Source organism: Vulcaniibacterium tengchongense (assembly GCF_003814555.1).
Lineage (GTDB): Bacteria > Pseudomonadota > Gammaproteobacteria > Xanthomonadales > Xanthomonadaceae > Vulcaniibacterium > Vulcaniibacterium tengchongense.
This window is the reverse complement of sequence record NZ_RKQN01000002.1, coordinates 557,162-909,848: the sequence shown is the minus strand read 5'-3', so window position 1 is coordinate 909,848 and position 352,687 is coordinate 557,162. Positions and strand designations below refer to the sequence as shown.

The following is a 352,687-nucleotide window of genomic DNA, read 5'->3' as shown; positions in this document are numbered from 1 at the left end:
CGGTAGCGCGCCAGGCTGCCGTCGCTGCCCAGGCAGGCGGCTTCGCGCACCAGGCCGCTGCGGCTCGCGACGCCGCCCCCGGCCAGCCGCGTCCACAGCCTCGCACGCTGCCCGAGGTACCCCTCCAGGTCCAGATGCGCGTCGGTGGAAAGCGCATCCACCCACCATTCGTAGCCCCCGTCCGCCGTCGACGGCGACAGCGATTCCCGGCCCTGCCACCGCTCCACGACCAGTTCGTCGCTGCGCTCGCCCAGCTCCAGGCGGTACAGACGGTCCGCGCCTGCGTAACGGGCCAGCGCGGCCAGCAATCCCTGCGTTGACTGCAACGAGCTCACGCCTGTCCTCCTTGAAAGCGAACGCAAGAGCGCCGCGGCGGCGCGGCCGCCCGGCGCCTTCGTCGGGGCCGACCCATGCGCCCGCAAAAGGTACCAGAACTTCCTTGCCGGTTGCCGCGATTGGGCGCGGAATGACCGCCCGCGTCAGCCCCGCTCTGGTTAGAATCCCCCTCACCCGACCTCAATGGACTGCCATGCTGGACCTGGATGCCCTGTTGGCGCCCGTCTCGGATGCCGCCCCCTGCGGCGAGGACCTGTCGTTCTCGGTCGAGTTCGACGCGATCCAGGAAGCGCGCCGCGCCGACGACCCCACCCTCGAACAGGGGGAGTGGATCACCGAGCTCAAGTCCTCCGATTGGCCCGCCGTGGCCGGCCAATCCGGCAAGCTGCTGCAGCAGCGCAGCAAGGACCTGCGCCTGGCGGCCTGGTGGGCCGAGGCGCAGACGCAACTCCAGGGCTTCGCCGGCCTGGCCCAGGGCTATCGCTTGGTCGCCGCACTGTGCGACCGCTACTGGGAGGACATCCATCCCCAGCCCGAGGACGGCGACTACGAGCAGCGCGTGGGCAGCCTGCGCTGGCTGCTCGACCAGTCCGCGCAATGGCTGCGCCAGTTGCCGCTGGTGCAGGCGCCGCAAGGGCGCTACGGCCTGGCCGAGATCGAGGCGATCCACGCGCGCCGCGACGCCGATGCGGTCGCCACGCTGGACGCCGCCCGCCGGGCGACGTCTCACGAGTTCTACCTGCGCCTGATCGAAGCGCTTCCCGAGTGCCGCGAGGCGCTGCAGGCGCTGGAGCAATCGGTGGATGCGCGGCTCGGCCACGAAGGCCCCAGCTTCGCCGGCGTGCGCGACCAGCTCGAACGCGTCGCCGACACCGCGCGCCGCTTCGCCCGCGAGGCCGGCGTGCTGGTCGACGGCTACGCCGAACCCACGCCCGCCGACCCGCCCGCCGTTGCCGCGGCCGCCGCGCCCGCCGGCGGCGGCTTCGGGGCGATCGAGACCCGCAGGGAGGCGATCGCGCAGCTGCGCCGGGTGGCGGAGTTCTTCCGCCGCACCGAACCGCACAGCCCGGTCGCCTATCTCGCCGAGAAAGCGGCGCGCTGGGGCGAGATGCCGTTGCACATCTGGCTGCGGCGGGTGATCAAGGACGACACCACGCTGAGCCAGATCGAGGAACTGCTCGACACCGGCGACAACGCGCCGAGCGAATACTGACGCCCCGCCGGCGCGGCCGATGCGCGCCTTCGGGCGCGCCGGCGATCGCCGCTACAGCACCCGGAATTCGATGCGCCGGTTGCGCGCCCGCCCCTCCGGCGTGGCGTTGTCCGCCACCGGCTGATCCGGCCCCAGGCCTTGCACGCTCAGGTTGCCGGGCGAAATGCCTTGCCGCTCGAGATAGGCCCGGACCGCCATCGCCCGCGCCATGCTCAGTTCGATGTTCGCCTCGCGTCGGCCGACCGCATCGGTGTGGCCGACGATCAAGACCCGCGCATTGCCGATCTGGCGCATCGCCGCCGCCATCTCGTCGAGGATCGCCTGGCCGCGCGGCGTCAGCGTGGCGCTGCCGCTCTCGAACTCGATGATGCGGTTGGCGAGCGCGGCGTCGAGCACCTTCTGCTTCGCGCCGCCGCTGCGCAGCGCATTGGTGAAGCCGTAGGTGGGATTGTTCAGCGCGGTGACCATGTCGCTGACCACCTGCTGGCGCTGCGCCTCGTTGGCCACTTCGCCGGCGATGCGCACGGAATTGCCGCTGATGTCGACGCGGCCGCCGGACACCTGCTGCAGCGACGGCGTCAGCATGGTGGTGACGTGCCGGCGCCAGTTCGGCGGCGCGACCACGTTCGCGTCGACCTCGATCCGGTCGACCACGCGCTCGGCGCCGTACAGCTCGCGCAGGCGCGCGACCACCGCGGCCTTGGTCGCCTCGTCGGGCACCGTGCCCGAGGCGATCACCGGTTTCGGCGCCGGCGGCGCGGCGGTCTGGGCCTGCGCCGACGCGGCCGCGAGCGCCAGCAGGACCGCAGGCAGCAGGCGCAGGCGCGATGTGTTGCGGAATGCGGAGCGAAGCATGTTCACGTTCCCAGGAAGGTTTCGCCGAACGCGGCACGAGCCGTGCGCAGCGACAGTTCGTCGCGCTCGAGGTAGCTGACCAGCTTGTTGAGCGCGTAGTCGCCGGCGACCTGCTCCTCGACCCAGTCGGCCTCGTCCACGCGGATGATGTGCTCGGCGGCGACCTGCGGATCGAGCGCCGCCTGCAAGGTGCGCCCGTCGGCGCCGTTGAAGCCGACGATCAGCTCCGGCGGCGCGTGCGATGCGCCTTCCTTGATCAGGATGGCGATCTCGAAATCGGCGCGCGCGGTGAACCCGGCCAGGAGGTCGAGCCAGAACGCCGCCACCAGCGGCCGGTACAGCGGATCGCGCGGCAGCGGCAGGGCCAGGCCTTTGTCGATCTGGCCGGCCGCGCCGGCGAGCAGCGGCTGCAGCAGCAACCCGAGCGCCGGCAGCGTCCAGCGCAGCTGCAGTTGCGCGTGCCCCGACTCGCGCAGCAGTGCCTGCAGCGAGGCGACGTCCTGCATGTCGAGGAAGTCGGCGAACGGCGCTTCGTACACCGCCGGGTCGGCATTGACCGCGATGCGGTTGTCGGCCAGCTCGCGCAGCGGTTCGCCGGCGTCCTCGGCCTGCACCGCCTGCCGGCTCAGCCGCGCCAGGCTGGTCCAGAGCCGCGCCAGCGCGAGCGGGCTGCGCGCGATGAACGCCAACGGCTGCGACACCTCCAGGCGGGTCGCAGCGAGGAACGGGAACCGGCGCTCGGTGGCGTCGCGGCTGGGCAGGAGGTGGCCGCCGATCGCCAGCCGGCTGCGCGAGCCGAGGAAGGCGAAATGCAGCGGCGGCGCGTTGTCGTACAGCTGCTTCCAGCCGGGGTCGCGCGCGAGCAGCTCCACGCCGCTGCCGGCCCACCGGTCCAGCAGCAGCATCAGCTGGTGGTTGTCGGCGGTGCGGACGAAATCGCCCCGCGACGGCAGCTTGCCGAAGTAGCTGACCGGCAGGGCTCCGTTGGCGAGCATCAGAGGTCTCCTCCCGCGGTCGCGGAGGCGCCGGCATCCGCGACCGCGGCCCCCACCTGCGCCGCCGGCGGCGTCGGCGCGGGGCCGGCCACGACCTCGGGCAGCTTCAGGCCGCGCAGCCCATTGCCCTGGCTGGCGTTGGATTGCGGCGCGCTGACGATGCGCAGCTCGAAGCCGACTTCCACATCGTCCTTGCGCAAGGTCAGCTGGAAGTGCCCTTCGCCCACCGAGCGCCGCTCGGCGGCGCTGTACAGCCGCGACATGCCGTTGCGGCCCGGCGCGCTGAACACCTCGACGGTACGGCCGTCGGCGGTGACCGCCTCGACGCGCACGCCGGGCGCGCCCTGCGGGCCCGGGTACTGGAACGTCGTCCATTGCGGCGGCGTGTTGCGATAGCGCAGCTGCTGGCCGTCGATGGTGATCGTGTACTCGCGCCCGGTCGCCGCGGCGGGCAGGATCTCGAAGATCATGCCGCTGCCGCCGGCGGCGCCGCTGCCGCCGCCGACCCAGGCGGCGTAGTTGTTCATCAGCTCCGGACGCAGGCTCACGCCCAGCTCGGCCCAGCGCTGCGGCGTGATGGTGTTGCCGCGGCGGATCACCAGGCTGCCCAGCGCCTCGTTGCCGAACTTCGCGATCGCCCCGCTCGGCCCGAAGATCTGGTCGATGTCGCTCTGCGCCGCCTCCACGGAAGCCCCGGTGTTGAACGGATACTTCTGCGCCAGCGTGCTCTGGAAAGGTTCGTACACCTGGGCCTGCCAGGTGCGGTTGATCTCGCCCTCGGCCGGGCGCACCAGCGCGGCATAGCTCTGGATCAGCGGCCGCACCAGCAGCGGACGCAGCGCCTGGCGCTGCGCGTCGTTGAGGCCGTTGAGCATCTGCTCGTCGATCAGCCGCTGCGCCTCGGCGAGCTCGGAGCCGCTGCCGTCCAGCGTCTCCTGCATCAGCTTGCGCGCGCCCGGACCCGGGTCGCCCTGGGTCTTGATCGCGTTGAGCCGGGTGCGCAGCTTGCCCAGCGCCTCGAAATAACCGTCCAGCAGCGGCGGGGCGCCGTCGCGCGGCGCCAGCAGCCGGGCCAGGCCCTCGAACTCCTTGCCGATCGGGCCCATCGGCACCGGCTCTTCCTTGCCCGTGGCCGGGTTGATCTGCATCGGGATCGAGGTCGGATTGCGCCGCATCACCACGCGCTTGAACCATTCGACCAGGCCGCTCTTGGCCTGCCCGAGCAGCCTGTTCGCCGCGGCCGGGTTGTCCCAGACCGTCTCGCGGTTGACCGCCTCGAGCAGCTTGCGCAGCGGCGAGCCGGCCGGGTCGCCGAGCACGTTCATCCGCTCCACCGCCTGGTCGAAGGTGCCGAACTCGGCGACGGTCACGCCCTGCAGGAACTTGCGCCACTCGCGCGCGTACTCGGCCTTGTACATCGCGCGCAGTTCCTGGCCGATGTGCTCGGGGCTGCCGACCAGGGTGAGGTCGCTCTGCACCGTCTGCTCGAGCACCCAGTCGGTGGTGCTCAGCTGGGTGTTGGCGGCCTCCTTGATCGCATCCTCCACGTAGCCCTTCCACGCCGCCTGCGAGAACGCGCCGCTGATGGCGTAGCTGCCCTGCACCAGCGTGCTGCCCTTGTCCTCGCCCAAGAGGCTGGCCACGGTGATCGGCGCGTAGCGGGTCGCCGCGCGCTGCTTGATCTGCGCGTAGACGCGGTCGCGCGCCGGCGTGCCCTTCATCACCTGCTTGAGCGCCTGGCGGCTGTCGTCGACCAGGCTGAACTTGGGATCGATCTGCGGCCATTCCGGCTGCGCCGTCTGGCCGACGTAGTAGGTCATCAGCCGTTCGGCGGCGCGCGCCATCTCCTCGCGCGGCATGTTGCCGCGGTTGTCCTCCAGCCAGCCGCGCCAGAAGCGGGTCAGCTGGTCGGTCAGGTGGCTGGCTTCGGCCTTGCCGCGGTCGGCCAGCATCAGATAGGTCTTCAGCGCGGCGTAGGCGTCGTTGGCGTCGGTCGGCGACGCCTCCTGGTACAGGGTGGCCGCGGATTGCGCCGGCGGCGCGTCGGCGGCGGGGTTCGCGCCGGCCTCGGCGCCGGCGATCGGCGGCTGCTTCAGCTCGCTCCGCCGCGCGACCACCTGGCTCAGGTAGTCCTCGAGCTTGGCGGTGACCGGTGCCAGCATCAGCTGGCGCATGCCGTGGAAGTACTCCTCGCGCAGCTTGCGCTCGATCCGCTCGCCCTGGTACAGGCCTAGCCCCATGCCGACCGGATGCTCCTCCCGGTAGCGGTCGAGCTGCTCCAGGCGATCCTGCAGGACCAGCAGCGCCTTGATCCGCGATTGCAGGTCGACCTGGTTCTTCTGCAGCTGGATGGCCTTGTCCAGGTCGGCCGAAACGTTGGCGACCAGCTGCCGGTTGCTGGTGTAGGACCAGGTCCAGCCGGCCAGGGCGATCGCCAGCGCCGCCACCGAGGCGAAGAACACCGCGTAGCGCAGGCGATTGCGGGTCGGGCTCGAGTACTGCCGGACCAGTTGCTTGTCGGCGAAGATCACCTTGCGGAACAGGCCGAGCAGGAAATGGCTGCTCTCCGACACCGGCGCGCGCTCCGCCGCCGCGCCGCGGGGCTGCAGCGCGAACTGGCGCGCGACGCGTTCGGACGCATGCTGCACCGAGATGCCTTCCTGCAGCGCGCTGGTGAAGTAGAAGCCGCGGAACACCGGCTTGAACTGGTACGGGTTCTCCTCGAACAGCGTGGCGATGAACGTGCGCAGCGCCGGCTTGATCGCGGCGAATTCCAGCGGCAGCGTCAGCAGGCCCGGCGAGGGTTCGCGGCCGCGCTGCATCGCCATCTGCGCCAGGCTCATCTCCTTCAGCCCTTCGCCGAGCTCGTCGAAGTGCTTGTCGAACGCGGCCAGCGCGTCGGTCTCGCCCTTCGGGTCGTACGGCAGGGTCGCGCCCCACGCGTTCTCGCGCTCGGACGGGTCGAGGCCGCGGAAGAACTCGGCGAAGCCGGCGATCAGGTCGGCCTTGGTGAACATCACGTAGACCGGGGCGAACACCTCCAGCCGCTCGGTCAGTTCCTGCACGCGCTGGCGCAGGTTCTTGGCCAGCTCGATCGCGAACTCCGGCTTGCTGCCCGACAGCTCGGCGATGCTGGCGGCGATGATGATGCCGTTGATCGGCGCGCGCGGGCGGTGCTTCTTGAGCAGATCGAGGAAGGTCAGCCACTCCAGCCGGTCTTCGGTGCTGACCGTGTAGCGGCCGGCGGTGTCCAGGACGATGCCTTCGGTGGTGAAGTACCAGTCGCAGTTGCGGGTGCCGCCGAGGCCGTGGATGACGTTGCTGCGGTTGTCCTCGAACGGGAAGCGCAGCCCGGAGTTGAGGATCGCCGTGCTCTTGCCCGCGGCGGGATTGCCGATGATCACGTACCAAGGCAGTTCGTAGAGCGCCGCGTTGCCCTTCATCAGGCCGAGCTTGGAGCTCTTGATCGCCTTGACCGCTTCCTGCATGCGGTCGCGCAGGACCTCGACGTCGGCGCGCGCCGCCGGCTTGGCGGCGGCCACCGCCTGCTCCGCCTGCTGCGCGACCATCGCGTCCAGGCGCCGGGCCGCGCGCGTGGCCAGGAGCCGCCGCACCAGCCAGACGCCCGCCCAGACCACCAGGCCCAGCAGCGCGACGGCCACGATCCAGGCGCCGATGCTGGTGAGCCTGTCGGCGCCGAAGTACACCAGGGCGGCCGCCGCGATCACGCCGATCGCGGTGACCACGCGGTAGTCCGTCAACCAATATCTGAGCCTGCTCATCGAAACGCTACGTCCTGATCGGTTGGGCGGCCGCGGCGGTCGCGTCCGCGACCGCCGGCGGGGCGATGGAAGGTGTCACGGCCAAGCTCGCGCGCACGGCGTCCTCGCCGACGGCCAGCGCCAGGACCGGGGCGCGGTCCCGCTGCGCCTGCGCGGCCGCGAGCGCCAGCAGCGCCAGGGGGGCGGCGATGCCGACGTCGCCGCAGACCATGCCGAAATGCAGGCCGTGCAGGTCCGGTTCGAGCTCGGGGAACTGCGCCGCGAGCGCGCCGGCGGCCTCCACCGAGCGGCTCGGCCGCGGGTCGGCATCGCTGACCAGCGCGCGGACCGCGTCGGCGCCCCAGCCCGAGACGCCCAGCGCGCGTTCGCATACCGCGGCTGCCTCGCGGATCGCGGCGCGGCTGCGGCCGTCGCGCGCGGCGCTCTCGACGATCGGCCGGTGCAGCAGCAGCGGCGCGGCATCGGCTGCGTCCGCGTCCGCGTCCGCGTCCGCGTCGGCGTCGGCGTCGGCGTCGGCGTCGGCGTCGGCGTCGGCGTCGGTCGCGGCCGCCAGCAGCACGCCCGCCGCCGCCTCGCCCGGGATCCGCCCTTCGGGCCGGGTCGCCGAGAACAGGCGGCCGGCGAGGTCGAGCTCCTCGATCGCGCGCGCGCCGACCGAGGAATCCGCCGCCAGCAGCAGGAAGCGGTCTCCGGCCGGCAGCCGCTTGTGCTCCTGGCCGATTTGCTCGATCAGGCGCCACGCCTCGCGCGGCTGCGCCAGCGGCAGCGAAACCCATTCGATCGCAGCATCGTCGTAGCCCAGCCCGTGGGCGAGACGGCGCAGCCAGTCGATCGCGATCTCGCGCACGCGCGCCGGCCAGCGCGCCGGCAGCAGCAGGTGCGCGTGCAGCACCGGCCGCGCGGCCTGCGGCGCGGCGCGCACCGAACGCGAATGCGCGTAGACGTACGCGGGCAGCGCGTCCGGGTCCTGCGCCGGCGCGGCAGCGGCGGGTTGCATGGCCAGGTCGGCCCGCAGCAGTTCTTCGGCGACCGGTTCCAGCAGCGCGAGCGCGCGCTTGGCTTCCTCGTCCCAGTGCTCGACCGGCTCTTCCGGCGCGAGCGCCTGCAGCGAAGCGACCACCGCCTCCGTCGCGACGTCGTCGACGGGCGCGGCGAACACCGGCAGGCCGTGCTGGTCCTTGAGGCTCGGGTGCAATCCGGGCCGCGGCGCGGCGCGCAGGTTCTGCAAGGCCTCCTCCGCGCTCGCGCCGGCCCGCGACCATACCGCCTGCGCGCGCAGCTGCAGCCGGTAACCGGGCGCGGGCGCGGCCTCGCCGCCGGCCGTTTCCGCGGCGAGGCCCGATCCGGCGGCGACGCGGGCGCCGCGGCGAAGCCCGCGGCGCAGGCCGGCCCGCAGCAGATAGAAGCCCGCGATCAGCGCCACCGGAAACGCAAGCAACCACAGCAGCAGGTCCCCGGCGTCGGGATTGGCCCCTGCCGTCTGCCAGACGAAGACCACGGCCACCCAGGCCAGCACGCAGACCAGGCACCACGACAGCAGCCGCTTCCACCAGGGCCACGGGCGGGCAGGTCGAGGGGCGCGGACTTCAGCGCTGCGCATGGTGTCCCAGGCGGTTCGTGCGGGCATTCCGGCGGCCGCCGCGGCCTGCGGGAGCGTGCGGCGCGCGCGCCCGGGCCGCCGGCCCGCCGGGCGCCCGCTTCGCGACCGGGTCGGCCCGCCCGCCGCGTCCGGCGGCGACATCGGGTACCGGCCCGCGCGCGCGGCACCGGCGCCGGTCCGCGGCCCTCGCCTGAGCCGCGCCGAAGGCCCGCGCAGCGAAGGCGAGCCGCCCCGTCGTCGGCCCGCGCGGGCGACTCGCCGCCGCCCTCGGGCGCGCGGCCGGCCGCGACGGCGGCAGGGCCGGTCGTGTCGCTGCGGACGATGGGGATTGGGACATCGACGCACTCCTTGTCACTCGTGCGGGGCGAGCGGAGCCTCCTTGTGCAGGCGAGGAAGATACCAAGACTCTCCGGGCTTTATCACCCCGCCCGCGCCGCGCGGATCGCGGCGCGGCAGGCGGATTTGGCCTCCAGGTGCACGTAGTCCTTGAGGCTGCGCCAGCTGCCGCCCCATTCCAGGCCGGCCTCCTGGGCGAGGCGTCCGTAGAGGAAGTAGGCGTTGCGGGTCCAGGGATCGGACATGTCCCATTGCAGCTTGCCGTCGCGCAGCGGCGCGCTGTCGACGGCCAAGCCGTACTGGTGGCAGCTCAGCCCCGCGCCCGCGCGCGTGGCCTTGCCGGCGCGGGCGAGTTCCGCCTGGCGTTCGGGGCTTCGATACCCCTCGACCAGCGCCATCTCGATGCCGTACTGCTCGCGCATGACCTGGTACACCGCCAGCACGCGCTGCTGGAAATCGGGCTGGATCCGCTCCCAGCGGCGGTCGGCGGTGACGATCTTCTCCGGCACGATCGCCGCCGGCCCCATCTTCAGCAGCGTGGCCTCGGCGGCGATAAAGATCTCCGGCGGCAGGTCGGGCGGCGGCACCAGCCGCTCGCCGCGCAGCAGCGCCAGCACCTGCGACTGCGCCGGGTCGACGACCGCGTCGTCGAACAACTCGAGTTGGGGCCGCTGCCGCAACTGCAGGATGAGCAGCGGCGGCACCGCCAGCACCGCCACCGCGGCGAGCAGCGGCCAGCGGTTGCGCTGCAGCCGCCGCAACAGCGAGTTCGTGCCGGCGCGAAGCCGCTGCCCGGAATCGGCGCCGCGCGAGGAAACGCGCTCGCCGAGCCGCGCCGCGCCCGCGGCCAGGCGGCGCGAGAAACGCCCCAGCAACGCCGCGCAGGCGTCGCGCGCCTCCGGAAACAGCGCCAGCCAGGCGGCGAGCCCGGCCAGGAGGAAGAAGATCGCTACGCCGATCGCGAGCACGCGGGACCTGTCCGTGGAGCGACGACGTCGGCCGCGCAACGCGTCGCGTTGACGGTCCGACCTCGTCGGCTAGAATGCAACGAGCCTGAATCCGGCCTTTTCCGGAGCTGGAAAGGAGTCCACGTGGATCGGCAAGAGGCCAAACCCAACCGCCCCAGCCTGCTTTCCAACACCCCTGCACCCGTATCGGGGCCCGCCCCGGCACGGATTCTAGCAGGCATGGAAGGCCGCAAAGAGGCGCCGCCGCCGGCCGCTCCGCGCACTCGCAAGTTCCCGCTGCTGGCCGGCGCGGCGGCGCTTGCCGCGCTGGGCCTGATCGTGGCCGGCTTCGTGCTGCTGGGCGAAGGCGACCCCATTCCGGTCGCGCCGGCGCCGGCCTCTCCGGTCGCCACGCCGGCCGCGCCCGATCACGGGGCGCCGGCGACCTCGATCATCGTCGACGCCGCGCCCGACGAGACGCCGTTCTCCACGAGCGAATCCAGCGCGATGGCCGCCGACGAGGACCGCGCCTTCGCCGAGGCGCTGGCCGCCGCGACCGCACCCAAGCCGCCATCGTCCGCGCCGGCGGCGCGCGCGCAAGCGCGTACGCGCGAGGCTTCCTCCTCGACGCCGCGACGCGCGGCGACGCCGGCGAACGCCGGCGCGGATCCGGACCTGCTCGCCACCTTGCTGAAGAACATCGAGCAGCCGGCGTACGCGCGCGGCGGCAGCGAACCCAGCGCGATGGACGACCTGGTGCAGCAGCTCCGCGCCCGCGACGGGCGCGCCGCCGACGCGCCGGCGCAGGACGTGCAGGCGTTGCTCCGCCGTTGCCCGCGCGCCAACACGCCCAAGGGGCTGGAATGCCGCCAGGCGGTCTGCGCCCGCTTCGCCGGGCTCGATCCGGCCTGCCCGGCGCCGCAGTAACCCGACGGGTCGCTACGCGGCGCGGCCGCTCACCACACCACCTCGGCCATCGAGCAGTTCAGGCCCGAGCCGATGCCGAGCAGGGCGATGCGGCTGCCCTTCTTCAGGCGGCCCATCTCGCGCAGCTTGCTGAGCACGATCGGCACCGAGGCCGGGCCGATGTTGCCGTGCTCGCCGAAGATGGTCATGACCTTCTTCGGGTCGATCCGGAACGCGCGCAGGAAGGCCCTGGTGTGGGCCTTGCTGACCTGGTGGATGACGAACTCGTCGAGCTCCTCGACCACCCAGCCGAGCGCGGCGCGCGCGGCGGCGAAGGTCTTCTGGCCGAGCTTGAGGCCTTCGATCATCAGCATGCGGCCGTCGGCGATCATGCGGTCGTGCACCAGGTCGCCGCGGCACAACTGGTTCCATTCGGTGGCCGAGCGGGTCACGCTGCCGCGGTAGCGGGGCGCGCCCGGGGCCAGCTCGCTGCGCGCCAGCACCATCGCCGCGGCGCCGCTGCCGAGGGTCAGCGTGGCCATCTCGTCGCGGAACTGCTCTTCGGTCACGTCGGGGCGGCTGAGCCGCTCGAGCGTCTTCTCGTAGGCCAGGTCGGCGGTCTCGCCGTTGACCACCAGGGCGTAGTCGATCTCGCCGCGCTCGATCATGCGGCTGGCGATGTCCATGCCGTTGAGGAAGGCCAGGCAGGCGTTGGCGACGTCGAAGTTCTGGCAGGTGTCGGGCAGGCGCAGGTTGCCGGCGACGATGCTCGCGGTCGACGGCTCCAGGTAGTCGCGGCTGACCGAGGTGTTGACCAGCAGGCCGACCCGGTCGGCGTCGATGCCGGCATCGGCCAGCGCCTTGACGCCCGCCAGCGTGGCGGCGTCGGAGGCCTTGACCTGGCCGTCCCACAGGCGGCGCTCGCGCACGCCGGCGACTTCCTCGAGCACGTTGTACTTGATGCCGAGGCGGTCGAGGGTGGGCTTGAGGCGGGCGTGGATCTCCTCCGAGGTCAGCCGGCGCGGGGCGTCGATATGGGCGAGGCCGGCGATGGCGACGTGCTGGAACAACATGGGGGCTGACCGGAGGCGTTAAGAGCTCGTGATCTTAGCGCTTTTGCGGCGCCCCCCGCCATACGGTAGCGTGTGGAACGCGGGCTACTCGACCCGCTCGAGTACGCGGCGCCAGGTCCGCCCGTCGCCGATCGTCAGGCGGTCGCCGGACACGGAGACGGGCCGGACCTGGTCGGTGCCGATGTAGTCCGGCAGCGAACCGCCCTCGACGTGGTGGGTCACCGTGCCCCGGGCTTCGTCGACGCGGTAGGTGCCGAAGTAGCCCGCGTACCCCTCGTGGATCGCGGCCAGTTCGGCCGGGCTCGGACGATCGGGATCGGCGAATCTCGCCGGCGCCGGCGTCCTCATGATGTGCACCGACACGTGGCCCGTGGGGTCGTAGACGATGTAGCCGCGCGGATTCGGGCCATAGGGCTGGATCCACGCGCTGCCGGGGTCGTCGCGATCCCGACGGTCCTCGATGGCGACCACCCGCCAGGTGCCCACCAGGCGGTCGCGCAACCCCGGCGCGGCCATCGGCCCGGCCGCGCGCGCCGGTTCGGCGGCGGCCGCCGGCAGCGCCGACGACAGCAATGCGGCGAGGACTGCCGTTCGGATCGGCGTTCGGAGCATCTGCGGACCTGCAAGCTGCGGCTCAACCGCCCAAAGGGTAGGTCTGCACGCCGGTCGTCGCGCCGGCGCCGGTGCTGGCCGCGCGCCCGCCGCCCGCGCCGCAGCGCCAGGCGGCGTAGCGCTGTTCGCCGGCGACCGGTTCGCCCAGCGGCTGCACGGTGTCGGCCTGCAGGCCGGGCGCTTCGTTGCGGGCCAGGGTTTCCAGTTCCTCGCGCACGCGCAGCGGGTTGCGGCGGTACAGGCCGACCCGGTCCTTGACCGAGACCACCACCTCGCCCCGCTTTTCGCAGCCGGCCGGGGCGCCGCCGGCGGCGATCACCCGCACCGCGGCCGCGCCCGGTTTCATCGGCACCCAGGTGCAGCCGGCAGCGAACAGCGCGATGCCGGCCAGCAGGCTCAACCTCGAAGTCGTCGTGCGCATGGTTCTCGTGGTCGAAGCGGAAGACGGCGGGATTGTCGCCGCATCGCCCGCGATTGGGAACGACGGCGGGTGAACGGCGGGCGATGCCGGCGCCATCCCAGGCGCAGCGCCAAGGAACCCACCGCCGACGCGCGCGGACGGGCGCGTCGGTCGCGCCGGACACGGCGCGACGATCCGTCGCCGCGACGGCGTCGCCGCTCCCGCCACGACGGCGGGAGCGGTGCGCCGCGCCGGCTCGAACCCTGCGCGCCCTAGCGCTTCGCCGCCGGCTTGCCGTCGGCGTCGAGCACCTGCACCTCGCCGAGGTCCAGCGCGCGGATCGGCTGCTCGATGCGCTCGAGGTCGCCCACGACCACCCAGGTCAGCGCGTTCGGATCCAGCGTCGCCGCGGCGCGCTTGACCTGCTCCGGCGTCAGCGCCTCGATCTCGGCCTTGCGCTTGAACACGTAGTCGTCGGGACGCCCGTAGCGGACGATGCCGCCGATCGTGCCCAGCACCGCCGACGCGGTCTCGTAGGCGCCGGGCAGGCCGCGGATCTCGGTGGCCTGGATCTTCGCCACCTCGGCGGCGGTCGGCGGCGCCTTGCCGCTGGCGTAGTCGGCGATCTCGCGCCGCATCTCCTTGAGCGATTCCACCGTCCTGTCGATCTGCACCGGCGCGAACGCCAGCCACGGCCGCTGGCCCAGCGCGTTGGAGGTGAAGCTGTAGGCGCCGTAGGCCCAGTGCTTGTCCTCGCGCAGGTTCATGTTCAGGCGCGAGGAGAACTCGCCGCCGAGCACCGCGTTGGCGATGTCGAACTTGACCGCATCGGCGTGCCGGGTCGACGGCACCAGCTCGCCGGCGAAGATGTTGGCCTGGATCGCGCCGGGCTGGTCGATCAGGAACACGCGCGGCTTCTGCGGGCGCGCGACCTCGGGCACGGTGGTCGCGGCCGCGCCGCCGCCCTCGCCCGTCCAGTCGCCGAAATGCTTCTCCAGCAACGGCACGATCTCCGCGAGCGTGGTGTCGCCGACCACGATCAGCGTCGCGCCCTGCGGGCGCAGCCAGCGGCGGTGGTAGCCGAGCAGGTCCTCGCGGGTCAGCGCGGCGATCGACGCCTCGGTGCCGCTGCCGCTGAACGGCATCGCGTACGGGTGGCCCTCGCCGTACAGCAGCGGCGGCAGCACGCGCAGCGCGGCGCCGTTCGGGCGCGCCTTCTCCTGCTTGATGCCGGCGATCCAGCTGGCCTTGACCCGGTCGATCTCCTTCTGCTCGAAGCGCGGCTCGCGCAGCATCTTGGCGAACAGCGCCAGCGACGGGTCCAGCGACTCCTTCAGCGCCGACAGCGAGGCGCGGCTGCCGTCGAGCGAAGCGCCCGCGCCCAGCGTGGCGCCGAGCGATTCGGCGCGGTCGCCGAACGCCAGCGCGTCGAGCTCGCCGGCGCCCTCGTCGAGCATGCCCATGGCGAAGCTCGAGGTGCCGAGCTTGCCGCCCTGGTCGGCGCGGAAGCCGCCGTCGAATTCGTAGCTGAACTGCACCACCGGGATGTCGTGGCGCTCGGCCAGGATCACCTGGGTGCCGTTGCTCAGCCGCGCGCGCTGCAGCGCCGGGAACTTCAGCTCGGGGAAGCGCGTGGTCTGCGGCACGCCCTGGCTGCGGTCGACCGTGCTCGGCAGGGTCTTGTACTTCGGATCCGCCGGCGGCAGGGTCAGCGGCGTCGGCGTCACCGACGGCTCCTCCGGCAACGGCGTGCGCGGGCCGGGCACCACCACCAGGGTGTGGCTGCCCTTTTCCAGCCACTTCGCGCCGACCGCGCGCAGGTCGGCGGCGCTGGCGGAGGCGATGTGGTCGAGGCTCGCGCGGAAGCAGCCCGGATCGCCGGTATACACCGCGCATTCGGCCAGCACGTCGGCCTTGCCGCCGAAGCCGCCGATGCGCTCGATGCCGCGCACGAACCCGGCCTTGAACATCGTCTGCGCCTGCTTCAGCTCGGTCTGGCTCGGGCCTTCGCGCAGCAGCCGGTCCACCTCCTCGTCGATGACCGCCTCGACCTTGGCCGGCTCCACGCCCTGCTTGACGTCGGCCATGATCAGGAAGTTCGAGCTCAGCTGCGAGGTGGAGACGAACGCGGAGACGTTGTCGACCAGCTTCTCCTCGTGCACCAGGCGCCGGTCCAGGCGCGAGGACTTGCTGCCGCCGAGCACCTGCGCCAGCAGCACCAGCCGGTCGGCGTCCTCGGTGCCGGCCTGGGCCACGTTCCAGGCGCGGTAGACGCGCGCCTGCGGCACCTGGTCGGTCATGGTCTGGCGGCTGTCCTTCGCCAGCGGGGCGACGTCGACCTTCGGCTGGGCCATGCTCGGCCCGGCCGGGATGTCGCCGAAGTACTGGGCGACCTTCTCCTTGGCGGTGGCCACGTCGATGTCGCCGGCCAGCACCAAGACCGCGTTGTTCGGGCCGTACCAGGCGCGGAACCAGGTCTTCACGTCCTCCAGCGAGGCCGCGTCGAGGTCGGCCATCGAGCCGATCGTGCTGTGGTGGTACGGGTGGTGCTTCGGGTACAGCGCGCGGTTGAGCGCGTCCCACACCTGGCCGTAGGGCTGGTTCTCGCCCTGGCGCTTCTCGTTCTGGACCACGCCGCGCTGTTCGTCGAGGGTCTTCTGGTCGATCGCGCCGAGCAGGTGGCCCATGCGGTCCGATTCCATCCACAGCGCCATGTCGAGCGCGGTGGTCGGCACGTTCTCGAAGTAGTTGGTGCGGTCGGAGTTGGTGGTGCCGTTCATGTCGGTGGCGCCGACCAGCTCGAACGGCTCGAAGAACTCGCCCTTGTGGTTCTCCGAGCCGTTGAACATCAGGTGTTCGAACAGGTGCGCGAAGCCGGTGCGCCCGGCCGGCTCGTCCTTGCTGCCGACGTGGTACCAGAGATTGACCGCGACGATCGGCGCCTTGCGGTCGGTGTGCACGATCACGCGCAGGCCGTTGGGAAGGGTGAACTGTTCGTACGGGATGTCGACGCCGGCGGACGCCTTCGTGTCGGCCCGCGCCGGGGACGGCGCGAACGCGGCGCCGCCGAACGCGGCGGCCAGGGCGAGGGCGAGGGCGGCGGCACGCGGCCGATGCGCTGGGCTCATGCGGAACTCCTGTCTTTGGAGAGGGGCGCCGGGCTTCCCCGCCCGGGCACCCCGCATCCTAGCCGCCGCCCGGCGGCCGCCGCACTAGGCCACAAGTCCCGCATCACCTGCGCGCCGCGGCCGCGGCGCTAGGCTTTCGCCGGATTCCTGTTGCCGGAGGTTCGCGATGAATGCCCGCCCTGCGCCGCGCCGTTGCCTGGTCACCGGCGCCAACCGCGGCATCGGCCTGGAGTTCGTGCGCCAGCTGCTCGCCCGCGGCGACCGCGTGGTCGCCGCCTGCCGCCGGCCGGCGCGCGCGCACGCGCTGAACCAGCTCGCGGGCGAGCATCCGGGCCGCCTGCACGTGCTGCCGCTGGACGTGGCCGAGCCGAAGAGCCACGCCGAGCTCGCGCGCGAGCTGCCGCTGGCGCTCGACGGCCTCGACCTGCTGATCAACAACGCCGGCGTGCTGCATTCGGGCGAACGCTTCGGCCAGGTGCCGATCGCCCATCTCGACGACAGCCTCCGCGTCAACGCCAGCGGCCCGTTCCTGCTCACGCAGACGCTGGCGCCGTTGCTCGCGTCCGGGGCGGTGGTGGCCAATCTCTCGTCCGAGCTGGGTTCGATCGCCTCCGCCGCGGGCTTCCACACGCCCAGCTACGCGATCTCCAAGGCGGCGCAGAACATGGCCACGGCGCTGCTGGCCCGGGCGCTCGCCGAACGCGGCGTCGCCGTGCTCGCGCTGCATCCCGGCTGGGTGCAGACCGACATGGGCGGTGCCGGCGCGCAGGTCGCGCCGGCCGACGCGGTGCGCGGCCTGCTGCGGGTGCTCGACGCGGCGACCGTCGCCGACAGCGGGCGCTTCCTCGACTGGCGCGGCCGCGCGGTGCCGTGGTGAGCGCGCCGCGCGCGTGGCGGATAATGCGCCGCCCGCGCCGCCGCCGACCGCGATGTTCGACGTCATCCTGTTCCAGCCCGAGATCCCGCCCAACACCGGCAACGTGATCCGCCTGTGCGCGAACACCGGCGCGCGCCTGCACCTGGTGCGGCCGCTCGGCTTCGCGCTGGAGGACCGGCAACTCAGGCGCGCGGGCCTCGATTACCACGAGTACGCCACCCTGCAGGTGCACGACGACCTCGACGCGGCGCTGGCGGCGATCGCGCGCGAACGCGGCGCCGCGCCGCGGGTGTTCGCGCTGAGCACGCGCGGCACGACGCGCTTCGACGCGCCGCGCTACCAGCCCGGCGACGTGTTCCTGTTCGGCCCGGAGACGCGCGGCCTGCCCGCCGACGTGCTGGAGCAGGTGCCGCCGGAGCAACGCCTGCGCCTGCCGATGCGCCCGGACAACCGCAGCCTCAACCTGTCCAATGCGGTCGCGGTGACCGTGTTCGAGGCCTGGCGCCAGCACGGCTTCGCCGGCGGCGGCTGACGCCCTCCGCGCGCGCGGCGGCCGCAACAGCAGGAGCGCGCGGCGGACTCACGCGGCGCGGTCGAGCGCGCGCGTTCCCGCGGCCGGCATCTCCGCGCCGATGGCCGCACCGATTTCGCCGGCCCGCATCAGCCCCAGCAACGACATGCCCAGCGGGGTCAGGCCGATCACCGCGCCGGTGTACTTCTTGCCGGCGACGTCGTGCACCACGGCCACGTCGATCAGGCCCTCGGTGCGCATGAACTCCAGGCCCGCCTGCACCTCGGCAGCGCTGTGACCGGCCAGCTTCAGCTGGCTGACGTTCACGCCCGGCAGCGCGATTTCGAAGGTTTCCAGCAAGCGCCGGATCAGATCGGTGGTCCACATGGTCGGCTCCTCGCGTTGTCCCGTTCCACGGTAGGAGCGCATCGCGGGCGCGGAAATCGGAAAACTACGAAACAGCCGGAGCGCCGCGGTTCCCGCGCCGCGCCCCGGGCGACCTCGCGCAAGCGCAATAGTTCCTGAACTTTTCGGTTCAGAATTCAGGTTAAATTGAAGTTATGCGCGGATACTGCGCCTGCCGTGGCGGCGCCGTGCGCCTGCCGCGGACCGAACTACAACGAAAAGAGGCCGAATTCATGAAGCGTTCCTTGCTTGCCCTGACCCTGCTCGCGGCGCTGCCGTTCGCCGCGTCCGCCGCCGACGGCGTGTCCTACACCTACGTCGAGGGCGGCTACATCGCCACCAATCCGGACGAAGGCGCCGACGCCGACGGCTGGACCATCGGCGGCTCCGGCGCGATCGCGCCGAACTTCCACCTGTTCGGCAGCTACAGCAACCAGGAGATCGAGCACACCAGCATCGATTTCGACCAGTGGCGCCTGGGCGTGGGCTACAACCACGAGCTGAACCCGAACGTCGACCTGCTCACCCGCGTCGCCTACGAGAAGTTCGACGCCGGCCGCAACGCCGACTTCGACGGCTGGAGCGTCGAGGCGGGCGTGCGCGGCGCGTTCTCGCCGAACTTCGAGGGCTACGCGCTGGCCGGCTACGAGGACTACGACCACGGCATCGACGGCGACTTCTACGGCCGCGTCGGCGCGCTGGTGAAGTTCAACCCGACCTGGGGCATCAGCGGCGAGGTCAAGTTCGCCGACGGCGACACCCAGTACTTCGTCGGTCCGCGCGCCAGCTTCTGACGGCGGAACTTCCACGACCGCCCGCGGTCGAAACTCGCGTCACCGTTTTCGCGACCTCTCTCTCTCCCCCGAACGTCGCGATCGAAGCCCGGCTCCGGCCGGGCTTCTTTTTTGGCCGGCGCGCGGCCGTTGCGGCCTTGTGAAAATTCCGTTATCTTGTGCCGCCGCTCGCGCAGCGGCTGGACATTCATCACTACTACAAGGATGGGGGGACCCATGAAGCGATCCATTCTGCTGGCCGCGGCGCTCGCGGCGGCGCCCTTCGCCGCGTCCGCGGCCGAAGGCGTGAGCTACACCTACGTCGAAGGCGGCTACGCCAAGATCCACTACGACGAACGCGATCTCGACAATCCGGAAGGCGACGGCGGCTACATCCGCGGTTCGGTCGCGATCTCGCCCTCGTTCAACCTGTTCGGCAGCTACGCCAAGGTCTCCGAGGACTACCGGCTGCTCGACGAGTACAAGCTCGACGTCGACCTGAGCCGCGCCGAGTTCGGCGTCGGCTATCGCCAGGAGATGGGCGAGCGCCTGGACTTCATCGCCGAGCTGGCCTACCAGCGCCTGGAACTCGAGGCCCGCCTGCCCGGCTTCGGCTCGGGCAGCGACGACGCCAAGGGCGGCCGCCTCGCGGTCGGCCTGCGTGGCGGCAACGCGCGCGCCGAGGGCTGGGTCAAGCTGGGTTACCTCGACGGCGGCGACTTCGAGGGCGACTTCGTCGGCACCCTCGGCGGGCAGTTCAAGTTCAACCGCACCTGGGGCCTGGTCGGCGAGGTGGAGGTGGTGGAAGACGTCACCCAGTACTTCGCCGGGGTGCGCGCCAGCTTCTGATCGCGGCCGCGCCGCGCGACGGGAAAGCCCGGCTTCGGCCGGGCTTTTTCCTTGCGCGGCGTGCGCGACACACGGCCGCGACCGGGCCCGGGCGCCGCGCCCGGGCCGCGCGTCAGCGGTCGAACAGCCCGGCCGGGTACTCGGGCTTCTGCTCGCGCGCGAGCAGCTGGCGCAGGCCGTCGGCGGGCGTGATCTCGCCGTGCAGCACCGCGCGCACCGCGCTGGAGATCGGCAGCTCGATGCCGTGGCGTTCGGCCTGCCGCATCACCTCGTCGGCGGTCTGCACCGATTCGACCACCTGGCCGATTTCGCGGACCGCGTCGGCGATCGACTGGCCGCGGCCGAGCGCGAGGCCGAGCCGACGGTTGCGCGAGAGGTCGCCGGTGCAGGTCAGCACCAGGTCGCCGAGCCCGGCCAGGCCCATCAGCGTCTCGGCCTTGCCGCCGATCGCGTGGTTCAGCCGCAGCATCTCGTTGAGGCCGCGGGTGATCAGGCCGGCGCGGGCGTTGAGGCCGAGCTGCATGCCGTCGGCGACGCCGGTGGCGACCGCCAGCACGTTCTTCATCGCCCCGCCGAGCTCGGCGCCGAGCAGGTCGTTGCCGGTGTAGGCGCGGAACGCCGGACCGTGCAGCGCGTCGGCGACGAGCTGGGCGAACGCCGGGTCGCGGCCATGCACGGTCAGCGCGGTCGGCAGCCCCTGCGCCACTTCCTTGGCGAACGACGGGCCGGTCACCACCGCCAGCGGCACGCCGTCGCCGAGCACCTCCTCGGCGACCTCGTGCAGGAAGCGGCCGCTGCCCGGCTCGAAGCCCTTGGTCGCCCAGGCCACGCCGGCGTGCGCCGGACGCAGCGGCGCGAGCGTGCGCAGGGTCTCGGCGAACGCGTGCGAGGGCACGACCACCAGCACCAGGTCCGCGCCGCGCAGGGCGCCGGCCAGGTCCTCGGTCGCGCGCACGCGCTCCGGCAGGGCGATGCCGGGCAGGTAGCGCGGGTTCTCGCCCCGCGCCCGGATCGCCGCGATGGTGTCGCGGTCGCGGCCCCACAGCACGGCGTCGTGGCCGTGCCGGGCGATCAGCGCGGCCAGGGCGGTGCCCCAGGACCCCGCGCCGAGCACGGCGACGGTCGAGGGCGCTTTCGCGTCCATGGTGCGGCGCCGTCAGGCGTTGCCGGCGGTCTCGGCGTCGGCCAGCCCGCCCTGGTTCTGCTGCTGCGCGGCGCGCTGGCGCAGGCCTTCGGCGTACAGGGCCTCGAAGTTGATCGGCTGCAGGAAGAACGGCGGGAAGCCGCCGGCCGAGATCAGGTCGCTGATCAGCTGGCGCGCGTACGGATACAGGATGTTCGGGCAATGCGTGCCGAGCATCGCGTCGAGCGTCTGCACGTCGAAGCCGGCCAGGCCGAACACGCCGGCCTGCTTCACCTCGGCCAGGTACACCGACTTGTCGCCGATGCTGCAGGTCAGGGTGATGCCGAGGACCACCTCGAACACGTTCTCGTTGAGCCGCTGCACGCTCTGGTTGAGGTTCATCTGCAGCTGCGGCTGGGCCTGCTCGTTGAACACGGCCGGCGCGCCCGGAACCTCGAACGAGACGTCCTTGACGTAGATCTTTTCGACGGTGAACGCCGGGCCGGCGGTTTCGGCGGGCGCGGCGGCGCCGTTGGCGGTTTCCTCGGACATCTCGTGCGACTCCAGTGACAAAGCGGTAAGTGGGCGATTATGGCACGCGGCTTCGGCGCGGCCGGCCATTCAGATTGCGCGAGGCGGCGCGGCCGCGGCAAGCCTCCCCTTCCGCGCGTCCCCGCCGATCAGCGTTGGGGCGTGCGCGGCGCGATCAAGGGCGCTCAGGCGCGGCCCTTGACCAGCGGCAGGTCGGCCTGCTGCCAGGCCAGGATGCCGCCGTCGAGCCAGTAGACCTTTTCGAAGCCGGCCTTCTTCAGGCGCTTGGCCGCGTCCGCGGACGCCTGGCCGTTGCGGCACACCACCACCACCGGCAGCTGCCTGGCCGGCGCCAGCAGCTTGTTCTCCGGATCGAACTGGCTGGGCTGCACGGACTTGCTGCCGGCGATGTGGCCCTTCTCGAAGTCGGCGCTCGCCGACAGATCGACCACCAGCGCGTTCTCGCGGTTGATCAGCACGGTGAGCTCGGCCGGGCGCAGCGCCTTATAGCCGCGGAACAGGCGCGCGATCTCGGTGTAGACGATGGCCAAGGTCAGGCCGGCCAGCGCCAGGGACAGATAGGGGTGGCGCTCGGCGAAGGCCAGCAGTTCTTGGAAGTTCACGGCATCACGGGGGCGAAGCGGGGCCGCGATTGTCGCCCAGCCCCCGCGGCGGCGCAAAACCGGTCAGCGGCCGTCCCACAGGTCGGGCAGGCCGCTGGTCAGCCACCAGGTCCTGGCTTCGGGGTCCCAGCGCCATTGCTCGCGGTAGCGCACGGTGCGCTCGGCCTGGGTGTGGCGGTTGACCACGCCGATCTCGATCTCGCGCACGGCCTCGCCGGCCTTCATGTCGGCGCTAGCGCCGCGGTCGCGGTAGGCGGTGATCTGCACCTGGCGGTAGCGCTCCAGTTCCAATTCGGTGACCGGGTGCGCCTGGCGGTACGCGGGGTCGATCAGGTTCAGCGCGCCCTCGAAGTCGCCCCAGCGGATCGCCCCGGACCACGCGTACTGGTTGCGCTCCAGCGCGTCGCTCTTGCGGCTGGCCGCGGCGGGGCCGGCGACGAGCAGCAGGCCGAGCAGGGCGGCGGCGATCAGCGGCAGGCGCATGCGGAAGGTCCGGCGGGAAGACCGCGGCATCGTACCGCTTCGCGCGCCGCGCAGGCACGGGTCGCTCAGCGCCTGGCGATGGCGACGTAGCGGCCGGTCATCTCGGTGGCGACGCCGCCGTCGGGCAGGCGCGCCCGCGCGACCAGGCCGACGCGGGCGCGGCCGCGCTCGCGCAGCGTGGCGGCGAAGTCCGGCCAGTTCCATTCCGGCGCCAGCGCCGCCTCGACCTCCAGGTCGGCGAACAGCGGCGCCAGGTAGCGGATCTGGCTGTCGGCCACGTAGACCTCCGCGTCCAGCGCCGCCGCTTCCACGTGCAGCGACACCAGGCCCCAGCCGGCCAGCGTCATCAGCGAGGCCAGGCTGCCGCCGAACGCGCAGCCCTTGTCGTTGACGTGCGCCGCCAGCGGCGCGCGCAGGCGCAGGCGGTCGCCGTCGTAGCCGGCGATCTGCAGCTGCATCGACGCGACCGGCGGCATCGACAGGTAGTGATCGTGCAGGCGCCGCAGCGCCGGTTCGGACGAAGGATCCATGCGGACGGGATGTCGGGAACGGGGCGCGGCGCGGCTATGCTGGCGGCATGTCCGCACGCACGCCGCCCGCATGGTACGTGATCTCGCTGCGTCCGCGCGGCGAACACGCGCCGCTGCGCCGCGCCGCCGCGCGCCGCGGCGCGGGGCTGATCGCCTTGTCGCCGTGGCGGCTGCGCGCGCGCGAGGACGACGCGACCCGCGCCGCCCTGCGCGATGCCCTGCGCGCGCACGCGGTGCTGTTCACCAGCCCCGCGGCGGTGCGCGCCGCGCGCGCGCTGCAGCCGTTGCGGGCGCGGCGCGGACAGCGCTGGCTCGCGGTGGGCGCCGGCACCGCCGCGGCGCTGCGCCGCGCCGGTGTCGACGGCGTGCTTTCGCCGGCGCGGATGGACAGCGAAGGGCTGCTCGCGCTGCCGGAGCTCGCCGACCTGCGCGGCGCGCGCGTCGGCTTCGTCACCGCGCCGGGCGGCCGCGGCATGCTCGCGCCGGCGCTGCACGCGCGCGGCGCGGAACTGCTGCGCGCCGACGTGTACGAGCGCGAGCCGGTCGCGCCGGCCGCGCGCGACGTGGCCCGGTTGCGCGCGCTCGCCGCGCCGGCGGTGCTGGCGCTGTCCAGCGGCGAAGCCCTGCAGCGCATCCTCGACGTCCTGCCGCCGCCGGCGCGCGCGCAGTTGCTGCGCGCGCGCGTGGCCGCCGCGAGCGAGCGCCTGGCCGCGCTGGCGCGCGCGCACGGCTTCGCCGAGGTGCGGGTCGCGCGCGGGCCGCGGCCACGCGACCTGGTCGACGCCGCCGCCGCGGCGCTCGCGGACGCGGCGTGACCGCCGTCGCATCCGGTAGCATGGCGCGGTTCCCCCAGCCTGCGCGCCCGTGTCGACACCGCTTCCTTCGTCCGCTCCCCGCCCCCGCCGTTGGCCCTGGCTCGCCGGATCGCTGTTGGCGCTGGCCGCGGCCGGGCTCGGCCTGTGGCAGTGGCGTGCGTGGGACGCGCGCACGCGCGCGGCCGCGGCCGATCTGGCGCTGCGGGTCGAGGCCGCCGAATCGCGCCTGGACGCGCTGCGCCGCGACCAGCGCGCGCAACAGCAGCGCCTGCAACAGGCCGACACGACTAACCGCGTGCTGCGCGACGAACTGCTCGGCATCGGCCAGCGCGCCAGCCTGCTCGAGGACACCGTGTCCAAGCTCGCCGACCCCGACCGCCGCGGCGACCAGGCGCTGCGCCTGGACGAAGCCGAGCTGTTGCTGAGCCTGGGCCAGCAGCGCCTGCTGATCGCCGGCGACCTGGACGGCGCGCGCCGCGCCTACGCGCTGGCCTCGGGCGTGCTCGAGGCGATCGCCGACCCGGCCTACCTGAGCCTGCGCCAGACCTTGCAGCAGGAGCGCGCGGCGCTGGACGCGCTCGGCGCCGACCCGCGCGCGCAGGCGCTGGCGCAGCTGGACGCGTTCGCGGCGACGCTCGGCGCGGCGCCGCCCGCGCCGGCCGCGGCCGATCCGCAGGCGCCGTGGTGGCGACGCGCGTTCGGCAGCCTGGTCGAGGTGCGGCCGAGCGACCGCGCGGTCGCCGTGCAGCCGGCGGACCGCATCGCCGCGCTCGCCGGCTTGCAGCTCGAGATCACCCTGGCGCGCGCCGCCGCCGAGCGCCGCGACGTCGCCGGCTACCGCGCGGCGCTCGCCCGCGCCGAGGCCTGGCTGGCGCGGCTGTCGCCGCCGTCGCCGGCCCTGCGCGGGCAGCAGGCGCGGCTGCGCGCGATCGCCGCGCGGCCGCTTTCACCGTCGATTCCGACACTGGGCAGCACACTGCAGCAACTGCGCCAGCTGCGCGCCGACTGAGCCGACACAGGGAGGTCGCGATGAACGTGTTCCGCCAACTGCTGTTCTGGATCGTGCTCGCGCTGGCCGGCGCGCTGGTCGCGCAACTGCTGGTGCAGGATCCGGGCTACGTGCTGGTGCGCTACGGCGGCAACGACTACAGCACCAACGTGCCGAAGGCGATCGCGCTGCTGATCGCCGCGTTCGCGCTGCTGTGGCTGCTGGCGAAATTGGCCGGCCTGCCGTTCGCCGCACTGCGCCGGCGCCGCGAGCAGCAGGCGCGGGCGCGCCTGATCGGCGGTTTCGAGGCCCTGCACGAAGGCCGCTGGACCCGTGCCGGGAAGCTGCTGGCGCAGGCCGCCGAGCGGCGCGACGCGGCCGCGGCCGCGCGCATCGGCGCGGCGCGGGCGGCCGCCGCGCGCGGCGACTTCGACGCGGCGCAGCGCCAGCTCGCCGGCGTCGACGCCGCGCCCGCGCGTGCGGTCGCCGCGGCCGACCTCGCGCTGCTGCGCGGCCGCGCGGCCGAGGCGCTGGCCGCGCTCGACGACCCGGCTGCGCAGCCGCTGCCGCCGCGCGGCCTGGCGCTGCGCGCGCAGGCGCTGGCGGCGCTCGGCCGCGCCGGCGAGGCCTACGGCCTGCTCGGTGCGCTGCGCCAACAGGAGGCGTTGCCGGCCGAGGCGCTGGCCCGGCTCGAGGCCGAATGGGCCGCGGCCGCGTTGCGCCAGGCGGAGGACGCCAACGTCCTCGCCGACCGCTGGGAAGCGCTGCCCAAGCCGCTGCGCAACGACCCGGACGCGGTCGCCGCCTACGCCGAACGCGCCGCCGCGCTGCGCTGGGACGAAGCCGCGGCGCGCAGCATCGAACAGGCGCTGGACGCGCGGTGGCACGAACCGCTGGCCGAGCTCTACGGCCGCCTGCCGATCGGCCGCCTCGACGCGCGCCGGCAGAACGCCGAGCGCTGGCTGCAGGCGCATCCGGCCAGCCCCGCGTTGCTGGTCGCGCTGGCGCGGCTGGCGCGCGCGCAGGGCCAATGGCCGCAGGCCGAAGCCTACCTGCATCGCGCCCTCGCCCAAGGCGCGAACGCCGACGCCTGGGAAGAGCTCGGCCACGGCTTCGCCCAGGCCGGCGACGAAGCGCGCGCGCGCCTGTGCTACGCCAACGCCCTGCGCGCCGCGCGCGGCGAAGCGGCCGCGGAACTGCCCGGCCGCGACCTGCGGCAGAAGATCTACGACGAGGCGGTAGTCGAGGAGCGCGACGAGCACGGCGTGCCGCGGCTGCGCGGCTGAGCGGAAGGCCGGCCGCCAGATTTCCAGCTTTTCCGGCAGGTCCCCGGCCGCGTCGAAGACGTAGGCCTTGCCTTGCTTGTGCTGCCGCAGCAAGCCCTTCTCCACCAGCCCGAGCAGGTCGGTGCGCGCCGTCTGGTAGGTGATGCCGTGCAACTGCCGGTGCGTCTCGATCCGGTAGAACTTGCCGGGATGGCGCACCGCATCGAGCAACAGCGCGCGCTGGCGATGATTCAGTTGCAGCCCCTTGGCCGAAGTCGGGCGCAGCAGGGCTTCCGCGCGGCGGCGCTCGTCCGCCTTGCGCGCCAGATAGGCATGCAGCCCGTCGATGGCCTTGACGATCACGTCGAGCTGGTGGTTGACGAAGTACCCCAGGTCGGCGTCGTCGGTCTCGGTGTACAGGCAGGCGCGCAGGTATTGCGCCTTGGCGTGCTTGAGGATGCTGGAGATCGACAGGAACTCGACCCTCCAGTAACCGGAGCGCAGCATCGACCCGTAGAACAACGCGCGCGCAGTGCGCCCGTTGCCGTCGTAGAACGGATGGTCGTAGCCGATCTGGAAGCGGATCGCGATCGCGCGGATCACCGGATCCAGGAAGCCGTCCTCGTGAGTCGCGTTGGCGAAATCGCACAGCGCCTGCATCCGCCCGGGCAGCTCGCGCGCGGGCGGCGGCACGTGCGGCACGCGGCCCTCCTCGCGCGCGGCGGGCCAGCTCGTCTTCCCGGAATCAACGCTCCAGGATGGCCACCACGCCCATCCCGCCGGCGGTGCAGATCGAGACCAGGCAGCGGCCGCCGCCGCGCTGCTTCAGTTCCTTCGCCGCGGTCGCGACGATGCGCGCGCCGGTGGCGGCGAACGGGTGGCCGGTGGCCAGCGAGGAGCCGTTGGGGTTGATCCTGGCCGGGTCGATCCGCCCCAGCGGCGCGTCCAGGCCGAGGCGGTTCCTGCAGTAGTCCTCGCTCTCCCAGGCGCGCAGCGTGCACAGCACCTGCGCGGCGAAGGCCTCGTGGATCTCGTAGAAGTCGAAGTCCTGCAGGGTCAGGCTGTTGCGGCGGAGCATCTCCGGCACCGCCACGGTCGGCGCCATCAGCAGGCCCTCGCCGTGGACGAAGTCGACTGCGGCGACGTGCGCGTCGCGCAGGTAGCACAGCACCTCGTGGCCGTGCCGGGCGGCCCAATCCTCCGACGCGAGCAGGCAGGCCGCGGCGCCGTCGGTGAGCGGCGTCGAGTTGCCGGCGGTGAGCGTGCCGCGGCCGCTGGTCCGGTCGAACGCGGGCTTGAGCGAGGCCAGCTTCTCCAGCGTGGTGTCCGGGCGCAGGATGTTGTCGCGCGAGACCCCGCGGAAGCTGACCACCAGGTCGTCGAAGAAGCCGCGTTCGTAGGCGGCGGCCAGCTTCTTGTGCGAGGACAGCGCCCATTCGTCCTGCGAGTCGCGCGAGATGTTCCACTGCTTGGCCATGTCTTCGCAGTGCTCGCCCATCGACTTGCCGGTGCGCGGCTCGGCCACGCCGGGGAACTCGGGCTTGAGCTCGCGCAGGTGGAAGCCGCGGAACGCCGCGAGCTTGTCGCGGGGGGTCTTGGCCGCGGCCGCGGCGAGCAGGCGCCGGCGCAGTTTCTGCCCGTACACGATCGGCACGTCCGACGTGGTGTCCGAGCCGCCGCCGATGCCGGCCTCGATCTGCCCGGCGGCGATCTTGTTGGCGACGGTGATGATCGAGTCCAGCGAGGTGCCGCAGGCGCGCTGCAGGGTGATGCCCGGGGTCAGCGGCGACAGCCCCGAGGACAGCGCCGCCTCGCGGCCGAGGTTCCAGTCCGAGGAATGCTTGATCACCGCGCCCATCGCGACTTCGCCGAGCTGCTGCCCGTGCAGGCCGAACTTCTCGACCAGCGCGCCGAGCGTCCGCACCGACATGCCGAGGTTGCCGACGTCCGCATAGGCCGTGTTCTGGCGGCAGAACGGAATGCGGACGCCGCCGAGCACGGCGACGGGACGGACGGAGCGCATCGCTACACCTCGCGGGACGGATCACCCGGGCCGGCATGGCGCGCGGGCATAATGGCCGCAGTGTAGCGCCGCCTCCGCGAGCGACCAAACGCCAGCGTATCCATGAATTCAGCCCGCCCTGATCCCGCGTCCGCCGCCGACCTGCGCGTGCTCGGCGCGCTCGCGCTGGAACTGCGCGGCGACGCGCCGGTGGCGCGGTACGCGCTCGCGCAGGCCGAGGCCGGCGCGCTGGCCGAGCTGATCGCGCGCGACCTCGCCGGCTTCGCGCCCGAGGCGGCGCGACTGGAGCTCGCCACCGTGGGCGCGCACTACGACCCGGTCGAGCTGCTGCGCCCGGCCTGGCCGCTGCACCGCGAACTCGACCAGCTCGCGGCGCGGGCGCCGCGCCCGAGCGTACCGGCGCAGGCGGACTGGAGCGGCGGCCGGGTGATCGCGTTCGGCGCCCACGAAGGCCGCCTGCCCGGCGCGCTGGCGCCGTCGCCGGACCACGTCGGCGGACCGCTGCGGCTGGTGCCGTTCGTGCTCGGCGGCGACGACGCGGTGGCGATGCGGGTCGGCGACGCGTTCGAGCGCGAGCTGCTCGAGCGCGGCATGGCCGGGGCCGCCACCGCGCTGCGCGCACAGGAGGCGTTCGGCCTGGCCGTCGAGCACGCCCGCTACCTGACCGTGCACGACCTGGCGGCGATGACCGCGCTGCAGTACGAACACGCCGGCCTGGCGCCGTTGTGGCCACTGCTGGAAACCGCGTTGCTGCGGCCCGAGAAGGAAGCCTGGCTGGACGCGCCGCCGGAGCCGCTGGTGCACTACGCCGGCGGCGAGGCGCGCATCGCCCTGTTCGACCCGCGCGCGTGGAAGGCGCGCTACGCCGCCGACGCGCCTTGCGACACGCCGGAATGCCGCGCGCGGCTCGAACGCCGGCACCAGCTCTTCCAGGCGCGGCAGCGGCAGATCGCCGCGGTGCTGCAGGCGCACGGCGTGCCGGTCAACTTCGTGCATCTGCCCAGCGCCGAAGCGGCGCGGGCGCAGCTGTGACGGCGCGGATCGCGGCGCGGGCGCCGCTCGCCGGCCTGCTCGCGGCCGCGGCGTGCGCGGCAGCCGCCGAACGCGCGCCGCCGGTGTGCGGCCTGGATCCCTCGCCGCAGCGGGCGCCGGTGCGGGCCGGCGGCGACGCGCCGATGCTGCCGACACGGGCCACGCTGGCGGTCGTGCTGGACGAGGCCGGCCGCTACCAGCACGGCGCGATCGGGCGCAGCAGCCGCAACCGCCTGGTCGACCGCTCGATCCTCGAGGCGGCACCGAGCTGGAGCTACCGCTGCGAACCGGCGTCGCTGGCGGGCCCGCACCGGGTGGAGCTGGCGATCGCGTTCGATCCGCGCGCCGGCGAGCTCGTCGCCGAGAACCGCCGCGAGGCCGACGACCCCGCGCCCCCGGCCCGCTGAGGTGGGCGGCCACGCGGCTCACGCCTGCCGCCACCACTGCACCGAGCGCTCGAAGTAGCCGATCAGGGTGCGCAACGGCCGCTCGCGTTCGTACGGCTCGCCCGCGGCGATCACCCGGTCGGCCGCCGCATGCAGGGCGTTGAAGAAGATCACCGCGGTCATGCGCGGGTCGGTGCTCACCCATGCCCGCGCCTCGACGCCGGCCTGCAGCAGCTCGGTGAGCTGGTCGACGACCGGGTTGTGCTGCAGCGCGATCCGGTCGTGGGCGCGGGCATCGTGGAAGACCACGTCGTGCAGCGCGGCATGGTCCAGGTAGCCGTGGAAGCCGGATGCGATCCAGGCGCGCAGGCGGCCGGTCCAGTCGCCGGGCCGGCAGCGCTCCATCGCCGCGCGCTGGCCGGCGCAGAAGTCGGCGACGAAGCGCTCGCGCAACCCGGCCAGCAGCGCATCCTTGCCCGCGAAGTGCCGGGCCGCGGCGCGCAGGGGCAGGCCGGCCGCGGCGGCGACGTCGCCCAGTTCGACCGGCGCCACGCCATGGGCGACGAACAGCCGCTCGGCCGCATCGAGCAGCGCCGCGCGCTCGCCAGACGCGGCGGGCGGCGCATCCGGCTTGCGCAGCGGGAGTGTCATGCAGGCCTCCGGTCCGGGCCGCAACGGCCCTCCGCCCATAATTGAGAACGATTCTCATCTTTTCAAGTGCCGGATTGCGGCGCCTGCGCCGATCCGGCCCGGCCGCCGGGCAGGCGCCGGCGCGCGCCGCCGCTCGGCCGCCCGCGCGGGCCCGGCGTCGCCGGCGTCCCCGGCGTCAGAACGCGGTTTCGAAGATCGCGTAGCCGGCGTCCTGCATGCCCAGCGCGGCGCAGGCGCGCTGCGCGGCGGCATCGTGGCGCTCGGCGTACAGGCGCAGGCCGACCACGCCGGGGCTGGCGCGCGCCTGCGCCTCCACATGGCGGTACAGCGCGGCGAACACGCCGCGGCGGCGGTGCCCGGGCGGCACGTACGCGCTGCGGATCCACCACCACTCGCCGTTGCGCCCGTCGCTCCACTCGCGGGTCAGCCTCAGCGTGCCGACCGGCACCGCCACGGTTTCGCGCCCGGCCAACGTCGCCTGCTCGCTCGCGACGAGGTAGCGCGCCTTCGCCGGGTCGGCGATCGCCGCGGCCACGCCGGCGCGCACGCACGCTGGGTCGAGCCGCTTGCGTTCGGTCTCCCAGGCCATCGCCCGGGCCCACGCGGCGAGCAGCTCGAGATCGTGCGCGTGCGCGTCGCGGATGCGGAGCGTGCCCATGCGGCCATGCTAGCGCTGCGGCACGCCCGGCGGCGCGCCCGGGGGCGCGCCCGGCGCGGCCCGTGGCGCGCGCGAGGCGCCGGCCCGGGGCGCGGCCTGCATCGCAGGCCCGGTCCCGGCCCGCGCCTCCGCGCGCGCGTACACTGCCGCGATGAGCTACCGCATCCGCGATGCCCGCCCCGAGGATCATCCGGCGATCCTGGCTCTCAACCTGGAATGGGAGGCGATGCTGAGCCCGCTGGACGCCGCCCGGCTGGCGCGGCTCGATGCCCAGGCCGCCTGCCACCGCGTGCTGTGCGCAGGCGCCGAGGGGCAGGAGCGGGTGGCGGCGTTCCTGCTCGCGTTCCGCGAAGGCGCCGACTACGACAGCCCGAACTACCGCTGGTTCGCGGCGCGCTACCGGCGCTTCCTCTACATCGACCGGGTCGTGGTCGCCACCGCGCAGCAGGGCCGCGGCCTCGGCCGGCGGCTGTACGAGGACCTGTTCGCGTTCGCGCGCGCGCAGCGGGTGCCCCGCGTGGCCTGCGAGTTCTACGTGGTGCCGCCGAACGAGGCCTCGCGCCGCTTCCATGCGGGCTTCGGTTTCCGCGAGGTCGGCACCCAGTGGCTGCCGGAATCGCGCAAGCAGGTGTCGCTGCAGATCGCCGAACCCGCCGCGCGCTGACCCGGCGCGCCGATCCGGACAAGCCGACGCCCGCGCCGCGCCATCCACCGGCCGTCGCGCTTCGCTACACTCGCCGCCTTTCGGCCCCGCCCGGATCGACATGCGCCTTCGCGTCCTGCCCCTGTCCGTTCTCGCCTGCGCGCTCGCGCTCGGCGCCTGCAAGCGCACCGACACCGCGGGGCCGGCGCCCGCGCCCGCCGCGGCGGCGCCCGCTTCGGCCCCGGCCGACGACAACCTCAACGCGGTGCTCTGGATGCAGGCCTCGGCGGAATACCGGGCGACGGCGATCGGCGTCTACCGCGCGGCCGCGGACAAGCTCGACCTGGCGCTGAAGCAGCCGCACTGGGACGCATTGGTGCCGGAAGAACGCGGCAACCCCGCCACGGGGCTGAAGCCGGCGGTGATCATGGACGTGGACGAGACCGTGCTCGACAACTCGCCCTACCAGGCGCGGCTGGTCCGCGACGGCCGCGAGTACGACGAGGTCGGCTGGGATGCCTGGGTCGCGGAGAAGAAGGCCAAGGCGGTGCCCGGCGTGGTCGAGTTCGCCAAGGCGGCCACGGCGAAGGGCGTCACCATCCTGTACCTGTCCAACCGCGCCACCCACCTGAAGGACGCCACCCTCGCCAACCTCGAGGCGGTGGGCATGCCGGTCGCCGACGACAGCGTGTTCCTCGGCCTGGGCACCTTCGTCGAGGGCTGCGAGCAGAACGGCAGCGAGAAGAACTGCCGCCGGCGCCTGGCCGGTCGGAGGTACCGCGTGCTGATGCAGTTCGGCGACCAGCTCGGCGACTTCGTGCAGGTGGTCGCGAACACGCCGCAGGCGCGCGCGCGGCTGCTCGAGGAGTACGACGACTGGTTCGGCGAGCGTTGGTGGATGCTGCCGAACCCGAGCTACGGCGCCTGGGAACCGGCGCTGTTCAACAACGACGGGGCGCAGCCGCGCGAGCGGCGGCGCGCGGCCAAGCGGGCGGCGCTGGATGCGGCGCCATGAGACCGTGCCCGCCGTCCGCCGCCGCCCCGGCGCGGCGGAACGGATCGCCGGCGCGGCCGATGCGGCGTCGCGGGGATCGCGCTAGTACTCGACGGTCGCGGTGACCACGTCGCGGTAGGTGCCGGACACCGGCGTGGCCTGCGCCGGCACCCGGCCGTAGACCGTCAGGACCTGCGGCGTGCCCAGGCCGGTGCCCGCGCCGACGCCTTCCACCACCGCGCCGACGCTGCCGTCCCCCCAGGGCTGGGTGCGCGCGGCATGGGTGTAGAGGTCGTAGGCGATCGCCTGCGGCCCGCTGCCGTTGAGGTACATGCGCCGCGCGGCGATGTTGCCGGCGCGGCCGCCGTCCAGCCTCACCGCATAGGCGGTGCCGCTGGTGCAGGTCACCGTCAACGTGGTGCTCGCGTCGACCGCGGACGCGAGGCTGGCGCGGGTGCCGAAGTTCAGGTCGTCGGCGACGATGCTGCAGCTGCCGGGCAGCACGGCGCGCGCGTTCATCGTCAGCGTGTCCTCGGGGTTGTGGGTGCCGCGGCAGGTGCCGTTGCCCGCGACGCTGTCGACCTGCACGGTCAGGTTCGACTGGTAGGTGCCCGCGGCCAGGCCGCTCTGGTCGGGAAAGACGCGGCCGTACAGCGGAATCTCGACCGTGCCGCTGCCGAACACCAGCAACGGGTTCTGGTTCAGCGTCACGCTCGCCTCGAGCGGCCCGGCGGAGCCGCTCCCCGCCATCGGGCCGACCACCTGGGTGCGCGCGGCGTCGCCGTAGATCTGGTAGCTCAGCCGCGCGCCGCCGTTGCCGAGGCGCCGCGGCGCCAGCGCGCCGTCGACGGAGCCGGCGTTGATGCCGACGCAGACCTTGATCGTCGCGTTGTACCAGCCGGTGCAGGTCACGCGCAGGGTCGGCGTGGCCGCGGTGTCGACGGTCGCGGTGGGATTGGCGCCGGGGCGGCCGAAGTCCAGGGCCGGCGTGGTGTCGGCCTGGCACGAGAACGCCTGCGCCCACGCCGCGCACGGGACGAGAGCGCCGAACGCGAGCAGCGCGGCGAGGACGGCGCGCAGGATCATGGCGTGGCCTCCGCTTCGCACCGGGCCGGGCCGGGCCCGGCGTCCGCCCGCGCCGGCGCCACCGCCGCGCAGCGCAGGCCCGCGCGCGTCCAGCTCAGGGTTTCGCCCTCGACGTAGCGCTCCAGCCACAGTTCGCCGTCGAAGCCGACGATGGCCTCGCTGCCGTCGCCGCGGCGCACGCGCACGCCGGGCTCGACCGGCCGGCCCTGCGCATCGCGCAGCACCAGGGTGGTCGAACGCAGCGGCGCCAGGGCGAACTCGACCCGCACGCCGCTGCGCTCGGCCGGCACCACCATCCGTTCGATCGCCGGCACGTCCAGGTCCGGCGGCAGCCCGTCGGGGTCGATCGCGACCCGGTTGCGCTGCCAGCCGCGCAGCTCCGGCAGCAGCAGGTAGCCGTTTTCGTCGGTGTGGCCGGCGACCCGGTTCTCGAACAGGATCGGCACGTCGGCGACGCCGTTGGTGGACACCACCGCGAACGCGTCGCTGACCGCGCGGCTGAGGAAGCCCTGCCCGTCCATCCACACCACGCTGCCGTAGCCTTGGGCGAACGCGCCGCCGTGGCCGCCGCTGCGGTCGACGCCGAACCAGGCCTCGCCGGCGCTGCCGCGGTAATGGGCGCCGAGCTGGCCGTCGCCGTCGTCGCGCGCCTGCGCGGTCCAGCCCCAGCCGCCGGCGTAGGGGGCGTTGCGTCGCAGCGCGGCGGCGGCGCGGGTGTCGCCGCCGTCGCGGTCGAGGCTGAGCGAGGCGTCGACGGCCTCGCCCAGCGGCAGGCTCAGCGACAGCGACACGCCGTGCCCGGCGCGGCTGTCGTCGAACACGCCCACGGAATACGACAGCCGCCGCCAGCTCTGGCCCAGGCCGAGGCTGACGGTGCGGCTGGCCGGCTCGGCGTGGTCGCGGTAGCGCAGCCAGCTCAGCGACAGCGAGCCGCGCGGCACGCCGAACCAGAGCGAGGCGCGGTCCTGCTCGCGCAACGGCAGGCTGCCGGCCTCGAGCGCGCCGAGGTCGCGGAAGCCGGCGCTAGCGCGCTGCCGGTACAGGTCGAAGCCGGCGCGCTGGCCGAACCACTGGTAGCCGATGGCGTACTGGTAGCCGGCGTCGCGCGCCAGCTCGCTGCGCGCGTACGCCGCGGTGACCACGCCGTAGCGGCCGAGCGGCGACCAGGCCAGCCCGCCGCCGGCCAGGCGCAGGCCGCCGCCGGCCTCGCCGTGCAGTTCGACGGTGAGCGCATCGCGCAGGCCGTAGCGCCAGCTCGCGCTGGCGACCGGGTCGTCGCCGTAGTCGTCGGAGCGGCTGCCGTAGTGGCGCCGCAGCAGCCCGGCCTCGAGCGAAAAGTCGCTGAGCCCGCGCGCCAGGCGCTGGTAGTCGACGTACAGCGGCACGCTGGTCTGGGTGGTGCGGCCGAGCGCGTCGGTCACCACCACCACCGCCTCGCCGGCGCCGGTCACGCGCGGGAAGTCGCTGAGCACGAACGGACCGGGGTCGACCTCGCCCTGGTACTGGCGCACGTTGTTCACGTACAGCTCCACCGACGAGGGGACGGTCGGGTCGGCGCTGAACTGCGGCACCGGGTACACGATCAGGTCCGGCCGGGTGGCGAAATTGCGCCGCCACTGCAGGCCGCCCAGGCGCAGCGGCCGGGTCCAGTTGAGGCCGCCGGAGATGAAGTCGCCCGCGGTCCAGGTCCACATCCGCTGCGGGTCGGACCAGGTCCAGCGCGTGTCCAGGCGCGCGTACGCGTCGTCGGCGCCGTCGCCGGCGCGGCTGACGCCGGACAGTTCCAGCGCGCCGTAGCGGCCGAACCAGCGCAGCGCGGTGCCGAGCGAGAACGTATCGCTGTCGCGATAGCGGCGGCCGTAGGCGTCCCAGTCGAGCAGCAGGCCGGCGTCGCGATCCACCGCGACCGCCTCGGGCCTGCGGTAGCCCAGCCGCACGGCGCGGCGCATGCCCGGCGGCGGCGCCAGCAGCACGCGCTGCAGCGAGCCCTGGAAGCGCACGCCCAGCCCCGGCACGCTGTCCAGGGCGATCCGGCCTTCGGCATCGGTGGGCAGGCCCGGCGGCAACTGCAGGCCGGCGGCGTCGAGCTCGCCCGGCGCCACCCACAGCCGGCCGTCGGCCCGGTGGAAACGCACCAGCGGCCGCACCAGCTGGCCGTCGATCATCACGTCGAGGTAGAGCGTCTGCGGCGCCTCCGACAGCACCGCCGGCGGGGGCGCCATGTCGTCGAGCCCGGCCGGCAGGCCGCCCGTCGCCGCGCCGCCGGCGCCCGCCGTGGCGCGGCCGCCGGCCAGCGCGGCGAGCGCCAGCGCCGAGGCGCCGGCGAGGACGGCGGGCTTACGGCTGGCCGGACAGCGCGATGCTCGCCGGCTGGCCATTGAGCTGCACCTCGAGCGTCGACCACGCCTTGCCGCCCAGCGCCTTCGCATCGAGGGCGAAGCGGCGGGTACTGCCGGCCAGCACGTAACCGAGCAGCCCGGGGGTGAGTTCCAGCCGGGCGCCGTCGCGCGCGACCAGGCCGCTGGCGCCGAGCTGGGCGGCGCGGCCGCCGCGGTTGCGGCAGACCAGCGCGGCCGGTTCCAGCGCGCAGTCCAGCGCGGCCGGCGCCGGGTCGGCCGTGCGCACGAACGCCGGCACCAGGTAGCGCATGCGCACCTGCACCGCCTGCCCCGCTTCCGCGCCGGGATCGCCCGGCAGCTCGTCGACGACCAGGCGATAGGCCTGTTCCTGCGCCGCCGGCGCGGTGGCGTTGCGCACCACCCTGACCAGTTGTTCGCCGCCGGGCGGGATCTCGGCGATCGCCGGGCTCACCGCCAGCGCCTGGCTCGGCTCCAGCCGGTCCTCGCCGCCGGCCTGGGTCCAGGCGTACAGCCGCACCTGCGCCGCCACCGGCGCGTCGCCGGCGTTGGCCAGCACCAGCCGGCCGCCGCGCACGCCGGGCGGCAGCTCGACCGAGGTCTGGCGGACCTGCAGCTGGCCGCGCGCCTGCGTCGCCCCGGCGAGCAGGGCGAGCGCGAGCGCGGCCGCCGCCAGGGCGGGCCGGCGCGGAGCCATCGCGGCGATCAGAATTCGACGGTGGCGACGACGGTGTCGGTGTAGGCGCCGACCGGTTTCGGCCCTTGCCCGCCGAAGACCCGGCCGTACACGTCGAAGGACTGCTCGGCGCCGGTGCTGGTGCCGGCGATGCGGGCGGTGCTGGCGCTGCCGTCGCCGAGCACCTGGGTGCGGCCGGCGTCGCGGTACAGCGCGTAGTTGATCAGTTCGGCGCCTCCGGTGCGGCTCATCTTGCGGCTGGCGAGGGTCGCGCCGGCGCCGCCGCCGGTGCCGAAGGCGATGCTGATCGGGCCTTGGCCGGTGCAGGTCACCTTCACCGTGGTGGCGGCGTCGATGTCGTTGGCCAGGGTGTTGCGGGTGCCGAAGTTCAGCGGGTTGGCCACGATCGTGCAGCTGTTCTCGATCGTGATCGACACGTTCATGTTGGCGGTCTGGGTCGCCGCCAGCGCGGCCGGAGCGGCGGCCAGCAGGGCGGTGGCGAGCAAGGTCGGCTTGAGCAGCTTCATCGCGGAATCGGCCTTCTGAATGTGGATGTGCCGGCGGAACGCCGGATCGACAGCCGTTTAGGCAAAACCCGTGCCACCGCGCCCGCCGCCGCCAAGTCCTTGCCGGCACAACGTGACGCGCGTCGCGAACCGAGTGTGCTCCAAGGCGCGATAACGTTATCGGGGCCGAGACGGACAGATTTCGTCACATTCCTGCCCTAAAGAATCACCTCTGCGCGCCGATAAGCGGCGCCGGGTCGCAGTCCGGCCGCCTCCGGCTTGCCGCCGCGTCGGCCGCCGGGCCACCATGCCGGCTGCGACTGGGGAGCCGCCAACCCGCATGATCCGACGCCGCCGCGCCATCGCCGCGCTGTTGCTGGCCGCCGCCGCGACCCTCGCGGGCTGCCAGCGCGCCCCGCAGCTGCAGCCCGAGCGCGGCGCCGACGCCCCGGCCCGGGCCCTGGAACTGCTGCTGCAGGACCTGCGCGACAACGACCTGGCCGGTTACGCCCGCCATGCGGTGCCGCCGGCTTTGCACGGCTCGCTGGAGCGGGCCTGGCGCGAAGGCCGCACCCTGTGGCCGCTGACCGAACTGCCGCTGCACGAGCGCCTGCCGGGAATGCTCGCCGCCCTGGCCGCGCCGGATTCGGAGCGGCGCCTGCTCGCCACCTACCGCCGCCAGTTCGCCGGCGCCGACGCGGAACTGCGCTCGGCCGCCGCGGCGCTGGGGCTGTTCGCCGCCCAGTACCTGCGCACCCAGGACCACGGCTACAGCGAGGACGAGCGCGCGCACTACCTGCAGCTGGTCGAGGCGATGCGCGGCTGGGGCCAGCGCGCGCCGCTGGGCGACCTGCGCCGCGCCCAGCGCCACGTGCCGCGCCTGGCGGCGGCGGCGCGCCTGACCGGGCTCGGCACCGGCGAGGCGCGCATGCGCGAGCTCGGCATGGCCGCCAGCCTGGAGCGGCTCGGCCCGTTCGCGGCGCGCTTCAAGCAGGTACTGGCCGACTACGGCCTGGACCTCGACGCCACCCTGGACGGCGCCGCGGTCACCCTGGAGCGCCAGGACGGCGACCGCGCCCGATTGCGCCTGCGCTACGTGCTCGCCGGCCGCGCGATCGAGGCGCGCCTGCAGGCCGAGCGCCGCGACGGCCGCTGGTATCTCAGCGACGTCCTGCGCCACGCCGAGGCGGAAGCGGCCCGCCGCTGACGCACTGAATACGCTTTCGGCCGCGCAGGCATAATGGCGCCGCAATGCCGAACCAGACGCCCCTGCCCTTCCCGGACGAGCCGAGCCCGGCCGCGCCCGCACATGCCGACGCCGCCCCGCCGGAGCCGCGCCCGGCGCCGGCGGAGCCGCGCGATGGCGACGCCGGGCGCGACCCGGCCCAGGCCGAGCTGCCGATGCCGCCCCCGCCCGGACGGGCGCCGCGCGCGGGCGCGCCGCGCCGGCCGTGGTGGGCGCGCCTGCTCGGCCGGGCGATGGCGCCGTGGGTGCAGCTGACCATCGAGCCGAAGGCGCCGGCCGCGCAGATCCCGCCGGAGTGGAGCGGGCGCCCGGTCTGCTACGTGCTCGAGGACTACGGCCTGTCCAACGCGCTGATCCTCGAGCGCGCCTGCCGCGAGGCCGGCCTGCCCTCGCCGCTGCAGCCGCTGCCGGGCGACCCGCTCGGGCGCAAGCGCGCCTATCTCGCGCTGTCGCGGCGCAACGCCAACACCCTGGCCCAGTTGCAGGCGCTGACCGGCGCCGCGCCGCCCGCGCCCAAGCGCCACTCCGAATCGCTGGCGCGCCTGCTCGACGCGCATCGCGCCGATCCCGCGCTGGACGTGCAGCTGGTGCCGGTGTCGATCTTCGTCGGCCGCGCCCCGGACAAGAACAGCGGCTGGTTCTCGGTGCTGTTCTCGGAGAACTGGACCCTGGTCGGCCGCTTCCGCCGGCTGCTGGCGATCGCGCTCAACGGCCGCGACACGCTGGTGCGGTTCTCGCCCCCGGTCGGCCTGCGCGCGATCGTCGCCGAGGGCCTGCCGCCCGAGCGCACCGTGGGCAAGCTCTCGCGCGTGCTGCGCACCCACTTCCGCCGCATCCGCGCGGCGGTGATCGGCCCGGACCTGTCGACCCGGCGCCTGCTGGTCGACCGGGTGCTGGCCGCGCCGGCGGTCAAGGAGGCGATCGCCGACCAGGCCAAGCGCGACGGCACCCGCCTGATCGAGGCCTGGAAGAAGGCCCACGCCTACGCCTACGAGATCGCCGCCGACTACTCGCACCCGGTGGTGCGCTCGGCCAGCTTCCTGCTGACCCCGGTGTGGAACCGGATCTACCGCGGCGTGCTGGTGCACCACCTCGACAGGTTCAAGCAGGACGCCCCGGGGCACGAGGTGGTCTACGTGCCCTGCCACCGCAGCCACATGGACTACCTGCTGCTGAGCTACCTGCTCTACACCCGCGGCATCGTGCCGCCGCACATCGCCGCCGGCGCCAACCTCAACCTGCCGGTGGTCGGCACCCTGCTGCGCCGCGGCGGCGCGTTCTTCCTGCGCCGCAGCATCCGCGGCAGCGCGCTGTACTCGGCGGTGTTCTCCGAGTACGTCGCCCAGCTGATCGCCGGCGGCTACTCGATCGAATACTTCATCGAAGGCGGGCGCTCGCGCACCGGCCGCCTGCTGCCGCCCAAGGGCGGCATGCTGGCGATGACGGTGCGCGGCTACCTGCGCCAGCCGACCCGCCCGGTGCTGTTCCAGCCGGTGTACATCGGCTACGAGAAGCTGATGGAGGGCAACAGCTACCTCGACGAGCTGTCCGGCAAGCCCAAGCAGAAGGAATCGATCTGGCAGCTGCTGACCGGCATCCCGCGGGTGCTGCGCAGCAACTACGGCCAGGTGGTGGTGAACTTCGGCGAGCCGATCCGCCTGAACGACATCCTGGCCGAGCACGCGCCCGACTGGGACGGCCGCCCGGTCGGCGAGGACGAGAAGCCCAAGTGGCTGTCCGACACCGTCGATGCGCTGGCGCAGCGGATCCAGATCAACGTCAACCGCGCCGCCGACGTCAACCCGATCAACCTGCTCGCGCTGGCGCTGCTGTCCACGCCCAAGCACGCGATGGGCGAGGCGGACCTGCTGGCGCAGATCGCCCTGTCCAAGTCGGTGCTGGCCGAGTTGCCCTACTCCGACCGGGTCACGGTGACTCCGCACACGCCGCAGGAGATCGTCGCCCACGGCGAGGAGATCGGCGTGCTCACCCGCACCTCGCATCCGCTCGGCGACGTGCTCTCGGTGAGCGGCGACACCGCGGTGCTGCTGAGCTATTTCCGCAACAACGTCCTGCACCTGTTCACCGCCGCGGCGTGGACCGCGTGCTGCTTCCAGAACAACCGGCGGATGAGCCAGCGCACCCTGCTGCGCCTGGGCCGCAGCGTGTATCCGTTCCTGCAGGCCGAGCTGTTCCTGCCCTGGAGCGAGGACGAGTTCGCGCAACGCCTGGAGCGCACGGTCGAGCTGTTCGTGCGCGAGGGCCTGCTGGAGAAGGTCGGCGACGAGGACGGCGGCATCCTCCAGCGCAACGCCGGCCAGACCGACGAGGTGTTCCGCCTGCGCGCGATCGGCCATTCGCTGCAGCAGGCGTTCGAGCGCTACTACATCGCCACCTCGGTGCTGGCCAAGAACGGCCCCGGCCGGCTGACCTCGGCCGAACTGGAGACGCTGTGCCAGCTCGCGGCGCAGCGCCTGTCGCTGCTGTACGCGCCGGCCGCGCCGGAGTTCTTCGACAAGACCCTGTTCCGCGGCTTCATCCAGAAGCTGCGCGAGCTGAAGCTGGTGTGGCCGGACGAGCACGGCAAGCTCGCCTTCGACGAACGCCTGGAGTCCTGGGCCCGCGACGCCAAGTTCATCCTCGGCCGCGAGCTGCGCCATTCGATCGAGAAGGTCAGCCCGGAAAGGGTGGGGACGGGCGAAGAGGCGCGGAGCGAGTGAGCGCGAAGGGAAGCGTGGAGGGCGCGGGGCGTCGTCGCCCTTCCCGCGCCGCGCCGCTCCCCCTCCGTTTCTCGCCTCAGGCCGGTTCGTCGGGGATCAGCGCGCTCTCCAGCCGGGCGATGCAGTCCTTCAGCCACAGCTTGCGCTTCTTCAGCCGCTTGACCGTCAGCTCGTCGGCGCCGCTGGCGTGCGCCAGGCGCTCGATCGCCGCATCCAGATCGCGGTGCTCCCGGCGCAATTCGGCCAGTTGGCGGGCGATGGCGGCGGGATCGTCGCTGGCGATCATGGCCGAAGCTTAGCGCGCGCCGGTTGCGCCCGCATGGCGCCCGATCCGGGGTGCGGACGCGCCGCTCCGGTAGAATCGGCGGTCCGATGAGCACCGTCCTGCCCCTCCTCGACCCGACGCCGGCCAGCGCCGCGCGCCGCCGCGCGCACGAAGCCAACAAGCTGGCCAAGCGCCTGCGCCACCAGGTCGGCCGCGCGATCGCCGATTTCGGCATGATCGAGGACGGCGACAAGGTGATGGTGTGCCTGTCCGGCGGCAAGGACAGCTACACCATGCTCGACGTGCTGCTGCAGCTGCAGCGCAGCGCGCCGGTGAGGTTCGAACTGGTCGCGGTCAACCTCGACCAGAAGCAGCCGGGCTTCCCCGGGCACGTGCTGCCGCAGTACCTCGAATCGATCGGCGTGGCGTACAGGATCCTCGAGCAGGACACCTACTCGGTGGTCACCCGGGTGGTGCCCGAAGGCAAGACGATGTGCTCGCTGTGCTCGCGGCTGCGCCGCGGCGCGCTGTACTCGTACGCGGAAGAGCAGGGCTTCACCAAGATCGCGCTGGGCCACCACCGCGACGACCTGGTGGCGACCTTCTTCCTCAACCTGTTCTTCCACGCCAAGCTGGCGGGCATGCCGCCGAAGCTGCTCAGCGACAACGGCAGGCACGTGGTGATCCGCCCGCTGGCCTACGTGCGCGAGGACGACATCGCCGCCTACGCGCAGGCCAGGGGCTTCCCGATCATTCCCTGCAACCTGTGCGGCTCGCAGGAGAACCTGCAGCGCAAGCAGGTCAAGCGGATGATGGAGGCCTGGGAGAAGGAATCGCCGGGCCGGATCGAAACCATCGCCCGCGCGCTCGGCGACATCCGCCCCTCGCAGCTGAGCGACCCGAAGCTGTTCGACTTCCTCGCGCTCGGCCGCCAGGGCGCGGCGCCGCTGCCGGACGCGCACGCGTGGCTCGCCGGCGAGCCGCAAGCCGCCGGCGGCGAGGGCGAGGCCTGATGGACCCATGAACCCGCATCGTCGTTCCCGCGAGGGCAGGGGCTTCGGGCCGCGTGACGGCAGCGCCTAGAGACTTTGCCCGGCCGGCTCCGGTGAAGGCGAAGCCGCTGGATGGCGCCGCTCCGCCGCGGCCCAATCTCCGCCTTCGCGCGAACGCCGGCGTCGATCGCCGCACCGCCCCTTTCCGATTTTCGACCTGGATCCTCGATGTTCTTCCGCAACCTGACCCTGTTCCGCTTCCCCACCTCGACCAGGTTCGACGACCTCGACGCCGGCCTCGACGAATGCCAGCTCAAGCCGGTCGGCCCGCTGGAACTGTCCAGCCGCGGCTTCATCAGCCCGTTCGGGCGCGACGCCGAGGCGCTGTCGCACCGCCAGGGCGACGCGCTGTGGCTGGCGGTCGGCGGCGAGGACAAGATCCTGCCCGGCTCGGTGGTCAACGACCTGCTGCAGAAGAAGCTGGCGGAGATCGAGCAGAAGGAAGGCCGCAAGCCCGGCGGCCGCACCCGCAAGCGGATCAAGGACGAGCTGATCACCGACCTGCTGCCGCGCGCGTTCGTGAAGCCCTCGCGCACCGACGCGCTGGTCGATCTCGGCCACGGCGTGGTCGCGGTCGACACCTCCAGCCGCAAGAGCGGCGAGAACGTGGTCAGCGAGATCCGCCGCGCGCTCGGCAGCTTCCCGGCGCTGCCGCTGAACGCCGAGGTCGCGCCGCGCGCGGTGCTGACCGGCTGGGTCGCCGGCGAGCCGCTGCCCGACGGGTTGTCGCTGGGCGACGAATGCGAGTTGCGCGACCCGATCGACCAGGGCGCGGTGGTCAAGGTGCAGCGCATGGAACTGCAGAGCGACGAGATCGCCAAGCACCTGGAGTCGGGCAAGCAGGTCACCCGCCTGGCGCTGAACCTCGACGACCACGTCTCGTTCGTGCTCGGCGAGGACCTGATCGTGCGCAAGTTCAAGCTGCTCGACGGCGCGGTCGACGAGCTCGAGGCGACCGAGCGCGACGACCTGCGCGCGGAGCTCGACGCGCGCTTCGTGCTCATGGCCGGCGAGTTCCGCCGCCTGTTCACGGTGCTGGAAGGCGCGCTGAAGCTGTCCAAGGCCGAGGCCTGAGGCGAGCAACCGGTGCGGAGCCGTCCGGGACGACAGACGCGCGCCGCCGTTCCCGGTGGCTCCCTGCGCCCCGGGGTGAGCCTCCACCCGCAAGAAGCGAAGATGGCGGGCCGCGGCGACGTCCTGCCGGCACCGCGTGCGCGAGGATCGGAGTGGCGGCGCGCCGGTGCGCGTGGACGCCGCGACCTGGATGCCGCGCCGCGCGGGTATGATCGAAGCGCGCCAAGGAGCGGTGCGTGGTCACCTTCCCGCACGTCCGGCGAGTCCCCCATGCCGTCCCCGCCCTCATCGCTCGCCCGCCTGCTCGCGCCCAAGCCGCGCGCGATCGAGCGCGAGTCGCTCGAATTGCACCTGCCCGATGGCCGGGTCGTCGCCCTGCAGCGCGTGCGCGATCCGCGTGCGCGCCGGCTCAAGCTGTCGGTGGACGAACGCGGCGCGCGCCTGACCCTGCCGCCGCGCAGCAGCCTGGCCGCGGGCGACCGGTTCCTCGCCGAGCACCGCGACTGGTTGCTCGCGCAACTCGACCGCTACGCGCTCGACCAGGTGCCGGCGCTGCAGCCCGGCGTCACCGCGCAGCTGCCGTTGCGCGGCGCGCAGTTGCCGCTGCGCTGGCGCGAGGGCCGCTACGCGGGCGTGCGGCGCGACCCGGACGATCCGCAGGCGCTGCTGTTCGTGCAGCCCGCGCGCGCCGGCGAGGCCGCGCTGCGGCGCGCGCTGCGCGAGTTCTACGAGGCCGAGGCCCGCGCCGACCTCGGCCGCTGGCTGCCGCGCTACCTGCCGGCGCTGCCGCGCCCGCCGCGGCGGGTCGCGTTCAAGCCGATGTCGTCGCAGTGGGGCTCGCTGGCGCCGGACGGCTCGATGGCGCTGGACCTGTCGCTGGTGCTGGCGCGGCCGAGCGCGTACGAGTACGTGCTGGTGCACGAGCTGTGCCATCTGATCCGCGCCGACCACTCGCGCGCGTTCTGGCGCGAGGTCGAGGCGCGCTTCCCGCACTGGCGCCAGGAGCGCGACTACTTCCACCGCGAAGGCCGCCGGCTGAAGGCGACGCTGCGCGCCCTGTGCGGCAAGCCGGGGCGGTAGCCGCGCCCGCTCCCGCCCGTCGCCGCCGAAACGAGGCGCGCGTGGCCGGCTAGGCCAGGAAGAAGTCGCCGATCGCCGCCGCCACCGCCTGCGGCCGTTCCATGTGCAGGTGGTGCCCGCCCGGCAGCACGATCAGCTCGCCGCGCGGCAGCAGCGCGGCGTGCTCGCGCCGCTGCGGCTCGGGCAGGTACGGCTGCGCCGGCTCGGCGTAGATCACCCGGGTGGGGCATTCGATGCCGGCGATCAGCGCGCGCACCTGCGGCTCGCTCATCCGCTGCATCGTCGGCAGGGTCAGGCGCGGATCGCTCGACCAGACGAAGCCGCCCTCCACCGGCGCCACCCCGCGCTCGACCAGCAGCCGCGCCGCCGCTTCGTCCAGGCGGCTGCCGAGCTGCTGCCCGGCGGCCATCCGCGCGCGCACCGCCAGCGCCAGGTCGGGGAACACCCGCAGCGACTTGCCGGGCAGCGCGCGGCGCGCGGCGATCGCCTCGCGCAGCCGCGGCACCGTGCGCTCCGGCGCCTCCGCCAGCGCGCCCAAGGCCTCGATCGCGACCAGCCGCTCGACCCGCTGCGGGCAGGCGGCGGCGATCAGGCTGGCGATGCCGGCGCCCATCGAATGGCCGAGCAGCGCGAAGCGCTCCCAGCCGAGCGCGTCGGCGATGTCGAGCACGCTGTCGACCGCGCCGGCGAAGGAATAGTCCGCCCCCGGCGGCAGGTGCGCGCTGGCGCCGTGGCCGGGCAGGTCCGGCGCGACCAGTTCGATGCCGTGCAGGTGCGCGGCCAGCGGCGCGAAGCTGGCGGCGTTGTCGAGCCAGCCGTGCAGCGCGAGCACCCGCGGCGCGCCGGCGCGGCCGCCGCGCAGGCCGGCGATGCGGCCGATGCGGATGTCGAGCGCGAATTCGCGCAGTCCCGCCGCCGGCATCAGCCCCAGTCCCGCAGCGCGCCGCGCGCGATCGCCGCGAGGGCCCGCGCGTGCGCCGGCGCATCGTTGAGGCAGGGCAGGTAGCGCAGCTGCCCGCCGCGCCCGGCGAAGCGCTCGGCCAGCATCATCGCCACTTCCTCCAAGGTCTCTATGCAGTCCACCGCGAAGCCCGGGGCGACCACGTCGACCCGGCGCAGGCCGCGTTCGGCGAGCGCGTCCAGGGTCGCATCGGTGGCCGGCTCCAGCCAGCGCGCGCGGCCGAAGCGCGACTGGTAGCTCAGCGACCACTCGCCCTCGGCCAGGCCCAGCCGCTGCGCGATCGCCCGCGCGCTGGCCTCGCACTGGCGCGGGTACGGATCGCCGCGGTCGGCCAGCCGCTGCGGCAGGCCGTGGAACGAGAACAGCAGGTGCTCGCCGGCGCCGCGCGCGGCGCGCCCGGCCTGGATCGACGCGGCGACCGCATCGACCCAACCGGCGTCGCGGTGGTAGTGCAGGACCAGCCGCGTGCGCCCGTCGCCGGACTGCAGATGCGGCGCGCCGGCGGCGTCGGCGGCCAGGTCGGCGCGGTCGACGTCGAGGCCCGCGACGTCCGCGACCGAGGCGGTGGTCGTGGTCGAGTATTGCGGGTACAGCGGCAGCACCAGCAGCCGGCGCGCGCCGGCGCGCAGCCCGGCGAGCGCGCGCGCCAGCGACGGCGCGCCGTAGCGCATCGCCCAGGCCACCCGCAGCTCCGGCAGCTCGGCCTGGGTCGCCGCGGCCAGGCGGCGCGTGTAGGCGGCCAGCGGCGAACCGCCGTCCGCGCCCGGCAGCCAGATGCTGGCGTACTTGTGCGCCACCTTCGGCGCGCGCAGCGGCAGCACCGCGCCGCGCAACAGCGGCCGCCACAGCCACGCGGGCAGGTCCACGACGCGTCGGTCGGAGAGGAATTCGGCGAGGTAGCGGCGCACCGCCGGCGCGGTCGGCGCCTCCGGCGTGCCGAGGTTGACCAGCAGCAGCGCGGTGTCGCGCGGGTCGCTGGCGGCGAGGCTGGCGTGGGCGGGCATGCGCATAGCATGACAGTTGCGCCGCGCCGGCGCCTACGCGGCGCGGCGTCGGCGCGGTTCCGCGCCGATTCATTGCCGCGTCACTAGCCTGAACCGAAAGTCCGCTTGCGGCCGCACCCCGCTACCCTTACGGTCCGTCGTGTTCCTCGGGCCTTGCTCCGGAGCCCCGCCATGTCCCGCCTGTCGCGTTTCGCCGCCCTGATCCTCTGCCTCGGCGCGTTCGGCGCCGCCGTCGCCGGCCCCGGCGAGGACGAGCGCGCCCGCAATGCGGTGCGCGTGCTCGCCGACATCCAGGCGATCCCGGAGTCGGCGATCCCGGACAAGCTGCTCGACGAGGCGCGCGCGGTCGTGGTCGTGCCCGACACGATCAAGCTCGGCCTGGTGCTCGGCGGGCGCCGCGGCCACGGCGTGATGTCGGTGAAGAATCCGGACGGCACCTGGTCGAACCCGAGCTTCGTGAAGCTCACCGGCGGCAGCATCGGCTTCCAGGCCGGCGTGCAGTCGGCCGACATCGTGCTGGTGTTCCGCAGCGAGCGCGGCCTGGACTCGATCGTGAACGGCAAGGTCACGCTCGGCGCCGACGCCGGCGTCGCCGCCGGCCCGGTCGGGCGCAACGCCGCCACCGCCACCGACGGCCAGCTCAAGGCCGAGATCTGGTCGTGGTCGCGCGCGCGCGGCCTGTTCGCCGGCATCGCCCTGGACGGCGCGGTGCTGAGCATCGACGACGACGCCAACCAGGCGGTGTACGGCCCCGGCACCACCCCGCGGATGATCTTCGAGGGCCGCGCCGCGCAGCAGCCGTCGAACGCGGTGGTCGACTTCCGCGACCGCCTCGAGGAGGCCAGCGCCACCGCCCGCGCGCGCCGCGGCGAGCCCGCCGTGCGCGCCGCCGCCGCGCCGGCTGCCGCTCCCGCTCCGGCGGCCGCGCAGACCGCGCCGCTGGCCACGCCGGCCACCGAGCCGCAGCCGCAACCGTTCGAGACCGTGGAAAGCCCGGTGAAGTCCGAGCCGCTGCCGTAAAGGCCGCGTCGTCGCGCGGGCGCCGCGCCGTAACGTCATCTGCAGCGACGCTGCGTTATCCTCGTCGTCCCGATTCGCGCGGATACCCTCATGGGCAGTTTTAGTCTCTGGCACTGGCTGGTCGTGCTGCTGATCGTGGTGCTGATCTTCGGCACCAAGCGGCTGAAGAACGTCGGCCACGACATCGGCGAAGCCGTCAAGGGCTTCCGGAAGGGCATGCGCGACGAGGACAAGCCGCAGGCGCGGCTGCCCGACGAGTCGCGCAAGGACGCCACCGGCGCCGGCAGCGAGAGCGCCGAACGCAAAGACGAGCAGCCGCGCTGACCCGCCGCCGCGCGCGCGGCCGTCGCCATGTTCGACATCGGCTTTTCCGAGCTGCTGCTGATCGCGCTCGTGGCCCTGGTGGTGCTGGGGCCGGAGCGCCTGCCCAAGGCCGCGCGCTTCGCCGGGCTGTGGGTGCGGCGCGCGCGCGCGCAATGGCATTCGGTCAAGGCCGAGCTCGAGCACGAACTGGCCGCCGACGAGCTCAAGCGCAGCCTGCAGCAGACCGAGGCGCAGCTGCGCGAGGCGCAGGAGGAGCTGCGCAGCGGCCTGAACGAGGCGCGCGAGCGGTTGCGCGAGGAGGAACGCGCCCTGCGCGAGGAATTCGAGCGCGGCGGCGAGGAACCGGCGCTGGAGTCGTCCTCGCGGCCGCTGGAACTGCCTGAAGGCGACGAGACCGCCCCGGCCCCGGACGCCGGCCGGGGCGACGCGCCTGCGGAGGCGCCGGCGCCGCGCAGCGACGCGTCCGGGGAGCGCCGGTGATGCTGCGCGACCGCGCCGGGGACGAGTCCGCCGCCGCCGGCGACGAGCCGAGGCTGATCGACCACCTGATCGAACTGCGCGCGCGCCTGCTGCGCGCCTCCGCTGGCCTGCTGCTGGCGTTCCTGGCGCTGGTGCCGTTCGCGGCCGAGCTGTACGGCTGGCTGGCGCGGCCGCTGCTGGGCAACCTGCCCGCCGGCGGCCAGCTGATCGCCAACGACCCGGCCGGCGGCTTCTTCGTGCCGATGAAGCTGGCCTTCTTCGCCGCGCTGATCGTGACCGTGCCGTGGCTGCTGTACCAGGCCTGGGCCTTCGTCGCCCCCGGCCTGTACCGGCGCGAGAAGCGCCTGGCGCTGCCGCTGCTGGTCTCGTCGGTGGCGCTGTTCTACATCGGCTGCGCCTTCGCCTATTTCATGGTGCTGCCGACGGTGTTCGGCTTCCTGGCCAAGTTCACCCCGGACGTGGTCGCGATGATGCCGGACATCGGCAAGTACCTCGACTTCGTGCTGGTGATCTTCCTCGCCTTCGGCGCCAGCTTCGAGCTGCCGGTGGCGCTGGTGATCCTGGTGCTGCTGGGCTGGGTCACGCCGCAGCAGCTGAAGGAGGCGCGCGGCTACGCGATCGTCGGCGTGTTCGTGCTGGCGGCGATCATCACGCCGCCGGACGTGATCTCGCAGCTGATGCTGGCGATCCCGATGTGCCTGCTGTACGAGCTCGGCATCCATGCGGCGCGCTGGCTGGTGCCGGGCGCCGGCGACCCGGGACGCGAATCCGCGGACGAGGCGCAGGACGGCTGAGCCCGGTTCGCGCGGGCCCGCGGCGCAGCCGCGCGACGATCCCGGCGCCCCGGCCGACCGCGCGGGCGGCGAGCCGGATCGCCTCCGTCCTGCAGCGCTCGGGGACTCCGCTTCCGGCTACCGCGCTGCGCGCCCGCCTGCGGGCGAATCCCGCGGCGGGCGCGCCGCGTCGAGGGCGGCCGTGCGCCGTATAGCCCGGGCCGGCAGCGATCCGGCCGTGCGCGAGGCGCGGCGCTACGCGCGCCGGCCGCGGCTTCAGACCTCGATGCCGGCGCCGTTCGCGCTCGGCAGCGGCGGCGGCTCGCCGCCCAGCAGCTGGCGCCAGGCGTAGTAGATCGTGCCGGCCATCACCGGCATCAGCACCGCCATCATCAGCAGCTGGCCGACGAACAGCGCCGCCACCTGGCCGATCGCCAGCGCCAGCAGCACGATCACGATGTTCGCGGCCAGGCTCAGCCCGAAGGTCGCGATCACGATCAGCACCAGCATCACGACCAGCGCGCCGAGGTTGCGCACGCAGGCGCGGAAGCTGATCGCCATCGCCTGGAACGGGCCGCGCTCGGTGAACATCACGTCCGGGATCGCGAGGAAGGTGAAGAAGCCGGCGAGCACGCCGATCACGATCGCCAGCAGCAGCCAGCCGAGCATGCGCCCGGCCGGCAGGGTCTTGGCCAGTTCCGGATCGGCGGTGCCGGCCTGCACCTGCTCCATCACCCGGGCGATGTGCTGCAACTGTTCGCCGCCGAGCATCGCCACCAGCAGGATCGCCAGCACCACCAGCGCCGCCAGCTGCGGCAGCAGCATCGCCAGCAGGCGCGCGGCCTTGCCCTCGCGCAGCCCGGCCAGCAGGTGCGCCGGCTGCGCGCTGCGGCCCTGGTCGACCTCGCGCGCGGCGTAGATCATCCCGGCGAACAAGATCGGCCCCAGCACCGCCAGCAGCAGGCTCAGCCAGGCCTGGCCGGTGACCGAGGCCAACGCCGACAGGCCGCCCCAGATCAGGCCGAGCAGGCTCAGCGCCAGCGGCGCCCGGCGCAGCAGGGCGAAACCGCCGAGCAGCCACTCGGCGCCGGCGCTGAACGGGACTTTGCGGATCTGCGTCATCGTGGTTTCCGTTTTCCTTCGTGTTCGCCCGTGGCCTCAGCGCGCGTGCAGCGCGCGCGCATGGCGCACGAACCGGCGCAGCACCCGGCGCGCGTGCGGCGCGGCGCTGACCTCGCGCGCCAGCGCCTTCGCGCAGCGGCCTTCGCGCTGCAGCGCCTCGCGCCGCGCGCGCACGTAGCCGCGCATGTGCGCGGCGCTGAATTCGGGGTGGAACTGCACGCCCCAGACGCGCTCGCCCCAGCGGAACGCGTGGCAGTCGTCCTGCGCCGAGCGCGCCAGCACGGTGGCGCCCTCCGGCGGGCGCAGCACCGTCTGCAGGTGGGTGGCCTGGGCGGGGAAGCGCGGCGGCAGGCCGGCGAACAGCGGGTCGGCCCCGGCGTGCGGATGCAGTTCGACGTGCACCGTGCCCATCTCGCGTCCGGCCGGGTTGTCGCCGACCTCGCCGCCGAGCGCGTGCGCGAGCAGCTGGTGGCCGTAGCAGATGCCGAACAGCGGCAGGCCGTCGTGCGCGGCCTCGCGCAACCAGTCGGCGGAACGCTCGCTCCAGTCGGCGCGGTCGGTGACCATCGCGCCGGAGCCGGTGATCAGCACGCCGGCAAAGCCGTCGCGGCGCGGCAGCGGGTCGCCGGCCTCGACGTTGACCGCCACCGCCTCGTCGCGGGCCAGGCCGGCGGCGACGCGGATCCAGTGCGGGAAGCCGCGGTGGCGGCGCATGGAGGCGACCGGCTGGCCGGTCTCGAGGATCAGGAACGGGAGATTCACGGCGAAGTTCGAGGCGGGTTGCGCCGTCTCCACGAGGCGGGCGCGCCGGCCGCCGACGCGTCGGCAACCGCTTCGCTCCTTTCCCCGGGCCAGGTTCCACCGCAGCGGAACGAAGGCGGACACAGCGGGGCCGCATGGGCCCGTGGCTATACTAGCGCGCTTTGCCGCAGCGCATGAGCGACGCCATGGCCGCCCCCACGATCCCGCAACCGCCGACGTTTCAGGAGCTGATCCAGCGGCTCAACGCCTACTGGGCGCAGCAGGGCTGCGTGCTGATCCAGCCGCTGGACCTGGAGGTCGGCGCCGGCACCTTCCACCCCGCCACCTTCCTGCGCGCGCTCGGCCCGGAGCCGTGGAACGCCGCCTACGTGCAGCCCTGCCGCCGCCCCACCGACGGCCGCTACGGCGAGAACCCCAACCGCCTGCAGCGCTACTACCAGTACCAGGTGGCGATGAAGCCCTCGCCGGACAACATCGTCGAGCTGTACTTCGATTCGCTCAAGGCGCTGGGCGTCGACCCGCTGGTGCACGACCTGCGCCTGGTCGAGGACAACTGGGAGTCGCCCACGCTCGGGGCCTGGGGCCTGGGCTGGGAAGTCTGGCTCAACGGCATGGAAGTGACCCAGTTCACCTATTTCCAGCAGGCCGGCGGCCTGGAGTGCAAGCCGGTGCTCGGCGAGATCACCTATGGCCTCGAGCGCCTGTGCATGTACCTGCAGAACGTCGACAACGTCTACGACCTGGTCTGGACCTACGGCCCGGACGGCGCGCCGGTGACGTACGGGGCGGTTTACCACCAGAACGAGGTCGAGCAGAGCGCCTACAACTTCGAGCACGCCGACGTCGCCGAACTGTTCCACCGTTTCGACGCCTGCGAGGCCGAGGCGTTGAAGCTGGTCGAGCTGGGCCTGCCGCTGCCGGCCTACGACCAGGTGTGCAAGGCCAGCCACAGCTTCAACCTGCTCGACGCGCGCCGGGCGATCAGCGTGACCGAGCGCCAGCGCTACATCCTGCGGGTGCGCCGCCTCGCCCAGGGCGTGGCCGAGGCCTACTACGCGCAGCGCGAGAAGCTCGGCTTCCCGGGGATGCGCCAGGCGAGGCCGGCCGCGTGATCTCCCGGCCGCGCGCCCCTTCGGCCGTGCCGCAGGGACGTGCGGCGAGGCGGCCGCGAATCCGGCGCGCCGCGCGATCGATGCGCCGGCTCCCGCGCCAGGCGACGGTTCGCAGGCCCCGTCGCCGTTCCGCCGCCCCCTCCTCCGGCGCTGCGCGCCGCCCTCTCCCGCGGGGAGAGGGGAACAGCAAAGGCAAGACATGACCACGACGCAACCGCTGCTCATCGAACTCGGCACCGAGGAACTCCCGGTCAAGGCCCTGCCCGGCCTGGCGCAGGCGCTGTTCGACGGGGTGATCGACGGGTTGGCCAGGCGCGGCATCGCCTTCGAGCGCGGCGACGCCAAGCCGCTCTACACCCCGCGCCGCCTCGCGGTGCTGCTGCCGGCGGTGGCGACGCAGCAGCCGGAGCAGACCTCCGAGGTGCTCGGGCCGTACCTGAACATCGCCCTCGACGCCGGCGGCCGCCCGACCCGCGCGCTGGAAGGCTTCGCCGCCAAGGCCGGGGTCGAGTGGACCGCGCTGGAGAAGCTGCGCGACGCCAAGGGCGAGCGCTTCGTCCACCGCGCGGTGAAGCCCGGCGCCGCGACCGCGGCGCTGCTGCCGGAGATCCTGCGCGAGGCGGTCGCGGCGATGCCGATTCCCAAGCCGATGCGCTGGGGCGACCACGACTACGGCTTCGCCCGCCCGGCGCACTGGCTGGTGCTGCTGTTCGGCGGCGAGGTGATCGAGGCCGAGCTGTTCGGCCTGCGCGGCGACCGCATGAGCCGCGGCCATCGCTTCATGCACGACAAGCCGGTGTGGCTGGGCGCGCCGGGCGACTACGTCGAGGCGCTGCGCGCGGCCAAGGTGCTGGTCGACCCGGACGAGCGCCGCGCCCGCATCGTCGCCGAGGTCGAGGCCGCGGCGCGGGCGACCGGCGGGCAGGCGCGCATCGACGCCGGCATCCTCGAGGAGGTCAACGGCCTGACCGAGTGGCCCAAGGCGGTGGCCTGCGGCTTCGAGCCGCAGTTCCTCGCGGTGCCGCAGGAGGCGCTGATCGCGACGATGGAAGCCAACCAGAAGTTCTTCCCGGTGCTGGACGCGGCCGGCAGGCTGTCCGAACGCTTCGTCGGCGTCGCCAACATCGACAGCCGCGACGAGGCCGCGGTGCGCAAGGGCTACGAGCGGGTGATCCGCCCGCGCTTCGCCGACGCGCAGTTCTTCTTCGTCGAGGACATGAAGCAGGGCCTGGCGTCGATGAACGAAGGCCTGAAGACGGTCACCTACCAGGCCAAGCTCGGCACCGTCGCCGACAAGGCCGCGCGCGTGGCCGCGCTGGCCGAGGCGGTGGCGCAGGCGGTCGGCGTCGACCCGGCGCTGGCGCGCCGCGCCGCCGAGCTGGGCAAGGCCGACCTGCAGTCGCGCCTGGTCGGCGAGTTCCCGGAACTGCAGGGCATCGCCGGCCGCTACTACGCGATGGCCGACCGGGCGCTCGAAGCCGAGCTGCCCTACGAGGCGCGCGCCGCGCTGGCCGCGGCGATCGACGAGGCCTACATGCCGCGCTTCGCCGGCGACGCGGTCGCGCCGAGCGGGCTCGGCCAGGTGCTGGCGATCGCCGAGCGGCTGGACACGCTGGCCGGCGGCTTCGCCGCGGGGCTGAAGCCGACCGGCAACAAGGACGCGTTCGCGCTGCGCCGCAATGCGCTCGGGCTCGCGCGCACGCTGATCGAGCGCGAGATCGAGCTCGACCTCGATGCCGCGCTCGCGCGCGCCTGCGACGTGGTCGGCGAAGTGGGCGACGCGAAGGGCCGCTCGCGCGCGGACGCGAACGAGCTGCGCGACTTCGTCCTCGACCGCCTGCGCGGCTACTACGCCGACCGCGCGGTGCCGCCGCAGCAGTTCGAAGCGGTCGCGGCGCTGCGCCCGGCCTCGCTGCTGGACTTCGACCGCCGCCTGCAGGCGATCGGCGAATTCGCCAAGCTGCCCGAGGCCGCGGCGCTGGCCGCGGCCAACAAGCGCATCCGCAACATCCTGAGGAAGTCCGAGGACGCGATCGCCGACGCGCCCGACCCGGCGCTGTTCGCCGAAGCCGCGGAACGCGAGCTGGCCGACGCGGTGGACGCGGCGGTCGCCGACACCGACCCGCTGCTGGCGCGGCGCGACTACGTCGCCGCGCTCGGCCGCCTGGCGCGGCTGCGGCCGCAGGTGGACGCGTTCTTCGACGCGGTGCTGGTCAACGTCGACGACGCGGCGCTGCGCCGCAACCGCCTGGCCCTGCTCAAGCGCCTCGCCGACCGCCTCGGCAGCGTCGCCGCGATCGAGTACCTTTCGCTCTGACCGGGTCCGGCGCGCGCGCCGGACTCATCCCCCATTAACCAGGTTCAGGATGACGCCCGGTTATTCTGCGTCGATGCGCCCCTTGCCCGCCCTGCTCGCCGCCGCGCTGCTGCTGCTCGCCTGCGGCGCGGCGCGGGCGGCGAAGGTCGCGACCGTCGACATCCGCGGCCTGGACGAGGCGCAGACCGAGAACGTGCGCGTCTCGCTGGGCCTGGTCGAGGCGATCGGCAAGCAGCTGTCCGGCCGCCGCCTGGCCTACCTGGTGCGCGAGGCCGAGGAGGAGACGCGCGAGGCGCTGGAGCCGTTCGGCTACTACTCGCCGCGGATCAGCGTCGAACGCGGCGGCACGCCGGACGCGGTGGCGGTGACGATCACGGTCGAGCGCGGCGAGCCGGTGCGGGTGCGCCGCGCCGACGTGGCGATCATCGGCGAGGGCGGCGAGGACCACTACCTGCAGCGCGACCTCGCCGCGTTCCGGCCGCAGGCCGGCGACGTGTTCGACCACGCCCTGTACGAGGCCAGCAAGACCAAGATCACCCGGCGCCTGGCCGAGCGCGGCTACTTCGACGCCGATTTCAGCTCGCGCCGGGTCGAGGTCACCCGCGCCGAGCACGCCGCCGACATCGACCTGGTCTGGAACAGCGGCGGCCGCTACGACATGGGCCCGATCGCGTTCGTGCAGTCGCCCAAGCGCATCGTCCGCGACAGCCTGCTCGAGCGGCTGGTGTACTGGGACCAGGGCAGCTACTACCACCAGGGCAAGCTCGACCGCCTGCGCGAATCGCTGGCGCGGCTGGACTACTTCTCCACCATCGACATCGAGCCGCACCCGGAGCGGGCGGCCGACAACCAGGTGCCGGTGACGGTGACGCTGACCCCGGCCAAGCGCAACATCTACACCGCCGGCATCAGCTACGGCACCGACAGCGGCGCCGGCATCCGCCTCGGCGCCGAGCGCCGCTACGTCAACGACCGCGGGCACAAGGCCCTGGCCCAGCTCGACTGGGCCACCCGGCGCAAGACCGCGACCGTGCAGTACCGGGTGCCGGCGTTCGCCTGGCTCGACGGCTGGTACACCGCGAGCCTGCAGTTCGCCGACGAGCAGACCGACTACATCGACACCCGCCGGGTCGAGTTCGTCGCCAGCCGCAGCGGCCAGGTCAACCGCCGCCTCAACGCGGTGGCCTCGCTGCATGCGTTGCGCGAGCGCTGGAGCTACGCCGCCGACGACGACGGCGACGACGCCACGCCGGTCAGCTACCGCTATGCGACCTTCCTGTATCCGTCGGTGCGCGCCGAGTACATCGACGCCGACGACCGCATCTTCCCGCGCCGCGGCATCGGCGTGACGGTGGAGCTCAAGGGCGGGCTCGAGGGCGTCGGCTCGGACGCCAACTTCCTCCAGGCCTACGCGCGCGCGAACTGGTACCGCGGCCTGGGCGAACGCAACCGCCTGATCGTGCGCGGCGAGCTCGGCCGCACCTTCACCGGCGCGCTGATCGACATGCCGCCGACCCTGCGCTTCTTCGCCGGCGGCGACCGCAGCATCCGCGGCTACGGCTACCGCGAGGTCGGCCCGACCACGGTCGGCAGCGACGGCAAGACCTACGCGCTCGGCGCCAAGAACGTGGTCACCGGCAGCGCCGAGTTCGAGCACTACTTCAACGACAGCTGGGGCGCGGCCGCGTTCGTCGACGCCGGCGACGCGTTCGACGGCTCGCCCGACATCCACACCGGCGTCGGCATCGGCGCGCGCTGGCGCTCGCCGGTGGGGCCGGTGCGGGTGGACATCGCGCGCGGGCTGAACGACCCGGATTCGAACTTCGAGATCTACCTCAACATCGGCGCGGAATGGTGAGCGCATGAGCGACCCCGCCCCCAGCGACCCGCACGAGCAGCGCATCGCCGAGCTGCGCCGGCGGCGGCGCGCGCGCCTGCGCTGGCTGGCGGTGCGCGGCAGCCTGGCCGCCGCCGCGCTGACCCTGCTGCTGGCCGCGTTCGTGTACTGGCTGTTGACGACGGTCGGCGGGCGCGACCTGCTGCTGGCGCAGATCGTCGCGCGGCTGCCGGCCGACGCCTCGCTGGCCTGGCGCGCCGCGGAGGGGCCGGTGTCCGGGCCGCTCACCCTGCACGACGTGCGCTTCCGCTACCGCGACACCGCCTTCGCCGCCCGCCGCGTGCACCTGGATCCGGCGCTGATGCCGCTGCTCGGCCGGCGCCTGCGCCTGGACGCGCTGCAGGTCGAGGGCGCGACCCTGACCCTGCCGCGCAGCGAAGACGAGCCGTTCGAACTGCCGCGCTGGCCGGAGGTGCTGCCGGAGATCGCGCCGCCGCTGGAGCTGCAGGCCGACGACGTGCGCGTGGACGGTTTCGTGCTGGTCCGCGAGGGCGAGCGGCTGCTGGAAGTGCGCCGCCTGCGCGCCGGGCTGGATGCGCAGAACGGCCGCCTGCGGATCGCCCGCCTGGACATGGACAGCGACCGCGGCCGCTTCGCCGCGCACGGCGTGTACGCGCCGCGCGAGGACTACCGCACCGACCTGACCGCGACCGCGGTGCTGCCGGCCGCGGCCGGGCGCACGCCGGCGCGGCTGGGGCTGGTCGCGCGCGGCGACCTGGCGCGCATGGACGTGGCCGTGGCCGGGCGCGCGCCCGAGCCGCTGCAGGCCACGCTGACCCTGCGCGGCAGGGACGACCCGCGCTGGCACCTGCGCGCGCGCGCCGACGCGCTCGACCCGACCCTGCTGACCGGCGCCGACGCCGACGGCGCGCCGCCGATCGCGCTGGACTTCCGAGCCGACGGTGTCGGCGGCGCGGCCGACCTGGGCGGCCGCTTCGCCCGCGGCGACCTGCGCGCAGAGGTGCGGCCGTCGAAGGTCCGGCTGGAGAACCAGGTGCTGGAGGTGCAGCCGCTGGCGCTGGCGCTGCTCGACGGCACCGCCACGCTGCGCGGCCGCGCCGACTTCACCGACCCGGCGAACGCCCGGTTCCGCTTCGCGGTCAACGCGCGCGGCCTGCAGTGGCGCGGCGCCGCGCCGGCGCCGGGCGGGCCGGCGCCGGCGCCGGTCGCGGCCGATGCCGACCTCGGCGTCGCGGGCACGCTGCAGGCCTGGGCGGCGATCGGGCGCGCCGAGTTGCGCCGCGAGCGCGACCGCGCCGAACTGCGCTTCGACGCGCGCGGCGACGACGCGCGCGCCACCCTGAAGTCGCTGCAGGCGCGCATGCCCAGCGGCCGCCTCGACGCCGAGGGCAGCCTAGCCTGGGCGCCGGCGCTGGGCTGGGACGCGCGCGCGACGCTGGCCGGCTTCGACCCGGGCTATTTCGCTCCCGACTGGAAGGGCGCGATCGACGGCCGCCTGAGCAGCACCGGCCGCACCCGCAGCGACGGCGGCCTGGAGATCGTCGCCGACGCCGCCGACCTCGGCGGGCGCCTGCGCGGCCGCCCGCTGCGCGGGCGTGCGCATTTCGCGATGCACGGCGCGGCGCGCCCGGCCGACCTCGACGCCTACGAAGGCGACGCGGCGCTGGGCCTGGGCGCCAGCCGCATCGAGGCCCGGGGCAAGCTCGCGCGCGAACTCGACGTCGACGCCCGCTTCGAGCCGCTGGTGCTCGCCGACCTGCTGCCGCAGGGTGCCGGCAGCCTGCGCGGGCGCGTGCAGTTGCGCGGCCCGCGCGACGCGCCGGACCTCGCCGCGGACCTGACCGGCACCGGGTTGAAGTACGCCGATTACCGCGTCGGCAGCCTGAGCCTGCGCGGCCGCCTGCCGTGGCGGCGCGGCGGCGGCGAACTGGCGTTGCGCGCCGGCGGGCTGGAGGTGGGCGTGCCGCTGGCGTCGCTGGAAGCGGACGCGCGCGGCGCGGTCGAGGCGCTGCAGCTGCAGGCGCGCGCGCAGGGCGGGATCGGCACGCTGAGCCTCGCCGGCAGCGCCCATCGGCGCGGCGCGAGCTGGCAGGGCACCCTGGCCGCGCTGCAGCTGCAGCCGGCCAAGGGCGCGGCCTGGCGCCTGCGCGAGCCGGCGCCGTACGCCTGGGACGGCCGCAACGGCCGCCTCGGCGAAAGCTGCCTGGCGGCGAGCGACGGCGGCGCGCTGTGCGCCAGCGCCGACTGGCCGCGGCGCGGCGTCGCGCTGCGCGGCCAGGGCCTGCCGCTGGCGCTGCTCGCCCCCTACCTGCCCGAGCGCGAGCACGGCCTGCCCTGGCTGCTGCGCGGCGAGATCGCGCTGACCGCGCAGCTGCGCCCGCTCGGCAACGGCTGGCGCGGCCAGCTCGACCTGGAATCGGCCGAGGGCGGCATGCGCAACAGCCAGCGCGCCCGCCGCGAGCTGCTCAGCTACCAGGGCCTGCGCCTGCACGCGAGCTTCGACCCGCGCCGGATCAACGCCGAATTCGGCACCGGCTTCAACGGCGGCGGCCGCATCGACGCGCGCCTGAGCGGCGGCTGGGACGCGTACGCGCCGATGGCCGGCGAACTGAGCTTCGCCACCGACGAGCTGACCTGGATCGAGCTGTTCTCGCCCGACATCGTCGAGCCCAAGGGCCGGCTCGAAGGCCGGCTGCGCCTGGCCGGCACCCCGGCGCGGCCGCAGCTCGGCGGCCAGGCGCGGCTGTCGCAGTTCGCCACCGAGCTGCCGTCGCTGGCGATCGCGCTGGAGGACGGCGACCTGCGCCTGGACGCGCGCGACGACGGCAGCGCGCGCATCGTCGGCAGCGTGCGCTCCGGCGAGGGCACGCTGGCGATCGACGGCGCGCTCGACTGGCGCAACCAGGACGCGCCGCTGCTGCTCGGCCTGCGCGGACGGAACGTGCTGGTGTCGGATACGCGCGACCTGCGCGCGGTCGCCAGCCCGGACCTGCAACTGCGCTACAAGGCCGGCGAACCGCTGCAGCTGACCGGCACGGTCGCGGTGCCGTCGGCGCGGATCGACCTGGAGCGTCTGGACCAGGGCGTGTCGGCCTCGGAGGACGTGGTGGTGCTGGACCCGGCCGACCCGGACGAGGGCGGCGCCACCGCGCTCGAGCTCGACCTCACCCTGCAGGTCGGCGACGACGTGCGGCTCAACGGCTTCGGCCTCGAGGGCAGCCTCGCCGGGCAGCTGCGCGTGCGCGCGCGCCCGGGCCGCGAGACCACCGGCAGCGGCAAGCTGGAGGTCGAGGGCCGCTACAAGGCCTACGGCCAGCAACTCGACATCACCCGCGGCGCGCTGGCCTGGTCCGGCGGCCCGGTGGACGATCCGATCCTCGACGTGCGCGCGCAGCGCGTGGTCGGCGACGTCACCGCCGGCGTCGACATCAGCGGCCGCGCCAGCGCGCCGAAGGCGGAGGTCTGGTCCGACCCGGCCAGCTCGCAGTCCGAGGCGCTGGCCTACCTGACCCTCGGCCGGCCGTTGTCGACCCTCAGCGGCGACGAGAGCCGCCAGCTCAACGCCGCCAGCGCGGCGCTGTCCGCCGGCGGCAGCCTGATCGCCTCGCAGCTCGGCGCCAGGCTCGGCCTGGAGGACGCCGGCGTGTCCGAGAGCCGCGCCCTCGGCGGCTCGGTGCTGGGCTTCGGCAAGCGCATCTCGCCGCGCCTGTACGTCGGCTACGGCGTGTCGCTGCTCGGCACCGGCCAGGTGCTGATGCTCAAGTACCTGCTGCGCAAGGGCTTCGACATCCAGATCGAATCCAGCACGGTGGAGAACCGGGCGTCGATCAACTGGCGCAAGGAGAAATGACGGCCGGCGGCCGCTGCGCGCCGGCGACCCCGTTCGGGCCGCGGGAGCGTTCCGGTCCATCGTCGCCGTCGCCGGAAAAACAGGAGGGGCATATGCGTTCAATCGGCTGGCTGTTGTGGCTCGTTCCCTTGTGCGGCCTGGCGGGCACCCCGCTGCCCGACGCGCCGCACGTCGTCGCCTCGGGCACCGGCGAGGTCAAGGCCACGCCGGACACGGCGCGGGTGTCGCTGGATTTCCGGCACCGCGCCGATGCGCCGCTGCCGGCCAAGCAACGGGTCGACGCCGGGGTGAATCGGCTGCTGGAAGCGCTGCCGACGTTCGCGATCGCCGAAAAGGACGTGCGCGCCTCGAACCTGCTCGCGAACGAGGAATTCGATTTCGTCGACGGCAGGCGCGTCCCCAACGGCTATGCCGCCTCGCGCAACGTCGACGTGCTGTTGCGCGACGTCGGTCGCCTGAACGCCTTGCTCGATACGGCGCTGGCCGCCGGCGCGACCGTGGGCGGCGTCTCCTACGAATCCAGCCGCGCCGAGCAATTGCGCGCGGAAGCCAAGCGCCGCGCGGTCGCGGACGCGCGCCAGGAGGCCGCCGAGTTGGCGCGTGTGTTCCAGGCCGGCCTCGGTCCCGTCTACAGCATCAACAGCCTGAACTCGCAGCTGGAGACGTATGTGGTCGCCGAGCCGTCGCCCTTGCACGCCGTCACGGTGTCCGGCAGCCGCGCGGCAGCCGCGCCCGGCCGCTACCTGCAGCCCACCGTGGAGTACCGGGAGTCGGTGCGCGCGGTATTCGAGTTGCAGCGCTGATCCGCCGCATGTCCCGCGACGTCCTCGCCACCGACCGCCTGCGCCTGCGCGAACTGGACGAACGGCGCGACTCGGCGTTCGTGCTGGAACTGCTGACCGATCCGTCGTTCCTGCGGCACATCGGCGACCGCGGCGTGCGCGACCTGGACAGCGCGCGCGACTACATCCGCAACGGCCCGCGCGCCAGCTACGCGCAGCACGGCTTCGGCCTGTGGATGGTGCAGGCGCGCGCGAGCGGCGAGGCGCTCGGGCTGTGCGGGTTGCTCCAGCGCGACAGCCTGCCCGCGCCCGACATCGGCTACGCCTTCCTGCCGCGGCACTGGTCGCGCGGGTACGCGCGCGAGGCCTGCGCCGCGGTGCGAGACCATGCGTTGGGCGCATTGAAGCTGCCGCGCCTGCTGGCGATCGTCGCGCCGGACAACGCCGCGTCGATCCGGGTGCTCGAACACCTCGGCCTGCGTTTCGAGCGCACCTTCGTCAACGAGGCGGGCGAAGCGCTGCACCTGTACGCGCTGGACGCGGCCGCGGCACCGCGGGGCTGAGCCGCGCGCCCTCGTCCCCGTGCCGCGGACCGGCACGGACGCGCCACGGCGGCGGCCGGCATCCGGCCCCGCCGCGGCAGCGGCGTCGCCCGCCGCCGTCCCAGGACGCCTGCCCGACCCGGGCCGAAGCGGGCACGCAGGCACCGCGGATCCCGCGCTGTCCGTCTCCGCGCCGATGCGCAAGGGATCGCCGGCCGCGACGGGCTACGCCGGCGCATCCGTTCCGCTGCACCTCGTCGTGCACCGGGCGACCGCCTGGCCGCGGATGCCGGTCTCCGGCGAACCGGTCAGCACCGTGCCGCCGTGCTCGGTCTTGTCGCCGACGACAATGAAAGGCTTCGCCATTTCAACCTCCCGCGGCGGATGCAGCCTCCGCCGGGTGCGAGGGACCGCGGCGCGATTCGGCGTCGATCTCCGGCGGCCATTTCACTTCCGGTGCGAAGCGCATCGCGATGTAGTGGCCGATGCCCGCCGGAATCATCAGCCAGAACCCCGCCAGGAAAATCGGAAGATTGATGACCCAGTCCCATACGGTCATGCGCGCACGCACCTCCCGCCCTTCCTCGGTGGGGTCCAGGAAGCGGATATGCTCGAACAAGCTACGTCGGAACGTGATCTCCTGCCGTCGCGGCGGATACGTCGGCAACCCTTCTGGTCCATGTTCCATGTACGTCCGGCAGTACGCCCACATGTTGTACAACTCGGCCGTAGTCGGGTGATTGCCCTTCAATTCGAACCGGTCCACCACCTCGTTCGTGCCCGGCTTGCAGCTCACCAGCCACAGCGAGAAGCGTTGGATGTACGCCTTGCCGTTGAAGCCCGCCTGCCGGTGCAATTCGGCCTGCAGGGTGTCCCAGTCGAACACCTTGATGGTGGTCGGCCATTTCTTGAACGGGTTCATGCCGTAGGCATGCTCGTAGACGTAGACCTTGCGTTGAGTGCGGTTGAGGCGGACGGGGCGATCACGAGGGACCGTAAAGTCTGTCTTGAAGGCCCAACCGCCAAGCCAAACCGAAGTGGTGATCGTTAATAGAAAACCGAGCAGAAGAACGACAAATTCATCGCCCGTAACATCTGGATCCGACAGGACGAGCCCCAAAAAGACCACACTCACACCAGCAGCAACGAGGGCTAAAAGCCCGGCAACAACACACAATCCCCGCATCAGCGTCGATGCCCGGGAAACTTCCAGGCAAACCGCATCCATCGCATTGACATCGCCATGCACCATCTTCGGCGCGCGATCCAGCGGCGCATCCCGCTCCGGAAGGTCCTCGTACCAGTGCGGATGCTCGGGCACCCGCTTCGACTCGCCTTTCGCCATGGTCAGTCTTCGTCTCTCAGTTCCACGCTCGCGCGCGCGCTGCGGTCGGCATAGTCCGGCCAGTAGTCCAGCCGCAGCCGCGCACGCTGGAACCTGCTCCGCTGCACTTCCACCGAATCCCGGATCACCCACGCACCGTCCTCGTAGGTCTCGGTACCCTTATCGAACCCGCGAAACCAGTCTTCTGATTCGTCCCGCGTGAGCCCACCGAAAATACCTCGGTTGGGCGCCGCCTGGACGTACATCGGCGGCGCCGGCATGCCGTGGCGCCCGGCCGTCGCCGCGATTTCGCCACGCTTCTCGTGCCGCGCGTACAGCCGCCACTCGTACGCGCTGCGCGCCCGGTCGAACCCGACGATGCGGATCTCCACGTCGATCCGTTCGTAACCGCTCATCCCCTCGGCGATGCCCAGCCAGGCGTCGCTGACGCCGATCTTCGCCCACAGCAAACGAGCGCGGCCAGCTAGCCAAGCCAGCGGCCGACAGGCCCTCATCGGTCGAAGTGCGTCGCGGCGACGGGAAGGATGCCGGGGGCGCGTTCGCAGGTTCCCGGGGGTCTCGAGCGGGCGGAGGCACCTTGCCGAGGGTGTCGAACTCCGCCAACTCGGCATCGTCGGACACTTGCTGGGTCGTGACCCACCCGGCGATGTCCTGGCCCAACAGAGGCGGCGGCTTTTGCACGCACGCAGCCGCATAGCATCCGGACTTCCACGGTTCCTTGGGTACCGCTCGTACCGCTTGCGTGCGTCTTCGGGCCTGGCGCGCAGGCGTCTCCATGCTCTGCTTGCCGTCCTCAGGGTACCTGCGAGGCCAACAGGTTCCCGGGCAGCCATATCGTTGCCACGAAAGATCAAGAGGGTGGGGCTGGCCGGACCGGGAGCTCGATCAACGCCTCTCGGCTCCTCCCGATCAAGCACGCATCCTGTACATGGTGGTTCCCTCGCGGAGTGGAGCGTCTGTTCGGCGACATCCGCTCCGGGCAGAGGGAACGACCTTTCGGAACCTCAAACTAGCGCGATGGGCCGCCCTCGCCTTCCGGCCGCGGCGCGCCGCGGTCGCGCTCCTGCGCCAGCCAGCGCAGCTCGGCGCGGTGCAGTTCGCGCGCGAGGCGGTCGTGTTCGGCCAGGTCCTGCGCCAGCACCCGGTATAGCGCCGGCATCACCGCCGCCAGCAGCAGCGCGAACGGCAACGCGGCCACGATCACCACCGCCTGCAACGCGTCCAGCCCGCCGGCGCCGAGCAGCGCGACCGCGATGCCGGCCTGCAGCACGCCCCAGACCAGCTTGCGGCGCAGCGGCGGATCCGCCGCGGTCGGGCTGGACATGCTGGCCAGGGTCAGCGTCGCCGAATCGGCCGAGGTCACGAAGAAGCTCAGCAGCAGCACGATCGCCAGCCACGCCAGCGCCGGCGCGAACGGCAGCGGCTCCAGCACCGCGAACAGCACGTACTCGTAGCCGCGCTCCAGCACCGGCAGCAGGTCGTGGTGGCCGATGATCTGCTGGAACAGCGCGCTGCCGCCGAAGCCGGAGAACCACAGGAAGCTGACCAGCGCCGGGCCGCACACCACGCCGAGCACGAACTCGCGCACCGTGCGCCCGTAGGAGATGCGCGCGAAGAACGCGCCGACGAACGGCGCCCAGGCGATCCACCAGGCCCAGTAGAAGATCGTCCACTCGCCGACCCAGGCGCTCTGCGAGAACGGCGACATGCGCAGGCTCATCGCCGGCAGCTCGTTGAGGTAGCCGCCCAGCGTGGTGGTCAGCGTCTCGAACACGAACGCGGTCGGCCCCAGCGCCACGACCAGCGCCAACAGCAGCAAGGCCACCCCGAGGTTGAAGTTCGACAGCCACTTGATGCCGCGGTCCAGCCCGGACAGCGTCGACAGCATGTACAGCACGAACGCCACCGCGATCACCGCCAGCTGCGTGGCCAGGCCGCTCGGCACGCCGGCGACATGGCCGAGCCCGGCGCCGATCTGCGCCGCGCCGAAGCCCAGCGTGGTGGCCACGCCGATCGCGGTGGCCACCACCGCCAGCACGTCCACCAGGTGGCCGAACGCGCCGTGCGCGTGGCGGCCGATCAGCGGCGAGAGCAGGTCGCTGATCAGGCCGCGCGAATGGCGGTTGTACTGGAACCACGCCATCGCCAGGCCGATCAGCCCGTACACCGCCCACGGGTGCAGGCCCCAGTGGAAGAACGTGTAGCGCATCGCCGCGCGCGCCGCGGAGAAGCTGTCCGGCGCCAGCCCTTCCGGTGGCGTGTGGTAGTGCGACAGCGGCTCGGCCGCGCCCCAGAACACCAGGCCGATGCCCATGCCCGCGGAGAACAGCATCGCGAACCACGAGCCGCGCGAGAACTGCGGCTCCGCATCGTCGCCGCCGATGCGCAGCGCGCCGGTGCGGCCGAAGGCCAGGGCGCCCAGGAACACCAGGGCCGCGAACACGATCACCAGGTACAGCCAGCCGGCTCCGGCCAGGGTCGAAGCCTGCAGACGCCCGCTCCAGTGGCCGAACGCATCCGGCGCCAGCACGCCCGCCAGCACTAGGGCGCCCAGCAGCGCCACCGATAGGCGAAAAACCATCCTTCTCCTCCATCAATGGAACGGCCCAGCATACCCCGCGCGTCCGCACCGGCCGCCGCGACGCGCGCGTGCAGGGCGGCGGCGCGGCCGTTTGCTAAGCTGCGCCGGGTGCACGCGCCGCACACGGCGGCCATCGCACCGCACCGACCCACGGAGACCGGCCATGCTCGCGATACGCTCGCTTTTCGCATCGACGCTTTCGCTCGTCCTGTTCGGCTGCGCGTCGGCGCCGCCGCCGACCGCCGACGCGCGCCCGCCGTCGGGCGTGTGCAACGCCGAAGGCGCGCGCTGGGCGATCGGCCAGGGGGTGAACGACGAGGTCGTCAACCGCATCCTGCGCGACACCGGCAGCCGCGACGCGCGCGTGCTGCGGCCCGGCCAGCCGGCGACCATGGATTACCGCGAGGACCGGATCAACGTCGACGTCAACGACCGCGGCGCGATCACCGGGCTGCGCTGCGGCTGAAGGCGGCGATGAGCGACCCCGCCGCGGCCGCGCCGATCGTGCTGCGCACGCAGCTGCGCCCGGGCGACATCGGCCGGGTGGTGCTGCTGCACGGCGAGCTGTACGCGCGCGAGCACGGTTACGACCACACGTTCGAGGCCTACGTCGCCGAACCGCTCGCGCGCTTCGCGCAGGCGGGCTCGCCGCGCGAGCGGCTCTGGCTGGTGGAGCGCGACGAGCGCGTCGTCGGCTGCATCGCCATCGTCGAGGCCGCGCCGGAAGTCGCCCAGCTGCGCTGGTTCCTGGTCGACCCGAACGCGCGCGGGATGGGCCTGGGCCGGCGCCTGATCGGGGAGGCGATCGCCTTCGCCCGCGAGCAGGGCTATCGCTCGATCATGCTGTGGACGGTGGAGGACCTGCAGGCGGCGGCGCACCTGTACCGCGCCGCCGGCTTCCGCCGCATCGCGCGCAAGCCCGGCCGCGCCTGGGGCGTGGACGTGGTGGAAGAGCAGTACGAACTGGCGCCGATCCCGCTCGCGGACGAAGCGCGGCCGGGCCCGGCGCCCGCGTGACCGCGGCGCGGCGTACCGCGCCTCCGCGCGGGTGAGACCGGAACGGAAGGCGACGCGCCCGGCCGCCGCGATGGGCCGCAGGCGCGCGCTGGCCTAGACTCTGCGTTCGCCCCTCCCGTTCCGGAACGAAGATGCGCCGCACCCTGCCCTGGCTGCTCGCCGCGATCGCGCTGCTCGGCCTGGGCCTGTGGTTGCAGCGGCCCGGCGGCGACGCGGGGTCCGAACCGGCGGCGCGGGCGCCGGCGCGATCCGACGCGGCGCCGCGGGAAAGCCTTCCCGGGTTCCTGCCGCCGGAAGCGGCGCCGGTGCTGGCGCGGATCGTCGCCGGCGGGCCGCATCCGTACCGCCAGGACGGCTCGGTCTTCCAGAACCGCGAGCGGCGCCTGCCGCCGCGGCCGCGCGGCTGGTATCGCGAGTACACCGTGCCGACGCCCGGCGAGCGCGACCGCGGCGCGCGCCGCATCGTCGCCGGGGGCGACCCGCCGAGCGAGTTCTGGTACACCGCCGACCACTACCGCAGCTTCCGCCGCTTCGACTTCCACGCCGCGGAGGCGCGATGAGCGCGGTCGACCTGCGCATGCTGCTGGCCGACGCGCGCCACAGCGGCGTGTACTTCGTCGACGCGCGCGACACCGAGGCGATGGCGCAGGCCGCCGGCGGGCTCGGCTACGCGGTGCTGCGGATCGACCTGGCCGGCTGCGCCGACAAGGCCGCGCTGTTGCGCCGCTTCGCCGCGGCCGGCGGATTCCCGGACTGGTTCGGGCACAACTGGGACGCGCTGGCCGACGCGCTCGCCGACCTGTCGTGGAAGCCGGCCGCGGGCTACCTGCTGCTGGTCGAGCACGCCGGCGACTGGCGCGCCGCGCACGGCGAGGATTTCGACACCCTGCTGGAGATCCTCGGCGAGGCCGCGGCCCGCTGGGCCGAGGCCGACACCGCGTTCTGGGCGCTGCTGCCGCTGCCGGCGGAGTTGTTGTCGGCGCTGGAGGGATGAGCGGAACGTCCGCGTTCGTCGTCGTTGCGTTTCCCTTCTCCCGCTCGCGGGAGGAGGTGCCGGAGGGCGGATGAGGGCGCGCGCCCGGATGCCCTTCCCCCCTGCCGCGCGGCGGGAGAGGGGCCGTAGGCGCGGCGAATCGCGGGCAGAGAAGGCGTTCGTCTCAATGGTGCGCGCGCCGCAGGAAGCGCAGCGCCGCCTGTTCCCATTGCCGCGCGCCGTGCGCCCGCGCCGCGAAGCGCGGCAGGCGGCCGTCGCGCCAGCCGGCGAACACCGCCGGGTCGACGTAGGCCTTGCGGCACACCGCGACCGTGTTGCCCAGCGCCCGCGCGACTTCGGCGAGCACCGCCTTCTCCGTCGCCGCCAGCGCGCGCTCGCCGGCGTCGGCCGGGCACGGGATCGCGGCCAGGCGCTGGAACGCCTCGAGCGTGCCGCTCCAGGTGCGGAAGTCCTTCGCGGTGAAGGCCTCGCCCATCGCCTCGCGCAGGTAGTCGTTGACCTGGCCCGAATCGACCGGCTGCACCGCGCCCTCGTCGTCGAGGTACTGGAACAGCGCCTGGCCGGGCAGCTGCTGGCAGCGCCGGATCAGCTTCACCAGGCGCGCGTCGTCGAGCACCACCTCGTGCTCCAGCCCGCTCTTGCCGCGGAAATGGAAACGCGCGCGCCCGCCGCGGACGAAGTCGACATGGCGGTTGCGCAGCGTGGTCAGGCCGTAGGAGCGGTTCTGCCGCAGGTATTCGTCGTTGCCGACCCGCAGCCGCGTTTCGGCGAGCACCGCGACCACCATCGCCAGCACCTTCTCGCGCGGGAAGCCGGGCCTGGCGAGGTCGCGGCGCAGGCGCCGGCGCAGCCGCGGCAGCGCCTGGCCGAACGCGACGATGCGTTCGAACTTGCCGTTGCCGCGCGCCTCCTGCCAGTCCGGGTGGTAGCGGTACTGCTTGCGCCCGCGCGCGTCGCGGCCGGTGGCCTGCAGATGGCCGCGCGCGTCGGCGCAGATCCACACGTCGGTGTAGGCCGGCGGGATCGCCAGCGCGCGGATGCGCGCCAGGGTGGCCGCGTCGCGCACCGGCCGGCCCTGCGCGTCGACATAGCGGAACCCCGTGCCGGAGCGGCGGCGGCGGATGCCGGGGTCGCGGTCGCTGACGTAGACCAGCCCCGCCGCCACGGCCGCCTGCGCCGCCTCGTCGGCGGGCGGGTCCGGCGCGAGCTCGTGGCGTTTCGGCATCGATGTCGAGCATCGGCGCCGCGCCGTCAAGGACGCGAGAACGGCGGAGGAACCGTGGAGAGCGACGAACGGGCCCGCCGGCCGCCGCCCGTTCCCCGCGCCTGTGCGCTCGCTCCCTGGCGCTACGGCCCCGCGGCCTCGCCCGCCGGTTGCGACCGCGGCGCGTAGCGCCAGGCGATCAGCGCCGCCAGCGCCAGCAGCAGGCCGGCGATGTACCACGGCGCGCCGGGCAGGTGCAGCGGCGCGCGCTCGCCGATGAAGTAGCCGAAGCTGCCGGCGAACAGGCCCGGGCCGACGATGCCGGCGACCGAGACCAGGCTCATCAGCGCGCCCTGGATGCGCCCCTGCGCCTCGGGCCCGACCTGGCGGGTGATCAGCGCCTGCGTCGCCGGCGCCGAGATCGCCCACAGCGCGCCGACCGGCAGGCCGAGCAGGAACATCCAGCCCACGTCGGCCGCGCCGTAGATCGCGAAGCCGAGCGCGCCGCAGGCCAGCGAGAACAGCAACGCGCGGCGCTCGCCCAGCCCGCGCACGACGCGCCCGACCAGGACCACGTTGACGATCACGTTGAGCACGCCGACCACCGCCAGCACGTAGCCCACTTCCTTCTGGCCCCAGCGGTAGGCGTAGTCGGCGAACAGCACGAACACGCTCGGGTAGACGTAATGCGCCAGGTTGGCGATGAACACCACCACCGCCAGGCCGAAGATCTGCGGATAGCGGCGCAGCAGCTTCAGCGAACCGAACGGCACCGTCTGCGACCAGTCGAACCTCGCCGCGCGGCGTTCGGCCGGCAGCGACTCGGGCAGCACGAGCAACCCGTAGACGAAGTTCAGCAGCGCCAGCACGGCCGCGAACCAGAACGGCAGGCGCAGGTCGAGCTCGCCCAGCCAGCCGCCGATCAGCGGGCCGACGATGAAGCCCAGCCCGAACGCGGCGCCGAGCAGGCCGTAGTGCTTCGCCCGCTGCTCCGGCGGGGTGATGTCGGCGACGTAGGCGTTGGCGGTGGTGAAGCTGGCCGAGGTGATCGCGGAGATGATCCGGCCGACGAACAGCCAGGCCAGCGACGGCGCCAGTGCCATGAACACGAAGTCCAGGCCCAGGCCCAGGCAGGACAGCAGGATCACCGGCCGGCGGCCGTAGCGGTCCGACAGCGCGCCCTGGACCGGCGAGGTGACGAACTGGATCAGCGCGAACGCGGTGCCGAACGCGCCGATCCAGTACGCGGCGGTGTCGGTCTTGCCGCCGACGAACTGTTCGACCAGGTGCGGCAGCACCGGGATGATCACCCCGAAGGCCAGCACGTCGATCAGCACGGTGACGAAGATGAAGGCGAGCGCGGCGCGGCGGCGCGTGCCGGAGACGGGAGCGGGATCGGTCACGGGAGGAGCCGGGGTGCTTGCGGCGAGGCGCGCAGTCTAGCAGCGGCGCGGACGGTCCCTCCGGCCCGGCGCGGCGCCGCGGCCGACCTCCGGGCGCGGTCGCCGCGAACGAAGAACCACCGGTGCGCGCCTGCGCGCCGCCGCCGCGCGACGCCTGCCCGGCCGAATCGAAAGCGGCGGATGCGCGCCGCGAGCCGCGCCGCAACCCAGGAAAGCGCCGCGCGAGGCGCTGCGCGGCCTAGCCGAGCAGCAGCCGCGCGATCCCCGCCGCCGCCTCGCGCCCCTCGAACGCCGCGGTCACCACCAGGTCCGCGCCGCGCACGCCGTCGCCGCCGGCGAACACGCGCGGGTTCGTGGTCTGGTACGGCAGCGCGTCGCCGGGCCCGCGGCGGCGCGTGGCGCAGCCCTCGTTCGTGCGCAGCACGCGGATGCGGCCGTCGCCTTCCAGCTCGATGCCGTGCGCGGCGAGCCAGTGCGGCGGATCGGGCTGGAAGCCGAAGGCGATGATCACCACGTCCGCGGCCAGCACCGAGTCGCTGCCGGGGATGGGCTCGGCGCGCCGGCGGCCGCGCGCGTCCGGCTCGCCCAGGCGCGTCTGCGCCACGCGCACGCCGGTCACCGCGCCGTGCTCGCCGAGCAGTTCCAGCGGCTGGCGGTTGAACAGGAACTGCACGCCCTCCTCGCGCGCGTTCGCGACCTCGCGCCGGGAGCCGGGCATGTTGGCCTCGTCGCGGCGGTAGGCGCAGGCCACCTGCGCCGCGCCCAGGCGCACCGCGCTGCGCACGCAATCCATGCCGGTGTCGCCGCCGCCGAGCACGACCACGCGCTTGCCGCGCAGGTCGGGCAGGTCGACGTGGTCCTCCCAGCCGGCGATCGGCTTGCCGTGCGCTTCGTCGTCGCCGTGCACCAGGCGGCCGTTGTGGACCAGGAACGGCAGCGCCGGCAGCACGCCCTTCAGGTCCTGCCCGGGCAGGCCGCCGTCGGTGTAGCGGTAGCTGCCCAGGCCGAGGAACACCGCGTCGTACCGCGCCAGCAGAGCGTCCAGGCCGAGGTCGCGGCCGACCTCGACCCCGAGGCGGAAGCGCACGCCCATGCCCTCCAGCACCTCGCGCCGCGTCGCCAGCACCGACTTGTCGAGCTTGAAGCTGGGAATGCCGAAGTGCAGCAGGCCGCCGATCTGCTCGTAGCGGTCGAACACCGTGGCCTCGATGCCGGCGCGGGCCAGGCGGTCGGCGCAGGACAGCCCGGCCGGGCCGGCGCCGATCACCGCCACGCGCTTGCCGGTCGGCGCGACCTTGGACAGGTCCGGGCGCCAGCCCTCGGCCAGCGCGCGGTCGGCGATGTACTTCTCGACCGCGCCGATGGTGACCGCGCCGAAGCCGTCGTTGAGCGTGCAGCTGCCCTCGCACAGCCGGTCCTGCGGGCACACGCGGCCGCAGACTTCCGGCAGCGGATTGGTCTCGTGGGCCAGCGCGGCGGCCTCGGACAGGCGGCCTTCGCGCGCCAGCTCCAGCCAGTTCGGGATGTAGTTGTGCAGCGGGCACTTCCAGCTGCAGTACGGATTGCCGCAGTCCAGGCAGCGGCCGGCCTGGTGCTGGGCCTCGGCCTCGCCGAAGTGGCCGTACAGCTCGCTCCAGTCGCCGCCGCGGCGCAACTCCAGCGGAATCCGCGCCGGCATCCGCCGCGGGGTGTCGCGGAAGGCGAAAACGGGCTTCTTGCCGCTCATCTTGCTCACGCCGCCCTCCGCAGGTTCTCGGCCAGCGATTCCAGGCTCGCCGCCTTCGGCTTGACCAGCCAGAACTTGCCGAGGAAGTCGCGCATCTCGTCGAGGATGCGCCGCGCCCACCGGCTGCCGGTCAGGGCGATGTGGGTCTCCAGCAGCTCGCGCAGGTGCGAGCGGTGGTGCTCGAAGCCGTCGCCGGCGATCCGCAGGATGTCGATCAGCTCGTGGTTGTAGCGGTCGACGAAGTCGCGCTCGACGTCGAGCACGTAGGCCATGCCGCCGGTGAAGCCGGCGCCGAAGTTCAGGCCGGTGCGGCCGAGCACCACCACCACGCCGCCGGTCATGTACTCGCAGCAGTGGTCGCCGGCGCCCTCGATCACCGCGGTGGCGCCGGAGTTGCGCACCGCGAAGCGCTCGCCGGCGCGGCCGGCGGCGTACAGCGCGCCGCCGGTGGCGCCGTACAGGCAGGTGTTGCCGAGGATCGGCGTCTCGTGCGCGAGCCAGCGCGCGCCGCGCGGCGGGCGGATCACGATGCGGCCGCCGGCCATGCCCTTGCCGACGTAGTCGTTGGCCTCGCCCTCCAGCTCGAAGTGCAGGCCGCCGGCCTGGAACGCGCCGAAGCTCTGCCCGGCGGTGCCGGCGAAGGACACCGTGATCGGCGCGTCCTCCATGCCGCGGTCGCCGTGCGCGCGCGCGATCGCGCCGGACAGGCGCGCGCCGATGCTGCGGTCGACGTTGCGGATCGGGTAGCGGAACTCGCCGCCGAGCTTGCCGGCGATCGCCTCGGCCAGGTCGGCGTCGAGGCGCAGCGCCAGGCTGCCGGCCGCGACCGCCGGCGCCGGCGCGCCGCAGTGCCCGCCGGCGCCGGCGGGCGCGCCGCCGGCCAGCAGCGGGCGCAGGTCGAGCCTGCGCTGGCGCGCGCCTTCGCCGTCGAGCTGGCGCAGCAGGTCGGTGCGGCCGACGATCTCGCCGAGCGAACGCGCGCCCAGCCGCGCGAGCCAGTGCCGCACCTCCTCGGCGAGCAGGCGGAAGAAGTTCTCGACGCGTTCGGGCAGGCCGAGGAAATGCTCGCGGCGCAGCGCGTCGTCCTGGGTGGCCACGCCGGTGGCGCAGTTGTTGAGGTGGCAGATGCGCAGGTACTTGCAGCCCAGCGCGATCATCGGCGCGGTGCCGAAGCCGAAGCTCTCCGCGCCCAGCAGCGCCGCCTTGACCACGTCGAGCCCGCTCTTCAGGCCGCCGTCGGCCTGCAGGATCACGCGCCCGCGCAGGTCGTTGGCCACCAGCGCCTGGCGCGCCTCCGACAGGCCCAGCTCCCACGGCGTGCCGGCGTAGCGGATCGACGACAGCGGGCTGGCGCCGGTGCCGCCGTCGTGGCCGGAAATGGTGATCAGGTCGGCGCCGGCCTTGGCCACGCCGGTGGCGATGGTGCCCACGCCGGCGTGGCTGACCAGCTTCACCGACACCAGCGCGGCCGGATTGACCTGCTTGAGGTCGAAGATCAGCTGCGCCAGGTCCTCGATCGAGTAGATGTCGTGGTGCGGCGGCGGCGAGATCAGGCCGATGCCCGGCATCGCGTAGCGCAGCCGCGCGATCAGCTCGTTGACCTTGTGCCCCGGCAGCTGGCCGCCCTCGCCCGGCTTGGCGCCCTGGGCGATCTTGATCTGCAGCACCTCGGCGTTGACCAGGTATTCGGGGGTGACGCCGAAGCGGCCGGAGGCGATCTGCTTGATCTTCGACACCCGGTCGGTGCCGTAGCGCGCCGGGTCCTCGCCGCCCTCGCCGGAATTGCTGCGCCCGCCCAAGCGGTTCATTGCGATCGCCAGCGCCTCGTGCGCCTCCGGCGACAGCGCGCCCAGGCTCATCGCCGCCGAGTCGAAGCGGCGGACGATCGCCGACACCGGCTCGACCTCGTCCGGCGGGACCGGCTGCGCCCGCGCCGTGTCGAGTTCGAGCAGGTCGCGCAGCGCCGCGAACGGGCGCTCGTTCACCGCCTCGGCATAGCGCTGCCAATCGGCCCACTCGCCGGTGCCGACCGCGCGCTGCAGGCGGGTGACCACGTCCGGGTTGAACAGGTGGTACTCGCCGCCCGGCGTGTACTTGAGCAGGCCGCCGATCGCCGGCAGCGCGTTCGCGTTCCAGGCGTGGGCGGCGAGCCGCTCGTCGTCGGCCTGCAGCTCGGCGAAGCCGGCGCCGCCGATCCGCGACGGCGTGCCGGCGAAGCACAGCGCCGTCACCTCCGGCGCCAGGCCGACGATCTCGAACAGGCGCGCGCCGCGGTAGCTGCCGATGGTGCTGATGCCCATCTTGGAGATGATCTTCAGCAGGCCCTTCTTGATCCCGCGCCGGTAGCTGCGGCCGATTTCCGCATGCTGGCCGTGCTTGGTCCTGAGCACGCCGCGCCGGCCCAGGTCGAGCAGGGTCTGGTAGGCCAGGTACGGATACACCGCGGTGGCCCCGAAGCCGATCAGGCAGGCGAAATGGTGCGGGTCGCGCGCGGTGCCGGTCTCGACGATCAGGTTGACCTCGCAGCGCAGCCCGGTGCGGACCAGGTGCTGGTGCACCGCGCCGGTGGCGAGCAGCGCGTGCACCATCAGCTTGTCGCGCTGCGGATAGCGGTCGCTGAGCACCAGCAGCACGCGGCCCTCGCGCGCGGCGGCCTCGGCCTGCGCGCAGAGGCGCCCGATCGCCGCCTGCAGCCCCTCCTCGCGCGCGTAGTTCAGCTCGATCAGCGCGTGCGCGGCGGCGTACGGCGGCATCGCCAGCAACTGGCGCAGCTTGCGCTGGCTCAGCACCGGCGAGTTCAGGTGCACGTGGGCGACGTTGCCGGGCCCGTCGACGAACACATTGCCCTCGCGGCCGAGCTGCGTGGCCAGCGACATCACGCAGTCCTCGCGCAGCGGGTCGATCGGCGGGTTGGTGACCTGGGCGAAGGCCTGGCGGAAGCAGTCGTACAGCGGCCGCACCTGCCGGCTCAGCACCGCCATCGGCACGTCGTCGCCCATCGAGCCGATGCCTTCCTGCTCGGTCTCGGCGAGCGGGCGCAGCACCTGCTCGCGCTCCTCGCGGGTCAGCTGGAACAGCTTCTGGAACGTGGCCAGGGTCTCCGCGTCGAACGGCTCGGCGGCCAGCGCCGGGTCGATCAGCTCGGTCTGCAGGTAGGTCATGCCCTGCTTGAGCCAGCGCTTGTACGGCGCGCGCGCGCGGTTGATGCGGTCGATCGCGTCGGAGTCCAGCACCTCGCCCAGGTACAGGTCGACCGCGATCATCTCGCCCGGGCCGAGCTTGCCCTTGCCCTCGATGTCCGCCGCGGGCAGCTCCCATACGCCGGCCTCGGAGGCGATCAGGAAGTGGCGGTCGCGGGTGCGCATCCAGCGCGCCGGGCGCAGGCCGTTGCGGTCCAGGGTGCAGGCGGCGTAGCGGCCGTCGAGCATGACGATCCCGGCCGGGCCGTCCCAGGGCTCGGTGTTGAGCGCGTAGTACTCGTAGAACGCGGCCAGGTCGGCGTCCTTGTACTCCAGCGACTGGGTCGCCGGCGGGATCAGGATCCGCATCGCCTTGAGCAGGTCCATGCCGCCGGCCTGCAGCAGCTCGAGCATGTTGTCCAGCGACTGCGAGTCCGAGCCGTCGAGCGAGATCACCGGGTCGAACTCGGTCGGGTCCAGGGTCGGCGTGCGCCACACGTGCGCGCGCGCCTGCGCCCAGGCGCGGTTGCCGGCGATGGTGTTGATCTCGCCGTTGTGGGCCAGCAGCCGGAACGGCTGCGCCAGCGGCCAGCGCGGCGTGGTGTTGGTGGAGAAGCGCTGGTGGAACACCACCGCGCTGCTGGCCAGGTCGGCGCGCTGCAGGTCCGGGTACAGCTGCGCCAGCCGTTCCGGCAGCACCATGCCCTTGTAGCCGATGCTGGCCATCGACAGGCTGACCACGTAGAAGTCGGGCAGCGCGCGCAGCCGCTGCTCGGCGCGGCGCCGGGCCAGGAACAGCGAGCGCTGGAAGCTGGCCGCGTCGAACGCGCCGGTCGGGACCACGAACACCTGCTCGATGCGCGGCATGGTGCGGCGGGCGAGTTCGCCGCAGGCCGCCGGGTCCACCGGCACGGCGCGCCAACCCGCCACGGCGACGCGTTCGCGCTGCAGCTGCGCGGCCAGTTCCTCGCGCGCCTGCGCCGCCTGCGCCGGATCGCGCGGCAGGAACACCAGGCCGGAGGCGTAGTGCGCGCCGAGCGCGATGCCGGCCTCGCCGGCGAGCGCGCGCAGGAACGCGTCCGGCTGGCGGACCAGCAGGCCGCAGCCGTCGCCCGACAGGCCGTCGGCGGCGACGCCGCCGCGATGGGTCATGCGCACCAGCGCCTCGATCGCGCGATCGACCAGCGCGCGGCTGGGCGCGTCGTCGAGCTGCGCGATCAGGCCGAAGCCGCAGGCGTCGCGCTCGTCGCGCGGATCGTACAAACCGGCGGGGCCTGCGGGGGCGGACGGCGGTGGCTGCATCGTGGCTCCGGGGCTGGGCGGTCGCGGGGCGATACCGGGCGAGCGGCGACGCGGCGGCGCGGTCCGCATGCGGTCCGGCCGGCCTCGTCCTCGTGGTCGGTCCGACTAGAACACACTTTGTGCGCTGCGGCAATTTCCGCAGCACGATCGCCCCGCCGCGTCAAGAGACGCCGCTCAAGTGCTTGAATGCACAGGAAAGTTGCGCGCGAAACCGAATGGATTCAGTAACCGCGGAAACCATCGCGCCGGGCGATGCGCGGGCCCGTCCGCGCCGTCGCGCGCATCGTCCGCGCGCGCCCGGGCGGCCGCCGGCGTCGCGGCCGCATCCACTGCCCATCGGCCGGCCGCGGCCGGCTTCCCTCCGCGCCGCGACGAGGCCGCGGGCCGGCGGCGCACCCGGCCGCCGATCATGCGGCGCGCGCCGGCCCTCAGCGCCCCTGCCCGACGTCGATGAAGCGCAGGAACTCGGCGCGGGTGCGGGCGTCGTCGCGGAAGCTGCCGAGCATCTTCGAGGTGATCATGCTGACGCCGCGCTTGTGCACGCCGCGGGTGGTCATGCACTCGTGCGCGGCCTCGACCACCACGCCGACGCCGCGCGGATGCAGCACGTCCTGGATCACCTGCGCGATCTGCGCGGTCATCTTCTCCTGCACCTGCAGGCGGCGCGCGTAGGTCTCGACCACGCGGGCGAGCTTGCTGATGCCCACCACCTTGCCGTCGGGCAGGTAGCCGACGTGGGCCTTGCCGATGATCGGCGCCATGTGGTGCTCGCAATGGCTTTCGAACGAGATGTCGCGCAGCACGATCATCTCGTCGTAGCCCTCGACTTCCTCGAAGGTGCGCTTGAGGTACTCGCCCGGATCCTCGGCGTAGCCGCTGAACCAGTCGGCATAGGCCTCGACCACGCGCTTGGGCGTGTCGAGCAGGCCTTCGCGTTGCGGGTCGTCGCCGGCCCAGCGCAACAGCGTGCGCACCGCGGCTTCGGCCTGCTCGCGGGTCGGCTTGTCGGTATCGGCCATCGCGGCGGCCTCCTCTTGGGGGACGGGCATCCTACCCCAGCGCCGCGGCGATGAAAAAAGGGCCGCAAGGTGCGGCCCCAGAGACGTTGCGTTGCGCCGTGCTGCGCTGCTTGCCGACGATCCGTATCGTGAACCCGCGCGCTCAGCGCCCGTCGCGGTCGGCGTCGCCCGGCATCGCGCGCTCGATGTGGTGCCAGGAATCGCGCACCGCCTCGCGCGCCTCGGGCCAGGCCAGGCGCGACTCGCCGCGGGCGCGGTCCCAGCCGTGCTCGAGGTCGCGCTCGACCTCGTCGAGGCGGCGGCCGCGGTAATGCGGATAGGTGTCGTAGCCGTAGCGGTAGGCCGGCTCGTAGTCTTCCCAACGGCTGCCGGAGACGTAGTACGGCGCGCGCTTGTACTCGCGCTCGAAGTGCGCGCGGTATTCGGTGGGGTTCACCCATTCGGCGATCGAATCGCCGGCCCTGGCGCCGACCACGCCGCCCACCACCGCGCCGGCGGCGGTGCCCAGCGGCCCGGCGGCCGAACCGATCGCCGCGCCGGCGACCGCACCCGCCACCGCGCCGGTGCCCGCACCGATGCTGTGGTCTTTCTTGATCTCGCTCATCGCTGTGCCTCGTGTCGTGGGCCGGCGCCGAGCGGCGTCGGCGAGCACAGACCTTAGGCGGCGGAGGTTGCAGCCGAGGTGAAGGCGCTCCGTTCAGTCGGCGACGGCTCAGCGAGGTCGAAGCCGCGTGCACGCGGACGCGCGGGGACGGACCGGCGGCGGCGCGAGCGAGGAAGGAGGAGGGGACTCGCGCGCGCCGCCGGCCCGCCGCGACTCAGCGCCGGGCCACGTCCTCGCGCAGCGGCACGCGCGTCGGCCAGCCGCCGGCCAGCGCCTTGTACAGCGCGACCGCATTGGCGACGCTGCGGGTGCGCGCCTCGGCCAGGGCGTCCTCCGCGGTCAGCCGCGTGCGCTCGGCGTCGAGCACCTCGAACAGGTCGGCGGCGCCGGCGTCGTAGCGCACCCGCGCCAGCTGCGCGGCGCGCGCGCTGTCGGCGGCGGCCTGCTGCAGGTGCTGGTCCTCGACCCGCGAGCGGGCGTAGCGCACCAGCGCGTTCTCGGTGTCCTCCAGCGCCAGCAACACGGCCTGCTGGTAGCGCGCCAGTTCGCCGCTGGCCTCCGCGTCGGCGGCGGCGATGCGCGCGCGCACCCGGCCGATGTCGAGGAACGACCAGTCGACGCCGAGCGCGACCAGGCGCGTTTCGCTGTCGCGCTCGAACAGCGCGTCGCTGTCGATCGCCTGGCTGCCGATCAGCCCGCCGAGGGTGAAGCGCGGGAACAGGTCGGCGGTGGCCACGCCGATGCGGGCGGTGGCCGCGTGCAGGCGGTGCTCGGCGGCGATCACGTCCGGGCGCCGCCGCAGCAGCTCGCCGGGCGTGCCGGGATCGAGCCGCGCCGGCAGCACCGGCAGCGGCTGCGGCGGGGTCAGCTCGGCGATCAGCGCCTCCGGCGTGCGCCCGGTCAGCACCGCCAAGCGATGCATCGTCACCGCGACCTGCGCCTCCAGCACCGGCACCCGCGCCAGCGTGGCCTGCAGCTGCGCGTTCGCGCGCGCGGTGTCGAACTCGGTGCCGCGGCCGGCGTCCAGGCGCGCCTGCACCAGGCGCAGGGTCTCGCGCTGGTTGTCGGCGTTCTCGCGCGCCACCCGCAGGCGCTCCTGCAGCCCGCGCAGTTCGGCGTAGCTGCGCGCGACCTCGCCGACGATCGCCACCTGCAGCGCGTCCAGGTCCGAAGCCGCCGCCCAGGCCTCGGCGCGCTGCGCCTCGACGTTGCGGCGCACGCGGCCGAACAGGTCGAGCTCCCAGCTCGCGTCGGCCTGCAGCTGGTAGTTCTCGACGTCGCGGTCCGCGCGCGGCACGCCGGGCATCTGGTCGGCGCTGGCGCGCGACTCGCCGGCGCTGCCGCTGGCGGTGACGGCCGGCCAGCGATCGAGCTTGGCGCCGCGCAGCAGCGCGTTGGCGCGGTCGTAGCGGGCCAGGGCGATGCGCAGGTCGTGGTTGGCGGCGAGCGCGTCCTCGACCAGCCGGGTCAGCAGCGGATCGCCGAAGCTGCGCCAGAACTCGGCCTCGGCTTCCGGCGTCGGGGCCGGCGCGGCCGCCGCGCCGTCCTGCGCCGCGGCGGGTTCGTCGCGGACGAACCGCTCCGCCGTGGCCACGCTCGGGCGCACGTAGTCCGGGCCGACCGCGCAGGCGGCGAGCAGCGCCGCGGCGACGCCCAGGGCAAGGGAACGGATCACCATGGCAGGGTTTCTCCCAAATGGACGAAGCCGCCGCTCGGGCCGTCGCCGCCGAGCAGGGCCATTTCGACGCTGGTCTTCGCGCCGGTGGCGACGTCGAGCTCGCCGGCGCCGGCGTTCATGTCGGTGCGGACGTAGCCCGGGTGCACCGCATTGACCTTGACCGGCGTGTCGCGCAACTCGTGGGCCAGGTGCACGGTCCAGGAATTCAGCGCGCTCTTGGACGCGCTGTAGGCGGGGACCGCCTTGAAGCCGTGGACCGGCGAGGCCGGGTCGCTGTGCGCGGCCAGCGAGCCGAGCAGGCTGGACACGTTGACGATGCGCGCGGCCGGCGCCCGGCGCAGCAGCGGCAGCAACGCCCGGGTGACGGCGACCACGCCGAACAGGTTGGTCTCGAAGGTCTCGCGCCAGGCCTGCAGCGGCTGCTGCGAGGGGGCCGCGGCGCGCGGGTCCTCGGCGATGATGCCGGCGTTGTTGACCAGGATGTCGAGGCGGCCGTGCCGGCGCGCGACCTCGTCGGCCGCCGCGGCGATGCTCTCGGCGCGGGTCACGTCGAGCGCGATCGCCTCGACCGGCAGGCCTTCGCCCTGCAGCCTGAGCGCGGCCTCGACCGCCTTGGCGCGGTCGCGCCCGGCCAGCAGCGTGTGCACGCCGGCCCGGGCCAGCTGGCGCACGGTTTCGAAGCCGATGCCGCGGGTCGCGCCGGTGACCAGGGCGACCCTGGAATCGGGAGTGGGAACGGTGGACATGGGGGATTCCGTGGATGGGGAGTGAGAAACGAAGCGGGCACGGCGCAGGGCGCCCGGCCGGGGGGAGAAGGAGGAGCGCCGGTTGCGCTCGCTCCCCGCGCCTCCCCCCGCGCGCCTATCCCTTGACGACGTGCGCCTCCAGCGTGGAGTGGCCATGGCTGACCAGCGGCCGCCCGGCCAGCTTGCGCAGGGCGACGTAGAACACCGGGGTCAGGAACAGCCCGAACAGGGTCACGCCAAGCATGCCGGCGAACACCGTGATGCCGGTCACCGAGCGCACTTCGGCGCCCGCGCCGTGCGACAGCACCAGCGGCACGGTGCCGGCGATGAACGCGATCGAGGTCATCACGATCGGGCGCAGGCGCAGGCGGCAGGCTTCCAGCGCCGCCTCGACGATGCCCTTGCCCTGCATCTCCAGCTCGCGGGCGAACTCGACGATCAGGATCGCGTTCTTGCACGCCAGGCCCATCAGCACCACCAGGCCGACCTGCACGAACACGTTGTTGTCGCCGCCGGTGAGCCACACGCCCAGCAGCGCCGAGAGCATGCACATCGGCACGATCAGGATCACCGCCAGCGGCAGCGTCCAGCTCTCGTACAGCGCGGCCAGCACCAGGAACACCAGCAGGATCGCCAGCGGGAACACGATCAGCGCGGCCTTGCCCTGGGTCGCCTGCTGGTAGCTCAGGTCGGTCCACTCGATGGTCATGCCGTTGGGCAGCACCTTCGCGGCGATGTCGGTCAGCGTTTGCATCGCCTGGGTCGAGGACAGCACGCGCGGGTCCGATTCGCCGGCCAGGTCCGCGGCCGGGTAACCGTTGTAGCGCAGCACGGGGTCGGGGCCGTAGGTCTCCTTGATCGTGACCATCGAGCCGATCGGCACCATCTCGCCGCGCTCGTTGCGGGTGCGCAGGTTGGCGATGTCCTCGACGCTGTCGCGGTACGGCGCGTCGGCCTGCGCGATCACCTGCCAGGTGCGGCCGAACTGGTTGAAGTCGTTGACGTAGGCCGAACCCAGGTAGGTCTGCAGGGTGTCGAACAGCTCGGTCAGCGGCACGCCCTGGGCCTTGGCCTTGACCCGGTCGACCTCGGCGTCCAGCTGCGGCACGTTGGCCTGGTAGCTGGTGATCGGGAAGGCCATGCCCGGGGTCTGCGCCACCGTGCCCTGCATCGCCTGCACCGCGCTCTGCAGCGCGCCGTAGCCGAGGTTGCCGCGGTCCTCGATGAAGGCCTGGTAGCCGTTGCCGTTGCCGAGGCCGAGGATCGGCGGCGGCATCATCGAGAACGCGAAGCCTTCCTGCAGGCCGGCGATCTTCTGGTTGATCTCGGCGTTGATCTCCGCGGCGCTGCGGCCGCCGCGCTCGGCGAACGGCTTGAGCGGCAGGAACACCACGCCGGTGTTGGGCGTGTTGGTGAACTGCAGCGCGTTCAGGCCGGGGAAGGCGATCGAGTGCTCGACGCCCTCGGTGGCCATGGCGATGTCGCTCACCTTGCTCAGCAGTGCGTCGGTGCGGGCCAGCGACGAGCCTTCCGGCAACTTCACGCCGGCGATCAGGTACAGCTTGTCCTGCACCGGGATGAAGCCCGGCGGCACCACCTTGAACATCAGGCCGGTGGCCAGCAGCAGACCGGCGTAGACCGCGAACACCGCGCCGCGGCGGCCGAGCGTGCGCGAGACCGCGCCCTGGTACTTGTCCGAGCTGCTCTTGAAGAAGCGGTTGAACGGGCGGAACAGCCAGCCGAACAGGCGGTCGATCAGGCGCGTGGCGCGGTCCTTGGGCGCATCGTGCGAGTGCAGCAGGCGCGCCGCCAAGGCCGGCGACAGGGTCAGCGAGTTGATCGCCGAGATCACCGTCGAGATGGCGATGGTCACCGCGAACTGCTTGTAGAACTGGCCGGTCACGCCGGACAGGAACGCCATCGGCACGAACACCGCGCACAGCACCAGCGCGATCGCGATGATCGGGCCGGACACCTCCTTCATCGCCTGGTGCGCCGCTTCCAGCGGGGTCAGGCCCTCCTCGATGTTGCGCTCGACGTTCTCCACCACCACGATCGCGTCGTCGACGACGATGCCGATCGCCAGCACCAGGCCGAACAGGGTCAGGGTGTTGATCGAGAAGCCGAGCAGGTACAGCGCGGCGAACGTGCCCACCACGGACACCGGCACCGCGATCAGCGGGATGATCGAGGCGCGCCAGGTCTGCAGGAACAGGATCACCACCAGCACCACCAGCGCGATCGCCTCGAACAGGGTCGAGACCACCGCCTTGATCGAGTCGCGCACGAAGATCGTGGTGTCGTACACGGCCGCGTACTCGATCCCCGGCGGGAAGCGCTTGGACATCTCGTCCATCTTCGCCACGACCTCGTCGCGGATCTGCAGCGCGTTCGCGCCCGGCGCCTGGAAGATGCCGATCGCCACCGCGTTCTTGCCGTCGAGCTTGGCGCGCAGGGTGTAGTCGCCGGCGCCGAGCTCCAGGCGGGCCACGTCGGACAGGCGCACCACTTCGCCGCCCTCGCCGCTCTTGATCACGATGTTGCCGAACTCCTGCTCGCTGCGCAGGCGGCCCTGGGCGTTGATCAGGGTGAGGAACTGGCTGTTCGGCATCGGCTCGGCGCCGAGCTGGCCGGCCGAGACCTGCACGTTCTGCTCGCGCATCGCCCGCACCACGTCGCCGGCGGTCAGGCCGCGCGAGGCGATCTTGTCCGGGTCGAGCCAGGCGCGCATCGCGTAGTCGCCGCCGCCGAAGATCTGGGCGTCGCCCACGCCCTGGACGCGCGCCAGCTCGTCCTTGACGTGCAGGCGGGCGTAGTTGCGCAGGTACAGGGTGTCGTAGCGGCCGTCCGGCGAGGTCAGGTGCACGACCATCAGGAAGGTCGGCGACTGCTTCTGCACGGTCACGCCCTGGCGGCGCACGTCCTCGGGCAGGCGCGCCTGCGCCTGGGCGACGCGGTTCTGCACCTTGACCGCGGCGTCGTCCGGGTCGGTGCCCGGGCGGAAGGTCACGGTCATCTGCAGCACGCCGTCGGAGCCGGCCACCGACTTGAGGTACATCATGTCCTCGACGCCGTTGATCGCCTCTTCCAGCGGCGTCGCCACGGTCTCGGCGATCACCTTCGGGTTGGCGCCCGGGTACACCGTGCGCACCACCACCGACGGCGGCACCACTTCCGGGTATTCGCTGATCGGCAGGATCGGTATCGCGATCAGGCCGGCGGCGAAGATCACGATCGACAGCACCGCGGCGAAGATCGGCCTGTCGATGAAGAACTTGGAGAAGTCCATAACGGGTTTCCTCTGCGGCGCGCGGCCGCAAGATCCTGGGCTGCGCCGTCGCCGGCGCAGGAATGCGGGGAGCGGCTCCCACCGCGTGCGGAGGGAGGTCGCGAGGCACGAGGCGCGCGCGCCGCAGCAGCCGGCGCGGCGGCCTCAGTCCTGTGCGGCCCTTCCCCGCGGTCGGGGAGGGGCCGCGCGGGTCACTTCATCGCCACGCGGCCGTCCGGCGGCGGCGCGCCCATCGCGATGGTCTTCGGCGCCACCGGCATGCCCGGCATGAACACCTTCTGCACGCCGTGCACGATCACCTTGTCGTTCGCCGCCAGGCCGGACTGGACCACGCGCAGGCCGTCGATCATCCGGCCCAGCACCACGTCCTTGCGCACCGCGGTGTTGTTCGGGCCGAGCACGTAGACGTACTTGCGGTCCTGGTCGGTGAGCACGGCCTTGTCGTCGATCAGCATCGCCTTGAACTCGCCGCTGCCTTCCAGCTGCACGCGCGCGAACAGGCCGGGGGTGAAGATCCGGTCCGGGTTGCGCAGCACCGCGCGGGCGCGGATCGTGCCGGTGGTCGGGTCGACCTGGTTGTCGACGAAGTCGACCGTGCCCTGGTGCGGGTAGCCCTGCTCGCTGGCCAGGCCGACCCGCACCGGGTTCTTCGACGCGGCGCGTTCGCCCTTGCGGGCCAGCTCCTGGTAGCGCAGGAAGCTCTGCTCGTCGCTTTCGAAGTAGACGTAGACCGGGTCCTGCGAGACCAGCGTGGTCAGCAGGGTCGCGTCGGCCTGGGCCAGGTTGCCTTCGGTGACCATCGCCCGGCCGGCGCGGCCGTCGATCGGCGCGCGCACCTCGGTGAACTGCAGGTCCAGGCGCGCGTTGGCGAGCGCGGCCTCGGCCGCGCGCACCGCGGCGTCCCCTTGGGTCAGCGCGGCGCGGCGGCTCTCGAACTCCTCGCGCGAGATCGCCTTGGCCTCGAGCAGGGTCCTGGCGCGCTCGTCCTGGGCGCGGGCGAGGCGGGCCTCGGCGCGGGCGCGCTCGAGGTCGGCCTCGGCCTGGGCCAGGCGGGCGCGGTACGGGCGCGGGTCGATCACGAACAGCAGGTCGCCTTTCTTGACCTCCTGGCCTTCCTGGTAGGCGACGCGCTGCACGTAGCCGGACACGCGCGGGCGCAGCTCGACGGTCTCGACCGCGGCGACGCGGCCGGTGAACTCGTCCCATTGCCGGACCGGCTTGGTCAGCACCTGGGCGACGCTGACCTCGGGCGGCGGCGGGTGGCCGGCGGCGGGCTCGGCCTGGCTGCTGCACGCCGCGAGCGCGACGCTCAGGGCCAGGCTCGCCGCCAGGGCGAGGGCGGGGATCCCGGTTCCGGACCGGGCTGGCGTTTTGCGGGGCATCATGGGGGCGAAGGTTCCTGAGGGTTGGAGTTGGAAGAGGGAGACGAGATCGCGTTGCGGTCCGTGACCAGCAGGTTGCGCAGCAGCGTGCGCGCGTCCTGCAGACAACGTGCTGGCAGCAGATCGGCCGTGGGCGCGTCGGCGCCGGATCCGGCCGCATGTCCCTGCGTCGATCCGGCGGGCGCGGAATCGACACCGGCGTCGCCGGCGGCGTCCGGGTAGCGCACCACCGCGTCCGGCCGCGGCGGCCCGTGGGCGCCGATCAGCGCCAACGCGCGCTGGCCGACCGCGAGCGCGCTCGGCCACTGCGGGCAGGCGTGCTCGCGGTTGCGCTCGGTGCACACCGGCCGCTCGATCGCCAGCAGCTGCACGCGCACGCCGAGCGGCCGGGCCTCGTCGTGCAGCACCCGGGCGAGCATGCGCAGCGCCGCCTCGGCGACCGAGCGATGGCCGTAGCCGGCCCACGGGTGCTCGCTGCCGGGGCCGCCGATCAGCACGTAGCCGCCGCCGCGCTCGCCCGCGGCCAGCAGCGGCATCAGGTGGCGGGCCGCGGCCAGGTGCGGCAGCAGTTCCTCGTCGAGCTTGCGGCGCAGGAACGCGGCCGGACGGTCGAGCAGGCGGCCGCGCTCGGGATCGCCGCAGATCGCCGCGACCACGCCGGCGAAAGGCCGCCCGAGCCGGCGCAGCGCGCGCGCCAGGCGGGCGCCGTCGGCATCGCCGGTGACCGCGCCGACCACGGTGTGCAGCTCGGCGCCGGGATGGCGGTCGCGCAGCGCCTGCAGTTCGGCGCGGTCCGCGGCCACCGCGACCACCGGGCGGCCCTGCTCCAGCGCGGCCTGGACCACGCCGCGGCCGATGCCGCCGGTCGCGCCCAGCACCACCAAGGGCGGCGAAATCGTCCCGCTCATGGGACATTTACTCCCGTGCACGGGACAGTGGCGACATCGCCGCGCAACCTGCGCAGCGCCGCGGCCACCCCCAGCAGCAACAACGCCGCCGGGAGCGCGAGCACGAACGCCAAGATCCAGGCCAGCAGCAGGAATTCCGCCGATCCGGCCGGCAAGCTCGCCCGAACCGCGCGGGACGCGACCGCGAACAACGCCCCCATGCCGAGCAGCATCAGCGGCAGGTAGGCGTAACGGAGGGGGCGGGAGGCGGGCATGGCGGGGGAGGGAGTCGGGGGAATCCGCGACACAGGCTAGGGCCGCGTGCGGCACTTGATTAGCCGGTAAATGAGGGAATAATTGTCCCGGCGACGGGTCAATGACCCCGCGCTTCCTTGCCGTATCGTCCTACCGGCGTTCGCGCGCGCCGCCTCCTCCCCCTCCCGCGCGCCCCCACCGGAGCCTCGTCATGGCCCGCGATCTCAACGACACCCTGATCTTCGTCAAGGTGGTCGAGCACGGCAGCTTCATCTCCGCGGCGCGCGCGTTGCAGCTGCCCAAGACCACCGTCAGCCGCAAGGTGCAGGAACTGGAAGCGCGCCTGGGCGCGCAACTGCTGCACCGCACGACCCGCAAGCTCGGCCTGACCGAGGCCGGCAACGTCTACTTCGAGCATTGCCAGCGCATCGCCCGCGAACTGGACGAGGCCGAGAGCGCGGTCAGCCAGCTGCAGGGCGGCCCGCGCGGGTGGCTGCGCTTCACCGCGCCGTACTCGATCGGCATCACCTGGATCGCGCCGCTGCTGGGCGAGTTCCACGCGCGCCACCCGGAGGTGCGGGTGGACATGGTGCTGAGCAACGACAACGTCGACCTGATCGACCAGGAGATCGACGTCGCCCTGCGCGGCGGGCCGCTGCCGGATTCGAACCTGATCGCGCGCCGGCTCGCCACCTTCCGCACCCAGGTCTACGCCAGCCCGCAGTACATCGCCCGCCACGGCGAACCGCTGCACCCCGACGACCTGCAGCACCACCGCACCCTGGCGATGCCGAAGTTCCGCCGCAACGGCCAGTACTTCTGGCCGCTCAGCGACGGCACCCGGCTCGACGACTACCGCATCGACCCGGTGCTGGTCGCCAACGACCCGGCGCCGCTCACCGGCGCGCTGCTCTGCGGCGAGGCGCTGATGCTGGCCAGCGACGTCACCGTCAAGGCCTACGCCGAGCAGGGCTACGTGCAGCGCGTGCTGGCCGGCTGGACCGGACCGGACTACGCGTTCAACGCGGTGTTCCCGCGCGGCCGGGTGCAGTCGCCGAAGGTGCGCGCCTTCGTCGACTTCCTGGTCGAGCGGCTGAACTTCGATGCCGACTACATGCAGGTGCTCTGCCCGGACGCGCGCGCGCGTTGCCAGGCGGCCAAGCAGGCCTCGAGCGAGGCGATCAAGGCGGAACTGGCGAAGGTGGTGCGCCAGGCCAGGACCAAGCGCGCGCCCGCGCCGGAGGCGCCGGCGGAAGCCGAGGCGGGCGAGGGGCGCGACCCGGCGCTGGCGTAGCCGCCGGCGCCATCGAACCGCGGCGCGCATCCCGCGCGACGCCCGCGGCGCGGCCGCAGGCGCCGCGAGGCCTCGCGGTCGGCGTTCAGCGGACGGCGCCGGCCGCCGCGTCCGCCGGCGGCTCGCGCAGGCGCCAGGCCAGGCCCGACACCCGCTCGGCGCGCCGCGCCAGCGCCGCGCGCAGCACCGCCTCGCCGGCGCACAGGTGCAGCGCCTCGCGGGCGCGGGTGAGGCCGGTGTACACCAGCTCGCGCGACAACGTGCGCGCGTCCTGGCGCGGCAGCAGCAACCACACGGCATCGAACTCCGAACCCTGCGCCTTGTGCACGGTCATCGCGAACGCGCCGGCATGCGCCGGCAGCGCCGCCGGATGGAAGCCGCGCACGCCCTCCGCGCCGGCGAACCACACCACCGGCGCGCCGCCGGGGTCGCGCAGGCACACGCCGACGTCGCCGTTGAACAGGCCGTGGCGGTAGCTGTTCTCGGTGACCAGCAGCAGGCGGCCGTGGAAGTAGGGCTCGCGCTGCGCGCCGGCCAACGCCTCCTCGATCCGCGCGTTGAGCTGCGCCGCGCCCCACGGGCCCTCGCGCAGCGCGGTCAGCAGCCGGGCGCGGCCGGCCAGCGCCAGCGCCTGCTCCGCATCCTCCGCGGCGAGCAGCGCGCGCCACGGCGCCAGCAGCGCCTCGCGGAGCGCCGGCGCGAGCGGGTCGTGGATCCCGGCGTGGTAGTGCACGCCGCGCAACGTGCCCGACTGCAGCAGCGCCAGCGCGCGTTCGCCGTCGCCGGTGCGCGCGGCGTCGGCCAGCGGCGCCAGCTCCAGCGCCGACGACTGCCGCCAGCCGCGGCGCAGGTGCACGCGGTGCCCGGCCAGCGGCGCGTCCTCCGCCGCGGCGAACAGGTCGCCGGTGGCGGGCGCGCCGAGCAGCGGCGCCAACGCGGCCTCCACCGCGGCCGGCAGCGTCGCGCCGTCGCCGCTGGCGGCGACGATCGCGGCCAGCACGTCGCCGGCCTCCACCGACGGCAGCTGGTCGGGGTCGCCGACCAGCACCAGCGCGGCGCCGTCGGGCACCGCCTCGGCCAGCTTGCACATCAGCGGCAGGTCGACCATCGAGGCCTCGTCCACCACGACCACGTCGTAGGGCAGCGGATGCGCGGCGTCGTGGCGGAAGCGCGGCCGGTCCGGGATCGGCCCGAGCAGCCGGTGCAGGGTGCGCGCCTGCAGCGGCAGCGCCTCGCACAGCGCCGGGTCGACGCCGGCCGCCCGCAGCTGCGCGGCGGCCTGCTGCAGGCTCTGGGCGATGCGCTCGGCGGCGCGGCCGGTGGGCGCGGCCAGGGCGATGCGCGGCGGCGCGCCGCCCAGCCGCCGGCGCTGCGCGATCAGCAGCACCAGCAACCGCGCCAGGGTGGTGGTCTTGCCGGTGCCGGGGCCGCCGGTGACCAGCAGCAGCGGCCGCAGCAACGCCAGCGCGGCCGCGCGCGCCTGGCCGCCGTCGTCGCCGCGCGCCTGCGGGAACAGCTGCGCGAACAGCGGCGCCAGCGCGGCGAGGTCGCCGGCCCGCGCGGGCTGCCGCGCGATCGCGCGCAGGCGCGCGGCCAGGCGCCGCTCGTACTCGCGGTAGCGGCGCAGGTAGAGCAGGTCGCGCTCCAGCACCAGCGGCGCCTGCGGATCGGCTTCGGCGTCGGGCGCCGGCGCGGCGATCCAGGGCGAGGCGCGCAACGCCTCGCGCCAGGCGGCGGGCGGCGGCCAGTCGCCGTCGAGCAGCGCCTGCGGGCGGCGCAGGTCGAGGCCGGCATGGCCGGCGCTCACCGCCAGCGAGGCCAGTTCGGCCGCGCGCAGCACCTGCGGGTCGGTCGCCGGGTCGAGCCGGCGCAGCGCCGCGGCGAAGGCGCGGTCGACCGCGCGCACGCCGCGCTCCGGTACCGGCGCGCTCATGCGCGGCCTCCGCCCGGCGCGAACAGCGCGTCGGCGGCCTCGACCAGCGCCGCCGGGAAGCGCAGCGCGACCACGCCGCGCTGCGGGTCCTCCGCGCTCAGTCCGCGACAGAACAGGTAGTGCACGCCGCCGAAGTCGCGCTCGTAATCGTAGGCCGCGCCGCGGCGCAGGCGCAGCCAGCGGTGCAGCGCGACCACGTACAGCAGCGCCTGCAGGTCGTACTCGCTGCCGCGCATCGCCTGCGCCAGCGCGGCCGGGCCGTAGTCGGGCAGCAGGTTGGACTTGTAGTCGAGCACGTACAGCCGGCCGTCGTGGCGGTAGACCAGGTCGATCTTGCCGTTCATCAGCCCGCTCAGGCGCGGCCAGGCGCCGAAGCCGCGGCGGTCGAGGGCGACGCCGTGCGCGTGCAGCAGCGCCAGCAGCGCCTCGCCGTCGGCGTCGGCGAGCGCGAAGTGGAACTCCATCTCCACCCGGCGCGCCGCGGCCGGCAGCTCGCACAGCCGCACCGGCGCGGTGCCGGGCGCGGCGGGCAGCGGCGCGTTGAGGGTGCGCGCGACCAGCGGCGCCAGCTCGCGCACGCCGGCATCCAGGTCCGCGTCCGGATAGTCCTGCGCGCGCAGGGCGCGGCGCAGCGGCGCGTCCTCGCCGGCGGGCGGCGTCTCGCCGGCGTGGCCGCGCCAGCGCGCGAAGTCCACCTGCTCCAGCGCCAGGTGCAGGGCGTTGCCGAAGCGGGTGCCGCCGAAGCGCACCGGGCCGGCCGGCGCCGCCGCCGCGAGCGGCCGCTCATCGTCCGCCGGCGCCTCTTCGACCAGCGCCTGGGCGCCGTGCGGGCGCTGCCGGTGCAGCTGGCTGAAGCTGTGGATCCACCAGTCGCGGCGCAGCGCCCGCTGCGGTCGCCGCGGCGGCGGCACCGCGGGCGCCGGCGCCGGCGGCAGGCGCAGCGGCGCCTCGGCGGCGGGCAGCGGCGCGTCGACCAGCTGCAGGCGCGGGCCCAGCGCGGCGCGCAATGCATCGCCCGGCAGCTCGCCGCCGAGCAGGCGGTGCAAGGCGGTATCCGCGTTCTTGGCCAGCGCGCCGCCGCACAGCCACAGCAGGTCGCGGGCGCGGGTCAGGCCGACGTAGAGCAGGCGCATGTCCTCGGCCGCCTCCTCGGCCCGGGCGCGCCTGCAGGCCTCGTCCCAGGCCGGCGCCCCGGCGTGCGCGAACGCGGTCCTCCACTGCCGCACGCGCTGGCCGCTCTCGTCGTGGTAGTCGACGAAGGCCTTGCCGTTGCCGTTGCGCCGGCCGATGCCGGCGAACGGCAGGAACACCAGCGGGAACTCCAGGCCCTTGCTCCGGTGCAGGGTGAGGATCTGCACGCGGCCGGCGTCGGATTCCAGGCGCGGCTGCTGGTGCTCGTCGTCGGCGTCGGCATGGGCGATCGCCGCCTGCAGCCAGTCGAGCTGGCCCTGCACGCCGAGCCGCTGCGCGCGCGCCTCCTGCATCAGCTCGGCCAGCTGCAGCAGGCTGGTCAGCGCGCGCTCGCCGTCGGCGCGCGCGAGCAGCTGCGGCGCCTGTCGCGCCAGCACCTCGGCCAGCAGCGCCTGCGGGCCGTGGCGCTCCCAGCGCAGCCGCCATTGCATGAATCCGTGCTGCCACTGCCGCAGCGCGGCGCCGTCGTCCTCCAGCGCCGCCAGCGCGGCGGCGTCGAAGCCGAACAGCGGCGTCGCCAGCGCCGCGCGCAGGCGGCGCTCGTCGCCCGGCGCGGCCAGCGCCAGCAGCAGCGTCTGCAGGGTCCGCGCGTGCTCGGTGGCGAACAGGCTGCCGCGGCCGGCGCTGACCGCCGACACCCCGCGCCGCGCCAGTTCCTCGCGCATCGCCGCGGCCTCGCGGTGCTCGCGCACCAGCACCGCGCAGTCGCGCGGCAGCAGCGGCCGCAGCGCGCCGTGCTCGCGCCGCTGCGCGCGGCCCTCGCGCGCCTGGCGCAGCAGTTCGGCGATCGCGTCGGCGCACAGCCGCGCGGCGTGGCGGGTGGACTCGGCCTTGTCCCACTCCTTCTGCTCGACGTGCCCGTCCTTCTCGGCCTGCCGCGGCGGCACGCGGCGGAACACCAGCGCCGGCGCCGGCGCGCCGTCGAGCCGCAGGTCGCCGTCGCAGTCGCCGTCGCGGCCCGGCAGCGAGGGCTCGAAGCGGATGCCGGCGCCGAGCGCGCCCTCCAGGTGCGGCTGCGCGAACAGCGCGTTCACCGCCGCCAGCACGCACGGCCGCGAGCGGAAGTTGTGCCGCAGCGGCGCCGCCAGCGCGGCGCCGTCGCGGGCCAGCAGGTAGGTCTCGACGTCGCCGCCGCGGAAGCGGTAGATCGCCTGCTTGGGATCGCCGACCAGCAGCAGGCCGCCGTCGCCGAACAGGCGTTCGAAGATCGTCCACTGGCGCGCGTCGGTGTCCTGGAACTCGTCGACCAGCACCAGCCGGAACTGCTCGCGCAGCGCCGCCGCCAGCCGCGGCGCGAGCGCCGGGTCGGTGGCCGCCGCGTGCAGCGCGCCGATCAGGTCGTCGTAGTCGCGGTAGCGGAACGCGCGCTTGTCGGCGGCGTCGCGGGCGCGGGCGGCCGCGCGCAGGGCGTGCAGGCGCTGCAGGTCGGCGGCCTCGCGCCAGGGCGCGAGCGCCTCGCGCGCGTCCAGCAGCGCGGCGAGGGCGCCCGACAGCGGCGTCTGCGGCGGATGGCGGCCCTTGTTGCTGCCCTCGGCGAGCGCCGCGGGGGTGTAGCGGGCCAGGCGCTCGGGCCAGTCGGCGGGCGGCGCCTCGCGCGCGGTCGCCGCCTGCAGCCAAGCCCACAGGGCGTCGAGCTGCTCGCGCTTGTAGCGGGTGCCGTTGAGCGCCTTGCCGGCGATCGCCGCGGCGAACGCGGCGTGGGCGTCCTCGCCGTGCGCGGTGAAGGCGGCGCGGAAGTCCTGCCAGGCCGCGCGCAGGCGCGGGCGCGGGTCCGGCGGCAGCGTCGCGGGCGGCGCCGGCAGCAGCGGCTCGGGCGCGAGCAGCGCGCCGAGCGCGGCGGCGAGCCCGTCCGGGCTGCGGAAGTGGCGCTGCAGGAACTCGGCGCCGTCGGCGTCGCGCGCGCGTTCGCGCCACAGCGTCACCGCCAGCGCGCTGCGGCCGGCCGCGTTCGCCGGCACCACCTCGGCGGCGAGCAGCGGCTCGCCGGCCTCCAGCGCGTGCTCGGCCAGCACCCGCTGGCAGAAGCCGTGGATGGTGGCGATGACCGCCAGGTCCATCTCGCGCTCGGCCCGGGCCAGGCGCAGGCGCAGCGCCGGCAGCGCCTCGCCGGCGGCGAGCGCGGCCTGGATCAGGCGGCGCAGCAGCGCGGTCTCGGCCTCGTCGCCGGCGCGCTCGCCGGCGTCGCCCTCGCGCCATTGCGCGGCCAGCTCGGCGGCGCGCTGCAGGCGCAGGCGCACGCGCTCGTGCAGTTCGGCGGTGGCGGCGACGGTGTAGGTGACCGCGAGCACCTGCGGCACGCGCAGCCGGCCGACGATCACCGCGCGCGCGAACAGCCCGGCCAGCGCGTAGGTCTTGCCGGTGCCGGCGCTGGCCTCGATCAGGCTGCGCGCGTCGAGCGGGGTGTCGAACACGGTGGCGCTCATGCGCCGGCCTCCGGGTCGGGCGCGGCGCCGTCCTCGAGCGCGGCGAACAGCGCGGTGGCGAGCGCGGCGAAGTCGCGGCGCGACTGCGCGTCGTCGTCGAGGAACGGGTCGCGGCCGCGCAACGCCAGGCGGGTGGCCGGCGTGGCCTCCGGCGCGCCGGCCCGTTCGCCACCGACCCAGCAGTCGCGCGCGGCCTTCAGCGCGGCCTCGGCGTCGCCCTTCCTGGCCCAGGCGCGCACGAACGCGTAGCCGGCCTTGGGCAGGAACGGCAGCGGCTCGCGCAGCGCCCGTTCGCGCAACGCCAGCAGCCAGGCCAGCGCCGCGCGCGCCCGCGCCGGCGCCAGCGCCGGCGGCGTGCGCCACTGCGGCGGCGCCTCGGCCTCGGGGCGGGCCAGTTCGTGCAACTGCAGCCCGGCGCAAGCCGCGCACAGCCGGTCCAGGCCGTGGCGCAGCGCGTGGCCGCCGTGCAGCCCCTTCGGCCGCAGCGCCACCCGCAGCACGCGCCGGCCGTGGACGCCGTCGAGGCTGGCGTGCAGCGCGCGCCCGCCGCCGCAGTCGATCGCGACCGGCACGCGCGCGCCTTCGGCGCCGAAGCCGGCCTCGAGCGTCATCGCCGCGAACGGTTCGACCTCGTCCAGCAGCGCCGCGACCGTGGCCAGGCCGTCGGCCCCCGGCGCGGCCAGCGCGCGCGCGACCAGCCGCGGGTGCAGCCGGCGCGGGTCCGGCCGCGCGCCGGCGCGCAGCCAGGCCGCGAACACCGCTTCGCGCAGCTGGTACTGCGCGAGCGCATCCGGCGCGCCGAGCGGCTCGTGCTCCGGCAGCGGCGGCTCGTCGTCCGGCAGGCGCAGGCCGAGGCCGTCCTGCAGGTAGACCGCGTGCGGGCGCAGCAGCGCGCGGCGCAGGCGCTCCAGCGCCAGCACCGGCTCGCCCTCGCCGCGCGGCGGCAGGCGCAGCGCCGGCGCCGCGAACGGCGGCGGCGCGGCGGCCCCGGGCGCCTCGCGCGCGGCCGGGTGCCAGCGCTCGTCGTAGCTGAAGCGGCGCGGCTCCAGGCCGCCGGGCAGGCGCTCGCCCTCGTGCGGCGCGCCGAACGCCGCCGGCGCGAACGGCTGCAGCGCGTGCCGCACCACCAGCGCCTCGCGCACCGCCTCGCGTTCGCCGGCGTGGTAGCGCGCCGCGGCGTCGAGCAGCTCGCTGACCAGCGCCGAGGGTTCGCGGCGCGCGTTGTCGCGCGGGTCCATGCCGCACCAGCTCAGATAGAACGCGCGCCCGGCGGAGGCGAACAGCTGCAGGAACAGGTAGCGGTCGGCGTCGCGCCGCGAGGGGTCGCCGACGCGGCGCTCGCGGGTGTCGAGCGCGCGGGCGATGCGGTTGAGCGGGTCGCGCGGGTCGCGCGCCGGGAACGCCTGCTCGTCCAGGCCGAGCAGGCAGATCACCCGGAACGGGATCAGCCGCATCGGCACCATCCGGCCGAAGCAGACGCCGCCGGACAGGAACGGCGCGCGCGCATCGGCCTGGCCGAGCGCGTCGCGCAGCTGCGCCAGCACCACCGCGTGCTCGACCGGCGCGTCGTACCCGGCCTCGCGCGCGCCGTCGGCGAACGCCGCGACCGCCTCGCGCAGGCGCCTGAGCGCCGCCGCGTCGGCGCCGTCGCGTTCGGCCGCGAACGCGTCCTCGAGCAGCGCCTCCAGCGCCTGCTGCCAGGCGGCCGGCGGCTGCGCGGCGGCGAGGCGGGCGCGCGCCTCGCGCAGCAGGGCGAGGAAGCGCAGCAGCGCGTCCAGCGCATCGGCCGCCTGGCCTTCCAGCTCCGGCCACGGCGCGACCGCGCCGATCTCGGCCTCGGCGCCGCTGGCGTAGCCCAGCAGCAGGCGGTCGAGCGCGAACTCGAAGGTGTAGGCGCCGTCGCCGCCGGCGTGGTGCGCGGCGCGGTCGGCGGCGTCCAGGCCCCAGCGCGCGCCGGCCGCCTGCAGCCAGTCCTGCAGCGCGCCGCGGTCGGCGTCGTCGACGCCGAAGCGCGCGGCGATCGCCGGCACCGCGAGCAGGTCGAGCACGTCGGCCAGGGTCGGCGCGCGCAGCGGCAGCTCGAGCAGGCGCAGGAACGCCTCCGCCACCGGCGCGCTGGCCAGCGGGCTGGTGTCGGCGATGGTGTAGGGCAGCTCGCGCGCGGTGCCGAGCGCGCCGCCGAACACCGCCTCGACGTGCGGCGCGTAGCGGTCGATGTCGGGCGCGAGCACGGCGATGTCGCGCGGCTGCAGCGGCGGCTCGCCCGGCGGCGGCGGCGCCTCCAGCAGCGCGCGCAGCTGGTCGTGCAGCACCTGCACCTCGCGCAGCGGGGTGTGGCAGGCGTGGAACTGCAGGCTGGCGTCGCCGCGCTCGACCGCCGCGCGCGGCCAGCCGGGGCCGGGCTCGCCGGCCAGCGGCGCGCGGTTGTCGAGCACGTCGGCCTGCAGGCGGCCGAGCAGGGTATCGCGCGGCGGCTCGGCGTGCGGCGCCAGTTCGAAGCGCGGCGCCACCGCCTCGCCGCCGAGCAGCGCGGCGACGAAGTCGCGGCCGGCCAGGCCCCAGGCCGCCAGCAGCGGGTTCGGTCCGCCGTCGCCGCCGCCGAGGAAGGCGTCGTCGTCGGCCGGGCGGTACGCGTCCCAGCGCGACAGGTCGCCCCAGAACGCGCGCGCCGGCGTGTGCAGGTAGAAGTGCTGCTCGCCGGCGCGGGCCTGGCTGGCGATCACCTGCAGCACGTCCGGCGAGACGTTCTGGCAGGCGAACACGAACAGCCGCGGCGGCATCGCCGCGGGCGGCGGCGCGTCGGCGGCGCCGAAGCGGCGCAGGTAGTCGTCGATGCGGCGCGCGCGGTGCGCCCGGCCGCGGCCGACCCGCCGCCACAGCGCGGCCTGCCAGTCGCCGCCGTCGGCGCCGCGCTCCCAGCGCAGCAGCCAGTCGCGGCGCCAGGCCTGGTAGCGCTCGTAGGTGTCGGCGAGCGCGCCGGCCAGCGACCAGGCGCGCAGCGGGTCCGGTTCGGCGAGGAAGCCCGCCAGCGCCGGCGGCGGCGCGGTGCGCAGCTCGCGCAGCAGGTGCCAGCGCAGCGTCGGTGGAGCCAGGCGATCGCCCTCGGGCGCGGGGCCCAGGTGGGCGTCCAGCACCTCGTCGACGAACTCGCCCGGGGTGAGGAAACGCAGGTTGGCGCAGACGCCCAGCCGCTCGGCCAGCGCCTGCTGCAGCCAGCGCCGCATCGAGAACTGCGGCACCAGCACCGTGTCCGGGCGCAGCCAGTCGTCGCCGGCGGGCACCGCGGCGACCTGCTCCGCCAGCAGCCCGGCCAGCACCTCCAGCGCATTGGAGTGGTAGAGGCGGAAATCGGCGGCGACGGGCATAGCGGCACATCTTGCCCGCTCGCGTCTCGCCTGCCGAGACCGGCGCGGGATCGCGCGCGCGGCGCGGCCGGCGGCGACGCCAAGACCGCCGCCGCGACGCCGCGCGGGGGCGCGGGCGCGCGCACCGCGGCGCGGCGCGATGTTTAAGGCCGCCCCAATAACCGCGTCGTAGGCTGCCATCGCCCGCAGGTCGAGCTTTCCCGCTCGACCTGCGACAATCGCCCCGTAATCGTTCAGCTTCTTCCGGCCAAGCTGTTGCGCTTGGTCGCCGCTCGACCGCCGAACCGCGAACCGCATGCGCCACGAAGGCCCCATCGTCCGCCTCCGCCAGCTCCGCCTCGACCGAGGCGGCCGCACCGTGCTGCGCGACGTCGACCTCGAGGTGCCGCGCGGCCGCGTGGTCGCGGTGCTCGGCCCTTCCGGCAGCGGCAAGTCGACCCTGCTGGCGGCGCTGACCGGCGAGCTGGCGCCGGCCGCCGGCTCGGTGGAAGTGCTGGGACAGCCGGTGCCGCAGGGCCGCCGCGCGCTGCTGGAGCTGCGCAAGGGTATCGGCGTGCTGCTGCAGGGCAACGGCCTGCTCACCGACCTCACCGCCGCCGAGAACGTCGCCTTGCCGCTGCGCGCGCACACCGCCCTGCCGGAGCCGGTGATCCGCCGCCTGGTGCTGATGAAGCTGCACGCGGTCGGCCTGCGCGCCGCCGCCGACGCCTATCCGCGCGAGCTGTCCGGCGGCATGGCGCGGCGCGTGGCGCTGGCGCGCGCGCTGGCCCTGGACCCGCCCCTGATGATCTACGACGAGCCGCTGACCGGGCTGGACCCGATCGCCTCGGGCGTGGTGATGGACCTGGTGCGCCGGCTCAACGACACGCTCGGCCTGACCAGCATCGTGGTCACCCACCACGTGCACGAGACCCTGCCGGTGGCCGACCACGCGATCGTGATCGCCAACGGCGCCATCGTCTTCTCCGGCACGCCGGCGCAGCTGCAGGCCAGCGCCGACCCGCTGGTGCGGCAGTTCCTCAACGGCGAACCGGACGGGCCGATCGCGTTCGACGCGGCGCCGCGGGCCTCGGAGGCGGCATGAGCACGCCCCCGGACCGGCTCGCCGCCCGCCCACCGTCCCGGCCCGCGCGCATGCCGCGGCGCGGGCGCCGCGCGCCGCATGCCGCCCTGCCGCCCCGCGCGCGCGGCGGATCAACGCCCTTGGAGACCGCCTGATGCCCTTCGTCGCCGCGACCCGTTCGCTCGGCCGCGCCGGCCTGTTCTCGCTGTCGGTGCTGCGCGCGTCCAAACCCACCGCCGACTTCTTCCGCGAGCTGGTGCGCGAAATCTACAAGATCGGCGCGCGCTCGCTGCCGATCGTCGCGGTCGGCGGCGCCTTCGTCGGCCTGTCGGTGACCCTGCTCGGCTACCGCGCGCTCGACACCTACGGCGCCTCCAACCAGGTCAGCGCGATGCTCGGGCTGGGCCTGTACCGCGAGCTCGGCCCGGTGCTGACCGCGCTGCTGTTCATCGGCCGCGCCGGCAGTTCGATCGCCGCCGAGCTCGGCCTGATGCGCGCCACCGACCAGATCACCGCGCTCGGGCTGATGGCGATCGACCCGGTCGGCAAGGCAGTGGCGCCGCGCTTCTGGGCCGCGGTGCTGTGCGTGCCGCTGCTGACCGGCTTCTTCTGCAGCCTGGCGATCAGCGCCAGCTACTTCGAGTCGGTGCACGTGATCGGGCTGGACGCCGGCATGTTCTGGCAGGTGATGAAGGACAGCGTCGACTCCGTCGACGATTTCCTGATGGCCTTCGTCAAGGCGGCGGTGTTCGGCGCCACCGCGGCGCTGGTCGCCGCCTACGTCGGCTACCACGCCGAGCCGACCATCGAGGGCACCTCGGTGGCGACCACCCGCGCGGTGGTCAACGCCTCGCTGCTGGTGCTGATGTTCAACTTCGTCATGTCCGCTTTTCTTTTCAAGTGAACCTGGGCCACGGATCGACGCGGATGCGCACGGATGAAGCGAAGGCGACGGCTGCCGCGTCCAACCGCGCGGTTCCGGGGCCGGGCCGGAGGCGCCCGCGGCCCCGGCTCCCGCTCGATCCGTGCCTATCCGCGCCCTTCGCGGCAGCAACCTCCAACGAGTGACCCATGAGCATCCGCGCACCCCGTATCGAATTCGCCGTCGGCGCCTTCCTGCTGCTGGCCCTGGCCTCGCTGCTGGTGCTGGCCCTGGCCTCGACCAACGGCCGCTGGGGCCTGGGCAGCGACACCTATCCGCTGACCGCGCGCTTCACCAGCATCGGCGCGCTGCGCCCGAACGCGCCGGTCAAGATCGGCGGCGTCGCCATCGGCCACGTCGCCGCGATCGACGTCGATCCGGTCAAGTTCGACACCGTGGTCACGCTGGCGATCAGCAAGCGCTACGACAAGCTGCCGGCCGACACCGCCGCGAGCATCCTCACCAGCGGCCTGCTCGGCGAGAGCTACGTCAACCTGGCCCCGGGCGGGGATCCGGACCCGCTCAAGCCCGGCGACGAGATCTACCTGACCCAGTCCGCCGTCGACCTGATCCAGCTGGTCGGCAAGTACATGTTCAGCGGCGGTGGCGGCGCCGGCGCCGACAATGCCGCGACTCCCGCCGCGCCCGGCCCGGCCGAGAAGCCCGCCGGCGACGACGTTCCCGCCTATCTGCAAGGCCAGTGACGCCCCCACTCAGGACGAACCCATCATGAAGCGCACGCCTGTTTCCCTGATCCTCTCCGCCGCGCTGCTCGCCGTCGCCCCGGCCGCGACGCTGGCCCAGTCCGCGCCGGCGCCGGCCGCCGCCGCGGCGCAGACCCCGAGCCAGCTGGTGCTGAGCAATAGCACCCGCATCCTCGCCACGCTGGAGAAGCGCCGCGCCGAGTTCACCCAGAACCGCGCCGCGCTGCGCCAGTTCATCGCCACCGAGTTCGACAACGTCTTCGACCGCGACTACGCCGCGCGCCTGGTGCTCGGCGCGCACGGGCGCGGCGCCTCGGACGCCGACGTCAAGCTGTTCGCCGACGCGCTCACCGACAGCCTGATGCAGCGCTACGGCTCGGCCCTGCTCGACCTGAACTCCAAGCTGCAGGTGCGGGTGAAGTCGGAGACGCCGATCCGCGGCGGCGCCATCGTCAAGGTCTCCAGCGAGTACCTGCGCCAGGGCGGCGAGCCGGTGCCGGTCGACTACCTGATGCGCAAGACCGGCAGCAGCTGGAAGGTGTTCGACGTGATGGTGGAAGGCGTCAGCTTCGTGCAGACCTTCCGCAACCAGTTCGACGCGCCGCTGCGGCAGAAGTCGATCGCCCAGGTCGCCGCCGACATCAAGGCCGGCCGCCTGCAGGCCCAGCCGCAGACCGGCAACGACTGACATGAGCGCGTCCGTGCGCCAGGAAGGCGACGCGCTGGTCTTCGCCGGGCCGCTCGACCGCGCCGCGGTGGCGGCGCTATGGCCGCGGCTGCGCGCGCTCGCGCCGCCGCCGCGCCGGTTCGACCTGCGTGCGGTCGAGGCGGTCGACAGCGCCGGCCTGGCCCTGTTGGCCGAGCTGGCGGAACGCGCCGGCGGCGCCGAGCTGGTCGGCACGCCGCCGGGCCTGGCCGAGCTGCGCGCCGCCTACCGCCTCGACGCCGGCCTGGCGTTCGCCGGCTGAGCGCGGACGCAGCGTTCCATCGGCCGCGCCGACCGCCGCGCGCGCCGCCCCGTTCCGAGACCTAGACTGCGACCATGCGCCTTACCGCCCCCGTCATCGCCCTCGCGCTCGCGAGCCTGCCGCTGGCCGGCCACGCCCAGGATCTCCCGCCCCCGGTCGCGCAAGCCGTGGCCGCGGCGCCGTGCCCGCAGGCCGCGGACCCCGGCGCCGCGCCGGACTGCACGCCGGCGGGCGCGGATGCGCCGGCGCCGGCCACCGAGCCGGTGCCGCCGGAGACCGGCGAGCCCGCGGCGGCGACGGGCGCGGACGCACCGGCCGCGGCTCCGGCCGGCACCGCGCCCGCGGTTCCGGCCAGCGCGGAGGCCGTGCCGGCGCCAGGCGCCGCCGCGGCGCAGGATCCGCGCACCGAGGCCGAGCGCGACTTCGACGCGCTCTACGGCCGCAACGGCTACAACCCGGTCGCCGACCCGAGCCTGCCGGCGCCGGCGGCGGTGCCCGCCGCCTACGATCCCTGGGAGGGCTACAACCGCCGGATGCACCGCTTCAACAACGCGGTCGACCGCGCCGTGGCGCGGCCGCTGGCGCGCGGCTACGTCAAGGTGGTGCCGCGGCCGGTGCGGCTGGGCGTGAGCAACTTCTTCGACAACCTGCGCCAGCCGGTGTCGGCGCTGAACGCGCTGCTGCAGGGCAAGCCGAAGCAGGCCGGGCAGTCGCTGGGCCGCTTCCTGCTCAATTCCACCCTCGGCATCGGCGGGCTGTTCGACCCGGCCACCGACGCCAAGCTGCCGAACAAGAGCGAGGACTTCGGCCAGACCCTGGGCGTGTGGGGCTGGAGGAAGTCGCGCTACGTCGAGCTGCCGCTGTTCGGCCCGCGCACCCTGCGCGACACCTTCGGCCTGGCCGCGGACGCGCCGCTGAGCCCGGTGCGGCAGATCGAGGAGGACCGCGTGCGCGTCGGCCTGCAGGGCCTGCAGCTGGTCGACGTGCGCGCGCAGCTGCTGGCCACCGACAGCTTCCGCGAAGGCGCCGAGGACGACTACACCCTGGTCCGCGACGCCTGGATGCAGCGCCGCGACTACCAGATCTTCGGCGACCGCATCAACGGCGACGAGGCGAGCCTCCCCGACTACCTGCGCGAGGAGAACAACCCGACCGTGCCGGTGGACGCGATGCCGATCACCCCGATCGACGGCACCTGAGGGCGGGCCGCGTCCGCGCGGCCGCGTGCGGACGCAAGCGCGGCGGCGCCTCGCGTCCGGCGCGGATCGCGGCTCGAAGGCGACATCGCAGCGCCTGCGGCGAGCGCCTGCCGTCGAGTCGGGCCCCGCCACGTCGTCGAACGCGGTGAGGGACCTGCGCGCGCGCAGGGTGGTCGCGCGGCGATCGGTCATCGCGCGACATCGCACCCGTTATTCGACCAGCGCGGCCCTCGCCCGGGGCCCCGCCCGGAACCGCGGCACGCCCGCGCCGACCGGGCCGCAACGCGGCGCGCCCAGGCCCCTTGTCCCCGTGCGTTCGAATCGCCCCGCGAGCGCTCAGTCCTCGTCGCCGCCGTCGAGCTCGACGCCGAGCAGGCGCTGGCTGTCCTCGGCCGGCAACGCCTCGACCTCGCGCAGCTTGCGCGTCAGCACGCGCGTGCGGCGCCCGGTCTCGTCGATCTTGTTGCTGGCCTCGTCGAGCTTCTTCTTCACCGCGTCGAGCACCGCGCCGAACTTGGCGAACTCGGTCTTGACCGCGCCCAGCGTGCGCCAGACCTCGCTGGAGCGCTCCTGGATCGCCAGCGTGCGGAAGCCCATCTGGAAGCTGGTCATCAGCGCCAGCAGGGTGGTCGGGCCGGCGACCGCGATGCGCTGCTCGCGCTGCAGCGCCTCGACCAGTCCCGGCCGGCGCAGCACCTCGGCGTACAGGCCCTCCGTGGGCAGGAACAGGATCGCGAACTCGGTGGTGTGCGGCACCGCGACGTACTTCTCGCGGATGCGCGCGGCTTCCTGGCGCACGCGCCGCTCCAGCGCCTCGCCGGCGGCGCGCGCCGCGTCGGGCTCGCCGCGCTCCTGCGCGTCGAGCAGGCGTTCGTAGTCCTCGCGCGGGAACTTGGCGTCGATCGGCAGCCACACCGGCGCCTCGCCGCTGGAGCCGGGGAAGCGCACCGCGTATTCGACCCGCTCGTTGCTGCCCGGCACGGTCGCGACGTTGGCGGCGTACTGCTCCGGCGCGAACACCTGCTCGAGCAGCCCGGCCAGCTGCACCTCGCCGAAGATGCCGCGCGACTTCACGTTGGTCAGCACCCGCTGCAGGCCGCCGACGTCGGCGGCGAGCTTGCTCATGTCGCCGAGGCCCTGGTGCACCTGCGCCAGCATCTGCGCGACGTGGCCGAAGCTTTCCGACAGGCGCGTCTCCAGCGTGGCGTGCAGCTTCTCGTCGACGGTGGCGCGCATCTGCTCGAGCTTGGCGGCGTTGTCGGCCTGCAGCTCGCGCAGCCTCTGCTCCAGCGTGGCGCGCATCTCGCCCAGGCGCAGTTCGTTGCCGCGGCCGAGTTCGGCGATGCGCAGGTCGAGCGCGGCGGCGAAGTCGCGCAGCGACTGCGCGTTCTCGGCGCGGGCCTTGCGCGCGTCCTCGGTCAGCGCCTCGCGCAGCACGTCCAGGCGCTGGTCGGTGCGCACGGTCAGGTCGGTCAGGCGCGCGCCGAAGCCTTCGATGCGCTGTTCCTGCTGCGCCGACAGGCTGTCCAGCAGCTGGCGCAGCTCGCCGCGGCCGGCGCGCTGCTCCTCGCGCAGGGCCTGCTCCAGCCGCGCGAGCAGTTCGACGTGGCCGTTGCCCGGGCGGCGCAACAGCAGGACGACGAGCAGGACCACCGCGACCACGACCGCGATCAGCAGCAGCAACAGGAGCAGGGAAACGTCGGGCATGGGCCTAGTGTAAGCGCCGCGTTCGCAGCGGCTGCGACCGGCGGCGGCATAATGCGCCGGCCGCCGATGCCGGCGGCGTCCGGACGGAGAGCGACGATGGCGTATTACCAAGGCAGCTGCCACTGCGGGGCGGTGAAGTTCGAAGTGGACGGCGAGATCGACGGCGCGCTGTCCTGCAATTGCTCGATTTGCCGGCGCAAGGGCGCGCTGCTGTGGTTCGTGCCGCGCGCACGCCTGCAGGTGCGCGGCGAGGACGCGCTGGCCAGCTACACCTTCAACCGGCACGTGGTCCGCCATCGCTTCTGCCGCACCTGCGGCATGCATCCGTACGGCGAAGGCGTCGGCCCCGACGGCCAGGCGATGGCGGCGGTCAACCTGCGCTGCCTGGAAGACATCGACCTGGCGGCGATCCCGGTGCGGCAGTTCGACGGCCGCGCGCTCTGAGGCCGGCGCCTTCCGCTGGCGTGCCGGCGCGCGCCGGGCCGGCCCTGCGCCACGGATTTGCGCGGGCGCGCGGACCGCGCACCGGAACGCGCCGTCCCGCGCGAGACGCGGCGGGCGGTGCGCCGCGCAGTCCAGGCCGGGCGGCCGCGTCCGCCGCGGCGACACCGCCGGGATCACGGCGTCACCGCGGATCGGCACCGTCCGCGGCGCGGCGCCAGCCCGGCTGCGCCGCCCAGCGCGCAGCGAGGAAATCGACGAACGCGCGCACCTTCGCGGGCACGTAGCGGCGCTCGGGCATCACCGCGTGCAGGCTCAGCGCCGGCAGTTGCCAGTCCGGCAACACGATTTCCAGCCGCCCGGCGGCGACGTCGTCGGCGACCACGAACTCCGGCACCCGCGCCAGGCCGCCGCCGGCCAGCATCGCCGCGCGCAGCGCCAGGCTGGAGTTGGCCTCCATCCGCGTCGCCAGCGCCACCCGCACGGTCTCCTCGCCGCGGCGGAACTGCCAGGCGCGGCCGGTCGGGTTGTAGGAGTAGTGCAGGCAATCGTAGCCGTTGAGCTGGTCCGGGTGGCCGGGGCGGCCGTGCCGTTCGAGATAGTCCGGCGCCGCGCACAGCAGCACGCGCACGTCGCACAGCCGCCGCGCGACCAGGCTGGAGTCGCGCAGCTGGCTGCCGAAGCGGATCGCCAGGTCGTAGCCCTCCAGCACCAGGTCGCGGGCGCGGTCGTCGAGCTGCAGGTCGAGGTCGATCGCCGGGTACTCGCGCAGGAACGCGCTCACCCACGGCGCCACGTGCAGCAGGCCGAAGCTCATCGGCACGGTCACGCGCAGCCGGCCCTGCGGCACGGTCTGGGTGTCGGCGACCGCGTTCTCGGCCGCGCGCGCCTCGGCCAGGGCCGCCTGCGCGTGCAGCAGGTAGGCCTGCCCGGCCTCGGTCAGGCTCAGGCGGCGGGTGGTCCGGTGCAGCAGGCGCGCGCCCAGGCGCCGTTCCAGCGCCGCCACCTGCTTGCTGACCGCGGCCTTGGACAGCCCCAGGTTCTCGGCGGCGCGGACGAAGCTGCCGAGCTCGGCGACCCGGACGAAGGCGAGCAGGCCGGCCAGGTCGAGCGGTGCGCCCGGCGCCCGCGCGGACGGGATTGTCGACATGGGGAAACAGTCTAGCGACGCCGGGGCCGATTATCCGCACGGCCGGAACCCCTAACCTCGCCGCATCCCTGCCGCGCCAAGCCGCCGCCATGAACGCCCTGGCCACCCGCCTCGCCCTGACCCTCGCCACCGGCAGCCTGGTCGGCGCCGGCTTCGTGCTGGCCAAATTGTTGCTCAACGCGGGCGCCAGCCAGGCCGCCATCGCCTTCGTCCAGCTGGCCGGCGCGGCCGCGCTGATGCTGCTGGCGCTGGGCCTGGGGCGGCGCCTGCCGCCGCGCGACGGGGTCCATCTGCGCTATTTCCTGGCCTCGGCGCTGATCGGCATCGCCGCGGGGCCGCTGCTCGGCAACTGGGTGCTGGCGCGGATCCCGGCCGGGGTGTTCACCGTGCTGGTGACGCTGTCGCCGATGTTCACCGCGCTGTTCAACGCCGCGCTCGACCGCCGCTGGCCGCCGGCGCAGACCCTGGCCGGCACCGGCCTGGGCCTGGCCGGGGTGCTGCTGGTGCTGGTGCCGCGGGCGCAGGCGGTCGACGCCGAACAGGGCCTGGCGCTGGCGGTCGCGGTCGGGGTGCCGATGCTGCTGGCCGCCGGCAACGTCTACCGCTCGCGGCGCTGGCCGGCCGGGCTGGCGGCGCCGGCGGCGTCGGCCGGCACCCTGGCGCTGCAGGCGGCGCTGCTGGCGCCGCTGTTCCTGGCGGGCCTGCGCGGCGCCGGCGGTGCGGCGCTGCTGCCGCTGTGGCCGCTGCTGGCCGGGCTGGTGGCGGTGACGATCGCCTCGCAGCTGGCCGGCGCCTACCTGCAGAAGCGGGCCGGCGCCGCCGCCTACAGCCAGATCGGCTACGTGATCGCGCTGACCGGCGTGGCCGCGTCCGCGCTGCTGTTCGGCGAAGCGCTGGGCGCGCTGTTCTGGCCCGCGCTGGCGCTGGTGTTCGCCGGCATCGTGCTGACCAATCGCGCCCCGGCCGCGGCCCCGGCGGCGACCATGCCGGCGGCGGCCGCGGCGCGCTGATCGCCGCTCCCGGAGGCGGGAACCGGTGACAGGACCGGGACACGGGCGGGGCCTCGGCCCGTCGCCCGTCCCCGCCACTCGCCGCTGTGGCGCCGCTGCGCTCAGTCGAGCACCCGGCAGAACACCGCCTTCAGATAGCGGCTCTCGGGCACCTGCGCCAGCCACGGATGGTCGGGGCCGGCGCCGCCGACCTTGAGGACCTGCACCGTGCGCCCGGCGTAGAACGCGGCCCGGCGCAGCATGTCGAGGAACTGCTCCTCGCTGACCAGGCCGGTGCAGGAGAAGGTCGCGAACAGCCCGCCCGGCGCCACCGTGGCGAGCGCCAGCTTGTTCATGTCGAGGTACTTCTTCAGGGCCGGGATCACCTGCTCGCGGTCGCGGGTCATCTTGGCCGGGTCGAGGATCACCACGTCGAAGCGCTCGCCGTTGGCCGCGGCGTCGCGCAGCCACGGGAAGATGTCGGCCTGGACGAAGCGCGGGCGCACGTGGTTGAGCCGCGCGTTGGCCTTGGCGATCTCGATCACGTCGGCGTCGATGTCGATGCCGACCACCTCGCTGGCGCCGCGCACCGCGGCATAGACGGCGAAACCGCCGGTGTTGCAGCACAAGTCGAGCACGCGCTTGCCCGCGCAGAACCGGCTCAGCCATTGCCGGTTCTCGCGCTGGTCGGCGAAGAAGCCGGTCTTGTGCGCGCCGGCCGGGTCGGCGCGGAACTTGATGCCGTGCTCGGTGATCACCGCCGGCGGCACCGGCTCGGGCGCGCGGAAGTCGAAGCTCTCCTGCTTCTGCACGTGCTCGTCGGCGAAGCTGTAGAAGCGGCAGCCGGGGAACTGCGCGCGCAGCGCGTCGTAGATCCATTCGCGGTGGCGGAACATGCCGGCGCTGAAGAACTCCACCACCAGCAGCTCGCCGTAGCGGTCCACGACCAGGCCGGAGAGGCCGTCGCCCTCGCTGTGCACCACGCGCCAGGCGTCGCTGACCTCGTCCAGGCCGAGGATCTCGCGGCGCAGGCGCACCGCCTCGGCGATCCTGCGCGCGAACCAGGCCGCGTCCACCGGCACCGCCGGGTCGGTCTCGAGGATGCGCACGGCGATGCGCGAATGGCCGTTGTAGAAACCGCGGCCGATCCAGTCGCCGTCGACCCCGTACACGTCGACCACGCTGCCGGGTTTCGGCCGCTGCGCGGGCTTGTCGACCAGGCGCTGGAAGATCCACGGGTGCGCGGACTTCCAGGCGTTCTTGAGGCGTACGGCGGGATACTCGGGCGTCATCCACGCATTGTACCGGCGCCCGCGCGGCGCCCGCCGCGGATCGGGTATGCTTCGCGGCGAAGGGGAGTAGCTCCCGTTCGCGGACGCCGTCATTACGAGCCCAGGCTCCGGTGCCGCGGCAGGCCCATCGGCCTGCGAGCGAGACCTTCACCGTTTCCGCGGTGAAGGTGCGCGCATTCTCCGGCGCCCGGCCGCGGTCCACGCCACGATTCCGGGAGCTTTCATGCAAACCATCGCCAATCCTTTGTTGTGGAGCGTGTTCGGCGTGCTGGTGGTCGCCGCGCTGCTCGTCGACCTGCTGCTGATGCGCCACGGCGGACCGCACAAGGTGCGGTTTCGCGAGGCGCTGTTCTGGAGCGTCGGCTGGGTCGCGCTGGCGCTGGCGTTCAACGCCTGGCTGTGGTGGTGGGTGACCGGGCACTCCGGCGCGGAGGAAGGCCAGCGCATCGCCCTGGAGTTCCTGACCGGCTACCTGGTCGAGAAGTCGCTCGCGGTCGACAACATCTTCGTGTTCCTGCTGCTGTTCAGCTACTTCGCGGTGCCGGAGATCGAACGCCAGAAGGTGCTGATCATCGGCGTGCTCGGCGCGATCGTGCTGCGCGCGGTGATGATCTTCGCCGGCGCCATGCTGCTGGCCAAGTTCCACTGGGTGCTGTACGTGTTCGGCGTGTTCCTGCTGCTGACCGGCGTGAAGATGCTGCTGGCGGCGGGCAAGACGCCCGACCTGGAGAAGAACCCGGTGCTGCGCTGGATGCGCAACCACCTGCCGCTGACGCCCGGCTACCACGGGCATGCGCTGGCGGTGCGGATCGACGGCAAGCGCTGGTACACCCCGCTGTTCGTGGTGATGGTGCTGATCGCGGTGACCGACCTGATCTTCGCGGTCGACTCGATCCCGGCGATCTTCGCGATCACCGAGGACCCGTTCATCGTGCTGACCTCGAACGTGTTCGCGGTGCTCGGCCTGCGCGCGATGTTCTTCCTGCTCGCCGGGGTCGCCGACCGCTTCCACCTGCTGCCCTACGGCCTGGCGCTGGTGCTGATGTTCATCGGCGCCAAGATGCTGCTGGTCGACGTGTACAAGATCCCGGTGGCCTGGTCGCTGGCGGTGGTCGCCGCCACCCTGGCCGCGACCATGGTGCTGAGCGTGATGCGGCCGCCGCGCGCCGGCGCGGCCTGACCCCCGCGGCCGAAGGCGCATCCGGGTTGCCGGGTGCGGCCTTCGGCCGTGCCGGCTGCTCGTGGGCGGTCCCGTGGCCCGGGCAAGCGCAGCGCACCCGGGGTCCGCGGGGCGGGAACCAATCGCCGGGCGAGCGGAGCCGCGGCCCTCCCGTTTCCGGTTCCTCTCCCTCGTTGCTCTCCTGGCCCTTGCAATCGCGCCGGCGCGCCGCCACTGCGGTGGCATGCACCTGCCCCTGCCCGAACCGGTCCCCGACACGCCCGAGCAGCGCCGCGCCGACCGCCGGCGCTGGCGGCGCGCGCTCAACCTCAGCCTCGGCTTCGTCCTGGCGCTGGTCGCGATCCATACCGCGCAGCCGCACTTCGACGTCGCCGCCTGGACGGTGCGGCCGCTCGCGCCGGAAGGCCTGCTCGGGGTGCTGACCGCGCCGCTGCTGCACGGCTCGTTCGAGCACGTGGCGGCGAACGCGATCGCGCTGCTGATGCTGGGCACGCTCGCCGGCGGCCTGTACCCGCGCGCGACCGGGCGCGCGCTGCCGCTGATCTGGCTCGGCGCCGGGTTGGGCGCCTGGCTGCTGGGGGCGCCCGGCTCGCACCATCTCGGCGCCAGCGGGCTGAGCCACGGCCTGATGTTCCTGGTGTTCGCGCTGGGCCTGCTGCGCCGCGACCGCGCCTCGGTGGCGGCGGCGATGCTCGCCTTCCTGTTCTACGGCGGCATGCTGCTGACGGTGCTGCCGCGCGAGCCGGGCGTGTCCTGGCAGGCGCACCTGGGCGGCGCGCTCGGCGGCGTCATCGCCGCGCTGCTGTGGCGCCGCGCCGACCCGCTGCCGCCGCGCAAGCGCTACGACTGGGAAGACGAGGACGACGCCGCGCGCGCGCCGCTGGACGGGGAACTCGAACCGCCCCGCCCGCGCGAGGTGCCGGTGTTGTGGAACCGCCCCGAACCGGACCGCGGCGTGGTGCTGCGCTTCCCGCCGCGCGGGGAGTAGGGCGGGCCACGACCGAAGCGCGCAGGGCGGCGGGCGCCTGCGCCCGCGGTTTTCCCTCGCGGTCGCGCGCACCGGACCGGCCGCCTGGCGACGGGCGGAGCGATCCACGCTCGCCACTGTCGCCGGGCGCACCGGTCGATGCTAGCTTCGGCGGTCTCGTTCCCCGGAGCCCGCCCATGCGCCTCGCGCGTCCGCTTGCGCTGTTCGCCGCCGCCGCCCTGCTCTGCGCCTGCCAGCGCGGCGCGCCGCCCGCGGCCGGGCCGGCGCCGGGCGGCGAGGCCGAAGGCGCCGACGCGCGCCGGATCGAGGCGGACGTGCGCTTCCTCGCCGACGACCTGCTCGAAGGCCGCGAGGCCGGCACCCGCGGCTACGACCTGGCCGCGGCGTACGTGGCGCAGCGCTACCGCGCGCTCGGCCTGGCCCCGGCCGGCGACGACGGCAGCTACTTCCAGCGGGTGCCGCTGCTGCGCGGCACCCGCGAGGCGCAGGGCAACCGCCTGGCGGTCGTCCGCGGCGGCCGCCGCACCGAGCTGCGCTGGCGCGAGCAGTTCCTGCCGGCGGTGAACTTCGACGCCGCACAGGCCCAGGTCGAGGCGCCGGCGGTGTTCGTCGGCCAGGGCGTGCACGCGCCGGAGCTGGGCCACGACGACTTCGCCGGCATCGACGTGCGCGGCAAGATCGCGGTGCTGTTCAACGGCGCGCCGAAGCGCTTCGACGACGACCGCCGTGCGTTCCATTCCTCCTACCGCGAGAAGCTGGCGGCGCTGAGCGAGCGCGGCGCGGTCGGCGCGGTGTTCGTCGCCGGGCCCGAGGACGAGAAGCGCTCGCCGTGGGCGCGCGGCGCGGCCAACTGGGACAAGCCGGCGATGCGTCTGCGCGCCGGGGACGGCCGCGGCATCGACACCTTCCCGCGATTGCGCGTGGTCGCCAGCGTCGCCCACGCCGCGGCGGAGGCGCTGTTCGCCGGCAGCGGCCGCCGCGCCGCGGAACTGTTCCGCGCGCTGGACCAAGGCCGCCTGCGCGGCTTCGACCTGCCGGGCACGCTGGCGCTGTCCGCGCGCACGAAGATCGAGCCGGCGGAGTCGCGCAACGTGGTCGCGCGCCTGCCCGGCGCCGACCCGGCGCTGGCCGGCGAGCACGTGGTGTTCACCGCCCACCTGGACCACGTCGGCATCGGCGCGCCGGTGAACGGCGATGCGATCTACAACGGCGCGCTCGACAACGCGCTCGGCGTGGCGGTGATGCTGGAGGCGGCGCACCGCCTGGCGCAGGCGCCGCGCGCGCCGAAGCGCTCGATCCTGTTCGTCGCCCTGACCGCGGAGGAGAAGGGCCTGCTCGGCGCGGAGTGGTTCGCGCGCCATCCGGCGGTGCCGCGCGGCGCGCTGGTCGCCAACGTCAACATGGACATGCCGGTGCTGCTGACCCCGACCCGCGACGCGGTGCCGATCGGCGTCGAGCACTCCAGCCTGCAGGCGGTGCTGCATCGCGCCGCGCGCGACGTCGGGGTGGAGCTCTCGCCCGATCCGTTCCCGGAGGAAGCGGTGTTCGTGCGCAGCGACCAGTATCCGTTCATCCGCGCCGGCGTCCCGGCGGTGTACCTGATCGGCGGCGTCCAGGGCCGCGACGGCGACGCCAAGGCCGCGCTGCACGGCTTCCTGCGCGAGCATTACCACCGCCCCAGCGACGACGCCGACCAGCCGATCCAGTACGCCGACGCCGCGCGCCTGGCGCGGCTCAACGCGCGCATCGGCGAGTTGGTCGCCGACGCGCCGCAGCGGCCCGCCTGGAACGCCGGCGACTTCTTCGGCGAGCGCTTCGGCAAGCCCGCGGCCGCGGTCCCGGGCGGGCGATGAAGACGCTCGGCCTGCTCGGCGGGATGAGCCGGGATCGACCCTGCCGTACTGCCGGCCGATCAACGAGACGGTGCGCGAGCGATGCGGCGGGCTGCGTTCGGCGCGCCCGCTGCTGTACAGCGTCGACCCGCCCCGATCGAGCGCCTGCGACGCGGGACGGCGCCGCGCGGGCGCTGCGCGCCGGCGGCGCGCAGTTGCGGGTGCTCTGCACCGACCATGCACCGGGTCGCCGCGCGGTCGAAGCCGCGGGCGGGTTGTCCTTGCTGCACATCGCCGACCCCACCGCCCAGGCGATCCGCGCCCGCGGCCGGGTCGGCCTGCCCGGCACCCGCTTCACCATGGAGGAGCCCTTCTGCCGCGAGCGCCAGGCCGAGCGGCATGGCCTGGAGGTGCCGGTGCCCGACGCCGGGCAGCGCACGCTCGTGCACCGGGCCGTCTACGACGAGCTGGGCCGCGGCGTGGTCCGCGAACCCTCGCGCGCGCGATACCGCCGGGTGGTCGCCGGCCCGGTCGCGCGCGGCGCGCAGGGCGTGATCCCGGGCTGCACCGGGGCCGGCCTGCTGGTAGGCGAGGGCGACGCCGAGGGGCCGCTGTTCGACACCGCCGCGCTGCACGCCCGCCACGCCGCGCGGGCGCGCTGGCCGAGAACTGAACGTGCCGCGGCCGCGCGCCGCGCCGGTGACCTTCGACCGGTGCCGCGCCATCGCGCGCGGCTACACTCGCGGCTTTCGACTCCCCGGAACAACGCCGCCATGAGCCATTGGTACTTCGTCTCCCCCGGCAGCCAGCAGCGCATCGGCCCGCTCGACGCCGACGCCGCCGCCGCGCACGCGCGCGCCCATCCCGACGACCTGTGCTGGCGCGAGGGCCTGTCCGGCTGGCAGAAGGTGCGCGCGATGCCGGAGTTCGCCGAGGCGCTGGAGGCCGCGCCGCCGCAGCTGCCGCCGCTGCCGTCGATGGCCAGCCGGCGCAGCGACGACATCGACTTCCGCATCGTCGGCAACGACATGCCGTTCGTCGAGATCGAACTCGACCCGGGCGAGAGCGCGATCGCCGAAGCCGGCGCGCTGATGTACAAGGACGCCTCGGTGCAGATGGACACCGTGTTCGGCGACGGCCGCCACAGCGGCCAGGGCGGCGGCTTCATGGACAAGCTGTTCTCGGCCGGCAAGCGCGTGCTGACCGGCGAAAGCCTGTTCACCACGATGTTCACCCACACCGGCCAGGGCAAGGCGCACGTCGCCTTCGCCGCGCCCTACCCGGGCACGGTGCTGGCGATGAAGCTGGACGAGCACGGCGGCCGGCTGATCTGCCAGAAGGACAGCTTCCTCGCCGGCGCGCGCGGGGTGTCGGTCGGCATCGCCCTGCAGCGCCGCATCCTCACCGGCCTGTTCGGCGGCGAGGGCTTCGTCATGCAGAAGCTGGAAGGCGACGGCTGGGTGTTCGTGCACGCCGGCGGCACCGTGGTCGAGCGCGAGCTGCGCGCCGGCGAACGCCTCGACGTCGACACCGGCTGCGTGGTCGCCTACCACGACACCGTCAGCATGGACGTGCGGATGGTCGGCGGGGTCAAGACCATGTTCTTCGGCGGCGAGGGCCTGTTCCTGGCCACCCTGACCGGGCCGGGCAAGGTCTGGCTGCAGTCGCTGCCGTTCTCGCGCATGGCCGCGCGCATGTTCGCCGCGGCGCCGCAGGGCGGCGGCCAGGCCCGCGGCGAAGGCTCGGTGCTGGGCGGGCTGGGCCGCATCCTCGACGGCGACAACGGCTTCTGAGCAAGGCCGCGTCGCGCCCGTCCGCACCCGGCCGGCGGCGTGTATGCTCCGCCGGCCGCGCTCCCCCATGGCCACTGCGATGAATCCGTTCCGCCGCTCGCGCTTCCTGCCATCGTGCCTGCTCGCCTTGCTGCTCGGCGCCTGCGGCGGGAACGTCAAGCCGGTCCCGCCGCCGGCGGCGGTCGCGCCGCCGCCCCCGCCGCCGAAGATCCGCATCGGCCTGGCGCTCGGCGGCGGCGCCGCCAAGGGCTTCGCCCACATCGGCGTGATCAAGATGCTCGAGGCCAACGGCCTGCAGCCGGAGATCGTCGCCGGCACCAGCGCCGGCAGCGTGGTCGGCGCGCTCTACGCCAGCGGCATGGACGCGTTCCGGATGCAGGAGCACGCCTTCGCCCTGGACGAGGCGAAGATCCGCGACGTCAGCCTGTTCTCCGGCGGCGTGGTGAAGGGCCAGAAGCTGCAGGACTACGTCAACGAGCTGGTCGGCAAGCGCCCGATCGAGAAGCTGCCCAAGCCGTTCGCGGCGGTCGCGACCGAACTGGAGACCGGCAAGCGCACCGTGTTCGTGCGCGGCAACACCGGCCAGGCGGTGCGCGCGTCCAGCAGCATCCCCGGCGTGTTCGAGCCGGTGCCGATCGGCAAGGCGCATTACGTCGATGGCGGCGTGGTCAGCCCGGTGCCGGTGGACGCCGCGCGCCAGCTCGGCGCCGACTTCGTGATCGCGGTGGACATCTCCAGCAAGGCCGACGGCCGCAAGCCCGACGGCCTGCTCGGCACCGTCAACCAGTCGATCACGATCATGGGCCAGCGCCTCGGCGCGCAGGAACTGGCGCGCGCCGACGTGGTGATCCGCCCGGCGGTGCTGGACATCGGCGCCGCCGCGTTCGAGCAGAAGAACCGCGCCATCCTCGAGGGCGAGCGCGCTGCGCTGGCGGCGATGCCGCAGATCAAGGCCAAGCTGGAGCAGCTGCGGCGCGCGCGCGTCGCCGCGCAGACGCCCAGGCCCGCGCCGGCCGCGGCGCCGCTCAAGGCCTGCGCGCCCGGCCGCTTCGGCCTGGGCCGGCTGCTCGGCCGCGGCAAGGATTGCGACGCCGGCGGCGCGCGCGCCGCGGCCAAGTGAGGCCGGCGCTCCGCGTTGACAGGCCCGCGGCGCGGGCACAGCATCGCACCGCGACCGCGCCGCCCCGGCGCGCGATGGGAGGCCGCATGCGCAGCGACGAAGATGCGATCCGCGAGCTCGTCTCCACCTGGATGGCGGCGACGAAGGCCGGCGATGCCGGGACGGTGCTGTCGCTGATCGCGGACGATGCGGTGTTCCTCGTGCCCGGGCAGCGGCCGATGCGCAAGGCGGACTTCGCCGCGGCGGCCGCGGCCCAGGCCGGGACGGACGCGCCGCGGTTCGACGGCGCCAGCGAGATCCAAGAGATCCGCGTGCTCGGCGACTGGGCCTTCCTGTGGGCCCGGCTCACCGTGGTCGCCACGCCGCCCGGCGGCGCGCCGATCACCCGCGCGGGGCACACCTTGTCGGTCCTGCGCAAGGAAAACGGCCGCTGGCTGCTGGCGCGCGACGCCAACCTGCTCGCGCCGGCGCCGGGCCAGGGATGAGCGGCCGCGCGCGCAGGCGCGCGCGGCCGCCGGTGCTCGGGGACAACATCGAGGGGAGGGGGAGGATGAAACGCTTGCTGCCGTCGCTGCGCCTGGCCGACGCGCTGGCCGGATGCGGCATGGCCGAGACGCTGGGCGAAGGATTCGAGCATTCGCAGCAGGTCGCGAAGGCCCGGGGGCGCGCGGTCGGCGCCAAGCCGAGCGTCGGCTTCAACTGGCGCAACGGCGCGCCGAGCGACGTGACCGTCGCCTTCGACGGCATTCCCCACGGCCGCGGCACCGAAGAGATCGGCGCCTTGTCGCGCGCGGCGATCGCCACGCGCTTCAAGCGGAAGCCGCGGCAGGCCGTGATCAGCTACGCCTTGCCCGGCACGCCGCGCCCGATCGCCGGGGACGGCGGCGTTGGGTCGTCCGGCGCATGATCGCGACTGCACCCGGCCCGATCGTCAGGAAAGCCGGACGCCACGACGCCGCGGCGCTGCTCGGGCTGATCCGCGCGCTGGCCGCGCACGAGGGCTTCTCGTCCTACGTCCGCACCGACGAGGACACGCTGCGACGCCACGGCTTCGGCGAGCGGCCGGCGTTCGCCGCGTTCATCGCCGAGCTCGACGGCGCGCCGGTCGGCTTCGTGTCCTACACGGTCCAGTACTCGATCTGGTACGGCCGGGAGTACCTGCACGTCGACGACGTCTTCGTCGCGGCGGCGGCGCGCGGCGCCGGGGTCGGCAAGCGCCTGATGGCGGCGGTCGCGCGCGAGTGCCTGGCGCGCGGCTACGCCTTCGCGCGCTGGACGGTGGAGACCGGCAACGCGCGCGCGATCGGCTTCTACCGCGGGCTCGGCGCCGGCGTGCGCGAAAAGGGCGTGTGCACCTGGACGCCGGAGGCGATGGCCGCGCTCGCTACCGGCGCCGCTTAGCGCTACCCTGCGGGCGGCCGCCTTCGGGCGAGGCCCGGCGGGGCGGGGAGCGATGGACGCGAGGATGCGAGGGATGCGGCGGCAAGGGTTCGCGGCGCGCGCGAAAAGGCTCCTGGCGTGGGGCTTCGGCCTGGGCCTGGCGCTCGCCGGCTACGCCGCGTTCCGGCTCAGCCCCTGGCCCGCCGCGCTGCTGGTCCGCCATGCCTTCGACCAGGAATCGGCGCGGATGTCGGCCGCGCTCGCCAAGCACGTGCCGCCCGGGGTGGCCGCGCAGCGCGATCTGCCGTACGCACCGGGCGACCGCGACGCACGCCTCGACGTCTACCGTCCCGCGCCGCTCGCCGCCGGGCGGGCGCTGCCCGCGGTGGTGTGGGTGCACGGCGGCGGTTGGGTGTCGGGCAACAAGAACGACGTGGCGAACTACGCGCGGATCCTGGCCGCGCGCGGCTACGCGGTGGTGGCGGTGAACTACTCGATCGCGCCGGGCGCGACCTACCCGACCCCGCTGCGGCAGCTCGCCGCGGCGCTGCGCTATCTCGACCGCGAAGCGCCGCGGCTGCGCATCGACCGCACCCGGCTGTTCCTTGCCGGCGACTCCGCCGGGGCGCAGATCGTCGCGCAGATGGCGAACATCGTCGCTTCCCCGGCATACGCCGCGCGGGTCGGCATCGGCGCGCCGCTCGCGCGCGCGCAGCTGCGCGGCGTGCTCCTCTACTGCGGCGCCTACGACGTCACGATGGCGAATTCCGACGGCCCCTACGCCGGCCTGCTCGAGACCTTGCTGTGGTCCTACAGCGGCCGGAAGGATTTCCTGCGCGACCCGGGCATCGCGGCGGCGGCGGTGATCCGCTACGTCACGCCGGATTTCCCGCCGGCGTTCGTCTCGGCCGGCAACGCCGACCCGCTCGCGCCGCAGTCGCGCGCCTTCGCCGCGGCGCTGCGCCGCCAAGGCGTGGCGGTCGACGCGCTGTTCTTTCCGGGCCACCATGTACCCGCTCTGCCGCACGAGTACCAGTTCGATCTGGACACGGCCGCCGGGCGGCTGGCGCTGGAGCGGTCGGCGGCGTTCCTGGCGCAGCGCCGGTAGGCCGCTCCCGGACCGCCGACGATCCGCTTTCGCACACCCGCCCATGCCCCGCCTGCGCCTTCGCCCGGAGACCCGATCGCCATGAGCCTGTTCTGGTGGTGCCTGTTGTTCGCGGCCAGCAGCCTGCTGTGCTGGTGGGTGCTGCGCCGCGGCGGCGCGGAGTGGCTGGAGGGCTGGCCGGCCGGCCTGCTGATCGACCTGCGCGCGTCGCTGTGGAACGCCGAGCAGATCAAGCTCTACGTCGGCCTGATCTGGCTGCTGCATGCCGGCTGGTTCGTGCTCGGCCTGTTCGCGCCCGGGCTGCGCGGCCTCGACTGAAGCTCACCGCCCCGGCAGCGGCATCCCGCCGAACGCCTTGACCGTGCGCAGCACGAAGCTGGAATTGACGTCGGCGACGCCGGCCTGGTTGAGCAGGCGGTCGAGCAGGAAGCGGGAGAAGTGCTCCAGGTCCTGCACCACGATCTGCAGCAGGTAGTCCATGTCGCCGGTCAGGGCGTGGCAGGCGACGACCTCGTCCCAGGCGTTGACGAATTCGGCGAAGGCGGCGATGGCCTCGGCGTCGTGCCGGCCCAGCTGCACGCGGACGAACGCCTGCAGGCCCAGGCCGAGGCGCTCGGGGTCGACCTCGGCGCGGTAGCCGGCGATCACGCCCTCGCGCTCCAGCCGCTGCACCCGGCGCAGGCAGGCCGAGGGCGACAGGTGCACGCGCTCGGCCAGTTCGGCATTGGTCTGGCGGCCGTGGCGCTGCAGCTCGGCAAGCAGCAGCAGGTCGGTGCGGTCGAGCTCGACGGCGGCCATGTTCGTGCTTTCCTCGTCCGTTCGACGCAAGGATATTGCGCCGCAACCGCTTGTCAGCGCAACAACGCAATCCCATTGCGCGGGGGCGGGGCTAGAGTCGGGGCGTAGCCGAGGAGCCCCCGCATGAACGCCGCCACGCCCCGCCGCGTCGAACACCAGCTCACCGACAAGGGCTACGTGCCGGTGTATACGACCGCCGTGGTCGAGCAGCCCTGGGCCCGCTACACGCCGACCGACCACGAGGTCTGGGCGACGCTGTTCGCGCGCCAGCGCGAGGTGCTGGTCGGCCGCGCCAGCGAGGAGTTCCTGCGCACCCAGGCGGCGATGGGCATGACGCCCGACCGCATTCCCCGCTTCGACGACCTGAACCGGCAGCTGCGCCGCGCCACCGGCTGGGAGCTGGTCGGCGTCGAGGGCCTGCTGCCGGAGCTGACCTTCTTCGACCACCTGGCGCACCGGCGCTTCCCGGTGACCTGGTGGATCCGCCGGCCGGAGCAGCTCGACTACCTGAGCGAGCCGGACCTGTTCCACGACCTGTTCGGCCACGTGCCGCTGCTGATGAACCCGGTGTTCGCCGACTACATGCAGCACTACGGCCTGGGTGGGGTGAAGGCGCACGGCATCGGCCCCGCCGCGCTGGTGAACCTCACCCGGCTGTACTGGTACACGGTCGAGTTCGGCCTGATCCGCGAGAACGGCGGCCTGCGCATCTACGGCAGCGGCATCGTCTCGTCGAAGAGCGAATCGATCCACTGCCTGGAATCGGCCGCGCCGAACCGGATCGGCTTCGATCTCGAGCGGATCATGCGCACGCGCTACCGCATCGACACCTATCAGAAGACCTACTTCGTGATCGACAGCTACGAGCAGCTGATCGAGGCGACCGCGCCGGACTTCGCGCCGATCTACGCCAGGCTGGCGCGGCAGGACTCGATCCCGGCCGGCGCGGTGCTCGACACCGACACGGTCTACCAGCGCGGCAGCGGCGAGGGCTGGCTGGAGGACGGCGACGTCTGAGGCCGAGGCCCCGCTCCACGCCTCGCCGTGAGGCTCGGCGCAGGCGCAAAGAAACCGCGCGGATCGACGCGGACGGGAACGGACAAGGCATCGCCTTCCACGGACTGCCGGCGCGGACAGCACCGTGCCATCGCGACTGCGGCATTGGGCATCGCCCAAGGTGCGCTGTGCCCCGGGCGACATGCCGGACAAGCCGCTCCATCCGTGCCTTGGATCCGCAGCCGAAGAACAGCGGCCCCGCGGCGCCCGGGGCGAGGGGCGACCGCGGCCCCGCGGGACCTCCCGCGGCTAGGGCAAGTTCGCGTGCCGCGGCGGCGCGGCCGCGGGCGCGCCCCGCAGGCGCGCCTCGCCCGCCAGCAGGCGCTGCGCCAGCCGCCGCGCGGCCACGCGCAGTTCCGGCACCGCGGTGATCTCCCACAGCTGCGCGCGCAGCAGCGGGCCCAGGCAGTACAGCCCGCGCACCGGCGCGCCGCGGCGGTCCAGCGCCTCGAATTCCGACGTCGCCTGCACGCCCAGGCCGAGCGGGTCGGCGCGCAGCAGGCCGGCGTCGCGCAGGTGCGCGATCAACGGATGGGTGGTGCGCTCGATGTCGGTGTCGAAGCCGGTGGCGCGGATCAGCACGTCGTAGCGCTCGCTGCGCAGATGGGCATCGCCGCGCCCGCGGATCAGCGCCTCGATGCCGTCCTCGCCTCGGCGCGCGCGCACCAGGCGACCGGCGCGCACCTGCAACCGGCCGCGCGCGCACCAGTCCTCCAGCTGCGCCGCCGCCGCCGGCGCCAGGCGGTGCCGCAGCACCTCCCAGTACGGCCGCAGGTGGCGCAGGAAGCGCGCGCGCGCGGCCGGCGGCAGGCCGCGCCAGAACGCCTGGGTGTGCGGGCGCAGCGCGTCGACCAGGCTGCGCCAGTCCGGCACCACCGGCGCCAGCGTGCGCAGCGCGCGCACCAGGCCGCGCAGGTCGTGCCGCTGCAGCGCCTGCAGCACGTGCGGCGGCAGCGCCACCGGCGCGCTCGGCAGTTCGCGGTGCGCCTGCGGCAGCAGGCCGTGGCGCGACAGCGCGACCACCCCGCCGCGGTGGCCGCGGCGCTGCAGGGTGGCGACCACGTCGACCATGGTCAGCCCGGTGCCGACGACCAGCACCCGTGCGTCGGGATGCACGCGGTCGATCGCGCCCTCGTGCCACGGCCAGCCCAGGTAGCTCGGATGCACCGCCAGGCGCGGGCCGATCCCGGCCAGCCGCTGCGGCGGCAGCGCGCCCACCGCGAGCACCGCCGCGTCGCAGGCGAAGCCGCGGCCGTCGGCCAGGTGCATGCGGAAGCCGGGGCCTTCGCGCTCCAGCGCCACCGCCTCCTGCTCGATCCGCTGCAGCGCCGCCAGGCTCAGCTGCGCCGCGGCCTGCAGGCGCGAGTACAGGTATTCGCCGTAGACCAGCCGCGGCAGGAAGCTGGCGCGCGCGCGCTCGGTCAGGTTGAGCCAGTCGGCGAACTCGCCCGGGTGGTCGGCGGTGGCGCCGAGGTCGCGCGCGCGCACGTTGAGCAGGTGCTCGGGCCGGGCCTGGCCGTAGGCGAGGCCGCGGCCGTAGCTGTCGGCCTCGCCGACCAGCAGGATGTCCACCCCCGGTCCCGCCGAGCGCGCCAGCTCGATGGCCAGCACGCTGCCGCTGAAACCGGCGCCGATGATCGCGATGCGCATGACGCCTCCTCCGCTCTGCCGTCGCGCGCACCTTGGCGCGGCGGCGGCGGCGGCGGGTAAAGGCCGGGTTATTTCGTAGTTCTCCTATTGGAACGATTCGGAAGTCCGCTATAACGGATCGCCATTTCGTCCCGCCCCGGGATGCCCCGCGAAAGGAGTCACCCATGCTCACCCCGGCCGTCGCCTGGCGCTGGCTGCAACAATGGCGGCGCAAGAACCTGGAACTGGACCGCGCCGCCGTGCTCGGGCACGTGCGGGAGTCCGGCGCGCTGGCGCCGCGCTACGCCTTCATGTGCGTGATGGCCTGCGGCATCGCCCTGCTGGGGCTGCTGCAGAACTCGGCGGCGGTGATCATCGGCGCGATGCTGATCTCGCCGCTGATGGGCCCGATCGTCGAGATGGGCATGGCCCTGGCGACCTTCGACTTCCGCGCGCTGCGCAGCGCGCTGACCACGATCGCGGTCGGCATCGGCCTGGCGCTGGCGACCTCGATCCTGATCGTCGCCGCCTCGCCGCTGCGCGAAGCCACGCCGGAGATCCTGGCCCGTACCCAGCCGAACCTGTTCGACCTGCTGGTGGCGCTGTTCTCCGGCTTGGCCGGCGCCTACGCCACCATCACCCGGAAGGGCGAGACCATCGTCGGCGTGGCCATCGCCACCGCGCTGATGCCGCCGCTGGCGGTGGTCGGCTACGGCATCGCCACCGGCAGCCCGGGCATCGCCGGCGGCGCCGCGTTCCTGTTCATGACCAACCTGCTGACGATCTCGCTGTCGGTGACGGTGATGGCGTTGTGGTACGGCTTCGGCCACCGGGACTCGCCGAAGCAGACCGCGTGGCAGGCCGCGCTGATCGTCGGCAGTTTCCTGGTGCTGTCGATCCCGCTGGGCCTGGCGCTGCGCGACATCACCGAGCGCAGCAAGGAGGAGCGCACCGTGCGCACGACCCTGGACGAAGCCGCCGGCCGCGACGGCGGGCGGGTCGGCTCGCTGCGCGTGGAGCGCGGCGGCGAGCGCCTGCACGTCGACGCCATGCTGCTCACGCCCAGGCATCGCCCGGGCCTGGCGCAGCAGCTGGAACGCAGGCTGGAGGACGCGCTCGGCCGGCCGGTGTCGATCGACCTGCGCGAAGTGGTGACCGCCGACGACGATGCGCTGGCGCGCGAGCAGGACACCCTGGCGCAGCTGCGCGACAGCGTGCTGCGGCTGCAGAACGAGGCGCGGCAGAACGCGCTGGCGCGCAGCGCGCGCGACGAGGCGCTGGCGGCGCTGCGCGAGCGCGCGGTCGCCGCGTTCGGCAGCTTCGACGTGCTCGACGACGGCCAGCAGGCGCTGTGGCGCTTGCGCGGCGATGCCGGCCTCGACGTGGCCGCGGCCCGGCGCCTGGAAGCCGCGCTGCGCCAGGACGGCGACGGCCCGCGCGTGGCGGTGGTGCCGGCGCTGCAGGGCTTGCCCGCGGTCGCGTTCGGCGACGGCAGCGCCGAGCTCGACGAGGCCGCGCAGGCGCGCCTGCAGGACATCGCCTGGGCGCTGGCGCGCTGGGACGCGGGCCCGGTCCGGGTCGAGGGCTATGCCGGCAGCGACGCCCGCCTCGCGCGCGAGCGCGCCGAGGCGGTCGCCGCCTGGCTGCGCGAGCGCGGCGTCGCCGTGGCGGAAGCGGCCGGCGCGGACGCGGCGAGCGCGCGGGCGCTGGGCGCGCGCGAAGGCGCGGCGGCGCAACGCAGCGCCCGGGTGACGTTGCTGCAGTGAGCGCGGGGCGGGCCCGGGCCGCGGCGCAAGCGGCCGGGCTTGCGCGCGCGCGGGCGACCGCGGCCGGCCGCGGTCAGGCCGCGGCGAAATGGCCGTGGAAGCCGAGCGGGAACGCGTACGGCAGCCAGGCTTCCAGCAGCGGGCCGGCGTCGACCCGCCGCGCATCGAGCACGGCCAGGCCGCTGCGGCCGCGCCTCGCATCGAGCAAGGTGCCGACCAGCCAGCCGTCGTCCGCGCGCGTGCTGCCCGGGCGCGGCACGAACACGTGCTCCTCGGCCAGCACGCCGGCGCCGTAGCGGTGCACCTGCCGCCGGCCGCGGGCGGGGTCGAGCATCGCCACCGCGTCGAAGTACGGCGCCCGCGCGTCCATGCGGACCGGCGCGTACAGGCGCGCGCCGCGGTCGCCGGGCGTGCGCGGGTCGAACAGCGGGAACTCCAGGTCGGGCGCGTCGTGCGGCCGCCAGCGCGCGCGGCCCCCGCGCAGGTCCAGGTGCAGGTCGGCCAGGCGCGAACCGGTGTTCGCGGCGGGCGCGTGGCCGCGCATCGCCTCGCGCATCGGCGAGCGCGCCTCCTCGGGATCGGGATGCTGGACCGCGCGCACCACGATCTCGCCGCCACGCTCGCAGGCGTCGCCGAAGTGGTAGACCGCGGCGAAGTCGGCCTCGAACCAGCGCGCGCGCTCCGGCTCGGCCTTGGCCACCACGGCCACGCGGCAGGGACGATCGGGCGCGAAGCGCAGCCGCTGGAAGAACGCGCCCGCGCCCTCGAAGCGGAACGGCATCAGCACGAACACCAGGTGCCGCTCGGTCATCGCGAAGCTGTGCAGGTAGCCGGGCTCGGGCACGTCCAGCACGTGCGCCCCGCGCAGCGCGCCGTCGGCGCCGATCCGCCACAGCAGCAGGCCGCCGCCGCCCATCAGCATGGTCGCGCCGAAGTTCCACAGCGTGCCGTCGCGCTCGCGCAGCGGATGCGCGGAGAACGGCAGCGCGGCCAGGTCCGGGCGCCAGGTCACCGGGCCGAGCGTATCCAGCGAGTCCGGATCGAGCTCGAACGCCGAGCCGCCTTCCCACAGCGCGAACAGGCGGCCGCCGATCGTCGTCACCGCCGTGTTCGCGGTGTTGCCGTCGTCGTTGTTGCGGCCCGGCCGCGCGCCCGGCACCGTGGTGCCGGCGGCCGGCAGCAGGAAGCGGCCGGCCGCCTGCTCGCGGCGGAACTTCGGCGTCGCCACCATGCGCGCGCGATGGCGCACCTGGCCCTGGCCGAGGCGCCAGGCGTGGACCATGCCGTCGCCGTCGAACCAGTGCTCGTAGCGGAAGCCGGCACGCTCGGTCCAGGCCGGGCCGTTGCGGTACAGCGTGCCGGCCAGGCCTTCGGGCAGGCGGCCGCGCCGCTCGGCGGCGGCGGGGCCCAACGCCTCGGCGGCGACGCTCTTCCAGCCGGCCAGCCACGGGCGCTCGGCCAGGCCGGCGGCGAACTCGGCCGGATCGCCGGCGAACGCCCGGCGCGCGGGCGCCAGCGCCGCGGCGGCCGCACCGGCCAGCAGGCCCTGCAGGAAGCGGCGGCGCGAACGGGAATTCGAGGCAGCGGTCATGGCGGCGGCCCTCAGCGCAGGGAGATGTCGATTCCGGCGCCGGCCTCGCCCAGCTCGAAGCGGGCCTGCTCGAACGCCGGCTTGCCCTGGCTCGGCGGGTCGTTGCTGAAGCCGTAGCCCTCGGTGGGCAGGCCGGCCAGGTTGGTGTCGAGCCGGCCGTCGTCGTCCTCGTCGTGCATCGCCATCAGCGCGTAGGCGCCCGGCTTCAGGCCGGTGAAGACGACCGTCACCGGTTCGCCGTCGGCGGGTACCGCGCGCGCGGCGACCGGCGCGGCGGCGTTGGCCCAGCCGGCCGGGCTGTCCACCAGCAGCAGGCGCACCGTGCCCGCGGGCCGGCGGACGCCGCGCAGGTGCACGGTGAGGTCGGCCGCGGCGGCGTCGGCGGCCGCGGCGGCGAGCAGGACGGAGGCGAGGGCGGCGAGGCGGTTCATGGCAGATCTCCCGGTCGGGTGCGCCTGCAGTCTCCGCCGGGGCGCCGCGCGCCGCAGGAGCCGGCGGTCATCGCCTGGCGGTGCCGGAAGTCACTTTCGGCATGGACGGCATTGCCCGGCTCCGGCCCCGCGGCGCAGCATGGCGCCATGGGCCGGCTGCGCGAACTGCTGAAACCGATGAACCTGGCCGCCGCGATCACCGTCGCCGCGGTCGGCCTGGGCCTGCGCTACGACCTGGCGGGGTCGATGGCGCCGGCGTGGACGCTGCTGGGCGTGTTCCTCGCCGCGCTGCTCGCGCTCGACCTGGTGCCGCACCGCCCGCTCGCCCGCGCCGCGCTGTACCTGCTGCAGGCGGGCTGCGCGTTCGTGCTGATCGCGATGGCCGCGCGCACCGGCATCGCGCCGATCCTGACGGTGGTGCTGATCGCCGAGCTGGCGATGGACTACCGGCCGCGCACCGTGCTGCTGCTGGCGGCGCTGATGGATGCCGGGGTCTACCTGGTGCTGGCGCTCAGCGGGCACGCGCGGCCGGAGCTGCAACTGATGCTGTACCTGGGCTTCCAGGCCTTCGCCGCGCTGACGACCTACTACGCGCGCAGCGCCGAGCAGGCGCGCGACCGCTTGGCCCGGGTCAACGCCGACCTGCTCGCCACCCGCGCGCTGCTGGCCGACAGCGCGCGCGACAGCGAGCGCCTGCGGATGGCGCGCGAGCTGCACGACGTCGCCGGGCACAAGCTGACCGCGCTGACCCTGAACCTGCGCGCGCTCGCCGCCGACCCGCGGCTGGCCGGGCACGCCGAGCTCGACGTCGCCGAGCGCCTGGCCGGCGAACTGCTCGGCGATCTCCGCGGCGTGGTGCAGGCGCTGCGCGACGAGCGCGGCCTCGACCTGGGCACCGCGCTGCGCGCCCTCGCCGCGCCGCTGCCGCGGCCGGCGCTGCGGCTGCGGATCGCCGAGGACGTCCGCGTGGCCGATCCGGACACCGCCGAGACCCTCCTGCGGCTGGTGCAGGAAGCGCTGACCAACAGCGCCCGCCATGCCGGCGCCGCGCAGCTGTGGGTGACGGTCGCGCGCGAAGGCGCGGCGCTGCGCATCCGCGTCGAGGACGACGGCCGCTGCCCGGCCGCGCTGCGCGAGGGTAACGGCCTGGCCGGGATGCGCGAGCGCATCGCCGCGCACGGCGGCGAACTGCGGCTGGAACGCTCGCCGGCCGGCGCGCTGCGGATCGAAGCGAGTCTGCCGGCATGAGCGCGCCGATCCGCATCGCCCTGGCCGACGACCAGGCCCTGGTCCGCGCCGGGCTGCGCGCGCTGCTGGAACGCGGCGGCATCGGGATCGCGTTCGAGGCCGAGGACGGCGCGCAGCTGCTCGCGCGGCTGGCGCAGACCCCGGTGCAGGTGATCCTCAGCGACGTGCGCATGCCCGGCATGGACGGCCTGGCCGCGCTGCGCGCGCTGCGCGAGCGCGGCGACGCGACGCCGGTGCTGCTGCTGACCACCTTCGACGAGAGCGAGCTGCCGCTGCAGGCGGCCGAGGCCGGCGCGCAGGGGTTCCTGCTCAAGGACGCCGCGCCGGAGGACCTGCGCGAAGCGATCGCGCGCCTCGCCGCCGGCGAGACCCTGCTGCAGCCGGTCAGCACCGAGCCGGTGCGCGCGCGCTACCGCTACCACGCCGCCGACGCCCCGCGCGAACGCTTCAGCGAGCGCGAGGTCGCGATCCTGCGCCTGCTCGCCGGCGGCTACTCCAACAAGGAGATCGCGCGGGCGATGTTCCTCGCCGAGGGCACGGTGAAGAACTACGTCTCCACCATCCTCGACAAGCTCGACACCCGCGACCGCACCCGCGCGGTGCTGAAGGCGATCACGCTGCGGGTGATCTGAGCGTGGCGCCGCTCCGCGGCCGGGGTTCGTTCCCGGCCGCGGAGCGCGCGAACGCGCGCGCTGCCTTGCACGCGCGCCGCTCGCCGTCGCCGCCGCAATCCGGGGAAGGATCCGAGCCGCCGCCCTTGCCGGCCCTTCGCGGCCCGGGTTCCCGCTTCCGCGGGGATGGCGGTCGTGCGCCGCGCGAGTCAGCGGCCAAAGCGCCGTCCCGCCGCCGGCGCGCCCTGCGCCGGGCCTGGCGCAGGCCGGCGCTACTCGGCGCAGGCGCGCAGGTAGGCCTCCAGGCCGCGCTCGCGGCTTTCGGCGAAGACCTCGCCGGTGGGCAGGTACTCGAGGATGCGGTCGGGGCGGAAGTTGCGGAAGTCCGCGCGCAGCCGGCACCAGGCGCCGAGCGTCCATACCCCGCCCCAGAACGCCAGGCACAGCGGCTCGATCTCGCGCTCGCTCGAACGCGCGTCGTTGTCGCGGTAGCGCAGGCGCAGCACCGTGCGGTGGTTGATCGCCGCGTGCAGGTCGTCGATCAGCCCGCTGTTCTCCAGCCGCCGCACCTCCGGCGCGAAGATCCGCGTGCGCTGGCTGCGCTCGCGCAGCTCCGGCGGCAGCACCGCCTCGATCTTGAGCAGCGCCGCGGCCGCCTCGCGCCCGAGCCGCACCCCGCCGAACGCGCGCACGAAGCGCGTGCCGACCACCAGGGCTTCGAGCTCGTCGGGCGTGAACATCAGCGGCGGGATGTCCGAGCCCTTGCGCAGCAGGTAGCCGACCCCGGCCTCGCCCTCGATCGGCACGCCCGAACGCTGCAGGTCGGCGACGTCGCGGTACACGGTGCGCAACGACACCCCCAGCGTCTGCGCCAGGCTGTGCGCGGTGATCGCGGAACGGCGGCCACGCAGGGCATGGATCAGCAGGAACAGGCGGTCGGCGCGGCGCATGCGCCATGATCGCCCGCGCGCCGGCACCGCTCAATCCGCCGCTTGCGCCGCGGCGACGGGCTCATCCGCGCGACTCGGAGCGCGCGGTCGGCGCCAGCCGCAGCCGTTGCGGCGGCTGCCGCAACCCGTGCCGCAGCGCGTCGGCCACCGTGTCGCGCCAGGCCGCGTCGGCGACCAGCGCGGCTTCGTAGCGATGGTGCGCGGCGACGTCGGCGAACCGCGTCAGCCACACCAGCGCCGGTTCGTTCTCGCGCACCGGCAGGCGCGGGAAGCCGTTCTCGCCCGTCTCGCTGACGTAGGTCGCCAGCAGCTCGGCGCCGGCGGCGCGCAGCCGCGGCGCCAGCTCGCGCTCGAAGCGTGCCAGGAAGCCCTGCTCGGCGGGCGCGTCGAGCAGGCAGATGCCGGCTTCGATCAGGCCCGCGGCCTATGCCCGCTCCCCCGGCCGCGCCCGCGGCGGTTGCGGCGCCAGGCCCGCGCCCGGCCGCGCCGGGCGCAGCAGCACGTTGTCGCTGTCGGCCACGGTCGCGTTGGCCGCGTCGCGGTGCGCGCGCCAGGCCGGTCCGGCGCAGGAGCCGCCCAGCGAGATCGCGCGCGGCCATGTCGGGAAAGCCGCGCAGCCAGACGAAGCGGTCGGGATCGTCGAGATCGCGGAACGGGCCGATCCCGTGCATGCCGACCGCCTCCTGCGGCTCGACCAACCCGCGCTGGAAGAGGTGGACCAGCGCCTCGCGCCGGCCCGGGCGCAGCGCGTCGCGGCGCAGTTCGATCACGCCGTCCTCGTGGCGCAGGCGCCCGGCGGCGTCGATGCGGCGCAGCCACATGCGCCAGTAGGTCTCCCGGGGGCGGCCTTCGTCGGCCGAGAACGCCTGCCGCCAGTGCGCCGCGTGCGCGCCGAGCCGCTGCCAGACGCAGCGCGCCGGCACCGGCCGGCCGGCGTGGGCGAGCCGGCCAGGGAAGGTGCCGACGCCGTCCTGGTCGAAGCCGCCCGCCCTCGGCGCGTCGAGCGCGCCGTCGTGGTTGCCGGCCCGGTAGAGGCCCCACCGCCGCAGTCGCGGCGGGTACCGGCGCAGCGCCAGGCCGAGGACGCGTTGGCGGCGGCGGGGGCGGACCCCTTCGCCGACGAAGTCGTCGATGTTGCCGAGGCCCCCGGGCAGCGGCCGGCACTCCTGGTCGGCGGCGAACACCTCCCAGCCGCCGCCGCCGGCGGGGCGTTCGCGCAGGCGCTCGTTGCGGACGCGCCAACGGCCGTGGAGGAAGTCGAAGTCGTGGCGGCCGTCGCGCGCGGGGGCGGGGCTCATGCGGCATCGGCTCCTGCGGGCGGAGGGACGGGCGTGCGGCGCCTGCGCGCCGGGCGACCGGCGCGGCGGCGGCGGTGCCTCGCAGACGCGGGCCGTCCGCACCGTGGCAGGATGCGCGGGGGCTGCTGCCAGGGTGCTGTCAGCACGCGGCCCGCGCAGCGAAGGGGCCGCGCCCCGCCGCGCGCGGGGCGCGTCACCCTTCGCCGGGCCGCTCCTGCAGGAGCGGCAGCGCGGCGCCCGCCTCCTCGGCGCGGGGCGCGCGCGGCGCCGCCTCCGCGTCGGCCAGGGCGAAGAACACCGCCACGGTGAGGCCGCGGCCGTGCAGGCCATCGCCGACCTCGATCCGCGCGCCGTGGGTGTCGGCGATCCGCGCCACCAGCGACAGGCCGATGCCGCAGCCGCGCTCGGCGCTGCCGGCGGCGCGGTAGAAGCGGTCGAAGATCCGCGCGCGGTCCTCGGCGGGCACGCCGGGGCCGTCGTCGGCGACGCTCAGGCACAGGCCTTCCACGCCGTCGCGCCGCGCGCGCCGGCATTCGACCGCGATCTGGCCGAGCGCGCCGGCGTAGCGCAGCGCGTTGTCGACCAGGTTGCGCAGCAGGATGCCGAGCTGGTCGACGTCGCCGCGGATCGCGCCGGGCTCGGTGCGCAGGCTGATCCGCTGGCCGCGCTCGCGCGCCAGCATCTCGAAGTCGCGCACCACGATCACCACCAGTTCGGCCAGTTCCACCGGCACCCGCGGCGCCGCCGCGGTGGCGGCGTCGAGGCGGGCGAGGTCGAGCAGCTGCTCGGACAGGCGCGCGCTGCGGCGCACCCCGGCGCTGAGCCGGCGCAACGCCGCCTCGCGCTCGGCCCCGTCGCCGGCGCGCAGGGCCAGGTCCGCATGCGCGCCGAGCACCGCCAGCGGCGTGCGCAGCTCGTGCGCGGCGTCGGCGATGAAGCGGCGCTCGTGCTGCAGGGCCTGGTCGACGCGCTGCAGCTGGGCGTTGAACGCCTGCACCAGCGGCCGCACCTCGCACGGCAGCGCCGCGTCCGGCAGCGGGGTCAGGTCCAGCGGCCGCCGCGCCAGCATCGCGTCGCGCAGCCCGGTCAGCGGCCGCAGCGAGCGGCCGATCACCCACCACACCGCCAGCGCGAACACCACGAACAGGCCGAGCGCGGCCAGCAGGCTCAGCCGCACCCAGCCGTGCACCTCGCGCGCCAGCATCGCCCGCGAGCGGCCGACCTGCACGGTCAAGCCGCGGCGCGCGTCGGTCAGGCTGTACACGCGCCAGTGCTCGCCGCCGATCCCGCGCAGGTCGAAGCCGTCGCGGAAGTCGGGCTTGAGCGGCGCGCGCGGCGCCGCCGGCGAATGCACCACCAGCCGGCCGCGCGCCCACACCTGGAAGCTCATCTTGCGGTCGGCCGGGCCGGCCGCGGCGGGCGCCGGCGGCACCTGCGGCAGCAGCGCCACGCTGTCGGGCATCGAACGCAGGATCTGCTCGCCGATCTCGCGCAGCGAAGCGTCCCACAGGCCGGTGCGCTCGCGCTTGATCTGCTCGAACTGGCACACGCTCCAGCCGGCCCAGGTCAGCACGATGCACCACAGCAGCGCGCAGGTGAGGCGGCCGCGCAGCGAGTGCGCGCTCACGCCGCGCTCCCGCCGACGCGGTAGCCGTAGCCGTGCACGGTCTGGATCAGGCCGTCGCCGAGCTTGCGCCGCAGCTGGTGGATGTAGACCGCGATGGTGTTGCTCTCGATCGTGCCGGAACTGCCGTACACCGCCTCCTCCAGCTGCTCGCGGGTGACGATGCGGCCCTGCCGCTCGAGCAGCAGTTGCAGGGTACGGAATTCGTGCGTGCTCAGCGCCACCGCGACCCCGTCGCGGGTCACCTCGCGCCGCGCCGGGTCCAGCGCCACGCCGTTGCAGCTGAGCACCGGCGCCACCCGGCCCTGGCTGCGCCGCACCACCGCGCGCAGCCGCGCGTACAGCTCGTCGAGCTGGAACGGCTTGACGATGTAGTCGTCGGCGCCGGCATCGAGCCCGGCGATGCGGTCGCTGAGCTTGTCGCGGGCGGTGACGATCAGCACCGGGGTGACGTCGTAGCGGGCGCGCATCGCCGCCAGCACGCTCAGCCCGGAGCGCCCGGGCAGGCCGAGGTCGAGCAGCACCGCGGCGTAGTCGTGCTCGACCAGCGCGGTCTTCGCGTGCGCGGCGTCGCCGGCCCAGTCGACGCGGAAGCCCTGCTGCTCCAGCCCCGCACGCACCGCCTCGGCCAGCATCGCATCGTCCTCGACCAGCAGCAGGTTCATCGGCGAGGGCTCGTTCCCGTCTTCGTCCACGCCGCCACGGTGCCCCGGCGCGATTAAAGCGTTCTTAAAACCGGGCGCGCAGGCTGCGCGCATCGGACCCGCCCCACGGAGACCGCCATGCGCCCCCGCGTCGCTTCCGCCGCGATCCTAGCCTGCTTTCCCGCCGCCTGCGCGGGCATCCCGCGCAGCCCGACGCCGCTGGCGCAGCTGGACGCGCTGGACTGCCCGCGCCTGGCCGACGAGCGCGCCGCGGCCCTGCGCCGCCGCGAGGCCGCGCCGCGGGCGCGGCGCGGCGCATGGAAGGCGGTGCTGCCGGCGGTGGTCGGCATTCGGCACGCCGCGGCGCGCTCGGCGCTCGGCGAGGCCGACGAGCGCCTGGCCACGGTCGAGCGCCGCCACCGGGAGTTGGGCTGCGCGCCGCCGCTGGTGGCGCCCGCCCCCGGCGGCGGCGCTTCCGTCGCCGGCGATCCGGGCGCCGCGGAGCCCGCACGATGAGCGCCGCGCCGCATCCGTTCGCTCGCGCTCCCGCGATCGCCGTCGCCGCCGTCGGCGCGGCGGAACTGGCGACGCTGCTGGCGCTGTGCCGCGAGCACGCGCTGCGCGGCGGCGCGCTGCCGCACGAGGACGCGGCGCTGGCGTTGCGCGAAGCACTGCTCGACCCGCCGCGGCGCGCCTGGGCCTGGCTGGCCCGGCTCGACGCGGCCGCGGTGGGCTATGCCTGCGCCACCCCCGGGCTGGCGCTGCCGCGCGGCGGCTACTGCTTCCGCGTCGACGCGCTGTACGCGCGCCCGGGCCCGCACGCGCCGGCGATCGAGGCGGCGCTGCGCGGGCAGGTGCGGGCGATGGCCGCGCGGCTCGGCTGCACGGCCCTGCGCTGGCACGACGCCGCGTACGAGGAGCCGCCGCGCCGCGAAGCCGGCTGACCGCGCCGGCGCGCATCGGCGACAATGGCGGCCCTTCTTCGCCGCGGTCCCCGCCATGACGCCACCGGTCTCGCTCACCCGCTACCTGATCGAAGAACAACGCGCCGGCCGCATCAACGCCGACCTGCGCCTGCTGATCGAAGTCGTCGCCCGCGCCTGCAAGAGCATCTCGATCGCGGTCGGCAAGGGCGCGCTGGGCGGCGTGCTCGGCGACGCCGGCAGCGGCGGCCGGGCCTCGATCAACATCCAGGGCGAGGCGCAGAAGAAGCTCGACGTGCTCAGCAACGAAATCCTGCTCGAGGCCAACGCCTGGGGCGGGCACCTCGCCGCGTTGGCCTCGGAGGAAATGGACGTCTCGCTGCCGATCTCCGACGACTACCCGCGCGGCAACTACCTGCTGCTATTCGATCCGCTCGACGGCAGCTCCAACATCGACGTCAACGTCTCGGTCGGCACGATCTTCTCGGTGCTGCGCTGCCCGGAGGGCGTGAGCGAGCCGCGCGACGAGCACTTCCTCCAACCCGGCACCGCCCAGGTGGCCGCCGGCTACTGCGTGTACGGGCCGAGCACGATGCTGGTGCTGACCGTCGGCAACGGCACCCACGCCTTCACCCTCGACCGCGAGATCGGCAGCTTCGTGCTGACCGCGCGTGGCATGCGCATTCCCGAGGAAACCCGCGAGTTCGCGGTCAACATGTCCAACCAGCGCTTCTGGGAGCCGCCGATGCAGGCCTACGTCGGCGACCTGCTGGCCGGCAAGGACGGCCCCCGCGGCAAGGACTTCAACATGCGCTGGGTCGCCTCGATGGTCGCCGACGTGCACCGCATCCTCACCCGCGGCGGCATCTTCAGCTATCCGCTGGACAGCAAGTGCGCGGCCAAGGGCGGCAAGCTGCGGCTGATGTACGAGGCCAACCCGATGGCGTTCCTGGTCGAACAGGCCGGCGGCGCCGCCAGCACCGGCCGCCAGCGCATGCTCGAGGTGCAGCCGACCGGCCTGCACCAGCGCGTGCCGGTGTTCCTCGGCTCCCGGCAGGAGGTCGAGGCCGCGGTGCGCTACCACCGCGAGCACGACGCGCGCGGCTGAGCCGGGCGGCGTGCGAGGATGGACGCCCCTCCCCGGGAACCCGCCATGCCCGCAGACGCCGCCCTCCAGCCCGCAGCCGGCCTCGACTTCATCGAGGTCTATCCCGACATGCTCGGGCGCGACGAGTGCGCGCGCCTGGTCGCGCGCCTCGAGGCGAGCGCCGACACCGTGCCCGGCCGGGTCGGCGGCGGCGTGCTGCCGGAGCTCAAGGACAGCCGCGACCTGACCATCAGCGGCCGCCCGGACTGGCGCGAGGACGAGGCCCTGCTCAACCGTGCGGTGTTCCGCGGCGTGCTGGCCTACCTGCGCCGCTATCCGCACGCGCTGATCGCGCCGCTGATGCTGGAAACCCCGGACGCCGAGGGCCGGCGCCGGCGCCTGACCGCCGAGCGCCTGGCGGACATGGACGACGAGACGCTGGCGCCGATCGTCGCCACCGTGCTGCGCCCCGGCTCGATCAACCTGCAGCGCTACGCCGCCGACCGCGGCGGCTACCCGTACTGGCACTGCGAGCTGTACCCGCGCGACGCGCGCGCGGAGACGTTGCACCGGCACCTGCTGTGGACGCTGTACCTCAACGACGGCTTCGCCGCCGGCGAGACCGAGTTCCTGTACCAGCGGCGCAAGATCGCGCCGCGCGCCGGCAGCCTGCTGATCGCGCCGGCGGCGTTCACCCACACCCACCGCGGCAACCGCCCGCAGGGCGGGGACAAGGTGATCGCGACCAGCTGGATCCTGTTCCAGCGCGCCGAGCAGCTGTTCGGTGGCGGCTGAGGCCGCGCCGCCGCGGGCGCGGGCCGGTCGCCCGCCGCGACTCCGCTGCGCCTCGGGGCCGTCATTCCGCGACGGCGGGAGCCCGGGCGCGGCGTGCACCGGCCCCTGCGGACGCCCAATGCCATGGCGTTCTGTTCTGGCGGAACGGTGCCGCGGGGCCCGGGAAATGCCGGCGGCGGGTCGCGGAAAGGGAACGGCGGGGTGGCGCGGCAACGGCCGGCCGGTCGCGGACGGCACCGGCGGCCCGGCCGAGGGCCGCACGCTCGTTCCGCCCCGCGGCCAGGCGCCGCGGGGCGCGCTCAGCGCGGGTGGTTCAGCACCAGCCAGTACAGCCCGACCTGCTTGACCGCCCAGACGAACTGCTCGAAGTCCACCGGCTTCTGGATGTAGCTGTTGACCCCGAGCGCATAGCTGGCCTCGACGTCGAACGGCTCGGCGCTGGTGGTCAGCACCACCACCGGCAGGGTGCGGGTGGCCTCGTTGGCGCGGATCGCCTGCAGCACCTCGCGGCCGTCGACCTTCGGCAAGTTGAGGTCGAGCAGCACGATCGAGGGCAGGTCCTCGGGGTCGCGGTCGCTGTAGCGGCCGCGCGCGAACAGGTAGTCGAGCGCCTCCGCGCCGTCGCCGACCACCGCCAGGCGGTTGGCGATCTTGGCTTCGTCGAACGCGATCCGGGTCAGTTCGACGTCGTCGGGATTGTCCTCGACCAGCAGGATCTCTTTGTGCATCAACTGCGTTCCTCCGTCGGCGCGACGGCGGGCAGTTCCACCGTGAACACGCTGCCGGCGTCCGGTTGCGAATGCGCATGCAGGCGGCCCCGATGGCGCTCGACGATGCGCTTGGCGATCGCCAGGCCGAGGCCGTGCCCCCCGCCCTGATCCGGCCCGTGCAGGCGCTGGAAGGGTTCGAACAGCTTATGAGCATAGCGCATGTCGAAACCGACGCCCTGGTCGCGGACCTCGAGCCGCAGCCGGCCGTCGACGTGTTCCCCGGTGACCTCGATCCGGATCGGGTCGCGGCCGCGGGAGAACTTCCAGGCGTTGCCCATCAGCTGGCTCAGCAGCAGCTTGAGCAGGCGCTCGTCGCCGTGGGCGTCGAGGCCGGGCTGGACCCGGATCTCGGCGCGGCGCTGCGGTTCGGCGTCCTGCAGTTCGGCGCCGACCCATTCGGCCAGCAGGCTCAGGTCCACCGGCCGCGGGTGCAGCTCGGCGCGGGTCACGTGCGACAGGTCGCCGAGCGCGCTGAGCAGGCCGCCCATGCGCGCGGCCGCGGCGCGGATCCGGTCCAGGTAGTCGCGCTCGCTCGCGTCCAGGCGCTCGCCGGCGCGCTCGGCCAGCAGCGCCGAGAAGCTCTCGATCGAGCGCAGCGGCGCGCGCAGGTCGTGGGCGACCGCATCGGCGAACAGCTGCAACTGGCGCATGGCCAGGTCGTAGGCGGCGTGTTCGGCTTCGGCCTGGGACTTCAGCTGCGCCTCGGCGCGGCGCTGCGCGCCGATGTCGCGCAGCTGCAGCAGCAGGTAGACCGGCTTGCCGTCGCCGTCGCGCATCACCGCGACGTTGGTGTGGGTCCACACCACCTCGCCGTTGCGGTGCAGGTAGCGGCGCTGCTCGTCGAGCATCGGCAACGTGCCGTCGATCAGGTCCTGCAGATAGCGCCGCGACAGCGCCACGTCCTCGGGATGCACGAACGACAGCGCCGACTGCCCGACCAGTTCGCCGGCGCCGTAGCCGAACATGCGCTCGAAGGCCGGGTTGACCTCGACCCAGCGCCCCTGCAGATCGAGGATCGCCATGCCGATTCCGGACACGGCCATGGCCGCGCGGAGACGGTCGTCTCCGCGATCCTGGACTGGCGTTTCGCTCGTGACGGAGGGCATCGTCGTGGGCGCGGGCGCGGGGACGGTGCAGTGTAGCGGCGGCGGCCGTGACGGACCGGTGCAGGACGCGGCGTCCGAACGCGGCCGGGATTTTGCCGCAAAATGCCGGGCATGGACGCGCAACCCCTGCTGTTCCTGCTGATCCTGGCCGGAAGCCTGTATCTGTTCGTCAGCGAGCGCCTGCGCGTCGACGTCACCGCGATGCTGACCCTGCTCGCCCTGGTCCTGACCGGCCTGCTCGAGCCGCGCCAGGCGCTGTCCGGCTTCGCCAGCGAGGCGGCGATCATCGTCGCCGCGGTGTTCGTGATCTCCGGCGCGCTCGCCGCCACCGGCCTGACCGAGCGCATCGGCCAGGCGATCGGCCGCGCCGCCGGGCGCAGCGAGACGCGCGCGATCGCGGTGACCATGCCGGCGGTGGCGATGCTTTCGTCGTTCACCCATCACGTGATGGTGACGGCGATGATGCTGCCGATCCTGTCGCGCTTCGCCCGCGCCCGCGGCCTGTCGGTGTCGCGGCTGCTGATGCCGATGTCGTTCGCGGCCTCGCTCGGCACCACCCTGACCCTGGTCAGCGCACCGGCCTTCCTGCTCGCCGACGACCTGATCGAGCGCGCCGGCGCGCCGGGCCTGGGTATCTTCTCGATCACGCCGATCGGCCTGCTGCTGGTCGCGCTCGGCGTGCTGTACATGCTGGCGGCGCGCTGGCTGCTGCCCAGGCGTTTCGGCGCGCTCGCCGACGAGGACTACCTGCGCCTGGACCGCTACCGCACCGAGCTGCTGGTGGTCGAGGGCTCGCGCTGGAGCACGCGGCCGCTGGCCGAACTGCGCAAGGAACTGGGCGACAAGTTCCGCCTGCTCGGCTGGGTCCGCGACCGCCGCCTGCGCGAGGACCTCACCGACGCCAGCCCGCTGATCGCCGGCGACCTGCTGCTGGTCGAAGCCTCGGCCGATGCCTTGGCCTCGCTGCACGACGACCCGGGGCTGGAACTGCACGCGATCGCCCGCTACGGCGACCGCGTCGACGGCGACGGCCCGGCGCAGCTGGTGCAGGCGGTGCTCGCGCCGGGCTCGGAGTTCATCGGCCGCAGCGTCCGCGAGCTGAATTTCGCCGGCCGTTTTCGCGCGGTGATCGCCGGGCTGTGGCGGCGCGACGGCAGCCTGCCGCTGCGGGCCTCCGACGCGCCGTTGCGCGAGGGCGACCTGCTGGTGCTGTGGGGCAAGCCCTCGCGCTTCGCCGAGCTCGCGGCGCACCACGGCTTCCTGATGCTGGTGCCGTTCGCCGGCGAGGCGCGGCGGCGGGTGCGCGCGCCGATCGCGTTGGCGATTCTGGCCGCGACGGTGCTCGCCGCGGCGACCGAATGGCTGCCGGCGCCGCTGGCGTTCCTGCTCGGCGCGGTGGCGATGGTGGTGACGCGCTGCGTCGACGTCGACCAGGCCTACCGCGAGATCGACGTGCGCATCTTCGTGATGATCGCCGGGGTGATCCCGCTCGGCATCGCCATGGAACGCACCGGCACCGCGCAGCTGCTCGCCGGCGGCCTGCTGCACCTGATCGCACACTGGCCGGCGCTGGCGGTGCTGGTGGTGATGTTCGGCGTCGCCGCGCTGCTGACCCAGATCCTGTCGGACGCGGCCACCACGGTGCTGCTCGGGCCGATCGCGGTCGAGGTGGCGCAATCGCTGCAGCTGCCGGCGACGCCGTTCGTGGTCTGCACCGCGCTCGGCGCGGTGGTCGCGTTCCTCACCCCGATCGGCCACCACGGCAACCTGCTGATCCTCGGCCCCGGCCAGTACCGCTTCGCCGACTTCCTGCGCATCGGCCTGCCGCTGACCGCGCTGCTCGGCCTGGCCAGCGCCTGGATGGCGCGCTGGCTGTGGCTGGGCGGGCCCTTGTGGCCTTGAAGCGGAGATGGAAGGGGTAGCGAGAGGGGGAAGTGGAGGAACGTGCGCGCCGGCGCCGGCCTGTCGCTTCCCGCCCCCGTGTTGTCACCCCGGCCTCAAAACAGTTCGCCCTGCGGCGAAGGCTTGCGCGGCGGCACGAACTGGCCGGTATCCAGCGGCGGCAGCCGGCCGAAGCCCAGGCGCTTGTGCGCCTTGGCGAAGCGCTGCGCGATCAGCTGCGCGAACGGGCCTTCGCCGCGCATGCGCGCGCCGAACGTGCTGTCGTAGTCCTTGCCGCCGCGCATCTGCCGGATCAGGCTCATCACGTGCGCGGCGCGGTCCGGGTAATGCAGCTCCAGCCACTCGCGCCAGATCTGCTTGAGTTCGTGCGGCAGGCGCAGCAGCACGTAACCCGCGGCGCCGGCGCCGTGCTCGCGCGCGGCTTCGAGGATGTGCTCGAGCTCGCGGTCGTTGATCATCGGGATGGTCGGCGCGACCATCACCCCGACCGGCACGCCGGCTTCGCTCAGCGCGCGGATCGCCTTGAGCCGCGCGTGCGGGGCCGAGGCGCGCGGCTCCATCCGCGCCGAGAGCTTGTTGTCGAGCGAGGTCACCGAGAAATACACGGTGACCAGGCCGCGCCTGGCCATCGGCGCGATCAGGTCCAGGTCGCGCACCACCGCGGCGTTCTTGGTGATCAGGCTGAACGGGTGCGAGCAGGCCGACAGCACCTCGATCAGCGAACGGGTGATGCGGTAGCGGCGCTCGATCGGCTGGTAGCTGTCGGTGTTGATGCCCAGCGCGATCGGCGAGCAGCGGTAGCCGGGCCTGGCCAGCTCGGCCTGCAGGCGCTCGGCGGCGTTGGTCTTGGCGTAGAGCCGGGTCTCGAAGTCCAGGCCCGGGGACAGGTCGAGATAAGCGTGCGAGGGCCGGGCGAAGCAGTACACGCAGCCGTGCTCGCAGCCGCGGTACGGGTTCACCGACTGGCTGAAGCCGACGTCGGGCGAGTCGTTGCGGCTGACGACGCTGCGCGCGCGCTCCTCGGTCACGCGCGTGTCCGGGTGCGGCGGCTCGAGCAGGTCCTCGTACACCGAGCCCCAGCCGTCGTCCTCGCCGCGGGCCACGGTCTTGGCATAGCGCCCGTCCACGTACGAGGCGGCGCCGCGGCCCTTGATCGGTGCCTGGGGTTTGCGCGCGTCCACAACCGGCCTCCAAACCAACTCACGGGACCCTCCGCCCCCGGTGCCACCCGGAGCGACCTCCCCGCCGGCCACCGCGCCGCTGTCCTTCTAACGGACAGGGCAAGGGCCAGAGTGGGCGTCGGCGATACTCTGGAGAGGGGCTCCGGATGCCCTGCCGCGGCGAAAGGCGGGAAAGGGGGCTTCCTGGCTATCCTAGGTCCCGGCCGTCGCAGCCCTTGCGACGACACGCCTCTGAACGGTTCAGCGAGACCCGCATGCTCGACGCCTTGCGCAGCGCCCGGGAGGCGTTCGCCTCGATCCCGGACCTGGGCTTCTACCTGACCCTGGGCTGGCTCGGCTATCTGGTCGGCCTGGGCCTGTGGATCGTGCTGCAGAAACGCGAGCCGGTGGCGACGCTGAGCTGGCTGATCAGCCTGGCCGCGCTGCCCTATCTGGGCTTCCTGATCTACTACTTCTTCGGCCCGCAGCGGATCACCCGCCAACGCCTGCGCCGGACCCGCGCCCGCGCCGCGCTGCCGCCGCCGCCGGAAGGCCTGGACCCGAGCCCCGACGCGATCGAACTGGCGCGCCTGGCCCAGGCCACCACCGGCCTGCCGCCGAGCACCGCCACCGACGTGCGCCTGCTGGTCGACGGCGCCGCCAAGTACCGGGCGCTGCTGGAGGCGATCGCGCAGGCGCGCGAGCACGTGCACCTGGAGTACTACATCTTCCTGCCCGACCGCACCGGCACCGCGCTGCGCGACGCCCTGATCGAGCGCGCCCGCGCCGGGGTGCAGGTGCGGCTGCTGCTCGACGCGGTCGGTTCCGGGCGCACCCGCGAGCGCTTCCTGCGCCCGCTGCGCGACGCCGGCGCCGAGGTCGCCTGGTTCCATCCGATGAAGCTGCGCTGGTTCTGGCGGCGGCCGTGGCTGAACCTGCGCACGCACCGGAAGATCGTGGTGATCGACGGCCGCATCGGCTTCACCGGCGGCATCAACGTCACCGACGACCAGGACGAGCGCCTGCGCGAGGACGCGTTCCGCGACCTGCACCTGCGCCTGGAGGGCGACGTGGTGCGCGAGCTGGAGCTGGTGTTCCTGGAGGACTGGGCCTACGCCACCGGCGAGCCGCCGCTGCGCCTGCACCGCCCGGCGCCGCAGCCCGGGCCGATCGCCGCGCAGGTGCTGGTGTCCGGCCCGGATTCGTCCTGGGAGGCGATCCACCGCCTGCAGGTCGGCGCGATCCACGCCGCGCGGCGCCGGGTGTGGCTGGTCACGCCGTACTTCGTGCCCGGCGAGGCCGCGCGCATGGCGCTGACCTCGGCCGCGCTCGGCGGGCTCGATGTGCGCCTGCTGGTGCCCAGGCGCTGCGACAGCCGCGTGGTCACCTACGCGGCGCGTTCCTACTTCGACGAACTGCTCCAGGCCGGGGTCAAGATCCACGAGTACGGCCCGCGCATGCTGCACAGCAAGGCGCTGCTGTGCGACGACGACCTCGCCATCCTCGGCAGCGCCAACTTCGACCACCGCAGCTTCCGCCTCAACTTCGAGGTGTCGGTGCTGTTCCGCGACGCCGGGGTGGCCGCGCAGCTGGCGCAGTTGATCCAGCACGAGTGCTCGATGGCGCCGCGGGTGCGGCCCGATCGCGCGCAGCCGCTGTGGCGCAGCCGCTTGCCCGAGGCGCTGGCGCGCCTGGTGTCGCCGCTTCTTTGACCCGCGGCGGACGGCGCGCGGGCGAGGGCGGGAACATGGACGCGAGCCGGGGTTCGCCGGCAGGCCTTCGCACCGCACGCCGTTCGCGCCCGCCCCGTCCGGCGGCGCGGCGCGCGTTCTTGCGGGCATCACCGGCGGCCGCTGCGGGTCCGGGGAGGGGCGGCAGGAGGGCCCGCTTCGCCGTGGCCCCGGCACGCGGCGGACGCCGGCGGTGCGTTGCCCCGCCTCCGCGCTTTGCCACGCACTTGCATGCGGCGCTTCGGTTCCGCGAGTCCGGCCTCGGGCGGTCGGCCCGACGGCGATACCGCCAAGGGCGACCGCGGCCGCGGCGGGCGCCGTCGCCGGGGCGACCGACGGTCGCCGCGGCCGGGCGGCCGGCCGCGGCCGGCGCGAAGCGGCGGGCTACACTGCCGGCACCCGTCGCCCCCATGGAGCATCGTCGCGATGCACTGGCTCTACCTGCTGCTGGCGCTGGTCGCGCTCGCGATCGCGTTCAAGACCTCCTCGGTCGCGATCCTGCTGGTCTGCCTGCTGGCCGCGCTGGCGTTGGGGCTGGCCTGGGTGATGGCGTTGCTGGCGCAACGCGTGGGCAGCCACAGTCGCGACGCGGCGCTGATCCTCGACCCGGCCGAACTGCGCCGCCTGCGCGAGCAGGCCGAAGCGCGCCGCGCAGGGCAACCGCCGAGCCCGCCCGCCGTCTGACCCGCGCTTGCACGCCGCCCGCGTGCGCGTGGGTGGGCCGGCGTCGCCGCGCCACGGGCCGCGCCGGCGCGAACTGCTATGCTCGCGCCGCGATGACCTTGCTCAGCGTCAACGTCAACAAGATCGCCGTGCTGCGCAATTCGCGCGGCGGCCGCGAGCCGGACGTGGTCCGCGCCGCGCAGGCCTGCCTCGAGGCCGGCGCCCACGGCATCACCGTGCACCCGCGCCCGGACGCGCGCCACGTCCGCGCCGACGACGTGCTCGCCCTGGCCGAGCTGACCCGCGCCTACCGCGCCGAGTTCAACATCGAGGGCAATCCGTTCGCGCCGCCGCGGCCCGGCTATCCGGGCCTGCTCGCCCTGTGCGAGCAGGCGCGGCCGGCGCAGGCGACGCTGGTGCCGGACGCCGACGGCCAGCTCACGTCCGACCACGGTTTCGACTTCCGCCACGATCTCGACCGGCTACGCCCGCACGTGGCCGCGCTGAAGGCGCTGGGCTGCCGGGTCAGCCTGTTCGCCGACGCGCATACCGCGGCCGCGCGCGACAGCATCGGCGCGGCCGCGGCGAGCGGCGCCGACCGGGTCGAGCTGTACACCGGCCCCTACGCCGAGGCGCACGCAGCCGGCACCGGCGCGGCGATGGCCGCGCACTTCGCCGAGGCCGCGCGCCGCGCCCAGGGCGCCGGCCTCGGCGTCAACGCCGGCCACGACCTCAGCCAGGCCAATCTCGGTCCGTTCCTCGCCGCGGTGCCGGGCGTGCTGGAAGTCTCGATCGGCCATGCGCTGATCGGCGAGGCGCTGTACGACGGCCTCGCCGTGACGGTACGCAATTACCTGCGGATCCTCGCCGGCATCCCCGGCTGACAGGGCCGCTTCGCGACCCGGCGCGGAACCGGCGCCTGGCCGCCGCATCGCAGCCCCGCAAGCCCCGGCACGCGGCACGGCGCCCGTTTCGACACAGCCGCGGCGATCCGTTCTCGCTCCGTTCCCACCGCGGTGCCGGAGTGCTGGAGTCTCGATCGGCCATGCGCTGATCGGCGAGGCGCTGTACGACGGCCTCGCCGTGACGGTACGCAACCGCCTGCGGATCCTCGCCGGCATCCCCGGCTGGCAGGGCCGCGTCGCGAGCCGGCGCGGAACCGGCGCCTGGCCGCCGCATCGCAGCCTCGCAAGCCCCGGCAAGCGGCACGGCGCCCGTTTCGACACAGCCGCGGCGATCCGTTCTCGCTCCGTTCCCACCGCGGTGCCGGGGTGCTGGAGTCTCGATCGGCCATGCGCTGATCGGCGAGGTGCTACGACGGCCTCGCCATGACGGTAAGCAACCGCCTGCGGATCCTCGCCGGCATCCCCGGCTGGCAGGGCCGCGTCGCGAGCCGGCGCCTAGGCAACCGCATCGCAGCCCCGCAAGCCCGGTACGCGGCACGGCGCCCATTTCGACACAGCCGCGGCGATCCGTCGCGCGTGGTTCGGTCGCGACCGGAGTCGGCCTGACCGCATCTGTTCTCACTTCGGCGGAAGCGCCGCCGATGCCGCGCGCCGTCGGCTTCGGCATTCGAGCGCTACCGTCGCAACGTCCGCGCACGGCCAGCCCACCCTCTGTTTCGACAAGGCGCTCGCAGTCCCTGCTTCCGCTTTCGTAAACGGGCCACCGCCGCGCAGTGCGCGCGTCGCACGCCTCGAACTCTTCGATCGCGGTTGATCGCGTGCACGGTCCGAGGCACGGCTCGGGCAGGGCGATACCGCCCCCGCCGTCGCGCCTGCGCCAGCGCGCCGGCGAATCCGGGTAGTCGGCTAGGCCGCGGCCTCGATCCGCGGCACCGTTCCGGGCGCGCCTCGCGCCAGGTCGGTCGGCACCGCCGCCAGCGCGTCGGCATCCCGCGCGACGCCGTCCAGGCGAAACCGCCGGCGGGTCGATCCCCGGCACCGACGGCGGCGGCGGCATCGTCCCGCTGAGCCCGGCCGCGGCCGGCGCAGGTCGCCGCACGGCCACCGCCGCGGCGACCATGAAGATCACCAGCGGCACCGGCACACGTCGACCCGCGGGGTGACGTTGATCGCGGCGGCTTCGCCGGCCGCGCGCGGTCGTTGCGGAGGCAGGCGGAGACGGCCCTGACCTTGGCTCCTTCGGACCCCATGCCGCCTCCACGCCACGCCCGCCGCCCCGCCCCGGCAAGCGCGCAAAAAAACGCCGCCCGGAGGCGGCGTTCACGACGGTAAGCGTCAAACCCGTTCGGTCTTCGTCACTGGTTCTGGACGAAGCCGATCTTTTCCATTTCTGCGTTCTTGGCCTTGGCCAGGACCTTGGCCAGGATGCCGTAGTCCGAATCCGGACTGGTTTCGATCTCGAGCATGGGCTGGTTGGTCGGGTCCTTCTGGACCTCGGCCTCCATCAGCCCCTGCAGCGCGTCCAGCGGCTGCGGCGCGTTGTTCCAGTACACCTGGCCCGAGGCGTCGATCCGCAGCGAGATCGGCGGCGGCGGCGTCTTGGTCTGCGGCGGCGGGTTGATCGACTTCTGCGGCAGGTTGACGTCGATCGGATACGACAGGGTCGGCGCCGTGACCATGAAGATGATCAGCAGCACCAGCATCACGTCCACCAGCGGGGTGACGTTGATGTCCGCCATCGGGGAACCGCGGCCGGAGCCGGAACTGAATGCCATAACGTGAGTCTCCGGTTGCGCTCAGCGTTCCTTGGTCGCCACGAAGCCGACCTTGCGCATGCCCTGGGCCTGCGCGATCTGCACCACTTCGCTGACGATGCGGTACTTGGTCGTCTTGTCGCCGCGGACGTTGATCTGCGGTTGCGGGGTCTTCTGCGCTTCCACCGACAGCCGGCTTTCGAGCAGGTCCTTGTTGATCGGCTCGTCGTTCCAGAACAGCGAGCCGTCCTCGCGTACCGCCAGGGTGATCGGCGGTACGGGGGGAGCGAGTTCCTCGCGCTTGTCGAGGTTCGCTTCGGGAAGGTCGACCTTGACCTTATGCGACATCAACGGTGCGGTGATCATGAAGATGATCAGCAGCACCAGCATCACGTCGACCAGCGGCGTGACGTTGATTTCGGCCATCGGGCCGCCGCTGTCGTTGCCTGCACTAAAGGCCATGTCCGAACTCCAACCTGCTTCGAAAGGGCGTCGGTGTTACGACCGCATCAGCGCTTGACGGCCGCTTCGCCGACGCGAGCGCCGGTGGCGAAGAAGTCGTGCAGATCGTGCGCGAAGGTATCGAACTTGTTGTTAGTGACGCGATTCATGCGGGTGAAGAAGTTGTACGCCAGCACCGCCGGAATCGCGACGAACAGACCGATCGCGGTCATGATCAGCGCCTCGCCCACCGGGCCGGCGACGGCGTCGATCGACGCCTGGCCGGTGGCGCCGATGCGGATCAGGGCGTGGTAGATGCCCCACACGGTGCCGAGCAGGCCGACGAACGGCGCGGTCGAACCGACGGTGGCGAGCACGGTCAGGCCGGCCTCGAGCTTGGAGCTCTCGCGGGTCACGCCCTGGCGCAGGGCGCGGTCGACGAACTCGGAGCGGTTCAGCGACTCGACCAGGCGCGAACCTTCGTGGCGCTGGTGGTGCGCCGCGGCCTGGGCGGCGTCGAGGGCGATCTTCGAGAACGGCTCGAAGCGCGGCTGCTCTTCCATGTAGCGGATGGCGTCCTGCGCGTTCGGGGTTTCCCAGAACGTGCTGATGACGCGGTCCGACGTGGCGCGCAGGCGCATGTTCTTGATGAAGTTGACGACGATCCAGTAGATCGACATCACCGACATCAGGGCGAGGGTAAGGAAGACGATCCAGCCGACCAGATCGAAGTTCTGCAGCAGATGGGCGAAGCTCATCTGCTGAAGCGCCTGGGCGTTGCCCCCGGCTCCGGTCGCAGCGGCGGTGGTGGTTTCCTGCAGCATGACGCTTACCTTTGAGTGTCGTGGAATGGGAAGAAGTTGTTACGTGTTGCGGGAAGAGGCCCCGGCCGACCGGTCAGGTCGGCGGGACGAAGTCGACGGGGACGCGGACGCGGCTGGGAACGCCGACGCCGTTGCGCATCTCCGGGTTGAACTTCCACTTCCGGGCTGCGTCCATGGCGGCACGGTCGAGGTTGCGGTTGCGGCTCGACTTCTCGACCGAGACATCAAGCACATTGCCTTGGCCGTCGATGCTGATGATCAGCACCACGGTGCCACCGATGCCCTGGCGGGCCTCGGTCGGCGGGTACTTCGGCGGGTTCAGGCGCCGCGAGGACGGATCCACGCTCGACTCGATCGTCGTGGCCGGCGCGGGCGGCGCCGGCGGCGCCGGCGGCGGTGCCTCGACGTCGACCGGGCTCGGATCCTCGACCACGATCGGCGGCTCTTCCGGCGGCGGCGGGAGCTGCGTCGGCTGCGGCGGCGCGATCTTCGGCGGCGGCTTCAGCTCTTTCGGCGGCTCCGGCGGCGGCGGCGGCGGGGGCGGGGGCGGCGGGGGCGGTTTGATGATGTTGACGAAGGTGACCTCTTCCTTGCGCTCCTGCTGGGCCGGCGGCGCCATCGGCGCGAGCAGCAACAGCAGCGCGGCGGCATGCACCGCGATCGCCATGGTGATACCGGCGATGCGCGCCCAGTTCAGACCTTCGCGTTCTTCATCGGTATGAGGGTGGATTTCGAAGTCTTGCGTCATGCGCCGTAGCTCGGAGGTGTTACCGGACGCCAGGGCGCCGCGGGCCGTCAACATGCTCCCAGAAACCGGTTACCGGTCACGGGAACTTCCTAGCATATACCAAATCGGACCAGCGCTACCAAGCCCGACCGGGAAGTTTCGCTTTGCCTTACTTGGCAGGCAAAGCGAGGATCTTCTTGGCGTCCTCGGGCTTTTTCACGCCCTTGGCGATCGCCTGCTGGGCCGCTTCCTTGGCCTCCGGAATGCGGTCTTCCTGCCACAGGAGACGGGCGAGATTGAGATAGGTCTCGCCGTCGGGCGCCAGCGGCGCCGCCTTGCGGTAGGCGTCGATGGCGGGGCCGAACTGGTCGGAGAAATAGTATGCCTGCGCGAGCGCGACGTAGACTTGGTAGTCGGGCTTGAGCACGCCCTTCTGCAGGCCGTCGTTGATCGCCGCGACCGCCTCCTTCTCCTTGCCGTCCATGTTGAGGTAGGTGGCGTAGAGCTGGCGGTATTCCTTGTCGTCGGTCAGCTGGCCGCTGGCGCGCAGCTTCTCGAGCACGCCGGCGGCCTTGTCCAGCATGTCGGCCTGCTGGTAGACCACGGCGAGGTTGAGCTGGGCGCGCTTGTCGTTCGGGTTCTTGGCCGCGAGGTTCTCGGCGATCTTGACCGCCTCGGCGCTCTGGCCGCCTTCGTTGTAGGCCGCCATCAGCAGCTGCTGCCAGTCGTTGCGCGGCTCCGGCGAGGCGTCGATGGCCTGCTTGAGCACGGCGGCGGCCTCGGGATAGCGCTCCAGGCGGTACAGGGCGTTGCCCTTGATCACCAAGTGCTCGGGCTTGGTGCTCTTGGACTCGGCGAAGAAGCGGTCGAGCGTCTGCAGCGACTGCTCGTACTGGTCTTCCTGCAGCTGCAGCTGGGCGAGCATGAACATCGCGCCGAAGTGGGCGTTGTTGTCCAGGCCGTTGAACTCGATCGCCTTCTTGAGGTAGTCCATCGCCGCGGCGGTGTCGTCGGCGTCGTAGGCGGCCTGGGCGCCGATCTGCGCGGCGAAGGAGCGGTCGTAGGCGTTGAACGAGGCGTTGCCGATGATCTCGTCGGCGAGCGCGCGCGCCTCGGCCGGCTTCTCGTCCTCGTAGAGCTTGACCAGCTTCTGCAGCTTCGACCCGGCCTTGGACGAGGCCTTGATGTCGGGCGACTTGCGCGTGGCCTGCGGGTATTCGTCGGCCGGCTTCTCCTGCTTGCCGGCGCGCTCCGCCTGGCGGGCGCGGCGCTGCTCGGCGCGCTCCTGCGCGGACTGCGCGCTGACCTGGCTGATCGCGCCGAACGCGAGTACGGCGCCGATGGCCGCCGCCAGCACGGTGCGGTTACGGACGGAGAGCTTGCTCATGGATATGCACCTCGAATTCGCTGCCGCGGGCCGGCGATGACGGCGCGGGGCCGGGGGGCCGACACGCTACCAGAAACGCGGGGCTGTGGGATACGGGGTCGATGCGTTTTTCTCCGCGCTCATCCGCACTTGGGCGTACGGCCGGCGGCGCGGGCCTGCTCGTAGGTCGGCATCAGCGAGCCGGCGCGCGCGCCGAGCTCCTGCAGGCGCGCCTGCGGATCGGGGTGCGTGGACAGCCACTGCGGCGGCCGGCTGCCGCCGGCGGCGATCATGTTCTGCCACAGGTTGACCGCCTGGCGCGGGTCGAAGCCGGCCTGCGCGGCGAGCTGCTGGCCGACCACGTCGGCCTCGCTTTCCTGCTGGCGCGAGTTGGGCAGCAGGAACAGGGTCTGCGCGGCGACGCCGCCGAGCTGGCCGGCGGCGTCGCCAGCGGTGGAGCCGTAGGCGCTGCCGAGCAGGGCGCTGCCGAGGCCGAGCAGGGTCGAGGCGCCCTGCTGGCGGGTGATGCGTTCGTCGTGGTGACGGGAGACGACGTGGCCGACCTCGTGCGCGATCACCGCCGCGAGCTGGTCCTGGGTCTTGGCGACGGTGAAGATGCCGGTGTTCACGCCGATCTTGCCGCCGGGCAGGGCGAAGGCGTTGGCCGAGGGGTCGGCGAACACCGCGACCTCCCAGGTGCGCTGCCACCCGGCCGGCAGTTGCCGGGTGATCGCGTCCGCGACGCAGCGCACGTAGGCGTTCTGGCGCGCGTCCGTGCTCAGCTTCTGCTTGGCCTTGGCCTCGGCGAAGGCCTGCGCGCCGAGCTGGTCGAGCTGCGCCTGCGAGACCGCGCCGACGTACTGGCGGCGGCCGGTCGGCGAGGTGGTGGTGGCGCAGGCGGCGACCACGGCCGCGACCGCCACTGCGGCCCAGGCCGGCGCGGAGCGCGGCAGCGTCCTCGAATCCAGTTTCATCGCGCGCGGATCCCCAACGTGAATCGGTGGCCGGGTTGTAGCGGGACTCGGATTAACGGTTCGTCAATGCGGTTCTTGAGGGCAACCGGGCGAGCGGCGAGGCGACCGTTCGGACGCGGCCGGGACGCGGCGGCCGGTCGGCCGCCGCGCGCCGGGCGCGATCGCCTGCGCGACGGCGTCGAGGCGAGCGCGGCGCAGGCCTGCGCATGCGCCAGCCACACGCCTCACACGTCCAGGTTGGCGACCTTCAGCGCATTGTCCTCGATGAACTCGCGGCGCGGCTCGACCACGTCGCCCATCAGGGTGGAGAAGATCTGGTCGGCCGCGACCGCGTCCTCGATCCGCACCTGCAGCAGGCGCCGGGTGTCGGGGTTGACCGTGGTTTCCCACAGCTGCTCCGGGTTCATCTCGCCCAGGCCCTTGAAGCGCTGGATCTGTCGGCCCTTCTTGGCTTCTTCCATCAGCCAGGCCTGCGCCTCGGCGAAGCTGGCCACCGGCTGGGTGCGGTTGCCGCGCTGGATCTGCGCGCCGTCGCGGATCAGCCCGTGCAGCAGAGCCGCGGCCTCGCGCACCGCGCGCAATTCGCCGTTCTCGAACGCGCTCAGCGGCAACACCTGGGTCAGCTCCTCGCCCATGTGCCGGCGCTTGACCAGCAGCGCGGCCGGGCGGCCGTCGCCGGCGTGCAGCTCCAGGGTATAGCGCGGCTTGCCCAGGCCGCTGCGGTTCAGGCGCGCCTCGATCGCGCCCAGCTGGCGCCGCAGCGCTTCGCCGTCGCCGAGCGCGGCGCTGTCCAGCGGCGCGGCGTCGATCAGCGCCTCGAGCACGCTGGCGTCGTAGCGGTGCGCGCTGCGCGCGATCACCTCGCGCGCGCCGGCGTAGGCCAGCAGCAGCTTCTCCAGCTGTTCGCCGACGATCGCCGGCTCGCCCGCGGCCGGCACCAGCGAGGCGCCTTCGACCGCGCTGTTGGCGAGGTAGGCGTCGAGCGCCGCGTCGTCCTTCAGGTACAGCTCGTTCTTGCCCTGCTTGATCTTGTACAGCGGCGGCAGGCCGATGTAGACGTGGCCGCGCTCGATCAGCTCCGGCATCTGCCGGTAGAAGAAGGTCAGCAGCAGGGTGCGGATGTGGCTGCCATCCACGTCCGCGTCGGTCATGATGATGATGCGGTGGTAGCGCAGCTTGTCGGGGTTGTACTCGTCCTTGCCGATGCCGGTGCCGAGCGCGGTGATCAGGGTGCCGACCTCGGCGGAGGAGAGCATGCGGTCGAAGCGCGCGCGCTCGACGTTGAGGATCTTGCCGCGCAGCGGCAGCACCGCCTGGTTCCTGCGGTTGCGGCCCTGCTTGGCCGAGCCGCCCGCCGAGTCGCCCTCGACGATGAACAGCTCGGACAGCGCCGGGTCCTTCTCCTGGCAGTCGGCGAGCTTGCCCGGCAGCCCGGCGATGTCGAGCGCGCCCTTGCGCCGGGTCAGCTCGCGCGCCTTGCGCGCGGCCTCGCGGGCGCGGGCGGCGTCCACCACCTTCTCCGCGATGGCGCGCGCCTCGAGCGGGTGCTCCTGGAGGAACTCCTCCAAACGAGCGCCGAACACGCTCTCAACGACCGGCTTCACCTCGGAACTGACCAGCTTCTCCTTGGTCTGGCTGGAGAAGCTCGGGTCCGGCACCTTGACCGACAGCACCGCGATCATGCCTTCACGCATGTCGTCGCCGGACAGGGCGATCTTGGCCTGCTTGGCCAGGCCGTTCTGCTCGATGTAGTTGCTGAGGGTGCGGGTGAGCGCGGCGCGGAAGCCGGCCAGGTGGGTGCCGCCGTCCTTCTGCGGGATGTTGTTGGTGAAGCAGAACATCGTTTCCTGGTAGGCGTCGGTCCATTGCAGGGCGACGTCCACGCCGATCCCGTTCTGCTCGCCCGACACCGCGATCACGTTCGGGTGCAGCGGCGTCTTCAGCTGCGCCAGGTGCTCGACGAAGGAGCGGATGCCGCCTTCGTACTGGAATACGTCCTGGCGGCCCTCGCCGCGTTCGTCGGCGAGGGTGATCTTGACGCCGGAGTTCAGGAACGACAGTTCGCGCAGGCGCTTGGCCAGGATGTCGTAATGGAACTCGACGTCGCTGAAGATCGCCGCCGACGGCCAGAAGCGCGTCAGCGTGCCGCGGCGAGTCGAGGGTTCGAGTTGCCGGAGCGGGTACAGCGGTTCGCCCAGCGCGTATTCCTGCTGGTGGTGGTAGCCGTCGCGCCAGATGTCGAGCGTCAGCTTCTCGCTCAGCGCGTTGACCACGCTCACGCCGACGCCGTGCAGGCCGCCGGAGACCTTGTAGCTGTTGTCGTCGAACTTACCGCCGGCGTGCAGCACGGTCATGATGACCTCGGCCGCCGAGCGCCCCTCTTCCTTGTGGATGTCGACCGGGATGCCGCGGCCGTTGTCCTGCACGGAGACCGAGCCGTCCTCGTGGATGGTCACGATGATGTCGTCGGCGAAGCCGGCCAAGGCCTCGTCGATCGAGTTGTCGACCACCTCGAACACCATGTGGTGCAGGCCGGTGCCGTCGTGCACGTCGCCGATGTACATGCCCGGCCGCTTGCGCACGGCTTCCAGGCCTCGCAGCACGGTGATCCGGCTGGAGTCGTAGACGGGCGCGGCGTCGGGCGTGGACGGGGTCTGAGCGGGATCTTGCTCGTGTTGGGTCATGCGGCGGCAGGCTCCGGCGACGCGGATCGCGGCGGTGGCCGGACGCGTCGAGACACATTAGCTATACGAACCGGGAGTATAACAGGCCCGTGCCGACGCCCCGGCGTGGCTCCGGGGGCCGCGCAGGCCCCGCGGCGAGGCGCTCAGCCGCGGGATAGGTTCCGCCTCCAGACTCGTGGACTGCGCCATCGAAGACGCGGCGCATCCCAGCCGAGGCGTTCGGCCCGGCCGCCGGATGGAAGAGGGAGTGCCCGGCGCAGGTCGCGCTTCTTCGATGCATCGAGGGCCTGCGGCGGCTTGCCGCGCCGACATAGCCGCTGCGCCGATCAGCCGATCACCGAGCCATGTTCCACGTGGAACCGCGCGACTTCCGCGTCGGCCAAGGCCGCCGGCGCCTCGGTGCCCGTGATGAACACCTGCGCTTGGCAGCCACGCAACCGCTGCAGCACCCGGCCTTGGTGATGACGGTCCAGTTCCGAGGCCAGATCATCCAACGCCACCACCGGCCATTCGCCCCGCACCGCAGCGTGGTGTTCGGCCTGGGTCAGCAATGCGGCCAGCGCGGTCAGCTTGGCCTGGCCGCGCGACAGGGCTTCGCGACCGGGCAACGCGGCGAAGCGGATCCTCCAATCGGCCCGGTGCGGACCGACGCTGGTGTAGCCGGCGGCCAGGTCGCGCTCGCGCGCCAGCAGCAGCGCGTCGCCCAGCGGCCATTCGTCGCGGCGCCAGCCGGGCAGGTACTCCAGCTCGGCTGCGCCCAAGGCGGGGGCCAGCTGCGCCAACACCGCGGCGAAGCGGGGTTGCAACTCGTCCAGATAGCGTTCGCGCCAGCGGCTGAGCGGCTCGCCCGCCTCGGCGAGCTCTCGATCCCAGGCGTCCAGCTGCGCGTCGCGGGCCCGGGCCTTGAGCAGGGCGTTGCGTTGCTTCAGCGCCCGGACATAGCGGCGCCACAGCGGCAGGAAACCGTGTTCCACGTGGAACAGGCCCCAATCCAGGTAGCGCCGGCGGGCCTCGCCCCCGCCGGTGATCAAGGCGTGGCTGCCGGGCTCGAAAGTGATCACCGCCAACGCGGCGCACAGCTCCCCCAGGCTGGCGACGTCGCTGCCGTCCAGCCGCCCGGTCCAGGCCTGCCCGGTATGGCGCAGGCCGGCGCGACGCGTCCGCAGAGGGGACCCATCGGCGTCGGCGATTTCCGGGACGGCCGCGGCCGCCGCCCGCTCCCGCCATTCGACGAACACCTCCAGCGCCGGATCGCCGCTGCGGATCAGCCCGTCGCGGACCCGGCCGCGGAAGCTCCGGCCGTAGGCCATCAGGTGCAGCGCTTCGAGCACGCTGGTCTTGCCGGCGCCGTTATCGCCAGTGATCAGGTTCAGGCCGGGAGCGGGGGCGAGGCGGAGCGCGGCGAAGCGACGCAGGCCGCGCAGTTCGAGGCGGGTGACGTGCATGGAGGCGCCAGTCTAGCCGAGGGGACGGCACAACCTGGAACCGGCCATTGCTCGTCGGGTTTCACGTGGAACACCGCAGGCGGAACAGCCGCGCGGCTGGCACCGGCGACGCGGCCGAGGATCTGCATTCCGCGGTTGCGATGTGAGAGCGTACCAAGGGCAAGCGGCCCGCGGCCCGCGGCGACGGCACGGCGGCGAAGCTGCTCGCTTTGGATGCCGGCGGCGGGCAACAAAAAGGCCGGGCCTTTGGGGCCCGGCCTGGCTTGGCTTGCCGCCTTCGCCGGCGATGGCGCTACAGCCGCAGCGGCATCACCACGTGGCGGCAGCGCTCGTTCGCCGCCTCGCGCACCAGCGCCGAGGAATTGGCGTCGCGCAGCGCCAGCACCACGTGCTCGTCGCGCAGCGCGGTCAGGGCGTCGAGCAGGTAGTTGACGTTGAAACCGATCGCGAGGTCGTCGACGCGGGTATCGGCCTCGACCTCTTCCTGCGCTTCCTCCTGCTCCGGATTGTGCGCGCTGATCTTGAGCAACCCGGGCGAGACTTCCAGGCGCACGCCGCGGTACTTCTCGTTCGACAGGATGGCCGCGCGCTGCAGCGCCGCGCGCAGTGCCTCGCGCTCGATCCGCACCTCGCGGTCCGCGCCGATCGGGATCACCGCCTCGTAGTCCGGGAAGCGACCGTCGATCAGCTTGCTGGTGAAGGTGACGTCGTCGCGCTTGACCCGCAGGTGGCTGCGCCCCATCTCCAGTTCGAGCTCGCGCTCGCCGCCTTCGAGCAGGCGCTGCAATTCCTGCACGCCCTTGCGCGGCACGATCAGCTGGCGCTTGGCGCCGTTGTGCTCCAGCGTCGCCTCGCACAGGGCCAGGCGGTGGCCGTCGGTGGCCACGCAGCGCAGGCTGGCCTCGCGCAGGTCGAACAGCAGGCCGTTGAGGTAATAGCGTACGTCCTGCTGGGCCATCGCGAACGCAGTGCGTTCGATCAGCTCCTTCAGCGCCGCTTCCGGCACCTTGACCCGCTCGGTGGCCTCGACCTCGTCGATCGACGGGAAGTCGTTCGCCGGCAGGCTCGACAGGCTGAAGCGGGAACGGCCGGCCTGCACCGCGATCTTGTCGCCGCTCTGCGAGACGGTGACCTTGCTGCCGTCGGGCAGGGCGCGAACGATCTCGAACAGCTTGCGCGCGGGAATCGTGGTCTCGCCGTCCTGCGCCTCGTCGACCTGGATGCGCGAGACCATCTCGACCTCGAGGTCGGTGCCGGTCAGCGAGAGCTGCCCGTCCTGCACCTGCACCAGCAGGTTGGCCAGCACCGGCAAGGTCTGACGGCGCTCGACCACGTTGACGACTTGAGCGAGCGGCTTGAGAAACACTTCGCGTTGGAGGCTGAAACGCATGCGGACCCCGTCCCCGTGCCAATACAAAAGGTGTGGAATAAATCAAAAGCGTGGTGGCGGTGGAGCCGGCCGAAACCGGGGAAACACCACTCAAGCCATTGATCTACAAGGATTTTATAGCGCGTGAAACTCCGGTAAAAGCGGCCGCGCAAACAGCGGACAAACTGTGGACAACTCTAGCGCATGCGGACGGCGCGCGAATTGTCCACAGCTTGTGCCCGCCGCATGCACGGCTTGCCCGACCGGAACTGCGGATAAGTATGTCCGCGCCGGGCCGAGATGCGAAATCCGCGGCCGGGCGGAAACGAAAAGTCCCGGCGCCGGGCCGGGACTCGCGGGCAGCCGCGCGCGGTCGCGACCGTCACTCGCTGAGCTTGCGGATCAGCTTGTCCCAGTCCTCGCGCAGCTTGCCGTCGGTTTCCATCAGCGTGCGGATCTGCCGGCAGGCGTGCAGCACGGTGGTGTGGTCGCGGCCGGCGAAGGCGTCGCCGATCTCCGGCAGCGAGTGCTCGGTCAGTTCCTTCGCCAGCGCCATCGCCATCTGCCGCGGCCGCGCCAGCGAGCGCGTGCGCCGCTTGCTCAGCAGGTCTTTGATCTGCAGGCCGTAGTAGTCGGCCACCACCTTCTGGATGTTGGGGATGCCGATCGCCTGCTGCTGCGCGCGCAGCAGGTCGCGCAGGGTCTCCTGGGCGAATTCGACGGTGATCGCGCGGCCGGTGAAGTTGGCGCGCGCGGCCAGGGTGTTGAGCGCGCCCTCGAGGTCGCGCACGTTGCTGCGCATCTTCTTGGCCAGCAGGAACGCGACTTCCTCGGGGATCGCCGCGCCGCGCTCGCGCGCCTTGCTCAGCACGATCTGCGCCCGGGTCTCGAAGTCCGGCGGCTCGATCGCCACGCTCAGCCCCCAGGCCAGGCGCGACTTCAGCCGCGGCTCCAGGCCTTCGACCTCGCGCGGGTAGCGGTCGCAGGTCAGGATGATCTGCTGCTTGCCGTCGAACAGCGCGTTGAAGGTGTGGAAGAACTCCTCCTGGGTGCGGTCCTTGCCGGCGAAGAACTGGATGTCGTCGATCAGCAGCGCGTCGACCTGCTGGAACTGGCGCTTGAACTGGTCCATGGTCTTGTCCTGCAGCGCCTTCATCATCGCGCTGAAGAACTGCTCGCTGCGCAGGTACAGCACCCGCATCTGCGGGTTGTTCGCGCGCATCGCGTTGCCGGCGGCGAACATCAGGTGGGTCTTGCCCAGGCCGGTGCCGCCATACAGCAGCAACGGGTTGTGGGCGCGGTCGCCCGGCTTCTGCGCGGCCTGCCAGGCCGCGGCGCGGCCGAGCTGGTTGCTGCGGCCCTCGACGAAGTTGTCGAAGGTGTAGTGGCTGTCCAGATGGCTGTGGAACGGCTCGGCCGAGGGCGCCGGGCGCGCCGGCGCGTCGATGCCGCGGCCCGTGGGCGGGGCGATCGCCGCCGGCGCCGGGGCGCTGGCGCGCGGCAGCGAGCCGATCTCCAGGCTCACCTCGGCGCTGCCGGCGAAATGGGCCAGCAGCTCGCGGATCCGGGCCAGGTAGCGCTCGCGCACGTGCTCGACCACGAACGCGTTGGGCGCGTACAGCACGGTGACGTCGTCGCGGCGCGCGGCCTGCAGCGGCTTGAGCCAGGTGTGGACATCTTCGGCCGGCAGTTCGGCTTCTAGGCGTTCGAGGCAGCGGGGCCAGGCATCCATCGGATCGGTACTTCTGAGGCTTGGGGCGGCGTCGCGCGCGGGCGAAAAGCCGCCGTCGGCGCGATCGGCGATCGCGGCGAACGGAGGGAGGGGGTCGGTCAGCCTATCACCGCGCCCGGTCGCGGAACAGGACTTGTCCACAGGCGCGTGTACAGGTTAGTCCACAGGATGTGAGGTCGGCCGCGCCCTGCGGGACGGGCCCGCCAGCAGCGCGAGCGCCGGCCACGGCGCGCAGAAACCGGCGGACCACCGGGTTGAAGGCGCCCGCTGCCGGGCGCGCGGCGACCGGCGTGCCGGCGGGTGCCGCCGGCGTGGCGCGGCGCATCCCGGCGATCGAATCGCCTTCCGGCCGGCGGCGGCCGGGGCCCCGCCCGCCGGGACGGGCGGGCCGGCCCGGCGCGCGGCATCCACATGCCGCCCGTTCCGGGGTGCCGCCATGCATCCGCAAGGGCGCCGGACGTGTGTCCCGGACCGTGATTCCGATCGGCGGGCACTGGATGGCCGCACCGAGCGATCTCGCCACGCCGGAGCGCCGGAGCCAAGGCCGGCCGGCGCGAGCCCGAGCCAAGGCAAAGGCCAGAGCAGAGCCCCCAGAGCCCCAGAGCCCCAGAGCCCCAGAGCCCCCGGCCGAGTTGACCCCGGTTCCGGTTCGCCCTAGAATCCCGAGTCTTTTCCGTCGTTTACGCCGAGCCGACCATGGCCACCAAGCGCACCTACCAGCCCAGCAACCTCAAGCGCAAGCGCGACCACGGCTTCCGTGCGCGCATGGCGACCGCCGACGGCCGCAAGGTCCTCGCCCGCCGCCGCGCCAAGGGCCGCAAGCGCCTGTCGGCCTAAGCGCCGCTGCGGCGCGCGGCCGCCCGGCCCCGCGCCGGCGCCGCCCCGCGACCGCCATGGCTGTTCCGGCCCGCTTCCCGCGCAGCGCGCGGGTACGCGCGCGCAGCGACTTCGACCGCATCTTCCAGCACGGCCGGCGCGTGGCGTTGCCCGTGCTGGCTTTGCATTGGCAAGCTGGCGCCCAGCCGCCGCGGCTGGGCCTGGCGGTCTCGCGCAAGGTCGACGCGCGTGCGGTCGGCCGCAACCGGATCAAGCGCGTCCTGCGCGAAAGCTTCCGCCGCCTGCGCGCCGAACTGGCGCCGGGCGACTACGTCCTGGTGGCGCGGCCCCCGGCCGCGGCCGCCGGCGCCGCCGAGCTCGACGCCGCGTTGCGCGCCTTGCTGCGGCGCGCCGGCGCGTTGCCCGCACCGGCCGCGCCCGGCACAATGCCGGCCGCTTCCCCACCCGCCCCCGCGCCGGCCGCCGCGCCGGCCGAGCCCCCCTGTCCGCCGAATAGCGCCCGCCGATGAACCAGACCCGCGTTTTCCTGATCCTCGCCTGGCTGATGGTGGCGACGCTGCTGTGGATGGAGTGGGGCAAGGAGCAGGCCGCGCCGCCGGCGCCGGCCGCTGCGGCCGCGGCCGTCGACGCCAGCGTGCCGGCGCCCGCGGCGGTGCCCGCCGTACCGGCTGCCCCGGCGGCGGGCGCGCCCGCCGCCACCGCCTCGGCGGCTCCCACGGCTCCGGCGGCGGCCGCGCCGGTCGTGGTCACCACCGACGTGTTGCGGGTGGTGCTCGACGGCGGCGAGCTGCGCCAGGCCGACCTGCTCAAGTACCCGCGCACGCACGACCCGGACAGCCCGCCGGTGCGGCTGTTCGCGCAGGATCCCGCCAACTACTTCGTCGCCCAGAGCGGCTGGGTCAGCGGCAGCGGCCCGGCGCCGACCCACCAGGGCAGCTTCCGTGCGGAAGCCGCGCAGCGCGAGTACGCGCTGGCCGACGGCGCGCGCGAGATCACGGTGCCGTTCGTCTGGACCGGTCCCAACGGCGTCACCATCCGCCGCACCTACACCTTCCGCCGCAACGACTACGTGGTGCAGGTGCGCGACGAGGTGGTCAACCGCGGCGCGGCGCCGTGGCAGGGCTACGTCTACCGCCAGCTCACCCGCGTGCCGCGCGAGCTGGTGCGCAAGGGCCCGACCAGCGCCGAGCAGTACAGCTTCCAGGGCGCCGCCTGGTACTCCAGCGGCGACAAGTACGAGAAGCGCAAGTACGAGGACTTCGCCGACGACGGCCCGCTCAACAAGCAGGTCACCGGCGGCTGGATCGCGATGCTGCAGCATCACTTCTTCGCCGCGTGGATCCCGGGCGCGAACGATCACAGCACCTTCTCGCTGGCGACGCCGCAGGGCGCGGGCGGCACCCAGTACCTGATCCGCGAACTCGGCCCCGGCGTCACCGTCGCGCCCGGCGCGACCGCGAGCACGCAGGCGCGGCTGTGGGTCGGCCCGAAGCTGGTCAAGGCGATCGAGGCGGAGAACGTGCCCGGCCTGGACCGCGCGGTGGACTTCAGCAGCTTCAGCATCATGGCCGCGATCGCCGGCTGGCTGTTCTCGGTGCTGGCCTGGATCCACCGGCTGACCGGCAACTGGGGCTGGGCCATCGTCGGCCTGGTGCTGCTGATCAAGCTGGTGATGTACCCGCTGTCGGCGGCGCAGTACAAATCGATGGCGAAGATGCGCAAGTTCCAGCCGCGCATCCAGCAGCTCAAGGAACGCTACGGCGACGACCGCCAGAAGTTCCAGATGGCGATGATGGAGCTGTACAAGAAGGAGAAGATCAACCCGGTCGGCGGCTGCCTGCCGATCCTGGTGCAGATGCCGGTGTTCCTGGCGCTGTACTGGATGCTGTCGGAGTCGGTCGAGTTGCGCCACGCGCCGTGGATCGGTTGGATCACCGACCTGACCGCGCGCGACCCCTACTTCGTGCTGCCGGTGATCAACGTCGCGATCATGTGGTTCACGCAGAAGCTCAACCCCACCACCGGCCTGGACCCGATGCAGGCCAAGATGATGCAGTGGATGCCGATCGTGTTCGGCGTGATGTTCGCGTTCTTCCCGGCCGGCCTGGTGCTGTACTGGGTGACCAACGGCGCGCTGGGCCTGCTGCAGCAGTGGTGGATGATCAAGCGCTACAGCGAGGCGCCGGCCAAGGGCTGAGCGGCGCGCCCGACGAAAAGACCCGCCGCCGGCGGGTCTTTTTTTGCCCGAGGAGCGGCGGACCGCGGCGCGGCCGGCTGGGAGGGAACGGCGGCGCGCATCGAAGCGCCGCGGCCGCGCACGCGGGCCGCGGCGCGACGACGACGTATCCTTGCGATCCCTGCCCATCGGCGGCTGCGCTACGGCCCGGCCTCGCAGCCCCATCGAACCGTCCACGCCCATGCCCGCCGACCCCGCCCGCGACACCATCGCCGCGATCGCCACCGCTCCCGGCGCCGGCGGCGTCGGCATCGTGCGCCTGTCCGGGCCGCAGGCGCGGCGCATCGCCGAGGCGATCTGCGCGCGGCCGCTGACGCCGCGCCGGGTCCACTACGCGCGCTTCCGCGACGCCGCCGGCGCGGTGCTCGACGATGGCATCGCCTTGTACTTCGCCGCCCCGGCCAGCTACACCGGCGAGGACGTGGCCGAACTGCAGGCGCACGGCAGCCCGGCGGTGCTGCAGGCGCTGGTCGCCCGCTGCGTCGAACTGGGCGCGCGCCGCGCCCGCCCGGGCGAGTTCAGCGAGCGCGCCTTCCTCGAAGGCCGGCTCGACCTCGCCCAGGCCGAGGCGGTGGCCGACCTGATCGCCGCCGCCGACCTGCACGCCGCCCGCGCCGCGCGCCGCGCGCTCGACGGCGAGTTCTCGCGCCGGGTGGAGGCGCTGGCCGAGGACCTGCTGGCGATCCGGGTGCACGTCGAGGCCGCGATCGACTTCGCCGACGAACCGCTCGACACCCTCGGCGGCGCCCCGCTGCGCGCGCGCCTGGACGCGACCGCCGACGCGCTGGCCGCGCTGCTGCGCGCCGCCGAGCGCGGCCGGCGCCTGCGCGACGGCCTGCACGCGGTGATCGTCGGCCCGCCGAACGCCGGCAAGAGCTCGCTGCTCAATGCCCTCGCCGGCAGCGAGCGCGCGATCGTCACCGAGCTCGCCGGCACCACCCGCGACCTGCTGCACGAAACCATCCGCAGCGACGGCGTCGAGCTGACCTTGGTCGACACCGCCGGCCTGCGCGAGGGCGGCGACGCGATCGAGCGCGAGGGCATGCGCCGCGCCCGCGCCGAGCTCGAGCGCGCCGACCTGGCCCTGGTCGTGCTCGACGCGCGCGCGCCGGACGCGGGCCGCGCCGCGGTCGCCGACGCCGTGGCCGCGGCGCCGCGCCGGCTGTGGCTGTACAACAAGGCCGACCTGCTGCCGGCGCCGCCGGCCCTGCCGGCCGACGCGCTGGCGGTCTCGGCGCGGACCGGCCAGGGCCTGGATGCGCTGCACGCGCGATTGCGCGAGCTGGCCGGCGCCGGCGCGGCCGGCGAGGGCGCGTTCACCGCCCGCGCCCGCCACGTCGAGGCCCTGCAGCGCGCCGCCGAGGCCCTGGCCGAGGCCCGCGCGCAATTGGCCCTCGAAGCGCTGGAACTGGCGTCCGAATCCCTGCGCCTGGCCCACGACCGGCTCGGCGAGATCACCGGCCGGGTCCGCGCCGACGACCTGCTCGGGCACATCTTCGCCAGCTTCTGCATCGGCAAGTAGCGTGCCGCGGACCGCGACCGCTGCCGGGACGCCGCCGGCGCGGAGGTGTTAGGCTCCAACATGAACGTACGCTTGACAAAGGCGCCGCGTCACGCGATGTAGTGTCGTGCGCCCGGGGCGCCACAGGGGAGATGTCCGCCAATGACCGAAGTCCAACCGCTGCAGCGGCGCGCGCGCCGTTTGTCCGTCCTGCCACCGGCCGCACTGGCCCTGGCCTTCGCGCTGGCCGCGTGCCAGAAGGAACAGCCCGCCCAGGACGACGCGGCGACCGCGAAGCCCGCCGCCGCGGCGCCGGCCGTGACCGCGGCGAACGCCGTCTCGAGCAAGGTCGCCGCGCTCAGCGCGGACCAGCTGCGCGAGGCCGCGCGCAAGGCCTACGGCGAGAACCGCCTGTACGCCCCGGCCGAGGACAACGCGGTCGAGTACTACCTGGCCCTGCGCGACAAGGCCCCCGGCGACGCCGCGGTGTCGAGCGCGCTGACCGACCTGTTGCCGATGGTGGTGATCGCGATCGAGCAGAGCGTCAACCGCGAGGACTTCGCCGAGGCGCAGCGCCTGTCCGCGCTGCTGGAGAAGGCCGACCCGCAACACCCCGCGCTAGCGCGGCTGAAGAACAGCATCGTCCAGCAGCAGGGGCTGGTGGCCCAGCGCGCCGAGCAGCAGAAGCTGAGCGCCGAGGAAGAGGCCAAGCGCCAGGCCGAACTCGAGAAGAAGCGCCAGGAGGACCAGCGCCGGCAGCAGGAGGAAGCGGCGCGCCAGCTCGCCCAGCAACAGCAGCAACAGCAGCAGACCGCGGAGCGCCAGGCCGCCGAGCAGCGCGCGGCGGAACAGCGCGCCGCCGAACAACGCGCGGCCGAGCAGCGCGCCGCCGAACAGCGTGCGGCCGAGCAACGCGCCGCCGCCGCCCGCACCGCCGCCGCGCCCGCGGCCGGCGGCGCCGAGGCGCTGCGCCCGGTCTCGACCCCGGCGCCGCGCTATCCGCCCGAGGCGCTGCGCGCCGGCACCTCGGGCGAGGTGCAGGTCGAATTCACCGTCGGCACCGACGGCTCGGTGACCGCCGCGCGCGTGGTCCGCTCCAACCCGGCGCGCGTGTTCGACCGCGAAGCGGTCAACGCGGTGCGCAAGTGGCGCTTCCAGCCGGTCAGCGCCCCGGTCACCACCCGCCGCACCATCGGCTTCAACCCGGAGGGGTGAGCTCCCGCGCTTGCGGGCCATTGGCCCGCGCGGGAGCGAACGCCCGGCCATGGAAGCCGGACCGGGCCATCCGAAGCCCGCACCGTTGCGCCAGGGAGGGCAGCGGCGCCCTATCCGAAGCGGCACATCGCGACGCGGCACTGCGCGCGAAGGCGGGGCCGGGCGATCCGAAGCCCGCACCGTTGCGCCATGGAGGGCGGCGACGCCGTATCCGAAGCGGCACATCGCGACGCGGCACTGCCGCCGCCCCCTCACCCCAACCCCTCTCCCGCATGCGGGAGAGGGGCTATTCGTCAGGGCGGAGCGGGGCCTGGCCGCGGCGAGTTCGCCGTTCGGCCTCTCTTCGCTGTTTCCCTTTTCCGCCCGCGGAAGAAGGTGCCCCGCAGGCCGGGTGGGGACGCGCTGCCGGAGTGCCCTCGCCGTCTCCCGCGTGGCGGGAGAGGGCTGTTCGTTGGGGGCAGGAAAAGGCGCCAAGGGCGGTGGCGGTGCGCCGCGCCGGGCGCGCCGCTAGCCCGAGATCGCCAGCCGCTCCTGCCGGTAGCGCCATACCGCCGCGCACCACAGCAGTGCCGCCAGGCCGCAGGACGCGCCGAGATAGATCGCCCAGGTCGCCGGCTCGATCGCCTCGCCGCGGATCACCTTCAGCAGCATCTGGTTCTGCGCGAGGAACGGCACCGCGTACTGCCACGGCGCGGTCTTGATCGGATTCGCCGCCAGCGCGATGGTCGGCAGCATCGGCAGCAGCATCAGCCAGGTCATGTGGCTCTGCGCTTCCTTGACGCTCTTGGCCGCGGCGGCGAGGAAGGTGAGCAGGGTGGTGCCGACGAACAGCATCGGCAGCAGGACCAGCAGCATCTTGCCCATCGCGCTCCAGCGCACATCGAGCAGGCGCGCCACGCCGGTGGCGAGCTGCGCGCCGAGCTTGAACGCCAGCAGGGTGAGCAGCAGCGACAGCAGGCCGAGCGCGCACGCGGCGGCGATCTTGCCGCTGACGATGGCGCCGCGCGGCGCCGGCGTGGCCAGCAGCGGTTCCAGGGACTGGCGCTCGCGTTCGCCCGCGGTGGCGTCGATGATCAGGTACGCGCCGCCGAGGAACGCCATCAGGATCAGCAGGTAGGGCAGGATGCCCGACAGCAGCAGGCCGCGCTTGGCGTCGGCGCTGGCCACGTCGCGGCTGCCGACCGCGAGCGCGCGGGTCAGGCCCGGGTCGAGCCCGCGCACCAGCAGGCGCAGCGCGCCGACCTGGTCGCGGTAGCCCTCCAGCGCCCTGCGCACGCGCAGCACCGGGATCTCGGCGTTGCGGCGGGTGCTGTCGTGGACCACCTCGACCAGCGCCGGCCGGCCGGCGCGCCAGGCCTCGGCGTAGCCCGGATCGATGCGCAGGCCGACGTCGGCGTCCTGGCGCGCGACCGCGGCGTCCAGGTCCGCCGGCGCGTCCACCGCGCGGATGCCCTGGGTGGCGAGGAACGCGACCAGGTTCGGCGCGTGCTCGCGCCCGGCCACCGGCAGTTCCAGGGTCTTGTCGAGCTGGGTCCTGGCGCGGCCCTCGGCGAGCGCGCCGATGCCGATCATCAGCACCGGATACAGCAGCGGGCCCAGCAGCAGGGCGAGCGCGAGCGTGCGCCGGTCGCGCCCGATGTCGCGCAGCTCCTTTCGCATCACCGTCCACACCGCGGAGAACACGTTCGGCGTGGTCATGCGTGCAGGCCCTCCTCCGAGCCGATCGCGTGGACGAAGGCGTCCTCGAGGTTGGACTGCCCGGTCTGCGCGCGCAGCTCGTCGGGTGTGCCGCTGGCGACGACGCGGCCGCGCGCGATCACCACGATGCGGTCGCACAGCGCGGCGACCTCCTGCATGATGTGGCTGGAGAAGATCACGCAGCGGCCCTCCGCGCGCAGGTGCTGCAGGAACGCGCGCATGCTGCGGGTGGTCATCACGTCCAGGCCGTTGGTCGGTTCGTCGAGGATCACGTTCTTCGGGTCGTGCACCAGCGCGCGCGCGATCGCGGTCTTGGTGCGCTGGCCCTGGGAGAAGCCCTCGGCCTGGCGGTCGAGGATGTCCTCCATCTGCAGCGCCGCGGCCAGCGCGGCGGTGCGCTCGGCGATGCGCGCGCGCGGCAGCCCGTGCAGCTCGCCGAAGTAGGCGATGTTCTCGCGCGCGGTCAGGCGCTTGTACACCCCGCGCGCGTCCGGCAGCACGCCGAGCGCGCGCCGCACGGCATCCGGCTCGCGCGCGGCGTCGAGGCCGTCGACGCGCACCTCGCCGGCGTCCGGCTTCATCAGCGTGTAGAGCATGCGCAGCGTGGTGGTCTTGCCGGCGCCGTTGGGGCCGAGCAGGCCGGTGATCTCGCCGTCGCGCGCCTCGAAGCGCACGCCGTCGACGGCCTTCACCGCGCCGGCCTTGGTCCTGAAGCTCTTGTGCAGGTCGTGGGCGGTGATCACTCAGGGCTCCCAACCGTTGAAGCCGGTGAACGGCGGCACGTAGCCGACGCTGTCGAGGCAGCTCGCGTCGAGCGCCTTGGCGTCGGCGGTCTCGAGGAAGCGGCCGAGCAGCTTGGGCACGCAGCCGACCGCGAAGCTGCCGTGGCCGCGGCCGCGCAGCACGAGATGGCGGCCGTTCGGCAGGCCCGCGAGCACCTGCTCGCCGTAGCGCGGCGGCGTGACCGGGTCGAATTCGCCCGACAGCAGCAGCGCCGGCGCGTCCGAGCGCAGCGGCCGGTGGAAGTCGGCGGGACGGCGGCCGCGCGGCCACACGGCGCATTGCGCGCGGAGCAGGTCGACCAGGGCGGTGCCGAGCACGGTGTCGGCTTCGGCCGGATCGGGCGTCAGCAGGTCCGCGTCCTCGGCGCATAGCACCGACAGCTGCATGCCGTGCGCGATCTGCTCGCCGAGCTGGTCCTGCACCAGCCGGCTCAGCGCCATCAGCGCCGCGTAGCGTCCCTGGTCGGCCTCGCTCAGCACCAGCGGCAGCAGCGAGGCGGCCTCGGGCGCGTAGGCGAACAGCCGGGTCAGGCCGGCGACCGTGTCCGCGCCGAGCGTGCCGCGGCGCTCCTCGCCGGTGCCCGGATCGCGGTAGGCCACCTCGACCGGCGCCTCGCGCAGGCGCCGCATCAGCGCGCGCAGGCGCGCGCGGGTGTCGCCGAAGCGGTCGCCGCAGGCGGGCAGCTCGCGGCACTTGGCGAACTGCAGCGCCAGCGAGGCGTCGAGATTGCGCGCGTGCTCGGCGCCGAGCGCCAGCTCGTTCGGCACCAGGCCGTCGAGCACCATCGCCCGCACCCGGCGCGGATGGCGCATCGCGTACTGCTGCGCCACGCGGGTGCCGTAGGACGCGCCGACCAGGTCGACGGTTTCGGCGCCGAGCGCGGCGCGCACCCGCTCGAGGTCGGCGACGGCGTCGGTGGTGGTGTAGTGCCGCGGGTCGGCGTCGAGCGCGCCGGCGCAGCGGCGGGCGAAGCCGGCGATCTCGTCGCTGCCGGCCGCGCCTTCGTCCGCCACCGCGCTGCGGCCTTGCGCGTCGCGACAGATCAGCGGGTGCGAGCCGCCGGTGCCGCGCTGGTCGACCAGGATCACGTGCCGGCGCTTGCGCACCTCGGCGAAGGCAGGGTCGACCGCGGGCCAGGACTCGGTCGCCGCCTGGCCGGGGCCGCCGGTGAGGAAGAACACCGGGTCCGGCGCGGCGCCGGCCGCGTCGGTGGCGGGCAGCCAGGCGATGCGCAGGGCGATCGCGCGGCCCTGCGGCGCGGCCGGGTTCTCCGGCACGGACAGGGTGGTGCATTGCGCGGCGATGCTGGCGCCGGCGCCGCCGCTGAGCGTGCACGGCGCGAACGCGAGCGCGCCGTAGCGGCGTACGCCGGCGGTGTCGTCCGCGTTCCTCGCACCGCCGCCGCAGCCGGCCAGCAGCAGGGCCGTGGCGACCGCGGCGAGCCGCCATCGGAAATCGGGCATGGTCCGTCTCCCCCGTGGGTCCCGTCGTCGGCATCATAGACGGCGGACGGCGGCGGATGTGACCGCGTCCGGGCGCGCAAGGCACCGTCCGCGCGGTGCGTGCCGGCGCCGCGCCCGCGATGCGCGACCGGCCGCGGGCTGCCGCGCGGAATCCTGCCGGCCTCCCGAGCGGCCCTCGCTGCGAGATGCGGTCTTGCCGGGGAACGGGATCGTCGAGAGCGTGCCCGGCATGGCCCGGCCGGCGAAGCCGAGCACAGGCAGCTGGACACTGTTGGCAGGCGGCCTCGTCGCCGGGGAAACGCCGCGCTGAACCCGTTGCCGCGGCGAACGCGCCACCGCCTCGCGGCGACGGTGCCGGAGGAACCGTCGCCCGCGACTCGACCCGGGCGCGCGGTCCGCGCGCCTACTTGCTGCTGACGTACTTCTCGCGCCGGATCTGCGCCACCGGCAGGCCGTGGCCCTTCAGCGCCTCGAAGCAGGCGTCGACCATGTTCGGGTTGCCGCACAGGTAGGCCACGTCCTCCTGCGGGTTCGGCGCGAACTCGTCGAGGAACTGCTGCACGTAGCCGTGGCGCACGTCGGGGTGCGGTTCGGCCGGCAGCTCGCGCGAGAAGCACGGCACGAAGCGGAAGTTGCGCGGATGGCGCGCGGCGAAGGCGTAGAACTCCTCGCCGTAGAGCAGCTCGGCGGGCGTGCGCGCGCCGAACAGCAGCACCACGCGCAGGTCGCGCTCGCGGATCAGCGCTTCCAGCTGCGGCAGCATCGACCGGTACGGCGTCACCCCGGTGCCGGTGGCGATCAGCAGATAGCGCGGGTTGCGGTCGTTCGGCATCAGGCAGAAGCGGCCGAACGGGCCGCTGGCGTCGACCCGGTCGCCGGGTTCCAGGCCCTCGAACAGCGCGGTCGCGGCGCCGCCCGGCACGTAGCTGACCGCGATCTCGACCGCCTCGCCGGGGCCGAGCGCGTGGTCGTGGACCGTGGCCAGCGAATAGCTGCGCTTGGTCGGCGTGCCGTCGGCGTACCGGAAATGCACCTGGATGAACTGGCCCGGCACGAAGTCGAGCGGCTCGCCGTCGTCGCGGACGAAGGTGTAGTGCCCGACCGAGGGGGCCAGCATGCGGCGCGAGACGAGCTTGAGCGGAAAGTGCTGGATGGCCACGGAGCGGACGGAACCTGCAACAGTGCGTGGCCGGAGCGTCGCCACGGGGGCGCCTATACTAGCGCCGATCGCCGCGCGGCTCGCGGCGCAGGCTTCACTTCCCATGAACCAGACCGTCGCGGCGCCCGCCGCCGTTCCCGCCCTGTCGGTGCGCGATCTGCGCAAGACCTACGACGGCGGCGCCCACAAGACCGGGGTCGAGGCGCTCAAGGGCGTGACCCTCGAAGTCGCGCCGGGCGACTTCTTCGCCCTGCTCGGGCCCAACGGCGCCGGCAAGTCCACGCTGATCGGCATCGTCAGCTCGCTGGTCAACCTCAGTTCCGGTTCGGTCTCGATCTTCGGCGTCGACCTGCAGCGCCGGCGCGACGAGGCGATGCGCCTGATCGGCCTGGTGCCGCAGGAGCTGAACTTCAACATGTTCGAGAAGCCGATCGACATCCTGGTCAACTACGCCGGCTTCTACGGCATTCCGCGCGCCGAGGCGCTGCAGCGCGCCGAGGAGGAGCTCAAGCGCGCGCAGCTGTGGGACAAGGCCGAGAAGATGTCGCGCACGCTGTCCGGCGGCATGAAGCGGCGGCTGATGATCGCGCGGGCGATGATGACCCGGCCCCGGCTGCTGATCCTCGACGAACCCACCGCCGGCGTCGACATCGAGATCCGCCGCGGCATGTGGAAGACGCTCAAGGACATCAACGCCGCCGGCACCACGATCATCCTGACCACGCACTACCTCGAGGAAGCCGAGAGCCTGTGTCGCAACCTCGCCATCATCGACCGCGGCCGCATCGTCGAGCAGGGGCCGATGAAGGCGCTGCTGGCCAAGCTGGACGTCGAGGGCTTCCTGCTCGACATCGACGGCGGGCTGCCGCAGGCGCTGCCGGCGATCCCGGGCGCGACGCTGGTCGCCGCGGACGACCACACCCTCGACCTGGAAATGCCGCGGGCGATGGACCTCAACCGGGTGTTCGCCGCGCTCGGCGAGGCCGGCATCCGGGTGCGGTCGATGCGCACCAAGTCCAACCGCCTGGAGGAGCTGTTCGTGCGCCTGACCGGCGAGAACGCCCAGGACGGCACCGCGCAGCCGGTGCCGGAGCAGGTGGCCTAGCGCCACGCTGAGCCCGCTCCCGCGGGAGCGGGCGGCTGAGGGCGCGCGGGCCGGCAGATCGCCTCGTCGCCTTCTGCAGAGTCGAAAGCCACTGGATTCCCGCCTTCGCGGGAACGACGAGATCAGGCGATACGAGCATCCAATGAACCAAGCCGCCCCCTCCGAACCCACCGTCGCCCATCGCAATCTCACCGCGCTGGGCACCGTCGTCCGCCGCGAGGTCAACCGCATCCTGCGCATCTGGGGCCAGACCCTGGTGCCGCCGGCGATCACCATGACCCTGTACTTCCTGATCTTCGGCGGCCTGATCGGCTCGCGCGTCGGCACCATGGACGGGATCAAGTACATGGACTTCATCGTCCCCGGCCTGGTGATGATGAGCGTGATCCAGAACAGCTACGGCAACATCTCCTCCAGCTTCTTCGGCGCCAAGTTCGGCCGCCACGTCGAGGAGCTGCTGGTCAGCCCGATGCCGAACTGGGTGATCCTGACCGGCTACGTCGCCGGCGCAGTGCTGCGCGGGCTGATGGTCGGCGCGATCGTGCTGGCGATCGCGATGCTGTTCACCAAGGTGCGCCTGCCGCACCCGCTGGTCACCCTGACCACGGTGCTGCTGGGCGCGACCATCTTCTCGCTGGCCGGCTTCGTCAACGCGGTGTACGCGAAGAAGTTCGACGACATCGCGATCGTGCCGACGTTCATCCTCACCCCGCTGACCTACCTCGGCGGCGTGTTCTACTCGGTCAAGCTGCTGCCGGACTGGGCCGAGACCGCGACCCATCTCAATCCGATCTTCTACATGGTCAACGCGTTCCGCTACGGCCTGCTCGGCGTGTCCGACGTGCCGCTGTGGATCGCCTACGCGCTGATGCTCGGCTTCGCCGCGGCCCTGGCCGCGCTCGGCCTGTGGCTGCTCAAGCGCGGCGTGGGCCTGCGCAGCTGAGGCGGCGATGCGGATCCTGGTCCTCGGCGCCGGCGGCACCGGCGGCTACTTCGGCGGGCGCCTGGCGCAGTCCGGCGCCGACGTCACCTTCCTGGTCAGGCCGGCGCGCGCGGCGCTGCTGCGCGAGCGCGGCCTGCGCATCCGCAGCCCGCTGGGCGACGCCGATCTGCCGGTCGCGGCGATCGCCGCCGCTCAGCTGCCCGCGCAGCCGCCGTTCGACCTGGTGCTGCTGAGCTGCAAGGCCTACGACCTCGACAGCGCGATCGAAGCGGTCGCGCCGGCGATGGCGCACGCCGGCGCGGCGCTGCTGCCGATCCTCAACGGGCTGCGCCACTACGCCGCGCTCGATGCGCGTTTCGGCGCCGGGCGCGTGCTCGGCGGGCTGTGCTTCATCAGCGCGGCGCTGGGCGCGGACGGCGAGGTGCTGCACCTGGGCCGCCCGGCGTCGATCACCTTCGGCGAGCGCTCCGGCGATCCGGACAGCGCGCGCACCCGCGCGTTCGCCGCCGCGTGCGCGCAGGCCGGGCTCGACCACGTGCATTCGCCGCGCATCGCCCGCGAGCAGTGGACCAAGTTCGCGTTCCTGGCCGCGCTTGCGGCCGGCACCTGCCTGATGCGCGCCGACGTCGGCACCATCGTCGCCGCCGAGGGCGGCCGCGAGCTGATGCAGGCGCTGTACGCCGAATGCCTGGCGGCGGCCGACGCGGCCGGCGAGCCGGTGCCGGAGCCGTCGCGGCGGCAGGCATTGGAGACGCTGACCCAACCGGGCTCTTCGCTGAAAGCCTCGATGCTGCGCGACCTGGAAGCCGGCGGCGCGGTCGAGGCCGAGCAGATCGTCGGCGACATGCTGCGGCGCGCCCGCGCCGCCGGGCATCCCGCGCCGCTGCTGGCGGCGGCGTGGTGCCACCTGCAGGCGTACCAGGCCGGGCGCGCGGCGCGCGGTTGAGCCCGCTCAGCCCGCCGGCGCCGGCAGGCGGAAGAACGCGCGCGCGGTGGCGGTGGTCCGCGCGGCGGTGACGGCGGCGTCCTCGCCGCGGTCGCGCGCCAGCTCGGCGACGATGTGCGGCAGGAACGCCGGCTCGTTGCGGCGATCCTTCGGCATCGGGTCGAGGGTGCGCGGCAGCAGGTAGGGTGCGTCGGTCTCGACCATCAGGCGCTCCGCCGGGATGCTCTTGGCCAGCTCGCGCAGGTGGCGGCCGCGGCGCTCGTCGCACAGCCAGCCGGTGATGCCGACGTGCCAGTCCCGGTCGAGGTAGTCGAACAGCTCCTCGCGCGTGCCGGTGAAGCAGTGCACCACCGCCGGGCCGAGGCGGCCGTCGAAGCCGCGCAGGATCGCCATGAAGTCGGCGTGCGCGTCGCGCTGGTGCAGGAACAGCGGCTTGCCGGTTTCGGCGGCGATCTCCAGCTGGCGCTCGAACGCCTTGCGCTGCGCCGGGCGCGGCGAGAAGTCGCGGAAGTAGTCCAGGCCGCATTCGCCCACCGCGACCACCTCGGGATGGCGGTGCAGCGCGCGCATCTCGGCGTCGCACTCGGCGGTGTATTCCACGGCGTGGTGCGGGTGCACGCCGGCGGTGGCGAACAGCACGCCCGGATGCGCGCGCGCCAGCTCCAGCGCCTTGGGCGAGTGCTCGCGGCTGGCGCCGGTCACCACCATCTGCGCCACGCCGGCCGCGCGCGCGCGCTGCAGCACCGCGTCGCGGTCGCGGTCGAACGAGTCGTGGGTGAGGTTGACGCCGATGTCGATCAAATCCATGCGCGCAGTTTAGCAACGGCCGAGCGGCGCCCCGCGCGTCCCGTATCCTTGCGCGGGTGAATCGCCCGACCTTTCCGATCGACGAACTGCTGCCGCGCATCCGCGCTTCGCTCGCCGCGCATCCGCGGCTGGTGCTGGAGGCGCCGCCCGGCGCCGGCAAGACCACGCAGGTGCCGCCGGCGCTGCTCGACGAGGCCTGGCTCGGCGGCGGCCGCATCGTGATGCTGGAGCCGCGCCGCGTCGCCGCGCGCGCGGCCGCCGGCTTCATGGCGCGGCAGCGCGGCGAGGCGGTGGGCGAGACCGTGGGCTACCGCATCCGCTTCGAGAACAAGACCTCCGCGCGCACCCGCATCGAGGTGGTCACCGAGGGCATCCTCACCCGGATGCTGCAGGACGACCCGATGCTGGAAGGCGTCGGCGCGCTGCTGTTCGACGAGTTCCACGAGCGCCACCTGTCGGCCGACCTCGGCCTGGCGCTGGCGCTGGACGTACAGGCGCAGGTGCGGCCCGACCTGCGCGTCGTGGTGATGTCGGCCACGCTCGACGGCGAGCGGCTGGCGCAGTTCCTCGACGCGCCGCGGCTGGGCAGCGCCGGGCGCGGCTTTCCGGTGACGGTGGCGCATTTCCCGGCGCGGCGCGAGGAGGCGCTGGAGCAGCAGGTGCGGCGCGCGGTCGAGCAGGCGCTGGCCGCGCACCCGGGCGACGTGCTGGTGTTCCTGCCCGGGCAACGCGAGATCGCGCGCTGCGAGGCGGCGTTGGCCGCGGGCGCCGCGGCGGGCGCCGCCGAGGTGCTGAGCCTGCACGGCGAGCTGCCGGTGGAGCAGCAGGCGCGGGTGCTGCAGCCCGATCCCGACGGCCGCCGCCGCGTGGTGCTGGCGACCAACGTCGCCGAGTCCAGCGTCACCCTGCCCGGGGTGCGCGTGGTGATCGATTCCGGCCTCGCCCGCGAGCCGCGCTACGACCCCAACAGCGGCTTCTCGCGGCTGGACGTGGTCGCCATCGCCCAGGCCTCGGCCGACCAGCGCGCCGGCCGCGCCGGGCGCGTCGCCGAAGGCTGGGCCTACCGGCTGTGGCCGGAATCGCAGCGGCTGGAACCGCAGCGGCGGCCGGAGATCGCCCAGGTCGAACTGGCCGGCCTGGCGCTGGAACTGGCGGCCTGGGGCGAGGCGCAGCTGCGCTTCCTCGACCCGCCGCCGCCCGGCGCGCTGGCCGCCGCGCGCGAGCTGCTGCAGCGCCTCGGCGCGCTCGAAGGCGGCGCGATCACCGCGCTCGGCCGGCGCATGCTCGCGCTCGGCACCCATCCGCGGCTGGCGGCGATGCTGCTGGCGGCGGAGGAGCCGCACGAACGCGCGCTGGCCTGCGACCTGGCCGCGCTGATCGAGGCGCGCGACCCGCTGCGCAGCCGCAGCGACGCGCTGGCCGAGCGCTGGCAGGCGCTGGCCGCGTTCCGCGCCGGGCGCGCGCCGGCGGACGCGTCGCGTTCGGCGCTGGCCGCGCTCGACCAGGCGGCCAAGCAATGGCGCCGCCGCCTGCGCCTGGACCTCGCGCCGCCCGCGGACGCGCCGGCGCATCTGATCGGCGACGTGCTGCTGCACGCCTTCCCCGACCGCATCGGCCGCCAGCATCCGGGCGATCCCTACCGCTACCAGCTCGCCAACGGCCGCAGCGCGAAGCTGTTCGACGACAGCGCGCTGTACGGCGAGCCGTGGATCGTGGTCGCCGAGCTGCGCGACGAGGCCCGCGACGCGCGCGTGCTGCGCGCCGCGCCGCTGGACGAGGTGCGGCTGCGGCGCGAATTCCCGCAGCGCTTCGTGGTCGAGGACCGGGTGGTCTGGGACGCCGCCGCGCGCGCCATCGCCGCGGTGCGCGAGACCCGCTACGACCGCATCGTCATCGACAGCCGGCCGCTGGCCAGGCCCGACCCGGCGCGCTACGCCGATGCGCTGGTCGACGCGGTGCGGCAGCTCGGCCTGGACGCGCTGCCGTGGACCGAATCGCTGCGGCAGTGGCGCGCGCGCGTGCGCTGTCTGCGCGCCTGGTTGCCGGAGTACGCGACCGGTGTGCAGGCCCTGCCCGACCTGTCCGACGCCGCGCTGCGGGCGACGCTGGAGGACTGGCTGAAGCCGGCGCTGAGCGGCAAGACCCGGCTCGACGCGCTCGGCGAGCAGGAGCTCGGCGAGGCGCTGAGGTCGCGCGTCGACTGGACGGCGCGGCAGCGGATCGACGCGCTGGCGCCGACCCGGATCGTGGTGCCGTCGGGATTGGAGCGGCGCATCGAATACGGCTACGACGACGCGGCCGACGCGCCGCGCGCGCCGGTGCTGGCGGTCAAGCTGCAGGAGCTGTTCGGCCTGGCCGACACCCCGCGCATCGCCGACGGCCGCGTGCCGCTGACCCTGCACCTGCTCTCGCCGGGCGGCAAGCCGCTGCAGATCACCCAGGACCTGAAGGGGTTCTGGGACCGCACCTACCCGGAGGTGAAGAAGGAAATGAAGGGCCGCTACCCGAAGCATCCCTGGCCCGACGACCCCTGGACCGCCGCCGCGACCCACCGCGCCAAGCCGCGCGGCACCTAGGCCCGGAACCCGGGGGCCGGGCGCGCGCGGCGCGATCGCGCTGCGCCGCGCCCGCGGGCACCCGCGGCGTTCAGCGCCGAGCCGGAGACCGCCAGCCGCGCTCACGCTGTTTCAACGAGACCGCGGCGACACTGGACGCCGCCAACGAAGGGGTTCGACCATGAGCAAGCTCACCTCGTTGCCCGAACGCGCGATGGAACTGGCCGGTGCGGTCGGGGAGAACATCCGCCAGGCGATGCCGGCGGTCGGCCGCCACACCGGGCGCTGGATCGAGACCGGCGCCACGATCGGCGCGGTCAAGACCGGCGCGCGCGCGGCCGGCATGTTCGTACGCCGCAACCCGGTGCTGGTGGCCGCGGCCGTGGCCGGCGCCGGCCTGCTCTGGTACGCCGCGCACCGGCGCCGCCAGCGGCTCGCCGCACAGGGCGACGACGCCGAGGCGCTCGAGGGCAGCGCGCGCCGGATCGACGCGCGCCGCGCCGAACGCAGCAACGGCGGCGCGCGCGCGCGCACCGGCACGCGCCGCGGTGGCGGCCGCAGCGAAACCCACGCCGGTCCGCAGTAGCGGCGCTCAGCCGGCCGGCTCTTCCGCCGCCGGCGCCTCGGGCAGTTCGACGATGAAGCGCGCGCCGCCGTGCCGGCGCGGCTCGTACCAGAGCTGGCCGCCGGCGTTGGCGACGATGCGCCTGGCCAGCGCCAGGCCCAGGCCGTTGGAGCGGCCGTCGCTGGCCTCGTGCAGGCGCACGAACGGCTTGAACAGTTCGCGTTCGCGCTCGGGCGGAATGCCGGGCCCGCGGTCGGCGACGATCAGGCGCCAGTAGCCCGGCGCGCCGGCGCGCGCGGCCAGCAGCAGTTCGGTGTCCGGTGCGTACTTCATCGCGTTGGTGACCAGGTTCTCGGCCACCTGGCGCAGCACGCGCGGGCTGATCGCCACCGCCGCCGGGATCGCCGGCGGCAGCACCTGCAGCTGGATGCCGTGCGCCTCCAGCTGCACCTCGTAGCGCTGGGCCAGCCACTGCAGGGTCTCGCCGAGGTCGGCGCGCTCGCCGTCGGCGGTCTTCGCGCGGCGCCCGGCGGCCTGGCTTTCCAGGTAATGGCGGATGTAGTCGAGCGCGTCGGTGGCGCTGTCGTGGATCATGCGCAGGTAGCGCGGCACCCGCTCGGGCTTGCACAGGCCGTCGCGCAGCAGCTGGCTGGCGAACAGCACGCTGCTGATCGGGTTCTTGAGATCGTGCGCGACCAGGTTGACCAGTTCCTCGCGCTCGCGCGCGACCCGCTCCAGGCGGTCGCGGGTCAGCTTGAGGCCGATGTGGGCGTTGACCCGGGCGAGCAGTTCCTCCGGCAGGAACGGCTTGGTCACGTAGTCGACCACGCCGGCGTCGAACGCGCGCAGCAGCAGGTCGCGGTCGTGGGCGGCGGTGACGAAGACCACCGGCACCTGGGTGATGCCGCGGCCGCGCATCGCGGCGAGCACGTCGAAGCCGTCCATGCCCGGCATCATCATGTCGAGCAGCACCAGGTCCGGCGCGGCCTGGTCGTCGAGCAGGCGCAGCGCTTCCTCGCCGCCGCTGGCGGTGACCACCTCGAAGCCCTGGCGCGACAGCAGCGTGCCCACCACGCGCAGGTTCGCCGCTTGGTCGTCGACGACGAGGATCCTGCCGGTGCTGCTGGTGGTTGCGCCCATGCCTTTCTCTCTGTCCCTGGAAGCGGCGCCCCCTGTCGCGCCACCCGCGGTTACGCCGACGTTAGCAGAACCTGCGCGGACCGGGCACGGAGCCGGCGGTCCAGCCTGAACCGTTTGCCGAAAGCGGCCCCGCCAGGCTATGCCGCGAATGCGGCCGCCGCGTGTCTGCCGATACGTACGACGCCGCGCGGCGGCCAAGCCGGGCAAGGGCGCGTGCGGGCGCGGCCGCTATCATGGCGCTCTCCCCTCCCGTCCGACCCCATCGACGTGACGTCCTCCCCCGCCGGCGCGCGCCGGCTCGGCCTGGCCCTCGGCGCGGCCGGCGCGGTGCTGTTCTCGGCCAAGGCGATCCTGGCCAAGTTCCAGTACCGCCACGGGCTGGACGCGCTCGACGTGCTGGCGCTGCGGATGCTGTTCTCGCTGCCGCTGTTCCTGCTGCTGGGCGTGCGCGAGGCGCGCCGCCCCGGGCTGGCGCCGATCGGCCGGCGCGACTTCGGCCTGATCGTGATCCTCGGCGTGCTCGGCTACTACCTCTCCAGCCTGCTCGACTTCTGGGGCCTGGAATACGTGCCGGTGTCGCTGGAGCGGCTGATCCTGTTCCTCAACCCCACCTTCGTGCTGCTGATCGGCGTGTTCGCGTTCGCCCGCCGGGTCGCGCGGCGCGAGTGGATCGCGCTGGCGGTCAGCTACGCCGGCGTCGCCCTGGTGTTCGTCGAGAACCTGCGGGTCGAGGGCGAACACGTACTGCTGGGCAGCGCGCTGGTGCTGCTGGCGGCGTTGAGCTACGCGCTGTACCTGGCGTTGTCGGGGCAGCTGCTGAAGCGGATCGGCTCGCTGCGCCTGGTCGCCTGGGCGATGTGCGTGTCGACCGCGGCGACGGCGGTCCACTACCTGCTGGTGCGCGATCCGGCGCACCTGCTGCAGCTGAGCCCGACCGCCTACGCGCTGGCGCTGGCCAACGCGGTGTTCTGCACCTTCCTGCCGGTGACCTTCACGATGGGCGCGGTGGCGCGCCTCGGCGCCGGTACCGCGGCGCAGCTGGCGGTGATCGGCCCGGTGTCGCTGGTGTTCCTCGGCGCCTGGTTGCTCGGCGAGGCGATCACCGCGGTGCAGCTGCTCGGCACCGCGGTGGTGCTGGCCGGGGTGTGGCTGCTGACCCGGCCGGCGGCGAACTCGGTGCCGGTCGCGGCCACCGCCGGCCAGGGCGAGCGCGACGCCGACTGAGCGGCGCCGCGCTGCGGCGGCTCACAGCCGCGCGGCGTCGGCGCGCTCGCGCACCTGCGCGAAGCGCCAGTCGCGGCGCAGCTCGCCGTCCTCCCACACCGTTTCCAGCGCGTCGGCATAGCCCAGCGGCGCCTGCGCGGGCTCCAGCGCGACCGCCTCGCCGGCCAGCGGCAGGGTCTTGTAGTGGCCGTACTCCAGGTGCCGCGCCAGGGTCATCCGGCCGCGCTTGCTGGCCTTGCCCTTGTCGATCACCGGGTCCTTGTAGACGTCGATCCAGCGGCCGTCGACGCGCGCCGCCGAGCACTTCAGGGCGAACTTCTGGGTGTCGCGGTCGAGCCGTTGCAGCAGCGCGCCGCCCATGCCGAAGGCGAGGTTGTCGGTGGCGTAGCCGAAGCTGGTCGCGCGTTCGAGGATCGCGCGGATGCTGGTCGGGTTGACGCCATCGCCCTGGATCACCCGCACGTGGTTCAGCACCTTGTAGCCCTTGCCGTTGACGGTGTGGCCGAAGGCTTCGTCGAGCCGGCTCAGGCACTGGTGCACGACTTCGACCGGGTCGCCGGAGTCGGGCCGGATCACCACCGTCGCGCCGGAGGCGATCACCTCCTCGCGCAGCGTGCGGCCCCAGTGCTCGCTGATCGCCTGGTAGATGTCGTAGCTGTCCGATACCACCGCGACGATCGCGCCCGGCTTGGCGAAGCGCGCCAGCATGTTGCGGTAGGCGTCGACCTCGCGCTCGCGGCCCCAGCTGGTGATCGTGCTGTGCTCGGCGGCCGGGATCGAATAGCCGGCCATCGGCTCGTCGTAGTAGGTGCGTGCGGCGAGCAGGCCGGACACGGTGTCGGTGCCGAGGAAATTGACCAGGTGCGCCATCCCGCCGAGCGCGGCCGATTCCGCGCTGGACACGCCGCGCGCGCCGAAGTCGTGCAGCTTGAACGGCAGCTGCGCCTCCGGATCGTCGCTGGTGCGCTCGAGGAACTGGCGCAGGGTCTGCTTGACGTGCCAGCTGATCGTCGCCACGGTGACCGGGTACCACAGCCGCAGCAACAGGGTTTCCAGATACGAGGGCACCCAGAACGCCTGCGGATCGGTCGATTCGATCGTCACCAGCGCCTGGTGGGTCGGCACCACCGTGCCCTCCGGCACCGCGCGGATCCGCAGCGGCAGGCGGCCGCCGTGGCGCTGCAGGATGTAGCGCCAGCCGGCTTCGTTGAACGGCTCGCCGTGGGCGGCGAACAGCTCGCGCGCCTCGTCGATGTCGGCGCCGGTGATGGGCCGGCCCAGGTACTGCTTGAGGATCGCCTGCAGGCCGAAGAACACCGTGCGGTCGTAGGTGCCGCCGCGCGATTCGACGTAGAAGAACGTGGCGTCGGTGCCGGGCGGGTACTGCAGCCAGTGGCTGGCCTTGTAGCTGTCGGTGTTGAGCAGCAGGTTGTCGAGGCATTGCATGACGGAAGCTCCTTCGCGTCGGGAAGGCCGGCGGTCTGTCCGCCGGCGGGGAGGCCGCGGTTCAACCGCGGCCGAGGAAGTATTCGAGGATGTGCAGGTGGTCCTCGTACAGCTGCGGGCCCATGTCCAGCGCCTGCGCGACCGGGAACCAGCGCGCCTTGTCGGCGTCGTCGCCGCCGCGCACCGGCGGCAGCTCGCCCTGCGGGATCTCGAAATGGAAGGCGTGGGTGATGGTGCGCCCGCGCAGGCTGCGCTCGGGGTGGTCGAACACCTCGCGGTGCTTCAGCGAGCCCTTCAGCACCGGCAGCGGCAGCTTCAGCCGGGTCTCCTCGCGCAGTTCGCGCAGGCAGGCCTCGAGCAGCCCTTCGTGCTGGCCGACGAAGCCGCCCGGCAGCGCCCACAGGCCCTTGCCCGGCTCGGCGCGGCGGCGCACCAGCAGCACGTGGCCGGAATGCACCACCACCGCGTCGGTGGTGACGAAGGTCGGCGGATACGGCGCCTCGGCCCAGGCGGCGCGGTACTGCTCGATGAAGCGGTACTCGGCGACCAGCTGGGCGAACGCAGGCGAGTTGCGCCGGAACGCGTCGAGCATGTCGTAGACCGGACCGGGCACGTTGGCGCGGATCAGCATCAGGCCGCCGTGGCTGTCGAGCCGGTTGGCCTCGAACAGGTAGCGGCGCAACTCGGTCGCCGACAGCGTCTCCGTATGCCGCACGTCGACCAGCGGCCACTGGGGGAACTCGCGCAGGTAATAGCTGGAGGCGTCCTTGTCCTGGCCGATCAGGCCGATCCGCGCCGCCTCGGTCCCGCCGTCGGCGGCGACCGCCTCGGCGACCGCGCGCTGCACCGCGGCGATCCATTGGCTCTCGTTGTACAGGTGGTCGCGCAGCGGCCGCACCAGCAGGCGGTCGGCGGCGTCGCTCAGCGCGGACTGGATCATCACCGCGCGCTCGGCGACGGTGAACGGGTTCTTGATCGTGCGCGGGGTGTCGGCGGAGCCGACCAGGAAGATCACTTTGCGCGCCCGCTCCAGCGCGTGGCGGGCGACGGCGGCGTGGCCGTTGTGGAACGGCTCGAAGCGGCCGATGAAGACCAGGTAATCGAAATCCATGAGGCTCCCTCACGGTGGTGGTGGCCGACGGTCTGTCCGTCGGCTCGGCTTCATGCTACTCCGATCGCGCGCGGCTGCAAGCGGCATGCGCGGCGCGATGGCGCGGCTGCAGCACTGCTGCTCGGCGACGCGGCACGGCGGCGCGACTGGGCGATGCGCCGGGTGTGCGGCGCGGTCGCGTGGCAGCGGCGCGACTCAGGCAGCGCGATTCAATCGCAGCGGCGCCACTGGCCCGGGGCGAGCTCGCCGAGCCGGTGGCCGCCGATCGCGACCCGCACCAACCGCAGCGTCGGCAGGCCGACCGCGGCGGTCATCCGCCGCACCTGGCGGTTGCGGCCTTCGCGGATCGTCAGTTGCAGCCAGGCGTCGGGCACGCTCTTGCGATAGCGCACCGGCGGGTCGCGCGGCCACAGCGGCGGGGCGTCGATGCGCTGCACCTGCGCCGGCCGGGTCGGGCCGTCGTTGAGGACGACGCCGTCGCGCAATGCGGCCAGCTGGGCGTCGTCGGGATCGCCTTCGACCTGCACCCAGTAGGTCTTGGGCTGCTTGTGGCGCGGATCGGTCAGCCGATGGGCGAGGCCGCCGTCGTCGGTGAGCAGCAGCAGGCCCTCGCTGTCGTGGTCGAGCCGGCCGGCCGGGTACACGTCGGCGGGCAGGCCGAACTCGGCCAGGGTGCGCCGCGGCGGCACGCTGCGGTCGGTGAACTGGCAGAGCACGCCGTAGGGTTTGTTGAGGGCGATCAGCACGCGTGGAGGCGAAAGGGGGGCGGACGCGAATCGTAGAGGAGGCCGTGTTCCGCGCGCCGCTCACTCCCGGAGGCGGGACTGCCCGCGATCGCGGCCGCGTCGAACGGCACGGGCGCCCGATCGCGCGCGAATCGCCGCGCGATCGCAAGCGCGCCGGCCTTGATCTCGGGCGACGCGGTCCGCGACCGGCGCTGCGCCCGCCCGGGGCGAAGAGGAGCGGCGGCAGCCCCGTCCCTTGCGGAGCCGGACGAGGGCCCGGGCTCCGCCCGCCCGGATCCCGCTCAAGGCTTGCGGAACCGCAGCGTCATCCGGTCGCTCTCGCCGATGGCTTGGTACTGGGCCGCGTCGGCCGGGTCGTGGCGGTTGCTCGGCGGCAGGGTCCACACGCCGTTGGGGTGGTCGGCGGTGTCCTTCGGGTTGGCGTTGATCTCGCTCTTGCCGTCGAGCACGAAGCCGGCGTCCTGCGCCAGCCCGATCACCAGCGCCTCGGTCAGGTAGCCGGACTTCTTCATCGCCTCCAGCGGCGTGCCGGGCTTGGCGCGGTGGTCGACCACGCCGAGCGTGCCGCCCGGCTTGAGCACGTCGAAGAACGCCTTGAAGTAGGCCTCGGCGTTGCCGTCGGACACCCAGTTGTGGGCGTTGCGGAAGGTCAGCACCGCATCGGCCGAGGCCGGCGGGCCGAAGTCCGGCGCCTGCGGATCGAACGTGCGCACCTCCGGCGTGCCGTACACCGCCGGGCTCGCGGCGAACTTGGCGCGCAGCTGGTCGTTGAGCGTGTAGCGGTACTTGGGCTGGCCGGGGATCGCGTCGTCCCAGACCGCGGCGACGTAGCGGCCCCGCTCGCGCAGGTACGGCGCCAGGATCTCGGCGTACCAGCCGCCGCCCGGGGTGATCTCGACCACGGTCTGGTCCGGCCGCACGCCGAAGTAGCCGAGCGTCTCCTTCGGGTGGCGGTAGCGGTCGCGGGCGACGTTGGCCGGCGTGCGCCAGGCGCCGCCGATCGCCTCGTCCAGCGCGGCGCCGGCGGCGTCGGCCGGCATCGCCCGGCCCGGCGCATCGTTCGTGGCGGGCGCGCCGGTGGCGGCGCAGGCGGCGAGCAGCGCGGGCAACAGGGCGGCGGCGAGCGGCAGTCGGGTCCGGGTCACGGGGCGTCCTCCGATTCGGGAAGCGCCAGCCTAGCGCATCGCCGCGGCGGGCCATGTGCCGGAAGAACGGGCGGCGGGCGCATGGCCATCAGCGCGTGCCGTCCGCCTCGCAGTCGCAGCCGTCGGTTTCGGCGTTCCGTGGCGGCGGACCATCGGCTCGATCTTTCCGCCGAAACATCCGGTCGCCGTCCGCGAAATCCAGGGTTTCCGGGGTCCGGTCCATCCGGCAGGCAAGTCTCCGGATCCCCGCTCTCGCGGGAAGGACAGCAAGGTCGCGCGGTTCGCCCTTGTCCGGAAACGCCCGAAGCGGCGCGCCGGTCCGGGCGGAGCCGCGCACCGTGGCGGGCGCCGTGCATTGGTCGCATTCGCGAACCGGCGGGCCGCCGCGCAGACGCGGGCATCGGCCGGGCGCGCGCCCGCGCATCCGCTCAGCCCGGCGGCTCGGGGCAGAGCTTGCGTGCGGCGGTGTCGGCGCGCGGCCTCGGCGCGGCCTCGATCCCGGCGACGTACTCGCGCGCCTGCGCGTGCACCCAGTCGCGGAACGCGAGCAGGCCGGCATGGTCGGCCGAGCGCGGCGGATAGACCAGGTAGTGCGCGTAGTCGGTGGTCAGCCGCGCCCGGGTCAGCGGCACCAGTTGCCCGGCCTCGATCAGCAGCCGCGTGCGCGCCAGCCGCGCCAGCGCCACGCCGAGGCCCTCGACCGCGGCGCGATGCATGGTCTCGGAGTCGTCGAAGTGGGCGACGTAGCGCGCCGGCGGCTCGCCGCCGTGCTCGGCGAACCAGTCCTGCCAGTGCTGGCTCGGATCGCCGAGCAGCGGCCACTGCCCCAGATCCTGCAGGCGCGGCACCCGCCCGCCCATGCGCTGGATCAGCGCCGGGCTGGCCACCGGCACCAGGGTCTCGTTGAACAGATGCTCGACGACCAGCCCCGGCCAGCGCCCGTAGCCGCCGCGCAGCGCGGCATCGACCCCGGTCTCGCGCTCGAAGTCGACCAGGTCGATGCTCGACAGCAGGTTGAGCTCCAGCTGCGGGTGCCGGGCGAGGAAGCCGCCCAGCCGCGGCACCAGCCAGGCCGAGGCCATCGACGGCATCAGGCTGAGGGTCAGCACCTCGTCGCGGCGCGGCCCGTACGGGCGCAGCGCGCGCTCCAGCGCCTCCAGGTGCGGCGCGACCCGCGCCCACAGCCGTTCGCCGTCGGCGGTGAGGCGCACGCCGCGCGGGCCGCGTTCGAACAGGCGCCGGCCGAGGCGCTCCTCGAGGGTGCGGATCTGGTGGCTGAGCGCGCTGACGGTCAGGTGCAGCGACTCGGCGGCGCGGGTCAGGTTGCCGTTGCGCGCGGCCGCGGCGAAGCCCAGCAGGGCGTACAGGGGTGGGCGGCTCATCTTGATCCTGGCTCAAGTCAGGCTTGCAAAAGCCTCGCTTTTTCGGCGCGGCGGCCGGGCCTATCTTGCGAATCACTCAAGTATTTGTCCACGGGCCCCGCAGCCGGAGCGCGCCATGAACCTGTTCAAGAGCCTGTTGTTCCTGCACGGCCACATCGTCCACCCGGAGCTGTTCGAGGACACGGCACCGGCCGCGGCCGAAGCCGACGCCGCGGCCGCGCCGGCGCCGCGCCGCGAACCGCGCGCGCCGGCGCCGGCCGAGCGCGACTGCACCGCCGGCTGCGCCTGAGGCGCTGCCGGCCGGGCCGGCACGCGCAACATGCCGCGGCGGTAACGCGCGCCGCCGGCAGCGGGCATCATGGCCGCTGCGCGCCGCCGCGGCGCGGCCGAGGAGAGCCCGATGCCCGCATCCCCGTCGGTGATGACCACCCGGCGCGGCGAGTTCCGCCGCCTGTACCGCGAACTGCGCCGCCGCCCCGCGCTGTTCGCGCGCACGCCGGTGCTGTTCTGCGAGGGCGACTCCTGGTTCTCCACGCCGCTGGCGATGAACCTGCTGGACTGGCTGGTGTACCCGACCCCGGAGGACGAGGCCCGCGGCGTGCCGCTGGCCGGCGCCGGCGGGCTGTTCTTCCGCGCCGAGGACAGCGGCGACCTGGCCACCGGGATGTTCGCGCCGCGCGCGCTGGCCGACCTCGCCGGCTGGTACGGCGCGTTCGAGTTCGACCTGGTGCTGGTCAGCGCCGGCGGCAACGACTTCGTCGGCGCCTTCCTCGCGCGGTTGTTCGCCCGCGCGCAGCCGACCACGCCGGAGGCGGCGCTGGCCCGGGTCGAGGCGTCCGGCCGCTTCGAGCAGGTGCGCGCGGCCTATGCGCGGATGATCGCGCGCTTCCGCGCGCTGCGCCCGGGCACGCCGATCCTGGCGCACAGCTACGACTACCCGCAGCGGCTTGGCGTGCCGGCGCGGCTGACGGTCGAAAACGTCGGCCTGGCGGCGCTGCTGCAGGACCGGCTCGGGCCGTGGATCGCGCAGCCGATGGCGCGTGCGTTGCCGCAGCCGCAGGCGCAGCGGCGCTTCGCCGCGCTGCTGATCGACGCCTTCGTCGAGCGCGTGCTGGAACCGCTGCGGCGCGAGCACGCCGGGTTCCACTACGCCGACCTGCGCGGCACGCTCGCCTCGCCCGGGCTGTGGTTCGACGAGATGCACCCGACCGGCGCCGGCTTCCACGCGCTGGCGGCGAAGCTGCGGCCGGCGATCCGGCGCCTGCTGCCGGAGCAGAAGCGCGGATGAGCATGCAAGCGGATGCGGCCTGGCCCGACCGCCGCGCGCTCGACCTGCTCGGCATCGCCGTGCCGATCCTGCAGGCGCCGATGGCGGGGTCGAACGATGCGGCGCTGGCGATCGCGGTGGCGCAGGCGGGCGGGCTGGGCGCGATCCCGTGCGCGACCCTGGACCCCGAGCGGATCCGCGCCGAAGTGGCGCGCTTCCGCGCCGCGGCCGCCGCGCCGCTCAACCTCAACTTCTTCGCGCACGCGCCGCCGCGCGCCGACGCCGAGGCGCTGGCGCGCTGGCGCAAGCGGCTGGCGCGCTACTACGCCGAGCTCGGCGTGGACGCCGGCGATGCCGGCGGCGGCGGCCGTGCGCCGTTCGACGCCACGCTGTGCGCGCTGGTCGAGGAACTGCGGCCGGAGGTGGTCAGCTTCCACTTCGGCCTGCCCGGGCCCGCGCTGCTGGCGCGGGTGCGCCGCAGCGGTGCCAAGGTGCTGGCCTCGGCGACCACCGTGGCCGAGGCGCGCTGGCTGGCCGAGCGCGGCTGCGACGCGGTGGTCGCGCAAGGCGCGGAAGCCGGCGGCCATCGCGGCTGTTTCCTGGACCTGGACGTGGCGACGCAGCCCGGCCTGTTCGCGCTGCTGCCGCAGGTCGCCGATGCGGTGGCGGTGCCGGTGATCGCCGCCGGCGGCATCGCCGCCGCGCGCGGCATCGCCGCCGCGTTCGCGCTCGGCGCCGCCGGCGTGCAGATCGGCACCGCCTACCTGCGCACGCCGGAGGCGACCACCGCGCCGCTGCACCGCGCCGCCTTGCGCGAGGCGCGCGACGACGCGACCGCGCTGACCAACCTGTTCACCGGCCGGCCGGCGCGCGGCCTGCTCAACCGGCTGATGCGCGAACTCGGGCCCATGGGCGAGGACGTGCCGCCGTTCCCGTTGGCCGCTGCCGCGCTGGCGCCGCTGCGCGCCCGCGCCGAGGCAGCCGGCGCGGCCGACTTCCAGCCGCTATGGGCCGGCCAGGCCGCGGCCCTGGCGCAGGAGCGGCCGGCGGGCGTGCTGACGCGGGAATGGGCCGCGCAGGCGTTGCACTGGCTGGCGCGGGGACCCGGCAGGGCCTGACCGCGCGCCGTCCGGCGCGCGAAAGCGGAACCGGCGACGCCGCGTCGCCGAGGGCGAGGGGGCCTGGCTTCCGGGGGCCCGGCGAGGCCCCGTTTCGCTGCCGCGGCCGGCACGGGCCGACTCGGGCCGTGCCCGCAGCGCGATCGCTTCCGCGCGGCAGGCAGGCGGCGGGCGCATCGCTCCCGCGGTGGCATCATCGCCCCATGCAAGGCGTCCCGGCCCGTTTCGAGCACCCGCAGGACCGCGCGGAGTACCGCCGCCCGGCGCATCGGCCCGGCGTCGAGCTGTACCGCGCGCACATCGTCCGCCACGCGTTCGAGCCGCACACCCACGAGGCCTACGGCCTGGGCGCGATCGAATCCGGCGTCGAGCGTTTCCGCTACCGCGGCAGCGACCACCTCGCCGCGCCCGGCTCGCTGGTGCTGATGAACCCCGACGCGCTGCACACCGGCCGCGCCGAAACCACGGAAGGCTGGCGCTACCGGATGATCTATCTCGACCCCGAGGCGGTCGAGACGGTCAGCGGCGAGCGCGGCTGGTGGTTCGACGCGGCCGTGCACCACGACCCGCCGCGCGCGCGCCGCATCTCGCTGCTGCTGGATCGGCTGTGGTCGGCCGGGGAGCCGCTGGCGTTCGACGGCTTGCTGCTGCAGTTGCTGGACGAGTTCCGCGGCCAGGCGCGGATCGCGCGCCCGGCGGCCGACGGCGCCGCGCCGCGCTTCGCCCCGGTGCTCGACTACCTGCACGCGCACCTGCAGGAGCGGCTGACGCTGGAGGAACTGGCGGCCGTGGCGGGATTGAGCCCGTTCCATTTCCTGCGCCGGTTCCGCGCCCAGTACCACGCCACCCCGCAGCAGATGCTGATGGCGTTGCGCCTACACCGGGCCAAGCGCCTGCTCGCCGCCGGCGAGACGCCGGCGCGGGCCGCGGCCGGCGTCGGCCTGGCCGACCAGGCGCACCTGACGCGGGCGTTCGTCCGCCGCTACGGCGTGACCCCCGCGCGCTACCGGCGGCAGGTGCGCGGCTGAGGGCCGGACGCGGCGAACGACCGCAATCTCGTACAAGACGCGCGGCCTGCGCATGCGCGAGGCTGGCGGCCATGTGGATCGGCACCCTCTATGCCCTCGCCGCCGGCCTGATGTGGGGCCTGGTGTTCCTCGCGCCGCTGCTGCTGCCGGAGTACCCGGCGGCGCTGCAGTCGGTCGGGCGCTATCTCGCCTTCGGTTTGATCGCGCTGCCGCTGGCCTGGCTCGACCGCGCCGCGCTGCGCGGGTTGGGCCGCGCCGATTGGATCGAGGCGCTCAAGCTGGCCGCGGTCGGCAACCTGCTGTACTACCTGTGCCTGGCCGCGGCGATCCAGCGCGCCGGCGCGCCGTTGCCGACCATGATCATCGGCACGCTGCCGGTGGTGATCGCGCTGTGCGCGAACCGCCGCGACGGCCGCCTGCCGTGGCGCCGGCTGCTGCCGTCGCTGGCGCTGATCGCGCTCGGCATCGCCTGCGTCAACCGGGTCGAACTGCGCGCGCTGCGCGCCGATCCGCACGCCGAGCCGTGGCGCTACGCCCAGGGCGCGCTGCTCGCGGCCGGCGCGGTCGCGTGCTGGACCTGGTATCCGCTGCGCAACGCCGACTGGTTGCGCGCGCATCCGGGCCGCAGCCCGCGCACCTGGGCCACCGCGCAAGGCGTGGCCACGCTGCCGTTGGCGCTGGCCGGCTACGCGCTGCTGTGGCTGGGCCTGGCGGCAAGCGGTAGCGGGTTCGCGATGCCGTTCGGGCCGCGGCCGCTGTTTTTCGTCGGGCTGATGGCGGCGATCGGCCTGTTCGCGTCCTGGCTCGGCACGCTGTGCTGGAACGAGGCCAGCCGGCGCCTGCCGACCGCGACCGCCGGTCAGCTGATCGTGTTCGAGACCCTCGCCGCGCTCGCCTACGCCTACCTGCACCGCGGGCGCATGCCGGAGCCGGCGACGCTGCTCGGCATCGGCCTGCTGGTGGTCGGCGTCGCGTGGGCGCTGCGGGCCCGGCCCGCGGCGTCCGCCGTCGCCGACCCGACCCCCTGAGCGGGCGCGCCGGCGCGGCGCGATGCCGCTGCTACCATCGCGCCATCGTCGGGGGAAGGGACGGACCGCGCATGCTCAGGGGATCGTTGGCGCTGTTGACGCTGGCCGCCGCGGCCGCGGCGGGGGCCTACGGCTACGCGCTCTGGTCGCGCGGCATCGTGGTGCAGCTGCCGTCGCCGCGCACCGCGGCCGCGGCACCGGCACCCGCGCCGCCGCCGCCGCGCAGCGTGGTGCGGCCGCGGCCGGTCGCGGCGGGCGAGGCGGAAAAGCCGGCCGGCCCGGCGTTCGAGTACGAGTACGTCGCGCCGCGCTCGCCCGGGCTGCGGCCGGTCCACGAGCGCGTGCGCGACGCCGACCTGCTGCGCGAGCTGCCGGAAGTGCACGCGATCGACGGCCTGTTCCTGCTGCCGCGGCGGCTGCGCTACGTGACCGCCGAATGCGGCCAGTCCGGCGCCTTCTACGTGCCCGAGACCGCCGAAGTGGTGCTGTGCTACGAGACGCTGAAGACGCTGTACGAGCGCGGCGAGGAGCAGCGCGAGGCCGGCAAGCTCGACGCCGAATTCCCGTTGCGCTACACCCGCGCCAACGTGCGCTTCATCGTGCTGCACGAGACCGGCCACGCCCTGGTCGACCTGCTCGACCTGCCGATCACCGGCCGCGAGGAGGACGCGGTGGACCAGCTCGCGGCGATGCTGATGCTGCGCTTCGCCGGCCTCGACGAGACCCCGGCGCAGACCGTCGGGAATCTGCGCATGGCGGCGGACTGGATGCTCGCCCACGGCACCGGCGCCTACAACCTCGACGCCTACGCCGACGAGCACGCGCTCGGCGAGCAGCGCTACTTCAACCTGCAGTGCCTGATCTACGGCACCGACCCGGCCAAGTACGTCGGCATCGTCGTCGACGGCGACCTGCCGCAGGCGCGCGCCGCGGCCTGCCCGCGCGAGACGCGGAAGCTCAGCCGCGCCTGGCTGCGGCTGCTGCTGCCGCACCTGGCGCCGAAGTACGAGATGACCGAGGCCGAGGCGACGCGCTTCTTCGAGAAGCAGCAGCGCGAGCGCGAGCGCAACGGCGCCGCGCCGTACCTGCGCGGCGACGCCGGCGCGCCCTGACCGCCGTAACCGCCGCATCAGGGGCCGAACGCCGATGCCGGCCGATGCGCGGGCGAACCGCGCCTGCCCGGCCTGGCGGGCCCGGCCTATCCTTGCAGACACGACCGACGCCCGGAGCGAAGCGATGAACGACGCGAACCCCGCCAACCTGATCGAACGCTACCTCGCCGCGTACAACGCCTTCGACGTGGACGGCATGCTGGCGCTGTTGCGCGCGGACGTGGTGTTCGAGAACTACTCCGGCGGCGTGCTCACCGCCTCGGCGCGGGGCATCGAGGAATTCCGCGCGCTGGCGGAACGGGCGAAGGCGCTGTTCGTGGAGCGCGAGCAGCGCGTGACCGCGCTGCGGGTCGACGGCGACCGCGCGGTCGCCGGCATCGCCTACCGCGGCCGCCTGGCCACGGACCTGCCCGGCGGCCCGGCCGCGGGCGCGACGATCGAGCTGCAGGGCGAGTCGGAGTTCGTGTTCCGCGACGGCCGCATCGCCCGCCTCGTCGACCGCAGCTGAGCGTCGGCCGCGTTCCGGCGGCCGGCCCTGCCGCCGCCGGTCGAACGCGATGCCGGGGCGCGCTGCGCCGGGAGCGCGTTTCGTCCGGCGGCGACGGGCCCCGCGCTGCGGCTCGCATGCCCGGCCCGGCGCGGGCCGGCGCCCGCCCGCTGCCGCGCGCGCTTCGCTTCGCCCGGTCCGGGACCGGGCAACGGGGCGATCGAGGCCCGCTCCTCGCCTCCGCCGCGAACGGGAGAGGCGAGGAAAGCGCCCGGGCCTTACAGCGCCGAGATCGCGGCGTTGAAGGTCGCGCTCGGGCGCATCGCCGCCGACAGCTTGGCCAGGTCCGGATGGTAGTAGCCGCCGATGTCGACCGGCCGGCCCTGCACCGCCACCAGTTCCTCGACGATCTTCGCCTCGTTCTCGCCCAGCGCCTTCGCCAGCGGCGCGAACCTCGCCTTCAGCTCGGCGTCCTGGTCCTGCGCCGCCAGCGCCTGCGCCCAGTACAGCGTCAGGTAGAAGTGGCTGCCGCGGTTGTCGATGCCGCCCAGCTTGCGTGAGGGCGACTTGTCGTTGTCGAGGAACTTCGCGTTGGCCTGGTCCAGCGCGTCGGCCAGCACCTTGGCGCGGGCGTTGCCGGTGCGCTGGGCCAGGTGCTCGAGCGAGGCGGCCAGGGCCAGGAACTCGCCCAGCGAATCCCAGCGCAGGTAGTTCTCCTCGACGAACTGCTGCACGTGCTTGGGCGCGCTGCCGCCGGCGCCGGTCTCGAACAGGCCGCCGCCGGCCATCAGCGGCACGATCGACAGCATCTTCGCGCTGGTGCCCAGCTCGAGAATCGGGAACAGGTCGGTGAGATAGTCGCGCAGCACGTTGCCGGTGACCGAGATCGTGTCCTGGCCCTGGCGGATGCGCGCCAGCGAGTGCCTCATCGCCTCGACCGGGCTCATGATGCGGATGTCCAGGCCGGCGAGGTCGTGCTCCTTCAGGTAGCGCTCGACCTTGGCGATCAGCTCGCGGTCGTGCGCGCGCTGCGGGTCGAGCCAGAACACCGCCGGCGTGTTCGACAGCCGCGCGCGCTCCACCGCCAGCCTGACCCAGTCGCGGATCGGCGCGTCCTTGGTCTGGCACATGCGCCAGATGTCGCCGGCCTCGACCGCGTGCTCCATCAGCACCCGGCCCGATTCGTCGATCACCCGCACCACGCCGTCGGCCGGGATCTGGAAGGTCTTGTCGTGGCTGCCGTACTCCTCGGCCTTCTGCGCCATCAGGCCGACGTTGGGCACGCTGCCCATGGTCGCCGGATCGAACGCGCCGTGCGCCTTGCAGTCCTCGATCACCGCCTGGTAGATGCCGGCGTAGCTGCGGTCCGGGATCACCGCCTTGGCGTCCTGCAGCCGGCCTTCGGCGTTCCACATCTTGCCGCCGTCGCGGATCATCGCCGGCATCGACGCGTCGACGATCACGTCGCTGGGCACGTGCAGGTTGGTGATGCCCTTGTCCGAGTTGACCATCGCCAGCGCCGGCCGCTGCGCGTACTGCGCGGCGATGTCGGCCTCGATCCGCGCGCGCAGGTCGGCCGGCAGCGAGGGCAGGCGCGCGTACAGGTCGCCGATGCCGTTGTTCGGGTCGAACCCGGCCCGGTCCAGCGCCTCGGCGTGCTTGGCCAGCACGTCGGCGTAGAAGCGCTTGACCGCGATGCCGAACATGATCGGGTCGGAGACCTTCATCATCGTCGCCTTCAGGTGCAGCGAGAACAGCACGCCGCGGGCGCGCGCGTCCTCGATCTGCGCGTCGACGAAGCGGGCCAGCGCCTTGGCGCTCATCGCCGCCGCGTCGACCACCTCGCCGGCCTGCACCTGGATGCCGGTCTTGAGCGCGATGCGGCGGCCGTCGCGGCCTTCCAGCTCGATCCGCAGGCTGCCGGCCTCGGCGATCGTCGCCGAGCGCTCGCTGCCGTAGAAGTCGCCCTCGGCCATGTGCGCGACGTGCGCCTTCGAGTCGGCGCTCCACGCGCCCATCCGGTGCGGATGCTTGCGCGCGTAGGCCTTCACCGAAGCCGGCGCGCGGCGGTCGGAATTGCCCTCGCGCAGCACCGGGTTGACCGCGCTGCCCTTGACCCGGTCGTAGCGCGCCTTGGTCTCGCTCTCCTGCTCGCCGCGCGGCTCCTCCGGGTAGTCCGGCAACGGGTAGCCCTGCGCCTGCAGTTCGGCGATCGCCGCCTTCAGCTGCGGCACCGAGGCGCTGATGTTCGGCAGCTTGATGATGTTCGCCTCCGGCGTGGTCGCCAGGCGGCCGAGCTCGGCGAGGTCGTCGGCGACGCGCTGGCCGTCGCGCAGCACGTCCGGGAACTGCGCGAGGATGCGGCCGGCGAGCGAGATGTCGCGGGTTTCCACGCGCACGCCGGCGGTGCCGGCGAAGGCCTGCACGATCGGCAGCAGCGAGGCCGTGGCCAGGAACGGGGCTTCGTCGGTCAGGGTGTAGAGGATCTTGGGGGCGTTGGACATTCGGCGTGGGCTCGCTGTCGGGTGCGGAGGACGGCCTTGCGGCGGGCGGAATCGCGGCGGCGGCGCCGCAGGCGATCGGCGCGTGCGGAACGCGCGGCTCCCGTATTGTCGCGGTTTCGACCGGACCGGCAAAGCCGCGAACGGTCATGCCCACAGAACGCAGCGGTATGGCGCGCGCGGGCCCCGCCGACTGGCGCGGCATCGCGGGCCTGCCGGCCCCGGCCTTCGTCCCTTGCGCAAGCGGGAGAGGGCCTCAGGCGCGAAGACGCGATCGAGCCCTCAGCCCGCGCCGCAGCACTTCTTGTACTTCTTGCCGCTGCCGCACGGGCAGGGCGCGTTGCGGTCGGGCGCCTCCGCGCGGCGGATCGGCTCGCGCGGGGTCAGCGCGTCGATGCGGTGGTGGTGCAGGTCGGCGAGCATGTCCGGCAGCGCGGCGACGATCTCCAGGCGTTCGCGGTAGCCGATCGGTTCGCCGGGCTGGTCCGGGTCCTCGCCGATCACCTCGCCGCTGGCGAGGCGGTCCAGGCGCAGGAAGATCTCGTCGATCCACTCGTGCTCGTCGAGCCAGCGCTCCCACGCCGCCTCGCTCAGCTCGACCGCGCGGAAGAAGCCCAGTGCCCAGTCGCGGCCGACGTCGAGCTCGTCGTCCTGCTCCTCCTCCGGATCCTCGGGCAGCCACAGCAGCGGCGCGAGGTGGTCGGGCAGCTCGTCGCCGCCGTGGCGCACGCGCGCGGCGGCCATGTTGGCGTGGCCGCGCAGCAGCGCCTCGACCTCGGCGCGCTCGGCCTCGTCGTTCCAGCGCGGCGGCTTGCCCCAGACCGGCGGCTCCCAGCGCTCGAACGGCAGGCTCTCCGGCGCCACCGCCAGCGCCGACAGGTAGCCATCCAGCGCTTCCAGGTTGAAGCCCTTGAACGGCACCGCGCGCCGTTCGAGCAGGTCGGCGAGTCGTTCGATCCGGGCGTCGTCGAGATAGGCGGGCGGTTTCATCGGCACTCGCGGCGAAGGCGGGATGCGCATGGTAGTCGGGATCGCGTGCGCGCGCCGGCAATCCCGCCGCGCGCGCCGTGTCGCGGCCGTCGGCGTGTTTGCGGATCGAGGTTCGGCGGACCGCCCGTTTCCGCCAGAATGCGGTGCCGAGGAACCGCCCGCATGCCCCCTGCCGACCCCTGCCCCTGCGGCTCCGCCCGCGCCCATGCCGACTGCTGCGGCCGCCTGCACGCCGGCGCTCCCGCCGACACCGCCGAAGCGCTGATGCGCGCGCGCTACAGCGCCTACGTGCGCGGCGATGCCGGCTACCTGCGCGCGAGCTGGCATCCGTCCACGCGCCCGGACGCGCTCGAGCTGGGCGACGCCGCGGCCACGCGCTGGCTCGGGCTGGAAGTGAAGCGGCACGTGCCGGACGGCGACCGCGCCACGGTCGAGTTCGTCGCCCGCTACCGGGTCGTCGGCGGCGGCTCCGCGGCGCGGCTGCACGAGATCAGCCGCTTCGTGCGCGAAGACGGGCGCTGGTACTACCTCGACGGCGCCTTCCCGCGGCGCTGAGCGGCGGCCGCGCGAAAAAAAGGGCGCGTCGCATGCGCGGCGCGCCCGGCTTGCCCACCCAGCGGTGGAGAGAGGGGTTACTTGACCTCGAACTCGCGGGTCTCGACCACGTTGCCGTTGAGCGTGACCTCGGCCTTGTACTTGCCGGCCGGCCACGGGTTGGCATTGGTGAATTCGATGTTGGTGGTGCCGGTGCCGGAGGTGTTGAGCGCCTGCTTCTGCTCGCCGGCGGTCTGGCCGTCCTGGTAGACCAGGCGCGCGCCGAGCTCGGCGTTGCTCGCGGTGCCGTCGGTGGCGACCGAGACGATGATCTTGTCCTTCGGCGCGAAGCTCGCGGTCGGCGCGGCGATCTGCTTGTCGGCGTTGGCCGCGTTGCCGAGGGTGACGCCGGTGACGCGGACTTCCGCGGCGGCCGGCGCGGGCGGCGAAGCCGGCGGCGCGGGCGCCGGTTCGGTCGCGGCCGGGGGCGTGGCGGCGGGCGGTTCGTCCTGCTTCTTGCAGCCGGCCGCGGCGATGGCGAGCAGGGCGGCGGCGACGGCGTAGTGCAGCGGGCGGATCGTCATGGGCACACTCTCCTTGGAATGCGGCGGGTTCAGTCGTCGAGCGCGGGGATCTTCAGCACCTGGCCGGGGCGGATCCTGTCCGGGTCGTCCAGCTGGTCGCGGTTGGCCTCGAAGATCGCCTTCCACCGGCTGGCCTTGCCGTAGAAGCGCTGGGCGATGTGGGAGAGGGTGTCGCCCTGGGCCACGGTGTAGGTCTGCTCGCCGACCTTTTCTTCCGTGCTGTCGACGCGGGCGCTGACGCCGGAGAAGTCGGCCTTCTCCACCTTCTCCTCGGTGGTGTCGACCTTGGCGCTGACGCCGGAGAAATCGGCTTTCGGGTCCGGGGTGGTCATGGATCGCGGGCTCCTGCCGTTGGGCGGGAGCCACCATGACACGCGACTTGTTAGCAAAGGATTACCGCGGCGTGAAAACCGGCGCCACGGTTCACTGCCGCTCGTCGCGGCCGACCGGCGGCCGCGGGTGCCCCGGCGTGGCCCGCCAGGGGTTGATGTCGAGGCCGCCGCGGCGGGTGTAGCGCGCCTCCACCGACAGCGCCTCGGGCCGCGCATGCCGCAGCAGGTCGACGAAGATCCGCTCCACGCACTGTTCGTGGAACTCGGCATGGTCGCGGAACGAGACCAGGTAGCGCAGCAGCCCGGCGCGGTCCAGCCGCGGCCCGCGGTAGGCGATGCGGACCCGCGCCCAGTCCGGCTGGCCGGTGACCGGGCAGTTCGACTTCAGCAGCGCGCTGCTCAGGGTTTCCTCGACCGGCGCGCCGGCGTCCGCGCGCAGGTGCGCGGGGTTGGGCGGGCCGTAGTCGTCGATGTCGATCTCGAGCGCGTCGATGTCGGTGCCGTTCGCCGCCGCATCCACCGGCGGCAGCCCGAACGCCACCGCGACCCCGGCCCCCGCCGCCTGCGACAGGTCCGCGGCGATGCGCGCGCGCACCGCCTCGGCGTCGGCGAAGCGGGTCGCGTTGAACGAGTTCAGGTACAGCTTGAGCGACTTGGATTCGATCAGCCGCGGCGAGGCGGCGGGCACGGTGATCGTCGCGGTGGCCACGCACGGCTTGCCGCGGCCGTCCAGCCAGCTCAGCTCGTAGGCGTGCCAGCGGTCCTCGCCGACGAAGGGCGGCGCGCCGGCGTCGAGGCCGAGAGGGTCGCGGCCGAGCGCGCGCGCGATCGGGAACAGCAGCGCGGCGTCGTACTCGCGCGGGTAGTCGACGTGGCGGCCGAGCGGCAGTTCCTGGGTCATGCGCGCATTCTAGCGGGGCGCGTCCCAACGCTTTCCGACCGCGGCGTGTCTGGCCGCAAGACGCGGATATCGCCGCGCCGTGCCGCGGCCGACACTGGCGCCCTCCCCGCCGGAGCGCCCCGATGCTCACGCTTTACGACTACCTGCCCTCGCAGAACGCCTGGAAGGTGCGGCCATGGCTGCACCACCTCGGCCGGCCCTATCGCCGCGAACCGGTCGCGATCTTCCGCGGCAAAGGCCGGCGCCCGGAGTACCGCGCGATCAGCCCCACCGGCACGGTGCCGGCGATCCGCCTGGACGACGGCCGCACCCTGGCCGAATCGAACGCGATCCTGATGTTCCTCGCCGAGGGCACGCCGTACCTGCCCGGGGACGGGTTCGGCCGGGCCAAGGTCTGGCAGTGGCTGTCGTTCGAGCCGGAGCGGATCGGGAGCCGGATCGGCGCGCTGCGCCGCTGGCGGCTGACCGGCAAGCTGGCGCGGCGCCCGGCGGCGCTGGTCGAGGCCAGGCGCGCCGCCGGCGCGGGTTACGGGATCGCCGACATCGCCGTGTTCGCCTACGCCAGCCGCGCCGACGAGGCCGGCTTCGACCTCGCCGCGCACCCGCACGTCCGGGCCTGGCTCGCGCGGGTGCGGGCGCAGCCGGGCCACCTTGCCGAGACCCATCCGTACTCGATCGACCCGGACCCGGCAACGAACCGGGCGGAGCGTCCGCGCCGGCGGCGGGGTTCAGCCCCGCGCGGGCGGCGAATGCAGGTAGTCGAGGGCGACCTGGAGCAGCGCGCGCAGGCCGAGGTCGAGTGCGGATTCGTCGAGGGTGAACTTCGGCGAATGGTTGCCCGGGGCGGTCGCGGGATCGATGCCGGGCGCGGTCGCGCCGACGAAGAAGAACATCGCCGGCACCTCGCGCGCGTAGAACGAGAAGTCCTCCGCGCCCATCTGCAGCGGCGGCTCGACCACCTTGTCCGCCCCGGCCACCGCCCGCAGGCTGGGCAGCATGCGCGCGGTCAGCGCCGGATCGTTGGCGGTGACCGGATTGCCGTCGCGGTCCGGCACGCTGGCCTCGGCGCTGGCGCCGTGCGCGGCGCTGACGTGCTCGGCCACGTTCTTCAGGTCGGCGAAGATCTTCTGCCGCATCGCCTCGTCGAAGGTGCGGATGGTGCCGACCAGTTCGACCTCGTCGGGAATGATGTTGTAGCGGATGCCGCCCTTGATCGCGCCGAAGCTGACCACCGCCGGCAGCTTGGCGATGTCGGTGCGGCGGCTGACCACGGTCTGCGCGCTGCCGACCAGGTCGGCGGCGGCGACGATCGGGTCGATCCCGCCCCACGGCCGCGAGCCGTGCGTCTGCCGGCCCTTCACCTTGATCGTGAACTTGTCCGAGGCCGCCATCAGCGGGCCCTGGCGCACGCCGAGGGTGCCGGCCGGCAGGGTCGAGAACACATGCAGGCCGAACACCGCCTCCGGCCTGAAGTCGCGGAACAGGCCTTCCTTCAGCATCAGCTCGGCGCCGCCTTCTTCGCCATCCGGCGCGCCTTCCTCGGCCGGCTGGAAGATCAGCATCACCGAACCGGGCAGCTCCGCCTTGCGCTTCGCCAGCGCCTCGGCCACGCCGAGCAGGATCGCGGTGTGCGCGTCGTGGCCGCAGGCGTGCATCACGCCGACGGTCTCGCCGCGGAAGGAGGTGGTGACCTTCGAGGCGAACGGCAGGCCCGTCTGCTCGGTCACCGGCAGCGCGTCCATGTCCGCGCGCAGGGCGATCCTCGGCCCCGGCTTGCCGCCCTCGATGATCGCCACGACGCCGTGGTGGGCGATGCCGGTCCTCGGCTTCAGCCCGAGCGCGCGCAGCCGCTCGGCGACCTTGGCGGCGGTACGTTCCTCGCGGTTGGACAGCTCCGGACGCTGGTGGAAGTCGCGGCGCCAGGCGACGACCTCGTCGCGCAGCGCCGCGGCGGCCGCGGCGACCTCGGGGCGCTGCGCGTTCTGCGCGAGCGCGGGCGAAGCCAGCAGGCTGGCGATCAGGGCAGGCAACAGCAGGGGACGCATCGACGGGCTCCGTGGAAGACGGGGCCGATGCTAGCAGGCGTGCCGCGGCGAAAGCCGCGGACCTCGGAGGCCGCCACGGTTGTGGCCGCCTGGAAGGCGATGTCCGTCGTCGCGCCGCGCGAGGCAAGCGAGCGAACGACCCGGCTTTGCCGCGAAGGCGGGCGTCCGCGGCTTTGGCGTCCGATGACGCGAAGCCGCCGGGTCCCGGACTTCGCCGGGATGACGACATGGGGACGGCGACCACTGCCCGGCGATGACGGCAGCTACGCGGACGGCAATCATTCGGCCGCTTCCTGCAGGCCCAGGGCCGCGCGCCGCCTGCGGCTCAGCTTCGCCAGCGCCTGCGCATGCGACCACCGCACCAGTTCGCGCAGGTAGTCCGCCGGCATCGCGCGCACGTCGACGATGGTGACCCAGCGGTAGCGGCCCAGCCAGCGCGCCGGCTTGATGCCGGGCTGGTCGGTCAGTTCGACGAACCGCTCCGGCGTGACCCTGACGCTGAAGCGCCAGCGTTCCGGCGCGCTGGTCTTGAAGTAGGCGAAGGTCTTGCCGTCGACCGCGTAGACCAGGATGTTCGCCGGCGGGCCGTGCAGCACCGCCGCGGCGCCGGGAAGGCGGGCGCAGAAACGCTTGAGCTGTTCGGTGTCCATGGCGGGCTCGTCGTGGGCGCTGCGATTCTCGCGCGCGCTGCTGCCAGCCTGGCGTCAGCAGTGGCGCGCCAGGAGCCGCCGCCCGGCCGCCGCGCAGGGCGAGCCCGCGCGCCGAAGACCCGGGCCATGGGTCCGACCGCGGTCGGCGGTCGGGCGGTCAAGCCGCCGCGGCGAGCCGCAGCGGCTCGTCCCAGCGCTTCAGCAATTCGGCCTCGCGCGCCTTGGCCCGGCGCAGGTGCTCCTCCTTGACGTGGCCGTAGCCGCGGATGTGCTCGGGGACCGAGGCGATCTCCGCGGCCAGGGCGACATTGCCGGGGCCGAGCTGCGCCAGCAGGCGTTCGACGGTGCGGAAGTAGTCCTCGATCAGCCGCCGCTCGGTGCGCCGCTCCTCGGTGCGGCCGAACGGGTCGAGCGCGGTGCCGCGCAGGAAACGCAGCTTCGCCAGCCACTTGAACGCGGTGAACACCCACGGGCCGTACTCGCGCTTGACCAGGCGGCCCTGCGCATCGCGCTTGGCCAGCAGCGGCGGGGCGAGATGGAACTTGAGCCGGTAGTCGCCCTCGAACTGCTGCTGCAGGCGGCGCTGGAACTCGCCGCTGGTGTACAGCCGCGCCACCTCGTACTCGTCCTTGTAGGCCATCAGCTTGAACGCGTAGCGCGCCACCGCTTCGGCCAACGCGGTGCTGCCGGGCGCGCGCGCCTGCTCGGCGGCGCGCACCCGCGCGACCAGGTCGGCGTAGCGCTTGGCGTAGCCCGCGTTCTGGTACTCGGTGAGGAAGGCGGCGCGGCGCGCGACCAGCTCGTCCAGCGAACGCGACAGGCGCTCGTCGTCCAGCGGCAGGAAGGCGAGGCCGCCGGCGGCCGCGCCCCGGTCCTCGCCCGCGAGCGGCGGGTGGCGCAACGGGTCTTCGCCGCCGGCGTCGCGCGGCGCCGAGGTCGCGCCCCACTCGGTGCCTTCCCAAGGCCGCGGCGCCAGCATCGGCAGCGCGCCGGGCGCGGCCTCGGCCGCGGGCGGCGGGGTGCGCACCAGGCCGGCGGCGTCGGCGACGGCGCCGGGGTCGATCGCGGCCAGCCGGCCCCAGGCGAACGCGGTCTTGTTCATCTCCACCGCGGCGCCGTTGAGTTCGATCGCGCGCATCAGCGCCTCCAGCGACAGCGGCACCAGGCCCTGCTGCCAGGCGTAGCCGAGGATGAACAGGTTGGTCGCGATCGCGTCGCCCATCAGCGCGGTGGCGAGCTGGGTCGCGTCGACCAGCATCGGCGCCCGCCCGCCGAGCGCGAGCTTCACCGCGGCGACGATGTCGGCGGCCGGGAACTGCATGTCCGGGCGGGTGGTGAAGGTGCCCGGCATCGCCTCGTAGCTGTTCAGCACCACGTGCGAGCGGCCGGCGCGGATCTTCGACAGCGCCCAGTAGTCGTTGACCACCACCATGTCGCAGCCCAGCACCAGGTCCGCCTCGCCCGCGGCGATGCGCACCGCGTGCAGTCGATCCGGCGCGCGGGCGATGCGCACGTGGGTGGTGACCGCGCCGCCCTTCTGCGCCAGGCCGGTCTGGTCGAGCACGGTGGCGCCCTTGCCTTCCAGGTGCCCGGCCATGCCCAGCAGCGCGCCGATGGTGACCACGCCGGTGCCGCCGACGCCGGTGATCAGGATGTTCCAGGGCTGGGCGAGGTCGCTGGCGACCTGCGGCATCGGCAGGTCGGCGAGGCGGTCCTTCGCGCTTGCGCCCTTGCGCTTGCGCAGGCCGCCGCCCTCGACGGTGACGAAGCTCGGGCAGAAGCCGCCCACGCAGGAGAAGTCCTTGTTGCAGTTGGACTGGTCGATCTCGCGCTTGCGGCCGAACTCGGTCTCCTTCGGCAGCACCGACACGCAGAACGACTTCCTGCCGCAGTCGCCGCAGCCTTCGCAGACCAGCGAGTTGATCAGCACGCGCTTGGCGGGGTCGGGCATCTTGCCGCGCTTGCGCCGGCGCCGCTTCTCGGTGGCGCAGGTCTGGTCGTAGATCAGCACGGTCACGCCGGGCGTGTCGCGCAGGCGCTTCTGCACCGCGTCCAGCGCCTTGCGGTCGAAGAACTCCACGCCTTCCGGGAAGATCTCGCGCTTGCTCCACTTGGCGATGTCGTCGGACACCACGACGATGGTCCGCACGCCCTCGGCGCGCACCTGGTGCGCGATCTGCGGCACGCTCAGGCTGCCGTCCACCGGCTGGCCGCCGGTCATCGCCACCGCGTCGTTGTAGAGGATCTTGTAGGTGATGTTGACCCCGGCCGCGATCGACTGGCGGATCGCCAGCGAGCCGCTGTGGAAGTAGGTGCCGTCGCCGAGGTTCTGGAACACGTGCGGGGTCTCGGTGAACGGCGCCTGCCCCGCCCAGGTCACGCCTTCGCCGCCCATGTGGGTGAAGGTGTCGGTGCGGCGGTCCATCCACGTGACCATGTAGTGGCAGCCGATGCCGGCCAGCGCGCGGCTGCCTTCCGGCACCACCGTCGAGGTGTTGTGCGGGCAGCCGGAGCAGTAGTGCGGCACGCGCGGGAACTGCGCGCGCGGCAGGGCCAGTTCGGATTCCTTCTCGGCCATCCAGCGCAGCACGTTCTCGATGCGCTCGGCGGCGGTGCCTTCGATCAGGCCCAGGCGCAGCGCGCGGCGGCCGATCACGCCGGCGATCGTCGCCGGGGTCAGCTCGCCGGTGGACGGCAGGATCCAGGCGCCGGCCTCGTCGTACTTGCCGACGATCGACGGGCGCGGGCCCTCGAAGTTGTAGAACAGCTCCTTCATCTGGCTTTCGATGAAGGCGTGCTTCTCCTCGACCACGACGATGTCGTCCAGGCCCCGGGCGAAGGCGCGAATGCCCAGCGGCTCCAGCGGCCAGGTCATGCCGACCTTGTACACGCGCAGGCCGAGCTCGGCGCAGGCGCGCTCGTCCAGGCCGAGGTATTCCAGCGCCTGCAGCACGTCGAGGTAGCTCTTGCCGGTGGTGACGATGCCCAGCCGCGCGCGCGGCGAGTCGATCACCGTGCGGTCGACGCGGTTGGCGCGGGCGAAGGCCTGCGCCGCCTTCACCGCATAGCGGTGCAGGCGCAGCTCCTGCTCCAGCGGCGGGTCCGGCCAGCGGATGTTGAGCCCGCCCGGCGGCAGCTCGAAGTCCTCGGGCGGCACGATCCGCAGCGCCAGCGGATCGACCTCGACCGAGGCCGAGGACTCCACCGTCTCGGCGATCGTCTTGAAGCCGACCCAGCGTCCGGTGAAGCGGCTCATCGCCCAGCCGACCAGGCCGAGGTCGAGGATGTCCTGCACGCCCGCCGGGTTGAGGATCGGCATCATCGCGCTGACGAATTCGTGCTCGCTGCCGTGCGGCAGGGTCGAGCTGCGGCAGGCGTGGTCGTCGGCGGCCAGGGCGAGCACGCCGCCGTGCTTCGAGGTGCCGGCGGCATTGGCGTGCTTGAACACGTCGCCGCAGCGGTCCACGCCCGGGCCCTTGCCGTACCACATGCCGTACACGCCATCGACCTTGGCGCCGGGGAACAGCCCCACCTGCTGCGTGCCCCAGACCATGGTCGCGCCCAGGTCCTCGTTGAGGCCGGGGGTGAACCTCACGTTCGCGTCCTCCAGCAGCTTGCGCGCGCGCCACAGTTCCAGGTCGAAGCCGCCGAGCGGGCTGCCGCGGTAGCCGGAGACGAAGCCGGCGGTGTTCAGGCCGGCGGCGCGGTCGCGCAGCCGCTGCATCAGCGGCAGCCGCACCAGCGCCTGCACGCCGCTGAGATAGATGCGGCCGCGCTCGCGGGTGTACTTGTGCTCGAGGGTGTAGTCGGCGTCGGGCAGGCTGCGGGTCGGGGCGGTGTCGGCCGGGGACGGCGAGCGGGGTTCGGCGGTGCGGGTCATGGCGTGGCTCGTCGCGACCGGGGGCCGCGGATGGGCTGCGGGCACCCGGCGGCGCCGCGGCGCGGTTGCGGCGCGGGCGTTCGGGCGTGGGGAGACGGCGGAATTGTAGCAGCGGGCCCGCCCGCGCCCGGCGGGCCGGGACGAACGAAGCGGAACGGGAACGACGGAGCGCGCCCGCTCGCTTTTCGTCCCGCCTTACTCGCTCCCGCCGACGCCGCCGATCCAGGTGCCGCGCACCCGCACGTCGTCGTCGAAGGCGACCAGGTCGGCGCGGTAGCCCGGCGCGATGCGCCCGAGTTCGCCGCCCAGGCCGAGGAACTCGGCCGGGTACTGCGCGGCCATCCGGCAGGCCTCGTCCAGCGGCAGGCCGAGCCGGCGCACGGTGTTGCGCACCGCCGAGGCCATGTCCAGCGCCGAACCGGCCAGCGTGCCGTCGGCGGTGCTGCACTTGCCGTCGCGGCAGGTCATGCGCACGCCGTACAGCGCGAAGTCCTCGCGCTCGCCGCCGACCGGCGGCATCGCATCGGTGACCAGGATCATCCTGCCGCGCGGGCGCGCGGCGATCGCCACCCGCAGCGTCGCGTCGTGCACGTGGTGGCCGTCGACGATCAGCCCGCACCAGGCCTCGGCGTCGTCGAGCGCGGCGCCGACCGCGCCCGGCTCGCGGCTCCCCAGCGGGGTCATCGCGTTGAACAGGTGGGTGACGCCGCGGACGCCGGCCGCGAAACCGGCGCGCATCTGCGCGTAGTCCGCGGCGGTGTGGCCGGCGCTGAGGATCACGCCGCGCGCGGCCAGCGCCTGCAGGGTGACGCGGTCGAAGCGCTCCGGCGCCAGGGTCAGCAGGGTCTTGCCGTTGTCGAGCGAGGCGACCAGGTCGAGCTCGGCCGCGTCGGGCACGCGGAACTGCGCCGGGTCGTGCACGCCCTTGCGCGCCTGGTTCAGATACGGCCCTTCCAGGTGGATGCCGAGGATGCCCGGCACGCCCTGCGCGATCGCCTCGCGCACCGCGGCGATCGCCCGGCACATGGTCGCGTTGCCGTCGCTGATCAGCGTCGGCAGCAGCCCGGTGGTGCCGAAGCGGCGGTGCGCGGCGGCGATCCGGCGCAGGCCGTCGACGGTCGGCTCGTCGTTGAACAGCACGTCGCCGCCGCCGTTGACCTGGGTGTCGACGAACCCCGGCGCGAGATGGCGGCCCTGCAGGTCGACCGTGCGCGCGCCGCGCGGCGCCGGCCCCGGCAGCACCGCAACGATGCGGCCGTCCTCGACGATCACGCTGAGGTCGGATTCGAAGCCGCGCTCGGTGAGGACGCGGCCGTTGACGAAGGCGGTGGCGGTCATGGCATCGGCTCCTCTTCTCCCGCGCGCGCGAGCGGGCTGGCATTCATCGGCTCCCCTCTCCCGTGCGGGAGAGGGCTGGAATTCTCCCGGCTCCCGCGTGTGGAGAGAACGGGAGCGCCCGGGGCCGCTGCCCGCGTGCGCGCGAGGGCGGGGGCGGACGCCGCGGCGATCCCCGGCGCACGGCGGGCGCGTCCGCCCCGCGCGCCTTCGCTTGCACGCAGGCGCGTCGGCATCACACCGTCTCGGTCACCTTGTTCAGATGCGGCGGCACGTCCGGGTCGTGCCCGCGCGCGCAGGCCAGCGCGTTGGCGGCCTTGTAGAAGCTCTGCACGGTCAGCAGGGGCGTGCAGGCCGGGTGCGCCGACGCCGGCAGCGGCAGCACGCCGGCGCCCGGCGCGCCCGGCCGCGCCAGCCACACCGGCGCGCCGCGGGCGCGGAACTCCTCGGCCACCGCCGCGGTGCCGGCGCCGGTGTCGTCGTCCTGGGCGAAGGCCAGCACCGGGAAGCCGGGGCCGACGATCGCCATCGGCCCGTGCCTGACCTCGGCGCTGCTGAAGGCCTCCGCATGCAGGCCGCAGGTTTCCTTGAACTTCAGCGCCGCCTCCTGCGCGGCGCCGAGGCCGAGCCCGCGCCCGAGCACGAACAGGTTGCGCGCCGCGCGCAGGCCGCCGACCAGCGCCGACCAGTCCTGCGCCCAGGCGTCGGCGAGCGCGTCCGCCAGGCCGGCCTCGGCCTCGCGCAGCGCGGCGTCGCCGCACCAGCGCGAGGCCAGCTGCAGCAAGGCCGCCAGCGAGCACAGGTAGCTCTTGGTCGCCGCCACGCTGGTTTCCGGGCCCGCGTGCAGCGGCAGCACGGTATCGGCCAGCCGCGCCAGCGGCGAATCCTCGACGTTGACCAGGGCGAGCACGTGCGCGCCGGCCTCCTTGGCGATCTCGGCGTTGCGCAGCAGGTCCGGGCTCTTGCCCGACTGCGAGATCGCGACGAACAGCGCGCCGTCCAGCTTTGGCCGCACCGCGTACACCGAGCCCACCGACGGCGAGGCCGAGGCGGTGACCAGGCCGAGCGTGGTCTCGAACAGGTACTTGCCGTAGGTGGCGGCATGGTCGGAGCTGCCGCGCGCGCAGGTGACGATAAAGCGCGGCGGTTGGGCGCGCAGCCGCGCGGCCAGCGCCTCGACCGCGGCGGCGTTGGCGTCGAACTGGCGCGCGACGGCCGCGGCCGCCTCCTGCGCTTCGGCGTACATGCGGGTCGCGGTCGGCGTCTTCATCGAGGAGTGGGAAACGGGAAGTGAAGTGGGTGAGAAGCGGGGGGCGGAGGAAGGCGAGGGACGGGCGGGGCGAGGCCGAGGAAGCCGCCCCGCCTTTCTGGTCCCTCGCTTCGTCCCCTCATCCCGCGCTATTCGCTTTGCAGTTCGGCGACGAAGTCGTACGCGTCGCCGCGGTAGAACGAGCGGGTGTATTCGACCACGCGGCCGTCGTCGAGGAAGGTGCGGCGCTCGATGAACAAGCCGGGGCTGCCCTCGGCCAGCTGCATCAGCCGCGCCTGTTCGGCGTCGAACGCGATCGCGCGCAGCCGTTGCAGGGCGCGGGTGGGGCGCAGGCCGAGCCTGGCGAAGGCCTCGTACAGCGAGTTCTCGACCAGCGCCGGATCGGACAGCACGCTCTGCGGCACCACGGTGCGCTCCAGCGCCAGCGCCTGGCCGTTGGCCACGCGCAGGCGGTAGTAGCGCACCACCTGCGCGCCCGGCGACAGGTTCAGCGCCATCGCCTCGTCGGGCGTGACCTCGCCGGTGCCGCGCTCGAGGAACACCGACTTCGGATCCAGCCCGCGCGCGCGCAGGTCGTCGGTGAAGCTGGTCAGCTTGGAGAACGACTTGACGATGCGCTCGGCGACGAAGGTGCCGGCGCCCTGGCGCTGCACCAGCAGGCCGTCGGCGACCAGGCCGGCGATCGCCTTGCGCACCGTGACCCGCGACAGCTCGAGCAGCTTGCCGAGCTCGCGCTCGCCCGGCAGCGCCTGGCCCGGCGCGGCCTCGCCGTTCTCGATCGCGTGCTGGAGGGTGCGGCGCAGGTGCTCGTAGGCCGGCGCGCGGCGCGCGGCGCACTGGCGGCGGAACTCGTTGACCAGATAGGCCTGCATCGGCGAGATAATACCAGTTAGATACCAGAGGCGGCAAGCGGCGTGAACGGCGGGGAGGATGAAGAGGAACGGGTGCGGAGGAACGGAGCGGAGGAACCAGGGGGCGAGCAGGGCTTGCGTGGGGCACCGTCGTTCCGCGGCCGCGGGGCGCCGGTGGCTTCGCGACCTGATCGCAGGCAAGCCTATTCCGTGGTCACCGGTGCCCCCCCTCTCCCTGGAAGGCGTTCGCCTGCGGCCGCCCCGTACGCAGCAGGGGCGCCCGGCCTGCGGTCATTCCTGCTAGTGGGCAGCGGGGCGCCCAGAGGCATACGGCCTGGGGTTCCCGCCCTCGCGGGAGACGGCGGAGCGGGCGAAGCAGCCCTTCCTCGTCTCTTTGCCGGGCTCCTCCTGGTTGCGCGATTGCGCCGCTGGTATTGCAGTGGTATCGTCGCTGGTATGCTACTGGTCTCAAGTCCGCTGGAGAGCTCCGTGACCGCTGCCGTCGCGCCGATGGCGCCCTTCGACCTGATCATCTTCGGCGGCACGGGCGACCTGGCCCTGCGCAAGCTGCTGCCGGCGCTGTTCCATCGCTACGTCGACGGCCAGATCGTCGCCGGCACCCGCATCTTCGGCCTGGCCCGCGACGCCCAGAGCGACGAGGCCTACCGCGGCCGGGTGCGCGAGGCGCTGCAGCAGGTGTTGCTGGAGGACCCGCGCGCGCCGGCGGCGCTCGACGCCTTCCTCGGCCTGCTGCATTACCGCCGCCTGGATCTGAGCGCCGAGGCCGGCTGGGCCGAACTGGCCGCCGAACTCGCGGACGAGGCGCGCGCGCGCGTGTTCTACCTGGCCGTGGGCCCGGCGCTGTTCGGCAGCGTCGGCGAGCGCCTGCGCGCGGCCGGGCTGGCCGGCGCCAACACCCGGGTGGTGGTGGAGAAGCCGATCGGCCACGACCTGGCGAGCGCGGTGGCGATCAACGATGCGCTCGGCCAGGTGTTCGACGAGCGGCAGATCTATCGCATCGACCATTACCTCGGCAAGGAGACGGTGCAGAACCTGATCGCGTTGCGCTTCGGCAACGCGCTGTTCGAGCCGCTGTGGAAGGCCGAGCACATCGACCATGTGCAGATCACCGTGGCCGAGACCGTCGGCCTGGAACGCCGCGCCGGCTACTACGACGGCTCCGGCGCGCTGCGCGACATGGTCCAGAACCACCTGCTGCAGCTGCTGTGCCTGGTGGCGATGGAACCGCCGGCCTCGCTCGCGGCCGACGCGATCCGCGACGAGAAGCTCAAGGTGCTGCGCGCGCTGCGCCCGATCGAGAACGGTTCGGCCGCGCAGCTCACGGTGCGCGGCCAGTACCGCGCCGGCGCGGTCGAGGGCCGGCCGGTGCCGGGCTACCTCGAGGAACTCGGCCGCAACGATTCGCGCACCGAGACCTTCGTCGCGCTGAAGGCCGAAGTGCGCAACTGGCGCTGGTCCGGCGTGCCGTTCTACCTGCGCACCGGCAAGCGCCTGGCCGAGCGCATGTCGGAGATCGTGGTCAATTTCCGCCGCGTGCCGCACTCGATCTTCGACGGCCTCGGCGATTCGGCGGCGCTGGCGCCGAACCAGCTGGTGATCCGGCTGCAGCCCGACGAAGGCGTGAAGCTGTGGCTGATGAACAAGGTGCCGGGGCCGGGCGGGCTGCGCCTGCGCCGGGTGCCGATGGACCTGAGCTTCGCCGAGACCTTCGGCGGCCGCCAGCCGGAGGCGTACGAACGCCTGCTGATGGACGTGGTGCGCGGCAACCCGATGCTGTTCATGCGCCGCGACGAGGTCGAGGCGGCCTGGGCCTGGATCGACCCGATCCGCGCCGCCTGGGAGAAGAGCGGCGACGCGCCCAAACCCTACACCGCCGGCAGCTGGGGCCCCAGCGCCGCGGTGGCCCTGATCGAACGCGACGGGAGAACCTGGCATGAAGACGCAGGCTAAGACCGCGGAGCGACTGACCGTGCTGACGCCCGATCCGCTGCCGTTGCGCGAACACCTGTTCGACGACGGCGCCGCCCTGGCCGCGGCGCTGGCGCGCGCGGTCGCCGCCGACCTGCGCGGCGCCATCGCCCGCCGCGGCGAGGCGCGCATCGCCCTGTCCGGCGGCAACACGCCGCGCGCGTTCCTCGCCGAGCTGTCGAGGCAGACGCTGGACTGGACGCGCGTGCGGGTGGTGCCCGCGGACGAGCGCTGGGTGCCGCCGGAGCATCCGCGCGCCAACGCGCGCCTGCTGCGCGAGACCCTGCTGCAGGGCGCCGCCGCCCAGGCCACGCTGCTGCCGTTGTGGCGGCCGGCGCCGGGCCCGGAAGCGGCGCTGCTGCCGGTGCTGACCGAGGTCGCCAACCGCGCGTTGCCGCTGGACGTGGCGGTGCTCGGCATGGGCGAGGACGGCCACACCGCCTCGCTGTTCCCCGACCTCGGCGCGGACCGGCCCGGCCTGCGCGAGATCGGCCTGCAGCCGAGCGGCCGCGCGCCGGTGCTGGCGGTGCGCACCGCGGCCATGCCGGAGCCGCGCATGACCCTGACCCTGAGCGCGCTGTTCACCGCGCCGGCGCTGTACCTGCACATCGAGGGCGCGAAGAAGCGCGAGGTGCTCGACGGCGCCGCCCGCGACCCGCGCTCGCCGTTGCCGATCCGCGCGGTGCTGGCCGGCGCGCCGCAGCCGCCGCTGCTGTACTGGTGCCCGTGACCGCACCGCGCCCCGGGCCCCTGCTCCCGCGCGCGGGCGAAAGCGGGGCCAGGGGCAAGGCGCCCGCAACGTTCCAGTGCGCACGCGGCATCGGCGCTTCGTCCGCGCCCACCCTGGCCCTCCCCCGCAGGCGGGGGAGGGGATAGAGACAGAGCTTCGCATGTCCCCCCTGCATCCCGTCATCGCCGAAGTCACCCAACGCATCCGCGAACGCAGCCGCGAGCGCCGCGCCGCCTACCTGGCGCGCATCGACGCGGCCGCCGGGCGCGGCCCGCACCGCGCGCGGCTGGCCTGCGGCAACCTCGCCCACGGCTTCGCCGCCTGCCCCGCTGCGGACAAGGCCATGCTGCGCGGCGGCGTCGCGCCGAACCTCGGCATCGTCACCGCCTACAACGACATGCTCTCCGCGCACCAGCCGCTGGAGCGTTTCCCGGCGCTGATCAAGGACGCCGCGCGCGAGGCCGGCGCCACCGCGCAGGTCGCCGGCGGCGTGCCGGCGATGTGCGACGGCGTGACCCAGGGCCGCGACGGCATGGAACTGTCGCTGTTCTCGCGCGAGGTGATCGCCCTGTCCACCGCGGTCGCGCTGTCGCACGACATGTTCGACGCCGCGCTGTACCTGGGCGTGTGCGACAAGATCGTGCCGGGCCTGATGATCGGCGCGCTCGGCTTCGGCCACCTGCCGGCGATCTTCGTGCCCGCGGGCCCGATGACCTCGGGCCTGCCCAACGACGAGAAGTCGCGCGTGCGCCAGCGCTACGCCGAGGGCAAGGCCACGCGCGAGGAATTGCTCGAAGCCGAGGCGCGCAGCTACCACGGCCCCGGCACCTGCACCTTCTACGGCACCGCCAATTCCAACCAGATGCTGATGGAGCTGATGGGCCTGCACCTGCCGGGCAGCAGCTTCGTCCATCCGAACACGCCGCTGCGCGACGCGCTGACCCGCGAGGCCGCGCGCCGCGCCGCGGCGATCACCGCGCTCGGCGACGACTACCGCCCGATCGGCCGCATCGTCGACGAGCGCGCCATCGTCAACGGCGTGATCGGCCTGCACGCCACCGGCGGCTCGACCAACCACCTGCTGCACCTGGTGGCGATCGCCGCCGCCGCCGGCATCGAACTGCGCCTGGAGGATTTCGACGCGCTGTCCGCGGTGGTGCCGCTGCTGGCCCGCGTGTACCCGAACGGCAGCGCCGACGTGAACCACTTCCACGCCGCCGGCGGGCTCGGTTTCCTGGTCGGCGAACTGCTCGACGCCGGCCTGCTGCACGCCGACGTCGAGACGATCGCCGGCCCCGGCCTCGCGCGCTACCGCGTCGAGGCGCGGCTCGGCGCCGACGGCCGCGTCGAGTTCGTGCCGGCGGCGAAGCGAAGCGCCGATCCGGACGTGCTGCGCCCTGTCGCCGAGCCGTTCCGCCGCGACGGCGGCCTGCGCGTGCTGCGCGGCAATCTCGGCACCGCCGCGATCAAGGTCTCGGCGGTGCCGGAGGACCGCCTCGCGATCGAGGCGCCGTGCCGGATCTTCTCCGAGCAGCGCGAGGTCAAGCAGGCCTTCGAACGCGGCGAGCTCGACCGCGACGTGGTCGTCGTCGTGCGCTTCCAGGGCCCCAAGGCCAACGGCATGCCCGAGCTGCACCAGCTCACCCCGATCCTGGGCGTGCTGCAGAAGCGCGGCCACCGCGTCGCCCTGGTCACCGACGGGCGCATGTCCGGCGCTTCGGGCCAGGTGCCGGCGGCGATCCACGTCAGCCCCGAGGCGGCCAGCGGCGGCCCGCTCGCGCGCCTGTGCGACGGCGACGTGGTGCGCCTGGACGCGCGCGCGGGCACGCTCGAGGCCCGGGTCGACGCCGCCGAATGGGCCGCGCGCGCGCCGGCCACCGCCGACCTGTCCGCGCACGGCAGCGGCATGGGCCGCGAACTGTTCGCGCTGTTCCGCGAAGCGGTCGGCGCCGCCGACCGCGGCGCCAGCGTGTTCTGAGGCGGGCGGATGCGCGCCGTTCCCGAGCGCTCCCCGCTCCGGCGCCGGCCGCGGTCGGCCGCGCTTTCTCGCCCGTTCGACGCCGCCTGCGGCCCAATGGGCCGCAGCGGTCCGGCGCGCGAGCCGCGACACGAGGAGAACGCACGATGAGCCCCGCGATGCGCAACAGCTTCCTGTTCGATCTCGACGGCACCCTGGTGGACAGCGTCTACCAGCACGTGCTGGCGTGGAAGGAGGCGCTCGACGCCGAAGGCATCGAACTGTCGATCTGGCGCATCCACCGCAAGATCGGCATGAGCGGCGGCCTGTTCGCGCGCATGCTGCTGCGTGAGATCGGCCACGACCTCGACGAGGCGCGCCTGGAACGCATGCGCCGGCGCCACGCCGAGGCCTATGCGCGGCTGTCCGCCTCGGTGCGGCCGCTGCCCGGCGCGCGCGAGCTGCTGCGCCAGCTGACCGAGACCGGCACCGCCTGGGCGATCGCCACCAGCGGCCGCATGGAGACCGCGCGGCACAACCTCGAGGCGCTCGGCGTCGACCCGCAGCGCGTGCCGGTGGTGACCCGCGACCAGGTGCGCCACGCCAAGCCCGACCCGGACCTGTTCCTGGCCGCGGCCGGGCGCCTCGGCGTGCCGATCGAGCACACCGTGGTCGTCGGCGACAGCATCTGGGACCTGCTCGCCGCGCAGCGCGCCCGCGCGCTCGGCGTCGGCCTGCTGTCCGGCGGCTACGGCCGCGACGAACTCGAACGCGCCGGCGCTTACCGGGTGTACGAGGATCCCGGCGATCTGCTGCGCAGCCTGGACGAGGTCGTGTCGCGGCCGTGAGCGAACGCGACCGGAGACATGCCCGCGTCCGCGCGCGGCCTGGCGAAGGCCCGCGCGCCCGCGTGCCCGCCGATCAGGAGGCGCGACCGGGCGCGGCGCATGCCGGGCCGCGAACCGGCGCGGCTACCGCACCGCATTCCCGCGCCCGGCACCCCGCCGCGGCGCCGTCAACCTTGGAGACCAAGATGGGCCTGCTCGAAAACGTGCTGCACGTGTCGCCGGTGATGCCGGTGGTGGTGATCGAAGACGCCAGGCATGCGGTGGCGCTGGCGCGCGCGCTGGTCGCCGGCGGCATCCCGGCGATCGAGATCACCCTGCGCACCCGCGCCGCGCTGGACGCGGTGCGCGCGATCGCCGGCGAAGTCGAAGGCGCGATCGTCGGCGTCGGCACGGTGCGCAAGCCGCAGGACCTGGCCGACGCGGAAAAGGCCGGGGCCAAGTTCGCGGTGTCGCCCGGCGCGACGCCCGCCCTCGTCGCCGCGGCGCAGGCGTCCGCGCTGCCGTGGCTGCCCGGCGCCGGCACCGCCAGCGAAGCGATGACGCTGGCCGAGCAGGGCTTCGTGTTCCAGAAGTTCTTCCCCGCCGAGGCCGCCGGCGGCGCCGCCGCGCTGCGCGCGCTGCACGGCCCGCTGCCGGAGATCCGCTTCTGCGCCACCGGCGGCATCGGCGCGCACAACGCCCGCGACTACCTCGCCACGCCCAACGTCGCCTGCGTCGGCGGCTCCTGGCTGACCCCGTCCAAGCTGCTGGCCGCCGGGGAATGGGGCGCCATCGAGGCCCTCGCCCGCGCGGCGTCGATGCTGCGGGCGTAACCGGCGCAGCGGCTCGCGGCGCAACACGGTCGACTACGCCAGCAACAAGCTGCTGGCGATGACGGGCGCGCGGCCGCGGAATTTCGCCTTGGACGCGAACGGCAACGTCACCGCCAACGGCGATGCGACCTACACCTACGACGGGTTCAATCGCCTGGCGAGTGCGACCAAGGACGGTACGACGACGTACTACTGGGTCAACGCATTGGGCCGGCGCACGTACAGGACCCGCGGCAGCCCGAACGCGACGGGCTTCATCTGCGGCGTGGACGGGCAGCTGCCGGCCGAGTACGACTGGAGCCGCAACGCCTGGAGGAACTACCTGCGGCTGGGCAGCGAGCTGGTCGGCCTGGTGAACAGCGGCGACAATCAGGTCTACGCGGTGCCCACCGATCATCTGGGCCGGCCGGAGCGGGTGTCCCACGCCGCGAAAGCGAACGTGTGCCGTGCGAACAACTACGCGTTCGGCCGGGTCGTCGTCCAGGACGGCATCGGCGGGCTGAACCTGGGCTTTCCTGGGCGGTACTACGATGCGGAGAGCGGGATCTGGCAGAACGGGTTCCGGAACTACGATGCGAGCCAGCTTCAACGGCGACTGACGTGCCTCGTGAGCTGCCCCGGCTTCCCCCGGAGGCACGTCGCAGCGCGGCTTTAGCGCCCCTGTACATTCGGCTCAGATCTCCCAAGCGCATGCGCCTCAGCGGGCGCCTTCATCCGCCCGCTAGCGCGGCCGCGGCGGCGCGGTCGAGCCGCGCACCACCAGTTCGGGGCTGAAGCCTTCGTTGGCCAGGGGCTTGCGCGCGGGCTGCTCGCGGATCTCCTGCAGCAGGCGGCGCGCGGCGTGGCGGGCGATCTCCTCGGTGGCCTGCTTGGCGGTGGTCAGCGCCGGCCAGCTCTGCTTGGAGAACGGGCTGTCCTCGAACCCGGCGATCGACAGGTCGTAGGGCACGTTGAGGCCGCTGGACTTGGCCGCGGCCAGCACGCCGGCGGCGATCTCGTCGTTGCTGCCGAAGATCGCGGTCGGCGGCCGCGGCAGCGCCAGCAGCCGGCGCGCGCCGCGGAAGCCGTCGTCGAACGAGTAGTCGCCCTCGACCACCAGCTCCGGATCCAGGGCGATGCCGTAGTCGCGCAGCGCGTCCTCGTAGCCCTTGTAGCGCTCCCACGAGGAGCCGTGCGACTTGCCGCCCCAGAGGAAGCCGATGCGCGCGTGGCCAAGTTGGATCAGGTGCTCGGTGATGTCGTAGGCGGCGTCGCGGTCGTCGACGAACACGCAGGCGCTGCCGTCCTGCGGGTCGCTGGCCGCGGAGACGATGCGCACCAGGCGCACGCCGTGCGCGACCAGTTCCTCGACCAGGGCGTGGCGCTCGGACATCGGCGGCGCCAGCACCAGCCCGGCCAGGCGCGAGTACCGGACCAGCCCGATCAGCTCCTGCGCCAAATTCGGCGAGGACGAATCGCAGGGATGGATCTGCAGGCCGTAGCCGGTCTCGCGGCACACCGACAGCACGCCGTTCTGCACCGCGATCACGTAGTACGGGTTGGGGTTGTCGTAGACCAGGCCGAGCGCGTACGGCTGCGCGCTGCGCAGGCTGCGCGCGGACGGGTCGGGCTGGTAGCCGAGCTCGGCGATCGCCTGCTGCACCCGGTCGCGGGTGCGCGCCTGCACGCTGGGTTCGTCGTTGATCACGCGCGAGACGGTCTTGAGCGACACCGCGGCGCGCTCGGCGACGTCTTTGATGGTGGGTCTGCGCACGTTGCCTCGCATTGCCGGCGAACGCGCCGCGGGGAACGGCGCGGCGACTCGGCGGTTAGCCTACCAGCCGCGGGCGCGCCGCGAGCGACCTACGGCGGCGTGTGGAACGCTCATCCGTGCGGCGCGGCCGCGGCCGCCGCCGCAGGCGTGCGCGCCAGGCCGGCGCGGTGGCCGCGCACCGCGAAATACAGGATGTACAGGTAGCACGGGATCATCAGCAGGGCGAACACCGCCTGGAAATGGTGGTGCTGCTTGAGCCAGACGAACAGCTGCGGGATCACCGCGCCGCCGGCGATGCCCATGATCAGCAGCGCCGAGCCGTACTCGGTGAAGCGGCCGAGCCCGGCGATCGCCAGCGGGAAGATCGCCGGCCACATCATCGCGTTGGCGAAGCCCAGCGCGGCGACGAAGCCGACCGAGACGTAGCCGTCCGTCGCCGATGCGCCCAGCACCAGCAGCACGCCCAGGATCGCCGACCAGCGCAGGTAGGCCTGCTGCGAGACGAAGCGCGGGATCGCCACCAGGCCGACCAGGTAGCCCAGCAGCATCGCCGCGAGGGTGAACGAGGTGAAGAACTTGGTTTCGTCCAGCGGCAGGCCGAGCGCCTGGCCGTACACGCCGATCGCGTCGCCGGCGATCACCTCCACGCCGACGTAGACGAAGATGCACAGCGCGCCCAGCCACACGTGCGGGAACTGGAACAGGCTCGCCTTGGCGCCGGACGCCCCCATGCTCCCGTCGTCCGCCGGCGCCGCATTGGCCTCCTCGGCGCGGATTTCCGGCAGCGGCGAGAACAGCATCGCCACCCCCAGCAGCGCCAGCAGCCCGGCCATCAGCAGGTACGGGTCGTGGATGCGCGCGGCGAACTCGTCCAGCAGCGCCTGCTTGGTCGCCGGGTCGGCGCCGGCGACCTGGCTGGACAGGTCGCCCATGCCGTGCAGCACCAGTTTGCCGATCACGAACGGCGCCAGCACGCCGGCGACCTTGTTGCAGATGCCCATCACCGCGATGCGCTGCGCCGCGCCTTCGATCGGGCCGAGGATGCTGATGTAGGGATTGACCGCGGTCTGCAGGATCGCCAGGCCGGCGCCGATCACGAAGACGCCGCCGACCGCGCCCGGATACCAGCGCTGCGTCGTGTACTGGCCGAACACCGCCGCGCCGGCGGCCATCAGCAGCAGGCCCAGGGCCATGCCCTTTTTCATGCCGGTGCGCTTGAGGATCAGCGACGAGGGCAGGGCCAGGCAGAAGTAGGAGATGTAGAACGCGGACGGGATCAGGAACGCGGCGCTTTCGCTCACGTCGAAGGCGAGCTGGGCGAAGGCGATCAGCGGGCCGTTGAGCCAGGTGACGAAGCCGAAGATGAAGAACAGCAGGCCGACGATCGCGATCGACCCGTAGCGCGGCGCGGCGGCCGGTGCGGTGCTCATGTGCTCCCTCCCGAGATGTGCGGCGCCGATGACCCGTGCGGCGCTCCGGGGCCAACGTTGTCACATGTCGCCGCGGTGCGCCAGCGCCAGCCCTGGGCCGCGGCCGTGGCGGCCTCGAAGCCACGCAGGGGCGTGTTGCGCCGCAGCAGGATTCGACCGTTCGTCGCCTTGTACGCGGAATTCGCCGCGTCGATTCTGGGCCTCTGTTGACAACGTTGTCATCGGCGCCGCACTCTCGGCCGCGCCGGCGGGGAGCCGGTGCGACGGAGGAAGCATGCGGTGGCAGTCCAGGGCGGCGCGGTACCGGTGGAGCCGATGCGCACCACGCGCAGGCAGCGGCGCGCGCCGATGAACGCCCGCACCCAGGCGCGCCACGGCGACGCCCGCTTCCTCGCCGCCGACGTCGGCGGCACCCATACCCGGGTCGGCCTGGTGCGGCCGGGCGCGGGCGGCCGCATCGAGGTGCTCGCCCACCGCAAGTACGCCTGCGCCGACCATCCGGGGCTGGCCGCGATCCTCGCCGACTTCATCGACTCCGAACCGGGCAGCGCCGGCGTCGACCGGGTCGCGGTCGCCTGCGCCGGCGTGGCGCTCGACGACGAGGTGGTCAACGCCAACCTGCTCTGGCCGATCCGCCTGTCCGAACTGCGGCGCGGGCTCGGCCTGCGCGAGCTGCGCTTCGTCAACGACTTCCAGGCCGCCGCCCACGCGGCCCAGTGCATGAACGCCGACGAGGCGACGCTGCTGACGCCCGGCATCGACACGGCGGCGCCGGGGCCGGTGCTGGTGGTCGGCCCCGGCACCGGCCTGGGCGCGGCGGTGCGCATCCCGCACCGCGGCGAGGTCGTGGTGCTGCCGACCGAGGCCGGGCACACCGCGTTCGCGCCGGGCACCGCGCGCGAGATCGCGATCCTGCACTGGCTGCAGCGGCGCGGCGGCGGCACGCACGTGGCCACCGAGCAGGCGGTGTCCGGCCCGGGCCTGGTCAACCTGTACCAGGCGATCTGCGCGCTCGACGGCGCCGTGGCCACGCTGCGCGCGCCGGCCGCGATCAGCGCCGCCGCGCGCGCCGGCGACCCGGCCGCGGCCGAAGCGGTGCAGACCTTCTGCGCCCTGCTCGGCAGCGTGATCGGCGACCTGGCGGTGCTCAGCAGCGCGCGCGCGGTGTTCATCGCCGGCGGCATCGTGCCGCAGCTGAAGGATTTCCTGCCGCACAGCGCGTTCCACGCGCGCCTGCTCGACAAGGGCGTGATGCGCGCCGCGCTGGAGCGCGTGCCGGTGCGGCTGATCGAGAACGACCGGCTGGGGGTGATCGGCGCCGCCAGCTGGTACCTGGAGCACGCGCACGAGCGCCCAAGCGCGCCGGTCGGCGACGACCGGCCGGCGCCCGCGCGGGAAGACACGGATTGAAACCGGACCCGCCACGCCGGCGCCAAGACCGGGACCGCGGGATCGCACACAGCCAGTGGGAGAGAGCGCAATGAACGTCCGCAAGACCTTGCTATCGGCCAGTATCCTCGCGGCCCTCGCCGGCGTCGCCGGCACCGCGACCGCGCAGCAGGCCGCTGCGCCCCAGGCCACCGCGGCGCAGCCCGCCGCGGCCGACCAGGACCCGACCGACCTGGACACCATCGTCGTCACCGGCATCCGCGCCAGCCTGATGAAGTCGCTGGAGACCAAGCGCAACGCCGACGCCGTCGTCGAGGCCTTGACCGCCGAGGACATCGGCGACTTCCCGAACACGAACGTCGCCGAGGCGATGGCGCAAATCCCGGGCGTCACGCTCGACCGCCGCTTCGGCCAAGGCGAGCGCGTCAGCATCGACGGCACGGACCCGAGCCTCAACCTGACCTTCCTCGACGGCCATCCGGTCGCGCAGACGATCTGGCTGTACGGCGAGAATCCGAGCCGCGGCTTCGACCATACCTTGATCGCGTCCGAGATCATCGGGCGCCTGGAGGTGTACAAGTCCCCCGAGGCGCGTTTGCCGGAAGGCAGCCTCGGCGGCACGGTGCTGATGCACAGCCGCCAGCCGCTGGACCTGGAGGCCAACACGATCAACGGTTCCGTCGGCTACAACTACAACGACCAGGCCAGCGAAGGGCAACCGAACGCCTCGTTGCTCTACAGCTGGAAGAATGCGGACGAAACCTTCGGCCTCACGATCGCCGCCCAGCACCACGAGGAGCAGGTGGACCGGCAAGGCATCGAGGTATTCGGCTACGTGAAGGCCAGCGACCTGCCGAACCAGGTCGGCGCGCCCGCGGACGCCGACGTGCCCAACTTCATCAATGCCGCCTGGTTCCAGCAGGAGCGCAAGCGCGACAGCGTGATGCTGAACCTGCAGAGCAAGCCGACCGACGAGTTGGAGTTCCAGCTGAGCGGCCTGTACATCAAGGAAAGCTTCGACAACTACAACCAGTCGATGTACAACTTCCTGACCAACACGCCGGGCACGACGGACCGCCTCGACGTCGGCGCCGGCGGCGTGGTCACCAGCGGCCATGCCGGCGCGGGCAGCAACACGTTCTACGACAACAACGTGCGGTCGTCCGAAGTGACCACCAAGGGTCTGGACGCACGCGCCAGCTTCGATGCGGGCGACTGGGAACTGAGCGGCCAAATCGGCGCCAGCAAGTCCAAGAACCCGCGGATGCAGCAGTGGTTCATCGAGCCGGTTTACCAGGGCGGCTACAGCTGGGACATCGACCGGGGCATCACCTTCGACGATCCGGCCGCCGCGCGCGACCCGGCCAACTGGCGCGGCACCGATTGGATGGGCAACACCGGCGTCTTCCAGGTCGAGGCCAAGGACACCTACGGCCAACTCGACTGGACCAGGAATCTCGGCGGCGGGTTCTTCAACCAGTTGCTGGTCGGCGTGCGCTACAACGAGCACGAGGAGAATTTCCAGCTGAACGTATACGGCGGCGTGCGCGCGGGCGCCAGCCTGGCGGACGTGGGCACCATCGGATATGTCGACATCCTCGACGGCTTCGGCGGTTTCTCGCCGGACCACGGGCGGCACATCTACGTGGGCCGCGGCAACGTCAGGAACTGGGTCGAAGGCAGCCCGATCGACTTCGCCAGCGGCGGCGATCCTGGCAGCCATCTGAACAACACCTGGGCGCTGCGGCAGGACAACACCGCCGGCTACGTCCAACTGAATTTCGCCAACGACCTGGTGCGCGGCAACTTCGGCCTGCGCTACGTGACCACGGACATCGACGCCACCGGCTACAACTACGGCGGCGCGCCGGTGCTGCCGCCGCCCGCCGGCTCGTGGCAGACCAGGAGCAGCGACCACGATTTCCTGCTGCCGTCGTTCAACGTCGTGTTCGACACCGGAGCGGACGTGCTGTTCCGCCTGTCCGGCGCGAAGGTCATCGCGTGGGCGCCGTACAACCAGATGGTGAACAACACCTTCCTCAACGACAGCACGCTCACCGGCGCAGGCGGCAACGCCGAGCTCGAGCCGTACGAGTCGTACAACTACAACGCTTCGGTGGAATGGTACTTCGCCGATGAGGCGGTGCTCGCGGCGACGCTGTTCTACAAGGACGTCAGCAACTATATCGACCAGGAAGCCACCACCGAACGCTGGTACAACTCGATCCGCGACAACGATCCGGCCAACTGGCAGGCCAATTACGCCAACAACCCGACCACCGGCTGCACCGCGGATGGCTTCTGCGACTACAGCATCCAGCGGCCGTTCAACGCCGGCGGCGCCGAGGTCAAGGGCATCACGCTCAGCTACCAGCAGCCCTTCGCCGACACCGGCTTCGGCCTGAGCGCCAACTACACCTACGCGGACGGCGAAACCGACGCCGGCACCGGGATGCCGTACCTGTCGGAGAACACCGTCAACATCAGCCCGTACTACGAGAAGGGGCCGTTCACGGCGCGCGTGACCTACAACTGGCGCGACGAGTACCTCGCCGGCGGCTATGTCGCCGGCGCGCCGCCGGCGGCGGTGGACGACTACACCGACGTGGGCCTCAGCCTGGGCTGGAGGTTCAACGACCACTACTCGATCTCGTTCGACGCGATGAACCTGACCGACGAGGAATACGGCCAGTACCAGGTCGACGCGTCGGGCAAGCTGGACAAGACCCATCCGTTGAACCGCTATACGACGGGCCGCCGCTACATGGCGTCGTTCCAGTTCAAGTTCTGACCGTGGGGCGGTCGCTCGCGGCGACACGACGGGCCCGGACCACCGGGCCCGTCGTTTGACGAAGGTCGGCCGGCCTAGGCCTGAGGAAGAGGTGGCGATGAATCCAAGAACCGCGTTGCGCAACTGGGCGTGGGTGGCGTTGGTTGCGGTACTGGGCGCGTGCCGGAGCGGCGCCGGCTCGGAGGACGCCGGCCCGGCAAGGCAGGCCGTATCCCCGGCCGAAGCCGTTGCCGCGCCGGTGATCCCGCGCCCGGCGCAGGTCGAAGTACGCGAGGGCCGCTTCGTGCTCGGCCCGCAGGCGCGCATCGCGGTGGCGGGCGGGAACGCCGAGGCGCTGCGCATCGCCCGCGACCTGGCCTCGCGGCTGCAGCAGGCGCGCGGTTTCGCGCCGCAAGTCGGCGGGCCGCCCGCCGGCGCCGCCGTGGTGCTGGCGCTCGACCCGGGCATCGCGCCCGCCGGCGACGAGGCCTACGTGCTGGAGATCGCGCCGCAGGGCGCGCGGATCGCGGCCCGCGCCCCGGCCGGCCTGTTCTACGGCGCGGTGACGCTGTGGCAGCTGGCCACCGCCGAGGGCGGCAGCGGCCCCGCGACGATCGCCGCACAGCGCATCGAGGACGCGCCGCGCTTCGCCTGGCGCGGGCTGATGCTGGACGTGGCGCGCCACTTCCGCACGGTGGACGAGGTCAAGGCGCTGCTCGACCAGATGGCGCTGCACAAGCTCAACACCTTCCATTGGCACCTGACCGACGACCAGGGCTGGCGCATCGAGATCGAACGCTATCCCCGGCTCACCGAAGTCGGGGCCTGCCGCATCCCCGCCGGCGCGGCGGGGCGCGACGAAAACGGCAAGCCCAGGCCGTACTGCGGCTTCTACACCCAGGACGAGATCCGCGAGGTGGTGCGCTACGCCGCCGAGCGCTACATCGCGGTGGTGCCGGAGATCGACCTGCCGGGCCACGCGCAGGCGGCGATCGCGGCCTACCCGGAACTCGGCGTCACCGGGCGGCGGCCGCCGGTGTCGCCGGACTGGGGCGTGCACACCTGGCTGTTCAACGTCGACGAAAGCACGTTCGCGTTCCTGCAGCACGTCCTCGACGAAGTGGTGCCGCTGTTTCCGGGCCGCTACTTCCATCTCGGCGGCGACGAAGCGGCGAAGGACCAGTGGCAGCGCTCGCCGAAGGTGCAGGCGCGGATGCGCGAGCTCGGCCTGAAGGACGAGATGCAGCTGCAGAGCTGGTTCATGGGCCGGCTCGGCCGCTACCTGGAAGGCAAGGGCAAGCGCCTGGTCGGCTGGGACGAGATCCTGGAAGGCGGCCCGCCGGCGGACGCGACGGTGATGTCCTGGCGCGGCGTCGACGGCGCGATCGAAGCCGCGCGCGCCGGCCACGACGTGGTGCTGTCGCCGGCGCCGGACCTGTACCTCGACCACCTGCAGAGCGACGCCGGCGACGAGACCCCGGGCCGGCTGGGCGTGATCGCGCTGAAGGACGTGTACGCGTTCCGGCCGGTGCCGCCGCAGCTGAACCCGGACCAGGCCCGGCGCGTGCTCGGCGCACAGGTCAACCTCTGGACCGAACACCAGCGCACCAACGAGCGCGTGCAGCGTTCGCTGTTCCCGCGCGCGGCGGCGCTGGCCGAGGCGGTGTGGACGCCGGAGCCGCGCCGCGACTGGGACGATTTCCTGCGCCGCCTGGCGCCGCAGATGGCGCGCTACCGCGCCGCCGGCTTCGCCGCCTCCGACAGCGCCTTCGCGGTGCGCTTCGAGGCCCGGCCCGTCGGCGGCGGCCGCGCCGAAGTGCGCCTGCGCAACCAGACCGGCTTCGGCACGATCCGCTACACCCTCGACGGCCGCGCGCCGGACGCGGCCTCGCCGGAATACGCGCGCCCGCTGGCGTTGCCGCTGCCGGCCACGGTGACCGCCGCGGCCTTCGCCGGCGGGCGGCCGCTGGGCGCGCCGCGCCGCTTCGTGCTCGACGCGCGCAGCCTGCGCGCGCGCGGCGGCCACGCGTTGCGCTCCTGCCGCGGCGACCTGGTGCTGCGGATGGAGGACGACGCGCCGGCCGGGGTGGCCGGCGCCGAGCGCGGCGCCGACGAGCGCGCGTTGCTGGTGGCGGACGTGTTCGACCCGTGCTGGATCTACCCCGACGCCGACCTGGGTGCGGCGCGCACGCTGGAAGTGCGCGTCGGCCAGCTGCCGCACAATTTCCAGCTGTGGAAGGACGCCTCACGGGTGGTGGCGCGGCCGGCGTCGCTGCCCGGCGGCGCGCTGGAGGTGCGGCTGGACGGTTGCGACGGCGCGGCCGCGCTGCGCCTGCCGCTGGCGCCGGCCCAGGGCCGCGACGGCCTGACCGTGCTGCGCGCGCCGCTGCCGCCGGGCGGCGGCCGCCACGACCTGTGCTTCGTCTTCGCCAGCGGCGGTCACGACCCGCTGTGGGCGATCGACGAGGTGGCGCTGCTGCCGCGGTAGCGCCGGCTTTCCGCCCGGATGGGGCGATTCGGCGGCCGGATCCAGCATGGTCCGGCCGTGCGCCGGCGTCCGCGGTCTGCGACCCTGTGCGTCCGTCCCGCCGCCACACGCGCGTCACGCGGCGGTGGCAAAGGGGGTAGCATGAGGGAGTTGTACAGGGGGATCCGCAGCATGCCGTACCGTCGTTCGCTTCTGTCCGCGCTGCTCGCCGTGGCCGGCGCCGCGTCCGCGCAGTCCTTGCCCAAGCCGGCCGAGTTCTACTTCGACCAGGACGCCAACACCGCGCGCGCCATCGTCGCGGTCAAGGAGAGCGGCGACGCCGCCACGGACAAGCTGGTCCGCCTGGTCGAGCGCGACCCGCGCGCGCACGAGGCCACCGCGCAACTGGCCCACATCGCGATGGCGGCCGGGCGCGTCGACCTCGGCCGCCAGCTGTATGCGCGGGTGCTGGGCAACATCGACCGCAGCCATGGCCTGTGGCGCTCGCTCGCCTGGAACTACGGCTGGGACCTGTTCCGCGCCGGCGACGCCGAGGGCGCGCTGGCGCAATGGCGCGCGCTGGTCGAGTCGCGCAACATCACCGCGTCGTGGATGCCGCCGACCTTGGCCTTGGCGCTGTGGACGCTCGGGCGCAAGGACGAGGCGGTGCAGTGGTACGCCGCCGCGGTGCGCAGCGAGCCGCAGCTGTGGCGCACGCCGGACCGCTACGCGCAGCTGTTGCCGGACTGGCGCGACTCCGAGCGCGCGGCCCTGGCCGAGGTGCAGGCCGCCTGGGCGCAGGATCCGCCGGCCTGGCCGTAAGCCGCGCCGCGGGCGCCGCCCGTCGTCCGCAAAGCGGCCGTCGCCGCGACCGGCCCGGGTGAAATGCGGATGGAAATCGAGGTGCGGCGCCGGCGGCCCAGGCGCTAGGATGCGGGCCTCGCTCCCGGGGATTCTCGCCATGCGTCCGCTGCTTCTCGCCCTGCTGCTGTCGCTGCCCGTCGCCGCGGCCGGCGCCGACCGCATCGCCGGCAAGCCCTTCGCCACCCGCAGCGAGGTCTACGCCCCGCACGCGATGGCCGCCACCTCGCACCCGCTGGCGACCCAGATCGCGCTCGACGTGATGAAGCAGGGCGGCAGCGCGGTGGACGCGGCGATCGCCGCCAACGCCGCGCTCGGCCTGATGGAACCCACCGGCAACGGCATCGGCGGCGACCTGTTCGCGATCGTCTGGGACCCGAAGACCCGCAAGCTGTACGGCTACAACGGCTCGGGCCGCTCGCCGAAGTCGCTGACGCTGGCGGAGTTCCGGAAGCGCGGGCTGAAGGAGGTGCCGCCGCACGGGCCGCTGCCGGTGACGGTGCCCGGCGCCGTCGACGCCTGGTTCGCGCTGCACGGGCGCTTCGGCAAGCGCGCGATGGCCGACGACCTCGCGCCGGCGATCCGCTACGCGCGCGAGGGCCACCCGGTCCACGAGACCATCGCCTATTACTGGAACCTGTCGGTGCCGCGCCTGTCCCAGTGGCCCGGCTTCGCCGAGCAGTTCACCGTCGCCGGCGCCGGGCCGGGGGACAGGCGCGCGCCGCGCACCGGCGAGATCTGGAAGAACCCGAACCTGGCCCGCACCCTGGAGAAGATCGCCCAAGGCGGCCGCGACGCGTTCTACAAGGGCGAGATCGCCCGCGCCATCGACGCCTACTTCAGGGCCAACGGCGGCTTCCTCTCCTACGAGGACCTCGCCTCGCACCGCGGCGAGTGGGTCGAGCCGGTCTCCACCAACTACCGCGGCTACGACGTATGGGAGCTGCCGCCGAACGGCCAGGGCATCGCCGCGCTGCAGATGCTCAACCTCCTGGAGGGCTACGACCTGAAGTCGTACGGCTTCGGCAGCCCCGAACACGTGCACCTGTTCGCCGAGGCCAAGAAGCTGGCCTTCGCCGATCGCGCCGCGTCCTACGCCGATCCGGACTTCTACAAGACGCCGGTCGCCAGGCTGATCTCCAAGGAGTACGCGCGCCAGCGGCGCAAGCTGATCTCGCCGGACAAGGCGATGAAGGCGGCCGAGCCGGGCGTGATCCCGCAGCTCAACGAAGGCGACACCATCTACCTCGCCACCGCCGACGCGGACGGCATGATGGTCTCGCTGATCCAGTCCAACTACCGCGGCATGGGCAGCGGCATGGCGCCGCCGGGCCTGGGCTTCATCCTCCAGGACCGCGGCGAGCAGTTCGTGCTGAAGGAAGGGCACCCGAACTCGTTCGCGCCGGGCAAGCGGCCGTTCCACACCATCATCCCGGCGTTCGTGACCAAGGACGGCAAGCCGTGGCTGAGCTTCGGCGTGATGGGCGGGGCGATGCAGCCGCAGGGCCACGTGCAGATCCTGCTCAACCTGATCGACTTCGGCATGAACCTGCAGGAGGCCGGCGACGCGCCGCGCATCCAGCACGACGGTTCCACCGAGCCTGCCGGCCAGAACGAAGCGATGGCCGACGGCGGCGAGCTCGACCTGGAGAGCGGCTTCCCGTACGAGACCGTGCGCGCGCTGATGCGCAAGGGCCACAGCGTGCGCTTCGCCGACGGCCCCTACGGCGGCTACCAGGCGATCATGGTCAACCCGCACGGCGGCTACATCGGCGCCAGCGAGTCGCGCAAGGACGGGCAGGCGGCGGGGTACTGAGCGGCATCATGGCTTTCGACGCCTTCGCCCTGGTGCTGGCGATGCTGGCGCTGGGCTACCTGTTCCAACGCCTGCGCGCGCTGCCCGCCGAGGCGGCGCAGACCCTCAACCTGGTGGTGCTGTACGTGTGCCTGCCGGCGGCGGTGCTGCGCTACGCGCCGCGGCTGCAGCTGGAGCCGGCGCTGCTGGGGGTGGTCGCGGTGCCGTGGCTGCTGCTCGGCGCGACCGTGCTGCTGGTCGGCCTGGCCGCGCGCGGGCTGAAGTTCCGCCGCGCGGAGCATGCGGTGCTGCTGCTGACCGTCGCGCATGGCAATACCAGCTTCCTCGGCTACCCGCTGACGCGCGCGCTGATCGGCGAGCACGCGCTGCCGTACGCGGTGGTGTACGACCAGTTCGGCACCTTCCTGGTCCTGTCGACGTTCGGCCTGTGGGTGCTGGCGCGCTACGGCGGCGAGCAGGCGCCGGGCCTGCGCCAGGTCGCGCTGCGCGTGGCGAAGTTCCCGCCGTTGTGGGCCCTGCTGGCGGGGTTCACGGTGATGCCGGCGCACCCGCCGGCATGGGTCGCCGGCGGGCTGCAGCGGCTGTCCGATGCGTTGCTGCCGCTGGCGATGCTGGCGATCGGCCTGTCGGTGCGGCTGAGCCTGCCGCGCGACGAGCTCAAGCCGCTGGCGGCCGGCCTGGCGTTGAAGCTGGCGGTGCTGCCGGCGCTGGCGCTGCTGCTGGCGCCGTGGCTCGGCCTGCGCGGCGAGATCGCCCGGGCGACGGTGCTGGAGGCGGCGATGCCGCCGATGGTGACCGCCGGCGCGCTGGCGATCGCCCATGGCCTGGTGCCGCGCCTGGCCGCGGCGATGGTGGGCTACGGCCTGCTGCTGTCGCTGCTGACCCTGCCGCTGTGGGCGCACTGGAGCGGCTGACGCCCGGAGCGAGCGAAGAGGCGCAAAAGCGGGTGGCTCGTCCGCTTCCTCGCTCCTCTCCGATCCTTCCCCGCAGCCGCATGCACGCTCCCTGGCGGCGGTGTACGCTGCGGCTTCCATCCAGAGGGGAGTCCGCATGAAGACCGTCCTGGTGGCCAGTTCCAAAGGCGGCGTCGGCAAGACCACGATCGTCACCCATCTCGCCGCGCAGGCGGCGCTCGACGGCCTGCGCACCGTCCTGGTCGATGCCGACCCGCAGGGGTCCTCCACCCGCTGGGCGCAGCGCCGGGCCGCGCTGGACAGCGCGGTGCTGCCGCTCGACGGCACCCGCCGCAAGGCCTGGCGCAAACAATTGCCGGACGACGCCCAGCGCCTGCTGATCGACGCCCCGGCCGGGGCGATGGGCGAGGACCTGGAACCGTTCCTGGAGCAGGCCGACGCGGTGGTGGTGCCGGTGCAGCCCTCGGCGCTGGACATCGAGGCCAGCGTGCCGTTCCTGGATTCGCTGGCGCGGCATCCGCGGGTACGCCGGGGCGAGCTGCGGGTCGGCCTGGTCGGCAACCGGCTCAAGCCCTGGACCAACGCCACGCAGCAGGCGCTGGAACTGCTCGCGGCCTGGCCGTACCCGCTGGTGGCGCAATTGCGCGACAGCCAGGCCTACGTGGTGCTGGTCGGGCTGGGCAAAAGCCTGTTCGACTACCAGTCGCTGCAGGTGCGCGAGCACCAGGCCGACTGGCAGCCGCTGCTGCGCTGGTTGAAGAAGGCCTGAGCGCGCGCGGCGCCGGCATGCGGGTCCGCGCGGGCGGAGGCGTGCCCGACGCCGTGCGCGTCGGCCTAACGCGGCGCGGCGCGCGAGTCGGGGATAATGCCGGCCGGATTCCGAAATGGCGACGCGAATGCGCGAACTGATCCTGCTGCGCCACGCCCACGCCGAGCCGGCAAGCGCCGGCCAGGCGGACCTGGACCGGCCGCTCTCGGCCGAGGGCCTGGCCGAAGCCGAAGCCGCCGGGCGCTGGCTCGCCGCGAACAAGCTGGTGCCCGATTGCGTGCTGTGCTCGCCGGCGCGGCGCACCCGCGAGACCCTCGAGGCGGTGCTGGCGGTGATCGGCTACGTCGACCAGCGCATCGAACCGGCCATCTACGAGGCCACGCCCGGCACCCTGATCGCCCTGGCCGACGCCCACGGCGACGCCGGCCGGCTGATGCTGGTCGGGCACAACCCGGGGCTGGAGCGGCTGGCGGCGCTGCTGCACAGCGGCCAGTCCGGCGACTACCGCGGCATGCCGCCGGCCGGCATCGCCGCGCTGTCGCTGCCGCCGGGCCAGGCGCTGGAACCCGGCGCCGCGCGGCTCGACGCCTTCTGGTGGCCGTGACCGGAAGCCTTGGACGCGATCTGCTGCTGTGCGCGGCCCTGGCCCTGCCGGGCCTGGCGTCGGCGGACTCCGCCCAGCCCGCCCCGGTGCAGGGCTTCGACCCGGCGCACACGCGCTTCGGCTTCGAGCTGCGCACCCGCTGGGGGCAGAAGGTGGCCGGCGACTTCCCGCGGTACGAGGGCGAGGTCGAGACCCTGCCCGACGGGCGCCGGACGGTGCGGATCCGCCTCGCCACCGGCGCGGTGCGGGTGGGGGACTCCGAGCGCCACACCCGGCTCGCGCGCGGCCCGCGCTTCTTCGACGCCGAACGTTACCCGCTGATCGAGTTCGTGTCCGAGCCCCATCCCTACGCCCTGGTCCAGGACGGCGGCCGCCTGCGCGGCAAGCTCACGATGCATGGCGTCAGCCGGATCGAGACCTTCGTCATCGACCCGGCCGGCTGCGCCCGCCCCGGGCGCGACTGCGACGTGGTCGCCCGCGGCAGCGTGAGCCGCGCCGACTACGGCCTGGACGGCTGGCAGTTCGCGCTGCTCGACCGCGTCCGCTTCACCCTGCGCGTGCGCCTGCGCCCGGAGCCGCCGCCGTGAGCCTGTGGCGACGCGGCGCGGCCGTCCTGCTGGCGCTGGCCCTGTCCGCCTGCGCCACGCTCAGCCCGGCGCAGCGCGACCGCGCCGGCGCGATCGTCGCCGCGGCGCGCCCGCAGGCGCTGGCCTGCGACCGCGCCGACGCCTGCGCGCAGCCCTCGCCGCTGCGCGAGCTGGCCGCGCGCGCGTTCGCCGAATCGCGGCCGGACCAGCCGCGGCATTACGCCCTGATCCTGGACAAGGGCCCGGATGCGCTGCTGGCGCGGGTCAACCTGATCCGCAGCGCCACCACCGCGATCGACCTGCAGACCTACATCTTCGACGAGGACGACGCCGGCCGGCTGGTGCTGGACGAGCTGATCGCGGCGGCGCGGCGCGGCGTGCGGGTGCGGGTGCTGATCGACCAGCTGGCCGCGCTCAAGCACGTCGACACCCTGGCCGCGCTGGCCGGGGTGCACGCCAACTTCGAGCTGCGCCTCTACAACCCGGTGCTCGGCCGCGCCCAGATCAGCTACCCCAAGTACGCCCTCGCCGCGGCCTGCTGCTGGCGGCGCCTGAACCAGCGCATGCACACCAAGCTGCTGCTGGTCGACGGCGCGGTCGGCATCACCGGCGGGCGCAACTACCAGGACGACTATTACGACTGGGACGACGAATACAACTTCCGCGACCGCGACCTGCTGGTCGCCGGGCCGGTGGCGCGGCAGATGAGCGAGGACTTCGCCCGCTTCTGGGACGACCGCCGCAGCGTGCCGGTGGAGCGGCTCAACGACGTCGGCCGGCGCGTCCTCGAGGACGGCGTGCCGGCGCTGCCGCCGGCGCGGTTCGAGCGGCCGCAGCGCGCCGAGGCGCTGCGCCGCGACGTGGCCGACGGCGAGACCGTGCGGCGGCGGCTGGCCGAGGCGGCGCTGCCGGTGGGGCGGGTGCGCTACATCTCCGACACCCCGGACAAGCACCGCGACGCCGGCGAGGCGCAGGCGCCGGCGTCGGACTCGTTGCGCGGGCTGATCGAATCGGCGCGGGAGGAGGTGCTGCTGCAGACGCCGTACCTGGTGCTGTCGAAGTCGGCGCAGGGCCTGTTCCGCGAACTGCGGCGGCGCCCGCCCGAGCGGCGCCCGCGGGTGATCGTCTCCACCAACAGCCTGGCCGCGACGGACGCCTTCATCGCCTACGCGCTGTCGTACAAGTACAAGCGCCGCTACCTGCGCGAGTTCGGCTTCAACATCTACGAGTACAAGCCGTTCCCGCTCGACGCGCCGATCGACCTGGCCGCGACCGGCGCGCCGTTGCCGGAGTTCGACGACCTCGGCGGCGACGCCGACCCGCAGTCGGTCGAGCCCGCGCGCGCGCTGACCGGCGAGGGCCTGGAACCGGACCAGAACGAGGCTGCGCGCCGGGCGCGCCGCGCCGCCGAGCTGCGCGATCTGCGCCGCCGCTACGACCGCAACAGCGTGGTCGGGCGCGAGCAGTACCGGCGCGCGCTGTCGCGCGAGTACGGCGCGCTGCGCTACGCCTCGCGCCGGGTCAACCAGCCGGTGCCGCTCAAGCGCGCCGGCGTGCGCATCGGCCTGCACGCCAAGTCGCTGGTGATCGACGAGCGCATCGGCGTGGTCGGCACCCACAACTTCGACCCGCGCGGCGACCACTACAACACCGAGAGCGCGGTGGTGATCGAGGATCCGGCGTTCGCCCGCGCGCTGGCGGCGAGCATCCGCCGCGACATCGCCCCGGCCAACTCCTGGGTGATCGCACGGCGCGACAAGCCGGTCGTGCTGTCGGGCCTGACCTACTCGCTGGGCAAGCTGTTCGAGGCGATGCCGGTGCTCGACTTCTGGCCGATGCGCTACGCCACCAGCTACGAATTCGTGCCCGGCCCGGACTGCCCGCAGCCGCTGCTGCCCAGCGACCCGAACTTCCGCGCCTGCTACCGGCCGGTCGGGGACTTCCCCGAGGTCGCGCTCGGCCTCAAGGGCCTGACCACCCGCATCTTCACCGCCTTCGGCGCGGGCCTCGCCCCGATCCTGTGACTCGCCCGCCGGCGCGGGCGCATCGTCGGGACGGCGCGGGCATGCGTGCGCCGAGCAACGAAGGGCGGGAGCCGCTCGAGCGAAACCGCGCGCCGGCCTGCTCGCTTCCCGCGGCCTCCTGTCGTCCAGCCCCATCGGATGCGCCGAGATCGCATCCGGGCGTCGCGCCGGCTCCGGGCAACGTGCCCTTGGTCGCCCGGCGCCGTATCCCCCTGATTTGGCGCGCGCGAGCCGTCGGCGGAAGGGCGGCGCCGTGCAGCACGGCAACGCCGCGCTCCGCCTCTCCCGTTCCTCTCCCCTCGTGCTCCGGCTAGGCCATCGGTCATGGCAACCGAACGGCGCGCCGCGCCATCTCCTATCGATGTGTTCCGCCCCGGCCCCGCCGGACCCGCCCGGCCTAGGTCTTCGGTGGGGTGACTTCCGGCCCATGGCGGGATTGAGCTGGTGTTGTACTTTACCAACACACCAACGCACACCCCACGAAGGACACCGCCATGAACGCTTCCCGCCCCGCCCCGACCCACCCCGCCGCCCCGGCCCCCGTCGTGCTGCTGGCCGCCCGCCGCGCCCACCGCGAACGCGACTTCGGCGTCGGCTACGGCAGCAGTAGCGGCTACGCCAGCGTGCCGCGCTATACCCGCGACTGGGCGCCGTCGCGCTTCCGTTGCGCCTGACCCGCCGTTCCCACCGAGAGCAAGACCATGAACGCCCCGCGCCTTTCCGCCCCGAACGCCCCGGCCGCCGCGCCCCTGCGCACGCCCCTGCCGGCCGCCGCGCCGGCCCGCCACGTCCATCGCGAGCGCGACTTCGGCATCGGCTACGGCAACAGCAGCGGCTACGCCAGCGAGCGCCGCTACGTGCGCGAGTGGATGCAGCCGCGCTTCCGCTGCGCCTGAGCCCGGTTTCCCCCGGTCCGGATGGCGCAGCGGCCGCCGGCACGGCGGCGCCCCGATCGGACCGCTTTTTGTTCCGCCGCCCGGCCCCGCCGGGCTGGCCGCCGGACGCGGCGCTCGGCTATCGTGCGGCGATGACTCCGCCTGCCGATCCCGCGCCGCTGTTCCGCCCCGGCGTATCCCTCGACGACCTCAACGCCCTGTCCCGCGGCACCGCGATGGAGCCGCTGGGCATCGTCTTCACCGAACTCGGCCCGGACTACCTGCGCGCGACCATGCCGGTCGACGCCCGCACCCGGCAACCGTACGGTCTGCTCCACGGCGGCGCCTCGGTGCTGCTGGCGGAGACGCTCGGCAGCAGCGCCGGCGGCCTGTGCGTGGGCGAGGGCCAGGGCGTGGTCGGCATCGAGATCAACGCCAACCACCTGCGCGGCGTGCGCGAGGGCGTGGTGACCGGCACCGCGCGCCCACTGCACGTCGGCCGCAGCACCCAGGTCTGGGAGATCCGGATCGAGGACGAACGCGGCCGGCCGGTGTGCGTGTCGCGGCTGACCCTGGCCGTGGTGGCGAGGAGCGGATGACGGGGCGCGGGGGACAGGAGCGGGGACGCCGGCGCAGGCCGCGCTTCTCTTGGTTCCCCGCTTCGCCCACTCACGCCCGCCGTCGCGGGCCGATGGAGCGGCGCAGCTGCAGCTGGTACGGCACCCGCACCACGCGCCCCGTGCCGGTGCCGCGGATCTCCCGCAGCAACTGCTCGGCGGCGATCCGGCCCATCTCGCGGCTGGGCTGGCGCACGGTGCTCAGCCCGGGCCAGATCTGCCGCGACAACGGCGTGTCGTCGAAACCGAACACCGACAGGTCGTCGGGCACGCGCAGGCCGCGCTCGCTGGCCTCGAAGATCACCCCGGCGGCGGTGTCGTCGTTGGCGGCGAAGATCGCGCTCGGCGGGTGCGCCAGGTCGAGCAGGCGGCGCGCGCCGGCGACGCCGGACTCGAAGGTGTGGCGGCCCTCGACCACCAGCGCCGGGTCGTAGGCGATGCCGGCGCGGCGCAGGCCGTCGCGGTAGCCGGCCAGGCGCCAGGCGCGCGCGCCGTGGTCGCGGTGGCCGGTGATGTGGCCGATGCGGCGATGGCCGAGCGCGACCACGTGGGCGAGCATCTCCGCGACCGCGCGGCGCTCGTCCAGCACCGCGCCGATGCGGACGTTGCCGGGCTTGGCCGACAGCCCGGCGTAGCGCACGCCGAGGTGGCGCAGGCGCTCGAGCAGGGCGCCGTCGTCGGTCAGCGGCGGCGTCAGCACCAGGCCGTCCGGCCGGTACTGCGCGATCACCTGCCCGACCGCCTCGACGTGGCCGGCGCCGGCGTAGTCGACCGGCCGCAGCATCAGGTTGTAGTCCGCGCTGCGGCAGGCGTCGAGCACGCCGTCGATCACTTCCATGATGTAGTTCGACGACGGGTTGTCGTATAGCAGCGCGACCAGGTACGAGCGGTTGGCGGCGAGGCTGCGGGCGGACGTGTTGGGCAGGTAGTTGAGCCGCTTGGCCGCCTCCTCGACGCGCCGGCGGGTGGCCTCGCGCACGTTCGGTTCGCGGTTGAACACCCGCGACACCGTCTTCATCGACACCCCGGCCGCGGCGGCGACGTCTTCCATGCGCGGGCGTGCGGGCCCGGCGGGCGTGGCGGCGGCGTCCGGGGGCTTGGATCGGCGGAGCATCGCGCCATGCTAGCCGAAGGCGCGCGGGCGGCCGCTGTGCGGCGCAGCGTGCCGTGCCCGGCGCTCCCCGGAGCGGCGCCGGCAGTGCCGCGCGGCGCGTGCGTTCCAATTCACCCCTCCCCGGCTTTGCGGCAGAATGCGAGCGATGCTCGCCCCCTCCGAAGCACCTTCCGCCGCCGCCGACCGGTGGCGCCCGCTGCGCTACGCGTACCGGGTGCCGCTGCTGCTCTGGCACGTGCTGGTCGACCTGCCGCTGGTGCTGCTGATGATGACCCCGTTGACCCGCAACCTGCGGATCGGCGAGGAAACGCTCGAGCACCGCCTGATCCGCGCCTGGTCGGCCGGCCTGATGCGCATCTTCGGCTTCCGCCTGCGCCGCTTCGGCGAGCCGCTGCCGGGCGCGGCGATGTTCGTCGCCAACCACGTCAGCTGGATCGACATCGAGGCGCTGCACAGCCAGCGGATGATGGGCTTCGTCGCCAAGCGCGAGATCCAGAGCTGGCCGGTGGTCGGCTGGCTGGCCGCGCGCGGCGAGACCATCTTCCACGCCCGCGGCAGCACCGAGTCGCTGGGCGGGGTGCTGCACGAGATGCTGGGCCGGCTGCGCGGCGGCCGCAGCGTCGGCGTGTTCCCGGAGGGCGGCACCCGCGGCGGGCGCGAGATCGGCCCGTTCCACGCGCGCATCTTCCTCGCCGCGGTCGAGGCCGGGGTGCCGGTGCAGCCGGTCGCGCTGCGCTACGGCGAGCGCGGCGAGGCCCAGCACGTGGTCGCGTTCCAGCCGCGCGAGAGCTTCCTGGCCAATTTCCTGCGCCTGCTCGGCGAACCGCCGCGGCCGGCCGAGGTGCACTTCCTCGAGCCGATCCAGCCCGGCCAGGCCGAGGGCCGCCGCCGCATCGCCGAGCTGGCGCGCGCGCGCATCGTCGAGGCGATGACCCGCTGAGCGGCCGGCCGGCCGGACGCGAGCGGCGAACCGGCGAGGGGCGCCGGGAGCGGCGGGCCGTGCCTCTCGTTTCCCGCGGCGCGCTCGTGCCTCGCTGCCAGGCGCTAAGCTTGCCGCTGCGGCCCGCGTCCCCGAACTCCCCCATGCTCACCGCCGCCGACTACCGCCCGCCGACCTGGCTGCGCAACCCGCACGTGCAGTCGGTGCTCGGCACCAGCCCGCTGCGCCGCCGCCACGGCGAGCGCCGCCTGGCGGCGCTCGGCGCGGTCACCACCGGGCACCTGATCGACGGCGGCGGCGGCGTGCGCCTGCACGGGCTGCACAGCGTGCTGCCGGGCGCCGAGCCGCGCGGCCTGGCGCTGCTGCTGCACGGCTGGGAAGGCAGCGCCGACTCCAGCTACATGCGCCTGACCGCGGCCGAGCTGCTGCGCCGCGGCTTCGAGGTGTTCCGGCTCAACTTCCGTGACCACGGCGGCACCCACCACCTCAACGAGGGCATCTTCCATTCCAACCTCATCGACGAGGTGGTGCACGCCGCGCGCGACGTCGCCGCGCGCTTCCCGCGCCGGCCGATGGCGGTGGCGGGCTACTCGCTCGGCGGCAACTTCGCCCTGCGCCTGGCCCTGCGCGCGCCGGCCGCGGGGCTGGAGCTGGCGCACGTGTGCGCGGTGTGCCCGGTGCTGGACCCGGCCCGCACCATGGACTGGATGGAGCAGACCCTGCCGCTGTACCTGTGGTACTTCGAGCGCAAGTGGCGCGACTCGCTGCTGCGCAAGCGCGCGCTGTTCCCGCACGTGCACGCCTTCGACGACCGCGTGCTCAACCTGCGCATGCGCCCGCTGACCCAGTGGCTGGTCGAGCGCCACACCGAGTTCGGCACGCTCGAACGCTACTTCGACGGCTATTCGATCGCCGGCGAGCGCCTGGCCGCGCTGCAGGTGCCGGCGAGCATCCTGATGGCCGAGGACGACCCGGTGATCCCGGTCGACGGCTTCCGCAGCCTGCGCCTGCCCGCCCATGCCCGCCTGGAGCTGTCGCCGTGGGGCGGCCACTGCGGTTTCCTCGAAAGCGCGCGGCTGCAAGGCTTCGCCGAGCGCTGGATCGCCGAGCGGCTGGCGGGGGCCGCGGGCTAGGCATCGGCCTGGACGGAGCATCGGATGCGCCGCCGCGAACGCCGCATCGGATGGGGCCTGCGGGGGCGGGCGACGACCTCGCCCAGGCCCCGCGCGACTACTTCGCCGCGACCGATGCGGCAGCGGCGGCAGGCGACCCGGATGCACAGCGGTGCTACCTGCAGGCGCTGTTCGGCGCGGATTTCGCGCATGCCCCCGCGCAATCGCGCGCTTACCACGCGCGCGCCGGAATACGCGCGCCGCGCGCTGGCGCGCGGCGATTGGCGCGCTACCCGGTCGGCGCGGGCCCGCGCCTGCTGACCCCGTTGGACGGCTCCTGATCCGCCCCTCGCCCGGACCGGCGAGAAGCGATGCGGCGTCCGCGCGGGCGCCGCCGCTACAATCGCGGTTTCGCCCGAACGCCGAGCCGCCCCATGTACGAACCGATTCTCGACGCCCTGCGCCGCGGCGCCGCCCTCGAAGCGCTGGCCGCGGCGCGCGAGGCGGTGGCCGCGCAGCCGCAGGACGCGACCGCGCACCGCCTGCACGCGGCGGCGCTGCGCCTGAACGGCGAGCGCGAGGCCGCGCTGGCGGCGCTGGACCAGGCCCTGGGCCTGGCGCCGGACGACGCCGACCTGCACCTCGAGCGCGCCGGCCTGCTGCTGGCCGAACGCAAGCTCAGCGAGGCCGAGGCCGCGCTGGCGCGCGCGACCGGCCTGGACCCGAACCAGTTCCCCGCCTACGTCATCCAGGCGCACCTGGCGATCGCGCGCCAGGACCTGGCCGAGGCCGAGCGCCTGACCCGCACCGCCGCGCGCATCGCCCCCGAGCACCCGCACGTCGCCGCGCTGGAAGGCACGCTGGCGCTGCGCCGGGGCGAGGCCGACCGCGCGCTGGCGATCCTGGCCCGCGCCGCCGAGCGCGCGCCCGACGAGCCGCAGCTGCGCCACGCGCTCGGCTTCGCCTACCTCGCCAAGGGCCATTTCGCGTTCGCCGAACAGGCGTTCCGCGGCCTGCTCGAGCGCGACCCGGGCTCGCGCCCGCTGCGCGCGCTGATCGCCGACCTGGTGCGCCGCCAGGGCCGCCCGGCCGAAGCGGCCGACGAGCTGGCGCCGCTGCTCGAAGGCGAAGGCGTCACCCCGGCGATGCGCCGCCTGGTCGGCGAGCTGGAGCTGGAGGCCGGCCGCAACGAGCGCGCGCTGCAGCTGCTGCGCCAGGCGTTCGCCGAGCAGCCGCTGGATCGCCGCACCGTGCTTGCCCTGCTCGAGGCCTGGCGCCGGCTCGGCCTGGCGGAGGAAGCGCGCAGCACGCTCGATGCGGCGCTGGAGCGGCACCCCGAATCCGACGACCTGTGGCGCGCGCGGCTGGTGTTCGAGCCGTTCGCCGGCGACTCGGCGCGCGCGGTGGTCGCGCGCTGGCAGGCGGCGATGCCGGACTACGTGCCGGCGCTGGAAGCGCAGACCACCCTCCACGACCACGCCGGCGAGCACGACCAGGCCGAGGCGGTCGCGCAGCGCATCACCGAGCTGCAGCCCGGCCACGCCCAGGCCGAACTGCGCGTGCTCGACGGCCTGCTCGCGCGCGACCCGGACGCCGCGGTGCTGCGCGTGGAGAGCCTGCTCGCGCGCGCGCCGGACCCGAACGTGAAGCGTTCGCTGCGGCAGCTGCTCGGCCGTTGCTTCGACATCGCCGGCCAGCCGGAGGCGGCCGCCGCGACCTGGGCCGAGCTGCACGCCGAGGTGGTCGACCAGCGCCTGCCGCTGCCGCCGCAGAGCGACGCGATCGCGCAGTGGCCGGAACTCGCGCCGCGGCCGGAGGCGGCGCCGGGCGTGCTGCTGCTGTGGGGCGCCCCGGGCTCGCTGGTCGAGCGCCTGGCGGTGACCTTCGACCAGGCCGGCGCGCCGCTGCGCGCCGACCGCCTCGGCCCGCAGCCGCCGAACGATCCGCTGCAGCGCTACACCACGGTGCCCGGGTTGCTCGACGGCTCGCTCGACCCGGCCTACGTGGTCAACCTGTGGCGCGCGGCGCTGCCGGCCCGCGGCGTGCGCGACGGCGCCGTCTTCGACTGGCTGCTGTGGTGGGACAACGCGTTGCTGCTGGGCCTGCGGCCGCACCTGCCCGAGGCGGTGCTGATGGTCGCGTTGCGCGACCCGCGCGACATGCTGCTGGACTGGCTCGCATTCGGCAGCCCGGTGCCGTATGCGCTGGCCTCGCCGGAGGCCGGCGCGGCCTGGCTGGCGAAGGTGCTGGGGCAGGTCGCCGAACTGCACGAGCGGGACCTGTTCCCGCATCGGCTGCTGCGGCTCGACGAGATCGCCCAGGATCCGGCGGGCATCGCCCAGGCGATCGGCGAGGCGCTGCAGGTCCGCGTCGCGCCGGCGCCGGCGCCGCTGTTCGGCCCGCCGCGCCTGGCCGCGGGTCGCTGGCGCGCCTATGCCGAGCCGCTGCGCGAGGCCTTCGCCCTGCTGGCGCCGGTGGCGCAGCGGCTGGGCTACCCGGCGTAGAGGCGCCGGGCCGCGGGCGAAACCCGTCGCCGTGCGCAGCCGATTCCGCCCGCGGAAGAGCGCCGGAAACGAAGTACGAATAGCGGGAGGAGTCTTGGATGCCAGCGGACGCGGCGCGCTCGACGCCTCGATCGCGCTCGGCATCGACCGCGACCGTCCTTCCCCGCCGCGCGTGCTTCCTCGTCCGGCTTGGTCCGGGGCGGGTAGGATGGGCGGGCCGGGGGAGCCCGGGGTTCGGGCCACCGCTTCGGCGATCCCAGGGCCGAAAACGCGGGAAGAAACGCGCAGCGCCGTTCTCTCTCGTTCCCGTTCCTCCCCTCGTTCCTGCTTCATGGGAGACACAGATGCAGATCCGCAGCGACAGCTTCCAGCACCGCCAGCGCCTGCCGGCCGAGTTCGCCGGCGGGCAGGCCACCGCCGACGGCGTCGGCTTCGCGCCGAACCGCAATCCGCACCTGGCCTGGAGCGAGGTGCCGGAGGGCACGCGCTCGTTCGCGCTGCTGTGCATCGACCCGGACGTGCCGACCGTGCCGGAGATGGTCGGCCAGCCCGACGTGCAGATCCCGGTCGAGCAGCCGCGCACCGAGTTCACCCACTGGGCGATGGTCGACATCCCGGCCGGGGTGCGCGAGATCGCCGCCGGCAGCTGCAGCGACGGCGTGGTCGCGCACGGCAAGCGCGAGCCGTCCGGCCCGGCCGGCGCGCGCCAGGGGCTGAACGACTACACCGGCTGGTTCGCCGGCAACCCGGACCTGGCCGGCGACTGGCTCGGCTACGACGGCCCGTTCCCGCCGCCGAACGACCTGCGCCCGCACCGCTACTTCTTCCGCCTGTTCGCGCTGGACGTGGCGCGCCTGGACCTGCCGGAGCGCTTCACCGCCGCCGACGCGCTGCGGGCGATGCACGGCCACGTGCTCGCCGAGGCGGCGATCTACGGCACCTACTCGCTCAATCCGGCGGTGCAGGGCTGAGCCGGCGACGGCCTGCCGGGCGGTGTTTGCCGGGCAGCGCGAACCCGCCGGTGATTGGCGGCCGCACCGCGGCCGCGGGAAGCCGCCGCGCGCTCGTGCGGGATCCCGGGGCCTCCGCATCGCGTCCCGGCCGCCGCGTCGCTATGGCTGCCAGTCCGGTGCGCCGCCAAGTCGACCGCGCCGCCGTGCCCGGCAGGCCGGGCGGTGCGGACGAACGGCCGCGCGCGGCGTGGAGGCGGTGCCGCCCGGCTAGCGCTCGATCTCGCTTTCGACCACCAGGTCGAGCACGTAGGCCACGTCCGGCGCGTCCGCCGGCGGGTCCGGCACGCGGTAGCGCTTGACCCGCAGCACGTTGCGCACGCCCGGCTGGTGCGCGTAGCCCTCGATCTCCTGGTACAGCGGCGCCCATTCCCCGGCGCCGCGCCGCAGGCCCTGCGCGTCGTGCTGCAGCTCGCGTACGCGCAGGCACTGCATGTCGCGGATCAGCGGATGCGGGCAGGGCTGGCGCTGCGCCGCGACCTCGAGGAACACGGTGTCGCCCGGCCCGCCGTAGCGGGTCTCGGGCGTGGCCTCGCCCTGGAACCGCAGCGTCTCGCCGGCCGGCGTGGTCAGGGTCAGGGTCGGCGGTTCGCCGCCGGCGAGCGCGAACCGCGGCGCCGCTTCGAGGCGGCCGGCGATCTCGCGATCCAGCGCGCCCAGCTTCGGATCGGCGCAGGCCATCAGCGTCGACTGCAGGCGCTCGATGCGCAGGCGATCGCGGTCGAGCCGGTACGCGCCGCCGATGCGGTTGCAGGCGTTGGCCACGGCGATACGGCCGGCGCCGAAGTCCAGCCGCAGCGGCCGCGCAGGATCGGCGAACAGGGCCTCGAGGCGCCGGCCCCGGGCGTCGCGCGCGTCGCGCAGTTGCCAGCGATAGGCCTCGAGCGCCGGCCGCGGCGCCGCGGATTCGACGGCAGCGGGCGGCGCGGAAGGCGCATCGCCGGTAACGGGCCGGGCGCAGGCGCCCAGGACGAGAGGCAGCACCAGCAACGGCAGTCGTTTCATCGCACGCTCCTTGGCCGAACGGATTCGCCTGCGCGGCGCCGTGGCACCGCCGGCACCAGACGATAGCAACCCCCGGCGCGGGAACGAACCCGGGAACGGCGAGCGCCGCGACGGGCCCCGCGTTCCCGCTTCCCCGCATCGTTCCCGCCTCCCCGGCGCCGGCTCGGCCGCCGACATCGAGCCCCGGCCGTTGCGCGCCCGGCTCGCGCGCGGACGGCACGTCTCGCGGGGCGCGGCGGCGAATACAGGGCTTCCGCGGCGCCGCGCGGGCACGCGCCGCCGGACCGCCCGGCAAGGGGCGGGGCCGAATCCCTCGCGGCGCCGGGCTCAGCTCCCCGGCGGCATCAGCAACAGCAGGAGCGCGCCGAACGCGATCCGGTACACGGCGAAGCCGGTGAAGCGGTGGCGCTTGATGTAGCCCAGCAGCCAGCGGACCACGGCGAAGCCGGTCACCGTCGCCGCGGCGAAGGCCACCGCGACCTCGCCCCAGGGCTGCCGCCCGACCGCGCCTTCCCCGACCAGTTCGAGGAAGGCGTAGCCGCTGGCGGCGAACATGGTCGGGATGCCGACCAGGAACACGAACTCGGCCGCCGACTCGCGCCGGCTGGTGCCGGCCAGCATCGCCATGAAGATCGCCGCGGCCGAGCGCGAGGTGCCGGGGAACACCCCCGCCACCACCTGCGCCAGGCCGACCAGCACCGCCACCGTCCAGGTCACTTCGGCGCGGTCGCCGCGGCGCTCGGCCCAGCGCTCGGCCACCAGCATCCACACGCCGCCCAGCATCAGCGCCCAGGCGATCGGCGTCACCGTCTCCGGCAGCTCCCAGCCCGCCCAGCGCACCGGCAGGCCGACCAGCGCGGTGACCAGGAACGCGACCACCACCTTGGCCAGGTAGTCGCGCTGCTCCGGCGCCCGCCAGCCGGTGGCCAGCGCCCACAACCGCGGGCGCAAGGCCAGGGTCACCGCGAGGATCGCGCCGGCCTGGATCACGATGTTGAAGAAGTCCGGGCGCGCGCCGAGCCAATGCTGGGCGATCAGCAGGTGGCCGGTGCTGGAGATCGGCAGGAACTCGGTCAGGCCTTCGATGATGCCGAGCAGCAGCGCGGCGAGCAGATCGGTCATGGCGTTCGGATCGGGCGGAAGCGATTCGGCGGCGCAGCATAGCCGATGCGGTCGCACGCTCCATCACGGTGCGTTCGCGCGGATTCCGCACCGGCCTGGTGCAAACCTCCGGCGGCGCGCCACGCGAGCTCAAGCAAATCAATCGCTTGCCGGATGCCGGGGCTTGGCACGGAAGCTGCTTCGGAGGAGCCGTCGCGGCGCTTCACCGCAACGCCAACCCCGCCATCCCCGCACTCCAACCGGACTTCTCCATGTCGCTCGAAAACGTCGAAAAGCTCATCCGTGACCACAAGGTCGAATTCGTCGACCTGCGCTTCGCCGACATGCGCGGCGTGCAGCACCACGTCACCTTCCCCAAGTCGATCATCGAGCCCGGCCTGTTCGAGGACGGCAAGATGTTCGACGGCTCCTCGATCGCCGGCTGGAAGGGCATCAACGAGTCCGACATGATCCTGCTGCCGGACGCGAGCACCGCGTTCCTGGATCCGTTCACCGCCGATCCGACCCTGGTGCTGACCTGCGACATCCTCGACCCGGCCACCATGCAGGCGTATTCGCGCGATCCGCGCGGCGTGGCCAAGCGCGCCGAGGCCTACCTGAAGTCCAGCGGCATCGCCGACCAGGCGTTCTTCGGCCCGGAGCCGGAGTTCTTCATCTTCGACTCGGTGCGCTACGCCAACGAGATGGGCCACACCTTCTTCCACATCGACTCGGAAGAGGCGCACTGGAACTCGGGCCGCGAGTACGAGGGCGGCAACACCGGCTACCGCCCGGGCGTGAAGGGCGGCTACTTCCCGGTGGCGCCGCTGGATTCGCTGCACGACCTGCGCGCGGAGATGTGCAAGACGCTGGAGCAGGTCGGCATCGAGGTCGAGGTGCATCACCACGAGGTCGCCAACGCCGGCCAGTGCGAGATCGGCACCAGGTTCAACTCGCTGGTCGCCAAGGCCGACGAGCTGCTGACGATGAAGTACATCATTAAGAACGTCGCCTTCCGCAACGGCAAGACCGCGACCTTCATGCCCAAGCCGCTGGTCGGCGACAACGGCAGCGGCATGCACGTGCACCAGTCGCTGGCCAAGGGCGGGCAGAACCTGTTCTCCGGCGACGGCTACGGCGGCCTGTCGCAGACGGCGCTGTGGTACATCGGCGGCATCTTCAAGCACGCCCGCGCGATCAACGCCTTCGCCAACTCCACCACCAACAGCTACAAGCGCCTGGTGCCGGGCTTCGAAGCGCCGGTGATGCTGGCCTACTCGGCGCGCAACCGCTCGGCGAGCTGCCGCATCCCGTACGTGGCCAACCCGAAGGCGCGCCGCATCGAGATCCGCTTCCCCGACCCGATGCAGTCCGGCTACCTGACCTTCGCCGCGCTGATGATGGCCGGCCTGGACGGCATCAAGAACCAGATCGACCCGGGCGCGCCGAGCGACAAGGACCTGTACGACCTGCCGCCGGAAGAGGAGAAGAACATCCCGACCGTGTGCCACTCGCTGGACCAGGCGCTCGAGGCGCTGGACCAGGACCGCGAGTTCCTCAAGGCCGGCGGCGTGTTCACCGACGACTTCATCGACGGCTACATCGCGCTGAAGATGAAGGAAGTCACCGCGTTCCGCGCGGCGACGCACCCGCTCGAATACCAGCTGTACTACACGATCTGACCCGCGGCACGCCCTTCCCGGCGACGGGGAGGGCCGCGCGGAGGCGCCGGGCCGCGGCGCCGCCATTGCCGTCCTCCCCTGCGCACGCGGGGGAGGGTGCGACGACACCACCACCACGAGGTAAGCGAATCGACGGGTACGCGCCCGCCGCCGGGCGGCCGCGCCCCGGAGACACCGCGGGCAGGCAGAACGGAAGCGCCCGCGCGACAGAGCACGAAGCAATGACCGGGGAGGGGCCACCGCTTATGAGGAGCCTGCGTCATGTCGTCTCGAAACGCCGTCCACCGCTGCCGTCCTACGCTCGCCGTCCTCGTGCTCGCCGGCCTGGGAACGGCCGCCGCGCACGCCGGAACCACCACCGGCTCGCTGGCCGTCACCAGCGACTACGTCTTCCGCGGCCTCTCCCAGACCAACCAGGCACCGGCCCTGCAGGGCGGCCTGGAATACGCCGCCGATAGCGGCTTCTACGCCGGCGCCTGGGGCAGCAACGTCAGCTGGCTGTCCGACGCGTCGTCGCCGGGGGCGCGGATCTCCAACAGCCTGGAACTCGACGCCTACGCCGGCTATCGCGGCAGGCTCTCCGGCGCGGTCGGCTTCGACGTCGGCGCGCTGTACTACTGGTATCCCGGCGACTATCCCGCCGGCTTCAACAGCCCCGACACCGCCGAGCTCTACCTCGGCCTCAGCGCCGGCGTGTTCGCGCTCAAGTACTCCTACGCCCTCACCGACCTGTTCGGCTACGCCGACTCCGGCGGCAGCGGCTACCTCGACCTCGCCGCCAACTGGGAATTCGCCCCCGGCTGGACCCTCAACGCCCGCGCCGGCAAGCAGTGGGTCGAGAACAACGAGGACTTCGGATACGCCGACTGGAAGCTCGGCGCGACCCGGTCCTTCGACAACGGCTTCGCGGTCGCGCTGGCCTACACCGGCACGGACGCCGACGAGGCCCGCTACACCAACGCGCACGGCAACTTCCTCGGCGAGGACACCGTGGTGCTGACCGTGAGCAAGGGGTTCTGAGCGATGCCCGCCCATCCACTCCCCGGAGCAGCCAGATGAAACTGATCACCGCGATCATCCGCCCGTTCAAGCTCGACGAGGTGCGCGAGGCGCTCACCGAGGCGGGCGTGTCCGGCGTCACCGTCACCGAGGTCAAGGGCTTCGGCCGGCAGAAGGGCCATACCGAGCTGTACCGCGGCGCCGAGTACGTCGTCGACTTCCTGCCCAAGCTCAAGGTCGAGTGCGCGGTGCCCGAATCGCTGCTCGACACCGCGCTCGAGGCGCTGAGCAACGCCGCGCGCACCGGCAAGGTGGGCGACGGAAAGATCTTCGTCCAGCCGCTGGAGCGCACGGTGCGCATCCGCACCGGCGAGCTCGACGACGACGCCCTGTGAACCCGACAGCGAGATTCGATATGAACACGAAGACGATCGAAGCCCGCGCGAGCGGGACATCGGCGGAAGCCCTCATCCCCGCCTTCCCCCGCGACCGCCGGGCCGCGCGAGGGGCCGCATCGCCGGCGACGCGGGGGCAGGGACGAGGACCCGCCTACGCCGCCGCGAAGGAACGAGCAGCCGCGCCCTCCGCGACGCGGGCAGCGGGGCCTCGCACCGCGGCCGCCCGCGCGGCGCGGCGGCGGGGGAGGGCGGCCGGGGCGGGCATCGCCGCGGCCGCCCTGCTCGGCGCCTTTCCCGCCCTGGCGCAGACCGCGGCCGCGCCGCCCGCCGCCGACAAGGGCGACCTCGCCTGGCTGCTGGTCTGCGCCGCGCTGGTGATCTTCATGACCCTGCCGGGGCTGGCGCTGTTCTACGGCGGCCTGGTGCGCAGCAAGAACGTGCTGTCGGTGCTGATGCAGTGCCTGCTGGTGTTCTCGCTGGTGGCGGTGCTGTGGGCGCTGTACGGCTACTCGCTGGCCTTCACCGCCGGCAACGCCTTCATCGGCGGCTGGGACCGGCTGTTCGCCCGGGGGCTGGACGCCGGCGCGATGGCGGCGACGTTCAGCAAGGGCGTGTACGTGCCGGAGCTGGCGTTCTTCGCGTTCCAGGGCGCGTTCGCCTGCATCACCTGCGCGCTGATCGTCGGCGCGTTCGCCGAGCGGGCGAAGTTCGCCGGCGTGCTGCTGTTCACCGTGCTCTGGTTCACCTTCGCCTACACGCCGATGGCGCACATGGTGTGGTTCTTCCCGGGGCCGGACGCGTTCGCCAGCAACGAGGCGGTGCCGGGCGTGCTGGCCCAGTCCGGGTTCCTGTTCGCCAAGGGCGCGCTCGACTTCGCCGGCGGCACCGTGGTGCACATCAACGCCGCGGTGGCCGGGCTGGTCGGCGCGTACATGACCGGCAAGCGCGTCGGCTACGGGCGCGAGGCGATCAAGCCGCACAACCTCACGCTGACGATGATCGGCGCGTCGATCCTGTGGGTCGGCTGGTTCGGCTTCAACGCCGGCTCGGCGCTGGAGGCCAACGCGGTGGCGGCGCAGGCCTTCGTCAACACCTTCCTCGCCACCGCCGCGGCGGTGCTGGGCTGGACCGCGGTGGAGTGGATCGGCAAGGGCAAGCCGTCGATGCTCGGCGCCGCCTCGGGCGCGGTCGCGGGGCTGGTCGCGATCACCCCGGCGGCCGGCTTCGTCGGCCTGTGCGGCGCGCTGGCGATCGGCGCGATCGCCGGCGCGGCATGCGTGTGGGGCGTGAACGGCCTGAAGCGCCTGCTCGGCGCCGACGATGCGCTCGACGTGTTCGGCGTGCACGGCGTCGGCGGCATCGTCGGCGCGCTGCTGACCGGCGTGTTCGCCGCGCCGGCGCTGGGCGGCGCGGGCATCTGGGACTACGTCACCGAGACCGCGCTGCCGGACTACAGCATCGCCGCGCAGGTGTGGATCCAGTTGCAGGGCGTGCTGGTGACGGTGGCGCTGTCCGGCGGCGTCGCGCTGATCGCGTTCCTGATCGTCAAGTACACGGTCGGCCTGCGGGTCAGCGAGGACGCCGAGCGCGAGGGCCTGGACATCACCTCGCACGGCGAGTCCGCGTACGAGACCTGAGCGCGGCGCGGCCCACGGCGCAGGCGAAGGCCCGGCACCCGCCGGGCCTTCGTCCGTTTTGCGCCCGGCCCGAAGTGCAGCGGCGCCCCGACGCGCCGCGCGGCCTCGTCCGCGCGCCGCCCCGCGCCGCATTCCTGCGCTTGGCGGAAGGGGCAGGCCCAAGCCGGGGTGCCGGCCCGTCATCGGCGTCGCGACGCGGCGGAACCGGCCGAAACGGCGGCCCGGGCGCCCGCCGGGTGAAATAAAAGGTGAGTTTTGGTGAGTTTTCGTGATTGAGTTGTGACATAGTTCACATTTAGCCTGTGCGCGCCGTAGCGGTTTGTCGGCAGCCGGGCCAGGACGCATGCCGCCGTCATCGGGACGGCCGTGCCTTCCTTGGCTCGAGCCGACGCCCTTCGGCGGCATGGGCCGTGGCGCCAACGCGCGACTGCCCCGATCGGGATCCGTGAACGTCTGCTAGCGCCGCCCCGGAGGGGTCGCGCCAGGGGGTAGTCGGCGTGGTGCTCAAACTCGAAACGAGTCTGGCGGCCTGTGGCCGCCGTTTCGTCGCTCATGCGCTTCTTCTTGCGTGCGCCGCCTTCGCCGCGCCGCAGGCCTGGGCGCAGAACGCGGTCAACACCGCCACGGTGGCGACGCCGTCCGGCGTCAGCGATCCGGACGCGGGCAACGACAGCGCGACCGACCGCGATCCGATCGTATCGGTGCCGAGCTTCGACTTCTGCGAAGCGAACACCGTCTGGAACGTCGGGCAATCGGACCCGAGCGGCACCGGCCACTTCTACCGCTACGCCATCGGCGGCAGCGAAACGCAGGTGCCGGGGCTGTCGCTGCCGGTGCCCGGCAACCTCAACGCGCTGATGATCGACCCCTCCAACAGGCGGCTGCTGTTCATCAGCTACCAGGGCGGCATGGCCCAGTTGTGGGCGTACGACCCCGGCAACGGCGGCTGGTACCACGCGGCGCCCGCGTTCGCCGCGCCCGATCTGCCGCGCGCGGGCATGCGCCAGGACGGCGTCGGCTTCCTCGTCGCCGGCGACAACGCCACCCCGCGGGTGTGGCGAGTGGCGGCGGCGGGAGCCTACGGTTACACGGTCAGCCTGGTCGGCAACCTCGCCTTCGACGTTGCCCCCGCGAACAACGTCTACAGCTCCGGCGACGTCGCGTTCGACGCCGCGGGCAACGGCTGGCTGACCGTCAGCCAGGACCTGTACAAGATCGATTTCGACGCCGCTCCGCTGGTGGCGGTGCGCCAGCAGCGGCCGCTGCTGAACGGGGTGCCGAGCTCGATCCAGTGGGCCGGCGTGGCGTTCGGTCCGGACGGCGACCTGTACGTCGCCAACAACAGCGCAGGCGGCACGCAGAGCCGGTACTACCGGCTCGATCTGGCCTCCGGCACGCTCACGCCCGCGGCCGCCACCGCCGGCAACCAGGCCCGCGACCTGGCCTCGTGCGCGTTCCCGGCCGAACCGCAGCCGGCGCAGCTGCAGGTCGAAAAGACGCTCGCCCTGGTCAATGGCGCCGCGCCCGCGGGCGGCGCGCGCGTGCGCCCCGGCGACACGCTGACCTACCGCATCGCGGTCCGCCATGCCGCCGGCGACCTGGCGGCGACGCTGTTCCCGGGCGACGTGACCGACACCCTGCCGGCGAACACGAGCTTCGTCGGCGGCGACTTCGCCTGCTCCGCCAGCGCCTGCACCAACACCGCCACGGTCAACATTCCCGCCGGCGAGACCCGCACCCTGGCGTTCGTGGTGCGGGTGGACGATCCGCTGCCCGGGAGCGCGGCCAGCATCGACAACACGGTGCAGGCCAGGAACGTGGATTGCGCCGCCGCGGGCAACGACTGCGCCGAAACCACGCCGGTCGCGCCCGCCGTCACGGTGGCCAAGGCCTCGAATCCGGCCTCGGGCACGACCGTCGAGCCCGGCCGGACGATCGAGTACACGCTGGCGGTGGACGTCGCCCACTCCGCCACCACCGCGGCGGTCACGCTGACCGACACGCTGGGCGGCGCGCAGGCGTTCGCCGGCACGCCGACGGTCCCGGCCGGCGGCAGCTGCGCGCCCTCGGGCACTACGATGGTCTGCACGCTCGCGGCGGGTTCCGCACCGGGCCGCTACGAGTTCCGCTACGCCACCACCGTGGCGGCGTCCGCGACCGGCTCGATCGGCAACGCCGTGGTGCCGGGCGGCGACGACCGGCCGACGTGCGCGGCCGATGCCTGCCGGACCGGGCATCCGATCGTCGCCACGGCGGTCACCGTGGCCAAGGCCTCGGTTCCCGCCAGCGGCACGGCGGTCGATCCGGGCAGCGAGATCGAGTACGTGCTGACGGTGAACGTCGCCCATTCGGCGACCACCGACGCGGTCACGCTGACCGATACGCCGACCGGCGCCCAGGCCTTCACCGGCTCGCCGGTGGTGCCGGCCGGCGGCAGCTGCACGCCCTCGGGCAACGCCATGGTGTGCACCCTGGCGGCCGGCGCGCTGCCGGGCGCGCACGAATTCCGCTACCGCACCCGCGTCGATGCCGCGGCGACCGGCACGCTGGGCAACAACGTCGTGCCCGGCGGCGGCGACGCCCCGAGCTGCGCGCCGGGCGCGTGCGCGACCACGCACACCGTCGTCCCGGCCGCGGTGACCGTGGCCAAGACCGCCAACCCGGGCAGCGGCGCGGTGGTGAACCCGGGCACGCAGATCGAGTACGTGCTGGCGGTGACCGTCGCGAACTCGGCGACGACCGGCGTGGTCACCCTGACCGATACCCTGACCGGCGCCCAGGCCTTCGCCGGCACCCCGGTGGTGCCGGCGGGCGGCGCCTGCGCGCCGTCGGGCAGGACGATGGCGTGCACGCTGGCGGCCGGCGCGCTGCCGGGCACGTACGAGTTCCGCTACCGCACCGCCATCGACCCGGCCGCGACCGGCGCGCTGGGCAACAACGTCGTCCCGGGCGGCGACGACGACCCGGCCTGCGTGCCGGGCGCGTGCGGCACCACGCACACCATCACCGATTCCGCGGTGACGGTGAACAAGGCCTCGAACCCGGGCAGCGGCGCGGTGGTGAACCCGGGCAGCGAGATCGAGTACGTGCTGACGGTGAACGTCGCCAACTCCGCGACCACCGACGCGGTCACGCTCACCGACACGCTGAGCGGCGCGCAAACCTACGTCGGCTCGCCGGTGGTCCCGGCCGGCGGCAGCTGCGCGCCCTCGGGCACCGCCCTGGTGTGCACGCTCGCGGCCGGCGCGCTGCCGGGCGCGTACGAGTTCCGCTACCGCACCCGGATCGGCGACGCGGCCACGGGCAGCGTCGGCAACACCGTCGTGCCGAGCGGCGGCGACGATCCGACCTGCGGCGCCTGCGGCACCACGCACCCGATCGTGCCGCCGGCGGTCACGGTCGCCAAGGCCTCCAATCCGGGCAGCGGCGCGGTGGTGAACCCGGGCACGGAGATCGAATACGTGCTGACGGTGACCGTGGCGGATTCGGCTACTACCGGCATCGTCACCCTGACCGACACCCTGACCGGCGCACAGCGCTTCGCCGGCGCGCCGGTGCTGCCCGCGGGCGGCGCCTGCACGCCGTCGGGCAGCACCCTGGTGTGCACGCTGGCGGCCGGCGCACTGCCGGGCACGTACGCGTTCCGCTACCGCGCCGCGGTCGATCCGGCCGCCACCGGCGCGCTCGGCAACGCCGTCGTCCCGAGCGGCGACGACGAGCCGGGCTGCGCGCCCGGCGGCTGCGCAACCGCGCACACCGTGGTGCCGACCGCGGTGACCGTCGCGAAGTCCTCCGCGCCGGCCAGCGGCACCGAGGTGGCGCCGGGCGACAGCATCGCCTACACGCTGTCGGTGACCGTCGCGAACTCGGCGACCACCGCGCCGGTCACGCTGACCGACACGCTCAGCGCGAACCAGACCCTCGGCACGCTGCCCGCCGGTTGCAGCGCCTCCGGCCAGGTGGTGACCTGCACGCTGCCGGCGGGGTCGCTGCCGGGCACGTACACCTTCGCCTACCCGGCGACGGTGGACGCCGACGCCACGCGCGCGGTGGACAACGCGGTCGTGCCCAGCGGCGCCGACCACCCGAGCTGCGCCCCGGGCGCCTGCGCGACGCAGCACCCGGTGGTCGCGACCGCGGTCTCCGTTTCCAAGAGCGCCGACCCGGCCCCGGGCAGCGAGGTGCGCCCCGGCGACACCATCACCTACACCCTGGCGGTCGACGTCGCCCACTCGGCCACCACCGGCGCGGTCGTACTCACCGACACCCTGAGCGCGAACCAGCGCCTCGGCGCGCTGCCGGCGGGCTGCGCCGGCTCGGGCCAGGTGGTGACCTGCACGCTCGCGGCCGGCGCGCTGCCCGGCCGCTACACCTTCGTCTACCCGGCCACGGTGAACGCCGACGCCACCGGCGCGGTGCGCAACGCCGTCGTACCCGCCGGCGACGATGCGCCGACCTGCGCCGGCGCCTGCACCACCGAGCATCCGATCGTCGCGCCGGTGGTCACCGTCGCCAAGGCCTCGGATCCCGCCAGCGGCGCCACCGTCAACGCCGGCGCCACCATCGGCTACACCCTGCGCGTGACCGTGGCGAACTCGGCGACCACCGCGCCGGTGGCGCTCACCGACACCCTCAGCGGCGCGCATGCGTTCGCCGGCACCCCGAGCGTGCCGGACGGCGGCGCCTGCTCGATCGCCGGCGACGCGCTGCAATGCACGCTGGCGGCGGGTGCGCTGCCCGGCACCTACGAATTCCGCTACGCCACCGTGGTCGCGGCGGGCGCGAGCGCGAGCGGCACGATCGGCAACCGCGTCGTCGCCAGCGGCGGCGGCAACGGCGAGCCGATCTGCGACGCCTGCAGCACCGAGCACCGGATCGCCGCGCCGGTGGTGGAGGCGAGCAAGTCCGCCAGTCCCGGCGACGGCGCCGAAGTCCGCATCGGCGACACCATCACCTACACCCTGGCGGTGACGGTAGCGAACGCCGCCACCACGCAGCCGGTGGTGCTCAACGACACGCCCGGCTCCGGCCTCAGCATCGGCGCGTTGCCGGAGGGCTGCGCGGCCGACGCCGGCGCCATCGTCTGCCGCCTGCCCGAGGGGACCGTGCCCGGCCGCTACCAGTTCGTCTACCCGGCGGTGGTCAACGCCGACGCGAGCGGCGACGTCAGCAACGCCGTGGTCGCCAGCGGCGGCGGCGGCAACCAGGCCGCCGGTTGCGCGACCTGCACGACCCGCCACCGCGTCGCCGACGCCGCGCAGCTGCGCGTGGTCAAGCAGGCAGGCCCGCGCGAAGCCAGGATCGGCGACCTGGTGCGGTACACGCTGAGCATCGAGAACGTCGGCGCGGCCAACGTCAGCGACGCGACCCTGGTCGACACGCCGCCGCCGGGCTTCAGCTATGTCGCCGATTCGCTGACCGTGGCCGACGCCGACGGCGTCGCGCGCCTGGCCGGCACCCATCCGATCCGCGTCGACCGGCTCGACGTGCGCGCCGGCGAGCGCGCGACCGTGCAGTACCTGCTGCGGGTCGGCGCCGGCGTGCGCCCGGGCCTGCACGTCAACCGCGCCCACGTCGAGGACGGCGGCCGCACGATCTCCAACGAGGCCAGCGCCGAGGTCCGCCTCGCCGGCGATCCGCTGCTCGACGAGTCGCTGGTGGTCGGCACCGTGTACGACGACCGCGACGGCGACGGCTGGCAGGACGACGCCCACCTGGGCGAGGTGCGCGTGCAGGGCGGCTTCGCGCCGGGCGCGTACCTGCCGAATTCGACCACGATCGACCGCGGCGACGGCCCGCGCCCGCTGGCCGACGCCAGCGCGCCGCTGCTGCACGGCGTCGAGCTCGGCCGCATCGACGGCCGCTCGTCCGAGGCCGAGCCGCCGCTGGCGCATGCGGTGACGATCAGCCAGACGCTGCGCGAACTGCAGTTCACCGGCGACTTCGTGCTGACCAATGCGCAGGGCCTGACCCTGCGCATGGACGCCGCCGGCACCACGCGGATCGAACGCAGCGGCGATGCGGCCCGGGGCCTGACCGCGGCCGAGCCGCGCGTCGAGCGCCGCATCAGCCGGGTCGAGGGCGGCTACCGCGTCGACTACGTGATCGGCAACGCCGGCATCGCCGAGCCGGGCATCCCGGGGGTGCGCATCGCCTCGGTCGAGGGGCTGCTGATCGAGACCGACCGCTACGGCCGCTACCACCTCGAGGGCGTCGCCGGCGGGCCGGAGGAACGCGGCCGCAACTTCATCCTCAAGGTCGACCCGGCCACGCTGCCGCCGGGCGCGAGGTTCACCACCGAGAACCCGCGCCTGCGCCGCATCACCCCGGGCCTGCCGGTGCGCTTCGACTTCGGCGTGCAACTGCCCTCCGGCCTGGTCGAGGGCGGCAGGCGCACGCTGGAGCTGCAGCTGGGCGAGGTGATGTTCGACTCCGGCAGCGCCGCGCTGCGCGCCGAGGACGCCGCGGTGCTGGACGAGATGGCCGCGCAGCTGCGCCAGCACGGCGGCGGCGAGGTGGTGATCGGTGCCGACGGCGCCTCCCAGGCGCTGGCCTACGAGCGCGCGCTGGCGCTGCGCGACGCGCTGCTCGACCGCCTGCCGCGCGAGGTCGCGCTGGCGCTGAGCGTCGAACTGCGCGCCGAGCCGGACGACCCGGACAGCACCTCGGTCGCGCTCGGCGAGGCGCCGGTGCTCGGCGCGGTGCTGTTCGACACCGATTCGACGCGGATCAAGCCGGAGTACGCGCCGCTGATCGCGCGCATCGCGGCGGAGATCGAGCGCATGCAGGGCGGCGCGGTCGCGGTGACCGGCTACGCCGACCGGCGCGGCGCGCAGGCCTACAACGCCGGGCTCGCGTTGCGCCGCGCCAAGGCCGTGTTCGACGCGATCGCGGCCGAATTGAGTCCGGGGGCGCGCAGCCGTCTGCGCGTGGGCATCGGCGACGGACCGGCGGCTTCGGTCGGCGCGCATGGCCGGTAAGGGGACGACCATGAAGATGAAGCTGCTCGACTACACCTTGATCTGCCTGCTCGCCGGCGGCGCGCCGCTGGCCGCGGCGCAGGAACCCTCGCCGTCCGCTGCCGGCCCGGCGCCGCGGGACGGGGCGGAAATCGACTGCGCCGAGGGCGTGTGCCGATCCGGGCGCGGCGTGCTGGTGCGCGTGCGCAGCCGCGGCGAGGACGCGCCGCGCACGCCGGCCGACGCCGCCACCGCGCAGGCGCTGCAGCCCGACCGCCGCGTCGAGGTGGCGGCGGAACGGCCGGGCAAGGCGGTCGCGATCGCGACCCGCTCGCTGCAGCTGCCCGGCGGCGGCGTGATCTGGGCGACCGAGGATCCGGCGCTCGGCCAGCCCGAGCTCAACGCCTCGGCGCCGAGCTTCGTCGCCTTCGACGGCGCGCGCATCGCCCAGCCGGTGCGGTTCTACGTCTACAGCAACTACCCGGACTTCATCGGCCGCGCCGAGATCCTGCTCTACCGCGCCAGCGACGCCGACCTGGTGACCCCGGTCGCCACCGTGCCGCTGCAGGTCGGCAACACCATCGAGGCCGAGTGGGACGGCGCGCTGCCGCGCGAGGCGATGCCGCGCGTGGGCGACGAGCTGCAGTACGTGGTCCGCGCCTACGGCAAGGACGGCGCCCAGTACGACGAGACCTACCCGCAGCGGATCCAGCTGGTGCGCCCGGAGGACGCCGAGCGCGGCCTGCAGCGCCTGCGCTCGCAGATCGAGGACAAGTTCGGCACCGCGTTCGGGTCCACCGAGCAGGCGCAGCGGCAAAGCCTGGTCGACAGCGCCTACGGCGGCAACGGCCTGCGCCAGCAGAACATCCCGATCTACGGCTCGCGCGTACGCATCCACGGCCGCGACATCCCGGAGGGCTACTCGCTGCGCATCAACGGCCAGAGCCAGCCGCTGGACCTGGAGCGCAAGCTGGCCGCCGAGTACCTGGTGCCGATCGGCCGCCACCCGTTCCGGGTCGAGCTGACCGGCGCCGACCAGCAGACGCTCGAGCGCACGCTCGACGTCGACGTCAGCGGGCGCTACCTGTTCGCCGTCGCGCTCGCCGACGTGACCGCTTCGAAGAACAGCGTCGGCGGCTCGGTGGAGCCGCTCGCGCCGGATGACCGCTTCGACGACAGCTTCCTGGTCGAAGGCCGCCTGGCCTTCTATCTGAAGGGCAAGGTCAAGGGCAAGTACCTGATCACCGCGCAGGCCGATACCCAGGAGCGCGAGGTCGGCGAACTGTTCAACGGCTTCTGGGACGCCGACCCGCAGGACGTGTTCCGCCGCCTCGACCCGGACCTGTACTACCCCGTCTACGGCGACGACTCGACCACCTATCGCGACGTCGACACCCAGGGCCGGCTGTACGTGCGCGTCGACTGGGACAAGAACCAGGCGCTGTGGGGCAACTTCGCCACCGGCTTCACCGGCACCGAGTACGGCCAGTACTCGCGCGCGCTGTACGGCGGCGCCTTGGCGTGGCGCTCGCAGCGCAACACCGTGCTCGGCGAGCCGGCCACCGAGTTGCGCGGGTTCGCCTCCGAGGCGCAGAGCGCCCCGGGCCACAGCGAGTTCCTCGGCACCGGCGGCAGCCTCTACTACCTCAAGCACACCGACCTGCTGCCCGGCTCCGACCGGCTGGTGCTGGAGATCCGCGACGCCGCCACCGGCCGCGCCGAGAAGCGCGTCGACCTGCTGCGCGGCGCCGACTACGACATCGACGAGCTGCAGGGCCGCGTGATCCTGACCCGGCCGCTGGCCCAGGTCACCCGCGAGAACATTCCGACCCTGACCCGCGACGCGCCGCTGGACGGCTACGTGCAGGTGCTGCTGGCCGACTACGAATACGTGCCCTCGGGCTTCGACGCCGACGAACTGGCGGCGGGCCTCCGCGGCAAGCACTGGTTCGGCGACCATGTCGCGCTCGGCGCGACCTACGTCGACGAGAACCGCGCCGGCGAGGACTACAGCCTGCGCGGCGCCGACCTGACCCTGCAGGCCGGGCGCGGCACCTACCTCAAGCTCGAGCACGCCGAATCGGACGCGACCAGCGTGCCGGTGTTCTTCTCCGACAACGGCGGCCTGAGCTTCACCGAACTCAACTCGGGCCTGGGCGCGCGTTCCGGCGAGGCGAACAGCGCCGAGGCGCGGGTCAACCTGCGCGAGCTGGGCTGGACCGGGCGCGACTGGTCGGCCGGGGCCTGGTGGCGGCGCGTGGACGGCGGCTTCTCGGTGGCGCGCGCCGACCAGGGCATGGCGATCGAGGAGCGCGGCGCCGAGCTGCTGGGCTGGGTCGGCGACCGCTTCAAGCTCTACTCGCGCTACAGCCGCGCCGAGCGCGGCGCCGAGGCGCTGACCCAGGCGCAGCTGACCGGCGAATGGCGCATCGGCGAGAACGACATGCTCGGCGGCGAGCTGCGCCGGGTCGACGAGGACCAGGACGCGCTCGACGCGGTCGGCACGCTCGCGGCGCTGCGCTACCTGCACCGCTTCGGCGCCAACCTCGAGCTGTACGGCACCGCGCAGTTCACCGTCGACGACGACGGCGGCCGCTATGCCGACAACGACGCCCTCACCCTGGGCGGCAAGTACCTGTTCGGCGACCTGTCCTCGGTCGGCGCCGAGCTCACCGGCGGCGACCGCGGCGACGCGGCGCAGGTGAACGCCGAATACCGGTTGTCGCCGGAGCACACGCTGTACGGCGCCTACACCTATTCGACCGACACCACCGAGTACGACCCGCTGTTCGACCGCGGCGCCAACCCGGGCTGGACCCTCGGCCAGCGCTGGCGCCTGTCCAACCAGGTCAACCTGTTCAACGAGAGCCAGTTCCTCAAGGCGCCGAACGAGTCCGGCCTCGCCCACACCTTCGGCATGGACTTCTATCCCGGCCTGGGCTGGAACCTCGGCTTCACCCTGCAGACCGCGGAGCTGGACAACAGCGTCGGCCTGGTCGAGCGCGACGCGGTCAGCTTCGGCGGCGGCCGCACCTCGGCCGACACGCAGTGGCAGAGCAAGCTGGAATGGCGGCGCGACAGCGGCGCCGAGCGCCGCGAGCAGTGGGTCACGACCCACCGGCTGATGCACAAGCTCAGCGAGAGCTTCCGCATCGCCGCGCGGATCAACTACTCCGAGACCGAGGACCGGCTGCAGGCCCAGGCCGGGGCCAAGTTCGTCGAGGGCAATCTCGGCTTCGCCTGGCGGCCGGTCGACAGCCGGCGCTGGACGCTGCTGGGCAAGTACACCTACCTGTACGACGTGTCGGCGCTGCAGCAGGTCGGCGACAACGTCGCCACCTACGACCAGCGCAGCCAGGTGCTGTCGCTGGAGGCGGTGTACGCGGCGAACGGCCGCTGGGAATACGCCGGCAAGCTGATGCGGCGCGAGGGCGAGGTGCGCTACGGGCGCCTGAGCGGGCAGTGGGCGGAGTCGGCCGCCACGTTCCTGGCCGGCCAGGTGCGTTACGAGTTCGGCCGGGCCTGGCACGCGCTGGCCGAGTACCGCCAGCTGGAAGTGACCGACGGCGGCATCCGCAAGGGCTTCCTGGTGGGCGTCGACCGCGACATCGGCAGCAACTTCCGGGTGGGCGTCGGCTACAACTTCACCGACTTCAGCGACGACCTCACCGATTTCGATTACGACCACAAGGGCTGGTTCCTCAACCTCGCAGGAAGATACTGATGTCCGGCAGCGCATTGCAGAACACGAACCTCGAATCCGCCGCGCGCCGGCGGCGTTGGCGCATGCCGGTCGCGTGCCTGCTGCTGGCGGCGTCGTGGGCGGCGGCCGCGCCGGCGTTCGCGCAGCGCGCCTTCGCGCGGCGCTTCCCGGCGCCCGCGGCGCAGCCGCTGATCGTGCGCGGCGACATCGCGCTGATCGGCAACACCAGCCTGACCTGCCCGCCGGGCAACGCCAGTTGCGCGACGGCGCAGAACGGCAGCCTCACCAACCCGAACGACAACCGCAACAACAACTTCACCATGGTCGCGGTGGACGTGGATTCGGATCCCGCCACCCGTAACTCCAGCCGCGCCACGTTGAATCTGCCCGCCGGTTCCACCGTGCTCTTCGCCGGACTCTACTGGGCCGGCAAGAACGGACCGGCGAACGCGCGCGGCAGCGTGCGTTTCCAGACGCCCGCGAGCGGCGGCTACACCACCGTGGCGGCGAACGCGACCGATGTCATCGGCACGGATTACCAGTCCTTCGCCAACGTCACCGCGCTGGTCTCGGCAGGCGGCAGCGGCGTCTACACGGTCGCCGACGTGGCGCTCTCCACCGGAGCCACGGACCTCTGGGCGGGTTGGACCCTGGTCGTCGCCTACCAGGATCCGAACGGGACCCTGCGCAACCTGTCGGTGTTCGACGGCTTCCAGCTCGCCAACGCGGACAACCCGGCGATCGACGTCGGCATCAGCGGCTTCTACACGCCGCCGACGGGGCCGGTGAACAGCGACGTGGGCCTGGTGACCTACGACGGCGACCGCGGCCAGAACGACGCCGGCGGCGCGTCCGCGCTGATGTTCGGCGCGGATACGGGCAGCTTGAACGCGGTGTCCAACGCGGTGAATCCGGTCGCGGACATGTACAACAGCACGATCAGCGTCAACGGCGCGCACGTCACCGCGGGGCGAACGCCGGATTACAACAACACGCTCGGCATCGACATCGACGTGTTCCGGCCGAGCCCGGCCTTGCCGAACGGCGCGACCAGCGCGGTGGCGCGCATCCGCGGCTCGGGCACCGACGTCAACTACCCCGGCATCATGACCATCGCCACCGACGTGTTCGAGCCGGAGGTGGTCACCAACTTCAGCAAGTCCGCCACCGACGCGAACGGCGCGCCGTACCGTCCCGGCGACGAGGTCACCTATACCGTTTCGGTCGCCAACACCGGCAACGACGATGCGGAGATCGTGGTCGTCACCGATCCGTTGCCGGCCGGGGTGACGTACGTCCCCGGTTCGATCGTCGTGGCCCACGGGCCCAATGCGGGCAACAAGACCGACGGCGCCGGCGACGACCAGGCCGAATACGACGCCGCCCAGCGCCGCATCGTGTTCCGCGCCGGCGTCGGCGCCAACGCAAGCGCCGGCGGCACGCTGACGCCGGCGCCCACGCCGACCGCGACCTCGGCGACCGGGCTGCAGTTCCGGGTCACGATCGATCCGGACGTGGCCCACGACACCGCGATCGAGAACGTCGCCGAGATCGGCTACCGCTCGGCGACCACCGGCGAGGAGAAGACCGGCGAAACGCCGCCGGCCTCGTTCACCGTGGCCAACGAGGCCAATCTGCGGATCACCAAGACCAACACGCCGTCGGCCGGCCCGGCGGATGCGGCCGACGACCAGGTGAACGCCGGCGCCCGCGTCGACTACAGCATCGTGGTGACCAACCTCGGGCCGAGCGCGGCCAACGGCGCGACGGTGCGCGACACGCCGACCTCCGGGCTGGCCTGCGCCGCCGCGGCCTGCGGCGCGGCGAACAACGGCGCCGCCTGCCCGGCCGAGAGCGGCGCGGCCCTGGCCGCCGCGCTGCAGTCCGGAACCGGGGTCGCGATTCCCGCCCTGCCCGTGAACGGCTCGGTGACGCTCACCCTGAGCTGCCAAGTGACGCCCTGATCCGCGCCCGGTCCTCTCCCGTGCGCGGGAGAGGACCGGCGCTTCCCCGTTCCCTTCCGCGGGCGGAAACGACGGCGGACGCACGACGGAAATGCACCGCCTTCCCGCGAGCCGGCCCGCAGCGGCGCTCGCCCGCGGCGAGGGCGCGGCCGGGCGCCGCCGTCCTTCGCCATCGCCGCGCGGGCGCGCGCTCCTTCACGCCCGTTACCACGCCGCTGCGCGACCATTGCCGCGATTCCCGCGCCCGGCGCCGCCGCGAGCCCTTGCCGCCGCGACGCGCGCGACGCATGCCGCCGCCGGGCGAACCGCAATGAGGTTCGCGATGAGACAGCTTCTCGCCGTTGCGATCGCCGCCGGTGCATCGTGCGCCGCCGCGCCCGCCCTCGCCCAGCAGGGCGACGGCACCGAACAGCGCCTCTCGGTCAGCGTGGTCAAGCCGGCCAAGGCCGAGCCCGGCCCGGCGCGCCTGGCGCAACTGAAGGCGCCGCAAGGCTTCGAAGTGGGCGTGTTCGCCAGCGGGCTGAAGAACCCGCGCATGCTCGCGGTGGCGCCTGACGGCACGGTCTACGTCAGCCGCCGCGAGCAGGGTGACGTGCTGATGCTGAGGGACGCCGACGGCGACGGCCGCGCCGACGGCGCGCCGCAGGCGGTGGCGCACCGCCCCGGCGCGCACGGCCTGGCGATCCGCGACGGCCGGCTGTACCTGGCCACGGTGAAGGAAGTGTTCGTCGCGCCGATCCGCGAGGACGGCACGCTCGGGCCGATGCGCATGCTGATCGGCGACCTGCCCGACGGCGGCCAGCATCCCAACCGCACGCTCGACTTCGGCCCCGACGGCATGCTCTACATCAGCGTCGGTTCCACCTGCAACGCGTGCAACGAGACCCATCCCGAGCACGCGACGCTGCTGCGCGCCGCGCCCGACGGCAGCTCGCGCACCATCTTCGCCCGCGGCCTGCGCAACACCATCGGCTTCGGCTGGCACCCGGCCACCGGCGAGCTGTGGGGCATGGACCACGGCATCGATTTCCTCGGCGACGACGTGCAGCCGGAGGAACTCAACAAGCTCGAGCTCGGCAAGCAGTACGGCTGGCCGCACGTCTGGGGCGACGGCGGCGAGAACCCGCAGAGCACGCCGCCGGGGGAGATCACCAAGGCGCAGTGGAAGGCGATCAGCGTGCCGATGGCGCTGGGTTACACCGCACACGCGGCGCCGATGCAGATGGTCTTCGCCGACGCGCGCAGCGGCTTCCCGCGGCAGATGCAGGGCGACGCGTTCGTGGCGATGCGCGGCTCGTGGAACCGCCAGCCGGCGTCCGGCTACGAGATCGTGCGCATCCGCTTCGACGGCGGCGAGCCGGCGGGATTCGAGCCCTTCGTCACCGGCTTCCTTAGCGCCGACGGCAAGAGCCACATCGCGCGGCCGGTCGGCCTGGCCTGGGCGAAGGACGGCGCGCTGCTGATGAGCGACGACGGCAACGGCACGATCTATCGGGTCGCCTACCGCGGCGGCAGGCCCGCCGGCGCGGCCAAGCCCCCGCCCGCCGGGCCGATGCGCGAGCAGGCGGCCAAGGGCGTCGGCGTACCGCTGGCGCTGCAGCGGGACGAGACCGCGGCGCGGCAAGCGGCGCCGATCCGGGTGTCCTCCGACGCCATCCCCGCCGGCGGCGAGATCCCCGCCAAGCACAGCGAGTACGCCGACGGCGTATCGCCGGCGTTGCGCTGGACGCCGGTGCCCGGCGCGCGCTCCTACGCGCTGATCATGGAGGACCCGGACGCCAAGCCGATCACACCCTTCGTGCACTGGGTGGCGTGGAACATCCCCGCCGAAGTGACCGCCTTGCCCGAAGGCCTGCACGAGCAGATGCGGCTGACCGAACCCGCAGGCCTGATGCAGGGGCGCACCAGCCGCGGCTCGGTCGGCTACTACGGCCCGCGCCCGCCGGCCGGCGACCCGCCGCATCGCTACCACATCCAGGTGCTGGCGCTGGACACGACCCTCGACCTGCCGCCCGGCGCCGACCGCGACCAGGTCCTCGCCGCCGCGCGCGGCCACGTGCTGGCCAAGGGCGAGCTGGTGGGCCGCTACCGCCAGGCGGTGAAGCCGCCGCGATAAGCTTCGTGCGTTCGCGGCCGCGGACCGCCATGTGGACGCGGTTCGCGCGCCGATTCCCGAGGAGGCCTGGACGACCCGGCCTTGCCCGTCGTTCCGGCGGTAGCGCGGGCGATCGTCCGGGCCCCGCTCGAGGGCAGACCCGTCCGCGCGCCTTCGCGCGAGGATCCGCAGCCAAGGGAGCACCATGAAACACCAGCGACTGATTTTCGAGGACGATTTCCGCGTCGCCTTCGAGGCCCATCGGGTACAGGCGGCCGAGATGACGATCGCGCCGGGCGACCGCGAGGGCGGCCCCGACAACCGCCACCGCGGCGCCGACCAGTGGCTGTTCGTGGTGGCGGGCGAAGGCGAGGCGATCGTCGAGGGCCGGCAGCAGCCGCTGGCCGCCGGCAGCCTGCTGCTGATCGAACGCGGCGAGCGCCACGAGATCCGCAACACCGGCGCGAAGCCGCTCAGGACCGTCAACTTCTACTCGCCGCCGGCCTACGACGCGCAGGGCGAGCCACTGCCCGCCGGCGAGGACTGAGCCGCGCGCGGCGAATCGCGGAGCGGGAGAAAGGCGTCGAAGGCGGCGTGCCGCTGTCGCGGCGGCGACGGACCCGTCCGGCGCGCACCGGAGGGCGCGCGAACCATGCGAACGACGGGAGCGACCCCGCGCGCCACCGCGGTGCGGCTGCCTGGAACCCGCCACGGCTCCGGGCGTGCGTTCCCGGCCTTCAGCTCAGGGCCTTGCGGGCCGTGGCCAGCCGCCGGACGACCGCGGATGGCGCGTGAGCCCGGGCGCGTTCCCGCAGGGGCGCGAAGCGCGGCCTGCGCGTCCGCGCCGCCCGCAGCCGAGGCGCGGCGCTCAGGCGAACGGCAGCCGCTTGGCCACCATCAGGTAGAAGATCGACAGGAACGCCACGAACGCGAGTACGCCCACCGCGGTCCATGCGCCGAGATAGCCCGCGTAGCGCGGCGGCAGCTCGGTGCCGGCCGCGTGCGCGGCGCGGGCGACGTCGCGCAGCTTCATCTGCAGCCACACCGCCGCGAACCACAGCGGCACCGCGATCGCGTACAGCACCAGCGACCAGTACAGCCACGGCGTGCCCAGCGGAATGCCGAGCCGGTGCGCCAGGTAGAAGCCGGTGAGCGGCTGGATCACCACGGTGCTGCCGGTGAACAGCCAGTCGGCGATCACCACGTGCCGGGTGATCGATGCGATCGCGTGCACGTCGCGGCTCCAGCTGGTCACGAACAGGTAGTACGCGCTGCCGACGCCGGTGCCGAACAGCACCGTCGAGGACAGCACGTGCAGGTATTTAACGGTCACCGGATCCATGCGGCTCGTCCAGTTCGTGCAAGGCCAGGATCATCGCCAGCAGCGGCAGGTTCTTCAGCACCGGGCCGTACGGGTGCGCCCAGTACTCCGGCAGGCACAGGGTAATCGCCGCGGTGTAGAACGCGATCAAGGCCAGCTGCGCGCGGTAGGCCCAGCGCCGCGTGCGCGCGAACAGCGTCCCCAGGCCGAGCAGCGCGTCGAGCCCGGCCGCGCCGTACAGCGCGGCCACCCCCAGCGTGCCGTGCAGGCCGGTGCGCGCCAGCAGCTCCAGGCTCCGCGGCACCGGGTAGGCGAACAGCGACACCCAGGCCGTGGCCAGCCACAGCAGCGCGACGCTCCAGCGCATCGGCGGCAGCAGCCAGTCCAGCCGCGCGCGCAGGCGCAGCGCGGCGCGCGCCTCGGCGTCGACGAACGCGGCCGGCGGCCGCGGCGGCCGGCCGAGCAGCGCGGCGAAGCGCGCCGGATCGGCGACGTTGCCGCCCTCGAGCATGCGCAGCGACTCCGGCGTGGCCAGGCTGCGCGGCGACAGCGCCGCCAGCCGCGCGCCCGCGCGCGCCAACGCGCCCGGCACCGGCAGCACGCGCAGGCGGCCGCGCAGGCCGAGCCCGCGGCGCAGCGCCGCCAGATAGTCGCGCAGCCGCAGCGGCGCGGGCCCGACCGCGGCCACCACCCCGCGTTGCGCGGGGTCTTCGAGCAGCCGGCGCAGTCCCGTGCACAGGTCGTCCAGGTGCAGCGGCTGGATCGGCTGCCGCCCGCCGCCCGGCAACGGCGTCAGCGGCAGCGCCGCCAGGCGCAGGAAGCCGCGCGCGCTGACCCCGCTCGGCGCGAACACCAGCGACGGCCGCACCACCGCTGCGTCCGTCGGCGATGCCAACAGCGCCGCGTCGGCGCGGCCCTTGCTGGAGAAATACGGCAACGGCGAATCCGGATCGGCGCCGAGCGCGGAGATCTGCACGATCCGCGGCACGCCGGCCTCGGCCGCGGCGCGGAACAGCGCCAGCGGCCCGTCCACGTGGATCGCCTCGAAGCGCTGCGCGCCGCGCTCGCGGAAGATCCCGACCGCGTTGACCAGCGCATCCACGCCCGCGAGCTGGCGGCGCCAGCGCTCCGGCTCGGGGCGGGCGTAGTCCACCTCGATCGCGTCCCGCGGCGCGTCGCCGATCCGGCGCAGCCCGAGCACGACCTGGTGCCCGTGCGCGGCCAGATCCGCGGCCAGCGCGCGGCCGATCAGGCCGCGGCCGCCGATCACCGCGATGCGCATGCCGCCTCCCCGCTCACCCCGCCGCTCCGGCATCGCGCCGGCGCGCGGCACGCGCCGCGGCGAATTCGCGCAACGCCGGCAGCACGCACAGCAGCAGCGCCGGCGCCAGCGCCGCGAGCCAGACCGGCGCGCCGAGCGCCGGCCGCCGCAGGGCGAGGCCCCAGCCCTGCGCCACCGCCGCGTCCCACTGCCAGGCGGCGAACAGACCCAGCGCGATCCACGGCGCCATGTCGAGCACGCTGTGCAGGTGCTGTTCGAGCGGATCGATCGTGCGCGCGGCGAACGCGTGCCGGGTGTCGAGATAGCCCACCGCCGCGTGCGCCAGCGCCGCCGCCAGCAGCAGCGCGAGCAGCGCGAGGCTGGGCCGCAGCGCCAGCGCCGCGACCAGCGCGCCACCGACCAGCGCCAGCTGCACCAGGTGCAGGGCCGATTCGCGCAGCCCCGAGGTATGCGGCAGGTCGGCGCGGCGGTGGCGGCGGAAATCGCCCCAGCCGGCCGCCAGCCAGAGCAGGTAGCCGGCGTAGGCGAGCGCGAGGCGCGGGCTCATGGCGCGCCTGCCGGCATCGCGGCGCTCGTTCGTGGACGCGGCCGCCCGCGGCGTCGCATGGCCCCGCCGCGGCATCGATGGCGCGCGCCCGGCGGCGCCGCACGCCACCCGGCGCTCCCGGCGCGGCCGGCGAATCCGCCCCGGGCCGCGGCCGCCGGGCGAGTGCCCGCGGCCGGACGGCATCGTCGGGCCCTCGGCGGTACCGTCCGGTCGTCGCGCACTCGCCGCATCGCAGGCCTCCGGTGTGCGGCGTGGATGCTAGGCGCGCGGCCGTGAAGGGCGGTTGATCGCGGCCGCAGTCGCGAGCCTCCGTGCACCGAAGCAAAGCGGAGCGCCGCCCGCGGTTCGACGGGCGGAGCACCGTGCCCGGGTCGAGCGTGCCGGTCGTCGCATCCGGCTTTCCGGCGACGGCGAAGACGCGCCGATCGGCGCTCCGCCCACGACGGCGACGAAACCTCGCCCGGCCGCCGGCTCACGCCCCGACGATGTGGCGAGAACCCGGCCAATCGTCGCGCCTCCGCGTCGTGGCGCCGAAGCGGGCATGGCCGTCCCGCGCCGCGGCCGCGCCGATACCGGCCGTCGCGGCGGCGCCATTCGCCGCGAAGGTGCGGTGCGCCGAGTTCGGCCATGGCGGTCCGCGCATCGCCCGATGTTTCCGCCGACGTCAGCCGCCGAGTTTGCGCAATCAGCGCTTTCGTCGCGGACGTCGCGATGAAGTGTGACTGCAGTCGGCCTTTACCCGGCGGAAATGAAATTTCCGGTGAGTTTGGGTGAGAAAAGGTGAGGAACGGTGAGTGTATTCCTGACGCTTCTGGGCCATAAGTGCGCAAAGCCGCCACGGCACGGGGCGGCTGGGGGCGGGGAGCATGGATGACGCACGAGTTCCTTCGAGTCGGCGCCGCGGCCCGCCCGCGCATGCCGTAGCCACGAGCAGACGCGAGCGTGACCGGTGCCCCGCACCGGCCGCGCCGCGCCGCGCCTGACGCAAAACCCGGCAAGGCCCGCGACAGCCTCGCGCGGCCGCGCCGCAGTTCGCCGCCGCGGAGAGATCCGCGGTTCTCTTCGGATGGGGAAAGCAGCATGAACAAGATCTACAGCCTGGTGTGGAGCCGGTCGCGCAATCAGCTGGTCGTGGCGTCCGAGTTGGCGTCGCCGAACGGCAAGGGCTCCGGAGTCCGCAAGGAAACGAAGGCCGTGTCCCTCGTCGCCGGACGATTCGGTTCGACGGCGTTGTTGCTGCCGCTGCTGTCGGCCGCGACGGGTTCGCTGACGCTGTTCGTCCCCGCGCCGGCGCTGGCCGGCACCTGCGTGCAGATGGACGCACAGGGCACGGATTCGGCTCTGGGCACCGGTGCCAGCGCACCGGTCACCTGCGGCTCGTTCTCCATCGCCATCGGCGCCGGCAGCGGCGCCACCGCGAGCAATTTCGGCGTCGCCATCGGCGATGCGGCGGCATCCACCGGCAGCAACTCCGTCGCGCTCGGGCGCCAGGCGCAGGCGACGGCCAACAACACCACGGTGGTCGGCCAAGCCGCGAGTGCGACCGCGGGCGGTGGCACCGCGATCGGAAACGGCGCGCGCGCCACGGCTACGGGCACCACGGCATTGGGCAGCAACGCCAACGCGGGCAGCGTCAACGCCATCGCCATCGGCTATCAGTCCGTCGCGTCCGGAACGAACTCGCTGGGGCTGATGGTCAACGCCAATGCGAGCGGAACCCAATCCATTTCGATCGGAACCAACAGCGCCGCGTCCGGTGCGAACGCGGTGGTGTTGGGTCCCACGGCGCAGGCGACGGCGGATGCCGCGACCGCCATCGGCAACGGCGCCCGGGCGACAGGCAACAGCGCCACCGCGCTCGGCACGCAAGCCGTGGCCATCGGCGACAGCACGGTCGCCATCGGGCAGGGGGCCGGCGCCGGATCGACCGCAACCAATACCGGGTCCATCGCCATGGGCATCGCGGCCGGCACGCTGGTCAGCGGTGCGCAGAACACGGCGATGGGCGCGGGTGCGCCCTCTGCGATGCGCGGCGCCGGCTCCGGCGTGACGGGCGCGCGCAACATCGCGCTCGGCACCGGCGATGGCACCGTGGCGTACGACGCCACTCTGGACGCGTCGGCGGGCAATCTGGTGTCGGGCAACGACAACATCGCCATCGGCACCAATGCGGGCATCGGCGTGGCGGCCAACGCCACCACCGCCATCGGCTACAACGCCAACGCGCGCGCCAACAACGCAACCGCCATGGGCACCGGCGCTTCGGCCGGCGGGATCGCCGCCACCGCGCTGGGCACGGCGGCCAACGCCTCCGCGCAGAACGCCATCGCGCTGGGCATCAGCGCGGCCGCCTCGGGGCTGAACGCGTTCGCGGCCGGTTCGCAGGCCAACGCGAGCGGCAACCAGGGCATCGCGATCGGCAACCAGGCCGCCGCGAGCGCGCTGGAAGGCACCGCGATCGGCTACCTGAGCCAGGCCAGCGGGATCAACTCGACCGCGCTCGGCAACCAGGTCACCGCGGCGGCGGAAGGCAGCGTCGCGATCGGCGCCAACACCGGGGTCGCGGTGGATGCCGCGTCCACCAACGGCGTCGCCATCGGCTGGAACGCGCGGGTGACCAACGCCGCCAACGCCCTGGCCATGGGCACCAACGCGCTTGCAAGCTCGGCCGAGGCCGTGGCGATCGGCTCCAACGCCACCGCCACCGGCGGCCGCGCGGTCTCGATCGGTGCCGGCAACACCGCCAACGGCGACGGCGCGGTCGCCATCGGCGACCCGAACACCGCGACCGGCAACGGCGCCGTGACCCAGGGCCTGGACAACACCGCCACCGGCAACGGCTCCGTCGCCATCGGCAACACCAACATGGTCGGCGGCGGCGGCCAGGCGGTGAGCACGCCGGGCACGGCGGCGCAGGGCGCGGTCGGCATCGGCTACCAGAACACGGTGATCGGCCAGGGTTCGGTCGCGCTCGGCAACGCCAGCCGTGCGGGAGGCGCGGGTGCGCTTGCCTTCGGCGACGCTGCGATCGCGACCCATGCCGCCGACGTGGCGATTGGTTCGGGCGCCGAGGCGGCCGGCGACGGCTCGCCCATCGGCATGGCCATCGCGGTCGGCGGGGGCCAGGCAACGGCTGCCGGCGCCATCGCGATCGGCAACGCGTTCAATGGCGGCGTGCAGGCAACCGGGCGGGACTCCGTGGCAATTGGTACGGAGGCGCTGGCGTCAGGATCGATCGCCACGGCGCTGGGCGGGGGGTCGGTGGCGACGGGAACGCGTTCCGTTGCCGTCGGCTTCCGTGCCGCTTCCGGCCAGACGAACGCACTGGCGCTTGGAACAGGAGCGACAGCAAACACCAGCGCGGGCGACGTGGCGCTGGGCTCGGGCTCGGTGACGGCGGCGGCGGTTCCGACGGCCAGCACCGTCATCCGCGGCACCACCTACAACTTCGCCGGTGCTGCGCCGACGAGCGTCGTTTCGGTCGGCGCGCCGGGCGCGGAGCGCCAGATCCAGAACGTCGCGGCCGGCCGGATCAGCGGGACCTCGACCGATGCGATCAACGGCTCGCAGCTCTTCGCCGTGCAGCAATCGCTGCAATCGGCGGTGTCCGGCGCGGCGCCGCATTACCTGAGTATCAACGACGGCGGCACGCCACGGGCAAACTATAACAACGACGGCGCCACCGGCATGTTCGCACTGGCCACGGGCGCGGTAGCTTCCGCCGCCGGCCCGGAGGCGACTGCCGTTGGTTATCAGACCGTCGCCTCGGGCGAGAACTCGACCGCGATCGGCAACCAGGTTACCGCCGCGGCTGCCGGCAGCATCGCCATCGGCGGCAACGGTGCGATGAAGATGTCGGTCGATGCGGCATCGCTGTACGGCATCGCGATCGGCTACAACTCCAGCGTGATCAATGCGCCGAACGGCATCGCGATTGGCCTGTCGTCCTCGGCGGGTGGTCATAACGCGGCGGCATTCGGCGTCGGGGCGAACGCCACCGGGCCGGCGGCGATTGCGCTCGGACAGAATTCGGTCGCTTCAGCGTCGTGGGGGGCGGCGCTCGGCCGCGACGCGACGGCATCGGCTGAGCGAGCAACGGCCCTTGGCGGGGGCAGCCGGGCTGTCGGCATCAGATCGCTCGCGGCCGGTGCCGACGCCAACGCCTCCAACGATGGCGCCATTGCGATCGGCAATCTGTCCGTCGCGGACGGGCAGCAGACCCTTGCCTTGGGCAATGCCGCCTCTGCCCTCAATTATCAGTCTCTGGCTATCGGCAATGCTGCCGGTGCCGACGGCAACAGCGTCGTTGCGATTGGTTCCAACGCCAATGCGACCAATTACGCGGGCGTTGCGCTCGGCCTGGACAGCGTGACCGACGGCAACAGCACGGTTTCGATCGGCCGCGCCGCGCAGTCGCACGACTTCGAGGCGGTCGCGATAGGCGCCGAAAGCACAGGCGCTCTCGCTGGCACGGCGATTGGCGCGCGAAGCGTCGCGACGGGGGGAAGTTCGACCGCCCTGGGCCGGGCGGCAAGCGCCACCGGTTTCCGCGCGACTGCCATCAGTTTCGAGGCCGATGCGGCCGGGGAGCAGGCGACCGCGATCGGCTACCAGGCCAGCGCCTCGGCGCTCAACGCGATCGCGATGGGCACCAGCGCCGTCGCCGACGCCGAGGACGCCGTCGCCATCGGCAACGCTTCCACCGCCACCGGCGGCAGGGCGGTGGCGATCGGCGCCGGCAATCTCGCCAACGGCGACGGCGCGGTGGCGATCGGCGACCCGAACACCGCGACCGGCAACGGTGCGGTCGCGTCCGGCCTGGACAACACCGCCACCGGCAACGGCGCGGTGGCGATGGGCAACACCAACCTGGTCGGCGGCGGCGGGCAGGCGGTGAGCACGCCGGGCAATCCGGCGCAGGGCGCGGTGGGCATCGGCTACCGGAACACCGTGATCGGCCAGGGCAGCGTGGCGCTGGGCAACAACAACCGCGCCGAAGGCGCGGGCACGGTCGCGCTGAGCGAATCCAGCAGCGCCATCGGCGAAAACGCCATCGCCATCGGCGGCAACGCAACGGCCAACGGCGCCAGCGCGCTGGCGATGGGCCGCGTGAGCAACGCCACGGGCATCAACGCGCTGGCCATCGGCACCGACGCCGGCGCCGGCTTCAACAACACCGTGGCGCTCGGCACCTCCTCCCGGGCCTCGGCGGCGGACGCGACGGCGCTCGGATCGGGTGCGATCGCCACCAATCGCTGGGACGTCGCGCTGGGCTCGGGCTCGGTGACGGCAGCCGCAGTGGGCACGCCGAGCGTCGTGATCGGCGGCACCGCGTACAACTTCGCGGGCACCAATCCGTTGTCGACCGTCAGCGTCGGCGCGCCGGGTGCCGAGCGGACCATCACCAACGTGGCGGCCGGCCGCATCAGCGCGGCCTCCACCGACGCCATCAACGGCTCGCAGCTGTACGCCACCAACCAGGCGCTGCAGGCGGCCATCGCCGCCGGCGAAGTCCACTACTTCAGCGTCAACGACAACGGCACGATCGGCGCCAACTACAACAACGATGGCGCCAGCGCCAGGTTCGCGCTCGCGGCCGGCGTGGGCGCGGCCGCGAGCGGGATCCAGAGCACGGCGATCGGCTACATGTCCAGCGCGACCGCCCTGGAAGGAACCGCCATCGGCTACAACGCCGTAGCCGCAGGCATCAACGCCACCGCAGTGGGCAACCAGGTGCACGCGCTGGCGGATGGCAGCGTCGCCCTTGGCAACAGTGTCATCGGTGACATGGTCGATGCCGCGTCCACGAACGGCATTTCGATCGGGTTCAATTCGTCGGTCGCAAACGCCCAGTCGGGCATCGCCATGGGCACCCGGTCCCTCGTCTCGGGCGGAAGCGGCGTCGCGATCGGCAACTCCGCCGAGGCAACCGCCATCTGGACCACCGCACTGGGCGTCGAATCGACGGCCGCGGGCCAGAGCGCGACCGCACTGGGCGCGTTTGCGAACGCGATTGGCGACGGCGCGGTGGCGATCGGCGGCGGCGCCGGGTCCGGATCGACGGCAGCCAACGCAAATTCCATTGCGATGGGCGTCGGAGCCGGCCAGTTCGTCACCGGCGCACAGAACGTCGGCATCGGCGGCGGCATCACCAACGCCCAGAAGGGCGCAGGCGCAGGCGTGACAGGCACGCGGAACATCGCGCTTGGCAGCGGTGACGGTACGGTCGACTACGACGGCACCCAGGCGGCCTCCGCCGGCAACAACGTGACGGGCGACGACAACGTCGCCATCGGCACCAATGCCGGCATTGGCATCGCCGCCAGCGGAACGACCTCGATCGGTCTCAACGCAATGGCCGACGCGGATGATGCCGTGGCGATCGGCTCCAACGCCACCGCCACCGGCGGCAAGGCCGTGTCGATCGGCGCCGGCAACACCGCTTACGGCGACGGCGCGGTCGCGATCGGCGACCCGAGCTACGCCAGCGGCACCGGCGCCTTCACCGGCGGCGCGAACAACATCGCCAACAGCGACGGCACGGCCAGCGCCACGGCGGCGAACCAAGCCGCCGGCGCGGTGGCGATCGGCAACAACAACCGCGCGATCGGCCAGGGCAGCGTGGCATTGGGCAACGGTTCCACCGCGGGCGCGGCCGGCATCGCCGGCAACGTGGCGATCGGCGACGGCGCCGTGGCCGCGGCGGGCGCCGGCGACGTGGCGCTGGGCTCGGGGTCGGTGACGGCCGCCGCGGTGGCGACGTCCAGCGCCACGATCGACGGCGTGGTCTATGGCTTCGCCGGCACCGCGCCGGCGAGCACGGTGAGCGTCGGTGCGGCGGGCGCCGAGCGGACCATCACCCACGTCGCGGCCGGGCGCGTCAGCGCGACGTCGACGGACGCGATCAACGGCTCGCAGCTGTTCGCCGCGACCCAGGCGATCGAGAACCTCAGCACCGAGATCGATGCCGGCGTGGTCCACTACTACAGCGTGAACGACAACGGCGTCGCCGGGGGCAACCATGCCAACGACGGCGCCACCGGCCTCAACGCGCTGGCGGCCGGCGTCGGCGCGGCGGCGGCCGGCGAGGGCTCCGTCGCCGTGGGCTTCGGCGCCACCGCCGACGACGCCAACAGCGTGGCGCTGGGCGCCGGCTCCGCCACGGATCCGGCGGTGGCGACGCTGAACGCGACCGTGAACGGCACCACCTACGGCTTCGCCGGCACCAGCCCGACGGGCACGGTGAGCGTCGGCGCGCCGGGCGCCGAGCGCACCATCACCCACGTCGCGGCCGGGCGCATCAGCGGCACCTCCACCGACGCGATCAACGGTTCGCAGCTGTACGCGACCAACCAGGCGGTGGAGACGTTGGGCGGCGGCTGGAGCGTCAGCGCCGAGGGGGCCAATGCGTCCAACGTCGGCGTGGCCAGCGCCACCGGCAACAGCCTCGACCTGCGCAACGACGATGGCAATCTGGTCGTGAGCAAGAACGCGACCAGCAACGACGTCAGCTTCGACCTGGCCGACGACATCACGGTGAACAGCGTCAGCGCGGGCGGCACCGTGCTGAACGGCACGGGCCTGACCATCGCCGGCGGCCCGAGCGTGACCACCGGCGGCATCGACGCGGGCAACCTCGCCATCACCAACGTGGCCGCGGGCGTGAACCCGACCGACGCGGTCAACCTCAGCCAGCTCACCGACGCGGTGGGCGCCGCGCAGACGCACTACTACAGCGTCAACGACAACGGCGTGGCCGGTGGCAACCATGCCAACGACGGCGCCACGGGCCTCAACGCGCTGGCGGCCGGCGTCGGCGCCGCGGCTTCGGGCGAGGCGGCGGTGGCCATCGGCTTCGGCGCCACCGCCGTCCATGCCGGCAGCGTGGCCCTGGGCGCGGGCGCCGCCACGGCGGTGGCGGTCGGTACCACCGGCATCGTGCTCGACGGGCAGTCGTATGCGTTCGCCGGCGGCGCGCCGGTCGGGACGGTGAGCATCGGCGCGGCCGGCCAGGAGCGCACGCTGACCAACGTGGCGGCTGGCCGCATCGGCGCGGGCTCCACCGACGCGATCAACGGCTCGCAGTTGCATGCGACCAACCAGGCGGTGGAGAACCTGGCCACCACCGTCGAGGCCAACGCGACGCACTACTACAGCGTCAACGACGGCGGCACGCCGCAAGCCAACCACGCGAACGACGGCGCCACCGGGATCAACTCGCTCGCCGCGGGCGTGGCCGCCAGCGCCACCGGCGAAGGCGGCGTGGCCGTCGGCTTCAACGCCTCGGCGACCACCGCCGGCGCCGTGGCGATCGGCGCCGGATCGGTGTCCGACCGGGCGGTCGCGCCGCAATCCGGCGGCATCCTCGCCGGCACCGGCCTGGTTCCGTACAACACGACCGACAAGACCCTGCTGGGCGCGGTGTCGGTGGGCAACGCCACCTCGTACCGGCAGATCACCAACGTCGCCGACGGCACCGAGGACCAGGACGCAGTGACGCTGCGCCAGCTGAAGGGCGCGCTGAGCTCGTTCGCGGTGACGCCGACCCTGTACTTCCATGCCAACTCGACCGCGGCGGACTCGCTCGCCGCCGGCGCCGAATCGGTGGCGATCGGCCCGCGCACCACGGTCAACGGCGACAACGGCATCGGCATGGGCAACGGCGCCGTCGTGCAGATGACGGCGCCGGGCGGCATCGCGATCGGCCAGAACTCGACCGTCAACTTCGCCGACGGCGTGGCCCTGGGCACCCACGCGGTGGCGAACGGCGCGCAGGCGACGGCGCTCGGCCCGGGCGCCACCGCGAACGAGCCGGGCAGCGTCGCCCTCGGCGCGGGTTCGACCACCGCGGCGGCGGTGGCGACCACCGGCACCACGATCAACGGCGTGAACTACGGGTTCGCCGGCACGAATCCGACCAGCACGGTGAGCGTGGGCGCGGTGGGCGCCGAGCGCACCGTCACCAACGTGGCGGCCGGCCGCATCTCCGCCGACAGCACCGACGCGATCAACGGCAGCCAGCTCCACGCCACCCACCAGGCGATCGCCCAGGTGGACAACCGCGTCACCAACATCGAGACCACGATCAAGAACATCAACAACGGCTCGACCGGCATGTTCCAGGTGAGCGCGGACAGCGCCGGCGCGCCAGCCCCGACCGGCAGCAACTCGGCCGCGGGCGGCGCGGGGGCGACGGCGTCGGGCAACAACAGCACCGCGGTCGGCAACGCCAGCACGGCCTCGGGCACCGGCAGCTCCGCGTTCGGCAACGGCGCGTCGGCGACCGGCAACAACAGCGTCGCCATCGGCGCCGGTTCGGTGGCTTCCGCCGACAACACGGTGTCGGTCGGCGCGGCCGGCAGCGAACGCCGCATCACCAACGTCGCTGCGGGCGTGGCCGACACCGATGCGGTGAACGTCTCGCAGTTGAAGGGCATCACCGCCGGCGGGGTGCAGTACGACAAGAACGCCGACGGCTCCAACAACTACAACAGCATCACCTTGAACGCGGGCGGCTCGGGCCCGACCACGATCCACAACGTGGCCGCGGGCGTGAACGCGACCGACGCCGTGAACGTCGGCCAGCTGCAGTCCGGCCTCAGCAACATGCTCAGCCAGGCCAACAGCTACACCGACGCGCGCCTGGGCGAGCTGCAGGACGACATCTGGACCATGGACCGCGGCTACCGCGGCGCCACCGCGTCGGCGATGGCGATGGCGGGCTTGCCGCAGGCCTACCTGCCGGGCAAGAGCATGCTCGCGGTGGGCCTGGGCGGCTACCAGAGCGAGTACGGCATGGCGGTGGGCCTGTCGGGCATCACCGACAACGGCCGCTGGGTCTACAAGGCCCAGGCCAGCGGCAACACCGCGCGCGACTGGGGTTTCTCGGTCGGCGCGGGCATCCAGTGGTGAGCGGCGCGGCCGAACGGAGAACGCACATGAAGATCGGAAAACATGCAGGAGCGGCGCTCGGCTGGACGGCGTTGGCGCTGGCGGCGGCGATGGCGGGCGCGGGCTGCACCCGCCACGTCAGCCGCGACGTTTCGCCCGAGGGCACCGCGGGCGAGGTGGTCTTCCCGGCCCGGGAGCGGATCGTGCTGGAGGAGGGCACCTTCCCGAACCGGGAAAGCCTGCGCCAGATCGGCCCGGGCGCGACCAAGGACCAGCTTTACCACCTGATCGGCCGGCCGCACTTCCGCGAGGGCTTCGCCGCGCGCGAGTGGGACTACCTGTTCCACTTCCGCGAGGGCGACCGCATCGTCACCTGCCAGTACAAGGTGATCTTCGACCGCCAGTACCGCGGCCGCAGCTTCCATTGGTCCCCCGCGGAATGCGCCGGCCTGCTGCAGGGCGGCGACGAAGCGGCCGGCGGTCAGTCCGCGGCCGGCGCGGCGAAGCGCTTCGAGGTTTCGACCGACGCGCTGTTCGCGTTCGACCGCTCGGACGTGGCCGACATCCTGCCCCACGGACGCGAGGAGATCGCCCGCATCGCCGCGCAGATCCGCGGCGGGACCGGCCAGTACCGCACGCGCGTGATCGGCCATACCGACGGGATCGGCGACGCGGCGTACAACCTGGCGCTGTCGCAGCGGCGGGCGGAGACCGTGCGCCGGCTGCTGATCGACGACGGCGTGCCCGCGGAACGGATCACCGCCGAAGGCCGCGGCGAAGCCGAGCCGCTGAAGCGCTGCGACCCGTCGCTGCCGCGCGCCGCGCTGATCGACTGCCTGCAACCGAACCGCCGCGTCGTGATCGCCACGGACGGCGTCCGATGAAGCCATTCACGAATCCGCGGCGTCCTCCCGTGACGGCCGCCGGATCTTCCGGGCTACTCTCCCCGGACGCCGGGCGGCCGCCCGCCGCTTCGGCGGCGGCAGCCGCGGCCGCGCCCCGCTTCCCCGGGGCGATGCCGCAGCGCCGCGCACGCGGCCCATCGGGGCAGGCGGGTTCGCCTCCCCCGATCCTTCTTCTTCCGCCCTACGCCATGCAGTACCGAGGAATGCCATGAAACGCTTCGCTTCGCCGCAGAGGTTGATCCCGTGGGCCCTGGCCCTGTGCGTCCTGGCCGCGCCCGCCGCGGCGCAGACTCCGCGGGCCACGCGCCCGGCGCAGGCGCCGCAACAGGCGGCCGCCACGCAGGACATCGATCCGAACACGCTCGCCAACGCCGCGGTGCAGGTGTTGGCCGGTTTCGACCGCGACCAGGCGGGCGCGCTGTGGGACGGCGCCTCGGCGGTCACCAAGCGCACGGTGAAGCGCGAAGAGTTCGTCGGCCATTTGGCGAAGACGCGCAAGCCGCTGGGCGCGCCGGTCGAGCGCAGCTGGCTCGCGGTGCGCCGCCAGCAGGTGACCGGCGGCACCCAGCTGCCGCCCGGCCTCTATGCCAGCATCGAGTTCGCGACGCGCTTCCAGAACAACCGCACCGCGCGCGAGCTGGTCTCGCTGCGCCTGGACGAAGACCGGGTGTGGCGCTTCGCCGGCTACGTGATCGAGTAAGTCCGCGCCTGGCCCACGAACGCGGCGAGTGCGCGTGCGGCGCGCCGCGTTGCGCGGTCCGCGTCGAGGCACATCGGCATGCGGGAAGCGGGCGCGTAAAGCGATCGGGAAGGCCGAAGCCTTCCCGATTCGCAGATCCTGGATGTCGCCGACGGCATCAGCGGCGCTGTTCCTGGCGGTTCTGGCCTTCCTGACGATTCTGCTGTCCGCCTTCCTGGCGGTTCTGCTGGCCACCTTCCTGGCGGTTCTGGCCTTCCTGCCGGTTCTGCTGGCCACCTTCCTGGCGATTCTGCTGTCCGCCTTCCTGGCGGTTCTGGCCCTCTTCGCGCTGGTTCTGGTTACCCATCTCGAACATCCCGTTTGCCCCGACCGATCGTCGGTAGAAGACATGCTGCGCGGCTGCGGGTGACACGTGCGTGAGATCGAAGCGGGTTTCGCGTTCGCGCGGGTAAACGCTTAAGAGAGGTGACGCCGCCGTCATGCGCGCCGCGCCTTCGCTATCCATGCGTCGATTCAGGCGCGCGTCTCGCAGAAGTAGCAGGCCTGTCCGCAGGCCGGATCGTAGTCGCCGATGATCGCCAGGACGAGCGATTCGTCGTTCTTCGCGAGCTCCTCATCGATGCAGAATCGGCACACGGTTACGCGGAATTGCCGGCTGGCGTCGCCGGGGGACACGAGAATGCCGAGGACCATGCAGGTCCGGAAAGCGGGATGGGTCAAGCGATCTCCTCCGCCTCGGGGCGGATGCGCCGCGAACAACCCCGACGCGAATGCGATCGCGCGGGCGGTTCTTCGGGGCGGGAGCCGTCCGGTCGACGGCCTGTGATTCGCGCGGGACGGCGTCCGGCGGGCGAAAGTTGCTTTCGCATCGCCATCCTGCGCGCGGGAACATGACTGCCGCTTATCCGAGGCGACAACGCCCCGGGTCGGCGCGCCGGCCGGCCGGCCGCGAGGCGCAGGCGCAGCGCCACGCCCGCTCGCCGCGGCTGCTTCCTTGCCGTCCATGTCGAGGTGGATGGCGCGGAGGCCTTGTCCGCCATGCGCGTCGCGCCGCTTCCGGGCGCATGCGCCGGGAGGCCTCTTCGTGCAAGCGCATTGCGGACAGGCCCGTCCGTCGCAGGCGATCCAGGCCAGCGGCGAAGCCGCGCGCCACGGATGGCGAATGTCCGGGCGCCGGCGGCCCCCACCACGCCGCCGCCCGAGCGGCGAATGCGCCTGCGACCTCGCGCGCTCCGGTGCGTGCGCTGGGGCCCGACGAGGGTTTTGCACTAGCATGGTGCGATGCCCGAAGCGCCGCGCCCCGATCTGGACAGCCTGACCACGCCGCTGGCGTGGGCGGACGCCGACGGCGGCATCGCCGGCAACAACACCGCGTTCTCGCGCTGGCTCGGCGTCAGCGCGCGGCGCCTGCTCGGCTGGCCCCTCGGCGGGCTGGACGGGGGCGACGGGCGCCTGCGCGAAGCGCTGGCCCGCCACGACGGCGCCGACGCGCCGCTGCGCCTGCGCCGGGTCGGCTTGCGCTTCGCCGACGGCGAGGCGCGCTTCGCCGACGTCTGGCTGAGCGCCGGCGAGGACGGCGGTTGGTTGCTGGAGGCGCATCCGGTCGACGAGTTCCCGGGCGACGATCCGGCGCTGCTGCTGCCTTCGGCGCTGTCGGCCGCGCTCCGGGGCCTGGCGCACGAGCTGCGCAATCCGCTGGCCGGGCTGAAGGGCGCGGCGCAGTTGCTGGCGCGGCGGCTCGACGCGGCGCAGGGCGGCCGCGCCGAACGCGAACTGGTGGCGCTGATCGCCGGCGAGGTCGAGCGCCTGACCGGCCTGGTCGACCGCCTGCTCAACCCGGCGCCGGCGCGGCCGCACGAGCCGCTCAACATCCACGCCGTGCTCGAGCGCGTGCTGCGCCTGGCCGAGAGCGAGGCCGGCTGGGCGGTGCGCCTGGTGCGCGACTACGATCCGAGCCTGCCGGAACTGCACGGCGACGCCGACCGCCTGACGCAGGCGGTGTGGAACCTGGTGCGCAACGCGATCGAGGCCGGCGCGAGCCAGGTGACGCTGCGCACCCGCGCCGAGCACGCCGCGCGCATCGGCGAGGCGGCGCATGCGCTGGCGCTGCGCCTGGAAATCGCCGACGACGGCCGCGGCGTGCCCGAGGAGCTGGCCGAGCGGCTGTTCCTGCCGCTGGTGTCCGGCCGCGCCGAGGGCAGCGGGCTGGGGCTGGCGCTGGCGCAGCAGGTCGCGCGCGAGCACCGCGGCTCGCTGGTCTACCGCTCGCGCCCGGGGCATACCGTGTTCACCCTGCTGCTGCCGCTGGCGCTGGAGGAGGACGGCGATGGCGGGTGAGCGCAGTCGCGCGCGCCGCGAGGCGCGAGTGGAGAGGGCGGGATCAGGAGGAAACCGGAACGTGGGGACCGGCGGCCGCGGCCGCGGCGCCTGGCCACGGCTTCCCCTCCGCCCGGCCCTTTCGCTCCGTCGCTCCGCGCCCGACACGAAGCCCGCACCGCGCCGCAGAGGAGCCGCAGCCGCATGACCGCCGCCGAGCCCGCCCGCATCTGGGTCGTCGACGACGACCGCAGCGTGCGCTTCGTCCTGGCCACCGCGCTGCGCGAGGCCGGCTACGAGGTGGACGGCTTCGAGCGCGCCGCCGACGCGCTCGCCGCGCTGGAGGCGCGCGGCGCGCCCGACCTGCTGTTCACCGACGTGCGCATGCCCGGCGAGGACGGGCTGGCGTTGCTGGACAAGCTTAAGGCGCGCGCGCCGCGGCTGCCGGTGATCGTGATGAGCGCCTACACCGACGTGGCCAGCACCGCCGGCGCGTTCCGCGGCGGCGCGCACGAGTTCCTGTCCAAGCCTTTCGACCTCGACGAGGCGGTGGCGCTGGCCGCGCGCACGCTCGGCCAGGCGCGGCAAGGCCCCGTGCCCGCGGCGCCGAGCGAAGCGGCTGCCGGCGAGGACGGCCTGGTCGGCGAGACCCCGGCGATGCGCACGCTGTTCCGCGCGATCGGCCGCCTGGCGCAGGCGCCGCTGTCGGTGCTGATCACCGGCGAGACCGGCACCGGCAAGGAGCTGGTCGCGCGCGCGCTGCACCGCGAGTCGCCGCGCGCGGGCCGGCCGTTCGTCGCGCTCAACACCGCGGCGATCCCGGCCGAGCTGCTGGAGAGCGAACTGTTCGGCCACGAGGCCGGCGCGTTCACCGGCGCGCAGCGGCGCCACGTCGGCCGCTTCGAACAGGCCGACGGCGGCACCCTGTTCCTCGACGAGATCGGCGACATGCCGCTGCCGCTGCAGACGCGGCTGCTGCGCGTGCTGGCCGAGGGCGAGTTCTTCCGCGTCGGCGGGCGCGAACTGATCCGCGTCGACGTGCGGGTGATCGCCGCCACGCACCAGGACCTGGAGGCGCTGGTCGAGCAGGGCCGCTTCCGCGCCGACCTGCTGCACCGGCTCGACGTGGTGCGCCTGCGGCTGCCGCCGCTGCGCGAACGGCGCGAGGACATCCCGCGCCTGGCCGAGCGCTTCCTCGCCGCCGCCGCGGCCAAGCTGCAGGCGCCGGCCAAGCGCTTCGCCGACGCCGCGCTGGAACGGCTGCTCGCCTATTCCTGGCCCGGCAACGTGCGCCAGCTGGAGAACCTGTGCTGGCGCCTGGCCGCGCTCGCGCCCGGCGACACCATCACCCGCGCCGATCTCGACGAGGTGCTGGCCGCCGCATCGGGCAAAGACGGGATCGACGCCGCCGGCGAAGATTGGGACGCGCGCCTGGCGGCCTGGGCGCGCGCGCAGCTGGCGCGGGGCAGCGACGGCATCCACGCGCAGGCGCGCGAGCGCTTCGAACGCGCCCTGCTCGACGCCGCGCTGGCGCACACCGGCGGCCGCCGCACCGAAGCGGCGGCGCGCCTGGGCCTGGGCCGCAACACCCTGACCCGCAAGCTCGGGCCGGGCCGGCGGCGCCGCTAGCGCAACCGTTCACCGATGCGGCACCGGGCCGCGCCTAAGCTTTCGCTCCCGCATTCATCGCGTTCGCACCCACAGGAGTTCCGCATGAAGACCGCAACGCTCCCCCTCGCCCTGGCCGCGGCCGTGTCCGCCCTGCTGCTCGGCGCCTGCAGCACCGCACCGGACGCCGGCACGCAGCCGCGGGCCGACGCGGGGCAGGGCCCGGCCGCTGCGGCCGGCGCGACGTCGACCGCGCAGGCGGCGCGGGTGGTGCTCGCGCCCGCCTCGGGCAGCCTGGTCAGCGGCACGCTCGAGCTGAGGCCGACGGGCAACGGCGTGCACCTGCGCGGCGAGATCGGCGGCCTGGGCCCGAACGGCACCCACGCGATCCATATCCATGAGAAGGGCGACTGCAGCGCGGCCGACGCCAGCAGCGCCGGCGGCCACTTCAACCCGGCCGGCGCGCCGCACGGCAAGGTCGACCGCGGCGCGCACCATGCCGGCGACATGGACAACATCGTCGCCGACGCCGAAGGCGTGGCGAAGGTCGACGTGCACGCCAGCGGCGTCACCCTCGGCGGCGGCGCGGCGAACGACGTCGCCGGCAAGGCGGTGATCGTGCACGCCGCGGCCGACGACTACACCACCCAGCCGACCGGCAACGCCGGCGGGCGCCTGGCCTGCGGCGTCATCGCCGTCACCCGCTGAGGCGCGACGGCTCCCCGGGCAGCGCCCGCGACGCGCATCCTCCGGCGGCGCCCCCGCATCGCCGCGCGCCGCAGAGAGGCGACGCGGCGGTCGCGGGCGACCCGCGACTCGCCGCGCCTGGCGCCGGCGCGCGGGACGGGTGCCCCGGGGACCGCGTCGCCGCGGTTCGGCGGACGCCCGGGATGCGCGGCCGGCCGGCCGCCATGCGCTGGGCTCCGGCACCCGTCAGCCGGCTTCGTAGAGCTCGATCGGCAGGCCGTCCGGGTCGGCGAAGAAGGTGAAGCGGCGGCCGGTGAACTCGTCGACCCGGATCGGCTCGACCGCCACGCCCTGCGCCTGCAGCGCCGCCGCCGCGCCGGCGACGTCCTCGACCTCGAACGCGAGATGGCGCAGGCCGCAGGCCTCCGGATACGAAGGCCGCGGCGGCGGCGAGGGGAACGAGAACAGCTCGAGCCGGCCGCCGTCCGGCAGTTCCAGGTCGAGCTTCCAGGAATCGCGCGCCGCCCGGTACGCCTCGCCGACCACGCGCAGGCCGAGCGTCTCGGCGTAGAAGCGCCTGGAGCGCGCGTAGTCGGAACAGATCAGGGCGACGTGGTGGATGCGGCGCAGGCGCATGGATTCGGCTCAGCCACGGATTTTGCGCGGATGACCGCGGAAAGAGGATTCCGCATCGGGCCGCAGAGCGCAACGGCCGCGTCCGCCCGTCGTTCCCGCTGCGGCCATCGAGCGGCGTCGACCGGTGGGGCGGGCCGCCGCAGGAGCCGGAGGAGCCCGCAGCCCCGGCGAAGCCGGTGCGGGGCGTTGCGATGCGCTCGCGTGGCGATTCATCCGTGCCGATCCGCGCGAACCGCGGCCGAAGCGGGTCGCCGCTTCAGCCTTCCTCCAGCAGCGCCCGGATCGCCGCGAACCCGGCCGCCGCGCGCTCCTGCTTGCGCGCCGCGTCGGCCTCGGGGTCGGCGCCGTCGCGCTGGATCTCCGCCGCCGGCAGCTCGTCGAAGAAGCGGCTGGGCTGCAGGCGGACCTTGTCGCCCCAGCGCTGCGTCTGGCGCGAATAGGACAGCCACAGCTGTTCCTTGGCGCGGGTGATGCCCACGTAGAGCAGGCGCCGCTCCTCCTCGAGCGAGCCTTCCTCCAGCGCCATCTCGTGCGGCAGGGTGCCGTCCTCCATGCCGACGATGAACACGTAGCGGAACTCCAGGCCCTTGGCCGCGTGCAGGCTCATCAGCCGCACCTGGTTGCCGGGCTCGCCCTTGTCCGCATGCGACAGCAGCGCCAGTTGCGCGGCCAGTTCGCCCGGGCCGGCGCCCTTGCCGCCGTCGAACCACTCCGACAGCTCCTCCAGGTTCTCCTTGCGCCGCTGGAAGCTGGCCTCGTCCTTGCACTGCGCGCGGATCGCCGCGAGCAGGCCGCTCTTCTCGGCCAGCACCCGCACCAGCTCGGCCGGCGCGACCTGCTGCGCCTGCGCGCGCAGCTGGCGCACGATGGCGACGAAACCGTCCAGCGCGTTGGCCGCGCGCGGCGTCAGCTGCTTGAGCACGCCGATCTGCTCGGCCGCGCGCGACATCGGCAGGTGCAGCTGCTGCGCCAGCTCGGCGAGCCGGGACAGCGTGCCGGCGCCGACCTCGCGCTTGGGCGCCTGCACCGCGCGCAGGAACGCGGCGTCGTCGTCCGGGTTGGCGATCAGCCGCAGCCAGGCCAGCGCGTCCTTGACCTCGCCGCGCTCGAGGAAGGCGGTGCCGCCGGACAGGTGGTAGGGAATGCGCAGCAGCTGCAGCGCCTTCTCCAGCGGCCGGCTCTGGTGGTTGCCGCGGAACAGGATGCAGAAGTCGCTCCACGGCGCCTGCTTGGCGGCGGCGAGGAAGTGGATCTCGCCGGCCACCTTCTCCGCCTCGTGCGCGGCGTCGCGGCATTCCCAGACGCGGATGCGCTCGCCGTCGGGATTGTCGCTCCACAGCGTCTTCGGGTGTTCGTGCGGGTTGTGCGCGATCAGCGCGTTGGCCGCGCGCAGCACGCGGTTGGAGCAGCGGTAGTTCTGCTCCAGCTTGATGACCTGCAGGCCCGGGTAGTCCCTGCCCAGCTGCAGCAGGTTGTCGGGGTTGGCGCCGCGCCAGGCGTAGATCGACTGGTCGTCGTCGCCCACGCAGGTGAACAGGCCCTTGGGCCCGGCCAGCGCCTTGAGCAGGCGGTACTGCGCGTCGTTGGTGTCCTGGCACTCGTCGACCAGCAGGTAGCCGATGCGCTCGCGCCAGGCCAGGCGCACGTCCTCGTTCGCCTCCAGCAGCTGCACCGGCAGGCGGATCAGGTCGTCGAAGTCGACCGCGTTGAACGTGGCCAGCCGCGCCTGGTAGCGCGCGTACAGCGCCGCGGCCTCCATCTCGCGCGCGCTCCCCGCCGCGGCCAGCGCCCCCTCCGGCGACAGCCCGGCGTTCTTCGCGCGCGAGATCAGCTGGCGCATGTCGTCGATCGCGTCCGGCTTGGTCCCGGGCGGCAGCAGGTCCTTGACCTGCGCCGCGCTGTCGTCGCTGTCGAACACCGAGAAGCCGCGCCGCAGGCCGGCGCGGGCGTGCTCGATCTGCAGGAACTTCAGCCCGAGCGCGTGGAAGGTGCACACGGTCAGGCCCTCGGCGGCGTCGCCCCGGATCCGCTTGCCGACGCGCTCCTTCATCTCGCGCGCCGACTTGTTGGTGAAGGTGATCGCGGCGATCCGCCGGGCCGGCATCCGCCCGGAGCCGATCAGATGGGCGATCTTCTCGACAATCACGCGGGTCTTGCCGCTGCCGGCGCCGGCGAGCACGAGCAGGGGGCCGTCGGTGTGCAGGACGGCGGCGCGCTGGGGGGGGTTGAGGCCGTGCATGGCGGGGGTTTGCTGCCGCGGAGGCGGCGGCGTATTGTGCCGCATCGCAGGCTCCGGGCGGCCAGGTCCGCCCCGCGCCGGGCGCGCGGCGGCACTGCGGGAGAGGCGCGATGCGGATCTTCGCAATCGTCTGGGGTTGTGCGCTGGCGGTTGCGGCCCGGGCGGCGGAGCCGCCGGTCGCGGCGCAGGCGGTGGTCGCGGACACCGACCGCATGCACGCGCGCGACTACGACCGGCGCACGCGCCTGGCACGCACGCACCCGAACGAACTGTGGCGGCTGTACGGCGGCGACGCCGCCGCCAAGGGGCAGTGGCGCGACGCGCTGCGCCATTTCCGCAGGGCCGCGCGCCACGCCGACAAGTATTCGCAGCACCGCATCAGCCTGATGTACTGGCATGGCGTCGGGGTCGGGCGCGACCGCGCGCTCGCCTACGCCTGGGCCGACCTCGCCGCCGAGCGCCTGTACCCGGGCTTCGTCGTGCTGCGCGAGAAGATGTGGCTCGAACTCGGCCGGGACGAACGCGAACGCGCGCTGCGCGAAGGCGGCGCGCTGTACGCCGAGTTCGGCGACGCGGCGGCCAAGCCGCGGCTGCAGCGCGCGATCCTGAAGGCGCGCTCGCGGACCACCGGCAGCCGCACCGGCTACACCGACGGCCGGCTGCAGGTGAGCGGGCCGACCGGTGCCGCGCCCGGCGGCCCCGGCGATTTCGACCTGTCGGCGATATACGCCGACTGGCGCCTCGACGCGCGCGCGTACTGGGCGGTGGAAGACGCGATCTGGAAGCACGGCAACGTCGAGGTCGGGCCCGCGACGGCCGTGGACGACCCGGCGGACTGACCCGCTCCGCGGCGGCCGCGCCGGTGGGTGGCGGGCGCGTAATAGACTGCGCGCCTGTGCCGATCACGACGGAACCCCCATGCGCCTGGGCCTGGCCGCCAACCGCTTGCACCACCTGGGCGCGGACGCCGCGCTGTTCCGCTGGCTCGACGCCTGCGAGGCGGGCATCCGCGAGCTGGGACTGGAGCTGCACGCGGTCGGCCGCACCTACGATGCGATCGCCGCGGCAGGGCGGCTGGGCGGCCATCCGGGGCTGCGCCGCTATCCCTACGGCCGCGAAGGCGGGCTGATGAAACTGGTCGCCGAAGTGGCCGGCCCGGACGATCCGGCGCGCGCGCTCGACGGCGCGATCTACCTGATCGACCCGGTCGACCCGTCCTCGGTGTTTCCCGAGGCGCTGGCGCTGAAGCGGCAGTGCGTGATCCACGGCAAGCCGTTCGTGTCCACCATGGCCGGCGCGCGCGACTGGATCGAGGTGGAGCGCCTCCACGCCGGCCTCGCGCCGGACCCGGGGGCGGACGACCTGCACGCGCTGGAGCGCCAGACCCTGGCGCTGATCGCGCACGACGCGATGAAGCCGCAGATGCTGGCCTTCGCCGCCGAGCACTTCGACCTGCTCTCGCGCTTCGCCCGCCGCGTCGCCACCGGCACCACCGGCCAGCGCCTGAACGAGCTGGCCTGGAGCCGCGGCTGGCCGCAGGACCGCGAATGGGCGCAGCGCTACCGCAGCGGCCCGATGGGCGGCGACGCGCAGATCGCCGACCTGGTGCTGGAGCGGCGCTGCCGCCGCGCGATCTTCTTCGAGGACCCGCACGTCGCCCGCCAGCACGAGGCCGACATCCAGCTGCTGGAGCGCGCGGTCACCACCGTCACCTTCGACGCGATGTGCATGACTTCGCCGGCGATGGCGCGGCGCTGGGCGGAAGCGGCGGCGCGGCGGGCCAACCCGGAAACCCGCAACGGACGGCGAACGGATGCGTGATCGCGCACCGCCCGCGCCCGGCCTCCGCCCCGGTTCCTCGTCCCCGATCCTTCGTTCCTGTTTCGATCCATGGCCAAGCTCTACTTCTACTACTCGGCGATGAACGCCGGGAAGACCACCACGCTGCTGCAGTCGGCGCACAACTACCGCGAACGGGGGATGCGGGTGGCGATCCTGACCCCGCGCCTGGACGACCGCGCCGGCGCCGGCGTGGTCGCCTCGCGCATCGGCCTGCGCGCCGAGGGCATGGGCTTCGAGCGCGGCGACGACCTGCAGGCCAGGGTGGAGCGCGACATCGCCGCGCACGGGCCGCTGCACTGCGTGCTGGTCGACGAGGCGCAGTTCCTGAGCAAGGCCCAGGTGTGGCAACTCACCGAGGTGGTCGACGCGCTGCGCATCCCGGTGCTGTGCTACGGCCTGCGCACCGACTTCCGCGGCGAGCTGTTCGAGGGCAGCCAGTACCTGCTCGCCTGGGCCGACGAGCTGACCGAGATCAAGACCATCTGCCACAGCGGCAAGAAGGCGACGATGGTGGTGCGGGTGGACGCGCAGGGCCGCGCGGTGCGCGAAGGGCCGCAGGTGGAGATCGGCGGCAACGACCGCTACGTCTCGGTCTCGCGCGCCGAGTACAAGAAGGTGATGCGCGGCGAGGGCACGATCGAGCCGCTGCAGCCGCCGCTGCTGCTGTAGCTTTGCCTCCGCCGCCCCCGAGGCAGGCGGCCCGCCCGCGCGGCGGCTTCGCACGGCGGAGGCGGCGAAGGACGCGGGGGTGCCCGGTCCCGAGATGAAGCGGTTGCGGGTGCCTCAGCCGCAGCCGCGCCGGATCGCCTCCACCTCGCGCGTGACCAGGCCGCCGTCGGGTTGCTGCTCGCGCAGGGTTTCCAGCAGCGCGTCGAGCTCGGTCTGCGCCTCGGTGCGGGCGTCGGGCGGTTCCTCCGGCGCGGCGCAGCGCAGCTGCGCGAGATAGGCCTGCGCGCGCCACGCGGTGCGGCGCAGCTCCGGGTCCTGGGTCGGCAGGCCGGCGAGCAGTCGCAGCCGCGCCACGGCATCGTCGGTCTCGCCGTCGCGCGCCAGCTGCCGCGCCAGCGCCAGCTCGGCCAGGCGCGTGCGCGGGTGCGCGGCGCCGTAGCCGGCGCGGGTCAGCGCGACCGCGCGTTGCAGCAGCGCCAGCCCCTGGTCGTGGCGGCCGAGCGCGACCTCGACCTGGCCGCGCAGCCGGGCCACGTCGCCCAGCAGCGGGTGCCCGGCGCCGAAGCGCGCCTCGCGCAGCTTCCCCGCCTCGTTCAGCGCGGCCAGGGCCGAGCGTTGCCGGCCGCTGCCGTGCAGCACGCGCGCGTAGGCGTACAGGCTGTCGGCCACGCGCGCGCCGTCGCCGTTCTCGCGCGCGATCGCCAGCGCGCGCTGCAGCAGGGTCAGCGCGCGCGGCGCGTCGCCGCGCTCCCAGGCGAGCAGGCCGAGCTGGCGGTAGACCTCCTCCAGTTCCGGGTTGCCGCGCTGGCGGTCGCGCCGCTGCAGCAGTTGCCCCAGCACCTCGCGCAGTTCGTTCTGGGCGTCGGCGAAGCGGCCCTGGGCGATGTGCAGCTGGGCGAGCTGGCGCCGCAGCGCCAGGGTCGAGGGATGCTGCGCGCCGTACACCTCCAGCGCCAGCGCGTAGCTGTCGGCGGCTTCGCGCTCGGCGGCGTCGACCTGGTCCAGCTCGCGGCGCAGGTCGGCGATCTGGCGGCCGATCTCGACCTGCAGCGCGTGCCGCTCGCCGACCGTCTGGGTCAGCTGCGCGCGCGCCTGCTCGAAGCCCTGCAGCGCGGCCGCGGTCTGGCCGGCATCGGCCTGCAGCTGGGCCAGGTCCATCAGGTTCTCGACCGCGCCGACCGCGTCGCGGTCCTCGCGGCGCACCGCCAGCGCGCGCTCGAACAGCTGGCGCGCGCCCTGCAGCTCGCCGTCCTCGCGCCGGCAGCGGCCGAGCTGGGAATAGAACTCGCTGGCCTGCGGCGGCAATTGCGCCTGCTCGCGGCGCGCGGTGGCCAGCGCCGGCTGCATCAGTTCGATGCAGCGGCGCGGCTCGCCGAGCAGGCGCAGCGCCTGGCCGCGCTGGGTCAGCGACTCCAGCTGCAGGCTCACCGGCGCGTCGTCGAGGCCGCGCAGGATCGCGGCCTGGCGTTCGAGCAGGGTCAGCGCTTCGCGGTAGTCGCCCAGGCCGATGCGCAGCCGCGCGATCACGCCGAGCAGCTCGGCGCGCGCGCGCGGCTGCCGCGCCAGCTCGCGGTCGCCGCGCGCCAGCGAGGCGTCGAGCAGGCCGCGCAGGTCCAGTGCCTGGCCCTCGGGCGTGCCGCGCGCGCTCTCGAACACGCCGACCATGAAGTCCTGCATCGCCTGCGCGCGGCCGGCCTCCTGGACCGCCTGGCGCGCCTGCCAGGCCACCGTCGCCAGCGACACCGCCAGCACCGTCGCCACCAGCGTGCCGGTGGCCAGCGCCCAGCGGTGCCGGCGCAGGTACTTGCCGAGCCGGTAGCTCCAGCTCTGCGGCCGCGCCAGCACCGGGCGCCCCGCCTGGTAGCGCTGCAGGTCCAGCGCCAGCGCCTCGACCGAGGGGTAGCGCTGCTCCGGGCGCTTGGACAGGGTCTTGAGCACGATGTTGTCGAGATCGCCCGACAGCGCGCGCGCCAGGCGGCGCAGCGTGGCGGCGTCGGCCTCGCCCTCCTCCTCGCCGCGGCGCAGGACGGTCAGCGACGGCCGGGTCGGGTCGGCGGCGAGGATCGCCTCCTCCCACTCGGCGTCGGTCTGGCGCTTGAGCCGGTACGGCTTGGTGTCGGTGAGCAGTTCGTACAGCACCACGCCGAGCGAGTACACGTCGGTCATGGTGGTCACCGGCTCGCCGCGCACCTGCTCCGGCGCGGCGTAGTGCAGGGTGAACGCGCGCATGCCGGTGCGGGTGCGCTCGATCATCGGCGCGTCGGAATCGAGCAGCTTGGCGATGCCGAAGTCGAGCAGGCGCACGTCGCCGCCGGGCGTGACCAGGATGTTGGACGGCTTCAGGTCGCGGTGCACGATCAGGTTGGCGTGGGCGTGGCTGACCGCGTCGCAGATCTGCTGGAACATGCGCAGGCGCGCCTCCAGCGGCACCTGGCGGTTGCGGCAGTAGTCGCTGATCGGCTCGCCCTCGACGTACTCCAGCGCCAGGTACGGCACGCCCTCGGCGCTGACCCCGGCGTCGAGCAGGCGGGCGATGTGCGGGTGCGCGAGCCGGGCGAGGATCTCGCGCTCGCGCGAGAAGCGCAGGCGCAGGTTGTGGTCGGCCAGGCCCGGGCGCAGCAGCTTCAGCGCGACCCGGCGCTGGTACAGGCCGTCGGCGCGCGCGGCCAGCCAGACCTGGCCCATGCCGCCCTCGCCGAGCAGGCGCTCGAGCCGGTACGGGCCGACCTCGCCGCCGGGCCGCAGGCCCGCGGGCGGTCCGACCAGCGGCTCGGCGAGGAAGTCGGCGTGCGCCTCCTCCAGCGCGATCAGCCGCTGCAACTCCCCGGCCAGGTCCGCGTCCTCCGCGCGCAGGCGCTGCAGGCGCTCGGCGCGCGCGTCCGCGTCCAGCTCGAGCAGGGCGTCGAGCAGCGGCGACAGGCGTTGCCAGCGATCCGGATCCATGGCCCGGGATCAGGAGCGGGCGGTCGGGAACGGGGAACGAGCGGCCGTTTCCCCGCGTTTCTCGCTCCTCTTCATGCGTTCCCCTTCATCGGCCGTCTTTCAGCGAGGCCAGCAGGAACAGCCGCGCCTTCTGCCAGTCGCGGCGGATGCTGCGCTCGGAGCGTTCCAGCAGCGCCGCGATCTCCAGTTCCGACAGGCCGGCGAAGTAGCGCAGCTCGACCACCTGGGCCAGGCGCGGGTCGACCGCGGCGAGCTTGGTGAGGGCGGCGTCCAGGCCCAGGGTCTCCTCGTCCAGGCGCAGGCCGCCTTCGACGTCGTCGGGCAGCTCGGTGACCCGGTGCAGGTCGCCGCCGCGCTTCTGCGCCAGGCGCTGGCGGGCGTAGTCGACCACGACGCTGCGCATCGCCGAGGCGGCGTAGGCGAAGAAGTGGGCGCGGTCGTCGAACTGCGCCTCGTGGCGGCCGACCAGCTTCAGGTAGGCCTCGTGCACCAGCGCGGTCGCGTCCAGGGTATGGCCGTGCTGCCCCGCGAGCTGGCGCCGGGCCATCGCGTGCAGCTCCTGGTAGAGCGTGGCGAGCACGCGGTCCAGCGCCGCGCGGTCGCCCCCGCGTGCCGCATCCAGCAGCAAGGTGATGTCGGCGGAGTCGGCCATCGGGGGGAATATAGCTCAGCGGCCGCGCACGGGGCGGCTAGCGCTGGCAGTGCCCGCACCAGACCGTGGTGCGCTGGCCGATCGCCGCCTGCTTCAGCGGCCGGCCGCAGCGCGGGCAGGGCTCGCCGCCGCGGCCGTAGGCGGCCAGTTCCTGCTCGAAATAGCCGGGCGCGCCGTCCGGGTCGAGGAAATCGCGCAGGGTGGTGCCGCCGCGGCCGATCGCGTACCGCAGGATGCGCTTGATCGCCTCCGCCAGCTGCCGGTAGCGCTCGCGCGAGACCCGCCCGGCCGGGCGCAGCGGCGAGACCCCGGCGGCGAACAGCGCCTCGGCGGCGTAGATGTTGCCTACCCCGACCACGACCCGCTGGTCCATCAGGAAGGCCTTCACCGGCGCCTTGCGGCCGCGGCTGAGCGCGAACAGGTAATCGCCGTCGAACGCCTCGGAAAGCGGTTCCGGGCCGAGGCCGGCGAGCAGCGCGTGGGTCTGCCCCGGCGGCTGCCAGAGCAGGCAGCCGAACCGGCGCGGATCGTTGAAGCGCAGCACCCGGCCGGAGTCAAGCGCCAGGTCGACATGGTCGTGCGCGCGCACCGGCGCATCGGCCGGCAGCACCCGCAGGCTGCCGGACATGCCCAGGTGCAGCAGCGCGCTGCCGGCGGCGGTGTCGAGCAGCAGGTACTTGGCGCGCCGGCGCACTGCGGCGATGCGCTGGCCCGGCAACTCGCGCGCGATCTCGGGCGGGATCGGCCAGCGCAGGTCGGGCCGGCGCAGGACCACGCCGGCGACGGTGCGGCCCTCGACGTGCGGCGCCAGGCCGCGGCGGGTGGTTTCGACTTCGGGCAGTTCGGGCATGGCGCAAGCGTACGTCGGCGCGCGGCGGGCGGCAGCCGGCGCCGCCGTTTTCCGGTCCGGCCGCATGCGCGGTCAGCGGTCGGATCGCCTTCGGTGCTGCCGGGCGAAGAACCGCGCGGCCGGGTCGCTGGTGCATCGCGCAGCGTGCGCCGGAAGGCTCACCCGAGGCTCCAGATCGCGCGGCTGGCGCGGCGCGCGCATCGCATGCGCGCGAAGTCGCCCCCTCGCGATTCGCTTGGTTCGGGCGCGCGCCGCGCGCCGGGCGCGGCTCGCGGCCGGAAGACCACGGCAATGCGCAGCCGGCAGAGGAGCGCGGTGCGCCAGGCGCCGTGACGGCCGCAGCGTTCGTTCAGCAAGGTGATCGATCCACGGACGCGGCGCGGCAGCGCGGGTGCGAATATCGGGCCTGCGCTTGCGCCGGGCCTGAACGACCCCATCACAGATCCGGCCCATACCCGAGCGAAGGGTGGGCTTGGGCTGGCATGATCGGACCTGGGATCGTCGGCTCGCCGGTCCCCTGCGTATCCCCCGGAGTCCTGATGTCCATTTCCCTGCTCGATTTCCTCGCCGGCGGCCTGCTCCAGGCCGGCTGGGGCCAGTTGCTCGTCTACCTGCTGGTGGCGACGCAGCTGACCATCTTCTCGGTCACCCTCTACCTGCACCGTTCGATGGCGCACCGCGCGGTCGACTTCCACCCGGTGCTGGCGCACTTCTTCCGCTTCTGGACCTGGCTGACCACCTCGATGATCACCAAGGAGTGGGCGGCGATCCATCGCAAGCACCACGCCAAGTGCGAGACCGAGGAGGACCCGCACAGCCCGCAGTTCAAGGGCATCGACACGGTGATGTGGCGTGGCGTCGAGCTGTACCGCGCCGCCCGCGCCCAGCGCGAGGACATCGAGAAGTACGGCAAGGGCTGCCCGGACGACTGGATCGAGCGCCGCCTGTACACCCCGTACGCGACCCTCGGCCCGACCCTGTTGCTGTTCATCAGCTTCGCCCTGTTCGGCTTCAAGGGCGTGGCGGTGTGGGCGGTGCAGATGCTGTGGATCCCGTTCTGGGCCGCCGGCGTGGTCAACGGCCTCGGCCACTGGTGGGGCTACCGCAACTTCGAGACCACCGACACCGCGACCAACCTGACCCCGTGGGGCTTCTGGATCGGCGGCGAGGAGCTGCACAACAACCACCACGCGTTCCCGTCCTCGGCCAAGTTCGCCCTGCGCAAGTGGGAGTTCGACATCGGCTGGACCGCGATCAAGCTGCTGGAGAAGCTGCGCCTGGCCAAGGTGCTGCGCGTGGCGCCCGCGCTCGACGTGCGCCCGAACATCGCCATGCCCGACGGCGAGACGCTGAAGGCGCTGCTGGCGATCCGCTTCCAGGCGATGACCGACTACTACCGCAACGTCACCCTGCCGGCGCTGCGCGAGGCCAAGCTCAAGCTGCCGCGCAAGCTGCGCCACGGCCTGGCCGACGGCGGCCGCTGGCTGGACGAGGACAAGCGCGCCAAGCTGCAGGCCTGGCTGGCCGAGCGGCCGAAGATCGCGACCCTGGCCGAGTTCCGCGCGCGCCTGGCGCAGATCCTCGACGACCGCTCGCACGACGCCCAGGCCACCCTGCAGAAGCTGCACGCGTGGTGCAACGAGGCCGAAGCCAGCGGCATCGCCGCGCTGCAGGCGTTCTCGGCCCGGCTGAAGGGCTACGCGCTGGCGCCGGCACGGACCTGATCCGGGCGAGGCACGCCCCGCGATGGACCGCGCCGCTGCGCCGCCGCGCATCGAAGGGCCCGCATCGGACGGTGCGGGCCTTTTCGCGTCCGCCGCGCGCGCGGTGCGGCTCGCGCTCCCGTTGGTCCTCGCCGCGTCCGCTTCGGCCGCCTTCGGCCAGGCCGTGCACGGCACCGCCGACTACCTGTCGCGCATGGACGCCGACCGCGACGGGCGCGTCTCGCTGGTCGAATACCAGGACTGGATGGGCTACGCCTTCGCCCGCATGGACCGCAACGGCGACGGCCAGCTCGAACCCGCCGAACTGCCCGGCGGCCGCGGCAAGCCGGTGAACCTCGCCGAGCACCGCGCACGCCTGGCCGCGACCTTCCGCCGCCAGGACACCGATCGCGACGGCTACCTCGGCGCGGCCGAGCTGGCGGCGCCGCCGCAGTAGCGCGCGCCCGCACGCCCGAGCGGCCGATGCGGGCGCCGTCGCCGCGCCGCGGACCGGGCGCGGCGGCTCCCATGGACTTCGTGGGTGCGCCAGGCCGCCGCGCCGGCGGATCGCGACGACGCGACATCGACCGATCGGACCGGTCCCCGCGGCGCGGCGATCGCGATGCAAGCCGCCCGGCGGCGAGGCATGACTCAAGGCAGTGGCCGCGGCTTTCGCCGCCCGGCACCTTGGGGCCGCCCGATCCGAGTGCGGTTCGACCCATCGCACCGGCATCCGGGCGCTCACCCGCCCCGTGCCGAGCGGCACGACACCACGGATCGCCCATGCCCTCATCCCGGAAGACGTTGCTTGCCGCCCTCCTCGGCCTCGCCGCGGCCGTTTCCGTCGCGCACGCCCAGGAATGCCCCGACGTCGCGCCCTACGCCAAGGCGCGCGAGGTCATCGAGGACCTCGAGCGCATCGTCGCGCCCGGCGGCGTGCAGGAGGCGTACAAGGCCCGGATCGGCGGCATCGAGCAGTGGCTCAACGTGCGCGGGCAGGACCGCGCCAACCCGATGATCCTGTTCGTGCACGGCGGGCCCGCCGCGCCGGTGACCCCCAGCCTGTGGCAGTTCCAGCGCCCGATCGAGGAATACTTCACCGTGGTCAACTGGGACCAGCGCGGCGCCGGCAAGACCTACAACGCGGTCGACCCGGACTCGATCGCCGGGACGGTGCGCATCTCGCGCTACGTCGACGACGCGATCGAGGTGGCCGAGCACCTGCGCGCCCGCTACGGCAAGGACAAGCTGATCCTGATGGGGCACAGCTGGGGCACGATCGTCGCGATGGGCGCGGCGCTGAAGCGGCCGGACCTGTTCCACGCCTACGTCGGCATCGGCCAGGTGATCAACACCCGCGAGAACGAGCGGATCAGCTTCGACTACGGCATGCGGCAGGCGAGGCTGCACGGGAACGAGGAGGCGGTGCGCGAGATGGAGACGATCGCGCCGTACCCGGGCGACCGGCCGATCACCCGCGAGCGCATCGTGCTGGCGCGCAAGTGGGCGCAGCACTACGGCGGCCTGAGCGCGTTCCGCGAGCACTCGCGCTACTACTACCGCGCGCCGCTGCTGTCGCCCGACTACGACGCGCAGGACGTATGCGCGATCGACCGCGGCAGCGTGTTCACCCTCGCCAAGGTGCTGCCGGAGTTCCTCGAGGTCGACTACACCACGGTGCGCGAGTTCCCGATCCCGGTGCTGATGTTCATGGGCCGCCACGACTACACCACGCCGTCGGAGCCCACCGCGGCCTGGCTGGACGAGGTGGACGCGCCGTACAAGCGCGGCGTGTGGTTCGAGCGCTCGGCGCACATGATTCCGTGGGAAGAACCGGGCAAGACCCTGGTCAGCCTGCTCGAATACGTGCGGCCGCTGGCCGCGGGCGAGCGGGGCCGGTGACGCGGCCGCGCGGCGCGAGCCCGCCCGCGCCGCGCTGTCAACGGGTACCGCGGACGCGGCCGCGTTGCGACAATCGCCGCTCCCCCGCGCCTTCCGGGATCGAGCCACGAACGCAATGCAAGACGACGCCAAGCACGCACAGCAGATCGCCGCCAAGATCGCCCGCCTCATCGCCGAGGAGATCGGCGCCCAGCCGCAACAGGCGCAGGCCGCCATCGCCCTGCTCGACGAGGGCGCGACGGTGCCGTTCATCGCGCGCTACCGCAAAGAGGCCACTGGCGGGCTCGACGACACCCAGCTGCGCAACCTGGAAACGCGCCTGGCCTACCTGCGCGAGCTGGAGGACCGCCGCGCCGCGGTGCTGGCCAGCATCGGGGAGCAGGGCAAGCTGACCGACGAACTGCGCGCGCAGATCGAGGCCGCCGACAGCAAGGCGCGCCTGGAAGACCTGTACCTGCCGTACAAGCCCAAGCGCCGCACGCGCGCGCAGATCGCGCGCGAGGCCGGCCTGGAGCCGTTGGCCGACGGCCTGCTTGCCGATCCCCGCCTCGTGCCGGAGGAATTCGCCGCCGGCTTCGTCGACGCCGGGAAGGGCGTGGCCGACGCCAAGGCCGCGCTCGACGGCGCGCGCGCGATCCTGATGGAGCGTTGGGGCGAGGACGCGCAGCTGGTCGGCGAATTGCGCCAGTGGCTGCACGAGGTGGGCATGATTCGTTCGCGCGTGGCCGAAGGCAAGGAGGTCGCGGGCGAGAAGTTCCGCGACTACTTCGACCACGCCGAGCCGCTGGCGAAGATCCCCTCGCACCGGCTGCTGGCGCTGTTCCGCGGCCGCCGCGAGGAATTCCTGTTCCTCGACCTCGACCCGGGCGCCGACGCGGACGCCGGCCACGCCCAGGCCGAGGCGCGCGTCGCCGCGCACGTCGGCGTCAAGGCGGCCGGCCGCCCCGCCGACAAGTGGCTGCTCGACACCTGCCGCCTGACCTGGAAGGCCAAGCTGCACCTGCACCTGATGCTCGACCTGTTCGCGCAGGCGCGCGAGAAGGCCGAGGCCGAGGCGATCGCGGTGTTCGGCGACAACCTCAAGGACCTGCTGCTGGCCGCGCCGGCCGGGCCGAAGGCCGTGCTCGGCCTCGACCCGGGCCTGCGCACCGGGGTCAAGGTCGCGGTGGTCGACCGCACCGGCAAGCTGGTCGACACCGCGACCATCTACCCGCACGAGCCCAAGCGGCAGTGGGAACAGTCGCTGCAGGTGCTGCGCGCGCTGTGCGCGAAGCACCGGGTGGAGCTGGTCGCGATCGGCAACGGCACCGCCTCGCGCGAGACCGACAAGCTCGCCGGCGAGCTGCTCAGGCTGGCGCCGGAGCTGAAGATGCAGAAGATCGTGGTCAGCGAGGCCGGCGCCTCGGTGTACTCGGCTTCGGAGCTGGCGGCCAGGGAGTTCCCGGACCTCGACGTGTCGCTGCGCGGCGCGGTGTCGATCGCGCGGCGCCTGCAGGACCCGTTGGCCGAGCTGGTCAAGATCGAGCCCAAGGCGATCGGGGTGGGCCAGTACCAGCACGACGTCGACCAGATCCGCCTCGCGCGCGCGCTCGACGCCAAGGTCGAGGACTGCGTGAACGCGGTCGGCGTGGACGTGAACACCGCATCGAGCGCGCTGCTGACCCGCGTCTCCGGCCTGTCGCCGACCGTGGCCGAGAACATCGTCGTCTACCGCAACCAGAACGGCCCGTTCCGCAGCCGCAAGGAGCTGCTCAAGGTGCCGCGCCTGGGCGAGAAGACCTTCGAGCAATGCGCCGGCTTCCTGCGCATCGCCGACGGCGAGGAACCGCTGGACGCCTCGGCGGTGCACCCGGAGGCCTACCCGGTGGTCGAGCGCATCCTGCGCCAGTGCGGCCGCGAGGTGAAGCAGGTGATCGGCGACGCCGCGCTGCTGCGTTCGCTCAAGCCGGAGCAGTTCGTCGACGAGCGCTTCGGCGTGCCGACCGTGCGCGACATCCTCAAGGAGCTGGAGAAGCCCGGCCGCGACCCGCGCCCGGAGTTCAAGGCCGCGCGCTTCGCCGACGGCGTGGAGGACATCAAGGACCTGCGCCCGGGGATGATCCTGGAAGGCGTGGTCAGCAACGTCGCCGCGTTCGGCGCCTTCGTCGACATCGGCGTGCACCAGGACGGGCTGATCCACATCTCGGCGCTGTCGGACAAGTACGTCAAGGACCCGCGCGAGGTGGTCAAGGCCGGCGACATCGTCAAGGTGAAGGTGCTGGAGGTGGACGTGGCGCGCAAGCGCATCGCCCTGACCCGGCGCCTGGACGACGAGGCGCCGGCGCCGCGCAGCCCGCGCGAGAACGGCGAGCGGCGCGATGCCCGCGCGCACGGCCCCCGCGGCGGCCGCGATTCGAACCGCGCCGGCGGCAAGCCCGCCGCGGCGCCGATGAACAACGCCCTGGCGCAGGCGTTCGCGCGCGCCAAGCGCGGCTGAGTAAAGACGCTCTGCCCACCCACCCCCCTCTCCCGCCCGCGGGAGAGGGGTTTCGCGGCCGCGGAACGCTTCACGGCGGCCGAGGGTTGCGCGGCGATCCGCGCCGGCCGCGGCGCAGCGGCCTTCGCCGCCACGAAAAAACCCCTCTCCCGGGCGGGAGAGGGGCTGGAGCGAGGGCGAACGGGAGCGGGCCGCTCAGCTGCGGATGTCGACGTCCTTGGTCTCGCGCAGGAACAGCGAGCCGATCACGAAGGTCATCAGCGCGACGATGATCGGATACCACAGGCCGGAGTAGATGTTGCCCGTGGCCAGCACCAGCGCGAACGCCGTGGTCGGCAGGAAGCCGCCGAACCAGCCGTTGCCGATGTGGTACGGCAGCGACATCGAGGTGTAGCGGATCCGGGTCGGGAACAGCTCCACCAGCCAGGCCGCGATCGGGCCGTACACCATGGTCACGTAGATCACCAGGAGGGTCAGCAGCAGCAGCACCATCGGCTTGTTGATCCGGGCCGGGTCGGCCTTTTCCGGGTAGCCGGCGGCGGTGGTCGCGGCGAGCACAGCCTTGCTGAACTCGTCGGTCCGGGCCTTGGTCTCCTCGGGCGTCAGGCCCTTGGCGTCGAAGCTGGAGAACACCTGGTCGCCGACGCGGATCTGGGCGACGCTGCCGGCCGCGGCGGTCTCGTTGTGGTACGGGATCGACTTGCCGGCCAGCAGCCCCTTGGCGATGTCGCAGGAGCTGTTGAACTTGACGTGCGACTTCAGCTCGCCGGGGACGAACTGCACCGCGCACTCGTCCGGGTCGGCGATCACCGTCACCGGCGCGCTGTTCTGCGCGGCTTCCAGCGCCGGGTTGGCGTAGTGGGTCAGCGCCTTGAACAGCGGGAAATAGGTGAGCGCGGCGACCAGGCAGCCGGCCATGACGATCTTCTTGCGGCCGATCTTGTCCGACAGCCAGCCGAACACCACGAAGAACGGCGTGCCGATGATCAGCGCGCCGGCGATCAGCAGGTTCGCCGTGGTCGCGTCCACCTTGAGCGTCTGGGTCAGGAAGAACAGCGCGTAGAACTGGCCGGCGTACCAGACCACGGCCTGGCCCGCGGTGGCGCCGAGCAGCGCCAGCAGGGCGATCTTGCCGTTCTTGGTGAAGAAGCTCTCGGTGATCGGCGCCTTCGAGCCCTTGCCCTCGGCCTTCATCTGCTGGAACAGCGGCGACTCGTTGAGCTGCAGGCGGATCCACACCGACACCAGCAGCAGCACGAACGAGACCAGGAACGGGATGCGCCAGCCCCAGGCTTCGAACGCCTCGTTGCCCAGCGCGAGGCGGCTGCCGAGGATCACCAGCAGCGACAGGAACAGGCCCAGCGTCGCGGTGGTCTGGATGAAGCTGGTGTACAGGCCGCGCTTGCCGTTCGGCGCGTGCTCGGCGACGTAGGTCGCCGCGCCGCCGTACTCGCCGCCCAGCGCCAGGCCCTGTAGCAGGCGCAGCGTGATCAGGATGATGGGCGCGGCGATGCCGATGCTGGCGTAGCTGGGCAGCACGCCCACCAGGAAGGTCGACACGCCCATGATCACGATGGTGACGAGGAAGGTGTACTTGCGCCCGATCATGTCGCCGAGGCGCCCGAACACCAGCGCGCCGAACGGGCGCACGGCGAAGCCGGCGGCGAACGCGAGCAGGGCGAAGATGAACGCCGCGCCCGGCTCCAGGCCGCTGAAGAACTGCTTGGCGATGATCGCCGCGAGCGAGCCGTACAGGTAGAAGTCGTACCACTCGAACACGGTGCCGAGGCTGGACGCGAAGATGACCTTCTTGTGGCCGCGGGTCAGCTCGCCGCTCGTCGGATGGGTTGCGGAAATCGTGGACATGGCCGGCCTCGTCAGAAGTTGTACTTCACGTGGGTCTGCAGGCGGCGCAGCTCGCCGCGGTCGCCGTTCTCGAGCTCGCGCTGGCCCCAGATCAGCTCGGCGCCGAGGTCGAGCTTCGGCAGCGGCGAATAGATCAGGTTCAGGTGCGCGGACTGCGCCGACTTGGTGATGCCCAAGCCGGTGAGCGCGGTCTCGTTGTCGTACTCGGCGCGCGAGTAGAAGACGTTGCCGCGCAGTTTCGGGCTGAACACGTGGCGCCAGCCGACGAAGCCGGCGACCAGGTCGATGTTCTCCAGGTCGCCGTCGGCGTCGAGCACCGCGTCGTTGTTCAGCGCCAGGCCGACGTAGCGGCCGATGCCGCTGCCGCCGGTGATCATGTAGCGCAGGTCGTCGTCGGCGCCCATGTTGAGCTTGCCCGACACGCTCAGGCCGTAGCCGGTGCCGGACTCGTCGATGCCGAGCGCGCCGTTCTGGTACCTGAGCTGGCGCACCAGGCCGGCGATGCCGAAGTGGCCCCAGTCGCCCTTGGCGGTGTAGCGCGCGGTGACGTCCGGCACCGCGCCGTCGTCGCCGGAGACCTGCGCCATGTTGCCCTGGTACGGCGTGTACACGGTCTCCGGGTTCTCGATCGACACCGACCACGGGCCTTGGGTGTAGCGCAGCTGCGCCTGGCGCACGAACACCGTGCCCTCGGTCGGCCCGAGGAAATCGACGGTATCGGGCAGCGCGGCGGTGTCCTGGAAGTTCGACCAGGTCTGGCCGGCCAGCCAGTTGTTCCATTGCACGTAGGCGTGGCGCAGGGTGAGCGCGTAGGTGTTGGTCGCGACCTCGTTCCCGGTGAAGGCGGTGCTGCCGCCGCCGAACAGGTCGAATTCCAGGTAGGCCTTGAGCTTGTCGCCGCTGTCCAGGTCGGTGTCGGCGCCGAACCAGAAGCGCGAGAAGTTCACGCCCATGTCGGTGTCGGCGCCGCCTTCGCCGGTGCGGCCGCCGCCGACCGGGATCGCCTTGGGCACGTAGAACAGGCGCCCGACCGTGCCGTCGGGGATGTCGCCGTCGTTGGTCTGGGTGACCGAAGCGTCGAGCTTGATGAAGCCGCCGTAGGTGAAGCGCGTGCCCGGGTTGGCGGTGGCCATGATCGGCGTGCTCTGCAGCGCCGGCTGGGCGGGGGCCGCCGGCGCGGCCGGCGCCGCCGCCTGCGCGCTCTGCACCTGGCCGATCTGCGCCTGCTGCTGTTGCTGCTGCGCCATCAGCTGCCGGACCATGGCTTCGAGCTGGGCGACGCGCGCCTCCAGCTCCTTTTCCTTCGCGGTCTGGGCGAAGGCCGCGCCCGGCAGCGCGAGCGCGACCAGCAGCGCGGCCGCGAGCGGGCGACGCCGGATCGACGCGTGGCGGCGCGCCGGCATTGTCGTGCGTGTGGACATGATTCCCTCCCGAAGGAACCGAATGGGGACGTACGCGAAGAACCGCCGCGCGACGAGCACGGTCCGCGCCAGCCTGCAAGGCCATCGCGGCGCATCACCATTCCCCATTGGTCGTACGCCGCCGACGGTGGATGCGGCGCGCGGCGCCGGCGCGGCGGCGGCGGAAGCGGCCGCAAACGCGCGCGCTTTCAAGCGCTTGGCGCCGCGCCGCGGGCGCGCGCCCCGGCGCCGGCGATGCGGCGGCGCCGCGCGGCGTTTGGCGCCTACGACTATCGTCTAGCCCGGCCCGCGGCGGGCCGCCGCGACGAATGCGGCACACTGGAACGCCCGCGAACGCCGCCGCCGCGCGGCCGTCACGACGAGATCACGTCCGGAGCGCCTCATGACCCCAACCCCTGCCGTCCATCCGATCGATCCGCAGTTCGCCGCCGGCGCGCGGATCAAGCGCGAGGATTACGAACGGCTCTACGCCGAGTCGGTGGCGCAGCCGGAGGCGTTCTGGGGCCGCGTCGCCGAGCGCCTGGAGTGGTACCGCAAGCCGACCCGGATCAAGGACGTCAGCTACCGGCTCGACGACTTCCACATCCGCTGGTACGAGGACGGCGAGCTCAACGCCAGCGTCAACTGCCTGGACCGCCACCTCGCCGGGCGCGGCGACAAGACCGCGCTGATCTTCGAGCCGGACGACCCGGCCAAGCCGGCGCAGCGCATCAGCTACCGCGAGCTGCACGCGCGCGTGTGCAGGCTGGCCAACGCGCTGCGCGCGCTGGGCGTGCGCAAGGGCGACCGCGTCACCATCTACCTGCCGATGATCCCGGAGGCGATCGCCGCGATGCTGGCCTGCGCGCGCATCGGCGCGGTCCACTCCGTGGTGTTCGGCGGCTTCGCCCCGCAGTCGATCGCCGACCGCATCGCCGACTGCGGCAGCAAGCTGGTGATCACCGCCGACGAGGGCCTGCGCGGCGGCAAGAAGGTGCCGTTGAAGGCCAACGTCGACGCCGCGCTGAAGCTGCCCGGCACCAATTCGGTCGAGACCGTGCTGGTGGTGCGCCATACCGGCGCCGCCGTCGACATGCAGATGCCGCGCGACCGCTGGTACGACGCGGTGATCGACGGCCAGAGCGAGGACTGCGTGCCGGAGCGGATGAACGCCGAGGATCCGCTGTTCATCCTCTACACCTCCGGCAGCACCGGCAAGCCGAAGGGCGTGCTGCACACCACCGGCGGCTACCTGGTCTACGCCAGCTATACCCACGAAGCGGTGTTCGACCTGCGCGAGGACGACGTCTACTGGTGCACCGCCGACGTCGGCTGGGTCACCGGCCACAGCTACATCGTCTACGGCCCGCTCGCCAATGGCGCCACCGCGGTGGTGTTCGAGGGCGTGCCGAACTATCCCAGCGTGTCGCGCTTCTGGGAGGTCATCGACAAGCACCGGGTGACCATCTTCTACACCGCGCCGACCGCGATCCGCGCGCTGATGCGCGACGGCGACGAGCCGGTGAAGAAGACCTCGCGCGCCTCGCTGCGCCTGCTCGGCACGGTCGGCGAGCCGATCAACCCCGAAGCCTGGCGCTGGTACTACGAGGTGGTGGGCGACGCCCGTTGCCCGATCGTCGACACCTGGTGGCAGACCGAGACCGGCGGCATCCTGATCTCGCCGCTGCCGGGCGCGACCGACCTCAAGCCGGGTTCGGCGACCCAGCCGTTCTTCGGCGTGCGCCCGGCGCTGGTCGACGCCAACGGCAAGCTGCTCGAGGGCGAGGCCGAGGGCAACCTGGTGCTGCTCGATTCCTGGCCCGGGCAGATGCGCACGGTCTACGGCGACCACCAGCGCTTCATCGACACCTACTTCCGCACCTACCCGGGCATGTACTTCACCGGCGACGGCTGCCGCCGCGACGCCGACGGCGACTACTGGATCACCGGCCGCGTCGACGACGTGATCAACGTCTCCGGCCACCGCATCGGCACCGCCGAGGTCGAGAGCGCGCTGGTCTCGCACCCGAAGGTGGCGGAAGCGGCGGTGGTCGGCTTCCCGCACGACCTCAAGGGCCAGGGCATCTACGCCTACGTCACCCTGGTCGCCGGCGAGGCGCCGAGCGAGGAGCTGCGCAAGGAACTGGTGGCGCACGTCCGCCGGGAGATCGGCCCGATCGCCGCGCCGGACCACCTGCAGTGGGCGCCGGGCCTGCCGAAGACGCGCTCGGGCAAGATCATGCGCCGCATTCTGCGCAAGATCGCCGAGAACGCGCCGGACCAGCTCGGCGACACTTCGACCCTGGCCGACCCGTCGGTGGTCGAGTCGCTGGTCAAGGAGCGGCGCGTGCCGTGAGCACCGCTTCCCCCCGCGCCGCGGGGGGAAGCCGGGGGAGGGGCTCCGGCGCAGCACGTCCGTCACGCGGCTCGGCCGTTCCGTTCCACGCAAGCAAGGAAGGCGACGTCCTCATCCCCCATGTCCACTCTGCTCATCGCCGACGACCATCCCCTGTTCCGCGAGGCGCTGCGCGGCGCGGTCGCGCGCGTGCTGCCGGACGCGCAGCTGCGCGAGGCCGACAACGTCGAGGCGCTGTACGCGCTGGTCGAGAGCGAGCCCGACGCCGACCTGCTGCTGCTCGACCTCAACATGCCGGGCGCGCAGGGCTTCTCCGCGCTGGTGCACCTGCGCGCGCTGCATCCGCAGCTGCCGATCGTGGTGGTGTCCGCGCGCGAGGAGCCGGCGGTGATGCGGCGCGCGCTCGACCACGGCGCGGTCGGCTTCATCCCCAAGTCGGCGGACGCGGCCACGCTCGGCCAGGCCCTGGCCAGCGTGCTCGACGGCGACCGCTGGGCGCCGCCGGCGGCGCTGTCGGCGCCGGCGGCGGCCGACGACGAGCACGACGCCGCCCGCCGCCTGCGCGACCTGACCCCGCAGCAGTTCCGCGTCCTGCAGATGCTCGGCGCCGGCCTGCTCAACAAGCAGATCGGCTACGAGCTGGGCGTGTCCGAGGCCACGGTCAAGGCGCACGTCACCGCGATCCTGCGCAAGCTCGGCGCCAGCAACCGCACCCAGGCGGTGCTGATCGCCAGCCGCCTCGCGCTCGACCCGGGCGCGATCGTGCCGCCGCCGGAAGAGGCGGAGTAGCTTCCTCCCCGCGAATCAGCTCGCGCCGGGAGCGGTGGCGGCCAGCCTGTGTCCGTAGCGGTCCTCGCCAAACTGACCGGTGATGCATCCGCGCGCGTGCGGGCGGAAGATTGTCGCGATGCGTAGCTCTATCCGCCCGGTGCGGCGCAGGATCAGGGTTGCGGAAGGCGTTCCAGTCCGGATTGCTTGCCGGGAAATGGAAGACAAGATTCGGCGGTTGTCTTGATGTCCTCGGCCATGCCAAGCATCTTTCCCGACGCGAGGTCAATTACATAATCGCCTACACTCGCTGTCTTCTGGTCTTTGCTGAAAGCGGCATCGTGGGGTTCGCGAGTCACGGTGTAATAATCAATAATTTTCCGTGATCTGCGTCAGATAGATAGATTGGTGCGTAAGGGGTGATGGTGTGTGCCCATTCTTTGGATAGGCCCCGGACTATGGCCCGGGTCCGGGCGCAATTAACGCTCCCGCCGCTTACTGCCATGTCGAGAGGAATGTGGACTTCCTTCCGGCCTCGATCAAAGTAGAACCGGCCGGCCGCGACGCGGAACGACTGAGCCGGCTCCTGGTCAGTGGCGACGGCGGGGCCTGATGTGGCCCAGGCAAGTAATAGTGGAACCACGCTGGCCGGGCTATGCCGACCGCAGCGCGCGCGAGCGTGGAACTGAGAGACGAAGACTGACCATGGCGAAAGGCGAGTCGAAGCGGGTGCCCGAGCATCCGCACTGGTACGAGGACCTTCCGGAGCGGGATGCGCCGCTGGATCGCGCGCCGAAGATGGTGCACGGCGATGTCAATGCGATGGACGCTACATATCTGGAGGTGTCAAGAACATCAACGCTGATGCGTGGTATCGGTGTGCTTTTCGGGGTTTTGGGAATCTTCTTCTTTCCGTTAATGCTCGGGTTCTTGGCGTATGCAATGTGGACGGTCGGCCGCGAGATGATTGTGCCTATGCTGGCATGGCCTTTTATGGCGGCCTTGGCGATCAGCATAGTTTTTCTACTGCTTAAAGCCGACCTTTCAATTCCCCGGGATCGTCCTGTCCGTCTCAACCGCACTCAACGCAAGGTCTACGTCTACGAGCATGCCTACGGCATGAACCCGTTCAAGAAGTGGCCGACCACCGTCAAGGTGTTCGACTGGGACACCCTGCAGGCCGAATTGCACCGGCAGGCGGGCTTCAACGGCAAGGCGTACATCCAACGCTTCTCGCTGTGGCTGGTGAGCTGCAAGCCGGGCACGAACGAGGTGGTGGACCGGTTCGAATTGAAGGGCAATCACCCGACCACGGCCGAGTTGTACAACATGTGGGCGTACTGCCGGACGTACATGGAACATGGACCAGAAGGGTTGCCGACATATCCGCCGCGACGGCAGGAGGTCACCTTCCGGCGCAGTTTCTTCGAGTACATGCGCTTCCTGGACCCGACCGAGGAAGGGCGGGAAACCAGGCGGCGAATGAGTCCATTGGCCTGGGCGTTCAATGTCCCTTTGACGTTACTGATGTTTTGGCTGTTCATTCCCTGGGGCATCGGCCACTACATCGCGATGCGCTTCGCGCCGGAAGTGAAATGGCCGCCGGAGATCGACGCCGAATCGCGCCGTGGTCCCTCGCACCCGGCGGAGGCTGCATCCGCCGCGTGAGATGTCGAAGCCTTTCATCGTCGTCGGCGACAAGACCGACCACGGCGGCACAGTGCTGACCGGTTCGGCGGAGACCGGCATCCACGGCAAGGCGGTGGCGCGGGCGGGCGACCCGGTGCAGTGCCCGAAGTGCCAGGGCGTGTTCCCGATCGCCAGCGGCGACGCGAGCCTGATCATCGACGGCCGGCCGCTGGCGCGGCACGGCGACAGGACCGCCTGCGGCGCCGCGCTCATGGCCAGGCACCACAGGGGTTCAAGGCCAAGGACCGCGACAACGGATGAGCGGGTATCGCGCTGGCGATCCGTTGTCCGGTCCTGCGCAGCCGACGCACCGGCTCGATTCGCGCCCGCCGCCCGGGCGCCATCGCCCATGGGCGGCGGCGAAGCCGGCTGCTGCGGTCCTGCAGCCCCTGGCTTGTCGAAACCGGCGCCACGTGCGCACCTTCGTCCCCGACAGGCCCGTCGCCTGGGCGGCCCCCCGCTACCCGCTGGCCGGACCGAGGGCGCTCGATCGGCACCTCCCGGCCCTTCGGGGGCAAGCGCGTATTCTCGTGCATGGCGCTTCCTTTCATGGAGCAGGCTTCCGGTTGGCGATATCAGCCCTCCGGCAGGAGGGGATCTACCTCTTGAGACCGGAGCCCGCCATCCAGGCATGCGCCGCTTGGGCGGCCCCGGCGCGTGTGTCATGCTCGCGCGCTTTCCCGCCACGAGCCCCCGCCGATGACCGACGCCGTCCGCCCGACCTCTCCGCCGCTGCAGGGCGAGGCCGCGCTGGTGCGGGCGTTGGGGCCGTTCCAGCTCGGGGCGTCGATCGTCAACATCATCGTCGGCGCCGGCATCTTCGTGATGCCGGCGCTGCTGGCCGCGCGCCTGGGCGCCGCCGCGCCGCTGGCGTTCGTCGCCGGCGCGCTGGCGATCGTGCCGACCGCGCTGTGCTTCGCCGCGGTCGGCAGCCGCGCCACCGCGACCGGCGGGCCGTACACCTACGTCGGCGCCGGCTTCGGCCCGTTCGCCGGCTTCCTCGCCGGTGCGCTGATGTGGATCTGCAACGTCGCCTCCAGCGCCGGGGTGGCCGCGGCGCTGGCCGGGCAGGCGGCGCAGGCCTGGCCGGCGTTCGCCCAAGGCGCGCCGCGCGCGGCGCTGATCGTCGCCGCGTACGCGGCGCTGTTCGCGCTCAACGCCTTCGGGGTCAGGCTCGGCGCGCGCGCGATCGTGCTGCTGGCGACGCTGAAGCTGACCCCGCTGTTCCTGCTCGCCGGGCTCGGGCTGTGGCTGGTCGGCGCGGACCTCGGTTTCGACGCGCGGGCACTGCCGTCGTGGGGCGCGTTCGGGTCGGCGCTGGTGCTGACGGTGTTCGCGTATTCCGGCATGGAGACCGCGCTGGTGCCCTCGGGCGAGGTGCGCGACCCGTCGCGGCACGTGCCGCGCGCGACCCTGGCGGCGATCGCGCTGGTGGTGCTGCTGTACGTCGCGCTGCAGGCGGTCGCGCAGGGCGCGCTCGGGCCGGCGCTGGCCGGCAGCCGCGCGCCGCTGGCCGACGCGGCCGGGGCGCTGTGGTCGCCGGCGCGCGCGGCGCTGCTCGCCGCGGCCGGCGTGTCGATGCTCGGCTTCCTGATGGGCAACCTGTTCTCGTCCTCGCGCCTGCTGTTCGCGCTCGGCCGCGACGGCTACCTGCCGCGCGCGTTCGGCCGGGTCGACCCGCGCCATCGCGTGCCGCGGCTGGGCCTGTTCGCGCATGCGGCGATCGCCGCGGCGCTGGCGGTGGCCGGCAGCTTCGAGGCCCTGGCGCTGATTTCCGGCGGCGCGATCTGTCTGGTGTTCGCCGCGGTCGCGCTGGCCGCGTGGCGCGCGCAGGCGCTCGACCTGCGCGGCCCGGGTGCGCCGCTGATCCTGCCCGGCGGGGCGACGGTCCCGGCGCTGGCGGTGCTGACGATGGGGGCGATCCTGACCACGCTCAGCGCGAAGGAATGGGCGGCGATCGCCACGTCGCTGGCGGCGCTGGTGCTGGTCTACGCGGTCCTATCCGTCCTGCGCGGCCGGACGGCGCGCGGGCAGGCCCGGCGCGCGTAGCCCACGTCGTTGGCCGGCGCAGGCCTCGACCGAGGCCAGCCGCACCGGCCGTTCCCGCACCCCGGCGGCGGCCGCGGCGACGCGGGCCCCGACCGGCGTAAGTCGCCGGGCGACAGGCGCGGCCGCGCCAGCTCCGACAGCACGCCCACGCACTTGGCTCCGGCGCGCGCACGGTCCGCCGCAGCGGCGCCGCCGGCGCACGGTCGCCACCGGCACCGCGTCGGTGCCGACGTCGCGGCCGCCCGCCGAACGCCAGGCGCGCGCGTGCGCGCGCCTGGCGCCGGCATTACGGGTCGGCGAGCTGGAGCGCGTACGGCCCGGGTTCGCGGATGGGCACGTGCGCCTGCGCGCGCTGCCCCGCGGCCAGCGCGAACGCCCGTCGCAGCGGCGGCGCCGGGCGCCGTTCGCCGCACGCGGCGGCCGCGGCCAGCAGTGCGCAGGCGAATGCGGAGCGCCCCGCGCGCCGCAGGCCGGCCGCGTTCAACCGCGATGTTCCAGCGCCAGGTATTCGGCCGACTGCATCTCGACCAGGCGCGAGGCGGTGCGTTCGAACAGCGCCGCGAGCCTGCCGCCGACGTACAGCGCCGGCGGCGCGGCGGCGGCGGTGCAGACCAGGTTGACGTGGCGGTCGTAGAACTCGTCGACCAGGTGCACGAAACGCCGCGCCGCGTCGTCGTTGCGGCCGTCGAACAGCGGAACGCCGCCGACCAGCACGGTGTGGTACTCGGTGGCGATCTCGATGTAGTCGCTGGCCGCGCGCGGGCCTTCGCACAGCGCGGCGAAGTCGAACCAGGCGTGGCCCTCGGCCAGCGCGCGCACCGGGATCGCGCGGCCGTCGATGCGCAGCGGGCCGGCCTCGCGCGGGCAGGCCGCGGCGAGCTCGCGCCAGCGCTCGGCCAGCCAGGCGTCGGACTGCGCGTCCAGCGGCGCGCGGTACACCGGCGAGCGGGTCAGCGCGCGCAGGCGGTAGTCGTGCGCGCTGTCGAGGTGCAGCACCTTGCAATGCGCCTCGATCTGCGCGATCGCCGGCAGGAAGCGTTCGCGCTGCAGGCCGTCCTTGTACAGGTGCTTCGGCTCGGTGTTCGAGGTGGTGACCAGGGCCACGCCTTCGGCGAACAGGCGCTCGAGCAGGCGCCCGAGCAGCATCGCGTCGCCGATGTCGACCACATAGAACTCGTCCAGCACCAGCACGCGCAGGCGCCGGCCCCAGTCGTGCGCGATCGTCGCCAGCGGGTCGCGTTCGCCGGCGTGCGCGCGCAGCTGCGCGTGCACTTCGCGCATGAAGCGGTGGAAGTGGGTGCGCTGCTTGCGCGGGGCGGCGCCGCGCGCCGGCGCGGCGGGCAGGCGCGAACGGTCGCCCGCTTCCCCGCCTGGCGGGGGAACGGCGCCGGCATGGCCTTCGGCCGCGACGTCCTCGAACGGCAGCGTGTCGTAGAACAGATCGATCAGGAAGGTCTTGCCGCGGCCGACGCCGCCCCACAGGTACAGCCCTCGCGGCGCCGGCGGCTTCCGGCCGCGCAGCCGGTCGAGCAGGCCGGGCCGCGGCGGGTCCAGCAGCGCCGCGTGCAGGCGGTCGAGCTCGCGCAGGGCCGGGTGCTGCGCCGGGTCGTCCTGCCACTCGCCGCGGGCGGCGCCGCCGGCGTAGGCGGCGGACGGCGGCGTCGGCGTGGGCGCGGGCTGCGGCGCCGGCGCGCTCATGCGTCGGTGCGGCCGTCGGCGGCCGGCGGCAGATGGGCCTTGATGCCGTTCTTGATCGCGCCGCGCAGGTCCATCAGGCGGCGATGGAAGAAGTGGCCGGTGTCCGGCATCTTCACCAGTTCCGGCGGCCGGCGCAGCGGGGCGAGGCCGTCGAGCCAGTCGTACACCGCCTGCGGATCGACGATCTCGTCGGCGTCGCCCTGGATCACCAGCCACGGGCAGTCCGGCGGCAGGATCTCGCCGAAGTCCCAGGCGCGGCCGGCCGCCGGCGGGGCGATCGAGATCACCATCGCCGGCTTCAGCCCGGCCGCGCACTTCAGCGTGACGTAGGCGCCGAAGCTGAAGCCGGCCAGCCACAGCTGCGCGTCCGGGCGCTGCGCGCGCACCCAGGCGGCGACCGCGCGCAGGTCGTCGGCCTCGCCGCGGCCTTCGTCGAAGCTGCCGGCGGACGCGCCGACGCCGCGGAAGTTGAAGCGCACCGTGGCCAGGCCGCATTCGCGCAACGCGCGCGCGGTCATGGTCACGACCTTGTTGTGCATGGTGCCGCCTTCGATCGGCAGCGGATGGCAGACGATCGCCACCGCCGGCCGCGGCGGCGCCTCCGGCGCCTCGACGCTGAGTTCGAGCGGCCCGGCCGGGCCGTCGAGCAGCAGCGGCACCGCGCCGGACGTGGGGAAGGCGGGCGTGTTCATGCGCGCATGATACGGGGTCGCGCATGCGCGCTTCGTTATTCCGTTTGGAACGGCAGGTCGGCACGGCGACCGGTGCCTTGCGCGCATGCGACGGACGCGCGGGTCCGGAAGCGAAGCGCCGGACGGTGCGCAGACGCGCGGCGCGGCAACGTCGCGCCGCCATGCCTCCTGCGCGCCGGGCGCGCCGCGCTCGAGTTCGCCTGCGGCGAGGCCGCGGCGTTCGTCGATGGCGGGTCGCGCGGCGGCGCCCGCGGCGGCAATTCGCGACCCGCACAAACGGCGACGCCGCCCGGAGGCGGCGTCGTCGAATCGCGTGGCCGGTGCGGCCTACTTGAGGTTGGCCAGCATCCAGTCGACCGCGGCGACGACCTGCTCGTCGGTCAGGGCCGGGTTGCCGCCCTTCGGCGGCATCACGCCGGCGGTGCCGGTGAAGCCCTCGATCGCGTGCTTGTGCAGGGTCTCCTTGCCCTTGGCCAGGCGCGGGCCCCAATGCGCCTGGTCCAGGGTCGGCGCGCCGCCGGCGCCGGAGGTGTGGCAGCCGGTGCACAGGTTGTTGTAGATCACCTGGCCATCGAGGGTGCCGCCGTAGGCGACCTGCGAGGCGGCCTTGGCCGCGGCGGCCGCGGCGGCGGCCTGCTGCGCGGCGGCGCCGGTGGCGCCGGCGTAGACCGCGCCGACCGGCGCGATGCGCTCCTGGGTGCGCTTGACCGCGCTCGGATCGACCTCCGGCGGCAGCTGGTGGTGCAGGTAGAGCGCGCCCAGGATCAGGCCGAGCGTGACCAGCATCAGGAAGCCGATCACCAGCGAGAATTTCTTCAGGAATTCGAGGTCGTAGTTGCGCACAAACCCACCCTGTCGCGCACGCCCTGGCGAGGCGCCCGCATAGCCATCGACAAACGGCCGCACCCAGGGTGCGGCCGCGCGCGCCAGCCAGTATACGTGCCGCTCCCGTGCGCTTCGCACGGGATGGCGCGCCCGGAGGGATTCGAACCCCCGACCAATGGCTTCGGAAGCCACTACTCTATCCGGCTGAGCTACGGGCGCCTGGCTGAGATCCGCGCCGGCCGATCCTGGAGATCGCGCCGCGCGGACCTGGCATTCTAACGGCAAATGCGCGTTCGCGCGCTGCCGCGGCGCCGACCCGCGCCCCGACGCTCGCCGCCGGCCCCTTCCGACGTCCCCCGATGACCTACGAACGCTACGCCCCCCCGCTCGCGCCGCGCTGGCAGACCCGGCTCCGGCTGTACTGGAAGCTGATGCGCGGCGACCGCCCGATCGGCTGGCTGCTGCTGCTGTGGCCGACCTGGTGGGGCCTGTGGCTGGCCGCCGGCGGCGTGCCGCCGTGGTGGACGCTGGTGGTCTTCAGCCTCGGCGTGTGGCTGACCCGCTCGGCCGGCTGCGTGATCAACGACTACGCCGACCGCTGGCTCGACCCGTACGTGGAGCGCACCAAGGAGCGGCCGCTGGCGACCGGCGCGGTCTCCGGGCGCGAGGCGCTGGCGGTGTTCGCGGCGCTGATGCTGGCCGCGTTCGCGCTGGTGCTGACCACGAACCGGCTGACCGTGTACCTGAGCTTCGTCGGCGTGGCGCTCGCGGCCAGCTACCCGTACCTGAAGCGCTACACCTACCTGCCGCAGGTGTATCTGGGCATGGCCTTCGGCTGGGGCATCCCGATGGGGTTCGCGGCGGTGCGCGGCGAGGTCCCGGCGCTGGCCTGGCTGCTGTACCTGGCCAACATCCTGTGGTCCACCGCGTACGACACCTGGTATGCGATGGTCGACCGCGAGGACGACCTGAAGATGGGCAGCAAGTCCACCGCGATCCTGTTCGGCGACCTCGACCTGGTCGCGCAGGGCGTGCTGTACGGGCTCTTCTTCGTGGCGCTGGCGCTGGTCGGCCAGCGCGCGGCGCTGGGCGGCTGCTACTGGGCCGGGCTGGCCGCGGCCGCGCTGCTGGTGGCGTACGAGTTCGCGATCGCCCGCCGGCGCGAGCGCGCGGCCTGTTTCCGCGCGTTCCTGCACAACCACTGGGTCGGGCTGGCGGTGTTCGCCGGCATCGCCGCGGACCTGGCGCTGCGCGCACCGGGTTGAGAAGCGGGGGCGCGGAAACGGGCGGCGGGAGGCGCGCATGCGTTTTTCGCGCGCGCCCCACGCCTCGCGTCAGGGCGCCCGAGCGCACACCCACACGTCGACGCGCGCGACGCCGGCGCGGCGCAGCGCGCGCGCGGCGGCATGGACGGTCGCGCCGGTGGTCATCACGTCGTCGAACACCGCCACGTGCGCCGGCAGCGGGACGCCGGCACGCACCGCGAAGGCGCCGCGCAGGTTGCGCCGGCGCGCGGCCGCGTCCAGCCGCGATTGCGCCGCGGTCGCGCGGACGCGCCGCAGCAGGTCGTCGCGCAGCGGCAGCTCGAGCGCGCGCGCCAGCGGCCGGGCCAGCTCCAGCGCCTGGTCGTAGCCGCGCCGGCGCAGCCGGCTGCGGTGCAGCGGCACCGGCAGCAGCGCCTGCGGCCGCTCCGCGGCGGCGAAGCGCGGCGCCATCAGCTGCGCCAGCAGGCGCGCGCCGGCCAGGTCGCCATGGAACTTGGCGCGCGGCAGCAGGCGGTCGAGCGGGAACGCGTAGACGAAGGCGGCGTGGGCGCTGGCCTGCGGCGGCGGCCGGCGCAGGCACGCGCCGCACAGCTCGGCCGGCGCCGGCAGCGGCAGCGCGCAGCGCACGCAGGCGGGCCCGGCGAACGGCAGCGCGGCGTGGCAGGCGCGGCACAGGTCGCGCCCGGCCTCGCCCGGTTCGGCGCAGAGCAGGCAGCGCGGCGGCCACAGGGCCAGGCCGATGCGATCGAGCCAGCGGCGCAGCGCGGGATGGTTCGCGCGAGGCCGCGGCGACGTCGCCGGCCCGGTGCCGGCGCCCGGCACCTGACTGCCGGATTGCGGCGCGGCGGCCTCGGGCGCGGGCGCCGGCGCGGTTGCGGCCTTGTCAACTTGGAAGGATGAGGTTTGGTTGACAGGTGCGGCCATGCCCACCAGACTGCCCGGCCTGCCTCGCCGGAGCCGTCGGAAAACGCCCATGCCCGCCGTCAGCGAACGCCCCGTCCTGCGCCACGACTGGACCCGCGCCGAGGTGCGGGCGCTGTTCGAGCTGCCGTTCCCGGAACTGCTGCACCGCGCCGCCGGCGTGCACCGCGCCCACTTCGACCCGGCGCAGGTCCAGGTCAGCACCCTGCTGTCGATCAAGACCGGCGGCTGCCCCGAGGATTGCGGCTATTGCCCGCAGGCGGCGCGCTACCACACCGGGGTGGAGGCGACCAAGCTGATGAGCACCGAGGCGGTGCTGGAGAAGGCGCGCCAGGCCAAGGCCGCCGGCGCCAGCCGCTTCTGCATGGGCGCGGCCTGGCGTTCGCCGAAGGACCGCGACATCCCCAAGGTCGCGGCGATGATCCGCGAGGTGAAGGCGCTGGGCCTGGAGACCTGCGCCACCCTGGGCATGCTCAGCGGCGAGCAGGCCCGCGCGCTCAAGGACGCCGGGCTGGACTACTACAACCACAACCTCGACACCGCGCCGGAGTTCTACAACCGGATCATCCACACCCGCGAGATCCAGGACCGGCTGGACACGCTCGCGCACGTGCGCGACGCCGGGCTGAAGACCTGCTGCGGCGGCATCGTCGGTATGGGCGAGTCGCGCGAGCAGCGCGCCGGCCTGCTGCAGACCCTGGCCAACCTGCCGGCGCACCCGGATTCGGTGCCGATCAACCGCCTGGTCCGGGTCGAGGGCACGCCGCTGGCCGGCACCGCCGAGCTGGACCCGTTCGAGTTCGTGCGCACGATCGCGGTCGCCCGCATCCTGATGCCGCGCTCGATGGTGCGGCTGTCGGCCGGGCGCGAGTCGATGAGCGACGAGCTGCAGGCGCTGTGCTTCCTGGCCGGGGCGAACTCCATCTTCTACGGCGAGAAATTGCTGACGACCGGCAACCCCGACACCGAGCGGGATATGGCATTGTTCGCCCGGTTGGGCCTGCGCCCGATGCCCGTGGTCGAGCAGGGGGAGACCGTCCATGCCGATATCGTCGAATCGCCGGCGCGAGGCCGCGCCGCCTGACCGCGCCGCGGCGGGGCCGGCATGAGCCGCCCGTCCTGGCGCGAGCGCATCGCCGCCGCGCGCGCGCAGCGCGAGGCGGCCCGGCGCACGCGCGTGCGCCGCGTGGTGAGCCACCGCGACAGCGCCCGCTGCACCGTCGACGGCCGCTCGCTGCTGAACTTCTGCGGCAACGACTACCTCGGCCTGTCGCAGCACTTCGCGGTGACGAACGCGCTGCAGGACGCGGCCGCGCGCGAGGGCGCCGGCGGCGTCGCCTCGCACCTGGTCTGCGGCCACCACGCGGCGCACGAGGCGCTGGAGCGCGAACTGGCCGACTGGCTCGGCTACCCGCGCGCGCTGCTGTTCGGCAGCGGCTTCATGGCGAACCTGGCGGTGGTGCAGGCGCTGCTCGGCGACGAGGACGTCTGCGTGCAGGACCGGCTCAACCACGCCAGCCTGATCGACGCCGCGCGCCTGGCCGGCTGCCGCCTGCGCCGCTATCCGCACCTCGACGCCGAGGGCGCGATCCGGCAGTTGCGCAGCCTGCCCGAGGGCGCGGCGATGCTCGCCACCGACGGGGTGTTCAGCATGGACGGCGACGTCGCGCCGCTGCGCGAGCTGGCGCTCGTGGCCCGGGTGCAGAAGGCGCTGCTGTACGTGGACGACGCGCACGGCGTCGGCGTGGTCGGCCCGGACGGGCGCGGCAGCGTGGCCGCGGCCAAGCTCGGCCCGGACGACGTGCCGCTGCAGCTGGCCACGCTGGGCAAGGCGCTGGGCGGCTACGGCGCGGCGGTACTGGGCGAGGCCGACCTGATCGGCCACCTGGCGGAGACCGCGCGCCCGTACGTCTACACCACCGCGCTGCCGCCGGCGCTGGCCGCGGCCGCGCTGGCCGCGGTGCGGCTGGCGCGGGCCGAACACTGGCGCCGCGCCAGGCTCGAGGAACTGATCGCGCGCTTCCGCGACGGCGCGCGCCGGCATGGCCTGGACCTGCTCGATTCGCACACGCCGATCCAGCCGGTGCTGTGCGGCGACGACGCGCGCGCGCTGGCGATGGCGCAGGCGCTGGAGCAGGCCGGCTACTGGGTCGCGCCGATCCGTCCGCCGACGGTGCCGGAAGGCCGTGCGCGGTTGCGGGTCACGCTGTCGGCGCTGCACGGCGTTGGCGACGTCGACGGGCTGGTGGAGGCGCTGGCGCAGGCGCGCGACCGTAGCGATCCGGCGCATGCGCAACCGCCGCGCCCCGCGGACCGGGCGCCGGTGCTGCTGTTCCTGTGAGCCGGCCGATGGCCCTCGGCGGATCGCTTCGGCAGCGTCGCGCGCGCGGCGCATCGCGGGCGCATCGGTGAGCGGCGAAACCGATCTGGCGGCGATGCTCGCCACCCTGCAGGTGCAGGCGCGCCCGGACGAGTACGTGTTCGTCGCCGCGCCCGCGCCGGATCCGCGGCTGGCCGCGCTGGCGCAGGCGGTCGTGCACGAGGCCGAAGGCCCCAGCTACGTGCTGCGGCGCGAGGATGCCGACGCGCTCGGCCTGCGCTACGGCTTCGTCGCCGCCTGGCTGACGCTGGGCGTGCATTCGGCGCTCGAGGCGGTCGGGCTGACCGCCGCGGTCGCGCGCGCGCTGGCCGAACGCGCCATACCGTGCAATGTGCTGGCCGGCTTCCACCACGATCATCTGCTGGTCGCGGCCGCGCGCCGCGACGAGGCGCTGGCCGCGCTGGCGGCGTTGCGCACCACCCCGGCCCAGCCCCGCCAGCGGGGCAGGGCCTAGCAAGCGAAGACGTACGACACCATGCACATCGAAACGCGCGGGCAGGGCCCCGCGCTGGCGCTGATCCACGGTTGGGCGATGCACGGCGAGCTGTTCGCGCCGCTGGCCGAGCGCCTGGCCGACCGCTACACCCTGCACTCGGTCGACCTGCCCGGCCACGGCCATGCGCGCGAGGACGACACCCCGCTGCAGCCGGCGCCGCTGGCGGCCGAGCTGGTCGCGCGGGTGCCGGACGCGGTCTGGCTGGGCTGGTCGCTGGGCGGGCAGTTCGCGCTGCGCGCCGCGCTCGACCACCCCGGCCGCGTGCGCGGGCTGGTGATGGTGGCGTCCTCGCCGCGCTTCGTCGCCGGCGCCGACTGGCCGCATGGGGTCGCGCCGCAGCTGTTCGGCGAGTTCGGCGAATCGCTGCGGCGCGATTTCCGCGGCACGCTGGAGGGCTTTCTCGCGCTGGAGGCGCTGGGTTCGACCCATGCGCAGGAAGAACTGCGCGACCTGAAGCGGCAGGCGTTCGCGCGCGGCGAACCGGCCGAACGCGCGCTGCAGGAGGGCCTGGCGCTGCTGGACACGTTCGACGCGCGCGCCGAGCTGTCGCGGCTGCCGGTGCCGAGCCTGTGGATCGCCGGCCGCCGCGATCGCCTGATCCCGCCCGGGGCGATGCCGGCCGCGGCGGCCCTGGCGCCGCAGGCGCGCAGCGTGGTGATCGCCGGCGCCGGGCACGCGCCGTTCCTCGGCGCCGCGGACCAGGTCGCGGCCGAGATCGACGCGTTCATGCGCGCCCTGCCTTGATGTGCCTGGCCACCAACGAATGCTTTCGCAAGGTCGCGCAAGCGGCCAGGGATACCGCGTTGCGCGCCACGCCGTGAGTACGTCCATGCAGGCTTCCCGGCGGCATCCCTGCCGCCGGGGGCCGCGCAACCCGGTAATCCTGGCTGCGTACGTGACTGGGTGGAACAGCCGCGTGCCGCGCCGGAGGACAATGTCGGCCGCCCATTCGCCTCCCCCCACGAGCGTTCCGGCGCTCCCTTTCGATCCCGCCGATCCCGAATGACCGATCCCTTCGACCACCGCCAGATCCGCCGCGCCTTCTCGCGCGCCGCGCACGGCTACGACGGCGCCGCCGCGCTGCAGCGCGAAGTCGGCGCGCGGCTGATGGAGCAGCTCGACTACCTCGACGATCCGGCGCTCGGCCGCGCGCCGCCGCAGCGGGTGGTCGATCTGGGCTGCGGCCCGGGCCATGCCGCCGCCGCGATGCAGAGGCGCTGGCCCAAGGCGCAGGTGCTGGCGCTCGATCTGGCCTTGCCGATGCTGCGGCAGACGCGCCGCCACGCCGGCGGCTGGCGCCCGTTCGCGCGCCGCCCGGCGCCGGTCTGCGCCGACGCGCGCGCGCTGCCGCTGCGCGACGCCAGCGTCGACGTGCTGTTCTCGAACCTGTGCCTGCAATGGGTCGAGGACCTGCCGGCGGTGTTCGCCGGCTTCCGCCGCGTGCTCAAGCCCGACGGGCTGCTGCTGGTCTCGACCTTCGGCCCTGACACGCTGCACGAACTGCGCGAGGCCTTCGCCCAGGCCGACGACGCGCCGCACGTGAGCCCGTTCGCGTCGATCGCCCAGTTCGGCGACGCGCTGATCGCGGCCGGCTTCAAGAACCCGGTGCTGGACCGCGACGAGTTCGTGCTCGGCCATCCGGACCTCGCGCACCTGATGCGCGAGCTGCGCGCGCTGGGCGCGACCAACGCGCTGCGCGAACGCCGCCGCAGCCTCACCGGGCGCGCGCGCTTCGCCCGCGCGGCGCAGGCCTACGAGGCCTTCCGCCGCGACGGCCGCCTGCCCGCGACCTGGGAGGTGATCTACGCCCAGGCCTGGGGCCCGCCGCCGGGCACGCCGATCCGCAGCGGCGGCGTCGACGAGGTGCGCGTGCCCGCCGATCGCATCCCGGTGCGGAGGCGCGGATGACGCCGCGCCGGCGGGCGCTGGCGGCGGTGGCGATCGCGCTGGCGTCGGCGTTCTTCTTCACCTGCACCTACGTGCTCAACCGCGCCGCCGCGGTCGACGGCGGGCACTGGGCCTGGACCGCGGCGCTGCGCTACCTGATCACCTTGCCCTTGATGCTGCCGCTGATGCCGTGGCAGGGCGGCGCGGCGCCGGTGTGGCGCGCGATCCGCGCCCAGCCGGGGCCGTGGCTGCTGTGGAGCGGCATCGGCTTCGTGCTGTTCTACGTCTGCCTGAGCTGGGCCGCGGCGAGCGGGCCGTCGTGGCTGGTCGCCGGCACGTTCCAGCTGACCGTGATCGCGGGGATGCTGTGCGCGCCGCTGCTGTACCGGGGCGGCGGCGCGCGCGACCCTCGCGCGCGCATCCCGCTGCCGGCGCTGACGACCGGCGCGGTGGTGGTGCTCGGCGTGCTGCTGCTGCAGTTCGGCCACGGCGGCGGCGCGCTCGACCGCCAGGGCTGGTTCGCGCTGGCGCTGGTGGCGGTGGCGGCGTTCGCCTATCCGCTCGGCAACCGCGGCCTGCTGCTGCACCTGGAGCGCGCCCACGCGCGCAGCGGCCTGCCGGAGCTCAACGCCACCCAGCGCGTGTTCGGCATGACCCTGGCCAGCCAGCCGCTGTGGTGGGCGGTGGCGGCGTATGCGTACGCCCAGGCCGGCGCGCCTTCGGCGGGGCAGGTGTGGCTGGCCGCGGGCGTGGCGCTCGGCGCCGGCATCGTCGCCACGGTGCTGTTCTTCCAGGCCACCGGCATGGTCCGCCGCGAGCCGACCGCGCTGGCGGCCGCCGAGGCGATGCAGGCCGCCGAGATCCTGTTCGCGACCCTGATCGGCGTGTTGTGGCTGGGCGAGGCCTGGCCGCGCGGCGGCGCCCTGTTCGGGGCGGCGCTGGTGGTGCTCGGCATCGTCGCCTTCAGCCTGGTCGCGGCGCGCGCGGCGGGCGAACGTCGCCCGGGCGAGGCCCTGCGCTGCGAGCGCGGGGCGTGACGCCCCGGCCGCGGGAAGCCGCTTCCGCTCCCGCGCGGCGTCGGAACGCGGTCGCGGTGTGGGCGGGCGACGCGCCCCGAATGCGTCAGGCGCTGCGGCGACGCCCCTGCCGCCGGTGGCCGCGCCGGCCTGCGCTGCGGCCGCTCGCGATACCTCGCGGAACGCATGGACAGCCGGCGCCGGGCGTGCGCCGCATGCGGCAGGATGCGGGGATTCAGTCGCCGGCGGCTACAGTCGGCCGGTCGCAGGAAAGATCACGATGACGCTTCGCCGCCGTTCCGCCGCATGCTGGCTGCCGCTGCTGCTCGCGGCCGCGCCCACGTCTGCGCCCGCGCAGCCGCCGCCGCTCGACGCCTGGGGCCTCGACCCCGCGGCCGTGCTCGCCAGCGGCGAGGAATTGCTGCTGCGGGCGCCGGACTCCGCGCTCGACGGCCTGCTGCAGGCCTTGCACGCGAGCGCGCAGTCGCCCCGCGACGCGCAGGCGCTGTGCGCGCTGTTCGATCCGCGCGGCGAGCCGGGCCTGGAGCGGCTGCAGCAGCTGTCCGGCCGGCTGGGCGACGACACCCGCGCGCGCTTCGCCGACGCCGTCGCCGTGCTGGTGGTGAGCGCGGCGCAGAGCCCGCGCCAGCCCTACGACCCGGCGCAGGCGCGGCAGGCGTTGAAGGCCGCCGGCGTGCGCGCGGCGCTGCTGCACGACGGCTTCACCGCGGCGCTGGCCGGCGACGACCACGACGCGCGCTGCCGCGCGGTCGGCCAGCTGCTCGAGGTGGTGCGCGCGCAGCCGCTGGCCGAACGCGCCGCGGTGACCCGGCTGCTGCTCGGCGAAGGGCTGGGGCAGTGGCTTGGCGCGGGGCGCGAGTGAAGGGGTACTGGAAACCGGGGCGCGACGGGCTCTTCCCTCGCGGCCCGTTCCTCGTTCTCAAGGCCTCGGCTTCGACACCCGGAACATCACCCGCCCCTGGTACGGCGTCCCCAGCGCGGAGGCCTGGTAGCCCAAGGCGGCGATCCGCGCGCGCAAGGCGGGCCACCGCCCGGCCTTGCAAATCCAGACCACGTGCGGCTCGTGCTCGGCCAGCTCGGTCGCCAGCGGCTCGTCGTAGGGCGGGTTGAAGCGCGGCTGCGGCAGCGGCTCGAGCGAAATCTTCTCGATCTCCACGCCGCGGCCCAGATGCAGGTGCAGGCCGTAGCGCGCCATGTCCTCGACGAACACCACCTCGCGCACGGCGCCGGCGCGCGCGCGGATCGCCCGCGCCCAGTCCGCCGCGTCCTTGTGCGTCGGCCAGAACCCGGCCACGGCCTGCAGGCCGAGCAGCAGCGCGGCCCACAGCGCCAGCCGCGGCCAGCGCGGCAGGGCGCGGCCCTCCTGGTGGCGCTGCATCGCCGCGATCACCGCCAGCGGCACGAACAGCGGCAGGATGTACAGCGGCAGCCGCGAGCGCGCCAGGCAGAACACCAGCAACGGCAGCAGCAGCCACAGGCACGGCAGCAACCAGGCCGCGTCGGCGGCGCGGCGCGGCGGGTCGCGCCACCACGGCCGCACCCTCGCCGGCAGCGTGCGCGCCCAGCGCAGCAGCGCCGGCGTCCACGGCAGGGTGCCCAGCAGCAGCGTGGGCAGGTAGACCTGCAGCCAGCCGTACCACTCGCCATGGCGGCCGAACTCGTTGGTGGTGACCCGGTTCACCACCTCGTCGCCGATGAAGTAGCGGAACAGGCCGGGGTTGCCGTGGATCACCGCGACGTACCACGGCAGCGCCAGCAGCACGAACAGCAGCAGCCCGGACCACTGCAGCGCGCGGTGCTCGCGCCGCCCCGGCAGCGCCGCGTCGAACAGCAGCACCACCAGCAGCGGCAACAGGCCCGGCGGTCCCTTGGTCAGGAACGCGAGCGCGAAGCCGACCCACATCAGCGCGATCCAGCGTCGCGGCCGCGCCGCCCCGGGGCCGAAGCGGGCCTCGACGAACGCCCACATCGCCAGGGTTTCGGCGGCGGCGAGCAGGTAATCGGTGGTGATCAGCTGCGCCGCGCCGACGGTGAACAGCATGGTCGCGTAGATCAGCGCCGCCTGGTTCTCGCAACCGGGCCGCAGGCGCCGGGCGATGCGCCAGGCCAGCCACACGCACAGCAGGTAGGACAGCGCCGCCGGCAGGCGGGCGGCCCAGGGATTCACGCCGAACGCCGCGACGCTCGAGGCGATCGCCCAATAGGTCAGCGGCGGCTTGGTCCAGTGCCCGACCTCGTGGTTGCGGCGCGGGTTGAGCCAGTCGCCGCTGTCGAGCATGTTCAGCGCGACGTTGGTGTAGCGGCCCTCGTCCGGGTCCCAGATGCCGCGGTGGCCGAGCAGGAGCAGGGACAGCAGCAACGCCAGCGCGGCGGTCCAGAACGGGGCGGAACGCGGCAGTCGGACCATCGGCGCGGCGGGTCGGGTGCGGAAGCGGCGCGCCACTCTAAGCGCGCCCGGGCTAAGAATGCGTTAGGCAATCGCGGCCACGGCGCGCCGATGCGTTCCTTGCCTCAGGCCGGGCAAAACGCAAACGATCGGTCCGCGCCGAAGCCGCATCGCCGCGCGGCTTGAACAGGCATCGGGGGCGGGCACGCGTCCTCGCGGCGCGTTCGAACGAAAAGCAAGACCGCAGGCACGCGGCGCCGGCCGGCGCAGCCCGGGGCGATGCTCGCCTTCAGCGCACCTGCGCGATCCAGTCCTGCAGGTTGTAGTAGTTGCTCACCCGGCGGATGCGGCCGTCGCGGATCTCGAAGAACGCGCCGCCCGGCAGCACGTACTTCTGCCCGCGCGCCGGCGGCAGGCCTTCGTCGTCGGCGAGGTACTCGCCGTGCACCACGTACTCGGCGGCGGCGCGCTCGCCGCCCGGGGCGGCCATCGCCACGATGTCGTGCAGCTGCTCGCGGTAGCAGCGCGCCATCCGCCGCAGGAATGCGGCGAAGGCGGCGCGGCCGGTCTCGCGCTGGCCCTGGTTCAAGTCGTGGACCACGGCCTCGTCCAGCAGCGCGAGCATGCCGTCCCAGTCGCCGCGGTTGAACGCGGCGTAGTAGGCGAGGATCAGTTCGATGCTGCGGTCCTGGGCGCGGGCGGCGTCGGTGCTCATGGCCGGAATCCTGGAGGTTGCCGGCCTTGCGGCCGGGCCGACATGATAGCGGCCCGCCGCGCGAGGCCGCGCGAACGGGCCGGCGCTCCGATCAGATCTGCACCATCGCGCGCTGGCGCTGGCGCACCAGGCTGATCGCCAGCACCGCGGCGAGCAGCACGCTGGTGACCAGGAAGATGCTCAGGCCCAGGTGCGCGCCGCTGAGGCCGCCCGCCGGCGCCGCGCCGCTGCCGTCGGGCACGAAGCGCGACGCGGCCATGCCGGTGTAGTGCATGCCGCACACCGCGACGCCCATCACCAGCGCGCTGCCGAACATCTGCAGCCAGCCGCGCAGGTTGAACGCCAGCCACAGCGCGGCGATCGAGGCGGCCACCGCGATCGCCCCCGAGGCGACGACCAGGCCGGTGTCGTAGTGCGTGGTGGCCGGCATCAGCATCGCCGCCATGCCCGAGTAGTGCATGCCGGTCACGCCCAGGCCCATGAACAGCCCGGCCACGACCAGCTTGCCCCAGCCGAACACGCCGGCGCTGGCGATCGCCAGGCCGGCCATGCACGAGACCATCGCGATCAGCGCCGACAGCACGGTCAGGCCGACGTGGTAGCTCACCGGGATGTCCATCTTGCAGGCGATCATCGCGATGAAGTGCATCGCCCAGATCGCGCCGCCGCCCATCGCCGCGCCGGCGGCGACGATCGCCCGCCAGCGCTGGCGCGCGTCGCGCGCGGCCGGGATCGCCACCGCCAGCTGCAGCGCGGTGAACGAGCCCAGCACCGAGACCAGGTACGAGAGCGCGACCAGCAGCGGGTCGTGGACGCATTGGACGGCATGTTCGTGCGGCATGGCGGGCCTCCCTCGGCTCGGGTGGGTGGAACGGAAACGGACGGGCGCGCGCGTGCGGTGCGGATCAGGCGCGGAATTCGAAGCTGCAGAGCGCGGCGCCGGCGTTGCGGCACTGGCTTTCGACCACGTGCAGGTGCTCGCCGCCGTGGGCGTCGCCGAGCAGGCCGCCGAGCATGCCGCGCAGGAAATGGCAGCACGCGCCGGCCTCGCCGCGGTGGCAGAACGGGCTGTTGCGCACCTTCAGCGCGTCCTCGTGCAGCTCGGCCTGGACGATCTGGCGCAGCGCCGGCAGGGCGATGTGGCGCACCGCGTCGTGCAGCGCCAGGCGGCCGCCGAGCGCGAAGTCGCGCTTGTACACCCAGGCGCCGACACGCTGGCCGATGTAGCGCAGGGTCGATTCGCGCTGCTCGGGCGGCAGCTCGCGTTCCAGCGCGAGCAGCGGGATGAAGATGTTCGGGTAGTCGCGCGCCAGCTGCGGCAACAGCGCCTCGATCCGGCCGGCGTCCGGCGCCGCCGCTTGCGCCGCGGCCGGGGTCACGGCGGGGGCGCTCGCCGGCGGCGCGTCGGGGCGCGCCGCCTCGAAGCTGCGCACCAGCGGATGCGCGCCGAGGCGGTCCTCCAGCTGCAGCAATTGCGCGTCCGGGCCGCGCACCAGCATGGTCAGCACCACGCCTTCATGGCTGCCGACCATGCGCTGGCGCAGCAGGGTGAAGCCGCAGGCGATCACCGTCTGCCCCAGCGCCAGCAACAGGCCCTCACGGCGATCGGCCACCACGCGGAACTCGACGTCCACCATCGCCCTTCCCCCTTCCTGCCGGCTGTCGAACCGTTTCCCGCACGTTCCCCATTCGCGAGCCGGTTGCGGAGTCCGTTCGCGCTCGTCGCCATCCGCGGCGCGGATGCCTCGCTCGGCGCGATTCCCCATCGGCCGCCGGCGTGACGAGAGCGAGGATATGAGCGCAAGCCCCGCGAAAAAGCAACGGGCCGCGCGTTATGTGATCAGCGTCGCGCGAACAGCGCCGGCAGCGCGTCCAGGTCGACGTTGCCGCCGGACAGCACCACGCCGACGCGGCGGCCGGCGAAGCGCTGCGGCGCCGCCAGTACCGCCGCCAACGCCACCGCCGACGACGGTTCCACCAGCTGCTTGGTGCGCTGCCACAACAGGCGCATCGCCGCGACGGTGGCGGCATCGTCGACCACGATCACCTCGGCCGCGTGGCGCCGCAGCAGCGCGAAGTTGGGCTCGCCGAGGGTGCCGCGCAGGCCGTCGCAGATCGTGTCCGGCACGAACTCGGTGACGCGTTCGCCGCGCCGCAGCGAGGCCGCGGTTTCGGCGGCGCCGGCGGGCTCGGCCAGGACCAGCCGGGCGCGCGGGGCGAGCGCGGCCGCGGCGATCGCGCAGCCGGCGGCGAGGCCGCCGCCGCCGACCGGCACCACCAGCGCGTCGAGCTCCGGCGCATGCGCGAACAACTCCAGCGCCGCGGTGCCCTGGCCGGCGATCACGCGCGGGTCGGCGTAGGGATGGACCAGCGCGGCGCCGGTCTGCGCCTGCACCCGCGCGCACGCGGCCTCGCGCGCGGCGATGCCCGGCGCGCAGCGGTGCAGGACCGCGCCGTAGGCCTCGATCGCCGCCAGCTTGGCCGCGACCGCGCCCTCCGGCACCACCACGTGGCAGGCGATGCCGCGGGTGCGCGCGGCCAGCGCCAGCGCCGCGCCGTGGTTCCCGGAGGAGTGGGTGACCACGCCACGCGCGGCGGCCTCGTCGTCCAGCGCCCACACCGCATTGCAGGCGCCGCGGAACTTGAACGCGCCGACCCGCTGCAGGTGCTCGGCCTTGAAATGCAGCTCGCAGCCGGCGAGCGCGTCCAGGCTGCGCGAGCGCAGCACCGGGGTGACGTGGGCATGCGGGGCGATGCGCGCGGCGGCGGCGAGCACCGCGTCGAAATCGGGGAGGACGGAGGCGCTGTCGTTCATCGCGCGACTGTAGCAGCCGGGCGGGCGCGCTCCGGCTGCCCGCGGGGCGGCGGCGCGCGTGTCGGCACGGCGGGTGCGGGCGTCGTCCCGCCGCGGCTGAACCGCTCAGTCCCGCCCGCGGCACGGGCCGGGACAATTAAGGGCGAGTTCAATGGGGCGGGCCGATGCTGGCCGCAGACCCTCGGGGGGCTCCGCCCATGATCCGCAAACTGCTCCTGCCCGCGTTGGCCGCCGGCCTGCTCGCCGGCTGCGTCACCGACTACGCCTATCGCGGCTACGGCGGGCGCGGCGACTACTACTACGGGCGGCCCAGCGTCGAATACCGCTATCACGGCGGTTACTACGGCGGGTACGGCTGGCCGTACTACGGCGGCTACTACGGCTACCCGTACCGCTACGGCTATTACGGCTATCCGTACTACGGCTACCGTTACCGGCCGCCGTACCACTACCATCATCACCGGCCGCGGCCGCCGTCGAACACGCCGCCGTCGTCGATGCCGCGCCCGCCCGGCAAGGCGCCGTGGCGCGACCTCGACTCGCTGCGCCCGCGCGGCGGCGAGGCCATGCGCCTGGAACGCCCGGGCGGCGCTCCGCGGCCGGCGGCGGCGCCGCGGCCGGGCGTCGAAGGCGGCCCCCGCCCGCAGGGCAGCCGCGCCGCGCCGTGGCGGCAGATCGGCGGCAGCGGCCGGGTCCGCACCCAGGAGCGCTGATCCGCCCGTGCCTGCGCCGGACGCGCCGCCTGCGCCCGGCCTGTCCGCTTCGCCCTGCGCCTCGGCCCCGCCGCGCCGCTGCGAAAAGCTGAATCCGGCCGCTCGTCGGCCGATTGCGAAAAATTCGCGCCCGGTCACCCTTTTCCGCTTGCGCCCGCGGCGAACTGCCCGCAATCTACCGCCACCTGACCGGTTGCGTCGCTTTTGGACGTAATGCGAAGCGGATGGCCGGTTCTTGCCTACGTCGGTCGCCCGACGGGGAACCACGGATCCCCCCTGTTCCGTCCCCGTCGGGTGCCGGCACCCTCTCTCCGGCACTCTCCGTCGGCGCCCGCGCGGCGCCGCGCGATGCGCGCGATCGCGCGCCGGCTGTCGCGGACGTGAGCGGAAATGAGCGGAATAAAAAAGGGGCCGAATGTCCCCCAACATTCGGCCCCGGCTTCCCCCGCGAGCGCTTGGCCAGCCCCTGTTCCAATTCCAGCCGGCGCGTAGCGCCTGCCCCGCTGGGTGCGGGAAAGACGACGCAGGAACCGTGCCAACTGCGGCGACGGCCCCCGGCAGCCGGCCTAAAATCCACACTCCATCGCAACCGGGGCGCCGAGGGCGTCCGAGCAGCCCATGAGCGAGTCCTTCCACCATTACGAGGTGATCGTGGTCGGCGGCGGCCACGCCGGCACCGAAGCCGCGCTGGCGGCGGCCCGCGCCGGCGCGCGCACGCTGCTGCTGACCCACAGCATCGAGACGGTTGGGGCGATGAGCTGCAACCCGGCCATCGGCGGCATCGGCAAGGGCCACCTGGTCAAGGAGATCGACGCCCTCGGCGGGATCATGGCCCGCGCCGCCGACGCGGCCGGGATCCAGTGGCGCCGGCTCAACGCGTCCAAGGGGCCTGCGGTGCGGGCGACACGCTGCCAGGCCGACCGCGCGCTGTACCGCGCCTTCGTCCGCCGCGCGGTCGAGACCCAGCCGAACCTGACCCTGTTCCAGGCCGCGGTCGACGACATCGTGTTCGCCGCCGGCCGCGTCGAGGGCGTGGTCACCCAGACCGGCTTGCGCTTCCACGCGCCGGCGGTGGTGCTGACCGCCGGCACCTTCCTCGCCGGCAAGGTCCACGTCGGCCAGACCACCTACGCCGCCGGCCGCGCCGGCGACCCGCCGGCCGTCGCGCTCGCGCACAAGCTGCGCGAGGGCCCGTTCGCGGTCGACCGGCTCAAGACCGGCACGCCGCCGCGGATCGACGGCCGCACGCTCGACTACTCGGTGATGGAGGAGCAGCCCGGCGACGATCCGCGCCCGGTGTTCTCCTTCATCGGCCGCCGCGACGACCACCCGCGCCAGGTCTCGTGCTGGATCACCCACACCACCGAGCGCACCCACGAGATCATCCGCGGCGCGCTCGACCGCAGCCCGCTGTACACCGGGCAGATCGAAGGCATCGGCCCGCGCTACTGCCCCTCGATCGAGGACAAGGTGGTGCGCTTCGCCGACAAGCCCAGCCACCAGATCTTCGTCGAGCCGGAAGGTCTCGACGTGGTCGAGGTCTACCCGAACGGCATCTCCACCTCGCTGCCGTTCGACGTGCAACTGGAGCTGGTGCGCAGCATCCGCGGCTTCGAGCGCGCCCACATCACCCGCCCGGGCTACGCGATCGAATACGACTTCTTCGACCCGCGCGGGCTGAAGACCACGCTGGAGACCAAGGCGATCGCCGGCCTGTTCTTCGCCGGCCAGATCAACGGCACCACCGGCTACGAGGAGGCCGCGGCGCAGGGGCTGCTGGCCGGCGTCAACGCCGCGCGCTTCGTGCGCGGCGCCGAGGGCTGGAGCCCGCGCCGCGACGAGGCCTACCTCGGCGTGCTGGTCGACGACCTGACCACCCACGGCACCTCCGAGCCGTACCGCATGTTCACCTCGCGCGCCGAGTACCGCCTGCAGCTGCGCGAGGACAACGCCGACCTGCGCCTGACCCCGGTCGGGCGCGAGCTCGGCTTGGTCGACGATGCGCGCTGGGCGCGCTTCGAGGCCAAGCGCGAGGCGATCGCGCGCGAGAACGCGCGCCTGGGCGCGCTGTGGGCGGCGCCGAACAACGCGCTCGGGCGCGAGATCGCGCAGGCGCTGGACATCGAGATCAGCCGCGAGACCAGCGCGCTGGACCTGCTGAAGCGGCCGGAGCTCGACTACGCCCGGCTGATGCGCGTGCCCGCGCTCGCGGCGGCAGGGGTCGACGCCGAGGTCGCCGAGCAGGTCGAGATCGGGGCAAAGTACGCCGGTTATCTCGACCGCCAACGCGAGGAGATCGCGCGCCAGCAGCGCCACGAGCGCACCGCGATCCCGGCCGGCTTCGATTACGCCGCGGTGCGCGGGCTGTCGGCCGAGGTGCGGCAGAAACTGGAGCGCGTGCGCCCGCAGACCGTCGGCCAGGCGCAGCGCATTCCCGGCATGACTCCGGCGGCGATCTCGCTGCTGCTGGTGCATCTGACCCGCGCCCGCCGCAGCCGCGTCGCCTGACGCGGCGCCCGCCTCGTGCGCTTCCGTGCGGCCGACCGGCGGCTCGGTGGCCGGCGCTCGTTCGTTCGGGACGGCGAAGATTCGTCCGGACCGCGCGCGATACTTCGCGACGACCGGCGAACAGGTCCCCTCGCGCTCCGGCGAAAGCGCGTAACGCATCGCTCCGCTTCGCCGCGGATTGCCGCCTGCCGTTCTCGCCGCGCGTGCGCACCGATGCGCGGCGCTGGCGCAAGCCGGGGCGAAGCGGTCGCCGCGGGCATGTCCCGCCGACGCCGGCGCCTGCAGCGCGCATCCGGGCGCCGGCCCCGAGCGCGAGTGCTTGCGCCGCCGATACGGCGGCCGGTGCGCATGGCCGCTCGGCAGTCGCGTCCTCCCGGCGCACAGGCGGCAAGAGCGGGCTTGCCAGCGATCCGCGAACGTGCGTGGGCGAACCCGCCTTCGTGCCGCGCGAGGGCAGGGCGTACGCGGATGGCCCGATCCGCGATCGGCGCCGTCGCCGCGGAGCCCCAGGACGTGATGGCCCGGTTTCGCGCCCGGGCGGTTAGGCTGTGCGGATGAACGCCCGCGCCGCCCTGTGCCTGGCCCTGCTGCTCGCGGCCGCTTGCGACCGCGGCCCCCGCACCGCCGCCGGTGCGCCGCCACCGGGGCCGCGCGCCGCGGCCGCGACGTTCGCCGCCGCGGCATGGCCGCTGCCGGCGAGCGGCGTCGCGGCGCAGCCGGACCTGGTCGCCGCGCCGGACGGCAGCCTGCTGCTGTCCTGGATCGAGCCGCTCGGGCGCGGCCACGCGCTGAAGTTCGCGCGCTGGCGCGACGGCGCGTGGAGCGCGCCGGCCGAGATCGCGCGCGGCGACGACTGGTTCGTGAACTGGGCCGACGTCCCGCACCTGGCCGTCGGCGCCGACGGCGCGCTGTGGGCGCATTGGCTGCGCAAGTCGGCGGCGGCGAAATACGCCTACGACGTGGTGCTGAGCCGCTCCGGCGACGGCGGCCGGCGCTGGTCGGCGCCGATCCGCGTCAACGACGACGGCACGCCGACCGAGCACGGCTTCGTGTCGCTGTGGCCCGCCGGCGGCGACCGCCTCGGCATCGCCTGGCTCGACGGCCGCCGCACCGGCGGCGGCCATGGCGGGCACGCCGGGCACGCCGGGGCGATGAGCCTGCGCGCGGCGACCTTCGATGCCGCGTTGCGCCGCCACGACGAACGCGAACTCGACGCGATGACCTGCGATTGCTGCCAGACCGACGCCGCGCCGACCGCGCGCGGACCGCTGCTGGTCTATCGCGACCGCACGCCGGAGGAGATCCGCGACATCGTCGCCACGCGCCTGGAGGGCGGCGCCTGGACCGGCCCGCGGCCGGTGCACGCCGACGGCTGGAAGATGCCGGCCTGCCCGGTCAACGGCCCGGCGGTGGCGGCGCGCGGCGACGCCGCGGCGGTCGCCTGGTACACCGCGGCCGGCGGCGAGCCGGCGGTGAAGCTGGCGCGCAGCGACGATGCCGGCGAGCGTTTCGCCGCGCCGGCGACGCTGGACCGCGGCGCCGCGGTGCAGGGCCGCGTCGACGTCGCCCACGCCGGCGACGCGGTCTGGGCGTTGTGGCTGCGCGAGGACGCCCGCGGCCAGGCGTTGCAGCTGGCGCGGTGGACGCCGGACCTGCGCCGCGAGACCCAGCGCCTCGAAGTGGCGCGCCTGCACGGCCGCGGCCGCGCGACCGGTTTCGCCCGGCTGGCGGTCGCCGGCGATGCGCTGCACGTGGTCTGGACCGACGTGGTCGACGGCGAGCCGCGCCTGTCGGGCGCGCGCGTGCAGGCGCGGCGATGAGCGCGGCGCTGCACGGCCGCCATTGCAGCGCTTGCGCCGACTCTGCGGCGGGGCAGCGCCGTATCCGGGTGCGGAGACGGAAGCGACAGAATTGAAGCGGGCAAAGGCTGAAGATGGAATGCGCAGGATTGGATTCCGCAACGTCGATATCCCGTCGACCGGCCGCTCACCGATGCGGAAAAGGCGACGCGCTAGCGGCAGAAGCGCGCCGTCGATGCGCCGCCGATGGACTTTTTCGGTGATCGGATTCAACAGGTAGCCAGATCGAGCTTGTGGATCGCGGGTGCCCGGTCGAGGGTCCCGCTCACTTGCCGGTACAGGAAGGCGTTCTCGGACGGGGTCGCACTCATGGCGGAATTCCCTGTCTGTGCAGGTGGCCTCCCCCGGGCTGGGCAATATTGGGAATTCCGGCCGGTGCGGGCCATATCCGAAGGGCGGCGGGCGGAAGGGCAGGCGGGCCGCCGGCGCTCGCCGGCGCGGCGGCGGCCGCATCGGCTGCCCGGGTGCCCGCTCTCCGGGCTCGGGCGCCGCCGAATTTCGTAATCGTTCTATTCCGATCGCGAGCCGCGTCCGGAGAATGCCTCGCTCTTCATTCGAGCGACGCGCGCGATGCCACTCCTTCGATTCGTGCCCCTGTCTGACCGCCGCAGCCGCGGGCGCACTGCTGGCGATCGGGCCTGTCCCCGCCTCGGCCCCGCGGTTCGTGGGCGGTGCAACCGCGTGACCGGCGAAGCGCTGGCCCAGGAAGGCTACGACGCCCGTGCCGGGACGGCGTCCATGGAAGCCGGTTATGCCCGGCTCCGACAAATACCTGCCATGACCGGGGCCGTGGCTCTTCTGCTGTCCAGCGGCGCGGCCAGCGCGGCGACCGGGACATCGCAAGCGGCGGCCGTGCCGGGTGGCTTCGCGGCGATCCTGGCGCTGGCCGTGCTGGGCGGGCTGGTGCTGAACCTGATGCCCTGCGTGCTGCCGGTGCTATCGCTCAAAGTCCTGTCGCTGCTGGATGCCGGCACCAGCCGCGCCCATGCCCGCCGTCATGCGCTGTGGTACACCGCAGGGGTGATGGTCTCGTTCGCGGCCATCGGCATGGTCATCGTTGCGCTGCAGTCCGGCGGCGCGGTGATAGGCTGGGGATTCCAGCTGCAGCAGCCCGGGTTCGTGGCCGCGTTGGCGCTGATCATGGTGCTGATCGGTTTGAGCATGGCCGGGTTGTTCACGCTGGGCGGCGGCATGGGCCGCTCCGGGCAGAAGCTGCTCAGCAAGACCGGCGCCGCCGGCGACTTCTGGTCGGGCGCGTTGGCCTGCGTGGTGGCCAGCCCCTGCGTGGCGCCGTTCATGGGGCCGGCGTTGGCTTACGCCTTCACCGCTTCGCCGGCCGCGGCGTTGCTGGTGTTCCTGGCCTTGGGCCTGGGATTGTCGCTGCCGTTCCTGCTGGTGGGGTTCGTGCCCCGCTTGGCCCGGCTGTTGCCCAAGCCCGGCGCGTGGATGGACACGCTGAAGGTGGTGCTGGCCTACCCGATGCTGCTGACGGCCGTGTGGCTGGCGTGGCTGCTGGGCAAGCAGAAGGGCGCCGATGCGGTGGGGGTGGTTCTGGCCGCGGCGGTGATCCTGTCGTTCGGCCTCTGGCTCTTCGAGCAGGGACGTTGGCGGAGCCAGCGCTGGCGGCAGGGGCTGGGCGCGCTGGTCGTCTGCGCCAGTGCGTTGTCGGTGGGCGTCGTCCATCGCATGCCGGCCGCGGCCAAGGACGGCACCCGGCCGTCGCAGATGCAGGGCGCCACGGCCTATTCCGCCCGCGACCTGGCGCAGGCGCGCAAGGAAGGGCGCAACGTGCTGGTCGCGGTGACGGCGGACTGGTGCATCACCTGCATCGCGAACGAGCAGACGGTGCTCGGCACCTCCGAATTCCGCGATCTGCTGCGCCGCACGCAGACGCTGTACATGAAGGGCGACTGGACCAACGACGATCCGAAGGTGGGCGAATTCCTCAGGCAGCACCAGGCCCCGGGCGTGCCGCTGTACGTCCTCTATCGCGGCATGGCGGAGGGCGTGGTCCTGCCGCAGGTGCTGACGCCGGACATCGTGAGAAGCGAGTTGGAAGGCGCCCATCGAGGCGTCGGTGCGGGAAGGGGCCCGGAATGACATCCGCGGCCTGCGCCGCGCATCGCGTCCATCGCGGGTGGGGGCGTCCATGTCCGGTGCCGTCGTTCACTCCCGAGCAGTCCTTCACAAGGGGGCCTGCTTCGGGCGGCGTCACCCGTCGAGCGGCGCGTCCGCACTTGTCCCGGGCGAACGTGACTCAGCCCTAATCCAATAGGAGCCCGCCCGGCGTTGGTGCGCCGCGTCTCGCCTGGTCCGCGCGTGATCTCGCGCGAGGATCGCTGGGCTGCTGGAGTTGCAGCCTGTCGCCGAGTTCGGCTTCCGCCTCGGGAATGCCAGCTCCGCGCATCAAGCGCCTGCCGACACGCATCGCGGTGTCGGACGCGTCATGGCGAAAGCGACCTGTGCACGAGCCGGTCCAGCCCCAGCGGTCCGCTTCCCTGCACGATGATCGTCAGTGAAAGCAGCATGTACAGCGTTTCCGGCAGGTACAGGAGCCAGCTGTACCAGCCGAGCGCATTCTGCCCTTCTGGAATCTGATGCACGCCCACGGTGAGGAGCGCGGTGGTGCTGATGGGGAGCAGGATCGCCGCGCTGACCCGGGACAGCAGGCCGATCGCCAGCAGAGCGCCGAACGCGGTTTCGCATCCGGCAACGAACGGCGCCATGGCCTGCGGCCACCAGATCCCCGCCTCCGAGATCGTCTCCAGCATCGCGTTCCGGTTCGCATCCACGAACAGCTTGTTGAAGCCGGAGGCGAAGAAGAACGAGCCGAGGGCGAATCGCGTGAGGGCCAAGGGCACGAAAAAGCCGCCCGCCCGGGTGCCGAACATCCAGGCCAGTACCGGGCTTGCCGGCTTCCGCCCATTCCTTGCATTGCGCATTCGACCGCCTCCGGGGCTGCACTCGCGGGCCCGATGCTTCGCCTGACCGATCGCGATCGCACCATGCGGGCCCGGACCGTTCGCGTCAAGTCGCCGCCGCGCTCCACGGGACGGCCGCGCGCATGGCCGTAGCCGAAGTCGATCGCCAGCCCCAACGCGGACATCAGTGCCCTTGTGTGCGCGGCGGCAAGGAGAACGAGGGCGAGTCCTGGCAACGGGGGCCGAATGGGCCTTGTCCATGCGCGCCGCGGCCTGTCCGTCGTGTTCATCCACCACGCTGGCAAGGGCGGTTCACCGCGCGGCAGGCGACCCGTTGCGACGGCTCCTAGGCGGGATCGGCGGCGGAATTCGGCCGGTTGCCGGCCTGGTCGAGCAGTGCCCAAAGCGCCAGCAAGCGATCGAGGTAGGTTCGCGCCTGCGCATAGATGCCGGGCCGCTTCGCTTCGCCCGGCCCCGCCACGTTCAGTACCTTTATGCGATTCGCATCGATCCAGGCCAGGACCTCCTCGGGACTGAGAGGCCGTTCGAGGTCCACGATGCAGACGGGCTTGCGGAACTGCCCGGCGAACCGGAGGGTGAGTTGGGTTCCGCCGCCGAGCGGTCCCGTGTTGAGGATCAAGGTACCGTCGCTGTCGAGCACGTTGCGCCTGGTGCGCTGGCGATAGCCGGCCGAGTCGGTCTCCTGGAGCAGATAGCGCGGGTGCAGCGGCCCGTCGGCGGCCAGGCGCCCTTTCGGGCACCAGCCGCCATGGGGAATACCGGTGGCGAGGGCGGCGTCTAGAGCCGCGCGATCAACGCCCGTCTGGCCTCCGGAAGCGATCCTCGTCATCTGCCGATTGTTATCCTCGTCGATCTTTGCCGCTGCGAGTGTGGACAAGCATTCCGTTTCGGCCGCCTATCCTGAACTGACCGACCACATTATTGGGTGATTGCGCCTGTGAAGGAGCGCTGCATGCATCCACACATGGCGACGCGGCGGATTACGGCCATTGTGAAGTTCGTTCGACATCACGGTTCCCTGTCAGTTCGAACCTTCAATCCATCCCAACGCCGTCATGCATCCCTTGTAAACCTTCTCTTGGTTCCGTTTGGCACGCATCGCCATTCCCAGCGCGGCGCCGTTTGCAAGCCCACTGCTGAAACCTCCCGCGAATGCGCCGGCCGCAGATTGGTTCGGAGTGACCGTGGCTCGGTAGTTGCTGGTAGAAGTCGTTCCGCCTGCCGTCGTCGTAGCGGTGCCATTGATTGCATAGGCTTGCTGGCCAGGCCGGTACTGCCTGACCTCGGGCATCGGCACAGAGCCGGTAGCCACACCACCCAAAAGGGTTAGGAAGAGCTCCAAGTCAGGGCAGGGCGCCGGCTGACTTGCTGCTCCCTCCGGACGGTGCACATGGGGCGCCGTCTTGTGAACTACCGAAAATCTCGGGACTTTACGTCCAGCGCACCGAGCATTCTGTTGCCGTTCTCCAGCCGCTTGGCGATCAGGTGCTGCACGCCATCCACCCGCTCCAGGCGCCCTTCCACCACCAGCAACTGCGATTCCAGCAGCACGCGCCGCTGGCGCTGCGCTAGGTGGTTCCAGACCACGACGTTGACCGCGCCGGCTTCGTCTTCCAAGGTCACGAAGATCACGCCGCTGGCGGTCTGCGGCTGCTGGCGGCCGCGCACCAGGCCCGCCGCCTTGACGCAATGGCCATGCGGGGCGTTCGCCAGCTCGTCGGAGGCCAGGCATCCGCGCGCCCGCAATGCCTTGCGCAGGAACGTCAGCGGGTGCTTGCCCAGGGTGGTGCCGACGACGGCGTAGTCGGTGCGTACGTCTTCTTCGGCGCTCGGCATCGGCAGCGCCACCTGCGCCTCCCTGGCCGAATGGCGCGGGCCCAGCAGCGGCAACCGCCGCTCCACGCCGGCGACCGTCCAGCGCGCGCGGTGGCGATGGCCGGCCAGCGCCTTCAGCGCGCCGGCGTCGGCGAGCAGCGCCTGCTGGCGGCGGTCGAGCGCGGCGCGCTCGCACAGGTCGGCCACGTCGGCGAAGGCGCGTTTCGCGCGCGCGGCCCCGATGCGCCGTGCCGACTCTTCGTCGAAGCCCTGGATCAGGCGCAGGCCCAGGCGGATCGCCGGCGCCGGGTCGCGGCCGATCCACTCCAGCGTGCAATCCCACTCGCTGAAGCGCACGTCCACCGGCAGCACGCGCACGCCGCGCGGCAGCCAGGTGCGCGGCCGGCGCACGTCCTGCAGGATCTGGTCCGGCGTGTAGAAGCCCATCGGCTGGCTGTTGATCAAGCCGCAGGCGAACGCGGCCGGCTCGTGCCGCTTCAGCCAGCTCGACGCATAGGCCAGCAGGGCGAAGCTGGCCGCGTGCGATTCCGGGAAGCCGTAGCTGCCGAAGCCTTCGATCTGGCGGAAGATGCGCTCGGCGTAGTCGCGGCCGTAGCCGTTCTCGACCATCCGCCCGATCAGCCGCTCGCGATGCGGCTCCAGGCCGCCGTGGCGCTTCCAGGCCGCCATCGAGCGGCGTAGCCGGTCGGCCTCGCCGGGCGTGTAGTCGGCGGCCTGGATCGCCAGTTGCATCACCTGCTCCTGGAACAGCGGCACGCCCAGGGTGCGCCCGAACACGTCCTTCAGCGCGGGCGGGTACTCGATCGGCTCCTCGCCCTTCCGCCGGCGCAGGTAGGGGTGGACCATGTCGCCCTGGATCGGCCCCGGCCGCACGATCGCCACTTCGATCACCAGGTCGTAGAAGTCCTTCGGCCGCAGCCGCGGCAGCATCGCCATCTGCGCGCGCGACTCGATCTGGAACACGCCGACGGTGTCGGCCTCCGAGATCATCGCGTAGGTGTCCGGGTCGTCCTGCGGGATCGCGGCCAGGGCCAAGTCGCGGCGGCCGTGCCGGCGCAGCAGGCCGAGCGTCTTGCGCAGCGCGGTCAGCATGCCCAGCGCCAGGCAATCGACCTTGGACACGCCCATTACGTCCAGGTCGTCCTTGTCCCACTGGATCACGGTGCGGCCGTCCATCGCCGCGTTCTCCACCGGCACCAGGGTGTGCAGCGGGTGCTCGGAGATCACGAAGCCGCCCGGGTGCTGCGACAGGTGGCGCGGGAAGCCGATCAATTCGGCGGTCAGGTCCAGCACCTGGCGGATCACCGGCGCGTCGGGATCGAAGCCGCGTTCGCGCAGGTGCGCGGCGAACGGCTTCTCGCCGCTCCAGCGCTCCATGATCTTGGCCAGCTCGTCGACCTGGTCCGGCGGCAGGCCCAGCGCGCGGGCCACATCGCGGATCGCGCTCTTGCCGCGGTAGCTGATCGCCACCGCCACCAGCGCGGCGCGGCCGCGGCCGTAGCGTTCGAACACGTACTGCAGCACCTCCTCGCGGCGCTCGTGCTCGAAGTCGATGTCGATGTCGGGCGGTTCCTTGCGCTCCCTGGAGATGAAGCGCTCGAACAGGGTGCTGATCTTGTCCGGATCCAGCGCGGTCACGCCCAGCGCGTAGCAGACCGTGGAATTGGCGGCCGAGCCGCGGCCCTGGCAGAGGATGCCGCGCTCCTTCGCGAAGCGGACGATGTCGTGCACGGTTAGGAAGTAGGACTCGTACTCCAGCCCGGCGATCAGCTCCAGCTCGGCCTCGATCTGCCGCCGCGCCTTGTCCGGGACGCCGCCGGGCCAGCGCTCGCGCGCGCCTTCGTAGGTCAGCTTGCGCAGCCAGGACAGCGCGGTCTCGCCGGCCGGCACCAGTTCGTGCGGATACTGGTACTTCAGTTGATCCAAGGCGAAGCTGCAGCGCCCGGCGATGCGCACCGTCTCGGCCAGCAGGTCGGCGGGATAGATCGCCGACAGCGCGCGCCGGGTGCGCAGGTGGCGCTCGCCGTTGGGGAACAGCAGCGCGCCGGCGGCGGCGACGGTGGTGCGGTGGCGGATCGCGGTCAGCGTGTCCTGCAGGCGCCGGCGCGAGCGCACGTGCATGTGCACGTCGCCGGCGGCCACCAGCGGCAGGCCGAGGCGGCGGCCGAGCGTGCGCAGGGCCTGCAGCTTGGCGTCGTCGTCCGGGCCGCGATGCAGCTCGACCGCGATCCACAGCCGCCCGGCGAAGGTGCGCTGGAGCCAGGCGGCATCGCCGTCGTCGGGATCGTCCGGCGGCACCCACAGCGCCAGCAGGCCCGGCGGCAGCCTATCGAAGTCCTCGCGCAAGGCGCGGTACGCGCCCTTCCCGGCGCGGCGCCGCGCGACGGTGATCAACCGGCACAGCGCGACGTAGCCGTCGACGTCCGCGGCCAGCAGCACCAGCTTGGGGCCGGCCTCGACCGCGATCTCGCTGCCGACGATCAGCTTCAGCGCGTGCTTCTTCGCCGCCTCGTACGCGCGCACGATGCCGGCCAGCGAGCATTCGTCGGTGATCGCCAGCGCGGCATAGCCCTGTTGCCGGGCACGCTCGAACAGCTCCTCGGCCACGGAGGCTCCGCGCTGGAAACTGAAGGCCGACAGGCAATGCAGCTCGGCGTAGTCCGGCAGCGCGCTCATGCGAACCAGCCGTGCAGCATGAACGGCCCGCGTTCGCCGGGATGGCACCAGGCCCAGGCGCGCTGGCCGCTGGAGGTCTCGACCAGGTAGTAGTCGCGCCGCACCTCGCCGTCCCACCAGCCGGACTCGATCCGCTCCGGGCCAGCGAGGACGGTCAGGCGGTGGTCGCGCAGCGGCGTCGGCTGCGGCAGCAGCCAGCCCGGCCGCGGCGGCAGCGCCGCCGGCAACGGCGTCGAGCCGCCCTGCTCGCTCCACGCGTGTTCGGGGCGATGATCGCCCTGCAGCACCAGTCCATGCACCGCGTCGTCGCCGAGCCGCGCGCGCAGGCGCTCGCGCAGTTGCGCCCACGGCACCGCCTGCTGCGGGCGCGCATCGAACAGGTCGCGCTCGGCCGGCACGAACGGCGGCAGCTCGTGCGCGAGCAGCCGCAACCCGCGCACCGGCGCCGGCGCCCGGGCCTGCTCCAGCCGTCCGCGCGCCAGTTCGAACAGCATCGCCGCCTCGCGCTCGGGCGCGAGCAGGCCCACCTCGACCGTGCTGTCGGCGCAACGCTCGTGCTCCAGCAGCAGGCGGAAGCGCTGCACGCCGCCATCGCGCCCGGCCAGGTACGCGGCCAAGTCCGCGCACAGCCGGCGCAGCGGGAACAGCAGCGCCTGGCTGGATTCGACCTCGTGCTCGAACTCGATGCGCTGTTCGAACGTGTCCGGCGGCCGGTAGTAGCGCAGCGGCGGCGCCTCGCCGCGGATCGCGTCCAGGTGCGCCAGCACCGCCCTCGGGAAGCGCCGCGCCAGCGCGTCGCGCGGCAGCGCGAACACCTGCCGCAGCGTGCGCAGGCCCATCCGCTGCAAGGCCTGCGCGACCTCGCGTTCGAAGCCGGCGCGCTCCACCGGCAGTTGGCCCAGCCCTTGGAGCAGCGTGGCCTCGGTCAGGCCGAGGCCATCGTGCGCGTTGGCCAGCACCCGCGCCGCATGCGGGTTCGGCGCGGCGACCAGGCGATGGCGGAAACCCAGTCCGTGCAGCTCCTCGCGCAGCCGCGCTTCCAGCCGTGGCCAGGGGCCGAACAGCTTCAGGCTGCGGCCGATTTCCAGCACGATCGCGTGCGGCAACTGCGTACTGACCTGCGAGCTGAAGCGGTACGCCCAGGCGGCGAGGAGCTCGTGCGCGCGCCGTTCGGCGCCGGGGTCGTATTCGGCCGTGGCGAAACCGCTGCTGATCGCCTGCGCCGCCGCCAGCGACTGGCCCGGCCGCAGGCCGAGGGCGCGCGCGGCAGGATTCACCGAATGCAGCACGCGCCGTTGCGCCGGGCCGGCGATCAGCGCCCATGGCCGATCGGGCTCGGGATGCCGGCGGAGGACGGCGTCCAGCGCCAGGTGCGGCAGCAGCAGGCAGACCCAATGCATCGCCGCGCCCTCATCGCGTGGCCGGTGGCGGGAACGGAATCGGCCGCGCCGGCGCCAGCCCGCCGCGGCACTTCAGCACGCGCAGTTGCCGCGGCCGGGCGTCGATCGCGATGCGCAGCGCCGCCGGCGAAGGATTGCGCGCCGCGCGCAGCGGCCGGAACGCGAAGCCCAGGCAGCGTCCGCTCTCCGCCGCGACCTGCAGGCGGCGCAGGGTGCGGTCGTCGGCCTGCTGCGGCCAGCACAGCACCGCCGCGCAGGCCCCGGAACGCAGGCATTGCTCCGCCGCCCACCAGGCATCGCGGCCGGCGGCGCGCACCACCTGCAGTTGCGGCAGGCGCACGCCGGCGCGCAGCCAGGCCGGTGCGTATGGCAGGTACGGCGGCGCGACCAGCGCGACGGTGCCGCCGGCCTGCGACAGCCGCGCCAGCGTGGGCCACAGCAACTGCAGCTCGCCGACGCCGTCCATCGGGACCAGTACCTCGGTCAGCGCGGCGTCCGGCCAGCCGCCCAGCGGCAATGCCGCATCCAGCGCGTCGTGGCCGGTGGGCTGCGGGCTGGCGGGCGGCGCCGCCGGCCGGCCCTTCCAGACCCGGCGCCGGTCCAGCAGCGATTCGATCGCGACCACCGCGCCCACGGCTCAGCCCCGCCGGACCAGGCCGCAGTAGATTCCTTCGATGGCGAAGTCCTGCCCCGGCCGCACCACGATCGGCGCATGCGCGGGGTTGCGCGGCAGCAGGCGGATCGAACCGCGCCCGCGCTCCAGCCGCTTGATGGTGAGTTCCTCGTCGATGCGCGCGACCACGGTCTGGCCGTTGCGCGCCTCCGCGCTGCGGTGCACGCCGACCAGGTCGCCGTCGAGGATGCCGTCCCCGATCATCGAATCGCCCTGCACGCGCAGCAGGTAGTGCGGCGGCAGCGAGAACAGCCGGCGATCCAGGCGCAGCTCCTGCTCCAGGCCGATGTCGGCGCCGATCGGCACGCCGGCCGCGACCCGGCCCAGCACCGGCAGGGTCACCAGCTCCGGCCGCGCCGCCGATCGCTCCGGCAGGCGGATGCCGCGGCGCTGGTTCGGCGCCAGTTCGACCTGCCCGGCGTCGGCCAGCGCCTGCACGTGCTTCTTGGCCGCGGTGACCGAGGCGAAACCGAAGCGTGCGGCGATCTCGGCCAGGCTGGGCGGCTGCCCGCCCTCGATCCGCTCGCGGATGAAGGCCAGGACGGCGGCGCGTTGGGGGGACAGGTCGGGCATGGTGTAGATATATACACCATGCCGGTCTCCCCGGGCACAGATTCCAGAAGACCGACTGCGCTCGGCGGGTACAGCAGGCTCCTGTGCCTGCCGGAAACGCTGTACATGCTGCTTTCGCTGACGATCATCGTGCAGGCAAGCGGAGCGCTGGGGCTGGACCGCACAAGAGGCTGCTTCGATTCATCGCCATGGGGGCCGCGTCCAGGCGGCGGCCCTTGCGCGCGTCGTGGCCTAGGCGGCCGGAAGGCGCGAACCCCGGCCGTGTGGCGGCCCCTCGGCATCGGGCAGCCTCCGTGCCCCCCCCCGCGGCGCGCGTGCGGCGTCGCCGCGGCGGCGCCCGCGTTCCGTTGGCGGGCTATGGAATCAGACGGCCGGTTCCTGCGCTTCGCGCAGCATGCGCGCCTGCGGCACCTCGAGCAGATCCTCGATCAGGCTGCCCATCTCGCGCATGCGCCCGTCCAGTTCGTCGAGCGCGGCCGGGCGCGGCGCCAGCGGGTCGACCATGCGCTCGATCTTGCCCAGCGCGCGGCGCAGCGCCGCCAGCTGGGTGCGCAGTTCGTCGGCGAGCGTCGCCATGTACAGGTTCTTGGTCTCGTTGACGTCGCGCAACAGGCGCTCGAAGCGCTTGCGCTCGCTGATGTTGACCAGCATGTTGATGCCGGCCACCACCTCGCCATTCTCGTCCAGCAGCGGCGACGCATAGGTGAGCGTCGGCACCAGGGTCGCGTCGGGGCGCTCGACCAGCAGTTCCTGGCCGAGGTACTCGCGCCCCTGGCTCAGCGCCAGCGCCATCGACGAGCGGTGATGCTCCAGCGGCGAGCCGTCCGTCGCGTACAGGCGGTAGGAGCCGCAGAACCGGTAGTCCGGATGGCACAGCTTCGGCGCCCGGCCCCACAGTTCGACCGCCTTGAGGTTGTAGTAGGTGATCAACCCGTCCGTGTCGCAGGCATAGGCCCCGACCGGCAGGCGATCGAGCATGGTGCGGTACAGCTGGCCGGCGAGGCCCGGGATTTCGGCGGAAGGAGGCATACAGCTTGTAGGAATGATCGTGCGCCGCGGCGGGTGGCGCCCGGAACCGCCGAGCATACGCAGCCGACCTTCACGCCGCGCGAAGAACCCGCTGAATCCGCGGCAACGCCGCGCGCCGCGTGTGGCCGCCTTCGCCGCGCGGGCGGATAATCGCCTCGTCCCGGGTCGATCGGAAACGCCATGAACCTCCGCGCCGTCGTGTGCACCGCGCTGCTCGCCGTCGCCGCCGCCTCGGGCGCGGCCGATGCGCGTGCGCGCAACGTCACCGATCCCGACGCGCCGCGCAGCCTGCCCGAACAGGGCCCGGTGAGCGTGCGCTGGACCGACCCCTCGCGCTTCAGCGACATCCGCCACAGCCGCAACCGCGCCGCCGCGGTGCGCGGCGACTGGGTGCGGCAGATCGCCGAGTACCTGCGCGAGCGCGCCGCGCGCCGGCTGCCCCCGGGCCAGCGGCTGGAGGTGGAGATCCGCGACATCAAGCGCGCCGGCGAGTACGAACCCTGGCACGGCGTCGCGCTGCAGGACACGCGCTTCATCCGCGAGATCCACCCGCCGCGCATCGACCTGTACTTCCGCCGCCTCGACGCCGACGGCCGCGTGGCCGCCGAGGGCGAGCGCGAGCTGCGCGACTCCGGCTTCATGATGGGCGCGGACACCGTCGGCGCCGGCGATGCGCTGCGCTTCGAGAAGGACCTGATCGACCGCTGGCTGGGCCGCGAACTCCCGGCCCCCTGAACCCGGGCCCCGGCTCCTCACCCCGTTCGCTTCATCGCTTTCGCCGCCGCATCTCGCTCGCCTCCTGAACGCGCCATCCACGCGCGCGCTGCGAGCATGGGCGTCCGCCCGCCCGCAGGAACGACATGCCGCCGACGTCCTGGCAGCACATCATCGCGGTCGCGTGGCCGTTGCTGGTCGCGCTGGCGCTCGGCCTGATCGTGAACCGCCTGGTGCGCGCGCTCGCGCGCCGGGCGCGCGAGCGCGGCGAAAGCCGGCTGCGCGTGCGCGTGATCCGGGTGATCGCCGCGCCTGCGGGCGTCGCGGCGCCGCTGCTGTTCCTCAGCCTGGCCGTGGCGGCCACCCCGCTGCCGCCGCCGTGGGCGGCGCGCATCCAGCACGGGCTCGCGATCGGCGGGCTGCTGTGCCTGACCTGGCTGGCGGTGCGCGCGGTCGGCGCGGTGGAGGCGCGCATCCTGCGCGAGCACCCGGTCGACGTCGAGGACAACCTCGCCGCGCGCCGCGTGCAGACGCAGACGCGGGTGATCAGCCGGGTCGTCCAGGGCGGCATCGCCCTGGTCGGCATCTCGGTGGCGCTGATGACCTTCCCCGCGATCCGCCAACTCGGCACCACCCTGCTGGCGTCGGCCGGGATCGTCGGCCTGGTCGCCGGCATCGCCGCCAAGCCGGTGTTCGGCAACCTGATCGCCGGCCTGCAGATCGCCACCACCCAGCCGCTGCGCCTGGACGACGTGGTGATCGTGCAGGGCGAATGGGGCCGCATTGAGGAGATCGCCAGCACCTACATCGTGGTGCGCATCTGGGACGAGCGGCGGATGATCGTGCCGCTGCAGTGGTTCATCGAGAACCCGTTCGAGAACTGGACCCGCACCAGCGCGCAGCTGCTCGGCACCGCGTTCCTGTGGCTGGACTACCGCACGCCGATGGAGCGCGTGCGCGCGGAGCTGCGCCGCATCTGCGAGAGCGACCCGCGCTGGGACGGCCGCGTCTGCGTGGCCCAGGTCACCGACGCCGACCGCCACACCGTGCAGGTGCGGCTGCTGGTGAGCGCGCGCAACTCCGGCGACCTGTTCGATCTGCGCTGCGCGGTGCGCGAGCGCATGATCGACTTCCTCGACGCGCACCACCCCGAGGCGCTGCCGCGCCTGCGCGCCGACCTGCACCGCGACGACACCCGGCACGACGCGGCCGAGGCGCACGCGCAGGCCGTCGAGCGCGTGAGCGAGGCCGGCGCCACCGACGCCTCCTCGCCGGGCGCGGAGGACGTGAACGCCGCCGATCCGCGCGTCCCGCGCGGCTGATCGCGGGCGGGGCGCGGGCGCCGCCGGCGGAACGCGGTTTCGCCGCGCTCAGTCGAGCGTGGCCGCGAACGCGGTGGCCCGGCCGGTTCCGGGATCGAGGCGGCAGCGGAACGCGAACTGGCGCCACGCATCGCCGGCGCGCAGCTGGCCGCGGCCGCGCAGCAGGCGGTCGCTCTCCAGGGTCAGCGTGGCCGGGTCGTCGCTGCCGAGGAACACCCGGTCCGCGCCCTTCACCTGCTTCCTCAGGGCCGGCAGCGCCAGCGGCCGGCAGATCGCCTCGGCGACCTTCTTGGCATTGCTCCAGCCTCGGGCCAGTTCGCGCTCCTGCGGGTCCCGGAGCGCGGCGATGCGCCTGTCGACGGCGGCCTGCTGCGCCGGCGACAGCGCCGGTTCGGCCGCGAATGCCGCGGCGGCGGCCGTCGCGAGCGCGGCGGCGGCGGCGAGCCTCGTGCACCTGCTTCCGTGGACCTGGGGCATCTCCCTGTCTCCTGTGCGCTTGCGGTGCGGCCCGGCGGCGGACGCCGCCGGCCGCGACCGAGCCTACCGGTGCGCGCGGCCTGCGACAAACCGACGTGGCGAAGGTCGGCCGCGCGCCATCCGGCGCGCCTGGCGGCGGTGTCCATGTTGCGCGCGGTGCCGCCGCCGGATCCGCCGCCGGGGAGCCGGGCCTGCCATCGCCGTAGCGCACGTGGATCGCGCGCGCCGAGCGCAAGCGCCTCGTCGCGGCGATGCCGCACGCCGGCCAGGGCGTCGGCCGGCGCCGTCCGGACGAGGAAGATCGCCGCGGCGCGATCGCGCGCGCCACCGGGAAACCGGTTCTCCCGCCGTACCCGTGCCCGCTCGGCGCCGCTGCGCAGGAGCACGCCGACGGGCTTGCCGGCATTGCGGGCCAGCCGCGTCCAGCGCCGCCTTCGTCGCGGCCGCGCCTGCCGGGCCTCGCGGGCGCGACGTTGCCGCTGGCGCTGCCGGTGCGCGCGCCGCCCGGACACCGGCCGCTTGCCGGTGCCGCCGACGCCGACCGCCCGCAGCGGAACGCCGCGGGTGGCTTCAGCCATCCTCCGCGTCCGCTTCCAGGTCCGGGGCGCCGGCGCCGGGCCGGAATTCGAGCAGGTCGCCCGGCTGGCACTGCAGGTACTCGCAGATGCGCTCCAGGGTCGCGAAGCGGACGCCGCGGACCTTGCCGGACTTGAGCAGCGACAGGTTCTGCTCGGTGATGCCGACGTAGGCCGCCAGTTCGCGCGACTTGACCTTGCGCCGCGCCAGCATCACGTCGAGGTTGACGACGATGGCCATGGTCAGACGATTTGCGCGTTGTCTTCGGCCAGCCGGCGCGCCTCGGCCATCAGCGACGCGACCAGCAGGAACAGCAGCGCGCCGAGCAGCGCCCAGAAGTGCGCCGCTTCCAGCTGCAGCCGGACCTCGCGCACCTCGGCCCAGCCGGCCGCCGCGAGCAGCCCGAGCAGCGCCGGCGGCAGCAGCACGTCCACCGGCACCAGCAGCGCCAGCGCCCAGGCGAACGCGCGCAGGTGCCGGGTGGCCGCGGCGCTGAAGAACTCGCCGCGTTCGAACAGCCGCATCAGGCGCGAGAGCCGCAGCAGCCCGTACAGCAGCACCGCCGAGAGCACCGACGCGGACGCCAGCGCGACCCGCGGGTGCGGCTGCAGGTACGCCGGCATGTCGACTTCGACGCCGAATCCGCCGTACTGGCCGCCGGCGCCCCCCTGCCACCACAGCCAGGCATTGGCCAGGGCCAGGCCGGCGATGCCGCAGGCCAGCAGGCGCCGCACCGTCCGCGCCCGCCGCCGGGCGCCGTTAACAGATTCGGTCATTTCCGTAAAGTAATAAAAGTTTGTTGTAATTCGATAAGTTTTGAATGCAGGATGGCCATCCCGCCCGCAGAGAATAGTCCATGACCCCGTTCCACCGATGGCCGCGCCTGGCGCTCGCGCTCTGCGCCGCCCTGGCCTGGCTGGCCGCCCCGGCCGCGGCCGCGGCCGCCGACCCGGACCCGCAGGCGCTGTTCGCGCGGATGAAGGCCGCCAGCGGCGGCGAGCGCTGGGACCGCATCGGCGAAATCGAATACGAGGCGGCGCTGCGCCAGGGCGGCGAGGCAGGCCGCGTGCGGGTGCGCCGCGATCTCGTCGGCGGCCGCCACCGCGTCCGCTCCGACCTCGGCGTGCAGCACGGCGAGCGCGGCTACGACGGCCGCGACGCCTGGATGCGCGACGAAAAGGGCCTGGTCACCGTGCTGGACGGCGCCGCCGCGCGGCGCGAAGCGCTCACCGACGCCTACCTCGCCCGCAACGGCTGGTTCGCGCCGCCCGCACGCGATCCGGCCGCGATGGCCTACCTCGGCGAGCGCCGCGACGGCGACGCCCGCTACCACGTGGTCGAAGTGACGCCCGCCCGGGGCGCGACGCTGGCGGCCTGGCTCGACGCGCGCACCGGCCTGCTCGCGCGCCTGCACCGGCGCGGCGACGACGGCCGCGAGACCGTGCTGCACTACGGCGACTACCGCGAGGTCGACGGCGTGCGGCTGCCGTTCTCGGTGCGCCAGAGCGAAGGCGACGCCCGCTACGACAGCCTGCTGCGCCTGACCCGCGTGCGCACGCGTCCGGTCGCGGACGCGGCGCGCTTCGCGCGCCCGGCGTCGGCGGTGCGCGATGCGCGCATCGCCGGCGGCGCGCGCCGAACGACGGTGCCGTTCGAGTTGTACGCCGGCAAGATCCTGGTATCGCTGTCCATCGACGGCGGCGCGCCGCTGCCCTTCCTCCTCGACACCGGCGGGCTGAACCTGCTCACCCCGGCGGCCGCGCGAGCGCTCGGCCTGCGCGGCGAGGGCGAGCAGCCGGTGCAGGGCGCCGGCGAGGGCGTGCAGAGCCTGCAGACCGCCCGCGCCGGCCGCTATCGCCTGGGCCAGGTGGAACTCGACGACCAACGCTTCCTGATCGTCGAGCTGCCGCAGCTGCTGGTCGAACGCGGCGACAAGCCGCCGATCGCCGGGCTGATCGGCTACGAGCTGCTGCGGCGCTTCACCGTGCGCATCGACTACGACGCGCGCCTGTTGACCGTCTCGCCGGCCGGCGGCCTGGCCGGAACGGACGCTCCGGACGTGCTGGCGTTGAGCTTCGACGACCGTACCCCGCAGGCGACGGCGCGGGTCGACGGCGCCGAGGGGCTGTTCGCGCTCGACACCGGCTCCGGCAGCGGCCTGTCGCTGCTGGCGCCGTTCGCCGCCGGACACGGCATCGTCCTGGACGCGGACCGCGCCGGCATGATGGGCGGCGTCGGCGGCCACGTCCGCATCCGCACCGGCCAGGTGCGGCGCTTCGAGCTCGGACCGCACGCGCTGCCGCGCCCGTCCGCCGACATCGTCGAGGCCAAGGCCGGCGTGTTCGCCTCGCGGCTGCTGGCGGGCAACGTCGGCCAGGCGGTGCTCTCGCGCTTCGTCCTCACCTTCGACTACGACAGCCGCCGCCTGCGGGTGGAGCCCGGACGCCGCTTCGCCGAGCCGTTCGAAACCCCGGCCACGCTCGGGTTCGGCCTGGACCGCGTCGACCGCACGCGCTTCCGCGTGCTCCATGTCGCCGAAGGATCCGCCGCGGCCGGCGCGGGCGTGCGCGCCGGCGACGTGGTCACCGCACTCGGCGGCGAGCCGGCCGAACGCTTCGACCTGGACGAACTGCAGGCGCTGCTGCGGCGAAGCGCGCGCAGCGGCCTGGACCTGTCGATCCAGGCCGAAGACGGCACCGAACGCATCGTCCGCGTGCCGCCGGCCGCGCCGGGCCGCCGCTAGGCCGCGGCGCGCGCGCCCGGGTCGCCGCGCAGCACCTTGATCAGCGCCGCGACTTCCTCGCCGCCGTAGCCGGCGTCGGCGGCGCGGCGGAACAGCCCGGCGGCGAAGGCCGGGAACTCGTCGTTGATGCCGCGCTCGCGCGCGGCGCGGGCGATGCGCGCGGTGGCTTCGACCGAGATGCTCAGCGGACTTTCGCCGACGGTGAAGTCGCCGGCCTGGATCGCTTCGCCCTCGTACCTGAGGAAGTCGGCGAAGGTCGGGCCGATGCCGGCGACCAGAGCGCCGTAGCGGTCGACGCGGAAGCCCTCGGCCTCGGCGATGCGCGCGCCGTGGAAGAAGCCGATCGCCGCGCCGTAGATGTACGACAGCGTCGCCATGTCCATCGCCGCCGCCGCGCCGGCGTCCTCGCCCAGGTACTCCAGCCCGCCGCCGAACACGCGCAGCAGCGGCTCGTGCGCGCGGTACGCGGCTTCCGCGCCCGACAGCAGGATCGGCGTGTCCGGCCGGCCCATCTGGCCCGGCGCGGCCTGGATCGCGCCGTCGAGGTAGGCTCCGCCCAGCGCGCGCACGCGCGCCTCGCCGGCGCGCGCCTCCTGCGGGCTGCCGGTGGTCAGCTGCAGCAACAGGCGGCCGTCCAGCGCCGCCGCGACCTCCTCGTCGAGGATCGCATCGGAAGCGGCGTAGTCGTGCACGCACACCACCACCGCCGGGCTGGCGCGCACCGCCGCCAGCGGCGACGGCGCGAGCCGCGCGCCGGCCGCGAGCAGCGGCCCGGCCTTGGCCGCGGTCCGGTTCCACACCGTCGTCTCGTAGCCGGCCTCCAGCAGCAGCCGCGCCAGGGTGCCGCCCATCTGCCCCAGGCCGATCACCGTGGCCCGCTTCGTCTCCGCCTTCGTTTCGTGCGTCATCGCATGCTCCTCGTGTCCGATGCGCCGCCACGGCGGCGGCGCGGAGCGCGCATCGTCGGCCCGCGCGCGGCGCGCGTCGCGCAGGAACGGCCGGCGTTCGAGCACGCGCGGACGCCGGGACGCAGTGTCCACGGCATGGGCCGAACGGCGGCCGATAATCGCGGCACTCCGCCGCGCGAGCCCACGATGCATCCGCCTTCGTCCGTATCCGTTCCGCTGCTGCCGCCCGCCGGCGACATCCTCGTCGAGCGCTTCGCCACCCGGCCGGGGCCGGTCGCGCTGGAGCCGGTCGCCGAGCACCGCATCAAGGTGCACACCGGCGCGCCGGTCACTGGCACCTGCCACGACCGCCGCTTCCGCTACGCGCACGGCGACGTCGACCTGCTGCCGGCCGGCAGCGCCGACCGGTGGCAGGAGGACGGCCCCAGCGACTCGGTCATGCTGCGCTTCGCCCCCGCGCTGCTGGCGCGCGCCGCCGACGAACTCGGCCTGGACGGCGCGCGCGCCGCATTGCCGCTGCGCCACCAGTTGCGCGACCCGCAGATCCAGCACATCGCCTGGGCGCTGGACGCCGACCAGCGCGCCGGGCGGCCCGGCGGCCGCCTGTACGCCGACGGCCTGGCGCAGGCGCTGCTGGGCTATCTGCTGATGCGGCACCGCGCCGCCACGCCCGCGGCGCGCGGCCTGAGCCGGCCGCAACTGCAGCGCGTGGCCGAGTTCATCGAAGCGCATCTGGACGAGGACCTGTCGCTGGCGCGGCTGGCGCAGGTCGCCGGCCTCGGCGTGTCCCATTTCAAGACCCAGTTCAAGCGCGCCACCGGCATGCCGGCGCACGCCTACGTGGTGCGGCGGCGGGTCGAACGCGCGCGGGCGCTGCTGCTGCGCCGCGACCGGACCGCCGCGCAGGTCGCGGCCGAGGCCGGCTTCGCCCACCAGAGCCACATGGTGCGCTGCCTGCGCAAGGCGCTGGGCGCGGCGGCCGCGCCGCTGCTGCGCCGTGCGCCCGCGCCGCCGCGCGGCTGAGGCGAGGGCGCGCCGGCTCTCCACTCGCACACGCCGGCTCGGCTACCCTGACGCCCGGCGTTTCCACCGGGAGAGTGCTGCGCATGCGCGATCGTTCCCTGTTCCGGGCCCCGCTGCTGGCCCTGTGCCTGGCCGTTCTCGCCGCGCCCGCCTGCGCGCCGCAGCCGCGCGCGGACGTCGCGCCGCCGCGCGGCGCCGTCGCCGAGCCGCCGCGCGCGCCCGACCAGGCCTATCCGGAACTGTTCGACGCGGTGCAGCGCGCGCGCCTGTTCGAGGACCAGAAGCACTTCGCCGACATGGTGCCGCGGCGCGAGCCGGCGCGGATCCGCGCCGATTACCTCGCCCGGCGCGACGCGCCCGGCTTCGACCTGGCGGCCTTCGTCGCCGACCACTTCGACGAACCCGCAGCGGCCGAGGCCGGCGCGGTGCGCGCCGAAAACGACCTGCGCCGCCACATCGACGCGCTGTGGCCGGTGCTGACCCGCCGTCCGTCCGACGCGCCGCGCCACGGCAGCCTGCTGCCGCTGCCGCAGCCCTACGTGGTGCCGGGCGGCCGCTTCCGCGAGATCTACTACTGGGATTCGTACTTCACCATGCTCGGCCTGGCCGAAGGCGGGCAGGCGCAGCGGGTGCGCGACATGCTCGACAACTTCGCCTACCTGATCGACCGCTACGGCCACATCCCCAACGGCAACCGCAGCTACTACCTCAGCCGCTCGCAGCCGCCGTTCTTCGCCTACATGGTCGAACTGGAAGCGCGCCGCGGCGGCGACGCGGTGTACCGCCGCTACCTGCCGCAGCTGCGCAGGGAGCACGCGTACTGGATGCAGGGCGCGCACACCCTCGCGCCGGGCGAGGCCTCGCGGCGCGTGGTGCGCCTGGCCGACGGCAGCCTGCTCAACCGCTACTGGGACGAGCGCGACGCGCCGCGCCCGGAATCCTACCTGCAGGACCTCGAAACCGCGGCGCAGGCGCCGCGGCGCGCGCCCGGCGAGGTCTACCGCGACCTGCGCGCCGCCGCGGAGAGCGGCTGGGACTTCTCCAGCCGCTGGCTCGGCGACCGCAAGAGCCTGGGCACGATCCGCACCACCGCGATCGTGCCGGTCGACCTCAACAGCCTGCTCTACCACCTCGAATCGGTGATCGCCGTGGCCTGCGAGAAGGACGCGCAGCCCGCCTGCACCGAGGACTTCCGCGGCCGCGCGCAGCGCCGCCGGGCGGCGATCGAACAGCACCTGTGGAACCCGGCCGGCTACTACGCCGACTACGACTGGAAGGCCGGCAAGGTCAGCGACCAGGTCACCGCCGCCGCCTTGTTCCCGCTGTATGCCGGCCTGGCCGCGCCCGGACGCGCGCAGCGCACCGCCGCGACGGTGCGCGCGCGCCTGGTCCGCCCCGGCGGCCTGGTCACCACCGAGCTCAACACCGGCCAGCAATGGGACGCGCCCAACGCCTGGGCGCCGCTGCAGTGGGTCGCGGTCGAAGGCCTGCGCCGCTACGGCGAGGACGCGCTGGCCGAGACCATCGGCCGCAACTTCCTCGCCCAGGTCGACGCGCTGTTCCGGCGCGAACGCAAGCTGGTGGAGAAATACGACGCCGAGGGCCTCAAGGGCGGCGGCGGCGGCGAATACCCGCTGCAGGACGGCTTCGGCTGGACCAACGGCGTGACCTTGAAGCTGCTCGCGCTGTACGGGCCGCGGCTGGCGCGGGCGCGCGCGCAGGACGCGCGGCCGGCCGCCGCGGCGCACTAGCCGTGCGCCGCCTGCGCGTCGCGCTGTGCGTCGCCGCGCTCGCCGCCGGCGGCGCGCACGCGGGCGGGCCGGTCGCGGAGGTCCGCGTCGCGTTCGACCGCGACGGGGTGGTCGCCACCGACGCGCGCGGCTACGCCGACCTCGCCGCGCGGCGCGCGGTCTCCGCCGACGACCCGGTGCGGATCGCCTCGATCTCCAAGCTGGTGGTCGCCATCGGCGTGCTGCGCCTGGTCGAGCAGGGCAAGCTCGATCTCGACGCCGACCTGTCGCCGCTGCTCGGCTGGCGGCTGCGCCATCCGGCGTACCCCGACGCGCCGGTCACCCTGCGCCTGCTGCTCTCGCACCGCGCCGGCCTGACCGACGCCGCCGGCTACCACGCGGTGCCGCTCGACGGCGAACTGCGCGAGATCCTCGCCGACCCGCGCGCCTGGGACGCCGCCCACGCGCCGGGCACGCATTTCCGCTACGCCAACCTCGGTTTCCCGCTGGTCGCTGCGGCGATGGAGAAGGCCACCGGCGAGCGTTTCGACCGGCTGATGGACCGGCTGGTGCTGCGTCCGCTCGGCATCGTCGGCTGCTTCAACTGGGCCGCCTGCGACGAACGCACCGCCGCGCGCGCGGTGGTGCTGTACGACGCCCAGCGGCGGCCGGTACGCGACGACCATCGCGGCCGCAAGCCGGCCTGTGCGGTGAACCCGGCGCGCGACGGCCGCTGCGACCTGGCGCGCTGGCGGCCCGGCGCGAACGGCGCCCTGTTCTCGCCACAGGGCGGGCTGCGCATCTCCGCGAACGGGCTCGCCCGGATCGGCCGGCTGCTGCTGCGCGACGGCGAGGTCGACGGGGTGCGCCTGCTGACGCCCGCGTCGGTGCGGACGATGACGCATCCGGCGTGGACCTACGCCCGCGGCAACGGCGCGACCTACGAGGAGGACGGCGGCGACCCGGCCAAGCGCGGCTTCTACTGCCGCTACGGCCTGGCGGTGCAGGTCCTCGCCACGGGTCGCGAGGGCTGCCGCGACGATCCGTTCGGCGATGGCATCGCCCGCATCGGCCATGCCGGCGCCGCCTACGGCCTGCTCTCGGGCCTGTGGCTCGATCGCGAGCGCGGCACCGGCGTGGTTTACTTCGCCACCGGCATGACGGACGCGCCGGCCGGCACCCGCTCGGCGTTCAGCGCGGTCGAGGAGCGGCTGGCGCGCGGCGAGGACCCGGGCCCGGGGCGGGGATCGGAGTAGCCGGCGTCGTCGCCGGGACCGGAGCCGGCGTCGCCGGCAACGGCCGGGCATCGCCCCGCGCGTCCGCGAAAACGCGGCTTCGGCCGCCGCGCGCCGACCTTCTGCGGCGTCTCCGGGTTCCCGCGCTCCAGCCGCTGGATTCCGCCTTCGCGGCGATGCCGCGGACGCGGGATCGCCCGGCTCCTGTCGGGAAGGCGCCCCGCGATGGCCGTCCTTCCCCGCGCAGGCGGGCAGCCGGCGTCCTCGGCCTGCAGGCATCCGAAGTCGCCCGACTCCGCTTTCGCGGAAACGGCGGCGGTCGTGCCGGCCTTGTCCTAGCGCCGCGTCTCCGCCTTGTCCACCACGCCCGGGATCGGCGTCGCCTGCGGGAAGGCCGCGCGCAGCGCGTCCACGCCCTCCTGCGGCTTGGCCAGCGGCACCAGGTCCTGGCGGTCGCGGCGCAGCTGCGGGGTGGAAATGCGCATCGTGCGGTCGCGCGCCTCGACCAGCGCGGGCTGCGCCTCGCCGTCGCGGCTGAACGACCAGGCCAACCGCGCCGGGCCGAGCGGCAGCGCGTCGCCGGGCGCGGTGCCGTGCCGGGAATGCCAGGTGTGCCAGGTCTTGCCGTAGCTGTTGAGCTTGCTGCGCATCAGCGCCTTTTCCGCCGCCTGCGGCAGGAACGGCGCGGCGAGCTGGCCGGACAGGATCTCGCCGTTGTGCGGATGCCAGTACCCGCGTTCCTCCGCCGGCAGCCGTTCGAACAGCCGCCCGGAGATGATGTACTCGATGCCGTTGAGGTTGGCCCGCGCGGTGTTGCCGTCGAACAGCGCGCACTGGGCGAAGTCCTCGTTGACTTGGCGGCAGAAGTGGTGCGCTTCCATCTGCGCGTGCGGTTCGTCCTTCAGCGGGTGGAAGCCGACCAGGTAGACGTCGAAGCCCAGCAGCGGCGCGTCGGTCTGCAGCAGCCGGGCGCCGGCTTCGAGCGCGTCGGTCCTGGCGCTCTCCGGACGCCCGGGCGGCGCCACCTGCGGCGGGTCCGGCGCGCCGCCGGTGCAGCCGGCCAGCGCCACCAGGCCCGCCGCGCACAGCCCGCGGCCGGAGCGCGGGCGAGGAGATCCGCGAGGGTGTGGCATCGGCGCACCCTAGCGCCGCGGCCGTCATGCCGCCGCGAAACCGGCGTTCAGCCGGAAGCCGCGCGCCGCGGCTCGAGCTCGCGTTCGAAGCACTGGCGGCCGGCGCCGTGGCGCCAATCGTCGCTCCAGGCGATCGCCGCATCCGGCACCTGCGCGGTGTCGGTGGCGAAGCGCGCGCACAGGCGGAAGCGGCGCGGCCCGAGCACCTCGTAGGCGTAGGGCGCGCCGCTCACCGGGTCGGCGATCGGCAGGCGCTGCCCCGGCTGGGCGGCGAGCGTCGCCAGGCCAGGCGGCAGCGCGCCGGTGCGCCGGGCGTGGGCGCGCAGCGCTCGTTCGATCCGCTGCAGGTCGGCGGTGCGGCGACGGTCCAGCTTGGCCTCGCGCTGCTCCGCCGGCGAGCCCGTCACGTAGAGCGCGGCGGCGACCGTCGCCACCACGACCACGCTCGCCGCGAGCGCCAGCCAGCGGCCGGCCTGCGGCCCGCGCGGCGTGCTCACGCCTCCTTCTCCTCGCGCCGCAGGTCGGCCAGGTAGTAGCCGAACACGGTGCCGGCGATCGCCCCGGCGACCAGCACCTTGAGCGCGAAGCGCAGGGTCAGCTCGCCGCCGAGCAGGTTGTAGACCAGGGTGATCATGTCGCCGATCAGCACGCCGGCGGCGAGGAACAGCGTGAGGTAGGTCAGCCAGCGGCGTACCGGCGACAGCCGCTTGACCGGATTGCGCGCCAGTTCGCGGCCGAGGTGGCGGGCGACGAACAGGAACACCGGGAAGGCGATGATCACCGAAGCGGTGGACCAGCGGATCGAATGCGCCAGCCCGGCCCCCGCGTACGGCGGATCGGCCGGGTCGGGCAGGGCGCGCTCGATCAGGTCGAACAGCAGGCTGCCCAGGTGCCAGGCGGCGATGTACAGCGTGGCGAACAGCAGCAGGTAGAGGAAAGCCTCGCGCGCCGACAGGTAAGGCCGCGGCTTCGGCACCGGCACCGGGAAGTCGACGTCCGCGTAGGCGCCCAGCGCGCTGCGGACCTGCTCCGGCGGCCACCCCGCCGCGGCCAGCGCGGCCTCGATCGCCGGCTTCGGCGCGCCGCGGGCGAGCGCCTCGCGCACGAACAGTTCCAGGTCCTGCGTGCCTGCGGCCATCGGCGCTCCCCTGTTCCTCCGGTGAGCGGCAATCTAGCACCCGCGGCCGCGCCGGGCGCAACTCGCGCGCCGGCGCTCCGCCTCACACCGGCGGCATTTCCCTGAGGCAGTTGACCATCCACGGCTTGCCGTAGCGGTCGACCAGCATGCCGAAGCGGTAGGCCCAGAACGTTTCCTGCAGCGCCATCGTCGCCGTGCCGCCATCGAGCAGCGCGGCGTAGACGCGCTCGGCCTCGGCCGGCGTGCCCGCCTGCACGTTGACGCTGGTGCCCGCGCCCGGCGGCACGTCGGCGTTCGGCCCGTCGGCGCCCATCAGGATCAGCCCGGGCGCGCGGATCTCGCTGTGCATCACCCAGTCGCGCGCTTCCGGCGGCGTCTGCTCGCGCATCTGCGTTTCGCCGTAGGTCACGCGCATCGTGACCGCGCCGCCCAGCGCGCGGGCGTAGAAGTCGAACGCCTCGCGGCACTGGCCGGCGAAGAACAGGTAGGGGATCAGCTGCATCGGGATGTCTCCTCGCGTCGAAGGCCGACGCTCAGGCATGCGCAGGGAAGGGCGGGGCGCGAACCGGGAAGCGGCGACACCGCGGCGCCGGAATCCGCGCCGGCCGGGCGCGGTTCGACCCCGCCGATGTCGCCGGACGGCGCGCGCGCGATCCACGCCACCGCGTCCTCGGGCGAGCCGACCCGCAACGGCCGGAAGCCGGCGGCCAGCTCCTTGGTTTCCGCGAACGGACCGTCGGTCACCGCAGGCCGGCCGTTCCCCGGGCGCGCGCGCTTGCCGCGCGCGCCGGGCTGCAGGCCTTCCAGCAGCATGCCGGCGCGAGCCGGCTCCTCGTTGCCGCGGCGCAGCGCCGCGGCGCCGCCTTCGCCCGCTTCGCAGGCCGCGCTCGCCTTCACCGGGGCCAGCACGCGCATCGTCGTCCTCCGCGGGCGGGCGCTCAGGCGCGCGCGCCGAGCCCGGCGCGCAGGCGTTCGTCGCGCGCGCGCTGTTCCGGCGTGAGCGTCGCGGCGAAGTCCTCGGCCTCGAAGATCGGGCGCAGCTCGACCTCGGTGCCGCCGTCGAACGGCGCGCGCTTGAGCCACTCCACCGCCTCCTCGAACGTGCGCACCTGCCAGATCCAGAAGCCGGCGAGCAGTTCCTTGGTTTCGGCGAACGGGCCGTCGGTCACGGTCCGCCGCGCGCCCTCGAAGCGCACGCGCGCGCCCTTCGCGCTCGGGTGCAGGCCGTCGCCGGCGAGCATCACCCCGGCCTTGACCAGCTCCTCGTTGTAGCGGCCCATCGCTTCCAGGATCTCGGCCGAGGGCATCACGCCCGCTTCCGATTCCGCATTCGCCTTCACCAGCACCATCACGCGCATCGTCGTCGCTCCCTGGGGTGGATTCGGGCCGGTCGTTCCCGGCGCCTGTCGATACGACGAACGGAAAACCCGGGAATCGACGCCCCTTTCGGGGACGAACGGCGCGCGCGGCCGTAAACGCTCCATGAATCCATCGCCTAGCCGCCCCGCCGGCGCCTTGGCTAGCATGGCGGTCCCGTTCACGACGCGCCCACCGCATGATCCGACGCCAGTTCCTCAAGCGCGCCGCGGGCGCGCTGGCCGTGCTCGGGCTGCCGCCCGCGCTGCTCTCGTCCGCCGCCTGCGCCAAGACCGGCGACGGCCGCAACCTCCTGCGCTTCGGCCCGCCGCAGCCGTTCGACTACGCCGCGCTCAAGGGCCAGGCGCGCGCGCTCGCGCAGGCGCCGTACCGGCCGCACGGCGGCGACTTGCCGCCGGCGGTGGCGGCCTTGAACTGGGACCAGTACCAGTCGATCCGCTACCGCAAGGATCACGCGCTGTGGGCCGGCGACGCGGGCCGCTACCTGGCGCAGTTCTTCCATCTCGGGCTGTTCTTCAAGCGGCCGGTGGCGATGCACGAGGTCGCGAACGGACAGGCGCGGGCGATCGAGTACGACCCCGGCATGTTCGACTACGGCAGCAGCGGCCTGGGCCGGGTCAAGCTGTCGGAGCACCTGGGCTTCGCCGGGTTCCGCCTCAACCGGCGCGGCGACCCGGACCGCGACTTCGCCGCGTTCCTCGGCGCCAGCTATTTCCGCGCGGTCGGCCGGCAGGGCCAGTACGGCCTGTCGGCGCGCGGGCTGGCGATCGACACCGGCATGGACCGGCCGGAGGAGTTCCCCGACTTCGTCGCGTTCTACCTGGAGCGGCCGGCGGCGGACTCCGACACCCTCGTCGTCTACGCCCTGCTCGACTCGCCCAGCGTCGCCGGCGCCTACCGCTTCGCGATCACGCCCGGCGAGCCGCTGCTGATGGACGTGGACGCCGCGCTGTATCCGCGCAAGCCGATCGAGCGCCTCGGCATCGCCCCGTGCACCAGCATGTACCAGACCGGCGAGAACGACCGCCGCATGGCCTGGGACTGGCGCCCGGAGATCCATGACAGCGACGGCCTGGCGATGCACACCGGCGGCGGCGAGTGGATCTGGCGCCCGCTGACCAACCCGCCGGAACTGCGCTTCAACATGTACGCCGACCGCGACCCGAAGGGGTTCGGCCTGCTGCAGCGCGACCGCGACTTCGACCACTACCAGGACGATGGCGTGTTCTACGACCGCCGTCCGTGCCTGTGGGTGGAGCCCAAGCACGGCTGGGGCGAGGGCTCGGTGCAGTTGGTCGAGATCCCGACCGTGGACGAGACCTTCGACAACATCGTCGCGTTCTGGAACCCGCGGCGGAAGCCGCAGCCGGGCGAGGAGTGGCTGGTCGGCTACCGCCTGTTCTGGGGCGCGGCGGCGCCGGCGCAGCCGCCGTTGGCGCAGTGCGTCGCCACCCGCACCGGCCTGGGCGGGGTGATCGGCTTCAAGCGCGAGACCTGGTCGCAGCGCTTCGCGATCGACTTCAAGGGCGGCGCGCTCGCCGCGCTGGCCGCGCGCAACGCGCAGGTGGAACCGGTGCTGGACGCGCGCGGCGCCAGGCTGCAGACGATCTCCGCGCGACCGCAGCACGAGATCCGGGGCTACCGGGTGATGTTCGACGCGGTGCCCGACCACCCCGACAGCCGCCAGATCGACCTGCGGCTGTTCCTGCGCGACGAAGCCGGCAACGCGCTCAGCGAAACCTGGCTCTACCAGTGGAGCCCGCCGCCGTTGGCCCAGCGCAAGATCTATTGAGGGCCTCGGCCGCGACGGCGCGACGCGGCGATCGCCGCGGCCGCGACGCCGCTCACTCGCACTCCACCGCCAGCACCGCCCGCGCCTGCGCCTCGCGCCGCGCCCAGAAGTAGACCAGCAGCCCGGCGATCGCGGTCGCGGCGCCGACCACGCCGGTGGAGGTCCAGCCGTAGCCGGCGGTGATCGCCATGCCGCCCAGCCACGGCCCGAGCGCGTTGGCGGTGTTGAACGCCGAGTGGTTGGACGCGGCCGCGAGGGTCTGCGCCTCGGCGGCGACGTCCATCAGGTGCGCCTGCAGGATCGGCGCGAGCGCGCCCATCGTGCCGACCGCCAGCACCGCCGGCAGCACCGTCCACACCGACCGCGCGGCCAGCGGGAACAGCAGCAGGACCAGCGCCGACCACCCCAGCACCACCGCGGCGGCGCGGAACTGCAGGCGGTCGAACAGCCAGCCGCCGGCGAGCGTGCCGAGGATGCCGCCGAGGCCGAACGCGACCAGCCCGAACGGCACGAACGACTCGCGCACGCCGGTCACCTGCACCAGGGTCGGCGCCAGGTAGCTGAAGACGCAGAACATCCCGGCGAAGCCGATCGCGCCGATGCCCAGCGCCAGCCACACCGGCTTGCGGTTGAAGTCGCGCAGCTCGCGCAACGCGTCCGGGCGCGGCGCGTTCACGCGCGGCAGCACGCGCGCGGTCATCGCCACGGTCGCCAGCGCGATCACGCTGACGATGGCGAACGCCCAACGCCAGCCGAAGTGCTGGCCCAGCCAGGTCGCCAGCGGATTGCCGACCAGCAGCGAGATCGACAGCCCCAGCATCACCCGTCCGACCGCGGTGCCGCGCTGCTCCGGCGGGCTGATCCGCGCGGCGACCAGGGCGGCGACGCCGAAGTAGGCGCCGTGCGGAAGCCCGGCGACGAAGCGCGCCAGCATCAGCGTGGGATAGCCCGGCGCCAGCGCGCTGGCGAGGTTGCCGAAGGCGTAGAAGCCCATCAGCGCCAGCAGCAGGCTGCGGCGCGACAGCTTCGCGCCGAGGATCGCCAGCAGCGGCGCGCCGACCACCACGCCCAGCGCGTAGGCGCTGACCACGTGGCCGACCTGCGGTTCGTTCACCCCCAGCCCGCGCGCGATCTCGCTGATCAGGCCCATCACCACGAACTCGCTGGTGCCGATGGCGAACCCGCCCATCGCCAGGGCGAACAGGATCAGCGTCACCTGGCGCGGGCTCAGCGCCGGCGGCGGGGAAGAAGCAAGGGAAGCCTGGGCGTGCGCGGTCATGCGCGCATTATTGTGCACTGCAGCATGAGACGCCAGCACGCCAGCGGAACGCCGGTTTCCGCGCCCGGAATGCCGGCCGCGGGCCCGGGCCCGGCAGCGCCCGGGGGCGCGGCGTCACCTGCCGTTTCCGTCCCGCAGCGATGCCCGGCTGCGCGCCGGCTCCGCCGGCGCGGGCGGCGCCATGTCGATCCGCCGCCGCGCAAATGCCGCGCCGCGGACATCGCCCGGGCGGGCGTGGCGCCGGCGGCGCCGTCAGCGGCACTGCCGGCGTGCGCGCCACAGCACCAGCTGGCCGGCGACGGCGGTCAGCAGGATGAGCGAGTTGGTGACGATGAACACCCAGTTGCGCAGCATCCAGCTGTAGACGACGAAGCCGGTGGACGCGGCGATCTGGCCGAGGAACAGCCAGTACGACACGCCGCGCGGGTCGGGTTCGCGCCATTGGCGCCAGGTCTGCCGGGACAGGGTGGCGATGAGGATGGCCGAGGACAGCCAGCCGATCAGGTCGGGCATCTGCATGCGGCGTACTCTGCGCAAGCGCACGCCAAGGAGGCGCGAAACGGCGTCGCGCGCCGCGGCGACGCCGCGAAGCGGGCGCGGCTCGCGCCGGGATCGCGCGGCCCGCCATCGGCGTGGACGCCGCGACCCCCGGTTCCGCGGGGCGTGCCGCCCTTCGGGTGCGGGAACGCTTCGCGGACGGCGGTGGCCAGGCCCCGCTCTCGGCCTCAGCCGTCCAGGCCCAGGAACCCGCGCATGCGCGCCAGCTCGGCCTCGAGCTCGCGGTCGAAGTCGGCGTCGCGCGGCGGGCGGCCTGCGACGTAGCCGAAATCGCAGGCGAGCCTGCCGCCGGCGGCGGAGAGGTTGGCCCAGCCGATCACGCGGTCGCGCCACAGCAGCGGCAGCGCGTAGTAGCCGAGCTTGCGCTTGGGCGCCGGCGTGTAGGCCTCGAAGCGGTAGGCCCAGCCCCAGAACGCCTCGAAGCGGCGCCGGTCCCACGCCACCGGATCGAACGGCGCCAGCAGGCGCACCGTTTCGTTCGGGCGCCAGCGCGCGCTCGCCGGGTTCTCCTCCTCCGGCCAGTACCAGTCCACGCCGTCCACGCGCGCGTGCCCCAGGCGCCGCTTCGCCCGCGCCAGCGCCGCCGCGCGCAGCGCGCCCCACTGCGGCGCGCCGCCGCGCAAATGGCCGACCAGCTGCGCCAGCGTGGACGCCGGCAGCGGCGCGTACTTGCGCACCACCACGTCCACCAGCGCGTCCATCCGCGCGTGCGCGGTGGCTTCGTCGGCGGGCACGT

General features: G+C 73.6%; 287 protein-coding genes, 1 tRNA gene and 7 pseudogenes (1 of these 295 only partly in view). 155 read left to right on the top strand and 140 right to left on the bottom strand.

The genetic code is table 11. The features are described 5' to 3' along the window. A pseudogene (locus tag EDC50_RS10430) lies at positions 1 to 335 on the bottom strand (contractile injection system protein, VgrG/Pvc8 family); the annotation flags it as partial. Between the two features lie 194 nt (positions 336 to 529). Between EDC50_RS10430 and tssA the strand changes: the two are divergent. After that, positions 530 to 1,549, top strand: a complete 1,020-nt coding sequence (gene tssA, locus EDC50_RS10425) for a type VI secretion system protein TssA (RefSeq protein WP_123770393.1) — start codon at positions 530 to 532, stop codon at positions 1,547 to 1,549. 51 nt (positions 1,550 to 1,600) lie between these two features. On the opposite strand, the gene EDC50_RS10420 is transcribed toward tssA, so the two are convergent. The 5 genes from EDC50_RS10420 to EDC50_RS10400 form a co-directional block, all read right to left on the bottom strand. Beyond that, positions 1,601 to 2,404 carry an OmpA family protein gene (locus tag EDC50_RS10420; RefSeq protein WP_123770392.1) on the bottom strand — a complete coding sequence of 268 codons (804 nt, stop codon included), beginning with the start codon at positions 2,402 to 2,404 and terminating at the stop codon, positions 1,601 to 1,603. Positions 2,405 to 2,406: 2 nt separating this feature from the next. Next, entirely contained in the window at positions 2,407 to 3,399 is a 993-nt protein-coding gene (gene tagF, locus EDC50_RS10415) for a type VI secretion system-associated protein TagF (RefSeq protein ID WP_123770391.1), read from the bottom strand. Continuing rightward, positions 3,399 to 7,181: a type VI secretion system membrane subunit TssM gene (gene tssM / locus EDC50_RS10410; RefSeq protein WP_123770390.1), complete on the bottom strand. Its 3,783-nt coding sequence runs from the start codon at positions 7,179 to 7,181 to the stop codon at positions 3,399 to 3,401. Before tssM ends, tagF begins: the two co-directional genes overlap by 1 nt. A gap of 7 nt (positions 7,182 to 7,188) precedes the next feature. Continuing rightward, complete coding sequence (locus EDC50_RS10405) at positions 7,189 to 8,808, bottom strand: hypothetical protein (RefSeq protein WP_123770389.1); 1,620 nt, start codon at positions 8,806 to 8,808, stop codon at positions 7,189 to 7,191. A 392-nt stretch (positions 8,809 to 9,200) separates the two neighbouring features. Further along, a complete protein-coding gene (locus EDC50_RS10400; RefSeq protein WP_123770388.1) occupies positions 9,201 to 10,085 on the bottom strand; it encodes a M15 family metallopeptidase in 885 nt (294 codons plus the stop codon). A 219-nt stretch (positions 10,086 to 10,304) separates the two neighbouring features. Here EDC50_RS10400 and EDC50_RS10395 point away from each other — a divergent pair, with 219 nt between their 5' ends. Beyond that, the gene (locus EDC50_RS10395; protein WP_123770387.1) at positions 10,305 to 10,991 is read left to right on the top strand and encodes a hypothetical protein; all 687 of its coding nucleotides are present in this window, start codon (positions 10,305 to 10,307) and stop codon (positions 10,989 to 10,991) included. Between the two features lie 29 nt (positions 10,992 to 11,020). Here the strand turns inward: EDC50_RS10395 and EDC50_RS10390 are convergent, their stop codons facing one another. The 4 genes and pseudogenes from EDC50_RS10390 to EDC50_RS10375 all read right to left on the bottom strand — a co-directional run bounded on the left by EDC50_RS10390 (position 11,021) and on the right by EDC50_RS10375 (position 16,183). Further along, positions 11,021 to 12,043, bottom strand: a complete 1,023-nt coding sequence (locus EDC50_RS10390) for a 3-oxoacyl-ACP synthase III (protein WP_123770386.1) — start codon at positions 12,041 to 12,043, stop codon at positions 11,021 to 11,023. Between the two features lie 84 nt (positions 12,044 to 12,127). Further along, the gene (locus EDC50_RS10385; protein WP_123770385.1) at positions 12,128 to 12,655 is read right to left on the bottom strand and encodes a lipocalin-like domain-containing protein; all 528 of its coding nucleotides are present in this window, start codon (positions 12,653 to 12,655) and stop codon (positions 12,128 to 12,130) included. Between the two features lie 100 nt (positions 12,656 to 12,755). Beyond that, positions 12,756 to 13,076: pseudogene (locus tag EDC50_RS10380) on the bottom strand (DUF4156 domain-containing protein); the annotation flags it as partial. 251 nt (positions 13,077 to 13,327) lie between these two features. Further along, positions 13,328 to 16,183 carry a M16 family metallopeptidase gene (locus EDC50_RS10375; RefSeq protein ID WP_123770383.1) on the bottom strand — a complete coding sequence of 952 codons (2,856 nt, stop codon included), beginning with the start codon at positions 16,181 to 16,183 and terminating at the stop codon, positions 13,328 to 13,330. A 166-nt stretch (positions 16,184 to 16,349) separates the two neighbouring features. Here EDC50_RS10375 and EDC50_RS10370 point away from each other — a divergent pair, with 166 nt between their 5' ends. Then, positions 16,350 to 17,060 carry an SDR family oxidoreductase gene (locus EDC50_RS10370; protein WP_123770382.1) on the top strand — a complete coding sequence of 237 codons (711 nt, stop codon included), beginning with the start codon at positions 16,350 to 16,352 and terminating at the stop codon, positions 17,058 to 17,060. Positions 17,061 to 17,112: 52 nt separating this feature from the next. Next, positions 17,113 to 17,592: a tRNA (cytidine(34)-2'-O)-methyltransferase gene (locus tag EDC50_RS10365; RefSeq protein WP_123770381.1), complete on the top strand. Its 480-nt coding sequence runs from the start codon at positions 17,113 to 17,115 to the stop codon at positions 17,590 to 17,592. A gap of 48 nt (positions 17,593 to 17,640) precedes the next feature. Here EDC50_RS10365 and EDC50_RS10360 read toward each other — a convergent pair whose 3' ends face one another. Then, positions 17,641 to 17,958, bottom strand: coding sequence for a hypothetical protein (locus EDC50_RS10360; protein ID WP_123770380.1), 318 nt, complete (start codon positions 17,956 to 17,958; stop codon positions 17,641 to 17,643). Between the two features lie 251 nt (positions 17,959 to 18,209). On the opposite strand from EDC50_RS10360, the gene EDC50_RS10355 reads away from it, so the two are divergent. Both EDC50_RS10355 and EDC50_RS10350 read left to right on the top strand, forming a co-directional pair. Then, positions 18,210 to 18,770 carry an OmpO family porin gene (locus EDC50_RS10355; RefSeq protein WP_123770379.1) on the top strand — a complete coding sequence of 187 codons (561 nt, stop codon included), beginning with the start codon at positions 18,210 to 18,212 and terminating at the stop codon, positions 18,768 to 18,770. 216 nt (positions 18,771 to 18,986) lie between these two features. After that, positions 18,987 to 19,598: an outer membrane beta-barrel protein gene (locus EDC50_RS10350; RefSeq protein ID WP_158635747.1), complete on the top strand. Its 612-nt coding sequence runs from the start codon at positions 18,987 to 18,989 to the stop codon at positions 19,596 to 19,598. A 112-nt stretch (positions 19,599 to 19,710) separates the two neighbouring features. On the opposite strand, the gene EDC50_RS10345 is transcribed toward EDC50_RS10350, so the two are convergent. The 5 genes from EDC50_RS10345 to EDC50_RS10325 all read right to left on the bottom strand — a co-directional run bounded on the left by EDC50_RS10345 (position 19,711) and on the right by EDC50_RS10325 (position 22,888). After that, complete coding sequence (locus EDC50_RS10345; RefSeq protein WP_123770377.1) at positions 19,711 to 20,742, bottom strand: NAD(P)H-dependent glycerol-3-phosphate dehydrogenase; 1,032 nt, start codon at positions 20,740 to 20,742, stop codon at positions 19,711 to 19,713. A 12-nt stretch (positions 20,743 to 20,754) separates the two neighbouring features. Then, positions 20,755 to 21,273 (bottom strand): protein-export chaperone SecB, encoded by a 519-nt coding sequence (gene secB, locus EDC50_RS10340; RefSeq protein WP_123770376.1) that lies wholly within the window; start codon positions 21,271 to 21,273, stop codon positions 20,755 to 20,757. A gap of 164 nt (positions 21,274 to 21,437) precedes the next feature. Then, positions 21,438 to 21,875 (bottom strand): rhodanese-like domain-containing protein, encoded by a 438-nt coding sequence (locus EDC50_RS10335; RefSeq protein WP_123770375.1) that lies wholly within the window; start codon positions 21,873 to 21,875, stop codon positions 21,438 to 21,440. A 63-nt stretch (positions 21,876 to 21,938) separates the two neighbouring features. Continuing rightward, complete coding sequence (locus EDC50_RS10330; protein WP_123770374.1) at positions 21,939 to 22,358, bottom strand: hypothetical protein; 420 nt, start codon at positions 22,356 to 22,358, stop codon at positions 21,939 to 21,941. Positions 22,359 to 22,423: 65 nt separating this feature from the next. After that, on the bottom strand, positions 22,424 to 22,888 hold the full coding sequence (locus tag EDC50_RS10325; protein ID WP_123770373.1) for a YiiD C-terminal domain-containing protein: 465 nt from the start codon (positions 22,886 to 22,888) through the stop codon (positions 22,424 to 22,426). A 47-nt stretch (positions 22,889 to 22,935) separates the two neighbouring features. Here EDC50_RS10325 and EDC50_RS10320 point away from each other — a divergent pair, with 47 nt between their 5' ends. Genes EDC50_RS10320 through EDC50_RS10310 form a run of 3 tightly spaced genes read left to right on the top strand, consistent with a single transcriptional unit; the run spans position 22,936 to position 25,977 of the window. Beyond that, positions 22,936 to 23,703 carry a uroporphyrinogen-III synthase gene (locus EDC50_RS10320; RefSeq protein WP_123770372.1) on the top strand — a complete coding sequence of 256 codons (768 nt, stop codon included), beginning with the start codon at positions 22,936 to 22,938 and terminating at the stop codon, positions 23,701 to 23,703. A 49-nt stretch (positions 23,704 to 23,752) separates the two neighbouring features. Then, the gene (locus EDC50_RS10315; RefSeq protein WP_242003118.1) at positions 23,753 to 24,712 is read left to right on the top strand and encodes a hypothetical protein; all 960 of its coding nucleotides are present in this window, start codon (positions 23,753 to 23,755) and stop codon (positions 24,710 to 24,712) included. Positions 24,713 to 24,732: 20 nt separating this feature from the next. Beyond that, positions 24,733 to 25,977 (top strand): heme biosynthesis protein HemY, encoded by a 1,245-nt coding sequence (locus EDC50_RS10310; protein ID WP_123770370.1) that lies wholly within the window; start codon positions 24,733 to 24,735, stop codon positions 25,975 to 25,977. A gap of 507 nt (positions 25,978 to 26,484) precedes the next feature. Here the strand turns inward: EDC50_RS10310 and EDC50_RS16790 are convergent. Together EDC50_RS16790 and EDC50_RS10300 are read right to left on the bottom strand one after the other, a co-directional pair. Continuing rightward, positions 26,485 to 26,661: pseudogene (locus tag EDC50_RS16790) on the bottom strand (Fic family protein); the annotation flags it as partial. 40 nt (positions 26,662 to 26,701) lie between these two features. Then, positions 26,702 to 27,979 carry an acetyl-CoA C-acetyltransferase gene (locus tag EDC50_RS10300; protein ID WP_123770369.1) on the bottom strand — a complete coding sequence of 426 codons (1,278 nt, stop codon included), beginning with the start codon at positions 27,977 to 27,979 and terminating at the stop codon, positions 26,702 to 26,704. Between the two features lie 102 nt (positions 27,980 to 28,081). Between EDC50_RS10300 and EDC50_RS10295 the strand changes: the two genes are divergently transcribed. Both EDC50_RS10295 and EDC50_RS16255 read left to right on the top strand, forming a co-directional pair. Further along, positions 28,082 to 29,011 carry a hypothetical protein gene (locus EDC50_RS10295; RefSeq protein WP_123770368.1) on the top strand — a complete coding sequence of 310 codons (930 nt, stop codon included), beginning with the start codon at positions 28,082 to 28,084 and terminating at the stop codon, positions 29,009 to 29,011. 143 nt (positions 29,012 to 29,154) lie between these two features. Further along, the gene (locus EDC50_RS16255) at positions 29,155 to 29,418 is read left to right on the top strand and encodes a hypothetical protein (RefSeq protein WP_147674861.1); all 264 of its coding nucleotides are present in this window, start codon (positions 29,155 to 29,157) and stop codon (positions 29,416 to 29,418) included. 18 nt (positions 29,419 to 29,436) lie between these two features. Here EDC50_RS16255 and EDC50_RS10285 read toward each other — a convergent pair whose 3' ends face one another. Together EDC50_RS10285 and EDC50_RS10280 are read right to left on the bottom strand one after the other, a co-directional pair. Beyond that, entirely contained in the window at positions 29,437 to 30,048 is a 612-nt protein-coding gene (locus tag EDC50_RS10285) for a TetR/AcrR family transcriptional regulator (protein ID WP_158635756.1), read from the bottom strand. A gap of 175 nt (positions 30,049 to 30,223) precedes the next feature. Beyond that, positions 30,224 to 30,706 (bottom strand): GNAT family N-acetyltransferase, encoded by a 483-nt coding sequence (locus tag EDC50_RS10280; protein WP_123770365.1) that lies wholly within the window; start codon positions 30,704 to 30,706, stop codon positions 30,224 to 30,226. Positions 30,707 to 30,857: 151 nt separating this feature from the next. Between EDC50_RS10280 and EDC50_RS10275 the strand changes: the two genes are divergently transcribed. Together EDC50_RS10275 and EDC50_RS10270 are read left to right on the top strand one after the other, a co-directional pair. Further along, positions 30,858 to 31,370 carry a GNAT family N-acetyltransferase gene (locus EDC50_RS10275; protein WP_123770364.1) on the top strand — a complete coding sequence of 171 codons (513 nt, stop codon included), beginning with the start codon at positions 30,858 to 30,860 and terminating at the stop codon, positions 31,368 to 31,370. A 100-nt stretch (positions 31,371 to 31,470) separates the two neighbouring features. Beyond that, complete coding sequence (locus EDC50_RS10270; protein WP_425477911.1) at positions 31,471 to 32,364, top strand: 5'-nucleotidase, lipoprotein e(P4) family; 894 nt, start codon at positions 31,471 to 31,473, stop codon at positions 32,362 to 32,364. Positions 32,365 to 32,445: 81 nt separating this feature from the next. Here the strand turns inward: EDC50_RS10270 and EDC50_RS10265 are convergent, their stop codons facing one another. Genes EDC50_RS10265 through EDC50_RS10250 form a run of 4 tightly spaced genes read right to left on the bottom strand, consistent with a single transcriptional unit; the run spans position 32,446 to position 36,989 of the window. Beyond that, on the bottom strand, positions 32,446 to 33,429 hold the full coding sequence (locus tag EDC50_RS10265; protein WP_123770363.1) for a Csu type fimbrial protein: 984 nt from the start codon (positions 33,427 to 33,429) through the stop codon (positions 32,446 to 32,448). Further along, positions 33,426 to 35,807 carry a fimbria/pilus outer membrane usher protein gene (locus EDC50_RS10260; RefSeq protein WP_170167611.1) on the bottom strand — a complete coding sequence of 794 codons (2,382 nt, stop codon included), beginning with the start codon at positions 35,805 to 35,807 and terminating at the stop codon, positions 33,426 to 33,428. Before EDC50_RS10260 ends, EDC50_RS10265 begins: the two co-directional genes overlap by 4 nt. Beyond that, positions 35,767 to 36,483: a fimbrial biogenesis chaperone gene (locus EDC50_RS10255; RefSeq protein ID WP_123770361.1), complete on the bottom strand. Its 717-nt coding sequence runs from the start codon at positions 36,481 to 36,483 to the stop codon at positions 35,767 to 35,769. Before EDC50_RS10255 ends, EDC50_RS10260 begins: the two co-directional genes overlap by 41 nt. 8 nt (positions 36,484 to 36,491) lie before the next feature. Next, positions 36,492 to 36,989: a Csu type fimbrial protein gene (locus tag EDC50_RS10250; protein ID WP_123770360.1), complete on the bottom strand. Its 498-nt coding sequence runs from the start codon at positions 36,987 to 36,989 to the stop codon at positions 36,492 to 36,494. Between the two features lie 319 nt (positions 36,990 to 37,308). Here EDC50_RS10250 and EDC50_RS10245 point away from each other — a divergent pair, with 319 nt between their 5' ends. After that, entirely contained in the window at positions 37,309 to 38,175 is an 867-nt protein-coding gene (locus tag EDC50_RS10245; protein ID WP_123770359.1) for a hypothetical protein, read from the top strand. A gap of 44 nt (positions 38,176 to 38,219) precedes the next feature. Further along, the gene (gene plsB, locus EDC50_RS10240; RefSeq protein ID WP_123770358.1) at positions 38,220 to 40,934 is read left to right on the top strand and encodes a glycerol-3-phosphate 1-O-acyltransferase PlsB; all 2,715 of its coding nucleotides are present in this window, start codon (positions 38,220 to 38,222) and stop codon (positions 40,932 to 40,934) included. A gap of 76 nt (positions 40,935 to 41,010) precedes the next feature. Here plsB and EDC50_RS10235 read toward each other — a convergent pair whose 3' ends face one another. Continuing rightward, positions 41,011 to 41,220 carry a YdcH family protein gene (locus tag EDC50_RS10235; protein ID WP_123770357.1) on the bottom strand — a complete coding sequence of 70 codons (210 nt, stop codon included), beginning with the start codon at positions 41,218 to 41,220 and terminating at the stop codon, positions 41,011 to 41,013. Positions 41,221 to 41,306: 86 nt separating this feature from the next. On the opposite strand from EDC50_RS10235, the gene ttcA reads away from it, so the two are divergent. The 3 genes from ttcA to EDC50_RS10220 all read left to right on the top strand — a co-directional run bounded on the left by ttcA (position 41,307) and on the right by EDC50_RS10220 (position 44,405). Beyond that, on the top strand, positions 41,307 to 42,212 hold the full coding sequence (gene ttcA, locus EDC50_RS10230; RefSeq protein WP_123770356.1) for a tRNA 2-thiocytidine(32) synthetase TtcA: 906 nt from the start codon (positions 41,307 to 41,309) through the stop codon (positions 42,210 to 42,212). A 207-nt stretch (positions 42,213 to 42,419) separates the two neighbouring features. Continuing rightward, positions 42,420 to 43,325, top strand: a complete 906-nt coding sequence (locus EDC50_RS10225) for a recombination-associated protein RdgC (RefSeq protein WP_123770355.1) — start codon at positions 42,420 to 42,422, stop codon at positions 43,323 to 43,325. 270 nt (positions 43,326 to 43,595) lie between these two features. After that, the gene (locus EDC50_RS10220) at positions 43,596 to 44,405 is read left to right on the top strand and encodes a M48 family metallopeptidase (protein ID WP_123770354.1); all 810 of its coding nucleotides are present in this window, start codon (positions 43,596 to 43,598) and stop codon (positions 44,403 to 44,405) included. Between the two features lie 49 nt (positions 44,406 to 44,454). On the opposite strand, the gene EDC50_RS10215 is transcribed toward EDC50_RS10220, so the two are convergent. After that, positions 44,455 to 45,312, bottom strand: coding sequence for an alpha/beta fold hydrolase (locus EDC50_RS10215; protein WP_199742124.1), 858 nt, complete (start codon positions 45,310 to 45,312; stop codon positions 44,455 to 44,457). A gap of 14 nt (positions 45,313 to 45,326) precedes the next feature. Then, positions 45,327 to 46,370 carry a ferrochelatase gene (gene hemH, locus EDC50_RS10210; protein ID WP_170167610.1) on the bottom strand — a complete coding sequence of 348 codons (1,044 nt, stop codon included), beginning with the start codon at positions 46,368 to 46,370 and terminating at the stop codon, positions 45,327 to 45,329. Between the two features lie 171 nt (positions 46,371 to 46,541). On the opposite strand from hemH, the gene EDC50_RS10205 reads away from it, so the two are divergent. The 4 genes from EDC50_RS10205 (at position 46,542) to tatC (ending at position 48,988) form a co-directional block, all read left to right on the top strand. Beyond that, positions 46,542 to 47,390: a lipid-binding SYLF domain-containing protein gene (locus tag EDC50_RS10205; protein WP_123770351.1), complete on the top strand. Its 849-nt coding sequence runs from the start codon at positions 46,542 to 46,544 to the stop codon at positions 47,388 to 47,390. 90 nt (positions 47,391 to 47,480) lie between these two features. After that, positions 47,481 to 47,714 (top strand): Sec-independent protein translocase subunit TatA, encoded by a 234-nt coding sequence (gene tatA, locus EDC50_RS10200; protein ID WP_123770350.1) that lies wholly within the window; start codon positions 47,481 to 47,483, stop codon positions 47,712 to 47,714. Between the two features lie 27 nt (positions 47,715 to 47,741). Beyond that, positions 47,742 to 48,194, top strand: a complete 453-nt coding sequence (gene tatB, locus EDC50_RS10195; protein ID WP_123770349.1) for a Sec-independent protein translocase protein TatB — start codon at positions 47,742 to 47,744, stop codon at positions 48,192 to 48,194. Further along, complete coding sequence (gene tatC / locus EDC50_RS10190; protein WP_123770348.1) at positions 48,194 to 48,988, top strand: twin-arginine translocase subunit TatC; 795 nt, start codon at positions 48,194 to 48,196, stop codon at positions 48,986 to 48,988. Before tatB ends, tatC begins: the two co-directional genes overlap by 1 nt. A gap of 255 nt (positions 48,989 to 49,243) precedes the next feature. Here tatC and EDC50_RS10185 read toward each other — a convergent pair whose 3' ends face one another. Continuing rightward, positions 49,244 to 50,089, bottom strand: coding sequence for a BPSS1780 family membrane protein (locus tag EDC50_RS10185; protein ID WP_123770347.1), 846 nt, complete (start codon positions 50,087 to 50,089; stop codon positions 49,244 to 49,246). Positions 50,090 to 50,125: 36 nt separating this feature from the next. Then, positions 50,126 to 50,851: a glutamine amidotransferase gene (locus EDC50_RS10180; protein WP_277872360.1), complete on the bottom strand. Its 726-nt coding sequence runs from the start codon at positions 50,849 to 50,851 to the stop codon at positions 50,126 to 50,128. 185 nt (positions 50,852 to 51,036) lie between these two features. On the opposite strand from EDC50_RS10180, the gene glyQ reads away from it, so the two are divergent. From glyQ to EDC50_RS10150, 6 genes are all read left to right on the top strand, one after another. After that, positions 51,037 to 51,963, top strand: coding sequence for a glycine--tRNA ligase subunit alpha (gene glyQ, locus EDC50_RS10175; protein ID WP_123770346.1), 927 nt, complete (start codon positions 51,037 to 51,039; stop codon positions 51,961 to 51,963). A gap of 199 nt (positions 51,964 to 52,162) precedes the next feature. After that, entirely contained in the window at positions 52,163 to 54,280 is a 2,118-nt protein-coding gene (gene glyS, locus EDC50_RS10170; RefSeq protein ID WP_123770345.1) for a glycine--tRNA ligase subunit beta, read from the top strand. Between the two features lie 73 nt (positions 54,281 to 54,353). Then, complete coding sequence (locus EDC50_RS10165; RefSeq protein WP_123770344.1) at positions 54,354 to 56,138, top strand: autotransporter assembly complex protein TamA; 1,785 nt, start codon at positions 54,354 to 54,356, stop codon at positions 56,136 to 56,138. Between the two features lie 4 nt (positions 56,139 to 56,142). Further along, positions 56,143 to 59,988: a translocation/assembly module TamB domain-containing protein gene (locus tag EDC50_RS10160; RefSeq protein ID WP_123770343.1), complete on the top strand. Its 3,846-nt coding sequence runs from the start codon at positions 56,143 to 56,145 to the stop codon at positions 59,986 to 59,988. After that, positions 59,985 to 60,791 carry an SIMPL domain-containing protein gene (locus EDC50_RS10155; RefSeq protein ID WP_123770342.1) on the top strand — a complete coding sequence of 269 codons (807 nt, stop codon included), beginning with the start codon at positions 59,985 to 59,987 and terminating at the stop codon, positions 60,789 to 60,791. The genes EDC50_RS10160 and EDC50_RS10155 overlap by 4 nt, the downstream gene beginning before the upstream one ends. An 8-nt stretch (positions 60,792 to 60,799) precedes the next feature. After that, positions 60,800 to 61,333: a GNAT family N-acetyltransferase gene (locus tag EDC50_RS10150; RefSeq protein ID WP_123770341.1), complete on the top strand. Its 534-nt coding sequence runs from the start codon at positions 60,800 to 60,802 to the stop codon at positions 61,331 to 61,333. A 204-nt stretch (positions 61,334 to 61,537) separates the two neighbouring features. Here EDC50_RS10150 and EDC50_RS10145 read toward each other — a convergent pair whose 3' ends face one another. From EDC50_RS10145 to EDC50_RS10130, 4 genes are all read right to left on the bottom strand, one after another. Further along, positions 61,538 to 61,678, bottom strand: coding sequence for a PAAR domain-containing protein (locus EDC50_RS10145; RefSeq protein ID WP_123770340.1), 141 nt, complete (start codon positions 61,676 to 61,678; stop codon positions 61,538 to 61,540). A 1-nt stretch (position 61,679) separates the two neighbouring features. Continuing rightward, positions 61,680 to 62,657 (bottom strand): DUF6708 domain-containing protein, encoded by a 978-nt coding sequence (locus EDC50_RS10140; RefSeq protein WP_123770339.1) that lies wholly within the window; start codon positions 62,655 to 62,657, stop codon positions 61,680 to 61,682. Between the two features lie 2 nt (positions 62,658 to 62,659). Beyond that, a complete protein-coding gene (locus EDC50_RS10135; protein WP_123770338.1) occupies positions 62,660 to 63,106 on the bottom strand; it encodes a hypothetical protein in 447 nt (148 codons plus the stop codon). 560 nt (positions 63,107 to 63,666) lie between these two features. Beyond that, positions 63,667 to 65,238, bottom strand: a complete 1,572-nt coding sequence (locus tag EDC50_RS10130; RefSeq protein ID WP_123770337.1) for a BCCT family transporter — start codon at positions 65,236 to 65,238, stop codon at positions 63,667 to 63,669. Positions 65,239 to 65,401: 163 nt separating this feature from the next. Between EDC50_RS10130 and EDC50_RS10125 the strand changes: the two genes are divergently transcribed. The 4 genes from EDC50_RS10125 to EDC50_RS10110 all read left to right on the top strand — a co-directional run bounded on the left by EDC50_RS10125 (position 65,402) and on the right by EDC50_RS10110 (position 67,249). Continuing rightward, positions 65,402 to 65,704 carry an I78 family peptidase inhibitor gene (locus tag EDC50_RS10125; RefSeq protein ID WP_123770336.1) on the top strand — a complete coding sequence of 101 codons (303 nt, stop codon included), beginning with the start codon at positions 65,402 to 65,404 and terminating at the stop codon, positions 65,702 to 65,704. 8 nt (positions 65,705 to 65,712) lie between these two features. Further along, positions 65,713 to 66,255: a GNAT family N-acetyltransferase gene (locus tag EDC50_RS10120; protein WP_123770335.1), complete on the top strand. Its 543-nt coding sequence runs from the start codon at positions 65,713 to 65,715 to the stop codon at positions 66,253 to 66,255. A 131-nt stretch (positions 66,256 to 66,386) separates the two neighbouring features. Further along, entirely contained in the window at positions 66,387 to 66,815 is a 429-nt protein-coding gene (locus EDC50_RS10115; protein ID WP_123770334.1) for a guanyl-specific ribonuclease, read from the top strand. After that, entirely contained in the window at positions 66,812 to 67,249 is a 438-nt protein-coding gene (locus tag EDC50_RS10110) for a barstar family protein (protein ID WP_123770333.1), read from the top strand. Before EDC50_RS10115 ends, EDC50_RS10110 begins: the two co-directional genes overlap by 4 nt. 163 nt (positions 67,250 to 67,412) lie before the next feature. On the opposite strand, the gene EDC50_RS10105 is transcribed toward EDC50_RS10110, so the two are convergent. The 12 genes from EDC50_RS10105 to EDC50_RS10045 form a co-directional block, all read right to left on the bottom strand. Beyond that, positions 67,413 to 68,474 (bottom strand): DNA topoisomerase IB, encoded by a 1,062-nt coding sequence (locus EDC50_RS10105; protein ID WP_123770332.1) that lies wholly within the window; start codon positions 68,472 to 68,474, stop codon positions 67,413 to 67,415. A gap of 122 nt (positions 68,475 to 68,596) precedes the next feature. Continuing rightward, positions 68,597 to 69,856: a TCR/Tet family MFS transporter gene (locus EDC50_RS10100; RefSeq protein WP_123770331.1), complete on the bottom strand. Its 1,260-nt coding sequence runs from the start codon at positions 69,854 to 69,856 to the stop codon at positions 68,597 to 68,599. Between the two features lie 238 nt (positions 69,857 to 70,094). Further along, positions 70,095 to 71,582, bottom strand: a complete 1,488-nt coding sequence (locus EDC50_RS10095; protein WP_123770440.1) for an FAD-dependent oxidoreductase — start codon at positions 71,580 to 71,582, stop codon at positions 70,095 to 70,097. A 5-nt stretch (positions 71,583 to 71,587) separates the two neighbouring features. Next, positions 71,588 to 76,063: a glutamate synthase large subunit gene (gltB, locus tag EDC50_RS10090; protein ID WP_123770330.1), complete on the bottom strand. Its 4,476-nt coding sequence runs from the start codon at positions 76,061 to 76,063 to the stop codon at positions 71,588 to 71,590. Positions 76,064 to 76,491: 428 nt separating this feature from the next. After that, complete coding sequence (folE, locus tag EDC50_RS10085; protein WP_123770329.1) at positions 76,492 to 77,082, bottom strand: GTP cyclohydrolase I FolE; 591 nt, start codon at positions 77,080 to 77,082, stop codon at positions 76,492 to 76,494. Positions 77,083 to 77,224: 142 nt separating this feature from the next. Beyond that, the gene (locus tag EDC50_RS16395; RefSeq protein WP_158635746.1) at positions 77,225 to 77,686 is read right to left on the bottom strand and encodes a hypothetical protein; all 462 of its coding nucleotides are present in this window, start codon (positions 77,684 to 77,686) and stop codon (positions 77,225 to 77,227) included. 214 nt (positions 77,687 to 77,900) lie between these two features. After that, positions 77,901 to 79,364, bottom strand: coding sequence for an efflux transporter outer membrane subunit (locus EDC50_RS10070; protein ID WP_123770327.1), 1,464 nt, complete (start codon positions 79,362 to 79,364; stop codon positions 77,901 to 77,903). After that, positions 79,358 to 80,110 carry an SDR family oxidoreductase gene (locus EDC50_RS10065; protein WP_123770326.1) on the bottom strand — a complete coding sequence of 251 codons (753 nt, stop codon included), beginning with the start codon at positions 80,108 to 80,110 and terminating at the stop codon, positions 79,358 to 79,360. The genes EDC50_RS10070 and EDC50_RS10065 overlap by 7 nt, the downstream gene beginning before the upstream one ends. 115 nt (positions 80,111 to 80,225) lie before the next feature. Beyond that, positions 80,226 to 83,399, bottom strand: coding sequence for an efflux RND transporter permease subunit (locus EDC50_RS10060; protein ID WP_123770325.1), 3,174 nt, complete (start codon positions 83,397 to 83,399; stop codon positions 80,226 to 80,228). A 191-nt stretch (positions 83,400 to 83,590) separates the two neighbouring features. After that, positions 83,591 to 84,784: an efflux RND transporter periplasmic adaptor subunit gene (locus EDC50_RS10055; protein WP_242003104.1), complete on the bottom strand. Its 1,194-nt coding sequence runs from the start codon at positions 84,782 to 84,784 to the stop codon at positions 83,591 to 83,593. Then, positions 84,781 to 85,689: an SDR family oxidoreductase gene (locus EDC50_RS10050; protein WP_123770324.1), complete on the bottom strand. Its 909-nt coding sequence runs from the start codon at positions 85,687 to 85,689 to the stop codon at positions 84,781 to 84,783. The genes EDC50_RS10055 and EDC50_RS10050 overlap by 4 nt, the downstream gene beginning before the upstream one ends. After that, a complete protein-coding gene (locus EDC50_RS10045; protein WP_123770323.1) occupies positions 85,686 to 85,943 on the bottom strand; it encodes a hypothetical protein in 258 nt (85 codons plus the stop codon). Before EDC50_RS10045 ends, EDC50_RS10050 begins: the two co-directional genes overlap by 4 nt. Positions 85,944 to 86,134: 191 nt before the next feature. Between EDC50_RS10045 and EDC50_RS10040 the strand changes: the two genes are divergently transcribed. Further along, a complete protein-coding gene (locus tag EDC50_RS10040) occupies positions 86,135 to 87,217 on the top strand; it encodes a LysR family transcriptional regulator (protein WP_123770322.1) in 1,083 nt (360 codons plus the stop codon). 85 nt (positions 87,218 to 87,302) lie between these two features. Here the strand turns inward: EDC50_RS10040 and recD are convergent, their stop codons facing one another. The 3 genes from recD to recC are packed head-to-tail and all read right to left on the bottom strand — an operon-like array spanning position 87,303 to position 96,129. Then, on the bottom strand, positions 87,303 to 89,150 hold the full coding sequence (recD, locus tag EDC50_RS10035) for an exodeoxyribonuclease V subunit alpha (protein ID WP_123770321.1): 1,848 nt from the start codon (positions 89,148 to 89,150) through the stop codon (positions 87,303 to 87,305). Continuing rightward, positions 89,147 to 92,764 carry a UvrD-helicase domain-containing protein gene (locus EDC50_RS10030; protein ID WP_123770320.1) on the bottom strand — a complete coding sequence of 1,206 codons (3,618 nt, stop codon included), beginning with the start codon at positions 92,762 to 92,764 and terminating at the stop codon, positions 89,147 to 89,149. The genes recD and EDC50_RS10030 overlap by 4 nt, the downstream gene beginning before the upstream one ends. Beyond that, entirely contained in the window at positions 92,761 to 96,129 is a 3,369-nt protein-coding gene (gene recC / locus EDC50_RS10025) for an exodeoxyribonuclease V subunit gamma (protein WP_123770319.1), read from the bottom strand. The genes EDC50_RS10030 and recC overlap by 4 nt, the downstream gene beginning before the upstream one ends. A 295-nt stretch (positions 96,130 to 96,424) precedes the next feature. Here recC and EDC50_RS10020 point away from each other — a divergent pair, with 295 nt between their 5' ends. The 6 genes from EDC50_RS10020 to EDC50_RS09995 all read left to right on the top strand — a co-directional run bounded on the left by EDC50_RS10020 (position 96,425) and on the right by EDC50_RS09995 (position 100,985). Next, positions 96,425 to 97,213, top strand: coding sequence for an ABC transporter ATP-binding protein (locus EDC50_RS10020; RefSeq protein WP_123770318.1), 789 nt, complete (start codon positions 96,425 to 96,427; stop codon positions 97,211 to 97,213). A gap of 133 nt (positions 97,214 to 97,346) precedes the next feature. Continuing rightward, a complete protein-coding gene (locus EDC50_RS10015; protein WP_123770317.1) occupies positions 97,347 to 98,096 on the top strand; it encodes an MlaE family lipid ABC transporter permease subunit in 750 nt (249 codons plus the stop codon). 167 nt (positions 98,097 to 98,263) lie between these two features. Beyond that, a complete protein-coding gene (gene mlaD, locus EDC50_RS10010) occupies positions 98,264 to 98,818 on the top strand; it encodes an outer membrane lipid asymmetry maintenance protein MlaD (protein ID WP_123770316.1) in 555 nt (184 codons plus the stop codon). A gap of 25 nt (positions 98,819 to 98,843) precedes the next feature. Next, positions 98,844 to 99,506: an MlaC/ttg2D family ABC transporter substrate-binding protein gene (locus EDC50_RS10005; RefSeq protein WP_123770315.1), complete on the top strand. Its 663-nt coding sequence runs from the start codon at positions 98,844 to 98,846 to the stop codon at positions 99,504 to 99,506. Position 99,507: 1 nt separating this feature from the next. Further along, positions 99,508 to 99,786, top strand: coding sequence for an STAS domain-containing protein (locus tag EDC50_RS10000; RefSeq protein ID WP_123770314.1), 279 nt, complete (start codon positions 99,508 to 99,510; stop codon positions 99,784 to 99,786). 74 nt (positions 99,787 to 99,860) lie between these two features. Further along, entirely contained in the window at positions 99,861 to 100,985 is a 1,125-nt protein-coding gene (locus tag EDC50_RS09995) for an MlaA family lipoprotein (RefSeq protein ID WP_123770313.1), read from the top strand. Positions 100,986 to 101,321: 336 nt separating this feature from the next. Here EDC50_RS09995 and EDC50_RS09990 read toward each other — a convergent pair whose 3' ends face one another. Next, complete coding sequence (locus EDC50_RS09990) at positions 101,322 to 102,692, bottom strand: DNA recombination protein RmuC (protein ID WP_123770312.1); 1,371 nt, start codon at positions 102,690 to 102,692, stop codon at positions 101,322 to 101,324. Between the two features lie 96 nt (positions 102,693 to 102,788). Here EDC50_RS09990 and EDC50_RS09985 point away from each other — a divergent pair, with 96 nt between their 5' ends. After that, positions 102,789 to 103,136 (top strand): GFA family protein, encoded by a 348-nt coding sequence (locus tag EDC50_RS09985; RefSeq protein ID WP_123770311.1) that lies wholly within the window; start codon positions 102,789 to 102,791, stop codon positions 103,134 to 103,136. Positions 103,137 to 103,317: 181 nt separating this feature from the next. On the opposite strand, the gene EDC50_RS09980 is transcribed toward EDC50_RS09985, so the two are convergent. Next, the gene (locus EDC50_RS09980) at positions 103,318 to 104,283 is read right to left on the bottom strand and encodes a LysR family transcriptional regulator (RefSeq protein ID WP_123770310.1); all 966 of its coding nucleotides are present in this window, start codon (positions 104,281 to 104,283) and stop codon (positions 103,318 to 103,320) included. Between the two features lie 89 nt (positions 104,284 to 104,372). Between EDC50_RS09980 and EDC50_RS09975 the strand changes: the two genes are divergently transcribed. Then, positions 104,373 to 105,293: a DMT family transporter gene (locus tag EDC50_RS09975; protein WP_123770309.1), complete on the top strand. Its 921-nt coding sequence runs from the start codon at positions 104,373 to 104,375 to the stop codon at positions 105,291 to 105,293. 101 nt (positions 105,294 to 105,394) lie between these two features. On the opposite strand, the gene EDC50_RS09970 is transcribed toward EDC50_RS09975, so the two are convergent. Then, positions 105,395 to 106,564, bottom strand: coding sequence for a class I SAM-dependent rRNA methyltransferase (locus EDC50_RS09970; protein WP_123770308.1), 1,170 nt, complete (start codon positions 106,562 to 106,564; stop codon positions 105,395 to 105,397). 223 nt (positions 106,565 to 106,787) lie between these two features. Here EDC50_RS09970 and EDC50_RS09965 point away from each other — a divergent pair, with 223 nt between their 5' ends. The 11 genes and pseudogenes from EDC50_RS09965 to EDC50_RS09925 all read left to right on the top strand — a co-directional run bounded on the left by EDC50_RS09965 (position 106,788) and on the right by EDC50_RS09925 (position 116,283). Beyond that, positions 106,788 to 107,744 (top strand): TerC family protein, encoded by a 957-nt coding sequence (locus EDC50_RS09965; RefSeq protein ID WP_123770307.1) that lies wholly within the window; start codon positions 106,788 to 106,790, stop codon positions 107,742 to 107,744. 223 nt (positions 107,745 to 107,967) lie between these two features. Continuing rightward, on the top strand, positions 107,968 to 108,732 hold the full coding sequence (locus tag EDC50_RS09960) for a rhomboid family intramembrane serine protease (RefSeq protein ID WP_123770306.1): 765 nt from the start codon (positions 107,968 to 107,970) through the stop codon (positions 108,730 to 108,732). Between the two features lie 176 nt (positions 108,733 to 108,908). Further along, positions 108,909 to 110,585 carry a M28 family metallopeptidase gene (locus EDC50_RS09955; RefSeq protein ID WP_123770305.1) on the top strand — a complete coding sequence of 559 codons (1,677 nt, stop codon included), beginning with the start codon at positions 108,909 to 108,911 and terminating at the stop codon, positions 110,583 to 110,585. After that, positions 110,582 to 111,220 (top strand): annotated as a pseudogene (locus EDC50_RS16390) (aspartate/glutamate racemase family protein); the annotation flags it as partial. The gene EDC50_RS09955 and the pseudogene EDC50_RS16390, both read left to right, overlap by 4 nt. 117 nt (positions 111,221 to 111,337) lie before the next feature. After that, entirely contained in the window at positions 111,338 to 112,357 is a 1,020-nt protein-coding gene (locus EDC50_RS16385) for a TIGR00266 family protein (RefSeq protein ID WP_170167615.1), read from the top strand. A 79-nt stretch (positions 112,358 to 112,436) separates the two neighbouring features. Next, positions 112,437 to 113,477 carry a patatin-like phospholipase family protein gene (locus EDC50_RS09945; protein ID WP_123770438.1) on the top strand — a complete coding sequence of 347 codons (1,041 nt, stop codon included), beginning with the start codon at positions 112,437 to 112,439 and terminating at the stop codon, positions 113,475 to 113,477. 86 nt (positions 113,478 to 113,563) lie between these two features. Beyond that, positions 113,564 to 113,962: a YybH family protein gene (locus tag EDC50_RS09940; protein ID WP_123770303.1), complete on the top strand. Its 399-nt coding sequence runs from the start codon at positions 113,564 to 113,566 to the stop codon at positions 113,960 to 113,962. A 65-nt stretch (positions 113,963 to 114,027) separates the two neighbouring features. Next, a complete protein-coding gene (locus tag EDC50_RS16380) occupies positions 114,028 to 114,384 on the top strand; it encodes a hypothetical protein (RefSeq protein WP_158635737.1) in 357 nt (118 codons plus the stop codon). After that, positions 114,381 to 114,878 carry a GNAT family N-acetyltransferase gene (locus EDC50_RS16375; RefSeq protein WP_158635738.1) on the top strand — a complete coding sequence of 166 codons (498 nt, stop codon included), beginning with the start codon at positions 114,381 to 114,383 and terminating at the stop codon, positions 114,876 to 114,878. Before EDC50_RS16380 ends, EDC50_RS16375 begins: the two co-directional genes overlap by 4 nt. 73 nt (positions 114,879 to 114,951) lie before the next feature. Then, on the top strand, positions 114,952 to 115,965 hold the full coding sequence (locus EDC50_RS09930) for an alpha/beta hydrolase (protein ID WP_123770301.1): 1,014 nt from the start codon (positions 114,952 to 114,954) through the stop codon (positions 115,963 to 115,965). An 81-nt stretch (positions 115,966 to 116,046) separates the two neighbouring features. Further along, a complete protein-coding gene (locus EDC50_RS09925) occupies positions 116,047 to 116,283 on the top strand; it encodes a hypothetical protein (RefSeq protein WP_123770300.1) in 237 nt (78 codons plus the stop codon). 3 nt (positions 116,284 to 116,286) lie between these two features. On the opposite strand, the gene EDC50_RS09920 is transcribed toward EDC50_RS09925, so the two are convergent. Next, positions 116,287 to 116,763: an Lrp/AsnC family transcriptional regulator gene (locus EDC50_RS09920; protein WP_123770299.1), complete on the bottom strand. Its 477-nt coding sequence runs from the start codon at positions 116,761 to 116,763 to the stop codon at positions 116,287 to 116,289. Positions 116,764 to 116,886: 123 nt separating this feature from the next. On the opposite strand from EDC50_RS09920, the gene phhA reads away from it, so the two are divergent. Further along, positions 116,887 to 117,780 (top strand): phenylalanine 4-monooxygenase, encoded by an 894-nt coding sequence (gene phhA / locus EDC50_RS09915; RefSeq protein ID WP_123770298.1) that lies wholly within the window; start codon positions 116,887 to 116,889, stop codon positions 117,778 to 117,780. Between the two features lie 288 nt (positions 117,781 to 118,068). Here the strand turns inward: phhA and EDC50_RS09910 are convergent, their stop codons facing one another. Continuing rightward, a complete protein-coding gene (locus tag EDC50_RS09910) occupies positions 118,069 to 119,469 on the bottom strand; it encodes an FAD/NAD(P)-binding protein (protein WP_123770297.1) in 1,401 nt (466 codons plus the stop codon). Positions 119,470 to 119,633: 164 nt separating this feature from the next. Here EDC50_RS09910 and EDC50_RS09905 point away from each other — a divergent pair, with 164 nt between their 5' ends. Then, complete coding sequence (locus EDC50_RS09905; protein WP_123770296.1) at positions 119,634 to 121,214, top strand: DUF389 domain-containing protein; 1,581 nt, start codon at positions 119,634 to 119,636, stop codon at positions 121,212 to 121,214. 73 nt (positions 121,215 to 121,287) lie between these two features. On the opposite strand, the gene EDC50_RS09900 is transcribed toward EDC50_RS09905, so the two are convergent. Continuing rightward, positions 121,288 to 122,805, bottom strand: coding sequence for a carotenoid oxygenase family protein (locus EDC50_RS09900; RefSeq protein WP_123770295.1), 1,518 nt, complete (start codon positions 122,803 to 122,805; stop codon positions 121,288 to 121,290). A gap of 11 nt (positions 122,806 to 122,816) precedes the next feature. Next, on the bottom strand, positions 122,817 to 123,236 hold the full coding sequence (locus tag EDC50_RS09895) for a DUF2141 domain-containing protein (protein WP_123770294.1): 420 nt from the start codon (positions 123,234 to 123,236) through the stop codon (positions 122,817 to 122,819). A gap of 101 nt (positions 123,237 to 123,337) precedes the next feature. Between EDC50_RS09895 and EDC50_RS09890 the strand changes: the two are divergent. Continuing rightward, positions 123,338 to 124,484: pseudogene (locus EDC50_RS09890) on the top strand (sensor histidine kinase). Further along, positions 124,481 to 125,116, top strand: coding sequence for a response regulator (locus tag EDC50_RS09885; RefSeq protein ID WP_123770292.1), 636 nt, complete (start codon positions 124,481 to 124,483; stop codon positions 125,114 to 125,116). The pseudogene EDC50_RS09890 and the gene EDC50_RS09885 overlap by 4 nt, the downstream one beginning before the upstream one ends. Before the next feature lie 251 nt (positions 125,117 to 125,367). Here EDC50_RS09885 and EDC50_RS09880 read toward each other — a convergent pair whose 3' ends face one another. The 4 genes from EDC50_RS09880 to EDC50_RS09865 all read right to left on the bottom strand — a co-directional run bounded on the left by EDC50_RS09880 (position 125,368) and on the right by EDC50_RS09865 (position 129,632). After that, the gene (locus tag EDC50_RS09880) at positions 125,368 to 126,045 is read right to left on the bottom strand and encodes a helix-turn-helix transcriptional regulator (protein ID WP_123770291.1); all 678 of its coding nucleotides are present in this window, start codon (positions 126,043 to 126,045) and stop codon (positions 125,368 to 125,370) included. After that, the gene (locus tag EDC50_RS16510) at positions 126,015 to 127,343 is read right to left on the bottom strand and encodes an NIPSNAP family protein (protein WP_158635752.1); all 1,329 of its coding nucleotides are present in this window, start codon (positions 127,341 to 127,343) and stop codon (positions 126,015 to 126,017) included. The genes EDC50_RS09880 and EDC50_RS16510 overlap by 31 nt, the downstream gene beginning before the upstream one ends. 193 nt (positions 127,344 to 127,536) lie before the next feature. Further along, the gene (locus tag EDC50_RS09870; RefSeq protein WP_123770289.1) at positions 127,537 to 128,970 is read right to left on the bottom strand and encodes an ATP-binding protein; all 1,434 of its coding nucleotides are present in this window, start codon (positions 128,968 to 128,970) and stop codon (positions 127,537 to 127,539) included. Next, complete coding sequence (locus tag EDC50_RS09865) at positions 128,967 to 129,632, bottom strand: response regulator transcription factor (RefSeq protein ID WP_123770437.1); 666 nt, start codon at positions 129,630 to 129,632, stop codon at positions 128,967 to 128,969. The genes EDC50_RS09870 and EDC50_RS09865 overlap by 4 nt, the downstream gene beginning before the upstream one ends. A gap of 117 nt (positions 129,633 to 129,749) precedes the next feature. Here EDC50_RS09865 and EDC50_RS09860 point away from each other — a divergent pair, with 117 nt between their 5' ends. The 4 genes from EDC50_RS09860 to EDC50_RS09845 are packed head-to-tail and all read left to right on the top strand — an operon-like array spanning position 129,750 to position 132,416. Then, on the top strand, positions 129,750 to 130,127 hold the full coding sequence (locus tag EDC50_RS09860; RefSeq protein WP_123770288.1) for a hypothetical protein: 378 nt from the start codon (positions 129,750 to 129,752) through the stop codon (positions 130,125 to 130,127). Then, the gene (locus EDC50_RS09855) at positions 130,124 to 130,555 is read left to right on the top strand and encodes a hypothetical protein (protein WP_123770287.1); all 432 of its coding nucleotides are present in this window, start codon (positions 130,124 to 130,126) and stop codon (positions 130,553 to 130,555) included. Before EDC50_RS09860 ends, EDC50_RS09855 begins: the two co-directional genes overlap by 4 nt. A gap of 55 nt (positions 130,556 to 130,610) precedes the next feature. Continuing rightward, positions 130,611 to 131,642, top strand: a complete 1,032-nt coding sequence (locus tag EDC50_RS09850) for a class 1 fructose-bisphosphatase (RefSeq protein ID WP_123770286.1) — start codon at positions 130,611 to 130,613, stop codon at positions 131,640 to 131,642. Between the two features lie 45 nt (positions 131,643 to 131,687). Then, complete coding sequence (locus tag EDC50_RS09845) at positions 131,688 to 132,416, top strand: 2OG-Fe(II) oxygenase (protein ID WP_123770285.1); 729 nt, start codon at positions 131,688 to 131,690, stop codon at positions 132,414 to 132,416. 299 nt (positions 132,417 to 132,715) lie between these two features. Here EDC50_RS09845 and EDC50_RS09840 read toward each other — a convergent pair whose 3' ends face one another. Both EDC50_RS09840 and EDC50_RS09835 read right to left on the bottom strand, forming a co-directional pair. Beyond that, positions 132,716 to 133,144: a response regulator gene (locus EDC50_RS09840; RefSeq protein ID WP_123770284.1), complete on the bottom strand. Its 429-nt coding sequence runs from the start codon at positions 133,142 to 133,144 to the stop codon at positions 132,716 to 132,718. Beyond that, entirely contained in the window at positions 133,144 to 134,292 is a 1,149-nt protein-coding gene (locus tag EDC50_RS09835) for a sensor histidine kinase (protein ID WP_123770283.1), read from the bottom strand. The genes EDC50_RS09840 and EDC50_RS09835 overlap by 1 nt, the downstream gene beginning before the upstream one ends. A gap of 111 nt (positions 134,293 to 134,403) precedes the next feature. Here EDC50_RS09835 and EDC50_RS09830 point away from each other — a divergent pair, with 111 nt between their 5' ends. Next, positions 134,404 to 136,194 carry an SLC13 family permease gene (locus EDC50_RS09830; protein WP_123770282.1) on the top strand — a complete coding sequence of 597 codons (1,791 nt, stop codon included), beginning with the start codon at positions 134,404 to 134,406 and terminating at the stop codon, positions 136,192 to 136,194. 95 nt (positions 136,195 to 136,289) lie between these two features. Here EDC50_RS09830 and EDC50_RS09825 read toward each other — a convergent pair whose 3' ends face one another. Then, complete coding sequence (locus tag EDC50_RS09825) at positions 136,290 to 137,375, bottom strand: PA0069 family radical SAM protein (protein WP_123770281.1); 1,086 nt, start codon at positions 137,373 to 137,375, stop codon at positions 136,290 to 136,292. A gap of 254 nt (positions 137,376 to 137,629) precedes the next feature. Here EDC50_RS09825 and cls point away from each other — a divergent pair, with 254 nt between their 5' ends. The 4 genes and pseudogenes from cls to EDC50_RS09805 all read left to right on the top strand — a co-directional run. Further along, positions 137,630 to 139,066: a cardiolipin synthase gene (gene cls, locus EDC50_RS09820; protein ID WP_123770280.1), complete on the top strand. Its 1,437-nt coding sequence runs from the start codon at positions 137,630 to 137,632 to the stop codon at positions 139,064 to 139,066. A 444-nt stretch (positions 139,067 to 139,510) separates the two neighbouring features. Continuing rightward, complete coding sequence (locus tag EDC50_RS09815) at positions 139,511 to 139,768, top strand: hypothetical protein (protein WP_123770279.1); 258 nt, start codon at positions 139,511 to 139,513, stop codon at positions 139,766 to 139,768. A gap of 92 nt (positions 139,769 to 139,860) precedes the next feature. After that, entirely contained in the window at positions 139,861 to 140,631 is a 771-nt protein-coding gene (locus EDC50_RS09810; protein WP_123770278.1) for a pyridoxine 5'-phosphate synthase, read from the top strand. 148 nt (positions 140,632 to 140,779) lie between these two features. Further along, positions 140,780 to 140,866, top strand: a pseudogene (locus EDC50_RS09805) (pyridoxine 5'-phosphate synthase); the annotation flags it as partial. A gap of 1,141 nt (positions 140,867 to 142,007) precedes the next feature. On the opposite strand, the gene EDC50_RS09800 reads toward EDC50_RS09805, so the two are convergent. From EDC50_RS09800 to dnaA, 10 genes are all read right to left on the bottom strand, one after another. Beyond that, positions 142,008 to 142,427 carry an ExbD/TolR family protein gene (locus EDC50_RS09800; RefSeq protein WP_123770277.1) on the bottom strand — a complete coding sequence of 140 codons (420 nt, stop codon included), beginning with the start codon at positions 142,425 to 142,427 and terminating at the stop codon, positions 142,008 to 142,010. A gap of 21 nt (positions 142,428 to 142,448) precedes the next feature. Continuing rightward, positions 142,449 to 142,868, bottom strand: a complete 420-nt coding sequence (locus EDC50_RS09795) for an ExbD/TolR family protein (protein WP_123770276.1) — start codon at positions 142,866 to 142,868, stop codon at positions 142,449 to 142,451. A gap of 47 nt (positions 142,869 to 142,915) precedes the next feature. After that, positions 142,916 to 143,671 (bottom strand): MotA/TolQ/ExbB proton channel family protein, encoded by a 756-nt coding sequence (locus tag EDC50_RS09790; protein ID WP_123770275.1) that lies wholly within the window; start codon positions 143,669 to 143,671, stop codon positions 142,916 to 142,918. Positions 143,672 to 143,744: 73 nt separating this feature from the next. Next, on the bottom strand, positions 143,745 to 144,419 hold the full coding sequence (locus EDC50_RS09785) for an energy transducer TonB (RefSeq protein WP_123770436.1): 675 nt from the start codon (positions 144,417 to 144,419) through the stop codon (positions 143,745 to 143,747). Between the two features lie 148 nt (positions 144,420 to 144,567). Beyond that, positions 144,568 to 145,785 (bottom strand): tetratricopeptide repeat protein, encoded by a 1,218-nt coding sequence (locus EDC50_RS09780; RefSeq protein WP_123770274.1) that lies wholly within the window; start codon positions 145,783 to 145,785, stop codon positions 144,568 to 144,570. A gap of 119 nt (positions 145,786 to 145,904) precedes the next feature. After that, entirely contained in the window at positions 145,905 to 146,738 is an 834-nt protein-coding gene (locus EDC50_RS09775; RefSeq protein WP_123770273.1) for a M48 family metallopeptidase, read from the bottom strand. Between the two features lie 224 nt (positions 146,739 to 146,962). After that, a complete protein-coding gene (gyrB, locus tag EDC50_RS09770; RefSeq protein ID WP_123770272.1) occupies positions 146,963 to 149,422 on the bottom strand; it encodes a DNA topoisomerase (ATP-hydrolyzing) subunit B in 2,460 nt (819 codons plus the stop codon). 326 nt (positions 149,423 to 149,748) lie between these two features. Beyond that, on the bottom strand, positions 149,749 to 150,867 hold the full coding sequence (gene recF, locus EDC50_RS09765) for a DNA replication/repair protein RecF (protein ID WP_123770271.1): 1,119 nt from the start codon (positions 150,865 to 150,867) through the stop codon (positions 149,749 to 149,751). 292 nt (positions 150,868 to 151,159) lie between these two features. Beyond that, entirely contained in the window at positions 151,160 to 152,257 is a 1,098-nt protein-coding gene (dnaN, locus tag EDC50_RS09760; RefSeq protein WP_123770270.1) for a DNA polymerase III subunit beta, read from the bottom strand. A 361-nt stretch (positions 152,258 to 152,618) separates the two neighbouring features. Further along, positions 152,619 to 153,968: a chromosomal replication initiator protein DnaA gene (dnaA, locus tag EDC50_RS09755; protein WP_123770269.1), complete on the bottom strand. Its 1,350-nt coding sequence runs from the start codon at positions 153,966 to 153,968 to the stop codon at positions 152,619 to 152,621. A gap of 696 nt (positions 153,969 to 154,664) precedes the next feature. Between dnaA and rpmH the strand changes: the two genes are divergently transcribed. The 5 genes from rpmH (at position 154,665) to EDC50_RS09730 (ending at position 159,757) form a co-directional block, all read left to right on the top strand. Continuing rightward, positions 154,665 to 154,805, top strand: coding sequence for a 50S ribosomal protein L34 (rpmH, locus tag EDC50_RS09750; protein ID WP_123770268.1), 141 nt, complete (start codon positions 154,665 to 154,667; stop codon positions 154,803 to 154,805). 56 nt (positions 154,806 to 154,861) lie between these two features. Further along, on the top strand, positions 154,862 to 155,314 hold the full coding sequence (gene rnpA / locus EDC50_RS09745) for a ribonuclease P protein component (protein ID WP_123770267.1): 453 nt from the start codon (positions 154,862 to 154,864) through the stop codon (positions 155,312 to 155,314). Further along, positions 155,311 to 157,002 carry a membrane protein insertase YidC gene (gene yidC / locus EDC50_RS09740; protein WP_123770266.1) on the top strand — a complete coding sequence of 564 codons (1,692 nt, stop codon included), beginning with the start codon at positions 155,311 to 155,313 and terminating at the stop codon, positions 157,000 to 157,002. The genes rnpA and yidC overlap by 4 nt, the downstream gene beginning before the upstream one ends. 220 nt (positions 157,003 to 157,222) lie before the next feature. Beyond that, complete coding sequence (mnmE, locus tag EDC50_RS09735; RefSeq protein ID WP_123770265.1) at positions 157,223 to 158,563, top strand: tRNA uridine-5-carboxymethylaminomethyl(34) synthesis GTPase MnmE; 1,341 nt, start codon at positions 157,223 to 157,225, stop codon at positions 158,561 to 158,563. A 141-nt stretch (positions 158,564 to 158,704) separates the two neighbouring features. Beyond that, positions 158,705 to 159,757: an energy transducer TonB gene (locus EDC50_RS09730; protein ID WP_123770264.1), complete on the top strand. Its 1,053-nt coding sequence runs from the start codon at positions 158,705 to 158,707 to the stop codon at positions 159,755 to 159,757. 507 nt (positions 159,758 to 160,264) lie between these two features. Here EDC50_RS09730 and EDC50_RS09725 read toward each other — a convergent pair. The 4 genes from EDC50_RS09725 to EDC50_RS09710 form a co-directional block, all read right to left on the bottom strand. Continuing rightward, positions 160,265 to 161,455 carry an ABC transporter permease gene (locus EDC50_RS09725; protein ID WP_123770263.1) on the bottom strand — a complete coding sequence of 397 codons (1,191 nt, stop codon included), beginning with the start codon at positions 161,453 to 161,455 and terminating at the stop codon, positions 160,265 to 160,267. Beyond that, positions 161,452 to 162,198: an ABC transporter ATP-binding protein gene (locus EDC50_RS09720; protein ID WP_123770262.1), complete on the bottom strand. Its 747-nt coding sequence runs from the start codon at positions 162,196 to 162,198 to the stop codon at positions 161,452 to 161,454. The genes EDC50_RS09725 and EDC50_RS09720 overlap by 4 nt, the downstream gene beginning before the upstream one ends. Then, a complete protein-coding gene (locus EDC50_RS09715; protein ID WP_123770261.1) occupies positions 162,199 to 163,701 on the bottom strand; it encodes an alpha/beta hydrolase in 1,503 nt (500 codons plus the stop codon). Positions 163,702 to 164,104: 403 nt separating this feature from the next. Then, positions 164,105 to 164,860: a ferredoxin--NADP reductase gene (locus tag EDC50_RS09710; RefSeq protein ID WP_277872348.1), complete on the bottom strand. Its 756-nt coding sequence runs from the start codon at positions 164,858 to 164,860 to the stop codon at positions 164,105 to 164,107. Positions 164,861 to 164,963: 103 nt separating this feature from the next. Here EDC50_RS09710 and EDC50_RS09705 point away from each other — a divergent pair, with 103 nt between their 5' ends. From EDC50_RS09705 to panE, 3 genes are all read left to right on the top strand, one after another. Continuing rightward, entirely contained in the window at positions 164,964 to 165,965 is a 1,002-nt protein-coding gene (locus tag EDC50_RS09705) for an ABC transporter ATP-binding protein (protein WP_123770259.1), read from the top strand. A gap of 142 nt (positions 165,966 to 166,107) precedes the next feature. After that, entirely contained in the window at positions 166,108 to 166,908 is an 801-nt protein-coding gene (locus tag EDC50_RS09700; protein ID WP_123770258.1) for an ABC transporter permease, read from the top strand. 7 nt (positions 166,909 to 166,915) lie between these two features. Beyond that, on the top strand, positions 166,916 to 167,854 hold the full coding sequence (panE, locus tag EDC50_RS09695; protein ID WP_123770257.1) for a 2-dehydropantoate 2-reductase: 939 nt from the start codon (positions 166,916 to 166,918) through the stop codon (positions 167,852 to 167,854). 6 nt (positions 167,855 to 167,860) lie between these two features. Here panE and EDC50_RS09690 read toward each other — a convergent pair whose 3' ends face one another. Beyond that, positions 167,861 to 168,661 (bottom strand): TatD family hydrolase, encoded by an 801-nt coding sequence (locus tag EDC50_RS09690; protein ID WP_123770256.1) that lies wholly within the window; start codon positions 168,659 to 168,661, stop codon positions 167,861 to 167,863. Between the two features lie 56 nt (positions 168,662 to 168,717). On the opposite strand from EDC50_RS09690, the gene hrpB reads away from it, so the two are divergent. Next, a complete protein-coding gene (gene hrpB / locus EDC50_RS09685) occupies positions 168,718 to 171,237 on the top strand; it encodes an ATP-dependent helicase HrpB (RefSeq protein WP_123770255.1) in 2,520 nt (839 codons plus the stop codon). Positions 171,238 to 171,397: 160 nt separating this feature from the next. After that, the gene (locus EDC50_RS09680; RefSeq protein ID WP_123770254.1) at positions 171,398 to 171,802 is read left to right on the top strand and encodes a hypothetical protein; all 405 of its coding nucleotides are present in this window, start codon (positions 171,398 to 171,400) and stop codon (positions 171,800 to 171,802) included. 6 nt (positions 171,803 to 171,808) lie between these two features. Here the strand turns inward: EDC50_RS09680 and EDC50_RS09675 are convergent, their stop codons facing one another. Then, positions 171,809 to 172,921 (bottom strand): hybrid sensor histidine kinase/response regulator, encoded by a 1,113-nt coding sequence (locus EDC50_RS09675; RefSeq protein WP_123770253.1) that lies wholly within the window; start codon positions 172,919 to 172,921, stop codon positions 171,809 to 171,811. Between the two features lie 267 nt (positions 172,922 to 173,188). On the opposite strand from EDC50_RS09675, the gene EDC50_RS09670 reads away from it, so the two are divergent. Further along, entirely contained in the window at positions 173,189 to 174,145 is a 957-nt protein-coding gene (locus EDC50_RS09670; protein WP_242003015.1) for a DMT family transporter, read from the top strand. A gap of 21 nt (positions 174,146 to 174,166) precedes the next feature. On the opposite strand, the gene EDC50_RS09665 is transcribed toward EDC50_RS09670, so the two are convergent. The 5 genes from EDC50_RS09665 to EDC50_RS09645 all read right to left on the bottom strand — a co-directional run bounded on the left by EDC50_RS09665 (position 174,167) and on the right by EDC50_RS09645 (position 179,975). Beyond that, positions 174,167 to 175,591: a nicotinate phosphoribosyltransferase gene (locus tag EDC50_RS09665; protein WP_123770252.1), complete on the bottom strand. Its 1,425-nt coding sequence runs from the start codon at positions 175,589 to 175,591 to the stop codon at positions 174,167 to 174,169. A 61-nt stretch (positions 175,592 to 175,652) separates the two neighbouring features. Continuing rightward, entirely contained in the window at positions 175,653 to 176,702 is a 1,050-nt protein-coding gene (locus EDC50_RS09660) for a bifunctional nicotinamide-nucleotide adenylyltransferase/Nudix hydroxylase (RefSeq protein WP_123770251.1), read from the bottom strand. A gap of 209 nt (positions 176,703 to 176,911) precedes the next feature. Next, the gene (locus EDC50_RS09655; protein WP_123770250.1) at positions 176,912 to 177,448 is read right to left on the bottom strand and encodes a pseudouridine synthase; all 537 of its coding nucleotides are present in this window, start codon (positions 177,446 to 177,448) and stop codon (positions 176,912 to 176,914) included. 281 nt (positions 177,449 to 177,729) lie between these two features. Beyond that, positions 177,730 to 178,593, bottom strand: coding sequence for a class I SAM-dependent methyltransferase (locus EDC50_RS09650; RefSeq protein ID WP_170167608.1), 864 nt, complete (start codon positions 178,591 to 178,593; stop codon positions 177,730 to 177,732). Positions 178,594 to 179,021: 428 nt separating this feature from the next. Continuing rightward, a complete protein-coding gene (locus tag EDC50_RS09645; protein ID WP_123770249.1) occupies positions 179,022 to 179,975 on the bottom strand; it encodes a LysR substrate-binding domain-containing protein in 954 nt (317 codons plus the stop codon). 115 nt (positions 179,976 to 180,090) lie between these two features. Between EDC50_RS09645 and EDC50_RS16365 the strand changes: the two genes are divergently transcribed. The 7 genes from EDC50_RS16365 to EDC50_RS09615 all read left to right on the top strand — a co-directional run bounded on the left by EDC50_RS16365 (position 180,091) and on the right by EDC50_RS09615 (position 186,036). After that, positions 180,091 to 180,264 carry a hypothetical protein gene (locus EDC50_RS16365; RefSeq protein ID WP_158635699.1) on the top strand — a complete coding sequence of 58 codons (174 nt, stop codon included), beginning with the start codon at positions 180,091 to 180,093 and terminating at the stop codon, positions 180,262 to 180,264. Between the two features lie 111 nt (positions 180,265 to 180,375). Beyond that, positions 180,376 to 181,263, top strand: a complete 888-nt coding sequence (locus EDC50_RS09640) for a GDSL-type esterase/lipase family protein (protein WP_158635698.1) — start codon at positions 180,376 to 180,378, stop codon at positions 181,261 to 181,263. Next, complete coding sequence (locus EDC50_RS09635) at positions 181,260 to 182,360, top strand: NAD(P)H-dependent flavin oxidoreductase (RefSeq protein ID WP_242003014.1); 1,101 nt, start codon at positions 181,260 to 181,262, stop codon at positions 182,358 to 182,360. Before EDC50_RS09640 ends, EDC50_RS09635 begins: the two co-directional genes overlap by 4 nt. A 203-nt stretch (positions 182,361 to 182,563) precedes the next feature. Beyond that, positions 182,564 to 183,388 carry an AraC family transcriptional regulator gene (locus EDC50_RS09630; protein WP_123770247.1) on the top strand — a complete coding sequence of 275 codons (825 nt, stop codon included), beginning with the start codon at positions 182,564 to 182,566 and terminating at the stop codon, positions 183,386 to 183,388. A 71-nt stretch (positions 183,389 to 183,459) separates the two neighbouring features. Beyond that, positions 183,460 to 184,416 carry a DMT family transporter gene (locus EDC50_RS09625; protein WP_123770246.1) on the top strand — a complete coding sequence of 319 codons (957 nt, stop codon included), beginning with the start codon at positions 183,460 to 183,462 and terminating at the stop codon, positions 184,414 to 184,416. 71 nt (positions 184,417 to 184,487) lie between these two features. Then, positions 184,488 to 185,528, top strand: a complete 1,041-nt coding sequence (locus EDC50_RS09620) for a DUF4344 domain-containing metallopeptidase (protein ID WP_123770245.1) — start codon at positions 184,488 to 184,490, stop codon at positions 185,526 to 185,528. 124 nt (positions 185,529 to 185,652) lie between these two features. Next, on the top strand, positions 185,653 to 186,036 hold the full coding sequence (locus EDC50_RS09615; RefSeq protein WP_123770244.1) for a nuclear transport factor 2 family protein: 384 nt from the start codon (positions 185,653 to 185,655) through the stop codon (positions 186,034 to 186,036). A gap of 257 nt (positions 186,037 to 186,293) precedes the next feature. On the opposite strand, the gene EDC50_RS09610 is transcribed toward EDC50_RS09615, so the two are convergent. Both EDC50_RS09610 and EDC50_RS09605 read right to left on the bottom strand, forming a co-directional pair. Next, positions 186,294 to 188,519, bottom strand: coding sequence for an NADP-dependent isocitrate dehydrogenase (locus EDC50_RS09610; RefSeq protein WP_123770243.1), 2,226 nt, complete (start codon positions 188,517 to 188,519; stop codon positions 186,294 to 186,296). Positions 188,520 to 188,798: 279 nt separating this feature from the next. Then, complete coding sequence (locus EDC50_RS09605) at positions 188,799 to 189,506, bottom strand: UPF0149 family protein (RefSeq protein ID WP_123770242.1); 708 nt, start codon at positions 189,504 to 189,506, stop codon at positions 188,799 to 188,801. Positions 189,507 to 189,668: 162 nt separating this feature from the next. On the opposite strand from EDC50_RS09605, the gene EDC50_RS09600 reads away from it, so the two are divergent. Then, complete coding sequence (locus EDC50_RS09600; RefSeq protein WP_123770241.1) at positions 189,669 to 190,061, top strand: YchJ family protein; 393 nt, start codon at positions 189,669 to 189,671, stop codon at positions 190,059 to 190,061. Between the two features lie 77 nt (positions 190,062 to 190,138). On the opposite strand, the gene EDC50_RS09595 is transcribed toward EDC50_RS09600, so the two are convergent. The 3 genes from EDC50_RS09595 to queF all read right to left on the bottom strand — a co-directional run bounded on the left by EDC50_RS09595 (position 190,139) and on the right by queF (position 191,857). Further along, positions 190,139 to 190,624: a hypothetical protein gene (locus EDC50_RS09595; RefSeq protein ID WP_123770240.1), complete on the bottom strand. Its 486-nt coding sequence runs from the start codon at positions 190,622 to 190,624 to the stop codon at positions 190,139 to 190,141. 29 nt (positions 190,625 to 190,653) lie between these two features. Next, positions 190,654 to 190,956, bottom strand: coding sequence for a LysM peptidoglycan-binding domain-containing protein (locus EDC50_RS09590; protein ID WP_123770239.1), 303 nt, complete (start codon positions 190,954 to 190,956; stop codon positions 190,654 to 190,656). Between the two features lie 91 nt (positions 190,957 to 191,047). Next, positions 191,048 to 191,857 carry an NADPH-dependent 7-cyano-7-deazaguanine reductase QueF gene (queF, locus tag EDC50_RS09585; protein WP_123770238.1) on the bottom strand — a complete coding sequence of 270 codons (810 nt, stop codon included), beginning with the start codon at positions 191,855 to 191,857 and terminating at the stop codon, positions 191,048 to 191,050. Positions 191,858 to 191,979: 122 nt separating this feature from the next. Between queF and EDC50_RS16670 the strand changes: the two are divergent. Beyond that, a pseudogene (locus EDC50_RS16670) lies at positions 191,980 to 192,195 on the top strand (glutathione S-transferase N-terminal domain-containing protein); the annotation flags it as partial. Positions 192,196 to 192,585: 390 nt separating this feature from the next. On the opposite strand, the gene EDC50_RS09575 reads toward EDC50_RS16670, so the two are convergent. From EDC50_RS09575 to EDC50_RS09550, 6 genes are all read right to left on the bottom strand, one after another. Further along, entirely contained in the window at positions 192,586 to 193,902 is a 1,317-nt protein-coding gene (locus EDC50_RS09575; RefSeq protein WP_123770237.1) for a M20 family metallopeptidase, read from the bottom strand. Between the two features lie 278 nt (positions 193,903 to 194,180). Continuing rightward, entirely contained in the window at positions 194,181 to 194,552 is a 372-nt protein-coding gene (locus tag EDC50_RS09570) for an MmcQ/YjbR family DNA-binding protein (protein ID WP_123770236.1), read from the bottom strand. Between the two features lie 157 nt (positions 194,553 to 194,709). After that, positions 194,710 to 198,432, bottom strand: a complete 3,723-nt coding sequence (locus EDC50_RS09565) for an indolepyruvate ferredoxin oxidoreductase family protein (RefSeq protein WP_123770235.1) — start codon at positions 198,430 to 198,432, stop codon at positions 194,710 to 194,712. Positions 198,433 to 198,627: 195 nt separating this feature from the next. After that, positions 198,628 to 199,770 (bottom strand): N-acetylglucosamine-6-phosphate deacetylase, encoded by a 1,143-nt coding sequence (gene nagA, locus EDC50_RS09560; protein ID WP_123770234.1) that lies wholly within the window; start codon positions 199,768 to 199,770, stop codon positions 198,628 to 198,630. Between the two features lie 232 nt (positions 199,771 to 200,002). Then, entirely contained in the window at positions 200,003 to 201,037 is a 1,035-nt protein-coding gene (locus EDC50_RS09555; RefSeq protein WP_242003013.1) for an SIS domain-containing protein, read from the bottom strand. Positions 201,038 to 201,165: 128 nt separating this feature from the next. Continuing rightward, a complete protein-coding gene (locus EDC50_RS09550; RefSeq protein ID WP_123770233.1) occupies positions 201,166 to 201,909 on the bottom strand; it encodes a GntR family transcriptional regulator in 744 nt (247 codons plus the stop codon). A 468-nt stretch (positions 201,910 to 202,377) separates the two neighbouring features. On the opposite strand from EDC50_RS09550, the gene zwf reads away from it, so the two are divergent. The 6 genes from zwf (at position 202,378) to EDC50_RS09520 (ending at position 208,879) form a co-directional block, all read left to right on the top strand. Beyond that, the gene (zwf, locus tag EDC50_RS09545; RefSeq protein WP_123770232.1) at positions 202,378 to 203,859 is read left to right on the top strand and encodes a glucose-6-phosphate dehydrogenase; all 1,482 of its coding nucleotides are present in this window, start codon (positions 202,378 to 202,380) and stop codon (positions 203,857 to 203,859) included. Further along, on the top strand, positions 203,843 to 204,607 hold the full coding sequence (pgl, locus tag EDC50_RS09540; protein WP_123770231.1) for a 6-phosphogluconolactonase: 765 nt from the start codon (positions 203,843 to 203,845) through the stop codon (positions 204,605 to 204,607). The genes zwf and pgl overlap by 17 nt, the downstream gene beginning before the upstream one ends. Positions 204,608 to 204,767: 160 nt before the next feature. After that, positions 204,768 to 206,585 carry a phosphogluconate dehydratase gene (edd, locus tag EDC50_RS09535; protein ID WP_123770230.1) on the top strand — a complete coding sequence of 606 codons (1,818 nt, stop codon included), beginning with the start codon at positions 204,768 to 204,770 and terminating at the stop codon, positions 206,583 to 206,585. Positions 206,586 to 206,731: 146 nt separating this feature from the next. Continuing rightward, positions 206,732 to 207,412 (top strand): HAD family hydrolase, encoded by a 681-nt coding sequence (locus EDC50_RS09530; protein WP_242003012.1) that lies wholly within the window; start codon positions 206,732 to 206,734, stop codon positions 207,410 to 207,412. Between the two features lie 185 nt (positions 207,413 to 207,597). Further along, positions 207,598 to 208,224 (top strand): bifunctional 4-hydroxy-2-oxoglutarate aldolase/2-dehydro-3-deoxy-phosphogluconate aldolase, encoded by a 627-nt coding sequence (gene eda / locus EDC50_RS09525; protein ID WP_123770229.1) that lies wholly within the window; start codon positions 207,598 to 207,600, stop codon positions 208,222 to 208,224. Positions 208,225 to 208,312: 88 nt separating this feature from the next. Continuing rightward, positions 208,313 to 208,879 carry an RHS repeat-associated core domain-containing protein gene (locus EDC50_RS09520; RefSeq protein ID WP_123770228.1) on the top strand — a complete coding sequence of 189 codons (567 nt, stop codon included), beginning with the start codon at positions 208,313 to 208,315 and terminating at the stop codon, positions 208,877 to 208,879. 66 nt (positions 208,880 to 208,945) lie between these two features. Here the strand turns inward: EDC50_RS09520 and EDC50_RS09515 are convergent, their stop codons facing one another. Together EDC50_RS09515 and EDC50_RS09510 are read right to left on the bottom strand one after the other, a co-directional pair. Beyond that, positions 208,946 to 209,977, bottom strand: coding sequence for a LacI family DNA-binding transcriptional regulator (locus EDC50_RS09515; protein WP_123770227.1), 1,032 nt, complete (start codon positions 209,975 to 209,977; stop codon positions 208,946 to 208,948). Positions 209,978 to 210,087: 110 nt separating this feature from the next. Next, positions 210,088 to 211,407 (bottom strand): sugar MFS transporter, encoded by a 1,320-nt coding sequence (locus tag EDC50_RS09510; RefSeq protein ID WP_123770226.1) that lies wholly within the window; start codon positions 211,405 to 211,407, stop codon positions 210,088 to 210,090. A 348-nt stretch (positions 211,408 to 211,755) separates the two neighbouring features. Here EDC50_RS09510 and EDC50_RS09505 point away from each other — a divergent pair, with 348 nt between their 5' ends. The 13 genes from EDC50_RS09505 (at position 211,756) to EDC50_RS09445 (ending at position 227,082) form a co-directional block, all read left to right on the top strand. Further along, on the top strand, positions 211,756 to 212,817 hold the full coding sequence (locus tag EDC50_RS09505) for a glucokinase (protein WP_123770430.1): 1,062 nt from the start codon (positions 211,756 to 211,758) through the stop codon (positions 212,815 to 212,817). Positions 212,818 to 212,887: 70 nt separating this feature from the next. After that, a complete protein-coding gene (locus tag EDC50_RS09500; protein WP_123770225.1) occupies positions 212,888 to 215,587 on the top strand; it encodes a TonB-dependent receptor in 2,700 nt (899 codons plus the stop codon). 97 nt (positions 215,588 to 215,684) lie between these two features. Further along, positions 215,685 to 218,054: a family 20 glycosylhydrolase gene (locus tag EDC50_RS09495; protein WP_123770224.1), complete on the top strand. Its 2,370-nt coding sequence runs from the start codon at positions 215,685 to 215,687 to the stop codon at positions 218,052 to 218,054. A 171-nt stretch (positions 218,055 to 218,225) separates the two neighbouring features. Then, a complete protein-coding gene (locus tag EDC50_RS09490) occupies positions 218,226 to 218,855 on the top strand; it encodes a tetratricopeptide repeat protein (RefSeq protein ID WP_123770223.1) in 630 nt (209 codons plus the stop codon). A 139-nt stretch (positions 218,856 to 218,994) separates the two neighbouring features. Next, positions 218,995 to 220,710, top strand: coding sequence for a gamma-glutamyltransferase (gene ggt, locus EDC50_RS09485; RefSeq protein ID WP_123770222.1), 1,716 nt, complete (start codon positions 218,995 to 218,997; stop codon positions 220,708 to 220,710). An 8-nt stretch (positions 220,711 to 220,718) separates the two neighbouring features. Continuing rightward, positions 220,719 to 221,624, top strand: coding sequence for an AEC family transporter (locus EDC50_RS09480; protein ID WP_123770221.1), 906 nt, complete (start codon positions 220,719 to 220,721; stop codon positions 221,622 to 221,624). A gap of 136 nt (positions 221,625 to 221,760) precedes the next feature. After that, positions 221,761 to 222,393, top strand: a complete 633-nt coding sequence (locus tag EDC50_RS09475) for a ParA family protein (protein WP_123770220.1) — start codon at positions 221,761 to 221,763, stop codon at positions 222,391 to 222,393. A gap of 127 nt (positions 222,394 to 222,520) precedes the next feature. Then, the gene (locus EDC50_RS09470) at positions 222,521 to 222,997 is read left to right on the top strand and encodes a SixA phosphatase family protein (RefSeq protein WP_123770219.1); all 477 of its coding nucleotides are present in this window, start codon (positions 222,521 to 222,523) and stop codon (positions 222,995 to 222,997) included. Continuing rightward, positions 222,988 to 223,584 (top strand): YceI family protein, encoded by a 597-nt coding sequence (locus EDC50_RS09465; protein ID WP_244922526.1) that lies wholly within the window; start codon positions 222,988 to 222,990, stop codon positions 223,582 to 223,584. Before EDC50_RS09470 ends, EDC50_RS09465 begins: the two co-directional genes overlap by 10 nt. Then, positions 223,581 to 225,608, top strand: a complete 2,028-nt coding sequence (locus EDC50_RS09460) for a phospholipase D family protein (protein WP_123770218.1) — start codon at positions 223,581 to 223,583, stop codon at positions 225,606 to 225,608. Before EDC50_RS09465 ends, EDC50_RS09460 begins: the two co-directional genes overlap by 4 nt. A 494-nt stretch (positions 225,609 to 226,102) precedes the next feature. Beyond that, complete coding sequence (locus EDC50_RS09455) at positions 226,103 to 226,282, top strand: hypothetical protein (RefSeq protein ID WP_123770217.1); 180 nt, start codon at positions 226,103 to 226,105, stop codon at positions 226,280 to 226,282. A 27-nt stretch (positions 226,283 to 226,309) separates the two neighbouring features. Next, positions 226,310 to 226,504 (top strand): hypothetical protein, encoded by a 195-nt coding sequence (locus EDC50_RS09450; RefSeq protein WP_123770216.1) that lies wholly within the window; start codon positions 226,310 to 226,312, stop codon positions 226,502 to 226,504. Positions 226,505 to 226,635: 131 nt separating this feature from the next. Next, positions 226,636 to 227,082 carry a hotdog fold thioesterase gene (locus EDC50_RS09445; RefSeq protein ID WP_123770215.1) on the top strand — a complete coding sequence of 149 codons (447 nt, stop codon included), beginning with the start codon at positions 226,636 to 226,638 and terminating at the stop codon, positions 227,080 to 227,082. Between the two features lie 70 nt (positions 227,083 to 227,152). Here EDC50_RS09445 and EDC50_RS09440 read toward each other — a convergent pair whose 3' ends face one another. Next, entirely contained in the window at positions 227,153 to 228,151 is a 999-nt protein-coding gene (locus tag EDC50_RS09440; protein WP_242003101.1) for a LacI family DNA-binding transcriptional regulator, read from the bottom strand. Between the two features lie 208 nt (positions 228,152 to 228,359). On the opposite strand from EDC50_RS09440, the gene EDC50_RS09435 reads away from it, so the two are divergent. The 4 genes from EDC50_RS09435 to EDC50_RS09420 all read left to right on the top strand — a co-directional run bounded on the left by EDC50_RS09435 (position 228,360) and on the right by EDC50_RS09420 (position 233,741). After that, entirely contained in the window at positions 228,360 to 229,154 is a 795-nt protein-coding gene (locus tag EDC50_RS09435) for a lysophospholipid acyltransferase family protein (RefSeq protein ID WP_242003102.1), read from the top strand. Between the two features lie 143 nt (positions 229,155 to 229,297). Continuing rightward, a complete protein-coding gene (locus EDC50_RS09430; RefSeq protein WP_123770212.1) occupies positions 229,298 to 230,287 on the top strand; it encodes a YheT family hydrolase in 990 nt (329 codons plus the stop codon). Positions 230,288 to 230,700: 413 nt separating this feature from the next. After that, the gene (locus tag EDC50_RS09425; protein WP_123770211.1) at positions 230,701 to 232,770 is read left to right on the top strand and encodes a tetratricopeptide repeat protein; all 2,070 of its coding nucleotides are present in this window, start codon (positions 230,701 to 230,703) and stop codon (positions 232,768 to 232,770) included. 344 nt (positions 232,771 to 233,114) lie between these two features. Further along, positions 233,115 to 233,741 (top strand): YbhB/YbcL family Raf kinase inhibitor-like protein, encoded by a 627-nt coding sequence (locus EDC50_RS09420; RefSeq protein ID WP_123770210.1) that lies wholly within the window; start codon positions 233,115 to 233,117, stop codon positions 233,739 to 233,741. A 249-nt stretch (positions 233,742 to 233,990) separates the two neighbouring features. Here EDC50_RS09420 and EDC50_RS09415 read toward each other — a convergent pair whose 3' ends face one another. Both EDC50_RS09415 and EDC50_RS09410 read right to left on the bottom strand, forming a co-directional pair. Next, the gene (locus tag EDC50_RS09415; protein WP_123770209.1) at positions 233,991 to 234,785 is read right to left on the bottom strand and encodes an META and DUF4377 domain-containing protein; all 795 of its coding nucleotides are present in this window, start codon (positions 234,783 to 234,785) and stop codon (positions 233,991 to 233,993) included. Between the two features lie 327 nt (positions 234,786 to 235,112). Then, positions 235,113 to 235,907, bottom strand: a complete 795-nt coding sequence (locus tag EDC50_RS09410; protein ID WP_123770208.1) for an undecaprenyl-diphosphate phosphatase — start codon at positions 235,905 to 235,907, stop codon at positions 235,113 to 235,115. A 251-nt stretch (positions 235,908 to 236,158) separates the two neighbouring features. Between EDC50_RS09410 and glnA the strand changes: the two genes are divergently transcribed. The 9 genes from glnA (at position 236,159) to EDC50_RS09365 (ending at position 255,870) form a co-directional block, all read left to right on the top strand. After that, positions 236,159 to 237,568, top strand: a complete 1,410-nt coding sequence (gene glnA, locus EDC50_RS09405; RefSeq protein ID WP_123770207.1) for a type I glutamate--ammonia ligase — start codon at positions 236,159 to 236,161, stop codon at positions 237,566 to 237,568. 261 nt (positions 237,569 to 237,829) lie between these two features. Next, complete coding sequence (locus tag EDC50_RS09400; protein WP_123770206.1) at positions 237,830 to 238,588, top strand: TorF family putative porin; 759 nt, start codon at positions 237,830 to 237,832, stop codon at positions 238,586 to 238,588. 35 nt (positions 238,589 to 238,623) lie between these two features. Continuing rightward, on the top strand, positions 238,624 to 238,962 hold the full coding sequence (locus tag EDC50_RS09395; protein ID WP_123770205.1) for a P-II family nitrogen regulator: 339 nt from the start codon (positions 238,624 to 238,626) through the stop codon (positions 238,960 to 238,962). 266 nt (positions 238,963 to 239,228) lie between these two features. Beyond that, on the top strand, positions 239,229 to 240,602 hold the full coding sequence (amt, locus tag EDC50_RS09390; RefSeq protein WP_199742139.1) for an ammonium transporter: 1,374 nt from the start codon (positions 239,229 to 239,231) through the stop codon (positions 240,600 to 240,602). 500 nt (positions 240,603 to 241,102) lie between these two features. Continuing rightward, the gene (locus EDC50_RS09385; protein WP_147674837.1) at positions 241,103 to 247,582 is read left to right on the top strand and encodes a DUF7927 domain-containing protein; all 6,480 of its coding nucleotides are present in this window, start codon (positions 241,103 to 241,105) and stop codon (positions 247,580 to 247,582) included. Between the two features lie 10 nt (positions 247,583 to 247,592). Next, positions 247,593 to 251,285 (top strand): hypothetical protein, encoded by a 3,693-nt coding sequence (locus tag EDC50_RS09380; RefSeq protein WP_199742137.1) that lies wholly within the window; start codon positions 247,593 to 247,595, stop codon positions 251,283 to 251,285. Next, positions 251,285 to 253,228 carry a COG1361 family protein gene (locus EDC50_RS09375; RefSeq protein ID WP_123770202.1) on the top strand — a complete coding sequence of 648 codons (1,944 nt, stop codon included), beginning with the start codon at positions 251,285 to 251,287 and terminating at the stop codon, positions 253,226 to 253,228. The genes EDC50_RS09380 and EDC50_RS09375 overlap by 1 nt, the downstream gene beginning before the upstream one ends. Positions 253,229 to 253,550: 322 nt before the next feature. Next, a complete protein-coding gene (locus tag EDC50_RS09370; RefSeq protein WP_123770201.1) occupies positions 253,551 to 255,344 on the top strand; it encodes a YbhB/YbcL family Raf kinase inhibitor-like protein in 1,794 nt (597 codons plus the stop codon). Positions 255,345 to 255,528: 184 nt separating this feature from the next. Then, the gene (locus EDC50_RS09365) at positions 255,529 to 255,870 is read left to right on the top strand and encodes a cupin domain-containing protein (protein ID WP_123770200.1); all 342 of its coding nucleotides are present in this window, start codon (positions 255,529 to 255,531) and stop codon (positions 255,868 to 255,870) included. Between the two features lie 321 nt (positions 255,871 to 256,191). Here EDC50_RS09365 and EDC50_RS09360 read toward each other — a convergent pair whose 3' ends face one another. Genes EDC50_RS09360 through EDC50_RS09350 form a run of 3 tightly spaced genes read right to left on the bottom strand, consistent with a single transcriptional unit; the run spans position 256,192 to position 258,473 of the window. Then, positions 256,192 to 256,665, bottom strand: coding sequence for a DUF2269 family protein (locus EDC50_RS09360; protein ID WP_123770199.1), 474 nt, complete (start codon positions 256,663 to 256,665; stop codon positions 256,192 to 256,194). Then, a complete protein-coding gene (locus EDC50_RS09355) occupies positions 256,646 to 257,926 on the bottom strand; it encodes an SDR family oxidoreductase (RefSeq protein ID WP_123770198.1) in 1,281 nt (426 codons plus the stop codon). Before EDC50_RS09355 ends, EDC50_RS09360 begins: the two co-directional genes overlap by 20 nt. Before the next feature lie 13 nt (positions 257,927 to 257,939). Next, complete coding sequence (locus EDC50_RS09350; protein ID WP_123770197.1) at positions 257,940 to 258,473, bottom strand: hypothetical protein; 534 nt, start codon at positions 258,471 to 258,473, stop codon at positions 257,940 to 257,942. A gap of 1,080 nt (positions 258,474 to 259,553) precedes the next feature. Between EDC50_RS09350 and EDC50_RS16360 the strand changes: the two genes are divergently transcribed. The 4 genes from EDC50_RS16360 (at position 259,554) to EDC50_RS16355 (ending at position 270,378) form a co-directional block, all read left to right on the top strand. Beyond that, a complete protein-coding gene (locus EDC50_RS16360; RefSeq protein WP_158635724.1) occupies positions 259,554 to 268,385 on the top strand; it encodes an ESPR-type extended signal peptide-containing protein in 8,832 nt (2,943 codons plus the stop codon). A 26-nt stretch (positions 268,386 to 268,411) separates the two neighbouring features. Next, positions 268,412 to 269,248 carry an OmpA family protein gene (locus EDC50_RS09275; RefSeq protein ID WP_123770196.1) on the top strand — a complete coding sequence of 279 codons (837 nt, stop codon included), beginning with the start codon at positions 268,412 to 268,414 and terminating at the stop codon, positions 269,246 to 269,248. A gap of 229 nt (positions 269,249 to 269,477) precedes the next feature. Continuing rightward, positions 269,478 to 269,969, top strand: coding sequence for a DUF4019 domain-containing protein (locus EDC50_RS09270; RefSeq protein ID WP_123770195.1), 492 nt, complete (start codon positions 269,478 to 269,480; stop codon positions 269,967 to 269,969). Between the two features lie 142 nt (positions 269,970 to 270,111). Beyond that, complete coding sequence (locus tag EDC50_RS16355; protein ID WP_170167607.1) at positions 270,112 to 270,378, top strand: hypothetical protein; 267 nt, start codon at positions 270,112 to 270,114, stop codon at positions 270,376 to 270,378. Between the two features lie 104 nt (positions 270,379 to 270,482). On the opposite strand, the gene EDC50_RS09260 is transcribed toward EDC50_RS16355, so the two are convergent. Continuing rightward, positions 270,483 to 270,689, bottom strand: a complete 207-nt coding sequence (locus EDC50_RS09260; protein ID WP_123770193.1) for a hypothetical protein — start codon at positions 270,687 to 270,689, stop codon at positions 270,483 to 270,485. 561 nt (positions 270,690 to 271,250) lie between these two features. Between EDC50_RS09260 and EDC50_RS09255 the strand changes: the two genes are divergently transcribed. The 3 genes from EDC50_RS09255 (at position 271,251) to EDC50_RS09245 (ending at position 274,601) form a co-directional block, all read left to right on the top strand. Continuing rightward, positions 271,251 to 272,306 carry a two-component system sensor histidine kinase NtrB gene (locus EDC50_RS09255; protein ID WP_123770192.1) on the top strand — a complete coding sequence of 352 codons (1,056 nt, stop codon included), beginning with the start codon at positions 271,251 to 271,253 and terminating at the stop codon, positions 272,304 to 272,306. Between the two features lie 183 nt (positions 272,307 to 272,489). Then, positions 272,490 to 273,914, top strand: coding sequence for a nitrogen regulation protein NR(I) (gene ntrC, locus EDC50_RS09250; RefSeq protein ID WP_123770191.1), 1,425 nt, complete (start codon positions 272,490 to 272,492; stop codon positions 273,912 to 273,914). 84 nt (positions 273,915 to 273,998) lie between these two features. Beyond that, entirely contained in the window at positions 273,999 to 274,601 is a 603-nt protein-coding gene (locus EDC50_RS09245) for a superoxide dismutase family protein (RefSeq protein ID WP_123770190.1), read from the top strand. 225 nt (positions 274,602 to 274,826) lie between these two features. Here EDC50_RS09245 and gloA2 read toward each other — a convergent pair whose 3' ends face one another. Further along, a complete protein-coding gene (gene gloA2 / locus EDC50_RS09240; RefSeq protein WP_123770189.1) occupies positions 274,827 to 275,216 on the bottom strand; it encodes an SMU1112c/YaeR family gloxylase I-like metalloprotein in 390 nt (129 codons plus the stop codon). A 256-nt stretch (positions 275,217 to 275,472) separates the two neighbouring features. Beyond that, positions 275,473 to 277,455, bottom strand: coding sequence for a UvrD-helicase domain-containing protein (locus EDC50_RS09235; RefSeq protein WP_123770188.1), 1,983 nt, complete (start codon positions 277,453 to 277,455; stop codon positions 275,473 to 275,475). Between the two features lie 110 nt (positions 277,456 to 277,565). Here EDC50_RS09235 and EDC50_RS09230 point away from each other — a divergent pair, with 110 nt between their 5' ends. From EDC50_RS09230 to EDC50_RS09220, 3 genes are all read left to right on the top strand, one after another. Further along, the gene (locus tag EDC50_RS09230; protein ID WP_123770187.1) at positions 277,566 to 278,294 is read left to right on the top strand and encodes a sel1 repeat family protein; all 729 of its coding nucleotides are present in this window, start codon (positions 277,566 to 277,568) and stop codon (positions 278,292 to 278,294) included. 79 nt (positions 278,295 to 278,373) lie between these two features. Further along, positions 278,374 to 279,276: a methylglyoxal synthase gene (locus EDC50_RS09225; RefSeq protein ID WP_123770186.1), complete on the top strand. Its 903-nt coding sequence runs from the start codon at positions 278,374 to 278,376 to the stop codon at positions 279,274 to 279,276. A gap of 69 nt (positions 279,277 to 279,345) precedes the next feature. Further along, positions 279,346 to 279,966 carry a thymidine kinase gene (locus EDC50_RS09220; protein WP_123770185.1) on the top strand — a complete coding sequence of 207 codons (621 nt, stop codon included), beginning with the start codon at positions 279,346 to 279,348 and terminating at the stop codon, positions 279,964 to 279,966. A 114-nt stretch (positions 279,967 to 280,080) separates the two neighbouring features. On the opposite strand, the gene EDC50_RS09215 is transcribed toward EDC50_RS09220, so the two are convergent. From EDC50_RS09215 to mutM, 3 genes are all read right to left on the bottom strand, one after another. Continuing rightward, positions 280,081 to 282,909 carry a serine/threonine-protein kinase gene (locus EDC50_RS09215; protein ID WP_123770184.1) on the bottom strand — a complete coding sequence of 943 codons (2,829 nt, stop codon included), beginning with the start codon at positions 282,907 to 282,909 and terminating at the stop codon, positions 280,081 to 280,083. Between the two features lie 85 nt (positions 282,910 to 282,994). After that, the gene (locus EDC50_RS09210; protein ID WP_123770183.1) at positions 282,995 to 283,561 is read right to left on the bottom strand and encodes an ECF-type sigma factor; all 567 of its coding nucleotides are present in this window, start codon (positions 283,559 to 283,561) and stop codon (positions 282,995 to 282,997) included. A gap of 37 nt (positions 283,562 to 283,598) precedes the next feature. Next, a complete protein-coding gene (gene mutM, locus EDC50_RS09205) occupies positions 283,599 to 284,411 on the bottom strand; it encodes a bifunctional DNA-formamidopyrimidine glycosylase/DNA-(apurinic or apyrimidinic site) lyase (protein WP_123770182.1) in 813 nt (270 codons plus the stop codon). A gap of 539 nt (positions 284,412 to 284,950) precedes the next feature. Here mutM and EDC50_RS09200 point away from each other — a divergent pair. From EDC50_RS09200 to EDC50_RS09185, 4 genes are all read left to right on the top strand, one after another. Continuing rightward, entirely contained in the window at positions 284,951 to 286,135 is a 1,185-nt protein-coding gene (locus EDC50_RS09200) for a DesA family fatty acid desaturase (RefSeq protein WP_123770181.1), read from the top strand. A 103-nt stretch (positions 286,136 to 286,238) separates the two neighbouring features. After that, positions 286,239 to 286,571 carry an EF-hand domain-containing protein gene (locus EDC50_RS09195; RefSeq protein ID WP_425477910.1) on the top strand — a complete coding sequence of 111 codons (333 nt, stop codon included), beginning with the start codon at positions 286,239 to 286,241 and terminating at the stop codon, positions 286,569 to 286,571. A gap of 326 nt (positions 286,572 to 286,897) precedes the next feature. Further along, a complete protein-coding gene (locus EDC50_RS09190) occupies positions 286,898 to 288,016 on the top strand; it encodes an alpha/beta fold hydrolase (protein WP_123770179.1) in 1,119 nt (372 codons plus the stop codon). A 115-nt stretch (positions 288,017 to 288,131) separates the two neighbouring features. Next, positions 288,132 to 290,492, top strand: coding sequence for a Tex family protein (locus EDC50_RS09185; protein WP_123770178.1), 2,361 nt, complete (start codon positions 288,132 to 288,134; stop codon positions 290,490 to 290,492). A gap of 195 nt (positions 290,493 to 290,687) precedes the next feature. Here the strand turns inward: EDC50_RS09185 and EDC50_RS09180 are convergent, their stop codons facing one another. Together EDC50_RS09180 and EDC50_RS09175 are read right to left on the bottom strand one after the other, a co-directional pair. Next, entirely contained in the window at positions 290,688 to 292,358 is a 1,671-nt protein-coding gene (locus EDC50_RS09180) for an MFS transporter (protein WP_123770177.1), read from the bottom strand. An 11-nt stretch (positions 292,359 to 292,369) separates the two neighbouring features. Next, the gene (locus EDC50_RS09175; RefSeq protein ID WP_242003056.1) at positions 292,370 to 293,779 is read right to left on the bottom strand and encodes a DcaP family trimeric outer membrane transporter; all 1,410 of its coding nucleotides are present in this window, start codon (positions 293,777 to 293,779) and stop codon (positions 292,370 to 292,372) included. A 382-nt stretch (positions 293,780 to 294,161) separates the two neighbouring features. Between EDC50_RS09175 and acs the strand changes: the two genes are divergently transcribed. The 5 genes from acs to EDC50_RS09150 all read left to right on the top strand — a co-directional run bounded on the left by acs (position 294,162) and on the right by EDC50_RS09150 (position 300,620). Then, on the top strand, positions 294,162 to 296,114 hold the full coding sequence (gene acs, locus EDC50_RS09170) for an acetate--CoA ligase (RefSeq protein ID WP_123770176.1): 1,953 nt from the start codon (positions 294,162 to 294,164) through the stop codon (positions 296,112 to 296,114). A 120-nt stretch (positions 296,115 to 296,234) separates the two neighbouring features. Continuing rightward, entirely contained in the window at positions 296,235 to 296,903 is a 669-nt protein-coding gene (locus EDC50_RS09165; protein WP_123770175.1) for a response regulator transcription factor, read from the top strand. Between the two features lie 684 nt (positions 296,904 to 297,587). Beyond that, positions 297,588 to 298,550: a DUF6708 domain-containing protein gene (locus EDC50_RS09160; RefSeq protein WP_123770174.1), complete on the top strand. Its 963-nt coding sequence runs from the start codon at positions 297,588 to 297,590 to the stop codon at positions 298,548 to 298,550. A 1-nt stretch (position 298,551) separates the two neighbouring features. Further along, on the top strand, positions 298,552 to 299,274 hold the full coding sequence (locus tag EDC50_RS09155) for a PAAR domain-containing protein (protein ID WP_242003115.1): 723 nt from the start codon (positions 298,552 to 298,554) through the stop codon (positions 299,272 to 299,274). Further along, complete coding sequence (locus tag EDC50_RS09150; RefSeq protein ID WP_123770173.1) at positions 299,271 to 300,620, top strand: APC family permease; 1,350 nt, start codon at positions 299,271 to 299,273, stop codon at positions 300,618 to 300,620. The genes EDC50_RS09155 and EDC50_RS09150 overlap by 4 nt, the downstream gene beginning before the upstream one ends. Before the next feature lie 480 nt (positions 300,621 to 301,100). Here EDC50_RS09150 and zapE read toward each other — a convergent pair whose 3' ends face one another. The 4 genes from zapE to EDC50_RS09130 all read right to left on the bottom strand — a co-directional run bounded on the left by zapE (position 301,101) and on the right by EDC50_RS09130 (position 304,054). After that, a complete protein-coding gene (gene zapE / locus EDC50_RS09145) occupies positions 301,101 to 302,318 on the bottom strand; it encodes a cell division protein ZapE (RefSeq protein WP_123770172.1) in 1,218 nt (405 codons plus the stop codon). Beyond that, positions 302,315 to 303,010: an alpha/beta hydrolase gene (locus EDC50_RS09140; RefSeq protein ID WP_123770171.1), complete on the bottom strand. Its 696-nt coding sequence runs from the start codon at positions 303,008 to 303,010 to the stop codon at positions 302,315 to 302,317. Before EDC50_RS09140 ends, zapE begins: the two co-directional genes overlap by 4 nt. Before the next feature lie 327 nt (positions 303,011 to 303,337). Then, entirely contained in the window at positions 303,338 to 303,853 is a 516-nt protein-coding gene (locus tag EDC50_RS09135) for a c-type cytochrome (RefSeq protein ID WP_123770170.1), read from the bottom strand. 124 nt (positions 303,854 to 303,977) lie between these two features. Continuing rightward, positions 303,978 to 304,054 (bottom strand) — tRNA-Arg (locus EDC50_RS09130). 140 nt (positions 304,055 to 304,194) lie between these two features. Between EDC50_RS09130 and ubiA the strand changes: the two genes are divergently transcribed. Then, positions 304,195 to 305,100, top strand: a complete 906-nt coding sequence (ubiA, locus tag EDC50_RS09125; RefSeq protein ID WP_123770169.1) for a 4-hydroxybenzoate octaprenyltransferase — start codon at positions 304,195 to 304,197, stop codon at positions 305,098 to 305,100. A gap of 69 nt (positions 305,101 to 305,169) precedes the next feature. Here the strand turns inward: ubiA and EDC50_RS09120 are convergent, their stop codons facing one another. Next, entirely contained in the window at positions 305,170 to 306,024 is an 855-nt protein-coding gene (locus EDC50_RS09120; RefSeq protein ID WP_123770168.1) for a ComF family protein, read from the bottom strand. A gap of 49 nt (positions 306,025 to 306,073) precedes the next feature. On the opposite strand from EDC50_RS09120, the gene bioB reads away from it, so the two are divergent. The 7 genes from bioB (at position 306,074) to EDC50_RS09085 (ending at position 312,683) form a co-directional block, all read left to right on the top strand. Continuing rightward, complete coding sequence (bioB, locus tag EDC50_RS09115; RefSeq protein WP_123770167.1) at positions 306,074 to 307,105, top strand: biotin synthase BioB; 1,032 nt, start codon at positions 306,074 to 306,076, stop codon at positions 307,103 to 307,105. Between the two features lie 21 nt (positions 307,106 to 307,126). After that, positions 307,127 to 308,362, top strand: coding sequence for an 8-amino-7-oxononanoate synthase (gene bioF, locus EDC50_RS09110; protein WP_123770166.1), 1,236 nt, complete (start codon positions 307,127 to 307,129; stop codon positions 308,360 to 308,362). A gap of 67 nt (positions 308,363 to 308,429) precedes the next feature. Continuing rightward, positions 308,430 to 308,855 (top strand): ACT domain-containing protein, encoded by a 426-nt coding sequence (locus EDC50_RS09105; protein WP_123770165.1) that lies wholly within the window; start codon positions 308,430 to 308,432, stop codon positions 308,853 to 308,855. Positions 308,856 to 308,876: 21 nt separating this feature from the next. Continuing rightward, positions 308,877 to 309,641, top strand: coding sequence for a pimeloyl-ACP methyl ester esterase BioH (gene bioH / locus EDC50_RS09100; protein WP_123770164.1), 765 nt, complete (start codon positions 308,877 to 308,879; stop codon positions 309,639 to 309,641). Between the two features lie 258 nt (positions 309,642 to 309,899). Beyond that, the gene (gene bioC / locus EDC50_RS09095) at positions 309,900 to 310,805 is read left to right on the top strand and encodes a malonyl-ACP O-methyltransferase BioC (protein ID WP_123770163.1); all 906 of its coding nucleotides are present in this window, start codon (positions 309,900 to 309,902) and stop codon (positions 310,803 to 310,805) included. Beyond that, positions 310,802 to 311,821, top strand: a complete 1,020-nt coding sequence (locus EDC50_RS09090; RefSeq protein ID WP_123770162.1) for a multidrug resistance efflux transporter family protein — start codon at positions 310,802 to 310,804, stop codon at positions 311,819 to 311,821. Before bioC ends, EDC50_RS09090 begins: the two co-directional genes overlap by 4 nt. Before the next feature lie 259 nt (positions 311,822 to 312,080). Beyond that, positions 312,081 to 312,683 (top strand): hypothetical protein, encoded by a 603-nt coding sequence (locus tag EDC50_RS09085; RefSeq protein ID WP_123770161.1) that lies wholly within the window; start codon positions 312,081 to 312,083, stop codon positions 312,681 to 312,683. Positions 312,684 to 312,740: 57 nt separating this feature from the next. On the opposite strand, the gene EDC50_RS09080 is transcribed toward EDC50_RS09085, so the two are convergent. The 5 genes from EDC50_RS09080 to EDC50_RS09060 all read right to left on the bottom strand — a co-directional run bounded on the left by EDC50_RS09080 (position 312,741) and on the right by EDC50_RS09060 (position 317,737). Further along, the gene (locus tag EDC50_RS09080) at positions 312,741 to 314,228 is read right to left on the bottom strand and encodes an ArnT family glycosyltransferase (protein WP_123770160.1); all 1,488 of its coding nucleotides are present in this window, start codon (positions 314,226 to 314,228) and stop codon (positions 312,741 to 312,743) included. A gap of 268 nt (positions 314,229 to 314,496) precedes the next feature. Next, the gene (locus tag EDC50_RS09075; RefSeq protein WP_123770159.1) at positions 314,497 to 314,922 is read right to left on the bottom strand and encodes a ketosteroid isomerase-related protein; all 426 of its coding nucleotides are present in this window, start codon (positions 314,920 to 314,922) and stop codon (positions 314,497 to 314,499) included. A 91-nt stretch (positions 314,923 to 315,013) separates the two neighbouring features. After that, a complete protein-coding gene (locus EDC50_RS09070; RefSeq protein ID WP_123770158.1) occupies positions 315,014 to 315,763 on the bottom strand; it encodes an MHYT domain-containing protein in 750 nt (249 codons plus the stop codon). Positions 315,764 to 315,827: 64 nt separating this feature from the next. Then, positions 315,828 to 316,559, bottom strand: a complete 732-nt coding sequence (locus EDC50_RS09065; protein WP_123770157.1) for a V4R domain-containing protein — start codon at positions 316,557 to 316,559, stop codon at positions 315,828 to 315,830. Positions 316,560 to 316,762: 203 nt separating this feature from the next. Further along, positions 316,763 to 317,737: a pyridoxal-phosphate dependent enzyme gene (locus EDC50_RS09060; protein WP_123770156.1), complete on the bottom strand. Its 975-nt coding sequence runs from the start codon at positions 317,735 to 317,737 to the stop codon at positions 316,763 to 316,765. A gap of 197 nt (positions 317,738 to 317,934) precedes the next feature. On the opposite strand from EDC50_RS09060, the gene EDC50_RS09055 reads away from it, so the two are divergent. From EDC50_RS09055 to EDC50_RS09040, 4 genes are all read left to right on the top strand, one after another. After that, positions 317,935 to 318,450, top strand: coding sequence for a hypothetical protein (locus EDC50_RS09055; protein ID WP_123770155.1), 516 nt, complete (start codon positions 317,935 to 317,937; stop codon positions 318,448 to 318,450). A 618-nt stretch (positions 318,451 to 319,068) separates the two neighbouring features. After that, the gene (gene mnmG, locus EDC50_RS09050; protein ID WP_123770154.1) at positions 319,069 to 320,958 is read left to right on the top strand and encodes a tRNA uridine-5-carboxymethylaminomethyl(34) synthesis enzyme MnmG; all 1,890 of its coding nucleotides are present in this window, start codon (positions 319,069 to 319,071) and stop codon (positions 320,956 to 320,958) included. A gap of 554 nt (positions 320,959 to 321,512) precedes the next feature. Then, the gene (locus EDC50_RS09045; RefSeq protein ID WP_123770153.1) at positions 321,513 to 322,778 is read left to right on the top strand and encodes a sialidase family protein; all 1,266 of its coding nucleotides are present in this window, start codon (positions 321,513 to 321,515) and stop codon (positions 322,776 to 322,778) included. An 828-nt stretch (positions 322,779 to 323,606) separates the two neighbouring features. Next, a complete protein-coding gene (locus EDC50_RS09040) occupies positions 323,607 to 324,917 on the top strand; it encodes a protein-disulfide reductase DsbD family protein (protein ID WP_244922525.1) in 1,311 nt (436 codons plus the stop codon). 344 nt (positions 324,918 to 325,261) lie between these two features. Here the strand turns inward: EDC50_RS09040 and EDC50_RS09035 are convergent, their stop codons facing one another. From EDC50_RS09035 to EDC50_RS09005, 7 genes are all read right to left on the bottom strand, one after another. Continuing rightward, positions 325,262 to 325,708, bottom strand: a complete 447-nt coding sequence (locus EDC50_RS09035) for a DoxX family protein (protein WP_123770151.1) — start codon at positions 325,706 to 325,708, stop codon at positions 325,262 to 325,264. A gap of 376 nt (positions 325,709 to 326,084) precedes the next feature. Next, entirely contained in the window at positions 326,085 to 326,636 is a 552-nt protein-coding gene (locus EDC50_RS09030) for a putative molybdenum carrier protein (RefSeq protein ID WP_199742094.1), read from the bottom strand. Positions 326,637 to 327,169: 533 nt separating this feature from the next. After that, the gene (locus EDC50_RS09025) at positions 327,170 to 330,271 is read right to left on the bottom strand and encodes an error-prone DNA polymerase (RefSeq protein WP_123770150.1); all 3,102 of its coding nucleotides are present in this window, start codon (positions 330,269 to 330,271) and stop codon (positions 327,170 to 327,172) included. Next, the gene (locus EDC50_RS09020; RefSeq protein WP_123770149.1) at positions 330,268 to 331,671 is read right to left on the bottom strand and encodes a Y-family DNA polymerase; all 1,404 of its coding nucleotides are present in this window, start codon (positions 331,669 to 331,671) and stop codon (positions 330,268 to 330,270) included. The genes EDC50_RS09025 and EDC50_RS09020 overlap by 4 nt, the downstream gene beginning before the upstream one ends. Positions 331,672 to 331,681: 10 nt before the next feature. Then, the gene (gene imuA / locus EDC50_RS09015; RefSeq protein ID WP_123770148.1) at positions 331,682 to 332,305 is read right to left on the bottom strand and encodes a translesion DNA synthesis-associated protein ImuA; all 624 of its coding nucleotides are present in this window, start codon (positions 332,303 to 332,305) and stop codon (positions 331,682 to 331,684) included. Between the two features lie 3 nt (positions 332,306 to 332,308). Next, positions 332,309 to 332,917: a transcriptional repressor LexA gene (gene lexA / locus EDC50_RS09010; protein WP_123770147.1), complete on the bottom strand. Its 609-nt coding sequence runs from the start codon at positions 332,915 to 332,917 to the stop codon at positions 332,309 to 332,311. A 363-nt stretch (positions 332,918 to 333,280) separates the two neighbouring features. After that, positions 333,281 to 333,946 (bottom strand): histidine kinase, encoded by a 666-nt coding sequence (locus EDC50_RS09005; RefSeq protein WP_158635710.1) that lies wholly within the window; start codon positions 333,944 to 333,946, stop codon positions 333,281 to 333,283. Between the two features lie 180 nt (positions 333,947 to 334,126). Between EDC50_RS09005 and EDC50_RS09000 the strand changes: the two genes are divergently transcribed. Then, positions 334,127 to 334,681: a DUF3016 domain-containing protein gene (locus tag EDC50_RS09000; protein ID WP_123770145.1), complete on the top strand. Its 555-nt coding sequence runs from the start codon at positions 334,127 to 334,129 to the stop codon at positions 334,679 to 334,681. Between the two features lie 125 nt (positions 334,682 to 334,806). After that, the gene (locus EDC50_RS08995; protein ID WP_123770144.1) at positions 334,807 to 335,982 is read left to right on the top strand and encodes a mechanosensitive ion channel family protein; all 1,176 of its coding nucleotides are present in this window, start codon (positions 334,807 to 334,809) and stop codon (positions 335,980 to 335,982) included. 48 nt (positions 335,983 to 336,030) lie between these two features. Here EDC50_RS08995 and EDC50_RS08990 read toward each other — a convergent pair whose 3' ends face one another. From EDC50_RS08990 to EDC50_RS08980, 3 genes are all read right to left on the bottom strand, one after another. After that, positions 336,031 to 336,459, bottom strand: a complete 429-nt coding sequence (locus tag EDC50_RS08990) for a hypothetical protein (RefSeq protein ID WP_123770143.1) — start codon at positions 336,457 to 336,459, stop codon at positions 336,031 to 336,033. A gap of 570 nt (positions 336,460 to 337,029) precedes the next feature. After that, complete coding sequence (locus EDC50_RS08985) at positions 337,030 to 337,275, bottom strand: helix-turn-helix domain-containing protein (RefSeq protein WP_123770142.1); 246 nt, start codon at positions 337,273 to 337,275, stop codon at positions 337,030 to 337,032. 2 nt (positions 337,276 to 337,277) lie between these two features. Continuing rightward, positions 337,278 to 337,811: a DUF2975 domain-containing protein gene (locus tag EDC50_RS08980; protein WP_123770141.1), complete on the bottom strand. Its 534-nt coding sequence runs from the start codon at positions 337,809 to 337,811 to the stop codon at positions 337,278 to 337,280. An 80-nt stretch (positions 337,812 to 337,891) separates the two neighbouring features. Here EDC50_RS08980 and EDC50_RS08975 point away from each other — a divergent pair, with 80 nt between their 5' ends. Next, positions 337,892 to 339,778 (top strand): retropepsin-like aspartic protease, encoded by a 1,887-nt coding sequence (locus EDC50_RS08975; protein ID WP_123770140.1) that lies wholly within the window; start codon positions 337,892 to 337,894, stop codon positions 339,776 to 339,778. On the opposite strand, the gene EDC50_RS08970 is transcribed toward EDC50_RS08975, so the two are convergent. Further along, positions 339,775 to 340,686, bottom strand: coding sequence for an NAD(P)-dependent oxidoreductase (locus EDC50_RS08970; protein WP_123770139.1), 912 nt, complete (start codon positions 340,684 to 340,686; stop codon positions 339,775 to 339,777). The genes EDC50_RS08975 and EDC50_RS08970 overlap by 4 nt on opposite strands. Before the next feature lie 186 nt (positions 340,687 to 340,872). Between EDC50_RS08970 and EDC50_RS08965 the strand changes: the two genes are divergently transcribed. From EDC50_RS08965 to EDC50_RS08955, 3 genes are all read left to right on the top strand, one after another. Next, positions 340,873 to 341,709: an AraC family transcriptional regulator gene (locus tag EDC50_RS08965; protein ID WP_158635711.1), complete on the top strand. Its 837-nt coding sequence runs from the start codon at positions 340,873 to 340,875 to the stop codon at positions 341,707 to 341,709. 83 nt (positions 341,710 to 341,792) lie between these two features. Continuing rightward, the gene (gene treA, locus EDC50_RS08960) at positions 341,793 to 343,460 is read left to right on the top strand and encodes an alpha,alpha-trehalase TreA (protein ID WP_123770137.1); all 1,668 of its coding nucleotides are present in this window, start codon (positions 341,793 to 341,795) and stop codon (positions 343,458 to 343,460) included. A gap of 2 nt (positions 343,461 to 343,462) precedes the next feature. Next, entirely contained in the window at positions 343,463 to 344,695 is a 1,233-nt protein-coding gene (locus tag EDC50_RS08955) for a serine hydrolase domain-containing protein (protein WP_123770136.1), read from the top strand. Positions 344,696 to 345,009: 314 nt separating this feature from the next. Here the strand turns inward: EDC50_RS08955 and EDC50_RS08950 are convergent, their stop codons facing one another. The 6 genes from EDC50_RS08950 to EDC50_RS08925 all read right to left on the bottom strand — a co-directional run bounded on the left by EDC50_RS08950 (position 345,010) and on the right by EDC50_RS08925 (position 348,303). Beyond that, positions 345,010 to 345,807, bottom strand: coding sequence for an OBAP family protein (locus EDC50_RS08950; RefSeq protein WP_123770135.1), 798 nt, complete (start codon positions 345,805 to 345,807; stop codon positions 345,010 to 345,012). A 47-nt stretch (positions 345,808 to 345,854) separates the two neighbouring features. Next, entirely contained in the window at positions 345,855 to 346,304 is a 450-nt protein-coding gene (locus tag EDC50_RS08945) for a hypothetical protein (RefSeq protein ID WP_123770134.1), read from the bottom strand. Further along, a complete protein-coding gene (locus EDC50_RS08940) occupies positions 346,301 to 346,945 on the bottom strand; it encodes a DUF5671 domain-containing protein (RefSeq protein WP_123770133.1) in 645 nt (214 codons plus the stop codon). Before EDC50_RS08940 ends, EDC50_RS08945 begins: the two co-directional genes overlap by 4 nt. A gap of 82 nt (positions 346,946 to 347,027) precedes the next feature. Further along, positions 347,028 to 347,447, bottom strand: a complete 420-nt coding sequence (locus tag EDC50_RS08935) for a VOC family protein (RefSeq protein ID WP_123770132.1) — start codon at positions 347,445 to 347,447, stop codon at positions 347,028 to 347,030. After that, the gene (locus EDC50_RS08930) at positions 347,438 to 347,860 is read right to left on the bottom strand and encodes a YciI family protein (RefSeq protein WP_123770131.1); all 423 of its coding nucleotides are present in this window, start codon (positions 347,858 to 347,860) and stop codon (positions 347,438 to 347,440) included. Before EDC50_RS08930 ends, EDC50_RS08935 begins: the two co-directional genes overlap by 10 nt. Positions 347,861 to 347,883: 23 nt before the next feature. Next, on the bottom strand, positions 347,884 to 348,303 hold the full coding sequence (locus EDC50_RS08925; RefSeq protein ID WP_123770130.1) for a YciI family protein: 420 nt from the start codon (positions 348,301 to 348,303) through the stop codon (positions 347,884 to 347,886). Positions 348,304 to 348,500: 197 nt separating this feature from the next. Here EDC50_RS08925 and EDC50_RS08920 point away from each other — a divergent pair, with 197 nt between their 5' ends. Further along, positions 348,501 to 350,114 carry an OpgD/OpgG family glucan biosynthesis protein gene (locus EDC50_RS08920; protein WP_123770129.1) on the top strand — a complete coding sequence of 538 codons (1,614 nt, stop codon included), beginning with the start codon at positions 348,501 to 348,503 and terminating at the stop codon, positions 350,112 to 350,114. A 52-nt stretch (positions 350,115 to 350,166) separates the two neighbouring features. On the opposite strand, the gene EDC50_RS08915 is transcribed toward EDC50_RS08920, so the two are convergent. The 3 genes from EDC50_RS08915 to EDC50_RS08905 all read right to left on the bottom strand — a co-directional run. Then, on the bottom strand, positions 350,167 to 351,393 hold the full coding sequence (locus EDC50_RS08915; protein WP_123770128.1) for an MFS transporter: 1,227 nt from the start codon (positions 351,391 to 351,393) through the stop codon (positions 350,167 to 350,169). A gap of 252 nt (positions 351,394 to 351,645) precedes the next feature. Beyond that, complete coding sequence (locus EDC50_RS08910) at positions 351,646 to 351,912, bottom strand: hypothetical protein (RefSeq protein WP_199742095.1); 267 nt, start codon at positions 351,910 to 351,912, stop codon at positions 351,646 to 351,648. A gap of 206 nt (positions 351,913 to 352,118) precedes the next feature. After that, on the bottom strand, positions 352,119 to 352,687 hold the 3' portion of the coding sequence (locus EDC50_RS08905) for a DNA glycosylase AlkZ-like family protein (RefSeq protein WP_123770127.1). It continues 526 nt past the right edge of the window; 569 of the gene's 1,095 nt are visible here — the last part of the coding sequence; its start codon lies beyond the right edge, outside the window; it ends in the stop codon at positions 352,119 to 352,121.

What these genes read in the sequence shown, in the direction of transcription:
- tssA (WP_123770393.1), top strand. Translation starts at nt 530, where the DNA reads ATGCTGGACCTGGATGCCCTGTTGGCGCCCGTCTCGGATGCCGCCCCC.
- EDC50_RS10420 (WP_123770392.1), bottom strand. Translation starts at nt 2,404, where the DNA reads ATGCTTCGCTCCGCATTCCGCAACACATCGCGCCTGCGCCTGCTGCCT.
- tagF (WP_123770391.1), bottom strand. Translation starts at nt 3,399, where the DNA reads ATGCTCGCCAACGGAGCCCTGCCGGTCAGCTACTTCGGCAAGCTGCCG.
- tssM (WP_123770390.1), bottom strand. Translation starts at nt 7,181, where the DNA reads ATGAGCAGGCTCAGATATTGGTTGACGGACTACCGCGTGGTCACCGCG.
- EDC50_RS10405 (WP_123770389.1), bottom strand. Translation starts at nt 8,808, where the DNA reads ATGCCCGCACGAACCGCCTGGGACACCATGCGCAGCGCTGAAGTCCGC.
- EDC50_RS10395 (WP_123770387.1), top strand. Translation starts at nt 10,305, where the DNA reads ATGGAAGGCCGCAAAGAGGCGCCGCCGCCGGCCGCTCCGCGCACTCGC.
- EDC50_RS10390 (WP_123770386.1), bottom strand. Translation starts at nt 12,043, where the DNA reads ATGTTGTTCCAGCACGTCGCCATCGCCGGCCTCGCCCATATCGACGCC.
- EDC50_RS10385 (WP_123770385.1), bottom strand. Translation starts at nt 12,655, where the DNA reads ATGCTCCGAACGCCGATCCGAACGGCAGTCCTCGCCGCATTGCTGTCG.
- EDC50_RS10375 (WP_123770383.1), bottom strand. Translation starts at nt 16,183, where the DNA reads ATGAGCCCAGCGCATCGGCCGCGTGCCGCCGCCCTCGCCCTCGCCCTG.
- EDC50_RS10370 (WP_123770382.1), top strand. Translation starts at nt 16,350, where the DNA reads ATGAATGCCCGCCCTGCGCCGCGCCGTTGCCTGGTCACCGGCGCCAAC.
- EDC50_RS10365 (WP_123770381.1), top strand. Translation starts at nt 17,113, where the DNA reads ATGTTCGACGTCATCCTGTTCCAGCCCGAGATCCCGCCCAACACCGGC.
- EDC50_RS10360 (WP_123770380.1), bottom strand. Translation starts at nt 17,958, where the DNA reads ATGTGGACCACCGATCTGATCCGGCGCTTGCTGGAAACCTTCGAAATC.
- EDC50_RS10355 (WP_123770379.1), top strand. Translation starts at nt 18,210, where the DNA reads ATGAAGCGTTCCTTGCTTGCCCTGACCCTGCTCGCGGCGCTGCCGTTC.
- EDC50_RS10350 (WP_158635747.1), top strand. Translation starts at nt 18,987, where the DNA reads ATGAAGCGATCCATTCTGCTGGCCGCGGCGCTCGCGGCGGCGCCCTTC.
- EDC50_RS10345 (WP_123770377.1), bottom strand. Translation starts at nt 20,742, where the DNA reads ATGGACGCGAAAGCGCCCTCGACCGTCGCCGTGCTCGGCGCGGGGTCC.
- secB (WP_123770376.1), bottom strand. Translation starts at nt 21,273, where the DNA reads ATGTCCGAGGAAACCGCCAACGGCGCCGCCGCGCCCGCCGAAACCGCC.
- EDC50_RS10330 (WP_123770374.1), bottom strand. Translation starts at nt 22,358, where the DNA reads ATGCGCCTGCCGCTGATCGCCGCCGCCCTGCTCGGCCTGCTGCTCGTC.
- EDC50_RS10325 (WP_123770373.1), bottom strand. Translation starts at nt 22,888, where the DNA reads ATGGATCCTTCGTCCGAACCGGCGCTGCGGCGCCTGCACGATCACTAC.
- EDC50_RS10320 (WP_123770372.1), top strand. Translation starts at nt 22,936, where the DNA reads ATGTCCGCACGCACGCCGCCCGCATGGTACGTGATCTCGCTGCGTCCG.
- EDC50_RS10310 (WP_123770370.1), top strand. Translation starts at nt 24,733, where the DNA reads ATGAACGTGTTCCGCCAACTGCTGTTCTGGATCGTGCTCGCGCTGGCC.
- EDC50_RS10300 (WP_123770369.1), bottom strand. Translation starts at nt 27,979, where the DNA reads ATGCGCTCCGTCCGTCCCGTCGCCGTGCTCGGCGGCGTCCGCATTCCG.
- EDC50_RS10295 (WP_123770368.1), top strand. Translation starts at nt 28,082, where the DNA reads ATGAATTCAGCCCGCCCTGATCCCGCGTCCGCCGCCGACCTGCGCGTG.
- EDC50_RS16255 (WP_147674861.1), top strand. Translation starts at nt 29,155, where the DNA reads ATGCTGCCGACACGGGCCACGCTGGCGGTCGTGCTGGACGAGGCCGGC.
- EDC50_RS10285 (WP_158635756.1), bottom strand. Translation starts at nt 30,048, where the DNA reads ATGACACTCCCGCTGCGCAAGCCGGATGCGCCGCCCGCCGCGTCTGGC.
- EDC50_RS10280 (WP_123770365.1), bottom strand. Translation starts at nt 30,706, where the DNA reads ATGGGCACGCTCCGCATCCGCGACGCGCACGCGCACGATCTCGAGCTG.
- EDC50_RS10275 (WP_123770364.1), top strand. Translation starts at nt 30,858, where the DNA reads ATGAGCTACCGCATCCGCGATGCCCGCCCCGAGGATCATCCGGCGATC.
- EDC50_RS10270 (WP_425477911.1), top strand. Translation starts at nt 31,471, where the DNA reads ATGCGCCTTCGCGTCCTGCCCCTGTCCGTTCTCGCCTGCGCGCTCGCG.
- EDC50_RS10265 (WP_123770363.1), bottom strand. Translation starts at nt 33,429, where the DNA reads ATGATCCTGCGCGCCGTCCTCGCCGCGCTGCTCGCGTTCGGCGCTCTC.
- EDC50_RS10260 (WP_170167611.1), bottom strand. Translation starts at nt 35,807, where the DNA reads ATGGCCAGCCGGCGAGCATCGCGCTGTCCGGCCAGCCGTAAGCCCGCC.
- EDC50_RS10255 (WP_123770361.1), bottom strand. Translation starts at nt 36,483, where the DNA reads ATGGCTCCGCGCCGGCCCGCCCTGGCGGCGGCCGCGCTCGCGCTCGCC.
- EDC50_RS10250 (WP_123770360.1), bottom strand. Translation starts at nt 36,989, where the DNA reads ATGAAGCTGCTCAAGCCGACCTTGCTCGCCACCGCCCTGCTGGCCGCC.
- EDC50_RS10245 (WP_123770359.1), top strand. Translation starts at nt 37,309, where the DNA reads ATGATCCGACGCCGCCGCGCCATCGCCGCGCTGTTGCTGGCCGCCGCC.
- plsB (WP_123770358.1), top strand. Translation starts at nt 38,220, where the DNA reads ATGCCGAACCAGACGCCCCTGCCCTTCCCGGACGAGCCGAGCCCGGCC.
- EDC50_RS10235 (WP_123770357.1), bottom strand. Translation starts at nt 41,220, where the DNA reads ATGATCGCCAGCGACGATCCCGCCGCCATCGCCCGCCAACTGGCCGAA.
- ttcA (WP_123770356.1), top strand. Translation starts at nt 41,307, where the DNA reads ATGAGCACCGTCCTGCCCCTCCTCGACCCGACGCCGGCCAGCGCCGCG.
- EDC50_RS10225 (WP_123770355.1), top strand. Translation starts at nt 42,420, where the DNA reads ATGTTCTTCCGCAACCTGACCCTGTTCCGCTTCCCCACCTCGACCAGG.
- EDC50_RS10220 (WP_123770354.1), top strand. Translation starts at nt 43,596, where the DNA reads ATGCCGTCCCCGCCCTCATCGCTCGCCCGCCTGCTCGCGCCCAAGCCG.
- hemH (WP_170167610.1), bottom strand. Translation starts at nt 46,370, where the DNA reads ATGCCCGCCCACGCCAGCCTCGCCGCCAGCGACCCGCGCGACACCGCG.
- EDC50_RS10205 (WP_123770351.1), top strand. Translation starts at nt 46,542, where the DNA reads ATGTCCCGCCTGTCGCGTTTCGCCGCCCTGATCCTCTGCCTCGGCGCG.
- tatA (WP_123770350.1), top strand. Translation starts at nt 47,481, where the DNA reads ATGGGCAGTTTTAGTCTCTGGCACTGGCTGGTCGTGCTGCTGATCGTG.
- tatB (WP_123770349.1), top strand. Translation starts at nt 47,742, where the DNA reads ATGTTCGACATCGGCTTTTCCGAGCTGCTGCTGATCGCGCTCGTGGCC.
- tatC (WP_123770348.1), top strand. Translation starts at nt 48,194, where the DNA reads ATGCTGCGCGACCGCGCCGGGGACGAGTCCGCCGCCGCCGGCGACGAG.
- EDC50_RS10185 (WP_123770347.1), bottom strand. Translation starts at nt 50,089, where the DNA reads ATGACGCAGATCCGCAAAGTCCCGTTCAGCGCCGGCGCCGAGTGGCTG.
- glyQ (WP_123770346.1), top strand. Translation starts at nt 51,037, where the DNA reads ATGGCCGCCCCCACGATCCCGCAACCGCCGACGTTTCAGGAGCTGATC.
- glyS (WP_123770345.1), top strand. Translation starts at nt 52,163, where the DNA reads ATGACCACGACGCAACCGCTGCTCATCGAACTCGGCACCGAGGAACTC.
- EDC50_RS10165 (WP_123770344.1), top strand. Translation starts at nt 54,354, where the DNA reads ATGCGCCCCTTGCCCGCCCTGCTCGCCGCCGCGCTGCTGCTGCTCGCC.
- EDC50_RS10160 (WP_123770343.1), top strand. Translation starts at nt 56,143, where the DNA reads ATGAGCGACCCCGCCCCCAGCGACCCGCACGAGCAGCGCATCGCCGAG.
- EDC50_RS10155 (WP_123770342.1), top strand. Translation starts at nt 59,985, where the DNA reads ATGACGGCCGGCGGCCGCTGCGCGCCGGCGACCCCGTTCGGGCCGCGG.
- EDC50_RS10150 (WP_123770341.1), top strand. Translation starts at nt 60,800, where the DNA reads ATGTCCCGCGACGTCCTCGCCACCGACCGCCTGCGCCTGCGCGAACTG.
- EDC50_RS10145 (WP_123770340.1), bottom strand. Translation starts at nt 61,678, where the DNA reads ATGGCGAAGCCTTTCATTGTCGTCGGCGACAAGACCGAGCACGGCGGC.
- EDC50_RS10140 (WP_123770339.1), bottom strand. Translation starts at nt 62,657, where the DNA reads ATGGCGAAAGGCGAGTCGAAGCGGGTGCCCGAGCATCCGCACTGGTAC.
- EDC50_RS10130 (WP_123770337.1), bottom strand. Translation starts at nt 65,238, where the DNA reads ATGGTTTTTCGCCTATCGGTGGCGCTGCTGGGCGCCCTAGTGCTGGCG.
- EDC50_RS10125 (WP_123770336.1), top strand. Translation starts at nt 65,402, where the DNA reads ATGCTCGCGATACGCTCGCTTTTCGCATCGACGCTTTCGCTCGTCCTG.
- EDC50_RS10120 (WP_123770335.1), top strand. Translation starts at nt 65,713, where the DNA reads ATGAGCGACCCCGCCGCGGCCGCGCCGATCGTGCTGCGCACGCAGCTG.
- EDC50_RS10115 (WP_123770334.1), top strand. Translation starts at nt 66,387, where the DNA reads ATGCGCCGCACCCTGCCCTGGCTGCTCGCCGCGATCGCGCTGCTCGGC.
- EDC50_RS10110 (WP_123770333.1), top strand. Translation starts at nt 66,812, where the DNA reads ATGAGCGCGGTCGACCTGCGCATGCTGCTGGCCGACGCGCGCCACAGC.
- EDC50_RS10105 (WP_123770332.1), bottom strand. Translation starts at nt 68,474, where the DNA reads ATGCCGAAACGCCACGAGCTCGCGCCGGACCCGCCCGCCGACGAGGCG.
- EDC50_RS10095 (WP_123770440.1), bottom strand. Translation starts at nt 71,582, where the DNA reads ATGAGCGGCAAGAAGCCCGTTTTCGCCTTCCGCGACACCCCGCGGCGG.
- gltB (WP_123770330.1), bottom strand. Translation starts at nt 76,063, where the DNA reads ATGCAGCCACCGCCGTCCGCCCCCGCAGGCCCCGCCGGTTTGTACGAT.
- folE (WP_123770329.1), bottom strand. Translation starts at nt 77,082, where the DNA reads ATGGCCGATACCGACAAGCCGACCCGCGAGCAGGCCGAAGCCGCGGTG.
- EDC50_RS16395 (WP_158635746.1), bottom strand. Translation starts at nt 77,686, where the DNA reads ATGAGCGAGATCAAGAAAGACCACAGCATCGGTGCGGGCACCGGCGCG.
- EDC50_RS10070 (WP_123770327.1), bottom strand. Translation starts at nt 79,364, where the DNA reads ATGGTGATCCGTTCCCTTGCCCTGGGCGTCGCCGCGGCGCTGCTCGCC.
- EDC50_RS10065 (WP_123770326.1), bottom strand. Translation starts at nt 80,110, where the DNA reads ATGTCCACCGTTCCCACTCCCGATTCCAGGGTCGCCCTGGTCACCGGC.
- EDC50_RS10060 (WP_123770325.1), bottom strand. Translation starts at nt 83,399, where the DNA reads ATGGACTTCTCCAAGTTCTTCATCGACAGGCCGATCTTCGCCGCGGTG.
- EDC50_RS10055 (WP_242003104.1), bottom strand. Translation starts at nt 84,784, where the DNA reads ATGATGCCCCGCAAAACGCCAGCCCGGTCCGGAACCGGGATCCCCGCC.
- EDC50_RS10050 (WP_123770324.1), bottom strand. Translation starts at nt 85,689, where the DNA reads ATGAGCGGGACGATTTCGCCGCCCTTGGTGGTGCTGGGCGCGACCGGC.
- EDC50_RS10045 (WP_123770323.1), bottom strand. Translation starts at nt 85,943, where the DNA reads ATGCCCGCCTCCCGCCCCCTCCGTTACGCCTACCTGCCGCTGATGCTG.
- EDC50_RS10040 (WP_123770322.1), top strand. Translation starts at nt 86,135, where the DNA reads ATGGCCCGCGATCTCAACGACACCCTGATCTTCGTCAAGGTGGTCGAG.
- recD (WP_123770321.1), bottom strand. Translation starts at nt 89,150, where the DNA reads ATGAGCGCGCCGGTACCGGAGCGCGGCGTGCGCGCGGTCGACCGCGCC.
- EDC50_RS10030 (WP_123770320.1), bottom strand. Translation starts at nt 92,764, where the DNA reads ATGAGCGCCACCGTGTTCGACACCCCGCTCGACGCGCGCAGCCTGATC.
- recC (WP_123770319.1), bottom strand. Translation starts at nt 96,129, where the DNA reads ATGCCCGTCGCCGCCGATTTCCGCCTCTACCACTCCAATGCGCTGGAG.
- EDC50_RS10020 (WP_123770318.1), top strand. Translation starts at nt 96,425, where the DNA reads ATGCGCCACGAAGGCCCCATCGTCCGCCTCCGCCAGCTCCGCCTCGAC.
- EDC50_RS10015 (WP_123770317.1), top strand. Translation starts at nt 97,347, where the DNA reads ATGCCCTTCGTCGCCGCGACCCGTTCGCTCGGCCGCGCCGGCCTGTTC.
- mlaD (WP_123770316.1), top strand. Translation starts at nt 98,264, where the DNA reads ATGAGCATCCGCGCACCCCGTATCGAATTCGCCGTCGGCGCCTTCCTG.
- EDC50_RS10005 (WP_123770315.1), top strand. Translation starts at nt 98,844, where the DNA reads ATGAAGCGCACGCCTGTTTCCCTGATCCTCTCCGCCGCGCTGCTCGCC.
- EDC50_RS10000 (WP_123770314.1), top strand. Translation starts at nt 99,508, where the DNA reads ATGAGCGCGTCCGTGCGCCAGGAAGGCGACGCGCTGGTCTTCGCCGGG.
- EDC50_RS09995 (WP_123770313.1), top strand. Translation starts at nt 99,861, where the DNA reads ATGCGCCTTACCGCCCCCGTCATCGCCCTCGCGCTCGCGAGCCTGCCG.
- EDC50_RS09990 (WP_123770312.1), bottom strand. Translation starts at nt 102,692, where the DNA reads ATGCCCGACGTTTCCCTGCTCCTGTTGCTGCTGCTGATCGCGGTCGTG.
- EDC50_RS09985 (WP_123770311.1), top strand. Translation starts at nt 102,789, where the DNA reads ATGGCGTATTACCAAGGCAGCTGCCACTGCGGGGCGGTGAAGTTCGAA.
- EDC50_RS09980 (WP_123770310.1), bottom strand. Translation starts at nt 104,283, where the DNA reads ATGTCGACAATCCCGTCCGCGCGGGCGCCGGGCGCACCGCTCGACCTG.
- EDC50_RS09975 (WP_123770309.1), top strand. Translation starts at nt 104,373, where the DNA reads ATGAACGCCCTGGCCACCCGCCTCGCCCTGACCCTCGCCACCGGCAGC.
- EDC50_RS09970 (WP_123770308.1), bottom strand. Translation starts at nt 106,564, where the DNA reads ATGACGCCCGAGTATCCCGCCGTACGCCTCAAGAACGCCTGGAAGTCC.
- EDC50_RS09965 (WP_123770307.1), top strand. Translation starts at nt 106,788, where the DNA reads ATGCAAACCATCGCCAATCCTTTGTTGTGGAGCGTGTTCGGCGTGCTG.
- EDC50_RS09960 (WP_123770306.1), top strand. Translation starts at nt 107,968, where the DNA reads ATGCACCTGCCCCTGCCCGAACCGGTCCCCGACACGCCCGAGCAGCGC.
- EDC50_RS09955 (WP_123770305.1), top strand. Translation starts at nt 108,909, where the DNA reads ATGCGCCTCGCGCGTCCGCTTGCGCTGTTCGCCGCCGCCGCCCTGCTC.
- EDC50_RS16385 (WP_170167615.1), top strand. Translation starts at nt 111,338, where the DNA reads ATGAGCCATTGGTACTTCGTCTCCCCCGGCAGCCAGCAGCGCATCGGC.
- EDC50_RS09945 (WP_123770438.1), top strand. Translation starts at nt 112,437, where the DNA reads ATGAATCCGTTCCGCCGCTCGCGCTTCCTGCCATCGTGCCTGCTCGCC.
- EDC50_RS09940 (WP_123770303.1), top strand. Translation starts at nt 113,564, where the DNA reads ATGCGCAGCGACGAAGATGCGATCCGCGAGCTCGTCTCCACCTGGATG.
- EDC50_RS16380 (WP_158635737.1), top strand. Translation starts at nt 114,028, where the DNA reads ATGAAACGCTTGCTGCCGTCGCTGCGCCTGGCCGACGCGCTGGCCGGA.
- EDC50_RS16375 (WP_158635738.1), top strand. Translation starts at nt 114,381, where the DNA reads ATGATCGCGACTGCACCCGGCCCGATCGTCAGGAAAGCCGGACGCCAC.
- EDC50_RS09930 (WP_123770301.1), top strand. Translation starts at nt 114,952, where the DNA reads ATGCGGCGGCAAGGGTTCGCGGCGCGCGCGAAAAGGCTCCTGGCGTGG.
- EDC50_RS09925 (WP_123770300.1), top strand. Translation starts at nt 116,047, where the DNA reads ATGAGCCTGTTCTGGTGGTGCCTGTTGTTCGCGGCCAGCAGCCTGCTG.
- EDC50_RS09920 (WP_123770299.1), bottom strand. Translation starts at nt 116,763, where the DNA reads ATGGCCGCCGTCGAGCTCGACCGCACCGACCTGCTGCTGCTTGCCGAG.
- phhA (WP_123770298.1), top strand. Translation starts at nt 116,887, where the DNA reads ATGAACGCCGCCACGCCCCGCCGCGTCGAACACCAGCTCACCGACAAG.
- EDC50_RS09910 (WP_123770297.1), bottom strand. Translation starts at nt 119,469, where the DNA reads ATGCGCATCGCGATCATCGGCGCCGGTTTCAGCGGCAGCGTGCTGGCC.
- EDC50_RS09905 (WP_123770296.1), top strand. Translation starts at nt 119,634, where the DNA reads ATGCTCACCCCGGCCGTCGCCTGGCGCTGGCTGCAACAATGGCGGCGC.
- EDC50_RS09900 (WP_123770295.1), bottom strand. Translation starts at nt 122,805, where the DNA reads ATGACCGCTGCCTCGAATTCCCGTTCGCGCCGCCGCTTCCTGCAGGGC.
- EDC50_RS09895 (WP_123770294.1), bottom strand. Translation starts at nt 123,236, where the DNA reads ATGAACCGCCTCGCCGCCCTCGCCTCCGTCCTGCTCGCCGCCGCGGCC.
- EDC50_RS09885 (WP_123770292.1), top strand. Translation starts at nt 124,481, where the DNA reads ATGAGCGCGCCGATCCGCATCGCCCTGGCCGACGACCAGGCCCTGGTC.
- EDC50_RS09880 (WP_123770291.1), bottom strand. Translation starts at nt 126,045, where the DNA reads ATGCGCCGCGCCGACCGCCTGTTCCTGCTGATCCATGCCCTGCGTGGC.
- EDC50_RS16510 (WP_158635752.1), bottom strand. Translation starts at nt 127,343, where the DNA reads ATGAGCCCCGCCCCCGCGCGCGACGGCCGCCACGACTTCGACTTCCTC.
- EDC50_RS09865 (WP_123770437.1), bottom strand. Translation starts at nt 129,632, where the DNA reads ATGAACCTGCTGCTGGTCGAGGACGATGCGATGCTGGCCGAGGCGGTG.
- EDC50_RS09860 (WP_123770288.1), top strand. Translation starts at nt 129,750, where the DNA reads ATGCGCCCCCGCGTCGCTTCCGCCGCGATCCTAGCCTGCTTTCCCGCC.
- EDC50_RS09855 (WP_123770287.1), top strand. Translation starts at nt 130,124, where the DNA reads ATGAGCGCCGCGCCGCATCCGTTCGCTCGCGCTCCCGCGATCGCCGTC.
- EDC50_RS09850 (WP_123770286.1), top strand. Translation starts at nt 130,611, where the DNA reads ATGACGCCACCGGTCTCGCTCACCCGCTACCTGATCGAAGAACAACGC.
- EDC50_RS09845 (WP_123770285.1), top strand. Translation starts at nt 131,688, where the DNA reads ATGCCCGCAGACGCCGCCCTCCAGCCCGCAGCCGGCCTCGACTTCATC.
- EDC50_RS09840 (WP_123770284.1), bottom strand. Translation starts at nt 133,144, where the DNA reads ATGCACAAAGAGATCCTGCTGGTCGAGGACAATCCCGACGACGTCGAA.
- EDC50_RS09835 (WP_123770283.1), bottom strand. Translation starts at nt 134,292, where the DNA reads ATGCCCTCCGTCACGAGCGAAACGCCAGTCCAGGATCGCGGAGACGAC.
- EDC50_RS09830 (WP_123770282.1), top strand. Translation starts at nt 134,404, where the DNA reads ATGGACGCGCAACCCCTGCTGTTCCTGCTGATCCTGGCCGGAAGCCTG.
- cls (WP_123770280.1), top strand. Translation starts at nt 137,630, where the DNA reads ATGCTCGACGCCTTGCGCAGCGCCCGGGAGGCGTTCGCCTCGATCCCG.
- EDC50_RS09815 (WP_123770279.1), top strand. Translation starts at nt 139,511, where the DNA reads ATGCACTGGCTCTACCTGCTGCTGGCGCTGGTCGCGCTCGCGATCGCG.
- EDC50_RS09810 (WP_123770278.1), top strand. Translation starts at nt 139,861, where the DNA reads ATGACCTTGCTCAGCGTCAACGTCAACAAGATCGCCGTGCTGCGCAAT.
- EDC50_RS09800 (WP_123770277.1), bottom strand. Translation starts at nt 142,427, where the DNA reads ATGGCATTCAGTTCCGGCTCCGGCCGCGGTTCCCCGATGGCGGACATC.
- EDC50_RS09795 (WP_123770276.1), bottom strand. Translation starts at nt 142,868, where the DNA reads ATGGCCTTTAGTGCAGGCAACGACAGCGGCGGCCCGATGGCCGAAATC.
- EDC50_RS09790 (WP_123770275.1), bottom strand. Translation starts at nt 143,671, where the DNA reads ATGCTGCAGGAAACCACCACCGCCGCTGCGACCGGAGCCGGGGGCAAC.
- EDC50_RS09785 (WP_123770436.1), bottom strand. Translation starts at nt 144,419, where the DNA reads ATGACGCAAGACTTCGAAATCCACCCTCATACCGATGAAGAACGCGAA.
- EDC50_RS09780 (WP_123770274.1), bottom strand. Translation starts at nt 145,785, where the DNA reads ATGAGCAAGCTCTCCGTCCGTAACCGCACCGTGCTGGCGGCGGCCATC.
- EDC50_RS09775 (WP_123770273.1), bottom strand. Translation starts at nt 146,738, where the DNA reads ATGAAACTGGATTCGAGGACGCTGCCGCGCTCCGCGCCGGCCTGGGCC.
- gyrB (WP_123770272.1), bottom strand. Translation starts at nt 149,422, where the DNA reads ATGACCCAACACGAGCAAGATCCCGCTCAGACCCCGTCCACGCCCGAC.
- recF (WP_123770271.1), bottom strand. Translation starts at nt 150,867, where the DNA reads ATGCACGTCACCCGCCTCGAACTGCGCGGCCTGCGTCGCTTCGCCGCG.
- dnaN (WP_123770270.1), bottom strand. Translation starts at nt 152,257, where the DNA reads ATGCGTTTCAGCCTCCAACGCGAAGTGTTTCTCAAGCCGCTCGCTCAA.
- dnaA (WP_123770269.1), bottom strand. Translation starts at nt 153,968, where the DNA reads ATGGATGCCTGGCCCCGCTGCCTCGAACGCCTAGAAGCCGAACTGCCG.
- rpmH (WP_123770268.1), top strand. Translation starts at nt 154,665, where the DNA reads ATGGCCACCAAGCGCACCTACCAGCCCAGCAACCTCAAGCGCAAGCGC.
- rnpA (WP_123770267.1), top strand. Translation starts at nt 154,862, where the DNA reads ATGGCTGTTCCGGCCCGCTTCCCGCGCAGCGCGCGGGTACGCGCGCGC.
- yidC (WP_123770266.1), top strand. Translation starts at nt 155,311, where the DNA reads ATGAACCAGACCCGCGTTTTCCTGATCCTCGCCTGGCTGATGGTGGCG.
- mnmE (WP_123770265.1), top strand. Translation starts at nt 157,223, where the DNA reads ATGCCCGCCGACCCCGCCCGCGACACCATCGCCGCGATCGCCACCGCT.
- EDC50_RS09730 (WP_123770264.1), top strand. Translation starts at nt 158,705, where the DNA reads ATGACCGAAGTCCAACCGCTGCAGCGGCGCGCGCGCCGTTTGTCCGTC.
- EDC50_RS09725 (WP_123770263.1), bottom strand. Translation starts at nt 161,455, where the DNA reads ATGACCACGCCGAACGTGTTCTCCGCGGTGTGGACGGTGATGCGAAAG.
- EDC50_RS09715 (WP_123770261.1), bottom strand. Translation starts at nt 163,701, where the DNA reads ATGCCCGATTTCCGATGGCGGCTCGCCGCGGTCGCCACGGCCCTGCTG.
- EDC50_RS09705 (WP_123770259.1), top strand. Translation starts at nt 164,964, where the DNA reads ATGAACCAGACCGTCGCGGCGCCCGCCGCCGTTCCCGCCCTGTCGGTG.
- EDC50_RS09700 (WP_123770258.1), top strand. Translation starts at nt 166,108, where the DNA reads ATGAACCAAGCCGCCCCCTCCGAACCCACCGTCGCCCATCGCAATCTC.
- panE (WP_123770257.1), top strand. Translation starts at nt 166,916, where the DNA reads ATGCGGATCCTGGTCCTCGGCGCCGGCGGCACCGGCGGCTACTTCGGC.
- EDC50_RS09690 (WP_123770256.1), bottom strand. Translation starts at nt 168,661, where the DNA reads ATGGATTTGATCGACATCGGCGTCAACCTCACCCACGACTCGTTCGAC.
- EDC50_RS09680 (WP_123770254.1), top strand. Translation starts at nt 171,398, where the DNA reads ATGAGCAAGCTCACCTCGTTGCCCGAACGCGCGATGGAACTGGCCGGT.
- EDC50_RS09675 (WP_123770253.1), bottom strand. Translation starts at nt 172,921, where the DNA reads ATGGGCGCAACCACCAGCAGCACCGGCAGGATCCTCGTCGTCGACGAC.
- EDC50_RS09665 (WP_123770252.1), bottom strand. Translation starts at nt 175,591, where the DNA reads ATGCAATGCCTCGACAACCTGCTGCTCAACACCGACAGCTACAAGGCC.
- EDC50_RS09660 (WP_123770251.1), bottom strand. Translation starts at nt 176,702, where the DNA reads ATGGATTTCGATTACCTGGTCTTCATCGGCCGCTTCGAGCCGTTCCAC.
- EDC50_RS09645 (WP_123770249.1), bottom strand. Translation starts at nt 179,975, where the DNA reads ATGAGCCGCCCACCCCTGTACGCCCTGCTGGGCTTCGCCGCGGCCGCG.
- EDC50_RS16365 (WP_158635699.1), top strand. Translation starts at nt 180,091, where the DNA reads ATGAACCTGTTCAAGAGCCTGTTGTTCCTGCACGGCCACATCGTCCAC.
- EDC50_RS09640 (WP_158635698.1), top strand. Translation starts at nt 180,376, where the DNA reads ATGCCCGCATCCCCGTCGGTGATGACCACCCGGCGCGGCGAGTTCCGC.
- EDC50_RS09635 (WP_242003014.1), top strand. Translation starts at nt 181,260, where the DNA reads ATGAGCATGCAAGCGGATGCGGCCTGGCCCGACCGCCGCGCGCTCGAC.
- EDC50_RS09630 (WP_123770247.1), top strand. Translation starts at nt 182,564, where the DNA reads ATGCAAGGCGTCCCGGCCCGTTTCGAGCACCCGCAGGACCGCGCGGAG.
- EDC50_RS09625 (WP_123770246.1), top strand. Translation starts at nt 183,460, where the DNA reads ATGTGGATCGGCACCCTCTATGCCCTCGCCGCCGGCCTGATGTGGGGC.
- EDC50_RS09620 (WP_123770245.1), top strand. Translation starts at nt 184,488, where the DNA reads ATGCTCAGGGGATCGTTGGCGCTGTTGACGCTGGCCGCCGCGGCCGCG.
- EDC50_RS09615 (WP_123770244.1), top strand. Translation starts at nt 185,653, where the DNA reads ATGAACGACGCGAACCCCGCCAACCTGATCGAACGCTACCTCGCCGCG.
- EDC50_RS09610 (WP_123770243.1), bottom strand. Translation starts at nt 188,519, where the DNA reads ATGTCCAACGCCCCCAAGATCCTCTACACCCTGACCGACGAAGCCCCG.
- EDC50_RS09605 (WP_123770242.1), bottom strand. Translation starts at nt 189,506, where the DNA reads ATGAAACCGCCCGCCTATCTCGACGACGCCCGGATCGAACGACTCGCC.
- EDC50_RS09600 (WP_123770241.1), top strand. Translation starts at nt 189,669, where the DNA reads ATGCCCCCTGCCGACCCCTGCCCCTGCGGCTCCGCCCGCGCCCATGCC.
- EDC50_RS09595 (WP_123770240.1), bottom strand. Translation starts at nt 190,624, where the DNA reads ATGACGATCCGCCCGCTGCACTACGCCGTCGCCGCCGCCCTGCTCGCC.
- EDC50_RS09590 (WP_123770239.1), bottom strand. Translation starts at nt 190,956, where the DNA reads ATGACCACCCCGGACCCGAAAGCCGATTTCTCCGGCGTCAGCGCCAAG.
- queF (WP_123770238.1), bottom strand. Translation starts at nt 191,857, where the DNA reads ATGACCCAGGAACTGCCGCTCGGCCGCCACGTCGACTACCCGCGCGAG.
- EDC50_RS09575 (WP_123770237.1), bottom strand. Translation starts at nt 193,902, where the DNA reads ATGCGTCCCCTGCTGTTGCCTGCCCTGATCGCCAGCCTGCTGGCTTCG.
- EDC50_RS09570 (WP_123770236.1), bottom strand. Translation starts at nt 194,552, where the DNA reads ATGGACACCGAACAGCTCAAGCGTTTCTGCGCCCGCCTTCCCGGCGCC.
- EDC50_RS09565 (WP_123770235.1), bottom strand. Translation starts at nt 198,432, where the DNA reads ATGACCCGCACCGCCGAACCCCGCTCGCCGTCCCCGGCCGACACCGCC.
- nagA (WP_123770234.1), bottom strand. Translation starts at nt 199,770, where the DNA reads ATGACCGCCACCGCCTTCGTCAACGGCCGCGTCCTCACCGAGCGCGGC.
- EDC50_RS09555 (WP_242003013.1), bottom strand. Translation starts at nt 201,037, where the DNA reads ATGAAGACGCCGACCGCGACCCGCATGTACGCCGAAGCGCAGGAGGCG.
- EDC50_RS09550 (WP_123770233.1), bottom strand. Translation starts at nt 201,909, where the DNA reads ATGCAGGCCTATCTGGTCAACGAGTTCCGCCGCCAGTGCGCCGCGCGC.
- pgl (WP_123770231.1), top strand. Translation starts at nt 203,843, where the DNA reads ATGAAGACGCAGGCTAAGACCGCGGAGCGACTGACCGTGCTGACGCCC.
- edd (WP_123770230.1), top strand. Translation starts at nt 204,768, where the DNA reads ATGTCCCCCCTGCATCCCGTCATCGCCGAAGTCACCCAACGCATCCGC.
- EDC50_RS09530 (WP_242003012.1), top strand. Translation starts at nt 206,732, where the DNA reads ATGAGCCCCGCGATGCGCAACAGCTTCCTGTTCGATCTCGACGGCACC.
- eda (WP_123770229.1), top strand. Translation starts at nt 207,598, where the DNA reads ATGGGCCTGCTCGAAAACGTGCTGCACGTGTCGCCGGTGATGCCGGTG.
- EDC50_RS09510 (WP_123770226.1), bottom strand. Translation starts at nt 211,407, where the DNA reads ATGAGCACCGCACCGGCCGCCGCGCCGCGCTACGGGTCGATCGCGATC.
- EDC50_RS09505 (WP_123770430.1), top strand. Translation starts at nt 211,756, where the DNA reads ATGAACGCCCGCACCCAGGCGCGCCACGGCGACGCCCGCTTCCTCGCC.
- EDC50_RS09500 (WP_123770225.1), top strand. Translation starts at nt 212,888, where the DNA reads ATGAACGTCCGCAAGACCTTGCTATCGGCCAGTATCCTCGCGGCCCTC.
- EDC50_RS09495 (WP_123770224.1), top strand. Translation starts at nt 215,685, where the DNA reads ATGAATCCAAGAACCGCGTTGCGCAACTGGGCGTGGGTGGCGTTGGTT.
- EDC50_RS09490 (WP_123770223.1), top strand. Translation starts at nt 218,226, where the DNA reads ATGCCGTACCGTCGTTCGCTTCTGTCCGCGCTGCTCGCCGTGGCCGGC.
- ggt (WP_123770222.1), top strand. Translation starts at nt 218,995, where the DNA reads ATGCGTCCGCTGCTTCTCGCCCTGCTGCTGTCGCTGCCCGTCGCCGCG.
- EDC50_RS09480 (WP_123770221.1), top strand. Translation starts at nt 220,719, where the DNA reads ATGGCTTTCGACGCCTTCGCCCTGGTGCTGGCGATGCTGGCGCTGGGC.
- EDC50_RS09475 (WP_123770220.1), top strand. Translation starts at nt 221,761, where the DNA reads ATGAAGACCGTCCTGGTGGCCAGTTCCAAAGGCGGCGTCGGCAAGACC.
- EDC50_RS09470 (WP_123770219.1), top strand. Translation starts at nt 222,521, where the DNA reads ATGCGCGAACTGATCCTGCTGCGCCACGCCCACGCCGAGCCGGCAAGC.
- EDC50_RS09455 (WP_123770217.1), top strand. Translation starts at nt 226,103, where the DNA reads ATGAACGCTTCCCGCCCCGCCCCGACCCACCCCGCCGCCCCGGCCCCC.
- EDC50_RS09450 (WP_123770216.1), top strand. Translation starts at nt 226,310, where the DNA reads ATGAACGCCCCGCGCCTTTCCGCCCCGAACGCCCCGGCCGCCGCGCCC.
- EDC50_RS09445 (WP_123770215.1), top strand. Translation starts at nt 226,636, where the DNA reads ATGACTCCGCCTGCCGATCCCGCGCCGCTGTTCCGCCCCGGCGTATCC.
- EDC50_RS09440 (WP_242003101.1), bottom strand. Translation starts at nt 228,151, where the DNA reads ATGGAAGACGTCGCCGCCGCGGCCGGGGTGTCGATGAAGACGGTGTCG.
- EDC50_RS09435 (WP_242003102.1), top strand. Translation starts at nt 228,360, where the DNA reads ATGCTCGCCCCCTCCGAAGCACCTTCCGCCGCCGCCGACCGGTGGCGC.
- EDC50_RS09430 (WP_123770212.1), top strand. Translation starts at nt 229,298, where the DNA reads ATGCTCACCGCCGCCGACTACCGCCCGCCGACCTGGCTGCGCAACCCG.
- EDC50_RS09425 (WP_123770211.1), top strand. Translation starts at nt 230,701, where the DNA reads ATGTACGAACCGATTCTCGACGCCCTGCGCCGCGGCGCCGCCCTCGAA.
- EDC50_RS09420 (WP_123770210.1), top strand. Translation starts at nt 233,115, where the DNA reads ATGCAGATCCGCAGCGACAGCTTCCAGCACCGCCAGCGCCTGCCGGCC.
- EDC50_RS09415 (WP_123770209.1), bottom strand. Translation starts at nt 234,785, where the DNA reads ATGAAACGACTGCCGTTGCTGGTGCTGCCTCTCGTCCTGGGCGCCTGC.
- EDC50_RS09410 (WP_123770208.1), bottom strand. Translation starts at nt 235,907, where the DNA reads ATGACCGATCTGCTCGCCGCGCTGCTGCTCGGCATCATCGAAGGCCTG.
- glnA (WP_123770207.1), top strand. Translation starts at nt 236,159, where the DNA reads ATGTCGCTCGAAAACGTCGAAAAGCTCATCCGTGACCACAAGGTCGAA.
- EDC50_RS09400 (WP_123770206.1), top strand. Translation starts at nt 237,830, where the DNA reads ATGTCGTCTCGAAACGCCGTCCACCGCTGCCGTCCTACGCTCGCCGTC.
- EDC50_RS09395 (WP_123770205.1), top strand. Translation starts at nt 238,624, where the DNA reads ATGAAACTGATCACCGCGATCATCCGCCCGTTCAAGCTCGACGAGGTG.
- EDC50_RS09380 (WP_199742137.1), top strand. Translation starts at nt 247,593, where the DNA reads ATGAAGATGAAGCTGCTCGACTACACCTTGATCTGCCTGCTCGCCGGC.
- EDC50_RS09375 (WP_123770202.1), top strand. Translation starts at nt 251,285, where the DNA reads ATGTCCGGCAGCGCATTGCAGAACACGAACCTCGAATCCGCCGCGCGC.
- EDC50_RS09370 (WP_123770201.1), top strand. Translation starts at nt 253,551, where the DNA reads ATGAGACAGCTTCTCGCCGTTGCGATCGCCGCCGGTGCATCGTGCGCC.
- EDC50_RS09365 (WP_123770200.1), top strand. Translation starts at nt 255,529, where the DNA reads ATGAAACACCAGCGACTGATTTTCGAGGACGATTTCCGCGTCGCCTTC.
- EDC50_RS09360 (WP_123770199.1), bottom strand. Translation starts at nt 256,665, where the DNA reads ATGGATCCGGTGACCGTTAAATACCTGCACGTGCTGTCCTCGACGGTG.
- EDC50_RS09355 (WP_123770198.1), bottom strand. Translation starts at nt 257,926, where the DNA reads ATGCGCATCGCGGTGATCGGCGGCCGCGGCCTGATCGGCCGCGCGCTG.
- EDC50_RS09350 (WP_123770197.1), bottom strand. Translation starts at nt 258,473, where the DNA reads ATGAGCCCGCGCCTCGCGCTCGCCTACGCCGGCTACCTGCTCTGGCTG.
- EDC50_RS16360 (WP_158635724.1), top strand. Translation starts at nt 259,554, where the DNA reads ATGAACAAGATCTACAGCCTGGTGTGGAGCCGGTCGCGCAATCAGCTG.
- EDC50_RS09275 (WP_123770196.1), top strand. Translation starts at nt 268,412, where the DNA reads ATGAAGATCGGAAAACATGCAGGAGCGGCGCTCGGCTGGACGGCGTTG.
- EDC50_RS09270 (WP_123770195.1), top strand. Translation starts at nt 269,478, where the DNA reads ATGAAACGCTTCGCTTCGCCGCAGAGGTTGATCCCGTGGGCCCTGGCC.
- EDC50_RS16355 (WP_170167607.1), top strand. Translation starts at nt 270,112, where the DNA reads ATGTCGCCGACGGCATCAGCGGCGCTGTTCCTGGCGGTTCTGGCCTTC.
- EDC50_RS09255 (WP_123770192.1), top strand. Translation starts at nt 271,251, where the DNA reads ATGCCCGAAGCGCCGCGCCCCGATCTGGACAGCCTGACCACGCCGCTG.
- ntrC (WP_123770191.1), top strand. Translation starts at nt 272,490, where the DNA reads ATGACCGCCGCCGAGCCCGCCCGCATCTGGGTCGTCGACGACGACCGC.
- EDC50_RS09245 (WP_123770190.1), top strand. Translation starts at nt 273,999, where the DNA reads ATGAAGACCGCAACGCTCCCCCTCGCCCTGGCCGCGGCCGTGTCCGCC.
- gloA2 (WP_123770189.1), bottom strand. Translation starts at nt 275,216, where the DNA reads ATGCGCCTGCGCCGCATCCACCACGTCGCCCTGATCTGTTCCGACTAC.
- EDC50_RS09235 (WP_123770188.1), bottom strand. Translation starts at nt 277,455, where the DNA reads ATGCACGGCCTCAACCCCCCCCAGCGCGCCGCCGTCCTGCACACCGAC.
- EDC50_RS09230 (WP_123770187.1), top strand. Translation starts at nt 277,566, where the DNA reads ATGCGGATCTTCGCAATCGTCTGGGGTTGTGCGCTGGCGGTTGCGGCC.
- EDC50_RS09225 (WP_123770186.1), top strand. Translation starts at nt 278,374, where the DNA reads ATGCGCCTGGGCCTGGCCGCCAACCGCTTGCACCACCTGGGCGCGGAC.
- EDC50_RS09220 (WP_123770185.1), top strand. Translation starts at nt 279,346, where the DNA reads ATGGCCAAGCTCTACTTCTACTACTCGGCGATGAACGCCGGGAAGACC.
- EDC50_RS09215 (WP_123770184.1), bottom strand. Translation starts at nt 282,909, where the DNA reads ATGGATCCGGATCGCTGGCAACGCCTGTCGCCGCTGCTCGACGCCCTG.
- EDC50_RS09210 (WP_123770183.1), bottom strand. Translation starts at nt 283,561, where the DNA reads ATGGCCGACTCCGCCGACATCACCTTGCTGCTGGATGCGGCACGCGGG.
- mutM (WP_123770182.1), bottom strand. Translation starts at nt 284,411, where the DNA reads ATGCCCGAACTGCCCGAAGTCGAAACCACCCGCCGCGGCCTGGCGCCG.
- EDC50_RS09200 (WP_123770181.1), top strand. Translation starts at nt 284,951, where the DNA reads ATGTCCATTTCCCTGCTCGATTTCCTCGCCGGCGGCCTGCTCCAGGCC.
- EDC50_RS09190 (WP_123770179.1), top strand. Translation starts at nt 286,898, where the DNA reads ATGCCCTCATCCCGGAAGACGTTGCTTGCCGCCCTCCTCGGCCTCGCC.
- EDC50_RS09185 (WP_123770178.1), top strand. Translation starts at nt 288,132, where the DNA reads ATGCAAGACGACGCCAAGCACGCACAGCAGATCGCCGCCAAGATCGCC.
- EDC50_RS09180 (WP_123770177.1), bottom strand. Translation starts at nt 292,358, where the DNA reads ATGTCCACGATTTCCGCAACCCATCCGACGAGCGGCGAGCTGACCCGC.
- EDC50_RS09175 (WP_242003056.1), bottom strand. Translation starts at nt 293,779, where the DNA reads ATGTCCACACGCACGACAATGCCGGCGCGCCGCCACGCGTCGATCCGG.
- acs (WP_123770176.1), top strand. Translation starts at nt 294,162, where the DNA reads ATGACCCCAACCCCTGCCGTCCATCCGATCGATCCGCAGTTCGCCGCC.
- EDC50_RS09165 (WP_123770175.1), top strand. Translation starts at nt 296,235, where the DNA reads ATGTCCACTCTGCTCATCGCCGACGACCATCCCCTGTTCCGCGAGGCG.
- EDC50_RS09160 (WP_123770174.1), top strand. Translation starts at nt 297,588, where the DNA reads ATGGCGAAAGGCGAGTCGAAGCGGGTGCCCGAGCATCCGCACTGGTAC.
- EDC50_RS09155 (WP_242003115.1), top strand. Translation starts at nt 298,552, where the DNA reads ATGTCGAAGCCTTTCATCGTCGTCGGCGACAAGACCGACCACGGCGGC.
- EDC50_RS09150 (WP_123770173.1), top strand. Translation starts at nt 299,271, where the DNA reads ATGACCGACGCCGTCCGCCCGACCTCTCCGCCGCTGCAGGGCGAGGCC.
- zapE (WP_123770172.1), bottom strand. Translation starts at nt 302,318, where the DNA reads ATGAGCGCGCCGGCGCCGCAGCCCGCGCCCACGCCGACGCCGCCGTCC.
- EDC50_RS09140 (WP_123770171.1), bottom strand. Translation starts at nt 303,010, where the DNA reads ATGAACACGCCCGCCTTCCCCACGTCCGGCGCGGTGCCGCTGCTGCTC.
- ubiA (WP_123770169.1), top strand. Translation starts at nt 304,195, where the DNA reads ATGACCTACGAACGCTACGCCCCCCCGCTCGCGCCGCGCTGGCAGACC.
- EDC50_RS09120 (WP_123770168.1), bottom strand. Translation starts at nt 306,024, where the DNA reads ATGGCCGCACCTGTCAACCAAACCTCATCCTTCCAAGTTGACAAGGCC.
- bioB (WP_123770167.1), top strand. Translation starts at nt 306,074, where the DNA reads ATGCCCGCCGTCAGCGAACGCCCCGTCCTGCGCCACGACTGGACCCGC.
- bioF (WP_123770166.1), top strand. Translation starts at nt 307,127, where the DNA reads ATGAGCCGCCCGTCCTGGCGCGAGCGCATCGCCGCCGCGCGCGCGCAG.
- bioH (WP_123770164.1), top strand. Translation starts at nt 308,877, where the DNA reads ATGCACATCGAAACGCGCGGGCAGGGCCCCGCGCTGGCGCTGATCCAC.
- bioC (WP_123770163.1), top strand. Translation starts at nt 309,900, where the DNA reads ATGACCGATCCCTTCGACCACCGCCAGATCCGCCGCGCCTTCTCGCGC.
- EDC50_RS09090 (WP_123770162.1), top strand. Translation starts at nt 310,802, where the DNA reads ATGACGCCGCGCCGGCGGGCGCTGGCGGCGGTGGCGATCGCGCTGGCG.
- EDC50_RS09085 (WP_123770161.1), top strand. Translation starts at nt 312,081, where the DNA reads ATGACGCTTCGCCGCCGTTCCGCCGCATGCTGGCTGCCGCTGCTGCTC.
- EDC50_RS09080 (WP_123770160.1), bottom strand. Translation starts at nt 314,228, where the DNA reads ATGGTCCGACTGCCGCGTTCCGCCCCGTTCTGGACCGCCGCGCTGGCG.
- EDC50_RS09075 (WP_123770159.1), bottom strand. Translation starts at nt 314,922, where the DNA reads ATGAGCACCGACGCCGCCCGCGCCCAGGACCGCAGCATCGAACTGATC.
- EDC50_RS09070 (WP_123770158.1), bottom strand. Translation starts at nt 315,763, where the DNA reads ATGCCGCACGAACATGCCGTCCAATGCGTCCACGACCCGCTGCTGGTC.
- EDC50_RS09065 (WP_123770157.1), bottom strand. Translation starts at nt 316,559, where the DNA reads ATGGTGGACGTCGAGTTCCGCGTGGTGGCCGATCGCCGTGAGGGCCTG.
- EDC50_RS09060 (WP_123770156.1), bottom strand. Translation starts at nt 317,737, where the DNA reads ATGAACGACAGCGCCTCCGTCCTCCCCGATTTCGACGCGGTGCTCGCC.
- EDC50_RS09055 (WP_123770155.1), top strand. Translation starts at nt 317,935, where the DNA reads ATGATCCGCAAACTGCTCCTGCCCGCGTTGGCCGCCGGCCTGCTCGCC.
- mnmG (WP_123770154.1), top strand. Translation starts at nt 319,069, where the DNA reads ATGAGCGAGTCCTTCCACCATTACGAGGTGATCGTGGTCGGCGGCGGC.
- EDC50_RS09045 (WP_123770153.1), top strand. Translation starts at nt 321,513, where the DNA reads ATGAACGCCCGCGCCGCCCTGTGCCTGGCCCTGCTGCTCGCGGCCGCT.
- EDC50_RS09035 (WP_123770151.1), bottom strand. Translation starts at nt 325,708, where the DNA reads ATGTTCGGCACCCGGGCGGGCGGCTTTTTCGTGCCCTTGGCCCTCACG.
- EDC50_RS09025 (WP_123770150.1), bottom strand. Translation starts at nt 330,271, where the DNA reads ATGAGCGCGCTGCCGGACTACGCCGAGCTGCATTGCCTGTCGGCCTTC.
- EDC50_RS09020 (WP_123770149.1), bottom strand. Translation starts at nt 331,671, where the DNA reads ATGCATTGGGTCTGCCTGCTGCTGCCGCACCTGGCGCTGGACGCCGTC.
- lexA (WP_123770147.1), bottom strand. Translation starts at nt 332,917, where the DNA reads ATGCCCGACCTGTCCCCCCAACGCGCCGCCGTCCTGGCCTTCATCCGC.
- EDC50_RS09005 (WP_158635710.1), bottom strand. Translation starts at nt 333,946, where the DNA reads ATGCCTCCTTCCGCCGAAATCCCGGGCCTCGCCGGCCAGCTGTACCGC.
- EDC50_RS09000 (WP_123770145.1), top strand. Translation starts at nt 334,127, where the DNA reads ATGAACCTCCGCGCCGTCGTGTGCACCGCGCTGCTCGCCGTCGCCGCC.
- EDC50_RS08995 (WP_123770144.1), top strand. Translation starts at nt 334,807, where the DNA reads ATGCCGCCGACGTCCTGGCAGCACATCATCGCGGTCGCGTGGCCGTTG.
- EDC50_RS08990 (WP_123770143.1), bottom strand. Translation starts at nt 336,459, where the DNA reads ATGCCCCAGGTCCACGGAAGCAGGTGCACGAGGCTCGCCGCCGCCGCC.
- EDC50_RS08985 (WP_123770142.1), bottom strand. Translation starts at nt 337,275, where the DNA reads ATGGCCATCGTCGTCAACCTCGACGTGATGCTGGCGCGGCGCAAGGTC.
- EDC50_RS08980 (WP_123770141.1), bottom strand. Translation starts at nt 337,811, where the DNA reads ATGACCGAATCTGTTAACGGCGCCCGGCGGCGGGCGCGGACGGTGCGG.
- EDC50_RS08975 (WP_123770140.1), top strand. Translation starts at nt 337,892, where the DNA reads ATGACCCCGTTCCACCGATGGCCGCGCCTGGCGCTCGCGCTCTGCGCC.
- EDC50_RS08970 (WP_123770139.1), bottom strand. Translation starts at nt 340,686, where the DNA reads ATGACGCACGAAACGAAGGCGGAGACGAAGCGGGCCACGGTGATCGGC.
- EDC50_RS08965 (WP_158635711.1), top strand. Translation starts at nt 340,873, where the DNA reads ATGCATCCGCCTTCGTCCGTATCCGTTCCGCTGCTGCCGCCCGCCGGC.
- treA (WP_123770137.1), top strand. Translation starts at nt 341,793, where the DNA reads ATGCGCGATCGTTCCCTGTTCCGGGCCCCGCTGCTGGCCCTGTGCCTG.
- EDC50_RS08950 (WP_123770135.1), bottom strand. Translation starts at nt 345,807, where the DNA reads ATGCCACACCCTCGCGGATCTCCTCGCCCGCGCTCCGGCCGCGGGCTG.
- EDC50_RS08940 (WP_123770133.1), bottom strand. Translation starts at nt 346,945, where the DNA reads ATGGCCGCAGGCACGCAGGACCTGGAACTGTTCGTGCGCGAGGCGCTC.
- EDC50_RS08935 (WP_123770132.1), bottom strand. Translation starts at nt 347,447, where the DNA reads ATGCAGCTGATCCCCTACCTGTTCTTCGCCGGCCAGTGCCGCGAGGCG.
- EDC50_RS08930 (WP_123770131.1), bottom strand. Translation starts at nt 347,860, where the DNA reads ATGCGCGTGCTGGCCCCGGTGAAGGCGAGCGCGGCCTGCGAAGCGGGC.
- EDC50_RS08925 (WP_123770130.1), bottom strand. Translation starts at nt 348,303, where the DNA reads ATGCGCGTGATGGTGCTGGTGAAGGCGAATGCGGAATCGGAAGCGGGC.
- EDC50_RS08920 (WP_123770129.1), top strand. Translation starts at nt 348,501, where the DNA reads ATGATCCGACGCCAGTTCCTCAAGCGCGCCGCGGGCGCGCTGGCCGTG.
- EDC50_RS08915 (WP_123770128.1), bottom strand. Translation starts at nt 351,393, where the DNA reads ATGACCGCGCACGCCCAGGCTTCCCTTGCTTCTTCCCCGCCGCCGGCG.
- EDC50_RS08910 (WP_199742095.1), bottom strand. Translation starts at nt 351,912, where the DNA reads ATGCAGATGCCCGACCTGATCGGCTGGCTGTCCTCGGCCATCCTCATC.